This window comes from Paenibacillus sinopodophylli (genome assembly GCF_005930355.1).
GTDB lineage: Bacteria > Bacillota > Bacilli > Paenibacillales > Paenibacillaceae > Pristimantibacillus > Pristimantibacillus sinopodophylli.
Genome location: NZ_VDBO01000004.1, coordinates 99,594 through 449,116, shown reverse-complemented (window position 1 = coordinate 449,116; position 349,523 = coordinate 99,594). Strand labels below are relative to the sequence as shown.

The following is a 349,523-nucleotide window of genomic DNA, read 5'->3' as shown; positions in this document are numbered from 1 at the left end:
GTGGCGGAATGGCAGACGCGCGCGACTCAAAATCGTGAGGGAAACCGTGGAGGTTCGAGTCCTCTCATCGGCACCATTTTTAAAAACCGAAGTCCTTTGGATCATTACGATCTAAAGGGCTTTTTTGTTATGTTTTTAATGGATTACTCTCACTTATGTTATGATACTGTCTATATTTATTTGCTTATTAATGGAGCGGAGGAAAAGGAATGTTAGTCAGGCATGCCATTACCGAATTGTCCGAAATGACTGCAATAAAGTTGAGAAATCTCGCTACCTTATTAGTCGACGTTGTAGATGAAGGGGCATCGATTGGTTTTTTGCCTCCATTAAGTCATGAGGAAGCACTAGCCTATTGGTCTTCGGTTATGAGTGACGAGGTTGTATTATGGATTGTAGAGCAGAATGGAGAGACGGTCGGCTCCGTACAGCTTCACTTGTGCCAGAAAGCGAACGGCTCACACCGCGCGGAAATCGCAAAGCTCATGGTTCACCCCAAAGCTCGCAGGATAGGAATTGCACGCTTGCTAATGAATGCAGCAGAAGATCGTGCGAAGCTTGAGGACCGGAGCTTGCTTGTATTAGATACTCGAGCAGGCGATCCTTCAAACCTGCTGTATCAATCATTGGGTTATGTTGAAGCTGGTCGAATACCGAATTATGCGAGATCAGCAGATGGGGGATTTGATGACACGATCTATTATTATAAGAACGTAACGCTTTAGCAGAATAGGAGGAGCATACCAATGAGTCGTGAAATGGTTAGCCCTATAATGTTGAATGTGCCTGAAAGCTTCGAGAGCAGCAGGCTGCTTATACGAGCACCGTTATGGGGAGATGGTGCTCAATTGAACAAAGCCGTTATAGAAAGTCGAGCTGAGCTATTGCCTTGGATGCCGTGGGCAGCTCAGCTTCCCTCTGTGGAGGATTCTGAGCTCGTCATTAGAAGCTCGAGAGTGAAGTACTTGGAGCGAACCGATCTTATGCTGCTGTTGTTTCTAAAAGACACAGGTCAGCTTATTGGGAGCAGCGGTCTTCATCGTATAGACTGGGAAACACGCAAATTTGAAATAGGCTATTGGGTAAGAAGCTCCTTCGGAGCCAAGGGCTACATATCGGAAGCGGTTGAAGCGATAACCGATTTCGCTATACAAGAGCTTGAAGCAAACCGAATGGAAATTAGATGCGACGCGAGAAATAGCCGCAGCGCGAAGGTAGCGGAGCGAAGCGGATATACGTGCGAAGGCATCCTTCGCAAGGAGAAACCGTCTGTTGACGGCTCGCTTCAAGATACGATGATTTTTGCAAAGGTTAGAGGATTCGAATTCCAATGATCGGTCTGCTATTTCTTGAGTGTTCTTTCATAATCTTCGAACCTTATTTTTCGAATTTGCTTTCGATCAGCCGAACGAGCAATTATGCCTTCTGATCTGCCTGATGCATCAATACCGACTTGTGTGTGCTCGAATTGTTTCAAAAAGGTATAAATGTCCGCTATTGTTCGGGGCAAGCGCAAGCCGAGTTTCTCCGCTAACAGTGGTGCTGAGTCTAACCCGAGACGTTTAGCAAATCGTGTTTTACCTTCTTCATGATAAAAGGGCTGATGCCCGTGCTCGCGCCATTCGGCGATCCTTTCCTGAGGCAGAGATAGGAGATGATCCAGTTCGGCCTTGTCTATCGAGAAGACATCGAAAAACCGATAATGCTGAGCTTTGCTATCTGTATAATTTTTGGCTGCCTTCGTCTTCCCACCGTATGATTCTTGATAAATGACGGTCAGCGCCCAATCCTTATCCGAGAAGATGTTGTCCAACGTTTTTTCGGCTATCGGTTTTAGAAAGTCTGCGATATTGCCATAGGGGTTGCCGATGCGGTCACCTTTTGCATACAAGAGCTCCTCCCTTGAGCCAATTAAATAATCAGGTTCACCTTTATCATTTTTGAAAAAAATGATTCTCGCGTTCTCTCCGTCAACTTTTTCATACAAATATACAAACTCCGAGTCATGTAAATATCCATTCTCATCGGTTAATGTCTCTGTCAATCTTCCTCTCTCACCGAGGCGGTGGTAAGTGAGAATACTGGGATATTTCGTAAGCGAATTTAGCTTCTTCAAATCCATACATTTCAGCTCCTAAGCGTTTAGCAGTATGACTGTGACACATTCCTAACTGCGATTAACGTATAATTCGTTATAAACGGAACAATTCCTGTTTAGAATAGAAAACCATAAGAAGGAGAACTTTTATGCAAAGAGATCATTCACCTAATCTTCACCGGATATTGCGTGAATTAGGCCAGGATAAAATTATGACATTGTTAACGAAGCAAATATCGGCATCGGATCTGAACAGTTTGCTGCTAGAGGTGTTTAGAGAGAAAATGGAGCAAATAGAGCCTAAGGAATTGTTGAAAAAATACGAGGCCAATCGATTCGTGCAGCCTGCTGAGGGCGATTTATTGACGTTGAAACAGCTGGAGCTTGATGTGCTTCGAATAGCCGAGGAACAATCTTTTGCAGCTATACAGCTTTCTCCTGTCGCACCACTCGGTTCCTGCTCAGTAGTCGCAACGGTCGATCAGAATAAAGTAATATCGGCATTAAGGGGAACAGAGGTCGTTGCCGATGCCACCAATCTGCTCGCGCTTCACGTTGCCCATTTGTTGAAATCTGATCAAGCGGATAATTCGAGCACCTTTCTCAGATTCGGCACGACCCATAGGCATATTAGAGCTCAAAGCTTGAACAACGCTCCGGGCATGCTTCCGCACTTTCATGTCTTTTGCTTAGTTACCTCGGGCAAGGATAACGGTTCTTACTCATTCGAAAAGCAAGCGTTCTTGGAGCAAGCAAGCGTTTATCAATCCTTGTTTGACAGGTTGTTCCAAACCGATATTGAGATCGTACTTAATGCTCGAAAAGGATATGCGGATGCAGATGGACTCGTCGAGCGAGTACTGCAATACAGCAGAGAGCAAGGTATCAAAGCAAAGCTTTCCGTTTCTGACTCGGTGGAATCCAATGCTTATTATCAAGGCCTCCAATTCACTATTAAAACGGTTATTAACGGCAATAGCTATACAATTGGGGACGGCGGCTATGTCGATTGGCCGAATCAGCTGCTCGGACGACGGAAAGAACGGATGCTCATTAGTGCGATTGGATTAGACCGGCTGCTGCCAGAGCTTGCACGCACAAGCCAATAATGGTTACACTTAGTGTATAGGTACAAGAGATCAGGATACGAGCAAGAGATGGATAACGAACGTTTAGCGGGTGAGGAGTGAGCGACGATGGAGAACAGAACCTTTACAATAAGCGAGGCTAACGAGCTGCTGCCGGAGCTGCAGGCAGCCTTGCGTCAGCTTCAGCAGTTGACAGCGCAATTCGAGGATAAATATTTGGATTATCAGAAGGAAAGAGCTGCATTAGAGCAGGCGTCTGCATCAGGTTACGGAAGCAAAGACCCTTTCTTTGAGCAGGAAAGTGAGCTGGAATTTATGAAGATGGAGGCAGACCTGCTCATTGATAATTTTGCCCGTAAAGGCGTACAGTTGAAAATGATCAACCCTGGCTTGATGGATTTCCCATCGGTGCTGAACGGTGAGGACATCCTCATCTGCTGGAAAGAAGGCGAAGAACGGGTCAGTTACTATCATGGCCTGCATGATGGCTTTGTAGGCAGGAAACCATATCCGACTGAATGAAGTTCCCTCAATCCCGCAGAGCAACAATAGCAAAAGTCCCGATGTTACAGCGAGCGGGACTTTTTGATCTATGTGCAAAGCGATCGAAGAAGAGAAAGGATGTACACGATGTCAGGCGTTATTTCGAAAGCGATACAACTTCTGGATCTTCTGCTGCCGCAAGGGAAGGAGAAAGAATTAAGCGTGACTGAAATGAGCAGGGAGCTGGGTATGCCTGTACAGAGTGTACACCGTATTCTGGGCTCCTTAATGGAGCATGGATTTGTTGCTCAGAACGCGAGGACGAAGAAGTACAAGCTTGGCCTATCCATCATGGAGTACGGCTTCCTCATGTGGGACAGTCTTATGCTGCGTACGGTAGCGAGGCCGTTCATGGAGGAGCTATCCCAGAAGACGAAGGAAACGGTTTATTTGGCTACGAGGGAAAATGCAGAAGGCGTTTATATCGATTCAGTGGATTCTCCGCAAATACTTAAAATTTCGGAGCCGATTGGGCTCAAGCTGCCTTTGTTTATTGGTGCATCGAATCGTGTTATTCTAGCGTATCTGCCTAGGAAAACGCAGGAGTCTATCTTGGCGGAGGTAGATTGGGACAATGTTCCTTCACTAAAGCCCTTATCTGAAGCTTACATTGAGGAAGAAATATTGATTATTCACAGGCAGGGCTATGCGATAACCGAGGGAGAGGCAACGGAAGGCACGACGGGAATAGCTGCTCCAATATTTTCCTATGAAAATCGAGTAATCGGTTCTTTGAATACCGCTGGCCCAACTTTTCGGTTCACAGAGGAGACTGTTCGAAAATACAGCCTGCTCGTAAAAAAATATGCAGATGCTATATCGGAAGAGCTTGGCTATCGTCACAAGCTTAATAAATAGTATTTGTTGCATGTTTCCCACTATACGGGAAACTGGACTTACTGCTATCAAATATCGGAATTATAATTAGCTTCAATAAGCGCTTAGGCGTAGGTTGAAGGAGCATAATCTGATGAATATCGTTGCATTTAAACATTTCGAATTTGATGATGAGGAAGCGTTTCGTACATGGGTGAATCATAATGGACATCATTTGGTGATGCGTGAGCCCTCTCTTGGCGTCGACTTGGGCTGGATAGATGAACTTGATCTGCTTGTTATTTGTGGAGGTCCGATGAGTGTATACGAAGAGGAGCTTTATCCGTGGCTTGTGGAAGAAAAACAATTTGTTCAGCATGCCATTGCATTAGGTAAGAAAGTGCTCGGTATCTGTTTTGGTGCCCAAATGATAGCAGAGCTGCTTGGCAGCCCCGTATACAAGAATGAACATAAGGAAATAGGCTGGCATACCGTGAATCGGACAAGCGATGAGCATTCATGGCTCTCTGGATTAAGTGAGTCATTCCTTTCATTCCAATGGCATGGCGATACGTTTGATCTCCCGAATGACACACGGCTGCTCGCCTATTCAGATGCTTGCAAGGTGCAGGCTTTCGCATATGAGGACCATGTGCTCGCGCTGCAATTCCATTTGGAAACGACACCGGCCTGTATGGAAGAGATGTTCGCGAATTGGTACGCGGAGCTCATCGAGGCGCCCTACATTCAATCAGCTGAGCAGATTCGCTCGTGCTATGGACAGAGCAAGCAATCTCATAAAGCGCTGCACCGCATATTGGATCGGATTAGTTTGAGCGATGGATAAGAAAGAAAAACGAAGGGAACGATGTGAAATGAAACGCAATCGCCTAGGGAATTCTGAGCTTTACGTAAGTGAGATTGGTCTTGGCTGTATGTCGCTTGGCAGGGAGAAGGACAAAGCAATGACACTTATTCATGAAGCGCTCGACAACGGCATCAATTTTCTTGATACGGCGGATCTTTATGATGAAGGCTTGAACGAGGAGATCATTGGTCAAGCCATTAGAGGCAGACGCTCGGATGTCATTATTGGTACTAAGGTTGGGAACAGGTGGGAGCCAGGCAAAGAGGGCTGGTCATGGGACCCGTCTAAGTCGTATATTAAGTCGGCAGTAAAGGATAGTTTGCGGAGGCTGCAAACGGATTATATTGATCTTTATCAGCTTCATGGCGGCACTCTGGATGACAAGTTATCGGAGACAATTGAGGCTTTCGAGGAGCTGAAGCAAGAAGGTCTTATTCGTTATTACGGTATTTCTTCCATACGTCCTAACGTCATTAGAGAATATGCGGAACAATCCAATATGGTCAGTGTCATGAGTCAATACAGCATATTGGACAGAAGGCCAGAGGAGCAGGTGCTTCCACTTCTTGCTCAGAAAGGGATCAGCTTAATTGCGCGGGGCCCTGTTGCAAAAGGGATACTGACAAGTGCTGGTGCCATGAAGGCAGATAAAGGGTATTTGGGATATGGAAAGTATGAGCTGACGGCATTGCATACGTCTCTGCTTGAAGGAATCGATCCGTTACGGGATATTGCTCATACGGCGATTAGGTATGCGCTAGCCGACCCGACTGTGGCGACAGTTATACCCGGGGCAAGCTCTATGGAGCAGCTGCGACATAACATTGCTGCGAGCCATGCGAGTGAGCTGACGACCGAAGAATTAAAGTCAATCCGTAGAATAAGTCAAGCGAACCGCTATGAGCAGCACCGCTAAAGCGGCTCATTCTAGCAGACAAAGCCTATACCGATTGCGCTCTCTATGCTATCCTAAGGAAGGAAGGTTTGACTTTATCAACTGTATGCAATAAAATTACAGTATCCTTCTTGAGAGGGAGATGCAACGATGAACAGTGAATTTACGGTAGCGGTTCACAGCTTGGTGCTGTTAGCCTACTTGCCTGATCATATGGCCAGCAGCGAGACGATTGCTAGAAACGTGTCAACGAATCCAACTCGGATTCGCAAAATTATGAGTACGCTGCGGAAGCATGGCTTCGTCACAACGAAAGAAGGCATCGGCGGCGGCTACATTTTGAATTGCGAGCCTGGCGAAGTATCGCTTGCTCAAATATACAGAGCGATTTCTGGTGGGACTTTGAAGCCGCATTGGTGCTCAGGCAATCCAGATGAGGATTGCTTAGTCTCTGCTAATATTCAAGGCGTTATGGATCATTTCTTCTATGAAGCGGAACAGCATTACGTGGCTTATCTGGAGCAGAATACGCTGCAGACCGCGCTCGACAAAATTCGAAAATGCCAGCTTCAGCAAAAGAACCAGCAAGTGTAAGAGCTATGGAAGGGCTGGTTACAACAAAGCGGTATCGTTGCGGCATGCCGTGCGTTACCGCTTGTTGGCCGGGCTTTTTTGAAAATATAGGAAAGAATATCTTTTTGCCAACTTTCTCTATATTACTACTCTAAACATTAGCTTAGCCGCCTGAGGACGGCTTCAGCCGTTTACGCTTGCGAGCTATGTGTATGAAAATTTTATACAGTTGATTGTATGTACCATCTCTAAGTCTGAATCTACATGCAGCTAAATGAATATTAATTACAATGAAAAGGGTGAAGAGTATGTCAGAACATATCATAACCAATTCTTCTTTTAATATCCCGCTGTCCGTTCTAGATGTATCGCCGATTGTTGCAGGAGGCTCTGTGGCGGAATCGCTTGCGAACACGTTAGATCTTGCACAGCATGCAGAGAAATGGGGCTACAATCGCTACTGGCTTGCTGAGCATCATAATGCGCCAAGTATAGCAAGCTCGGCGACGTCTATCGTGATTGGACATGTGGCTGCCGGAACGTCTAAGATACGTGTAGGCTCTGGCGGTATTATGCTGCCCAACCATGCCCCGCTCGTGATTGCCGAGCAGTTCGGAACGCTCGAATCCTTGTTTCCAGGACGAATTGATTTGGGTCTTGGCCGCGCACCAGGCACCGATGGACTGACGGCCACCGCGCTTCGCGGAAACAGAGGTGGAAACGGCCATGATTTCCCCGAGAAACTTGCCGAGCTGCGCGCGTTTCTAGATCCAACCCGAACGGAGCTTGGCATGCCGGTTCGCGCCATTCCAGGCGAAGGATTGGACATTCCGATTTGGCTGCTTGGGTCGAGTGACTTCAGCGCGTTGCTGGCTGCACAGCTCGGCTTGCCATTCGCATTCGCCGGACACTTCTCCCCGAACTTTACAGTGCCTGCGATGAATCTCTATCGCAGCAGTTTCAAGCCATCTGATGTGCTTGATAAGCCGAATGGGATGGTCGCAGTCAATGTCATTGCGGCGGATACGGATGAGGAGGCGGCGTATTTGGCAACCTCCATGCAGCAGCTGTTCCTATCCTTTATCCGGAATACGCGAGGACCTCTGCCTGCTCCAGTTCGTGATATGGATACAGTCTGGACGCCGCAGGAGAAAATAGCGCTGCAGCAGCAGCTTGGTTCCTCTATAGTAGGTGGGCCGGACACGGTGCGCAGTAAGCTTAAGCAGTATATTGAAGCAACTAAGGCTGATGAAATTATGGTTGCGGCTCATATATTCGACCATAAGGCGCGCCTGCGTTCTTATGAGATTATAGCCGAGCTGTAATAAACAGCCGAGCAGATAACGTCTGCTGAACGATGAAGGGTCTGCCAGCCAAGAGTAATTGCTCTTGGCTGGCAGACCCTTTTTTTACGGAGAGATGGTTGCTTGCTTATTCAACAGGCGGGCGCTCCCCTCTACGCAGCTCGCGAATCGACAAGCCGAAGTCCATTTGGAGATGCGGATAGTCAGGGAAATTCGCCCAATCGCCGCCCCATGAGAATCCTAAACGCTTTGCAATGGCTACGACCTCCATCCAGTCCGCTTTCCCGTTTTTGTTGCCGTCGTACTTCATATCCCATACAACTTCTCCCTGCTTCGTACGCAGAGCGAAATCAATCGCAAGTCCATAATTATGATAGGAATGTCCGCCTTGCACCTGCGTTACAATATTGCCTTCTGTAGTGCGCCCTTTTGCATAGATCGCATCCTGCTCCTCACTGGAGCGGAAACCGTCTGTAATAAGAATGGTGATGCCAGCTTTGCTTGTCTCGGCGATCAGCTCCGATTGCTTGGTGAATACGATGGGATTAAGCTCCGTGACAGGTGGAGCCGGATTATTGTGGATAGGAGGTATATAGGGCTCAAACGTTAATATGGTCTTCCACAATAATGCGGCTGTAATGGCCAATATAATGAACAGCAAAATTCGGTTACGTTTGCGTTTGTTTCTGGCTGCCAGATCTAGCTGTGCACGTCCTATGGGCAGTTGTTGATGAGAGTAATGATTTCGTTCCAGCATGTACAATCTCCTTACGCTTTATATCCGTTTATCTTATCATATTGACGCTTACGATGCCCTAGCCCGAAGTAGGGGATTCAATCAATGGGTTGACTTGCTATCAGTTTAGGTCTAAACTGATAGCAAGAAGCAGCTCAGGAGGTGTTGGAATGACAAATGAGAGTTCCGAAACTTTTCTTCCCAAACGCGATGAACGGCTAGGCTTGTTGATATGGTTTCGTTTGTCGCGTGTTTATAGTCACAGCCTGCGTGAGACGCACCAGCATTTGAAGAAATGGGGCTTGAGCGCAGCTCAGTTCGATATGCTGGCTCAGATAGGTGCGCATGACCGACTTACGCAGCAGCAGCTAGCCGATAAGCTGTTTGTAACCAAAGGCAACATTACGCAGCTGATCAGCAAGCTGGAGGAGCAAGGCTTTGCCCAGCGGGAGCAGGAGTGGAAGAGCAAATACGTATCGTTAACCGAGAAGGGCAGGACATTGTTCGATGATGTCGTTCCAGTGCAGGAGCAATTTCAAGCTTCGCAATATGATGCATTGAGTAGAGATGAGAAGAAGCAGCTGCTTCGTTTGCTCAAGAAAATACAAGATTAACGATTAACGACATAAATGAAAAGTTTAATCCATTCTTCTTCAAAACAACTAGGGAGGTTGTTCATATGCAACTCAAAGGTATTCATCACGTATCCGCCATTACAGGTACAGCATCAGGAAATTTTGAATTTTATACAGAGCTGCTTGGTCTTCGTTTGGTCAAAAAAACGGTCAATCAAGACGAAACTTCGGTCTACCATCTATTCTACGGAGATGAGAAAGGAAACCCGGGAACGGAGCTGACTTTCTTCGAATTTCCGATGACTGCTAAAAACAGGGAAGGTACAAGCAGCATCTCATCGCTGTCACTGCGTGTAGCTGACGATGCAGCGATTCAATACTGGAAAGCTCGGTTCGAGCAGCATGCTGTTGACCACGATGACATCGTAGAACGTGCTGGCCGCCAGACAATTGCATTCAGAGATTTCGAAGGACAGCGGCTCGTGCTCGTCTCTGATGAACATAATCAAGGCGTTGAAGGCGGAACGCCTTGGGAGAAAAGCACGGTGCCTGCTGAGTTCGGCATTCTCGGACTTGGGCCGGTTCAACTGACCGTCAAAAATCCGGAGCCGACATTGCTCGTTCTCACGCAGCTAATGGGCTTCAGAGAGAAAGGAAGCTACCCGTCAACGGTTGCGGGGCAGCCGGATATTGTCGTATTAGAAACCGGAGAAGGCGGCAGCGGAGCTGAGGTTCATCTGGAGGAAAGGCTTGATCTGCCGCGTGAGCGACAAGGCTATGGCGGTGTACACCACGTTGCCTTCCGTGTTGACAATGATGATGAGCTTCGGGAGTGGATCGAGCATATTCGCGGAGTACGGATACCGAATTCGGGCTTTGTGGACCGCTTCTATTTCCGCTCACTTTACTTCCGTGAACCAAACGGCATATTGTTCGAGCTGGCGACGGATGGTCCGGGCTTCGATACGGATGAAGATATTAATCACTTAGGCGAATCGCTCGCTCTTCCGCCATTTCTTGAGCCGCAGCGCGCGCAAATCGAATCCAGATTGAAACCATTGCAAACCAAGTTTGACGTATAAACGAACATAGATCCGCAGCGGACAAAGAAGGCGATCATTCCCTTTATTCAGGGGATGGTCGCCTTTTCACCTTTACGTATAGGAAAGTATTTGAGTGTACTCATACTTTCTCTACATATTTCACAGAAACAAAGGCGTCTATAGTAAGGACGCTTTCAAGCGTTTCTTCATACATTCTACCAATAATTGCGTAGTGAGCAATCGTATAAAGTTTGATATGCTTCGAGGATTGATCTCTTAGGAGGGAAACGATGAAGCGGTATTATAGTAAATGGTTCATGACGGCTGTTATTTTCATAGGCTTGTTCACTGCGCTGCATAGGGTGAATGCGGAAGCTGCACAGCCTTTCGACGATATAGCAGACAGCTATGCGAAGCAGGAAATTATAGATTTATATCAAAAAAAGATCATAACAGGAACTTCGAAATCGAGCTTCTCTCCGACCGCGCCTATTACGAGAGCGGAGTTCATTACGTTGCTTGACCGACTGCTTGGCCTTGAGCCTGTCGCAAGTCCGGTTACTCCATTCGCAGATGTTGCAGCGAAGGCTGGGCATTATGGCTGGGTTCAAGCCGCTGTACAGCTCGGCATAGCGGACGGAGTAAGTGAAACCAGCTTTGCACCTAGCAAGCCGGTAACGAGGCAGGAGGCGGCTGTGTGGCTCACGCGTGCATTGAAGAAGCAACCGGGCATAATCGGCGATGAAATGAACTTTGGAGATTACAGGCTTATTGCTTCGTGGGCGAGTTCCTCGGTAACGGCTGTGCACAGCCTAGGTCTTATGCAAGGGGATAGCGACGGGAATTTCCGCCCAACCGATGCGATTACTAGGCAGGAAACAGCTGTTATGATACATCGTGTGCTTCAGAAAAAGCAATGGGCTGCCATGCTGGCAGCTAAACCTATTGAAACCATTAAGCTAGGCTGGCAATACGGCCAGAGCACTACACAATTCGAGAACAACATTATGACATCCAATGTGAATACGTTGTCGCCGAGGTGGTTCTTCGCCGAAGCTTCGGGCGAAATAACCGATGCTGCGGATGCATCCCTTGTAGCATGGGCCAGAAAGCATAATAAAAAGGTATGGCCGATGTTTGGCAACCGCTCCGATCAAGCCGCTACGCACAAGCTGTTGTCGAGCGTGAGCTCGCGCACCAGCCTGATTGCGAAGCTGTCTGCATACGTCGTCAAATATGATGTAGATGGAATCAATCTTGATTTCGAGAACGTAGCTCCACAGGATCGTGCGGCATTAACCGCATTCGTAACGGAGCTCGCAAAAAAGCTGAAGCTGATGAATGTGACTTTATCCATGGATGTTTCGCCTGACCGCGGTACAGATTGGACGGATGCCTTCGATTTCGCAGCGCTCGGCAAGCAAGTGGAGTATATGGTACTCATGGGCTATGACGAGCATTGGGGAGCAGGCTCAGGAGCGGGACCAAATGCTTCGTTAGACTTTGTTGAAGTGGCGATATCCAAGCTTCTGAAAGTCGTGCCAAACGAAAAGGTCATTCTGGCCCTGCCGTTTTACAATCGAGACTGGGATTTGAATAAGGAGGGCAGCGTAGCATCCACCGCGTTCATTACATTAAGCGAGCAGCATGCAATTTTGAGCAAATATGCAATTAAACCGAAATGGGCTGCACAAGCAGGCCAATATACGGCAGCATACATTAAAAACGGCGTCAGGCATCAGATATGGGTAGAGGATGGACGGTCATTAACGGCCAAATATAAGGTGGCAGCAGAAGCGGGCTTAGCGGGCCTAGCGTATTGGTACATTGGCGGGGAAAGCCAGGATATTTGGGCAAGCATGCGGAACGCGGATCGCTTTCTAGGCTATCATTTTGATTAACGTTAATGGCTAGCATTAGCGGCGGCATTATAAACGAGTTATAAGCCGCGAGACAACGAAAATGAGATTAGTAATTTCCGAACTGGCATTTGCGGGGTTTGAATAGGTAGAATATAGAGGTAGAGGACGTGATAGATAACAGCGGCTTGAGAAGGGGAGAGTAGATCAGGTGAGAAAGTTTTTGTCATTATTTTTATCATTGGCGTTATTGTTTTCGTTCGTATCTTCTGTACAGGCAGAGGCTAAACCGATCTCTATATGGGTTGGCGACGAGCAGGTGCAGCTCGGCAGTCTGCAGCCAATTATGGAGAAGGGGACGACGCTGGTGCCAGCTAAGCTGGTTCTTCAGAAGCTGAATTTCCAAGTAACTTGGGACCAGAAGAGTAAGGTTATAACAGGCAAGAAGGATGGGCTGGTGCTCTCATTCCAAATCGATCATTTGGGAGCGATCGTTAATAACACGGAGCAGGGACTGCTGGCAGCACCTAAGCTAGTGAAAGGGATTGCCTATATTCCATTGCGTACCGTGAGTGAAGCCGCAGGCTATGAGATTGTTTGGAACAAGGAGCAGCAGTCGATCGCTCTACAGGCCAAAGCGACCAGCCAAGGCTTCCTATGGAAGGTCGAGAAAGCAGGCAGCACGGTATACTTGCTAGGCTCGATACATATCGCTAGTAAAGCTATGTATCCTCTTCGTTCGGAGATTCAGAAGGCTTATGAAGCATCTGACTATTTGGTGGTGGAGGCAGATATTTCGAAAATGAACGATGCAGACGTTCAGCAGCTTGTGCTTGATCTAAGCGTCTATAAGGACCAAACCACGCTAAAAGATCATATTTCGGCAGATGCTTATCAGAAGATAGGGGACATTCTTGAAGAGAATGGGCTTGAGCCCAATGTGCTTGACACCTACAAGCCATGGAGCGTTTCTTCTTCGATTGATTATTTATCGTCATCTCAATCTGGTTACGATGCTGGAATCGGAATAGATGCTCATTTCCTCCAGCAAGCGATTGCGAACAATAAGCCTATTCTAGAGCTGGAATCGATTGAATACCAGCTGCAAATGTTCAATCGATTCTCGGATAAGCTGCAGGAGGAGATGCTTCTTTCTTCTATTGCCAGCTATTACACAGAGGATTCAAGCATCGATCACCTGACGGAGTTATGGACGACTGGCAATGAGGAGCAACTGCTGGAGCTTACTGACTCCACTTCGGCGAATGAGGAGCTTAACAAAGCGCTGCTAACAGATCGCAACGCTCCAATGGTAGACAAGATAACGGGCTATCTCAATGACAGCACGAACAAAACCTATTTCGTCGTCGTAGGTGCTGCTCACATGCTGGGAGAGAACGGGATCGTTCCATTACTGGAGAAGAAGGGCTTTGCAGTTACCCGCCAGTAATCATTGAATTATAATAAAGTAAGAAGGCAGCTTCGCACGATGCGATGGCTGCCTTTTCTTGTGCCTTGTTCAGTCAGGCTAGTGGCTGGTGAACGATTGCTGCTGCTTAAGCTTCAGTTCAACGAGCAGCGCATGCAGCTGCTCAGTTGCAAGGCCGTGCAGTACAAGCCTAAAACCAGCCTTCAATGTGGTTAGCGGTACCATGGGGTGCTTGTTGTTAATCAGTGCGAGCCGATCATTGCTGCCGATGATTTTGGAAGCCAGTATGCCAATCGTTTCGTCAAGCTGCAGCGAATTGGTAGCACGCCAGAAATCATTGTCGGTCAGGAACATTTGGTAAACAGGGGTAAAACACTCAATCGCCGTCGTCAAGTCCATGAAATTGGTCCAGCGGTTAGGCAATTGCTCAATTGGCACGCGGGATGAGGTGATTGCACTAAAATTAAGCTGCTCCTGCTTCGTGACTTCGATTCCACGATCGCGAAGCTCACGGTTGAGGTTAATGACGAAGTTATATAAATTCAGGTCATGGATCAGAAACAGATCATCCTTGACTGGCTCAAGCTTTGTCGGTTTAAGTGGATTCATCTCGATCTGGACGCCGGGAACGTTGTCGCGAATGAAGCCGAGCACCTCAGAACCAAGATAGAAATGACGCAGGATCATAAAGTTGGCGCTCGGACTCACAAATGTTTTCATGCCGAAATGCAGTACGCGATGCAGCAGACGAGATGAGGTGAGCGCTTTAGGTACGATGATCTTATAGATTTGCAGCACAATAATCATTAATCGTGCGAAGGGACGAAGCATGGGCAGCAAAAACTGCCTTGATCTGCTGGAGCAGTCCTTGAGGTAAGCGGCCTTTGCCTCCTCATTGAAAGGGATGCTCTGATCCAAAAATATAGCTAGGAATGGATTCGGATCGTTTTTGTCATGCGGCATGTTTTTGAAATAATCAGAATCACTCATACGTTGCCCAGCTCCTCTAATTGCAATAAGTAAAGACGTGCGGTTGTCTTAGCCGTTTTTACGATCCGCGCCGCAAGCTCAGCTGTCAGCATGGGATGCTGAACAACCGTCTCTAGCCGTTCGAAATGCAGCTCATCGGAATCGCTGTGATAGAGAAGGAAGGATACCTCTTCATCGCTCAGACCGAGTTGATCACGAATCATCTCGCCCCAGTAGCGTGCCATTCGAAAGCCCAGCCCTTCGATGATCCACATGGCACCAATAAGATCAACGGGGTTGTCGCGGCTTGCTCGCTGGAATAAATAAGCAGATAATGCTTCGCTGCCGATATTTTTCTCACCAGCCTGAATCGTACTTAAATCTCCGCCTACCGCTGTATAATTTCGTTCCAGAATTTGGAAGTCGCGATGCTCATCGCGTGCATGGGCAATAAACGTAGATCTTAGATCGATATGCTCAATGGCAATATAGGAAGCTGCGCGGGCAATCCACTGTGAGCCATCAATGACCTGCTGGCGGATGTTCTCCATGAGCGCTTTATAATCGTCGAGTGTGAATTTATGGTTATACAGCTTATGAATAACAGGCACATGGGCGAGCTTCTGCTCGAAATCGATCCATACCTGCACAAGCTGTCTCACTAGATGAGTTTGGACATCATCGGTATTATCGTATGTGAGATGCGGAGCTTCGGGCTCGCGTTCCTCGAACGCGGCAATGCCTTCACTTGAAGAACCGACAACGGTGAGCATCATATATGACGTCTGGAACCTGCCGCTCTCAGGAACCATGCATAGCACCTGCTCGCCAGGCTTCAAGTGTCCTTCATTCAACAGCTCCTCCAGCATAATATAGATGGATGCTGCACCTGTGTTGCCTTTCGTATACAAATTCGTGAACCACTTCTCCTCAGGAATCGTAAGTCCGCCCAGTTGCAGCAGTCTGAATATTTCCTCACGGAAGAAATGCGAGGAATAATGGCAGACCATCCAATCGATTTGAGTTGGATCTACCTTTCCTTCATCAACAAGCTCGAAGAAGCGCTTAACACCAACCTTAGGCATCTCATTAACGAGGCGAATGTCCTGTTTGAGATTGATCGCCCCGTCATTGGCCGCTTCATGGACGGAGGAATAGTCGAGCCAGCTTGCTTGTTTCGTGTTCTCTTTGTTCGTACCTGCATACATGCAGACATCATATACATTCGCATAGGATTTATTGTCGATCCAGTCGATTCGAAGAGATAAGCCGCTGGCGGCGGGCTCATGCTGCAGTACAGCGGCTCCGGCGCCGTCAGACAACATGAAGCGCAGGAAGTCTGTGTTGAAGGGAACAGGCCGATCAGTAAGCCCCTCCTGAGCTTCGAAGCGCGTATGCTTGAATACGCGGCTAGGGAACTCGCTGGCACAGGAGATCGCGGTCTGCTGCTCACCTGACTGCACATGCAGATAGGCGTTTTTCATCGCCTGCATGCCGCTGGCGCAAACGCCTTGATGGGTGGCTACCTCCATGACAGGGAGCCTTATCTCGGCATGCACCATGCTGGCGAAGCCGGGTACCAATAAGTCGCCTTGCGTGGTGCCGACAGCAAGGAATTCTACCTTGCCGCCAAGATCAGCTTTATTGCGTGCAAGAGCATCATGGATTGCAAGACTGGCCATTTCTGCATTCGTGTAGACACTCTTCTGTTCTTTATTTATGGCATAATGACGATAACGGATTTGATTCTGCTCGAGAATTCGGCGCTTCGACTTCGAACTTTTTCCGTTTATTTGGCCGAGGTAGTCCTCGATTTCATCATTGCCGATTGGAGCGCCGGGAAGAAACTTGCCAATACTCGTAATATAAACTGGATTCATAAAGCACCTCCGAATTAGGATGTCTGACTACCTCCTATAATCGTAGATCCTGCTTCTAAGGCCTAGTACTAACTTTATTTGGTACCCGTGCGGTAGGGAGATGAAACCAATGCTGCTATTTTTTCGTTTGTATAGTTATGGACTTGGTTAAGGGCGGTGGGATTTTGCGAAGCGCAGCGGTAAAAATGATAGTGGTATTTATGGCTTTGCTTACAATAATGGGTTGTGGCGGACAAGCGCTCGATCGTCCCGAGCAGGCTGCAGTTAACGACGCGGAAGACGTTATTGACAAGCACGGGGAAATGAAGAATGACGAGCTGTTGGATGCTTTTGTAATAGGAGATCGGGATGTAGTGAGGGTCGTTCGTTATACAACAGAAGGTGATCCGCTCTTCTATACACTTTCGAGAAAACAGGAAGGACTTGAAGTTCGGTATGACACTTCTCAGGATAAATTCGGATCGTCAACCGTGAAGTCATATGTATGCCAATCATTACAGAAAACAGAAACGAATAACGGCTATGCGTATCAGTTGAACGAATGCGGGAGAGCAGGAAAAACAATAACACTTATCGAAACTAGGACTTGAATAACCGGTTAAACGGAAGTGGTGGAGCCTGGGAGATCGAAGCCCCATTACTTCAGCATGAGATAAAGATGGTCCACGGCGTGCATAGCGTATTCCAAGCGAAGGGGTTCGCCATCTTGAAGCAACGCTAAGCAGGGTACGCTGGATATTTTCCATTTGTCCCTTAGATGTGGTGCGTAGTTGATATTAAGCTTGTAGAGCGGGACCGATATGCCAGTTATTTCGGCAATTTCGAGCATACGCTCCCCAATAGCACAAGTGCCGCACAGCGGAGTGAAGAAGTAAACGGCGGTCTTACGGCTATCGGATTGCAGAAGATCTAACAAGGATGCTTCAGTAATTTCTCGGATGCCCATCGTAATGCTCCTTTAAAAAAGTATAGAAGTAATTTACTTGATTCGCAGCTGCTGCACAAGGGTAAATATATCTCAAAATGGACGATGAATGTGGTGAGCATTAGGAAGAGATGAGTTTGGCATAGTTAGTGTTTAGAAGCGAGGCCGATTTGGGTTGCGACGAGCAAAGGATCGGGTCCTTGAGACTTGTTAATTGTTCGAGAGGTACAGCGATAATAAAAATAAGCCATTAATGAGCAGCAAGGCAGCAAAAATGAGACTGGTTTTATTCTTTCTTATAAATTCCATTTGAACACCCCGCGTCTTCGTAGTTACTCATTCAATTATCTCGTTAATGGGCTCATTTTTCCACCTTTTTTTGAATGAAAGCATTAGTTTAATCATTGCGATGTTTAAGTCTGCTCGATTTAGACACAAACAATCTAATAATGGCATCATTTTGTTTCTTAATTTGTAGAAATTTGTAATTGCATGGGGGAATGTTATAAAATCAAGATAGGCATGTACCGATGAGCCGTTTTACAAATCAGTACCGTTTATTTCTTGTTTTGTTGCCTGAGAGAAAAGGGAATATTCAGCCTTTGTAGAATATTGTAGTGTTCAACCTTTTTTTTTGGAACTTGCATGTCGAATAGGCGTATTGCTGTATAGAGTATGTGAATGTAAGATGCTCTCCAATTTCAATGAAATAGTGAACCTGATGGAAAGGGGGTGCAAAGACAATGGCAATCTCTCTCGTAAAAGGACAGAAGATCGACTTAACAAAAGGAAATACTGGACTTAGCAAGGTGATCGTAGGCTTAGGCTGGGATCCTGCTGAGGTTAAAGGCGGATTTTTCGGATTGAAGAAGGCGGCGAACGTTGACTGTGACGCTTCTGCACTATTGCTTGACGAAAAAGGCAAGCTTAGCGGCGAGAAGAATCTCGTATGCTTCTACAATAAGCAAAGCGGTGACGGCTCAGTCGTTCACACAGGGGATAATATAACAGGTGAAGGTGATGGCGATGATGAGCAAATCATCGTACAACTGGACAAAGTACCTGCGAATATTCACAAAATTCTTTGCGTAGTCAACATTTACGAATGTGAATCGAGACGTCAGGATTTTGGAATGATTAAATCTGCGTTCATACGGATCGTTAACCCAGTCAACAATCAAGAGCTTATTCGCTTTAACTTGACGGATAACTACTCTGGTAAAACAGCTTTGGTTGTGGGTGAGCTTTACCGGAACAGCGGTGAATGGAAGTTTAGCGCAATTGGGGAAGGCACTCATGCTGCCCATATTGATATTCTTGCTCGTCAATACCAATAATTCATATTGAGAAAAGAGGGCATTTAAATGGCAATCAGCTTATCCAAAGGACAGAAAATTGATCTCACGAAAACAAACCCTGGATTATCGAAAATTACAGTCGGCCTAGGCTGGGATACTAATAAATATGATGGCGGGAAAGACTTCGACCTTGATGCATCGGTATTTTGCTTGAATGCAGAAGGTAAAGTAGCTTCCGATTCTGATTTCATCTTCTATAACAACCCGAAAAACAGCAATGGTTCCGTTGCTCACACAGGCGATAACCGTACTGGCGAGGGTGATGGCGATGATGAGCAAGTAAAAGTTGACCTTGCAGCGGTTCCGGCTGGAACGGATAAAATCGCATTCGGTATTACAATCCATGATGCACAAGCACGCAGCCAAAATTTCGGACAAGTTTCCAACGCTTTCGTTCGTGTTGTTGATGAGCAAAGTGGAACAGAACTTATCCGTTATGATCTTGGAGAAGATTTCTCCATTGAAACAGCAGTTGTCGTTGCTGAGCTATACCGTCATGCCGGCGAGTGGAAGTTCAGCGCTGTAGGAAGCGGATTCCAAGACGGACTAGCTGGTCTTGCACGCAACTACGGTCTTTCGACTAACTAATAGTCTTTTAATCATTACCCGTAAAGGGTCGCCAGCGGCGGCCCTTTTTTGAGATATCCAAAGTCCCTATGCGAAATTCAAACTTAGCTGTTTTCAAGGAGGAATACACGATGTCCATTAATCTATCCAAAGGACAACGGATTGATCTTACTAAAACCAATCCAGGACTTACAAAGGTTGTACTCGGTCTCGGCTGGGATACGAATAAGTATAGTGGCGGCGGGGAAATTGATCTGGATGCAAGCGCATTTCTGCTGCACCAGGATGGCAAAGCCAAGGATGAAAAGGATTTTGTATTCTATAACGCTTTGATTGCTTACAACGGCGCCGTTGAACATACGGGAGATAATCGTACAGGCGAAGGCGACGGGGATGACGAGCAAATTAAAATTGAGTTTGCCAAAGTTCCGGCTCATATTGATCGTATAGGTATTACTGTTACGATTCATGATGCAGAAACCAGGCACCAAAACTTTGGCCAGATTTCGAATGCATTTGTTCGATTGGTAGACGATTCTACCGGAAGAGAAGTGCTTCGTTATGATTTGGGTGAAGATTTCTCCGTGGAGACAGCAATCGTTTTTTGCGAATTGTATCGCCATGGGGCGGATTGGAAATTCCAAGCGATAGGCTCCGGATTCTCGGGCGGACTCGCTGCGCTTTGTCGCAATTATGGATTATCCGTCTAAATAGAAAGATGTCTAGGGTGGCAGGGTGAGGAAAGTCACCCTATTCTTTTATTACTGAAAGGCGGTTATCATATGGAATTGTCATTGATGAAAGGTCAGAAAGCAGATATTACGAAAAATAATCCTTCTATTAACAATCTTGTTGTCGGTATGGGCTGGAATAGCGCCTCAGGTCTTGATGTGGATTTCTCGTCTTTCTTATTGCGGGCAAACGGGAAAGCAGCAGGAGACAAAGATTTAATATTTTATGGGAATCCTAAGGATACAAGCGGTTCTATTGAAATAGCAGGTGATCAAAAACGTAATTTGGCAGGAAAGATCGATCAGGAGCAAGTCATGATCCGCATTAAAGATGTGCCGCAAGCGATTGAACGCATCTCTTTTACGCTGACGATCTATGAAGGTGAAGCAAGGAGACAAAGCTTCTCTGATGTGAACGATGCTTATATCCGCATTATTGACGAAGGAACAGGACGCGAATTATTGCGATATGATCTTGGAAAAAACTTCTCTATTGAAACGGCGATTGTCGTAGGAGATTTATATAGATATAATGGCGAGTGGAAGTTCAACGCAATCGGATCAGGATACTCCGGCGGTCTGGCTGCGCTTTGCAGCAGTTTTGGCATTGAAGTGACGGCTGATGCGCCTTCACCTGCGCAGACGAAGTCGCCAGAGCCAGTGAAGGCGCCCATTATTCCGCCTCCGCTTAAGCCGTCTGAGCCAATTGTGTCAGAACCTAAAGCTGCTCCAATTAACCTAAGCAAGATTTCATTAACAAAGCGCGGCGATGTCATTAATTTGCAGAAGGGTTCCGGCGCGCTTGGTGAGATCGTAGTCAATTTGAACTGGAACCAAAAGAAAACCTCTACTGGATTTTTCGGAAGATCCAGCGGCGTCGATCTTGATGTTGGCTGCTTATACGAACTGAAAAACGGCATGAAAGGCTCCGTTCAGGCGTTAGGCAACAGTTTCGGTGATTTAACTAGAGCGCCTTACGTCTCACTCGATGGTGACGACCGCACAGGGTCCATCCAAACAGGTGAGAATCTACGAATAAATGGCAATAAAGTATCAGAAATTAAAAGGATCGTTATTTACGCGTATATCTACGAAGGCGCAACTAATTGGGCTGAAGCAGCGGGTGTCGTTACGATCTCCCAAGCTGGCGGTCCTGAAATCGAGGTGAGAATGGACGAGCATAACAATCGCAAAGGAATGTGCGCGATTGCGATGGTCGAGAATGTGAATGATCAGACCTTCAGTATTAAGCGGCTCGTGCAGTATTTCTCGGGACATAAAGAGCTCGATGAGGCATATGGCTGGGGACTTAGATGGGTACAAGGAAGTAAATAATGCTAATGCCGGAGGTTTTTGAGAATGGTTGACTTTTTTCAAAACATTATACAGAATTTCGGGAGCTTCTTTCACTGGGATAACTTATCCGAAGTGTTTACAAATCCCACCAACTGGGGGATCATCGCAACTTTGGTCCTTCTAGAAGGATTGCTCTCGGCCGATAATGCGCTGGTGCTTGCGGTTATGGTTAAGCACTTACCTAAGGAGCAGCAGAAACGTGCGTTGTTCTACGGGATTATCGGTGCGTATATTTTCCGGTTTATCGCAATTGGTGTTGGTGTGTATCTCGTACAGATTACGTGGATTAAAGTCGCGGGTGGTTTGTATTTATTGTGGATTGCGTTAAGCAATTTGTTCCATCTGGAATTCAAGCTTGCTCGGGTTGGCGGCATCAAGCTTATTCCTTACATCGGTAAAAAAGGAAATGATGAAGAAGCAGAGGTTCAGAACAAAGGCTACGGCTTCTGGCGGACTGTACTTGCCGTTGAATTAATGGACATTGCGTTCAGTATTGACAGCGTACTTGCGGCATTCGGCGTAAGTGAAGAGGTCTGGGTTCTGTTCTTGGGCGGTATTCTAGGCGTTCTTATGATGCGCGGCGTGGCTCAGATATTCCTCAAGCTCATCGATAAGTTCCCAGAGCTTGAGAAAGCAGCTTTCATTCTTATTATCTTGATCGGTGTTAAGATGATTGCTGGAGCATATGATTTCGAAGTTCCGCATACGCTGTTCTTCGGTTTAATTATTGCCGTATTCGGAGGCACGTTAATTTATAGCGCCGTACGAAACAAAAAAGACTCTACAGCCGTCTAGTAGGCATATATGCAGATTATTGGATATCCCTCAATGAATCACGAGGGATATTTTTTACTCTCAGCTCGTTTTACCAAACTTTTAGGAGGGATCACTTTGAGGTATTTCAACTATCTTACCAATGAAGAAGAGCAGAATTTCTTTTATTCCCTCCCAACTCAGTTCAATAATGATGCTGACAAAGAGATACTTGCTCACGCGATTGGTGCGGCGCTTTACATGCCCGCTACCAAAGTTAATATAGCAGATGATTTGGTAGCCGATAAGCACGAGGGACTCGTGTCTATGGTGATAGACCTTGAAGATGCAGTGGGCGACAATCAACTTGAATATGCTGAAGAGAATCTGAAGGCTACACTATTGACGATTGGAAGATATGTCGCAATAGGGCTGCTGCGTATGCATGAAATTCCGCTTATATTTATAAGAGTTCGCTCTGTAGACCAGCTGAAACAGCTGCTGTCCTGTTTTGGAGAAGAAGTTCAACATGTAACGGGCATCGTATTTCCTAAGTTTAATCTGACAAGCGGTAGGGCGTATTTGAGCTTGCTCGCTGAGTTCAATACACGCAATCTTATGACCAGCTCTACGTTGTATGGTATGCCGATACTAGAGAGCGCCGAGGTTATCTATCGAGAGAAGCGTATCGAGACGCTGATGGGGATATCGGAGCTATTGAATGAGTATAAGGAATACGTACTGAATGTACGGATTGGCGCTACTGATTTCTCAAGTCTCTTCGGGCTTCGAAGAAGTCCTGATCATACGATCTATGATATTGCAGTTATACGCGATTGTATCGCAGATATCGTCAATGTATTTGGCCGAATGGACAATCATTATGTAGTGTCAGGACCGGTATGGGAATATTTCAAGAGCGACCGCGTATTCAAGCCGCAGCTCAGGCAAACGCCTTTTGAAGAGAGCATGGGCAAGCACGGACGCATCCTTCGTATGGATTATATTAATAAATATGTGGACGGGCTTATTCGCGAGGTTGCAATGGACAAGGAAAACGGCATTATCGGTAAAACCATTATTCATCCTACGCATATTAAGCCGGTACAATCGATGTTGGTCGTTACACATGAGGAATACATGGATGCTCTGCACATTATGGAAAACAGCCAAGGCGAATTAGGCGTGATGAAGAGCCGTTATTCGAACAAAATGAATGAATTTAAGCCGCATTTGACATGGGCCAAGCGCATATTGATCAGATCGAACATATACGGGGTGCTAAATGAAAATCAAAACTTCACCTGCTTACTCGCAGAAGAACGAGAGTCAGCAATCGTTTAATATTATTGGAGATTTAGAGGTTACGATTAAGGTGACTAGCAATGTGTTTGATATTCCGCTTGAGCAATTGTTCCAGATGGCGGCCCGCATTAACAAAAAACGCAGCTTTCTGTTCGTCAGCAAAGTACTTGGCAAGCATATCCCCGTAAGACCTCATGTATCCTTATTATCTGGAGCGGCGCTTGGACTTCTGTATCAGCAGTTCAAAGGCAGAGAGCTGCCCATACGTATAGAAGAGCTGTTGCAAGCATTTGAACTGCCTGAATCGGCTGGAGAGATATATGGGCGTTTGAAGCAGCGGAAAATGAACGTGCAGGAGAAGACCTTGTTTATCGGTTTTGCTGAAACGGCGACTGCACTTGGTCACAGTATGTTCGATGTGTTTGGTGGCGATGCGGCATTCTTGCATACAACTCGAGAGAGCATTGGTTATATGAGCTCCTGCATCGATTTCGAGGAAGAGCATTCACATGCGACAACTCATCGATGCTATGCACATGACCCGTCTATTTTCCAAGAGGCTGAAACGATCGTATTAGTAGATGATGAGATGACGACGGGGAAAACGGCGATTAACATTATACATGACTTGCATGCGAGATATGGCAAAAAGAACTATACCGTCGCGAGTCTGCTAGACTGGCGCTCGGATGAGGATATTCAGCGCTTCGATGAGCTGAGGCAGGAGCTTGGTGTAGACGTTAATTGTCTGTCCCTGATTTCTGGACAAATAGCGGTAGCGGGAGCATCAATCGAAAGCACAGGCGAGCATCAGGCGGCAACGGTATATGAGCAGAAGCCAACTATCGCGATTAAGTATGTGAATAATCATTTCGAAGGCTTGGCCTCAAGGAATGGGGACCTTTCCTATTTGCAGCATACGGGCCGCTTCGGTCTTACGACGTCTGACAGCGATAGACTTGACCGCGAAGTAGAACGTACGGCTTCGTTTCTGAGGCCATTTAGAGTAGGCGGCAAAACGCTATGTATGGGAACAGGCGAGTTTATGTACATCCCGATGCGGGTGGCAGCTGAGCTTGGCGATGATGTCTGGTATCAATCCAGTACACGTAGTCCGATTCATCCGAACGACAATCCTAAGTATGCGGTGCAGTCAGCTTATCGCTTCGCTTCTCCTGAACACAAAGACGTTATCAACTATATGTACAATATTCCATATGGCTTGTACGATGAGATGCTGCTGTTTATGGAGCGAGAGCTTGCGGCTGAGCAAATGGCGGAGCTTACTCAGGTTCTGATGACCTTGGGCATCCCGCAGATTCAGATCATCTATTTCAGCCGGAGGGAAATAACCGCTCCCGCGCCAATAGGCAGCTATAAGCAGGAAGATGTTATCTTCCTCTTGAAGGATCTTAGCGGCGTTTCACTAGAGCGTCGAACGGAAGAGCGCGAGGCGGCTATGCAGACTGGCGGCCATTATTCAGAAAGCTTGCCGATCGAGTATGAGCCGAGTTCACAATATTTGAAGCTATTCCAAGATACGCTCAGAGACTCTGCACGCCGGATCGCTGGGGCCGTAGGTGTAGTTGCAGAACGGATGGTTCAGAAGCATGGCTTCGAAATCGTACTTGCGTCCTTGGCAAGAGGCGGTACGCCTATCGGTGTGTTGATTAAACGTTATATCAAGCAGGTATATGGCAAAGACATTCCTCATTACAGCCTATCGATTATTAGAGGCAAAGGCATAGACGAGAATGCTTTGCTATACATCAATCAGACTCATCCTGATCAGCATGTACAATTTGTTGACGGCTGGACGGGGAAAGGTGCCATTGCCAAGGTACTTATTGCAGCCTGCGGTCAAATGTATCAAAAGTACGGGATCAAGCTTAGTGATGAGCTTGCGGTACTGGCTGATCCAGGCTTCTGTGCGTCTATGTTCGGTACGAGAGAGGACTTTCTTATCCCGAGCGCTTGCCTGAACGCAACGGTGTCAGGCTTGATAAGCAGAACGGTTCTGCGCAGCGATTTAATAGGACCACATGATTTCCATGGTGCGAAGTATTACAAAGAATGGGCAGCAGCCGATTTATCGCATGTATTTGTCGATGCGGTATCCGAATATTTCGACCAGACAGCAGTTGCTTCCAAAACAGAGGCGCAGCGTATTGCAGATCATTTGCTGCAAAGCGAAATCACTTGGCAGGGCTTGCAGGATATTAGGCGTATTCAAAGTGAATTCGGAATAAGCGATATTAATTTCATCAAGCCAGGCGTAGGGGAGACAACTCGTGTTCTTCTCCGCAGAGTGCCTTGGAAAATTCTCGTCGATCGGCTGGATAACCCGAATCTACAGCATATTATATTGCTTGCGAAGGATCGCGGTGTTCCTGTGGAGGAATATCCGAATATGACGTATTCCTGCTGCGGCATCATTAAGGCGCTGAAGGGGGATGCGGAATGATATTCGCTAGTGATTTGGATCAAACCTTAATTTATTCCGTCAGATCCAAAGGTGAAATTGAACTGGAGGAGATGCTTCCTGTCGAGCTGTATGATGGCAGATACATCTCTTATATGACGAGGCTTGCTGTTGAGAAGCTCACAGAATTGGCGGGCATGATGGCATTCGTTCCTGTAACAACGCGTATACCAGAGCAGTACAATCGCATATTTGGCATTAAGGAACGGTTTAATCCTAAATATGTGATTGTCAGCAACGGCGGTACTGTGCTTCTGAATGGTGAAGTTGACCAAGAGTGGCAAGGTGTCGTCCGCGAGGCAGTAAAGCAGCATTGTGCGGACCATACGGAAATTGCAAGCCTATTCGCCCGAATTTCCTCCGAGCACTGGGTGAAGTCTAATGATCTGTGCGATGAGATGTTTTACTCCATCGTCGTGGAGCGTGACCGTTTGCCGCATGCGGAGTTGGAAGCGCTCAGGCAGCAGCTGGCACCACTAGGCTGGAGTTATTCGCTGCAAGGCAGAAAAATATATTTGGTGCCAGAGAAAGTGAGCAAGGGTGCGGCTATTCAATATGTGAAGGATAAGCTTGGTTCTTCCTATGTGTATGCCGCAGGAGACAGTCTGCTTGATGAGAGCCTGCTGCTTGCCGCGGACTATGCGCTATCTCCATCTCATGGAGAGCTCGGACGATACTATATGGAGCATCCGCATATCCAGTTTACGGAAGCAAGAGGAGCGCTCGCCTCAGAGGAGCTGCTTGCAGCAATTGTGAAGCATGCCTCCATTCGATAGGACTCAATCATTTCTATGGGCATGGCACTTGTAATCCAATGCATACAACACACTCATTGACTGGGAAGAAGGAATGAAGAGATGACACGCGTGTATATGAACCGTTGGTTTTCGGTCGCATACCACTATATTAATATGATTCGTAACAATCCTGACGGTGAAAGCTTTGAGTTCTTCGGCACGCATCCTGACATTAATCATATGTCCCTGCTTGCTTCGGATCATATTGGAACGGAACCCGCCGTATTCGGCAAGGAATATGTTGATTTCTGCGTCGATTATTGCAGAAGCAATGAGATCGATATATTTATACCGCGTCTTCATATGGAAGAAATATCACGTTATGTGCATCTGTTTGATGAGGTCGGCACGAAGGTCATGGTATGCCGTGATATCGAGCTGCTCGATGCCATGATCGAGAAGGACAAGTTCTTTGAGGCGCTGCAAGGCAAGGATCTGGTAACGATACCCGAGTACCGTGTTGCAACTACAGCAGAAGAATTTAAGCAGGCCTATGAGGAGCTTAGTGAAGCGGGTCATAAGGTGTGCTTCAAGCCAACGAAATCTGAAGGAGGCATGGGCTTCCGAATCATTGATAACGATCGGAATCCGCTTCAGGATATTTACGGCTACGTCACTTTGTCGACCACATTCGAGCAAGCGTACCAAGCATTCTCGCTAACGGATCGTTTCGAGCCTATTATGGTGATGGAGCTTCTGGAAGGAACGGAGTACAGCATCGATTGTGTGGCAAGCGCAGAGGGTGAGCTGTTGACTGCGATTCCGCGCCGCAAATCGACCGGTCGTACTTATCTGCTTGAGAATTCGCCAGAGCTGCTGGAGATTGCTAACCGTATTGCTGTGAGCCTTCGTATTCCTTATGCATTCAATATTCAAGTGAAGTACAATAACGGCGTACCTAAGCTGCTTGAGATTAACCCGCGCATGTCGGGCGGGCTGTACATCACCTGCTTATCAGGTGTGAACATGCCGTACTTGGCAGTTCAAGCATTGCAAGGCAAGACGGTTGAGCCTCCAGTGCCTCAATTCGGTATACAGGCTGGATATGTGGAGCAGCCTTTGCTGATGCCAAATAAATAATTGTGGGAAGAAGGGGCAGCTGTCCCTTCTTTTTTTGAAGTTATGTGAATTAGAAAAACTAAAACGATATATGGTTTCTGGTGATATATAACTGTTGTCCGGAAATAAAGCGAAGGAGTGATAGACTTGAAAATATGGTGGTTAGATTATCATCCTGCCTATGATACGGTAGATCTTGAAGATTATGAAGAAGCTATGGCTATCAGAGAAAGAATAAGTGGGATCGCTTCCCTATCTCAAGAGTGGACGAGCTTTAAAGCAGTATTGGATCGAAAAAATAAGCATGCAGATATAGTTGGTCAATTCGGTGGGGCTCTTACAGTAACAAGAAGAGCTATGGAAGTGTTATCGGAGCTGCCTGATCTTCCCGTTGAATTTCTACCGCTTAACTGCCCTGATGGAGATTATTTTGTAATGAATGTGTTGAACGGCTTGGACGCCGTCGACCCAAGCAACTCAAAGGAGTATCGTACTGGCTCAGGTAGGCTGTCGAGATATGATGAGCTTGCTCTACGTCAAGACGTCGTGCAGGGCCACGATCTATTTCGGATAAGGATGCATGAAGGAGATACAGTCATTCCAAACATCTACATATCCGATCGACTCAAGGCCATAGTTGAAGCAAATCTAGAGGGCTATCAGTTGATCGAAATATGGGACTCCGAGTTCTCGTGGCAGGAGAAGGAAGCCAAGTATAATGCGATGTGTAAGGAAGTGGACAATTCGTTGCAATTGACTTTCCCATTCGGAAAAGCGATAAAGTTCGTACAGAAAAACAAAGGGCAATTGGCATTGAGCGGAAAATGGGCGTTAAAGGCTAGGGAGGATAATGAGATTCTATTGGGGAGCTTGAACCTTGACGGTACCTACGCATGGATAAATCCCGCCTTTTACCCGCCAATCATTTTATACATGGTCTGGGGCGTTGTGGAGAAGCCGAAAAAGAAGTTTTTTATTTTTTGATGGTTTTTTTTTGTGTGAGAGAAATGAGCTGGCTAGCATGTAATCAACATCGTTTGAGGGATTTATTAGGGAATATGCAGTCGTTTATGATACATAGTTTGGAGAGATTAGCTTGATAGATAATAGGAAAAAGAAGATTAGAGGCTGGAAAAGGCAAATTAGAAAGATAGATAGCTGGGTTGCCCGCGTTTTCGATTTAGATAGGAAGCATTTAACTGATTATAATAGAGATTATGCGAAGCTGTGGATCCATCCTTTTTATGCATTACCTCGCAGAAATCCCCCTACATGGTACAACCGGCTTCTACTGAAAGCCATGTTGGATGTACATGCTAACTGGAATAAACAGCTATCGATGTTGAATACGCCATTCTATTTGAAGATTTGGTTATATGATCCGCATTTTATTCATTCACAAATCGTAGTTGCGTATAAGGATGACATCGATTACTATTCAAAAACATTTGATATATCCACAATGGTCCAACCTTTTCCTTATCATAAATACATAACGCTAAGCGGTGAATTAAAAAAGTTTGATTGGACGTTGCATATCGAAAGCGAAGTTTATACTGAGAGTGACTTAACAGAATATCATTCAAATGGTTGGATGAGTAAGAAAAAGTATAAGGCGTTAAAGAGCAAAGCCTACAAGTCGTTGCCAATTGATCTGGCAGATGGGAGTTCTGAACAAGCATATAGCTTACGAATAGGCGATGTTTGGATAGGCTCATTAATAAGCAATGGAATGTGAAATTCACGACGCTCATGTTCAGCAGCCATAATAGGCGTATAACGGCAGTTGATCTTTAGGGATCGAGCTGCCTTTTGTATATATTGAGGTAGAAAAAAATCGCAGTGATGGATAATATGATTAAAGCTTTTACCTATAAAAATTGACTTCTACGTTAAAAAAACGAGATAATTAAGCATGACTAACGTATAGAGATAGATGGAAGCAAGTTTAAATGGAGGTGCAGCAATGAGTGGTTTGAAAAGAACCTTAGTCATCGCAGCCGGCAGCTATGCCGTGGGGCTTATCGCGTATTGGGTAACTTCTCCTTATATAGCGATTGCGATACCTACTGCTTGTTTGTTTGTGGCATTATCGTTAAACAAGCGCAGCAGGAAAGAGATCGATCAACGAACGCAAGGACAGGCTCTTGAGCAGGGTCCTCCTGGCTCTCAGAGCCCTCCGCTGCCGCAGATGAATGCAGGAACGGGAGCTACGGCTCCGCAAGCCGCAGCGACACCGCAGGCAGCCGAAGGTACGCCTGTTATAACGGACCCAGAGCTTGCGTCGGCCTTAGAATATATTGGCATAATTGAAGATATGATTTTACTCGAAGGCAAGCAGAACAATTTGGATGACGAAATCGTGCAGAAAACGCTGGCGCTGCTGGCGCGCTTGAATCGTCTGATTCCGGATTTGGTCGCTCTTGGGGACACTAGTATTAATCACAATATTGTTCGCTTAGTGAGGCGTGATCTGAACTCAACGATCAATCCTTTCCTTAGGCTGAGCGGCGATGCGAAGCAGAAGAACAGGCGGCTGCTGCTCGATGGGATCAAGGACGTAGACTCGAAGCTCACCTTCTATACCCAAACAATTGAAGAGAAGGATCTTATGGAGCTGCGTACGAAGGCTGAACTGATTCAACAACGTTATCGACTTTCCGATTAATGAAAGGGGAAATAAGCCATGTCACAACAACTCGTACAATTAAGAAATGAAGATCTCCAGAAGCTGGAGCAAGAAGTACAGGTTACAATGCAGAAGGTTGCAACAACCGATGTGATGCATCTGGACACGCTAATGGATGAAATAACGAAAAAAGGTCAAAAAACGCTGGAGCGCTCCGGGCAGACGTTGACCATGCTGGAGCGTCCGCTCTCAGATCTGATGTCGGGCAAGCGCTCTGAGGTTGCGAATAATATGCTTAAGCTGCGCAGCGAAGTTGAGGATCTAAGCCGGAGCAAACAGCTTACACTCGTGCAGAAGCTGATGCGCAAGGCGCCGATGAAAAACTATATTTATAAATACCAGTCCGCCAAGTCGAACGTACAGGTTATCGTCAAGTCACTGCGTGACGGACGCGACAATCTCGAAGAGAATGTCGTTCACATGCGCAACCTGAAGCGGAGCAGCTTGGATAATGTTTATGATCTACAATTGCTTGTTGAATACGGCAACCGTCTCAAGAAGATGTTCGAGGATGAAATTGCGAAGCCGGAGAATGAACATCGGAAATCGCATTTGGAGCGGGGACTTCGGAAGGTCGTGACGAAGCTTCAAACTTACACGGAAATGATCATGCTGTATCAGCAGGCCATTGCTGCAACGGATATTATCAATGATACGAATGATAAGCTGATGGATGCGCTTGACAGCTCGATTGATAAAACGCAGCATTTGATGTCGGTGTCCGTATTGATTGCAAGTGCGATCGATGATCAGATGAAGGCAATCGAAGCGGTCAATTCAACGAACGAAATGTTAGGCAACCAATTTGCTGAGAACGCTCGGCTGTTGAATGAAACAAGTGAGAAAGCAAACCAGGCGCTGACGAAGCCGGCTATGAGCATGGAACTCGTGGAACGTGCCATGACGGATCTATTCTCGGCGATGGACAAGTATGAGAACTCTAATCGCCAAATTATCCAGACCGTCTCGCAGCAAACAGAGAAAATGACCCAAATCAACCAGAAGGTCGGACAACGTCTCGGCATTCAGTCTGGCGCTGGAGCCAGCGGGCGGGAACTTCCGAGTTCGGCGACCAAAGGCTTTTTGGAATAGCTATACGAATTCATTCGAAATGGACGAGTCCCTAACAGGGCTCGTCTATTGCGTTATATAGGGAGGAGCGGCATTAACGTGAATATATCCATAATCACCCGCATAGCCTTATAGAAAAAAATGAGGTGATCCTGATATGATTAGCGGTATTGCTCTGGCAACGCTTCTTGTCGTCTTGATTGTCGTAGCAAGCTCAGAAAGAACGGAAGCCATTTTGCAGGATATGCCTTAAACGCTGGTGACGCCTATCTCTGATTTGGTATAATGGTAGTAATTATACTGACGATCGGAGGTATTCCTTGTGGAGTTTACTTATGAAATCATATCGGAAACGAATATTAATATAAGATTTATATACGGGGGAGAATGGTTCACGTTCAACCTCTTCCAACGCGACGAGCAGTGGGTGCTGCATCCGTTTGATTCATCGCTTATTCGCAATAAGGATATGAGCAGGCTTGTTATTGCAGATCTAATCCAGCACCGTCCGTTCCAGGTCATGCTGGCGAAGGAAGGCATTATGATATCTGAGCTGAACACATCCATTCCTCTTGGGCAGCAGTCAGAGCCGGAAATGGAATATGAGGAGCTCCCTCGCATTAGGAGAGGCTCGGATCGTATATTTGATGAGCAGCCGCCCTCCTCTGATAGTGGAACGGTTGATATTGAACGTTTAATTGCTGAGAATGATTTGGGAGATTTGATAGGGATGGAGCTCAAGCTGATAGAGTCGCGTCAAAATATGTACAATCAAATTTTACACCGCATGTTCATGGCTGATCTAGGCCCGACCGATCCAGAATTCCAGAAAATCCAGCAAATTGTGAAATCTTACGGCGAAGCAAAGTCAAGGCTTCTCGCGATACAATAACGTCGCCGCTTCCTGTATAATAGGAGCATTGACTGTTGGTGGAGGAGATTGGATTGGCACAGCTTTATTACAAATACGGAACGATGAACAGCGGCAAATCATTTGAAATCATTAAGGTCGCCCATAATTACGAGGAGCAAGGCAAGCAGGTGCTTATTTATTCACCGTCTGTCAGCGCGAGGGGAGACGTCGACCGTGTTGGCTCCCGCGTAGGGTTCGAACGAGAAGCCATTCCCGTGCAAGAGGAAACGAATCTCTTCGAGAGCGTGAAGGAGTATGTCGCGGCGGCGAAGCCTGCTAACATTTATTGCGTGCTTATTGATGAGGCTCAGTTTCTCAAAAAGCATCACATTCTGGAGCTGACAGCGGTCGTCGATGAGCTGAACATACCAGTTATGGCTTTTGGACTCAAAAATGATTTTCAAAACCAGCTCTTCGAGGGCAGCTACAATTTGCTTGTGCAAGCGGACAAAATAGAAGAAATTAAAACGATTTGCTGGTATTGCGACCGTAAGGCTACGATGGTCATTCGTTTCAACGACGGACAGCCAATGAATGCAGGCGAGCAGATCCAGATTGGCGGCAACGAGGATTACAAGCCGGTCTGCCGGCGCTGCTACAATGAAGCATTCCTGAAGTCTTAGCAGTCGTTGTAACGCTTTGAATGAGCTAAAGACAAAGAACCTCCTGTTCCACTTCATGTGGAGCCGGAGGTTCTTTGTCTTTTCTGCTCTATTATAGGCCGAATTCGCTAGGATTCAGACCAAGTGTCGTGCAAATATCGCGTACAGCCGCTTGCTCGCTAGCATCGAAATCGCCATCAGCAGCGCCAATTGCACTGCAAACGCCGATGATTACCCGGCCCACCTCTGGCTTGTCGCGGAATTTCGCAATCGTTTTAAGTGCTTCTTGTTTGCCGATCATGCCGTCAAACTCGATATTGCCTACGAAATGGTTGAAGCGGTTGATGACATCGGTCATATTAAATACTTTAAGTTCTTCGCTGCGGTTGATGTAGCCAACCATTTTTTGCTTTTCGTCTGAACTAATGGAGCCGTCTGCTCCTGCTACGACTGCACAGCCCGCAACGACGGCATCTAGAAAGTCTTTATTTTTAAATTTTTTGACCTGATCGACTACGCCTTGTTTCGAATTTGTTAGCCAAGATTTAAATGCACTCATGTTGTTCAGCCTCCTGATTTTTTTAAATGTACCTCTATTGTAGATTTTTTTGGGGGTAATTAGCAAATTTCAAAGAAAAAAGTCTGTTTGTGTACAATTTCCTGCGAACTCAGGATCGATAAATTGTAAAAAGGACTGCTGCGCGAAATTCGTTTAGGTTCGTTTACCTATTCTATGAAATTTTTTTCAAAATGGTCGTCAGCCGTTCACTCTATTAATCTCTCGAATAGGATGAGGATATCAAAGGATAGGGGTTGATCATGTGTCTTTTTATTTTAAGCTGTTGTCGTACCAAGGAAGAGACGTAGAGGTTGTCCTCTCTAGTGGCGAAGTGATTGCGGGAGTGCTTCTGTCAGTGGGCTTCTCCTATGTTGTCGTTCAAGCGTTAAGCGTGCCCGGATATGGTGGAACCGAAGAGGTTTTAATTCGCTCAAGAGTTATCCATTATGTCCGCGTTTTATAGGCAGGGCTGTACGGATGGCGGGCGAAGACGGGATCTTGCCCGGTTGCTGCTGAAGACACCTGCTGCCATGCCACGATTGGAGCAGGGAATGGACTTCTCTACCAGCGGTAAACGAAGTGGAACGGAGCAGCGCTTATCCGTTATTATTCCGGCTCAGAATGAAGAAAGGACAATAGGTCGTGTCATCCTAGAGGCCAGGCAGCTGTCGCCTTTCGAAATTATTGTTGTCGTTAACGGCAGCACGGACCAAACCGAAATAATCGCGAGACAACTGGGAGCAGCGACGATCGTATACGAAGAGCCGCTGGGCACTGATGTGGGCCGATCGATTGGCGCCTTTGCAGCATCAGGAGAGAGCTTGTTGTTTCTGGACAGTGACTTCTATATGCCGTGGAGAGAGCTCGTCCCATTCTGCGATGCGGTGCTGGAAACATGTGATTTGGCCGTAAATCGGCTGGATCACCATCTTGGCATGCGTATGCCTTGGAATACGGTGACGGCATTAAAAGTTGCCCTCAACGCCGTACTCGGGCGTGAGGACTTGGCGAATGCATCGCTTGTGCCTGTTCCATTCGCAATGAACAGGAAGGCGCTTGAAGTGATGCATTGGTTCACGCTTCTGTGCCCGCCAAAGGCGTATGCGCTAGGTGTGCTTGAGGGTCTTCGCGTCGAGCAGGTGCATCGTGTGGAGGTTGACCGGATAAACCGTTTTCGCCCACATAAACACAATAAGAGTGGAATGGAGAACTCGCCTGCGGCTATGCAAATTATCGGCGATCATTACGAGGCTCTGCATGCCATTTATAGGAGCAGGAACGTGAAAGGAGAGGTATGATGCAGCGAGAGCTAGGCAAAGTGAGCGTTGTGCTCACTAATTATAATCGAGCAGCGTATTTGATTGAATGTTTGAACAGCTTGAAGAGGCAGACGTATGCGGATATGGAAATTATTTTTGTCGACGATGCTTCTACGGATAGATCGGTAGATGTCGTACAGGCATGGTGTGAAGAGAATGGATTGGCTGGGACCGATGCATTCGTACTCGTTCGGCTGCCGAGAAACATGGGTTTCGCCGGGGCGGTCACTACAGGGCTTTTTCTTGCACGAGGACAATATATTGCCGTGCAGGATGCCGATGATTTCTCTCATCCTCAGCGCTTGGAGAAACAGGCTGCATATCTCGAAAGCCATCCTGATCTGGCATTAGTTGGAACAAGCTATGCTACCTTCGAAGATTCGGAAGAGGTTGGGCGCTTGTATGAGCAGGCGAAGTGGCTTCACTATGGTGAGGATATCCGCAAGGTTTATCAAAGCGGGGGTCACTGCATCTGTCACGGCACCATTATGTTTAAAGGAGCGGCCTTCGATCAGATAGGCGGGTTAAGCCGGCGAATTACAGGAGCGGAGGATTATGAATTTATCGTCAAATTTCTTCACAGCAAGTATCCAATTGCTAATATTCCAGAAATTCTCTACTACTATCGACTGCATGAGAGCCAGCGATCATTGGCTTATTATTCAAATAAGGAGTGATGTGACATGACGAGCTCGCGGTTATCCGTGTTAATGGTTCTGGACAGTATGGATGCCGGAGGCACGGAAACGCATGTACTCAGTTTGACCAAAGCTTTAATCCGCAGTGGGCAGCAGGTAACGTTGATCGCTGCGGACGGATTGCTGCACCAGCAATTCGAAGAGGCAGGCTGCCCTGTCTTTCTGTTTGACTATACACGATTAGAAGCATCGGCAGATGCGACACGGATGGTAAGGATACAGCATGTTATTCGTGTGCGGGAGGTGAATTGTGTACATGTTCATCAGACACCTTCCGGCTTGCTCGCGGCCAGCGCAGCCAGCCAGCTAGGCATAGCAGTAGTCTTCACCGCACATGGCACTTATTACCCGCAGAGCTGTATCAAAACGCTCATGCAGCACTCCAAGGCAGTCATCAGCGTGAGTGCGCCTGTTCAAGCCTATATGCAGCGTTTAGGTTTTCCTTCGACGGTTGTGCCGAACGGCATCGATTTGTCGGAGTTCTATCCGTCCAATTCTATAAAGCTTCGTTCGGAGCTTGGTATAGCGGAGGATGCCGTAGTGCTTATGTACGCAAGTCGATTAGCATGGGGAAAAGCGACTGCATGCGATACGCTGCTGCGCGCAATGAAGGATCTGCACCGATATGGCTGGGATAAGCTGGAGCTTATCGTCGTAGGGGATGGCTCCAAATATGAAGCGATTAAGGCACTCGCCGCTTTCATAGAGGAGGAGTGTGGACGCAAATTTATCCATGTCATCGGCAAGCAAGCGCAAATGAACGCCTGTTACAACGCCGCTGACATTGTAGTAGGGACAGGACGTGTTGCGCTTGAAGCGATGGCTTGCGGCAAGCCGGTTCTGGCTATCGGCAACCACGGTTATTTCGGCTGGGTCGAGCCAAGCAGTTATGAGCAGGCGTGGAAGCAATATTTTGGCGATCACGGATCGAATGCAGCTTATTCAAGGTATTTGTTTGCGAGTGAGATTGGAGAGGGCTGCCGCAGCCCCGCAAGAATGCAGTCACTAGGCGCAGAAGGAAAGCGCTGGGTTGAGCACACCTTCCATATCGATTCGATTATTCATCAAGTGATGGACGTGTATCGTTCAGCAAACGGCGAAACATCATGAAGGGCGGTATGCTATGAAAAGGATTCTATATGTAGGATGGATTGGATTTAACAATGTTGGTGATGAGCTGATGTGGCTCTTGTTCCGTGATTTGTGCAGAGCTTATCTGCCGGACAAGAAATATGATGTCATACCGTCGATTCCCGGCGTTGACATTCGGAATCCTGATCCTTATGATACGGTAGTCCTCGGAGGAGGATCACTTTTAATTCCAGGTTATATCGACGTAGCCTATCAGGCGGCATTGAAGAAAAAGAAAGTAATCATATGGGGAAGCGGTCATGATCGACAGGACTACCCCGTACTGGATAATTACGGAAAAGTGAAGGCCAATCTGGCATACACGGCAGAGAATGCCGGAACGAATGAGAAACTGGCGGAGCTGGCTCGGCTATCCGAATTTTTCGGGGTGAGAGGCCCGTTATCCTATCAGTTTCTGGAGGACTCAGGCGTCTCTGCGAAGCATGCCATTATAAGCGGGGACCCAGCATTTCTGCTTCCTGCCCCATCTCCAGTCAGCCGTTCTAAGCGAAGCCGTACGATCGGTGTGAACTGGGGAACAGCCTATAACCGAATCTTCGGGGGCAGCGAGGAGAAGGTAGAACAGCATGTGATTGAAGCGCTGCGAGAGCTGATCAAGCAAGGATACCGGGTTAATATCTTCTCGGTGTGGGGACCGGACAGAGAGGCTTGCAAGCGGCTGTACGCGAAGCTGGGAGATTCCCAGAACGTCGAGCTTGATCTCGTGCTGCACCATCACGAGGATCTGCTTGAGAAGCTCAAGAGCTATGCGTTTACGATTAATTTCAAGCTGCATGCCAGTTACATCTCTGCTGCTGCCGGCGTGCCGTTTGTAAGCCTAGGCTATCGTTTTAAATGTATTGATTTCGGATTATCGATCGGATTATCTAATTATGTGCTCTCAACCGGAGACGACCAGCTAAGCTCGGGTATTATCGATTGTGTAGGTAGAATCGAGAAGGAAGCGAATGTGATCCGCGAGCGGTTCTATGCGCATCAAAGCCAATATCGCAAGCTGCTCGAACGACCATTCGAGGAAGGAATGTTCTAAAGTTTAGGAATAGAGCTGTCTGCGGGTTTGCTGCCTGCAGGCAGCTTCTTTTTATGGGAAATATGGTAAACGAGGTTGACATTGAAAAATAGTTTATGATATATAGAAAGAGGGATTAGCACTCAGAGAGTATGAGTGCTAATATAGAGAGTGACGGTTTACGTAACGAGGCTAAGCCCTCCGCTCATGTATCCAGAAAGCTTAAATAACCAAACAATGGGAAGGGGATCTATCCATGTCCAAAAAACAGTTCAAAGCAGAATCGAAACGATTGCTGGAAATGATGATTAACTCCATTTATACACAGCGCGAAATTTTTCTGAGAGAGCTCATCTCGAATGCGAGCGACGCGATTGACAAGCTTTATTACAAAGCGCTTACAGACGATCAACTAGTATTCAACAAAGAGGACTATTACGTCAAGGTATCAGCAGACAAGGAGCGCCGGACTCTGACGATTACAGATACAGGCATCGGCATGTCGAAAGAGGAGCTTGAGAACAACCTCGGCGTTATTGCGAAAAGCGGCTCCTTCGCATTCAAGAAGGAGAATGAGCTGAAGGACGGCCATAATATTATCGGCCAGTTCGGCGTAGGTTTCTACTCTGCATTCATGGTGGCGGATGTTGTTACTGTAACGACGGCATTCAAATGGGAGTCAACCGGAGCAGACGGCTATACGATTGAGCCAGCGGAGAAAGCAACAGCAGGCACCGAAATTGTGCTTAACATCAAGGAAAATACCGAGGATGATCAGTATGATGAATACCTCGAGGAGTATCGTCTGAAATCAATCATTAAGAAATATTCCGATTTTATCCGTTATCCGATCAAGATGGACGTGAAGGGCCAGCGCCCCAAAGCAGATGTGGAGAACGAGTTCGAGGAGTATCAGGAAGAGCAAACCGTCAACAGCATGGTGCCAATCTGGCGCAAAAACAAAAACGAACTGACGCAGGAGGACTACGACCAGTTCTACTTCGAGAAGCGCTACGGCTTCGATAAACCGATCAAGCATTTACATATTAGTGCGGACGGTGCGGTTGTATATAACGCGATCCTGTATATCCCAGAGAATACCCCGTTCGATTACTATACGAAGGAATACGAGAAAGGGCTGGAGCTTTATTCGAATGGCGTGCTCATTATGGATAAATGCTCGGACCTGCTCCCGGATTATTTCAGCTTCGTCAAAGGAATGGTTGATTCCGAGGATCTATCACTCAACATCTCGCGGGAGATGCTGCAGCATGACCGCCAGCTGAAGTTGATCGCCAAAAACATTAATAGCAAAATTAAGAGCGCGTTGCTAGGTATTCTTAAGGATGAGCGTGAGCAATACGAGACCTTCTACAAAGGCTTCGGCAGACAGTTGAAGTTCGGCGTCTACAACGATTACGGTGCTAACAAGGATGTGCTGCAGGATCTGCTGCTATTCCACTCCTCCAAAGAGAAGAAGCTAGTTACGCTTGATGAGTATGTGTCGAGAATGAGCGAAGATCAAAAGTATATCTATTACGCATCTGGTGAGTCGATTGAGCGTATCGAGCGATTGCCGCAAACGGAAATGTTATCGGATAAAGGATATGAGATTCTTTATTTCACGGACGATATTGATGAGTTTGCCATTAAAGTCGTAGCCAAATATAAGGATAAAGAGTTTAAGTCCGTATCAAGCGGTGATCTGGGCATTGAAGCTGACGAGAAGGACAAGGAAACGGCCGAGGAGCAGGAGCAGAATAAAGAGCTCTTTGAGCAAATGAAAGAAATTTTGCAGGATAAAGTAAAAGCGGTCAAAGCCTCGAAACGTCTGAAATCTCATCCAGTATGCCTTTCAACGGAAGGCGAGGTTACAATTGAGATGGAAAAAATATTGAAGGCGATGCCGAACAGTCAGGATGTTAAGGCGGACAAGGTGCTGGAAATCAACGTTAACCATGAAATTTTTGCAGCGCTGAAGGATGCTCATGGTAAAGACCAAGCGAAGCTTGGCCTTTATACAAGCTTGCTTTACAATCAAGCACTGCTTATTGAGGGCTTGCCGATTCAGGATCCAGTATCATTCACTAACGACATTTGTAAAGTTATGGTTTAATTTCAAGGCAGCCCGGAGGATTTTTCTCCGGGTTTTTCTTATTTATTCCTTTAACAAGCAAAAACGACTTCGGCGTCTCTTAGACACTGAAGCAGCTTTGAGGGTGAAATATAAGCCCTTTATATAAGCTAACAAACTTATAAATTCTTATATTTCAAATTGAAACGGATATCGTAGTCCTTTGGCCGTTAAGCTACCGTTTTGCGTAGAAATATAGAGAAAGTTGGTGAAATGATATACTTTCCTATATTTTTAAAAAAGCGCTTGCACAATATGGGCTTCCTATGATATAACCAGATTATAGAAATCTAAACGTTTAAATAAAAGGGGTGCTCGCTTGTCCAACATAAGCATTAAAGACATCGCCGCCAAGGCTCAGGTATCAACAGCGACAGTATCCTATGTATTAAACGGGACTCGTAATGTGAAGCAAAACACGCGTGAGCGTGTGCTGCAAGTCATTGAAGAGATGAATTACAAGCCAAATAATGCTGCTCAAAGCTTGAAACGCAGGCGAACAAACACGATAGGCGTTATCGCAGAAGATGTTACCGTCTTCAATGTGCCCGAAATCATAGACGGCATTAACGATTGTGCTGATCGGCTCGATATGCATATTTTGCTGACGAACCTTAGGTTGGACAAACGAATTGGACGAAGCTTCGACGACATGAACACCTATCGGCAGTATGCAGAGAATGCGGTATCTGAGTTGTTAAGCAAGCAAGTAGAAGGTATTATCTACATTGGCGTTCATCCTCGTGATCTATCAGGATTGTGCGATACAGACGGTAAGCCGATTGTGTACACTTACTGCTACACGCAGAATGATCCGTCCATTCAATATGATGATGAGCAAGCATCTTACGAGGCTATGAGCTATTTGGTAGAACAAGGGCATTCCCGTATTGCAATCATAAGCGGAGTCATGGATTCGATCCCTTCGCGGTTGCGGTTTAACGGATTTTATAAAGCAGTCACTGAGTTTCAACTGCCATTTGATCCATTGTTAATCAAAATGGGCGATTGGGAGGCAGAATCAGGTTATCGCTTAACGAAGGAATTATTGTCGTTGCCTGAGCCGCCGACGGCGATCGTATCCATGAATGACGTAATGGCAGTAGGCGTTTTGCGGGCGGCGTTGGAAATGAATGTAGCGATTCCAGAGCAGTTGTCCTTGATTGGCTTTGACAACCGTGAATTTAGTGAATATTTAATGCCGAGAATTACGACGATGGATTTGCCGCTTCATGAGATTGGTTACCAAGCGATGGATGCATTATCACGCATGCTGCAAGGAGAAGAAGCTACAGTTAGCCCTAAGCCGATGTGCAGGTTAATTGAAAGGGATTCAGTAGCTCCGCCAAAAAGGTGAAAACCTTTTTTTTTAGGAATTAATCTAAACGTTTAGATTAACAATGGGAACGCTTACCTTACTGCTGGCTATAATCCGATAGGATTGAGCATATAAAATCAACTCGGGGGATGATGGAATGCGCAAGACAGGAATCGCTTTAACGGCACTGACTTTATTTCTAACAGCTGCATTGACAGCATGCGGGGGCAACAACAATAACGGTTCGAATGCAAAACCGACAGCAGCCGAGACGGGGGCAGCTAATACAGAAGCTCCGCAGGCAGCTGAGCCAACGAAGCTGACTTTATGGACCTTCGTTCAGCAGCATGCTGACTTCTACAACTTTATGGCGGCTGAATGGAACAAGAACAATCCAGACAAGCCGATCGAGCTTGATGCGCAAAATATTCCATACGACGATATGCATACTCGCTTGCTGCTTGCCCTTCAATCGGGGGAAGGCGCTCCGGATTTGGTCGATATTGAGCAAAGTAAATTTCCGAACTACATGAAAGGCAATGTTCAACTGGTTGAGCTAAACGACATTGTAGAGCCGGAAATTCCGAACATCGTGAAATCGCGCGTCGATATTTATAGCAAAGACGGCAAATATTATGGCGTTGACCTTCACGTAGGGGCAACGGTTATGTATTACAACAAAGAGCTGATGGACAAAGCAGGCGTTAATCCAGATGATATCAAGCTGTGGAGTGATGTCGAAACGCTCGGAAAAACAGTGGCAGAGAAAACAGGCGTACCGTTCATTACATTCGAAGGCGCGGGCAACTGGTCATGGTGGCCAGCCATCAACCAAATGAAATCTGATCAAGTAGGCCCGAATGGTGAAATCACAGTAGATGATCCGCGCAATATTCAAGCGATGACATTCTTTAAGAAACTGGTTGATGAGAAGATAGCAGGGATATCGCCAGGAACAGGCCATGATACGCCGGAGTACAAAGCGTTCATGAATGGCGGAGGAGCAGCAGCAGTATTTATGCCATTCTGGTTTATGAACCGCTTCACGGATGAAATGCCTGATCTGAAAGGCAAAATGATTATTCGTCCGATGCCGGCATGGGAAGTAGGCGGCAATCGCTCGGCAGGTATGGGTGGTACGGGACTTTCGATTACGAATCAGACCAAAGCTTTGGATCTGTCGAAACAATTCCTAGCGTACGCAAAGCTTTCCAAAGAAGGTAACCTTCAAGTTTGGAAACAGCTGGGTATGGACCCGATCCGTACAGAGGTATGGAGCGATCCAGCAATGTCTGAGCCTAATAAATTCACAGAATACTTCGGAACGGATATTTTTGCAACGCTGACTGAAATTAAGGATGAGATTTATCCAGTTAATATTCGCGAAACGTCGCCGAAAGTATTCGACGCGGTTCGTAACGAAATTATACCTAAAATCTTTCAATTCGGCGAAGATCCAGAGACGGTTATTAAGAAAGCAGCCGAGACGCTCCGCAAGGATGTAGGCCAATAATTCGTTCTAGTCAAGCAAAAACGCCTTCGGCGTCCATTAGACGCTGAAGGAGCTTTGACTGTGAAATATAGAGAAAGAATGGCGAAATAATATACTTTCCTATATTTTAAATAAATCGTGCAGCGACGGTCGGCATGACCAGCAGGCAAGATGATAGTGCGTGCCGACCGACCGTTTGCAACTGATTTCGTAGGAGTGAGACAAATATGAATGCCGGCAAGCAAGCCACACAAGGGCAGAGAAGCAGCCGCCCCATTAAGCATAGAATGCCCAATGGGCAGAAGCTGGCGCCATATCTCTTTATTCTGCCTTTTATTTTATCGTTTCTCATATTCTTTTCTTATCCGTTAATTAACGCAATTATCATGAGCTTCCAACGGGTTCTTCCCGGAGATGTCGCTTTTATTGGGCTAGATAATTATAAGAGACTGCTGAATCCTGATTTCTTCAAAGCTTTGCTTAACAGCACAAAGTATACGTTCTGGACGCTGCTTGTCCTCATACCGCTGCCGCTGGTGCTCGCTGTGTTTCTGAATGCTAAGATGATGCGCGCTAGAAATCTATTTCGTGCGAGTCTATTTATTCCGGCACTGACCTCCATCGTTGTGGCAGGTATCATATTCCGCTTAATCTTCAGTGAGCTGGATGGCGCCATTATGAACTCTTTCATTAAGCTATTTGGATTCGATAGCCAGAAATGGCTATTAAGCTCCTCGCTAAGTATGTTTGCATTAGTTGTGCTTGCTACATGGCGCTGGGCAGGCATCAATATTTTGTATTTCCTCTCCGCACTACAGAGCATTCCGCGCGAGCTTTACGAATCAGCAGACATGGACGGCGCAGGAACGATGAGCAAGTTTCGGAAAATTACGATCCCGCTATTGCGTCCAATCACGATCTACGTGTTTACCATTACGATTTATGGCGGCTATGCGATGTTTACAGAAAGCTTTATGCTGTGGGGGAGCAGAGGGTCACCGCAAAATATTGGCCTCACGATGGTTGGTTACATCTATCAGCAAGGATTCCAATATTTCGATTTGGGCTTCGGCTCGACTATTGGCATTACGCTGCTCGCGATTACACTGCTTGTCAGTATGCTGCAATTAAATGTGCTCGGATTTTTTAAGAAGGAGGACTAGCAAGATGGTAGAGAAACGGTCCGGGAAATTACCCTCCTTGTTGTTGATTTTATTATTCATAGTGTTTGCAGTAATGGCATTATTCCCGCTATTTGCACTATTTCTTGCCTCCATCAAGCCCGCCTCAGAGCTGTTCAAGTATGGATTGAATGTACGTCTCGATTTCGACGTTATGACGTGGGCGAATTATAAAGCGATCTTCTCCGGTAAGGGAGGCTCGCAAAACTTTTTTGACTGGTACCGTAATAGTCTAGTTATTACTTCTGTATTCACAGTAATGTGTTTATTTCTATCTTCGATGGTTGGCTACGGACTTGCTATGTATAAGTTCAAAGGAAGAACGCTCGTCTTTACGCTGGTACTTGCCGTTATGATGATTCCAGTCGAAATTATAATTTTGCCACTATATAGGTTGTCAATCGATTTGTTCATTATCAATTCCATTTGGGGCGTTATTCTGCCCTTTGTCGTAGCGCCGCTGCCAATCTTTTTCTTCCGTCAATTTGCCATGGGCTTACCTAAGGATTTCATGGATGCGGGTAGAATCGACGGCTGTACCGAAATGGGCATTTTCTTGCGAATCATGGTACCGCTAATGCTTCCGGCTTACGGAGCGATGACGATTCTGCAGGCTTTATTCAGTTGGAATAATTTCCTATGGCCTGTTATCGTATTGCGGTCGACTGAGAAATTCACACTGCCGATCGGACTTGCAGGTTTATTATCACCAACGAGCAACAATTACGAGGTGCTGCTAGCTGGTTCCATATTGACCATTTTACCCATTCTGCTGCTGTTTCTGTTCTTCCAGCGTTTCTTTATAGAAGGGCTGACGGTAGGCGGCGTGAAGGGTTAACGATAGAAGAAGAGGGAGAGAGAGGCATGATTAATCAAAAGCATTCACCAATAACGCCATCGGCTGTTGGGAAAGTAAGCATACGGGACGATTTCTGGTCCGAATATATACGGTTAGTTCGTGAGGTTGTCGTTCCTTATCAATGGGAAGTATTGAATGATCGGGTTGAAGAGGCTGAACCGAGCCACGCCATCCAGAATTTCAAGATTGCGGCAGGTGTGGAGCAAGGTTCATTCTACGGCATGGTATTCCAAGACAGCGACGTCGCGAAATGGCTGGAAGCAGTAGGCTATTTGCTCGAGGCCGAGCCTGATCCAGAGCTTGAGAATGTGGCGGACGAAGTGGTTGCCCTTATCGCGAAAGCGCAGCAGCCAGACGGCTATGTGAATACGTATTTTACGATCAAAGAAAAGAACCAGCGCTGGACAAATTTGGCTGAATGCCATGAGTTGTATTGCGCAGGTCATTTGATAGAGGCGGCAGTTGCCTATTCCAAAGCAACAGGAAAAAACGCCATACTCGATGTTGCCTGTCGGTTCGCAGACTATATTGATCGTGTCTTCGGTACAGAGCCAGGCAAGCTTCAGGGCTACGACGGCCATCAAGAAATCGAGCTTGCGCTGGTAAAGCTTTACCAGGCAACAGGTGAGAGAAAGTATTTAGAGCTCAGCCGTTATTTCCTCGATCAACGGGGAGCAGAGCCTAACTTTTATGAGCAAGAGTTTGAGAAGCGGGGAGGAACCATTCATTTCCCACAGCTGTCCGTCGCTACAGATCTCGAATACAGCCAAGCGCATCTCCCTGTGCGTGAGCAAGATCAGGCAGTCGGGCACGCCGTTCGCGTCGTTTATATGTGCACCGCGATGGCGGACATCGCAGCTGAGACTGGCGATGAGGCATTACTCGCTGCTTGCAGAAGGCTGTGGAACAGCATTGTCTCTAAGCGCATGTATCTCACGGGCGGAATCGGATCGATGGCACAAGGGGAATCGTTCACACAGGATTACGATTTGCCGAATGATACGGTGTACGCCGAAACCTGTGCCTCGATTGGCCTAATCTTTTTTGCACAGCGGATGCTGCAAATCGAGCCAGACAGTGAGTATGCGAATGTACTGGAACGAGCGCTGTACAATACAGTGGTTAGCGGCATGTCTCGTGACGGCAAGCAGTTCTTTTATGTGAATCCGCTTGAGGTATATCCGCCGGTGCTCGGCAAAAATAAAAACTATGATCATGTGCAGCCGCGGAGACAAGGCTGGTTCGGCTGTGCGTGCTGCCCGCCTAATATTGCCCGTCTGCTTGCTTCTCTTGGACAATATGTTTATACGGCTAAACAAAATGAGATCTATACCCATTTATATATTGGCGGCACCGCAACGTTTAATCTGGATGGGACGGAGGTAGCACTCGAGCAGCATTCGAAATATGCATGGGAAGGTAAAGTGAATATTCAGGTCACGGTTTCACAGCCAAAGGAGTTCACACTTGCGCTGAGACTGCCGGATTGGAGCGGCGGGGCCGTAATTCGACTAAATGGGGCCGAATACGTATACAAGGAAAGCGATGTTGAGAAGGGCTATATTCGAATAAAGAGAGTATGGCAGCTTGGAGATACGATCGATATTGCTTTCCATATGCCTGTGCTTCGCATGCAAGGGCATCCGCTTGTCCGGGATACTGCGGGCAAGGTCGCGCTGCAGCGTGGTCCGTTCGTATACTGCTTGGAGGAAGCTGATAACGGAAGTCAGCTCTTTCATTTGAATCTTCCAGCAGCAAGTGAGCTGCATACGTCATTTGATTCGGAGTTGCTTGGCGGTATGCAGGTGATCTCAGCTATAGGTCAACGCGGTGTATTTGCTAATTGGAGTGAAGAGTTGTATCGAAGCAATACACACTGGACGACAGAACAAACAGAATTACGGTTTATTCCCTATTTTGCATGGGCTAATCGTGAGCCGGGCGAAATGGCCGTGTGGATTAACAGCACGAACTAGTCTTACATGACTCCATGAACAGCACCCCTATTTTCAGCAGCAGCTTCTTTGGCAAGCATGGCTCTGCAAGATAGGGGTTTTTGGGGTTCCGTTAGCTTTATATGAGAGGAGGTGAGGTTGCTAGCCATTTTCTCGAAATATAGGAAAGGATATCATTTCATCAACTTTCTCTACATTTCTACGTGAAACGTTCGCTGAAGCGCCATAAGGCGGCTCCAGCCGTTTACGCTCGTGAAGGAGAGTGATAAGTGCGGCAATGCGTGGATCATCGCCGATTAGAAACAAAGGCTGATCATCATGTTGTAGACAAAAAGGCTGCATATAATTCATTTTAGGAGGCATCATTAATGAGGATTCAAGCTCTTCCTTCTAGCAAAAAAATGCTTATGTTAGTCGCGTCCTTTTTTGTAACCGCTTTATTTATGGTTTTTTATCCACAACTGGCATTCGCTTATACGTTGTCCAACAGCAATTTCAATATTACGACCGGAACTAATGGCGAGATTAATTCGCTTAGATTAGTTGGTGACACGTTCAACACGCAATATGTCATGAACCCGACAGTAGCTCCCAATCAGAATACAGCTGATCATCAGTGGCTGGGAGAGCTGATGTTCAAATATCGCTTGGGGACAGGGGCATGGCAAACAGCACTGACACAAAGCTCAACGGATGCAAGAACGCAATCACAAAGCGGTAATACTGCGACAATTACGTATCAGAATTCAACAAATGCAAACGGTGTCAAAAACTTCAAGCTTGTTAACACGTATTCCCTCGTTAACGATTATTTCCTCTGGCAGATTGAATTAACCAACACAAGCACACAAACGATTGAATTTGGCGATGTAGGCTTGCCACTGCCATTCAATGAGTTCTGGACAGGTGGAGGCAATGAGCAAATCTATGAGACACGGGTTCTCACACACTCCTTCGTAGGTAATAACAGCTCGTACATTACAGCTGCTCGTCCGAGCGGAATTGGTCCTTCACTGCTGATGATACCGGATGCGAGTACTGGAGCTGGATTCGAATATCAAGATCGTTGGAGAGTTGAAGAGCATCCAGGCAGTAAGTGGGCTATGGATCAAGGCGGATGGATTGAAGGTCTGAATGTCTTCTACATTCATTCCAACGTAATCAAAAGCACAAACCGTGGATACTTGCCGAACACAAGCTTGACGCTTGCTCCTGGCGCAAGCAAAACGTATGCTTTCAAATTTTTCAAAGTTACAGGCGAGAACGAAGTAAAGGATCGTCTTTATAATGAAGGTCTTATTGATGTCACCGTTGTTCCAGGTATGATTGTACCGACTGATCAAACAGCGAAGTTTGATCTGCGTACGACCAAAACGATTAATTCCGTAACGGCACAATATCCGTCCGATACGACAATTGTGTCGCTTGGTACAACAGGAACGAATCATAAGATTTATTCCATTAAGATGAATAAGCTGGGGCCGAATAGCGTCACAGTTAACTATGGCAATGGAGAGAAGACGGTACTGCAGTTCTATGCAATTGAACCGATTGATGCCGCGCTGCAGCGGCATTCGACGTTCATGGTAAACAGCACACAGTGGAACGCTCCAGGAACCATTAAGGATAAGGTGTTCGACGACTGGATGATGGATTCCAACTCGAAGCGTAATGTGTTCAACGGCTATTGGGGCTGGGGAGATGATTGGGGCTATACACACGGTCAATTCCTTGCCGAGAAGAATGTGCAGACGCCTGTTGCTTCTGAGGTCCAGGCAGTTGATGATTATTTGACGGTTGCGATCTGGACCAATCTGATGGGCGAGCATCAAACCGATTATCTAATCCATGACTTCTTAATGCCTGCACCGAATGATACGCCAACCTATCGCGGCTATGCGTATCCACATATCTATAACACTTATTTCAGCATGTACAAGATTGCTAAGCTATATCCGAACTTAATTACTTATGATAATCCGAAAAATACGTATTTGCTGCGCGCTTATAACATTTTCAACGCTTTGTACGGATCAGGAGTTGCCTACAACTGGAATACAGGTCTGATGGGTGAGCTTACTACACCAGACATTATTAAAGCTCTGCAGGACGAGGGCTACACGACGCAAGCGAATAATCTTATCTCTAAGATGGCGACCAAGTACAATAACTTCGCGAACACGACGTATCCGTACGGTTCCGAATACAACTATGACAATACGGGCGAGGAAGCCGTTTATACGCTTGCTAAGATGAATAACAATAATACGATGAAAAGCAAAATTAATACGAAGACACGTGCTGCGCGTGGCCACATGCCAGTATGGTATTACTATACCGATCCAGTAACAATTACTGGTGAGAACTGGTGGAACTTCCAATACAGTGTTTCTCTAGTGGGCTATGCGATGGATGATTGGGTTCGTAGCAATTCCACGAATCCGGAAGTCGAGCAACGCTTGTCCTATGCAGCCAAAATAGCTAACGTAGGTGCAATTAACTCCGGTCAAATTAGCTCGGACCCTGCAGATATTGGTGCAGTTGCATGGACGTATCAAGCGGAGAAGGGGAATTATCCAGCTCTTGGTCATGGTGGTGGTCCGCTTCAGAATGGTTGGAGAGGCATGTCCGGTGAATCCGATCTAGGCTTGTTCGGAGCAATCAAAATATTGAGCGCCGACGTTTCGGTTGATCCGATATTTGGTGTATACTGCTACGGCTGTGAAGTTACAGAAACCAGCACAAATTATACAGTCGTACCTAAGGACGGCGTGTTCCAGCGCTTGAACCTTATTACCGAGAAATTCGGCATGGAGCTGGAGCGGGATAAGTATACGACTGCTACAGTAGCCAAAGCGAAAAATGCACTTAGCTTCACGCTGAGAAACTCTACGCCAGGCACGGCTCACACGACTAAAGTGACGCTCAAAGGGCTCGCTGCGGGTTCGTATAACATTCTTAACAATAATGTGGCTGCAGGTTCTGTCAATGTGACTGCTAATGGAACGACAACCATCAGCTTGAATGTCGGTACGGCTGCCACTTATGCAATCAGTTTGCAGCAGGGCACGCCGCTTCCGAATACGGCTCCAGTAGTTGATGCAGGTGCAGATGCAACTTTCACGCTTCCAGCAACCGTGACGCTCACAGGCACAGTTACAGATGATGGTCTACCTAGTGGTGTAGTTACTACGACTTGGACGCTCGTAAGCGGTCCAGGCACGGCAACATTTGCGAATGCGAGTGCTATTAATACGTCTGCAACCGTTTCAGCAGCAGGCACTTATGTATTCCGTCTGACAGCCAGCGATGGCAGCTTGACAGCGAACGATACGGTAACGCATATCGTTAATCCAGCTGCTGCAATCCCAGAGGTTATTGCGAGCTATTTGTTTAATGAAACGAGCGGAACGTCAGCAAGTGACGCTTCCGGCAATGGCAAGCACGCTACACTTAGCGGTGGAACGGCATGGTCAGCTGGGAAAACAGGCAATGGGCTTGAGCTGAATGGCTCTAATGCTTATGCGAGTTTGCCAACAGGCATTGTGAGTGGCGTTAATGATTTCACGATTGCTACTTGGGTGAAAATCGACACATTGAGCGACTGGTCCCGAATATTCGATTTCGGTACCGGCACAAGCAATTATATGTTCCTTGCGCCGCGGGCCGGCGGCTCAGGACTCCGCTTTTCCATCACATCGAGCGGTAATGGATCGGAGCAGCAATTGAATGCACCAGCATTGCCGACTGGGGTATGGAAGCATGTTGCGGTAACGTTAACCGGTACGACGGGGCGGCTCTATGTTGACGGCGTTCAGGTTGCTAGCAATACGAATATGACGTTGAAGCCGTCTAGTCTTGGCAGTACGAACTTGAACTATATCGGCAGATCACAATTCGGTGACCCGTACCTGGATGGCGTTATCGATGATTTCAAAATTTACAGCAGAGCTTTAAGTGCAACTGAAGTAACTACATTATTCAGTGGTACGCCAAGTGCGGGTAACATTGCGCCGCTAGCGACAGCCTCTACTTCCTTTGTTTCGACTTGGGAGAGCTTAGCCGGCTTGAACGATGGATATACGCCAACGAGCTCGGCAGATCGTGGGCATCCTGTCTATGGCAATTGGAACAATCCGAATACGACGCAATGGGTACAATATGACTTCGCGCAAAATTATACGATATCCAGCGTAGATGTGTATTGGTTTGATGACGATGGAGGCATTGATCTTCCTGCTTCCTATACAATCCAGTATTGGAATGGAACTGCTTGGGTGAATGTCGCAAGTCCGTCGGGGCTTGGCTTGCTTGGCAATCAATACAACACGACCACCTTTACGCCAGTATCCACCAATAAGCTTCGCTTGAATGTCACGGCGAAAGCAACGACTTCTACCGGCATCTCATCATGGAAAGTAAGCGGCTCTTAGTATAACGAAAAGCGCGGCTCCCTAGCTTGAGGGGGCCGCGCTTTTCTATGTATATTGCGCTTTTAATTTGAAGCCACTTCCTGCATGAGGGTTTCATCGTAGACACTGTAGGTGTTTTTGCCGCTGCGCTTGGCATGATACAGCGCTTTGTCTGCGCACGCATACAATTCCTCAGAATCCTCCGCATGCTCAGGAGAAATGGCAATACCGATGGAAACGGTTGTGCTCAAATCATTGGTTACATTGATTCCCTTAATTTCAATCGGACGTTTCATCTCATCGATAATATGGTTTGCAACGTCCAAGGCGTCCTGCGTGTCCTCGACGTGATTGAGAATGACCACAAACTCATCACCGCCAAGGCGAGCGGCGACATGGTTTGAATCAATGACAGCCATGCGGATGCGTTTGCCGACTTCGATGAGGAAGGAGTCTCCAGCATCATGCCCTAGCGTATCATTAACACGTTTGAAATTGTCGAGGTCAATATGGAGCAGCGCTGCTTTATGCTGTTTTTTCTTGCTTCTGGCAATGGTTGAGTCGAGAGCATTCTCGAACGAGGCTCTGTTAGAGAGACCCGTCAACAAGTCATGGGAAGCCAGATACATAGGCCTTGCGACAAGCTTAGTAATGATGTAAGAAATCATCAAGGCAATGACAATGGTCGCTAACAGCTGCAATAAAAAAATTTGATTGTTTTGCTGCAGCTTGCTTGCAAGCTCGGAATCGTTGTACACAATTTCAATCATGCGTTGATCGGTGAAACGGTTAGGCTGGTCATCCATTCGTATTGAATAGGGAACGTAGCGATAAGTGACAGGATCACCGTCTTTTACTCCTTTAATGACACGCACGGCACTTTCCTTTAATGCTAAATTAAAAGCGGGTACATTCTGGTTGGAAATGAGCAGTGACTTACCATCTTCACCCTTCTTTCCAATTGATTTCCCTGTCGTCGTAAACACGGTAATATCGTTAATATAGCTGTATTTCTCAATAAGTGTGTTGCTGATTTCAAGGAAATTGAAGCTTTGAAATACCGGATTATCATTCAAATAAAGTCCGAGCTCGATTAAGTATTTGTGGTCGGGAGTAGGTATGTAGCTATATTTTCGCAGCATTCCCGTATTCGTTTCTTGGTCGATTCCATCTGTTGTGAACTGATTGCCGTTAAGTCTTGTGGTCAGCAGTTCAGAGAAAGAGGATAACGTACCATTATCATCATGGAAATTTAGTCCGACGTCGGGAGGGAAGCTGCTGAACCGGATGGTCAATGAACGGTCGATCATATAAATATCCATATCGCCCATACCAGCTTTCAGAGCTTGATAATCCCATTTCGCAACATCAGGCTGCTCGCTGTATTTTTGCAGAAGTTTATCCGAATGGTCTCTCATTTCATCTTCAATGTCTTTATCGGATAGTTGAAAAGCTTTATCAGCAGCAGATACGGCTGCGACAACGGTGTCTTCCACCAATGCGGATTCTTTTGCGTAACTTGCTATTAAATTCGTTTTTAATCGGTGTTGATTCACCAGGGACACGCTAAGTGTCAGCAAAATGCTGAAAATGCCCATGATGGTCATCAGTTTAGCTTTGAAGCTAAGATGCACGTAACTTCCTCCTCTAGAATGCTCATGGATGGTATCCACGAGAAGCAACAGCTATAGCCCGTTTGAAGGGCGGCGATACAGTTTATGGCTGATAGGTCTATTTACCTAAACTATATATCGGTCAATGATAGCATTAATTGAATTAAAGGATGGAAAATAATAGTTAACATTTCGTCTATGTGTGGATATGGATGGTTTTTCAACTTCATATACGTTCCACTTTCTTCTCATAAGCATTATTTAGCGTATTACCAGATACTACTCTATCACATCTCAATGAGGGAAAAATGACAAACTTAACGCTTTATTCCTCATGGTAGTTGGCATGGGGTGCGGACAGCGATCTTCGGAATGTCGGATAGGATGGAGATAAACCATTTTACATATGAAATAGTAGATATACTTTGGATGACGTAGAAGATCGGTATTTAGGAGGGAAAGGGGCGACGGAGAGTGAAACGGTTCGTTCTCCGTCTTGTTAGGCGTTGCGCAGTCTAAGTGGAAATAGGAGTGTGAATAGCTTTGAAATAAACCCATTCAGGGTCACCGTCATCGAGGTTCTCGATTGTGCCGCTTCTTATGAAGCCAAGCGATTCACAGACACGCTGCATGGGCGTATTGGAGGCATTGGTAGAAGTAAACAGCTTAGGAGTCGTGCAATGCTGCTCGATATACTTCATAAGTGCTGAAGCCGCACCTCTTCTTCTGAGCGATGGGTTCACGATGAGCAATTGAATAAAGGATTGTTCATAGAAGGTTTGGTCAAAGGTAGCGAAGCCGATAATGACATCATCATATATGGCGACGATACATTGCTGTGCGGCGATTGCCTTGGCTAGTTGTGGTTCTCGAATGCGAGAGCCGATGACGCAATAGTCGACCTCGCAAATATCGTGAAGATATTCAGTAGTTGCTGGTTCGATCTTCATCTAGTATTGTCCTTTCGTGGGGGAAGTAAGCTATTGCTATATCTTAGCAAGGGCAGAGACAGGTGGATAGGTAAAGCTTGGTTATAAGCGTTTGATTTGTATGCCCGCTTGTGGAATATTCAGCAGCACGCAGGTGGCTGGAAGCTGTCCTCTTAATGAAATAGGGTCGAAGAGGTTATCGATTCAATTGTAAAATTTTTATAATAAAGAGGGCTATAGCTCTTTCGAGTCATGTCGAACCGCCTTCCTGTGAGCGAGAATAGGCATAAGCATATTCATTAGCGCAGAGAAGGCGAGGAGAAGGTTTTGGAAGAAACATTAGATAAGAAAAAATCGTTTTGGCTGTTCGCAGCATGGGCAACAGCCGTACTCGCTACGGCAGGAAGTTTATATTTGAGCGAGGTTATGCACTTTGCACCATGCAGTCTTTGCTGGTTCCAGCGCATATTCATGTACCCGCTGGCTCTTTTGCTTGGAATCGCTTATTCCAAAGGAGACTCAGGAATCGTGTCCTATGCGTTGCCGCTTGTTGTCATAGGAGGGGGATTCTCTCTCTACCATACGATACTTCAGAAGCTTCCGCATGATTCTCCGCTTGCGGCTTGTGGTCCTGTCTCCTGTCAAGGCGACTATTTGAATTGGTTCGGCTTTATTACAATCCCTATGCTGGCGCTTGTCGCTTTCCTCATCATTCTAACGGCATTACTGCGCTTGCGCAGTCTGAACCGCACTTAGTGGCTAAGCTGTGAATGGACAGCCGAGGTTTAGTGGACATGTTCGGCTCCTCGTGATATATAAAGAAAAGAGAATCAAATGGGGAGGAGCATAACGATGCGAATACCGCTGACAGGTGTTGGGGCAACTGAGGAGCATGCGAGGCTTCTAGTGGACAGCTACCTGAGATGGACCGGGAAGCAGCTGTTGGTGCTAATGCCTGGGCAGAGTGTGAAGGAGCAGCTGTTCGAAGCATCCATCGTTATTCTATCCCATGGGATAGAGGAAGACCCGGTTCTGAATTATGGGAATCGCCGTGGACTCAGCCTTTGGGGGATGGAATGGGAGACTTTCACGCGCACACCTTCCAGACTTACGGCGGAGCAGATGGAACGAGAGGAGCGGGATCGCTTCTTTGAAGAGGTAACGGCGAACGGCTATGTCGATAATTACACGGGCATCCGAATCTCGAGCACAGGCCAGCGATTTTATATTGTGAACGCGACGGTATGGAATCTATTGGATGAGAATGACGCTTATCGTGGACAAGCGGCGGCTTTTAAAGAATATCAGATGATATAGGTTGCAGATAGCAACAGCTTCTAAGCAGTTCTCTAGTAGGGATTTCTACGGGAGAGCTGTTTTTTTCTACGTATAGGAAAGTATATGATTTTACTCATACTTTCTCTATACGTCTACTCGAAACGTGAGTATAGCTGCCAGAGGACGGCTTCAGCCGTTTACGCTTGTATCTGAAAATTAGGTATAATAGTTGGAAAGCACAATCGGAGGAATGGACATGCCCATACATATTGGTCTAGCAGGCTGGGGCGATCACGATCAGCTGTATATTTCTGTTGCCAAAGCCGGCAGCAAGCTACGGCAATATGCCAAGCATTTCCCTGTAGTAGAGGTGGACAGCACCTTCTATGCCATCCAGTCCAAGGAGCGATTCGCGAAATGGCTAGCGGATACGCCGGCCAGTCTGCAATTCGTCGTGAAAGCTTATCAAGGCATGACGGGGCATCAGCGCGGCCCTGTTTTGCCGGTTGCGGAGACTAATGAGATGTTCACCGCGTTTCGTGACATGCTTGAGCCTGTGATAGAGGCTGGGCGGCTGACAGCAGCGCTGTTCCAATATCCGCCATGGTTCGATTGCACGCAGGCCAACGTACGCATTCTGAGGGAAACGAAGAAGCGGATGAGCGGCATTCCATGTGCACTCGAATTTCGGCATCAGAGCTGGTTTACCGAAGACTACCGAGAGAAGACGTTATCGTTCATGAGAAGGGAACAGTGGATGCACAGCGTCTGCGATGAACCGCAGGCGGGAATCGGATCGATTCCGACGGTGCTGAAGGCGACGGATGCGGAAGCTACAGTCGTTCGATTCCATGGACGCAACGTATCCGGCTGGAACCAAGCAAGTGCGCCGAATTGGCGGGAGGTTCGTTATTTGTATCGTTATAGCGAGGAAGAGCTGCTGGAATGGGTCGGCATGTTGAAAGTGTTGGAGCAACAGAGCAAGCATGTTTATGTTATTTTTAACAATAACTCTGGTGGAGATGCGGCTGGCAATGCGAAGCGGCTGATGGAGCTGCTCGGGTTAACAAGGCCGGATGGCAGCAGCCCGAATGAGCCGCCTCCGCCTATTGTGGAACAACTGGATTTGTTCTGAAGAGATCACACGATACGGTGAAGGGCTTGAAGTGCAGAAGGAAGGTCCTTGGTAAAGAATACCTGCTTCCCCTTGTTGCATTCATAAATGAAATCCTTTAAGCTCTTGCTGTCGTAGCTGTCAAAGTCGCCAACAATGGCGAGCTTCACTTGATAGTTCGTATACTTCTGCAAAATGTCACCGGCAAGCTTCGTCTTTAAATCGAAAAAATCTTCGTTGATGTTCGATTTATTAATGATAATTTTGTAGCAATCTTCATGATAGCTAACGGTAGCCAGTAAATCCAAAGCATCCTGTGCATTCGCAATGACAATCTCGTCGCTTTCGATAATAGCTATCCTTGATTCATTGTGCTGATCAACCATTATTTTCATATTCTTTCTCACCCTTCACGAATGTATGGCTTTATGGGGAGTATATCGCATAGATATTAGCTATTCAAGCCTGGGAAGGAACTTCGTTTCAGTAGGACAGGAGAAGGTGATTCTGATGCTGCAAGTGTTTATCCGTAGAATGTCTATTCGAAGGCTGCATAGGGAAATAATGCTGGCGGAGCCTATTTATCGCATCCTGCATAACGAGAAGGTGGAGTGGTATAAGCAGCAGTGGGAACGCTTCTCGTTGCTGGAGGGGCGAGTCACAGAGGATGAGATTGAAGAGGTTGTACCGTATATCTCCGAGCGAATAGAGGAGCTGTCTAAGCATTTGAGCGGGTTAGCTCTATCCAAGCGTGACATGAAAAAAATAACATTTTTTGTGGAGTATGTAGACACATTAAAGCAATTCACAAGACATGATTTCAATTCTAGGAACATTATGATGTATATGTCTTTGTATAATGAGGTGTTGTTGGGTTCAACCCGGTATAGCAACCTTGTGAAGGCATTAGCGAGTTTTGAAGATACGCCTAGCTTGGAGTGAAGGTTTCTTTGCGCTATCATGAGTCATATAGACAGTGTCTTTGTAGGAGAAAACAAGCTGGGAGAGGTTAACTTGTCATTAGCGGATGATATTTATAAAAAACTGGTTATGGATATTGTAGAGCACGGGATATGGGATAAAGATCAAACCGTTAGAACGGTATGGGCTGACGGCACACCTGCGCACACCAAAAGTATCATTTGCAAGCAAGTCACTTATGACAATACAGAGGTTCCCATTCTAACGACCAAACGAGTCCCTTGGAAGTCGGCCATACATGAGATGCTATGGTTTTATGTGAAGCGTACAAGCGACTGCGCTTATTTGGACGAACATAACGTATCGATCTGGCGGGAATGGACGAATAACCATAACAATATCGGAAAAGCATATGGCTATCAGCTTGGGAAAGAGATAACCTTGAATGGCAAGCTGACGAATCAAGTGCATCATCTCATTGAACAGCTCAAAAACAACCCTGCCTCAAGAAGGCATGTCATCTCGCTATGGGATATCGATGAGCTTGACGAAATGGAGCTATATCCATGTGTCTGGAATAATCAGTGGATCGTAAAAGAGGGGAAGCTTCATCTGATCGTAAATGCCAGATCGAATGATATTGGACTGGGCAACCCGTTCAACATATTTCAATACTATGTGCTGCAGCGTATGATTGCACAGGTTACGGGCTACGCACTCGGCACATTAACCTTTAACATCAATGATGCTCACATTTACGAACGCCACATGGATGCGCTGCAGGAGCAGATCGAACGAGAAGCCTATGCGGCACCAGAGCTATGGATAAATCCAGACATTACGGACATCGATGACTTCACGATTGATGATTTCAAGCTTCTTCATTATAAGCATCATCCAGCGATTAAGATGGAGATTGCGATTTGACCACAGTTAAATAAAAAGCGTGAGCCTCGGATTACTTATCTGTTCCAAGGCTCACGCTTTATTTATAAGGTTTATGATTGGTTTTTTGCAAGCTCTTTGCGTACAATCGGCGCTACCTTCGTACCTAGCAGTTCAATCGCGTGAAGCACCTCTTTGTGAGGCATCGTGCCAACGTTGATATGCAGGAAGAAGCGACTTACGCCTAGGTTCTTGCGGAGCAGCAAGATCTTCTCTGCTACATATTCCGGATCGCCTACATAAAGCGCACCGCGCAGACTGCGAGCCGCATCATAAGCGTTGCGATCATAATACTGGCGCCAGCCGCGCTCACGACCGATGACATTCATCTGTGCTTGCGTTGGCAGGAAAAACGAGTCGGCTGCTTGCTCAGTTGTGTCTGCGACAAACCCATGGGAATGCGTTGCGATGGACAGCTTGCTTGGGTCATGTCCTGCTTTTGCTGCTGCTTCTTTGTAGAGAGCAACAAGCGGTGCAAAGCTCTCAGGCATGCCGCCGATAATGGCAAAAGCGATAGGAAGGCCAAGCGTACCGGCACGAACAGCAGACTCAGGGTTGCCGCCGCTTGCAATCCAGACCGGAAGCTTGCTTTGAACGGACCGTGGGTACACAGCTAGATTGTTGATCGCAGGGCGATGGCCGCCGCGCCATGTTACCTTCTCGGATTCACGGATAGCCAGCAGCAGCTCTAGATTTTCTTCGAATAGCTCTTCATAATCATCAAGGCTGTATCCAAACAATGGGAAAGATTCGATGAATGAACCACGGCCTGCCATTATTTCTGCGCGTCCATTCGAGAGACCGTCTAATGTGGAGAAGGCTTGATACACACGAACGGGATCGTCGGAGGAAAGGACGGTTACCGCGCTTGTCAGCCGAATGTGCTTCGTCATTGTTGCGGCGGCTGCAAGTACGACAGCAGGCGCGGTGCCAGCGTAGTCAGCCCGATGATGTTCGCCGATTCCATATACATCAAGGCCGACCTGATCGGCCAGCACGATTTCTTCAACTGCATTGCGCAGACGCTCGGCATGGCTGATGACTTCTCCTGTCACCGGATGAGGTGTTGTCTCCAAAAACGTACTGATTCCTATTTCCATGTTGTTTGCCAAATCGCTCATTTCAAAACTCCCCTTTCAATAATTCTATTTTACTCATTTTTTTATGGTTTCTCAACTTTTGTAAGCTGACTGCCAAGCCGCTGGAGTGGTTTTTCTTATTCGTCTTGTAATACAATTGAGAGGTACCCTGACGATAGCATCAACAAATGATATAGCAAGCAGAGAAAGTGAAGGTCTATTAATCTGAATTAGAGGATGTGCAGCATGGGCTTATTCGATTTTTTTCGAAAAAAGAAAGTGGATGCGATGCTTTTGTCAGATACTGATCTAGAGCAAGGCATGGAGGAAGAAAGGTTCGCTGCGCTGCTTGAGCTTAGCAGAAAGCTGTCTATAGGCAATGAAGATATCGTGCAAGAGGTTAGCGATGCCTATCTTGCTCCTGATGAATATTGCGAGAAATGGCAGGATAGGTTGGACGATCGAGGAATAACGGGGCCGCTTGAAGAGCTGCCTTGGATTGCACTGGTAGATGCCTTAATGGAAGAAAGACTAGCTGATGAAATGGATTGGAAGTCAGAAGGCAGCACGATTCTTTATGTGATTCGTAGATTAATCGCAAGAAAACAGCTGCTCCCAGCGGATAAGGATTGGTCAGAGTTTGAGTACGAAGATCAACAGCCAACAGACGTAATGCTGGAATTAATGAAAAATAAGCTTTTAGCGTACGATATTGCGCTGGCATGCTTGGATATCGAGAGTGACAGCTATGTGTTGATTGCGGTAGAAGCTGTGATGATGGGCGAATTGAAGCAATTGGCGCATGCTGCGGGGTACCGGATCATTGATCATTTTGACAGTTGAATGGGCAGAAGGAGGCTTCTATGAAAATTCACTTATTGATTTTTGTCTCATCCGTTACCAAACAATATGAAACGCTTGTTCAAGCGTCACTCGTGAAAACTTTTGAATCTACGATCCGTCCTATGCAAGGGGATATCATTGATGATCCAGGCTTTCACCCGGATTATCACAACGGCTATGAAGTGGTCAAAACAACGATAAATTATGCTTCAGATGAATGCTGGGTTTCCTTGTCACCACTAGTCGTAGAGTTGGAGAATATAAATATAGAAACGTATATCGCGAAACTTAAAGCTAACGGTTGGCGCGATTCAACTGAAGAATAATGGCAGTTAGTCAATCACTCGGTGATTTAAAATTTAATGTAAGGAAACATTTTGTTGTTTGATCCATATTTAACAAGCAGGTGATCAGCATGAATCCTATAACGAGGCTTCCCATTGCATTAGCCCATACCAGTGCGCAAATCGAAAAGATTGATTATTATCGCATAGAAGGCGAGCAACTGGTTGGCATACAGCATGACGAGGATGGAACACTTCTGTTCTGGACAAGTGGTGAGGGCCTATTGGAAAACAACGGCGCCAGACAATCCGTACAAGCCGGAAGCGTATGTATGATTATGCCGAATACGAGCGTATGGCTCATGCCGGCGAATGGAGAAACCACTAGCGTATATGCACTATCTTTCAAGCTGCCAGCAGCTGCTCGCGATCTAGAAACGATGTGGCTGGCAGAGCTGTCCAAGCTTGCTGCTGTGCAGGTAATCGAACGTATTAAAACGCTATATGGACGCAGGCTGGATAGCGGAGAACTTGAGAAATTCCGGCTGCAAATGGATTTTCATGAGCTGCTGTATTTGCTGATCAAAGATGTGGAGCGTAAGCCAAACATCAGTCAGCGGGAAGCTTTACTAGTAACAGCACGCTATATGGAGCAGCATTATCACGAGCCGTTGTCGCGTGATATGCTGGCTGGGATGGCAGGTATGAGTGCACCCTATTATTCGCGTGCTTTTAAGAAGGCAATGGGCAAAACACCCCAAGAATATTGGACAGGTATCAGACTTAACCAAGCGCGCAAAGCACTCATCCTGTCATCGGATAAAATTGGCGATATAGCCGAGCATACAGGTTTTGGAGAGCCTTATTATTTCAGTCGGATATTCAGGCAGACACTTGGAATCTCGCCAACGATATACCAAAAGCAAGAGAGAACACGAATAGCTTGCCTCTATCCACCTTTTATTGACGCGATGTTGGCACTAGGTGTGCTGCCAATTGCCTATATGATAGAGCCAGCTCATCCGCTCTATATGAGATTGACGGACTCGGTTCATCTGGGACATTTAGAAGCAGGCTTTGGGGAGAGGGAAGCTAGCCTCCTTGCAGCGGTGAAGCCTGAATATATATTGTGCAGCGACTATATTGATCCGTATCAAGAAACGTTGATGAATCGGATGGCTCCAGTGTTGGCTGTTACCTGGAGGAGAAGCCGGAGGGAGGATTTGTTGGAAATAGCAAGAATACTCGGCAAACTAGACCAGGCAGCAGCTATTCTGACCGAATATGAACGGCAAACCGAGCTTGCCCGTGAACAATTAAGCAGACAGGTCGGACGTCGGACGGTCGCTTTATTGCGATTTAACTCCCAACAATTACGGTTGTATGGTGGTCCGTCACAAGGTTTTGTTGGTCCGATTTTATATGGCGACCTTGGATTACAAGCGCCTTCACTTGTACAAAAATTGGCATGGAGAAGCTGGTGGGCAGAGATTGAGCTATCACAGCTTGCTGAGCTGGATACGGAGTTTTTGCTGATCGTTATTGACCCTGGTATGGAGCAACAGGCAGCAAGCATCATGCGCGGTGAGATATGGTCGAAGCTAGCAGCCGTTCGAAACGGGCAGGTGCATCAGGCCGATTATTATACATGGATGAGCAGCGGACTCGAGATGGATAAGCTGAAAATCACAGAGGCATTGCAGTTGCTGGGCTAAAACATTTGTGAGCAGCGTACGATACGATCCATCAACTCGCGTCCATTATGACACAAATGTCCTAGTATATTTGCCTATTTGTCCTTGGTAAGGCGTTGAAAATAGAATATATTGATAATGATTATCATTATATTCAAGGAGTGGTTAAAGAAATGTTTAAAGGAACACCATGGATAGGAGCTTCTCTTGTATTGCTCATGCTTCTCTCGGGCTGCGGTGCTGCTAACAATGCCCCAGTGAATAATGTCTCAGAGAATGTAAATACGGAGAAAGAAGAGGTTACCTCTGGAGCGGAGACGCCAGCCGAGCAAGAGCGAGTTGTAACCGATGAAATGGGTAACGAAGTTACTATTCCAGCAGATACAAGTCATATCATTGGTATTTACTTGGAGGACGAGTTAGTGTCACTAGGTTTAACACCTATTCGCAAATCTCGGATCGGTGCGTGGAGCGGGCAGGACTATCTAGGTTTGACGGTAGAAGATATTGATGTGCAAGGAGACGTTGAGGCTTTTGTGAAAGCGGAGCCTGATCTTATATTAACGAATGTTTATGAAGAAAAACAATATGAACAGCTCTCTAAGGTAGCGCCAATGTACGCGTTCAAGGACGCTCGGGCAGATTGGAGGTCAACGATTCGGACACTTGGCGATTTGCTGGGCAAAGCCGATAAAGCGAGTGAAGTGATTGCTTCCTACGATCAAAAGGCGGCAGATGCGGCAGCGGAGCTAAAGGCTGCAGTTGGCGATGAAACGGTTGCAATTTTACGTGTGCATGCAAAAGAGCTTCGATTGTATGGGGGACCAGGCTATGCTGGACCGGTACTGTACAATGAGCTTCAACTAAAGCCTGCTAAGCTTGTTCAGGAGCTGGTCCTAGACAAAAATGAGAAGGTCGTTGGCTTATCGATGGAGCTTATTCCGCAGCTTGATGCCGATCATATATTTCTTACAGTGGATACTGGCGCGGAGGAGCAGTCTAAACAGCTGATTGAAAGCGAATTATGGAAGAGCCTCCCTGCAGTTAAAAAAGGGCAGGTGCATGAGGTTAATTTTGAAACGTGGATGAAAAGCGGTCCCATTGCCGATGGCAAAAAAATTGAAGATGTCGTTGCGGCATTGAGCAAATAGGGATTGAATGTATTACCTGATTTTTGTGGCATTATGATGTGTACAGGCTGTCGAGCAAGTCTCGACAGCTTGTTTTTGTTCACTATGCTGCATACTAACTCTAATAATTAATATTATCGAAATGGAAGTTGGATATTGAAAGGAACAGATCGTGAAGCCTATTCATGTATAGCTTATTCGTCGAAGGAATCAATCGTTTCGGTAATGACTCCGAATGTAGATGCCCTAATATAAGGCTGATTCCTCAGCGTGCCTAGCTGCTCGGCTGTACCGGTAACAATCGCACCAATGATTTTGATATCCTGCTCCTCGAGTTTGCCGTTGTCTCCTACTAGCGATTCGTAAGCTTGCTCTGCGCTCCATTTGAAGCTCTTGCTCTGTTTTCGCAATTGCTCGATATTTGCAATAAAAGAATCGACTCCGCCAAAAGGCTCGAATTGCTCAGCATGAAAGCCATATACGAATACAGATTCAGCGTTTACTGTCTGCTGACCTTGGCTCATATACGTGATTCGGTCATCCTTGTAGGCATCGACCCACCACCATACAGGATGTATCCCAGGCGGGAGTCTGTCCTCGATTTCTTGAAGCGTGTAGGGCTGATCGAAGGATAATCCAAGCTCAACGACATTTGTTTTTTTCAGCTTATCCAGCTCGCTGATGCTATCTCTATAGCGATCATAAGTGATTTTCGGGTGATAAAAAAACAGTTCTCTATCGCCGGTGTACGCATTATAACGATACAATTGGCTGGATTCGGCTAATGATTCGGATTTCTCCATTGCAATCGGACCGAACGAGCCGTATTCCCTAGAGGAAGAACCAAGCAGGTTATATTTCCGTTCAACCGGCTCCCATATGTAGGGCTTATTTCCGATGACCTTATAGGTTTTGGTTTCGATTTCGCCCCCGAACCAATTGGCTTGGTAGGTTTGATTGCTGATATGCGTGTTCGGGCCACTAATTTCATTAAAAGCGATAATTTCGTTCATCGTCTTTTGAGCTTCCGCATGCGACCATTGCCGAAACCCATACCACAGTAATAGGAGCGTGATCGGCGTTATGATAATGACAATGCCTATGGTACGCAGGGTAGACCATACCTTTGCTTTCCTAATTAGTTTTTTGGTCTCTTTCTCATCGAACGAAAAATGATTCAAATCACTGACCATCGTAATGATCCTCCTTAAAGTTTTTTATAAACATTTCTTTAGCCCGTCCCACATGGGTTTTAAGCGTGTTCTCATTTTTGTTTAATAGGGATGAAATCTGCTTGTAGGATAAGCCCATTTCATATTTCAGAATTAACAATTCCTGATGCAAGGGTGAAAGAGTCTCAAGCACCTCTCTGACATGTCTGGCACCTTCTGCGTGCATAAGGTTGCTCTCTGGAAGATTAGTCAAGGATAGTAGAGGAACGTCGTCGACAGGGATTGCTGACTGCCGTTTCTCTTTTCTTTTGACATCATAGAATTGATTCGCTGCTACTCGGAATAACCAACTCATGACGATCTCTGCGCGTATGCCGTCTTTATGCAACAAAAATTTGTAACAGGTATCCTGTGCAATATCTTCAGCATCCTCGTGGGAAAGTCCACGCTTGCGCAAATATCGATATAGAAGAGTTCCTGTCTCTCGAAGAAAATCATTCATCGTTTGTTTTGCCATAACTGCCTCCTTACCTCATACAACGTGTTACCTTAAAGAAAGTTTACAGTGCAAGCAAATTACTAGGAAAGAAAATGAAGCCATGGGTTATATGATGGATCTCTTAAAAGTGGTAGGTTCAGGATTCTATTATTAGTATCCGCGCGGGGATGAAGTTCATAATGTGGTTTCGGCTTATGTGTGTACAGCATTCACGGGGGCTGAGAACGGAAGAAGAAGAGGTGCAGGATCAGCGCTTTTTCGGTTTCGATGAATTGCCCGATGAGCTGTGTCCTCCGGCAATTCATCGAGCAAATTCTTGCTAGGCCATATCGGTTGATCGAAACATAGGCATACTGTTATCGCTAGGCGAACAAAACCATTCTTCCGCTTGCGCTGCTGCTTTAATAGTTCAGCTTGAGCAAATTGCGCTCGCCAATAAACGTTGTCGTATTGAAAAGCATGAGTACATCTTCGATGCCGTTCTCCGCCATATAATCGCTAATGCTGCCATTATAGTAGCGAATGTCAATGACATGTATATCCTGTACATGCTGGGTTAGAAAGGGGAGGAAACTATGGGCGTAAGAATCTTTGATGACGAGTATCTTATTCAGCTCAACCCGCTCAGCGGGAAGCGTGCTGTGTAAAGTTAGAAGTGCATGGACGCCGCCTAGGAAGTACGAATACTTATCTTTTTTCGCCAAATAGCTCGGATCGTACATGCTGCCTACCGTTTGGTCCGTATCGGCAATATACATATTGGTTTGGATGCCGTTTTTGTCCTTATAGACTTCAATGGAATCCGGTTCTAAGCCAATGAACTGACTGCGCGTATGATAGCTGCCAAGAAACGAGTGGGTAATCGTTTCAATGGTAAAGTCCTTCTCAGCAACCGGCGTCCAGCCCATTTGCTGGGCATATGCGAAATAGGCAAGGTAGGCGCCATACGTAGTCCAGTGGTGGTCTGTTTTATAATAAATAGGTCGATCTGCGCTCGCTGCGCTGCCGAGAAAGTCAAAGCCGTCTATAAAGTTCAGGCTGTCTTGCACCTGCTTGCCGATAAAGCCATTCACCTCATTCTGCGGGTAAGCCTGAGCGAGCCATGGCAACCGCTCCGGATACAATCCGATTGAAGTAGGGGCAAGCATGAACGTAATATTCGTGTTGGGGTGCTTCTGTGCATATAGCTGCACCGCAGCGGTGTACGCCTTTATATCTTCATAAACAGGTACGCTCAGCTTCTCGAATAAATAACCGTCTGCCCCTTTGTAGATACCGTTGTTCTCCTGTTGAAGCCGCAGCTGTTCAAGCATAGACTTCGTCCACACCCACTGGTTGCGGAATGGAAAATGATCGGTAACGAAGCTTTCTGACTCGTCTGAAAATGTTTTGGACCACAGGCTGTCCCAGGTCAGCTGAGGTGCCTTCTGCAGCGTGCGGTTTTCTACATTCGAGAACGGTTGAATTGGCAATAGAAAAAACAATACTGACATGGTGAACAAAAGGCCGACGAAGCCCCATACATATATGCGATCCGTCATCTTGCTCAATGCAGAGGCCTCCTTCCTTGTTCGTTAAAATCGGAAATATAAGAATGGATTAAAGGTAGCATCGACTAAATAAGCTACGGACATAAAGAAAAGCAAGGCATGCCAGCCAAGCTGGATGGCCGGGCCAAAGCCGGTTTCATGTTGGCGCTTTGGCAAAGACGCAATGACTAATAAGACGAGCAGAATTGCATTTGTATATAACAGATACAGCGATTCATTGTTCCATAAAGGCTGATGATTCACGCCGAACATGGCAGCCAGATACGCGCCCATTATTGATAAATCTTCAAATGCGAAAAACACCCAGCCGATTAGAATGAGAAGCAGCGCGTAGACATGCCGAATCCAAGCAGGCATTCTCTGCATAAGCTTTAATACGAACCATTTCTCGAAGACGAGAACGACCCCGAAATACAAGCCCCAAAGCAGGAAGTTCCAGCTTGCTCCATGCCAGATACCGGTCAGCAGCCATACGATCATAATGTTGCGAAGCTGCTTCCAAGGCCCGTTGCGGTTCCCGCCTAATGGAATGTACAGATAGTCCCTGAACCAGGTGCTAAGCGATATATGCCAGCGTCTCCAAAAGTCAGTAATGCTTTGCGCCGTATAAGGGCGGTTGAAGTTTTCATTGAAACGGAAGCCGAACATCATACCAAGGCCGATTGCCATATCCGAATACCCGCTGAAATCGAAATAGATCTGAAATGCAAAGGCGATAATACCAATCCAAGCGGTAAGGACGGGAAGTGATTCTGTACCCGTGCTTGAAACGGTATTCCATAATAAACCAATATTGTTGGCTAAAAGCACTTTTTTAGCTAATCCGATAATAAAGCGTCGTACGCCTTCCGCGAACAGCTCGACGTTGACGACACGATGGCGAAGCTGTTCGGCAATCGTCGAATACTGTACGATGGGTCCCGCGACAAGCTGTGGAAACAAAGCAACGAATGTACCGAAGTCGAGCCAATTGCGCTGCGCTTTGGCCGTTCCCCTATAGACGTCAATAATGTAGGACATCGATTGGAAGGTATAGAAGGAAATACCGATTGGCAGCGCCAGCTCCGTTAAAGGGATTTGCATGCCGAATAAGCTGTTGACATTCTGAATGAGGAAGTCGGCGTATTTGAAGTACCCCAGCAGAGTTAAATTGATGATGATCGAGGCGACAACGATCCCTTTCCGCTGCGTGCTGCTGCGCTTCGGATTGCTGAGCAGCAGTCCGAAGCTGTAGTCCGCAATCGTAGAGAGCAGCATGATTGCAATGTATATGGGTTCTCCCCATGCGTAGAAGACGAGGCTTGTCGCGAACAAAACAAGGTTTTTGATTCGCCACGGTGACACGAAATAGAGCAGCAGCACGGCAGGCAGGAACAGAAAGAGAAATAGTAGGCTGCTGAATACCATACTCGTTATTTTTGCTCGAAATACGTATCGAAGGCAGCAAGGAATTTATCTGCTTCCTCGGAAATAACGAATAATACGTAGTTGCCTTTCGTTACGAGCTTATAGTTTTTGGCATTTTCATATTGATCCTGAAGATAGGTTTCGAACGTTTTTTGCACGTCCGCGGCGCGTTTTTTCGCACCTTCTTCAATGGCTGCGATATCCTTGGCATCCTTTACTTTGAACAAGGCAATTTCATTGGTTTTGACATTCATCATGGGGGACATGATCGTATATTCTTCCATCAGAGCAGGGTCAATATAGAACATTTGCTTCACCATATCGCCGTTCATATCGATTAGCGCTGGCTGTTCGATAGCAGCAAGCATTCCGTCAACGATTTCTTTGGTTGTTTTCGTCGTAACGACGCTTTGTTCTTTGTTTGCGGAGGTGTTTCCGCCTGCGTTATTATTTGAGCCGGCATCCGAGCATGCAGTCAGCACCAATCCAAGCGCTATAACGAGCATAAAAGCAAAATAATTTTTTTTCATCCTATTCAATCTCCTTGGTGTCGTTTATTTTGTTTTTCAAAAAATAATAACGAAACTAAAATCGTTAATGTTGCTGTTCGCGTTATTATGGTAAAAATTGACGAAAAGCATGCATGCTGTAGTTGAGACCAGTGATGTCTTTGAAGGATGATGCGATATTTACTTGATCTTCATAAGTTGTAGGCGCTCACTGAACGTGGAGATGCGAGGCCGTGCATTCTGCGAAGGCGAATTTTGTACATGAATGAGTCTAGGTGGGGCTGGCATCCATGCTTGGCAGAGCAAAGCATAGGCGAGTATTTGGTCGAATAATAGGGAGTCCCGTCGATAGGTGTCAGATGCGTCTCGGGAGCTTCGCCAATCCTGAAAAATGGCGCACATTCTGAAGAATTATATATTGTATAAGGCGGTGGACAACCCTAGAATCGTAAGAAAAAGGAGTTGTTGCGCTATGGATCCTATGCTGAAAGTAGACGGGAATACCTGGAGCAAAGTACAGTTCGTATCGCGGATGCGGGTGATCAGTGAACTGGGGCCGTGCCGCTCGCCCGAAGGACATCGCTACGCGATAAAGCTGCGCGATCCGGTAGACATCTTGGCCGCGGTGGTCTATTTCCGTGAGCATCATGCCTCGGCGCTGCTGCTTCACGGAGACACGCCGACCGATGAAGCAGCGGCAATGGCGACGAGTGCAGGCTGCAGGGCGTTGCTTCTAGACGCGCCTCTGCAAGCGCTTTCTCTACGAATGCCGGAACATGAGGACAAGGTACCAGAACCCGAGAAAATCCGCTCAACGCTCATTAGAGCTGCGGAAGGAAGGGAGCCTCAATTTGAGCCATCGCTGCTGCAGTTCAGCTCAGGTACGACCGGCGATCCGAAGCTAATCAGCCGGTCTTGGTCCGATATCGCGTGGGAGGCGCTAAGCTACAATAGCTCACTTGCGGCCGCAGGCGGGGAACCCCCGCTTGTGCTTGTGCCGGTGTCCCACTCATATGGCCTTATTACGGGCGTGTTGGCCGCATGGGCGAGAGAGGATATCCCGCATGTCGTTCATACCCGGAATCCGAAGGCTGCATTGCGCCATATCCGTGATAACCCAGACAGTATCGTCTACGCCGTTCCTTTCTTATATGGACTCATGGATTCGCTTAGCAAAGGTGAGGTTCGTTACCGCAAGGCGATCAGCTCTGGTGCTCCCTTAACCGAAAGAATGCTGGAGAAGCTGAGGGCGACGTCGGGTGAGGTTTGGCAGCAGTATGGCTGCTCTGAAATCGGCTGCATCTCACTAAAGGCAGGTCCGGAGCGCCCCGACGAGGTGGGGCGGCCGCTGGCCCATCTGCATGTCAGAGAGGAGAGACTGTCGGAGGAGCATAGCGAAGGCACGGTCTCATCCGAAGGCACCGGAGGAGAACTCGTGGTAAGAAACGGCATGAAGGTTGTGAGGACGGGGGATATAGGGGTCGTAACGGCTGGAGGTGAACTTCGGGTGCTGAGCAGGCTGGACGATCTGATTAATGTATCGGGTCAGAAGGTTATGCCTAGCGAGGTGGAACGTGCGATTGCCGGACTTGATGGCGTGAGGGAGGTGGTCGTGTATGGGGCTGCTCACTCCGTGTGGGGAGAGACAGTCAAGGCGATGATTGTGGCCGACGGAAAGATCGGCGCGGAAGCGGTTCGAGCAGAGTGTTCGAAGCTGTTGCCCGGCTACAAAGTACCGAGCGCAGTAAGGCTAGTGGATGAAATCCCGCGCAAGACGTCGGGAAAAATAAGCAGAAGATGGCTTCGTAAATGGGAGGAGGAACAATAATGGAACGCAATCGCATTGTTGAAGGGCTGCGCAAGATTATCGCGGAGGAGCTGGATGTTGCAGCACCTGATGAGCTAAACGAAACAGATAGACTGAACGAGGATTTGAACCTGGACTCCATTATGATTCTTCAGCTTGCCGTATATATTGAAGAGTATTTTGAAGTGGCTTTTCCTGAAGAGGACGTTGATCCTAGCGTGTTCGCCACAGTTGGCAGCTTGACGGATTTTGTTGTTGCCTTACAGAAATCAGGAGCCGCCCTTCGATGAAGCAGGTGAACCTGGGGATCGCAGGATTTGGTCGTATCGTCGAGTTAACCCATCTGCCGCTACTGAGGAAGATGCAGGAATATCACATCTGCGGTGTATTCGACCTGATACCGCAAAGACGACAGCTGGCGGAGCGCAGAGGCTTGACGGCTTGGGAGCGGCTCGATGAGCTTCTGGACGGAGAGGCGGAAGCGGTATTGATTGCGACGCCTCCGCACAGCCACTACGCGATCGCTTCAGAGGTGCTGCGCCGCGGCAAGCATGTGCTCATTGAGAAGCCCGTGACTGTCAACGGGGAAGAAGCGATGCTGCTGAGGGAGCTGTCCTATAAGCATGGCGGGATTGTCACGGTGTTTCATAACAAACGATTCGATCCCGGCATGGCGATTCTGGAGGAGGTGCTGCAGAGCGGCGTGCTGGGCCGGATTCAATTCGTTGAACGACGCCATCATCAATTCGGCTCGGGTGCCTCGTTTGGCGTACAGTCATTCCGACCTTCTTGGCGTGACGAGAGCGCCTATGGCGGGGGGGCGCTGCTGGACTGGGGCGTACACCTGATAGACCAGCTGCTTCATCTCAAGCTTGGCAGGCGAACAAGCGTGAGCGCGATGATCCATCGTTTACGCCTAGGAAAAGGTGACGCTGAGGATTGCGTGATGGCCCATCTTGAGCTGGATAACGGCATTCTGCTTATGCTGGGCATCCACTTCGGCTCCCACGCAGCCGACCCGCAGTGGATTGTCGGCGGGGAGTTCGGAACCCTTCAGATCACAGGTCAGGGCGAAGCATCCCTGCAACTGAAGAACGGGCTACCAAACCCAGTTCTCTCCTCTTATTCCGGCAAGAAGAGCTATCGGGGAGATATGGATGCGGTACGTCATATTTATGGCTCGTTCGCTGCCAAGCTGTTCGGTGAGGGAGAACTGGCGGTTACGTTGGAGGAGGCCATCGAAGGCATGATCGTTATGGACGAGATAAGAGCGTCTGCCGCACAGGGAGAGTCAGGGCATCGCTTGACAACAGGGGAAAACTCACTGTCACAGGGAGCAGTCTAACGAGGGGGAAAGGTATGGGAATATTGTTCGCGGGACCGCAGTTGGAATTTGAACAAATTAAGGAAGCATGGTTTGCCGCAGCAAGACAATTGGCTGCGAAAGGCGTCTTCGTCGGCGGACAGCCGGTCACGGACTTCGAAGGGGCATTCGCCCGATATTCAGGAACGGCTCATGCGGCTGGCGTTGGCAACGGAACTGATGCGCTGTTCCTAGCGCTCAAGGCGCTCGGCATAGGGCCGGGCGATGAGGTAGTCACAGCTGCCAACACGTTCGTCGCGACCGCCGAAGCGATTCATCATACGGGAGCGACGCCAGTGCTTGTGGATTGCGACTTGGGAAGCTATCTCATCGACCCAGAGAGTCTAATGGAGAAGCTGACCCCGCGCACGAAAGCCGTTATTCCTGTACATCTATACGGTCAGATGGTGGATATGTCGCCATGGATCTCGCTTGTGCGAGAACGGGGGATCGCTGTCGTAGAGGACAGCGCACAGGCTGCGGGAGCGAGACTGGGCGATATGCCTGCCGGCAGCACGGGCGATGCGGGCTGCTTCAGCTTTTATCCAGACAAAAACTTAGGGGCACTCGGCGACGGAGGCGCTATCGTCACCTCGGATGAGTCGCTGCTGTCGACTATTCGCAAGCTGCGCAATCACGGCGGAGAGACGCGGTATACGCATGAAATACCAGGCTACAATAGTCGGCTGGATGCTTTGCAGGCGCTTGCGCTGAGTCTTAAGCTGGAGTGGCTGGACGAGTGGTCGTCGCATCGAAGACGGATAGCGGGGCTATACGAACGCTATTTGAGTGAGGTCGACGGAATCGTACTGCCTGCTCACCGCGGCGATGACAGCCATGTGTTTCATCTGTATGTGGTGAGATTGCCTGCGGAGGCAAGGGAGAACGCTCGACGTTATTTGCAGAAGAAAGGCATCTTGACTGCGGTGCAATATCCGCTGCCCGTACATCTTCTGCCGGCTTTCCGCCATCTTGGCTACAAGACGGGAGACTTTCCGATCGCGGAATTCTGTTCGGAACGCATTCTGTCCCTGCCCATGCACATCGGCATGAATGAGGAAGCGGTATCCGAGGTGGCGGAAGGGCTTAAAGCGGCACTTGCTTTGCCTGCTTATCGGAGCTAAAGGGTCGTTGCTATGTGAAGGAGGAGCTGAATACGAGCATGGGGAGTGTGAACGGTGATAGCAGGCATGGAACAGGAAGAAGAACGCAAGGGCATTATGAATGGCCTGCGGGAGGACATCGCGGAGCTAATCGAGGATTCGGGGCTTGCCTTACAAATTGGTGAGAATGACTTGCTTGAGCCTGCTGGCGTTGATTCATTTGTAATGATTAATCTGATCCTGCGCGTGGAGCAGCGGTACGGAGTGACGCTATCCGACGGTGATCTGCGATCTGAGGTTGTCGGGACGCTGGCAGGACTGGCGGATAGTATATGCGCCAAACGAAAGGAGGATACGGCATGAGCGGTCCACCGATTCATTGCTTATTGGATTGTTTGGCGCACCTTGTGCGGAACCGAACGGATATGGACCCCCGTCCCATCTATATGGGCGTCTGGAATGCTCCGTTCATTGCGAGTGAGGACGGATTCTCTTATTATTCGGAAGAAATTGATCCCGACCTCGATCTGCGGCGGTTCGAGCAGTTGTATGGAACGTGCCTGACTCGATGGCTGGAGCCAGAGTGGGAGAAGGAACAGAAGTTCTCGCGAATGGTGGCGGAGTTGTCAGAGACGGGGGATTCGGTATTTGTTATTGCACTCGTTGATCTGTATTACATGCCGCATTCCGCGATTTGCTACGGTCTCAAGCATATGCCGCATATGCTCATCGTGGAGCTTGGTCAGGAAGGCAGCTTGCGTGTGGTGGACCCATTTTTCAATTGGGAAGGGGAGATTACGCGTTCGGTGCTGTACGAAGCTTTTACTTGCGAGGGCCTGAGCTCTGGCATTACGCTTCGCCTGGACAAAGCTTCGGAGCCAGGTTCCATCCTTGCGGGAGAGGCGTTCCGCATGCATTTGGATATGGAGACAAGTCCCTTGATCATGGGCGTGGATGACTATTTGCGTCACATTGAGAACGGTACTCCGAACTATACGGCGGCGAAGCTGTACGCCAGCATCGGGCAAGTAGGGGTCATTGCGAAGCGCTGGAAGGGACTAGGCGAAGTGGCACGTTATTTCGCGGACACAGGAGGCGGGGATGGGGCACCTGTTCTAGAAATGCTGGATCAATTGCTTGTCAAATGGGAAAATATTGTGCTTGTAATCGTGAGACTAGGGGTGCTTGGCAACCATGCCAAGCTGACCGATGCGCGGGCGAAGCTCGCTAAGCTGGCTGAGCTGGAGCGCGACATTCGGGGCGCATTGTGGAGGCTATTCGAACAATGGGAGGCGGCGGGGCATGAGCGGGCCGTATAAGAAGCTACGCATCGGTTATTCCTCCGGCTCGGCGAGAATGGTGAACGAACGGGCAATTGACTCGAGCTGGGTTCGTTATATAGCTCAGCATGCCGAGCTTGTCCCTATTCCTCCACTCGCCTTTTACCGGCTCTTTGGCGGCTCGGTTGAACGTTTCGTTCGAGAATGGCCGGAGTCGCTGCAGCGTATGTCGGACGGGCTATTGGAGCTGTGTAATCACTATGAGGTGAAGACCTTATATCTTAATATTCCCGTCCTTGCCCCCTATCTGTTCATGGGCAGGGCAGCGGGCGGCATCGACCTCGGCTTCTTGCTTATCGCGCATTCGGTAGCCTCTGAGCATTGGCTGCGGCAATGGCTTGGCATCGCTCCGTTCTTGAGCGAACGGGACGTGCTGTTATGCTCAACGCCGAGCAGCAAGGAAGCTTTGTGCCGAATCTCTCCACGTTACCGGCTGGCGAAGGTTATACCGCTGGCTATAGAACGAAGAGATTGGCGTGAGATAGAGGAGGCACTCGGACGAAGGAATGGGCGCAAGCTGCTGTCTATTGGACGATTGGAAGACGTGAAAAACATTGAGATGCTGCTGCGTATGTTCTCTGCTTTGCTGGGCGTATTGCCGGATGCCAGTTTGACCGTGGCAGGGGTATACACCGGTAGGGATAAGGCACAAATCGAGAGCTACGAAGCGTTAATCACAGCATTGGTCGCGACCCTTGAATTAGAACAGCACGTCATGTTCGCAAACGCCGTTGAAGGGGAAGAGAAGGAGGCTTTGTTCTCGGAGTCTGATCTGCTCGTCAACTTCTCGACGGATCCCGGAGAGACGTTTGGCTACAACCTGCTGGAAGCGAAAGCGTGGGGAGTACCGGCAGTGTGCGTGGGCTGGAACGGATTCAGAGATGTGGTGAACGGCGGGGAGGATGGATTGTTAGTTCCCTGCGAATGGGATGGGCCAAACCCTGTCGTAGACGAGCATCAGGCATTGAAAGCAGTCCTATCGCTGCTTATGGACGACGGCTTGCGGATGCGTATGTCCCGGCAGGCTGCGGCATCGGCGGGAAGGTACGATAACCGGGACATATTTCCGGCAATTGTCCGAGAGGTTGAGCTTGCTGCGGGATCGCCTATCAGCGAAGAGGAGCCGATGAACGTCGTTGCGACGATGGGACAAAGCCTAACGCAGCTGGGGAAACGATATCGATTGGAGTGTTTGGGGCAGCTGCCATTTCTTGAACAGTCTCTGCTACGAATTGTAACATCTCCGTCTGATACGCCGCTGACGGAATGGATGCCGCTCGTTAAACCAATAGCAAGCCATTATGCGGGGAGAAGTGCTTATGCAGAGCATTAGATTGTTTATGCGTCTGACGCCTTATGTGCGAATTCGTTGGCCACTCACGGCGGCCGCATATGCTTGCGCCTTGTTGAGCTTAACCTGTCAACTTGTACAGCCGTACCTGTTCTTAATGCTGATCGACCGAGTATTGACGGGAGGCGAGAGGGAACTGCTCACTACGCTGCTGCTCGCTTCGGGAGGACTTGCGATCGGCTCGATGCTGCTTGGTACTGTGCAAGCCGCTATGTTCCGATACTTGGGTATCCGGCATACGCTGGATCTGCGAGAGGTCATCCTTGCACATCTGCGCCGATTGCCGATGGCTGAGATTGAACGGCATGGCGCGGGCAAATATTCGGCGCTAATGGGAATGGACACTGCGACGATGGGTAATTTTTTGAACCATGTGGTCAAGGAACTGCTCACTCAGTGGTACACGCTGCTGTTCGCGCTCGCGGTCATTTTCTACCTGGATTGGCAGCTTGCGCTCGCCGCGCTTGCGGTTATCCCCATTCTGCTGGCGATTCCCCGGCTGTTCCGTTCGCTCATTATGCGCCATACTGGGGCGGTCAGGGCGCACAACGAGGAGATCGGCACCTATCTGTACGAAAGCATTGAGGGATCGCGAGAGATACGCGTTCACGGACTGGAACGGTGGGAGCGGGAACGAAACGAAGCCCGCTACCGCAATCTGGTGGGAGCTAGCGTAAAGGATACGCTGTACCGAGTGCTGTCGGCTCATTCAGGATCGCTTGCGGTAAGCGGCATCGTCGTATTGGTCTACGGCTTCGGCTCCGGCAGGGTATTGGACGGGACGATGACGATCGGTATGCTCGTCGCTTTGGTTCAATATTTAAACAATGCGCTTGCCCCCGTGCAGGCTATGAACCATTTCGTGGGGGAGCTCCAAGGCGGAGAAGTGGCCATGAAGCGAATCGAGGAATTTCTCTGCTCGCCGGAGGAGCCGATGCCTCGCGAAGGCAATACGGCAGATTCGAAGGGGCAACCTTGGCTGCCAGCTGTCGAGGCTGAGGGTCTTACGGTTCTAGGCGGAGAACAGACGATATTGGATGGTGTCGACTTTGCGCTGAAGGAGGGGCAGACGGCGGCGTTCGTCGGCCGAAGCGGTTCGGGCAAAAGCACATTGTTTCGCACGATCCTTGGATTCATGCCGGTAGAGAACGGCGTAATTCGCTTGGGGGGCGTGCCGCATACCGCATGGTCAAGGGAATTTCTCAATCAACGTATCGGAGTGGTGTTCCAGGAGAGCTTTCTGTTCGCGGGCAGTATCCGCGATAATATCGCGATCGGACGGCTGGATGCAACGGATGCGGAGATCTATGAGGCTGCCTGCAAGGCGGACTTAGGGTTCTGGATCGACAGTCAGCCTGACGGGCTGGCTACGATATTAGGTCATCGGGGCGACGGATTGTCAGGTGGACAGCGGCAGCGGGTCGCCATCGCCAGAGTATTCCTGCAAAGGCCGGAGGTGCTAATTCTGGACGAACCAACCTCGGCGCTTGATCGAGGGACGGAGGGACAGGTGCTGCAGGCTTTGGCTGAGTTGATGAAAGGGAAAACGGTGCTGATGTCTACGCACAGGCTCCAAACCGTGGAAGAGGCAGATATGATCTATGTAATGGAAGCGGGGGAAGTGACGGATAAGGGCAGTCATGCCGAGCTGCTCAAGCGCGGAAGCGCGCCTTACCTTGCGATGCTTAGCCGCCAAAGCCGGATCTCCGAAGCAGAGGAGCTCGAAGACAGGTCAGAGCCTACGGATTTGCCGCTTGAATTGTCCAAGGGGGTGATGCCAGCATGAGCATAATTCCGATTTCGCTTGCGAAGTGGCTGCAGGATACCGCCAGACCGGATCGCGGCATGTTTTACGAAATTGATGGTGTACGCCGCTATATGGGCTTCGACGAACTATATCGAGAGGCGCTGCTTATGGCGGAGCGAATTCGAAGCCTGAAGCTTCGAACGCGGTTTATCGCGCCAATCTGGATGACGTCTTCTCCAGCTTGTTTCCAAGCTATCATGGCCGTCGTACTGGCGGACGGCATACCGGTTCCGCTTCATGCTGCTTCCGCTGTTTCAGAAATACCAGCCATGTTGGATGGGCTTGAGGCCGAGCTCTTCCTCTACAGCTCATCATTGCTCTCGGATTCGCGGCTGTCAGAGTGCTGGGTCTCGCAAGCGGAATACGGAACGCTGCTCATGGATGGCGAGACGGGAGAGGTCCGGAATCCCGTGATGCAAGAAGGCGAGCTTAAGTTGACAGAACGAACGCGCCGGTATGTACCGCCGCATGATACGACCTTCATCTTCATGAGCTCCGGCTCCACAGGTACGCCTAAGGGCATCATGCTGAGCTTTTGCAATATTTGGTCTAACGTCCGCTCCATTAAACAGAGTTTGGACCTGGGCGAAAGCGACAGCGTGCTCATTACGAAATCGCTGGGCTATTGCTCGACGGTAACGGGCGAATGGCTGCTGGCGCTGCATGCGGGAATGAACATCGCACTCGCGCCAGGCATGGCCCACCCGCTGCAGCTGATTTCCGCCATTCGAAAGTTCCAGCCTACGTTTCTATGTACGGTGCCTGCTGTCATGCTGCCGCTTGCTAAGTCCGTCAAGTGGCAGGCAGAGGATTTTCAATGCTTGCGGAAGCTGATTGTCGTCGGTGCGGCGATGCCGCCAGATATGCTGCTTCTGATGCAGAATAGGCTGCCAGCCACGGATATCATGCCATGCTACGGGTTGACGGAGGCATCGCCGCGCGTGACGTATTTGCCCTCACGCTGGCTCGCGGCAAAGCCCGGTTCGGCTGGGATGGCGGTTCCTGGTGTTGAACTCGCGATTTATCATGACGGCCGGCCATGTCCGCCGGGCGAGACGGGAGAGGTGGTCGTCAGGGGCGATAACGTGATGCTGGGCTACTATAACGACGAGAAGCGTACGGCAGAGGCGTTGACGCCGTTCGGATTGCGGACAAAGGATGAAGGATGGCTGGACGAGGACGGCTGCTTATATGTGACCGGACGATCGGACTACGCCTTCAATGTGGCGGGCCATCTGTTCCATCCAGAAACGCTGGAGAAGATTCTGCTTTCGCATGCTGCTGTAGCAGAGGCTGCCGCGGCGGGCATCCCGGACGCGGCAACGGGAAAACGTCCTGTAGCATTTGTTGTCCTAGAAGAACAGTGCTCCGCCTATGATGCTGTCCAAGTCGTGACAGAACTGCTCGAGCATTGCCGGGAACGGCTTCCCGCTGCGGGAAGGCCTCGAGACATGATGATCGTCCCTGTGCTGCCCCGTACGAAGACGGGCAAGCTGGACCGAAGAGCCATTCAAGCAAAAGTAGAGGAGGGGTATGATGATCACGGAAGAAGAGAGATTTCCGCTGCAATTGACAGTCATTGATATTATGGCGCAGCTGCTGAGTCGGCGGCCGGAAGATATCCAGATGGAGCACTCGCTGCTGAATGATCTTTATTTGGATTCGCTGCATGTGCTTGAGCTGCTTACGTTGCTGGAGCAGAGGTTCGGTTTCGAAACAGAAGCTGAGGACCTGCAGCCGCATGTGTTCAGCACCGTGGAATCCGTTGTCGCGTTCGTTCGCGAGAAGGCAGCATCATGACCGCAAGTCTGATGCTGGAGAGGCTGGAACGAGCCGCAGCTAAGGCGGCCGAGCAATATCCGTTTTATCGGCGGTTTCAAGGCACTGGCGCAACCTTCCAGGATCTGCCCGTCATGGACAAGGCGACGATCAACGCCAATCGGGAGATGCTCGAGCTTCCTGTTCAGGGGCCGCTGATCATTTCTCACACCTCGGGCAGCACGGGCACGCCGTTCCTCTGTGTGAAGACTCGGGAGGAGCAGCGGGCGCTGGGGCTCGCGATTCAGCGGAGCCGGAGGAGAGCCGGCGTGCCGACAAACGGCCGTATGCTGCTTCTGGGCAACGCTTTGCTCGCGGATCAGAGGATGGTGACGCTGTACGGCAACCGGATGATGCAGGAAAAGCCGCATTTGATTCAGGGTCGCTGCTCGGGGCTGTACGAGCTTGCGATGCATGCGGAAAGGAACGGTTTACCGATTCCTGAATCGCTCGTCGCTTTGCAGAATTGGGGTGAATATGCGCAGCCGGGACAGCGCAGGGAGATCGAGCGCATCTTCGGCGTGCCGATGCTGGACTATTACGGAATGGAGGAAATCTGGCTTATCGCCTTCGCAGGCGTGGACGGCTCGCTTCGTATCGACGAATCGCTCGTATACGTGGAGGTGCTGGACCCGATTACGCTGCAGCCCGTTCCTGATGATGAGACGGGGGAACTAGTTGTTACTTCCTTCGTCATGAACAGCTTGCCCTTCCTCCGCTACAGGACGGGGGACATGGGGAGAGTAGCACGTGACGAAGGCTCCGGCGGGCCGATTCTCACACTGATGCCATTCCGACAATCCTCCATCAAGCTTCCTGGCAGAGAAGTTCAGACCGCCGTACTGCGTTATCTTGATGGGTTCTACAAGTGGCTGGCGACGGATCTTGGAGTCAGGCAGTTCCAGCTCGTTCAGGAGTCGCATTATGCATTCCGACTTCGTATTGCAGGAAGCCGAAGCAGCGACGCGGAGCTTCGGGAAGCGGCGGACAAGCTGGCGAATTTGCTTAAGAAGGTGCTTCTTTCAGAAGAATTGCAAATCGCTGTGGAGCATGTAGAGGTGATCCAGCCCGATCCAGTCAGCGGGAAATGCCATCCCTTCGTCAGCTATGTGTCCTGATTATGAAATCTCGTTCAAATTAACGATTGGGGAGGAGTCAGACGGACATGGATACTGTCGTTTATCGTTCCGAAAGCCCGACTGGACTAGCTGCGCTGGAATGCACGGCATCATGCATCGTAGCCGCGCTATCCCTTTCAGGCAGCGATCCGCGTTATTTTCTGCTGGGCTATTGGCACATCGGATATTATGACCGAATGCTAATGTCCGTTCGGAACATGAAATGGATTGATTTGCACTTCGAGTATGGTATCCGTTTCTACCTTACCTCGGGGAGCGCCGAAGAAGTCAGCTCGCTGCTCGATGAAGGCGGAATGGCAATCGTATTATGCAGAGCCTCCAAGCTGCGATTTTTCCCGAGAACGATGCTGGGCTTCGAGTCGTCCGGCTTCTACCATAGCATTCTGCTCCATGGACGAGGCGATGAAGAAGGGGAGAACCGTTATAAGATCGTGGATCCGGTAGCTGGTTACGCGGGAGAGATGACAGCGGCGGAGCTTTCGGAAGCCAGTGTGCGAAGGAATCAGCTGGTGTATTGCAAGCTGACGTGGGACGCTGATTATAGTCGTCCTTCTCGAAGAGAATCACTGCGCAAGGAGTCGGCTGCGATTCTGAAAGGTTATCGGCGTGACGCAGGAAAAGCTTTCGAGCTCTTCTGCGCGGACGTCACAGCCAGTGACGGGTGGGAAGAAGAAAGGCGAAGAACGTGGGCAGAGCAGAACATGATCACGCTCTCCGCCATGATACGGATGCGAGGTCTTGTATGGAAAAGTTATCTAGAGCTTGGGTCGTACACGGCAGCGGAAGCGGCAGAGGGCTCCCGAAGAGCGGAAGCTGTGAAGCGGAGCTGGATGAACGTTAATCTGCTGCTGGCGAAGCTTGGAAAGCGCCGGCCGGAAGGAGATTCAAGGGAAGGACTGCTGCGTAAGCTGGAGGGAGTCCAGCTTGCAGAGCTGGAGCTTCTTGAATATTTGGAGGCGAGAGGCGGGGCTGATTTATGAACATTCATCTATGCTCCATTTCGTTTCGGCATGAGCTGGTCTCGTTCCCGGAGCTGCTGGATTTCGCGGCGCTTAACGGATTCGCAGGCATTGAGCTGTGGGGCGCGCATGCGGCAGCCATGGCCCGCCGCATGCCGATGCAGGCAGCTCGTGCTGTGCTCGGCATGCGGCGAAGAGGGCTCAAGGTCGTCATGATCAGCGGTTATGTGCCATTGCTTGCTGAGACGGAGGAGCTTTATGAAGCACAAGCTTGGCGGCAATGGAAAGATTTGATCGCGCTGGCGCGTATGTTCGAAAGCGACAAGATCCGGATATTCGCCGGACACAAGTCTAGTAGTCAATCCCGGGAGGAAGACTGGCATCTAGCGGCCGGCAGGCTGCGAGAGATGACTGGACTTGCATGGCAGCACGGCATTCGCACTGTTATTGAGACGCATCCCGGCACGCTGGCAGACAATCTGGCTTCTACGCTGCGCTTGATCAGGGAAGTCAATCATCCCATGCTCGGTGTGAACATGGATTTCCTGCATCTGTGGGAAGCGGGCGACGATATCGCGAGCGCGTATCAGAGACTCTCTCCATGGACGGTGCATTACCACTGCAAGAACGTACGGAGCCGCCGCGAGCTTGCCGTCTTCTCGCCGGACAACGTGTATGCCCCAGGTGGGACGCGGGAAGGCATGGTTCCGCTGGCGGAAGGTGCCGTCGATTATGAAGCTGTATTCTCGCTGATCCGAGGCCAGGAGCCAAGGGCTTCCCTGTCTTTGGAATGGTTCGGAAGCGACCCCTACCGTTATTTGTCCGAAGAGATAGCTTGGATCAAGGCAGTGCCTCGCAGACACAAGTTGAATTCCGTGTCAGGCAGCTTAGGAGGGTAACAAAACGTACGATTAGTCTCATAGGTCCATCGACCTCGTCCGGTATCGTCTCCGGTATTCCATAGGTGTCATGCCAAGCCTATTTTTGACCATGCTGGTGAAATTGCCGGGGTTGCGGATGCCGACGTGTTCGCAGATTTGTTTGACTGGCGTGTCTGTATTCTCCAAGTAATGAAGCGCCTTGGTGACCCGCAGTTCGTTCAGATGCCGGATGGGAGATACTCCGAAAATATGACTGAATTCCTGGCAGAAGTAGTTGGAATTGTATCCGATCGCGCTTGCGATCTCCTGAAGCGATAGATCGGGATTGCCCATATGCTTACGCATATACCGGACGGCATAGACGATGGGCAGACTGCTTTTTTTGCGCTTATGGGCTTTGGACGGGTGGGTTTGGGACTCTCTTATTTCCTCCGTCTGGGGTAGAACAGACTGGCTATTTGGCAGAAGAATGCTCTCCATCAGCAAAGAGAATAGCAGGCTGCTGACATGAACGTGCGCGACGCTATTCTTCGTATCCATAGGTAGTTGGTAGACTTGGAGCTGTTCGATTATTAGCTTGCAGAGTGGAGTGATATGACCCTTCAGCGATGGTGGGAAGCTGCTTAGATCAAGAAGTGACGGGAATAGGAAAGCGGCTGCTTGGACAGCAGGCGATACATCAGAGGTGAGCCTGACGGTCTGCAGAGGAGCGATTAGAAGCGGCTGGCCAGGCGCAAGAATCTGTATGGAATTACCGACATCGCATGCGAAGCTATGCTGCGGCGACCACAGCAGTTGGAAGCTGGAGCTTGTCCACGCATCCCGGGAGATCGTTTGGAAGCGTTCGAAACTTAGCGGGATTAACCGGGAAATCTGCCATTCTAACATGAATCATCCCCCTTAAACATCATTGTGAGGCCGGCACTTAACTGAGGATTCCAGATACGACTATTATAGCTAAAAAGGGCGAGACGGAGGAATTAATTAATAGACGGGAGTGTGCCCCATGTCCATTCATGCCGCAAGCAGCGATACGGTTCAATATTTAAAGAAAAAGATAGCGGAAATGACCGATAACCCAGTATTGGAATTCGATGCGGATATCTATGCTCAGATTCGCGATATGGGCGTGGATTCGCTTCGGATGATTCAACTGCTTGTTCATATCGAACAGCACTTTGATATCGCGTTCGACGATGACGAGCTTATCATTGATTATTTCGCCACCATCGATCAGTTTGCTGCAAGCATTGCCAGAAAGATGGCCTCAGCGGTCTAGACAAGAGGAGTTCGTTAGGACAATCCACAGAAGGAGGATGACGTCATGACAACGAAACGGCTGCCCATGCACGATCACGATTACAAGACGTATCCCAACATTGCCCATTTGTTCTGCATGATCGGCAATCGGGAGGAGACGCTCCCGTGGGTGTACAACAACTTTATTCAACTCGTTTATTTCGGATCGCTACGAAAGATCGACTATACCAACAAACAGGACAGCTTCTTTGATCCGCTTCTGTTTGACTGTCCATGGCTTCAATTCCAATTCACACACCGAGATACCGTTGCGCAAAAATGGAATAAAAGCATCGTCCAATTCGCGATCGACGCCATTGATTTGGGGCAATACGTATACTTTTTAGCCGATCAGTCGTATATTCGGGAATCCGACGCTTACGGCAATCACGTGCATAATCATGACATGTTCATTTATGGCTACGATAAGGCTGCGGGAACGCTGCATATTGCCGATAATATGCGGAGAGGGAAATACGTCGAGACGTCTTGTTCCTTCGCAGAGATGGAGGCCGCTTATGCGGCAGCCGACCCAGACAGCGATTGGTTTGACCGGAGAGTGCTGTCTGTGTCCTTTAAGCCGAAAACTTATTTTCAGTATGAAAGAAATACGGTCTTCGACTCGTTGTCCGCCGTTGATGCGATGAATCGTTATGTCACGGGATGGAAACCACCCTCTTACTTATGTTTGGAAAATACGTACGGGATCAAGGTGTATGACCGTATTCAGGAATATTTGCAGGGGCTTGAACAGGAGCGGGACGTGATAGATATCCGCTTGCTGCATATTTTGTGGGAGCACAAAAAGCTCATGCGCAGAAGACTCAGCTTCATGCTGGAGCACGATTTCCTGCGAGATGCTTCGCTCGAATCGGCTTATGCCGAGGTGGAGAAAGGACATGGGATAGCAGTTGGCCTGATGCTCAAATATTCGATTAGCGGAGACAAGAGGAGCATCGCCAAGTTATCCTCTCTGTTGTCCGACGGGGCAAGTTTAGAGAAGGAACTGTTGACCAAGGTCATAGCAGGGACGCATCATCGTCCCATGTATGAAAAGGGAGGTGCTTTTAGTGGAGAAAATCCGGTTCTCCTGCAAGGGTATGCTGAGCGCAAACCAAGCAGAATCATTGATGTCCAAGCTGGCATACAGCATTGAGGGCATCCGCAGCTGCGAGTGGAATTCCGAAATGATGGAGGTTGTTATTGAGCCTGTCAGTTTGGAGTCATACGGTGAGATTGCAGCGACGGTAGAAGCGATGATTGCCGAGGAACGAGGGATCCGTACACTTGGGAGCAGGACGATCAAGCAAACGCCCGTAAGATCTGACATACTAGAAAGGGGCTTCGATGACGGCCGCGAGGCGACATTGCAGCAAGCTTACGCCACGGACGGAAGCGTTAAGCGCGATGATGCGGTAAAGCTGATCGGGCTGCTCGATCAACTGTTCGAGGTGATGGCGGTCCGCAGGGGTGCGGCGCTTCGCCGATACCCCTCTATGATTGGGCTCGACACGCTGGAGAAATGCGGTTATATACGCTCGTTCCCACAAAATTTGTACATGGTGAGTGAGTTTTCCCATCAGTACGACACGCTCAGGCAGGTCAAAACGGCTGTGGACCCCGCAGCACTAGCAAGGCAAAGCAAGCACGCTTTGGCGCCTGCGGTATGCTTTCACTGTTATGCCGAACTGTCTGGGCAAGTGCTGGACGGGCCTGTGCGCCTTACTGCAATGGGTAATTGCTTCCGTCACGAGGCGGAGTGGAGAGTGGGCAACCACCGGTTAACCGAATTCAGCATGAGGGAAGTCGTATTCGTCGGAGACTCGGATTTCGTAGAGGAAGAACGAGGCTGGTGGATGCAGGAAATTTGGTCATTGTTTGTTGAACTGGACTTGCACGGAAGCTTGACGACGGCGAATGATCCGTTCTACTTCTCGGAGGACGCGCTTAAAATCCAACATCAGAAGATGGCATCAATGAAATACGAATTACTGGTGGAAACGCCAGCCGGCAGCACATTTTCTATCGCCTCGTTTAACCATATGGGGGATTCGCTCTGCAAGCCGTTCAACGTCAATGGTCCCGCGGGTTTGCCGTGGTCATCGGGCTGCGTCGCCTTTGGCATAGACAGGTGGGCGTTCGCGCTGCTGGCGGAATACGGTGCATGGGATGAATGGCCGTCTATCGTGAAGGATAGGTTTCAAGGCCGCGCTTTGGCGTCAGTCATGCAAGTGTAGGGGATCGTTTATTTAAAAAGACCAAAGCCGGCTGGGAATTCGTTCCCAGCCGGCTTTGGTGCGTGTATCGGTTCTGCGGTGGCTTTGTTTCATCATCATGCAAGTTTGCAGCATATAGCCCTAAGGTAATAATTTTCGGCAAAAGGAGAGTGGAATCGTCGATTTCTGCTACAATTCGAAAGAGAAAAATAGATCCGAATCCCTCGAAGGAGACAGAACAAGTCCATCAGTTTAAGAACCTATTTTGCTATATCAATTATTGTGCTCATTATTATTTCTACAGCCTATTTGGGCTTCTCTATTAACAAGCAATCGACTTCCGAAATGGAAGAAGAGATCGGCGATTCACTTGCGGGCTTTGCTTATCAGATGAGTGACAAGCTGGATCGTTACATGTGGTCGTGGAAGGGCGAAATTAATCGCTTGAGCAAAATCGATTCGTTCACCGAGACTGGCGAGGAAGCGAACGCGCAGCTGCTGCAAGAGGTCGCAAGCAGGCTGCGCCTGCATATTGAGGTCAATGCATTTCTGTGCTGGCAAGGCGGCGACGAGTTTGTTATGCTGATGCCTGCGCTAGAGGGCAGGAACGCTGACACTGCTAAAAGCAAGGCCGAGGAGATCATTAAATCGCTCAACGAGTCGTTTCAGATCGAAGGCCATTCTGTCCAAATCGGCTGCAGCATCGGCGGTGCCATCTGGCCAGATCACGCTGGTGATATATTGACAATGGTGAAGCTCGCGGATGAAGCGTTAGATGCTTCCGAGAACAATGGGAAAAACAGAGTTATTTTTTATAATGAGATTCAATACCCGCTGTAATAATAGACATAGAGAAAGTTAAATAGGAGAGCGTAAGACTGGCAAACCGCCATTGTCTTGCGCTTTTTTAATATATAAAGCAATCAAAATTATTTTTAGTAAAAATAATCATTGAATTTTAGTAAAATGTGTGATAAATTTTATTCGTAAATCATTGGAACCGCTTTCATTGATTCTGAGGCTGCAAATGATAGTGACTAGCAAGAAGAAAGGAGAGAGGCGGGCAAGTAAAGTCAGGGCAGTATTGAACTTAAAACTAGGGAGGTAACACATTGGATAACATGTTCAGTACGAAGATAAAGAGAGTGCAGCTTATGCTGCTTGCAATGCTGATTGTTTTGGCAGGCGTACCGGTTACCGCTTCGGCAAGCTCTGGAGTTGAGCCGAGGTTTTATGTGGATCGTTACTATTCAGAAGCACTTGGCAAAGAGATGACTTACCGCGTTTATTTGCCTGATGGCTATTACGAGGATAATCAGAAATATCCAACCGTCTATATGCTCCATCAAGAGGACAGTTCAAGTGTGCAGTTCGAGAACGATAAGCTGAACGAAGAGCTGGATCGTTTTATTGCGGAAGGGACGATCCAGAAGATGATCGTCGTTATGCCGGATACGAGCGGCGACAGCTGGTTTGTCAATCAAGGCGATGACCATTGGGAGGATATGCTGGTCAACGATCTTATTCCCGTTATCGATGATCGTTACCACACGATTGCATCTCCTAAATACAGAGGTATATCCGGTGTTTCTATGGGCGGCTACGGCGCATTCGTGCTCGGCCTGAAGCATCCTGAGCTGTTTAGCTCAATTGCGAGCCATATGGGCGCGCTTGGCAACAAAGTATCGGATCTAAAGCCGATGGAGCTGATTAAAGCGAGGACAGCGGCACAGCTTCGGGCTTACCAATATTACTTCGATGGAGGAACGGATGATCCGCTCACCTACGCGGCCGATTCAACGAATGATATTCATGCGCAGTTCCGCGGAACGAGCATTGCTCACGGCTATCAGACTAGGCCGGGAGGACATTCCAGCGACTATTACTTAACGTATCTGAACCGTTCATTCATGATGCACAGCAGCAACTTCTCAAATGGACTCCTTAGCGGAAGCTTCAAAGCAAGCCCGCAAGCCATCCAATTGGGCGACAGCCAAGTGAAAGTGGATTTCACGGCTAATTTGAACCGGACGGCCGTTACGAATTCGGTATATACGAATCCGAACAATTTCGATTTCCATCTCCAGGTTCTGCTCAAGGTTGAGAATCCGAAAGGGGATACAGTATATACAAAACAAACGACGCTGGGCAACGTAGTAACTGGCTCGAGTTTAAGCAGCTTTACGGGCAGCTTTGACATTCCAGTCGCCGCGCTTGGAGCGGACAGAAATTACAACGTTTCGCTGGACGCCCGCCTGCTGGGCACGACATTCTCACTCGGTAAGCGTCCACTAATCAAAATAACGCCTACTGGCACGCTTCCGGAGGATACTCAGATTGATCTGCTAGGGGATTGGCTGTTTATTAAAGACAATTATCCGGTTGCAGCAATCGACGGGACTAATCCACAATTGGACCGAAGCGCTTGGCGGACCGTTCAACCCGGTCTGGATTGGTGGACGGATGGATTTGGCGATTACAGCGGTTTGAATAACTATGTAGGAGCAGCATGGTACTACAAGGAATTCGATGTGCCGGCAGATTTCCCAGAGAAGGATTTGACGCTGCTTGCAGGCAAGCTGGATGATGCGGATCAAACCTATATCAATGGCCAGCTCGTTGGCGAGACAGGCTTCAAGGATGGCGTGTATACAGCTTCCTTCTGGGCTGCATCGCGGACGTATGCGATTCCTTCCAATCTGCTGAAGCGCGGCGAGAAGAACACGATAGCGATTCGACTTTATAATCAAAGCGGCGGGGGCGGCTGGTATGCCGGACCGGTTGGCATCTATTCGAAAGCAGCGCTTCAGAAAGCGAATGAGCTGCCATCGAATGTTCCAGGACAAGCAGTAGTCAATGAGGTTAACGCTTTGGCTCAGCAGCAATTTAATGCGATTGCTAAGATGGATCTTCAAGCTTATCGCAATACGCTGTCGAACAGCTACTTCGAGAATGGATTCGGCAAGCTGGATTTGTTGAATCAGAAGGCGAAGTGGATGGCTGATTATGAATCTATTGAAACCGTCATTAGCGCTCCTTATGTATTTGAGAGAGACGGTCATTATTTGTACTCGGCACAAGCAGAGATTATCGGGACGCTGGCTGACGATACAAAGGTAACGCTGCAGCAGGGTGAGATTGCCCAGTATTACAGCTATGAGAACGGTTTGCTCAAGGAAACAGGCAATCAGAAGCTATTTTTCATCAAGCATTTCTATTCGGAAAGCGCGCAGCGCGATGTGAAATTTAGAGTATATTTGCCAAAAAGCTATCTGACAGAACCAAATAAGCGCTATCCGTCCATCTATCTGCTTCACCAATTCAACAGCGACAGCGAGTCGTATGAGATTGACAAGGTAGACCAGATTTTGGATAAAGGCATTGCGGCAGGCGACATAAAGGATATGATCGTCGTTATGCCAGATTCCTCCGGATCAAGCTGGTGGGTTAATGGCACTGGTGAAGCGGGTGTGAAGTGGCAGGACATGGTGACCAAGGATTTGGTACCGTATATTGATGGGGCTTATCGGACAATCGACGATGCGCGTTACAGAGGGACGTCGGGTGTATCTATGGGCGGTTTCGGTTCGTTCGTCATCGGACTGCAATACCCAGACCTTTTCTCTACGGTTGTCAGTCATATGGGAGCTTTGAACACTACGAATACGGGCCAGAATCCGATTACGATCGCGAAGAGCTACCCGATTGATGCTCTAAAAAGGTATTCGATCTATTTCGATTCCGGCAATCTGGATGTCTATCGCTTTGATGTTCCGGTTAACACCTTGCACAAATATTTGGTGGATAACGGCGTGGAGCATTATTCCGAAATCCGCGACGGCGCACATGACAGTGTTTTTTATACGGCTACGATAGGCAAGTCCTTCGCACAGCATAGCAGACACTTCAAGAACGCAAACGTACAAACAGATGTGTTGCAGGGCAAGCTATCTGTAGTCAAGGACAATGAAGGAGCCGCCGTTTCTTACGAGGTAGCCGTTACGGAAGCACTTGCAGCTTATGAGGATCATATTCCGACTTCGCCTTACTTGAAGGAAGCGAATCCAAAGCTGAATATTCCGGTTGTTGTTGATGTGTACAATTCAAAAACGAATGAACGTCTATACAGCAAGACGGAGTATATGAGTTCAGATGCTACAGCGTTGTTGGAGGGCGGGCTTGCACTGCCTAAGCTTGCGGACGGCAGCTACAAAGTGGTTCTTAGAGCATCGGTGCTGGATCAAAGCATTGTGTTGAGCAGTGCCGATTATACAGTTGGAAGCAGCACAGATGGCAACACAGATGGCAGTACAGGCGGAGGCGGAACCGTCATTCAGCCTGAGAAAACAGGCGAACAGATTGCCGCTTCCAAGTCACAGCTGGTACAAGCTATCGACAATAAGCAGCCGCTCAAGCTAACAGCTTCGAATGGCAGTACGCTGGAAATTCCGCTCGAAACACTTGTCCAAATTTCGCAATCAGCAGATATAGCTACTATCGATAGCCTGATTTGGAAAGTAACACCGGTTGTTGATGCTGCAAGAACAGCAGCTATTCAGAAGGCAGAGTCTGCTTTGGGCGGCAAACTGCAGTCCGCAGGTGAGTTCGCAGATTTCACTTTGTCCGTTATACGTAACGACAAGTCTACTCAAGTGCTGAATCTGGCGTTCGCGAAGCCGGTTAAGCTGCAGCTTAAAGTAACGGCAGGCACGGATACGGAGCTGGCAGGTGTTTATTACTGGAATGCTGCAGGTAATCCAGAGCTGATTGCGAGCACTTACGATCAAGCAACAGGTACGTTTACAGCTGAGCTTTCACATTTCAGCATGTACAGCGTCATGGTATTCACGAAGAGCTTCACGGATATTCCCGCTGCTCACTGGGCTAAGAGAGCTATTGAGGTGCTGGCTAGCAAGCAGATCGTATCGGGCACAACAAGAGATGAGTTCGCCCCGAACCGTCAAGTAACCCGTGCGGAATTCGCTGCATTATTGGTCAGATCGCTTGGTCTGAAGGAGCAGGCGGGTTCAGTTAATCCGTTCGCAGACGTAAGCGAGAGCAGTTGGTACCATTCTGCAGTGGTGACTGCGTATCAGAACGGTATTATTAAAGGCTCAAGCAAGGATCGCTTCTCGCCGCTTGCAACAATTACGAGAGAAGAAATGGCCGTTATGATTTTCAATGCTTATCAAGTCAATCATCAAGCAGATGCTGTGAATGATGTAGACTTGCTGGGTCGCTTCAAGGACAGCGGACAAATCCATAAGTGGGCAGCAAATGAGCTGCGCTTTGCGGTACAGATGAAGCTTATTCAAGGGAAAGATGATGTGACGCTCGCTCCTCTAGCGACAGCAACAAGAGCTGAGGCTGCCCAAATCATCTATAATCTAACGACTAGCATAAATACCAAATAGCGAGTATGGACTGCACCTCAGGTTAATCGTAACCGGAGGTGCAGTCTTTTTTTAATATTTTCATTGATTAAGCGCTTACGTTCGCCGTATATTATTTAGTAAAACGAGTAAAAAAATAAGCGCAGCTTGACTCAGGGGGACATCGCTTGAACGTATACAATAGACTGAAACGATTCGAATGGTTTCGCAATCGATTAATTCGCAACAAAATTACGCTCGTCTACGTCCCGCTCATCATCATTCCATTATTCATACTCGGCTTTGCATCCAACCATATTTATACGAATGCCATTGTAGAGAGAACGGTTAAAAATGTTTCGGATAATTCATCTCTGATCATTACCCAGATTAATGGGAAGCTGGCTAACGCGATAAGTGCTGCCAATATGCTTACGCTAAATATGAATAAGGTGTTAGTCGAGGATCAAGCCGGGGCTGGAGGGAAGATGTCGGAGCTTCAGCTTTATACCAAGATAACGAATCAGCTGAGCTTTGCGCTTGTCGTATTCCCTGATGTTGAATCCGCGGCATTCATCGATCCGGATAATCGTATCTACGGCTCCAATACGAGCATGGAAAGCCAGCAGGAGCTTGCAGCCAGCAGCGAGCTGCTTCGCCAGCTGCATCAATCCAATGGGGCGAATATTTGGTTTCCGATGCAGAAACGGCAGTTCCTGGTGAATAACGAAGCGGAGCCGATTCTAACGCTGGGCAAACGGATCGTAAATATTAATACGGGTGTACCGCTTGGCTACGTCATTCTGAACATTAGGGAGAGTGCGCTGTCAGCCGTATATGAGGATATCGGTTCTATTAAGGAAGGCTCTTACTATATAGCAGATAGCGAGGGACTCATCGTTTCTTCACAAAACGCGAGCGAGGTGCTGCAGCCAATAACAGAGCTGTCTCTGCTGGCATGGGTTCGCGGCAGTGCTCAGGGAGAGACGGTGGAGACTTCGCGTGACGGCGACAGGCTGCTGATCAGCAGCGAGATGCAGGGCTTCGGCTGGAAGCTCATTTCGCAGGTGCCATACGATTTGTTGACCGAGGACACGCGGAAAATTACAAAGCTGATTCTGCTTATTGGCTTTATTTGCTTCATTATCGCGCTAGCTGTTGCACGTATGCTGTCGAATATTATCTCTAAGCCAATTGTACATCTGTCTCGACATATGAAGAAGGTAAAGGAAGGCAACCTCGATCAGCAGATCGAGGTTAGCTCCGGCGATGAGATCGGTTTACTGGCCTCTGGGTTCAATACGATGATGGGGCGGGTCAAGGAGCTCTTGGTGAACATTAGCGCAGAACAGCGAAAGAAACGAGAGTATGAGCTGGCACTGATGCAGGCGCAGATCAAGCCGCACTTCTTATATAATACGCTTGACGTTATTTATACGCTGTCAGAGATGGGACGAGCAAGAGACGTACAGCGTACGACGAAAGCGCTGGCCGATTTCTACCGAGTAGCGCTCAGCCAAGGCAAAGATCAGATTAAGCTGGAGGAAGAGATGCGGAGTGTTATGGATTATTTATCGATTCAGCGTATCCGCTACTCTGACGTATTTGATTTTGAGCTGGAGGTTGAGCCTGATGTACTGAATTGTACAATCCCCAAGCTGACCGTTCAACCACTCGTAGAGAACGCGATTTATCATGGGCTCAAGAATAAGCCAACGTTCGGCCATCTGACGATAACGGCTAGGCGTGAGGAGCAGAAGGTTGTCATAACGGTGAAAGATGACGGGGCGGGTATTGCCGAGGAGCGTCTTCAAGCGATTAAAGTGAGTATGAGCGACCCGCAGCAGCAGGTAGGCTATGGGCTGAGTAGTGTGCATGAGCGAATCAAGCTGTACTTCGGCGAGATGTATGGCATACAAGTAGAGAGCGAGAACGGCTGCGGCACAACAGTAGTCGCGGAGATCCCGTATCAAGCGGAATAGGGGTGTAAAGCAACGATGCAGAAGGTAATGATAGTGGACGATGAGCTTATATTTCGCGATTATTTGCGAGCGGTGCTTGACTGGGAGACGCTCGGCTTTACGATAAGCCAAGAAGCGAAGAATGGCTTAGAGGCGCTCGAGCTAGTTGCCACAGAGCAGCCGGACATCGCGCTCGTTGATATTACGATGCCGTTTATGGATGGTTTGCAGCTAGCTGAGCAACTTAGGGAGCATTATCCGGAGGTTAGCATTGTATTAATTACAGGGCATAATGAATTTGAATATGCGCGCAAAGCACTCAAGCTGGGTGTGGAGGATTATATATTAAAACCATTCTCGAAGGACGAGCTGCTGCTTACGCTGGTGAAGCTGAGACAACAGCATCAGAAGGCGCAGGAAGAGAAGGTTACTCTAAGGGAGAATAAAGAGCTGATGAAGGAAAGCTTCCTTAGTCAACTGATTACCCGTGAATATTCGCTTACAGATGAAGAGACGATCAAACGGCTTCAGCAATTCGACGTTCACGCAGAATCCGGCTATTATGTCGCGGCATGTATTGAAATCGATCATATGGATCGCAAATGGAGTAAGGCCAGCGATCGACTTCTCATGAAATATGCGGTGACGAATGTGCTGAATGAGGCGATGGAGGAGAGCGGCAATTACTTGATCTTCAACGGGCCGGAAGGCCGAATTGTAGCACTCGCTCGCCATCAAGGAAAGCAGGCGGAGGAAATTCCTGCGCTTGAAGGCTACCGCAAGCTCTGTTTTCTGATCAAAAAATATTTGAAGTTCACGATAACGGTAGGTGTGGGGCGCAGCAAGGATGGCTTCAAGGGAGTTGCCGCATCTTATCTTGAAGCGCTTGAAGCACTGCAAAACAAGTTTGTGCTGGGTAATGACCGAGTCATTGCCTATGGCGAGCAGCTGCCAATCAGCGGCAATCAGCCGTTCTATCCGACCGAGGCGAACGAGGAGCTGCTCGTGCTGCTTAGGTTAAACAGCTGGGAAGCTATCGAACGAAAGCTTGATGATATTTTCCAAAAGATACGAGAGCGGCGTCTGCCAATCGACTATATATATGTCATCTGCATGGGACTCGTTTCGGTAAATCTATCTTACTTCGAGGAATCCGGCCATCCCGTCGAGGATTGTTTCGGTGATCAGTTTTTCCCGTATAACGAAATTCGCAAGCTGGAATCGGCGGAACTGACATTTGACTGGCTCAAAGAGCTGTTCCGCAAGGCAGTGACTTACAATAGCCAGCATCGCAATACAAGATCCTCCCAAATTGCCAAGGCAGCCAAAGCATATATGGAGCAGCATTATGCAGATCCAGGACTGCAGCTTGATCAGATTGCTGCGCATGTGTTTATTAATGCAAGCTATTTGCGGGCCGTATTCAAGAAAGAGATCGGTATTACGGTCAGCGATTATTTGACGCAATATCGGATGCAGCAGGCGAAGGAGCTGATTAGCCGCAGCAACGTGCGGTTAACGGACATTGCGGAGAAGGTTGGGTATAATGACCCAGGCTATTTCAGTAAAAGCTTCAAAAAGTTTTATGGCTATTCCCCAAGCGAATTCGAGAAGAGCCGCCATTAGCGGCTCTTTCTTTAAACTATAGGCGGGCATTTCTTTAGGCTATTCATTCTCTATATTTCACGGAATGAAACGCCTCGCGCTACCAAAGGACAGTACGATCCGTTTCACCTTCCGAAAATCTGCGGATTTTACCAAAAGCACGCAGTTTCTTCATTATCAAGCTTCGATGTTTTCCTTATACTCAGAAATGTAAAGAGCGTAATCAAGCGGTTTTGGCTAGAACAAACTTTAGGGGGTCAAACAATGAAGAAGCTGGCAATTACAGTGATGAGTTTTTGCATGGTATTTTTGGCAGCCTGCGGCTCTGCAGGCAACAATGAAGCAGCTAACAACACAGCGGCTAATGAAGGAAACAAAGAGACGGCGACAAACGCCGCGGAAGAGACGAAGACGGAAGAAGCAGTACCGGTTAAGCTTCGCATCTATGCACAGTATGCCGATGACGATACAAAACTTCCTTATGATTATGCAGTAGCAGAACTGAAGAAAGAAATGCCGAACGTTGAGCTTGAGCTTGAAGTGCAAGCACAGGATGATGGTCAGAAATTAAAAACGTATGCAGCAACAGGCAACCTACCTGATATTTTCCAGGCGGGCCTGGATATCATTACAACATTCAAAAAATCCGGCAACATTCTAGAGCTTGATTCATACGTTGACTCTCTCGGCTTCAGAGACAAAATGTACCCAAGTACAATGAACACGCTTGTAACAGATGACGGCCACACGTACGCGTTCCCATATGCAGGCAATGAGTTTGCACTTCTCTATTACAACAAAGAGCTGTTCGAACAAAACAATGTAAAGGTTCCAACAACTTACGATGAGTTGATGGCAGCTGTTACAGCGTTTAATGCAGCAGGTATTACGCCGCTGTCTATCTTCGCCAAAGAGAAATGGCCAACGGTTGCATTGTTCGACATGTTCGTTACACGCAACGAGCCGCAAGGCATTCAGAAGCTTGATAAAGGTCAAGCAAGCATAAGCGATCCTGCCTACAAAGATGCAGCAGATAAAATTGTCGAGCTTGTGAAAGCGGGCATGCTTCCAAAAGGCGCAACAAACCTGAACTATGACCAAGCAGCAGCGCTGTTCCACCAAGGTAAAGCAGCCATGTTCTTGAACGGTCAATGGGAAATTGCAGAGTCCACGAAACAGCTTGGCGACAAAGCGGGCTGGATGTACATCCCAGGCGTTGACGCTGCTAATTATGAAGCAAGCAAATATGCGTTCAGCGGCGGGGGGGGTCCTGGCGGCTATGCAGTAAACCCGGACACGAAGGATAAGGATTTGACTGCTAAGGTAGCTGCATTCCTGTCACTGAAATATGCAGAGTACAAATACACAGAACGCGGTAACCCGCTTGTAGCTACTAAAGTAGATAAAGCGATCGTAACGGAATATCCTCCGATGATGCAACAGCTGTCTGATGATATTGCAAAAATTACAAGCACAACTGCATTCGCATGGGGCCTGTCTGATGCGAAGTTCAAAGCAGCAATTGAAGATGCATCGCAAAGCTTGCTTACTGGCGCATACACCACGGAGCAATTCATCAGTGATGTAAGCAAAGCCGTACCTGCTGCGAAATAGCAGCAAGCGCGGAGCATGTAAAAACAAAGGGTAACGAGGCGGAACTCACTCCCATAGAAACTAGCGGAGTGAGTTCTAGCTCTCTTATGGCAAAACACGGCATGGAATAGATCGTCAGACTTGCAGAGGAAGTGATGAAATGAACAAATTTCTGGGGAACAAGACAGCGATACTTTTGTTTATATTGCCTGCTCTCCTCTTATACACCGTAATGGTATTTTATCCGATCGTCCAGACGTTCTTTCGCAGTATGTATGAGTGGGATGGACTTACGGAAGGCACTTTTATTTGGTTCGACAATTATACGAGATTGTTCCAAGACAGCTTGTTTTTCACTTCCGTTAAGAATGGTCTTATCTTCGCGATCATCATTACGGTAACTCAGATCGGAATCGGTTCGATTCTTGCTTTTGCGGTTGCGGATGCGAAGATCAAGGGTCGTAAAATTTTGCGTATTAGCTTTTTTATTCCGGTGGTGCTTTCCATTACAGTCGTTTGTCAGCTATGGCTGTCCATTTATAACGGCGAATATGGACTGATCAACAAAATATTCGAAATACTTGGGCTTGAATACAAGCAGGATTGGCTTACGAGCAGCAAGTCGGCGATTATCGCTATTGCGTTCGTGAACGCTTGGCAGTACATGGGTTATCACTTTGCCCTATTGCTTGCGGGTGTGAAATCCGTTCCTGAACAATATATGGAGGCAGCCCGCATCGATGGTGCGACGAAGCTGCAGGCGATTTTAAAAATCAACATCCCTATGATGGCGGAAACGTACAAATTTTGTCTCGTGTTCGCGATTACGGGAGGGCTGAACGCCTTCGCTAATATGTACATTATGACAAGCGGAGGACCAGGAACTTCCACCTATACGCTCACTTATCTCATGTATCGTTCTGCATTCCGAGTAGGAGAGTTTGGTTACGGCAGCGCTGCAGCGGCAATTCTTGTTATTGAATGTCTCATTGCGACGCTCATTATTAACCGACTGATTGCTAGAGAACGCATTTCATACTAGAGGAGGTGTGCCCAGATGACCTGGATGATGAAGCTTAGAAAAAACAACCCGAGCATGCAAATCTTTTTGTGGCTGTACGCCATATTGTCTGTATATCCGCTCGTATGGATGATCTTTTATTCTCTCAAAAACAATAATGAAATATTTGTAACGAACCCATTTGGCCCGCCCTTGCATTTGCGGTTTGAGAATTACGTAGCGGCATGGTCGAAGTATAATGTACCTGCTTATTTCATGAATAGCTTGCTTGTTGCGGTGGCGACGGTAGCGGGGGCGATCCTTCTTGCAGTTATGTTCTCGTATGCGGCAGCAAGGCTGCGCTGGCGGTTCAGCAAAATCGCTCATACGTATATTCTTGTCGGTATGTTTATTCCGATTCAAGTTATTATGATCCCGCTTGCGATTCTAGTAAGGGACTTGAACCTGGCCAATACGTACGGGGCACTGATTGTACCTTATATCGCTTTCAATATCTCTTTTGCTTCAATGGTATTCTATGGCTTCTTCCGCAGCATTCCAATCGAGATGGAAGAGTCTGCATGTATTGACGGCGCAAGTATTTACCGGACATTCTTCAGCATCATGCTGCCGATCATCAAACCTGCGCTTGCGACGATGGTCATCTTTATTTTCCTCAACTCATGGAATGAGTTCACGATGGCTGTCATTCTGATTACGAAAGAAAGCTTGAAGACGCTGCCGCTTGGCCTGCTGTTCTTCCAAGGACAATTCACAACGGATTGGGGCGCTATGGGAGCGGCAATGACGATTGCCAGCCTGCCAACGGTGCTGATCTACATTCTGTTCAGTGAGCAGGTAGAGAACGCGCTTACCGTCGGCTCGGCTGTAAAAGGTTAATCGACTGCTTAAAGGCTCGTATAAGTGCGATCCTCGGAATTGCCGGATACAAGCTCGCATTTCCCAGTTGCTGCAAGCTTGTCCAAGTAAGCAGCAACGGCGATATAGATGGCCGGCTTGCCGGTAGACATCCTCGTGTCCGGTACGAGCTTCTGCTCCATTAGAAAGTTCGAGATTGCCAGCGTGCTGATTCGCCCGTATTTGATAGCGTCCAAGACGACACTTTGCGCAGCGGGAGGTAGATAGAAAGGACTGGAGCGTTTGGCATCTGAGCTGCTTGTCTCGGTCTCCCGCCGCATGGCAGCTCCGAGCTTTCTGCCCGCTTCTTCGAATGCATCGGCATCATGGATCGGCAGGGCTGGAGGAACAGCCGGCTCGTCAAAGAGAAATGCCCCTTGGCTATCATTGTCTTCATCGAAGACGAAAGCACCTTGACCGCTAGTCGATTCTTCGAACACAAATGCAGCCTGACCGTTATCAGCTTCACCGAATTGGAACGCGCCTTGCTGCACATCCTCATCTCCGAATTGAAACGTTCCCTGTGATCGTTCATCCTCAGTTTGAAGAACTGGAGATGGAGTATCGTTGCTCGCAGCAGGCTGGTTCATCGGCTCTTGTTCGCCGGGGTTATCGCCTTCAAGTACGGGAGCGTCATAATAAGTCAAAGCGGCTGCCAGCCGCTTTTTTCTATTGGCGACATCATGCTCGTGCAGCCTTCTACGGATACGTGCGAGCTGGCGTTCCAACAGTGGAAGCTCGGCAGCGATTTGAGCCTGAATATCAGAGGGCACCTCGACTTCTTCCGGAAGCGGAAGGAATAAGTGCTGTCCGAGCTGCCAGCCGTCCCTAAATTTACACAGCACCTCGTTCATTTCGCCGTCGAGCACGTCGAAGCCCTTCATAATATCGGCTATTGCTTTGGCATCAATGCCCGTATGCAGCTGCAAATGCTCAATGCCGAAATAGCGGATCGTGTTCGTCGGCAAATGGAGCACCTGATGCTGATAGCGAAGCGAGCGTCCGCATTCGCATTTGGTATGCGGTGATACTTCGCCGCTGTCTGTGAATCCAATATAGTCCCACTCATCAATGAAGGACTCAATATCCTCGAACTGTGCATCCTCAGGAATGAACTGGCATTTTTTTCGCGCAAGCTGTCTTGCGAACAGCGTTCTCCTGCCCCGAACAAGCTCATGGTGCAAGAAATGGCGTTGCGCTTCCGTTAGCTGCGCCATGATGCGGTCGCGCTGCTCCAGCGACAATTCGTATTTCATGCGGCCACCTCCTTATCGATCAGATCATAACCTAGTATACGAGCTGTAGTGCCTCGCTCAGGCTTGATATTCATATAATGGATCAGTTCCTTCATTATAGATGGGGCAGATTAATAAGTCATTAAAGTTATGGATGAAAGAAGTCTAGTGATTGTCATACAATTGCCATTTAATGAGCCCGCATATTTGGATTTCGATTAGATATAATGTAGCTTAGGTTAGCGGCTAGATAAGCGGCTACCGTAGGAAGGGGAAGGTTCTGATGTCCGGCAAGGAGAAGAAGCTTGATGCGCCTAAGATACCAGAAGGTCTTACGGCGCTTGACGTGCCTGACTATGAATGGGCGGACGAGCATGAAATAAGTGACAGCATCATAGAAGATTGCGGCATTCATAATCAATCGGCATACAAGCCTTGCTTCGATAGGGTCGTATTTCAAAATGTTGTGTTCCGTGCCACGAGCCTGAGGAAAGCAGAGTTCACAGACGTTCGATTCGTGAACTGCGATTTATCGAATATCGACCTGAGTGAGGTCATTCTGCACCGGGTATCCTTCCATAATTGCAAGCTGCTCGGTATGGATATTACAGGCTCGACGCTTCGGAATGTATGGTTCGAGCAATGTTATGCAGATTATGCTGTGCTGCGCTTCTCGAATGCGAAGGGAGTTAAATTCGAGAAAACATCGCTTGCAAAGGCGGATCTTTCGAATATGACGATCGCGCAATTTTATTTGAAGGAAGCTAATATTGATCAAGCACAGTTCTCGCAAACGAAACTCGGCGGTGTTGATATTAGCAGCTGTGAGTTTCATTCCATCGGGGCAGGGCTTGAAGATTTGCGGCGCTGCATCATCTCGCCCGCACAGGCGATTACGTTTGCAGCACATTTTGGCTTGGTGGTGGATGACGGTACGAAATAAGCAGCTTTAAATAGCAGCTTATAGAAACGAAGATGATGGCTGCGAGCATGAGGCCATCATCTTTTTTTGTTGGTTAGGGAGATCTAAGAGCTCCCATGCACTCCTTTTTCTGCATGAGCAATGAACGGCAAATGATGCAGAGTGAACAGGAAGCAACATGGTCTTGGCTGGGTGTGAACAGCATTTTTTGTTTGTGAATATATCGTACCTGAGTGAACATATTGGAGTTTCAGAAGCTGTAATAAGGCGTATTCTCTATAGTTCATCGTCGTTCAGATTGTTCAGTTGAATCGGAATATCATCTTGGTTATGATTCGTGGAGACGTTCAATCAGCATAGTTGTAAGCGTATTCAGTGTGAACGATCAAGCCTGTTGAAGGAGGAAAAAGATTGTATAAGAACAAGAAGTGGCTCGCTATCGTATTATGCTGTACCATGTTAACTTCGTTTCTCACATTAATGGCACCTGCCTATGCAGACAACGGAGAATCGGGGGGAGCCGGATCAGAGGAATTCACAGAGCAGGAGTTAAAAGATAACGACTACATTCTTTATTTCGTTAACGCAGGAGACCCAACGCCAGCGACTGTGGAGGGTGCGGATAAGCTAGGTCTATACAGCTCTGTAACCGAGCAAGTATATGGGATAGATCCGGTCACGTCCAAAGCTTGGGGTTTAGTGACGACAACAACTGGAACGAGTGTAAGTAACGGCTCGACCAAGTCAGGCTCAGCGCGATACTATAATGGGACACAGGTTAGAGATAAAGCTCTAGCCTATAACTTCGAGCTTCCAGCGGGTGAATACGATATCACCTTCGGCTTCGTCAATCCGTGGAGCGGACGCAGCGTTAATCTTCTAGTAGAAGGTAACAACGTGTCAGGAGGAGACTTGGCAATTGGGGCGGAAGGTGCCGAGAAGGTTGTCACTTACAGGAAGCTTAGCGTAACAGATGGTCTGTTGAATGTACGCATTCAAGGGCCTGCGACCGCGGCGCTTAGCAATTATAACGATCCGCTCATTAGCTACTTAATTATTAGACAGAACATTACCGTCCCGCTTTCTGAGTTGGATAATCAAATCGCCGCTGCTGAAGCGGAATTGGCAAACACAGCATATACGACTTATAGTCTCGCTGAGCTGAGTCGTGTTATTCAGGAAAGCAAGACGCTGAAGCAGACGCTTGCGGGAAGCAATGCCGACGTGACGGAGCCTGCTGTTCAGGAGCAAATTATTACAGCAATTGCGGCTTTGAAGAATGCGGTAGCGGAGCTTGTGATCAACGCGCCGAATGCGTCCTTTAAGCCAGGTGCTGTGTGGCGGGATACGAATGGCGCACTCATTCAAGCACATGGTGCCGGCATGATGTATGACGATCAAACGGAAACCTATTACTGGTATGGCGAGGATAAAACCTTTGGTTATTTGCCTGCTAGAGGAGTTAGGGTCTACTCGTCTAAAGATTTATACAATTGGGAGGATCATGGACTTGCGCTGACTGCAATCGGTTCTGCGGATGATTTCGTAAATGATCCGCTTATATCTGCATTGTATGCAGATCGCACGGACAAAGCAGACATTCTGAACGATATCGGCACGGATCGGATTATCGAGCGTCCGAAAGTCATTTACAACGATTTGACTAAAAAATACGTCATGTGGATGCATACGGATGGTCCAAGTACAACTTCTACAGCTAACTACGCGAAAGCAGAAGCGGGCTATGCACTCAGCGATTCGCCACTCGGACCGTTCGTCTATCAGAGAAGCGATCGAATGGATCAAGCTCCAGCAGGCGCAACCGATAACGGACAACCTAGTCAGCCGGGCATGGCTCGAGATATGACGCTGTTCAAAGACGATGATGGCACAGGTTACTTGGTTTACTCGAGTGAGGAGAACTTGACGATCTACATCTCTAAGCTTAATCCAGAATATACCGATGTTGTCGGCTGGCATAAAGACGGCAATGTGGAGCGCGACACGCAGTACAAAGGGGTTCATGGCGTAGATTATGTCCGTGTGTTCCCGCTTGCCCAGCGTGAGGCTCCTGCCTTGTTCAAATATCAAGGCAAATATTACATGATTACTTCAGGCGCAACAGGCTGGGCTCCTAACGTAGGCAAGTATACCGTTGCCGACAACATTATGGGACCATGGAAAACGATGCGCGACGTAGCACCGGGAAGTTCAACGACTTACGGCTCTCAGAGCACGCAAGTGATTACAGTTGATGCGGCAGCAGGCAAGTTTATTTATATGGGTGACCGCTGGAACCAGAACGACCTGGCTAACTCTAGATATATTTGGCTGCCTATCGAATTCGGCAAAGAAGATGAAATTAAACTCCGTTGGGAAGATGAATGGACACTTGATTTGTTAGATGGCATGGGTAAGGTAACTGTCAATACAACGCTTCCTTCAAGCGCCTTTATTGGCAGAGCACCGTTGCTTCCAACTACGGTAAACATAACGTTGTCTGACGGAACGAGCAAGGATACACCGATTACCTGGAATGTAGGCGATACAGCCTTCCAGAATCCAGGAGTTGTGCAAGTAAGCGGTACACTGACGGAGCTCGCTAACAAAAAAATAGAGCATCAGCTGTACGTTGTACCAGAAAGCGAATCTTATTTCGTCAATGCTGGAGGCGCAGAAACGTCTGATTATTTGGACATGATCGCACTTATTGGCGAGGAAAAAGTATTAAACGGAGAAACGATCGATCAGAAATATGATCCTGACAATGGTCAAACTTGGGGCTATGTCGGGGATAATACGATGACTGCAGGAACGAGCAGCGGTACGATATTCACTTCTTTGCGCTATTTGACGAGCAATGCAGGAAATGATCTTTCTTATCGCTTTGATCTAGCAGATGACGAATATGACGTTTATGTCGGTCTATATGACCCGTGGGCTCAATATTCGAACGGCAAACGGATTGCTGACATTATTGTGAACGGGGAAGTTAAGACCAGCGGGTATGTCTTCACGGCAGCAACCGATGTGCTTGGTTACAGTAAAGTCGCAGTTACGGACGGCAAGCTGGATTTGACTGTTCATCGTTCGGCGAATGCAGGCACATCAAGCTCGGATCCGCAAATCAGCTGGATAATCGTGGCGAAGAACCTAGGCATCCGAGTTACGGATGTTTCCTTGGACAAAACGGAAATTACACTCAAGCAAGAGGAGCAGGCGCAGCTCACTGCTGCGATCGCGCCGCTTGATGCAGCCAATCAAGAACTGTCATGGTCAAGCTCGAATGACGCGGTTGCAACTGTAAGTGACACAGGTGTTGTGACTGCCGTCTCACACGGCGTTGCCATTATTACAACGACTACGTCTGATGGTGGATTCACAGCCACTTCGATTGTTACTGTTGAGCAAGAGGAAGAAACGGGCGGAGAGACAACGCCAACGCCGACACCGACTCCATCAACCGAGACGACACCGACGCCGACTCCATCTACTGAGACGACGCCTACCCCTACTCCGGTAGTAACAACTCCGGTAGTAACATCGGCACCAGTAACGCCAAGTCCATCACCGACGGCTGCTCCAAGCGAAGTGCCGAGCACGAATTTTGTGGACACAGAAGGACATTGGGCAGCCCCGGCTATTCACAAGCTAGCTGATCAGAACATATTGGGCGGCTTCCCTGATGGCAGCTTCCAGCCCGATAAGCAGATAAGCAGAGCGGAATATATGGCGGTTATGTACAGATTGCTTAAACTAGATACCGCAGCAGGCGAATCCAGCTTTGGAGATATTTCATCGTCGGCATGGTATAGCAAATATGTAAAAGGTTTATCCGAAGCAGGAATCGTAACTGGATTCCAGGACGGAAGCTTCAAGCCAAACCAAGAGCTGACGAGAGAAGAGGCCTTTGTTATTCTGTACAGGGCACTTGGAGATCAATTAACTCCGTCAACCGAAACCAGCCAATCAGCATTTAGTGATCGTTCGAGCGTAGCAAGCTGGGCGCAGGAAGCGATTGATGCATTGACAAAGGCTGGCCTTATTAAAGGATATGAGGACGGCTCGCTGCGGCCGAAGGAAAAGATTACTCGCGCAGAAATCGCTTCGATTGTAGCAAACTTTGTGAAATGATGAAATCAGCGAAAGGCATCCTATGTTTTTGGATGCCTTTCGTTTATTTTTAGGCAATAAAAGTGATATACTGTGGTGAAAAGAATCGATTATTATGGAAAACGATGATATGATCTGAATAACGATAATGGTGCGCATGTAGGAGGCTATATTCAAATGGAGTACATTAGTACAAGAGGTAATGTTGGCAGAATAGGATTTATCGATGCGTTTATGATGGGCCTTGGCAATGATGGCGGCTTGCTTGTTCCAAGCGATATTCCCGTCATCTCGACTGAAACCTTAAAAGAATGGCAGGAGCTAAACTATCAAGAGCTGGTACTCGCCATATTCTCGTATTATACGAACGGGGAAATTCCTGAGCAGGATCTGAAGGACATGGTGTACGCAAGTTATTCCACCTTCCGTGATCCGGAAGTGACGCCGGTGCGCAAGCTGAAGGATGATCTTTATTTGCTGGAGCTGTTTCATGGCCCGACCTTTGCGTTCAAAGATATCGCCCTGCAATTTATGGGTCAGCTATATACGTACGTAGCAGCTAAGCATAACAAAAAAATTCATATCCTCGGAGCAACATCCGGTGATACTGGCGCTTCGGCGATTGAAGGTGTTAAAGGCAAGGATGGCATTAAAATTTGCATCCTTCATCCGCATGGCAAAGTGAGTAAGGTACAGGAGCTTCAAATGACGACGGTACAGGAAGATAATGTACTTAACCTGTCCGTTGATGGAAACTTCGATGATTGCCAGCGTATGATCAAGGAGCTGTTCGCGGATCTTGACTTTAAAGCGAATAACCAGCTGGCTGCAATCAATTCCATCAACTTCGTAAGGATTTTGGCTCAGACTGTGTATTATTTCTATGCCTACTTCCAAGTTGTGAAGCAAACCGATGCCAAGGTCGTGAACTTTAGCGTGCCGACGGGCAACTTTGGTGATATATTCGCAGGATATTTGGCGAAACGTATGGGTCTGCCTGTTGGCAAGCTGATTCTAGCTACCAATGAGAACAATATTTTGGAGCGATTTATACTCGAAGGCGTGTACAAGCCGGGAGATTTCCGCAGCACGTACAGCCCGTCGATGGATATACAAGTGGCGAGCAACTTCGAGCGTTACTTATACTATGTACTGGGAGAGGACGCGGCACAGATCCGCACTCTTATGGACCAGTTCAAGGCTGAGGGTCAAATTATTATTTCCGGCGAAGCGCTCAGCAAGGTGCAGTCAGAGTTTGGCGCACACGGTGTTAAGGGCGAGGAGTGCTTGAGCACGATTAAGAAATACGAGTCAGCTAATGGTTATTTGCTTGATCCTCACTCGGCATGCGGTGTAGCAGCGGCTGACAAGTACGCCGATGGAAATGAAATCACGGTGTCGCTTGCAACTGCTCATCCTGCTAAGTTCAATGAAGCGATCGAACTATGCGGCATCGAGCAGCAGTTCCCGGAGCAAATTGCTTCGTTGTTCAGCAAAGAGCAGCGCCAGACGCGCGTAGACGGATCGTTGGCTGCGATCGTTAGCGAGTTGGAAGCATTCTATAACGCTAAATAAGTAATGTATGCAGAAGCTGCAGTTGCAGGAGCAATCCTACGATTGCAGCTTTTTGGCGTGATCTGACGAAGCTGGAAAAGAGAGGAGCAACAAGAACGTGAATCATTTTGATCGCAGTAAGTGGGAGCGTGCAAGGGGAAAAGGTCAAGTGCTCTATGCGGCCAAGTGGATCATGTATCTAGTGCTATATTATGTCTTTGTCCAAATTGGCTTATTTCTTACAGTCGGTAAGCGAGCAGAGTTTATGGATGAACTGGCTATGTTAGTTATAGCTGTCGTAGTGGGAACGGTTATTTCGATCATAAGATGGTACATTTTTGAAAAGCGATACAAGGAATAGCGAATAATTGGTGCCAGTTATATTTGTTTTGTAGGAATTAATCGTACACCGTATCATATACCATCCATTTATTCTCTGTAAGAAGCTTCATACCGGGATGCTCGCTATAGATGACGACATAATCTGGATTCATGTTATTGTCAAACGGATCGGTACCTAAATCGAATGTTATAATATTGGGATCAACGGGTTCGCTTTGCAAAAATTGGCATACAAAATAATACTTTGGTACACCCTCTACTTCAAGAACAAAGCCTTGCTGATCCTTCTGCCCATAACGATCCCGGAGAAAGCTTCTGCTGATTTCGAGCTCGAGTCCATTCCAGCGATAATGCGAGGTGTCGTTGATGCCAAGCGTTTTCTTTCTCGGCAGGATGTTGTTGAAGTAGGGTGAATTACGATGAGAAATGTCGGCTTCCCATAGTTCAAATTCTTTTTTATGGAAATACGTACCCCAGCGCCTGGCTGATTCAATAGTACCCTTACGGTGACTGCCCGTGTAGGTGATTTGGTACGTGTATAATGGAAAAAGCTCCTCAGATTCATCTGATTTCAGATGGATCTCCTTTAATTTTTGTTGCCCGTCTGTATAAACACCTTTTATATCAGTTCTAGTGTATCCATATAGACCGAATGTATCATGGCTGTTAACTATAATCGTTCTAGTTACTTTTGTCTTTTTGTCAAACAAGCCTAGTTCGCCAATTATGCTTCCTGCGGCATATGCAATAATCGCTATGAAAAGAAAGGCGGGGATGCCGAGCATTAGGATGAGCCTCAGAAGGCAAGAGCTGCGGTTTTGCTTAGCTTGTTGGGGTGTTTTCATACATGATTCCTCCGGCATAGTTCTGTTTGCAGTAGTGAGCCGCGATTCTTTGCTAATGGGAAATGCTATACGCTATCATTATACTATTTTATATGGTTATTGATGGGATTTCTTTAGATTTAGATGCTTGGGATTTTGGCCTTTACGGTGTATGATATTTTAGGATGAGTGTTTAACCGCGAACGGCGAACCTTCGGCCATATTTGGGCTTGAAGCTAGCTGGATGAAACCATAGAGGAGAGAGCTGCATGACAAACGAAACAGCAGTAGTTAATCAAGACGATCTTTTGGCGGATCTGGAGTACAGGGGGTTAGTACAGCAGTTTACGAATCGCGAGGAATTACATAAAAAGCTGACAAACGAGCGCGTCGTACTTTATTGCGGCTTTGACCCGACGGCGGACAGCCTTCATATCGGAAGCTTGCTGCCAATTCTATGCTTGAGACGCTTCCAGCAGGCAGGACATATTCCACTAGCGCTGGTAGGCGGCGGCACTGGTCTGATTGGCGATCCGAGCGGACGTTCCTCGGAAAGATCACTTAACACTTCTGATACGGTAGCACAGTGGACGGAGAGCTTGAAGCGTCAGCTATCGCGTTTTCTTAACTTTGAGGCTGCTGACAATGCAGCTAAGCTCGTGAGCAACTACGACTGGATTGCACCGCTGGATGTGATCACCTTCCTACGGGATGTCGGCAAAAACTTCACGGTGAACTACATGCTCGCTAAGGATTCAGTTGACTCAAGGTTATCATCGGGCATCTCCTTCACCGAGTTCAGCTATATGATCCTGCAAGCCTACGACTTCCATAAGCTTCATCACGAGCATAACTGCTCCTTGCAGATTGGCGGCAGCGACCAGTGGGGCAACATTACTGCAGGTCTTGATCTGATTGGCAAAATGGGCGGCGGGGATGCTTACGGTATGACGATGCCGCTTGTTACCAAAAGCGATGGCAAAAAGTTCGGCAAGTCCGAATCTGGCGCTATCTGGCTTGATCGCTCCAAAACATCGGCCTACCAATTTTATCAATTCTGGATTAACACGGAAGATAACGATACGATCAAGTTTCTGAAATATTTCACGTTCCTCTCCCGAGCGGAAATTGAAGCTCTGGAGCAGGAGCTTGAGGCTCATCCGGAAAAACGAGTGGCGCAGCGTGAGCTCGCACGCGAGATTACCCGCCTTGTACATGGTCAAGAAGCGCTGGACAGCGCAGAGAAGATTACGCAGGCGTTCTTCTCAGGAGATGTTAATCAACTGAGCGAAGCGGAATTGATCGAAGCGCTGCAGGACATGCCTACTACAATCATAAACGGTCGGGACGAGCTTCCGTTAATGGATTTGCTAATTGAATCCGGCGCAGCTCCATCCCGCCGCCAAGCGAAGCAAGATATTACAAGCGGCTCGATCTCAATAAATGGAGCCAAGCAGACGGATGCCGAGGCTGTTATTGGCACTGGCGACAAGCTGCACAGCAAATTTGTTGTACTGCGCCGCGGCAAAAAAAATTATTTCTTTATTCGCTTCGAATAAGATCAAGACAAACAAGCAGGCCGCCATCATAGGCGGCCTGCTTGTTTGCTGATGCATTACTTCACTGGAGCAACGACTGTTCGCTCTACAGCTTTTCGGCGTGAGCGAGAATGGGATACACTGAAGAACGTTGCTGCTGTCGCAGCTGCAAGAATGACACCTGTTGCCCCAATCCAAGTGATGGAGGTGAGGGAGGTTTGCTCGACGATTACGCCTCCGATACCAGCCCCGGCAGCCATGCCGAGTTGGAGCACGGAGCTGTTCAGACTAAGCATAATGCCGGAAGCCTCAGGAGCGAGCGTCATGAGATGGTACTGCTGCGTCGGACCTGATGACCAGGCCGTGAATGCCCACAGCATAAGCAGCGGGAACACGATGACGGGTGATGTTCCGGCAAGCGCTAGCAGCACAAGTGCGACTGCATGGAAGAACATACCGCTTACCAGCGTTCGCGGAGCACCCCATTTGTCGGTGCTGAAACCGCCGAGCTTGGAGCCAATGAGACTCGCGATGCCGAAGGCGAATAACCCGATGCTGACACCTTGCTCACTTAGCTTGGTGACAGAAAGCAAGAACGGGGAAATGTACGTATACACAATGGAATACCCGCCAATCCATAGGAACGTTACTGTTAGCGCAATAGCAATCTTAGGCTGCTTCAGCAAGGATAGCTGATTGCGCAGCGGGACAGGTGCCTCGCCGTCTGATTGGGGTATGGAGGTTATGATGAGAAGCATCGAAAGCAGTCCTAGTAGACCGATTACGCCAAAGATGAGCTTCCAATCATAAATGGACGCTGCTAGTCTGCCGAGTGGAACACCAATAATCAAAGCGGTGCTGAAGCCCATGACGAGCGTTGCAATCGCGCTGCCTTGCTTGCTGGCAGGAGCGAGTTTAGAGGCAACGGTCAGTGCAGTGACAACAAAAACCCCCGTGCTGAGCGCCAATATGATTCGTGAGATGATCAGAAACGTATAGCCAGGCAGTATAACGGCGACCAGATTGCCGACAGCAAATACACCTAGCGCATAGAGAAGCAGCCTGCGTCGTTCCACACGTGCGGTAACCGCCATGAGAATAGGGGTGCCGAAAGCATAGGCGAGCGAGAAAACGGTAATCAATTGACCAGCCGCAGATACCGAAACACCAACGTCAGTCGCTACTTTATCTAGAATGCCGGCAATAATGAATTCAGAGGTTCCAACTAGAAAGCTGATAATAGCCAGCATGTAAATTTTCCAAACATTAGACATACAGATATTGCTCCTTTCTCCACATCAATAATTTTATATTTCTAAATATATAGAAATATTGCGCAAAAAAATTACTCCAGCAAATACGGCGCGTATTTCTGCGCCATCTCGCGGTTCACGCTGTAATAGATATACGTTCCGTCCTTGCGGAGATTAAGCAATCCGCATTCGGTCAACTGCTTCAGGTGGTGAGATAGGGTCGAGCCAGCTACAGATTCGAGCTTGGAGCCGATATCCGAGCAGCACAGATTTCTCTCTTCTGTGAGCAGCAGAGCGATTTTGAGACGAGTGGGCTCCCCAAGCGCTTTATACACTTTGACGGCTTCCCGAACATTCGCATGATCTTCAGACATTGTGGCTTCACCTTTTTCTACGATCATTATTTCTATATGCGTAGAAATAAGATAGCATACCTGATTTGGAAAGTAAACAGACAAGAACAGGGAATGTCTTGGAGCAAATGAGCAATAGCGTCATTTACTCCAACGGGGCTAAAGCTGGTGCTTCTCCACCCATGCGAATAAAAACTTCAGCTTCCAGTCAAAATATCCATCGTCTTGCCATGCGCCCCATACTGCGCTTCGTCCGGTGTGCAGTCCGATCAGCCATATTTGCCTTATCGCAACGAAGGCTGGGATCATGGCAAGATCATGCTCGTTCAATGGACGTTCCTCTAAATAAGCTTTCAGGAAGGCATCCCAGCGTTCGTCCTCGAAGCCTTCTTCCTGTTTTTCTTGAGCAAGGTTCCATAGAAATACAGAAATGTCGTAGGAGCGCCAGCCTATGCCGCAGCAATCGAAATCGAAATGGGTCAAGCTGCCGTCTTCGGTATGGAACACGTTCCAGCCATGCAGATCGCCGTGGCAGATGCCCCAGTCGCTAGCTACAATGGAGGCGGAAGTGAGCTTCGTCTTTAGCCTCGATGCGATCTCTTGTAGCTGCTTGGCGTCAGAGGGGCGATGCTGCAGGAATGGCAGCAGCGTCTGAAGCGGCTCATCGAGTAGATGGTGAACATCAAGCTCAAAGCGCGTATGTCGAGGTACGATTTGATCCATAGCATGATGGAGCTGCGCAGCAGCGCGTCCGTAGGAGCGGCTCGTCTCCATATCAACCTTCCCTTTGCCTTCCGCGAAGGTGAACAACACAGCATAACGTATGCCTTCTGGCGCGTTAAGCTGGGTTATCAGTTCTCCGTCATTCCGAGACAGTGGACGTGAGACAGGTGAACCCAGTCTGAATAGCTCATCCAGCAGCTCCAGCTCAAAGCGAATTTCAGCTTCGTTACGCCACAAATGCTTGTATATCCGCAGAACGAATGTACCGTTGTTTGTCACAACCTCGTAGGTATCGTTCAAGCCGTTCGAGACAAAACGACTCTTTAGCGGGGTTCCAATGTCATACTGTTTGGCTATCGACTCGAACAGTTCTTCCTTCTGAAAAACCGAATGCACGGTTGTAATGTTAAGCATGTTCAATCATCCCTTGTTATGTTCTTTAGCATTATCCTAACAGAAATATGAGTCTCAGGAGAGGGAACGATTGATTATACTTGTTTTTTAGGAATGGAGGACATGTAAAGGTCTGCCGTACCTGTATGATAGATTGAAGGGTGAATGGAACCATGATAGAATAGCACCATGAGTCGACACCGTTCGAGTTTACTGAGGAGTATGTTCATGAGGTCTGAATTTATTACATTTCCAATGAAAATCATGACTATTTTTTTAGCCATATCGCTTTGCACCGCATTTGTTTTCGTCATTTACTTTCAGGATGTGAACAAAGCCAAAGATGATATCCATATACAGATTCTTCAAGACAGTTCAGGAAACATGACATTGTCCGATGTTAAAGTCGGCGATCAATTCACAGCCCTGCCTGGCAGCTATTCCAAGGTTGGCTATTCTTCAGTCCGTCTATGGTTCAAAATAAAAATAAACCGTTATAATGCGAATGAAATCAATTACTTTACCCTAAATAACCCTCTTTTTGAAGATGTAACGATTTACATGCCGACAAGTAACAAGTATGAAATAAAGCATTTCGGGTACGCATATAAGAGCAGTTCCGATGAGATCGGCTATGTATATCCCGCATTCAGAATTCCCCCTCACTTTGATCATAATCAGTACATATATATGACAAGCCAATCGTTATACGGACAGAACTTTATTGCCCAGGTCGTAAATGACGATCAATTTAGGAAAACAAGCATGATCAATGTCTGGGCAGGCGGTATCTTCTTCGGTGTTTTGACGGCATTGTTTTTTTATAATTTGGTTACGGGCTTAGCCATAAAAAACAAAACGTTTATAAAATACTGTTTTTATGTGCTCACCACCTTGTTGTGGAACGCAGCAATGACGGGACTTTTGAACATCACGGGCTTCAAGTACGCTTATTGGATTGTGGAATATTCCACAGGCATCGGTATTCTCATGTCGCTTGCTATCACCATTTTTATGAGATCGATTTTTCAGACCCGAACTAGGTCTCCCAAGATCGATTTTTGTTTAAGGCTGCTTATCGCATACTTTCCCATCACATTATTGCTGTTTTTTTTCGTCAGTAAAGAGCTGGGAGCATTCGGTGCGGCCGCATCCTCTATCGTATTTGTATTGTATTTTATTATTATGTTCAAAGGAATATGGAACAAAACCATTCGTTCGCCACAGCTTGTAACGGCTTGGCTCTTGTGTTTTGTATCGGTCATCCTGTTTTATTCGATGGTTTTCGGAGTGCTGCCTCAAAGTTACATCATGATTTATTACTTATTTTTTCTTTCGTGTGCCTCCGCTATCGCGTTTGCCCTATCTCTCGCAGAAATTATCAATATGTTACATGCAGAGAAGCAACGCAATCAAATTCTATTTGAAAATTCCGAAATCCAATCCAGGCAGTTCGAGCTGGCTTTCATACGGGCACAAATGGATCCGCATTTTGTTCACAACACCTTGAATGTAATTGAGGGGGTAATTGCTGAAAACAAAGATAAAGCGGGTAGCTTGGTCAACGATTTATCCCATTATCTCAGAAATATATTTGATTACAGCAATTCGGAGAGATTTATTTCTATTCATGAGGAGCTGGATGCAGTCCAATTTTATGTCCGCATTGAGCAAGCTCGATTCCCGAACAAAATAGTAGTCAACTATGATATTGATCCAGAAATTAAGTTGAAGGTGCCGCGTTTTGTTATTCAACCCTTAGTAGAAAATGCAATTAAACACGGAATACGTAAGAGGAAAATGGTTGGAACAGTTACGATCAGGGTTAAAGAGCTTGAGCCGGGCTGCTTGATCGCGGTGGAAGACGACGGCGTTGGTATTGCAGACGCGGACAAACATAAGCTGCTTGATTACTCGCCGGGCAAGGGAATTGGGCTTGCCAATATAAATGCACGGCTTATGGCCGAGTATGGAACGCAACTTCAAATCGGTAGCGAGAAGGGTAAAGGAGCTGAGGTTCGTTTTGTCGTACCCATTAAGGAGCATTCATGAGAGTTATTATTGTAGATGACGAATATTATGCGCTGCAGAACTTGAAGAGAAAGTTGGAGAAAATCGCCGATGTCGAAGTCATTGCGATGTATGATGATCCTGCAGCAGCCCTAGAGGAAGTGAGCAGCATACAGCCCGATCTTGCTTTTCTAGATATTGAAATGCCAGAGATCGACGGTATAACCTTGCTCGGGATGATGTTCAAAAAAAGACCGGATATGGATTTCGTTTTTACATCTGCATATCATGCTTATGTTACAGATACGCTGGAAACAAAAGCGTTGGATTTCCTCGTTAAGCCGGTGAAATTCGAACAGCTTTATGTCACCCTGGAAAAAATAAAAAAGATCAGAAGCAATAGCATCATGGGATATAAAATGGAGATCAAGTGTTTTGGCGATTTTGCCGTATTTATCGATGGGAAATTAATCGATGACAATTGGCGAACCAAAAAAACGGAAGAGTTGTTTGCTTATTTGCTTTGCATGAACGGCAAGTACGTGTCCAGAGAACGAATCATTAATGACTTGTGGCCCAATTTGGAGATGGAGAAAGGTTATACAAACTTATATACGACACAATATAACTTGAAAAAACGGCTCGACGCTTTGGGAATCCATCATTTGATCAAGAGTAGACTTGGAAACATTTGGATCGACATCGAAGACATTAAAATGGACTTGCTCGATTTCGATAACCTCAGTGAAACATATCATGCTGATAAGAGTAGAATAGAAATGCTGGAGCAAATGGTAGAGCTGTACAAAGGCATGCTGTTTGAAAGTAAGCTTTATTCATGGACGTTAAGTGTACAGCAGCCTTACGAGGTAAGGTTCGACAATGCATTGAATATTCTAATTCAGTTCTATAGTGACTGCGGCGATGAGAGAAAAGTGAAATACTATGAGATGAAAAAAATACTCTAAGCCATTAGCTCATATCCTTTTCTATACGTAAATGAACTCGCCCGCATGCTGTGACCAGATGCGGGCGAGTTCATTGTGATATCTCATGTTCGTTAATAAACTTACTGGATGACGAAGGTATACATCTTTTGAGTACCATCCTGCGCGGTTACGATTAGTCGGTCCGTGTTCCTCAGGTTATCGTGAGTAATTTCTGTGTTGTCCTGATGATAAGCTGTATAGCTTCCATTCAATGGTCCGACGACATCACGTGTAAAGGTGCCATAGTACGTATACAAAGGTACGGTAATCGTACCTGCGACAGGATTAATTTGATAGCTTTGTGATGTCGTGGTCAAGGTTAAGTCGTTGTATAGAATAACATAATCCGCTGTAGACGAATTTTGAGCAGTAACACGTACGATCATACTTGACGTGATGTCAGAGTTCTGATCGGTGACTGGTGTCAAGTCTTCTTCCAACACTCGGGCGGAAGCGTACGGTGATACCGTTAACCCGCTCAACAACTGAGCTACGGTTAGCATGCTCGGAGCCGAAACGCTGCCCACGCTCACATTCCCGTTCGTATTGGACAGAACCAATTTGGCAACGCTAAGCACCGGTGTTGGTGTTGGCGACGGTGTCGGTACTGGTGTTGGTACCGGTGTCGGCGCAGGCGCGGGGGTCGAACAATTCCATAGTGCGGAATAGGAGATATCTTGGGCAGGCATAGTGCTTGCCAACGCAGGAGACCAACCGTTGAAGGAGCAGCCTGACCTTGTTGTGGTAGGTGCCTTTATGTCAGCACCGTACTGAACTCGGGTGGTGGCACCGCCAGTGCCTCCTTTTGCATCAAACGTCAAATTATAGCTGCTGCGTGTGTAATAGCGTACAATCGTGAGGCTTCCATCGGCTGCAACTGTACTCGCTGCCAATGCTTTGCCGCTGCTGTCATACGCTGTGCTATGGTCATAGGTAAATCCGGGATACTGCTGGGTCGCCGGCGCCGCCAGTGCGCCGGTAGTCCCTTGGAAGCTTCCCGTATCGGCTTCAACGTAAAGCGAAGTGCTACCGAGTCCTTGCAGCCTGTTCGAAACACGGTAAGGTATATCTGTTCTTACCTTCCAGGTCGCTGTGTAAGTGGTGTCGCTTGACGGCATTGTGCTCGGAATTGCCTTTGACCAGCCAGCAAAGGTGTAGCCGGGTTTGGTGAAACTTGGTACTGCACTGGCGTGTACCTGCGAATAGCCTCTAGCCGAATAAACGATTGAGGCTCCGCCCGGATCGGCATAGAAAGTCATTTTGCGCGTGGCAGGCAGGTATTCGTAGCTCAGCTTCGTTGAACCGGTTCCGGCTATCGTAATCGTCTGTGCTTTCGGTGTATCATAGCCTTCAATTTTTATAGGCACTGGTGAAACGGAATCTCCTGCTTTACCGAAAAAGGTATCCATTTTCCATGTGCTGCGGTCCCCTGTATTGGGATCAACCGTAATGTAGTCGACTAAGTAGGGGATATTGGTGTGCGGTGTCCACTGCGCATAAAGCGTCATATTTCCTGATGGCATAGTGTCAGGAATAATGTAAGGCTTCGTTCCTGCAGCATCCAAAGCCCAACCCTTGAATGTAAACCCCGTCACTTTGGGCACTTTTGTTAATCTGTTTTCTTTCTTAACAGATGCGTTGACCGGCAGTACAACCCGCCCGAAATTGTACATTTGTATTTCGTCAGTTACTAGAACATTAGCATTTAATTGGATAGAGCCGTATCCGCTCTTGTACCAGGTCAAGTTAACATTGCGTGAGAAGGGGAGGGAATTCAACCCCGTATTGGAGCCCTTCCACGTTACGGTCATCCTGCCGGTTAGAATCTCGTCCGTAGCTGCTGGCGATACCGTTACACGGGATGTATTCGGATTGTACGTGAATTTATTGTTATTAAAAGTGATTGTGTAATGCTGTGGACGATCTTTACCTGTAATGATTTCACCCGTTATCAAATTCAAATCTTTCAGTTTAAAGGCGTCATCGATCGATGGGAAGCTTTTCTCCTCAAAGGCGACAAAGGATGGCGCTTCTTGTTCTTCATAGGCGAAATCGATGAAATGACCATTTGGCGTGCCGGCTCGATAAAGAGGCCAGTACTCACTATAAAAGGGATCGGAATAGGAGATTGACCCGCCGAAAATCTGCGCCCCCCACTCTGCCTCCACATACATACCAATCTCCAGAACCAGTGCTCCTAACGTTTTTGCCTGTGCTGAAGAGGAGACCTCGTAATAGAAATACCCGTAGAGCTGGAGATAGGCGCCGCCCTCTGCGGTGATCCCGACACTGTCTAATTCGACATGGAACAAGCCTGCTGCCAGGTCGAGACGAATCCCAGCCTTTAACCCCAGCGTCCCCATTACATAGAAATAGAAATCATAGGTGCCGTCGCCTGGCAAATCGACCGTGCCGAAAGAAGGCGATCCTTCGCTGAGCTTAAAGCTGGCTGTATATCTCTTCCCGGATTCATAGCTGAAGCCGATTCCCAAGGCAATATTCGGATTCATGCTGATGACAAAATTTCCTTTAAAGTTGATATGAAGGAGACCCATTAACAAATGTTTGTCATATTCAAAGATTTCTTCTTCGACTAGATCAACCCAATCTGTCTCGTTCTCAAGCATGGCTTGATAGCTTTCCACTAATGTACTGGCGTTTACCGCAGCCGTTGTGGAAGGGGTCTGCTCCAGAACCGCTTTCAGCTGTGCCTTGATGTCTACTTTGTTTTTGGCATTATTCCAGATATTCGCGTAAGCGTTAAGCGGAGTATCCGCTGCTACAGTGCCGATCTGCGCAGAAGCGTCAATACTCGTAAACGTGAAGGCGTCCAAGTTGGCACTTGCTTGATAATCCTTAGGATACGGGAGATCGAAAAGTCCCAGATCGATATATCCCCAAACCGTGCTGCCGTTCACACCAACGCTCAAGGATATTTCTTCCGTAAATGCAGCGTTCATATGGATAAGGATATCATTTTCCCCGCCTGTCGAAACTTGAATATCGCTTGAAACCGCCAGATTAAGACGGATACCAGACTTTTCCTTGAAATGGGATAACGTCGTGCCTGCGTTTGCTGAAACCTGCAGGTTATGCAGGGTGACATCCGCAGTCTCTTCTCCAGATACCGTGGAGAGGGTACGGACCTCCGGTTTCTTGCTATTCAGCATGGCTGTTGGTGCACTGGCTGCGCTCAGCCTTTTGAAGCTGTCGGTCTGCAAAGCCGCAGTTGACAATTGGTTTGCAGCTTTATCGACAAATCCGCTGGCCAACGCTTGCCGCTTGATTTGATTCTCCAGAGCAGTGATCTCGGCTTGCGACAATAGATCGGCTCCGTTAATCGTTTCCTGCTTATAAAAATCCAGAGCGTGAGTAATGTCGTCTTGTGACGCATCGGAATACGTAATGACATACTGATTCCCTAAGCTCGAGACGGACGTCACTTTCCCGTAGCCTGAAGAGGCTCCCGTCCGCATATTGACGAGCGCGAGGTAGTCCCCGACTCTAGCAACGGTAGCAGCATGAAGACCCATCGGCGCATATTTGGCATCAGAGTAATCCATCGACGCTGGAGCGACCGTAATGGAACGGTTCGTTTTGTCTCCGTCGGTGTCCGACGCAGGGTCGACCGGCAGCACGTTCGGTTTAAGCAGCACATTCATCGGGTTTGCGCCTGTATAGGAATAGATATCCCCTTTGATCGCAGTAATCGCTATATAGGCGATATCCCCATCATCGGAAGTATGCAATGTGCGCAGATCAGGACGGGTTCCTTCATAAACGGAGACGGTATCGCCCACTTTCAAGCGCGTATTTCCGTCATATCGAAAGGTGCCGCTCGCAACAGGAGACGGGCTTGACCCGGCTCCACCACTAACGTTCGCGCTCATGACAGCGATCGAAGGGGTAGCGACAGATACGCCATTCTGGTTCATCTGAGAAATATCAGAAAATTTCACATAAATCAGGTAAGGATTTAGAGGCAGCCGCAGGACCTCTTGTTTCGCAATACTAAAAATATAATTTTTGGTTGTTGAGTCTTTGCCTGTGAAAGTAAGGCTTGCATCATTCAAAGTGATTTGGTAGGTGCTGCCCTCTTCGAATACACCATTTTTTGCGGCTACAGTAAAGCTGCCGTTCGAGCCAGCTACCGTTATTCCTGCAAAATCAGGATTGGATGGAGATGTGAAGGTCATGGCTGCTTGAACGGCCGCTGCCGTCATTTTACCTGACGAATCTTTCACAGCGATCTTAAAGTTTGGCGCCTGCTCCATTGCGTATGTATTCGGTGTGGATTTCACAGCAGCATCAAGCGATGCAATATAATTAGCATACAAAGTCATGTCGCTTTTGACAGTATCATGTTTCATTACCGGCTGAGTAAATGTACGATCTTTATACCAGCCATTGAAAATGGAGCCCTCCTTGAATGCGAGTGGAAGCTGATTCAGCGAATCGCCTCGGTTTAGACTCAAGCTGTCGATCGGCGAGCCGCCGTTCGAGTCAAATGCAACCGTATAGGTTATGCTGTTGCTTGCCTTCGCGACTTTGTCCGTACGCATAAAAAGCGCAGCCGCTTCAGCGCGAGTCGCCTTTGCATTCGGCTCAAAATTGCCGTTTGCATCTCCGTTAAACAAACCGGCCTGCCACAGCTTTACTGTCGCATCAACCGCCCATGGAGAAATGTCGGATAGATCGTACGGCTTGGATGTACTTACAGTTGTTTGATAGGGAATACGATCACTTTCAAAATACTTCCATGTCAGCACGGCCATCTGCTCTCTCGAAATAGCAGTGTCCGGTGAAAATTTGCTGCTGCCGGTTCCACTTGTAATGCCATTTTCGGTTGCCCATTGCACATAAGGCGCGTACCAAGCATCCGGCTGCACATCTTTAAATGCGGAAGTTTTGTATTGATTTGAATCGACTTTGGCGATTCGACCAAGTACAGTAACATACATGGCACGACTCATAGGAGCGTCCGGTGAGAATAGATCGTTGCTTGTACCGCTGAATAGGCCATTCTGCTTGACATAAGCGACCGCGTCGTAGGACCAAGCCGAAGGTGCCACGTCTTGAAACAAGCTTTGAGGCACGGACTTCGCAGTTGTTTGGGCTGCCGCAGGCTCGTTAGAAGTCAGTGAAGCAGCAGAAGTCCCAGGAGATACTAAGGTTAAGAGAATACAAGACAATAGCACCAGACTTAATAGGCGTTTATACAAGTTCAGTTTCCTCCTTATCATGTTCCAACTTGTAGTCAATTACTGATCTTACAAGATCGATCTAAATGGAATCTGAACACAATTCAGGCGCGATTGCTGCAATAGGTAATCAGACGAAAAAATACCGTTGTCTGCTTAGCAAGCTTCCTAAGCGGAAGATTAACTAAGAGACAGCGGTATTTTACTTGTGAGACTATTTTTCGTGTAATTGCTAAATAACCATTAAACGTTAACGGGTGTCGCTTCAACCATCCAGCCTAGCGGGTCCTCCAGCTTGCCCATTTGGATGCCGGTTAATGTATCATAGAGCTTCTTGGATAGCTCACCGGTCTCGCCATTGTTGATAACGAGTACGTCGCCTTGCCAGTTCAGCTCGCCGATCGGTGAGATAACGGCTGCCGTTCCTGTGCCGAAGGCTTCCTCCAGTGAACCGTTTTGACCAGCCTCGTATAGCTCTTCAATCGTAATAGGGCGCTCAACTACTTCAATGTTCCAGTGACGGAGTAATTGAATGATGGAGTTACGTGTAACTCCATCAAGAATGCTGCCGTTAAGTGCAGGCGTATGAACGACGCCGTTCAGCTTGAAGAAAACGTTCATACTGCCGACTTCCTCGATATATTTGCGATGCACCCCATCAAGCCAGAGTACCTGGGAATAGCCTTTCTCCTTGGCAAGCTCCTGTGCTTTCAGACCTGCGGCATAATTTCCAGCAGTCTTCGCTTCGCCGACGCCGCCTTTAACCGAACGCACATACTCTGACTCTACGTAGATTTTGACAGGGTTGACGCCTTCCGTATAATAAGCGCCAACGGGCGACATGATGATGATAAATTGGTAATGTGTAGATGGCGCTACGCCAAGCTGCGGCTGTGTTGCAATAATGAAGGGACGAATGTACAGTGATGTGCTAGGAGCTGTTGGAATCCAATCCTTATCAACGGCAATGAGCTGTTTCAAAGCTTCAATGACATCGTCGATATTCAGCTCAGGTACGCTCAGACGTTCGTTGGAGCGATTCATTCTTTGTATGTTTTTTTGAGGTCTGAACAGCAGCACACGGCCATCGTCCGTTTTATACGCTTTCAAGCCCTCAAATATCGTTTGTCCATAATGGAAAACCTTGGCTGCGGGGTCTAACACGATCGGTTGGTAAGGCTGGATGCGCGGCTTATGCCAGCCATTGTCCGTCGAATAATCCATAATAAACATATGATCCGTGAAATGATTTCCGAATCCTAACTGGTCTGCTGCTGGCTGCTGTTTCTTGTTGCTGGTTAACTCGATTTCCAATGATTGAAGCAATTGGCCCATCTCCCTTAGTTGATCGATAATTGAATGCTAACACTTCATAAGATATATTTAAAATATCTATTTTATTGAAGGTCCATACCTTTTGGGTATAGAGGAACGGAGTGATCGATATGGACATGCGTCAATTAAAATACTTCTTAACTATAGCACAAGAAGGACAGGTTACGCGTGCTGCCAAGGTGCTCAATATGGAGCAGCCGCCGCTGAGCCGTCAGCTCAAATTAATGGAGGAGGAGCTTGGGGTCAAGCTGTTCGATCGTAACGGGAAAGGGCTGATGCTGACCGATGCGGGAGCGCTGCTGAAGCAGAAGGCGGAATCGCTGCTGCTTCAATTCGACGAGTCTCTGCGTGAAGTGAAGGGATTGGAGGAGGGTATTCACGGCGTACTATCAATCGGATCGGTCGTTTCTTGCATTTCCTTGCTGCCTAAGCGAATCGAGCTGTTTAGAGAGAAGTATCCCCAGGTCACATTCAAAATATCGGAGGGCGACCACTTTTACTTGGGTGAGCAGCTTGAGAAGCGAGCGATTGATCTGATTGTCGCAAGGCTGCCGTTTGAGTCGCAAAAGCATCCTCAGCAGTATTCGGTATTGTCTCTGCCATCAGATCCATTCGTGGCTGTCATTCCTAGCTCATGGCCTTCGTATGAGGGCAAGCAATCCCTATGCATGAAAGAACTGGCGCAGTTTCCGTTTCTAACGCTGAAGACGGATCGAACAACGCGCATGCATGAGCAAGTCGTGAATGAATGCAAGCGGCATGGGTTCGAGCCTAATATTATATGCGAATGCTCCAGTGTTGCAATTATTATGTCGCTTATCGCGGGAGGGATTGGTGCTACGGTATTTCCGAAATCGGTTATGTCATCCTTCCCGAGCACCGTCGTCAAAATGCTCGCAATCGAGGATGCAGATTTTCAATCCGATGTCGGCATTCTCTGGCTGAGAGATCATTATTTGCCTCAGAGGGCGCAGCAATTCATTGAAAGCTTTCGAATGGGAAAGCAGGAGGGAGTGTAGTGATGGAGCTTAGCTTAGAACAAGTGAAGAATGTGCTGCTCGCCTACAGGCAAGAGCATGTTATAGAGCGACTGGAGCAATTACCCGTACAAGCACAGCAGAAGCTCGCTGCCCAAATCGCTCAAATCGAGTTCGAGACATTGTTCCGGGCCATTGATAGGCACAAAGATCCGCGAGCGGTGGGAACGTTGGGAACGGAACGTATTGCGCCGATTGCTTATGAGAATTGGAACGATTATGACGAGAAGCAGCAGCAAGCCTATGGTGAACTTGGCTGGGCCCTGCTGCGCAGCGGGAAAGTGGGTGCTGTTGTCGTAGCGGGAGGCCAAGGCAGCAGACTTGGGTCCTCAGGACCTAAGGGGACCATCGATATTGGTCTTCCATCTGGGAAGTCTTTGTTTCAACTGCAAGCAGAGCGTCTGCTCTATCTATCGAAGCGCGCTGGTCGGAATATTCCATGGTATGTGATGACAAGCCCCGTGAACCATAAAGCAACGGAGACGTTTTTTCAGGCGGCAGATTATTTCGGATATACGGCAGCTGATATTGTCTTCTTCAGTCAGCAAACGATGCCTGTACTTGATCATGACGGGAAGCTGCTGTTTGCAGAGGAAGGAAAGCTTTTGCTTGCACCAAGTGGTCCAGGGGAGTGTTTTGCTTCGATGAGGAAATCAGGGGTTATTGAAGATATGAAGCAGCGAGGAGTGGAATGGCTGTTTTATTATAACGTAGATAATGCGCTCATTAAGGTTGCCGATCCGGATTTTCTCGGCGTAGCCGCTGCACATGCTAATCCGATTGCGACTAAGGTGATTGAGAAGCATGATCCGAATGAGAAGATCGGCATCGTATGTACGAAGAATGGACAACCGGCCGTAGTAGAGTATACCGAAATTTCAGAAGATGTTAAGCGTGCTCGAAGCAAGGACGGGCAGTTGGAATATCATCTAGGCAATATTTCAATCCATGCATTCCAGTTGGATTTTATTGAGCAGCATGCTGATAGCGATCTTGTTTATCATGTTGCATCCAAGCGAATGGAATACATAGACGATAAGGGGGTGCGAGTTCAGCCTGCTGAGCCCAATGCCTATAAACTTGAGCGGTTTATATTCGATTTGTTTCCTATGGCAAGCGGGTTAACTGTACTGAAAACAGAGCGCGACGAGCAATTTGCTCCAGTTAAAAATCGTTCTGGAGAAGATAGCCCCCAAACTGCGCGTGAGCTTGTACTAAGGCTTCATAGTAAATGGCTGAAGGCTGCTGGAATAGCGGTACAGGAGGGAAAGCTAGACCAAATTGAAATTTCACCGCTGCAGTCGTATGCTGGCGAAGGACTGTTAGAGCGCAAATTCATGGAGCGGCCCTAGTGCTGCTCCTATTTTTTATTGTTCTGCTCGGAGTCGGCAGGCTGATCGGTAGTTTGCAGACGATCCGCTATAATGAGCGCTATAATCACAGGAAATAACGTAATGACATTCACAGTAATAAATCCCCACTTCTCTACAGCTAATAAACGGTACCAATAGTAGTCTGAGAAGAAGTGAAAAACAGCAATCAGCCATATTGCTGAAAAGATAAACGAGAACGTATATGCTTTCATAGTTATACCTCCGTCAATATCATGCCCTCCTTGCGAGCGCAGTATGCGATGCATAGTTTACCAATTGCTGCACATACTGTATGCATCGATAAGGGAGGTTCGATATGGAACGGCGTATCATAATCAACAACTTTCAAATGATGTCTCTCATCGTCATTTCTACGATAGGAACCTCCAGCTTATACGCTCCTGCTACATTGGCTCATTATGCGGAACGAAACTCATGGTACTTGGTGCTGATAGGCGGCATAGTGGGATTCTTTAATCTATATGTATTTTTGAAGCTGAATCAGCTTTATCCCGGTCATAACATCATTACGATGTCTAAGCAATTGCTCGGACCTTGGCTTGGAGGAGCTGTAGCTTTTCTACTTCTGTTTTATTTAATGGATGTCACCACTTGGGTACTCTGTGAGTTTTCACAGTTTTTCATCATTGCTCTGAATCCGCTTATTCCACAAGTGTGGTATTTAATTGCAGGTGTCTTGATGTGTGCATATGCCGTTTATCATGGGCTTGAGGTATTTGCGCGGGTATCTGAGATTGTATTGATCGTGACAGTCGTTACTTTCATGGCTATATATGTGCTGCTTATTAATCAATATCATCCAGAGTATTTGCTTCCTGTGCTTGAGGATGGCTTGTTGAAGCCGCTCAAAGGGACACTGCTCTCCATTTCATGGTTTGGTGATTTAATGTTCGTATCGATGATTATGAAGCATGTTCGCCTGACCAAAAGCACGGCTTCCTATGCGTTTGGTGCAGTTGGCATAACGCTGCTGCTTATGCTTATGTCGGTTCTTTCATGCACGATGGTATTTGGCGGTCAAGCGACTACAACCTTTACCTATCCGAGTATAAGTCTCATTCAGAATATCCGAATTTTTCGCAATATCGAACGCTTCGACGCAGCGCTTGTTGTCGTATGGGTAATGAGTTCCTTTATCAAAATAACAGCTTATTTCTGGTCCATGCTGCGAGGCTTAACCGATTGGCTGAATCTGAAGCGGCCTCGTATGTTCATCGTCCCACTGGCTGTTTGTTTTGTTGTCTGCTCTCGCTTCAAGGTATGGGGGCTCGTTGAATTATCTTCTTTCTATGACAGTCAGGCTTGGTATTTCGTCCTGTTCCAGCTGCTGCTTCCTTCAATGCTGCTAGGCATAGCGCTGATTAAAGAGAAAATGAAAAAAAGCGGGTGAATACGTTGGATGACCACAAAACCTTGCTCACAAGCAATGCTTCTGAGAATAAGCGACTGCTGCTTGAGAGTATGCAGGCAACGGATGATTTGATCATGGTACATTCATCTATTGATGAAGGTCAATCTGTAACCGTATGCTACCTAGCAGGAATGACGGATACTCAGAGACTCGATAAGCTCTTGATGCTTTATAAGCAGGACAAACAATTGCTTCCTGCTTTTCAATTAGAGGCAAACGTTTATACAGTCGAAGATGCGGCAGATGCGCTTGCCTCAGGCATGTCGGTGCTGCTTTTCGACGATGCAGGAAGCGGTTTAGTCATCGATACGATCGACGTACAGCTGCGCAATGTGGAAGAGCCAGCGAGCGAGGCCATTGTTAAAGGTCCAAGAAGCGGATTCACGGAATCTTTACAAAATAATCTCGCATTAGTTCGCTATCACTTTCCATCGTCGCGCCTAAAGGCTGAGTTTTGCAAAGTCGGCCATCTAACGAAAACAAACGTAACCGTTCTGTCCGTCGGCGGACTGACAAACCCGGAAATTCTACGCGAGGTGCACAGGCGAATTGAGGAGATACCGGCCGCTGCGATCTTGGAGAGCAATTATATCGAGGAGTGGATAACGGATAACCGCGGCACGATGTTCCCCTTAATTGAATCGACGGAGAGGCCAGATCGGGTAATCGGCGCCCTTCTGGACGGACGGATAGCCATTCTCGTTCAAGGCACCCCGTTCGCTTTGATCCTCCCATTCGTATTTCTGCAAGCCTTTCAAGTGAGCGAGGATTATGCATGGAACTACTACATTGGGTCTGTCATGCGCTTAATCCGTCTGTTAAGTGGAATGATTGGCATGCTGCTGCCAGCATTCTACGTAGCGACGGTTACGTTTCATCATGAACTTGTGCCTACAACGCTCCTGCAAAGCATAGCTTCGGCGAAAGAACCGGTTCCATTCCCCGCTGTAGTAGAGAGCTTTATGATGATGATTGCTTTTGAAATTATGCGTGAGGCAGGCATACGAATGCCTAAGCAGGTTGGGCAGGCGGTCAGTATCGTGGGAGCCCTTATATTGGGACAGGCGGCGGTCGAGGCGGGAATCGTGTCGCCTATCATGGTCATCGTAGCGGCTTTGACGGGGATTTGTACCTTCACACTGCCGCCGACAGCTATTAACTATGTGATTCGAATCTTACAGTTCGGCATGACACTGTTCGCTTCCTTACTCGGATATGTTGGCATTATGGTCGGAATTATTATGCTGCTGACCTATCTTGCTTCGCTGCGTTCCTTTGGTATTCCATATTTAGGCCCGCTCGCACCGTTCCACCTGGACGAGTTGACGGATGTGATCGTGCGAAGGTCCCACCCGAACAACAATCTAAGACCAAATCTATTCCGCGCAATCGAGCGCAGACGGTTCCGGAGCAAGTCGTGAGCTGCGTGAACGTGAAGAAAATGCTGGCTGCTGCTTTGTTAACGAGCTTATGCTTTGTGCTTGGAGGATGCAAAGGGAGTATGGAGTTGAACGAAATTCATATCGTCCACTCTGTTGCACTAGATGAAGGGAAGAACGGTGGTGTAAGGGTTACTGCTGAGATTGCGAAGCTGTCGACAGGCGGCCAGCAGCCGAAAGGCATGCAGGAGAACACGTTTTATTTGACCTCGGAGGCAAGCAGTCTATTTGAGGCTGCACGGCTGATGAGAGCGAAATCGGATCGTACGCTGCTGTGGGGTCATACGACGGCTATTATTTTCAGCGCAGATTTGGCAAGGGGCGGAATTGAAAAGCAGATCGAGGATATTAGGCGGTTAAGACAATTTCGAAATTCAACGCTGCTTTATGTAATGGAAGGCAAAGCCTATGAATCCTTGAAGGTGTCGATGCCCAATGTATCGATCTCGTCTCAGGCACTCAGAGGGTTATCCGAAGGCGGAGAAAGCACAGCGCTTACGCAGCAAACCTCGTTGATCGAAGTGTATGAGGAGATTGTTAACCATTATAAAGATATAAGTATTCCATCGATTGAGATCGTAAACGATCAGGTTGACCGCAAGCTTCATTTGCTCCAAACGAAGGGACTTTTTGCGTTCAAACAAAACCGTCTTGTGGGGTTCATGCGGTCTCAGGAAACGAAAGGCTACCTTCGCGCTTCCGGCGAGATGGATGGTTCAACTGAGTCGCTCGCATGTGGAGCTCAGAAGGCACTTACCTTCGAGAACATTAAAAATCGGGCAAAACTAAAGCCAAACGTCGACCCGCAGCTTCATACGGATATCAAGATTGAAATCTATGCTGATTTGAATTTGACGAGTCTGCAGTGTGACAACATAACGATTAGCCCTGCCGTAATCGCGAGGTGGGAGCAGGAGTTAAATGCCAACATTGCGAAGGATGTAGAGCGCTATATGGCGTTTTCACAGAAGCATAAAGTAGATTTAATCGGTATTGGAGAGATGATTCATCGCAAGAAGCCTGCTGTCTGGCGCAAGCTGAAGGGCAAATGGGCGGAAAATTATGCGGAAGCTTCTTATTCAATTCACGTATATACCAGAGTTGACCATACGAACTTTACAATGTAAGGCTGTTGATCGTAGAACGAGGAGTATCGAGCAAATAAAAAGGCTGGGGATCGCATCATAGGCCCTCAGTCTTTTATTGTTGGTTGTTTAGGCGGCATATTCTAGCACATATAAATAAAAATGATAGGATATTGAGAATATCTTTATTGGTAATTTGAATTAAAATTCGATATTATGAATTATTATACATTTGACGAATACATACATGCTAATAAGTCTTTTATTATATTTGGAAGCAAGGAGACCATGCAGTGAGAATTTCGTTAGAGCTGGTACCGAGAGATTCAGAGGGCTTGAAAGCCGAGCTTCAATTCATCAAAACAGAGTTTCCGGCCATTAATACGATTAATATCCCGGATCTGACGCGGTTCGAGCTTAGAAGCTGGGAAGCCTCTGGCCTGTCGAGATCTTATTACAGAGACTGCATCCCTCATATTAGAGCGATGGACTTTGATGCTGGCGAGCCATTCTCGTTAGTGGAATATTTGGATCAGCATCAAATTGCTGAAGTGCTTATCGTTACAGGCGACGAGCCCAAAAACGGAAGCAAGCAGGTCTATCCAACAACCTGTCTTGATTTGGTTGCCAAGCTTAAGCGGGAGCATCCTCATCTGAAAATTTACTCAGCCATTGATCCTTATCGGAGCAGCATTCGTGCGGAATACGAATATGTGCAGCGGAAGCTGGATGCCGGCGTGGAAGGCTTTTTCACACAGCCCTTTTTCGATTTGCGGCTTATGGAGCTGTATTCCGAGATGCTCTCGTGCGCGGATATATTCTGGGGGGTATCACCTGTCGTATCGGAAACCTCGAAGCGATATTGGGAAACGAGAAATCAGGTGGTGTTTCCGAAGGATTTCCAGCCAACGCTGGAATGGAACATCGAGTTCGCGAAGCGAGCGATGGCGTATACGAAGCAAACGAACAGCAGCCTTTATTTTATGCCGATTAAGGTGGACCTGCAGGCGTATTTCAACGGAATATTCAATAAGGTGCTCGTCTAACGCCATACAAACTATAGGATGATTATGATCAGGCAGCCGATGCGAAGCGGTTGTCTGATTCGCGTGCAGGGTCATATTCACAATAACAAGAAATGTTGCCGCTGTTTCTGGTAAAATAAGCGATACAGCTTGTTTACCGCGAACATGGCGGAGAACGTTCGGTCTATTCCTAAATAAAGGTGGCATGAAGCAAGATGGCAAAAGGAAAGTTTTATGTCGTATGGGTTGGCAAAAAAACGGGGGTATTCACGACATGGGCTGAATGCCAAGCACAGGTCAGCGGCGTGAAGGATTCGAAATTCAAATCATTTGAATCGAAGGGGCAGGCTGATTCGGCTTTCAAGGATGGCTGGCAGAAGCACTGGGGGAGCGGGAAGGACGCGGCGCCATCCGCACAGTCCCGCTCGCAGGCAGGGAGCGGTGTTAAGCAGACGGTTATGCTGGATGAAGCGTCGTCGTCGATTGATTATGACAGCATATCGGTGGACGTAGGAACGAGAGGGAATCCAGGCCCCGTAGAGTATAAGGGCGTTGATACGCAAACAGGCGATATTTTGTTCTATGTCGGACCGATACAGAACGGCACGAACAATCTGGGAGAATTCATCGCGATTGTGCATGCGCTCAGGTATTTGCAGGAAAAGGGAAGCAAGCAGACGGTCTATACGGATTCCCGTACCGCGCTTAGCTGGCTTCGCAACAAGAAGGTCGCTTCGACTTTGAAGCGAGACGCGTCCACATCGAAGATCTGGGAGCTTACGGATGAAGCGGTAAGGTGGATTCAGACAAATACGTATGCGAATAAGGTCATCAAATGGAATACGGAAGAGTGGGGCGAGATTAAAGCGGATTTTGGGCGCAAATAGCCTAATATCCGGGGAGGGCTCCCCCCTGATTTATACGCCTATTTATGGCAAGATTAGTTTCCCCGAAGCGAGGATGGGGAAACTTTTTTGTGTTTCTTGAACGTACGGCTGAAGTAATAGATATCATTGAAGCCGGTTGCCGCTGCAATCTCTGATACGGTTAAACCGCTGTAGCGAAGCAAGTAATCGGCTTGGCCTAAGCGTGTCGTCGTAATGTATTCCGTTACGGTATGTCCGCTCAGTTCCTTGAACAGTCGGCTGAAGTGGTAGCGGCTCAGGTTAGCTATAGCCGCGAGTAAATCTACGGAGAGCTCCTCTTGATAATGCTGTTCGATATGCTGGAAGACTGGAGCAAAGCGCTCAATATTTTTAATACGTTCGGCATATTCGTCCTGTGTAAGCACGGTAGCAACGTGACCTCGAAGCAGCAGCGTCAGCAGGCGGTACAGCTCTGATTTGATAGCAAGCTCATAGCCGAACTCGCGATGCTCCAGCTCATTCACGATCGCAAGCATACAGGCGGATACTTTACTGTCGTCGCCAATGTAGTTCTGGAGCAGCAGCCGATTCTGTGTAATCGGCGTGATGAATTTGGTTTCCGCAGCATCGGCCGATTGGCTGTGCAGCAGTGAAATGTCAGCGATGAGCGCATAGTAATGCAAATTCTGCGATAAGCTTACGCCGTAATGAAGCTCATTGCTGTTCACAACGATGAGATCACCAGCGGAAGCAGTTATGGTGGTGGAGCCGCATTCGATAGAAGCGCTTCCGGTGACGATATATAGAAACTCAAGATGCTCATGGAAATGATGCGGGAATATGACGACACCTTGCTGATCATAAGTAGTACGGTGCACTTTGATCGGGAAATGGGGATCAGGCATGTCCATCGGCTCACGCAGTTCCTCGAATTTTTCCATGTAGATTTTCCTCCTGAAGTCAGATAGCACAATTGTACAAACGAACCGCACAGCTTTGCATGGCGTTGCACGCTCAATCCATTATAATACGGAAGTATAGACACGCAAATTCTTTGCATTCATCACGTACGATAATAAAGGAGTGGTAGTTGATGAAACCGATACAAATCGCAGTTATTGGTACTGGCTCTATCTCATCCCTTCATCTAGATGCTTATATGAAAAATACGAATGCAGCACTGTATGCCGTATGCGATCTGAATGCTGAACGGGCTCAAGCGGCGGCCGAGAAATATGGTGCAGAGAAGGTGTATACCGATTACCGCGAGCTGCTGGCGGACCCGGTTGTTGACGCGGTAAGCATCTGTACATGGAATAATACCCATGCGGAGATCAGTATAGCTGCGCTTGAAGCCGGCAAGCATGTGCTGGTAGAGAAACCGCTCTGCAAAACTGTCGAGGAAGCGACAAAAGTGCAGGAGGCGGTTCAGAGATCTGGCAAGCTGCTGCAGGTGGGATTCGTCCGCCGCTATGACACGAACGCGCAGCTGCTGCGTGCGATGGTTGATCGCGGAGAGTTCGGCGACATTTATTTTGCCAAGGCATCCACGCTTAGACGGCTCGGCAATCCAGGCGGCTGGTTCTCAGATATCGAACGCTCGGGCGGCGGACCGCTCATTGATATTGGTGTTCATGTCATCGATCTTTGCTGGTATATGATGGGTCGTCCGAAGCCGGTATCGGTCAGTGCGAATACGTATCACAAGCTTGGCAACCGTTCCAATGTCCAGCATTTAAGCTTCTATCAAGCGGCAGACTATGATGCGGAGCAAAACACCGTCGAGGATATGGCTAACGCACTTATCCGTTTTGAGAATGGCGCATCGCTGCTTGTTGATGTCAGCTTCACGCTGCATGCGAAGGCGAATGAAACCGTGATTAAGCTATATGGCGAGAAAGGCGGCTTCGAGATCGATCCAGAAACGGTCATTGTAACGGAACAGAATGATACGATTCTGAATATCTATCCGCAAACGGACAATAAGGGATTCGATTTCGCAAGCGCCTTCCAGAATGAAATCGACCACTTCATTGACTGCGTTGCTACGGGCAAGGAGCCGATTAGTCCCGTTGCGGATGGCGTTGAAATCATGAAAATACTAGTTGGCATTTACGAGTCGGCTGCGAAAGGGGCGGAGGTTCGTCTATGAAACTCGGCATCAGTACATACAGCTTATACGGAGCGCTCCAGAGCGGCGAAATGACGATTCAGGACGTTATCGCTTTTATCGCGTCGATTGGTGGGGAGCATGCCGAAATTGTGCCTTTAGGCTTTAATCTAACGGAAAATCCGGAGCTGATTGAAGTGATTAAGGCGCAGGCGAAGGAGAGCGGCATCGAGCTGTCCAACTATGCGGTTGGCGCGAACTTCTCTGGGCTTGATGAGGAGCAGTTCGCAGCAGAAATTGACTGCTTGAAGCATGAAGTCGATATCGCAGCAGCGCTGGGTGTGAGAAAAATGCGCCATGATGTGGCCTCGTCCTCCAATTTGTCCATCACAAACTTCCTTATGGAACTGCCAAGGCTGGCTAAAGCCTGCCAAATGATCGCAGATTATGCAGCTCCGCTTGGCATAACGACTAGTGTGGAGAACCATGGGTATTACATGCAAGACAGCGACCGCGTACAGGCGCTAGTATCGTTAGTTGACCGTCCTAACTTTAAGACGACGCTTGATATAGGCAATTTCCTATGCGTGGATGAGAACCCTTATGCAGCAGTACGGAACAATATCGGTCTAGCTTCCATGGTTCATGTTAAGGATTTCTACTACCGTCCTGCGTCGGATTATCCTGGCGAAGGCTGGTTCAAGTCGAAGAGCGGCAACTGGCTGCGCGGCGCAATCGTTGGACATGGTGATATTGCCATTCATAAGGTGCTTGGACTTGTGAAGGAAAGCGGCTATGATGATTTCATTTCCATTGAATTTGAAGGCTTAGAGGACTGCCGCCTTGGAACAAGGCTCGGTTTCGAATTCGTTAAGCGCGCGTGGAGCGAACTATAATAGAAGGAGCGGTGGAGCAATGACTTTTCCTGTTATGACGAATAAGATTGGCGTAATTGTGGACAGCTTTCAGGTTGGGGTGAAGGAAGGCTTGCTGAAAGCGAAGCAGGTCGGAGCAGATGGTGTACAAATGTATGCGGTGCAAGGCGAGCTTGATCCGGCAGCTCTGACACCAGCGGCACGAAAGGAATGGAAAGCATTTATTGACGGGCTCGGCCTCGATATCTCGGCTTTGGTTGGTGATTTGGGCGGACATGGCTTTCAGGACTCTGCTCAGAACCAAGCGAAGATCGACAAGTCCAAACGGATTATGGAGCTCGGCATGGAGCTTGGAACGAACATCATTACGACGCATATCGGCATCGTGCCAAGTGACAAGAATAGCCGCGTTTATGAGACGATGCATACGGCATGCGTCGAGCTTGCGCGTTTTGCGAACGACATGAATGCCTATTTCGCAATTGAAACAGGACCGGAAACGGCCGCTCACTTGAAATTATTTCTTGACGGTCTCGGAACGAAAGGTGTTGCCGTTAACTTTGATCCGGCCAATATGGTTATGGTGACAGGCGATGACCCCGTTCAAGGTGTGCATATCCTGAAGGATTATATCGTGCATACGCATGCGAAGGATGGGGTGAAGCTGGGTCATGTCGACCCACGCGATGTGTATGGCGATTACGGCTATGAGAAATCGCTCGACCATGAACATATTGCAAGTATGGCGGAATCTGGCCCGGCCTTCCGCGAGGTTCCGCTCGGCGATGGCGCAGTAGATTGGCCTGCCTATCTGAGTGCGCTGCAGGAGATTAGTTACGGCGGCTATTTGACCATTGAACGCGAGGTTGGCACGAATCCTGAGGGCGATATTAACAGAGCCGTTCAGTTTTTGAAAGGCTTCCGGGTATAAGGTGCAAGTGATGTCATGAAGCTAATTCTAATAAAGCCCCACCGTTCCTATTTTTCCATGAGAAGAATAGGAGGGTGGGGCTTTTACTAATAGCTGGTTGCTGAAATAAGTCGGAGTTATAGGTTGGCTACAGCAGGCGCACCCGCCTCAGTGGCTGCTGAGTGAGGGTTAGCCGGGCGCTCTAGCCCAAAATGCTCCCTTAGGGTGTGGCCGTCATATTCCTTGCGGAATAGGCCGCGGCGCTGCAGTTCGGGAATGACTTGGTCCGCAAATTCCTCAAGCCCGGCTGGCAGGTAAGGCGGCATGATATTGAAGCCGTCGCTCGCTCCGCTTACGAACCATTCTTCCAGCTGGTCGGCAACTTGGATAGCCGTTCCCGCGAAGGTGCGATGTCCGCGTCCGCCGGCGAGCCTGTGCAGAAGCTGTCTGATTGTCAGATCTTCGCGTGTTGCTAGGTCTACTACTAATTGGAATCGGCTTTTGTTGCCATTGATGTCCTCTAGGCGCGGCAGCTCAGGCAGCTTGCTGTCGAGCGGGTATGTGAACAAATCGATATTCAGCATATGCGACAGCTGGGTTAGTCCGTAATCGATGACCGTAAGCTCGTTCAGCTCCTGTTCCTTCTCCTTCGCTTCCGACTCGGTAGCGCCGATAATGGGGCAAATACCGGGCAGGATCAGAAGCTGCTCCGACCTGCGGCCGTATTTGCCTAAGCGTGATTTCACATCGGAATAAAAGTGCTGCGCATCCTGCAGTGTTTGCTGCGCGGTGAAGATCGCCTCCGCATATTGTGCCGCGAATTCCTTGCCGTCCTCGGAGGAGCCGGCCTGAACGAGGACGGGGTAGCCTTGTGGTGATCTCGGAATATTAAGCGGGCCGCGTACTTTGAAGGAGTCCCCAACATGGTTGATGCTGCGAACCTTATGGTGATCAGCGAACGTTCCTGAATCGCGATCAATAATGAGCGCGTCATCCTCCCAGCTGTCCCACAGGCCGGTTGTCACCTGTAGAAACTCATTCGCCCGTTCATAGCGCTTGCTATGCTCCAAATGAGTATCCTTATTAAAGTTATTTGCTTCCACGGAGCTTCCAGAGGTTACGATGTTCCAGCCTGCTCTTCCTTTACTGATATGGTCAAGCGAAGCGAATTTGCGGGCGACATGGAACGGCTCGTTGTAGGTAGTGGATACTGTACCGATTAGTCCGATTCGATTCGTCACGGAGGCGAGTGCGGACAGCAGGGTAAAAGGCTCAAGTCCGATAAAAGCGCCATGTTTGATATTATTATTAATTGCTAATCCGTCCGCTAGAAAAAGGGAATCAAACTTCGCTGCTTCAGCGGTTTTTGCCAGCCGTTCAAAATATTTAATGTCTGTAATGTTCTGAGGCTCCGTCCCCTGGCGCCGCCAAGCGGCTTCATGATGCCCTGCGTTCATAATAAATAAATTCAAATGCAGCTGTCTTATCGAATGACTCATATCGATCGCACCCTTCTATTCGTTATAGGTTTGTTTCCATCTCGTTAAACGTTTTTCCAGTGCAACCAATAAGTAGTTCACCACCACCCCGATGAAAGAAATCGTAATAATGCCAGCGTACATGCCGGGAATTTGGAAGTTGAACTGTGCGTATTGAATGAAGTATCCAAGTCCTGACTGTGCACCTACCATCTCTGCGGCAACCAATACTAGAATGGAGCTTGCACCTGCTTGGCGGATGCCGACAAAGATGGTAGGCAGCGCAGCTGGAATGATGACCTTATAGAACAAACGAAGCGAGGTCAGCCCCATAGAGCGGGCAGACTTGATTAGAAGCGGGTCAACGTTTTTGACGCCGCTGACCGTATTAAGCAAGAGTGGGAATGAGCATGCATACAAGACGATAGCGATCTTTGAGGTTTCGCCGAGCCCCAGCAGCAGGATGAATACAGGCAGCAGCGCCAGTACCGCTGTGTTTCGCATAAGCTCAAGCAGCGGGTTCAAATATTCCGCGACCGGCTTCCACCAGCCTATTGCCAGCCCAAGTGGAACACTTATGGCAATGGCGAGCAGGAAGCCTCCGCCGGATCGCAGCAGGCTCGCAATCATATGCTCCGCGAGATCGCCGGATATAAATAGCTGCCACCATGCTTGAAGTACCTCCGAGAGCGGAGGAAAGAACGTTACATTGACCAGGCCGACACGCGGAGCGATCTCCCAGAAGACGAGTAGTGAAAGGATTACAATTGAAAACTTGAATACTTTCCTAAGCTTATCCATGGACCACTCCGCCACTTCTAAGCTTCTGTTCGTGCGTAAAACAATCGTTTCGCCCGTACTGCTGTTAGCCATCGTTCGCCACCTCTTTCAGAGTAGATTTACCGTGTGAGAAGCTGTTTAAGGTTTTTGCCTTTTCCTGCTCCTGCGCTCTGCTAACCTCGTCTTTAAGCAAATCCCATATTTCATGCCGGAGCTGCACGAATTCAGGCTTGGCACGCAAATCCTCCTCGCTGGTACGTGCTTCGAAGGGAATCGTGATGATTTTTTTGATCCGTCCGGGACGAGAGGTCATAACAGCTACGCGCTGTCCGAGATAAACGGCTTCTTCTATGCCATGCGTGATGAATATAATCGTTTTTTTCGTAGCCTCCCATATCCGAAGCAGCTCGCCCTGCAGCGTTTCCCTAGTTTGGGCATCTAGCGCTGCGAATGGTTCATCCATAAGCAGTACCTCGGGATCATAGGCAAGGCTTCTGGCAATCGCAACCCGCTGCTTCATTCCCCCTGACAGCTCATGTGGATAACGGTTCTCGAATCCCGCGAGTCCAACCAAAGCAATATGCTGTTCGGCGATTTCGCGACGTTTCTTGCGGGTGATACCCTTCGCCTCAAGTCCGAACTCTACGTTCTCAAGCGCTGTTTTCCATGGGAATAGCGCATATTGCTGAAACACGATTCCCCGGTCTAGATTAGGCCCTGTAATCACTTTGTTGTCGAGCAGGATCTGCCCGCTGTTAGGCTTGGTCAAGCCGGCGAGCAAATCAAGCAGAGTGGATTTGCCGCATCCGCTCGGTCCAACTATCACCATGAATTCTCCCTGCTTCACATCCAGGTTAATATCTTGTAAGGCTGATATAGGCTGCGATTCTTCCGCGAGGTGCCCCAGATTTCTTTTGATACGAAATGATTTCTGAACATGCTGGATGCTGATTTTGGCAGTCATGAGCAGTCTCCTCCTATGGCTGAATTATTTGGTTTCATTTAAGTAAGGACTGAATGCATTGGTATATAGCTCAGATGCTTTGACTTGGCCTTTCTTGAGCGTGCCTTCTGCCTCGAACCAGCTAATCCACGTATCGAATTCTTTGTCGGAGATGAGGCCGCCTTTGCCGGCGACACCTGTACTTCGCCAATATTTGACGGAGGAGGCATCTTCCTTTCTGCCTCGCTTGTTAATAATGGACTCGTATCTGGCGATGACCTCTTCCCTCGGCGTCGTTCGCGCCCACTCGATTGCTTTGGCAGTTGCTTCGACGAATAAGCGCGTTGCATTCGGATTCTTTGCTATAAACTTGTTAGATAGAACATAGCTGCCAGCGCTGAAGACGCCGAACAAGTCGGTATCCTTGAAGAGGGGATGAATGCCGCCGCGTTCCAATGCTTTATCTCGTAATATGCCGCCAAGCGAAGCGATGTCGATTTGTTTGTCTCTAAGCGATTGCTCCGTTGAAACGGGTGGTACGACGACGAGTGTTACTTGTTTAATTTCATCTAGGGTAAGACCGGCACGGTACAAATATTCTTTAACGACGGCTTCGTGATGTCCACCTAATGTGTTCATGCCGACTTTCTTGCCGATTAAATCTTTTGCCGTCTTGATTGGGCTGTCATCAAGTGTATAGTAGCCGGTCCATGTGCTATCATCCGAGCCGTAATACGCAAGCACGGAAGTGATTTCCGCCTTGGCGGCAATCAGTTTGACGATTGCTCCATTAAAAGCCCCGCCGAAGTCGGTATCTCCCGTAACGACGGATTGAATGTCTTGCGGTCCGCTGATGGTATTGCCAATATAATTGAGCTTAATTGGTGCTAAGTATCCCAAGTCCTCTGCAAGCTCAGGAAAGGATACGGCACCGGTCCAGCCTTGGTATCGAAGCTCTGCGACTTCTGGCTCACCATCGCCGGATGAGCTCGCGGTAGTGGTTTTAACGCCGCCGCAGCCAGTGAGTGTAATGGCGGAAGTAAGCAGTAAAACGTACAGAATATAAACCGTTTTGTTGGACGATACCTTCATGGAATAAACCTCCTATTATTTGAATGTCTCAAAATCCTATAGACTTAGTAAGGATTAATTTCTATAATTGACTATAAGATCCATGCGGAGTTTGTGTCAACGAAATGACGATGAACGACCATGAAAGAAGAGGAATGACAATAACGTTTTTAGCAGTTCTTAAGGAGGCGGGAAATCGATGCTTGATAAGCGGCTAAATCTACTTTCGATACATGAGGCAATGGATATGCTTGGTGTGAGCAGATCGACTTTTGATAGATGGCGCAAGCAGAAGCATCTCCCTTACACCAAACTTGGGAAAGAGGTGCTTGTCGATCCGATAGAGCTAGAGAGCTGGATCAAGCATCATTCTACGGGAATTCCGCAGCGAGCAGCTGCGATGGAATCAAAAATCGCAGCAGGTGAGCAGCATTCAGGGACCATAACGATCGGTTATCAAAGCAGTTATGCTCATGTATGGACAGCCGCGATAATGAAGGAGCTAGGTTGGTTCGAGGAAGAAATTTTTCGAGTTAATCCTGAACGAGCCAAGGATGTGAGATGGGTAGATGCTGCGAACGGTCCGGAGCTTGTTAAGGGAATGATCGGAGGGCATGTGCAGATCGCTTCAATGGGTGACTACCCGATTGCGCTCAGCAGCTCATTGGCAAGACTGCTGCCTTCTTTTCAGTCGATACTGATTGCCTTTGACGGTAAATCAAGGCGTGGCAGTGGTATTTCCTTGGTCGTTCGCAAAGGTATACATATACGTGAGGTATCAGATATATCCAAGCTTAAGATGAGAACGGTAGCGCAATCCAGCTCAGGTTACCGTCTAACTAAGCTTCTGATCGCTGCAGGAGGAAATCCCAATCACATCTTGCATCAGGATATGGACGTAACGATGGCAGGCATCGTTCAGAGGAATGTGGAATGCAGTATGCTGGTTGAGCCGTATCTCAGCTTGGTGCAGTATCATGGCACGGGGCAAGTGCTGTTTCAAGAGGAGCTTGGCGAGGACTATCTGACGGGAGTTATTGCGGAGGAAAGCTGGGCACGCGGCAATCGAGAGATTGTCGTTGCTTATCTAAAGGCTCATCTTCGCGTCCATCAGTTTCTTCGCAAGGAGCCGGCCGAAGCGGCGAAGATCATGGCGAAGATGAAAGGGATTCCTGCGGATTTAACCGCCCGTGTAATGAAGAAGGTAAGATGGGATGCTGCACTGTATAAGAAGGATATCCATACGCTTACGCTGCTCAAGCAGGAGAACATGCGCTTGGAGGGAGGGCTTTTTGTCCACCATGCCGACATTAGATATGATGCTGAATTTTTGGATGAAGCTATAGAGGCCCTGCACTTGCCGCTGCCGAATGCAGCATTGCTGACGGGGGACTGGGAATCGGAGCAGGTTTATTAGGGAGCTATAAGAAATTCCTATTTGGAGTAATGAAATGACTGCGTTTATAATAATAGAAATATGGATAGAGATTTACAGTTGAGAGGAGAGGTTATCTATTAGCATTATGACAAGGCTTCGCGAGGAAACAGCCCCGAACCATGATCAGATCGAGAGCAATCCTTATGCTAAGGCCATTATGAACCAGACGTTGTCCCAGGAGGAATACACTCTTTATTTGGAGAAGTTCTATGGCTTTATTAAGCCCGCAGAGCGTATAATCGCACAATTATCAGGGTGGGGCGAGTTCAAGAGTTCTTTGGGCGAGAGAGCGAAAGCTCCTTTGCTGGAGCGGGATTTGCTTGTGCTTGGAAAAAGCGCGGAACAAATAAACGAGCTCCCGGAATGCAGCGGGCTGCCTGAGCTGACTACAGTCGCGCAAGCGTTCGGGTACATGTACGTCATTGAAGGCTCGACGATGGGCGGACAGATTATTACGAAGCAGGTTCGTAAGTTTCTGCCCCTTGCGGAGCAGGAGAACAAAGGAACAGAATATTTTAACGCATATGGCACAGAGACGAGAGCCAAGTGGGCTGAATTCCGCGGGGTAATCGAGCAATCCGTTGCTTCGGAAGAAGCTGCACAGCAGGTAATCGATTCTGCTAAGGATACCTTTAATACGCTGGAGGCGTGGTTGAAGGTCTAATCGCGGCCACTAGCATGCTCATATGGCGATAGCAGTAGTTTAAGCTTTATATTGTAGAATGAATGGTTGTCCGAACTCATCTTTGATGACGGGGGCAGCCTTTTTTTTGTTAATAGTAGAATAGTCGACGTCGAATCTTGTAAAATGGTGTCAACGTTTGTTTTATTCGGGAAGGGGTATTCAGATTGAATCGTTTATTGACGAGAATGGTTTTATTTTTCTCCCTTCTGATCCTGCTTGCAGGGACAGTGCTCGGCTTTACGATCTATCGCTCGTCAACTGGACTCGTGGAGCGCTCATTAGGCGCGCAAGCGCAGCTAGTAGCAGAGAATGCGGCAAAGCTGATCGATTTGGAGGCTTATGTGAAGCTAAGTGTAGAATCGAGAGAAACAGAGTATTATGACAAGCTGCGGGATCAACTAAACTCGCTGCGCGAAATGAATGGTTTGAAATATTTGTATACGCTCGCAGAATCTGAACAGAACGGCAAGCCTGTCTATTACTACGTGGTTGACGGGGCCCCGCAGGATGCAGCAGCGGACGATTTCTCAGCGCTTGGAGATCTCGAGGAAAACGAATATCCGAGGATGATTCAAACGTTCGCAGAGGGTAAGCCCCAGATTGGCGAGTTATCGAACGATTCGGAATACGGGGCAACGATTACGGCATATGTTCCACTGAAGAGTAAAACTGGCGAGTTGCTTGGAATTGTGGGGGCTGATTTCGATGCAACGCATGTCTATGCGTTGATGGACGATAATCGCAAAGCGACCCTCTATGTGACGAGCGGTATTATAGCGTCCGGCATTCTGCTCGTGTTTCTGCTGGCCAGCTACTTGACACGTCCATTGTTGAAGCTGACCTCACAGGTTGCTAGAGTAAGAGAAGGAGACATGACTGTTGAGATTAGAACGAATCGCAAGGATGAGATCGGTCATCTTGCTTATACGTTCGATCAGCTCGTGATGAATACACGAACGGTTATACGAAGCATGCGAGACAATTCCGATCGGTTGCTTCACACCTCGGAAGGCGTCACGCACCACGCAAGGAGCACGACGGAAGCGAGCCGCTTGATCGCTGCCAGTATTCAGGAAGCATCGGGGGGCGCGAGTACACAGGTCATTCGTGCTGCGGACATGACGAAGGCAGTTGAAGGCATGACGCACAGCATGCTGCGGATAACCGAGTCGGCTGCTATTGTATCGGACGTAGCCCAGGTGACGATGGAGCAGACAGAGCGTGGCAACGAACTGATTGTCGAGGCGATGGCTGAGATGGAGACGATCCATGCAAAGGCCTCCGCGATGCTTGCGTCAACGCAGCATCTTGCCAGCCGTTCGGGGGAGATCGGAGAAATAACGCACGTCATGTCGAGTATTGCTAAGCAGACGAATTTACTGGCGTTGAACGCGGCTATTGAAGCTTCTCATGCGGGTGAGAATGGCAAAGGCTTCGCTGTCGTTGCCGAGGAGGTACGCAAGCTTGCAACGCAATCACAGCTGTCGGCCACTCAGATCGGGGAGCTCATCACCGCGATTCAGGAGCAAACGACGAAGCTGTCTTCTGATATGGAGCTGAATACGAGGTCGGTTGAGAGCGGACTACATCTGGTAAAAGATGCGGGTGCTGCCTTCGGGTCCATCGTTGCTGGTCTGGAGCAGGTTAATGTACAGCTGCAGGAAGTGTCAGCAGCCTCGGAGGAGGTATCCGCCGAATCAGAGGAGGTAGCGGCTTCGGTTGAGGAGATGGAGAGAATCTCCCGCCTTGCAGCCATACAATTCGAAGGCATTGCGACCAACTCCGGCGCTCAGATTGTCTCGATGGATGAAGTCAGCACATCGGCGGAACAGATTCGCGCAATGTCAAACGAGCTTTCATCGTTGAATAAGCGTTTTATCGTGTAGCCGTCTATGCGTCTAGTGTATAATGTACAAAAGGATTAGAGCCGCACATGCTAGACGAGGCTCTTCCGACAAATAACCTTTAAGGAGTTACTCCAAATGACTAAAACGCTAATTTTCGGGCACAAAAACCCGGATACCGACACGATTACTTCTGCAATTGCTTATGCTGAGCTGAAAACCAAGCTGGGTGCTGACGTTGAGGCAATCCGTCTCGGCGACGTGAACGGCGAAACACAGTATGCACTTGATTATTTCGGCATCGCAGCTCCTCGCTTAATTGAGAATGTTGCTGACGAGACAGATACCGTTATTTTGGTTGACCATAATGAGCGCCAACAAAGCGCGAATGATATTGACAGAGTACGCGTGCTTGAAGTAATCGATCATCACCGTATCGCTAATTTCGAGACAAGCCACCCATTGTACTTCCGTGCTGAGCCTGTTGGCTGCACAGCAACGATTCTGAATAAGCTGTACAAAGAAAACGGCGTAGAGATCCGTAAAGAGATTGCTGGCCTGATGCTGTCTGCTATTATTTCGGATTCCTTGCTGTTCAAGTCACCGACTTGCACAGATCAAGACGTTGCTGCAGCGCGTGAACTGGCTGAAATCGCTGGTGTTAACGCAGAGAGCTATGGTCTGGACATGCTTAAAGCAGGTGCTGATCTTAGCGACAAAACCATTGCGCAATTGATTACTCTTGATGCCAAAGAATTCGCAATGGGCAGCTACAAAGTTGAAATCGCACAAGTGAACGCGGTGGATACGAATGATGTGCTATCCCGTCAAGTAGAGCTTGAAGCAGCACTTCATGATATTATCGCGACAAAAGGTCTTGATTTGTTCGTGCTTGTTGTAACCGATATCCTGAACAATGATTCCGTTGCGCTTGCACTTGGAGCACAAGCTCATGCTGTAGAGAAAGCTTACCATGTAACGCTCTCAGACAATAAAGCTGTACTAAAGGGTGTAGTTTCCCGCAAATCGCAAATCGTTCCGGTTCTTACAGAAACGCTTAGCAGCCTGTAAGAGGTGGAAAATCACAATGGTGAGCAACAGCCTGTAACTTGCCTTTCAAGTTTCAGGCTGTTTTTGTTACACTGTAAACGGAACTAGATGAATCAAGAGGGAGCGGACACAGCATGTTTGCAATAACGGAATACAGCAGTGAATTGGTGAAAGATCCCTATGGCATTCTGACGGGAAAGCGATATGAGATGGTACTGGATCTGGAAGTTGCCGAGGATGATGAGCTCTATCAGGAAGAGGGTATTTCTCTAAGGGTTATTTTTGTAGTGGAGGAAGCGGGCTCGCGTATTGCGCGATACGAGTTTCTGACGAATACGACGAATACATATCTCGATTTCGAGCTGGAAGAGGATGAGGAGCAAATGGTGCTTGACTTCTGTCTGGAGCATTTCAATAAAACGGAATAATACGGTACGGAAATAGGACATTTTAACCAATGTCCTATTTTTGTGAGGTATTTTCCATAAAACCCCTTCTTTTTTGTCGAATATGTGCTAATATACTCACATATTGGTTGAATATTATCATTTACTCAAGGTGAAACGGCTATCGCCATCTGCTGGCGGCACGGCGCGTTTCATTCCGAGAAATATAGTGAATGTAAGTATAAGGATATACTTTCCTATATTTTCAAAAAGATAATAATCATATAACAGGAGATGTGGGGATTGTGATGAAGACGAAGATGATCAAGATGATGATGGGCTTGCTTGGCGTGATGCTGCTGCTGGCGTCGCCGGCTTATGCAACTGAGGTTATGCCTGAGGTGAATTGGGTAGAAGGAGGAACGACCGTTGATGTGGGAGAACTCTCTACTCTTCAATTGGACGAATCGCTGCTATTCCTAAATAAGCCGGATACTAAGATCATTCAGGAATACATAGGCAATCATTGGTACGGTACGGAGCTCGGAAGTGTATTCCCGGCCGATGAGAACCAGAACTGGTTCGTATTGTTCGAATATGAAGAGGTTGGACATATCTCGGATAAGGATAAGGACAAGATAGATAAGAAAAAACTGCTCAAGAGCTATAAGGAAGGAACAGAGGAGTCGAATAAGGAGCTTGCAGAGGAGGATCGCTTGTATGTGACGGGCTGGCATACAGAGCCATACTACAATGAAGCGGATCGTACGCTCATCTGGGCACTTGCGGCTGAGGATAGCGCGGGTTCGCCTGTCATTAACTATAATGTGAGAACCTTGACTCGCAGTGGTTATGTGTCTACGCTTTTAGTAACCGATCCTGAGCGACTGGATGAAGATATTAACATGCTGAATACCCTTATTCTACCGAATTATTCCATCAAAGAAGGCTTCCGTTATGGCGACTTCGACGCTGCTACGGATAAAGTATCGGAGTTTGGCCTGACAGGACTTATTCTAGGCGGTGCTGGATTGATCGCGGCTAAGAAAGCTGGACTTCTGGTAGCAGGCGCGCTGCTTCTTAAAAAATTCTGGTTTTTGGTAATTGCATTACCGGTTGCGCTATGGTCATGGATTAAACGCCGCAGAGAGGGTTCAAAGGATAGCACTTTGGAAGATTCGAATTAGGGGACTTCGCAATAAGACGAAGGGCAGTGGGGATCAAAGTGGAAAGCTCAATTAAGAGGAAGCTGACTAATGAAGAGCTGGCGGCTATTGCGCGCAGCACCTTCAACCAAGGCATAACAGCCGCTGCAGAGCTGACGGACGGCTGGGCAAACGCCGCTTATCTCGTCACGCTTGAAGAGGGGAAGCAAGTGATCGTCAAGGCGGCCCCTCCAGCAGGCACGAAGCTGATGAGCTATGAGCAAGGGTTGATGAAAGCGGAGGTTAAGGTGCTTAGGCTTGTGCAGCAGGCAGGCAAAGTGCCTGTACCAGCTGTTTACAAGCATGACAAGAGCGAGTCGCTCGTCAACTGCGAATATTTCATTATGGAGAAGCTTGAGGGCGAACCCTATAACAAGGTCAAAGAAAGCCTGACCGAGGACCAGCGGATTCAAATCGATTATCAGCTTGGGATTTATAACCGTGAATTAAATGAAATACGCGGTGAAAGATTCGGTTTGTACGCGGCGGAATCCAGCGCAGACGACTCATGGAGCGAGGTGTTCATGAGCTTACTTCTCGGCGTGCTTGCTGATGGCGAGAGCGAAGGAGTAGTTTTGCCGGCCGACTATGCCACAATTCGAAGCGAGGTCGCGCAAAGAGTAGGCGTGCTTGATGAAGTGACGGAGCCAAGGCTCCTGCACTGGGATTTGTGGGATGGCAATGTATTTGTTAAAGACGGCGAGGTATCCGGCATTATCGATTTCGAGCGTGCGCTTTGGGGTGATCCGTTAATGGAGCATTATTTCAGCCACTTTAATTTATCACCCGCTTTTCTTGAAGGCTACGGGCTCGAGGAGCTATCGCCTGAGCAGCAGCGCCGCAGAGCACTCTATGATCTGTATTTGGATCTTATCTTTTGCATAGAGTGCGCGTTCAGGCAGTATGAAGATCAGGAGCATTTGCAATGGGCGCAGGATAATATCGTACAAGGCTGGGAGCGTTTTTTGGAAGCTTCAGGCAAGTAGTGCCTAGGTAAATAGGAATAAGCTGGCTAGTGCCAGCACCCAAAGCAGCGGGACCAGTGAAATGGTTACCGCTGCTTTCATTTTACCCTTGCGGTATAGCAGCCAGCTCATGATAATGGACGCAATTAAAGCAATGGGGTATAGCCAATAAACAATGAACACCAGAAGCGGCCAGAACATGTGCTCACCTGCCGGGTTGTCAAAGATCATAAAGGACATCAGTGCGGTAACAAACCAAATGAAGGTGAACATCCCGAACAGAATTTGACTAATAAGCATCGTAAGAAAAACTTTTTTATTTCTCATTCTCACATTCACCTCCCCGCTACATATTAAAGCAAGCATTTGATTCGCGCACAAGTAAAATCTTTCTTTCCGCCGCTCCTGCTTTTCCTTTTGTTATTTGTAGACCCCATCTCGCATAAAATCCAAAAACGGCTATTTTTTGCAAGGCTTGCGGAAAGGAGCAGGAGATGCACAAGAAACCGCCGCATATCGAGCTGGCAGAGCAGTATGGTGCCCGCAATTATCATCCCCTGCCAGTCGTCATTAGCTATGCAGAGGGCGTATGGGTACAGAATTCGGCAGGCAAACGGTTCATGGATATGCTGAGTGCTTATTCGGCTTTGAATCAGGGACATCGCCATCCTCGGATTATAGCGGCATTGAAGGAGCAAGCGGATAAGGTAACCCTGACGTCTCGCGCCTTTCATAACGAAACGTTCGGTGAATGCTGCGCCAAGCTTGCGGCCTATACTGGCAAGCAGAAGATCCTGTTGATGAATTCGGGAGCAGAGGCGGTAGAGTCGGCGATTAAGGCTGTGCGGCGTTGGGCTTATACCAAGAAGCAAATACCGGAGAATCAGGCGGAGATTATCGTCTTCGAAGGAAACTTCCATGGGCGCACACTGACGGTTACCTCTTTCTCTTCTACCGAGGTCTATCGGAGCGGCTTTGGTCCTTTTACACCTGGTTTTAAGCTCGTGCCTTATGGGGACATCGAGGCGTTGAAGGCCGCTGTGAACAGCCATACCGCTGCTGTGCTCATAGAGCCGATTCAAGGAGAGGCAGGCATTCGGATACCGCCAGACGGTTATCTTGCAGCCGTATCCTCGCTCTGTGCGGAGAAGCAAGTGCTGCTCGTTGCAGATGAAATTCAGACCGGCCTCGGGCGCACAGGGCGCAAATTCGCATGTGACTGGGAATCGGTCGTTCCAGACATTTATATTTTGGGCAAGGCGCTGGGCGGAGGGGTACTGCCTGTATCGGCCATTGCGACTGATGCGGATATTATGGACGTCTTTGACGCTGGCTCGCATGGCTCTACCTTCGGCGGCAACCCATTAAGCTGCGCCGTTGCGATAGCTGCTCTTGCTGTTACCGAGGAAGAGAAGCTTGCTGAGCGGTCTCTTTCGCTTGGGAGCTATTTCATGAGCAAGCTGGCGGTGCTTGCTCATCCCCATATTAGCCAAATCAGAGGGCGCGGCTTGTTTCTTGCCATTGAGCTGGGCACTCCAGCAAGACCCTATTGCGAGAAGCTTATGCAAGAAGGGCTGCTTTGCAAGGAGACCCATGAATATGTCATTAGACTGGCTCCTCCACTAACCATAACGTCAGCTGAGATCGATTGGGCTTTCGAGAGGATTCAGGCAATTTTCGATGACGGCTTATCAGCAGGAGAGTGAGAATATGAGGATGCAAGAGGTTGCTATTCTAACGGTTCCTTTCGGGAAGGGAGCGGGCATTGCTGGTGCGGAGCTGGGTCCGGCGCATATCTTGCAAGCCGCAGCACTGGAGAGCAAGCTCTCTGAGCTGAACATCGCTTTCCGCCTTGCGGGAGAGCTTGCGCCAGTTGCGTCGCTGCCGCCGCTGCAGTCGGTTAATGCGAAGCATTTGGCCGAGGTGCATGACATGAGCAGCAGGCTGGCTGAGCGTGTGTCGGAGCTGACGGCGGCGGGAACTTTCCCGCTCGTGCTTGGCGGCGACCATAGCATCTCCATTGGAACAATTGCGGGACTAGCGGAGCATTATGATCAATTGGGCGTAATCTGGTTCGACGCCCACTCGGACTTGAATACGGAGGACACCAGTCCTTCGGGTAATATCCATGGCATGTCGCTAGGGATTAGCCTTGGAGTAGGCGTGCCATTGCTAACAGGGCTTAGAGGCATGACTCCCAAAATAAAACCAGAGCATATAGCGATAATCGGTGCCAGATCGCTCGATGCGGGGGAGAAGGCCTATATCCGTTCATTAGGCATAGCCTGCTATACGATGCATGATATCGATCGGCTGGGTATCGCTAAGGTTATGGTGAAGGTGATCGAACAATTCAAGCACAAGACGGACGGTGTACATGTCAGCTTCGACATCGACAGTCTTGATCCGCTTGAAGCGCCTGGCACAGGAACGCCTGTGAAGGGTGGTCTAAGCTACAGAGAAGCACATCTGGCGCTGGAGCTTCTCTACCAATCGGCGATCGTGACCTCTGCCGAATTCGTGGAAGTCAATCCAAGCCTCGACCATCATAACCAAACCGCTCGCCTTGCGGTAGAACTGATCGGTTCGCTGCTTGGAGAGCAGATTTTATAAGGAATGAATCGATTAGGGGGAACGATCCATGCGAGAGCCATTTCAGAATGAACCGTTTACCGACTTCAACTTAACCGAAAGCATCCATGACTTTCAAGAAGCGCTTCGCAAGGTCGAGCTGGAGCTGGGACAGGAATATATGCTGAAAATCGGCTCAGAACGTATTGAAACGATACAAAAGCGCAAGTCGATCAATCCGTCCGATGTGAAGCAGCTTGTAGGCATCGTATCTCAGGCGGATACAGCACTTGCTCATCGGGCTGTGCTTGTGGCGGCCGATGCATTCGAGGATTGGAAACGAATCGATCCTTCTGCTAGAGCGAGGGTGCTCTATAAGTCGGCGGCGCTGCTCAGGCGACGCAAGCATGAGTTCTCGGCATGGCTTGTATACGAAGCGGGCAAGAGCTGGCTTGAAGCGGACGGGGATACAGCAGAAGCGATTGATTTTCTGGAGTTTTACGGGCGCGAGATGGAACGGCTGGCAGAACGGCAGCCGCTTGTTGCTCTGAGCGGGGAGGATAATGAGCTCAGTTATATTCCGCTTGGAGTAGGCATCATTATTCCGCCTTGGAACTTTCCGCTTGCGATTACGGTTGGTATGACGATGGCTGCTGTCGTTGCAGGCAATACGGTTGTGCTGAAGCCGGCGAGCGCCACAGCTGTTATTGCAGCCAAGTTCGTCGAGCTGCTGGAGGAGGCGGGACTGCCTGACGGCGTCGTCAACTTTCTGCCGGGAGCGGGCAGTGAGGTAGGCGATTTCCTAGTGGAGCATCCGCTTACCCGGTTTATTTGCTTTACGGGCTCGCGGGAGGTCGGGCTCCGTATTAACGAGAAGGCTGCAAGCGTCCGTCAGGATCAGAGGTGGATCAAGCGAGTTGTAGCAGAGATGGGCGGCAAGGATACGATTATCATTGACGAGAGCGCAGATTTGGAGCTTGCTGCTGCTGCGATTACGGCTTCGGCGTTCGGCTATGCGGGGCAGAAGTGCTCGGCTTGCTCGCGAGCTGTCGTGCATGAGCTTGTTTATGACGAGGTCATTGAGAAAGTCGTGGAGCGTACGAAACAGCTCAAGCTGGGCAAGGCAAACGAGCGGAGTACTTCTATCGGGCCTGTCATTGATGAGCGTGCGTATATGAGTATTTTGAAATATATCGAGGTTGGACGAAGCGAGGGGACGATTGTGCTCGGCGGCAGAATCGGAGACATCAGCGGCTACTTTATCGAACCGACCATTATTAAGGATGTCGATCCGCACGCGCGCGTAGCCCAAGAGGAGATATTCGGGCCCGTATTGGCGTTCATAAAGGCCGAACACTTCGATGAGGCGCTTGCGATTGCCAATAATACGGAATACGGCTTGACGGGGGCGGTCATCTCCCGAAACCGCAGCCGGCTCGAGCAAGCGCGCGAACAGTTCCATGTGGGCAATTTGTATTTGAACCGGAAGTGTACGGGCGCATTGGTTGGCGTTCATCCCTTTGGCGGTTTCAACATGTCTGGTACCGATTCGAAGGCAGGCGGCCGTGATTATTTGCTGCTGTTCCTGCAGGCGAAGGTTGTATCAGAGAAATGGTGAGCATTATCTATGGACGGATTGGGTGATCATCGCACCAATTCGTCCTATTCCTTCTGCAATGTTAGACTCCGCTACGTTGGTGACGTTAAGCTTCAATAGATTTACTCGTTGGAAACCAGATAAGTAATCGTCATCAATCGAATGGATTAGAATGGATTGCTTTTGCAAACGGCTAATGATAGACGCTGCAGGAATCGATGATTCGAGTACAAGATGAGTATGAATCATCGGCTGCTTCGACGAATCGTATGTAAAGGCACCGCGACTTGCAGAGGCGGCTTGTACAAGAGCCGAATCCAGCAGCACAGCTCTAGCTGCATAGCGGTCTCGGATTTTGGCACGATGTCGCTCGAACATGCCGCTGCGCAAATATATTTCTAATGCGGCCTGTGAGAGCATGGAGCTGTCGATGTCATTTTGTTCCTTGTATTGACGGAAGGGTTCCGCAAGGCTATCGGGAATAATAGCGATTCCGATGCGAAGACCTGGAAATATGATTTTGGAATAGCTTTTCAAGTAGATCACATGGGACGAGCTGTCGTAGGCATAGATCGGATCAGCTTTGCTGTCCTGCTCGAAATCCGCGAGATAATCGTCCTCTACGATATATACATCGTATTTGGCGGCCAGCTTGGCGAGCTGCTGCTTTTCCTTACGCGTGTAGGAGGAGCCAAGCGGGTTTTGGAACCGAGGCATCGTATAGAAAAACTTTATATCTCCGTCTCGGAATAGCTGCTCCAGCCTATCGAAATCAAGCCCTTCTCGGCTGCGCTCGATGCCGATAACGGGTAAGCCGCGCGTCTCCAAATATGCGATGAAGAGATGGTAGCCGGGCTGTTCGACCAGAATTTTGCTTTTGCCGTTCGGGAAGGGCAGCGCGGCGAGCAGCGAGAGCGCTTGCTGGATGCCAGAGACGACGAACACGTTTTTGTCCGCAGCGAATACCTGATAGCTCGTCAACTGCTTGCATACGACATCAATGAGCGAATCCATGCCCTTAGCAGTACCATATATGAACAAGTCCTTCTGGTAAGTGTTAATGGCTTTGTTGATGCAATGCTGAAAGTCCAAATAGGGAAATAAGGCCGGGTCTGGAGCAGTCTGGGCGAAATCGAGCACGCTGTCCACATGGTCAGCCGTGTTGTCTGCTCCTGGCACCGCATAGTAGCCGCTCTTAGGAACGGCATAAATAAGATGCCGTTTCTCAAGCTCCTCCAGCGCTTTGATTATCGTGCTTTTGCTGCATGCATATTGGCTTGCAAGCGCGCGAATGGAGGGAAGCCTGCGGCCATCTTTGTAAGGGGCAACTGCGACCAATTCCTCAAGCTGGTTCATGAGCTGTAAATACATGTACATGGGCAGGCTCCTTATGTTGATATTTGCTTCCTCGTAATAAGAACAGATAGTTGGATCGTATATTCATCGTAACCCCGAACGGAAAGGTCATCTAACAAGACATCCTCATAGAAATAGCCGTGTAGCTTTAACCCTTCTTCATGAACAAATTTTAGCATTCGATCATAGGTCTCACTTACACTAGAGTATCCGTTTGTATGATAAGCAACCAAATATGTCCCTTTGTCTCGCATGTAATTAGAATAATGGGACGGTTTACTCACTCGAGTATAAAGATAATCGTAACTGAATGCTTCATTAGCTAATACTTTTGTTGTGTCTCGCATCCAGCCTATGGTGTGAGAAGTATCCATATTGTGACTATTCAAATATTTTTCGTGTTTAAGCATGGAATCGTAAAAACTTTCATCATTTGTGTAAGGATCAGCCTCGGTTAACACCAAATATTGCTCATGATTATGCTCATAAACCAATTGATCGGGTATGATTTGAATAGCTGCTTCTGTCATTCGTTTTTTCTCAGAAATAATCTTTTTCATTTTATTTAGTTTTTTAATTTTTGCATGAAGCAGCGCTTCTTCTTTTTCAAGCAGCACAATCAGCGCTTGGGGAGATTTTTTATTAAGATATTCCTTTATTTCTTTTAAGGGCATATCTAATTCTTTTAGAATTGAAATGACTTTCAGGACATCCCTTTGATTCATGGAGTAGTACCTATATCCATTATCAGCTTTCATTTCAGGGGAAAGAATCCCGAGTCGCTCATAGTGGAATAATGTATCTTTACTGATCCCCATAAGTTTCGCAAATTGCCCTGTAGATAGATGTGTTTGAAACTTCTCCATAAAAATCCTTTCTTGACTATAGTGTTACACCATACTTTATTGTAACGGAGTAAACCTGAATTGAAAATGTTCTTATCGCATGAAAGGGTCTCCCATCAGATAAGAACCCTAAAGGTAGTCTGATCCTTAAGTAATTATGGGGTAGAGTTATTTCGAGGAGGATATGAGTAATGAGAGTGTTAGTTACAGGCGCAACTGGAAGTGTGGGAAGGCATATTGTTGAGCAATTATTGGAAATAGGAATAGAAGTGAGAGCTTTGTCAAGGACTGCAGGGAGCTTGCCCACAGGAGTGGATGTCGTACTCGGAGATCTTGATTATCCCGAGGGTCTAGCGTCATACCTGCAAGATGTAGACCGTATTTTTCTGATTACACAAAGCGATCAATCTGACGCTAAGTTTGCAAAAAACGAAAGCATCATTCAAATGGCTAAACAAGCAAACGTGAAAAGGATTGTAGCTTTGATTGATTTCTATAACAATCCAATTGAAGAAGTTATTCAGAATAGCGGTATGGAGTGGACCATTCTAAAACCAGTGGAGTTTATGAAAAATGCGCTTTACGGATGGGCGGAATCCATACAAAAAGAAGGCAAGGTTCGTCATGCTTTTCCAAATAGTCTAAGTGCCCAAATTCATGAGCGTGATATCGCAGCTGTTGCGGTTAGAGCCTTAACAGAGGAGGGCCATCATCATAAAATTTATCATTTGACGGGTCCCGAATCTTTAACTATTAGAAGTATGGTCAAGCAAATTTCGGAAATCATCGACAAGCCTATCGCTATTATCGAACTGACTGAGGAACAAGTTAGACAAGAGTGGAAGGAGCAAGGTTTTGACGATACATTTATAAATTATTTCATCATCGAAATGGGGAAGAATCCACCGGCTGAGGTTTTTACCGTTAGGTCTACGGTAGAAGATGTAACAGGAAAGCCAGCTACAACGTTTGTCCAGTGGGTCAATGAAAACAAATCATATTTTATTTAATCTAAGCAGATTTTTTTGGACAGCGGAAAGTTTGATTATATTTATTTATTACGGAGACAGCGTTGCAACAATTGGATAAGATTAGGAGGTTGGTGAAGTGTGAAGCGAGGCGGGGAATGACAATGAAGATAAATAAGCGGGAATGGATTATAGAAGCGAATATAACTCAAATGCAGCAGGCGATGGAAGAAGGCTGGATCAGCTCAGAAGAGCTGGTACTGTTATATATGGAACGGATCGAAAAGTATGATGCTGTTCTACGCTCCATATTGGAATTGAATCCAGATGCTGAACGGATTGCCAAGGAGCTGGATAGGGAGCGGGCTGTAAGAGGTGCTCGCGGGAAACTCCATGGCATTCCTATTCTGCTGAAGGACAATATAGACACACAGGATCTTATGCATACGAGCGCGGGCTCAATAGCTCTAGCCCATTCGTACGCAGCAGCGGATTCAGGCGTAGCTGCAAAGCTTAGAGCGGCGGGAGCCGTACTGCTCGGGAAGACGAATATGACGGAATGGGCAAACTTCATGTCTGGTTCCATGTGGGCCGGCTACAGCTCAAGAGGCGGATTGACGCTCAATCCTTATGGCCCTGGAGAGATGTTCGTAGGCGGCTCAAGCTCTGGATCGGGTGCGGCAATTGCTGCAAATCTTGGTGCGGCTGCGATCGGAACCGAAACCTCTGGTTCTATTATCAGCCCGGCCAGCCAGAATAGCTTGGTCGGAATAAAGCCAACGATTGGTCTAGTAAGCCGGTCAGGCATCATTCCGATCTCGAGCAGTCAGGATACGGCTGGCACTATGACGCGCACGGTAACGGATGCAGCTATTCTGCTAGGAGCGATCGTCGGCGCGGATGAGCGTGACGAGGTTACTTTAATCGGTGCAGAGCAAGGTCATAGCGATTATACGATTTTTTTGGACTCGGAATATGTGAAGCAAGCTAGAATTGGTATTCCTAGATTTTACTTCAAAGAGCTGGACGAAGCGAGATTGGAGGTTATTGAAGCGGCAATAAAGGTGCTGAAGGATGCTGGTGCTGTCATTATTGACCCTGTAGAGCTGTCGTGTGAGGCACTGGATTGGGAATGGGATGTCATGCGGTATGAGTTCAAAGCTGGTTTGAATGACTATTTGTCCGGGCTGGATGATTCGGTTCCCATCCATTCGCTTGCAGAGCTGATTGTTTATAATCAGGAGCACACGGAAGCAGCACTGAAATATGGCCAAGACACGTTGATCTGGTCGGAGCAGACGAGCGGAACGCTAACAGAGCCGGAATACGTGGATAGCCTGCAGCGGAATAAAGAGCTTGCTGGCAAGCAGGGGCTGGATCGAACGCTCAAGCAGTATCAGTTAGATGCGCTGCTCTTTCTAGGTAACGAGGGCGGCGATGATATAGCGGCAAGGGCCGGTTATCCCGTCATTACGGTGCCTGGTGGGTATGCTGAACAAGGGGTTACGGCGCCGGGCGGTTATACGACCAAAGGACCACAGGGCATTTCCTTCATCGGCGGTGCCTTTAGCGAGCCCGCTTTAATTAAGCTTGCCTATGGATATGAGCAGGCGACGATGCATCGTTCCAGTCCATCTGCATTTTGTTAGTTCAGCAAACAACAAATAGGCGCAAGCAGCAGGCAGTCTAGCCTGCATCGCTTGCGCCTATTTGTAATGCCTACTCGTTAAGAGGGCTTATAACCTGATTTTGAACGATTTCTTTGTGAGCGGGTACAGCCACTTAACACCGCTTGGCGTAAGGGTGTCTGCAATGAGATGGGAGGCATAACCGAGCATGGCTGTAATGGCAATACCGTCTATGTTCAGTTGATTCTCAAGTCCCCATCCGATGGCTCCCCAAATGGGTATAGCCCATATGGTATGCGTCATGCCGCGATGCTTGAGCCATGGCACCCAAGCAGAAAACAAGCCGAAGCCGATTAGCCAGTTCATCTGGTAATAATAGCCTGCGTACATAACGATGCAGCCTACTAAGGTTGCAAGGACGTTCCGTATGACGCCTTGCTTTGCAATCAAGCCGAGCAGGAACATCGCTGCGGCAACGCCGATGTAAACGGCTGATGGGGATTGATCCGTGAAAAAATAATAGCAAACGATTCCGGCTAGCAGAAAACCTGACCATAGAGTGAGCTCGCGTAAAAGCTTGGATAGTTTGCTGAGCTTAGTGCTTAGCATGCTGGGGCCGTCGAGATCCGCACATAAGGCAGAGAAGCCTGCTACGGCCATGTATAGAGCGGCGTGTTCCAGTGTAAAAGGATAATAAACGGAGGCGGCTGCGCCAACGGCAACTCCGATTGCAAGATGAGTCTTTCCTGTCATAAATCCTCCTGTGACTGACGATGATTGTGTACGGAATGTACGTGATATTTATAATTGTTCGCGGTTAACCTGCTCATTGCGTACCATCTGCTCGAGCTTCTCGACGAGTCGGTCATGTGAAGGATTTTTTTTGCCGAAACCAAATAGCCGTTTTCGGTTTTGTCGCTTGAGCAATTCGAGCAGATAAAGCTTTTCTTTCATCGTGAACATGCGGTTATATAACCTCCTATCTGCCTGGGCTGCCAGCTGTGGTCGATTCCTTGCGATAGACGCTTGGGGGCATGCCGGTGCATCTCTTGAACAGGGAGTTAAAGGAATGAATATCCTTATAGCCAACCATCTCGGCAATCGTATTGATTTTGAGCATGGAACCGCGCAGCAGCGCTTGGCTTTTTTGGACCCTTACATTCTGAAGATAGCGATGGAAGCTCTGCTTCGTATACTGCTGGAAAAGCCGTTGTAGATGCCGCTCGCTCCAGCCGCTTGCAGCTGCAAGCTTGGCGAGTGTAAGCTCTTGGCTGTAATGCTGATCAATGTCATTCAGTATCATGGTGAAAGCATGCTGCTTCGGAGCCGGCGCGGGACTACTCTCCTCCATGCAGCGTTGAAGGGTGATGAGTAATTGCAGCAATAAAAGGTGCAAGTAATCCGCTGAGCCCGTTCGGGGCAGCTCGAATTCACGATGCATGGCCAAGAACAGCTTTTCATATTGGTCATTTGAATCCATGCAGGAATAGTAGGAACATCTTCCGCCCTCCATATCAACGATGAACTGTACGCTGCGGTAATCGGAGGCGAATGCTGCAAGCTTATGCAAAAGCATCGGAGAGAAGACACAATTGAATACGCTCAAAGGGTTGTTTGTTTTGCTCGCTATTACCGGCCTGAATACGTGGGGAGTGCCAATGGGGATGAAAAAAACCTGCCCTTTGCGCACTTTATGCACTTGATCGCCGATATGGTGATAGCCGGAGCCTTCTGCGATATATGCGCATTCTAGAAAGTCATGGTCATGGTAGGGACTCATGATGCTCTCAGCAGCCCGGTTAATATAGAGCAGTTGATTGTTCTGGAAATAGTGCTCGCCGCGATACGTTTCTACGGGATGGTTCATTCTGAGAGCACTCCCTGTCCTATTAGATCTGCGGATTTCAAATTTGTCCGTAACACCCCATCATATTGTCCGTTTTGCATGCTATTACAGGATGGTCGTTTTTTATAATTATAGAGGAAAGCAGCCTTTCAAGGAAGGCGAACATACAAAAATGAGCTTGAGGAGGATTCAATTATGTTTGAAGTTACAGGACTGCGCGCCGAGTATCGACACAATCCGATTGGAATCGGTACAGTAAAACCACGGCTAAGCTGGAAGCTGCGATCCGATGAGCGAGGTGTTAGCCAATCGGCTTATGAAATTGAGCTTGCAGAGGATGCTGGATTTTCTCAAGTAAGCTGGCAATCCGGGCGAGTGGAGTCAGATCAATCGGTGCTCGTTGAGCTGGATGCCTTTCTAGCAGAGTCATGTAAACGCTACTACTATCATATTCGGGTATGGAACCATAGAGGAGAAGCATCTGCATGGTCGGATCCGGGCTATTGGGAAATGGGGCTGCTGAGCCCTGAGGAATGGTCAGCGGAGTGGATTGCCGCGCCGCTTGGGCTGCTGCCTGTAGAGGCAGAGGCATCTCCTCTGCTTAGGAAGTGCTTCGAGCTGTCAGGTACAATAAAGCAAGCGCGGCTTTATGCGACAGCACTTGGACTATATGAGCTGGAGCTAAACGGCCAGCGAGTAGGTGACAGCTATTTCACGCCGGGCTGGACGAGCTACAATCATACCATGCAGACGCAGACCTACGACGTTACGGAGATGCTTGCAGCAGGTGGCAATACGATCGGGGCGTGGCTCGGGAATGGATGGTACAAGGGACATTTGGGCTGGAGCGGGCAGCGCGGTCTGTACGGTGATCGCTTGGCGCTGCTTCTGGAGCTGCGGGTCCATTATATGGACGGCAGGGAAGAGCGAATCGTTACGGATCCGGGCTGGACGGCTGCAGTCGGACCGATACAGCTGTCAGACATTTATAATGGCGAACGCTACGACGCTCGCTTTGAGCGGGCAGGCTGGAGCACGGCTGAATACAGGGAAGACGGCGATGGCTGGCAGTCAGTTGATGTACTGCAGTACACCAAAGAAATACTTAAGCCGCAGGTGAACGAGCCCGTACAGAAGCAGGAGCATTTGAAGCCGATTGCGTTCATTACGACACCAAAGGGAGAACGCGTGCTCGACTTCGGTCAGAATATGGTTGGGTGGGTTCAGTTCGCAGTTACGGGGATAGCAGGAACAGAGGTTGAGCTGCTGCATGCTGAGGTGCTCGACCGCGAAGGCAACTTCTATACGGATAACTTACGCATGGCGAAGCAAAGCATCCGTTACGTGTTGAAAGGCGGAGAACGAGAGGAGTATGAGCCGCGATTTACGTTCCAAGGGTTTCGATATGTTCAGCTCATTGGATTTCCGGAGGAGCTGCGGCTGAGCGATTTCACGGGCGTAGTTCTCCACTCGAACATGGAAGAAACTGGTCAGTTCGAATGCTCAGAGCCACTCGTCAATCAGCTGCAGCATAATATCAAATGGGGATTGAAAGGGAACTTCCTCGATGTTCCAACGGACTGTCCGCAAAGGGATGAACGTCTAGGGTGGACGGGTGATGCGCAGATGTTTATCCCTACAGCAGCCTATCTAATGAACGTTGCGCCGTTTTTTACGAAGTGGCTGCGTGATTTGGCAGCGGACCAAAGTGAGGACGGAGGGGTTCCGTTCGTTGTTCCGCATGTTTTAAAGGAGGAGGAGCGTTCATCTGCAGCATGGGGAGATGCGGCTGTTATTTGTCCATGGTTCCTTTATATATGCTATGGCGACAAACGTATTCTCGCTGAGCAATTTGACAGCATGACGGCATGGGTCCATTATATTCGGCGTCAAGGCGAGAACGAGTTTTTGTGGAATACGGGCTTTCACTTCGGAGATTGGTTAGGCATTGATGCCAAATCCGGTGATTACGTCGGGGCAACGGACCGTGATTTTATTGCGACGGCCTTTTATGCATATTCCGTATCAATCGTCTGTAAAACAGCGGTCTTGCTGGATAAAAAGGAGGAAGCAGCTGAATATCAAGCGCTCTATGAGCAGATCGTTGCTGCTTTCCGCTCGGAATTCGTTACAGCAGCAGGCAGGCTGGCGGTTCCTACACAAACGGCGCAGGTGCTTGCTTTAATGTTCGGCTTGCTGGATGAGAAGGCGGAGCAGCGTGCGATTGCGAAGCTTGCCGAGCTGCTGGAGCAAAGTGAGTTCCACCTGACGACTGGATTTGTCGGAACGCCTTACTTGAACCATGTGCTTAGTACGTTTGGTCAGAACGAGGCTGCCTATAAGCTGCTGCTTCAGCAAACCTACCCATCATGGCTTTATCCGGTGACCAAAGGAGCAACTACGATTTGGGAGCATTGGGATGGTATCAAGGAGGATGGGAGCTTCTGGAGCAAAGATATGAATTCGTTCAACCACTATGCTTATGGTTCGATTGGCGATTGGATGTACAGAATTGTGGCAGGGATTCAAACGCTGGAGCAGACTCCCGGATACAAAAGGAGTGTAATTGCGCCGCAGCCTGGCGATGGACTCGATTGGGCGGAGGGCGTTCTGGAAACACAGTACGGTAAACTGCGTTCAAGATGGGACAGATCGGAGGACGGAGCTTATTCCTTGAACGTGACCATACCGGTCAATACGACTGCGCTTATTCGGCTGCCAGCCTCGCATAAGAAGGCGAAGGTTACCGAGAGTGGGTCGCCTCTTCATCAGTCTGTGGGCATAACGGCTATCTCGGATACAGAGTCAGGTATCATTATCGAAGCAGGCTCAGGAAGCTATCGCTTTGAATGGCGTAGCCAACGCGTATGAGCTAGTCGACCGAACGGGCTCACCCCGCCAACAAATTCATGTTATAATATGCTTTAGGACATATGGGGTTGGTGGGATGAGAATGGACAATCAGGTAACTGCGGCGTGCGATGATTCCTGCGCGGGCTCGGAAGCAAACATAGAGAATGTAAGAAGCAAATTGATACCGGAAACTACGGCAGGCGATCTAGCTGATTTGTTTAAGGCGCTTGGTGATCCAACGAGGGTGAAGATGATTCATGCTCTTGTGCAATCTGAGCTATGCGTGCATGATCTGACCCAGGTGCTCGGAATGGGGCAATCGGCCGTTTCGCATCAACTGCGGCTGCTTCGAAACATGCGTATCGTCAAGCGGAGAAAGGTCGGCAAGACGGTCTTTTATTCGCTCGATGATGATCATGTGGAACAAATCTTTTTGCTGACGCTTCAGCATTTGAAGCATGAATAAACAGCTTGAAGGAAGACTGCAAAGCCGGGTTGTTGTCCTGCTTGGCAGTCTTTTTCGTATGGGGGTAAGCATTTGATCCAAGGTATGAGAGGTTCATCACTGGGGATACGTATGAGGGGGAGCTTCGTAATTCGCAGGCGTTGAATCTTTATTCGTATGTGGAGTAATAATTTTTGACTGTAGGCTCAATGACTAGGACGGTAACTGGTCAGTAGGTAATATATCAGGCTCTTCTAATGTTTCGAGAAGTGGTGGGAGAAAGTAATGAATAGAAAAAAAATTATAATAACAACTTTATTATTGATCACTGTTGTAAGTACTGTTGTTATTGGTTATTTTACTTTCAATATAGATTCTGGTTCTGAAAGTCAAAATAAGACTGAGATACAACCTGTAATTGATAGATTCCCACGTTTAGAGAAAATAGAAAAGGTTTACTGGCAGGCTGAAGTAATAGGCGATCAAAATTTTGATCCAAGCTCATACTGGATGAAAGGGTATATTTATTTAGACAAGGTAATTATGGAAAGTATTGAAAATTCATACAATTGGCAAGATCTCAATAACTTAAAACCGTCTTTTCATTTGGATATTGAACAAGAGCAAGAATCCCAATGGTTATTTAGTGAAGATTTTAATAGTTACATCAAGCCTTCGAATTTTGTGGGAAATTTTTATTTAGATGTAAATAATGAAAGGTTTTACTTTGAAGTTGAAGAATAAGCTCGAGAAATATCATCACAACTGTTAAAGATTACAATGTTGATTACTAATTGTTTTTGGTTTTTTTTTTTTGTATAAAAATATATACTTAATTACTACTCACGTGTTGATACGTCAGAGATATAATGTAATAAGACGTAAATCTTAAAGCTGTACAAGAGAACGTATAAGAAATTAGCATAGAAGTTGGGGATTACATCATCTAGGGTTGCGGACTGGCTGCAAAGCTTAGGTTCATACCAATAGCCAAACCAGAAGATATTCAATTTTGAAGCAGAATGTTTTAAAAAGAGTTAACGAAAAGGAGTAATATGGAATCTAATCAGTGGAAGAAAATAAAAATGGATTGTAGCCGCATGCGAGTGTAACAACTCCATGTGTTTTTTTATTCAATCTCATACACATGGCCAATCTGCCCATTTTAGGCAGCGAAGTTGAGCAACATAGTAAAAAAGAATAAATTTCTATTTATTTTTACTAAAAATAAAGTATAATTTTACTTGCGGCCAGATGACATGCATGAATCTTGCATTGAGAAACAATAGATGAATACAATTCATACAGGATAGGTATCGCTGCCTCATTGTGCCAGCCAAACACCATTGTTCTATTGTAAACGCGCACATAATCTGGCATATTGGATGTAACGAGAGTGTACAGCGGGAAGGAACGGGAGTATGGCTACGATTAAAGATATTGCACAGAAAGCAAAGGTATCAATTGCAACGGTGTCAAGGGTGCTTAATTATGATCCTGGCATCTCGGTAGCGGACGAGACGCGTAAGCGTATATTTGAAGCAGCACAGCAGTTGAACTATAAGACACTGCGGCAGCGCAACGGCGTAGCCGTCAAAGAGCGTTACCGAGTGGGACTGGTGAACTGGTATTCGGATCAGCAGGAAATGCTTGATCCATACTATATGGCGATAAGGCTTGGCATTGAGCGGGAATGCTTCCAGCGTCAGATGGACTTGGTTAAGCTGTTTATGCATGGGCAGCCTGATGGGAAAGAGTGGACTGGCGAAGCCTTTGACGGCATTATTGCGATCGGACGATTCGAGAAAGAGGACTTGGTTCGATTCCCAAGCAATATGGACAACATTATTTTTGTTGATTCATCGCCGGACGACAACCGCTTCGATTCGGTCGTTATTGATTTGCGCAAGTCAGTGACGGAGGTGCTTGATTACCTCATCGGACTTGGTCATACATCGATTGGCTATATAGGTGGGCATAACATCGTCAACGATAAGAGGGTACGCGACGAGCGTGAGTGTGTGTTTATGGAGAAATTGTCCGCACAAGGAATGTTCGATAAGCAGCTGATCTTTACTGGCGAGAATTTATATTCGGAGGACGGGTACAGGCTGATGAAACAAGCGATTTCGGAAGAAAAGCTGCCGACAGCTTTTTTTATCGAAAATGATTCGATGGCCGTTGGCGCGCTCCGTGCGCTGCATGAAGCAAACCTCAAAGTGCCCGAGGATATTTCAATCGTAGGCTATAACGATATAGCCATTTCTGCGTTTTTACAGCCGCCGTTAACAACGGTAAAAGTGCATATGGAGCATATGGGCGAGACAGCGGTTGAGCTTTTGACAGATCGGCTTGCTGCGAAGCGTGAGATTGCCAAAAAAATTGTTCTGCCGACATGCATACAAGTGCGCGAGAGCAGCGGTCAATTGATGCAGTAATGATATATGGCTAGGCATTTACGAAGCTGAGGCTTCATAAAAACGGAGGTGTCAAGCGTTGTCATTACTGCTGAATGGGCAAAATGTACTTCCGGCTGTTCATAAGCTGAAGGATGTGGAGGCAGTTCTTGCCTCCCCTTTTTCATATATGGTTCTGCTTGGCGGACATCTGGGACAATTGAAAAACATTGTTGAGCTGGCTCGCCAGCATGGTAAAAACGTGCTGCTGCATGCGGATCTGATTGACGGGTTGAAAAACGATGAGTATGCGGCAGAGTTTCTATGTCAGTCGATACGCCCTGCAGGCATTATTTCGACACGCTCCAGTGTCATTGGCCGGACGAAGCAGAATGGGCTGATCGCGATTCAGCGGCTGTTTCTCATCGATTCGGATGCGCTGGAGCGAAGCTACACGGTGCTGGACAAGAACCGTCCCGATTTTATTGAAGTATTGCCGGGTGTTATTCCCGATATTATAACCGAGGTTAAGGAGCGGAGCGGCATTCCGATTATTGCGGGAGGCTTGATTCGAACGGACGAGCATGTCAAGCAAGCGCTGGAGGCTGGTGCTTCAGCAATAACGACATCGCGCAAGGAGCTATGGAGGACCTCGAAGTAAAGCGGATTGGAAAAGGTGAAGGAGGACTAAGAATGGAAACCTACATGCTGTCGCTCGATCAGGGGACGACAAGTACAAGGGCGCTTCTCATAGATCGCCAAGGAGTCATCGTCAATATGGCACGCGAGGAGCTTCCCTTGGAATACCCGCATGCCGGATGGGTCGAGGCGGATGCTATTTATATTTGGGAATCAACCAAGCGAGTCATCGCTGGAGTGCTGGAGAAAACGGGCGTATCCGCTAGCCAGGTTGCAGGAATCGGCATTACGAATCAACGGGAAACGACGGTTGTGTGGGATAAAGCTACGGGCCAGCCGATCTATAACGCGATTGTATGGCAATCCCGCCAAACGGCAGGTATCAGCGATAGACTGAAGCAAGAGGGATACGGGCAAACTTTTCATGACAAAACGGGCTTGCTGATTGACGCTTATTTCTCGGGAACGAAGGTTCACTGGCTGCTGGATCAGGTGGAAGGCGCACGTGAGCGCGCTGAGAAGGGAGAGCTTCTCTTCGGCACAATCGACACATGGCTCATTTGGAATCTGACAGGCGGGGCCGTTCATGTTACGGACGTGTCCAATGCAGCGAGAACGCTGATGTTCAATATTCATGAGCGTTGCTGGGACGAGGAATTACTGCGTATTCTGCACATTCCGAAGGCGATGCTGCCGGAAGTACGCTCTTCCTCAGAGGTGTATGGTCATATGGAAGAGAAGCTGTTCGGCTGCTGCATTCCAGTAGCTGGCGCGGCTGGCGACCAACAGGCCGCGTTGTTTGGTCAGAACGCCTATGAAGAAGGAAGCACCAAAAACACGTATGGCACAGGATGCTTTATGCTGATGAATACAGGCACGAAAGCGATTGTCTCCGATAAGGGTCTACTAACGACGATTGCTTGGGAGGTCGATGGCAAGCTTGAATACGCACTTGAAGGCAGCGTCTTTGTTGCTGGTGCAGCGATTCAGTGGCTGCGTGACGGTCTTGAGTTAATCGAATCAGCAACAGAGACCGAATTTATTGCTGAGCAGGTTGAATCGACGGATGGCGTGTATGTCGTTCCTGCTTTTGTTGGGCTTGGAACGCCTTATTGGAACAGCGATGTGAGAGGAGCTGTATTCGGCTTAACTCGCGGAACGACGAAACATCATTTCGTGAGAGCTGTGCTCGAATCTTTGGCTTATCAGACCAAAGATGTTCTCTCCGTTATGGAGGAGGAGTCAGGCCTCCCGCTTAAGTCACTGTCTGTGGACGGGGGTGCGGTGAACAATAATTTGCTTATGCAATTCCAAAGCGACCTGCTCTCCGTTCCAGTTGAGCGTCCGCTTATCAATGAGTCGACGGCACTTGGTGCTGCTTACTTGGCCGGTCTTGCTGTTGGCTTCTGGTCCAGCCGCGAGGAGTTATCGACACTACGTCAGGTCGATCGCGTATTCGTTCCAGAGATGGAAGAGGAGCGGCGCGAATCATTATACAATGGCTGGCATCGAGCTGTAAAAGCTGCGATGGCGTTCACATCGTAATTATGCTATACTGAAGCCAAGTTAATAACGGTTGGAGATCAGGAGAAACCACGAAGACCGCTTCCGCACCCCTTTTGGGGCAGGGAAGCGGTTTGAGTGGTTTTTTTGCTTGCATTCCTTTTTACAGGAGTAACTGACGACGTATCGCAGAACAATAGAACCATAAGATATAGGAGGAGTTAAGTATGAAAAGCAATGAGGGTCAGGGAAGTTTCGCTGCACGAAATCGGGCGCAAGTATTGAAGCAGATGGAGCAGTCGCAACTAGATGTTCTCGTTATTGGTGGAGGAATTACAGGTGCTGGTATCGCGCTAGATGCCGCTTCACGCGGGATGAAGGTTGCACTCGTGGAGATGCAGGATTATGCTGCCGGAACATCGAGCCGTTCGACGAAGCTTGTGCACGGTGGTCTGCGTTATTTGAAGCAGCTTGAAATCGGCGTCGTGGCTGAAGTGGGCAAGGAACGGGCGATCGTATATGAGAACGGTCCACATGTCACCACACCGGAATGGATGCTGCTGCCTCTCTATAAGGGAGGAACGTTCGGCAAATTCTCGACCTCGATCGGCTTGCGCGTCTACGACTTTTTGGCAGGCGTCAAGAGGAAAGAGCGTCGTGTGATGCTAAGTGCTGCCGATACGCTATCGAAAGAACCGCTTCTTAAGCGTGATGGTATAAAGGGTGGCGGTTATTATGTGGAATACCGTACAGATGATGCGCGCCTAACAATTGAAGTAATGAAAAAAGCGATTGAAAAAGGCGCCTTGGCTGTCAATTATGCAAAAGTAGAAACACTCAGCTATGGAAAAGACGGAAAAGTAGCAGGCGCGGTGGTTAAAGATAACATAAGTGGCGCACAATATGAGCTAAAAGCGACAAAAATCATTAATGCAACTGGTCCATGGGTAGATGATATTCGTGAGATGGATGGCTCCAAAAAGGGTAAAACGCTTCGCTTAACCAAGGGTGTGCATTTGGTGTTCGACCAGAGTAGATTTCCGCTTCGTCAAGCGGTTTACTTCGATACGCCGGATGGTCGGATGGTATTCGCGATTCCTCGTGCAGGCAAGGCGTACTTCGGAACAACGGATACCAATTATACGGGCAACACGGTCAGTCCGGTGATGACGCTGGAGGATCGCACTTACTTGCTTAATGCGGTCAACTTCATGTTCCCGGAGCTGAAGCTTATGGAGGCTGATGTAGAATCAAGCTGGGCAGGACTTCGTCCACTAATCCAGCAGGAAGGGAAATCACCTTCTGAAATTTCACGCCGTGATGAAATCTTCATATCGGATTCCGGCTTGATATCCATGGCAGGCGGCAAGCTGACAGGCTATCGTAAGATGGCGGAGACGGTGGTTGACAAGGTTGTTGAGCTGCTAGGACAGGAAGGCGGGAAGCAGTTCGCCAAAAGCAATACAAAAAACATTCCGATGTCCGGCGGTGACCTTGGCGGTTCGCAAAATTTCGCAGCTTTCGTGAATAGGAAGACTGCAGAGGGGGCGGGGCATGGCTTCTCCAAAGAAGAATCTAAGTTCCTGGCTGAACGTTATGGCTCCAATGTGGACGAACTGTTCGGGCTAGCATCAAGTACAATTGAATGGGCAGCATCCTTCAATCTGCCGCTAGTTTTAGCCGTACAGCTTCGCTATTCCATGGAATCGGAGATGACAGTGAAGCCGGTAGACTTCTTCATTCGCCGTACTGGTGATTTGTTCTTCCGGATTGGCTACGTCAAAGAGTGGAAGCAAGCGGTTCTTGCGGCGATGGCAAATCAGTTTGACTGGAGCGAGGAGCAGCGAGCTGCTTATACGGAAGAGCTGGCACAAAAACTTGTGGAGGCCGTCGAGCCGCTGCGCAGCTAGTATCTATCAATAATTGAATTCTTTACCCATCCATGTTCAAATAAGTAGTAGAGGCGCAGAGATGCGTCTCTATTTGCATTTAATGGGCAGCTAGCTAAACCGAATACGAAAAGGGTTGCAACAAATGCCAATTACACATATAATACATATGAGCATATGTTCATATGTTATTTCGAGTGACGATCGTGCTAATGAAATGTACAGCTTAGAAGCAGACTAATAAAGTCTGGCTTACAGGATTGGGGAGAATGATATGAGCAAGTCTTCTGATGACGAGCTAGAAAAAAAGGCAGGAACAGCTACTAACAAGCATGAGAAGGATCTGCACACGCATGATCACAAGAATGGCTCCTGCAGTCATTCCCATGATGAGCATGACCATCATGAAGTCAAGAATAGAAAGCACAGCCATGCTGGACATTCACATGGTGGGCATCACCACGGTCACCACCATGGACATTCTCATGGCCATCACGGTCATTCGCATGCGCCGAATAACAAGGCGGGATTGCTGATTGCATTAATTATTACCGCTGGTATTATGGTGCTTGAATTTGTAGGCGGCCTTGTAACGAACTCGCTCGCGTTATTATCGGATTCCGGGCATATGCTAAGTGATACAGCGGCACTGGCACTAAGCTTGGCGGCGATGTGGTTTGCGGTACGGCCGCGATCATCGAGCCGTACTTACGGATTCCATCGTTTTGAGATACTGGCGGCGCTGCTGAACGGTGTTACGCTGTTTGTGATTGCGGCCTTTATTGTTGTCGAGGCGATCAAACGATTCGGAGATCCACCGTCTGTAGCCAGCGGCACGATGATGATCATTGCGGGTATAGGTTTGCTAGCAAACCTAGCCAGCGCTTGGTTCCTTATGCGCAAGGCGGATGTAAAGGACAATTTGAATGTGCGAAGCGCTTATCTGCATGTAATCGGAGATGCGATCGGCTCTGTAGGAGCGATTATTGCCGGCATTTTAATGTCGCTATTCTCATGGTATATTGCAGACCCTATTATTAGTGTCGTTGTAGCGCTGCTCATTCTGAAAAGCGCATGGGGCATCATTAAATCAACCGTCCACATACTTATGGAAGGAACGCCTGCCAATGTGGATGCAGAACAGGTCGAGGAGATGCTTCGCCAGATTCCAGGTGTTACCGATGTGCATGACCTGCATATATGGACGATTACCTCAGGTCTGGATTCATTAAGCTGCCACCTCAAGGTGGAGGATTCCGTTGATTCCCAGAAGGTGCTGCAGCAAGCCATAAGTCAAATTGCGGTGGAATTCCAAATTGAGCATGCTACGATTCAAATCGAGAAATCTGAGCTAAAGCATTCCGAATGCAAGGTATAGTTGTAACGGATATGAAGCAAAAACAGCAGACCCTACATGCTTAGGCTAAATAAGCATGTAGGGTCTGCTGTTTTTGGTCTGTCTTCCTTTACTTTGTGTCCGAAACGGACTTTACCTTGTACACCTGTGAGCCGACTAGGAAGGAAACGACACCCCAAAGCAGCATAATACTGATGCCAGCCCAGAAAGTGCTTGACGCGATGCCCGAATTGTAAATAAGGCCATCACGCATGCCTTCAACGAAATAAGTTAGCGGAAGCATCTGCGTAACCGGCTGCAGCCAAGCGGGCAGTGATTCGAGCGGGAAGAAAACGCCGCTTAGGAACATCATTAGCATGCTTGCAATGTTTGCCATCCCCATGTAGGCTTCAATCGAATTGCTGAAGGAGGAGAACAGGTAGCCCATCGCATTAAATACTAAACCGCCTGCAAGGAAAGCAATGATCAGGCTGAATATATTAATGTGAAGATTTGCGCCAAACCCGAATACGCCAATTAACGTTAAAATGATGATTTGTATGATACCCAGAAGAAGCTTTACTAATACACCGGCAAGACCGTATAGTCCCATTCGGGCAGGCGTCATGCGAAGCCGTTTCATCAAGCCGTTCCGACGCATTTCAACAAGGCCTACCATGCCGAATAGTCCGCCCTGTGCCACAGATAATCCAATCATACCGGTTAAGAGGAAATCTGCGTAGTTTAAATCGTCTGCACCTGACGAAATCGCTGTTCTAGTCATGCTGAACGTAGGCGCCACGCCAGCAATCGTCCAGTTCGTTTGCTGAATGAAATGATCCAATAGACCAGTGATCGCTTGGGTGGCTGCTCCTTGCTCATCCGCCTTGTTGACTACAAGCTGGATTGTCGCCGCGTCTTCGGACTCAGGAAGGATAATGAGTGCAGCTACGTCTTGCTGCTCGACAAGCTTTTGGCCTGCCTCAAGCGTTATGGGCTGCTCTTGTTCCAACTCAAGCATCGGGATTTGCCGCAGCTGCTCGAGGAGCATGGCGGAGGACACGTTCGGCTTGGAATCGACAATCGCCACTTTGGCCTTGAAGCTTTCGCTGGAGCCGCCTCCGAAGATAACCATGAACAACACCATTAAAATAACAGGGAAGAAGATATTCCAGAACCATACCTGCTTCTCGCGCAGCATCATTTTGATCTGAGCGGAAAACATTCGGGCAAATTGTTTAGTACCGTTCATCTAGTCCCTCCACTCCTTTCCTGTAAAGGTGATAAATACATCCTCTAGGCTCATCTCGCGAATGGAAATTTGCTCAAGACGGAATCCGCGATCCTTCGTAAAGCCGAATAACTCGTACAATGTCTCTTCAGGCCGCGTCGTCCATAGCTGGAGCGAGCCTTCCTCGCGGCTCGTACGTACAACCGCAGGATGGAGCTGAGCCACCTTCTCCGTTTCTATTGCCGCCTTTGAGCCATCGAGAAAGGTGAGGCGAACCTCGCGTTCCTGCGTGAGGCGGTCGATAAGCGCGGCTGGAGTATCGAGCGTAACGATCTTGCCTTGATCGACGATACAGACACGGTCGCTCAGCTTCTCGGCTTCCTCCATGTAGTGGGTAGTGAGAATGATCGTCTTACCTAATGTCTTCAGCTTTAAAATAATGTCCCAAATATTGCGCCGTGCCTGCGGATCAAGCCCAGTGGTTGGTTCATCCAAAAAAATAATAATCGGATCATTAATCATCGCAAGTCCAATTGCAAGCCGCTGCTTCTGTCCGCCAGAGAGCTTGCGAACCTGCTTGCTTCGTTGATCCTTCAGGCTGATCATATCCAATATCTCTGACGCAGGTTTTGATTTTGGATAAAAGGTTGCAAACAACTCCAAGTTTTCTTCAACCGTCAATAGGTCGAACAATGCGCTCGATTGAGGCTGAACACCGATGATCTTTTTAATTTTGTCGCTGTGGCGAGCCCAATTGAGCTCACCGAACTCGATCTGCCCGCTATCTGGTACCTGCAATCCTTCAATCATTTCTAGAGTCGTTGTCTTGCCAGCACCGTTAGGCCCGATGATCGTGAACACCTCGCCGGCCTCGACGGTGAAGCTGATGTCAGCAACCGCACTGACCGCACCAAAACTTTTCTGCAAATGACGCACCTCTAAAACAGGCATGATTTGACCTCCTAAAGTTTTGTGAAGCAAAACTCGCTTCGAAAGCATACGCTTAAAGTTTTGTGAAGCAAAACTCGCTTCGAAAGCATACGCCTAAAGTTTTGTGAAGCAAAACTCGCTTCGAATAGCGCGATCGTTTATCCGTTTTGTTGTGTGGTTATCGTCAGTTTAACCGTATCAAGTGTATGAGAGTAGAGACCAGAGCATGCTTTTAAGCTCCGTCTAGAGGTGGAGACCAGGCGAGGACATTGTATAAAACAATAAAGTGTAATTAATCAGATGTAAAAAGAGTAACATTTTTCCAACTAATGGCGTTTGAATAATGTAGGTTTTAACGAGGGAGGTGCCTTACGGTGATTAAAAATATTATTTTTGTACTTTCCATTCATGTGATGGCATGGATGCTCATTCCAGTTGCTATGTTAGCGGAGCCTTTTAGCTGGTTCTTAAACCCGATTGTAAACAATACGCCCGCGTTTGTTACAGTTTCCAGATGGCTAGCTCAATCTCTGCTTATTACGAATATTATTGGTTTTTGCATGTATAAGTTGCGGTTTAATCCACGTTTATCGATTAAGGATTGGCGTGTTGCCGCTATTCTCCTTGTTGCTTCACTTACTCATCTTACGGTCGTAAGCGTCGTTATTTTTTTGCTGGTCGGATACGAGGGTTTATAGAGAACGTCCATTTAATATAACGGAGGTAAATGATGCGAGTGATGATTAAAGTGACATATCTGTTAAGCTTTTTTGGGCTGGTTTTATCTATTTTTATAACGGTCTTAGGGGTAACTTGTGCTTTGCTTGCTATGTTAACAGGTTTGCTAAGTGTGATCATATCGGGCGGGAAAAAGGCGTGGATATCCTTTTTCTGTTCGATCTCTACATTTGCTGCTATTTTGACTATGCTTTATTTCCTGCTTAAAACGTTCACGGTGTTGGAGTAGGCGGATCTGATAATCAATCGGAGTTTCACTCTATAAGCGTAACCCGTTCGGAAGTGACATATAATCACGCGTTTGGATAAAAGAATAACCAATGAATGGACATTGTATCATCGGTACAGGGTGATATAATAAGTAACGAACGAGATGATAATGATAATCATTACTGTTATATTTCGTTACTTTAACGATTACATAGGAGTGTGCAGAAAATGGAAAGACTCGTAAGATCACGTAAAACCATACTGAAGGGGATGACTACTCTTCTAATTGCTATGACAGCGCTCGTTGGATGCGGTAATGCAGAAGAGGAGCAGCCGGCAGCAGAACCAACGAATCAAGTGGATACAGTAAGTACGGAAACAGACTCAAAAAGCGAACAGCCTGACACGAATGAAACACGAATCGTTACGGATCATTTTGGTGAGGTAGAAATCCCAGTCAAGCCGAAACGTGTAGCAGCTATCTATCTTGAAGACTATCTCGTGGCACTAGGCGTGGAGCCAGTCGTGCAGTGGTATCACCCGGCCTGGGGCAAACAGGATTACTTAAATCTAAGTGCTCCTCAATTCGATATTACAGGTGACATTGAAGCGCTGCTTGCAGCAGAACCGGATCTCATCATTTCGGATGGATTTGCGGATGCAACCGTATATGAGAAATATTCTAAGGTTGCTCCAACGTATCGCTTAACGGATGATATCCAAAATGGCAGCTCTACGGAAATCCTCCGTAAAATTGCAGATCTTATCGGCGAGCCGGAGAAGGCAGAGCAATTTCTAAAAGACTACGATGCCAAAATTGCAGATATGAAAACCAAGCTGCAAGCAAAGATCGGGAATGAAACGGTTGCCGTTCTAAGACTTAATATTGGTGAGAATGATATAAATTTACTAGGGATCAAGAACAGATTTGTGGGTTCCATTTTGTATCAGGAACTGGGATTGAGTGCGCCGCCGCTGGTTGCCAATATGGAAAAGTTTATTGATAGCCTTTCTATGGAGGTACTGCCGGAGCTTGGAGCAGATCACATCATTATTCTGACTTCGAACGGTACGTGGTCATCTGCCGAAAATAAAGAAGCCATTGATAGTTTGATGAACAATCCAATCTGGAAAAATGTCCCTGCCGTTAAGAATGGCCATGTCTATCAAGTGGATCGTACCTACTGGCAAACTGGCGCGATTTCGGCCAATCTGCTCAAGCTGAAGGACTTGGAGAAGTATCTGCTGCAATAAATGAGATAGGTCTCAATATTTAACTCCGAGAGGGAGTATTTCAACTTTAAGTTGAAGTGCTCTCTCTCTTTTCGTTATAATAGTTAAATGATAATAATTCTCATTATTTAAAGAGGACGGATTAAGCTATGAATGTAGAAGGATCAGAGAAGGCGATCTCGCCGAGCCTGTTTTATCGATTATGCTGGATGAACTGTATGACTTTTGCCCCCATGCAGCAGCATAATGCATGGAAGAACGAAAACTATCAAATGATCGTGATCCTATCCGGCAAGGGAAGACTTCTCCTTGGCAAATCGGGCTATCCGCTGGAACGCGGCAAATGCTTTATCGTCGAGCCAGGAAAATCGATCGAATGTGAAGCTGGCGAGCAGGGACTTGAATGGTATATTTTGACGTTTGAAGTGCATCATATTGGGAAATTAAGATCACCTGCTGCGGAATCGCAGACCCTTCCTGTGTTTCCATGCGTAGGGGAGGTTGAATGTGGTCCATTCTCTAATTGGCTGGATTGGGTTGAAGGGCTTTACAGTCATCATCAATCGGAAACGAACGACGAGCTAAGCTTGTTTGATCAGCATATCCGGTTTCAAGAGCTGCTACGTCATATATTCAAACATAACCTTCCCGATTCTATGGTTGTAAACAGCCGTCAATCCGTGGAAGATACGATTGAGCAACTGAACCGTAATTACGGAGATTTGTGGACAGTGGATCGGATGGCAGCAACCGCCAACCTTGGACGTTGGCAGTACACGCGTTTATTCAAAGAAATAACAGGTCAAGTGCCGCTGCAGTACTTGTCAGATATCCGAATCAATCAGGCTAAGCATCTGCTGCAAGCAACAGATGATCGAATGTTCGATATCGCCCAGAATATCGGATTTGGCAATGAATTTTATTTCAATCGCCGCTTCAAGCAGACAGTGGGGCTCTCACCAGGACAATATCGTCGTCATTATCGTGAGGATATTCGTGTATTTGCCCCGTTTTTAGAGGATTTTCTCTTGGCGCTCGGCGTAATGCCAGCATTGCAGGTTTCGTATTCTAAGTGGGGGACGCAATCCTATTTGGGACTCGATCATATTCCTGCTGTAGAGCTTACCACTGAGATTCAAACTCCTTTGGCTTGTAAGCTGGATTTTGTTATGGTGGAGTACGGATTCCCTGAGAAGTGGAACTCTGATCTCTTTGAGAAGAAGGTACCGCATTACAGAATGCCCGATCTTGGCGAGAGCTGGCAGGAGACGCTCCGAACGGTGGCAGATTTACTTGGAATAGGCAAGAGCACAAAGGTAGTGGATGTCATCGATCATTATGAACGAAAAGCTGATTTAGCTCGCAAGAAGCTTTATACGATTCGACATCAGACGGTTGCGTTTTTGCGGATAAGTGCGGAGGCTATTATTTTGTATGCAGGTCCAGATAAAGGCTATACGGGTCCCATTCTATATAAAGATCTGGGATTGACGCCGCATCCACTCGTAGAGCAAGTGACGAACGGTGCCAGAAGAGCGGAGCTTTCTTTAGAACTGCTTGCACAATTGGATGCTGATCACTTATTCGTGACCTTCGAAGTGTCGGAGGAAGCGAAGGAAGAGCTGTGTGCGACGTCTGTCTGGAAGTCTCTGCCTGCGGTTGTTCATAACCGGGTTTATGAGGTGGATTATCTCAGTTGGATGAATTATGGTATCCTCTCCCACGGTAAGAAGATTGACGATGTGCTTCGTGTGCTTGCTTAATGGTGAGGATGAGGCAGGTAATACAGAAAGAGAGAAGGCGGCGGCCTTCTCTCTTTTTGTTTTATTTTTTCGCTGCAAGGAATGCATCGACTTGGGCTTGCAATTCAGCCTGAATCTTTTCGATACCTGCTGCTTTAATTTGTTTGTTCAAGTCTTCAAGGCCTTTATCTACGTCTTTGATTACACCATACTCAAGTGGAATCGCATAACGAAGCATCACGTTGCTTACATTGGCTACTTCTGTTTTTACTTTGCTGTTATCGAAAACAAATGTTTCGAGCGGGTAGTGATATACGCTGCTGTCCCAACCTTTTTGCATAGCAGTCGCTTCTTCAGGGAAGGACTCGTTATCACGGTTTAGAGGGGAGTTGAAGCCCCAGAAGGAGAAGCCAGTGTAGTTCGGGCTTTTTTCTGTTGATTGGAATTTCTCAGTGCCAACAGCTGTGTAGTGAACACCTTCAATACCAAGATTGATAAGGTCATGCAGCTCTTGATCATTTTGCATCAAATCGATGAACATAAGAGCACGCTCTGGATGTTTCGATGTAGCATGTACGGATACACCGTTCTGTGTAGCTACTGCTTGGGATTTCTTGCTGTTCGGGTTAATATCAGCAAGTGCAACTTCAAATTGGTTCGTTTGGCGCATCAAGGCCATTAGTGAGCCGAGCGTACCCATGTTATGAGTAATGGATGCTGTTTTACCTTCTCTGAAATCTTGCTGATGATCATTTTTATTGTTTAGTACGTTTTTGGACCAAGCACCATTGTCAGCAAGGTCTTTGTAGTAAACAAGCAAATCTTTAAATTCTGGTGTTTCATAAACATTGAAGATCTTTCCAGTTTCATCTGTGATTTTGAAGCCGAGTGGAATGTCTAGATCAAACAGGTTCCAATCGTATTGCTGCTTCAACGTAATACGGTCTAGGTTGTGCATTTTCCAGTCGCCTGTTTCTGGTGTGAAAGGAGTAATTCCTTTCTCATTAGCGGCAATTGTTTTCAAATAAGTAGCATACGTTTCAGGGCTGTCGATTGCAGGAAGATCGTATTTTTTACGCAAATCTTCACGGTAGAGGATAAGCTTCTCTACAGATTCACCAAGGTTCTGAGGAACCATGAACAATTTGCCGTTTACTTTAGCTTGGTCCCAGTTCACTTCGGACATTTCTTTCCAAGTGGTAGGCATATACGTTTTCAGCATATCTTCTGTCAGTTCAAGGAAGCCGCCTTTAAGCGCTTGGTCATTGTAGCCTGCCCAGTTAGCCGTATAGATAAGGTCGAAATCTTCATTAGCAGCGAGCTTCAATGGATATTTCTGTGCCCAATCGGACCAATCCAGAAATTCACCTTCAAGCGTTACATTGATTTTTGCTTTCAATTTCTCGTTAACAGCTGCAAATACAGAATCGTAATCAACCGGTTTAGGGCCTACAAATACCATTTTAAGTTTAACCGCTTCAGATGTATCTAACGCGCCTTGGCCTTGCTCTGTATTCGTGCTGGACTCTCCACCCTCAGGTGCCTTAGTAGCAGCAGGTGCATTATTATTGTTGCTGCCGCAAGCACTGATGATCATCACAATTGCCATAATCATAGCCAGCATAATCATACTTCTCTTTTTAACCATTTGAAAATCCCCCTTATCATTTATCGATAAACCAAGTTTCCTTGGAATCATCCTTTTACAGCGCCAATCGTTAAGCCTTTAACAAAATATTTCTGAATGAACGGATAAGCGACTAATATTGGTCCGCTTGCAACAACGGTCATCGCCATCTTCAAGCCTTCGGTAGGCAGTACGTTTGTAACGACTGCGCCTGAGCCCATCATCGCTTTACGCATACCATCCATATTGCCAAGCATTTTGTAGAGGTAGTATTGGAGAGGCATCAGCTTTTCATCCGAGACAAAAAGCAAGGCGTTGTACCAGTCATTCCAATACCCTAGTGCAAGAAATAGTCCAATCGTTGCAAGAGCAGGCTTCGAGAGCGGAAGAATCAGACGAAGGAAAATGAGAAAGTCGCCTGCACCGTCGATTTTAGCCGATTCTACAATCGCTTCTGGGATGTTGCTCATAAACGATTTCATAACAATGATATAGAACACGTTGAGCAGCAGCGGAAGAATCAAAGCGAGAATTGTATCCTTCATGTGCAAGTAATTGACGACTAGAAGGTACCAAGGTACAAGACCGCCGCTGAACAATGTGGTAAAGAAAAAGAAGAAGGAAAATTGGTTGCGCCATTTGAAATCTCTTCTGGACAAGCAGTAAGCAGTCATGGCTGTCAGGAATAATCCTAAAGCCGTTCCGATTGCGGTCACAGCGAGTGTCACCGAGTATGCCCGTATAATTTGTTCAGGATACTGAAACAAAATTTTGTAGGGCTCGAATGAAAATGCACTCGGGAAAAATTGATAGCCTTTGGTAACAATCGTACTTTCTTCGGACAGTGACGAAGATAAGATTAGAATAAAAGGCAGGATGCATAGAGCAGCCAGGACAGATAAAGAAATGTAGCCGATAACGGAAAGCAATTGGCGATCCCGTTGCGCTGATCTTACTGGTTTCGTTTCAAACTCAGTTCCACTCATATCATATTACCTCCCATTAGAATAAGGCCCGATCTTTGTCATATCTGCGAACTGAGTAGTTCACGAGCATGATGGCTGTAAATCCAAGAACGGATTGGAAAACTCCTGCTGCGGCCGACATACCAATATCATTTGAAGTAATCAGTGACCTGAATACGAACGTGTCGATGACGTCAGTGCTTGAGAATAGAACACCATTGTTGCCGATCATATTGTAGAACATACCGAAGTCGCCTCTGAAAATATTGCCGACTGCGAGCAGTACCAGAATAATAACCGTTGGATACAAGTTAGGAATCGTTACTTTCAGAATACGCTGGAACACATTCGCTCCATCGATCTCAGCGGCTTCATACATCTCCGTATCAATGCTTGTAATGGCAGCCAGGTACATAACCGTACCATAACCGAGCATCTTCCAAGCCGACACAATTGTGAGAATGTATGGCCAATAAGCTGGTGTATTATAGATGTCGATCGGTTCCATGCCGATTCCTCTAAGGATGGAGTTGACGGTACCGATGTCGAAGTTCAATAGGTTGTAGGCAATTGCCCCTACGACGACCCATGAAATGAAGTAAGGGAGGAATAGAATGGATTGCGTAATTTTACGGAACCATTTGCCTCCAACCTCAAACAATAGAATCGCTGTAAAAATTTGCAGGACGTTATTTACGACTATAAAGGCTATATTGTATAGCGCCGTATTTCTCGTAATTCTCCAAGCATCTCCCGATTCGAAGAAAAATCGGAAATTATCCAGCCCGTTCCATGCGCTTCCAAAAATACCGCCGGCGTAATCATAATGCTTGAACGCAATGATTATTCCTGCCATCGGTACATAAGCAAACAGCAGGAAAAACAAAACAGCGGGCGTCAGCATCAGCAGAATCGCGCGGTATTTGATCAAATCGTTTATAAATCCGTTTCGTTTCATGTGCGCTCCCTCTCTCATCTCTTGTCTAAGCTTATTATAAGAAATAGAAGTGAGCCGCATAATTAGCTTGAACAACTAAAACCAATACTAATTCAACGATTGACTGTATAAGTGCAAAGAAACTGCCCGGTCCGTAGCAGACGCGGGCAGTCGCTTATTCAAATTCTAAATTTTATGCTGCTTACGGTATTCGCCAGGCGACATGCCCGTGGACAGCTTAAACTGCCGGTTGAAATAAACAATGTTTTTGTATCCGGCAAGCTCAGCGATCTCATACACTTTTCTAGTTGGGTCCTTCAGCAATTCACATACACGCTTCATGCGCAAATCAATGAGGAAGTCGGTAAACAATGTATTCGTCTCGGCTTTGAAGAGCTGTCCTAAGTAGTTAGGCGTGAAGTCGAAGTGTGAAGCCACCTCATTCAGCGTGATCTTCTGGTCAAGTCTCTGCTCAACGAACTGTGTAATCTCATCAATCAGCTTGCGTTTCTGCCGCTGCTTCTTCAAATACAGCAGCTCAGACAATTCGAAGAATCGTCTTCGCAGCCACGATAAAATATCATGCACCGTTTCAAATTGAAACAGTATAAAAGGCTGATGAGATTCCCATTTCAAAATTTCATACAAATGCTCGTTCATCTGTTGAAGATCAGCATGAAGCTTGGAAGTAATGCGAATGATAAGATCATAAATGTCGCTTTTCTGAGTTAAGGGCTGATCCCCGTTGAACAGCTCCAGCAAGCAATCATCAATCGTAGTCAGGTCGTATTCGAGCATGGCTTGAAGCATGCGGTCAACCTTCTCCTCCAGATTCAAAGCCATGGTCTGCTTGGGAGACCATGCCGAAGCATCCTGTATGAGCCTGTTTTTGCCAAACACCCACTTGATGCTCAACGCGGCTTGAGCTTGCCGATAGGAGTCATGCAGTTTATTGATCTCAGATGTATAGTTGCCCGTCCCAATCGTAATCGAATAGGCAAATTGTTTGTTGAATGCTTCGATTAGCTGCTCAAGGATCGCCTTTATATGTTCCTCCTGAATGGTTGTCAGCAGCACGAAATGATCGTCATAGCTTGCCATCAATGTTCCAAGGCCTTTCGCATTCACAAATTCGCGGATGAAGTGAGAGATGCTTGTGATCAACGAACGCCGTTCCTCTTCGGAAACTTGATTGATTTTCCAAGCCAAATCATCAACCTCAATAATTGCGACTGCCGCTCCGCTTTGAAGAATCGGAGTGAGAAACTGATGAAGATGGGCCTCTACTTGTCCGGGAGTAGGCTCCTTAAACCATCGCAAAAGCAGTTCCTGATGTACAAGGCTCAGTGTCTCAGACAGGGACGATCGCTGCTTCCATTCGTCCTCTATCTTGCTGCTCATCATATCAAGCATATCATGCAGCTCACTATCTTCCACTGGTTTCAGAAGGTAGCCGGATGCGTTCAATTGAATGGCTTCTTTCGCATAGCTGAAGTCCTGATGGCCGCTTATAAATACAATATGAACCTGCGGATTGATTTCCTTCGCTTTGCGGGCGAATTCCATCCCGGACATAATAGGCATTCGTATATCTGAGAGAATAAGATCAATCTTGTGCTGTTCCAGAAGCTCCAGTGCCTCGAAGCCGCTTACTGCGGTTCTCACATTGTGATGCTGCATCGTCTTGTTGCTTACAACTCGCCGTCTGAGCCATTCCAAATCAATGGATTCATCATCAACCAGTAAAATGTTCATTTCCATCATCTTCTGCTCCTCTCATCGTTGTCTGAGATTAGGCGATGCTATCGCCATCTTCTTTCTTCTCGGGATGAACCATCGGTAGAATAATTTGCACAGTCGTACCTGCTCCGTAATGGCTTCCGATGCGAATGCCGAAGTCGTTCCCGTACCTTAGCTTAATTCTCTCTTCCACGTTTTTGAGTCCGTATTTATCCGACTGGTTATCCGGCTGAAGTGTATTGGCTTGCATTTTCTTAAGGGTATCCGGTCGCATTCCGATTCCGTTATCGATGACCTTCAGCTCGATATGGTCGCCCAGCCGTTTCCCGGTTATGCGAATAGCAATGGATTTGCCGAACCAGGAGTGCTTGAATATATTCTCGACAAATGGCTGTAGAATCAGCTTAATAATTGGCGTGTGCAGGATGTCAGGCTCGATATCAAAATAGACCTTGAAGGTATCCGCATACTTGACCCGTTGAATATCGAGATAGGCTTCAATTTGTTCAAGCTCCTTCTCTAAGGAGATATATACATGACCGCCATTTAAGGTAAGCCTATAGAACTTGGACAATCCCTGAACCATTTGGGTAACCTTCTGAACCTCTCCGAGATTGGCGAGACTGCCTATGGTAGACAAGGTATTATATAAGAAATGAGGACTGATTTGTGCTTGAAGCACATCAAGCTCGGCCTGCTTCTTCTGAATGCCCTGCACGTATTCTCTTTTAATTAATTCCTGAATGCTGGTCGCCATCTGGTTGAACGAATCGGCGATATGGACGAATTCATCATTGCCGGTGAACACGATCCGCTTATGAAAGTTTCCTTCCTGGAAGGAGCGGACGAGCGTGACGATTCGCTTCATTTTTTTGCCGGAGAGCCTTGCAACGATAAAGCCGATAAAAGCCATGACGAGAAAGCTGATCGTACAGACCGTCCCGATTACTCGTTGCATTCTGCTGGCATCTTTATTCAAATAGGCATGGGGAACGAGTGATTCAATAATGAAAGGTGTTCCGCTAATTTGCTCGGTGATGCTAAGATCATTGCTTGTGCTCCCTGCCGTTACTGCCTCGCCTCGTGTATAAAGCGTATTGCCTGTCGTCGTATCGACCAGCCGCAGCGTGATCCCTTGATCAATCGGAAACGTATCGAAGTTGCCGAATAGCTCATCGAACCTTGCGGTTACGCGGATATAACCGATTACGGGTGCCAGGCTGCTCGAGGAGACCAGTTTTCGGAAATGGGAGATATGATCGAGCTTCTTATCCGTATCAAGTTGAATCCATAAATTATCCTGGTTCTGCTTTAAGATGGATTGGAACCAATCCGTATTCTCGATACTGGTGAAAGGGAGAACGTAATAATCTCTTCTTTCGATCTTGTTCTCCATATTGTCTCCGGGAACTTCATACATTTTATCATTCACCGTATAGAGAGCAAGTCGGATGTTATTCCCGTAAAGCTGCAGTGGAGCTTTCATCTGCGGGATGATGTCATCTCGCATTTTGAGCATAATCTCGAGCGGGTCTCCTGAATTCTGAAGCGCGTTCTGAAACGTAAGACTGGTGAATAAGGTGCTCGACATCCGATTAATTTCATCCATTTGGTATTCAATATTGTTGCGCGTCTGCTTCATAGCGGTTCGAATATTCGTCTCTGCCATTTCCGTTCGGGATTGAATAAGCATCGTGTACGAAATATAGCCAATGAGCAGATCAGTTAATAGAACGAGTAGAAGGTAAGGGATCATCATTTTGTAGGTGAAGGGGATATACAGCTTTCCCAGTTTGAATCGTCGCATCCTGCTTCCTCTTTCCAGCCAAATTGTTTTTATTAAATATACAGCATAAGTTAAACTAAAGAAACGACTAGGAAGAACCATTCACACGGCGGACTCCAGCCGAAAAACTTAGATCAAGGACATATGTCCTATCCTTCATGACTCCTTCTGACTTTTAATGAATGTAAGAAGAATGAAGGAGAGAGGGCATGAAAGGAATACTGTTTGCGCTATTAGGCGGAGCTTTAATTACCCTGCAGGGGGTAGCCAACTCGCGGATCAGCCAAGACATTGGTACATGGCAGGCGGCCGCGCTTACTCAGTTTACAGGATTTGTGACGGCACTGCTTATTCTGCTCGTTATTCGGGATGGGAAATGGCAAGGATTCGGACGGGTAAAGCCGCTTTATTGGATAGGCGGTGCGTTTGCCGCTGTTATCATCTACGGCAATGTGACCGCTATTCATCATATGGGCGTCACCTTTACAATCGCTGCTGTGCTGATCGCCCAGCTATGCCTTACTTATTGGATAGATGTTAGCGGATGGTTCGGCGTGACAAAACAGACGATTAGAATGCCGCAGCTCGTAGGAATAGGGATGATGATTGCTGGTGTAGTGATCTTGACATTCTAAATGACGCAATAGAGGTGAGAGAGCCGAATGAAAGAAATCAAAGAGCCTGCTCAGCTTATGCATTATTTGCAGGTGCATCAATTGGAGCCGATCTTTCATAAACCGCTGCTTCCACATTTGTCGCTCTGCAGCTTCGAGCAAGGCGAGCAAATCTGTACGCAGGGAGCAGCCTCACAATATTTGTACGTGCTGGTGAAGGGGAAGATCAAAATATTCAACACCTCTGCGGAAGGCAGGACGCTCGTTATTTCGTTCAAAACACCGCTTGAGGTCATTGGAGATATCGAGTATATTCGCGGAATTGAGATGATTAATACAGTCGAGGCGGTATCGCCTGTGATAATGATTGGCGTTCATTATCGGTCACTGAACACATACAGTCATGATTATACCCCGCTGCTCCATTTCCTATTAGATATTATAACGAAGAAGTTTTTCATTAAGTCAAGCGCAATGAGCATGAATCTGATGTATCCGGTAGAAATTCGATTAGCAAGCTATTTGCTGTCTGTTTCCTATGATGAGACAGATAAGGATTTCAAAGGTCAACTCCGAACAGGAAGCCTTACGGATACGGCGAATTTGATCGGAACGAGTTATCGGCATTTGAACAGAGTGATTCAGAAGTTTTGTGCAGAAGGTTTGGTTGAGCGGAGCAAAGCGGGCATATTCATCAAAGATAAGGAACGGTTAAGCGCACTTGTGAGCCAACCGATCAGCAAATAAGGAGAAATGATCATGGTATTTGGGTTGTTGCTGTCTGTTATAGCGGGATCGCTAGTCGGCTTGCAGAATATATTCAATAGCAAAGTGAGTGAGCACGCAGGCTCGTGGGCAACTACGGCATTAGTGCTTGGTACGGGATTTGCTGCGTCACTGCTGCTCGGCTTAGCATTCGAGGGGAAAGAAATGTTTGTGCTGCACAACATGCAGCTCTGGTATTGGTTCAGCGGAGTGATTGGGGTAGGTGTCGTCATTAGCTTAGTGAATGGCATAAGGCTGCTTGGTCCAACACTTGGAGTCTCGCTTGTGTTATCTTCGCAACTTGGCTTCGCACTGCTTTGGGATTCCTTGGGCTGGCTAGGGCTTGAGAGAGTTCCATTCACACCGACTAAGCTGATTGGCGTTCTCGTCATCGCCGGAGGAATTGTTTTGTTCAAATGGAGCGGGGCGCGTGTTTATGCGAAGGCTACCGAAACGGTGTGACCGTAGTCTTATAAGAAAGCCTCCCAAGGTGAAACGGCTGTCGTCGCCTTCTGGCGGCACAGCGCGTTCATTCCGAGAGATATAGAGAAAGGATTGCGATATCCTTTCTCTATATTTCAAGCTCATGAGCTTGGTCGGCTTTTTATTTCCCTATCAATTAAGCAGCTCTAGCTAAGAACGACAACGCCGAAGCCTTCCAGCGATACCGAACCGTTTAACGTGTTTCCAGTAAGCACATCCGTTTTGGATTCCTTGAGCGTGATGGCAGCAGGCTGTTCACTGAAGTTGAGCAAGAAGTACAATGGCCCATCTTCACCTTCACGAATCGCAAGCTCCACATCGGGTGGGAGCGACAGCCAGCTGGCTGTCGGCGCTGCGAGTCCAAGGCGGTCAATGATTTGTTCTGCGGCCTCATCGTTAAATACGGCTCCGAAGTACCAAGCTTGGCCTTCTCCGAAAGCATTCTTCGTTACAGCAGGTTTGCCTGCATAGAAATCGGAGGCATATGTCGCAACGACCTCGACGGAATCATCTTCGACATACAATACTTCGTTGAATGAATCTGCGGCAGTTAGTGCTTCGTCTCCGCCGTTCCACTTCATCGTAGTTGCCTTGCGCATACCATTAATCATAGTGAATTCCTCGACGGAAATACCGCAAAGTCCAGCAGCAGCGCCAGGGAATGGACGCATGTAGGTGTGGCCGTGTTCATTCTTGTAGCCCGTCCGGCAGCCGAAAATAATGATGCCGCCTTCACGCGTGTATTGCTCCAGCATGGCGGCAGTCTCATCGCGCATGATGGCAGCATGCGGATAGATGAGAACCTTATAGCGTTTGAGGTCTTCAATGGTTGTATGGCTTCGGATATAAAGCGTATCGCTTGGAATGTGGCGTCTGTTAAGTACTTTGAACCACGATGTTCCGCTTTGCCATGAGAACGGGCCATGCCAAATATCGTATTCGCCGTCCCATTCGTTGTCATAATCGCGAACGAGGGCGATATCGGCTTTGAACTCCGCTGCCGTCGTAATGCGATTGCCTGCAAGCGCAAGCTCCGAGCCGATTTGTCCTGCTTCGCGCACGCGGCGATTCGGACGGTTATGGTAGTCGTTGATACCATGCCAGTAAATTTCGTTGCCGACTGTTGCCGTCCGCCAGCGGAAGTAGAGGACCATGTTCGCGCCGTGAGCGATGGATTGATATGTCCAGAGCCGCATTTGTCCTGGCTTAGGTGAAGCCATATTCATGCGATTGACCCAGCCGCCAGGGCCAGATTGCTGCTCCATGATGACAAAGTTCGGTGAGATCGAACGAACCGAACTGAGCTTCTGGCTCCAAGCGCGGTCGGCTAGTGGGTTCTCTTCGTTTTGGTTATCAGCAAGTGCCGAGAATTGTGGATAGCTGTCGTAGCTGAAAAAGTCAAGTAGCTCGTCGTTCATCCGGTGGCTGTCCAAATGTCCGAACAGTCCGTTCGTCGTTACCCAGTGATTGGGAGCGACTTCTCGCAAAATATCACTTTGCACTTTAGCATACGAAATCGTGTTGTCGGATATAAAGCGTTTCTCATCCAAAGCTTGGTGAGGATTCGGCTGTCTCTGCCCAGGCGTTGGTCGCGGCAGGAAAACCTGCTCCCAAGCGCTGTAGGTTTGGCTCCAGAATACAGTACCCCACGCTTCGTTAAGCTTGTCCAGCGTACCGTATTTCTCCTGCAGCCATGCGCGGAAAGCGTCATGATCGGCAGGTGCATAGAACTCGTTGATCTCGCAGTTGAACTCATTGTCAAGCTGCCAGCCGATTACGGCAGGGTGATCTTTGTAATGCTCAGCCATCTTGCGTGTGATGATCGCCGACAGCTCGCGGTATTTCGTGCTGCTGTAGTTATAATGACGGCGCAAGCCGTGATGAAGTGTAACGCCATCATGAGAGACGTTTAGCACCTCTGGATATTTATGAGTCAGCCAAGCGGGAGGCGTAGCTGTAGGCGTTCCGATAATAACTGTAAGTCCGTGCTTGTGAGCAAGATCAAGCGCGCGGTCGAACAAGTCGAAGGAGAAGACGCCTTCCTGCGGCTCGAAGATCGACCAAGCAAATTCTGCTACGCGGATGATGGAGAAGTTGAGCTCGCGCATGCGGCGGAAATCATCCTCCCATAGTGATTCCTGCCAGTGCTCCGGATAATAGCAGGCGCCAAGGCGGAATTCTTTGAGGGCATCGATCGGTTTCATATAGTGTTCCTCCTGAATAATGAAAGTAATGGTCATGCGAATATATTGCTAATCGTATGTCTGTATTTTCATTTTAAAGTCTATTGAATAAGACGTAAATGACAATATCATGCGATTAATGATACAATATTGCGAACTTGAAGAGGGGGTGTGCAGCCATGCGCGAGCACTATATCGTACCAAGTCCAGCCTTTCCCCATTATGTATGCTACCCTGACCTGTTTGGAAGATACAACAAATTTCCGCAGCATGAAGAGCGGAGAGAACAGGGCCAGCTCAAGCATTATAATTTGCATCTCATATTTGAGGGGAGCGGTTATGTTACGAATGGCAGTGGTGGAGAGAAGCTGCAGCTGCGGACGGGAGACGGTTTTCTGTTCCCTAAACATGCGTTCCAGCAATACGGCTCTAACGCGGGCGATGCATGGGATGTGCGTTGGATCCATTTCGAGACGCAAATTCCGCTGCCGATGCTAAGGGAAGCTGATGAAACGGGAGGCTGGCTGTTTACGTTCTCGAACCGCGACCGCTTCAAGGAACTGACAGAGGAGATGTACGCACTGTGCCAGCCCTTCGAGACAAGCAATGAGCCGCGTCTATCGGCGCTGCTCTATGAGATTCTAGTGGAACTGGTGCAGCATTCGGAGCGGCTGGAGGGTTCATTAGCACTGGAGAAGCAGAATGCGATACGGGTTGCGGCCGATCAGATTCGGCACAAATGCGCGGAGCCGTGGAGCTTGGAGAGAATGTCGGCACTGGCTGGCTACAGCCCGTACCACTTCCTGAGGCTATTTCAGCAGGTCATGGGAAAAACGCCGAATCACTATGTCACGGAATGCCGGATCGATACAGCTAAGCTGCTGCTGGCGACGACGGCGTTATCCGTGACAGAGGTTGCGGCGCGTTGCGGGTTCGCGCAAGCGAGTTATTTCATAAGGGTATTTCGTTCATCAGAGGACGTATCGCCCAAAATGTACAGAATGATATACGGGCAAGGAGCCACGCTCCATTAAACCGCTTTAACAATGGTATGGATTGCAATACCGGATGGGTCATGCAGCACAATAGCTTCGCCTAGAGCTGATGTTGCAACGCCTGCTGCGCGCAGCTCAGTCAACCAAGCTTCGCGGGACTCTTCACTTGGGAAGACGATTGTGAAATAAGATAGACCTACAGTGTTCGCTGGAGGCAAAGCAGCGCCTATACCTGCCCAAATATTCATGCCGATATGGTGATGGTAACCACCAGCCGAGATGAACAAAGCGGACATTTGGGCATAGTCGCCAACGACATCAAAGCCTAGCTTGCTTTCATAGAACGCACGCGAAGTACGCAAATCTCCAACATGAAGATGGATATGCCCAATGATGGTGCCAGCCGGTAGGCCGCTCCACTCTTGTCCGCTGCTCTCTGCAAGCAGGCTTTCCATATCAAGTGGATCGGATGCCATCACATAGTTGCCGCGGTCATCTTGTGTCCATTCGCTGCGCGGCCGGTCTCGGTAAATTTCAATTCCGTTATGATCAGGGTCTTCTATATATAGCGCCTCGCTGACAAGGTGGTCGGCTTGACCGATATGAATGCCTGTGTTGATTAAATGTCGGAGCGCAAGCGACAAGGACGGGCGGTTCGGGAGCAGGATGGCGAAGTGGTAAAGCCCCGCATGAGACCTTCTTGGCGGAATGAGCGCATTCGGCACCTCCTCGATGACAAGCAGAACATTTAATCCGTCAGCGGTGAAAGAAGCTTCACGCTTCGCCTCATCCAGCGGCAGAGCCTTTAATCCGACAACCTCCTCGTAGAAACGAATCGATCTCTCTAATTGACTAACCTTTAGTTTGACTTCGCCTAGCGAAATATGCGGGTCTAGAATGGCAGACATATGAATTCCTCCTCTATTTGAATGTAAGTATGCTTAGCGAATCGGTGGCCTACCTGTAATGCTCCTAATCGTTATATATTGTTCCGAATACTGGAAAAATACGTACTGAGCGTTCATACTATAAAAACACACATGAATGATTATGCTCTGCTTTATGGACTTATTTTATCACAAGAAATAAATAAAATAAAGTAACTAATTAAAAGTAACTAATAATTGAGCTGGAGAGGAGACAGTATGAGAATTGCGTTACGCAAAATAGAATGGACATTACTGGTTGTCATAGGAGGTTTGGCAGTTTTCAACCTGCTGCACACCTTCGATTTGTTTGATCGGGATACTCAGCTTAGCGAAGCCAAGAAAAAAGGCTACTATTACAAGGTAGATGCAGATGCGCAGACTTATTTCGGTATGCGGGTAAATGTGGATGGGGTTATATACGGGGAGGGGAAGCTTACTGTGTACCTGTCGACGAAAGATTTGTTCTCGGTGCCATTGTTTCCGAATCGTATTCAAGTGACGACGGACTCAGGCGAGGTGCTGAGCTATAGAACTTCTAGTGGTTCTACGGGATATTACAAGTCAACGGGGCATTTCACATTTGAACAGGTACCAGAAAATTTGAAATCGATTACGGTTCATCAAGAAGCGTACGGCCAATCGCTCTCCTTTCTGATTCCGCTAGAAGGAGGGAGCAGCAAATGAACCTTAAAATCGTAGCAGGCCATGCCATACGCTGGCTATTGATTATGGCAGCAAGCTGCACGTTGTTTGTCACATTGTTCTCGAGCAGCTCACTTCGCATTGATCAAACTGTTCGTAAGGCTTTGAATATGTTTGAGGTGCCGTTCGCACCGATCACAGAGAGGATTAAGACCGGTCAAGGATACGAATTGCTGCAAATCGTCGATAAGGAGCATGGCCTTTATCATCATTTATTCGTAAAAAAGACGCTGGGTTTATTTTGGAGCTATCGTGGGGGAGGCGGAGGGAGGCCGCTTGACGAGCATACTGTGCTTGAATTTCTTTGGGGCTATTCGACCTTCGGCAAATATCGGCATTATTATGCTGCGGGGCCGGTGAACGATGCTCGAATAGCAAAGCTGAAGATCATGTGGTGGGATGGTCATGAGCAGGAAGCCGATATCAATAACGGAACGTACATTGCGGCCAGATCCTACCGCATTCCTAAGGAGGAGCCGGAGGGAACGAGCCATAACCACCTGTATGCATATGATGTAAATGGTGTATTGCTATATGAGCTGAGTGATGACAACAGGGCAATTAAAAAAGAAGGTTGAAAGAGTAATACTCGGAAATTATGCCTATTCGTAGATTAAATGTTAGGCATCAAAGAGCCGTCCGCACTTGTATTCAAGCGGAGACGGCTCTTTGATTTAGGCTTCAAGTGTTGGCTGCACAGGAGTGGATTTCTTCTTCCTAGTTGGAAGCGGACCAAACAGGAGCCAATGCCATTTGAATGGAGCGCTCAGCGCTACGATTGCCCATGGAATAAGCAGCGCCGCGAAGAAGCCGCCTGCGACCCAGCCATGGTAGAGCAGCGGATCGCCCACGTTGCTCGTCTTGCGGTACAGGAACAAAATAATAGGATGAACCAAATAGATGCCAAAGGATGTCGCTCCGATATGCACGAGCGCACGGACAACAGCTTTGTTCCACGCGGCATAAGCCCAGTAAGCTAGCTGAAGCAGGAGGAGACCTGCGGTAATGCAGCGGACTTCATCTATAATCTCTAAGAAATTCGTGTTAATAACGGCTGTTTGGTAAAGTCGATTCTCGTAATGGAAGTAGAAGAGAAGCAGGCTTGAACCAATGAAAAGCACCCACATCGCGATCGCTGCTGCGATTCTGCCCGGGGCCGCCTGTTTACTGGCTATGTTGATCCACGGCATAAGCTTCATATAATAGATACCGATAAATGCGCCTGTTGTGAAGTACAGCATATAGGTAAAGCAATAGCTGCCAGGGCTATTAATGCTCCATTCATCAGCCAATTTGTAAATAAACAGCCACTGCACCAGCATGCCGATCCAGACGATATGTTTGCCGAGCAGAGGGAAGCGTTTGACGGCATAAAGCAGCAGCGGAGAAAGAATATAAAACTGAATAATGATGATGACAAAATAAAGATGTGTATAGGTTTTGCCGGAGAACAGCATGCTTAAAAATTTCGTTGTTGCGAAGTATTCAAGGAATGTTCTCATGTCAGTAAACCCGAATTGCGCATATCTTCTAAAGGCAAAGTAAAAGATCGAAAACAATAAGAATGGAATTAAAATTTTGGACATTCGTTTTTTGTAGAACTGTCCGATCGTCTTGGCTGTAAAGGGCTTGTCATAGTAGTTGTAGAATAGCACGAAGCCGCTTAGGAAGATAAATATGGGAACTGCAAATTTGGCTGCTGTATTCAAAAAGACATAGAGCGGATAAAGCGCAGCATGGTGATCGTAGCCGGCTACGACTGCTGATGTGGAGTGAATCAGGATTACCGCCAAAATGCCGAAGGCTCGGACGAGATCGAGCTCGGGTATGTACGGTCTTTTTGCAGCTTGTTCCATTAAATATCCCCTAATCCACTATAGAATGACAACGGCAATATTGGGCTCTTAGCGGCCTCTATCGCTATTATAAGGCTGGCCTTCATTTCAGCCAATACATTTATTTCTTGCTGACTGACGCACCCCTGGAGCTTAGGATTAGTTACAGACAAATGGCTCTCCGCTTGATATGATAGGTTCTGTTATGCTTAGCAGCTAGAGTGGTTGAAGTTCATCAGGAAAGGGGCGATTTGCTTCCATGTGGTTAACGTATTCGGTATTCGCTGCCCTTTGTTTTGGTTTACGGGGAATTTTGTATCATTGGACGAGCCAGAAGCCGCTGAGCCGCAACCTGCTTCTGTTCGGGACATTCAGTATGGGGGCAATTGTCAACGGAATTTGTGCGCTTGTGTTCGCATCCGATTGGACGTTAGCGGCGCTTATCGGGATACAGATGGGGTTATTTTCTTTCGGCGCTAATGCGAGCATGTTCAAAGGCTTTGCAGTAGGCAAAGCCTCTTTAGTGGCTATATTAACGGCGTTGCCATCCGTTGTCGTTGTGATTGCCGCATTATGGTTCTGGCAAGAGAAGCTGCATACGATGCAGGTTGTTGCATTTGTCGTAATCATCGGTGGCGTACTGCTTGTTCGACTGTCTAATGACATCTCACTTCGTAATTTGCAGGGTGCACAATGGGGACTGCTTGCGATGCTGCTGTTCGCGGCTAATGATCTCTCAGGTAAGTGGTCAACAATTATGAAGGCAGACCTGTTCCCGACGATGTTTTTCATGTTTATAACGGGTGCGGCTTGCTTCGGGCTATGGTGGCTGCGCGATCTTCGAAGAGAGCTTGCTCTTCAAACGCATGAGACCAGTAATACAGACTTGGCGTGGCGAGAAGTAGGCGCTACTTCGCAGCATAAGCCTTTCTGGGGCGCAAAGCGAACGTACTTGGTCGGGCTTGCTGTGGGCACTACGAATGCGGTCGGGATGATGCTGATCGTCACGGCGTTTGATCTTGGGAAAGCGGGGCTTGTCTCTGCGGTTACGGCGCTGAATGTACTTATCGTCTTGCTCTATACACGATTTGTCGTGAAGGAGCGCTTCACTCCGCTTGAAGTAACAGGCATCTCGCTTGCCTTTGCAGGCATCCTGCTAATGAGGCTGTTTGGCGCATAAATGGATAATAAAAAGGACTCGCCAGTTGGTCAATGACCTTCTTGCGAGTCCTTTTTACCTGGGTGCATAGAATAGAATGACATGACTGCTTAAGCGATGTCGCATGGGCGGGCTGGGCGAATGCAACGGCTTATTGCTGGCCTGGGCGAACACGGACTACACCAATGTCGGAAGCGTTGATTGCGAATGCGTTGCCCCCTTGATTAATGGAAGCGTTAGCGCCTTGCTTGACGTTGACAAAGGTTTTTCCGTTGTCTTTTTTGATCGAGTTGCCTTGTTTGGAATGTTTGAATGACATGATCTCACCCCCTTTCAAAAGAAATATCGGGGTTGCACTGCAACAGAGGCTAGCTACGTTTGTTCTTTTTGAAAATTTGTACGGTCGCCGCGTTGCTTGCCAGTACGTTGCCCTGCTGTGCACTTGCTTCGGAGGTTTGATAAATATTAATGATAATGTAATTGTTTTTGCCGACGCGGTATTTGACCGTTTTGACGCTGGAACGAACCATCCTTTTCCCTCCCTGCCATACGCTTTGTTCTTGCTAGATAGCATATGGGAGAGTCGGACTGCTTGTATCAGCTAATGATAACCGTCAAATCTATCAATTTTCGGATTTTTTGTAATGCGAGGGGGTTGTGCCTGTCAGCTTTTTGAACATGCGATGGAAATGTGGAAGGCTCTCGAACCCGCATTGCTCAGCAATGTCCGCCACATTGGTCTCACTTTGCATAAGAAGCTCTTTGGCGCGGATAATTCGTTTGGTGGTGACGTATTCCGTTACGTTCATGCCTGTCAGCTTCTTGAATACGCGGGAGAAATGAGCAGGCGTAACGGCTGCTCGCTTAGCTAGCTGGGATAGACCGAGCGGACTTCCGGGATGTTCGTCGATATAGGTCAATATCGCTGTCATCCAGCCTGGTGCAGTGGTGGATAGCACTGATCCATCTTCCTTCGAGGGCAAGGTACGTCCGAGCAGCAATAAGATTTGTTGAAGATGAAGCAGCACAGCTTGGCGATAGCCTGTCAGTTTGCCGAGTTCCTCGTGACGAATGCTGTCGATGAGCGAGACGATCGTCTGCCTCGCCTCGGCTGATTCGGCTGATAATCGGTAGCTTTTCTGACGCTTAGCCTGATCGAAGCAGCGCAAATAGGAGAAGGAATCGCCAAGTGGCGCACTATGAACGAGCGAAGCATTAAAGAACAGCGCCGTTGATGTCTTCGGTTCATCGGGGTCTGGGAACGAGCGGTGGATCGTATTGCCGGGAATGAGGAAGATGTCGCCGGCCACAGCGTCATAGAAGGTTTGATCAACAAAGAATGTGCCTTTGCCGCTATAAATATAAACAAGCTCGTACCATTCGTGGAAATGGTCAGGCAACTCGTTCTGGGCGCTCTTAGTATCCCGATATACACATTCGAACGGAAACGGGGTCATAGCGTCAAACCTTTTGCGATAGGGATTCATCGGTTCATCGCTCCTTCCTTATTTGTCAGCTCGATTGTAGCAAATATCAAAAAAGAGTACAAATATGCGCTAATAGCATATTTCAGACCTCCATTTTGTTTTTTATAATAAAGAGGAACTTAATTCGGCTGGAAATGAGGCGGAAGCGATGAGATTGGATGCGCATCAGCATTATTGGAGCATAGAACGTGGGGATTACGGATGGATTACGCCAGAAATACCAGTGCTGTACAGGGATTTTTTGCCCCAGCACCTGGAACCTCTTTTAGATAAGCATCAGTTGGACGGAACGATTGTGGTACAAGCGGCGGCGACACTGGCGGAGACGGATTTTTTGCTCGCTTTAAGCGAGAATGAGCCTTCCATTGTAGGCGTTGTAGCATGGCTGGACGTAACGGACCCCCATTATCGGAAGCATTATGAGCGATTCGCGCAGCATCCTAAGTTTGTCGGCTTTCGCTTAATGATTCAGGAGATGGCAGACGCGAGCGAGATCGTATTACCGCCTTATGTGGAAGCGCTCACTTTTTTTGCGGAGAAGATGGTGCCAGTCGATTTGCTGGTCGTATCGCATCAGCTAGAACCGCTTGTTCAACTGCTTGAGCTTGTTCCAGGCTTGCACGCGGTTATTGACCATATCGCGAAGCCGCGAATCAAGGACGGTGTGCTGGAGCCATGGAAAACGCAGATGGCTCAGCTCGCAGCTCATTCGAATATATATTGCAAATTGTCCGGCATGGTAACCGAAGCCGATCATGAGCATTGGAAGCCAGCGGAGTTTAGACCCTATATCGAGCATGTGCTGGAAGTGTTCGGCAGCGAGCGAGTGATGTATGGCAGCGACTGGCCCGTCAGTTTGCTGGCGGCAAGCTATGATGAGGTCGTTGAAGTGGTCGAACAGGCATTGCCGCAGAGCTGGACGGCAGCGGAGAGAGAGCGGCTATTCGGACTAAATGCGAAGGAGTTTTACCGAATATGACGACATTAGGGCAAGGCCGGTTAAACGACGAGCAGGCACGTATATACGATGAGATGAAGCAAGAGAAAATAAAGGTGCTGCAGATTGGCGAAGGTAATTTTCTACGCGGCTTCTTCGATTGGATGATTCAGGAGTGCAAGAAACAGGGCTTGTACGAGGGAAGTGTTGCTGTGACGCAGCCGCGTCCCGGCGGCAAACCCAAAATCGATGCGCTCGCCAGCCAAGAAGGGCTGTATACGTTGGTTATTCGAGGCTTGGAGAACGGGCAAAGCATCCAGCGTCATGACATCATATCGGTATTCGGCAGCGTGTTCGACCCCTATTCGGAGTGGGATAGCTTTCTTGGATTGGCTGAGAGCCCTGATCTACAGGTTGTCGTATCCAATACGACTGAAGCTGGGCTCGTGTACCGTCCGGAAACGCTTGTGGAAGGACAGCCGATTCTATCCTTTCCCGGCAAGCTGACCGCACTGCTTTATCGCAGGTTCGTACATTTCGGCGGAGATCCGGAGCGCGGCTTAATCTGCCTGCCTTGCGAGCTGCTTGAGCGCAACGGCGATGAGCTGCGCAGCTGTATTCTGCGCTATAGCGATGATTACGGATACCCTGAGGCGTTCAAGGAATGGGTGATGCAGCACAACCGATTCTTGAACTCGCTTGTGGACCGAATTGTGACAGGCTACCCAGAGCAGTCTCAGGCAGAGGCTTGGTTTAGCGAATGGGGCTATACGGATTCAATGCTGACGACTGCTGAGCCTTATCACTTGTGGGCGATTGAAGGGGAGCAGGAGCTTGAAGCGGTGCTGCCGCTGCAGAAGGCTGGCTTGAACGTTCATTGGGTAGCGGATTTGAAGCCGTTCCAGCTGCGCAAGGTTCGCATTCTGAATGGTGCGCACACACTGATGACGCCGCTTGGCCTGCTTCATGATGTTGAGCAGGTACGAGAAGCAATGGAGCATGCCGTGCTCGGGCCGCTGGTTCGCAATACGGTGGAGCTGGAGATTATTCCAGCACTGACGGAGATTGACCCGAATGAGCTGGAGGCATATGCGGGCGATGTATATGAGCGATTCTTGAATCCGTTTATCCGCCATAGGCTTGCCGATATCGCTATGAATAGCTTGAGCAAATTCAAGGTGCGGCTGCTTCCATCGCTGCAGTATTACGCTGAAGCTGGAAACAACGTGCCAAGCGGTCTTGTTGCTGGATTGGCTGGATTGCTGCGTTATTACAAAGTGAAACATACGGTAGATGGATATGCGGGGTTAACCTTGAGCGGAGCTTCTTATATCGTACGGGATGATGCTGGTTTGCTGGATAGTATTGCGAACGTATGGGCCGAGGCGGAGGAGCAGAGTTGGACGCTTGTGCAGACAACTGCAGTTCTGCTTGGATTAACGAGCGTCTGGGGGCGCGACCTATCTGTGGATTGGCCGGCCTTGGCTGCGGCTGTTAGTGCGGAAATAACAGAAATGGAGCGACAAGCCAATGAATAGCTGGGTTCGATTGCATGAGCAGGACCACGTCGTGATAGCGCTGCAGTCTTTTGCCAAAGGGGATAAGCTGTCGCTTGAGAACGGAATAGAGCTTGAAGTGCAGGATGAGGTGCCTAAGGGTCATAAGGTGCTGGCGAGAGCAGTAGCCGCTGGTGAGCATGTACTCAAGTTCGGCTACTCGATCGGGGTAGCTAAAGAAGCTATCAAGCCGGGCAGTTGGGTGCATACGCATAATATGGGGACGGGCTTGAAGGGATTTCTGGACTACACGTATGAGCAGCATGCGGAGGATGAGGACAAGGACGAGCCGAAGGGCGCTTCGCTCGATGCAGGCCGCACCTTCCAAGGCTTCGTTCGCGAGAACGGTGATGTTGGAATTCGTAATGAAATTTGGATTATAAATACGGTCGGCTGCATTAACAAAACGTGCGAAATCGTAGCACGCAAAGCCCATGCGCTTTATGAGGGGCGAGTGGAAGGCGTATTCCACTTCGCCCATCCTTTCGGCTGCTCCCAGCTCGGCGATGATCTTGTTCATACACAGAAGCTGCTCGCATCGCTGGTGAATCATCCAAATGCGGCAGGCGTGCTCGTTATTGGGCTTGGCTGCGAGAACAATCAGATTGATGCGTTCAAACAAGCGATCGGCGAGCATAGCTCGGAGCGGGTGAAGTTCATAAAGTCGCAGGAGGCGGAGGATGAGATCGAGGAAGCGCTTGAGCTTGTTGAGCAGCTTGTCGGTTATGCAGAGCGCTTCAAGCGCGAGCCGGTTCCAGTATCCAAGCTCAAGCTTGGCCTGAAATGCGGCGGATCCGATGGCTTGTCAGGCATAACGGCTAACCCGTTAGTCGGCGCAGTATCCGACCGACTCATTGAAGCGGGAGGCACGGCGATTCTAACAGAGGTGCCAGAAATGTTCGGAGCGGAGACGATTCTAATGAGCCGCGCTGCGGATGAGCAGGTTTTTGACAAAATCGTTCATTTGATTAATGATTTCAAGCAATATTTCATTAAGCACGATCAGGAAATATATGAGAACCCTTCACCAGGCAATAAGGCAGGCGGTATTAGTACGCTTGAAGAGAAGTCGCTGGGCTGTACGCAGAAGGGCGGCCATGCAATCGTTCAGGATGTCGTAGCTTACGGTGAGCGTATAAGCAGCAGCGGGCTTAATTTATTGGAAGCACCGGGCAATGACCTTGTGTCCGTTACGGCGTTGTCTGCAGGAGGCGCTCATATCGTATTGTTCACGACTGGAAGGGGCACGCCGTTCGGAGGGCCTGTACCAACCGTCAAGATTGCGACGAACAGTGAGCTTGCGGGACGCAAGAAAAATTGGATTGACTTTAATGCGGGCCAATTGCTGGAGGGCAAAAGCATGGAGATGCTTACGGATGAGCTGTGGGAGCAGTTGATTCGATTGGCCTCGGGCGAGATTCAGACGAATAATGAGCGTAACGGCTTTAAGGAAATTGCAATTTTCAAGGATGGGGTCATTCTATAAACGTATATAGGGGTGTATGCTGGTGAAATATCGGAAGCTTGGGAAGACGGGGCTGGAGGTGTCGGTGCTTAGCTTCGGTGCTTCATCGCTGGGGTCCGTCTTTAGAGAGACAAATAAAGCGGAGAGCGTGCGAACCGTGCATGAGGCCGTTGATAGGGGCATTAATCTAATCGATGTGTCGCCTTATTATGGACTGACGAAGGCAGAGACGGTGCTGGGCAAGGCGATATCTGAAATTTCGCGCGAACGGTTCATTCTATCGACGAAAGCTGGGCGCTATGGCGCAGATACATTCGATTTCTCCGAGGAGCGCATCATTCGCAGCGTTGATGAAAGCTTGCAGCGGCTGCAGACGGATTACATTGATATTTTGTTCCTGCATGATATTGAATTTGTACCTTTCGAGCAAGTGGCAGAGGGTGCATTCCTTGCACTGGATAAGCTTAAGCATTCAGGCAAGATTCGCTTCAAAGGTGTATCAGGACTTCCACTCTCCGTATTCGAGAAATCGCTGGCGTATACAGAGCTGGACGCTGTGCTGTCCTACTGTCACTATGCGCTGAATGATACGTCCTTGCTCGACATTGTGCCGCTGCTGGAGCAGAAGCAAGTCGGGCTAGTGAACGCTTCACCGCTGTCAATGGGACTGCTCGGCAATCGTGCGCTTGCAGACTGGCATCCCGCAGGGGAGCAAATTCGCTCTGTATGCAAGCAGGCTGTTGATTACTGTGCAGCACAAGGAGCTGATATAACGAAGCTTGCGGTGCAATTCGCTACAATGAACGAGAGTATACCGACGACGCTGGTAAGTACAGCTAATCCCGATAACATTTGCAAAAATATAGAATGGACGGACGAAGCAATTGACGAGGATCTGTTGTCTGACGTGCTCGCCATTCTTGAACCGATACGTAACCGAAGCTGGATCAGCGGGCTGCAAGAATACAATACGAGCGTGTTCGTATAAAGGGAGAGCTAACTTGTGAAAGCGATAGTATGTGAACAGGTAGACCAGCTTCAACTGATCGAACAGGATGCGCCGGTGCTGCTTCCGGGAACAGCGCTTGTCCGAATGCGCCGAATCGGAATTTGCGGTACCGATCTTCATGCCTATAAGGGAAATCAGCCGTTCTTCGTTTATCCGCGCGTCCTTGGGCATGAGCTCGCAGGAATCGTAGAGCAGGTGGATGGTCAGCAGAACGGTATCCGAATTCAGCCAGGTGACCAAGTGAGTGTCATTCCCTATATACATTGCGGCGAATGTATAGCGTGTCGTTATGGGAAAACGAATTGCTGCACGGATATGAAAGTAATGGGCGTGCATATTGACGGAGGCATGCGCGAGCTGATTGTCGTTCCACTCACACATCTTCTCGTTACGAATGAGCTGACGCTCGATCAGACAGCCGTACTCGAGCCGCTTAGCATTGGCGCACACGCCGTTAGGCGCGCAGAGGTTCGCGCTGGCGAAACCGTGCTTGTCATTGGATCAGGTCCAATTGGCCTTGGCGTTATGGCATTCGCGAAGCACCGCGGAGCACGCGTGATCGCTATGGACATTCAAGACGAGCGGCTTGCTTTCTGCAAACGATGGGCGAAGGTGGATGAAACAGTGAATGCGCTGGAGAACGCGAAGGAGCAGCTTGCACAGCTGACAAATGATGAGTTTCCAACTGTTGTATTCGACGCTACTGGCAATGCACGGTCCATGCAGGATGCGTTTGGGTTTGTCGCGCATGGCGGGAAGCTGGTGTACGTAGGATTGGTCAAAGCTGATCTAGCCTTTAATGATCCTGAATTCCATAAGCGGGAAATGACGCTGCTCGGCAGCCGCAACGCTACGATGGAGGACTTCGCAGCTGTGCAACAAGCGGTAAGCAGCGGCAGTATCGATGTGGAGAGCTACATTACCCATCGTGTACCTTTTGCAGAGATGGTTGATGCATTCGAGGGCTGGCTGAAGCCTGAATCGAAGGTCATTAAAGCGATGGTAGAGCTATAGTCAATGTTATAATAGAGAGTCCGGCTAAGGGAGGGTCTTCCTCTGGTCGGGCTTTCTGCGCGTTCAAGTATAAGGAATAATACGCGTAATGGTAGAAAACTTTTTTAAGTGAGCAATACATTGACAAAAAAGGTAGGACGGAATTATGATTGTTAGCTAAATGGGATAATTTGGATGGGTAATTAATCGTTTAAGAAGCAGTCAAGGGGGAACAAGCGATGCCAAAAACAGAGAAGCAAGCGGAGGAAGACCGGAGTATGAGTAAGAAAAGTGACCAGTCACGAAAGCAGGCAGCTAAACATGAGCGGAAGGCTGAGCAGGATGAATCCGGACGTTCCTATGTATGGGCGCTGCGGTTTCTGCTGCCGTATAAGAAGCAGATAGCTGCACTTGCGGCATGCGGCACAATGGCGGTAATTGGCGAGACATTAACGCCAAAAATGATTCAATATGTCATCGACCATGTCGTACCAGACAGGGACACATCATTGTTTATTACGATTTTGGCTGCGCTTACCGTCATCAATCTGCTCATGCTCGTCGCCAAAAACTATCGAAATCTGCTGCAGCGAACGATTGGAGAGCTTGCCTCCAGGGATATGCAGACAGCGATCTTCAAGCATTTGCGCAGGCTCGGCTTCGCGCATTATGAGCGGCATCCGGCAGGAGAGACGCTGTCGATGTTCAATTCCGAGGTGGCATCCGTTCAGAAAATATACCGTAACGTCTTGCCGAGCGTCATCGAGAATCTGCTGTTTATTATGGTAGCAGCTGTTATGCTGCTCAGCATCAGCGGCTGGTTATGCCTCATCATGCTGCCAACCTTTGGACTCTATTATTTGTTCGGCCCTTACTTCGAGCGTAAGGCAGCGATATTCGGCAGGAAGTCCGGCCAAGGCCGCATTGACTATAACCAAGCGGTGTACGAGAGTATCTCCGGTCTGCGTGAATTCCGCGCCTTCGGCTCCCAGCCTTGGTACCATGAGCGTACGCTTGGCAAGCATAAAGGCTGGGCACATGATTACCTGCTGGCGGCAACATACAGCTTCGGACGAGGAAGCTTCAGGCGGTTTACCTTTTATCTAGGAGCGATTGCCTTATTCATTGCCGGCTACTACTCCTTGCAGAATAATTGGATCACTCTTGGCGGATTCATCGCCTTCACCCTTCTCTACATGACGACGATGTTCCGGCTTACTCTGCTCGTTACGCAGCTTACGGAGCAGAAGCTGATCATCCATCAGACGATTCCGTTATACCGTTTCATGCATAAAGATGTGGAAATCGACGATCCGGCGGAAGCAATCCTACTGGATGAGGTGCATGGTGGATTGACATTTGAGGATGTTTGCTTCGAATATCCAGAGCAGCCTTCGGTCATTAACGGCTTCTCACTCATCATCAAGCCAGGCGAGAAGGTAGCTTTCGTAGGAGCGAGCGGCAACGGCAAGACGACGATGTTCAAAATGATCGGCCGTTTCTATGATCCAACGTTTGGCGTAATTAAGCTTGACGGCGTTCCGATCAGGCAACTGACGCTTGAGCGGCTGCGCGAGTCTATTGGGTATGTCTTCCAAGAGACGTATTTGTTCGGTTCCTCCGTGAAGGAGAACATTCGCTTCGGCAAGCCAGAGGCGAGTCACGAGGAAGTGATAGCGGCGGCGAAGGCTGCATACGCGCATGATTTCATTATGCAGCTGCCAGAGGGCTACGATACGCTTGTCGGCGAACGCGGCATGAAGCTGTCCGGCGGACAGAAGCAGCGCATTGCGATCGCGCGCATGTTCGTCAAACAGCCAGCTATAATTTTGCTCGATGAGGCGACCTCCTCCTTGGATAATGTAAGCGAACACGAAGTGCAGCGAGCGCTTGATGAGGTGCTTGTGGGACGAACGACGATTGCGATTGCGCACCGACTGTCAACCGTCAAGCATTTCGACCGCATTGTTGTTATTCATGGGGGCCGAGTGGCCGAATCCGGCAGCTATGATGAGCTTATGGCTGCTCAAGGCCTGCTCTATGAGCTGGAATTGGGGCAATTGGAAGCGCAGGAAGGAAGAGTTGCACATGAAGTATCTTAAAATCTTTTGGTCGAACTCGGTTATGCTGAGGGGCACTTATTTGCTTGTACTGCTCTACCTCGCGCTGGAATCGCTGTCCAACTATACGCTGGTCTACGTGCAAAAAATATTAATCGATGATGTGTTTACGCAAGGGAAGTATGAGCTGCTGCCGATCGTCATTGGCGTATTCGGACTGGCGGGTCTTGTCTATTCACTCATGTTCACGATGACGAGCCGCAGCTTGGTTCGCAATGAGTTCGCAGTAAGCCGATCGCTGCTTACCCGAATGCTGAAGCGACTTGAGGGCGTTCCGATCGAGCGCTTCCAGCAGGAGCGTACGGGCAAATACGTGTATTCATTCACACAGGATTTGTTCATATCTGCAAGTGTTATGGGGTGGCAAATTCCGCGCGGCATGCAGGATATACTGAATCTTTGCATTCTGATGATCATTATCGGGCTTGCTAGTCCAACGCTTTTACTTATCATTGTGTTGCTGTGCACCGTTTACGTACTTATCGGTGTTTATTTCACGCCTAAGCTGAAGGCGCAGGCGAAGCAGGTGGCAGAGAAACGGACGGCATTGCTCATCCAAATCGAGGAGGGTGTGTCTTCAACCCGCGAGGTCGTTGCCTATCACCGATTGAAATGGGAAGAAAAGCTGTACAACAAAATGTTTTCCGACTATTTCGACCAAGTGATGGTGGAAGGGAAGCTTGTGAATCGCCAAATTCGTTACAGTGATCCGATGAAGTGGGGCATGGGCATTCTAGTACTCGGATACTGCGGCATACAGCTTATGAATGAACAGATGTCAATCGGGACATTTGTCATTCTCTTTCAATTCTCGACGCAAATGGCGGATGCGTTCTACAATATTTTTCAGTTCTTCATGGGCATGTCTTCTCAACTGGCGAATGTGGACCGGGTGCAGCGTGTTCTAGAGCTAGAGCAGCACGAGCTGGGAACTGAGCGTGTTGAAGGCATGATCAAGCAGCTATCGTTCGAGCAGACCAGCTTCCGTTATTCTGCTGAGCTGCCGGAGGTCATTCGTGGATTCTCGGCCGAGCTTCCGATTGGTCAGAAGATTGCTTTCGTTGGCACAAGCGGCGGCGGGAAGTCCACGATTGCACAGCTGCTGGTACGCTTCTTCGATATATCGATCGGACAGTTCAAGCTGAACGAAAAGGATGTTCATAGCTATTCTCGTGATCAATGGGCGAGTAAGGTATCCATCGTGTTCCAAGATCCGTATATGTTCTCGGATACGATTGCTGAGAACTTGATGCTTGGCAGAGACGGCGTTACTACTGTGGATATCGAGGAAGCTTGCCGGATCGCACAGATTCATGATTTCATACTCGGACTTCCAGAGGGGTATGCAACGAATATCGGCGAGCGGGGCATTAAGCTGTCTGGGGGTCAGCGTCAGCGTATTGCGATAGCGCGGGCTATCGTCACCAATCCGGAAATATTAGTGCTGGACGAGGCGACCTCCGCTCTCGATCTTGAGACGGAACGCCAACTGCTCGCGGCGCTTGAAGCGCGGCGTGAAGGGCTGACGACGATCATGATCGCACACAGGCTGTCTACCATCGAGAATGCGGATGTGATCTTTGTTATGGACCAAGGTACGCTGGCTGAATCGGGTACGCATCAGCAGTTGCTAGCGGAAGGACGCGTGTATCAGCAGTTGTTGATGGCGCAGCATTAAGAGGAGAGATGAGAGTATGTGGGGGAGTGACAAAAGCGCCGGGCTTCCCTGACCGACGCTTTTGCTTATTTCCTTCTATATTGCTTTTCCCATGTGTTAATGATCTCAGCTTCAGTCAGAAGTTGTTCGGGCAGCCATGTAGATGTCTGCCATTCTTTTATTGCTTGTTGACGGGTTTTGAAAAAACGATAGTCGCAAATATTCCAAGAACAATAGATTTTCCGATACCATTTGCCATTCTGAACATTCTCAGAGTAACGGCGTACCGCTTTGGCTGCTTGACGTTTACTCCAGCGAGTTCCTGGTGAAGTGTGGTCTGTCCATGCGGGGGATTTCTTTATGCTTCTGCTCATTTGATTGTCTAACCTCCTTGGGGGAAGCTAGAGGCCGTCTAATTTCTTCATATTTCACCTCATCCTGAGATTGATTTCTTCGAATATATAAACGCTAAGGTTGTAGGGAAGTTGCAGGGTATTGGTAATAAGATGAATCATAGAAAAGTCATGTTTCAATTTTCAAGTAATTGTTTTGAAATAGTTGCATAGTAGAAGGTGCGAGATTAGTTCTTCAAGCGAAAGCTGTTTAGTAATAGTAAGATTAAGTAGAGAAGATTTTGAGATTATATTGGAATTATATACCGAAAAAGTAACGTTAGCGGAGCTTTAAAAAGGAGGTTATATGAAGCAATTAGTACAAAATCTAATTGATCTGAAGTTAGCAGAAAAAGAAGAGTTAATGGGTTGTAGTCTTCAAAAAATCGAGAAGCTCGAACAATTATTAGATGTAAAACTACCTGCATGTTATCGCGAGTTTTTGTTATTAATGGGAGCAAGTGCAGGTAGATTATTTGTTGGAACAGATATATTTATAAATCAGATATGTCATTTAAGAAAAGAAGCTGAAAAATTGTTAAAAGAAAACAATGTAAAATACATTCTTAAGACGGATTCCGTTGTATTTTCTATGCACCAAGGTTACGAGTTCAACTTTTTTCATATCTCTGATGGAGATAATCCACCTATTTATCAATATGTAGAAGGTAATGATATTCCATTACTTTGTTGGAGTAACATTAGAGATTATATTAATGAGGAAATTGAAAATATATTAAAGTAGTAATGATATTAATAATGGTAAGAAACTCAACGAATTACATAGATCTAATTGTAAGTATAAATTTATAGAATGGCCCAAAATGTCATGGGGCTGATTTATTTATACATTGCAAGAACATATTGCGAACAAGGAGAAGAACACAGTGAAAATAACAATGCGATATCAAAAAATTATATTAGTGTTGTTATGTTTTAACCTATGCATGGGATGTTCAAGTGGTCCGAAATCCATATAATATAGCAATTCCGCTCAGTCAGGTGGGACACTGTTATTCCTTTTTATAGTGAATAATTTCCATGGTTTTGAGTTGGAAGTTCATTTTCTGAATTTTTGATTACAAAAAGATCGGAAGTTCATGTAATGCTAGAAGGTAAACTCATATTTTATTGGATAGTAATTTATTATTTGCTGAGAATGAGGTGTTTGAGACGAAGAAAGGTTATATCATTACATTGTTTTTACTAGTTACTGTATTAGTTTTAGTCGGTATTATATTTTTCTCCATGCGTCCTCAAAAAATACAAGGATTATCTGGTGTTATTGTGTTGTCTAATCCTGATTTCGAAAGAAACAATGGAAAAGGATTATTGGTTTATGATCTACTTACTGAAAATACACGGATAGTTGGTAATGATAAATATAGGCATATCATTTCAGCAAATAATAATCGTAAAGACGTCTATACAGTTATGGACCGTCAACATGTTATTATGGATGTTGATCTAGATGTATTTAGTAGCTTTAATGTGTTGACCAATGCTCCTGTAGGATCAGTTCATTTTAATAAGACATCCGTGCAATCGGGTGTCAGCTTCATTTTTAATAATGAGTTACAAATTAATACGTCGAAACAGATACTTAAGTCAATCACTCTGCCGTATACCAAAAATTCAATCAACAAATTAGCAGGATATAGCTGGTCAATTGACGGGAAAACGCTCCTCTACAGTAATAGTGATAGCATATATAAGTATGAAATTGAAAAAAATCAATCTGAAAAATTGTTTAAAGGGAAGTATCCTGGTTTTTCTCCAGATAATAAGTATATGTTCTACAGCTCAGATCGAAATACTTTTGTCGTGAGAAGTTTAGAAACGGGAACTGAATGGACATATTCTGGTATCCATTCATATCCTCAGTTTTCACCGGATGGAAAGTACGTGGCATTCCAAATCCAAAGTAAGAAAATACTCGCAAAAGGTAGAGATCTAATTGTATGGGAATATGAAGCTGGGAAAAAGCAGACAATTATTCAGGATATTGTTTTGGACAACTCGGGGCAGTTTATTTGGATACCATAATAGGATGGTTTAGACAAACTATAGAGTTTCGGAAGTGCTAATGCGAACTGAAGTTACAAGGATTAGAGAGATTGTTGAGTGGCTGTGATATAAGATCAAGTAACGATAAGTGCGAAGGCCAAAGTATAGCAAAAAACTTATCAAATAGACAAAAGAAAAAAAACAGTGCAGCAGCGCACACCAATATTAAATCGGTGTGTGCTGCTTTATTTTGGATTGAAATTTTCTATTATTTCATACCAATTACTAGGTGCTCAGTATAGCGTGGAGTTTTTTGTATATTCAATTCACAAACCCAAAATGCTTCTTCTTCCGAAAGTTTGCTGGAGAGCTGCCTTGTTTATTGGTGAAAACAGAGGAGAAATAGGCAGCAGTGCTAAATCCTAATTCATCGGCGATTCGGGCAATGGACCAGTCGGTTTGGAAGAGAAGTTTTTTGGCTTGCTCGATTCGATATTGCAGCAAGTAATCAATTGGGGTGACTCCATAGACCAGTAACATGCATTTGGCCAAGTAGTTGGGATGGTAATTAAATTCGGCTTTAAGCATGGAATTGGTAATCTTTGAGGTGTAGTTTTGACGAATGAATAATTCTACTTTTTCAGCGAGCTGTATGGCAGTTGAATTGACTGAATTGACAGATTCATGATTAATATTTTGCATGAAGGTTTGGAAGGCTGTTTGTTTCCTCCAATTGCGAAGCGAACGCGGATCCTTATCTAGAGAATGAAACTGAGTAAGATCGTTCATGGATTGGCTCGACAGCTTGAATTTCTTTGGTATGAAAATCGAGTTAACTTCACAATGGTTGAGGTACGCTTGCTGTTTATGTTTTTCAAATAGAGCAATTTGATTCTCATAGCAATCGCTGATGCTTTTCATTTCATCCCAAGCTCCGAATGTTTGGAAATGAATCCACGTTATATCTGTTTCTTCTTCGCAGGGAGCCGTACCAAAGTGATACGCATCGGGTCGTAAAATAATGGCTTCATCTTTGCATAACGTCCACTCATTATCATTTTCTCCTATGTGCAACTTGCCCCTGGTGACGATTATAATATCAAACACACTAATGGAATAACGGCTGACATGCCGTTCTCCCTGCAAGAAAGTACGTTTCCCATTATCAATAAAATAAGGAATTGGTGGAGTTACAAAATGCATGATGATATCAGACATAACGATCCCCTTCACTTTACATCGTAATAGTGGTTTTTCAATTTGGTTATCAATTGGTTTCGTTAGCGCGATATTCATGTTTTTACAATGGTGAAATAACATAAGATTATTATAAAATTTAAACGTTTCACAAAAAAACATTCTTTGTGTGTGGAATTGTTCAATCATGGAGTAAATCATAGACCTTTATATCAAAATAACACAATAGTTGACACTTTTCAAACAGAAAAATAAAGGTTGGAATTTCGAAAATAGAGGTTGAAATAATCGTATTATAATGTAAACGATCGGTGATACAATGAAGTAAGCGTTTTCTATTGGCATAAAGAGAATACGGCTTAACTATTACTATGCAACCATTAAGTTAAACGATTAATCAAATGCAATAAATGCCTTCAAAGGGAGGTGCCATAACGAATATAGTTAGCGAAGTGATTAGTCTATGGTTGAGATATCAAAAGAACAGGTTGAAATATCTTATTGCGTTTCGTGATTGCTTATGGCACAATCTGGTTGTAATCGTTTCTAAACGTTTAACTTATCGCCTGTATGCTCTCTCGTGATTGAGTTAAATGGATAGATACAAGGTGAAGTGGCTGTCGCCGTTCTTTGGCGGTGCGGCACGTTTCATTCAGAGAAATATAGAGAATGGATGGTGAGATCATATCCGTTCCTATATTTTAAAAAAGGAAGCAAACATTGAAGGGAGAGCGGGGTCAATGAAAACAGGCAAGAAACTTGGGGTAGGTCTTATCGCAGCTGCATTGGCAATGAGTGCCATTGGATGCGCGAACAATGGAGGTAACGGAGGCAACACAGCGTCACCGGAATCGAATGCTACGAATACACCTGCGGATACTAAGACAGAGAAGGTTAAGATTACGTATTCAATGTGGGGAAGCGCGGCAGAAGGAAGTACGACACAGGCGGTAGCGGACAAGTTTAATGCTTCGCAGGATCGAATCGAAGTAGAAGTGCAAGCGATTCCATGGGAAAACTACATGACAAAATTGAATACGCTTGCAACGGCAGGTCAGTTGCCTGATACAGGGATGCTGCAGGAAGGCGGCGTCATCCAATGGTCGTCCGAAGGCATGCTGAATGATGTAAGCGCTATGTATGAGGGAAGCGACAGCAAGCCGCTGGACAGCTTGGCTTACAAGCATCAAGGAAATACGGTTGCTTATGCAGCTGCCAATGAAATTCTCCTACTTTATTACAACAAAGATATGTTCGATAAAGCGAATGTGCCCTACCCTCCAGCTGCTCTAGATCAAGCATGGACATGGGATGAATTCGTAGCGACGTCGAAGAAACTGACGATCGACAAGAATGGTAAACACCCGGATGAGGATGGCTTTGATTCACAAAGCATCGTTCAGTACGGAGCTTCCATCGAAAATCTTTCGTGGCAGCTCGAAGCTTGGACGCTCAGCAATGGCGGAGGTTTCTATTCCGAGGATGGCACAGAGGTTAGAATCGGTGAAGATGCTAGCGTTGAAGCGATTCAGAGGGTTGCCGATCTGTACTTAAAGGATCATGTCGCTCCGTTGTCCGTCGGACAGACCGATGATGGTATTCAGCGCACAATCATTGCTGGTACTGTCGCTATGGCAACGAATGGTCAATGGAACATAGGAACAAGCTTGAATACGGCCAAAGAAGAGGGGCTTAAATATGGCGTAGCTGTATTGCCTTACTTGAAGGATAAGGTCACCCTTAATACTGGGGGCGCCAATGTTGTATTCTCCCAGTCCAAACACCCGGAAGAAGCAATGGAATGGCTGAAATGGTACACATCTGAAGAAAACAACTGGGCGCTTATTTCATCGGGTATTTGGATGCCGACTCTAGATAAGTGGTACACGGACGAAACGTTTACTCGCAAATGGGTAGAAAATCCTAACTTCCCGCCTTACGAGGAATACAAATCGGCAGTAGTCGATTATGCACAATCCGATGCTGCGAGGCCGGCTGCGTGGTTCTATACGAACTACACAACAGACTTTAACACGTTGCTAGGATCGGTGCTAGGCGATGTCTGGACCGGCAAGACGACTGCCAAAGAAGCGATCTCCAAAAATCTCGATGCTTTGAAAGCAGCTCATGCAGGCAATAAATAAAAGATAGAAGGGATGACCGCTAGCGCTGCGACGGTGGCGGTCATCCTTTATTCATAAGGAGTGGGGCAAGATATGGAAACCGTTAATAAACTGCCGAAGCGCCGTTCCCGTTTTCATTCAAGCGAGGCGCGAGTTGCTTATATATGTTTGATACCTGCTTTTTTTGGATTAGTTTTTCTAACGTATTTACCTCTTCTCGGCGTGCTCGGAATCAGTCTCACGAATTGGACGGGGTTGAAACCCCCTGAGTTCATCGGAATTGAGAATTATATCAAACTATTTACTACCGATCCTTATATCAAGGATTCTATTATCACGACGATCTATTTTGCAGTATTATCGGTAATCGGAAGCATGATCTATTCCCTTTTTATTGCTATGATGCTGAACCGTAAAATTCCAGCTAGAAGTTTTTTTAGAGCGGTCTTTTATATCCCGTATGTTTTGCCAGCTGTAGCAATCTACGTTGGATGGTCTTGGCTTTACGAGGGGAATTTCGGATTTTTCAACTATCTTCTCTCTGAGATCGGGTTGAATAAAATTCTCTTTATCGCCGATTCGAGCTTTGTTGTCCCTTCTCTGTCATTGATTTCAGTTTGGCTTGCGGGGAACTTGATCGTTATTTTTTTGGCAGGGCTTCAGAATGTTCCGAATGTATACCATGAAGCTGCCGAGATGGATGGCGCGAACAGTTGGCAACGATTCCTGCATATCACTTTGCCATGTATGACACCAATTATTTTCTACAACTTATTGATGAGCTTGATTGCTAACCTTCAAGTTGTAACGCCAGCGCTTGCGTTAACCAATGGCGGTCCAGGGAATTCTACCCGGTTTTTGACTTATCTGATGTATGATCAAGCATTCGTAAATTACAAGCTCGGCTATGCTTGCGCTACTACTTTAATTATATTTGCAATTCTTGCTGGCTTTACTCTTGTTTTATTTAAGACATCTAACCGGTGGATTTACAATGAAGGAGGCGAAGATAAATGAGCGAAGTCGCATATGGCAGACTGAAAAGTAAGAAACGCAGAACCAGAACGATGAACATGATAACGTTAGTCGCCGTTGTGTTTTTTGCTATTTTGGCGCTCTTCCCGATTTGGTGGATATTTCGCACGTCTCTTATGACGAATGCCGAGATCTACAGATATCCGCCAGCACTAATCCCAGGCAACTGGTTGTTTTCCAATTATGAGAAAACGCTAGAAATATTTAAATTTTGGAAATACCTGTGGAACACGATGCTCATTATAGTTCCCTCCTGCTTAGCCGGAACATTCACGGCAACGTTGTGTGGATATGCTTTTGCAAGGCTGCGGTTTCGAGGAAAAAACTTGATATGGTCACTTTGCATCGGTTCCATGCTGCTGCCTGCCATGGTTACGCTTATTCCGCTATATATCGGCTGGACGCGAGGCTTAGGAGTCAGTGACAGCTATTGGCCGTTAATTCTACCGTATTTCTGCGGTGGCGGTGCATTCAATATCTTCTTGATCCGCCAGTTCATCATGTCTATACCGAGAGAGCTCGATCAAGCAGCAACGATTGACGGTGCCGGATATTTCCAAATCTTATTCAGCATTATTATGCCAGCGATCAGGCCCGCTATGATCGTCGTCGCGTTGTTTATCTTCATCGGATTATGGAATGACCTGCTCCAGCAGATGATTTATATTAATTCAAGTGATAAATATACGATCGCATTAGGGCTAACCAACTTTAGAGGTCAACTAAAGAGCGACTGGTCGATGACGATGGCAGCAACATGCTTGTCCTTTGCTCCAGGTGTCATTTTCTATCTCATTGGTCAAAAGTATTTTGTAGAGGGCATCACGCTTACCGGATTGAAAAATTAGTTCGGACAAGGATAACTACGCAATCAGGAGGTTGTTATGAAAACGATTACAAAAAGGTTTATGTCACTGGCGATCGCGTTCCTATTGTTTTTTCAGATTTTACCGCTTAGTACGGGAGCGAAGGTAGCTGCAGCAGCAGATGACATCACCAATGCCAGCCTTTCTGCAAAAATTGGTGATTTAGGACAGATTGAAGAGCTGTATATCAAAAATAACCCTGTAAATCGAAACGGCACTCCTATCAATTTTGTTTTGCCTAATAACACGTCTCCGCAGAACAATGTTCAGCATCAATGGATGGGCGAGATGCTTTTTTCTTACCGCACAGGCGATAATGAACAATTCCCTGTAAGCAGGGATGGTTTCGTAGAAGTAGATACAAACAAAACGCTTGCAGCAGGCGGTTCAACAACCTATTCCAATATCAATCCTGATAACCAATTTTTCGAGAGAACGGTATCCACGGTGGGCAAGAAAGTAGAGGTAAACTTTATTGGTCAGGATCTGAACTCCACAACGAATCGGGCGATGAAAGGTTTTGATGTGAAGTCTGTGTTCGACATGGAGACGGATGACGGTTCCATGTTATGGGAAATAACCTTGAAAAACAAAAGCGGCAAATACATGGAATTCGGCGATATTGGATTGCCGATGCCTTGGAATAATAAATATCGATCAGTATCGGATACGTATGACAACCGTTTAACCATACATAACTTTGCTGGGGCGGACAGCGGTTATTCCTATGCCATCCGGACCAGCGGAGAAGGAAATTATATGCTGTTTACCCCGGTGACGGAAAGCGGCGCGCGTATCGAATATGTGGATTACTGGATGCAGGAAGAGGGCGAGCTGCGTACGGGGCAGACATTTGCCAACTGGACCGGCGACAGCGGCGGTTGGTTTCCTGGGCTTAATGTACTTTATATCCACTCCAAGGATATACAGAAAACGGGTCGCGGTTATTTTACCGATGCATCCAGCCTAGTTTTGGGACCGAATGAGGAAAAAACATACCAGTTTAAATTTTCGGCGGTACGCGCTGGTGACAACTCGCCGCAGGATAGTGCCCAAAGCGCTAATAACGCTTCCACTTCCGTGGAAGAGCGTGAGAAAAACCTTCGCTCTATTTTGTACAAATCTGGCATGATTGACGCAGTAGCGGTACCTGGCTTCCAGACTGCTATTAATATGCCGACTAAGCTGGCTCTGCATTATGATGACAGCAAAATTAAAGTAACGTCGATCGATATTTTATCTGTTCACGAGAATGACCCTTATGATGAAGCGCATATCCCGAATATCAAGCCAGGCAGGCAGAGAAGTGATATGGTCAACAATTCTCGCACAGGTCGCGGACTTGCTGACTCGAATCCGGGATACGCCAAAGCCTATCAATTTTTGGAAACTAAGATTGTAGATGGCGAACAGCACCACATTTATTCACTCGAGTTTGGCGATCTGGGCAATAACAGCGTCCGTGTCGAATACGAGCTGAAGGTTGGTGATGAGTGGGTTAATAAATTTACGCAATATGAATTCAATGTATTGGCTGAGCTTGATGAAACGATGAGAACCCATACTGAATTTATGGTGGAAAAAACGCAGGACAAGAACCCGCAAAGTCCTACCTACGGAAACTACTTTGACTGGTATCTTAAGGATGGTCTTGACACCAACATCAACCATTGGGGTGATGACTGGGGTCATGATAATATCAACTCCATAACGATGAAGAACTTTTTGGCACCAAATCCTGATGAAATTCAATCGATAGAAAATTATCTCATTGATTTTATGTGGGAACGCTTTATGAAGCATACGCAGGACGATTTTATTGTTGCGAATTGGCTTAAAGATTCGGGCTCGTATACGGATAAGGACAAGCCTTATACACGAGAGTTCTCCGAAATCATGGAAGCAACTGGATTTTTCAACATGTATCGGATTCAAAAGGCGTATCCTCATCTGATCGAGTACCGCGAATCGCCGCAATATTATCTGGAAAAGGCTTATGGTATTTACTATAACCGAATCTCCAGTGGAGCAATCGGATACTATGGCGAACAGCAGATCCCGGATATGATCGAGGCGTTGAAAGAAGAGGGCATGCAGACAGAGTTTGAGAATCTGAAGCGAAAGTTCGCCCTAGATAAGGGACGCAATATGACATTCGCAGCTTATCCTTACGGCTCGGAATTTGAGTATGACAATACCGGTGAAGAAGGAGCCTATGCAGCCGCTAAGGCGCTGCGCACATACTACCCTCAGGATGGACAGGCAGCAGCGGCTGAGAAAAGCATGGAAATGGCTGACTGGAAAACGCGTGCTATGCGCGGTATTCAGCCAACCTGGTACCATTATTCTGTACCTGTATTCCGTGGTGGAGAAGGCTGGTGGAACTTCCAATATACAGCTTCTTTAGCGGGCTATATTATGGATGACTGGATTCGCTATCAGGATAGTGGCAGGACCGCAGCTCAGACTGCGATCGCGCAGCAACGCAACTATGCGGCGAAGATTTCGAACTTTAATGCGATTAATATGGGTCAAATTTCTGCACAGTCTGTAGGCAGCACTTCTTGGAGATATTCCATGTACAAGGGTGGAACCGGTACCAAAGACGTATTCGATGGTGGTTCCCGTGTAATGAATAACGGCTGGAACGATTTCTCCGGTGAAGCCGATGAGGGTATTTACGGCTCTCTATTAAGCATCAGCTCGGACATTGTTACCGATCCGGTGTTTGGACTATTCGGTTATGGGGCGCTAGTTGCTGACAATGGAAGCAGCTACGAGATCACGCCTAAGGATGGTTTCGGCAAGCGGATTAACTTAATTGACGAAAAAATATATGTCGTTTCTCAAAATGAAAAAATTGAAAGCGCTAATATTCAAAAAGACGGCAAGCTATTTCAATTTACGCTTAAGAATCTGGATAAAAAAGAGCATGCTTCGAGAATTGCTATTGACGGAGCGGGATTGGAAAATGGTTATTATGCAATCAAGCTGAATAATGAAGAAGCTGGACAGTTCTATGTACGAAATAATAAGGGGCTTGCTCGGTTCCAAATGAACAGTGACCTGACAGCGCAGTTGACCATTGAAAAGCTAGACTCAGGCGAGAATGAAGCTCCGCAGGTTACTGCAGAGACAGCGACGCAGAACCCACAGGCACTCATTCCATTTATACTGAATGGTATTGTGAGTGATGACGGCGCGCCAGACGGAACGCTGACTTACCAGTGGGAAGTGATCAGCACGCCGCAAGGCGGCAAGCTTAGCTTCGCCTATCCAAAGGCAAGCATTACACAGGCTGTCGGTACAAAGGAAGGCTCCTATACAGTAAGACTGAGCGCTAATGATGGGCAGCTCAGCGGTTCTGATGAACTTACCTTCCAGTTGTCGGCTCCGCCGGAGAAACAGCCTCCGCAGATTAGCGAAGTGACTGCCGCTCAAGACGGAACGAATGAAAGCATTGTAGTCTTGTCCGGAACGGCAATTCCGGATCCTATTCACAGTGCGGAATTTGAGCCCGACATGACATACGTGTGGACCGTCAAGGAGAAGCCGAATGGTGCAGGTGATATCTCGATTGTCGCTGGAGTAGAGGCGACCGCATATGCGCGTGTAAGCAAGGCTGGCACCTATGTATTCACGCTTACGGCTGCCGATGAAGGCAAGTCGACAAGCAGGGATGTAACGATTGTCATTGAAGCAGATACCGAGGATGCTTATCGGGCAATCAATACCGTGACACGCAAAGGAACGGCTCCGTCACTTCCGTCAGTCATGAAGATTCTGTTCAATGATGGGTATAGAGATAGCGCGATTGTATGGAATGCTATTGATCCAGCGAGCTATGAAACGAACGGCACCTTTGAAGCAAGCGGTAAAGTGACAGGCAGCGAGCTAGAGGTTCGCGCCACTGTATTTGTCGTGAGCGTACCGCTTCAGAACGCTGCGTTGACAGCGAAGCCTACTGCCAGCTTCTCCGGTGGTGACGGGTATCCCGAGGCGATGAATAACGGCATTGAGCCGAAAAATTCAAGAGATTTCTCAGCCTCTCGTACAGCTCCGAACAGCGCATGGCACAACTGGGGAAGAGAAGGGGATCCGTCATGGGTCACCTATGAATGGCTGCAGCCACTCCTTGCCTCTTCGATGGATGTGTACGTCTTCCAAGACGGTGGAGGAAACTTCCGTCCTAAGGACATGCAGCTCAAGCTTCGCGATGAGAACGGGGTGTGGTATACGCCAAGAGCGATTAACGGACTTGGGAATGAAATAGACAAGTACAATACAACCACTTTCGAGCCCGCATATATTACAGGCGTCCGTATAGACATGAGGCCTACTGCAAGCGGGACTGGTATTTTGGAGTGGAAGGTATACGGCTATACGGGAACGGTTGACAAGTCAGAACTGATTAGCACGTATAATTATGTCAACGCTTTGAACGCTTCAAACTTTATCGATCAAGGTCTAGCGCCAATTAATGAGGCGAAGGCGAACGCAACAGCTGTCATTCAAAAAATGAATGCGACAGAAGAGGAAGTTGTTCAGGCGCTTGATAAGCTGCTGACAGATCTGAAGCTGCTTCGTCCGCGTGATAACAATATGGCGTTCTTGGCTCGCGTATCCGCTAGCTATACTTCTCCTTGGGAGAGTGTGGGCGCTGTGAATGACGGCAGAAAAGCAGAAGCCAATATCCCGCATTGGGGGACGTGGGGGAATGCAGGAGCTGCGGAATGGGTGCAATATGAATGGCCGCAGGGCGTCACAATCAATAGCACAAACTTGGTGCTATGGTCAGATGCAGGCGGTATATTAGCACCTACGAAATACGAGTATTCTTATATTCCAATGAATAGCACGACAAATGAATGGGTGACTGCGAGAACCATTACCGAAGGCATCACCTTAGTGAATAACACGCCTGTGGGTTCCTCCAACCTAGTTGAATTCGATTCGTCGCTGAAAGTGAAAGCGCTGCGGGTGACGATGACAAAGCAATCAGCGGGAAGCGGAGTTGGTGTTGGCTTATGGGAATGGGAAGTGCTTAAGTCAGATGCCATTCAGGAGCAGGAAGCACCGACAACACCGACCGCTGTTGCCCCGTCATCTGTAAACGGCAACGACGGTAAGATTATAGGTGTGACATCGGAAATGGAGTACCGCAAGGAAGGCACGGAAGAGTATACCGCAATTACAGGCGCTGAAATTACAGGTCTGAGCGCTGGAAAATATTTGGTTCGGTATATGAAAACTGCTTCTCTGACTGCGAGTCCAGATAAGGAAGTTATCATTCTGGAAGGGCAGAAGCAGGATCAGTCAGCGCCGGAACCAAGTGAATGGACGATTACAGATGCTAATTCTGATACTCAAACAAACGGGAAGATAGAAGGCGTAAGTGATTCGATGGAATACCGGACGCTGGGCGATGAGAACTACGTGCGCGTCAATGGCACGAGTATTGAGAATTTGGAGCCTGGCAGCTATCAAATCCGATACGCAGCAACAGACGAACTACATGCAAGTCAGCCGGTAACCGTGGAGATTCGTAATGAAGCGAAGGCAGATCAGGATGCACCAAACGCAGATGAGCTGGTCGTTACACCGGCTACAATAGCTGGCGGAAGCGATGGGAAGATCGATAACGTGACTGCCGATATGGAATATCGGAAGGCAGGTGGCGGCGCGTATACTGCGGTAAGTGGAAGCAGCATTGATTACCTTGAAGCAGGCCGCTATGAAATACGTTACGCGGCGACAGAAACCGAGAATCCAAGCCCTGTGATTATCGTTATCGTTCCTGACGGAAACAAGCAGGAACAGAATCCACCATCCGGTACAGTGGTCATAGGTGTCGATGTCAGCGTGAACGGCGCTAGGGATGGGAAGATTACAGGCGTGGATTCCACGATGGAATACCAGAAGCAAGGATCTGATTCGAGCGACTGGACAGCCATCACAGGTGTAGAGATTGTGGGTCTTGATGAGGGAGTTTATTATGTAAGATATAAGGGAACTGCAGCTCACAATGCGAGTGTTTCTCTGACGGTCATCATAAGCCATCCTAACACCCCGTCTCCGACGTCAACACCTGTGCAGACTCCAGTGACTCATAAGGTTGAGGGAGATACGATCAAGGTTGTTGCGCCAAAGGTGGATAAAGTGACTGGCATAGCAAAATCAGAATCCATTAGACAGGAAGACATCCGTAAAGCGCTGGATAACGCGAAAGCAGACAGCAACGGTGTACGGACTGTAAGAGTGGAATTACCGAAAACAGAGGGGGCAAGCGCATATGTCGTCGAGCTTCCCAAAACGGCACTAATTTCGGATAAAGGTGATGTGAAGGTAGAGGTTGATACACAATTCGGAACAATAGTTGTGCCTGCAAACTTGCTGAATCAATCAGCAACAGATGCTAAGAGTGTAGAGCTGACGATTGGGAATGCTGACACGTCTCTGTTTGATTCTGAAACGCAAGGAGACATAGGTAGCAGACCTGTTATTAAATGGGGAGTTAACATCGGTGGAGCAGCAGGAGAAGCCAATTTCTTGCAAGCTCCGGTGGAGATTAGGTTACCTTACACAGCTACTGCTGATGAACTGGAAGATTTAGATTACCTTGTTGTTTGGCATATCGATGCAAATGGAAAGCCTGTGCAAATAAAGAATGTGAAATACGATGTAGCTGATAAAGCCATGGTATTCACAACGAGTGAGATAGGACACTATGCAGTTGCTTACAGCAAGAAAAGCTTCGACGACGTCATAAAAGATTCATGGTACAAAAAAGCAGTTGAGATGATGGCGTCCAAGCGATTTATAGACGGCACATCGGCTACTGACTTTAGTCCTAGCAACAAAGTGACAAGAGCTGAGTACTTGGCATGGCTTGTAAGAACGATGGAGCTTACAGCGGAATTCGATTCGAACTTCAGTGATGTCGAGGAATCAAGCAAGTACTATGATGAAATCGGAATAGCCAAAGCTCTCGGTATAACCGTAGGCTACAAAGGCCAGTTCAATTCTGAAGCTGAATTGACAAGGCAGGATATGGCTATGCTGACGATAAGTGCATTACAGGCAGCAAACAAAACATTGCTGAACGGTACTGTTGAAGAGCTCGGCAAGTTTGCGGATGCCAAAGAATTAGCAGCCTACGCAGCGGATGATGTGGCTGCAATGGTTAAGATGGGCTTCGTTAACGGGCGGGGGAATAATGTCCTGAGTCCTAAAGGTTCAACGACTAGAGCAGAGGCTGCACAAATATTGTTTAACATTTATTCGCATCAATGGTCATCGTCGCAATAAGTTCTTAAAATGAAAATGGTACGGAAAACTTCGCGTTTTCCGTACCATTTTTTTGTGTGTTCACTATGGTCGCTATCAACAATAAAGTAGTAGAATTATCGTATGAACCAATTCAAGTTGATACGGCATCTATCTACTGTATTTAGAAAAGAGGTTGGTGTTGAGCTGGTTAAATGTGCTGAGAAATGCAAGCGAAATTAATGACCATGTTAAGTGAACTTGGTGTAATTATTGAGATAATGTACAATCTAATAAGCAAACAAATTGAAAGTATTACTAAAAAATATGGCACTTAAAATAAGGGGATATTATAGTAATCATTCTTATAATAAAGGCAATTTGTCATTTTCGAAGATATAAAGAATAGTTGACCAGGTTTTTAATTTGGGGGAGTATTTGTAGAGCAAGAAAAAAAGTTAAATGAGATTTTTAAGAGTGATGCTGAGCGAGCATTAGACTATTATGGAGGAAAAGAACAAGGCCGTGAGCTAGACGTTGGTTATATTTCTAAGTGGATTGGCCGCAGAACGCTCAGTATTCAGCATATAGGATCAACCTACATAAAAGATGGAGCTTACCCTGTTACTATTTTTTTTCAATGAATATGAACGTAAGGACTGGAAAGAGATTGTTGTTGAAGGATATGGTGAAAATAGATGATGATTGGATTGAGATGCTAAGGAACTCGAAGTATGTTCCGTATAATTCTGAATTATATGTTGAGTCTGAAGCAAGGGCGGAATTAAGGCAATATTCCAATGTTGAGTTGATTGCTTACTTGAATAAATCTGACGAAGTCAGTGATTAGAATGAACTGCGCGTATTACATGGAGCAATGTAATAACTAATCTTGAAGATTAAGGTGTGCTAGATATTTTTTTATCAACGTGGCCAAATGGATTAGAAAAGCCTATCTGGTAAGATCTGAAAGGATCATTGTTATATAGTGCTATGAATGAAATGAAGGATGATTAGCGGATTAATTCAGGAGTGTGAATAGGTATGAACGAATTTAATGAGCTTTTTGTTCTAAAGAAAAGTAGAAAGAAACCACAAGAAGGCGATGTATTTCTAATTCAGCCGTTGAGGGATACTTATTACTATGGGAAAGTAATAAAAACGAATATTGTAAGCACGAATCCATTTTTGAATGGATGGAATCTGATCTATTTATATAGGGAATCCGTTGTTATCAGAGACAATCATTTTTATGATTTATTAGATACTCATAATTTGCTTCTTCCTCCAATTGTGACAAACCATAAAGGTTGGTACGATGGATATTTTGAAACAGTAGGATTTGAACGTATAAGCAGTGAAGAAAAGAACTTGAGTTATGGTTTTATAGACAAAAGTAAAGATAAGAATAAGATTAGAAATGAAGAAGGTTTAGAATTACATAGTCGGCCAGAGCATATTTCTGGCTATGGTCTTGTAAGTTACGGGGGTATAGGAAGGGCAATTCATAGATTGCTGAATGATGAAGATCATTTGATGTAAATCATGTAAACCATATGCGAGATCTCCTTCATGTGCTTCATCTATCAAATAAAAAACGGTCTACACCTAGTAAAATAGGGTAGACCGTTTCGTGTTTAATGCAGGGTATTCCAAAGTCTCAGCAGTAGAACACCTGCTTCGGCTCTTGTTGTTTTCCCGCGCGGAACGAATAAATGATTTCCTCGGCCTTGTACTAGCTCTCGCTCGCTCACTATTGTTACATAGGGCATTGCCCATGCTGGAATACTTGCAAGATCAGCATAGGATAGCTCCTGATTGCCGCTTGATTCCCACTTCATCGACTTGGACAGCATGGCAGCCATCTCTATCCGTGTGATCGTCTGTTGCGGTCGGAATGTACCGTCTGGGTAACCGTCTATGATCCCTGCTGCTAGTGCCGCCCGAATCATAGGGCGTGCCCATGCTGGAATGCTCTCTTGGTCGCGGAATGATAGCGGTGCTTCACCTTCAACGGCAGAAACCTGAAGGGTACGCGCCAGCATGACGGCGAATTCAGCTCTTGTTATTTCCGAGTTCGGTGCATAGCGTGTTGCGTCCACACCCTGAACGATATCTAAGCTTTGGGCTTCACAAATATCCGAGTTTGACCAATGTTTCTCAAGATCTGTAAACGGACAAGCCGCTTCTGGAAGATCAGGCCCCGGAACAATGACAGGCGGTGTTGTCGGTGGCGTTGTCGATGACGTAGTCGGCGGCGTTGTTGGTGTTACTGTTGGTGTTGGTGATGGAGTGGTAGGCGTGCTTGTCGGCCCAGCTCCGGTTGTAAAGGTTACGTTTGAACTATAACGTGTATGTCGATCTGTTTCCGCATACGCGCGCGCGTAATAAGTCGTATCTGGAAGAAGCCCTGTTAATGCGATAGTTTGTTCTCCCTCTGTGTGAATGACGGTAGAATAAACGGAATTCGAAACGGTAGGATTAATCGAAGCACTAATCGCTATCCCGCTCTCTGTAAATTGATTCCTATCGCTAGATATGATTTCGTAGATAGCTTGTGCCGAGTTTTCCGTCACATCAGTAGTATCCACCTTAAGTGATACGGACCAGTTATTAATGCTGAAGGCACCATTTGTTGAATAGGCATACGCTGTATTCGCCGTATCCGCAACGATTATTTTCCAATAGTAAGGGATGCCTGTGAACAAGTCGCTTGTATTCATCGTATAAGACTCTTCATCCGTTAATATCACGGTTCGAACTACATTTCTATACGTGGGGTCCGTGGATAGCAGCAATCTAGTTTGGTCGTAGCTTCCCGGCACATTCGGATTGTCCCACTCAAAGGTAACTTCCGGTGAATCTGGATAAAATACGGTACCGAAAGCAGGAGATTGCAAGACAGGCTCTACAGGTGGTGTAGTGGAACTCAAGAATATGGGCTCATACTCGGCGCCATGAGAAATATTGAAATAAGTACGGTAAGGGAATAGTTTTGCGACTGTACCTGGTGCTACAGTTACGTGTAAACCCGTTGAACCGGAACCAACGAAATCAATCTCCCACAATACCAAATTATACATCGTACTGTTGCTGCCTTGATTTCTATCGGTCTGTATTTGAATTTCGCCCGTCTCTTCCGAAAATATTAGCTGGAGTGTTCCTGAATCCCAGTCATTATCCAGATTATTAAACTGAAGAATGGCTTTGCGCTTACCAATATCCCCGATGACTGCTTGGTATATCGTACTCGGTAATTTCCTCAATTCAAGATACGTCTGAGGAATACCATTAAAGGCAAGTTCGTCTCCATTAAGGGTAAGGTCATTAACCACAATGCCGTTCATTGGAAAATCTATGCCTAAGTTAATGGTGCTCGACGTCACTAGAGTCCCTGTGATCTGCTCGATTTCATCTTCGTCAGTCAAGAAAGCAGGTGTATCTGATAGTGATGGTGCTATGATGCTGATCCCCACGGGAATCGTCCGTGTCGTGCTTAAATTGGTGTCATAGAACGTTTTTAGAACCATTCTTTGACCATTTCCCTTATAAAACATACTGGAACCATAATTGCGATTAGATGATTGATATAAGATGCCCGATGTTGGATCAACAATACTCCAATACTCGCCTGTCTTTACCGCAATGAGCCCTGAAGGATCAAACCAGGTATAGCCCCAGCTATCCCAATCGTTATCTTCCGTTTCAAAGGTTTTCAAGTTAATGAATCGAACGTTATTAGTCATACTCATCTTAATAGAGATTCTATCGTCTGACTGCATGGTTAAATTATAGCCCGTGAAAGGGTAGGTGTGGACCAATGTCCTTGTATTATCAATAGGATTGATTGTATATTGCTCCAATTGATTCTGCCTTGCGACGAGCAAGGTTCCATCGGGCGTTGCTAGAATAGATGAAACATCACTCCAAAGCTGATCCTTATAGCTAAGATCATCGGTCGAGATGACGATTACACCTCCATCATCACCTTCTGCAGCGTACAACAGCCCATTGTAATACATGAGCTCATCCAATTCCTCAAGAAAATGTTTACTTCGAACATATAAGCCTGATTCATCAAATTCATCGATGGTGCGGTTGACATAATCTAAAATAAATACATGCCCTTTCTCATCCTGTACAAAATGGTATTCGTTGTCAGCATAAGCTGTTTCTCTATTCGTTCCGATTGTTCTAGTCACTTCATACTTATTCTTTGAAGTATTGTATTCGATAACATATATGGGACTTTCATAACCCATGCCCATAAATATCGTACCCTGATTGTTGATTTCAAAATGATTATTGTATCCATCGAACTCTATCGCCGGATTATCATTTACATATAACATAGAGTCAAAAGAGCTGTTTGATGCTATACCAGCAACTTGTGTCCCATCAGGAGATGCGCTAATTTTTGAGAAATAAGTACCGCTCCCATCTAGTTCGTTACAACTTGTATCGCAAATATATCCCATAACCGGATAATAATAATTTTTAGCCATAAACATTCCGTTTTGCAGTTTAACCACACTGTCAATTGCAAATCCCCAGCTGGTTGTGACGGTATCGATAGTAGGGGCTGACGGATCAATGGTGTAATATTGATTAATCATTCTAGTCGCTACATAGAAAAGTCCATCAAATGCTTTCTGAATAGAGGTTACCGGCTGGGTAAACATAACCACTTCCGGGTTTGTGATGGATTTAGTATTCAAATTGTATTTGATCATAGGGAAATTTGTATTATTCTGATTATGAATAATATACAAATAATCGACGCCCGACTCGCTAGAGAATACAATCTTTTCTGGCTTAAAGTCGAAACCTCCTGATAACCAATTAGCGCCAGCATCTATGAGTTCTTGTTCGAGTGTAGTACGGTCGACTAATGTGCCATGATAAGTTCCATCTGTATCGAACTGAAAGATATCCCATTTATCTCCATGGGGTAATTGAGCAATCACAAATAGACCATCCGATGAATCAGACTCTAATTGCGTCACATTTCTAATTGCTCCGTCATTAGGAAATGTAAAAGCCTGATTATCCCATCCTAGATCAGTTTCTTCAAACCTCACTGAAGTGTCTGCCGGTGCAGCATTTGCCACTGATGACCAACCTGGCATACCGAAATTCGACAATAACAATAAAACAACCAATAAGCCTGCTAACGTTCGTTTCACCATAGTCCCCCATTTACTTCCAAGTATTTAACTGCTTGGTGAAGTATAACAAACCGCTATGAAAGATTAATGAAAGAAATCCCATAATGATACGCGATAATTTTGCTAGAATGGAAAAAAGAGAAGGGATGATGAATGTTGTGAAGGTTTATAACAGCGGTCCGACGTTGGTCAAGCAAATGATTGAAACCGAACTGCCCGAGCAAGCATTGGCACTTTGGGCGCTCGGACAAGAGGGTTTCTTGGTCAAATGGCGCAGCACGACGATTGTATTTGACCCCTATTTGACGAATTGGGTGTACGAGCTTAGCGGGCCGCCGTGGTCACGGGCATTCGAATCTCCGCTGCAGCCAGCCGATTGCTTGGATGTAGATTTTGTCGTTATCTCGCATCACCATGAGGATCATATGGACAAGCAGACGCTGCAGGTCATTGCGAAATCCGCGAAAACAAGGTTTATCGCCCCTAAGGCGCATCTGCCTTTATTGAAGGAATGGGGATTGCGGGACGAGCAGCTTATCGGCATTTCGCATGGGCAAACCGTGCAGCTTGTCGATGATGTACGAATTGAAGCCTATGCAGCTAAGCATGAGCAATTCGAGCAGGATGAAGCGGGTGAGCATAAATTTCTAGGCTACGCGGCAATGCTGGGCGATTTATCGCTTTATCATGCAGGGGACACGGTAGGTTTTCCGGAGCTTGTCACTTGGCTGCAGAGCAAAGCCATTGATATTGCATTACTGCCCATCAACGGGCGTGACTTTGTCAGGGGCAGCCAGGGCATTATCGGCAATTGCAATTACCGCGAGGCGGTAGAAATCGCCGTACAGATTCAAGCGGATCTCGTCATCCCCATGCATTACGGCCTGTTCCCGCATAATGATGAGAATCCAGCCTATTTCGTCGATTATATCCAGCGCTATTACCCGTCTAAGAAGTTCCATATGTTCGCTCCCGGCGAGCGCTTTATCTATATGAAGTGACATCTCGAATCCTCGCCACATGTTTTGGCTGCAATAGGACAAAATGTGATGGTGGAAGATGAGATGGAGGTGGGAGCTATGTCGAACAGAGGACTTATTACTGCACTCGCTGCGGTAGGGGCTGCGCAGCTGCTAAAACTACCGATGCACCATGCGAAAACAGGCAGATGGGATCTGCGAAGCATAATTGGCTCAGGCGGAATGCCTAGTGCTCACTCGAGCGGCGTGACCGCGCTGGCTGCATATACGGCGACCAAATACGGCGTGAAGACGCCTGAATTCGCAATATCGGCTATGCTCAGTATTGTGGTCATGTACGATGCGATGAATATTCGCCGTCATGCGGGTGAAATTGCGGTTCAGGTGAACGACCTGGATGAAGATGTTGAACGCCTTGAGGGCAGGCATCCGGGCATTTATCATAAGCGCAAGCGGGAGCGTCTCAAGGAAAGTCTCGGGCATCACCCGCGAGAGGTAGCTGCAGGTTCGCTGCTAGGCGCGATTTTCGGCTTTATTGGAGGTATTACTACTTATAGAAGATGATCAAGGCTGATTGCCTTGCCTCATCCACTCATGGCTTAAGCTGCTAAGGCTTGGGCTTTTTTTTGCGAAGGGGAACCGTGGTAAACGCTTTTATATTTACCCTTTAGAGGGATAGCAGGCCCTGCGAAGTTAGGTATATAATGGGTGGGAATAACTATTCATATGGAATCAAAAGGGAGGTCAATGGGGTGGCAGAGCAATTATTGTGGATGCACGGTGCGCCGCTGGCGGTTGGAAACGAAGATGAAGACTGTCCGGCCATTACGCCATATCTAGTTGAAGGAGATGATGCGCCAGCTATTATCATCTGCCCTGGCGGCGGCTATGGGACCAGAGCGTACCATGAAGGAGAACCGATTGCACAGTGGCTGAACAGTCTCGGCGTATCAGCGTTTGTATTGCGATACCGGGTAGCTCCTTATGAGTATCCATGCGCGCTGCTTGATGTGCAAAGAGCGATTCGTACAGTGAGGTTAAAGGCGAAGCAATTCCGCATTAATCCGAATAAGATTGGGCTGCTGGGCTTCTCGGCAGGCGGTCATTTGGTTTCGAATGCAGGGACAAGCTATGATGAAGGAAACAAGGATGCGGAGGATATAATAGAACGGGAATCCTCCAGGCCAGATCTGCTCGTGCTGTGCTATCCCGTTATTACGCTGCTAGATCCATTCACCCACGCAGGATCAAGAAAGAACCTGCTTGGATCTGAGCCGGATCAAGCGCAGATAAGGCAACTAAGCAGTGAACTGCAAGTAACAGAGGACACACCGCCAACCTTTCTGTGGCACACATCCGACGATGCAGCCGTTCCTGTGGAGAACAGCTTGTTGTTCGCGGCGGCACTTAGCAAGCACAAGGTACTATTTGATTTGCATGTATACGCGAAGGGTCATCATGGATTAGGGCTAGCCGAGGATGAAGAGCACACGAAGGAATGGACGAGTGCCTGCGCTTCTTGGCTAGCATTTAACGGATATCAATCCTAATATCCTTGCTTAAACACAAACAATGATTTGCCGGACAAAGCTGCCTTTCCTTGTTGTACAGCGATCGGCTATCGTAAAGCCCGATTCTATAATGAGCTCGTCTAACGTATCGGCGGTAATGACGACGACTCTGCTTGCAATGCGGCGGGCGTGGATAAGCAATAAATGCTGCTCTTCAATCGTTGTGGTCGAGAAGTGGTTGTAGGGCATATCCAAGATCGCTGCGTCGTAATGTTCCGTGACATCTGCGATATCGCCGCATACGACATCCGTATGAAGGTCGAAATGGGCCAAGTTTTCCTTCGTACCTCTTACGACAAAGTGATTAATATCTCGCCCTACAATTGAGATGCCCATAGACAACGCTTCGACAAGCACCGTCCCGATACCGCAGCAAGGGTCAATGGCCGTCGTTCCACTAGGCAGGGGGACGGCGATGTTGGCGGCGGCTCTTGCTACGCGGGTGCTGAGCGCAATGGAGTAGCTGCGTGGTTTCTTAATTTGAGTGAGCCAGACGGCCTTGCTCTTCATGTAGTTGCCGAAATAGTACCGCGCTCCCCAATAAACGATACCGAAGGTGCGATCAGGTGTACGCACATCGGCTTCCCCTTCAATATAGACGCCAATTTCCCGTTCTACGGCGCGCATCTGGTCGAAATCGATTTTATCCTCTGGTGCAAGATCACTCGTCTTGAGAAATATAACTTTGAACGTAGAATCCTCCAGCTCAATCTGCTTAACCTGTTCCAAAATATCTGCAAGCTGCTCACCTTGGTACAGCACCTCAATGCGCTCCCGCATGAAGGGGCTGCGATCAGGATGAACGTCGATGTCGCTCATTAATAGTCCTAATTCGGTATGCTTGCCGAAAAAAGTACGCATTTCCAACTGGCATAGCTCTGTTTCTTCCAATCGGCAGCCATACGTATATACATATAACGGTGTCTGATTTTTATTTTCCAAGCGGAGTCTCATCCTTTATATAAACGAATTGAAGCTTCTAGTATACAGGAAAAGGGGAAGGGGAGATACTTTTCAGAAATGGCTTGTGAAACAAGAACAAGCGACTGCGGCCTTTGCTGCCACTGTCGCCTGCTTATGAGGAATTCAGCTGACTAGAGCTGAAAGGTGTAAGTTTTATCCAATAAGTGCTACTGCTTGCTCTTCGGCCTGCATGAGCCGCTCGCGGACACTTACAACCTCGCCAATAATGATGAGTGCCGGATTAGCGAGTTTCACGGTTACGGCAAGTGTATGAATATCCGCAAGCGTACCGACGAACGTACGCTGCCGTTTCGTCGTGCCGCGCTCGATTAAGGCAACTGGCGTTGAAGAGGGCTTGCCATGCTTCAGCAGTTCCTCGCGAATGGCAGGCAGCTCGCTAACGCCCATGTAGATGGCGAGCGTATCCACGCTGTGGGCGAGCAAGTCCCAGCGGATAGGCGACTTGTCGCCATGACAGCGGCTGCCTGTAACACAGGCGAAGGAAGAGGCATATTCGCGATGAGTAACCGGAATGCCGGCAGCTGCGGCTGCGCCGATGGCAGATGTGATGCCGGGAACAATCTCGTATGGGATGCCCCATGAGGCAAGCTCGAGCGCCTCTTCAGCGCCTCTTCCGAATACAAGCGGATCTCCGCCCTTGAGGCGAACGACCGTCTTACCTGCTTGAGCGAAGCGGACTAGTGCTTCATTAATCAATTGCTGTGACATGGCGTGGGAGCCGGGAGCTTTGCCGCAATATACAAGTTCTGTATGGGGACCGGCATAGGCTAATAATTCTTTGCTGATAAGGCGATCATAGAGAATAACATCTGCCTGTTGAATGCGGCGCATAGCTTTCACCGATATAAGCTCGGGATCGCCTGGGCCTGCTCCGACTATATAAACCATACCTGTTGTATTGTTTCTCATAGGCTGCTCCCTCCGGCTCATAATGCCGTTTTAGTATCCATTGGTTTAATCTTGTGTATGTTGCAGAGCAACAGTCATCTGCGTCTTCGTTAGATCGTGACGTAGATAGAGCCGCTCTCGCTGTCAATTTCAGTCTCGAAGGTTGTTACACATCCGTCATCTGGTTCATACACTTTGCCGCTGCGCAGGTCGATTTTCCTGTCGTGGAGAGGGCAGTGCACGGCTGTGCCGCACACCATACCTTCCGAAAGCAGACCGCCCTTATGCGGGCACTTGTTCTCAACGGCAAGCACGCTGCCATCTGTTAAGCGAAAAACAGCTATTTCAATATCCTGAATCTTAATGCGGCGGGATCCTTTTACGTCGATTTCGGATAAATTAGCTACTAGCAGTTTGGTAGTCATGGGAGTACCCCTCCTGGAAAGTTTAGTTGATCCATGCTGACTTGGATAACGTACGCATCCAATATGCGTATTACAGCTGTACCGGCTGAGCACTGTTCAGTTGCTCGAAGTTTTTGCGGAGTTCGTCTGTCTCCACAATTTGCTTCCAAGGATCAGTCGTCAGGCTTAGTGTTTTATCGATGCGAGCTTTCAGAGCAAGTCTGTCCTCTGGATTCTCAAGTCCTTTTTTGACATAATCCAGACCAACTCGTTCGATCCACTGTGCTGTACGCTCGTTCCATTGTGCATTTTCGCGGTATAGCTGCAGGAATGAGGAGGACCATTCCATGACCTCTTCTTCTGTTTTCACGATACAGAGTAGATCGGTTTCGCGAACCTTTATGCCGCCGTTGCCGCCTACGTGAAGCTCCCAGCCTCCGTCAATCGCGACTACGCCGAAATCTTTAATCGTTGACTCCGCGCAATTCCGCGGGCAGCCGGATACGGCAAGCTTTACCTTAGCTGGTGCGTTCAGACCTTCGAAAGCCTTCTCCAGCTTGATCCCCATACCGATTGCATCCTGTGTGCCGAAGCGGCAGAAGGTGGAGCCGACGCAGGTTTTGACCGTTCTCAGCGTTTTACCGTATGCATGACCGGATGGCATATCGAGATCGGCCCACATTTTCGGTAAATCCTCTTTTTTTACGCCTAACAAGTCGAGACGCTGGCCGCCTGTGAATTTGACCATCGGCACATCATATTTCTCTGCGACCTCGGCAATTCTCTTCAGATCGGCTGGAGATGTAACGCCGCCGTATATACGCGGTACAACAGAATAAGTACCGTCTTTTTGTATATTCCCATGGAATCGCTCGTTCGTTACCCGTGATTCTTTCTCATCTACGTATTCTTCAGGGTTAATCATGCCGAGATAATAGTTAAGCGCTGGGCGGCATTTCGTACATCCCTCTGGATTGATCCAGCCAAGCACGTTCATGACTTCCTTTGTCGTGTTCAGGCCCATGCGTGTAATTTCTGCGACGATCTCATCTCTTGTATGGGTCGTACAGCCGCATATTCCTTCTTTCACCGGTTCGCCGACTGCATCGCCTGCGAATAAGTGAAGAAGTCCTTCTACGATCGGCTTACAGCCGCCACAGGAAGCAGATGCTTTCGTACACGCTTTGATGGCTCCTACCGTATTGCAGCCTTTATTTAGAATGGCATCGCCGATATCGCCTTTGGATACGCCATTACAGCCACAGATGATTTCATCATCGGGCATGGATTCAAGCCGGCTGTTGCCACTAGAGGCTTGACCTAGCAGATCAGAGGAAATGCCGAGCAGAATTTCCTTCTCGCGTCCTGCAATGGATTCACCACTCTTAATAGAAGCAAACAATTCTGCACCATCGGCTGTATCACCGAACAGGACAGCGCCAACGAGCTTGCCGTCTTGGATAACGATTTTTTTGTAGGTGCCAGCCAGATCGTCTTGAATCTTAAGAGCACGCGTGCCTGGCGCATCTGCAAAGCGTCCAGCAGAGAATACATTTACGCCGGATACTTTCAGCTTCGTTGACGTTACCGATCCAGCATAGCCAGCTGTTTCGACACCGAGTAGATGCTTGACCATTACAGCCCCTTGTTCATACAGCGGAGCTACGAGGCCGTAAGAGATTCCTCTGTGCTCAGCGCATTCACCGACTGCATAAATGTCAGGTACGCTGGTCTGCATGAAGTCGTTGATAACAATCCCGCGGTTAACCTCGATACCAGCTGCTCTTGCAAGCTCAATATTAGGACGTATGCCGACCGCCATAACGACCAGATCACCGTCAACCTCAGTTCCGTCAGTGAAAGCAAGGCCTGTTACGCGGCGCTTTCCTTTGATGGCTGCTGTATGTTTATTTAATAGAAATTGCATGCCTTGTGCTTCGAGATCACGCTGCAGCATTCTTGAAGCTGCTTCATCAAGCTGGCGATCCATCAAGTGGTTATGAATATGGACAACGTGGACCTCCATACCGAGGTGGAGCAAGCCGCGGGCAGCTTCAAGACCGAGCAGTCCGCCGCCGATGACGACCGCTTTTTTATATTTTTTGGCAGTGTCCATCATGATTTCACAATCCTTGATATCACGGAAACCAATGACGCCTTCTTTGTCTGCCCCTGGAAGCGGAAGCATGAACGGGTTAGAACCTGTCGCAATAATGAGTGTATCGTAATCGGCTTCGATGCCCAGATGTGAGATAACCTTCTTGCGGTCCGAATCAATTTTTGTTATTTTGTGGCCAGTATGAAGTGTGATGTTATTCTCTCTATACCATTCCCAGTCGTTGATGACGATTTCTTGCAAATCGGCACCACCCACTAGTACGGAAGACAGCATAATTCGATTATAGTTAGGATGAGGCTCTGAACCGAAGATCGTGATGTCATAGCCCTCCGGAGAAAGTTTTAATAAATGCTCGATTGCTCGAACCCCCGCCATTCCGTTGCCGATGAGTACTAATTTTTTCTTCGATGTAGTCATTGTATTTCTCTCCTCTCAATCTCTGTCTATGCGAAAACGAAGTAAAAGCCTGCCTCGACCCCTAGGAGAACATACTTCTCCTTAGATATCGAAAGCAGGCTTCTTTGCCGCTTAATACGAATACACCGTTGTACTCGTGAAAGATATGAATTTGATATGGTAAATATACAATGAGTTACAGCTTCGTGTCAATATAGTTAACATCAATATCGCTGAAAAAACTTGGTTAGTGACAATATGGCGTTTTGTATGTTATATATAATCACAAAGGTATCGGCTTGTGCTGTGTTCACAAAAAGTCGAAATAGGAGGGGGCGCTTCCAAATGCGTTCTTTGTTAGTGGTCGATCATCGAACGGCAACCGAGGGGGCTATGGCGGACCCTCAGTCAGATCAGCTTTCCAAGAAAGAAACGCCGAAATATTTGCTCGAGAACTATGGCTATCAGGTGCTTCGTGCAGGAGATGAGAAGAAGGCTGAGTTGCAGATGAGCAGCGCAGACGCGGTCGTTCTTCACGTCCCTCTTAATGAAGTAAGACAATGGGGGACCAGGCTGTTGAAGCAAAAAACGGTTCCAATGCTTTGGTGGTGCAGTGCTGCATCGGCATCCTTGTCGGCAGCGTATTGCGAGGATGATATTCAAGTAGACGGTATACTTACACCTTCCATGAGTGAGCAGGAGCTGCACTGGGCACTTCATTTCGGCTCCAAGCAATGCTTTGAACGCCTGCAGTGGATGAATGAGCGGAAGCAGCTTGAAGGCAGGCTTGAAGAGCGGAAGTGGATCGACATGGCTAAGGGGATCTTATGCAAAATCAAAAATATATCTGAAGCGGAAGCTTACGATGTGCTGCGCAAGCAAGCCATGAACGAACGTAAACGCATGGTGGATGTGGCTACATCAATCGTTAAGGTCTATCAAATCCTTCAGGATCAAAAATAAGGGGGCTTTGCGATGATGATCAACCTGTTAAAGGAAGTAGGCCGGGGGAAGAGGGGCGCTCGCGATCTCAGTTATGAGGAATCGCTTCAGGCAGCAAACGCCATCCTTGAATTAAAGGCGACCCCGGCGCAAATAGGCGCCTTTTTCGTTGCTGAACGAATCAAAATGGAAAGCGTCGAAGAAATTGAGGCATTCGTGAACGTTTGCCGGAAGCATGCGCATCGGGCGCCAATCCAGCAGGGTCTTGATTGCGCGGGTCCTTATGATGGCAGGAAGAAGTCATTCTATGCCACATTCGCGACCTCGTTCCTTCTAGCTGCTGCGGGACTTCCGATCACGCTTCATGGATCTGCCTCTTTGCCGCCCAAATGGGGCATCACGCTGCATGATTTGTTGAGAGAGTCGGGCATTAACGTCGAGCTGCTCTCGAAAGACCAAATTGTTCAAGCGGCAAAAGAGACTGGTGTACTGTATGTGCCTGCCGAGGAGTGGTGCCCTCCGCTGAAGGCGCTTCGTTCCATTCGGATTGAGCTCGATATGCGGACGGTGCTGAATACAGCGGAGAAGCTTATCGACTACTCACATTCTCCGTATTTAATATTCGGTGTTTATCATAATACCGTATTCGAACGAATGGCCAAGTTAGCGAACAATCTAAACTATAAGAAGGCGCTTATTGTTCAGGGGACAGAAGGTTCGGAGGATCTATTCATCGAGCGGCCTACTCGAACCTACTTCGTGGAAGACGGACAATCGCAGCTTAATATTATAGATCCAGACGCTTACGGACTTGAGACGGCGGTGCCGGTCGTCGATTGGACGCCAGCGGAGCAGGTCAAAGAAACGGAAGCTGTCCTGCAAGGACGCGGTCATATCGCGTTCGCCAATCAAGTGCTGCTGAATGCGGCGGTCAGGCTTCAATTGGCGGAGAAGGTTGACTCGATTGAGGAAGGGCTTTATACGTGCAAGGATTTACTGGATAGCGGAGCTCCGTGGGAGATATACCGCAAATGGCAAACAGTTATGCGGAGTCAGAGCGCACAGCCTTGCAGCAGCTAATGGTTGCATAGCTGCATATGAGTAGGGTTTTAATGGAAGTGAAGGATGCAAACCGGTGTGTTACCGGAGTATTCGATACAACAAGGGCTGTCACGAAAGGCTTTATGCCTATCGGACAGCTTTTTTTACATGCTGGACCTAGAGGGTGCAGCGCTACGAAGATCGTCTCGGCATGGGAAGAAGCGATGGAAAGAATCTGGATAATGGAATAAGCTGCGCAGCTGTTGCATCCTTGTGTCTAATACAGATTGTCGCTTGACCATTCTCCTGGCAAGGGGGAGTCGGGGAGGATGGGAAGCTTTAGTGATTCTACAGCCTCTTGTAAATAGAGCTTGTTGAATTCCAAGCCGCCGCTGCTTCGTTTGTGTGCAGACAGCCAGTCCGTAGGACCCTCGCTAAAGCGGCTCAGCGTCTGCAGGTCGCGGCTGTAGAATGAGGCATCCCATCTTATCTGTGTGAGTACATTCGCAACAAGAGGGAGAGGGAAACCGCTGGCCTTGTGAATGAGCTCTGCCGCTCGCTGTTGTTCATAGCGAATGAATTCATGCGCTCTTAAATGGGCTTTTAAATAAGCGATCACGATCGATTCATTCCCTCTCGACCAATTGCCATCCGTAACAAGTCCAGTCAAATAGTCGCCACCAATTCCCTCCGAAAGCAGTGGCACGCCTGCTCCGATGGATTGCACCCAGCTCAAGTAGGGCTCCCACAGCATGCTCGCACCTACTTGGCCTTCGATAATGCCATTAAGGCAATCGCCCATGCCGCGGTGAACGATGGGCTCAGAATGAAGGCCGTATGCATTCATCCATTCTTTCAATCGATAGGAGGAACTGGAATTGCCCACTGTAGAAATAGAAAGGGACGATAAGGCTTCGATATGGTCGATCTTGCTGCCGGCGGGCACAACAAGCGATATGCCGCCGCCACTGCTTGTTTTCCCGTCGAATGCGATGACCTGCGGCTGGAATCTTGGAAGGATCTGGCTGAGTGCACGACTCGCCATGATCGGGTAGTCGCCGACGGAAGCGATGTGAACACGACCCGCAATCAGTTCCTCTACAAGCTCCATGCCATTGGGTGCGTTCACGTACCTGACAGTATACCTTTTAGAGGGATTCAATCGCTGCAGCTCTTCTTCGAACAGACCAAGCTGCTTAATAATGAGTGGACTCCATAGCAGTGCTGCTCCGCTTTGATAGCCAATCGTAATGACGGTATCATCATCCGCCGCGACTGACTGAACAAGCTGCTGCTTCTCGGAGATGCCGTACTGCTTGATCCACGTCTGAAGCTGCCCCTTATCGATCCATACTTCCTTGCCGATTTTGATATGAGGAAGCTGCTTATCCTTACGCCAGCGGTCGATCGTTGCGCGGCTTATGCCGAGTATGTCCATCGCTTCTTGTAGACTGAGAAGATTCAAACGATCATTCATCCTCTTCGAACTCTCCATTCTATATGGCAGACAAATTCATAGTTATTTCATGGGAATTATAAGTTATTTATATGATAAGCGATCGGTCATTAAACATCAATTGATATATCCAAATAAACAGCAGATATTCCTCATTCCTCCTCATACCTCATCGTCTTTCCTCATTCTATTGACAGTCGCATAAGCAAATGATAATTTCGTTGTACATAAAGCATAGTAACTTAATGGGAATTATGAGTTATTGTGATTGTGAGAAAAAGCTGAGGGGCTGTGATTAGAGATGAATACAGGGGCACGTACGCAAAAGAGAGGTTTAGCAAGAGCGGCGATTGTAATGCTATTAGCTGCAATGACGGTGATATCCGCCTGCAGCACGAACAACGCAGGTAATGGAGCAACAGAGTCCGGGGGCGATAAAGCGAAAACAGTTCGGATTGGCTATCAGAAGTATGCTTCTGTGAACATTCTGAAAGAGCGCGGAGGTCTTGAAGAAAAGCTTAAGGAAGCGGGCTACGGGGTGGAATGGACGGAGTTCCCTGGTGGTCCGCAGCTGCTTGAAGCTCTGAATGTAGGCAGCATTGACTTCGGACATACGGGAGAAGCGCCTCCAATCTTCGCGCAGGCAGCAGGTGCGCCGCTTGCTTATCTGGCTCACTCGCCTGAGAGCCCTAAGGCGGAAAGTATTCTAGTACCAGAGAATTCGACAATCCAGTCCTCTGCAGATCTGAAGGGTAAAAAAATCGCCTTGAACAAAGGCTCCAATGTTCATTATTTGTTGGTCAAATACTTGGAGCGTGAGGGCATTGCTTATAGTGACGTTGAAGTCGTTTATTTGCCGCCAGCGGATGCAAGAGCAGCGTTTGAGAGCGGAAACGTAGATGCCTGGGTCATTTGGGAGCCGTTCTACTCCGTTGCACAATTGGCAACCAAAGCACGCGTACTGGCTGATGGGGAAGGTCTTGTGAAAAACTACGAGTTCTATCTGGCGTCTAAGGATTTCGCGAAATCGAACACGAAAGCCATTGATGTTATTCTTGAGCAGCTTGAAGAGACGGATAAATGGGCAAAGGACAACCAGCCTGAAGTAGCTAAGCTGCTTTCGCCGGCGCTTGGCATTGATCCAGCACCTCTAGAGCAAGCGCTGGCACACCGCGCTTGGGGCGTTATCCGCGTAAGTGATGAGACGCTCAAAGCACAACAAAGCATTGCAGATACGTTCTTGAAGCTTGAATTGATACCGGAAGCGATTAATGTAAGCGACGCAGTAGTGAAATAAACCTCATACCCTTCAGAGGATTAAGGAGTATTGTTATGGAATTATTTTGGTTCATTCCCCTTCATGGGGATGGGAGATATTTGGGGACATCGGACGGAGCAAGAGCGGTCGATTATGATTATATCAAACAAATCGCGCAGGCGGCTGATCGGCTGGGCTATCACGGCGTATTGGTTCCTACCGGCAAGGCATGTGAGGATGCTTGGGTTGCAGCATCCTCGCTGATTGGGGCGACTCGGCGGCTAAAGTTTCTCGTTGCGATTCGGCCGGGTCTCATGACTCCATCGACGGCTGCGAGAATGGCATCGACCTTCGACAGACTCTCAAACGGCAGGCTGATTGTCAATGTCGTGACTGGCGGAGACCCGCATGAGCTCGGCGGAGATGGTATTTTCCTCAATCATAGCGAGCGATATGAGCAGACCGATGAATTCTTGTCGGTATGGCGGCAGATGATGCAGGGCGGAGAAGTGAATTTTGATGGTAAATATGTTCGTGTGGAGTCGGGCGAAGTGCTGTTCCCAGCTCTGCAGAAGCCGTATCCGCCCATCTATTTCGGCGGTTCCTCACAAGCGGCGCAGCAGATTGCTGCTGATCATGTTGATTGCTATCTGACATGGGGAGAGCCGCCGAGTGAGGTCGCAAAAAAAATTGCCGAGGTTCGTCAACTGGCGGAAGCGAGAGGCAAGAAGGTCAAATTCGGCATTAGACTGCATGTTATTGTAAGAGAAACGAATGAGGAAGCTTGGGAAGCGGCTGAAAGTCTTATCCGCCATGTGGATGAGAAAACGATAGCCGAGGCGCAGCGAATTTTAGCCAGATACGATTCAGTCGGCCAGAGGCGTATGGGTCAATTGCATAACGGCGATAAAAACTCGCTGGTCATCTCACCGAATCTTTGGGCGGGTATCGGACTTGTACGCGGCGGAGCGGGGACGGCCTTGGTTGGCGACCCTGATACGGTTGCGACGCGCATCAAGGAGTATGGTGAGCTTGGCATAGATACCTTTATCCTATCGGGCTATCCGCATTTGGAGGAAGCGTACCGCGCGGCAGAGCTGTTATTTCCACGGCTGCCACTGACACTGCAAGAAGACGCGCATCACGGGGATATTCAAGCGTCGGGCGAGTTGGTCGCTTACAATAAACGGCCCCAATCAGGCAGTGTTATTTGAACGGAAGGGGCATGTATCTTTATGTTCACACGAATCTTAAACAGTCGTATAGCTCCAGCTATCGTCCCGATTCTTATATTGATTATATGGCAGTTGCTTGGGGAGCTCGGCTGGATTTCCAGTCGAACGCTCCCTACTCCTCTTAAAGTGGCTGAGGCGGGAGTGGAGCTAACAAAAAGCGGGCAATTGTTTCAGTACATGGGCAGCAGTATGAGTCGTGCGTTTATTGGTTTTGCAATCGGGGGCGGCATAGGTTTTCTGCTAGGTCTGCTGAATGGCGTATCGCAGACGGCGAATAGGCTGCTCGACAGCACGATTCAGATGGTAAGGAATGTACCGCATTTAGCGTTGATTCCATTAGTTATATTGTGGTTCGGTATTGGTGAAACGGCCAAAATCTTTCTGGTTGTGCTGGGTGTATTTTTCCCAATTTACTTAAACACTGTGCACGGAATAAGGTCAATTGATCCAGGTCTGGTGGAGATGGCCAAAGTGTATGGTCTGCGAGGCTATGCGTTATACAGGGATGTCATTCTGCCAGGCGCTCTATCCTCGATTCTGGTTGGCGTGCGTTATGCGCTTGGTTTTATGTGGCTTACATTAATTGTGGCAGAAACGATTTCGGCGAATTCGGGTATTGGATATATGGCGATGAACGCTCGTGAATTTATGCGGCTTGATGTGGTCGTGCTGGCTATTATTTTGTACGCGGTACTTGGAAAGCTATCGGATACGGCAGCCAAGCTGCTGGAGCAATGGCTGTTGAAGTGGCATCCGAGTTACGCAAAACGCTAATAGGGAGGGTGGACGGACATGCAAACTGCACAATTAGGAGCGAGATTGCTTGTACAAGGAGCGGGGAAGCAGTTTGGTCCCAAGAAGGTGCTTGATGGTGTAGAGCTTCATATTCCGCCTGGTCAATTTATTGCGATTGTGGGACGTAGCGGCTGTGGAAAGAGCACACTCCTTCGCCTTATTGCGGGGCTTGAGGAGCCCACACAGGGAGCCGTCATTTTGGATGACGAGGAAATAAAGGGCATTCGTGAGGATACGAGAATGCTGTTTCAGGATGCAAGGCTGCTGCCATGGAAGCGCTGCGTTGATAATGTCTTAATCGGTGTGAAATCGGGAGATAAGCGAAAGGCTTTGGAGGCGCTGCGCCAAGTAGGATTGCAGGATCGCGCGAAGGAATGGCCTGGTGTCCTCTCCGGCGGGCAGCGTCAGCGTGTTGCGCTGGCAAGAGCGCTAGTCGGCGAGCCGAGGCTTCTGCTGCTGGATGAGCCGCTTGGGGCGCTGGACGCTTTAACCCGCATTGATATGCAGCAGCTCATTGAGGATCTATGGACGGAGCAAGGGTTTACGACGGTGCTAGTGACGCATGATGTGAGCGAAGCCGTTGCGCTGGCAGACCGCGTTATTCTTATCGAGAATGGACATATTGCACTGGATGTGGCGATTACGCTGGACAGGCCGCGTGAGCGGGATAATGATTTCGTTTATTTCGAGAAGCTGATTCTGGACAGAATATTGGAGCGGGATAGAAATGCACAGAGAAAGGAGAGTACTTATTCCATTTAATCGTTATGCAGGCTGTTTGCCCGGTTTATATGCCGCTGTCGTTTCTTCGGATGAATCTGGAGTGAGAGCAGGGTGGCTTGAACCGGACCGCCTGCCGAATTCCCAGCGAAAGAGCAGGGCGGCCAGCTTGAATTTAAGTGAGACATAATAAAGGTACTCTTTCAAGCTGGAGCAAGGGTAAGAGAAGCCTAGCTGCTTGGTACTGTCGGTTATCATTTTAAGATTAATGATCCTCGCAAGATCTGCTTTTTTGACCGTGTATGGACTGTTTCTCAAATTCGCAATCAGCATGGAGCGGATTGCGTGAATGTAATAGGCAGCCATATCTGTTGAGTAAGCGTCTATAGCCAGTAAACCAGATGTATCGGACAACCGTTTTCTAAGCTCATATTGCAAAATCAAGCATTTCTCCAGATCGGGTCTGTAAGAGGAACGCGTGAGGCTATTGGCATTATTGGCCGTTTTATAGAGATAGAGAAGATCGGGAATGGCGAAGACGCGAGTGGCAGCAAGTAAGGTCTCAAGTAGAAAGATGGTATCCTCTCCGATGGTCAACCCCTCTTGAAATCTGATTTTCCTATTCTCAATAACGGTTCGTAGAAACAGGCAGCGCCATACAAAACACAGCTCGTTGCCGGAGTGCACATGGTTGGTGCTTAGTATGAGCTCCTTGCCGCTCATTACGGTATGAAGCATGAATTTCGGAGGGCGTTTTTCTAGCGAATGCGAGGTCTCGTAGCCGCAGATGACAACCTCACTGCCTGATTGCTCCGCTGCGGCATATAGCTTAACGAAATATAAATCGTCAATTTCGTCGTCTGCATCCAGAAAGGAAACGTATTTACCCGAAGCGGCTTTTAATCCGCTATTTCTTGCACTGCTCGTTCCCTGATTAGGCTTGTGCATGACTTTAATTCTGGCATCCTTCGTCGCATACTCCTCGCAGATTGCGCCGCTTTGATCGGTGGACCCATCGTTTACGAGCAGCAGCTCGATCGAACGAAAGGGTTGATTGATGATGCGGTTCAAACAGCTGCATAACCACTTCTCAGCATTGAATATGGGCACGATAACACTAATGGCGGCAGTCATGCGCTTCACCTCGGGAACGATTTGAATTTCGGTACAACACGGCGCGGGTCATAAAATGATCATAACATATTCGTTATAAAGAACAATTGTTTTTTGTAAAAGGCGTGTATTGTTGTTTCGAGCGTGATGATTGAGAGGGAACATAAATCAGGGGAAGGGGCTTGCCTAGCGGCAGCCCTTTTTTTGAATGGTAGAAAAGCATATCATTTGGTCGTCCTTTCTCTATGTGTTTCGCCGAAACGATGGCGTTTATAGGAAGGAAGCTTTCAGGGGTTTCTTGGAACTTAGAACAGTTGCTTGTTTGGAAATCTGATAAATGAGTAACGGCTTGTCAGTACGATTACAGTTGGTTTCAGGAACGGAACCAACTAACCTGAGCACTGCGGCGCACATAGCACTTTGTGCAATAGAACCGCGCAAATAAGGCAATTCGTCAGGCTACGTTGCAGAAAGTGCAACAGAATCACTCCTATGGGTGAGATATAGGCTGTGAAACCGCCTTTCTGTTGCATAAACTACAACGTAGCAAGAGCATGGTTACTTAAACGACGATTAGAGTGTATAAAGTGCAACATAGCTAGGGTGTTCGGCTGGAGGAAGTCAGGGAAAGCAACTCCTTTTACCAACAAACCAACCTGAGCACCTATCCTCTTATGGCAAATCGCGTATTTCATCATCGTTTCAAAGCTATCCTGCATAATCGTAGGATAGAGGTCAAATACCGGCCATGAATGGAAGCTATACTGTATTCCGGCAAGATAGCTTCGTAAAAAGGGCATAAAACGTGTATTTTAGAGTCTCGAATAAGTAAAGTTACTGCAATTGTGCAGGATAGGCGGTAAAAAGTGTCCATCAAGGGCGGAGTTACTGCAAATGTGCAGGATAGATGCGGCGACAGGTTGATTGCGAGCAAGATTCGAGCGGTGTTCTAGCAGGACAGCTCTTTCACCTTGATTGCATGTCTAAGGTGCAAATGAATAGGTGAATTTGAACGCGTGATCCTGCTATACTGGAGGTTGGTGTAAGGAAAAGGGGGATATCATGTCTTTTGTTAATCGGCTCCGATGGTTTTTTAAAGATCGCTGGGGAAGCTATGTGCTTGCAATCAGTGTTATGGCGCTTGTTAGCTTGCTCTCTACGATACCGCCCAATCTTATTGGAAGAACCGTCGATTATATTCGCGAAGGCGAACTGACCTCATCTGGTCTTAAGCAGACAGTATTGCTGCTGCTTGGTCTAGCGATATTGCTTTATGTAATGACATACATATGGATTACGACGCTCTTTGGCAACTCGGCGCTTGTTGAGAAGGTGCTAAGAGGACGGTTGCTCGCGAATTTGACGCGAATGACGCCGGCTTTCTTCCAGCGCAACAGTACGGGACAGCTTATGGCACTTGCAACCAATGACGTATTAGCAATTGGTCAAACGGCAGGTTATGGCGTCATGACGCTGGTCAACACGCTTGTTGGGGCATCTGTCGTCGTCATTATGATGGTATCGCTCGTCAGCTGGAAGCTGATGCTTGCGGCACTTATTCCTCTTCCGCTGCTGGCGGTAGTCATTAGTAAGCTTGGCAAAAAGGTAAGAACTCGCTTTCTGGAAGCGCAAGCCTCCTTTGGCAAAATGAATGATCATGCGCTCGAGTCGATTTCCGGTATTCGCGTAATCCGCTCTTATGTACAGGAAAACGATGACCTGATTGCTTTCAATCAGGTGACAAGCGAGGTTATGCTCAAGAACAAAAGAGTATCCATCGTCAATGCTATGTTCCAGCCAATCATCTCTTTGATTGTCGGGATCAGTTATTCCATTGGTATCGGCTACGGCTCTTATCTCGTCATTCAGGATGAGATTTCGCTTGGACAGTTGATTTCGTTTAATATTTATTTGGGTATGCTGATTTGGCCAATGATCTCCTTCGGCGAGTTTATTAATGTGCTGCAGCGTGGAAGCGCTTCAGCCGATCGTCTAGATACGTCGCTCACACAGCAGCCGGATTTGAAGGATGCGGATAAGCCAATTCATGTTGACGTACCGGGAAGCATCTCTATGCAGCAGCTAACCTTTACTTATCCGTCTGCGAACAAGCCGAGCTTGCAGACGATTACTTTGCGGCTTGAGCGAGGGCAGACGCTTGGCGTTGTGGGCAAGACGGGAAGCGGCAAGAGCACGCTGCTGAAGCAGTTGCTTCGCCAGTATCCAGTGGAGCAGGGGCGGCTGTTTCTTGGAGATGTACCTGTCGAGCAGATTGAGATTGATCAAATACGCCGCTGGGTGGCTTACGTGCCTCAAGAGCATATGCTGCTCTCCAAATCGATTCGTGACAATATCGCTTTAGGCAAGCCTCTAGCAACAGCAGACGATATCGCTCGTGCTGTCGAGATGGCCTCCTTCACCGAAGATATCGCGCAGATGCCGCAAGGGCTCGAGACGATTGTTGGAGAGAATGGGGTCATGCTCTCGGGCGGGCAGAAGCAAAGGCTTGCGATTGCAAGGGCACTGCTCGTAGACTCGGAGATTCTGATGATGGATGATTCCTTGTCGGCGGTAGATGCGCGTACAGAAAGCAGGATTCTTCACCATATTAGGCAGGAGCGTCAAGGGAAAACGAACTTGATCGCCACTCACCGTCTCTCCGCTGTCAGCCATGCAGACTGGATTATCGTCCTGAGCGAGGGACGTATTATCGAAGAGGGAAGGCATGACGAGCTCATGCTGTTCGGGGGCTGGTATAAAGAACAGTGGGACAGGCAGCAAACGGAAGCAAGCTTGGAAGAATGAGGAGGCTCTAGCATGCCAAAGCAATCGACGGCGAGAAGACTATTCGCATATGCTCTCGTCTATAAATTTAGAATTATCGGCGCCCTGCTTATTCTCTGCTGTGCGGTAGGAGCTGAGCTTGGCGGTCCTTTCATTATAAAAACGATCATTGATAAGCATTTGGCTGCCGGAGGAGGAGAACTGATACCGGTACTATTGCTGCTTGTCCTTTATATGGGGCTCTTGCTCTTGGCGAGCGTCGGCAATTTCTCGCAGTCTTATATTTTGCAATCGACTGCCCTGCGCATCATCCAGAACATGCGGATGGATCTAATGCGGCATATTCAGCGGATTCCGCTGCGGTATTTCGACAATACGCCAATCGGCCAAATCGTCTCAAGAATCGCCAATGATACGGAGGCAGTGCGTGACTTATTCATGAGCTTCATGGCTACCTTCGTCGTAAGTTTTGTGCAGCTGTTAGGTATATACACGGCGCTGTTTATATTGGATGTACGCTTAGCATTGTTCTGCTTGCTGCTTCCGCCGATATTCGCCATCATTATGGTCGTGCATCTGAAATATTCCAAAAGGTATATCACAATAATGCGCGCTAGGCTTAGTGATATGAATGCCATGATCAATGAGTCCATCGTCGTTATGCCGATAATTCAAGTTTTTCGTCGCGAGAAGGTGACGCTGGAGGAATTCGAGGTTCTGAATGAGGATCGGTATACGAATCAATTGAAGCAGTTCCGCGTCTTTGCGTTGTCCTCAAGAAACATTGTAGGCACGATCGGTGCACTCGTTACAGCGATGGTGATTTGGTATTTTGGCGGTCAATCACTCGAAACAGCTATTATGTACGGCGTGTTTTATGCTTTTATTGATTATTTAGGGCGTATATTTCAACCGATTATCGGTATCTTCGACCAATTGATGAATGCTCAGCGGGCTTTCGTATCAGCGGAGAAAGTATTCGCGATTCTAGATATGGAGGGCACAGAGGTCGAAGAAGTTCAGCAGGTTGATAGACCTGATGGCGTCGTCAAATTCGATAACGTGACCTTCGCCTACAAAGAGGGCGAAAATGTGCTGAGGCATATTTCGTTCGAAGCGCGCAAGGGAGAGACGGTTGCATTGGTAGGCCATACCGGCTCAGGCAAAAGCTCGATTATGAACCTGCTGCTTGGCTTCTATGAGCCGAATCAAGGCGTTATTTCCATTGATGGGCGCAGTATATCAGGTTATTCGAAGCAGGAGCTGCGCAAGCATATGGGCATTGTGCTGCAGGACCCGTATCTATTCGCGGGGGACATTAAATTTAATGTCAGTCTATATAATAAGAGCATTTCACTGGAGAAGGTCAAAAGTGTGCTTCATGATGTTGGCGCTGCCCCGTTTGTTGAGCAGCTTCCCAATGGCTATGATGAGCAAGTGGTGGAGCGGGGAAGCACGTTGTCCTCCGGACAGCGGCAGCTCATTTCGTTCGCGCGGGCGCTGGCTTTTGACCCATCGATACTCATACTCGATGAGGCGACCGCGAGTATCGACAGTGAGACGGAAGGCTTGATCCAGCAAGCGCTGCGTGTCGTGAGCGAAGGCAGGACGACTCTCGTCATCGCGCACCGGCTCTCAACTATTCGCGAAGCGGATCAAATTCTTGTGCTGCATCGCGGGGAAATTGTGGAGCGAGGCAATCATGAAGCGCTGATGGCGTTGGAAGGTCGTTACTTCAAAATGTATCAGTTGCAGAAGGGTGATCAAGCTTCGACAGGAACAGCAACTGCGACGAACGAGATTTGATGACGAGAAATAGTAGATTTCTTTATCGTAAATAAGTAAAAAGTGCCATGTACATGACGTAAATAGTCCTGTATGCGGCACTTTTTTGTAGCCTTCGTCCCAGAAACTAGCATTTCAATTCGAATCTTTCTACCAATTGACAGGAAAATCGATCCCCTGTATACTCGGAAATAAGTTTCGTGTTAGTTTACATTACATTTACATGATGCGGCTCCAGCAGCTTTGGGCCCAAAGCGATAATCCCCTATCTTCAGCATTGCAAGCAGTCTGCTCACGGATGTCATGCATGTTTTGAAGAAAGGGGATTTTTATTGCCGTTCATGAACAAATGTTCATGTTTACTAGAACTTAATTTCATGTTTATGTTGCGATGACATACTTTAATTAAGCTAATGTAGGAAATGTTATGCGTATGGGTGGATTCTGAATGGGAGAGGAGAAACAAAAAATGCACAAGCTAGTGAAACGAATACAAAGAAAAGCGTGCATGCTGCTGGCAGCTGTTCTAGTTGCAGGGAGCACATTAAGTGGGTTAGGAGGTACAGCACAAGCTGCACCTGACAATGGCAATGTCGTTATCTCTCAAGTGTTCGGCGGAGGAGGCAACAGCGGCTCGGTCTATAAAAATGATTTTGTGGAATTATACAATCCGACATCATCTGACATAACGCTTACAGGATGGTATATCGCGTATGCAGCAACAGGAGCAGCGGCTTACCCGGCAAGAGATGCTTCAAATACACTTGAACTATCCGGAAAGATCGGCGCTGGCCAATATTACTTAATTCAGCTTAAAGCAGGAACAGCGGGGACAACGGATTTGATTTCGCCGGACCTTAGCTCAACAGCTATCGACATGGGGGGCTCGAACGGAAAAGTTAGGTTGTATAACAATTCCTCCGCGGTTGTAGATACAGTCGGCTATGGAACGGCGAGCGGTGCCGAGACCATCGAGGCAGCACCAGCCGGAGCGTTAAGCTCGACGAGAGCGGCGATTCGCAAATCTCTTAATCAAGGAGACAGAGGACTCGATACGGATAACAACAGTACAGATTTTGTCGTTGCAGCACCAGACCCGCGTAATTCCTCTTATGGCGTTGCTGCAGCTGAGACTGAGGCAGTTACAGCTGACGTGAGCGCTGGAGCGGTTAAAGCGGGTACTGTTATTCAATTAACAACCGCTACAGTAGGCGCAAGCGTGTACTACAGTGTATATGGCTCTGGCGATACACAGGTTGATCCAGAGGATTTCACTTGGTACCAGCCAGGTTCGACTGTCATTGAAATACAGGGGCCGACTACGGTTCATACTTTTGCCCAAAAAGAGGGGCTGACAAACAGTCCGCTGCGCGAATTTACATACAGCATATCGAGCCTTGGTACTATTGCTGATGCTCGCGCAGCAGCGGTAGGCACGAACGCTACGCTAAGCGGTATCGTTACGCATCGGGCTGAATCGGGCGCATTCGTGAATCTTTTCGTTCAGGATACGCTGAATGGAATTATCGTTCGTGTTCCGAGTACCGTGCCGGCGCGTCCGGGCGATGTGCTTGAGGCATTCGGCAAGCTGACAGAATTCTCGGGTCTGCTTCAACTAGAGGCTGCCGCTGAGGATGTAGAAATTACGGGATCGAGCACAATACCTGCACCTGTAGTCGTAGATTCTACAAGCTTTGGCAAGACGGTGGAAAACCGGAACCAGTTCGAGGGACGGCTGGTACAGCTCGAGAACATTACCGTTGAAAGCGCGGCAGGCGGTGTCGTTACAGCAACAGATACGGTTAGCGGCGGTAAAATCATCATCTATTCCGCGGATGCTGCATTCGTTGCTGGTAAAAGCTTTGAGCTGGTATTCGGCGTAATGACCTATCACTCCAGCGTTGGGCTTGAGGTTCTACCGCGATCTCCGCTTGATATTGTTGAGAAGCGGCTGGCTGTACAAGCCAGCATCCCTTCAGGCGGTATCAATCAAGGCGCAGCTGTTGAGCTTAGCACATTGGCTGCTGGCGGCGTGATTCGATACACGATAGATGGAACTTCCCCGACTGCTTCGAGCGGCACGGTGTATACTGGATCGATCATTGTGAATGAGGATACAGTGATCAAGGCGGTCGTAACGGCAAGCGGTGAAACAAGTGCTGTTGCAGTGTTCACGTATAATGTGCTTGCGAATACAAACGGTATAGCTATTCATACGATTCAAGGTGAAGCGCACCAATCGCTTTATGCGAATGTGAAAGTTTCTAATGTTACAGGCATCATCACTTCCGTAAGCACGAATTCGTTCTACATGCAGGCACCGGACGCGGAGTGGGATAACAATCCAAATACGTCCGAAGCCATTCAAGTATACAAGCCTGGACATGGCTTAACGGTTAAGGACGCGGTTTCCGTATCTGGAACGGTAGAGGAGTATGGCAGCAGTCCATCGCTCACGGTTACCCAAATCAATGCGTCAACCATTGACAAGGTATCCAGCGGAAACGTGCTTCCAACAGCTACTTTGTTAGGAAGAAATGCGGATAAAAGTAAAGAGCGCATCATTCCAAGCATGATTGATACAGATAGCTTCGGCGTATTCAACCCTAAGGTTGATGCGATTGATTTCTTCGAAAGTCTGGAGGGTATGCTTGTTGAGGTGAAGAACCCAGTGATTACGGGTCCTTATGCGAATGCGGTAACTCCAGTGGCCATTGATAACGGAGATTTCGCTAACAATCCTGTGAGAACGGCTGCCGGAGGCCTTGTGCTGCAAGGCAACGGGTTAGACAGCACGGACAGCAGTCTTAATCCGCAGAAGCTGTTCATTAGCGGCTCTAAGCCAGCTGGTGGCGAGATCAAGACAGGCGATGTGTTCAGCGGCAGCATTGTGGGGGTTATTCAATACGCAGGTGATCTATACAAACTGCTCCCTACAGAGGCATTGCCGGCAATCACACGCAGCTCGAACACACAGCAAGTCACAACGATTGAAACAGATCCCGAGAAACTGACGATTGCTACGTTTAACGTAGAGAATTTCAGCGCTTCGGATACGGTAAAAGCAGGGAAAATTGCTTCGATCATCGTAACGAACATGAAGCAGCCGGATATTATTGGTTTGATGGAGGTTCAGGATAATGACGGTGCAAGTGATACTGGCACAACCGACGCTTCCCTAAGCTTCAAAGTACTGATTGATGCGATAAAAGAAAAAGGCGGGGCTACTTACTCCTATACGGATATCGCTCCTGAGAATAACAAGGACGGCGGCGCTCCAGGAGGCAATATCCGCGTAGGCTTCTTGTACAAAGCTGATCGCGTTTCACTTGCTCCAGGTACAAAAGGGGATTTCACGTCAGCTGTAGCTGTAAACAATGATGGCAGTTTGACGCAAAACCCAGGACGGATTGATTCCACAGACGCTTCAACCTTTAATGCATCACGTAAACCGCTTGTTGCAGAGTTTATGTTTAACGGACAGCGTGTTGTCGCGATTGCGAACCATATGAATTCCAAAGGTGGAGATGGCAAGCCTTGGGGCAGCATTCAACCTGTAGTTCGCAGCAGTGAGGTTCAACGCGCTAAGCAAGCTGAGACCGTAAACAGCTTTGTTAAAGAGCTGAAAGCGAAGGATGTTGATGCAAGTGTAGTTGTCCTTGGTGATTTTAATGATTTCCAATTCTCGGGTACGTTAAACAAGCTGAAAGGCTCGGAGCTAACCAATTTGGTTGATAAGCTGGACGTCTCAGAACGGTATTCGTATATCTACGACGGAAACTCACAAACACTTGATCACATTCTCGTTGATCAAGAAACAGGACTTAATGCGGTTATCGATGTTGTACATGTGAACGCTGATTTTGCAGCCGAGCATGGAAGGGTAAGCGATCATGATCCGCTGCTCGCACAGCTGGATTTCACACCGGGTCTGGCATTAACGATTATGCATGTCAATGATTCACATGCCAATCTTGCTAATGTTGCCAAACGTTTCACGGCGGTAAAACAGGTACGCAGCACTTCAGCCAACTCGATCCTGCTTGATGCGGGTGACGTCTTCTCGGGTACGCTGTTCTTTAATAAGTATTTGGGGCAGGCCGATTTGGCCTTTATGAATAAGCTGGGTTATGACGCAATGGTATTCGGAAACCATGAATTCGATAATGGTCCTTCGGTACTGGCTGACTTTGTAGAAAACGCTGAATTCCCATTCGTTAGTTCAAACATCGATTTCAGCAAAGAGCCTGAGCTTAGCGGCTTCGTAGCGAATCAAGCTGTAGGACAGCCGGCTGAGAGTGGTAAAATTTACGACGCTATTATTCTGGAAGAAGGCGGAGAGGAAATCGGCGTATTCGGTTTAACGACTGAGGATACGAAGTTTCTTGCATCGCCAGGCGAAAATATCATTTTCGAGGATTATATCGCCAAAGCGAAGGACACGGTCAAAATGCTGCAAGACAGAGGCATTAATAAGATCGTGGCACTAACGCATCTAGGTCATGACTTTGATCTGATTCTAGCTGAGCAAGTATTGGGTATCGACGTTATCGTTGGCGGTCACAGTCACACGAAGGTTGATACTCCTAAAGTATTCCATGCAGATACGGAGCCAACACTGGTCGTTCAAGCAGAGGATTACAACAAATATTTGGGCAGACTCGATCTGAAATTTAATGATGCAGGCGTGCTTACCCACTGGAACGGCAAGCTGCTGGACATCACTACCTTTGCTTCTGATCTTGAAGCAGCAGAGATGCTTGTGCCTTATCAAGCAGGTGTTGCCGAAATTCAAAAAGAAGTTGTCGGCAAAACGAGTGTACTGCTTGACGGTGCACGTGCAACTGTACGCGCTAAGGAAACAAATTTAGGCAATCTTATGGCAGACGGTATGGTTGCGAAAGTAAAAAGTATCGTGGCCAGCACACCAGCATTGCAGCAATATGATGTGAAAGGTTTTGTAGCGATTCAGAATGGCGGAGGCATCCGTGATTCGATTAAGTTTAGTGCGGCCGGCAAACAAGATGGCGATATTACGATGGGCGAGCTGCTGACCGTTATGCCATTCGGCAACAACTTGACGGCGCTTAGAATGACAGGACAAGAGATTGTTGCAGCGCTGGAGAACGGCGTGAGTGGAATCGAAACGGGTCAAGGCCGATTCCCGCAAGTGTCAGGCATGCGCTTCTACTATGATTCGAAGAAGCAGCCAGAGGTGCTGGATGCGAATGGTCAGTTGACACAAACGGGACACCGCGTTCTGAAAGTGGAAATTAAGAATGCAGATGGTACTTACAGCCCGATCGAGCTTGATGGTACTTATTTCGTAGCGACGAATTCCTTTATGGCAGGCGGCGGAGATTTCTACCGTTCTATGAAGCAGGCGAAGGATGCTGGACGTCAGCATGAGTTGAACATCGTTGATTACGAGGTGTTCTTGGAGCACATTACCGGTCTAGGTACAATAAACGCTTCAACAGAAGGACGGATCCTTGATTTGCTTGGGGAGCCGCTTCCAGGCAATAACAATGACGCATTCAAGCTGACGCTTATGCATGTTAATGACACGCATGCGCATCTAGATTCTGTTGCCAAAAGAATAACAGCAATCAAGGGCATACGCGCAGAAGTGGACAATTCCATTCTACTTGATGCGGGTGACGTGTTCTCTGGAACGTTGTACTTCAACAAATATAATGGTCTTGCGGATTTGGAATTTATGAACTATATCGGCTATGACGCGATGGTATTTGGTAATCATGAATTCGACAAAGGGCCTGCTGTACTTGCCGATTTCGTGAAGAAGGCACAGTTCCCGTTCGTTAGCTCGAACATCGATTTCAGCAAGGAGCCTGAACTCAGTGACCTTGTCGCTCCTAATGCCATTGGAGATCCAGCAGCTGATGGGAAAATTTATGATGCTATTATTTTGGATAGAGACGGCGAGAAAATCGGGGTGTTTGGCTTAACGACCGAGGATACGAAGTTCCTTGCATCTCCTGGAGAAAACATCGTATTCGAGAATTATATCGCTAAGGCGGATGAAACGCTCAAAATGCTTCAAGCACAAGGCATCAATAAAATTGTTGCATTGACCCATCTAGGAAACGAATTCGATAAAGTATTGGCTGAGGCGGTAACGGGTATTGACGTTATTGTCGGCGGACATAGCCATACGAAGGTCAATGCCCCACTTGTCTACCATGCAGATGGCGAGCCTACCTTGGTTGTGCAGGCAGAGGAGTATGGTAATTTCTTGGGACGTTTGGATCTCGAATTTGATCAAACAGGTGTGTTGACAGCATGGAACGGCCAACTGTTGACGGTAAGCGGCTATGCGGAGGACGCAACAGCTGTCGAGATGCTTAAGCCTTACAGCGATGGCGTTGCCGATATTAAGAAACAAATAATTGGGAAAACCAATGTGCTGCTTGACGGTGCACGCACATCTGTGCGCGCCAAAGAAACAAATCTAGGCAATCTGATGGCAGATGGTATGGTTGCTAAAGTGAAGAGTATCGTGGCCAGTACGCCAGCGCTGCAGCAATATGATGTGAAAGGTTTTGTAGCGATTCAGAATGGCGGAGGCATCCGTGATTCGATTAAGCTGAGCGCGGAAGGCAAACAAGACGGCGATATTACGATGGGCGAGCTGCTGACGGTTATGCCATTCGGCAACAACTTGACGGCACTTAGAATGACAGGACAAGAGATTATTGCAGCGCTGGAGAATGGCGTGAGCGGAATCGAAACAGGTCAAGGTCGCTTCCCGCAAGTGTCAGGCATTCGCTACTACTATGACAGCAAGAAGCAGCCGGAGGTGCTGGATGCCGATGGCCAGTTGACGCAAGCTGGTCAACGTATTACGAAAGTAGAAATTAAAAACGCGGACGGTACTTACAGTCCAATCGATGAGGCAGCTTATTATTTCGTTGCTACCAACTCGTTCATGGCAAACGGCGGAGATTTCTACCGTTCCATGAAGCAGGCGAAGGATGCAGGGCGCCATCATGAGCTGAACATCGTTGATTACGAGGTATTCCTTGAACACATCACCAAGCTTGGCGTGATTGAAGCTGGAGTCGAGGGACGTATTGTTGACGTGAACGTAGCGACACCGTCACCAACACCAACACCGAAGCCGCCAACATCAACGCCAGTAACGCCGACACCGACACCAACACCAACACCGACACCGGGTGGGAACGAAGGTGTAGAATTTAGCGATGTAGGCAGCCACTGGGCAGCGAAAGCGATTGAGCAGGCTGTAACGCTCGGTTTCGTTAATGGGTTCGGAGACGGTACGTTCCGCCCGAGCGACGAAGCAACTAGAGCACAATTCGTCACAATGGTAGGCCGTGCATTTAAGCTTGAAGCAACAGGAGGACAGTTGAATTTCGCTGATGCAGGCCAGGTTCCTGCTTGGGCACGCTCGTTCTTCGCACAGCTTATTGAAGATAAAGTGATTGCTGGGTATGAGGATAATACGCTTAGACCGGCAAGTTCACTGACTAGAACGGAAATGACAGTCATACTCGTTCGTGCTCTTGGCATAGAGGTGGATGCCAATGCGAAGCCAACATTTGCTGATGTGAGCAGTATTCCGGTATGGGCGCATCCTTATATTGCAGCAGCTCAAACCGCAGGTCTTGTTGAAGGCATGGGAGGCAATCGTTTTGCTCCGCAATCGAACGCTACAAGAGCAGAGATCGTAACGCTCTTGCTGGCGGCGCTGGAGTTCAAACAGAGCACCAAATAATGAAGAAACACACTAAAAGCTCGAAATAAAGCAGAGCGCCTCGTTCCACTTCATATAAGTGGGGCGGGGCGTTTTATTTTTCAATGGCAGGGTGGATCGAGTTGTTGTATTTTTCATGCTGTTTTGCTATAGTTTGTGTGGAATTAAGGAGATCGGATAGTCTGATATAGAAAGAGTGGAGCCTGGATGGCGGATGATCGAATGGATGAGAAGCTGAGCAAGATGATAGATGTGGCGAGGCTCTACTATGAGCTGAATTACAACCAAGAGGAAATCGCACAGAAGCTGGGAGTGTCTCGCCCTACGATATCTCGATTTTTACAGCAGGCAAAGGATGAAGGCTACGTCCAAATCAAAATCGTTCATCCGAATGAGAACAACTTTATGCTTGCTGAACGGCTGCAATCCAAGTTTGGATTGAAGAAGGTCGTTATCGTCTCTGTTCCCCAATACGAGGACGGTATTGTGAAACGGTATATTGGCGAAGCAGCAGCTTCGTATTTGTACGAAACGGTGCGAGACGGTGATATTATTGCGACAACGTGGGGAACGACCCTCTTTCAGATGGCTACACAATTGAAGGATAAGCCTGTTCGTGATGTGAAGGTGGTTCAACTGAACGGCGGTGTCAGTCACTCGGAAACGAATACGTATGCGTATGAGATCGTTCATTTATTCGGCAAGGCGTTTCACACGATCCCTTACTTTATTCCGCTGCCTGCGTTAGTGGATCACGAGGTCGTGAAACGGACGATTGAATCTGATCGGCATATTCGTAACATTTTGGAGCTGGGGAAGCTGTCCAATATCGCAGTCGTAACGGTAGGAGCGCCGACGGATGACTCTGTGCTGATACGGGCGAATTATTTCACGGAATCTGATTTGGACGTTATTCGTTCAAGGGCAGCAGGAGATATATGCTCGCGTTATATTGATGCAGCAGGTGCGATATGCTCTGAGGAGCTTAATGAGCGTACGATCGGCATTAGCTTGGATGAGCTGAAGCGCAAGGAAAAGTCCATTCTAGTAGCTGGCGGTGCCAAAAAGGTAAATGGGATATACGGTGCCTTGCGAGGCGGCTATACGAACGTGTTGATTACCGATCAGTTTACAGGCAGATATTTGCTGGAACGTGACAATTAAATGCTGTAGAAGGAACAGTATGTTAAGGCAGCTGTTCTTTTTTTGTGTGAAGTAATCCGGTTGATTTCTCATGACTTAAAAAGATGATCGAGTTCAAAGTTTTGGATAAGGCCGTCTATAATTTGGGTAGGCATAATAATATTCCAAGTAAGTGAACTAAGGTGTAGGCATGAATTAGCTTATGATAGGGAATGCGATAATTGTAAACATTTTAATGAATAAAATGTCCCAAAATGCAACTTAAACGATAGACATAGAGTCTATATAGTTAATGTTTTTTAACTCATTTGGCAATATAAGTAAGCGAAGTGATGATGTTGTAATAGGATTTATAAGGAGGACTTCTGTGAAGGTTAAAATGATGATATTTATGATTTCGATTGCTTGCGTACTTAGTGCTTGTAAGGCGGGTGAGAGTATTACTTCTGATAAGAGTGGCGATAGAGTGAATTCTATCGCATCCGAACAGAATCAGTCAGCAAATCCGATTTCTGAAGAGATAAATGTAGCGATATCAAATCACATTATTCAAAAAAACTCCGCTATATACTTCAACACGGAAAAGCAATTTGAGGTTCATCACGTATATGGTACCAGCGAATCAAATGGCATCCTAAGTGTCTATATGCATTCTTATTTTGGTGGCTACAACAAATCCTCGGGGCTAGAAAATCAAGCAGGACATTCGCTGCCTGCTGTGATTCGTTTGCAAAAAAAAGCATCTGGATATGCTGTAGTCGAATACATTGAGCCCGAAGATGGGGATTTATATCAGTCCTCTTTGAAAAAAATGTTCCCCGAGAAATACTTGAAAATGATAGTTGGAGATGCTGGGCACATAAATGACTTGCGAGTGGAGATGGATAATCAAGTGAAACATTGGCTGGGAGCTGATGAACAATCTTCAAGCAGTCCCACTAACTGAATAACCACAACCATTCACGCACCGTTTTTAACTCTTTCATTGTAATAGTTATTCCAATAGAAACGAGTCGTCGGTCATTGAAAATCATTATTCTCAAAGGGAACGGCTTTTTTCACACACTGGATGGCCCAAGGGATGTTATAATGGAACGAACAAGAGGGTGCGTGAAGCGCTGCCCTCTTTATTTGTGTTTCCCCAAACAACAAGAGAGTAAGGTGACGCGATGTTGAAGCTTGCTAGATTTCTAAAGAAATACAAATGGCCCGCTGTGTTGGCGCCGCTCTTCATGCTGCTTGAGGTAGTTATGGATTTGCTGCAGCCGAGGTTCATGGCGGCTATTGTGAACGATGGCATCATAGCAGGGAATCTGGGAGCAATTACGGGTACAGCGCCTAAGATGCTTATTGCAGCACTGGTTGGCTTACTTGCAGGCGTAGGCTGTACGGTATTCGCGACGATCGCTTCCTTGAGCTTCGGGGCGGATCTGCGGCAGGAGTTGTTCCGCAAAATACAGAGCTTATCGCTCCGTTCCCTGGATCGCCTAGGCTCAGGCTCCATTGTAACGCGCCTGACTGGCGATATTACCCAGATCCAGAACCTTGTGCTGTTGCTGCTGCGCGTATTTGCGCGTGATACGTTCATTATCGTCGGCAGTTTGATTATGGCGTTTATGATCAGTCCACGGCTGTCTGTCATTCTACTTGCAATGATTCCGCTGCTCGCTGCATTCTTATTCGTCACGACAAGAATTACGGTTCCATTATTCGCTTTGATGCAGCAGCGGCTTGATCAGGTAAATACGGTGATGCAGGAAAATTTATCGGGTATCCGAGTGGTGAAAGCATTCGTTCGCTCGGATTACGAGGAACAGCGCTTCAGTGAAACGAATTCGAACTTGCTGCATGCGAGCTTGAAAGCGGCTAAGATCGTAGCACTTAATTCGCCGCTTATGTCCATTATCCTCAACATTAGTATCGTTGCAGCGTTATGGTATGGAGGTATGTTATCCGAGAAAGGCAGTCTATCCGTCGGAAGCCTTGCCGCTTTTTTAACCTATATTACACAATTGCTATTCTCTACCTTAGGGCTCGGCAACCAACTGATGGCGATTTCTCGGGCCAAAGCATCTGCGGATCGCATTAACGAAGTACTGGAGCTTCCCGCTGACGAGCAGCGCGGGACCTTGGAATCTGGAAAGCAGCCGCAGCCCATAACGGGAGGCAGGGTCCGCTTTGATCAAGTGAGTTTTAGTTATGAGGGTGAACTAGACACGGCAGTGCTTCACCATATCGATTTTACGGCCGAGCCTGGAGAAACCATTGGAATCGTTGGCGTGAATGGGGCGGGAAAATCGACGTTGGTCAGCCTCATTCCGGCCTTCTATACGCCCACAAAGGGCATAATCAGCATCGACTCGCGTCCGGTTAACGAGCTAACTCCGCAGGAGCTGCAAGGCCAGATTGGTATGGTGCTGCAGCAAGCTCATTTGTTCAGTGGTACGATTCGTGAGAACATCAGCTTCGGCAATCCGCAAGCGAGCCAGCAGGATATTGAAGAAGCTGCAAAGGCTGCAGAGGCGCACGCCTTCATTATGAAGCTTGCGGATGGCTATGATACGTTGCTTGGCCAGCGAGGCGTCAATCTCTCGGGCGGTCAAAAGCAGCGATTGTCGATTGCGAGGACGCTGCTGCTTAAACCTAAGATTGTTATTCTTGACGACTGCACAAGTGCTGTCGATCCTCAAACTGATTTGCTGATCCGGAACGCGCTGCAAGCGATCATGAAGAGCAGCACCTGTTTCATTATTGGACAACGGATTACCTCGGTTCAAGAAGCTGATCGAATTATTGTGCTTGAGGAAGGTCGAATGACGGCGATTGGCACACATGCAGAGCTGCTTCATACAAGCAAACTCTACCAACAAATGGCCTTATCCCAGCAAGGAGCTTAACAAATGAATCAGACATGGTCAACGCTCAAAAAAATCGGACATTATTTGCTTCATCAACGGGCTAAGCTGATTACGGTCATTATGCTGACGATTGTGGCCGCGGGGCTTACACTGGCCGGACCGTATTTGCTTGGTAAAGCACTAGACGATTATATCGTAGCCAAGCAGTATGACGGTTTTCTCCAGCTATGCTTGCTTATGCTGGCGGTCTATGCAGCTGGAAGCTTAGTTGGCTGGCTGCAGGCTTTTTTCTTAGCAGAGGTATCGCAGCGAACAGTATGGGGCTTGCGGCAAGATTTGTTCAGTCATTTGCAGAAGCTGCCTATTCCCTTCTTCGCAAGCAGAAGTCACGGCGAGCTGATGAGCCGCACGACTAACGATATTGATAACGTAACGAACACGCTCAATCAAAGCTTGATTCAATTGATTTCGAGCGTCATTATGCTTATTGGTTCATTCACGATGATGCTGCTGCTTAATGGCTGGCTCACGCTTGTAGCACTAATCGTGATTCCGGTTATTGTATTTGTATCGAAGCGTATTGCCAAGGTAACGAAGCGACAATTCAAGGCACAGCAACAGGAGCTTGGAGCACTTAACAGCTTTATCGAGGAGACGGTTTCCGGTCAGAAGGTAGTCGCGCTGTTTCATCAGGAGGAGCGAATGGCCGAGCAATTCAGTGCCGCGAATGCGAATCTGAAGAAGGTCGGTATTAAGGCGCAAATCTATTCGGGTACAATGGGACCGTTCATGAATGTGTTCGGCCATATCAGCTATTTGATCATTGCAGGCGTTGGAGGCTGGCTCGCTGTACATGACCAAGCAAGCGTCGGTGTTATTATAAGTTTCCTAGGTTATTCGAGACAATTCAGCGGCCCATTGAATGAGGTTGCTAACCAGTACAATTTGATTCAATCCGGTATCGCCGGCGCGGAGCGAGTGTTCGAGATGATGGAGGTACCGTCGGAATATGACGCTGCCGAAAGTGTGGCGGAGCTAGGTGCAATTAACGGCAAGGTTGAATTCCGTGATGTATGCTTCGAGTATAAGGATGGGACAGCGGCACTCAGCGACATCAGCTTCACGGCCCTGCCAGGACAGACAATTGCCTTGGTCGGGCCCACGGGAGCGGGGAAGACCACGATTATTAACTTAATTGGACGTTTCTTCGAAGTGAAGAGCGGACAAATACGAATAGACGACAAAGATATTCGCGAGGTTGATAAAAATAGCTTGCGTAGTCAGCTTGGCATCGTCCTTCAGGATGCTCATCTGTTCACGGGCTCGATTCGTGATAACATACGCTATGGCAAGCTTGATGCAACGAACGAAGAGGTGGAAGCAGCGGCCGAGCAGGCTAACGCAGCTAGTTTTATCGCGAAGCTTCCGCAAGGTTATGAGACATTGCTGACGGCAGAAGGCGGCAATATCAGCCATGGTCAACGCCAGTTGATTACGATTGCACGTGCTGTATTAGGCGATCCCGCGCTGCTTATTTTAGATGAGGCGACGAGCAGCGTGGATACGCTGGCTGAACTGCAAATTCAGGAAGCGATGAAGAAGCTGCTGAGCGGAAGAACAAGCTTCGTTATTGCCCACCGGTTAAGTACGATACGGCATGCGGATCAAATTCTGTACGTTCAAGATGGTAAGATTATGGAGAGAGGCAGTCATGAGGAGCTGTTAGCAAGGCGAGGACTCTATTATAAGCTGCATAGTCACACGTTTTTACAAAAGGCTTAACTTGCTGTGCTCATAATGGCCAAATGATTGTGGTACAATGAGACGAGCGCTACGATTAGGAGATGACAGATGATGAGTGAGCAATTGAATGAGCAGGAGCTTGTGAACCATATAGCAAGCGAAACAAAGGCAGACGAGCAGTTGATTAAGCTGGTATTGAAGCATGAGCAGGCTTTCATCAACAATGCGAAGGAAGACAAAAACGGCGAGGTAGAAATCGACGGCGACGAGCTTGTCGATTATGTGCTCAGTCGTCCGGACGTGAAGTCGAATGAGCTCGTCGTGGAATCGATTCTTGATGCCGAGATGGATTATTTGATGGACAAGGGACTTGCCGGTTACGTTGAGTAACGCTTGGTAACTCGATGCTCCACCTAAGATGAACTGCCCTGTGGTGACAAAGCCGCCAGAGGCAGTTCTTTTTATTGAGGGGAAACAACATCGAATCCTTTTTGAATAAATCCTATTTTTGTGCTAAAGTCAAAAGTAGACTCAAGAATAGACGGAGGTTGAACTGTTGGCAAAGGTACATAAGGGGTTATCATCTTTAGAAATTTTTAAACGATTTGTATTCATTACGATCGGATCGGTTCTAATGGGCGTAGCCTTGGAATTGTTCCTCGTACCGAATAACGTAATCGATGGCGGTATTGCCGGTATTTCAATCATGCTTGCCCATTTGACGCCACTGCCCCTAGGCGTTTACTTGTTTATTGTGAATGTACCGTTTCTCATCCTCGGTTATAAGCAAATTGGCAAAACGTTCGCGATCTCTACGCTTTACGGTATTATTGTCATGTCGATTACAACCTCGCTTCTGCATCATGTTGAAGCTTTCACGGAAGAGAAGCTGCTGGCAGTGCTGTTCGGCGGATTGATTCTTGGAGCAGGTGTCGGTCTTGCTATTCGGTTCGGCGGCTCGCTAGACGGTGTGGAGATTGTATCTATTCTTATTTCCAAAAAATTGCGTATGCCGGTTGGACAAATTATTATGATATTCAACGTTGTCATATTTGTTGTGGCAGGCTTCGTATTCGAATGGGATTCAGCTATGTATTCGATGTTTACTTACTATATCGCGATTAAGTTAATTGATATAGTCGTTGAGGGTCTTGATGAGTCCAAATCGGTTACAATTATATCCTCGGAGTTCGAGGAGGTTTCTCAGGCCATCATTGACCGTTTGGGACGAAGTACAACTTTGATTCAAGCACGCGGTGGCTACTCGAAGGATGAGACGCAGATGATCTATTGCGTCGTTTCTCGTCTCGAGCTGGCGAAGCTAAAGTCGATTGTGCAATCCATTGACGAGAACGCGTTTATTGCCATTGAGCATGTCTCCGATGTAATGGGCGGCGGGTTCAGCAAGGGCAGTATTCACTAGAACCATATGAAAAAAACCGGCTTTGCATCGCGTGATGCATAGCCGTTTTTTGTTTTGGCTCAGGTCTATCGCTTTTGCTGAGAGCAGGTTAGAAGAGTCCGAAAACCTTTTTGCAAGTATTTTTGCGGTTCAAGTTAACGACATCATCCGTACCGATCTTATTGAGCTTTGCGAATAATGCCTCCATACCGTTTTTGAGTTTATAGTCCATTTCTTCCTGATATATGGGGACTAATGTGAAGAAGTGTATGACTTTTTCATCAGAGATCGTTAAATTGAAAAATTCCCTTTTATCTTCAACGTCTGGAAGAGAAAGCAGCATGCCTTGAAATTTCGTGCCCTCGCTGTAAGGCTTTACCGGCTCGCCATTCGCAAGGGTATGCCCCATGTAAAGCCAAGTATGGTACTCATGCGGAAATCTCGCCAATGTTTTTAGAGCACGGACGGGCCAATAATTCCGCTCATCTTTGAAGTCCTCGTCTGAGATTTTCCAAGTTGGAGGCAAACAGATCATAAGTTCAGCGTAACGGTATTCTTCTGCCCCTTCTGGAACGGTCATTGGTAATTCGCTCATTCCATAAGTAACGAATGTATAGCAATTTCGTTTCGAAGTTGGAGCCGCCACTATAATGTCGATCGATAGGTTATCCGAAATGATCTCCCGAAATACCCCTTCGATAGGACCAATATATGTTTCTACATGGGCATAAATTTGCTCATAATTCTCTGTTGATCGGGTCATGTTATTACCTCCACTTGTCATTAAATGCTAAAATTATAAAATTCGACATTTCCCTTCATTTTCCTTCCTATTAGTGGTGATCTTAACAAGGATAGAGAAGGTTAGTCCTCTTAGTATGTGACTGGTTACAAAAGCTGTATAACATTCAACGTGACTACAACTATATAGCCTCGCTAGCAGGGAGGATATTTCAATGATTATGCGAACTTCTAACTCTTTTTTGTGCAAAACGCAAAATTAACTTTCTATAGGGATCCTAACGGGTTGTCATACTAAACAAGGAAACGATTTGATTTTTCACAATTAACACATAATTTCTATGAAAATCAACCAAATACTTCAAGTATAATGTGAATGAAAGGGATTACATTGTTGGAGGGTAAATAAAGGTCCATTATTCAATTAACCCTGAAAGATCTACATTGCACGGCTCTTTCTCACGCGAATTTGAACCTATATTAACAATTGATTCTGGGGATGCTGTTCGATACAGCACTCTTGACGCAGGATGGGGACTGGAGCCATTTTCAGCTCCGGGTGTGCGTAAAAGATTCGAACCGAGGGAACGTCCTCGCGATGGTGGTCATGCTCTATGTGGACCTATTGCTATTCGTGGAGCTGAGCCTGGTACTGTACTTGAAATAAAAATTAACGAAATTCATCCTGGATCATGGGGATGGAATAGTGCTGGTGGGTTTCCCAGTCCTATAAATAAAAGCTTAGGTATTGCAGATGGTGAGGAATTTCATCTTAATTGGAAGTTAAACGCAACATCAATGATAGGAACAAGCGATAAAGGACACAAGGTAGCATTACGTCCCTTTATGGGAGTAATGGGGATGCCTCCTGATGAACCAGGGATTCATTCAACATTCCCTCCCCGCTCTTGTGGCGGAAATATAGATTGTAAAGAATTGATCGCAGGAAGCACTTTATATCTTCCAGTTTCTGTTTCAGGGGGATTATTTTCAGTCGGTGATGGTCATGCCATACAAGGTGATGGTGAAGTAGGAAGTCCAGCGTTAGAGTGTCCAATGGAACTGGTGGATCTATCATTCTCTGTGCGAGAAGATATTTTTCCAACTATGCCGCGAGCAAAAACGCTTACGGCATGGATAACAATGGGCTTTCATGAAGATTTAAATGAAGCAACCATAATCGCTCTAGAAGGCATGTTAACCCTTATGAAAGAAATTTTTGGATTTGAACGTAAAGAAGCTCTAGCTTTAGCAAGTCTAGTCGTTGATTTAAGAATTACACAGATTGTTAATGGCGTTCGAGGTGTCCATGCTGTACTTCCTCATGGTTCAATCAGATAAGGAAATATAAAAGTATGGTGAAACCATCTAACATGGAATTAACGGAAACTTTTCTTCAATAAAAAAGCGACAGTCTAGGACTAGATTTCTCGTCCTTGGCTGTCGCTGTTTCAATTTCTAAGGTCAATCTCAACTTATCGTATGGCGTCTAAGGGTATGACCATTCGAAGAGCCGAGCGGAATAAAGATAATCAGTCTAATCCTTCATTTTTTGCTGCCAGCTCAAGAGATCTTGGTAGTATGATTCATGCTACTACCTAGGCGAAACGATAATAAATGAGCACAAAGGTTGCCAATACGAAAATAAAGTTGAGCGATACGAATACCATTTGGTCGATTACTGTGCGGTGCATGGAGACGGGCGGCTTATAGAAGCTGGCGCCTTCGATAATAAATAGAATCAGCACGATATGGATCATGAAATGTCCGACAAGCTCCGTCATTCCAAACAGCATCGTCGTAGAGATGAAGATAAGGGTCAGCACGACGGATAACAGCCGGTTCAGGATACCGACGACTAGCAAATAACCGACGACAAATTCGATAAAGCCGGCCATGACGATGAATACAGCGGGCTCGAAGCCAAACGTAGGCACATGATGATTGACAATGATGTCCTCCGCCATAGAAGGGTAGATCCATTTCTCAACGGCTACCCAGCACAGCGATAGTCCGGTACCTAAGTAGAGCAGCGGGAAAGCCCATCTTGACTCCTTCGTTCTCTCCAGGAGAAGGACGCCAATGATGGCTAGATAGAAGCCGTAATCAAGCATATGGAATAATCCTGCTTCAATCCCGGTATCAATGAACAAGACTAGCAGAGCAAGTGCACCGAGCTTGGTTGCATAGTGCTGCGGAATAAGCAATAGAACAATAGCAGCCCACATGAGAATGGTTTGCCACCCGCTGGTCAGATCGAATTCAAGCGCGAATCGTGTGCCAGAGGCTGCTTGGATAATAAGGGCTGCAGCCGTTCCGTATTTGAGTATATGCATCGAGTATTTTCTAAGCTTATCAAGCTCGCTGTCGATACGGGTAGAGAGCTTTGACTTGGAGAGCCTGGGCAGCAATTGAGTTAATACGGCAAGCAAGACCGCCACAAATATTGCCAGCGTCATGAAAAAAGGTGAGATAACGGCGGCGATCGGTTCTTTCTCAGCTATGACGTCTGTGAACCATTTGACATGTGCATAATAATCCATAAGGTGTACTTCCTCCGATTTGGTAATTTTTACAGCGTTTATGAGGATCGTAGCATATTGTCTCCTATAATCATAGTGGCAGCACATCATTACACAAACAAAATAATGTTATTTACATACCCCTATGGGGTATGTTATTGTGTAATCAGAGGCAGATACCCCATGGAGGTATAGATAATGAATGAAAGCATAGCAGGCAATGAGGTCCATGAGCATGCCGGAATGGCATGCCACGATCCGGCAGAACCGCGCAAGAGCCATCACTCGGCACAGATGAAAGACAATTTAACGAAACGTCTGAATCGGATTGAAGGACAAATTCGCGGGGTTAAGGCAATGATCGAGAAGGATACGTATTGCGACGACGTGCTTAATCAGATCGCTGCTGCACAGTCCGCTTTGAACAGTGTAGGCAAGCTGCTGCTGGAAGGACATTTGAAAAGCTGTGTTGTTGAACGCATTCAAGCAGGCGAGAGTGAAGTGATCGATGAGCTGCTTGTTACAGTAAACAAACTAATGAAGTAAGAGAGGGGCATACTATCATGGCAAATGCAGTATTGAAAGTGGAGGGAATGACTTGCGGACATTGCGTAAGCGCAGTGGAGAAAGCAGTAGGTCAGGCAGGAGCGGTAGGCAAAGTAGATCTGGCAAGCAAGAAGGTTTCCGTTGAGTTCGACGAGGCCAAAGTTACGATCGAAGCGGTTAAAGCGGCGATTGAGGATCAAGGTTACGACGTCGTTTAACGTAGTAGTTGAGTACGATGCGGGCAGAGGCTGAGTGAAGCCTCTCTTTTTTTACAATAATATATACCCCATGAGGGTATGTTGGTGGCAGGTGACAGAGTGTGAACAAAACACAAACGACAATTCAAATAACAGGCATGACCTGCGCGGCCTGTGCTAATCGAATCGAAAAGGTTCTTAATCGGATGGATGGTGTCGAAGCGAATGTGAATCTAGCGCTGGAGCGGGCATCGGTGCATTATGACCCTCTGCTGACGGATGACACTAAGCTGGAGCAGAAGATTATCGATCTAGGGTTCGGGACGATTGTGCAAACGGAAGATTCAGGCGAAACAGCAGCTGATTATAAGAAGCAAGAGATAAGAAAGCAGCAGCTTAGGCTTAGCTTGGCGGTAATCTTGTCTTTGCCGCTATTGTGGGCGATGGCTGCTCACTTCGCTTTGACAAGTTTCTTGCCTGTGCCGATGCTGTTTATGAATGCGTGGTTTCAGCTTGGATTGGCGGCTCCCGTACAGTTTATTATCGGTTGGCCTTTCTATGTGGGAGCGTACAAGGCACTTCGCAGCAAGTCTGCGAATATGGACGTGCTTGTTGCGCTTGGCACGTCTGCGGCTTTCTTCTATAGTCTGTATGAGACGATTCGAACATTGACCCCGTCGGGGCATGGCGTTCACGAGGTTGAGCTTTATTATGAGACAAGCGCTGTATTGATTACGCTGATTGTGCTCGGCAAGCTGCTTGAGGCGTTGGCGAAAGGCAGATCATCGGAAGCGATTAAGACGCTGCTTGGCTTGCAGGCTCCTACCGCGCTTGTTATTCGTGAGGGAACTGAGTTTTATATACCGACAGCGGAGGTTGCAGCAGGAGACATTCTGCTAGTAAAGCCAGGCGAAAAAATTCCTGTCGACGGTATCGTGCAGGAAGGGATATCTGCGGTTGATGAATCGATGCTGACTGGAGAGAGCATGCCTGTCGAGAAGCGCCAAGGCGATCTATTGATCGGTGCAACGATTAACAAAAATGGTGCATTGTGGATGCAAGCGACAAAGGTTGGCAAGGAGACGGCGCTTGCACAAATTATTAAAATAGTCGAGGATGCACAAGGCTCGAAAGCTCCTATACAACGGGTAGCTGACCGGATATCTGGCATATTCGTGCCGATTGTAACTCTGCTGGCAGTTATTGTATTTGCGCTGTGGTATTTGATAATAGAACCATGGGATCTCGGCCATGCGCTCGAGAAGGCAATCGCAGTACTTGTAATCGCTTGTCCATGTGCGTTGGGGCTTGCAACGCCAACATCCATTATGGCTGGATCGGGTAGAGCGGCTGAGCTTGGCGTTTTATTCAAGGGCGGGGAGCATTTAGAAAATACACATCGTATTGATACCGTTGTTCTTGATAAGACAGGCACTGTAACGAAAGGCAAACCGGAGTTAACAGACATTAAGCTAGCAGCAGGCTTCAATGAAGAACAGCTGCTTGGCTGGGTTGGAGCAGCAGAGAGCAGCTCTGAGCATCCGGTTGCAGAGGCGCTGGTCGCAGGCATTAAGGCTCGCTTAATTAAGCTGCCGGCGGTTCAGCGATTCGAAGCCGTTCCAGGCTTTGGCATTGAAGCTGTGGTGGAAGAACAGCAGCTGCTTATCGGTACGAGGCGCTTGATGGAGAAGCATGGCGTAAACATAAGTGCGGCAGCAGCTGATCAGTTGAAGCTGGAATCAGAAGGAAAGACGGTCATGCTTATTGCTGTGAATAGTCAATATGCGGGACTGACCGCAGTGGCGGATACAGTTAAGGAAACCTCGGCCGATGCGGTTGACCGTATGAAAGCGATGGGGCTTGAGGTTATCATGCTTACAGGCGACAATGCGCGTACTGCGCAGGCAATTGCTCGGGAAGTTGGCATTGAACGTGTAGTTGCCGAGGTGCTGCCGGAGCAGAAAGCGAAGGCGGTACAGGAGCTTCAGGCAGAGGGCCGCAAGGTGGCTATGGTTGGCGATGGTATGAACGATGCTCCCGCATTGGCGGTCGCTGATATCGGCATGGCAATTGGCGGCGGGACCGATGTGGCGATTGAAGCGGCGGATATTACGCTGATGCGCGGCGATTTGAATAGTATTGCTGATGCGATTCGTATGAGCCGTGTTACGATGATGAATATTAAACAAAATTTATTCTGGGCGCTGGCGTATAATGTAATCGGAATACCGATTGCGGCTGCGGGTTTTCTTGCACCGTGGCTTGCAGGGGCTGCAATGGCTTTAAGCTCGGTTTCGGTCGTATTGAATGCGCTTAGGCTGCAGAGGATGAGGTAAATAGCGATGAATGGGTTGAATAGGTCATGGGCAGGGAAGATCAACAAGCGCAGCCGTACGACTGCTGCAGTTATTATAATGCTGGCGTTGCTCGCAACGGGCTGCGGCAACGCAGCAAAGGGTGATGAGCATTCAGAGCATTCCTCCGGAGCAAATGAGCACAGCGGACATTCTGCTGCAGGGGACAATGGCACTGCAAACCGTGATGCGACAGCAAACCATAGCAATCACGGTGATGTAGAGGAGGCTCCTGCAGCAGACGTACGTTTGGAATGGCGTTATTCACCTGAACAGCCTAAGCCGGGGGAAGAAACGAAGATTGAATTGTTTCTGTATGACAAAGCGGGTAAACCCATAGAGAAGTACGACGTCAACCATGAGAAGCTGATGCATCTTATATTAGTCAGTCAGGATATGTCGGAGTTCATGCACATCCATCCTGAGTATATGGGAAAAGGCAAATTCGAGGTTGCTGCAGCCTTTGCTCAAAGCGGAACCTATAAGCTGTTTGCAGACTTTATTCCCACGGGATCTTCGCAAATGACGGTTACATCCAGACTGAAGGTAGCAGGGAGCGATGAATCGCAAGAGCCGATAGTGAAGGACGAACAGCTGACCAAAACGCTGGATGGTATAACTGTATCGCTGGAAGCATCTACCTTCCAAGCAGGCGAGGATGTCGATCTAACCTTCAAATTAAGCGATGCGAGCACGCAGCAGCCGATAACGGATCTAGAACCGTATTTGGGCGCGATCGGACATGTCGTCATCCTAAATAAGAGCCTTAGCCGTTATTTGCATGTTCATCCGACAGATGATAATGGAAGCGGTCCGACAGCCGCGTTTTCTACAAGCTTTCCTGAGCCTGGTCTTTATAAAATATGGGGTCAATTCCAACGTGGCGGCAAAACCTTTATCGTACCATTCACGGTTGAGGCCAAATAAGCTATGAAGGCTAGGAGCCAAGCGTAAACGGCTTAAGTCGTCCTCAGTTGGCTAAGCTAACGTTTCGCGTAGTAAGATAGTAAGATAGAGAAAGTTAGCGAAATAATATACTTTCCTATATTTGAACAAACCCACCTGAGATCAGGTGGGTTTGTTCGTTACGCGTTATTGAAGTGAAATATTAAATACCGAGCCTTATACAGCCTGCAGTCCGGCTTGATTGAGAAGATTCCACGGCTTGTTATAATGAGGCTGGAAGAAGAAATCAACAAAGCTTAATTCGTCCATCGTCATATTATTCTGAATGCAAACCGACAGTGTATTAATCGATTGTGTGAGATCTACCTTCGACAGCACTTGTGCACCTACAATGCGGCCGCTATCGGCATCGTATACAACCTTCAACGTAACCTGCTCATAGGTGGGCATAAACTCGGGGCGGTAGTTATCAATGATTGTGACATTTTTCACATTCATTCCCGCAGCAATTGCAGCCGTCTCCGTTATGCCGGTCGAAGCAATGTTGTAATCGTATATTTTAATACCCGATGTGCCCTGTGTCCCGAGATATCTAACCGTTGGCTGCATGAGGTTTCTCGCCACAAGCGTTCCCATGCGTACGGCGTTGGTAGCTAGTGGAATATAAGCATTCTGACCTGTTGGATTATAGTGGACAGCACAGCTGTCGCCGGCAGCGAAAACGTCTGGTTTGCTCGTTCTCATGTAATCGTCCACGATGATGGCTCCGTTCGGCAGCATGTCAACTTGGCCCTTCAACAGGTCGGTGTTGGGACGGAATCCGATGCATAGTACGACTAAATCTGCTTCATATCGGCCAGCGTCTGTAACGACCGTCGTAACACGGCCTTCGTTACCCTCGAACGAGGTGACGGTTTGGCCGGTCGCTATCGTTATTCCTTTTTCGCCTAATGCCTGCTCTGTCAGATCAGTGAATTCACGATCCAAGTATTTGTACAAAATACGCTCCATATTATCGATGAGAGTAACCTGTTTGCCTAGCTGCTCGAACGCTTCAACTAGCTCGATGCCGATATAACCCGCCCCGATGACAGTGATCCGATTGGCGGTTTTTGCTTTTTCAATAATCGTCTGCGAATGGTTGTAGTTTTTACATAATACAATATTCTCGAGTTCAATACCTTCCATCTGCGGAATGATCGGCCACGAGCCGGTCGTTACGACGAGCTTATCATAGGTATCTGTAAATTCAGCTCCCGTGATGAGATTGCGCACCTGAATTTCTTTCTTCTCGGTATCGACTGCAAGTACGTCATGGCGCATATGCGTTGTGACGCCAAGCTCGGCTAGCTGATCGGGCGATGCATAGAATAACTTCTCAGCATCTTTGACGACACCACCTACATGGAGGGCAATTCCGCACGAGAGAAACGAGATGTTGTCATTGCGTTCGTAAACGGTAATGCGAGCGTCTGGATATAGTTTCGCCATCTGTGTAATTGCCGCGGTACCTGCGTGTGTGCAACCAATTACTGCAATGTTCATTGTCATATAAAACGCCTCCTATTTGTAGGTATAAAGAGTGATGCTTCGCTGCATCTCTTCTTTATAACGTGAATTAATTCACAACTCACTTTATAATGTGAAAAAATTCACAACCTTTTCTTGTTCTTATCATATGCCTTTCTGGAACAGATGACAAGAGCGATTTGCTCAATTGACACGATTTAGATGAAATATTCTGACGATTCGACACGATTCTGTAACATCATCAGATCGGACAGTTGCAGCATTGGATAGTGGTGTCCAATTTCCATTCTCGCTTCATTTGCTTTAGACTCTTACGTAAGCAAGACATAATGAAGGAGGCCATGCAATGACCTTAACCTACGAGGATAAACATGTACTAATAACAGGTGCTGGAGCAGGTATAGGCCGTGCGCTCGCACTTGCTTATGCAGAGCAGGGCGCGTTGGTTATTTTGTCGGATAGAGATGAGGAAGGACTTGAGCGATCAGCTCTGCTGCTGGAGGAGGCCGGTTACCATTCCGTCTCCATTAAAGCGGATATAAGCAACCCTAAGGAGATCGTTCAGCTCATTAAGGATGTTGAGACACTTTTAATGAAGCTCGACATTCTGGTTAACAATGCGGGTTTTGGCTTATGGAAGTCGCCTTATGAGCTGGAGATTGAAGAGTGGGACAGTGTCGTGAACACGAATCTGCGCGGAACGTTCATCTGTTCTCGGGAAGCTGCAAAGCTGATGCGTGTCAGCGGAGGTGGAGCGATCGTTAACCTATCCTCTACTCGTGCGATGATGTCGGAGCCAGGTTCGGAAGCATATGCCGCTTCCAAAGGCGGCATATTGTCGCTTACGCATGCGATGGCGATGTCGCTAGGACCAGACGGCATTACAGTCAATGCGGTCTGTCCGGGGTGGATTGAAACGGGTGACTACAGCAAGCTTCGCGAAGTCGATCATAAGCAGCATCCGGCACAGCGAGTAGGCAAGCCGGAGGATATCGTGCGCGCCTGTATGTTTCTAACCGATCCTCGGAATAACTTTGTGACGGGTACGCATATGACAGTTGATGGCGGGATGTCGAGAAAAATGATTTACGCGGAATAACGTTTCGCCCAAATTTATCTATGAAAAACTAAAAAAAAGTCCATTGAGCACAGCAATGGGTTAGGCTACACTAAAGAAGTTCTAAATGAGAATTATTATCAAAAAGAGGAGAGGTTTTATGATTTCAAAGTTGATCCATAAAAAAATGCTGCTGTGCGGTATTCTATTGCTTGTGGCAGTTATGTTGGCGGCTTGCGGAGAGGCTAATGAAAACAAGCAAGTGAATAGGGTTGAAGCGGATGCAACGCCAACATCGGAGGCTGAGACAACGGCTCCTGAGCCGCGAACGTTCACGGATGCGCTTGGAAGAAGTGTGGAGCTGCCTGCCGATCCAGAACGAATCGTCGCCCATTATTATGCTTCGGAGATGACGGCACTTGGCATTCCGATGATCGGTACTAATTATCAGAACGCACAGCTTGTACTGAGCGAAGAGCAGCTAAAGGGAATTGAGGACATTGGAGGAGAAGGTACGGTTCCGAATATGGAGAAGGTTCTTTCGGTCAGCCCGGATCTTATCATTGTGCCAGATTTCCTGGAAATCAAAGATATCGATTCCCTTACCAAAATAGCGCCGACGGTTGCAATCAGCTATAGCGGCGATGTGTTTAGCAGACTCCGCACGCTAGCAGAAATTATGGGCAAGCCTGAGCTTGCTGAAGGCTGGATTACGCAATATAATGCCAAGGCAGAAGCGAAAAAAGCGGAGCTGGGGCCGTTCATGAAAGAGGGAGAGACAGCCTCGGCTTTCATTGTATATTTAGATAAGCAATTGTATTTGTATGGCCCGCAGAGGCTTGGTCCAACGATGTATGATGCGCTGGGCTTCGTTCAGCCGCCGAAGGTGGCAGAGCTGTTCAACAGCAAGAAGGACTCGCTGTGGGAGACGATCTCCCTTGAGGCACTGCCTGATTATGCAGGCGACCGTATCTTCTTGATGGCACAGGATAACAGCGAGGAAGCAAAGCAAATCGTTGAAGAAATTATTAATGGACCGATCTGGAGCAAAATTCCGGCGGTGCAGAATGGGCATGCTTATATCGTCGACAAAAGATGGGGACTGAATGATCCACTGACGCTGGACTTCCTGCTGGACGAGATGACCAGCTTATTGACGAAAGAATAGTATATGGAGCCAAAGAGAAGAAGTTTTCAACAATGTTCGGTTGTTGGAGGCTTCTTTTTTTTTCGGAAATCTACTATAATAGCTTAGTAAATGATAATCGTTATCATCGTAAAAGGGGATATGAGTCATGCAGCAGGAGCAGAGCATTAGGATAGAGCATCCACCTTCCGTTTATTTGCATACGATTGAATGTCTCGCTTATGGACATGCTTCTAGCCGCTCTGGCTCACGCTTCTGGCTCAGAAACAATGCTCTGCTTGCCGTATCTGACGGACAAGGCATTATCTTCATAAACGGACAGCGCTATACCGCTTCTAAAGGGAAATGCTTGCTCATTCCTCTGAACACGGCTATTGAAATAAACAGCGATGAGCGTAGCTCGATTAAGCTCTATCTCATGACCTTTGAAGTGGAAAGAGATGAGGCTGGCCTATTCACAAGTTTATTAGAAATGATATTCGAACCTTTTGCCAGACTTGACGGCATGCTCCAGGAGTTGCTGTCTGAGCAGGCTTGCCTCGGCAAGCTTGATGCTTTTCACATGCATATAAGGTTTCAGTACACGCTATACGAAGTGCTCAAGCGCCACTCACCTGCAGAACAAGACACAAGGCGAGCGGTTGAGAAAAGCATATCCTTCATGCATAGATGCTATCATGAGAATATTGCTGTGGGAAGACTGGCAGAGGAAGCCAATATTAGCAAATGGCAGTTCAGCACGATGTTCAGATCGTTGACAGGTCAGACGCCTATGGATTATTTGACAGCACTGCGCATGGATAAGGCGAAGCTGCTAATGCTCTCGTCTGGCGGACGCATTCGGGAGATCGCCGCTAGCGTAGGCTTTCCTGATGAGTATTATTTCAGCCGACGCTTCAAGCAAACGACGGGTATGACGCCGACACAATATATGCAGAGCAGCCAGCTGTCTCAGCGCATATTCTCCATCCAATACTTAGGCGAGCTGCTTGCTCTAGGCATTAAGCCTGTGGGTACGAATAGAGCGATGCTGAGTGTGTTCCATGATGTATCAAGCGGGGTACAAGGAATAGAGGAGCCGCTGGATGCAGAGCAGTTGCTGGAGCTCAGGCCAGACATGATCTTGTTCCCGAGCTTCATGCAATCTAGCCAAGCGGATCAGTTAAGTAAGATCGCGCCCTCCTTCGAAATCAGCTGGCAGGATGATGTCTATTCGCGCCTGATGAGTATGGGCGATTTGCTCGGGAGAAGGAAGGAAGCTGGAGCATGGATCGCTCGCTACGAATCGAAAGCAGAGCGCACGAGAGCGAAGCTTGCGCCTTACATCGAACGGGGGGAGACGGCGACGGCATTTGTCTATCATGCTGAAGGGTTATACGTATACGCGGACCATCATTTTGGACATACGCTCTATCAAGGACTTGGGTACGAGAAGCCCGCTAAATTAAAGAAGCTTATGGCTGAATATAAGCAATTGAAGTGGAAGCAGATTTTGCTTGAAGAGCTGCCTGACTATGCGGGGGATCGGATATTCCTAGCGCTTGCAGACACGGGCATAGATGCAGAGCAAGGAAGAGCGATTGTGCGGCACCCGATATGGAACAGTCTTCCTGCCGTGCAGAACGGACGGGGGCATGTCGTAGATATGTCTTGGGGGAATTATAATCCGATTACGCTGGAAAAGCATCTTGATGAGATGGTAAAGTGGATTGCAGCAGGCTATTCAGGGTAATAGGCAAAGCTGTTTGCGAATCGAATTGATGTGGGCACTTACATAGGAATTACTAGCCCATACTGAGCTGAGCATAGCGAACTGGCTAACCGAACATAATAGTTCCAGCAACTATTATAAGCGTTCGGAGGCAAAACCATATGCAGACAGAAGCGGTCTCTATTGTAGATCATAAAATCCAAGTGATTGAGAGCGATAAGGGTATTATTTATTTGGTTGGGCCCATTCAGCTTCCTGTTAAGCTGGGCGATGGCGAAGCGATATTTGATTGGTACTGCTGGCTGCTCTGCAAGGAAAGATTGGATGATGTAGAGCAGATTATTAAAAAGCTGTCGGCGATTAATTTAGCTGAGATGCAGCAATCAAGCGTGCTTGTATATGGCGACTTCGAGCTGGTAGATGAGGCTTGGATTCGTATGCACAGCATTTGTCATACCGGAGATATTTTTGGAAGCAAGCGCTGCGATTGCGGCTACCAGCTGCATGAATCGATGAGAATGATTGTGGATAAGGGAGCAGGTGCTTTATTCTATTTGGCGAACCATGAGGGCAGGGGCATTGGCTTATTTAGTAAAGCGATGGCTTATCTGCTGCAAGAGCAGGGGTTTGATACGGTGGAGGCCAATGTCGAGCTTGGCTTCGCAGATGATGCGAGAAATTATGGAGATGCGATACGTGTATTGAAGGCACTGCGGTCGAAGCCCGTTGCGCTGATTACGAATAACCCTAAGAAGCTGGATGCGCTGCAGGCCGCGGGATTGGATGTGGCAGACCGTATTCCGCTGTGGGGAGATCGCTCTGAGTATAATGAACGGTACTTGGATACCAAAATAAACCGCTCCGGCCATTTGGCTGCAAGTGCATGCCCGAACGAATAAGGGTGAAAATTGGATAGGGCTGTCCGACTGATGCATAAATGCACCAGTCAGACAGCCCTTAATTGTATCGTATATTTAACCGGACCTCTTCTAGTTAGAAAGGCCGTATGGAATCCCCTTGTTAACAGCAAACAGCATGTGTACCAAGTTGTCTTAAACTCGCATCCTAAAACAACGAAAGCCCTACCTCTCTTCCGTCCTCGCGGCTCCGATGACCGCGCCAGTGTGAATCAGAAATACATCACGAAACAGGTTTGGGATTAACAGCAAAGAAATCAAAATCTGAGGAAAACATTGAATCTTACTGGGGATTTGCTGGGGTTAAATATTATACATTCTTTACATTATACTATATGAAATTATGAAATGCAACTATTGTTTAGAAAACGAATGACTTTAGCTATTCTGGACACTCTAGGATTGAAAGGGGGGACTAGTCATGCCAAGCTGGTTAGAGATCGTTATTCGTACTTTAGCTGCCATCGTCATCTTATTTGTGCTGACTAAAGCACTCGGCAAACGTCAAATATCGCAGCTGTCGCTCTTCGAATATATAACGGGCATATCCATCGGTAACATTGCCGCATATGTATCGCTTGACCTTGATAATCTGTGGTATTTGGGCATGGTTTCGCTAGCGGTGTGGGTCAGCGTATCGGTCGCGATGGAGTTTGTAACGATGAAGAGCAAACGAATTCGAGACTTCGTTGACGGCAAAGGAACGGTGCTGATCAAAGATGGGCAAATGCTTAAAAAGAACTTGCACAAGGAACGGCTGACGATAGATGAGATGCTGGAGCAATTGCGCAAAAAGGATGTCTATCGTGTTGCGGATGTGGAATTTGCAGTAATGGAATCAAGCGGTGAAGTGAATGTGCTGCTCAAGAAGGAATATCAGCCGATTACAGCAGATCTTCTTGGCTGGCAGGTAGCGCACGAGAGTGAAACGCAAACCGTCATGATGGATGGAGATATACAGGATGAGATATTGGAGCAGCTGGGACATGACCGTCAATGGCTGCTGCATGAGCTGAAGAATAGAGATCTGCAGGAAAAGGACGTTTTTCTTGCACAAATCGACAGCAATGGTGAGCTTCTGCTTCAGACTGGTGATGAGAAGAGACAACCCCAAAGCAGTAAGTCCAAACCAAGGGAGCGTGTTGCGATGCTGGTCGAGCAATTTGAGGCGGAGCTGCTCCGCCTTGAACGGTTGTCCCTTAATGAGAGTGATCGGCGCGTGTACCAAACAGCGATTGATCGGTTCCAAGCGAGCGTAAAAGCGCTGCCAGATCACACATTGAAGCGTTAGACTACGTCCATCTAGCTGACCAGAGCTTCATTTCTTTCAGAATATGATGGAGATCCTCGCCTTTAGGTGTTAACGTATATTCTACTGTAACGGGTACCGTAGGAAATACCTTGCGTTCAAGCACGCCTTTGTCTTCAAGATGGCGAAGCGTGCTTGTCAATGCGCGCGGGCTTACGGCAGGAATGAGTTTCTGAATTTCTCCGAATCGTTTGGTTCCGCAGAACAGCTCTCTCAGTACAAGGAAAGCCCATTTGCCTCCGATTACGTCAAGCGTTTTTTCGATATTGCACTCAATGTGAATAGGCTCTTTCGGGATGTAATTGTGTACGCTCATATCCTTGTGCTCCTTTTCTATTGTTACTAAAATCAAGTATAGTATATATACTAAAGATAATAAAATGAAATAACATTCACTACTTACATTAAAACACAAACTGCTATAGACTACTACTTGAGAGTAACGGATATGACAGATAAGTCTAAGAGGAGTGTTTATGATGAAATATAGGAAACTTGGCAATAGCGGGCTTAAAGTGAGTGAGATCGGACTTGGAAGCTGGCTAACTTATGGAACAGCAACAGAAACGGAAACCGCTCAATCTTGTATTCATAAAGCTTACGAGCTTGGCATTAACTTTTTCGATACCGCAAATGCCTACAATAATGGTGAAGCAGAGAAGGTAATGGGCAGCGCATTGAAAGCGTATACGCGCAGCAGCTACGTGCTTGCGACTAAGCTATTCTTTCCGATGGGCTCAGGGCCGAACGATCGTGGATTGTCTAGAAAGCATATTATCGAACAATGTGAAGCAAGCCTGAAGCGACTAGGTACAGATTATATTGATCTCTATCAATGTCACCGCTTTGATTCGGATACACCGGTGGAGGAAACGCTGCGTGCACTTGATGATTTGACAGCTCAAGGTAAAGTACTCTATACAGGCATCAGTGAGTGGTCGGCAGAGCAAATTACAGACGCTGCACGCATAAGCAAAGCGCTTGCTCTTAGACCGCTGATTTCTAATCAGCCGATATACAACATGTTTGAGCGTTATATTGAGCAGGGTGTTGTACAGGCTTGTGAGCAGGCTGGCATAGGTCAAGTGGTATTCTCGCCACTCGCTCAAGGCGTATTGACTGGAAAATATAAACCAGGACAAGCTGTACCGGCAGGCAGTCGTGCTGCTAATGATCAAACGAATGGCGTCATTAACAGCTACTTGCGCGAGGATGTGCTGCAGGTGGCACAGAAGCTGGAACAGCTGGCTGGAAGTGTAGACGCTACCTTGTCGCAGCTTGCACTTGCTTGGGTGCTTCGCCAGCCAAACATTAGCTCAGCGATCATAGGCTCAAGTCGTCCATCGCAAATTGAAGAAAACATTAAAGCCGTTGATCTTATACTTACGGATGAATTACTAGCCCAGATCGAAAATATTCTGTCAGAGGTGAAAGGCTTCGCACCTATGCGTTAATTTCAACTGCTGTCATGATAATAAAAAGACAAAAAAGGCTCTTCGCCAGAAGAGCCTTTTTGCTATATATAATAGAAGCGATTTTTTTAAATATAAGAATCTATAAGTTTAATCCTTATACTCCGCTTATATTTCTCGGACTGAAACGCGCTTCGCCGCCAAAGTATGTCGAAGCCGTTTCACCTTTATTGATCCATTTGGGCTTCTGAAGGACTATAAGTGCCAGGCTGAGTGATGGGAGGAGGCATCTCCTTGCCGCCGGCAAAATGGTATTTCACGACCGTATTAAAGGTATCAATCCAAGGCATCAGTGACCGTCCACCCCATGCTTCTTTGGCAAATTCATTGAAATAATTCATGAATTCCATATTCGCGGAGATGTGAACCTCCTGAACAGCAGGCGCAAGCTCGCGTACTCGGATAGCTACGGTCTGCTTGAGCTCATCGGAGAGATTATTGATATCATTGACTGAGAAGTAGGAATTGTACGGAGAGACTAATACACGACTGTTTCCATATGGGCTGCCAGTATCATGGTTATAGACACCTTCGGTGGTGCCTGTATTGTCCTGCTCGCTTTTGCCGCCTGAATTTCGCGTGCCCACGGCTGTCCAATCCAGCATTAAACCAACATATGCGTTTTTATCAGTAAGCATAACGATCGCCGAGGCTATGCCATTCAAATCAGTAACTTTACGAGAGATAACTGAGCTGTATTCGAAAAAGGCGTTGTCATGCTGATGTTCGTTTCCAGACACCGGACCATAGGCTTTTCCGCTTAGCATTTTCGGATCACCAGCCGTACGGCTTCCGTAATCGGTATCGCTATGCTGCGCAAGTTGTTCATAATTGCAGCCAGTTGCAGCCGCGATGAACAGAGTAGACAGTAATAATGCGGCTAGTCGTTTCAACATAAAGATAGGCCCCCCAATCATACGATAATGGCTTTAGCTTCTGCTTAGACGGAGGAAATATACGTTTGTCTGAGCATACATAATTGACCATGGGTTTGGTGCACAATGTAGGATAGAGAGAATGCGATAGGAAAAAGGCATAACACAACGATTAATTAGCCGAAAAAACGTTGAATTGATGCGATTTTGACAGCTTTGAGAACAATTTGTGAACTCTCTGTGGAACATTGACAAATAAGGGCTTCAACTTTATATTTAATAAAGTGATTTAAGTTGCAGGAGTTGTAATAACATCTGTGAAACACGCAGCCAGCCGCATGCCACGCGAAAATCTGGCAGCTGCGAAAAAGTCAAAAGTGGGGTTGATTAATGATGAAACGGTGGCGATTTGTAAAACGGCTTGCGCCGCTTATGGCCATGATGGTACTGGTACTAGCGGCTTGCGGGCGGAGCGATTTGTCGACGCTGAATCCTCAGGGACCTGTAGCGGAAGAGCAATTCGGACTAATGAAGCTGGCAATTGGAATCATGTTAATCGTGATTGTTGCCGTATTCGCAATTTCTTTCTATGTAATTATTAAGTTTCGCAGACGTAAGGGAGACAATACGATCCCTAAGCAAGTGGAAGGGAATCATAAGCTTGAGATCATTTGGACGGTTATTCCGATCATCATGCTTATCATTTTGGGTGTACCAACCGTACAATCCGTCTTCAATTTAGCTAAAGATTACAGTAAAGATCCGGAAGCGGTTCAGGTTATCGTAACTTCGCATCAATACTGGTGGGAGTTTGAATACCCTGATTATGGAATCAAAACAGCTCAGGAGCTTATTATTCCAAAAGGGAAAACGATTTCGGTTAAAGCTAAATCTGCGGACGTGCTTCACTCGTTCTGGATTCCATCGCTTGCCGGTAAAATCGATACAAATCCTGGCGCTAACGTAAATGCAATGTATTTCTCGGCTCCAAAAGAAGGCGTTTACTTAGGCAAATGTGCCGAGCTTTGCGGACCTTCACATGGATTGATGGACTTTAAGGTGAAATCAGTGGACGAGTCTTCATTTGACCGCTGGGTTGCAGCACTTAAAGAACCAGTAGCTTTGCCTAGCGATCCTGCTATTGCGAAAGCATTCGAAAGCAAATGTCTGTCATGCCACGCAGTTGGCGATCTTGGCGGACCGGCATATCCTAACCTAACAGGTATCGGAAGCCGTGAGACTGTCGGAGGTATTCTTGTCAACACCGATGATCCGCAATATTCTAATGAAGGCTCAGTATACGACAACCTGCACCGTTGGTTGAAAGATCCGGAAGAAGTTAAACCGGGTAACCAAATGAGTGGAGCTTACGACCTAACTGACCAGGAACTTGAGGGTATTGCTAAATATTTATCAGAACTGAAGCTAAACTACGAACAATAATTTATCGGTGATTGAAGGAGGTACCTACTTTGGCTCATGCGCATTCGCATCCGGTCAAGCGTTACAGCGGTCTGATGGACTGGCTGACTACGGTTGACCATAAAAAAATCGGAATATTGTATATGATCGCTGGCGGTTTTTTCTTCCTTGTCGGCGGTTTGGAAGCGATCTTGATAAGGGTTCAATTATGGAAGCCGCTTAATAACTTTGTTAGCGCGGATACATACAACGAGCTCCTCACGATGCACGGTACGACTATGATTTTCTTAGCGGCCATGCCGCTGTTGTTCGCGCTTATGAATGCGGTTATTCCGCTGCAGATCGGCGCGCGCGACGTAGCTTTTCCTTTCGTTAACTCATTAGGCTTCTGGACATTCTTGTTCGGCGGTATTCTACTTAACGTGAGTTGGTTTACAGGCGGCGCTCCTGATGCTGGATGGACGTCTTATGCCCCACTTGCCGGAACCACATACAGCGGTGATCATGGCGTAGATTATTATGTGTTAGGTCTACAAATCGCTGGTATCGGTACACTAATCGGGGGGATTAACTTCCTCGTTACGATTATCAACATGCGTGCACCAGGCATGACTTTCATGCGGATGCCGATGTTCACTTGGGCGGCATTCATTACTTCAGCGCTTATCCTATTCGCATTCCCTGCTCTTGCAGTTGGTCTTGCAGCGCTGATGTTCGACAGATTGTTCGATGCTAATTTCTTTGATCCTTCAGGCGGCGGTAACGCTGTACTATGGGAGCATATTTTCTGGATATTCGGGCATCCTGAGGTTTATATCCTCATCCTGCCGGCCTTCGGCGTTATTTCCGAGGTAATAAGTACATTCTCACGTAAACGTTTGTTCGGTTACAGCTCGATGGTATTCGCTACCATCCTGATCGGTTTCTTAGGTTTCATGGTTTGGGCGCATCACATGTTCACTGTCGGTCTTGGACCGGTTGCGAACGCACTCTTCTCCATTGCAACGATGCTGATCGCGGTACCGACAGGTATCAAAATTTTCAACTGGCTGTTTACGATGTGGGGCGGATCTATTAAGTTCACTTCTGCGAACTTGTTCGCGGTCGGTTTCATCCCAACCTTCGTAATGGGCGGCGTTACAGGCGTAATGCTTGCAGCAGCTCCGGCAGACTTTCAATATCATGATTCCTACTTTGTCGTAGCGCATTTCCATTACGTTATTGTGGGCGGCTTGATTCTCGGAATATTCTCTGGCCTTCACTACTGGTGGCCAAAAATGTTCGGTCGTGTGCTTAACGAAACACTTGGCAAGCTGACGTTCTGGACATTCTTTATCGGCTTCCACTTAACATTCTTCATTCAACATTTCCTTGGCTTGCTCGGTATGCCACGTCGTATTTGGACATACTTGGACGGACTTGGGTTTAATGAAATGAACATGATCAGTACAGTCGGCGCTTTCTTGATGGGCTTCGGAACAATCTTCTTCTTGCTTAACGTTGTCATTACGGCATTCAAGCCGCAAAACGCGCCTGCAGATCCTTGGGAAGATGGCCGTACGCTGGAATGGACGATTCCATCCCCGCCGCCAGAATACAACTTTGCTCAAACGCCGCTTGTACGCGGTTATGATGCATATTGGAAAGAAAAAATGGATGGTCACAAAGGCATGACGCCTGCAGAGCCAATCGGTCCGATTCATATGCCTTCGCCTTCGATCCTTCCGTTCTTTATGGGACTTGGATTGTTCATCGCTGCTTTAGGCTTTATGTACGCTCACGACTGGGGCAATCTGTTCGGTTCATTCAAAACAGGTTACGCATTTGGTATTGTCGGTTTGCTGATACTGTTCGGATGTATGTTCCTTCGCTCAGCTTTCTATGATCATGGCTTTCACATTGAGGAAGAAGAAATTCTTAGAGATATGGGGGGTAAAGCATGAGCGCGCATTCGCATGTAGAGGGGCAATTGCCTCATGAGCCCGAAAAGGCGACCCTCGAGGGACGCAATAAAGTATTAGGTTTTTGGCTTTTCCTTGGCGGCGAGACGGTATTGTTCGGAACGTTGTTCTCAGCGTTCCTTGCCCTTCGCCATCAAGTGCTTGACGGTCCTCCAGCACATGAGCTGTTTCAGCTTCCGTTAGTTGCACTTGCAACTGCATTGTTGCTGACTTCCAGTTTAACGAGCGTATTCGCTGTTCATGCTTTGCATACGAATAGAGTAAAAGCGCTTATTAATTGGTTGATTATTACCGTTGTTCTAGGTGCTGCTTTCCTTGGACTCGAAATTTATGAGTTCGTGCATTATGTACATGAAGGTCATGGTTTTACGACAAGTGCATTCAGCTCCTCATTCTATACGCTGGTTGGTTTCCATGGTGCTCACGTTGCTTTCGGTATCGCATGGATAACGATGATTATCATTCAGCTTTCAAGAAAAGGCTTGACTGTCATTACTGCACCTAAGGTATATGTCGCTGGTATGTACTGGCACTTTATCGATGTTGTATGGGTGTTCATTTTCACCGTCGTTTACTTGATGGGAAAGGTGGTTTAATTCCATGGCAAGCAATCACACAGCCACAGAGGAAAGCCCCAAGCGTCATAAGGTCGAAGGACCTAAGAAACATATTGTCGCCTTTATTTTCTCAGTTCTGCTCACGTTTATCGCATTCGCGACCGTAATTAGTGGTGAAATCAACAAAGACTTTACTTACATTATTCTAATCGGTTTAGCTGTTTTGCAAGTATTCGTTCAGATGGCATTCTGGATGCATATGAAGGATCGTGGTCATACTTTCGCCATTATCGGCATTCTGACAGGCGTCTTCATCGTATTCACATGTGTAATCATGGCTGAATATTGGGCTTGGTGGTAATAAATTGTTCCAATGGAGGAGAGGAGGGTCCCGATGCTTGGGTCCCTCCTTTTTTCTAAAAAAAGGATAGCGTAATGGAAAGGAGCTTCCACGATGCTTGGCTTACAATATTTCAGCTTCGAGGAATTGTGGACCCCGATGTTTCTATTCGGAATGGCTGCGATTGTCATTCTATATTTCTATTTGATCGGTCCATGGCGCGAGAAGCATGCTCCGCAAGCACCGGCAGCAACTGTCATGCAGAAAACGATGTTCGTTTCGGCTGCGGTAATGCTATATTTGGTGCATGGCGGACCTTTTAACCTACTAGGTCATCTTATGTTTACGTTTCATATGATTAATATGTCGGTTTCCTATTTAGTTGTTCCGCCGCTTGTTTTACTAGGTATTCCTAGCTTCCTATGGAAGAAGATGTTCGAGGCTCCCTTTTGGAGACGGCTTAGCTTTATGATGCACCCGATTATTTGTCTTGTGTTGTTTAATTTGTTGTTCTCGGTTTATCATGTCCCTATTGTCCATGACTATGTGATGACGCACTTTACGGTGCATCGTCTTTATTATTTGGTTCTCCTGATTACGTCCTTTATGATGTGGTGGCAAATAACAAATCCCGTACCGGAGTGGGCCAAGCTCACTGATGTGAAGCGGATGGCTTATGTATTCGCCAACGGTATGCTGCTTACGCCGGCGTGCGCACTTATTATTTTCGCCAAAACGTCCATGTATGCCATTTATAGCGATCCTAACGTTTGGGTCACAGCAATGGGCTATTGCGTATCTGGTGATCCTACGCGCTTATTGGAAAGCTTTAGCGGACCGCAATTTTTTAATTTGATGGATGTTGTTGAAGACCAGCAGCTTGGCGGTATTGTGATGAAGTTCGTGCAGGAAATCATGTACGGGATCATCCTCGTCTATATCTTTAAGCAATGGTTCAAACGTGAGCACACAGAAGACGATTTGCCGAATACGAATACCGGTACAGCTTAGGGCGTACTAATCATTTTGTTAATCATAGGTGGGGTAACGTTGAACAGTTATAATATTTTGCCGACAATTAGTACTTTCTTCATCGTGCTTAGCGCAGTTCTTGTAGCAGTAGGCTGGAGGCTTGCTATTAAACGTAAACTAGAGGAGCATCAGAAGGTGATGTTCTATGCAGCAGTCGCTGCAACGATTTTCTTCATCGTATACGCTTCTCGGACGGTATTCGTTGGCAACACAGCATGGGGCGGGCCGGATGGCTTGAAGCCCTATTATCTCGTATTCTTATTATTCCATATCGTGCTTGCTACGGTGGCAGCCGTATTCGGCATTACGACGCTTACACTTGGGTATAAGAAGAAATTTGCGAAGCATCGCAAGCTAGGTAAAGTAACATCTATGGTGTGGTTTGTAACAGCCATAACGGGAACGATGGTTTATGTGCTGCTCTACTTGATGTATCCAGGCGGTCATACGAAGCCGGTTATTGATGCTATATTCGGATAAGCAATGAATGAAATAAGCAATAGAAGCCATGCATGCGAGAGATTAATCTTTCGTATGCATGGTTTTTTTTGTGGGAAAGGTTGACATCAGTGTACACAGTGAATATACTGTGTATATTGATATATACAGTATAAAGAGTGAAGGTTGAAAGGAGTGATTTCAGTGGGATTATGGAAAGGTGCTTGGTACTTAGCTAGGCATGAGCTTGTGAGAGACGGCTGGAAAAGCTTGTTTACATTATTATTTGTCGGTTATTTATTATTATTTACAGTTCCGATGATGTACAGCTCTCTAACTGGTGATACCAATCAAATGATGAACTGGGCGACTGACTTTTTATATCTTACTTTCTTGCCTATTCTTGGTTTTGTTATCAATCAGACTATGATGCGTTTCTGGAAAGAAAATTCGTATACAAGAAAGATGGCATTGTGGCGGATATTGCCGATCTCATCGAGACAGATCGCGCTCGGTCGAATTATACAGCTGTTCATCGTTCTATTCTGTGCTCAATTTGTATACTTCAGCATGCAGTTCATAATCGTACGAATGATGGGGGCAGATGTTTCAGTTGGAACCTTCATCCTATACGCCGTGTTCTGGTTTGGTTACTCGCTAGCGACAGCTATCACTTATGTGTACTGGGAAATTGGGCATTCGGGTAAAATGTATTTTATCTCCAATCTCATCTATATTGCCATCATGTTAGTCGTTTCCATAAGCTTTACTACAATTAAAGGCTGGAATATGGTTGGATCTTCTCTACAAGCTATTCAGAACGGTAGTTGGTGGATGCCGATCGTTGCAATTGCTGCTGGCGTGGCAGCCGTATTCATTGGTGTCAATCGGATAGAGCATCGACTAGAGAAACGCAGCTACCTTGCATAGATAATCGGGAATGGAAGAAGGTGAGAGTCATGCGGCTGCCGATACAGATTAATGAACAAAGTGCAGAGCCGCTTTACCATCAAATTGAAGTTCAGCTTAGAGCTTTAATTGTCAGCGGACAACTAGCGGAAGGCACACTGCTTCCATCTATACGTGAGCTTGCACAGACGGTGAAATGCAGTGTCATTACTGTGAAACGTGTGTATAACGATTTGGAAGCAGAGGGTCTCTTGCGAACTCGGCAAGGAACCGGTACCTATGTCGCTGAGGTTTGTGAGAAGGAGCGAGACCGATATCGGCTCGGAGCGGTTATGGAAGCGCTGGATCAGGCGGTAATTGCAGCGAAACGCGTAAAGTGCACGGAAGAAGAGCTGGAGAGCATGCTCAAGGAAGCGATAAAGAAACATTTTGATTAAAGGAGGGGAAGTATGATGAATGAATCTGCAGTTCGGCTGGACGGCATTGTTCTGAATCGTTCGAATTTCAAGCTTGGACCGCTCTATATGGACATTCCGTTAGGCTACATTACAGCGATTGTAGGCCCGAATGGCTGTGGTAAAAGCTCGACCTTTCGCTTAATGCTTGATCTAGATAAAGCGGATCAAGGGATGATCGAGCTTCTTGGCTGCAATGTTAGTCAAGGAATGGATACGGAGCTGAAAAAACGGATCGGGTATCTTCATGATCAATCCTCTTCTCACGAGAACAGTATGACAGGAGCTGCCAAAGCGGAGTTCCATCGGTTCTGGTACGATGAATGGGATATTAATCTTTACCGCGAGCTGCTGCAAGCTCTTGAGGTAGAGGATCATTTGATGCTAGGCAAAATGTCAAAAGGAATGCGGCGCAAATTCGAATTAGCGCTGGCGCTGGCACATGGGCCGGAGCTGCTCCTTCTCGATGAGCCCTCATCTGGACTTGATCCGCTCGCTTGGAAAACGATGATTGAGCTGCTCCACCGTTATATGGAACAAGGAGATCGTACGATCCTAATGACGACTCATATCATTGAAGAAGTAAAACGGCTTGCTGATTACATTGTTTTTATGGCGCAGGGCAAGGTGCTTGGGATGTATGAGAAGGATGAGCTGTTCAGCAGCTGGTACACTCTGTTCGTAAGCGGAGCTGATCTAACTGCTAAGCTGGCAGCCGAGCTGCCCGGACAATGCGGAGTTGAGCATGCGGGAGCGACAACATTCCGAGTAACGACGAACCAAGCGGCAGAAGCAGAAGAGTGGTGCGCCGCAGAGGGGTACCAGATCGTCAGCAGGCAGGTGCTCGAGCTTGATGAGATTATGAGCGCATTACTGCAGCAGAACCGTTTGCATAAGAGAAAGATCTAATCGAAGGAGGAAGAAAACAATGAATCCACTAATAGTAGAAAATGTTGTGAAGCAATATGGAGATAAGACAGCGGTCAATGGGATCAGCTTTGAGGTAGGCGAGGGCGAAATATATGGCTTGCTCGGTGCCAATGGAGCTGGCAAGACAACGACTATGCGAATGGTGCTCGGCCTTATTTACCAAGATGAAGGGGAAATTCTGTATAACGGGAAACCATACAGCAACGATCAGCTTCGCAATCTAGGCTATTTACCAGAGGAGAGAGGCTTGTATCCGAAAATTCGTATCAGCGATCAGTTGATTTATTTGGCTCAGCTGCGCGGGATTTCGAAGAAGGATGCCGATCAGAACCTGAAGAGATGGCTCGACCGCTTCGAGGTACCTGAGTATTACAACAAAAAGATTGAAGAGCTGTCCAAAGGAAATCAGCAGAAGATTGGATTCATCGCCAGCGTCATTCATAAGCCGAAGATTGTCATATTGGATGAAGCCTTCAGTGGTCTCGATCCTGTGAATGTTGAGCTTCTGAAATCGACCGTTAAGGAGCTGCGTGATTCGGGTACAACCATTCTGTTCTCTACTCACCGGATGGAGCATGTCGAGGAGCTGTGTCGAAACATTACGATTCTGCATCGTTCCAATGTCGTGCTGAAAGGCAACCTGAAGGAAATTAAAAAACAGTTCCCGAAAGAGCGTGTCATCCTTAGTACAGAGAAAGAAGTATCGGGTCTTGAGCAGCTTAGCGGCGTTACGCATGTGGATCGCCATGAGTATGGCTATGAAATTGGTATTTCGAATGAGGCGGTGGGAGCAGACATTCTGCGACATGCGCTGGCGCAAAGTGAGATTAGAAGATTTGAGATCAAGGAACCAACCCTAAACGAAATTTTTATTAAAACAGTAGGTGGTGATAGCCATGAATAGTTTTTGGACAGTTGTTGGCTTTACGTTGAAAAATAAATTCAGAGGCAAAGCTTTTACGATAACGACCATTATTATTGCACTTATTATATGTATTGGTATCAATCTGCCTTATGTTTTCTCTCAATTCAACAGTGGCGATAAGGTAACGAGCATTGGGTATATTCAATCGGCGCAATCAGAAGGCCAAGCAACAGGCGATCAGCTCAAAGCCTTTTTCGAGGCACAAGAAAAGCCAGGCGTGAAGCTGGTATCATATGATGACAAAGGCTCCGAAGCAGATAATGAGAAACAACTGAAGCAAGCTATTACGGACAAAGACATTAAAGGTTATCTGGTATTTGGTAAAATGACTGACAGCGGTTTCCCAGAAATGACATACAAATCTGAAAAGCTCCTTGCGTTTGGGCTGACGAGCTCCATCCAAAACGGATTGCAAGTTATTCGTCAGGGAACGATTCTGAAGGATGCAGGTTTAAGCACGGAACAATTGGCTTTGCTGAACGCACCGATTGAAATTGCATCGGTTCAGATTTCGGCAACAGAAGGCGCAGGCAATATGGGAGAAGGCAAAACGAAGGAAGAGCAAGCAGTTAATATGGGGCTCGTGTACTTCATTGTTATTCTTCTGTTCATGGCTATTATGATCACAGGTCAAATGATTGCGTCTGAAATTACGGCAGAAAAAAGCTCGCGAGTGATGGAGCTGCTTATTACAAGCGTGTCCCCGCTCAAGCAAATGTTCGGTAAAATCGTCGGCATGTTTTTAGTAGGCTTAATCCAAATCACGGCATATGTACTTGTGATCGTCATTAATGTGAAATTGCCTCACAATAACGAAATGCTTGAAAAGTATAACATCGATTTGTCCCTAATCGATCCGATGCTTCTCATTTACTCGGTGTTGTTCTACTTGACGGGTTACTTCCTGTTCGCAACCTTGTTTGCGGCTGTTGGGTCCATTGTCAGCCGTACCGAGGATCTGGGTCAAGCGGTATTGCCAATCACGATGCTGTCGCTGGGCGGGTTCTATATCTCGATCTTCAGTATCTCAAGTCCGGACAGCATGCTGGTGCAAGTTTCTTCGTTTATTCCATTCTTCGCGCCGTTTGTTATGCTGCTAAGATTGGGCTTGACCGACCCGCCAGTGTGGCAGGTGCTAGGATCAATTGGTATTCTGCTCGTAACGATTTATGCATCGGTATGGATTTCAGCGAAAATCTATCGCACAGGCGTACTCATGTACGGCAAGCGTCCTACCTTCAAGGAGCTTCGTAAGGCGATGAAGGCTTATAAGATTTAGTGGTTTGAGGGAAGCTGGTGTGAGTAACAATAATAAATGAGACAAATGTAATCGATAATTGAGACTTTTTAGAATACATGTATGAGACAAAATAAGGCCCTTGATTCAGTAAAGTTGCATATGAATCAAGGGCTTTTCAATTTTTTATGGTGGGTAGGTTAATAAGCGTCGACTTGAATATAACCGTGAAAAATTTTGAAATAAATGATTATTATAATTGAGACTTGTTGTAAGACTCTTTTTTCGTTTTGAAAATCTAAATGGATGTGAGTGGGTAATACCTACTATATTCATAAGTTATACGTACTTATGTCACAAGAAATAAGATGATTTGTCATTTATATGACCCCGCGAGTATGCAGAAAGCCTGTATTTACGGAAGGTTTTCTTTTTTTCTCTTATAAATGAATGTGCGAAGGAAAATGCCGAATTATGATGTTTGAACGATTCATATGTAATCATGAACTGTCTCTTTCCATTAGTAAAGCTGCTATAGCTGAGCAGAATCGTAATGAGTCGATAGAAATAGAAAATCCATATTGAATGAGAAAGGATGCAATTTGACATGCAGCCTATTAAAACGATTTATAGACAATTCTTAAGCGAACCATTGTGGTTTAAATCACTTATTATATCGAGTTTGCTTCTTTCAATTGTATTTAGCAGCTCAAACTTCTCGAATATTAGTTATTACCAAAGCCTTTCTAAATTAGCAGCAGCAATCTTTTTCGGCTCATATGGGATAAAAATGCGTAGAAATAGAAAGGTATCTGGCGCTTTTTTCGTAGTAACAGCTATATGTGTTTATTTAGCGTGGAGCAATTTAAATCCTATAAATCTTTAAACCGGAGCTACGAAAGTAGAGCCTTATAAACATATAAAGAACTGCTCTAAGCGTTGGTTAACGTTGTTTATTTGAGGAGTACTAATGGTTTAAGAAATACTATGATTTGTTACATGAATAGCTGCCGTGTTCATTCTCAAAGCTCGTATTCAAGTTGGACCTAATGTATAAAAAAAAGAAATGGTGGTGCAGGAGTAATACTCCTAGCATCACCATTTCTTGATTGTCGAAGAATTATCTTTTTGTGAGATGTTTCTAAAGTGGTAGAACCGCGATTAGGACAGTACTTCTTGTCACCTAAACTATTGGCCTAACGTCAGTCCCAATTTTCCAGCATTTTGCCCAATAAGCTCTGTTAATGTTTGAGTTTCTGTTTCTGGATAATTTCGAATTTCAACAAGCTTGCTATCCGCTAGTTTGGCGATTTCTGCTCCTTGAGGAAAATGAAGATTGTCAATGACAAGGGCAGGCTTTAAGGCAGCCAATTCTGCTGCTTGTGTAGGTGTTACTTCTGCCGGTCCGAATTCTCCAACAACCTCATAGCCCATTGCCTTGGCTACTGGCACCATATAAGCCTGAGCGACTACACGTTTGGCAGCAACGTCCAGCTTGGCTGTCTCGGCCAAGACGGCTTCAAATTTGCTATCTATTTCCTCAAGAGCTTTGCTCGCTATATCGGTAGTTCCCATTTGTTCAGCTAAATTGCTGATTTGTGTATTCAGTGCTTCGGGGGTATTTTCTGTTACGACTGCAAACCGATCTGTTTCTGGAACTTCAGCAGATTCAAGAATTTTTTTCATAAAGGGTTCATATTCCGAGTAAACGACCATATCAGCATTATTCACTTTCTCAATGTCACTCGGTTTGAAGTCGTATTCATTTGGATGCTTCATATCAACAGGAGCAAGAATAGTGATATTATCAAGTCCTGCTGTTCTGGCAATTAGAGCGCTCCAGCTTGTTGAGGCTACAATACTATGCGTTGTTGCTCCATTGTGATTGTGTTCATTTCCTGTGTTCTCCTCACTTGCAGTAGTAGAGCAGCCCGACATAATAACAGCACCTGTTAACAGAGTAAGTAAAGGAGCAGCTAATTTAGATTTCCAATTACGCGGTTTCATTTATTATTCCTCCAGCATGATTTATTTTCTTTTTAGCAAATAGCAAATGCCTAAAAGCAGCACGCCAAACATTGTAATCGTTGCACCGGTTGGCAAGTTTAGCAGTAAGGAGAGTATGAATCCTCCAACTGCACAGATTAAACCAAATAGAACAGAGAATACAAGAAGCTGTTTATAGGTTTTAGCGATCCTGGTTGCAGCCATTGCTGGTAATAGTAGCAGGGCGTCAATTAGCAGGGCGCCAACCAGCTTCATGGAAATTCCGATGGCAATGCCAGTTAGAAATAGAAGCGAGTTGCGAATGGTTGATACGGGAACACCAAGCCACTGAGCTTGATCTGCGTCATGCAGAACCAATTGAATTTCCCTATAACAAAGCGTAAATAAAGAAACGATAATTAAACTTACAATACCTAATAGCCAAAAATCTAATGCGGTAAGCGTAAGAATACTGCCGGCAAACAGCCCAAAGACTTCCATAGCAGGGACTCCGCCAACATGAAAGAGCATTAAAGCAGCAGCAAGTGAGCCTGTCATTAAGAAAGCGCCTGTAATGGCGGGTTCCAGATTGATCTTGGAAGATAGTGGGCCGAATAGAAGTGAACCAATTACGATGGCGATCATAGCTCCCCACATGGGCTTGGTTCCGATAAGTATGCCCAAAGCGCCTCCTAGTAGTGAAAGGTGCATAAGCGCAAATCTTACGACCGTAAGTTGGAACTGAATGACCACAATACCGATAAGGGACAAACAGCTGCCTGCGATAGCACATGCCAATAATGCCCGCTGGAACAATGGAATTTGCAAATAGTCGAGCAAGGTCAAGGTGCTTCACCAACCTCGATTAATTGTCCTTTTTCCATCAGATAGATGCGGTCGGTTAATGGAGCGGCTTCTTCTAGCTGATGAGTAATCATGAGTATAAGCAGATGCGGTATTTGCTGTCTGCACGCTGCAAGGAGGGAATAAAGGATCTCTTGTGAATGTTTATCCAGATGAGTAATCGGTTCATCAAGCAATAAAATATCTGGTTCCCTGATTAATGCCCGCGCGATATTCATTCTTTGTCTCTGCCCACCGGATAACCGTCTACAATCTTTGCTCGCTAAGTTCGTTAATCCGACATACTCTAACCACTTAGCAGCCTTCTCTTTATCTTCAGCAGTTGGACGTCTCCAATAAGAGAATGAAGCTCCCCAGTTTCCAAGCATAACGGATTCAAGAACCGTAATAGGTAAATTTCCTCCCTGAACGCCTTGAGGAACAAATCCTATTTTAGTTCGAATAAAGTCGAAATCTTTCTTGCTATCCATTTGGTGCGATTGAATGATAATCTTTCCCGCCGATAGAGGAAGAAGGCCAAGGATCATTCGAAATAAGGTTGATTTACCTGCGCCGTTGGAGCCGATTATGGCTATAAACTCTCCTCTTGCCGCTTTGAAGTTCAGTTGATTAATGACGGGGTTCTCACCATAGCCCGCACATACTTGTTGAAGCTCAAGAGCAAAATCTGACACCTGTATTCGTTCACCTCTTTCTCTTTCATATTATGAACATCGACGATAGAAGAGAGAATGACTCGATGTAGCTATATGCTTATGACATTGTTACAAAGTAAGGAATTATTTTTGGCAATTAGCTCTAAAGAGTCATGTTTAAGGAAGTAGAGATAAGCGAAAATAGACGTAAGCTTAAAATTTTTAATATATTTTCAAAGGAGGATTTGAGCGCTGTATAAACAAATTAAATGGTTAATTTTAATCATACCAACGCTAACCATTTGGATCTGGGAGTATGTAAGACATGAGTATTTACTACCCTACATTTCTATGGACGCAGGAAATTGGCTATCACCGTTAATTGTATTTATTGTTACCTTGCTGCTTATTACACGACTTTTTGCAATTTTAGAAAATGTTCAGGAAGAGCTTCAGCAATCAAGGGTCGTACAATTGGTGCTGCAAGAACGTGAAAATTTGGCGAAAGAGCTGCATGATGGCATTGCTCAATCCTTATTTTTGGTTTCTGTTCAATTGGAGCAGCTTAATCGAACCGACGGACAAGATGAGAAACTGACATCTGTTAAAAAAACAGTATTAGAAGTCAATGAATATGTGCGCCAGTCTATATCTCATTTGAAATATCCGCCTGAAGTTGTAGCTTCACCATGGAGAAGTTCGATTAGCGATTTTATTGATGAGTTAGAACTCGATTCAAATGTTAGAATCGAATATGAATGGCCAATAGAAGAGCTACATTTAACAGCCAAAGAAAAGATAGGTTTGTACGAGTTCCTTAGAGAAGGACTCTATAATATTCGAAAGCATGCTCATGAAGCTAATCATATTCGGATTAGATTAAAAACAAAAGATTGGGGCTGGACGTGTCATATTTCTGACAATGGATCAGGTTTTATCTGTGAACCGTTTCTTAAGGAAGGCAGTTATGGATTGAAGTTTCTAAAGAAAAGGGCATTAGAACTAGATTGGGAATTGCAAATCAGACGAGAATCAGGAAGAACGATACTCGAATTGATAAATAGGAAGGCGAGTGCAGCATAGATGACTTACCAGCAAATACGCGTTCTTATCGTAGATGATCATCCACATGCTAGAGAAGGAATGAAAGATATACTCGGAGGGGATTCCCTTTTTGAAGTTGTAGGCGAAGCGCAGGATGGTGAAGAAGCGATTGAATGGACGGAGCAACTCATGCCAGATATGATATTAATGGATATTAACATGAAGAAGATGGGAGGTCTCGATGCTACAAAAGAAATCAAGTCCAAATTTCCTTATGTAAAAATTGTAATTGTTACCGTATCTGACAATATTAGCTATCTGTTCGAGGCATTAAAGAAGGGGGCACAGGGCTACCTTCTTAAAAATTTGAATCCGAGTGCTTGGCTGGAATACTTAAGAGCAATTGCTTTCGATGAGGCTCCTATGTCGCAGGAACTAGCTCAACGGATATTAAGTGAATTCTCAAAAGATAAAATACAACGGCAAGAGGAATCGCCTCTAACTAATAGAGAAAGAGAGATCTTACTGTTAGTAGCGAAGGGAATGTTGAACAGAGACATTGCCACACATTTAACGATTTCCGAGCATACAGTCAAAAATCATTTGAAAAATATATTGCAAAAGCTTCAGTTGGAAAACCGTGTGCAATTAGCGAGATACGTATATGAACGTGGTTTGCATCATTTGTAGATGAAAACAGCCCAGTCTTATTCAAAATATAAGGCCGGGCTGTTCTAATTTGTTAATGCAAAGCTGTGAAGGGAGCTAGTAAGCAATAACCAGAGCCCCTGACAGTCTGTATTAGAGAAAATGAGTCTTCCGCGCGATTCTGCATTTTATAGCGGACACGTTTTATATAAGCATCTACAGTGCGTTCATAGCTAACTTTGTTATTGCCCCAAACTTGCTCTAGAAGCTCAGAACGACTTATAAACTTGTTCATATGGCTATACATATAACTAATCAAGCTGAACTCTCGCTTGGTAAACGGTATGACTTGGTCTCCTACTTGCACTTGAGAAATAGCGGAATTCACATGAATTTGACTTTGTTTATAGGGGTATAAGTTTTTCATAGTCATATCAAAATAGGATGAAGGAGATTTCCGACGCATAATGGCACGTATTCTGCAAATCAACTCTACTGGAGTGAATGGTTTTGCTAGACAATCATCAGCTCCTAATCGAAAGCCTTTCAGGATAGGTTCTTGTTGTTCGGTCGGATACAACAAGATAAGAGGGGTTGCAAGAAAGCTTTTCACGGGTACAACATTACCTTCTAGACTCTCAAGAAAACGAGGGGCATCTATAATAAGCAGATCATATTTCGATATACCTGTTTTAATGAGAACCTCATCCCAATCAGAGGCTATGTCCAAGCTCCAGCCTTCTAATGTTATATATAGTTGCATAATGTCTCGCGTGTGATCATCACTTTCCATTATGAGTATTTTTTTGTTTGATTTCATGGGGTCAGTCCCTCCGTTCCTTGCATTTCGTCGTTAATACGATTGGATATGATAGAATCTATATTCAATTTGAAAGGGGTATTTATATAATGAGCAGGCTCAAGTATGGCTCAGTAATAAGTGTCATTATTGGAGCAATATTAGTAACGGCTTGTGGAAATACGACAACAACTGATCGAACGCAAAATGATAGGAATGAAGGACAAAGTGTCCAAAGCAGTGAAGCTGAGATCATCTATAAGAAAAAATGCATGTCTTGTCACGGTACTGATCTGCAAGGCAGAAGGGGGCCAAGCCTGCAAAACATCGGAAGCAGGTTAACGGAAAATGAAATTTTGGAGATTGTTACGAATGGACGAAAGGGAATGCCAAGGTTTGAGAACAACATACCTGCAGAGGACATTCAGCTAGTTTCTAAATGGATGTCAGAGCTTAAATGATCAGGAAAAGAGCGGTATCCTTTTATCATGTTTGGGTGCCGTTCTTTTTTCCGCTCTTTATTTCGCCTCAAGGATACTTTGATTGCCTTCGCTGAATAGATAACCTACTCCGCGTACTGTTTTTATCATACCTCCTACAGCTGGAGAAATTGCGGATAGCTTCTCCCGAATGCGCTTGATATGTGTATCCACCGTTCGATAATCATTTACATCCGACTCTCTCCAGACAACACTGAGCAGATGAGGGCGTGTATGGACCATTTCGGCATTAAGCACAAGATAATACAGTAGATCAAATTCTTTGAGGGAAAAGTGGATAGCTGTGCCATCAACCAAAATACGATGAGCAGAAGGATTAATCATGAGATGCGTTAACTTGATGGCTGGAAAACTCGTTCTGCTAGCCGATTGTATGACCTGATCGGTTGTCCTCCTGATAATAGCTTTGGCACGTAAGACCATCTCGGTATAGGATACAGGCTTCTCTACGCAGTCGTCAGCGCCTGCTTCAAAGGCAGCTAAACGTTGCAATTCCTTCCCATTTTCTGTAATTAGCATAATGGGTGTTTTTAATCTTTTTCTGATGACCGAGCAGATTTGAATATTAGTCAAGCCGGTCGTTGAATGATCGATGATGATTAGACCGTAATGATTATGAGTTAAATTAAGCATGGCATGATTTACGTTAAAGGTTGTATCTGTAAGATAGCCTTCTTTGAGAAAATGTGCTTTTAAATGATTGTAGGTATGCTTTTCCTGGCTGATGATGAGAATTATATTTTTCTTTTGTTTCAAGGCTCCAGCCCTCCATCCAAATTCGAAAGTAGGATATTGGATAAGTATGCCCTTTAAAGTCATGAAGGAATATGGCTCAATGTAGCTAAAAAACCGTTAAATTGTAACGAACCGTTGAACAAATAAATAGACTCACAGGAGGAGGCACTTTTTGAAAGTACCTTTCTTGTGAGTCATTTTTAGTGTGAACGTATAGAAAATAAACGTTATTGAAACGATGCTAGCCAATTGGTTAAGTTAACGATTTCCTTCTCGGATAACCGATCCTTATAGCCGGGCATACCGCCTCCGCCTTGTACAATTTGCTTATATATTTTTTCTTTGCTCATCGTAGCGCCTACCTTGTCAAGCGCTGGCCCCATTGCACCTTGAAACTGATCACCATGACAAGGCAAGCAGCTGCTTTTATAAATAGTCTCGGCTGCAGCTGTATCAACTGGCATGTCTGGAATAGTTACAGCGTTGTTTTCTTCAGCCACTTCTTCCTTTGCAGGAAGGTTGAACAGGAGAAGAAAGACGGTCAGCAATCCGGCAAATCCCACAAAGGCAGACATGATCCACTTTTGCAACGTAACTCCTCCCATCCTCCAGATAATGTAATGCTCTCATTCTAACGAGTTATTTTTCCTTCAAAAGCGTGTTGATATCTTTCAGAATGAGCGAATTATCCATTTCCTCGCCCATGCGGTATACCTTGCGAATTTGTTGCTTGCCGTCAATCAGCATGAGAGAGGTTACCGTATGAACAAACTGATTATCATCCAGCCTCTGAATTCCAATTCCATATTCTTTTGCTTTCTCATGAATGTAGGTCTCGTCCCCCCGCAGAAGCTTCCAGCCTGCTTGATCGATTTCCATCTTCTCTGCGTAGTCTGCAAAAACTTCAGGTGTATCCGTATTAGGATCGAAGGTAATGGCTGCAAATTGCACGCTTTCGCCAAAGCTTCCCTGTTTTTTTAATTCGTCTTGCAGAAGAACCATATTGTAAGTCGTGGCTGGACAAATATCAGGACAACTGGTGAACATGAATTCCATCAGCATGACTTTACCTTGATTATCTCTTAGTGTGAAATCGGAGCCGTCTAACTGCTGCAGGGTGAAATCAGGTGCTTCTCTAATTACGGGTATCTTGGTGCCGTTGTTTTGAAACGAATAGAAGAGATAGGCAATGATTGCTGCAAGCAAAAGGATGACCGTAATCAGGTAGGGACTGACCTTTTTGTTAGTCATTCTTTAGGCTCCTGACCGTTTGGGTGTAGTTCACCTTGTCCTGCAAGGCATCGTCCTGCTTTATAATTCTTGCGCCATGCATCATGACATAAACGCCCCCGCCTAGAAAAAATGATCCTAAAATAAACCAGTATAACATTAAAGGTTCTCCCTTCTTATTGAATATAGGTATTCTAATCATTATATAAGGAAATGATCATGTAGTTTAATGGCTCGTTTGAGCCATTTTCTGATTCTTTTGCTCAAAGTCACATGATTGACAACAATGTGCCTTTTTTCACAAAGTGGCCATTTTTTTTTAGCGTTATTGTCACAGGTCCCCCCTCGATAGAGTCATACGATACCTACGGAGACCATTTATACTAATAGCTAATGTTATTATCCTATAGAAGTATAGGAACAAAAAGGAGGAGCCATCGGCATGGATACGGTATTGTGGAGTAGGTTGTTGACAGGGCTGACGCTGTCATTCCACGTCATTTTCGCAACGGTCGGCGTGGGTATTCCCTTAATGATTGCGATCGCAGAGTTTGTTGGTATTCGAAAGAAAGACGCTCATTACATTCTTATGGCGAAGAGATGGACACGAGGCTTTGTCATTTCTGTAGCAGTCGGTGTAGTTACCGGAACGGCGATAGCTTTGCAGCTTTCACTCGTTTGGCCCAACTTTATGCAAATGGCAGGCAATGTGATCGCGTTGCCTTTGTTTATGGAGGTTTTCGCCTTCTTTTTTGAAGCGATTTTTCTTGGCATTTACATGTATACATGGGATCGATTTCGAAATCCATATATACATTGGCTTCTAACCATTCCGATAGTTATCGGAGCCGGGATGTCGGCGTTATTTATTACTACGGTAAATGGCTTCATGAATCAACCAGGAGGATTTATTCTCGAGGCTGGTCATTTTGTAGCTGTTAATCCAATAGAAGCAATGTTAAATGCGGCTAGCCCCTCCAAAGCATTTCACGTTCTAGCATCGGCATATTTGACAGGCGCAGCTTTGCTGGCAGGGATAGCCGCTCTTACTATTCTGAAAAAAGGAAAATCCGATTACGCACAAAAATCGTTAAAGCTTATGATGTCTATCGTACTAACATTTAGCGTACTGACGGCGATAGCTGGAGATGTGTCAGCCAAGTTTCTTGCCAAGCATCAGCCGGAGAAGCTGGCTGCAGCAGAGTGGCATTTTGAAACAGAACGCGGAGCAGATCTAATTCTGCTGGGCTGGCTCAATGCAGAGCGAGAAGTTATGGGGGCGTTGCGTATTCCAAAAGCACTCAGCTTTCTTGCCTTTGGAGACTTTGACGCTGAGGTAACCGGATTGGAGGAGTTTCCATCAGATGAGCTTCCGCCGTTAATCGTTCATTATATGTTTGATGCAATGGCTGGTATTGGATTCGTCTTAATGGGAGTGGCAGTACTGTATTTTGCCCTTCTGTTGCTCAAGAAACGAGAGGAGATCAATCGATGGCTGCTGCGAGCTATTATCGTTTCTGCTCCTTTGGCTTTCCTTAGTGTGGAGATGGGCTGGTTCTATGCTGAGATTGGAAGACAGCCGTGGATGATACGCGGGTACTTGCGTGTGGAGGAAGCAGCTACCTCATCACCGAGTGTTGTATTTCTATTTTTCCTGTTTCTATTGTTATATATTGTGCTGGGCGTGTTATGCGTTATCGTGCTTCGCCGATTATTCCGGAATAACCCTGCGGATTTGGAATTCAACAAGTATTTGCAGGATAAAGAATTGCCGCCGATAGGGAAAGAGGGATCGAATTGATCAGTTACGAATTGATTGGCATTACCGTGCTTTGGATATTTTTGTATGGTTACCTAATTGTAGCATCCATTGATTTCGGAGCCGGATTTTTTGCATTTTATGCTCGGGCAACGAAACAAGATCATTTGATCAATCGATTAATTTCTCGTTATTTATCGCCGGTATGGGAAATTACAAATGTTTTTTTCGTATTCTTTTTTGTAGGTATTGTTGGTTTTTTTCCGGATTCTGCTTATTACTACGGTTCGGCTTTGCTTGTACCTGGGAGCATAGCAATTATATTGCTGGCGATAAGAGGTTCATTTTACGCTTTCGAGAATTACGGCTCTAAGGACAATACGACATACCTGTTCTTGTACGGAGCTACTGGATTACTTATCCCCGCCTCGCTTTCGGTTGCGCTAACCCTCTCGGAAGGCGGATTTATAACGGAACAGGACGGTGTGGTCGCGCTAGCCTATTTCGAATTGTTCTCGAGTCCGCTTTCCTGGAGCATCGTGGCCCTAGCCATAGTGTCCGTGTTATTTATAAGTGCTTCATTCTTGACATTCTATGCGTCGCGGGCACGTGATCTGCCAGCACTGAAATTATTGCGTACGTACGCGATGTTCTGGAGTACCCCTACCATTATTGCTGCTTTGACGGCATTTATCTATTTGAGCCAGCACAACGAACGTCATTTTCAGAACATGATGGATTTGTGGTGGCTGCTGGCCCTTTCTGTTGGATTTTATATGTGCGCCCTATGGCATCTCTATCATGCTCGTCGTTACGGTCTAGCCTTTGTTTGTGTCATGCTTCAGTTTCTCTGTGCGTTTTTTGCTTACGGCATTGGTCACTACCCTTACATTCTGGATCCGTATATTACCATTCAAGGCGGCGCAACTCATGAGTCGATGGGAATCGCATTGGTCATTGCCTTCATAGGGGGATTATGTTTACTAATTCCTTCACTCATTCTCGTTTTTAAATTGTTTTTATTTGATGCGGATTATGTAAAGGGCCGGAAGTAGTGAATGGACTCTCGCGAGAAGAGAACAGGAGGGATGTTGCATTGAAGAGAAGAACCGGCTTATTGTCACAGCAATTGGCGATGCAAAGGAGGAAGCTTCTTCTATTGGGAGTTTTTGCAGTGGGGTTAGGCATAATGATTATAAGCCAAGCCACTTTATTAGCTACTATCGTGAATGAGGTCTTTGTTAAAGGAACTTCGTTGTTATCTATAGCCGCTCTACTTGGTACTATGCTTGCCGTAATCATAGCCCGCACCGTACTCTCCTATGGAATAGGCAGGACGGGCATCATGCTTGCCGCCGTCTCCAAATCTAATATAAGGGATGCGTTGATAAGGAATATGACTAAAAACCCCTTATTGACGGCTCTGGGCGGACAAACTGGCGGAAAGGTAAGCGTGTTGCTGGACGCTGTCGATGAGATCGACAGCTACTTCAGCCAATATGTACCACGATTAATGGAAGCTTCATTTATTCCGCTCTTATTGCTGATCGCTGTATTCTTCCAACATCCTGCATCAGGATTCATCATGCTGGCTTCCGCCCCGTTTATCCCTATATTTATGATACTCGTCGGTTTGCAGACTCAGAAAAAATCTGAGGAAAAGTACACACAGTTAACGGAATTCTCCGGCACTTTTCTTGATTCTCTGCAAGGTTTGCTCACGCTTAAGTTATTCGGACGCGTGAATCGCCAACAACAAGAAATTGAACGCAGCAGTCTTGGGTTTCGCGATGCAACGATAGGTATCTTGCGAATTGCATTTACCAACACATTGATGCTTGAGTTAATCGTGATGCTGAGTATCGGACTTATTGCGCTGGAGCTTGCGTTGCAGCTTCTTGTTTTCAAAAGCATGTCTTTTGATACAGCCTTTCTCGTTCTACTGCTAGCTCCGGAGTTCTATTCCCTACTCAAAAACACAGGCACCGCGTTTCACAGCGGACGTACAAGCATGGGGGCGGCTCGCAAGGTTGAACAAGCGCTCGGTGACCTAATGGAAAGTGGCCATGAGGAGACGTGTGAAGAGAAGGATTCAAATAGAAGTGTGATGCATCAGATGCCTCCTGCTATAGAAGTAAATCAACTCCAATTCAGCTTTGGGGACAATAAATTCGAACTTGCTGTCGACACCGTCCATATCAGACCGGGAGAAAAAATCGCCATTGTTGGGCCAAGCGGTGCAGGCAAAACAACCTTCATGCATATTCTTGCTGGGTTAATTCGTCCGTTATCCGGAGAGGTACAGGTTAATAACAGGGTATTGTCTCCTGCGTGGGAAGAGTCATGGTTTGAGCAAATGAGCTATATTACTCAACATCCTTATATTTTTGCTGGATCTTTGCGTGATAACATCATGATGGGAACTCGTAGGCAAGTATCTCAAGCGGAAATTGAAGGAGCGGCAGAAGCAGCAGGACTTAGCTCTCTGATTAATGGATTAGAGGAAGGTTACGATACGCTAGTTGGTGAAGGCGGAAGGGGACTTTCAGGCGGTGAGAAGCAGCGTCTTGCGCTGGCCCGTGCCTTTTTGAACCGTCCTGCTGTCATTATGTTTGATGAACCGACAGTTGGTTTAGACTTGTATACCGAGCGTGTGCTTCAGCGATCAATTGAGAAATTGTCAATCGATGCTACTTTAATCACGGTAGCTCATCGATTGTATACGATCCGACAAGCCGACTGTATTTTGTTTATGGAAAAGGGGACACTCGTCGACAGCGGAAGTCATGATGACCTGATGAAACGGCTGCCCCAATATGCCGAGATGGTAGATGTACAGAGGAGAGGGGGATTCCAATGAAGGAACGATCAATCTTGACCCAAACGCTTCTTCATGAGAAAAAGGATATCGCTTGGGCTATTATCGGCGGCTTCGTTGCTGGCATAGCAGGTGTCAGTTTGTTTGCCGCAAGCGGCTATATGATCTCTCAGACTGTGTTTTCTCCTCCGCTTTATACTTTGATTATTTTAACTTCTTTGGTGAAGATCTTAGGGTTAATTAGGGCGGCAAGCCGTTATTCGGAAAGAATGTATTCGCATAGAGCGACCTTCTCTTTGTTAAGTCGAATGCGTTCAACCTTTTTCGCCAAATTAGTTCCCTTATCTCCAGGCTTGTTCAACAAAAAGAGAAGTGGAGACTTGCTCGCACGTTTTGTTGGCGATGTAGAAGATCTCCAGCATTATTTTTTGCGTGTTGCCTATCCGCCTATTGTATTGATCATGGTTTTTCTAGCTACTGTGCTTTTTGTTTCGTTCTATTCCGTTTGGATAGCTTTACTATTCATAGTTGGTATGCTCATAACGACTTTTTTAATTCCATCGTTAATACTTCTGGGGCAACGACGGAGTAGAGGACGCGTTCGACTTCAGCGTGCACAATTGTCTACAGAAGCTGCCGAGTTGCTGTATGGATTCCGTGATCTTAAAGTTTATGGTCGATTGAGAACGCAGGAGATGGAGCTGAAACAAGCCTCTACTAAACTCGTTAATGATCAATATATGGCTGCACGCCATTTGTTGAGAGGTCAAACCCTTCATGTTCTGCTCTCTTTCTTAGTTGTCTGGAGTGTACTGCTTCTTGGCAGCTTTCTTATTAATAATGGATCGTTGGCCGGCGTTTTCCTTGCTATGTTGGTCATGGCAGCCCTTACCGTATTTGATGAGTCTGCGGCTATGGCTGTACTTCCTGTGTATAAGCAGGATAGTGAGCATGCAGCTCAGCGACTTGAAGAAACATTGCATGCAGGGAATCGTATACCGACCGTCCAGAAGCATCGGAAGCTGGATGACAATCTTCCAGTAGCGATTGATATTAGCGGCGTATCGTTTCATTACGGAGATGATACGCGTCCGGTGTTAGGTGACATCAATCTCCATATTCCCGCAGGTTCTAAAACCGCGATTGTAGGATCAAGCGGATCGGGCAAAACAACATTGTTTGAGCTACTGCTCGGTCTGTATGTTCCGATGTCAGGTCAAATCCGATTAAATCATCTGTCTACGGAGGAACTCGATGAAGGAAGCATCTGGCGAGCAGCGAATGTCGTACTGCAACACAATCATTTTTTCCGTGGAACCGTCAGAGATAATTTGTTAATAGATGCTAGTGGCTACACAGATGAGCAGTTAACATCAGTCCTCGAAAGTGCAGAACTGCTGAATAAATCTCTGGATGACCTCTTGGATGAACGGGGGGAGAATTGGTCAGATGGCGAACGACAGCGTCTAGCGCTTGCCAGATCTATGCTCCGAGGAGGGCAATTATGGCTCTTAGACGAACCGACCTCATCACTAGATTCCGTTACAGAACATCGCATTATGCAACGTCTTCTTGCATCAGCATCAAGGGATACCGTTATCATAATCAGTCATCGGTTAGCCGGCCTTGAGGATTGGGATCAGATCGTGGTTTTAGATCAAGGCAAATTGGTGGAAGTGGGATCATTCGTGGAATTAATGGAGCGCAAAGGTTATTTGTATGAAATGCGAAAGATTGAGCAGCAAATGATTCATGTAGACAGATAGGCAATAAGTGAACGATTGTGTCCGAATAGCCAAAGCGAGCTATACATGCAAGTATCCGCTTGTACATGAGGATATCCTTTTCAATAGATTTATGGACAGGTCTACCTTCCCTATCTAATGTAAAGGAGCTTTTTATGGTCTTATGAAGATAGCCGCAATGGTTGAACATTGCGGAAACATGAATACAACGGTAGTGTCAATCGATAACAAATCGACAGCAGAAAAATATAAAAAAACAATCAGCGTTGCCATTAATACGGCAATGCTGATTGTTTTAATTTTAGATCATTTCAGGTGAATGTGTTCTGCTAATTTTCACTAATCCTATACATAATGAGCAATCAGTTCTTTTAGTTGCATCATCTCTGACACAGGACAAGTAGGCAAATTATTCATTTCCTTGTTGCAATGGCGAGTGCGCGTCACTCAGCGCGAAGTGCATGTTCGAGTGTGGCGTAAAAGTCTCGCGCGAGGGCGGTGAGTTCCGGTCCGGCTTCATCAGGTGTCCCAGCTCCGAGCGGTGGTTGCGGCGCGTACTCCGCTCCGAGTTCGAGGAACCGGGCATACTCGTCGCCGCGGAGCCGTGCCACCAGTCGAAGGGCAAGGTCCATACCCGCTGTGACCCCGGCGGCGGTCATAAGGTCCCCGTCGATGACGACACGCTCATCGACGGCTTCGGCTCCATATCCAGCCAGCAGATGGTGCATCGACCAGTGAGTGGTCGCGCGCCTTCCGTCAAGTAGTCCGGCCGCCCCGAGGGCGATTGCACCGGTACACACGCTCGTGACGATGTCCGCCCCGGCAGCGATGCGGCGAATCGCTGCCATAGCGGCCTCATCGGCGAGGAGGACGGGTGTGTCCCCGCCTGGCACCAGCAGCACGGTTGGGGAAGCAGGGGCGTTCTCCAGCGTGGTCGTGGGAATCAGCGGCAGCCCTCCAGCGCTGGTCACTGGCTCGCCCATGGCTCCGGTTGTCGCCAAGTGCACCTTCGCCCCCAGCATGGAGGCTAGGAAGTAGTGCGGGCCGATCACGTCGAGAGTGTCGAAACCAGGGTGCAGGACGATGACGACATCCTCGTTGGCGGTGAACGTCACCCCCGGCAGTGCCGCAAGTGCGTCATGCGCCGCTACGGAGCGATCCCACGCCGCTCGCGCCGCTGGATCGTCGGGCCTCCCCGCCAGATGATCGTGGGTCGCGGCATGCTGAGTGGGTTCGATGTTCTCTGTTCCGACCATGCTCTCTCCGTTTATTGGACGTAGGTGATCTGCAGGTTCAATAGCTAGTTTTTTATTCAAGAAAAATTCATCTCCTTTTCGTGGGCATAGGCAAGCTGCAGGCGCCCGGTGAGTGGATTGGTGATGCCCTGAGCGCGAATCCCGAAGACCTCATGGAGCAGTTCCGGGGTCAGGGTGTCGCTGGGCGTTCCCGAGGCGACCACTTTACCTGCTGAAAGGACGACGAGGCGGTCGCAGTACGCCGCAGCCAGATTAAGGTCGTGGAGAGTTACAAGGGTCGTAACCCCCAGTGCGTGGACGAGCGCCATCAGCTCGAGCTGGTGACGGATGTCCAGATGGTTCGTCGGTTCGTCGAGCACGAGGATGCGAGGCTCCTGCGCGAGGGCGCGCGCCAGTTGAACCCGCTGCCGCTCTCCGCCCGACAGCGTGCTCATGTCACGATCGGCTAGATCATTGACGCCGGCCCTCCTCATCGCTCGTTCGATCGCGAGGACGTCCTCCGGTCTGTCCGACCCGAAGAGGCGGCCGTGTGCGATACGCCCCGTGGCGACACACTCCGTCACGGTCAGCTCGAGATCGCTTGGTCCGTCTTGGACGACGGCTGCCGTCACACGGGCAGCCTCCCGCGGACGGGATTCCCAAACGTCGCGATCCGCTGCCGTCACACGCCCAGAGGTGGGCCGAAGCATCCGGTAGACGGCGCGAAGTACGGTCGATTTCCCGCTGCCATTGGGACCGATGAGTCCAACGACATCTCCGTCGGCGGACAGAGAGATTCCCTCGACGATCGTGCGTCCAGCGATCTCGACCTTAACGTCGTCGACGTGGAGAGCGGCGGCATCCATGCCGCCCAGGGTACTCATGCTTCTCCTTTACTGGATTGCCTTAACATCCAGAGGAAGAACGGTGCACCAATTGCAGCAGTAAGTAGCCCCACTGGCAGTTCGGACGGAGCGATGATCAGACGCGCTGCGATGTCTACCACGACGAGCAGCAGCCCACCAGCTAGAGCAGATGTAGGCAAGACCCACTTATGATCTGAGCCGACGATCATCCGGACGGCGTGCGGAACCACGAGCCCGACGAAACCGATTGCCCCACTCACTGCGACGGCGACTCCAACGAGGAGCGACGTGATCACGAACATCACAAGGCGGAAACGCCCCACATCTACACCGAGACTCGCAGCAGTTTCATCGCCTATCAGGAGCGCGTTGAGAATCCGGGCTAACAGAATGAGCACCACGGTAGCGACAACAAGGACGACAGCAGGTATGCCCAGATCGACCCATTCAGCGGCGGCGAGGCTGCCGGAGAGCCAGGAGAGTACCTGACTTACGCCTTGTCCTGGCGCACTCGCACGCAAGACGAGATAACTGGTGACGGAACTGAGCAGGTATGACATCGCCACGCCTGCAAGAATTAAGCGTCCTGGCGTGACGCGGCCTCGCCGCTGCGCGAGCGCAAAAACGATCAGTGTCGTTGCGAGGGCTCCACCGAAGGCTGCCACCGGGACGGAGATGGCAGTCAGGACGCCTAAACCCAGCGTGAGAGTCGCGACAGCCGCGACGGACGCGCCAGAGGAAATCCCGAACACGAAAGGATCGGCGAGCGGATTGCGCACCACCGCTTGGAGAACTGCGCCGGCCACGCCGAGGGAAGACCCGACGACGAGCCCGAGCAGAGCACGCGGCAACCGAAACTCCCAGATGATGCGCGCCTCCACATCCGTTGCTGCGGTGGAGACGCTCCATGGGAGGATGTGATCGGCGATCACCGACAGGACCCGGTCAGGAGAGATCGGGACCGATCCGATGGATACGGAGAGTACCACGGCGGCGACACATGCGATCATCAGGACGATGATGATGGACCGTCGGTGATCAGTGCGACTCGTGAGCGGCACCACAGTTAACACGGAGGTCACGACGCAGGAACCGCGAGATTCAGGTCGGGATGGAGGCCGTTCGCGATTTCTGTCAAACCTCTCATCACGGAGATGGACGCGTCGGTGTCGGCGACTGGAATCTCAACGAGCCTGCCGTCCTTCACAGCAGGAAGGTCGGGGAAGTTCTTCTTAATGTAGTCGCTGAGGGTCGCAAATTCTTGACCCTCGAAGGTGCCAACGAGGATCACATCGGCGTCGGATGCCGCGAAGTCCTCTTTGCTCACGTAGACTGAGTCCGACGGGAACACGTTCGTACCACCGGCCGTTGCGATTGCGTCATCGTAGATGCCGCCAGCGAGCACGATCAGCGGTCCATCGCCCCCGTTGTAGAACGCGACTCGTTGCGTGGGCTTACCCTTCACGGCGTCTACTACCGTCTGCTTCTCCGCAGCCATTTGGGCGATGAACTTCTCCGCCCGGTCTGAGACGCCAAAGATCGCTCCGAAGTCCCGCAAGCTGCTGTATGGTGTCTCGAGCGTCATAGTTAGAGCATCCGCCGAGCTGCACATGTTTGACCCGTAAACCTTCGCGCCACCCTCTTCAATCTGCTCCACCGAGGCGTAGCCCTGCGAGGTGTCGAAGGCGAAGCCCTCTAGGGACTGGCCGACCACAAGGTCTGGGGCTTGGCTCAACAGAACCTCCTTTGAAGGCCAACTCATAGAGGTACCAATTACGGTGAGTCCCCCGGCGGCTTCGGCAATGCTATCGGGGAAGGCGGCGTAGTTACCCGCGACCGCCTTGATGCGATCATCTAGTCCGAGGGCGAGCATCATCTCAGTCGGCGCCTGCCATAGACTCACCACACGCTCCGGCGCCGAATCGAACGTCAACGTGCGCCCACAATTCTCAACTGATACCGGATACACAGCCCCCGCTGACATAGGGGATACGGTTGAACTAGGGGAGCCGGCGGAGCCATCGGACGACCCGCACCCAGATAAAGCGATAACTGCGCTGAATGATAGTATAAGTAGATTTGACTTGGTTCTGTTCATGAAAGGAATCCTCCAATATTGTGTTTTGATTGAAAAATAGCGAGTTATTTGACGTTGGAACGAATCATCTACCTACAAAGGTATAGTACGGCGACCTTCGGAATTTGCCGTCCGCAAACGTATACGATATTTACCTGTCATCTGGCGCAGCTCCTTGCAAACGCCGCTCTAAGATTGCAAACGAGTTGGGTGACGAACTTACCCTAGCAGACGAGCACAAGATGTTGCAATTCTGTCATCCGCTCATGGGATTGACAACGAATGAGAGTAAGCTCTACTTATGATTGTGCTTTTTTATCCAGTAGATTTGTATCCTATTTTGGCGTAATGATCCACATCTCGCTTTCTCCATCATTTTTTTCTGCAAGTCCGTTCCGCTCAATAGTAAAAGATAAACAAGAGAAATCCATGACCATTTAGAGTTATTTATGTGAAGGAATGATGACATTTGCTTCTAACTCAATGACGTCACAAAGCGGTCAATTCGGGGTTAAAGTGTAGTTTAACCACGAAACGAACTGACTCGTAAAGCTGTTGAGATTATTAGTGGAGCAATGCCGCATTATTATATTATTAATCCCCTTGCGGCTGTGCTGCTATTGCTTAGTATAGTGACATTCATCTTAATGAAGCTGGCATTGGGTGATCCAGTGTTGGCTATTTTACAAGCTAGTGAAGGTGCACTATCACAAAGGGATTAGAAGCTATTCGTGAGGAGTTAGGATTAAACACACCGACTTATATAGACAAATTGGCTTCGGATATCAGACTTGTCATTCTGGACCCTAGAATCCGATTAAAGAAAGTAGAGGTATCTAAGAGGAGGATATAGAAGCTAGATAGGGAGTAGAAGGAGCCGGCACGGATCACTCATTGCAACTGCTCAATATTTATGAATTCTTTGCGTACGATTGATGGATTTGAAGGAGTATAAAATGAGAAGTGGTGTGGGTTATGATTTACTTTCTATGTTGGTTTTCAGTGTCATGAATACACTTGTGAAAGAGGTTTGTGATTATATTCCAGCAGCTGAAAGCATCAGGTAGCTGCTTGCTCTAACCTTTAATGGAGCGATATGTTGTGTGCTGGAAAGACGGAGATCAAAGTATGTAGGATTCTCATATCGCACTCTGGAGCAGAGTGGGGCGAAGTGTTATTACGTCGTTGTCTCGGAACCGGATAGTATAGGTCTTGAAGTCCCCAAAGGGGACCTAAGTAGTACCAAGATTTAATGGTGAGACTTCTTTAATTTTATGCTTGAAATGACAAACGCGATGGCAAGCACAATTGCCGCAAATGCATACGGCATATCGATGTTAGTATCAAATAAAATACCGCCAATAATTGGTCCTAGTATGATACCGAAGCTTGTGTATGCAGAGTTCATACCTGCAATATACCCTTGGTTTTCCCCTGCTAGTTTTGATAAAAAGGATGTCACAGCAGGACGTAAAATATCACCAGAGAAGAATACAATACTCGTAATGACAATCATCGTCCAGTAACCGTCTATTAAAATCGTAATAAAGATAAATATAGCAGAAGAGAGTAAGGTTAAATTAATCAACATTCGTTCCCCAATGGCATTGACTAGCTTTCCAAAGAATAAAATTTGAGAGACAACTCCAGCTAATGAACCAATCGTAATAATGATTGAAATATCACGGATCGTAAAGCCAAACTTTTCATCGACGAATAAGCTAAACATCATTTCATAAACGGCGAGTCCGAATGCTAGAACGAACACGACCAGTAGTGGGGTGAAGTACTGTGTCTGAAAAGATTTTTTAAACTCTTGAATAAACTTTGGTCGTACAGCGGATTCACGATTTTTTTGCAGTTGGTCTGTTGGAATAGATTCTTCTAATAGAAGGAAAATAACAATGGCAGTAATCAATGATATGGCAGCAGCAAAGAAGAACGGTACGCGTATCCCAAACTCTGCAATAAATCCGCCGACTCCTGGTCCGATTATAAATCCTAAACTAATCGCAGCCGATTGGTAGCCTAACCCTTTTGCACGATTTGCTAGCGTAGTTTTATCGGCAATATACGTAACTACAGCTGGCATAATGAAGGCGGCGCCTATACCACCAAGGAAACGGCTCACAAATAATAGCCACATTTCATTTGATAAGCCAAACAGTGCCTCTGAAAATGAAAATATCAAAAGGCCGATGACCATCATTTTTTTACGTCCGATTGAATCGACCCATACACCTGTAAAAGGGGAGGCCAGAAACTGTGCAAAGGCCATCGCTGCGAACAAGTAACCAACAACGGCACCACTTAATCTTAGATCCTTCGCAATCGATGGCATAACCGGTGCGGCAAGTCCCATCCCCACATAAGCAATAAATAAACTAGATAATGCAAGGGCAATAGATATTTTTTCTTTTCCATTCATAATTGATTCCCTCTAAATGAATTGTAAAACAATTCACCGTCCTATATGTTGGGGGGGTGAAATAGATACATTCACTTTCTTCATTGTTCGTAATACATTCTCCAATTGTTCTAGATCAATGTCAGCGAAGTGCTTCTCCATAAATTCTTTATCTGCTTCTTCGCTTAATGCCTGATAATCAAGACCTTTCTCTGCCAATCTGATGAAAAACTCGCGATGTTTATTTGGGTTGGCCTCGCGCTTGATAAAGTTTTGTGCTTCGAGCTTCGATAATACTTGGCTCACAGCACTTTTAGAAATCGCAAATTTCTTGGCGATTTCATTTGCTGTGATGCGTGGATTGTCTTTCATAAAAAATAAAAACGCATCTTGCTGTGTTGTTAAATGGTAATCGTTGAACCTTTGAGCGTTTTTATTGTACAAAAGATAATTCAAGTAATATTCACTTAAAACGACAGTTAGCTCTTTATACATCTTTTGATGATCTGAAAGCATAATATTCTCCTTGCTAATAAGATGAGTTAAGTTAAGTGAACTAAACTTTATAAGTGTATGTTATATGCTAACATTTTTTTTGTCAATAGCTTCTTATTGCGCAAAGAAAATGAAAAATATAAGAAGTTCTAGCTTTGGTTATGCACCCAAAACGAAAGATAAAAGCCGAATGAATACCAATATTTGTACCCTAGATTTCGAATCGGAAATAGAAGTTCATTCTTATGAGGCCGACTATTATGCCGAGTCGTACTTCATTATATTGTGGCGATCAATGGATTACGTTGTTTAATTTCATTTATGGATAAGCTTACACTATAGTTCCCATACTCAAGAATTTCATTTAGAAAAAGATTCAATTTTTCTTGGGAATGAATTTTCACTTTTAAATGGTAACAGCCTTCTCCTGATATTCGGTGAGCTTCAACTACCTCATTTTGTTCATTGATAAATTGTATGAAGGAATTATGATTGGATGTTTTCATATAAATAAGGATAAATGCGGTATAAGAAAGTCCTACTTTCATTTCATCGACTATTAGCGAGTAGGCTTTAATTACGCCATTATCCTCAAGTTTTTTAATACGGTTCCCTACCGCCTGTCCCGTCATATGGATTTGTTCACCTAAGTCTTTCCACTGAATACGTGAATTCTCGGTTAATAACCACAGGATCTGAAAATCAATGTTATCAAGCTCCATCATAAACTCCTTTCAGCATGAAAGCATTTGGTAGTAAAGCATTTCATCAAGTTATTCATAGAAATCAACTTATGATTTATGATTTTAGTGTAACAAAATATGATAGTTGAGGTGGAGAGAATGAGCACAGCGTTAATTATTATCGATATTCAAAATGATTATTTCCCGAATGGAAACATGGAATTGGTCAATCCCGATAAAGCGGCTGCGAATGCTGCAAAAGTCCTTAAGTGGTTTAGACAGAACAACAAGGATAACATTTTTCATATTCAACATATCGCAGCTGATCCAGTAATTGGATTCTTCCTTCCAGACACAAAGGGTGCTGAAATACATGAAACTGTTCAGCCTTTGGAGAATGAAAGTATCATCATTAAACATTTTCCTAACAGCTTTTTAAAGACGGATTTGGAAAGGAAATTAAAGGAAAAGGGCGTTACCAAGGTCGTTGTTCTTGGTATGATGACACATATGTGTATTGATGCAACAGTAAGAGCAGCAGTGGAATTAGGTTTTGAAGCTACACTTATTGAAGATGCATGTGCGACACGTGACTTATCTTATGAGGGTAAGGGCGTTACTGCTGAACAAGTTCATTATGCGTTTGTCGGCGCACTTAACGGTATGTATGCCAATGTAATTTCTACCGAGCATTTTGTGAATTAAAAAGCTAGTTCAAGCTTACAAAACAAAGAAATCGCAATAATTATATGGTTCAAAACTTTAATAGTCTGTCCAGAAGTTTTATTTTCTGGACAGACTATATTCATTACAATTCCTTAGATTGTTCGTTATGAATCTGAGGCCGTACCTATCTTTTCTGAAAAGTGCGGTTATCAGGATTTTTTAGGATTATTTTCGATATGGTTCAAGCCCCACTTCTCCATATGATGAAGTATAGAATGAAGGCTCTTACCGGTCTCGGAGATAGAATACTCTACTTTGGGTGGAATTTCAGAATAGACTTTTCTGTTAACGAGGCCATCGCTTTCAAGCTCACGCAGTTGGCGAGTGAGTGTACGCTGCGTAATATTGGGAAATTCTTTTCTTAATTCATTAAACCGCCTTACTCCAAAAATCGAAAGCTTGTGTAAAATGAGCAATTTATACTTGCCTCCGACCATATTGACCGTATATTCAACCGGACATTGTGAGCAATTTGAGTCTTGTTTGTCCAATATATTTCCTCCTTTAGGATCCTTAGGGATACTATATATCATTGATGTGCGTACTTACATAATTGCATTTAAGTCTGTAATCTATAACTATAATCACAAAATAACTTTTAGTAAATGAAAGGATGACGATGAGATGGAAACAAAGGATAGCATATTAGTTTATGGAGCAGGTGGCGTGCAAGGAGGGGCAGTCGCCAGCAAGCTTGTGGAGGAGGGTCACACTGTTCATACGATAGTAAGAAGCTCGGACAAGGCTGCCCAGCTTCAAGAGCAAGGCATTACCGCCTTTGTTGGGGATCTATCCGATGCAGCAAGCCTCATTCCAGCTCATCAAGGCGTTAACAAGGTGTTTCTGGTGATGCCGGTTGATTACGATTTGGAGCGTAATCAACAATTTATTCGTAATACCGTAGATGCTGCCAAAGAGGCGAATGTTAAGCTTCTCGTTTTTAATACCAGCGGTTTCTTTACAGATGAAGTTACAGGTGTTGCTGCTTATGATATTAAAAAGGAGGCGATTGCTTATTTGAAGCAAAGTGGCGTTCCGTTTATCATCCTTCAACCTACATTTTATATGGAAAACTTCCTTATCCCCGGAGTTGTGGACAATCAAACACTGGCATATCCTGTACCAGCCGATTCTCCAATCGCATGGATCAGTATGGAAGATGCGGCTACTTACAGTGTACATGCACTTAAACACCCAGAACTGGCAGGGCAAGCATTGCCTATCGTAGGACCTGAGGCGCTGAGCGGGAATCAACTGGCTGAACGGTTTAGCGTCGTATTGAATAGAAAGATACAATTTTACTCTCTTCCTGTGGAAGTATTCAATGAAGCATTATCTCCGATGCTGGGCAAAGAAACAGCAGAAGGTCTGGCCGACTCATACAAATGGCTTGGATTAAGTAATCATTTTCTTTTATTACCTAAACCAGAGCAAGTCAGCGATGAGCTGCGTTCTGCCGCTCCTGGCACTCCGCTCACAGAGTGGGTGAAACAAGCTGTGCAGAATGGATTTTTCGCACCCGTCTCTAACTAATACCTGAACGGTGACTACCCAAAAACTATACAAAGGGTTCTACATATTATGCATGATTAATATGTGGAGCCCTTTTTTTGTTTACCTTGCCCGTCAAAGACTTGACCGCTCGTGGCTAGATCATTCAAGGCAATAAATGTCCATATACAAGCATCAACCAGCTATAGGCATAGCTAGGTAGACATGATTAGAATAAGGTATATAATCATACACCAGAGAGGAATACAACCACTATGGAAAAGCTACTTGGCTTGACGCCTGCAATGGGATGGAATTCATGGAACACCTTCACTTGGGATATTAATGAACAGCTTATCTGCGATGTAGCGGATCAATTCGTGTCGGAAGGTTATAAAGAGGCGGGGTACAAATACATCGTAATAGATGATTGCTGGAGCCTGAAGGAAAGAGATGAGCAAGGGAGACTAGTGCCTGATCCCAACAAATTCCCGAGCGGTATGAAGGCTTTGGCTGACTACATCCACGACAGAGGTCTAAAGTTCGGCATGTACTCCTGTGCAGGAACCCATACCTGTGCTGGATTTCCTGGGAGCTTCGAGCATGAGTTCCAGGACGCAAAGACCTTCGCGGAATGGGGCGTAGATTTCCTGAAATACGATTATTGCTTCAAGCCACGGAATATATCCGGAGAAATACTGTATAAAAGAATGAGCTTGGCACTCAAAAACTGTGGGAGAGACATTCTATTCTCTGCATGCAATTGGGGAGAAGACAATGTATATCAATGGATTCGCGAATCTGGTGCTCACATGTACCGATCTACTCTTGATATTCAAGATAATTGGGAGTCCATCAAAAGCTTGGCGATTTCCCAGCTGGACAAGGTTTGTTACACGGGCTCTTTCTGCCATAACGATATGGACATGCTGGTAGTCGGGATGTACGGCGGCAGCAACGACGGATTTATAGGCAGCAAGATTGGCGGCTGTACAGACAATGAATACAAAACCCACTATTCTTTATGGAGCATGATGGGGTCTCCGCTGATGATTGGCAGTGACATACGAAGTGCAAGCCAGGCTACAAAGCAGATTCTACTCAACAAGGACATCATTGCAATAAATCAGGACCAAGAAGCCCGGGGAGCCTACCGTATTAAGCCTGAACCCAATTGGTTCCATACCTATGAAACGTTTATGCTGGTGAAGGCGTTAACAGACGGTGATGTAGCCGTAGGTTTTTTCAACCTGAGCGACAGCCAGAGGGAGCTGCCACTATTGTTCTGGGATATCGGTCTTCCGTATGCATCGGGTGTTTCGCTCTCCTTATACGATTGCTGGGAGCACAAAGAGCTTGGTGTATTCAAGGAAAGATACAGTGCCGTCGTGCCCGCACATGATTGTTTGGTCATCCGCGCGAAGCTGGTGAGATAAAGTGAGCTCTCGGCTGTGCAAAGAATGTGGTGTTCCATTGATGGCAGATGATATTGCCATCTATTCCAAACTGGTGACAAGGAACGCGAAGCAAGTACTCTGTATCGATTGCCTAGGCATACAGCTGAAATGTGGACGAGAGCCTATAGAGAAGCTGATCAAATATTTTCGGGAATCGGGGAATTGCGTACTGTTCCGCTGATGCCCCATTCAGAGATCGGGAAGCGTGCTGGTATGGATGATCATGCTTCCTATCTCTGGTCAGAGGCAACGGTATTCTTCTTCATATACTCGGAGGGGGTATACGAGGTCGCCTTCTTGAAAACCTTGGAGAAGTAGAGCTGATCTTGATATCCTACGGACCAAGCGATAACCTTGATGGACAGGTTCGACGAATGCAACAATGCACAGGCTCGCTTCATTCGAACGGTCTTTACATATTTGACAACGGACATACCGGTAGCTTCTTTAAACAATCGGAACAAGTAGCTTCGCTCAACACTAACGTATTCAACGATATCGGAAACCGTAAGCGCCGTCTTCCAATAGTTGTTCTCAATATATTCCTTAGTGGAAACGACATAATCATTCTTCCGTAGCAGCTTCTCCTGGGGAAAATGCTCTATATAATACGACAACAGCAGATGTAAGCGGGCATTGGACCGTTCTCTTTGATACGGCGCCATACCACCAGTCTCAATCTGGCGAAATAACATCTCCAAACGGACGGGACTTTCCGAGACGATCGGCGTGTGTTCGGCAAACTGTGTCATAGAGAGCAAGCGCAGTGCTTCGGCCCCTTTAAAGTCTACCCATACATATTCCCATGGATCGTCGGGATCGGGATAATAATAGACTTCCGTATTCGGGAAAATGATGAAGCTCTCACCCCGAGTCAATGTATAGATGTTTCGACCGACCTCATAATAACCTGCACCGCTGACCACGTAATGCAAGGCAAATATATTCCGAACTCCTCCCCAATGATGTAAGTCAGACGGTTTATATCCGCTGTCCGTACAGATTAGATCCTCAAGGAAAAAAGCCGAACTCATAAGAAATTGCCTCCGTTTCCTTATAGATGTCACTATCTTTCGCAAAACCGACGGTCAAGCTCCGAACCATGTACCGACTTTTGTAATCGTACCATATTATAGAACGATACTCCCTCTATGGAGAAATAATCAGGACAAGGTCACGCTCATAGGCGTTATGTTTATAAATGAGAGTAGTAATAAGTGAAACTGAAAAAAGCCTGATACGATCAACAACCATGATCGATCAGGCTTTCTTCGTGTTAGTTACCCTTTAACAGCCGAACCCAGCATACCAGAGATGAAATGACGCTGCAGCAGCAGGAAGAAAATAATAATCGGGCCTGTTGCAAGCGTAACCCCAGCCATGACCTGGCCATAATCGATGCGGGAGAGACCAAATAAGCTTGAGAGCGCAATAGGCAGTGTGTACATTTCCTTTGTCTGAACGGCAATTAAAGGCCAGAGGAAGCTGTTCCACTGGTACATAAATAGGAATATCGCGGTTGCGGCCAGCGCAGGCTTTACAGATGGCAGGATGATCCGCGTGAAAAGGCCCCATTCACTCACGCCGTCGATTCGTCCTGCCTCCATCATCGCATCAGGCACGGCAAGCATGTTCTGACGCATTAGGAAGATCGCGAACGGATAAGCAAGATTGGGTAGAATAAGCGCCAGATAGGTATCGAGCCAGCCCCAGGCCGCCATCATTTTGAACAATGGAATGACAAGCGCGTGATACGGTACCATCATCGACATGAGGAACATGCCGAACAGCAAGTCTCTTCCTTTGAATCTGAATTTGGCAAAAGCATATCCGGCCATGGTGCAAATAGCAAGGCTGAGCGTGGTATAGATGATGACGACAAACAGCGAGTTGAACATGACTCTTCCGATGCCGATTGCTTCATTTAAATTTGCAATATTATCAAACAGCTTGACTCCCGGCACAAGCACGGGTGGCTTCGCGAATACTTTGCCGCTCTCATTGGTTGCGGCAATGGCTGCCCAATAGAACGGGAACAACGAGATAACTGCACCGATAAGAAGTGTGAAATAGACGAAAAAGGAACGGATTTTGAACGTTTTCATCATTCATCATCCCCCGTTACTTTAAATTGAATGAATGACAGCACGCCGATAAGAATGACAATGACATATGCAAGCGTAGAGGCATAACCGAAATCAAAGTAGCGGAAGCCCGTTTGATATAAATACATTCCTATTGTCAGCGTCGCGTCGCTTGGGCCGCCTTTGGTGAGCGTGTAAGGCTCGTCGAACAGCTGCAACGTTCCGATTGTAGACAAAATAGCGGTAAACAAAATAACCGGTTTTAACTGAGGAATCGTAATGGTGAAAAATTGCTTGATGCGGGTTGCACCGTCAATGCTGGCTGCTTCGTACAGCGACTCTTGGATATTTTGCATAGCTGCTAAATAAATGACCATGTTATAACCAATCCAGCGCCATGTCATGGCTAGAATGAGTGCGGCCTTCGCCCACCAAGGATGGGAAAGCCAAGGAACAGCTTTTATGCCAAATATCGCGAGCACCTGATTGATAATACCGTCGCCCATCAGCATGATTGAGAAAATAATCGAGTACGCCACTAGCGATGTGACTGCGGGCATGAAGAATGACACGCGGAACACACCTTTAAATCGTTTGACCGCGTTCAAGCTTGAAGCCAGCACGATCGCAAAAAACAGCATGAGCGGAACTTGAACGACCATAATTAGAAAAGTATTTTTCAGCGCAGTGAAGAAGATTTCGTCCGTAAACAATCTTTGGTAGTTCGATAGGCCGGCCGGCACCATCTCTCCAGCTTCACTTGTCTGAAAGCTGAGCAGGAATGAATAAATAATCGGATAAGCCATGAATACTGCGAACAAGCCAAGCGCCGGTGTCAGAAATAGATAAGGGACGTAAGCCTTCGTCCTCATGTGCAAGCCCCTCCTTTAAGTATCATTGCTATTGGCAAGGTGAAACAGCTGTCGCCGTCCTTTGGCGGCGTAGCGCGTTTCAGTCCGAGAAATATAAGTGGAGTAAAAGGGTGAAACTTATCATTTCTTATATTTGAAAAAAACGAGGGGGAGCTTTAGGGTTTCGCCTAAAACTCCCTCCCGCCACTAGTAGATCAGGTGCATTATCCGTTATTTGCTTGACGCTTCGTGCGATCTGCAAGACGTTTCGCTGATTCTTTCAGTGCATCAGCTGGATTTTTTCCGTTAAACGTGTCTGCTTGTGCTTTCGTTGCTTCATCAAGCGCCAGAGCGTAATCCTTTGTATAGTAAGGAGTTGGAATATCTTTCATCTCTTCGCTGAACAGCTTCCAAATTTTTTGGCCGCCGAAGAAAGCAACATCGCCTTGGAATAGCTCGGAATCATATGTCGTTTGCAAAGATGGGAATAGACCGTGCTTATCCATTGCGATTTCCTGTACTTCATTCGTAGTTGCGAAATATTCAGCGAACGCGTATGCAGCGTCAGCATGTTTCGTAGCGGAAGGAATCATCCAGCTGCTGCCGCCAAGGTTGGCTGCGCGGTTGCCGCCTTTTTCGAAGGCTGGCAGCGGGAATACTCCCCATTTGCCGCTTGTATCCTTCGCTTGATCAATAATCGTGCCGTAGTACCAAGCACCGAACGGAACCGTAGCTACAGAACCATCAATCGTTGCAGAGACTGTCCCGTCCCAACCGTTAACGTCTTTCACCAAATCAGCATCGCCAAGTGCTTTGATCGTGTCCATTGCTTGAACTGCTTTTGGGTTATTGAAGTCGATGTTGCCATCTTTATCGAAGTAGTAAACGCCGAGCTGGTTCAGCATCATACGGAACAAGGCATCATCCTTGAACTTGTCGATCGGCACAGCCTGTGCTCCCGTTTTTTCTTTGATCGTTTTGCCAGCTGCGATGAAATCATCCCAAGTTTCGATCGTATCCACACTTACGCCAGCTTGCTCGAATATGTCGGTACGGTAGAACATTCCTGTTGGGCCTGCATCAAATGGGAAGGCAAAAAATTTGCCGTCCTTCGAAGCAAGCTCGTTCTTGAACGCTGGGAAGGAGTCAGCTTTGCTGTCAAAACCTTTCTCAGAGAGGTTGAGGAAGCCTTTTGGGAACGCTTCCAAATAACCTTGAATGCGGTCATCCTCCACCAATACGATGTCCGGAAGACCTGCTCCGCCAGCAGCTAAGCCTGTCGACAATTTGTCATATACATCCAAGCGGCCGATATCCTCGACTTTAAGCTCTACATTCGGGTGATCCTTCTTGTATAATTCCATCGCGCTGTTCAGCGCACCCACGTTTACGTTCCAAGCCCAAGCTGTTAATTGTACTTTCGCATCTGTGTTACCGCCTGAATTTGTGCCTTCATTCTCATTTTTGCCACCGCAAGCAGCGAGCACGACCGATGAAATGAGAAGCAGGCTAAGCATTTTGGATAATTTTAACATGAATACGTTCCCCCTTAATATTTATCGACTAAAGTCTATAGAATGAGATTGCTGCAAGTTTAGTAAAAATGAACCTGCTTGAAATCATTCCACATCTCCAGTCACCTTCTATATGTAAGCGATTTCACTTACAGATCAAATTGTATCTTATTTTTACTAAAAATCAAGTAAAATATTTTTTTATTTTAATTTGATTGATGAACAAGCTGCTGTTTGCTCGTATTCTGATTATTAAATAGATGATCTGCTTACCCGACTGGCCAAGTATGAGCAGCAGGAAGCTTGCTTTGGTGACTGCAACAGCTGCTACAAAATGGACCCGGCCAATTTACAAATCGATTAGAAATTTCCGGTTTCCATCTCGTTGGAAAAGCATGTGTCACAATTCGACAATAATCAAAAGAAATAGACGAATAGCATGTTATACTTATGTGTAGTAGAAGAGTGAGCTTTCTCAAGTCATTTTTATCACAACGCAGGAGGAGTGAATAGGAAATGCATTTATTTCGCAAAAGAGGTTTAAGGTTCTTTTCTAGCTTTGTGGCATTATCAATGATCATGTCCAGCTTTAGCGGAATGGTCTTTGCTATAAGTGCAGGTGGCGGCACTGCAGCAGAAGCAACAAGTAAAGCCATCTCAAATTTTGATTTTTCGGGGGGCAATTCCAAAACCATCACGATCAGTGATGGTTCAGTCGAGCCTGGACATACGGTAGACCTCACTCTTGCCCAGAATCTGGTTGATATGCAAGGTATCGTGAATCTACTAAATGATGCTTCTGCGCTGGCAACAACCGATATCGTTGCTCATGTAAATTCTCCGAATACGTTTAGACTTACCTCCAGCGTAATTGGAAAAACAAGCCGAATTTCCATTAGCGGTCCGAACGCTTCCGATTTTTTTGCCACATCGCAGTACTCAGGCTTGCCGACGGACGAGGAAAGCGTTGAAGAAACGAAGATAAGCTTGTCTCCATTTTACGAGTCTGATGAAGGCATGGGATATGTATTAAGCAATATGACATTGCCGGGTACCGATATTATAAACGGTACGGCTATCTCATGGTCCACCGACAATGCAGCCGTAATCACGGATTCTGGCATAGTCACAAGGGAAGCCTCTAACACGAACGTCACGCTTACAGCGACGATTACCAAGGGGGCGGTAATTGACACGCAGACGTTTGTTATTACGGTAATTGGAACCGAACCTGCCGTGGTGTTAACCGATGAGGAGAGCGTAGCGAATACGAAAGCAGGCTTAACGCCTTTTTATGATACAGATGAATCGGAAGGCTATGTCAAAGGCAATATGACATTACCTTTGACGGATGTTATTCATTTCACCTCTATCTCATGGTCTTCTAGCAATTCTGCTATCATTGATCATACAGGAGTTGTAAATAGGCCCTCTGTTACAACTATCGTTACTTTGACTGCTGCGATTACCAAAAATGCAGTTACGGATTGGGTATCGTTTAACGTTTCCGTAATAGGTATTGATTCGGAACTTGTTAACATCGCAAAAGGCGATCTCAATCCAATCTATGCCAGCGGCGATTCTGAAGCTTCGGTCACTCAAAATCTGCAGCTTCCTCTTGCCTCTAACAATGTAACCATAAGTTGGGACTCTTCTAATCCGATGCACCTTGCGAATAACGGTTTGGTGACACGCAAGGCTTTCGTTGATGGTTCAGTTAATGTCGTCTTGACAGCTACGCTTACGAAAGGCCAGGCTGTCGACACCAAAATATTTAATATGACCATTAGGCCATTGGACGAGACCGAATTTGAAGCTGTTGCTTTCGCTAAAAGCAACATCGCTCTGGGGTACGTATCCGGTGATTCAGCTAGTTACGTAACAGGAAATCTTTTGCTGGATACTGCTGGTGCTCACGGTACCGCAGTAACTTGGTCTTCTAGCAGCCCTACTATTATTTCAAATACAGGCATTGTAAATAGACCTGTAGGTGCAAGCAATGCGAACGTAACGCTTACTGCTACGATTACCAAAGGAGCAGCGTCAGATACGCAGACTTTCGATGTTACAGTGATGGGAACGGTAACGGATTTGGAAAGCGTAGCGAATACAAAAGCGGGCTTGATGCCTTTATATGATACGGATGAATCGGAAGGTTATGTTAAAGGTAATTTGTCATTGCCTCTGACGGATGACATTAATCTCACTTCTATATCATGGTCTTCTAATCAACCAGCTATTCTTTCTAATTCTGGTATTGTAAATAGACCTTCTGCTACAACTACAGTTATTTTGACAGCTACCATTACAAGAGGTTTAATTACCGATACAGCCGTATTTCATGTATCTGTTATAGGGGTCGACTCGGAACTTATTCAGATAGAAAAATCTATTCTCAATCCAACCTACGGTACTGGCGATACGGAAGCTTCGGTCACTCAAAACCTAGCGCTTCCGCTTGCTTCTAATGATGTAATGATAAGCTGGAGCTCATCTGATCTGAAGTATGTTGCGAATAACGGTGTGGTGACGCGTCCAGCTTTCGTAAATGGTCCAGCAAATGTCATGCTAACAGCCACACTTATGAAAGGTGAAGTCGTTGAAACCAAAATTTTCAATCTGACCATCAATCCATTGGCTGCTGAACCAGTCGTCATTCCGGTTACTACACTGCCGACTCCTGCTTTCGAAATGACAAGCGCAACAAAATCGTTGATTGAAGCGCTAGGTGCTGGCGTTGTAGTGGCTCCAGTAGAAATTTCTACAAGCAGCACAGGCTACAGCCTGACTAAAGTGAAACAAGCAGAGCTTCTTGTACGAATGAATGGTACGGATACTAAAGCGGTTATTGTGCCCGTAGCGAATACGAATGGTCGTGCCGTCGTATCGTTGACGCCAGGATTGCTTGCGATTATGAAACAAAAAGACGAACAATCAAAAGTCGTGTTCCAAAGCGGTGGCGTAACGTATGAAGTTCCTGCTGCTTTTGCCGACACAGCTGCGGTAGCCAAGGCTCTAGGGCTTTCCGATTCGGTTGTTAAGGATGCTGAGCTTCGAATTACCATAGAAACAATCCCTACTGACACTGTAATTGGACAGATTACGAATGCGGGAGGCAAGCTAGTTGCTTCCTTAGTAAGCTTTTCCATTGAAGTGGTTACGCCAGATAAGACCTACGATTTCAATGATTTCAGAGGTACGTTTATCAAACGTTCGTTTGATTTGAATACATCTGTGGATTCAACTCGTACGGTTGGTATTCTAATCAATCAGAATGGCACCATAACACCAGTACCAACCGTTTTCACTAAGGTGGACGGTAAACCGGTAGCAATTATTAAAGTAGATCATAATTCTACGTATACGATTATTGAGCACGCGAGCATGCTCTCGGATATTGGAAGCTCGTGGGCCAAAGACAAAATTGAAACGCTAGCCAACAAGAAAATTATTAATGGATATGAAGATGGCACCTTTAAGCCGAATGGTCATGTCACTCGCGCAGAATTTGCTTCAATGATTGCGAAGGGCCTCGGCTTGAATGAGGATTCCAGCGCAATAACGTTTTCAGACGTAAGCAAGGAGTCATGGTACGCAGGAGCTGTAGGCGCCATGTCTTCTCGTGGATTTATTAGCGGATATAGTGACGGAAGCTTTAAAGCTGACCAAAAGATTACCCGTGAAGAAGAAGCCGTAATTCTTGCCCGCGTGCTTGCTTATCTTAAGCAAGATGTGAATTCGAGCAGCTCAACTCTAGATCAATTTGGCGATCATGCTTCAATTTCCGAATATGCGCGTGTCTCTGTAGGGGCACTCGTTGAATTGAAAATGATGAACGGGGATACGCAAGGAAACGTGAATCCGCAAGGCTATGCTACGCGTGCGGAAACCGCAACGTTGGTTTACAATCTGTTAAGCCTGGTGGAGTTTCTGAATGAATAGCTAGACGAGGCCAACCGTTGGGAACTAGCGGAATAGAACTGCATTTCTAAGGAGGCTGCTGCATGTTTCATGCGGCAGCTTTTTTGCTGTTTCGGCGGATCAGGCAAGCTGAAATCAAAATAGAGGCATCAGTGTTTTAAAATATGCAAATCGGATAGTTGAAGTGTAATTTGTCTAGTAGAGAGTAGGATTAGCCCATGATATATTCAAGCTGAGCAGTCAAATCACATATAGGAGGGTAAATAATGAGATGGATAAAGCAAGCACGACGGAAGAAAATTGCCTTAGTAACAGCAATCTCTTTAATCGGGACGCTTTCTCTAGCCGGTACTGTAAGCGCCGGGGATACTTGGCCGTTTACAGGGGCTAGCGCGCCGGGAATTAATCAACCGAATGTCCATGGGTACACAAGCGGCCAAATTGCTAACTGGAGCTCGACAACAGATCCAGATGCGCCAAGCTTAAGATCACGGGTTCCGCTGCAATCGCGCAACGCGCCATTCACCGCTACACAGGCTAATCCAAGCTTAAGCTCCAATCCCAAAATGATTACTGTCGCAGGCGATTATGGAAACGCATTCATAGAAAATGCGGCTTACACAAACAAATTCGCTCAATATCATTTTAATTTCTGGCAGTATGCGGATTATTATTCGTATTGGCATGGTACAGCTTCTGCCTATACACCTCCGGAATATTACAATGCGACCGCACAGCAGGATTATACGCAGAAGTGGTTCGAATTCGGCATACTGAACATACCGAATCCGACATACACGGATGCTGCACATAAGAACGGTGTACAATCGTTAGCTGGTATTTTTTTCTCCAATAATGATCGAGGGCAGCAGACGTATAAGCAAATGCTTGTGAAGGATGCGAGCGGAAATTTCCCTGTTGCAGCTAAGTTGATTGAAATGGCGCAATATTTCGGTTATGACGGCTATTTCATTAATCAGGAAGAATCTTCTCCCAACGTTGCGACGGCAGATATCGCGAATTATATGGCATTCATGAAAGTACTTAAAAATGCCGGTTTGTATTTGCAATGGTATGATTCGCTGAATACGAGCAATGGCTCGACAACCTATGCCAGGACATTCAATACAAACAATATATCAATGCTTTACGATCGCACACTGGGGCAGCCTGTTTCCAATTCATTCTTCTTCGACTATGGTATGACAGGTACTCAAATTACGAGCTCGATTAATTATTTGAACACGCTCAATAGCACGTACGGTACTAATTACAATATTTTCAATGTGGGGTATGCCGGAATTGAAGCCGGAGGAAACCGCTTCAATTCCACTAATGGTTCGCAGTTAAGCAGCAAGCTGACTAGCGGAGCGCTGAACGCTAGTCTCGCAACATTAGGTGCGGATTTCGTACATGCAGGTCTGGATGAAGATATGGGTTTAGCGTATCCAAGCAACCGCCGCTCGGAGAACGACTATCAATGGATGACGACAGTCCGTGATCAATTATGGTGGTCGGGTCCTAATATTAATCCGAAGAACACGACCAAGTCAACAACGAACACGGTCAGCGATGTTTATGCGGACAATCGTTATTGGCCAGGCGTTTCGTCCGTTATCGCAGAGCGTTCAGTCATTAACGGAACGCAGTTTTACACCAACTTCAATACGGGTCACGGGTTGAATTATTATGTGAACGGTGCAGCTTCGAATGCCGACGAATGGTCAAACATGAGTCTGCAGGATATTCCGGTCACTTGGCAATGGTGGCAGGATACGACGGGCAATCGCCTGACCGTCGATTATGATTATGGCTCTGAGTATAACATTGCGACGACCAGCCGATTCGACTACCAGCAGGTAGGCGGGTATAACGGCGGAAGCTCGCTCGTAGTCAACGGGAATTTGAATGCTGAGAATTTCCTTCGGCTGTATAAGTCCAATTTGAGCGTTAATTCAAACTCGAAGGTTTCTGTCACCTACAAGAAAACCTCGGCAACTGATCTATCGACGATGTCTGTTGGTCTCGTTTTCTCCGATAATCCGAGTACCGTCGTCAAGGTACAGGTTCCGAGCGCTGGAACGCAGACGAGCGGCTGGGTTACGCAGGAGCTGAACCTGAGCGCCTATGCTGGGAAGTCAATTGCCGCTTTCGGCCTTGTATTCAACAATGGTTCGAGTACGATTAACAATTATCAAATGAACATTGGTCAGCTTCGGATTTATGACGGTACGGCGGTCAAGCCAGCTGCGCCGACAGGACTGATTATTGATCAAGCTCATACGAACTCGGATGAAATGTATGTAAAGTGGAATTTGAATACCAATTATGCGCAAGTGAAGCAGTACAATGTTTACGTGAATGATATTTTCGTAGGCGGTAAATATGACGATTCGTTTTATATTAAGAAATTGCCAGCTCGCTCAGGGACGCTCAAGGTAGTTCCGGTAGGTGCAGACGGATTGGAAGGCTTTGCATCTACTCTGACTTTCAATCTGGAAACGAGCGTCTCGAATATTAACGTTACATCCAGCGCTGCCGGTCAAGTTGTCGTTTCGTGGACGAATCCTTCATCTGCATCGGGGACGACAGCAGTTAGCATCAAATCATTGAACTGGATTACCACCGCCTCGCCTATAACTGCGCAGACACAGGTCGCATCAAGCGCTACGTCAGCAACCTTTACCGGAATGCCCGTTAATGGTGATGATTATCTCGTCACAGTAACGCAAGGAAGCAGCCTGCCGGTATCGAAGAGCGGCAACTTCATAGATACGGTCTCCCAGCCGTATGCTGGGGCATGGTCGTGGAGCGGCAATACACTAACCTTGCCGATGCCGAATACGAGGGATTGGCGGTATATGTATTTCTACGAGAATGGTGTAGCCAAGTCGTTCGCGACCACGTACAGCTCCGGCAACCAAGCGAAAATTATTCGTGGACGTACGACTAAGGCGAGCTTGAGCTTCACTTCCACAGCTCAGAACGTATACGTAGTCATGGAAGACTACGCGGGTAATTTATCGACGCGGGTATATTTACGTGGACAATAGCGCGTATTGCATTAAGCTAAAGCCTACTGTGCTGATTATGCGCCTGTTATAAACGAAAGATGATTTTTTAAATTTAAACTGAGAAAACACTATCAGTCGATAGTGTTTTTTTAGGTATAGAGGCTATTAGATCAGCAGCTCATTGAGGAGATTCGTCGGATGCTGATTAACCAATTTATCAAGGTGAATCTCATAATGTGTGAAAGACGCGATACATTCTATTTCATGCAGATAACAGAATAATGTAATCGCTTTATATGTTAAAATGCATGGTAAAAGTAGACAACGGCATAGGAACAGGGGAATGGCTGTATGAAGATGCTAAGAAATATTATATTACATCTACTTGGACTTCGACTAACTATATTGCCGAAAATTATGATTTCTTTCCTGGTAGTAATCATCCCTATTTCTTTGTTAAGCCTCATGATGAACCAGTCAGGCATGAACACCGTGCGGCAAGAAATTTTGCAATCCAGCGCATCCAACGTTCATTTCTATTTGAGCTCACTCGAAACGGAGATCAATCGGATTTTGCGATTAGAGAGAGAATACATCAGCAGCGACGATGATTTCAGCAAAGCAGGTGTTATTCCGGAATCAATGGATGACTATGAGCGCGGGTTGACGATTCTGCGAATTGAGAACAAGCTGTCTATTCTAAAAAGCTCCAGTCCTTACATCAAGGATATAAGAATCTATTTCCCGAGACTTGGGCGAACGATCTGGACGACCTCGTTCAGCGATACGATCCCACAGGAAGAGATCGATGCCATTATTGACAATGCTAAATCCGGATCGCCGTTTACATACTTGAACAACCGTCTCATATTGGGCATGGTCTATCCCTTAACGGGACAGGAAATTTTGTTCACGATGGAGGTTGAGCTGTCTATACCACTGCTTCGAGAATCGCTTGCGCAGATGTCGAACAAACAGAATGCAGGATCAATTCTGTTAAATAAAGGAGATGACTGGTATGTGAGTGATAAGAATGATTCGGCAGTCCTGTCAGCTATCCGTTCGTATGTTTTTGAGCAATCAGTCGAAGAAGGGCTCACGCTCACTGAAAACAAACGAATGGAAATCGAGAATGAAATGTATCTGCTTTATTACGAGCGTTCCGAGAAGCTGGGGCTAACACTTGTCCATTATGTCCCGGAGGTCGAAGCAATGGGGGTGTTGAACCGATATCAAACATGGTATTGGTTCATCGTGCTTGCTTCGCTAATCTTTGTATTTGTGTTCTCCTATGGAATATTTCTTCTTATTCATAAGCCTATGCGGCGTCTGGTCAACTCCTTGTATCAGGTTGGAAATGGAAATTTAAGCCTGAAGCTGCAGCACCTTTTTAACGACGAATTCAAAGACGTGTATCTTCAATTCAACACGATGGTAAGCAGGATTCATACGCTTATTGAAGAAGTATCCGAGCAGCAAACACGTTCGCAGCGCTCGGAGCTGAAGCAATTGCAGTCGCAAATTAATCCTCATTTCTTATATAACAGCTTATTCGTATTGCTTTCTCTGATTAAACAGGAGGATATGCACAACGCGGAGAGATTGGTTATGCATATGGGCAATTACTTCCGAAATATGACGCGCAACGGTGAAGATGAAGTGGCCTTAGATAAGGAAATGATGCAAACGCAGGCATATGCGGGCATTCAGTCGGTCAGGTTTCCCGATATTGCGATTCATTGGGCGTCAATTCCAGAAGGGTGCGAGCATACGAGAGTGCCCCGATTGATTCTTCAACCGCTCGTAGAAAATGCCTATATGCATGGACTTGAGGAACTAGACGGCCCAGGCGTTCTGGTCATTGAGATGACAACGGACAATGGCGTACTTGAAATCAGCGTAGAGGATAACGGGAGGAAGTTGTCAGATCAAGCCTTACAGCAACTCATTGCGAAGATGAATCCGGGGGATAAATCGATTGAGACAACAGGCATATTCAACGTGCATCGCAGGCTTCAGCTAAGGTATGGAAATCAGTATGGACTGATTCTTGCTATTGGGCAGCTAGGCGGATTGCGTGTAAACATACGAATTCCACTCGAGCAAGAGGGAGGGCAATATGGCAAAATTGTTGATCGTCGATAACGAAAAGGTCATTGTGGACGGGCTTGTCGTATATTTCACGGATTTAAAAATGGATGGGCTGGAGGTGTATGGCGTCAATTCAGGCAAAGAAGCGATCCAGCTGTTGGAACGAACCAAAATCGATGTGATCCTGTCAGACATTCGCATGCCGAGTATGAGCGGACTTGAGCTTCAATCTGAAGTTGGGCTCAGATGGCCTAGATGCAAAATCATATTTTTATCCGGATATGATGATTTTGAATTCGTACAGCAGGCTGTTCGAGGGGGAGCAAGCAATTATATTCTGAAGACGGAGGGCTATGAAGTTATAGCGAGATCAGTTGCGGAGGTTCTTGCACAGCAACTGGAATCGTCTAGGTTCGAGCAGCTTTTCGCCGAATCGCGACAGCAGCTTATCGCATCGCTGCCGCTTATGCGCAAAGAATTGCTGTGCGAAATACTGCTTGGAGACCCTTCATCGTTGAATACCCGCACAAAACAATTTAACCAGCTTCAGATCAAGCTGGACAGTGAGGCAAAAGTGCTGTTAGTCATCGCGAGAGTTGACGACTGGCGAGGTATATCTGCTCCTTCGGACAGGACGTTATTGTTGTATTCTATTCAGAATATCGCTGACGAATATTTGAACACATTCGTGCAGCATTATTCCTGCTCATACGAGTCCTCACGAATGGTATGGTTTATACAGCCTAAGCCAACGCTCGATGCAGGAGAACGAGCAGAACTAGAAAGGCGTTCTTTGCTCTTCGTTCAGCACTCCATTGAAGATATTCAATTAACATGCCGAAATTTGCTTAAGATTACGTTGTCTTTTGCCGTAGGTGGTTCTTTGGTTGGCTGGAGTCATACGCAGGAGCAGTTCGAAGCGTTAAAGCTATTGCTCAATGTGGGACTGGGCACTTACCAAGAGGTCATCATGCTGGAAGCTCACTCCTTAGTAGCTGTGAATAAAAGTGAGAACAGTGCTGCAATCAAGCATTCGATCTCCTACCTTGTTCATAAGCTGCAAAACTATTTGGAGAATGGCGAAAGGAACGAATTCTATACGCTTTTGGCTGAGGTGCTTAGGCTTCCAGACAGTAGCAAGCCAGAGCTGGATTCGACAAAAATGGAAATTGCTCTATCATTAGGCGGCGTGTTTCTATCCGCGATCAATCGATGGGGGCTATACCAAGAGACCGTTAAGACGCTGAATATGGATATATTGTTTCGTATGGATGTGAGACGCGGCTGGAAGGAATATCGTGATTATTTCAACCAACTGGCGGATGTCTTGTTCGCATCAAAGTCAAGTAAGCGAGAAGATCAAGTGAACGACATTGTCGAAAAAATCCAAACGTATGTTGTCGAGCACCTCGATGGCGACTTGTCTATGACTAGAATAGGCTCCGTGTTCGGACATCATCCCTATTATCTCTCCCGGCTGTATAAACAAATGACAAAGGTTAGTCTTCAGGACTACATCACCAATACTCGCTTAGACAAGGCGAAGCAGCTGCTTCGTAATAGTGAACTGAGAATCCAAGACATTTCCAAAGCGGTCGGTTTTTTGTCGGAAGGCTATTTCTATCGGTTTTTCAAAAAAACAGTAGGGCTTACTCCTAACGATTTCCGTGAGCTGCCTAAACTATAAATAACATAGTTTAAATACCATTCGTGCACGAGAGACTATGAATATAGTGAAGCTATAATTCTTTTCAAGTAAGAGGCATCTTCTTCAAACGAGCCGGGGGGGAATAGAAAATGATTTGGAACAAAAATAAATTCGGCATGATTGGTCTTGCTGTTATCCTATCCACAGTAATGACGTTTTCCGCGTGTTCAATCCCAGATCATCAAGAGAACCTCTCAAAGGCAACGAACTCGGCTGCCACTGAAAGCCGGTCCGAGGAAGGTGAGGTTGTGAAATATGATCCACCGATACAGATCAAAGCAGCTCAGCTAGCCGACGCAACTTGGGTCTACGATGCAGGAGATGACATTAACAGCAACGTGTGGTCCAAGCATTTTGCCGATACGCTTGGTATTAAAGTAGAGCTGGACTGGACTGCAGCCAAGCTTGAGGATTATACGAATAAGCTGAACGTGATTATCGGCTCAGGCGATATACTGCCGGATATGTTCCAGGTTGATCCAGCCCAGCTTCAGCAATTGGCAGAAGCCGATCAATTGGCGGATTTGACGGAAGCATTCAGCAGCTATGCGACTCCACTCACGCAGAAGCTTATGAATCAAGACGGTGGCATTGGATTATGTGCTGCTACTTTCGACAAGAAGCTGCTCGCGATTCCGAACCTTACAGGCACGATAACAGCTAATGACGTGTTATGGATTAGAGCGGATTGGCTGGCGAAAGTCGGGCTCCCTGAGCCGAAAACGATTGCCGATCTTGAAGCAATCGCAGACGCTTTCGTCAATAAAGATCCAGATGGAAACAATAGGAAGGATACACATGGTCTTGGTCTTGCCCGGGGGCCGAGCATTACCCCAGGCGGCGTAGCGGATCTTGGCGGTTGGTTCTCAGGGTTCAATGTCCATCCGGGCATGTGGGTAAAGGACGATGATGGTCGAATCGTCTATGGTGGAATTCAGAAAGGTGTAAAGGATGCCTTGCTCAAGCTTCAAGACATGTACAAGAAGGGCTTGCTTGATCGAGAGTGGATTGTGAAAGACGGCGGTAAGCTTGGCGAGGATATTATTGGTAACAAAGTTGGCATGTGGTACGGTGGGAACTGGAACGGCTACTGGCCAGTTGATGTAAGCAAAAATAAGGGTTTGGTTAACTTGAAGCCATATTCGCTCGTATCCGTAGATGGCATGCGGCCTGTCGTTCAAATGGTGAATCCATTGGTGGCATCTTACACCGTTGTGAGGAAAGGGTTCGAGCATCCGGAAGCAATCGTGAAGCTTCTCAACGAGTTTCAAGAGAAGATGTGGGGAGAAACGTCTGACAACGCCAAATTCGGAACGAATATGAGCGTTACACCGGCGATTAGCTACTTTAAGTATCCACTCGTTCAATCTTGGCCGATGACGAAGGATATTCCTGATAATTTGAATGCTGTCAATCAGGCGTTCGCTTCGGGCGATACGTCGAAGCTGACCTCGGAGCAGTTCGGAGCTTATGATGCAATTAGAGCGTTTAATGATGGTGAAATTGTAAAAGGTTTCGGCAACAAACGCCAATTCGACGCGTTTGAGATCATTAAGAAGGACAATCTGCCGAATCAATTGAATTCGGAGTTCTACGGAGCGCCTACACCGACGATGGTCGCAAAGAAGTCCTCCCTTGATAAGCTGGAGCTTGAAGTATTCACCAAAATGATTATGGGAAAAGCGAGCGGAGATGATTTCGATAAATTTGTATCGAATTGGAATAGTCTGGGGGGCGAGCTGATTACGCAAGAGGTCAACGCTTGGAAAGCTGAGCGGCAATAAATGCTGACAAATAGAAGGAGCTGAATACTTTCGATTTCATCCACCATCTTAGCGGTAGTATGTAATGAAAGCTGCAGAATGGAGCTATTCGTTAGTCGTGGAGCCTTTCTAATAGCAGCAGCCATTCATCTGGATGGTTCTTTCTCATTAACGTGCTGAGTGTCGATGTAGTATAATTGCAGGAAGAGCAGGATGGAGAAAGTCTATTGAACCTTATAGAGGAGAATGATGATGAACGATACCAACAATCCAGCACCAGAAAGTGATTTTCCTAAAATCAGTCAACCTGCTATACGTGCTCTATCCCATGCAGGCTTGTATAGACTGGAACAATTGACAGAAGTGACGGAAGCAGACCTATTGAAGCTGCATGGTCTAGGGCCCAAGGCCATTAGAATTCTTAATGAAGTTCTCCAAGAGAAAGGGCTATCCTTCGCAAAAAAAGGATAAGTAGAAAGGAGCGCTACCACAGATGTACGAGCAGAAGACCAAAGAAACCGACAATAGCGTAATCGAATTTCTTGATCTCATTGAGAATGCGAAGAAGCGCGAAGATGCATATCGTCTGTTAGAAATTTTTACAGAAACGACGGGGTATTCAGCTAAAATGTGGGGGCCAAGCATCATTGGTTTTGGTTCTTATCATTACCGTTACGATTCGGGGCATGAAGGGGATGCTCCACTGGCTGGGTTCTCGCCAAGAAAAGCAAAAATAAGTTTATATTTTGCAACGGGTGATACCGAAATAGCGGAACTGCTGCAACATTTCGGGAAGTACACCTCAGGAAAAGCTTGTGTCTATATCAATAAAGTAGCGGACATTGACGTTGCTGTGTTGAAACAGATGATTCGCCATTCTGTTGCATTTCTCAATGAGACGTATCCAAAGTAATGAAAATAGCAATCGTTGTTCTCCTCTATACATTAGTGATTGCAGCTATACTAGTTAATCAGGAGCCCATTTTATCGTGGATCGCTCAAGATGGAATGAAGCGTCTCCCTTGGATGATTGGCATTGCAGTTCTAACGGCAACTATTCCGTTTTTCCCATTTGGCTTTATAGCAACGATGATGGGCGCGCAATACGGACCTATTTGGGGAAGCTTGATTAATGTAATGAGTTCAACTATAGCTGCCGCTCTTACATTCTGGATCGTACGAGCCCTTCTGCAAAATTGGGGACGTTCATTTCTAGCGAAATCGAGTAGAATGGATCGGTTCATGCACGACTTCGATCGTAATGCGTTCATGGCTGTATGTATGGCCAGGCTTATTCCGTTTGTACCCGCTCAGGCTGTCAATGCGGCCTCAGCGATTAGTCAAATGCCCATTGGAAATTTTGTTCTTGCTACCTTAATTGGAAAAATCCCCATCATGTTTGTATTTGCCTTTATGGGTGATCAGTTATTTTCAAGTGTTACTAACGTTTTGGTCACATGCGGCATCTATATGTTCTTTCTAATCATTATATATGCTTGTTTCCGCTCGCGGAAACAGGTGTAAAGAAACCTGCTTAACTTGATCACGCTTTTATGAGCATTAGAACAAGTATATTGAAATATGTCTTCATTGTTGCTATAATATTATGTCGCTGCTTCGGCAAGGACAATGTATTATTTTATTCCAATGGAGGCATCTATGACATCGCAAACGATTCAAACACAGCAAGTAAAGATTGTTAACGCTGACCCGAGTGCGCTTGGCTTATTCGGTTTGGCTATGGTAACACTTGTCGCTTCTTCACAGAAGTTAGGAATTACTGACGGCTATAGCTTAGTTATTCCATGGGCTATTTTCTTGGGCGCTTTCGCTCAATTGTTCGCTTGTATTCAAGATTCCAAACGAAACAATACATTCGGTACGACAGCTTTTGGGGCATATGCATTTTTCTGGCTCGCTGTCGCATGCAGCTGGATGATCAAGCTAGGCGTGTTCGGAACCATTCTGCAAGCAGATGCAGACGGCAAGCAGCTTGGATTCGCATTTCTAGGTTATCTGATCTTTACACTCTTCATGACCATAGGCGCTATGGAAGCGAATAAAGTATTGTTTATTATTTTCATTCTCATTGATTTTTTATTCCTTGGTCTTACTTTTGACGCATTTGGCGTTGCGCCGAATGTATTCCATACAATGGCTGCATATGCGGAGCTATGTATCGCAATCGTATCCTTCTACGGAAGTGGCGCATCGGTACTGAACGCTCATTTCGGACGCAGTTTCTTGCCTGTAGGCGCACCGTTTGGCATTTTCAAGAAATAAATGATTTAACGAAAGCTGTCCTTCATCATCTCAGATGGTGAGGGGCAGCTTTTTTGTTTCAATATTCAAGAAACGTAGGTTGAAGCAGGCTCGTCGTTATGAATCTCGCATTTTTCCAAGGGTTTAGAGCATAAGGGGTTGGACTATTTGCAGCAAAACTGGTATGTTTTCATTAGGAGCTCCCGTTAAGCGATTACATGCGCTGATAATAGATGGAGAGATCCCATTTCATCTATGGCAGGAGTGTAACAGAAGTTGAGAAAATTTAATTTTATACGGCCGATCTTCCTTATTGTGGTCGCGCTGCTTGTGAAGAGCTTCATTACGAATCTTTGCAAATTATTCGGGATGACCCCCGACGCTGCGGAAAACTTAGGCTTCATTGCCATGCTTGTTGCAACAATCATTATTTATTCCAGAATAGCCAAAGCTCGCCGCAAATAACGAAGAGACGCCGACTCCACACATGATGGGAAGGCGTTTTTTCTTGACGTATAGGAAAGGATATGAGTTTGCTCATCCTTTCTCTATACGTTTCGCTGAAACGATGGCGACTATGGGAAGGACGCCGTCTGGTGTTTCTTCCAATCGTTAGTGCTAAAGTCTTGCAAATTCAGCAGGTGCTATTCATAATGAGGGGAAACCTATACGACCGTTAAATGAGGAATATGAATGAAAATGACGATATACGATGTGGCTCGGGAGGCTGGCGTATCCATTGCGGCAGTATCTCAAGTCATTAACGGAAAAGGCAAAATAAGCGAGCAGCGCAGGCAAGAAATTACGCAGGTCATGGAGAGGCTAAATTATCAGCCAAGTGTCATTGCATCTGCATTGACGGGAAAGAAAACCTTTACGCTAGGTCTTCTTGTGCCGGACATATCCAATCCCTTTTTTGCTGAAATTGCACGCGCCGTTGAGGATCAGAGCCATCATCTGGGCTATAGCCTATTTATATGCAGTACAGATAATAAGAAGGAGCGGGCAGAGCGATATTTGTCCCTCATGCAGCAGAAGCGTGTAGATGGGATGATAATCGGTACCGGAATTGCGAACAAAAGCACACTTACGAGCTTGATGAAAGGCAAGGTGCCTGTCGTAGTCATTGCCCGCGAGGCGAATCTTGGAGCTAAGACAGTCATTATTGACGACTATTGCGGGGGAGGCTTGGCGGCGAGTCATCTGCTTGATCAGAACCATTCCCGTGTAGGCATATTGGCAGAGAGTGAGGAAGTCAGCAGCAGCAGGGAACGGATTAGAGGTTTTGTATCCAAGTGGAACGAGGCCGGTCTGCAAATGGGTGACGGCATGATTCGGATTTGCGGAGATGAATTGGTACAAGACGGCAAAGTGCAAGCAGCGGAACTGCTGCGCGCTTCTAATCCGCCTACGGCGCTGTTCTGCTGTAATGACTTGCTCGCTATTGGCGCACTCAAAGCTGCGAAGGAGTTAGGCTTGCGAGTACCAGAGGACATATCCATTATCGGATTTGATAACACGATTTTGGCGGAACTGACAGATCCTCCACTTACAACAATTGCCCAGCCAACAAAGGAAATGGGACAGCTTGCGGTAGATGCATTGATCGAGATGCTGGAGTCGGGTGAGAAAAGTGACCATCGGGTTGTCCTTCAGCCGGAGCTTGTCATTCGTCAATCGACAGCAAGCAAACGGTAGTATACATGCTCTGCTTAATAGAGGATCGGCTAGAGGAGGAGGCTCCTGCTTGCTGATCCTCTATTTGTTGTTGGCTGCAAAATAAAAAGATTGCCGGACCCATCAATTTGGTGTATATTAAGGTCAATTAAGCGCTTAACCTCATTAAGTTAAGCGCTACACCTACTGATGGAGGTTGCTAAATATGAATAAAATCCGGTTAACGATGGCTCAAGCATTACTTCGTTTTCTAGACAACCAATATGTATCTGTAGACGGAGTGGAATCAAAGTTTGTAAAGGGTGTTATAGGCATCTTCGGACATGGCAACGTAACGGGTCTAGGAGAGGCGCTTGAACGCAGCCCTGGAGAACTGACGTTCATGCAAGGGAAAAACGAGCAAGGCATGGTTCATACTGCAACCGCTTTCGCGAAGCAAAAAAATCGGCTTCAAATCTATGCGTGCACGTCTTCTATCGGACCTGGCGCATTGAACATGGTAACGGCTGCTGCCACGGCGACAGTCAACCGGATTCCAGTGCTGCTGCTTCCGGGAGATAATTTTGCATCGAGGCATCCCGATCCTGTACTGCAGCAGCTGGAGGTTGCGTCAGATTATACGATTTCGGCTGTAGACGCTTTCAAGCCTGTAAGCAAATATTGGGATCGCATCGTGCGTCCGGAGCAGCTCATGCAAGCAGGTATTCAAGCGATGCGCGTGCTGACGGACCCAGCGGAGACTGGAGCAGTCACGTTGGCATTGCCGCAGGATGTTCAGGCGGAAGCGTTCGATTATCCGGAATCCTTTTTCGATAAAAAAGTTCATTACCTGGATCGCCGCCAGCCTGCACCGGAAGCATTAGAGCGTGCGGCCGGATTAATCGGGAAGAAGAAAAGGCCGCTCATTATTGCTGGTGGAGGCGTGCTGTATTCGAATGCGATGAAGGAGCTGGCAGCGTTCGCCGAGGCGTTCGGCATTCCTGTAGCGGAGACGCAGGCGGGAAAAAGCTCGCTGCCATGGAACCATCCGCTGAATGCGGGAGCTGTCGGCGTTACGGGTACATTAGCGGCTAATCGCCTTGCAGCAGAGGCCGATCTCATTATTGGTGTTGGTACGCGGTATTCGGATTTCACGACAGCCTCGAAATCTGCTTTCCGCAGCGAAGATGTTGAATTCGTCAATTTGAACGTAAGTGCATTTGACTCTCATAAGCTGAGCGGCTTATCGCTCACTTGCGATGCGCAAGTCGGTTTGCAAGCACTTCAGCTCGCGCTGACCGAGCGCAGCTATCGTACGGACTATGCACAATCTGAGGTTGCAGCACTCAAGCAGCAATGGGATGCCGAAGTAGATCGCTTGTACGCTGCTGAGCACGAAGACGGATTTGCTCAGACGAGAGCGCTTGGCGTAATTAACGAGAGCTTAGGCGAGTCTGATATTATCGTTTGCGCAGCGGGAAGCCTGCCAGGTGACCTTCATCGCGTATGGCGCTCGGCCCTGCCAAAAACCTACCATATGGAATACGGATTTTCCTGCATGGGTTATGAGGTTAGCGGAGCTTTCGGTGCGGCACTTGCTGAGCCGGATAAGGATGTCTATGCGATACTCGGCGACGGCAGCTATCTGATGCTTCATTCCGAGCTTGTTACGAGCATTCAGGAGGGACGCAAAATTACGGTGCTTCTGCTTGATAACCACGGCTATCAATGCATTCACAATTTGCAGAGAGGTCACGGCAGCGATGGCTTCGGCAATGAGTTCCGATTCCGCTCTGGTCAATCCGGTACGTTAACGGGCAGCTATATGCCAATCGATTTCTCGGCACATGCACGGAGCATGGGGGCTGCGACTTATAAAGCAACAACGGCTGAAGAGCTGAGAGAAGCGATTCGCCAAGCGAAGAATGAGCAAGGAACGACATTAATTGAAATTCCAGTCGTACCAGGTACGAATACGGCTGGCTATGAATCATGGTGGAATGTGGGCGTGCCTGAAGTGTCTGTCAGCGAGAAGGTCACGCAGGCTCACAAGGAAATGAAGGATACGATTGAATCGGTACATCTCATCTAAACGAGGGTAAAAGGAGAAATCACTGATGGGTAACTTTCCTTTCAAGCTGGGCATTCATCCTATCAACTGGGTAGGCGAGGACGTCAAGGAGCATGGGGAGCATACAACATTCGAGCAAATTGTAGATGAAATTCAGGCGCTGGGTCTGACTGGCACGGAGATGGGCTGTAGGTTTCCGACTGATCCAGAGGTGCTTATGCAGGAGCTGTCAAAGCGCGGCATCAGCTTAACCTCACAGTGGAAGACCGTATTGTTCTCTGATCCGAGCTATCGCGATGTTGAGCTTGCTGCATACCGCGCTCACGCCAAATATTTGCAGGGAATGGGCAGTAAGGTCATCAGCACCTGTGAGGGCGGAGGCTCTCTGCATTTCGATGTGCGGCGGACTCCGAATGAGAAAGAAGTGCTTTGTCTTGACGAAGCAGGCTGGAAGAGCCTTGCTGAAGGACTGAATGCGGCAGGCGCTATCGCTCAGGAATATGGTCTGAAGCTGACCTATCATCATCATGGCGGTACGGTTATTGAAAGTCCGGAGGAAATCGACAAGCTGATGGAGCTGACTGATCCATCGCTCGTCTATCTGCTGTTTGATACGGGCCACGCTTATTACGGCGGTGCTGATCCGTTGGCTGTTCTGCGCAAGCATTATGACAGAATCGCGTATGTCCATCTCAAAGATATTCGGCCAGATGTGCTGGATCGCTCGCGCGGCGAGCAAGCCGATTTCGTAAGCTGCATCCGCAACGGCGTGTTCACCGTTCCAGGCGATGGCTGCATCGATTTCGAGCCGATCATCAAGGAGCTCGTGAGTCGTGGCTATAGCGGGTGGGCGATGCTCGAAGGCGAGCAGGACCCTGCTGAGCATCCCGCATATGAGTATGCAGAGCAAGCTTTGAAGTATTTGAAATCCTTGAACATCACATAAAGGAGGCAGAAGCATGCAGCATGTAAATTTCCCAAGCGGCAAGAAATTCGACTTTACAGCGATTGGACGCTTATGTATAGATTTGAATGCGAATGAAATTAACCGTCCGATGGAAGAGACGATGACCTTCACCAAATATGTCGGCGGCTCGCCTGCGAACATTGCAATCGGGATGTCGAGACTCGGACAGAAGACGGCTTTTATCGGAAAAATTGCTGATGATCAAATGGGCAGATTCATTTCCAGCTACTTGCAGCGCGAAGGCATTGATACGTCGAGTGTCAAAGTAGATAAGACCGGTGCAGTAACAGGGCTTGCTTTTACCGAAATTAAAAGCCCGTCCGAGTGCAGTATTCTTATGTACCGTGATAACGTCGCTGATTTGCTGCTGAGACCGGAGGAAGTAAGCGAGCAATTGATCGCTCAGACGAAGCTGCTGCTGATCTCAGGCACGGCTTTGGCTCAAAGCCCTTCACGGGAGGCGGTATTCCAAGCGCTTGAATATGCGAAGAAACATGGAGCTGTTATCGCATTTGATCTGGATTACCGTCCTTACACATGGAAATCTGCTGAGGAAACAGCTGTTTACTATAATCTAGCGGCGGAGAAATGCGATATTCTCATCGGTACGCGCGAAGAGTTCGACCAAATGGAGATGTTTGAAAACAATCCCGAGCATGATGACCGGGTGACGGCAACAAAGTGGTTCAGCTATTCGGCTAAGCTGGCGATTATCAAGCACGGCAAGGAAGGCTCCATCGCTTATACGAAGGAAGGCTCAGAGCATCGGGCCAAGAGCTATCCAGCGAAGGTTATCAAAACCTTCGGAGCAGGCGATTCGTACGCAGCTGGTTTCCTATACGGGGTGATGCAAGGCTGGACGCTGGAGAAAAGTATGGAATATGGCAGCGCGGCTGCCTGCATCGTTATTTCGAGCCACAGCTGCTCGGACGCAATGCCAACAACTGACCAAGTCAATGATTATATCCAGCGCTGTGAGCGCGGTGAAATTACAGCTTCATAAGGCGAAAGGAGAGCGACAAAATGGCAAAAACATTAAAAAATTGGATCGGCGGAGAATGGGTGGAGGCTTCAACCTCTGCAGTAGAGGCGGTTGTTAATCCGGCAACGGAGGAAACGATTGCGCATGTCCCTCTATCAACGAAAGAGGATGTCGACAAAGCGGTTATCGCAGCAAAAGCTGCTTTCCAAGGCTGGAGCAAAACACCGGTTCCGAAACGCGCGCGCGTGCTGTTCAAATATCAGCAGCTGCTCGTTGATCATTGGGAGGAGCTGGCTCAGCTCATCACGAGAGAGAATGGCAAAAGCTACAATGAAGCTTATGGAGAGGTGCTGCGCGGCATTGAATGCGTGGAGTTTGCTGCTGGCGCTCCGAATCTGATGATGGGCAAGCAATTGCCCGATATTGCTTCCAATATTGAATCGGGTATGTACCGCTATCCGATCGGTGTAATCGGCGGAATTACCCCGTTTAACTTCCCGATGATGGTGCCTTGCTGGATGTTCCCGCTTGCCATCGCATGCGGCAATACCTTCGTGTTGAAGCCGTCGGAACGCACGCCTTTGCTTGCAGAACGACTTGCGGAGCTGTTCGCGGAAGCGGGACTTCCTGCTGGCGTGCTTAATATCGTGCATGGAGCGCGTGATGTTGTGAATGGCATTCTTGAGCATAAGGACATTGCAGGCGTATCATTCGTTGGTTCGCAGCCTGTTGCAGAGTATGTGTATAAAACGGGAACGGCGAACGGCAAGCGTGTACAAGCGCTCGCTGGCGCGAAAAACCACTCTATCGTTCTTCCTGACGCTAATCTGGATCTGACTGTCAAAGAAATCGTGAGCGCAGCCTTCGGATCGGCTGGCGAACGCTGCATGGCTTGTGCGGTTGTTGTAGCGGTTGGCGATGTAGCCGATACGCTTGTCGGTAAGCTTACCGAAGCGGCCAATGGGATTACGATTGGTAATGGTATGACAGAAAATGTATTCCTCGGCCCAGTCATTCGCGGTGCTCATAAGGAAAGAACGCTTCATTATATTGAAACAGGCGAGAAGGAAGGAGCCTTGCTCGTACGCGACGGACGCAAGGATACGGCTGTTGATGGAGAAGGATATTTTGTTGGGCCGACGATATTCGATAATGTCGAACGCGGCATGAAAATTTGGCAGGATGAGATATTTGCTCCTGTGCTTGCAGTCGTTCGCGCAGCGACGCTGGAGGATGCGATTGCGATTGCGAACGAGTCTGATTTCGCCAATGGTGCCTGCTTGTTCACAACGAACGGCAGCAGCGTCCGCCAATTCCGCGAGACGATTGACGCAGGCATGCTCGGAATCAATCTAGGCGTACCGGCACCAATGGCATTTTTCCCATTCTCGGGTTGGAAGAAATCGTTCTACGGTGATCTTCACGCAAACGGCACGGACGGCGTTGAATTCTACACTCGTAAGAAAATGGTGACAGCACGCTGGTAAGGAACTGCCAGCACGCTGGTAAGGAACTGCCAGCACGCTGGTAAGGAACTGCCAGCACGCTGGTAAGAGACTGGCTTCGAGATGATATAGGCCAAGCAAATCGGGAGGTATAACGGGATGGCGGACAAAATAACGATTGGCATTATCGGAGCGGGACGCATCGGCAAGATCCATGCCGACAATCTGCTCCGTCTGCCTCAGGTGCAAATCAAGGCAGTCAGCGATTTGTTCGCTGGCCCTGAGCTGATAGAATGGGCAAGTGTACGGGGAATTGAGAAAGTAACCAAGGACAGCTCCGAAATTATAAATGACCCGTCGATCGATGCGGTGTTTATCTGCTCCTCAACGGATACGCATGTCCCATTAATTAAAGAAGCGGCAAAGGCAGGCAAGCATGTGTTCTGCGAGAAGCCGCTTAGTATGGATATTAAGCGGACAGAAGAAGCGGTTCAGGCTGCAGAGGAAGCGGGAATTAAGCTGCAAATTGGCTTTAATCGCAGGTTCGATCATAACTTCAAGCGCGTGCGCGAGCATGTGCTGATTGGCTCTGTCGGTACGCCTCATATTATTAAGATTACCTCTCGCGACCCGAATCCGCCGCCTGAGGCGTATATCCAGGTATCCGGTGGAATCTTTATGGATATGATGATCCATGATTTCGATATGGCGCGCTTCCTGACAGGTAGCGAGGTTACGGAGGTCTACGCACAAGGCGGCGTTCTGATCGATCCTGTGTTTGGCAAATATGGCGACGTCGATACGGCCATTGTGACGCTTCGATTCGAGAACGGGGCGCTTGGCGTCATCGACAACAGCCGTCAAGCCGCTTACGGTTATGATCAGCGCGTAGAGGTATTCGGCTCCAAGGGCAGCGTTACGGCAAGCAATGACCACCCGAACACGGCGGAGGTTAGCTCAGCCGAAGGTGTTATACGAGACAAACCGCTTCATTTTTTCCTTGAACGCTATAATGAGGCTTATATTGATGAAACCAAGCAATTTGTGGAATGTCTAACGAATGGTCAGTCGCTTCCGGTTTCTGGGGAGGATGGCGTCAAAGCAGAGACGATTGCACTAGCAGCGAAGCTATCGCATCAGCTCGGCCGTCCCGTACGGATCAGCGAGGCTGTGCAATTGAAGCAGGAAGCAGAAGGGTTGGAGAGCCATGTCTAAACTTATTGTCAAACCATCAAGCCCGAATCAGGATGGTATTGTCCTGTCTGTTACACCTGCATCGGCAGGCTGGGAATATGTTGGATTCGAGGTAGCTAAGCTGGAAGCGGGACAAATATTGAAGCGTGACACCGGCGAGCTGGAATATTGTCTGGTGCTCCTCTCTGGCATCGCAGATGTCGCTACGAAGGAGCTGAGCTTGGCGAATGTTGGAGAGCGCATGAGTGTATTCGAGAAGAAGCCTCCTTACGCTGTATACGTTCCGAATGGGGACAGCTTCGAAGTGACAGCGACTACTTCCGTGGAGCTTGCGATATGCAGTGCGCCTGGCAAAGGCAGCTTCAAAGCGCGTCTCATCGCTCCGTCCGCGTCCGCGCAAGAAACACGCGGCTACGGCAATCTGGAGCGGCAGATTTACAATATTTTGCCGGAGAGCGAGCCTGCTGACAGCCTGCTAGTTGTCGAAGTCATCACACCGGAAGGTCATTGGTCAAGCTACCCGCCTCATAAGCATGATCGTGACGCTATGCCGGAGGAATCGCTGCTCGAAGAAACCTATTACTACCATGTTCAGCCGGAGCAGGGCTTTGCTGTGCAGCGGGTCTATACCGATGACCGTTCTCTGGATGAAACTTTAATTGTAAAAGACGGAGAAACGGTGCTTGTGCCGGAAGGCTACCACCCAGTATCCGCGCCTCCAGGCTATGAAGTGTATTATTTGAATGTTATGGCGGGACCTACCCGTGCTTGGAAGTTCACCAATGATTCGGATCATGCATGGATTATGACGAAGCCGAGCGACCGAAAATAGGATTAGGTAGCGTGCATAGCAAAGAGGATCGACGATTCGTCGGTCCTCTTTGCTATGCTGAAGGGAGTCTGAAGGGCTCGGTAGCGTCCAATAAGTACTGGAGAGAGAGGGTCTACCATTTATGAGAAGATTTTCTACTTGGATTGGCCTCGTTCCACTGACTGACTGCATCGCGGAGCGACGCAGTTCCTCTTGGAAGTAACCAAGAGCTTGAATCAATTCTATTTCCGGCATCGGAGCCTGCACTCTTCTTGACATGAAGATAGTTGGTAGATGTAGGTACCGGATGGTAATGGATCTCGATGTCGTATACATTTACTCGAGGTAATTGAGGTAAGGAAAGATCCGGAATCCGCACAGTGGCATAGATATATACGGTCTCAGCGCTTACGGATATGCTTTGTTCCGTAATCGTTGCAGCAGCGGGCTTCGACGTAATCCAAGCATTAAGGAGCTGATTCGTCACAATGCCCTGATAGTCCACCGGCTCTTGGACGGTTCTTGGTGCGCTGCTGAAAAAACTTGAGGTGATATCTATCTTCTGAGTTTTTTTCTTTTTTACTTTTTGGGGTGGGGTGACTACCAGCTCCTTCTTTTCTTCTTTCACTTCAGGAACTGGCGGAGGTTCTGGCTCATCCGTTTTAGTTATTGCGGTTTTGGATGCTAATTTGCTCTCGGCTGTCTTAACCGTTTCGTCAATCAAGCTGTCCAAATGATTAAGGTCAGTGGCACGTTCGAATAATTTTTCAAACGTTATGTCGTTGGAATGGTAGAGTGTGGAACGGAACCCCAGCACTTCCCCAAACTTTTTCCTTAGCTTTTTCAACTTTGTTTGATCGGATCTCGTTGTTACGTCTTCCTCTTCCATCCTTTGAATGGGAGCTGATGAAGACTGGGCAGTCATGAATTGACGTGCGGCTCTATTGCCTGCTATTCGCTGAAGCTGTAGGAGTTGAGCAGTTGTGCTGGTTCCGGAGGGAGAGGCTGCAAGCTGCATAGGGCGGGCTGAAGAGGGGGCAAGAGTTTGCTGCGTCGCAGTCACCGTTTTTTGAGCTGATTGCGCGGGAATGGAGCTTTTCAAATGTATGCCTCCTATTATCCTTATTCTGTAAGTCGTTTAATAGGTTTACGGTAGCATATTTTGAGAAAATGCTCAATGTTAGGCTTACTGCTGTGTGTATGAGGATAATCGGTTAGATTCGGATGGTTTATCTGTTATACTATATAAATTCGGCCATCGAACTTATTGGAAGCCGAATGTCGTACACGACCGATTCAATAACAGCGAGGAGTCATCATTTTATGCCAGCCATAAAACTGCTGCGGAGCTTTAATTTTCTTTATTTTGCTCTGCTTTCGATGTTTATTACGTTTCTTCCCGTCTACCTGGACGAGCAGGGCCTTACGCCTGCGCAAATCGGATTCATTATTGGTACTGGCGGCTTTGTTACCATCATTACTCAGCCCTTGTGGGGCATTATAAGCGACCGCAAGAAGACGATTCGTAAAATACTGCTGTTGCTGCTGGTCATTTCCAGCATCATGGGGTATTTGCTTTACAGCTCTAGCAGCTTCATACTGCTTATCGTGTTTGCGATGCTGCTGTATTTCGTATTAATGCCGATTGACCCGTTGATTGAAAGCTTGAACTTCTCGATCTCAGAGCAGGCAGGCGTCAGCTACGGTTCCATTCGTACTTACGGCGCGTTAGGCTACGCGGTAACCTCGCTGCTCACGGGCTACGTGATGTCTTATTTCGGGGCGAACAGTCTCGCACTACTGTTTGTTACGATTGGTGTGATCAGCTTTGTGATCAGCTGGATGATGCCGGATGTTCCGGTAACAGGCAAGCCTGTTACATTAAGCAGCCTGAAGCAATTCGTAAGCAACAAGAAGACGCTGCTGTTTCTTACATTAATATTTGTCTGCGCTGTACCGGCTCGGATGAACGATACATTTCTCGGCATTTACATCCGTGAGCTTGGGGGAGCGCCGGAGCTAGTTGGGTTAGCCTTCTTCTTGGCGGCAGGCAGCGAAATTCTAGTGTTCGCGCTAAGCTTCTGGTGGCTTCGCAAAGGCAAGGAGATGCTGCTGATATCTATAGCGGCGGCATTTTTTTTCCTGCGCTTTTTTATCTCAGCTTGGATTACAGATCCGAATACGCTGGCCTATTTGCAAATATTGCAGCTGCTGACGTTCCCTGTATTCTACTCTGCCGCTATACAATATCTTTACCGAATCGTGCCGGTTGAATGGAGAGCGACAGGCCAGACGGTGCTTGCGCTGCTGTTCTTTGGGGTATCGGGCATTTTAGCTTCTTATGTGGGCGGCTCCATCTATGATTTGTTTGGCGCGAAGACACTGTATTTGACGATCTCAGCTATGTCATTCGTCGGGATGCTGTTTGGTTTTGTATTGTACCGAGTTTATGAGAAGAAGGGCGAGGCGAAGACAGCAGCGGAATAGACGATACGGATTCCACTTATTCCACTGACAATTCATCACATATAAAGGCAAACAACCAACACGCCGCAATGGCATGTTGGTTGTTTGTTTTAGCTTGCTTCAGTATGTGGTTATTGCTTTGTAAACAAAATTATTCTACCGTTTGCGAACGTACGGAACACCATGCCGCCTCGTTCCCCTACGATTACAACTGTATCCGTTTGTGTTCGTAGGAAGTAACGGATATGAGTGTGGTTTAGCGGCTGAAAAGCGAGAGTTGTTCTGGTTAATGGACATGAGGGCTGATTACAACACATTTTCCTTGTTTTTCATACGCTAATCTTCGTCTAAGGAGCTGGGATGTCCATTAAAACGAAGAAAGGTTTATTTTTAGCTTCTAACCCTTCATTTTGTCCGTTAGACAAACATGCGAGCTTCGTAATGGGGCGTCCAACAGTCAGCTTTTACTGACTTCTTAGGCAACCCTATTACGAAGCTCGGGTTAATCAGCATATCCATTCAATCAGCTTTCCATTCAACCCATCTACTTCACCAAATGGAAAGAGAGTGCAGTTGTCTGTTTGCTGTTCGGTCCGACGAAAACCTTGAACTCACCAGCATCACTAGAATGGCTTAGGTCGGAATGATAATAACGAAGCTGAGGCTCCGACAGTGTAAATACGATTTTTTGCGTCTCGCCTGGCTGAAGTGTCACCTTGCGGAAAGCTTTCAACTCCTTGACCGGACGTACAACCTCGCCCGCCAAGTCGCGGACATATAGCTGGACTGTTTCTACGCCTGCGACGCTGCCGCTGTTGGTTATTGTTACATGAACCTCAAGAGGCTGATCGATAACCATCCGGTTCGAGGAAATTCGCATTTCACTATATTCAAACTGCGTGTAGCTAAGACCGAAGCCGAAAGGCAGCAGCGGCTCATTCGGAATATCGAGATATTGCGAGACGTAGCGGACTTGCGCATCCGCCGCGCCTTGCGGGCGTCCGGTGTTGTATGCATTGTAATAGACAGGCACTTGTCCAACGCTGAAAGGGAAGGACATTGTCAAGCGACCTGATGGATTAGCATCTCCGAATAGTAATTCCGCTACAGCATTACCGCCTTCGCTTCCTGGAAACCAAGCTTCTAGAATGGCATCAGCTTCTTCATACACCCCATGCAGATCAAGCGGACGTCCATTGAAGAGGACGACAACGATTGGTTTATCTAGTGTACGGAGCTTACGAATCAATTCCAGTTGAACTGCTGGCAGCTGAATGTTCGCTCGGCAGCCGGCTTCGCCGCTCATATCGGAATGCTCGCCAAGCGCAAGGACAATGACATCGGAGGCCTCTGCGGCAGCGTGTGCTTCTTCCCACTCCGCATCCGTTGCCGTTTCGATGCCGCAGCCTTCGGCTGCTAGCAGCCCGCTTTCTGGGCTTAACTTGTTCTTGATGCTGTCTGCCAAACGAACAACAGCGTCATGAGAGCCTGTCCATGACCATGGTCCAAGCAGATCGCCGCTTCGAGCGAATGGACCAATTACTGCAATCCGCTGATTCCGCTGAAGGGGCAATACACCTTCGTTTTTGAGCAGAACGCATGATTTAACGGCTAAGTCGAGCGACGCTTCGCGGTGCTCATCGCAGAATACGATCTCTTTCTCGCGCTCAGGATCAGCTGCGCGGTACGGGTTCTCAAACAAGCCAAGCTTCTGCTTCAGCGTTAGAATACGCATAACGGCTTCGTCAATCAAAGCTTCTTCTACTTCTTTATGCTCAACCAATTCAGAGAGATGCTTCGCATAACAGGAGGTCATCATCTCGATGTCCACTCCAGCCTTCAATGCCTTAGCTGCTGCTTCAGATTCATCTGCTGCGATTCCGTGCGCGATCAGCTCCTTAACCGCTCCCCAGTCGGAGATGAGTATGCCGTCGAAGCCCCATTCCTCGCGGAGCAACGTGCGCATTAGCTTGGCGTTGCCTGTCGCGGCAATGCCATCGACCGTGTTGAACGAGGTCATGACCATCTCGCAGCCTTCATCGAGCGCTGCTTTGTAGCCTGGCAGATAAAACTCACGAAGCTGGCGTTCCGACAGGTCGACCGTATTGTAGTCTCTCCCGCCTTCAGCTGCACCATAAGCGGCAAAATGCTTCACACATGCCGCTACTCTGTCATGATCACCCGCGAGATCGGAGCCTTGGAAACCGCGGACGAATGCTCGCGCGAACTCGGCGTTCAGGTAAGGATCTTCTCCAGTCGATTCCATGACTCTCCCCCAGCGCGGGTCGCGAACAAGGTCAACCATGGGTGCGTACGTAACATGAACGCCGGATACAGCCGCTTCCTTAGCAGCAATCTCAGCACTGCGTTCTGCAAGCTCCAAATCCCAAGAGCAGCCAATCGCAAGCGGCACTGGGAAAATCGTTTTGAATCCGTGTACGATATCGGCCATCATAAGCAAAGGAATGCCAAGTCGGTTGTTCTGCAGATGGATGCGCTGTACGTTAATCGTATCCGCTGCGCCAGCCATTCCGAGAACGGAGCCGCTATTGCGAACCGTATCCTCTGTAATGCCGAGCGATTCCATAGGACCAGTAATTAGGCCAGCGTCCACTGCTCCTTCGTAGAAAGGAACGGCTAATTGAATCAGCTGGGCAATTTTCTCGTCCAGCGTCATTTGTGCAAGTAAATCAGGCAAAGATACGCTTGAGCCTTGTTGCTGTTTGGATGGTTGATTAGTTTGCAGCTCTGATTGCAGCTCGTTACGTTCAGCTTGTTTCGTCATGTTGTTCGCAACCTCTCTGTATGATATAAGTGTGTTCATTCGATTTGATGATTGGCTGCTGCTATTCCTTAACTGCTCCGATGACGATACCTTTGACGAAATAGCGTTGAAGGATCGGATACACGAGCAGGATAGGCAAGGCGCCGATAAAAATTTGCGAAGCTCTAAGCGTACGCTGTGATTTGTTCGCAACGATGGATGGATCGAACTTGGTCATATCCGCCTGTACGATAACCGTCTGGAGGAAGCTGGCAAGCGGCAGATCCATCGATTCCTTGATATAGATCAAACCATCGAAATAAGCATTCCAATGCATAACCATCGTGAACAAGGAAATGGTGGCAATCGCCGGCATGGAGATAGGCAAGTAGATGGATACAAAGCTTCGCAAATGGTTGGCCCCGTCAATGAAGGCTGCTTCTTCAAGCTCCTTGGGCACAGTGCGGAAGAAGTTGAGCAGCAGGATCAAGTTATAAACCGATACCGTTACTGGAAGAATAAGGGCCATTAGCGTATTCATTAGACCAAGCTTGAGAATGAGAATGTAGCCTGGGATAAGTCCGCCGCTGAAGAGCATCGTCACAACGAAGTACCAGAGGTAGATGTTTCTTGCCCGGAAGACACGCGTGTCCTTCGATAAGGCATAAGCCGCTACCGCATTGATAACCATAGCAAGTACTGTTCCGAGCACAGTACGCTGTACCGATACCCAGAGCGAGGATAGAAAGTTGGCGTTCTCGAACGTTTTGGCATACGCCTCAAAAGTGAAGCCTACTGGCCAGAACGTAACCAGTCCGGCATTCGCCGGAGCGGAAGAGCTTAACGATACCATCAGCAAATGATAGAGCGGCAGCAAACAGACGATCGAGATGACGGTGAGCAGCACATTGTTAAAGATGCTGAAAAGTCGGTAGGATACGGTTTTGTGATACATGAGCGGTCACCCTTTCTAGAAGATCCTGTAGCCGGCGAATTTATAGGCTAGACGGTATGAGATTACGATAAGAATTAAACTGATCAGTGACTTGAAGAAGCCGACAGCCGTTGCGAAGCTGAATTGTCCGCTTAGCAAGCCTTCACGGTAGACGAAGGTGTCGATAATATCACCCTGCTGATAGATGAGCGGGCTGTATAGGTTGAACACTTGGTCGAAATTGGCGTTAAGCACGTTGCCAAGCGCAAGCGTTGCGACAACGATAAGAATCGGGATAAGCGCTGGAATCGTGATATGCATCGTCTGCTTAATCCGATTTGCCCCATCGACCTCGGCTGCCTCATATAAGGCTGGATTAATGCCGGCAAGCGCCGCGAGAATAATAATCGTATTGAAGCCGAATTCCTTCCATACATCGCTGAATATAATCGTGAACCGGAACCAGAAGCCGTCTCCGAGGAAGAAGATCGGCTTAATGCCGAATACACTCGAGAGAAATTGATTGACAAGGCCAGTCTGGGCAAGCACGTCGATCAGAATGCCGGATAGCGTAACCCAGGAAAGAAAGTGAGGCAAATAAACGAGTGTTTGGATGGAACGTTTAAGTCCCATATTCCGCACCTCGTTAAGCAATAAGGCAAAAATAAATGGGATAACCAAATTCATAATAATTTTGGAGCAGGCAAAAAATAACGTATTCCACGTAATTTGCAGAAAATATTCGTTCTCAAGCATATAGCGGAAATGCTTCAGCCCAACCCAAGGCGATCCGGATATGCCGAGTCCAGCTTTATAATCCTGAAAGGCCATCAGAAGTCCAGACATAGGTAGATAAGAAAAAATGAAGACCAGCAAAACGGCCGGAAGCACCATGAGGTGTAGCATCCAAGGCTGTTTGTAGCCGCTGTTCCTTTTCGATTTCCGAGCAGCTTTAGGGTTTGGTTGCAATAGGGTATTAGAGTCCATAGTTCTCCCTTTCCGTAAAATCATATTTGTGTAACACTTGAAACCCTGATATAAATAGTAACAAAGTGCGTCTGCACGAAACTATAAGACAATGTTAGGATTCATAGGTTTTTGTTAGGCAGATCAGCGCGGGGAGGATCGGAATATGGTACTACGCCAAAGTGCAGCATATGTGAGAAAGAAGATAGGGCCGAGGTACAGTCTTTTTGCGAAAATGAATATATTGATTCTGGTCTTGTTCATTCCGATCATCATCTTATTCACGTATTCCAATGAAATCGCAACAAATACGATTAGCAAGGAGCTTAGAGGCTCGAATATGAAGCAGCTCTCTTTTCTATCGAGCCAGATTGACTCACGAATCAATCAAACGATCGATTTCGTCATTACGTTCTCCAAGGATCCAAACGTTGAGAAATTCAACGGCTTAAACATATGGGATGATCTTTACGACCGCATGCAGACGAAATACGTTGTGCAGGAGAAGATGATGCTGCAATCAGGGATTACGAACATTTGGCCCGTCACGTATACGGTTTATTCGCAGCAGAATAAAGAAGCGATATCCAACAGCAAGGATACGATCACATACGACGAAGCTTATTTGAACGACAATATGACGGGAGAATGGACCTACGGAGACGGCAGGGAGAACGTGCCAGATGGCCAGCGATCCTTCCATTGGTTTTATACCGATTCCTTCGGACATCAAGGCGTGCTCAAAGGCAGCAATCTCGTCGTACAAGCAAGCTTTGGCCATGAGAATATCGAGAATATGCTGGATACGTACAAATCAGGTGGACAAGGCGATCCGATCTTTTATCGCCACGGCGAGGCACCGATTCTGAATCGAAGCGCTTCCAAGGAGCTTGTGAGCGAGCTGATTGGATTTCTGGACGGCAAACAGCTGGATGGAACGGAGCAAGAGGTTGTTCGATTGGGGGACAAAAACTACTTGGTAAGTGCGGTTAAGTCGCCGCAACTTGGTTGGTATCTAGTTGATAGTGTACCGCTAGATCAGATGCTCGGCCCGATGTCGTTCAGCCGAAATTTATTTTATTTGTCGATGGCCTTACTGTTTGCGGTTGGCATATCTGCATCGGTGCTGCTCTATCGCAATGTACAGCGTCCCATTATTAAGCTGATTCGAGGCTTGCAGAGCGTACAGCGCGGCGATTTCTCTGTTCAAATCAAAGAGAAGGCAAGCAATGAATTTGCGTTTCTTTTCTATCGATTCAACGAAATGTCGCGGCAAATTCAGGACTTGGTTGAGAAGGTGCTGGGGGAGAAGCTGCGGGCAAGAGAAGCTACGCTGAAGCAGCTTCAGGCGCAGATTAATCCTCATTTTCTCTACAATTGCCTAGGCTATATTATTAATATGGCCCAGATGAAGGAGCAGGAAGCGGTTGTGTCAATGGCGTACAACTTGAGCGCTTATTACCGCTATACGACGCGGATGGAACGACAGACGGGTTCCGTTGAGGAAGAGATTAAGCTAATCGTCAATTATTTGGACATTCAGAAGCTGCGCAATGAGCGGATTTACTACACGATCGATATTCCGGATGAGATGCTGAAGCAGCAGGTGCCGCGTTTGCTGATCCAGCCCGTAGTAGAGAATGCTGTCATTCATGGCGTCGCCAAAACCTATTCGTCGGGAGAGATTCGAATTAGGGGTGAGGTGTCGGAAGGCTTTTGCAAAATATATATCGACGATGACGGACCCGGCATGAGACCGGAGCAGCAGGAGGCGCTTAACCGCAAAATGAAGGAGCCGCTGCAGGAGGAAATGGGCTGCGGCTTATGGAATACGAACCAGCGCATTATGCATCAGTTTGGGGATGGTTCCTGCTTGCATTTCACTAAATCGCCGCTCGGAGGCTTCCGAACGGAGATCATCTGGCAGATGCCTGTTCAGGAAGAGCCAAGCCATCAACTTCACATAAAAGGGGAAACACAACATGCAAATGATCATCGTTGATGACGAAGCACACTGGGTAGATAATTTATCGATGCACAAGCCGTGGCATACGCTCGGCATTGAACAGGTACACAAAGCGTACTCTGCGCGGGAAGCGCTGCAAATCATAGAAACGCAGCCGATTGATATTGTTATTTCGGATATTCTCATGCCGGAAATGACCGGGATCGAGCTAATTGAGAAAATTCGGGAAAGCGACAAACGAATCAAATGCATTATTTTATCTGGTCATTCGGATTTCGAATATGCGAAGGAGGCTCTGCGCCATAAGGCGGTCGAGTATTTGCTTAAGCCTCCGACGGATGACGAATTGTTCGGGGCGGTTAAGACGGCTATCGAGCAATTGAAGGCAGAATGGGAGAGCATCAGCTCCCATGAGCGTACGGAATATGCGCTGCGTGAAAATTTGCCGCTGCTGCGCGGACAGCTTCTGCTGGATGCGCTAAGAGGAGCGAAGATGCCAGCCGATGAGTGGAGCCGAAAGCTGGAAAACTACAATCTGCCAATCCGTTTCGGAGATTGCGCCTTGCTGCTCGTTCGACTTGAAGAGGAATTTGGCCAATATCGGAACAACGGGCAGCAACTGATGGAATATGCGATTATCAATATAGCGGAAGAGATATTCGGCGAGTTCACGGAGGTGTGGGGTGTCAGGGAGGAGCATGGGTATTTGGCTTTTCTGCTTCAGCTCAAGGACGAGTCGCCGGAGACGAAGAAGGAGATGCTGCTTGAGAAGCTGGCCGTGCAGCTGCAGGCCAAGGTTAAGCAGTATTTGAAAGGCTCGCTCTCGATCGTCATTACGGAGCCGTTCCGCTTTCCTGAGCAGATTGCCGACACTTATCGAAAAGCGGCATCCGCCTTCCGCCAAATTGTTGGCGATGAACGTGAGTTTGTGATGCGCGTCAGCGACTTGGAGCAAAATGTATCCGAAGGCGCTTTGGATACGATCCATAGTCCGCCGACCATTAGCAATTTGCTGGAGGCCGGGCGCTGGGATACGCTTGAAGAGAAGCTGCAGCAAGTATTCGAGGAGCTTGATCTCAAATGGTCGGATTCCTGGGAGCATTGCATGGAGGCAGGCTTTATGATTGCCTCTGCTTATACGCATTATGCGCACCGAAACGGTCATAAGCTGGAGCAATTGTTAGGCGAGGATATGGAGCTGCTGCAGAGCGGGGAAGCCTTCGCTACGATTGGCAAGCTGCGTAATTGGACGATGGCGGGGCTTGGCAAGCTGAAGGAAGGAACAGCGAATGAGGTGAACGACATTCGTTCCCATTATGTGAAGAAGGTGCAATCTTTCACCGAAAAGAACCTGCATCTGGACGTTTCACTGCGTGCACTTGCCGATCATGTTAACCTGCATACGACCCATTTGTCCAAAATTTATAAGATCGAAACCGGCGAAGGGATCAGTGATTACGTGTCACGGCTTCGTATGGAGCGCGCCTGCCATCTGCTGAAAACGACAGATAAGAAGGTTTATGAGATCAGCGCAGAAATCGGATATTTGGAGCCGGCTTACTTTATCAAGGTGTTCAAACGTCAGTTCGGCGTGACGCCGCAGGATTATCGGATTGGTTCTTAACAACATGACAGAGTCCTATGGAAACTAACAAAGTCATATAGATGATATCCCCTGCTGATTGGTAAAGTAGCTTATGTGATCATCTTACTTCAAAGGGGACTGAAACATGAACAAACTTAGAAAAGCATTAGTACTGCTCGTAGCGATGGCGTTTGTCGTCAGCGCATGCAGCGGGAATGCCGGCAAGGATGAGAATAAAGGAACGTCAAATACCGGCTCGAATACAGGAACTTCGTCGGAATCTGATGCAGCGTTCGCCAAAGGCAAATATGATCCGCCGATTGATATCAGTACGGTCATCATGCCGCGCAAATATACGAACGGTGACAGCAAGGAAAACAATGTCCACGACCGCTGGATGCTGGAGCAGTTCGGCATGAAGCATAAGGATACTTGGTATCCGGCAGGCAATGATCAATACAAGCAGAAGCTTCAATTGGCAATCGCTTCGGGTGAGAAGCTGCCGGATTTCGTATTCGTACCGACAGACTCGATCTTAACGAACCAGCTTATCGACTCCGGACAATTCCTGCCGATTGACGAGCTGTTCGACAAGTATGCGAATCAAACGTGGAAAGACCACGCTGCGCAGCATCCTGAGCTTTGGTATCCTTTCACGAAGGACGGCAAGAAATGGAATGTGCCGATTCTAGAATATACCGACAACGATGACACGCTATTGTGGCTGCGTGAGGATTGGATGGAGAAGCTAAATCTTGAAGCACCTAAGACGATTGCGGACCTCGATAACATTCTAGACAAATTCAAAAACGAGAATCCAGATGGACTAGCTGCTAAGGATGTCTATCCGCTTGCA

Annotated in this window: 293 protein-coding genes and 3 pseudogenes (1 of these 296 only partly in view); 209 read left to right on the top strand and 87 right to left on the bottom strand. The window is 47.2% G+C overall.

Annotated elements, in window-relative coordinates; genetic code table 11:
- The 3 genes from FGT79_RS31640 to FGT79_RS19095 form a co-directional block, all read left to right on the top strand.
- A partial coding sequence (locus FGT79_RS31640; RefSeq protein ID WP_212758602.1) for a hypothetical protein occupies nt 1-216 on the top strand: 216 nt, incomplete at its 5' end.
- Nucleotides 210-725, top strand: coding sequence for a GNAT family N-acetyltransferase (locus tag FGT79_RS19100; protein WP_138754413.1), 516 nt, complete (start codon nt 210-212; stop codon nt 723-725). The genes FGT79_RS31640 and FGT79_RS19100, both read left to right, overlap by 7 nt.
- A gap of 21 nt (nt 726-746) precedes the next feature.
- A complete protein-coding gene (locus FGT79_RS19095; RefSeq protein WP_138754412.1) occupies nt 747-1,334 on the top strand; it encodes a GNAT family N-acetyltransferase in 588 nt (195 codons plus the stop codon).
- An 8-nt stretch (nt 1,335-1,342) separates the two neighbouring features.
- Here the strand turns inward: FGT79_RS19095 and FGT79_RS19090 are convergent, their stop codons facing one another.
- The gene (locus tag FGT79_RS19090) at nt 1,343-2,122 is read right to left on the bottom strand and encodes an RNA ligase family protein (protein ID WP_138754411.1); all 780 of its coding nucleotides are present in this window, start codon (nt 2,120-2,122) and stop codon (nt 1,343-1,345) included.
- Between the two features lie 125 nt (nt 2,123-2,247).
- Between FGT79_RS19090 and FGT79_RS19085 the strand changes: the two genes are divergently transcribed.
- The 7 genes from FGT79_RS19085 to FGT79_RS19055 all read left to right on the top strand — a co-directional run bounded on the left by FGT79_RS19085 (nt 2,248) and on the right by FGT79_RS19055 (nt 8,206).
- Nucleotides 2,248-3,207, top strand: coding sequence for a hypothetical protein (locus FGT79_RS19085; RefSeq protein WP_138754410.1), 960 nt, complete (start codon nt 2,248-2,250; stop codon nt 3,205-3,207).
- Between the two features lie 87 nt (nt 3,208-3,294).
- A complete protein-coding gene (locus FGT79_RS19080) occupies nt 3,295-3,708 on the top strand; it encodes a DUF2203 domain-containing protein (RefSeq protein ID WP_138754409.1) in 414 nt (137 codons plus the stop codon).
- A gap of 108 nt (nt 3,709-3,816) precedes the next feature.
- The gene (locus FGT79_RS19075) at nt 3,817-4,587 is read left to right on the top strand and encodes an IclR family transcriptional regulator (protein ID WP_138754408.1); all 771 of its coding nucleotides are present in this window, start codon (nt 3,817-3,819) and stop codon (nt 4,585-4,587) included.
- 112 nt (nt 4,588-4,699) lie between these two features.
- A complete protein-coding gene (locus FGT79_RS19070; protein WP_138754407.1) occupies nt 4,700-5,392 on the top strand; it encodes a type 1 glutamine amidotransferase in 693 nt (230 codons plus the stop codon).
- Between the two features lie 28 nt (nt 5,393-5,420).
- Entirely contained in the window at nt 5,421-6,329 is a 909-nt protein-coding gene (locus tag FGT79_RS19065) for an aldo/keto reductase (protein ID WP_138754406.1), read from the top strand.
- Between the two features lie 129 nt (nt 6,330-6,458).
- Nucleotides 6,459-6,902 carry an Rrf2 family transcriptional regulator gene (locus FGT79_RS19060; RefSeq protein WP_138754405.1) on the top strand — a complete coding sequence of 148 codons (444 nt, stop codon included), beginning with the start codon at nt 6,459-6,461 and terminating at the stop codon, nt 6,900-6,902.
- Nucleotides 6,903-7,189: 287 nt separating this feature from the next.
- Nucleotides 7,190-8,206, top strand: a complete 1,017-nt coding sequence (locus tag FGT79_RS19055) for an LLM class flavin-dependent oxidoreductase (protein WP_138754404.1) — start codon at nt 7,190-7,192, stop codon at nt 8,204-8,206.
- A gap of 106 nt (nt 8,207-8,312) precedes the next feature.
- Here the strand turns inward: FGT79_RS19055 and FGT79_RS19050 are convergent, their stop codons facing one another.
- Entirely contained in the window at nt 8,313-8,942 is a 630-nt protein-coding gene (locus FGT79_RS19050) for a M15 family metallopeptidase (protein ID WP_138754403.1), read from the bottom strand.
- Nucleotides 8,943-9,091: 149 nt separating this feature from the next.
- On the opposite strand from FGT79_RS19050, the gene FGT79_RS19045 reads away from it, so the two are divergent.
- From FGT79_RS19045 to FGT79_RS19030, 4 genes are all read left to right on the top strand, one after another.
- Complete coding sequence (locus tag FGT79_RS19045; RefSeq protein ID WP_138754402.1) at nt 9,092-9,535, top strand: MarR family winged helix-turn-helix transcriptional regulator; 444 nt, start codon at nt 9,092-9,094, stop codon at nt 9,533-9,535.
- Nucleotides 9,536-9,600: 65 nt separating this feature from the next.
- Nucleotides 9,601-10,578, top strand: a complete 978-nt coding sequence (locus FGT79_RS19040; protein WP_138754401.1) for a ring-cleaving dioxygenase — start codon at nt 9,601-9,603, stop codon at nt 10,576-10,578.
- Between the two features lie 251 nt (nt 10,579-10,829).
- The gene (locus FGT79_RS19035; RefSeq protein WP_246096488.1) at nt 10,830-12,440 is read left to right on the top strand and encodes an S-layer homology domain-containing protein; all 1,611 of its coding nucleotides are present in this window, start codon (nt 10,830-10,832) and stop codon (nt 12,438-12,440) included.
- Nucleotides 12,441-12,609: 169 nt separating this feature from the next.
- On the top strand, nt 12,610-13,848 hold the full coding sequence (locus FGT79_RS19030; protein WP_138754400.1) for a TraB/GumN family protein: 1,239 nt from the start codon (nt 12,610-12,612) through the stop codon (nt 13,846-13,848).
- A gap of 78 nt (nt 13,849-13,926) precedes the next feature.
- Here FGT79_RS19030 and FGT79_RS19025 read toward each other — a convergent pair whose 3' ends face one another.
- A complete protein-coding gene (locus tag FGT79_RS19025; RefSeq protein ID WP_138754399.1) occupies nt 13,927-14,817 on the bottom strand; it encodes a DUF6999 family protein in 891 nt (296 codons plus the stop codon).
- Nucleotides 14,814-16,676 carry a 3-oxoacyl-[acyl-carrier-protein] synthase III C-terminal domain-containing protein gene (locus tag FGT79_RS19020; RefSeq protein WP_138754398.1) on the bottom strand — a complete coding sequence of 621 codons (1,863 nt, stop codon included), beginning with the start codon at nt 16,674-16,676 and terminating at the stop codon, nt 14,814-14,816. Before FGT79_RS19020 ends, FGT79_RS19025 begins: the two co-directional genes overlap by 4 nt.
- Before the next feature lie 185 nt (nt 16,677-16,861).
- Here FGT79_RS19020 and FGT79_RS19015 point away from each other — a divergent pair, with 185 nt between their 5' ends.
- On the top strand, nt 16,862-17,266 hold the full coding sequence (locus FGT79_RS19015; protein ID WP_171056324.1) for a DUF4362 domain-containing protein: 405 nt from the start codon (nt 16,862-16,864) through the stop codon (nt 17,264-17,266).
- 47 nt (nt 17,267-17,313) lie between these two features.
- Here FGT79_RS19015 and FGT79_RS19010 read toward each other — a convergent pair whose 3' ends face one another.
- Nucleotides 17,314-17,622 (bottom strand): thioredoxin family protein, encoded by a 309-nt coding sequence (locus tag FGT79_RS19010; protein WP_138754396.1) that lies wholly within the window; start codon nt 17,620-17,622, stop codon nt 17,314-17,316.
- A 722-nt stretch (nt 17,623-18,344) separates the two neighbouring features.
- Here FGT79_RS19010 and FGT79_RS19005 point away from each other — a divergent pair.
- From FGT79_RS19005 to FGT79_RS18935, 16 genes and pseudogenes are all read left to right on the top strand, one after another.
- Nucleotides 18,345-18,938 carry a TerD family protein gene (locus tag FGT79_RS19005; RefSeq protein ID WP_138754395.1) on the top strand — a complete coding sequence of 198 codons (594 nt, stop codon included), beginning with the start codon at nt 18,345-18,347 and terminating at the stop codon, nt 18,936-18,938.
- Nucleotides 18,939-18,965: 27 nt separating this feature from the next.
- On the top strand, nt 18,966-19,547 hold the full coding sequence (locus FGT79_RS19000; RefSeq protein WP_138754394.1) for a TerD family protein: 582 nt from the start codon (nt 18,966-18,968) through the stop codon (nt 19,545-19,547).
- Nucleotides 19,548-19,657: 110 nt separating this feature from the next.
- Nucleotides 19,658-20,236, top strand: coding sequence for a TerD family protein (locus FGT79_RS18995; RefSeq protein ID WP_138754393.1), 579 nt, complete (start codon nt 19,658-19,660; stop codon nt 20,234-20,236).
- Nucleotides 20,237-20,308: 72 nt separating this feature from the next.
- Nucleotides 20,309-21,592, top strand: a complete 1,284-nt coding sequence (locus FGT79_RS18990; RefSeq protein ID WP_138754392.1) for a TerD family protein — start codon at nt 20,309-20,311, stop codon at nt 21,590-21,592.
- Between the two features lie 24 nt (nt 21,593-21,616).
- Nucleotides 21,617-22,408, top strand: a complete 792-nt coding sequence (locus FGT79_RS18985; RefSeq protein ID WP_138754391.1) for a TerC family protein — start codon at nt 21,617-21,619, stop codon at nt 22,406-22,408.
- Nucleotides 22,409-22,504: 96 nt separating this feature from the next.
- Nucleotides 22,505-23,710, top strand: a complete 1,206-nt coding sequence (locus FGT79_RS18980; protein WP_281285991.1) for an HpcH/HpaI aldolase/citrate lyase family protein — start codon at nt 22,505-22,507, stop codon at nt 23,708-23,710.
- A pseudogene (locus tag FGT79_RS31965) lies at nt 23,652-24,956 on the top strand (phosphoribosyltransferase family protein); the annotation flags it as partial. The gene FGT79_RS18980 and the pseudogene FGT79_RS31965, both read left to right, overlap by 59 nt.
- Nucleotides 24,957-24,980: 24 nt before the next feature.
- A complete protein-coding gene (locus tag FGT79_RS31960; protein ID WP_425465029.1) occupies nt 24,981-26,135 on the top strand; it encodes a cysteine protease StiP family protein in 1,155 nt (384 codons plus the stop codon).
- On the top strand, nt 26,132-26,929 hold the full coding sequence (locus tag FGT79_RS18970; RefSeq protein WP_138754388.1) for an HAD family hydrolase: 798 nt from the start codon (nt 26,132-26,134) through the stop codon (nt 26,927-26,929). Before FGT79_RS31960 ends, FGT79_RS18970 begins: the two co-directional genes overlap by 4 nt.
- 81 nt (nt 26,930-27,010) lie before the next feature.
- Nucleotides 27,011-28,030, top strand: a complete 1,020-nt coding sequence (locus tag FGT79_RS18965; protein WP_138754387.1) for an ATP-grasp domain-containing protein — start codon at nt 27,011-27,013, stop codon at nt 28,028-28,030.
- Nucleotides 28,031-28,156: 126 nt separating this feature from the next.
- A complete protein-coding gene (locus FGT79_RS18960; protein ID WP_138754386.1) occupies nt 28,157-28,993 on the top strand; it encodes an imm11 family protein in 837 nt (278 codons plus the stop codon).
- Between the two features lie 112 nt (nt 28,994-29,105).
- Nucleotides 29,106-29,747, top strand: a complete 642-nt coding sequence (locus FGT79_RS18955) for a hypothetical protein (protein WP_138754385.1) — start codon at nt 29,106-29,108, stop codon at nt 29,745-29,747.
- A gap of 228 nt (nt 29,748-29,975) precedes the next feature.
- Nucleotides 29,976-30,677 (top strand): hypothetical protein, encoded by a 702-nt coding sequence (locus FGT79_RS18950; protein WP_138754384.1) that lies wholly within the window; start codon nt 29,976-29,978, stop codon nt 30,675-30,677.
- 18 nt (nt 30,678-30,695) lie between these two features.
- On the top strand, nt 30,696-31,790 hold the full coding sequence (locus tag FGT79_RS18945) for a toxic anion resistance protein (RefSeq protein WP_138754383.1): 1,095 nt from the start codon (nt 30,696-30,698) through the stop codon (nt 31,788-31,790).
- A 301-nt stretch (nt 31,791-32,091) separates the two neighbouring features.
- Nucleotides 32,092-32,661, top strand: a complete 570-nt coding sequence (locus tag FGT79_RS18940; RefSeq protein WP_138754382.1) for a hypothetical protein — start codon at nt 32,092-32,094, stop codon at nt 32,659-32,661.
- Between the two features lie 53 nt (nt 32,662-32,714).
- Complete coding sequence (locus tag FGT79_RS18935) at nt 32,715-33,305, top strand: thymidine kinase (RefSeq protein WP_138754442.1); 591 nt, start codon at nt 32,715-32,717, stop codon at nt 33,303-33,305.
- Nucleotides 33,306-33,396: 91 nt separating this feature from the next.
- Here FGT79_RS18935 and FGT79_RS18930 read toward each other — a convergent pair whose 3' ends face one another.
- Nucleotides 33,397-33,843 (bottom strand): tellurite resistance TerB family protein, encoded by a 447-nt coding sequence (locus FGT79_RS18930; protein ID WP_138754381.1) that lies wholly within the window; start codon nt 33,841-33,843, stop codon nt 33,397-33,399.
- A gap of 262 nt (nt 33,844-34,105) precedes the next feature.
- Between FGT79_RS18930 and FGT79_RS18925 the strand changes: the two genes are divergently transcribed.
- The 11 genes from FGT79_RS18925 to FGT79_RS18875 all read left to right on the top strand — a co-directional run bounded on the left by FGT79_RS18925 (nt 34,106) and on the right by FGT79_RS18875 (nt 46,981).
- A complete protein-coding gene (locus tag FGT79_RS18925; protein WP_138754380.1) occupies nt 34,106-34,306 on the top strand; it encodes a hypothetical protein in 201 nt (66 codons plus the stop codon).
- Nucleotides 34,290-35,141, top strand: coding sequence for a glycosyltransferase family 2 protein (locus tag FGT79_RS18920; protein ID WP_138754379.1), 852 nt, complete (start codon nt 34,290-34,292; stop codon nt 35,139-35,141). The genes FGT79_RS18925 and FGT79_RS18920 overlap by 17 nt, the downstream gene beginning before the upstream one ends.
- Entirely contained in the window at nt 35,138-35,839 is a 702-nt protein-coding gene (locus FGT79_RS18915) for a glycosyltransferase family 2 protein (RefSeq protein ID WP_138754378.1), read from the top strand. Before FGT79_RS18920 ends, FGT79_RS18915 begins: the two co-directional genes overlap by 4 nt.
- Before the next feature lie 6 nt (nt 35,840-35,845).
- The gene (locus FGT79_RS18910) at nt 35,846-36,970 is read left to right on the top strand and encodes a glycosyltransferase family 4 protein (RefSeq protein ID WP_138754377.1); all 1,125 of its coding nucleotides are present in this window, start codon (nt 35,846-35,848) and stop codon (nt 36,968-36,970) included.
- Between the two features lie 13 nt (nt 36,971-36,983).
- Complete coding sequence (locus FGT79_RS18905; protein WP_138754376.1) at nt 36,984-38,042, top strand: polysaccharide pyruvyl transferase family protein; 1,059 nt, start codon at nt 36,984-36,986, stop codon at nt 38,040-38,042.
- 235 nt (nt 38,043-38,277) lie between these two features.
- Nucleotides 38,278-40,137 carry a molecular chaperone HtpG gene (htpG, locus tag FGT79_RS18900; protein ID WP_138754375.1) on the top strand — a complete coding sequence of 620 codons (1,860 nt, stop codon included), beginning with the start codon at nt 38,278-38,280 and terminating at the stop codon, nt 40,135-40,137.
- Nucleotides 40,138-40,474: 337 nt separating this feature from the next.
- Nucleotides 40,475-41,512, top strand: a complete 1,038-nt coding sequence (locus FGT79_RS18895; RefSeq protein ID WP_138754374.1) for a LacI family DNA-binding transcriptional regulator — start codon at nt 40,475-40,477, stop codon at nt 41,510-41,512.
- A gap of 118 nt (nt 41,513-41,630) precedes the next feature.
- Nucleotides 41,631-42,986, top strand: coding sequence for an ABC transporter substrate-binding protein (locus FGT79_RS18890; protein WP_138754373.1), 1,356 nt, complete (start codon nt 41,631-41,633; stop codon nt 42,984-42,986).
- Nucleotides 42,987-43,192: 206 nt separating this feature from the next.
- Nucleotides 43,193-44,128 (top strand): carbohydrate ABC transporter permease, encoded by a 936-nt coding sequence (locus FGT79_RS18885; RefSeq protein ID WP_212758600.1) that lies wholly within the window; start codon nt 43,193-43,195, stop codon nt 44,126-44,128.
- Between the two features lie 4 nt (nt 44,129-44,132).
- Nucleotides 44,133-44,984 carry a carbohydrate ABC transporter permease gene (locus FGT79_RS18880; RefSeq protein WP_138754372.1) on the top strand — a complete coding sequence of 284 codons (852 nt, stop codon included), beginning with the start codon at nt 44,133-44,135 and terminating at the stop codon, nt 44,982-44,984.
- Nucleotides 44,985-45,010: 26 nt separating this feature from the next.
- On the top strand, nt 45,011-46,981 hold the full coding sequence (locus FGT79_RS18875) for a glycoside hydrolase family 127 protein (protein WP_138754371.1): 1,971 nt from the start codon (nt 45,011-45,013) through the stop codon (nt 46,979-46,981).
- Between the two features lie 120 nt (nt 46,982-47,101).
- Here FGT79_RS18875 and FGT79_RS18870 read toward each other — a convergent pair whose 3' ends face one another.
- Nucleotides 47,102-47,311, bottom strand: a complete 210-nt coding sequence (locus FGT79_RS18870) for a hypothetical protein (protein ID WP_138754370.1) — start codon at nt 47,309-47,311, stop codon at nt 47,102-47,104.
- Nucleotides 47,312-47,328: 17 nt separating this feature from the next.
- Between FGT79_RS18870 and FGT79_RS18865 the strand changes: the two genes are divergently transcribed.
- The gene (locus FGT79_RS18865) at nt 47,329-51,393 is read left to right on the top strand and encodes a DUF5695 domain-containing protein (protein ID WP_246096487.1); all 4,065 of its coding nucleotides are present in this window, start codon (nt 47,329-47,331) and stop codon (nt 51,391-51,393) included.
- Nucleotides 51,394-51,455: 62 nt separating this feature from the next.
- On the opposite strand, the gene FGT79_RS18860 is transcribed toward FGT79_RS18865, so the two are convergent.
- Together FGT79_RS18860 and FGT79_RS18855 are read right to left on the bottom strand one after the other, a co-directional pair.
- Nucleotides 51,456-53,006: a GGDEF domain-containing protein gene (locus FGT79_RS18860; protein ID WP_138754369.1), complete on the bottom strand. Its 1,551-nt coding sequence runs from the start codon at nt 53,004-53,006 to the stop codon at nt 51,456-51,458.
- Between the two features lie 494 nt (nt 53,007-53,500).
- Nucleotides 53,501-53,935, bottom strand: coding sequence for a GNAT family N-acetyltransferase (locus FGT79_RS18855; RefSeq protein ID WP_138754368.1), 435 nt, complete (start codon nt 53,933-53,935; stop codon nt 53,501-53,503).
- A gap of 306 nt (nt 53,936-54,241) precedes the next feature.
- Here FGT79_RS18855 and FGT79_RS18850 point away from each other — a divergent pair, with 306 nt between their 5' ends.
- The 3 genes from FGT79_RS18850 to FGT79_RS18840 all read left to right on the top strand — a co-directional run bounded on the left by FGT79_RS18850 (nt 54,242) and on the right by FGT79_RS18840 (nt 56,327).
- Nucleotides 54,242-54,670, top strand: a complete 429-nt coding sequence (locus FGT79_RS18850) for a disulfide oxidoreductase (protein WP_138754367.1) — start codon at nt 54,242-54,244, stop codon at nt 54,668-54,670.
- A 96-nt stretch (nt 54,671-54,766) separates the two neighbouring features.
- Nucleotides 54,767-55,231 carry an MEKHLA domain-containing protein gene (locus FGT79_RS18845; protein ID WP_138754366.1) on the top strand — a complete coding sequence of 155 codons (465 nt, stop codon included), beginning with the start codon at nt 54,767-54,769 and terminating at the stop codon, nt 55,229-55,231.
- 217 nt (nt 55,232-55,448) lie between these two features.
- A complete protein-coding gene (locus FGT79_RS18840; protein ID WP_138754365.1) occupies nt 55,449-56,327 on the top strand; it encodes a DUF72 domain-containing protein in 879 nt (292 codons plus the stop codon).
- A 5-nt stretch (nt 56,328-56,332) separates the two neighbouring features.
- On the opposite strand, the gene FGT79_RS18835 is transcribed toward FGT79_RS18840, so the two are convergent.
- Nucleotides 56,333-56,701, bottom strand: a complete 369-nt coding sequence (locus FGT79_RS18835) for a DUF4180 domain-containing protein (protein WP_138754364.1) — start codon at nt 56,699-56,701, stop codon at nt 56,333-56,335.
- A 115-nt stretch (nt 56,702-56,816) separates the two neighbouring features.
- Here FGT79_RS18835 and FGT79_RS18830 point away from each other — a divergent pair, with 115 nt between their 5' ends.
- Nucleotides 56,817-57,248 (top strand): hypothetical protein, encoded by a 432-nt coding sequence (locus FGT79_RS18830; RefSeq protein WP_138754363.1) that lies wholly within the window; start codon nt 56,817-56,819, stop codon nt 57,246-57,248.
- A gap of 72 nt (nt 57,249-57,320) precedes the next feature.
- Nucleotides 57,321-58,154: a thymidylate synthase gene (gene thyA / locus FGT79_RS18825; protein WP_138754362.1), complete on the top strand. Its 834-nt coding sequence runs from the start codon at nt 57,321-57,323 to the stop codon at nt 58,152-58,154.
- A gap of 71 nt (nt 58,155-58,225) precedes the next feature.
- Here the strand turns inward: thyA and FGT79_RS18820 are convergent, their stop codons facing one another.
- Nucleotides 58,226-59,293 (bottom strand): LLM class flavin-dependent oxidoreductase, encoded by a 1,068-nt coding sequence (locus FGT79_RS18820; protein WP_171056322.1) that lies wholly within the window; start codon nt 59,291-59,293, stop codon nt 58,226-58,228.
- Nucleotides 59,294-59,497: 204 nt separating this feature from the next.
- Here FGT79_RS18820 and FGT79_RS18815 point away from each other — a divergent pair, with 204 nt between their 5' ends.
- The 4 genes from FGT79_RS18815 (at nt 59,498) to FGT79_RS18800 (ending at nt 63,223) form a co-directional block, all read left to right on the top strand.
- Nucleotides 59,498-60,094: a DUF6630 family protein gene (locus FGT79_RS18815; protein WP_138754361.1), complete on the top strand. Its 597-nt coding sequence runs from the start codon at nt 59,498-59,500 to the stop codon at nt 60,092-60,094.
- A gap of 20 nt (nt 60,095-60,114) precedes the next feature.
- Nucleotides 60,115-60,420 carry a hypothetical protein gene (locus FGT79_RS18810; RefSeq protein WP_138754360.1) on the top strand — a complete coding sequence of 102 codons (306 nt, stop codon included), beginning with the start codon at nt 60,115-60,117 and terminating at the stop codon, nt 60,418-60,420.
- An 89-nt stretch (nt 60,421-60,509) separates the two neighbouring features.
- The gene (locus tag FGT79_RS18805; RefSeq protein WP_138754359.1) at nt 60,510-62,093 is read left to right on the top strand and encodes an AraC family transcriptional regulator; all 1,584 of its coding nucleotides are present in this window, start codon (nt 60,510-60,512) and stop codon (nt 62,091-62,093) included.
- Between the two features lie 152 nt (nt 62,094-62,245).
- Nucleotides 62,246-63,223 carry an ABC transporter substrate-binding protein gene (locus FGT79_RS18800; protein ID WP_138754358.1) on the top strand — a complete coding sequence of 326 codons (978 nt, stop codon included), beginning with the start codon at nt 62,246-62,248 and terminating at the stop codon, nt 63,221-63,223.
- Between the two features lie 173 nt (nt 63,224-63,396).
- Here FGT79_RS18800 and FGT79_RS18795 read toward each other — a convergent pair whose 3' ends face one another.
- The 5 genes from FGT79_RS18795 to FGT79_RS18775 all read right to left on the bottom strand — a co-directional run bounded on the left by FGT79_RS18795 (nt 63,397) and on the right by FGT79_RS18775 (nt 68,360).
- Nucleotides 63,397-64,395, bottom strand: coding sequence for an anti sigma factor C-terminal domain-containing protein (locus FGT79_RS18795; protein WP_138754357.1), 999 nt, complete (start codon nt 64,393-64,395; stop codon nt 63,397-63,399).
- The gene (locus tag FGT79_RS18790; RefSeq protein WP_138754356.1) at nt 64,385-64,891 is read right to left on the bottom strand and encodes an RNA polymerase sigma factor; all 507 of its coding nucleotides are present in this window, start codon (nt 64,889-64,891) and stop codon (nt 64,385-64,387) included. The genes FGT79_RS18795 and FGT79_RS18790 overlap by 11 nt, the downstream gene beginning before the upstream one ends.
- 383 nt (nt 64,892-65,274) lie before the next feature.
- Entirely contained in the window at nt 65,275-66,414 is a 1,140-nt protein-coding gene (locus tag FGT79_RS18785) for a DHHW family protein (protein WP_246096496.1), read from the bottom strand.
- A gap of 33 nt (nt 66,415-66,447) precedes the next feature.
- The gene (locus FGT79_RS18780) at nt 66,448-67,830 is read right to left on the bottom strand and encodes an MBOAT family O-acyltransferase (protein WP_138754354.1); all 1,383 of its coding nucleotides are present in this window, start codon (nt 67,828-67,830) and stop codon (nt 66,448-66,450) included.
- A gap of 5 nt (nt 67,831-67,835) precedes the next feature.
- A complete protein-coding gene (locus FGT79_RS18775; RefSeq protein ID WP_138754353.1) occupies nt 67,836-68,360 on the bottom strand; it encodes a DUF4358 domain-containing protein in 525 nt (174 codons plus the stop codon).
- Between the two features lie 451 nt (nt 68,361-68,811).
- On the opposite strand from FGT79_RS18775, the gene FGT79_RS18770 reads away from it, so the two are divergent.
- From FGT79_RS18770 to FGT79_RS18710, 13 genes are read left to right on the top strand one after another with little or no spacing between them, the layout of a single operon-like run.
- The gene (locus FGT79_RS18770; protein WP_171056321.1) at nt 68,812-70,167 is read left to right on the top strand and encodes an AMP-binding protein; all 1,356 of its coding nucleotides are present in this window, start codon (nt 68,812-68,814) and stop codon (nt 70,165-70,167) included.
- On the top strand, nt 70,167-70,436 hold the full coding sequence (locus tag FGT79_RS18765) for a phosphopantetheine-binding protein (RefSeq protein ID WP_138754351.1): 270 nt from the start codon (nt 70,167-70,169) through the stop codon (nt 70,434-70,436). Before FGT79_RS18770 ends, FGT79_RS18765 begins: the two co-directional genes overlap by 1 nt.
- A complete protein-coding gene (locus tag FGT79_RS18760) occupies nt 70,433-71,491 on the top strand; it encodes a Gfo/Idh/MocA family protein (RefSeq protein WP_138754350.1) in 1,059 nt (352 codons plus the stop codon). Before FGT79_RS18765 ends, FGT79_RS18760 begins: the two co-directional genes overlap by 4 nt.
- Before the next feature lie 14 nt (nt 71,492-71,505).
- A complete protein-coding gene (locus FGT79_RS18755; protein ID WP_138754349.1) occupies nt 71,506-72,633 on the top strand; it encodes a DegT/DnrJ/EryC1/StrS family aminotransferase in 1,128 nt (375 codons plus the stop codon).
- A 54-nt stretch (nt 72,634-72,687) separates the two neighbouring features.
- Entirely contained in the window at nt 72,688-72,975 is a 288-nt protein-coding gene (locus FGT79_RS18750) for an acyl carrier protein (protein WP_138754348.1), read from the top strand.
- Nucleotides 72,972-73,931 carry a DUF6005 family protein gene (locus FGT79_RS18745; RefSeq protein ID WP_138754347.1) on the top strand — a complete coding sequence of 320 codons (960 nt, stop codon included), beginning with the start codon at nt 72,972-72,974 and terminating at the stop codon, nt 73,929-73,931. The genes FGT79_RS18750 and FGT79_RS18745 overlap by 4 nt, the downstream gene beginning before the upstream one ends.
- On the top strand, nt 73,915-75,285 hold the full coding sequence (locus FGT79_RS18740; RefSeq protein WP_171056320.1) for a glycosyltransferase family 4 protein: 1,371 nt from the start codon (nt 73,915-73,917) through the stop codon (nt 75,283-75,285). Before FGT79_RS18745 ends, FGT79_RS18740 begins: the two co-directional genes overlap by 17 nt.
- Nucleotides 75,272-77,089, top strand: coding sequence for an ABC transporter ATP-binding protein (locus FGT79_RS18735; protein ID WP_171056319.1), 1,818 nt, complete (start codon nt 75,272-75,274; stop codon nt 77,087-77,089). Before FGT79_RS18740 ends, FGT79_RS18735 begins: the two co-directional genes overlap by 14 nt.
- Nucleotides 77,086-78,693, top strand: coding sequence for a class I adenylate-forming enzyme family protein (locus tag FGT79_RS18730; protein ID WP_138754344.1), 1,608 nt, complete (start codon nt 77,086-77,088; stop codon nt 78,691-78,693). Before FGT79_RS18735 ends, FGT79_RS18730 begins: the two co-directional genes overlap by 4 nt.
- Nucleotides 78,644-78,910 carry an acyl carrier protein gene (locus tag FGT79_RS18725; RefSeq protein WP_212758598.1) on the top strand — a complete coding sequence of 89 codons (267 nt, stop codon included), beginning with the start codon at nt 78,644-78,646 and terminating at the stop codon, nt 78,908-78,910. The genes FGT79_RS18730 and FGT79_RS18725 overlap by 50 nt, the downstream gene beginning before the upstream one ends.
- Nucleotides 78,907-80,046: a phenylacetate--CoA ligase family protein gene (locus FGT79_RS18720; RefSeq protein ID WP_138754343.1), complete on the top strand. Its 1,140-nt coding sequence runs from the start codon at nt 78,907-78,909 to the stop codon at nt 80,044-80,046. Before FGT79_RS18725 ends, FGT79_RS18720 begins: the two co-directional genes overlap by 4 nt.
- A gap of 47 nt (nt 80,047-80,093) precedes the next feature.
- The gene (locus FGT79_RS18715) at nt 80,094-81,047 is read left to right on the top strand and encodes a hypothetical protein (RefSeq protein WP_138754342.1); all 954 of its coding nucleotides are present in this window, start codon (nt 80,094-80,096) and stop codon (nt 81,045-81,047) included.
- Nucleotides 81,044-81,925, top strand: a complete 882-nt coding sequence (locus FGT79_RS18710) for a sugar phosphate isomerase/epimerase family protein (protein WP_138754341.1) — start codon at nt 81,044-81,046, stop codon at nt 81,923-81,925. The genes FGT79_RS18715 and FGT79_RS18710 overlap by 4 nt, the downstream gene beginning before the upstream one ends.
- Before the next feature lie 18 nt (nt 81,926-81,943).
- Here the strand turns inward: FGT79_RS18710 and FGT79_RS18705 are convergent, their stop codons facing one another.
- Nucleotides 81,944-82,795 (bottom strand): helix-turn-helix transcriptional regulator, encoded by an 852-nt coding sequence (locus FGT79_RS18705; protein ID WP_138754340.1) that lies wholly within the window; start codon nt 82,793-82,795, stop codon nt 81,944-81,946.
- Nucleotides 82,796-82,913: 118 nt separating this feature from the next.
- Here FGT79_RS18705 and FGT79_RS18700 point away from each other — a divergent pair, with 118 nt between their 5' ends.
- The 10 genes from FGT79_RS18700 (at nt 82,914) to FGT79_RS18655 (ending at nt 97,853) form a co-directional block, all read left to right on the top strand.
- Nucleotides 82,914-83,186 carry an acyl carrier protein gene (locus FGT79_RS18700; protein WP_138754339.1) on the top strand — a complete coding sequence of 91 codons (273 nt, stop codon included), beginning with the start codon at nt 82,914-82,916 and terminating at the stop codon, nt 83,184-83,186.
- Between the two features lie 45 nt (nt 83,187-83,231).
- Entirely contained in the window at nt 83,232-84,362 is a 1,131-nt protein-coding gene (locus FGT79_RS18695) for a hypothetical protein (protein ID WP_138754338.1), read from the top strand.
- Nucleotides 84,277-85,443, top strand: coding sequence for a class-II aminoacyl-tRNA synthetase family protein (locus tag FGT79_RS18690; protein WP_171056318.1), 1,167 nt, complete (start codon nt 84,277-84,279; stop codon nt 85,441-85,443). The genes FGT79_RS18695 and FGT79_RS18690 overlap by 86 nt, the downstream gene beginning before the upstream one ends.
- A gap of 261 nt (nt 85,444-85,704) precedes the next feature.
- The gene (locus FGT79_RS18685) at nt 85,705-86,262 is read left to right on the top strand and encodes a diguanylate cyclase domain-containing protein (protein ID WP_138754336.1); all 558 of its coding nucleotides are present in this window, start codon (nt 85,705-85,707) and stop codon (nt 86,260-86,262) included.
- Between the two features lie 281 nt (nt 86,263-86,543).
- Nucleotides 86,544-90,836 carry an alpha/beta hydrolase-fold protein gene (locus tag FGT79_RS18680; protein WP_246096495.1) on the top strand — a complete coding sequence of 1,431 codons (4,293 nt, stop codon included), beginning with the start codon at nt 86,544-86,546 and terminating at the stop codon, nt 90,834-90,836.
- Nucleotides 90,837-90,982: 146 nt separating this feature from the next.
- Nucleotides 90,983-92,776, top strand: coding sequence for a sensor histidine kinase (locus FGT79_RS18675; RefSeq protein WP_138754334.1), 1,794 nt, complete (start codon nt 90,983-90,985; stop codon nt 92,774-92,776).
- A gap of 15 nt (nt 92,777-92,791) precedes the next feature.
- A complete protein-coding gene (locus tag FGT79_RS18670) occupies nt 92,792-94,381 on the top strand; it encodes a response regulator transcription factor (RefSeq protein WP_138754333.1) in 1,590 nt (529 codons plus the stop codon).
- 243 nt (nt 94,382-94,624) lie between these two features.
- Complete coding sequence (locus FGT79_RS18665) at nt 94,625-95,974, top strand: ABC transporter substrate-binding protein (protein WP_138754332.1); 1,350 nt, start codon at nt 94,625-94,627, stop codon at nt 95,972-95,974.
- A gap of 139 nt (nt 95,975-96,113) precedes the next feature.
- Nucleotides 96,114-96,995, top strand: coding sequence for a carbohydrate ABC transporter permease (locus FGT79_RS18660; RefSeq protein WP_138754331.1), 882 nt, complete (start codon nt 96,114-96,116; stop codon nt 96,993-96,995).
- 15 nt (nt 96,996-97,010) lie between these two features.
- Complete coding sequence (locus tag FGT79_RS18655) at nt 97,011-97,853, top strand: carbohydrate ABC transporter permease (protein WP_138754330.1); 843 nt, start codon at nt 97,011-97,013, stop codon at nt 97,851-97,853.
- An 8-nt stretch (nt 97,854-97,861) separates the two neighbouring features.
- On the opposite strand, the gene FGT79_RS18650 is transcribed toward FGT79_RS18655, so the two are convergent.
- Complete coding sequence (locus tag FGT79_RS18650; RefSeq protein ID WP_138754329.1) at nt 97,862-99,127, bottom strand: DUF3895 domain-containing protein; 1,266 nt, start codon at nt 99,125-99,127, stop codon at nt 97,862-97,864.
- A 262-nt stretch (nt 99,128-99,389) separates the two neighbouring features.
- On the opposite strand from FGT79_RS18650, the gene FGT79_RS18645 reads away from it, so the two are divergent.
- From FGT79_RS18645 to FGT79_RS18630, 4 genes are all read left to right on the top strand, one after another.
- Complete coding sequence (locus tag FGT79_RS18645; RefSeq protein WP_138754328.1) at nt 99,390-100,049, top strand: pentapeptide repeat-containing protein; 660 nt, start codon at nt 99,390-99,392, stop codon at nt 100,047-100,049.
- Between the two features lie 390 nt (nt 100,050-100,439).
- A complete protein-coding gene (locus tag FGT79_RS18640; RefSeq protein ID WP_138754327.1) occupies nt 100,440-104,162 on the top strand; it encodes an S-layer homology domain-containing protein in 3,723 nt (1,240 codons plus the stop codon).
- A gap of 156 nt (nt 104,163-104,318) precedes the next feature.
- Nucleotides 104,319-105,716, top strand: coding sequence for a threonine synthase (gene thrC, locus FGT79_RS18635; RefSeq protein ID WP_138754326.1), 1,398 nt, complete (start codon nt 104,319-104,321; stop codon nt 105,714-105,716).
- Nucleotides 105,717-105,813: 97 nt separating this feature from the next.
- Nucleotides 105,814-106,056, top strand: a complete 243-nt coding sequence (locus tag FGT79_RS18630) for a hypothetical protein (RefSeq protein WP_138754325.1) — start codon at nt 105,814-105,816, stop codon at nt 106,054-106,056.
- A 37-nt stretch (nt 106,057-106,093) separates the two neighbouring features.
- On the opposite strand, the gene FGT79_RS18625 is transcribed toward FGT79_RS18630, so the two are convergent.
- The gene (locus tag FGT79_RS18625; protein ID WP_138754324.1) at nt 106,094-106,882 is read right to left on the bottom strand and encodes a hypothetical protein; all 789 of its coding nucleotides are present in this window, start codon (nt 106,880-106,882) and stop codon (nt 106,094-106,096) included.
- Nucleotides 106,883-107,130: 248 nt separating this feature from the next.
- Between FGT79_RS18625 and tyrS the strand changes: the two genes are divergently transcribed.
- On the top strand, nt 107,131-108,420 hold the full coding sequence (tyrS, locus tag FGT79_RS18620) for a tyrosine--tRNA ligase (protein ID WP_138754323.1): 1,290 nt from the start codon (nt 107,131-107,133) through the stop codon (nt 108,418-108,420).
- A gap of 56 nt (nt 108,421-108,476) precedes the next feature.
- Here tyrS and FGT79_RS18615 read toward each other — a convergent pair whose 3' ends face one another.
- The 3 genes from FGT79_RS18615 to FGT79_RS18605 all read right to left on the bottom strand — a co-directional run bounded on the left by FGT79_RS18615 (nt 108,477) and on the right by FGT79_RS18605 (nt 111,142).
- On the bottom strand, nt 108,477-109,673 hold the full coding sequence (locus FGT79_RS18615) for an MFS transporter (RefSeq protein WP_138754322.1): 1,197 nt from the start codon (nt 109,671-109,673) through the stop codon (nt 108,477-108,479).
- Nucleotides 109,674-109,744: 71 nt separating this feature from the next.
- Nucleotides 109,745-110,026, bottom strand: a complete 282-nt coding sequence (locus FGT79_RS18610) for an ArsR/SmtB family transcription factor (RefSeq protein ID WP_138754321.1) — start codon at nt 110,024-110,026, stop codon at nt 109,745-109,747.
- Nucleotides 110,027-110,164: 138 nt separating this feature from the next.
- Nucleotides 110,165-111,142 (bottom strand): phosphotransferase, encoded by a 978-nt coding sequence (locus FGT79_RS18605; RefSeq protein WP_138754320.1) that lies wholly within the window; start codon nt 111,140-111,142, stop codon nt 110,165-110,167.
- A gap of 207 nt (nt 111,143-111,349) precedes the next feature.
- Here FGT79_RS18605 and FGT79_RS18600 point away from each other — a divergent pair, with 207 nt between their 5' ends.
- Both FGT79_RS18600 and FGT79_RS18595 read left to right on the top strand, forming a co-directional pair.
- Complete coding sequence (locus FGT79_RS18600) at nt 111,350-113,173, top strand: histidine kinase (RefSeq protein ID WP_171056317.1); 1,824 nt, start codon at nt 111,350-111,352, stop codon at nt 113,171-113,173.
- Nucleotides 113,170-114,099, top strand: coding sequence for a response regulator (locus FGT79_RS18595; protein ID WP_138754318.1), 930 nt, complete (start codon nt 113,170-113,172; stop codon nt 114,097-114,099). The genes FGT79_RS18600 and FGT79_RS18595 overlap by 4 nt, the downstream gene beginning before the upstream one ends.
- A 101-nt stretch (nt 114,100-114,200) precedes the next feature.
- Here FGT79_RS18595 and FGT79_RS18590 read toward each other — a convergent pair whose 3' ends face one another.
- Together FGT79_RS18590 and FGT79_RS18585 are read right to left on the bottom strand one after the other, a co-directional pair.
- Complete coding sequence (locus tag FGT79_RS18590) at nt 114,201-119,342, bottom strand: InlB B-repeat-containing protein (protein ID WP_171056316.1); 5,142 nt, start codon at nt 119,340-119,342, stop codon at nt 114,201-114,203.
- Between the two features lie 222 nt (nt 119,343-119,564).
- Nucleotides 119,565-120,647: a branched-chain amino acid aminotransferase gene (locus tag FGT79_RS18585; protein WP_138754316.1), complete on the bottom strand. Its 1,083-nt coding sequence runs from the start codon at nt 120,645-120,647 to the stop codon at nt 119,565-119,567.
- A gap of 119 nt (nt 120,648-120,766) precedes the next feature.
- Here FGT79_RS18585 and FGT79_RS18580 point away from each other — a divergent pair, with 119 nt between their 5' ends.
- Together FGT79_RS18580 and FGT79_RS18575 are read left to right on the top strand one after the other, a co-directional pair.
- Nucleotides 120,767-121,675 (top strand): LysR family transcriptional regulator, encoded by a 909-nt coding sequence (locus FGT79_RS18580; protein WP_138754315.1) that lies wholly within the window; start codon nt 120,767-120,769, stop codon nt 121,673-121,675.
- A gap of 2 nt (nt 121,676-121,677) precedes the next feature.
- Nucleotides 121,678-123,045 (top strand): UDPGP type 1 family protein, encoded by a 1,368-nt coding sequence (locus tag FGT79_RS18575; RefSeq protein ID WP_138754314.1) that lies wholly within the window; start codon nt 121,678-121,680, stop codon nt 123,043-123,045.
- An 8-nt stretch (nt 123,046-123,053) separates the two neighbouring features.
- On the opposite strand, the gene FGT79_RS18570 is transcribed toward FGT79_RS18575, so the two are convergent.
- Nucleotides 123,054-123,278 carry a hypothetical protein gene (locus tag FGT79_RS18570; protein ID WP_138754313.1) on the bottom strand — a complete coding sequence of 75 codons (225 nt, stop codon included), beginning with the start codon at nt 123,276-123,278 and terminating at the stop codon, nt 123,054-123,056.
- A gap of 104 nt (nt 123,279-123,382) precedes the next feature.
- Here FGT79_RS18570 and FGT79_RS18565 point away from each other — a divergent pair, with 104 nt between their 5' ends.
- The 5 genes from FGT79_RS18565 to rnhA all read left to right on the top strand — a co-directional run bounded on the left by FGT79_RS18565 (nt 123,383) and on the right by rnhA (nt 128,934).
- Nucleotides 123,383-124,477, top strand: coding sequence for a GerAB/ArcD/ProY family transporter (locus FGT79_RS18565; RefSeq protein WP_138754312.1), 1,095 nt, complete (start codon nt 123,383-123,385; stop codon nt 124,475-124,477).
- 5 nt (nt 124,478-124,482) lie between these two features.
- On the top strand, nt 124,483-125,919 hold the full coding sequence (locus FGT79_RS18560; protein WP_138754311.1) for a spore germination protein: 1,437 nt from the start codon (nt 124,483-124,485) through the stop codon (nt 125,917-125,919).
- A complete protein-coding gene (locus FGT79_RS18555; protein WP_138754310.1) occupies nt 125,916-127,064 on the top strand; it encodes a Ger(x)C family spore germination protein in 1,149 nt (382 codons plus the stop codon). Before FGT79_RS18560 ends, FGT79_RS18555 begins: the two co-directional genes overlap by 4 nt.
- Before the next feature lie 251 nt (nt 127,065-127,315).
- Nucleotides 127,316-128,068, top strand: coding sequence for a methylenetetrahydrofolate reductase (locus tag FGT79_RS18550; protein WP_138754309.1), 753 nt, complete (start codon nt 127,316-127,318; stop codon nt 128,066-128,068).
- Between the two features lie 194 nt (nt 128,069-128,262).
- Complete coding sequence (gene rnhA / locus FGT79_RS18545) at nt 128,263-128,934, top strand: ribonuclease H (RefSeq protein ID WP_138754308.1); 672 nt, start codon at nt 128,263-128,265, stop codon at nt 128,932-128,934.
- A gap of 53 nt (nt 128,935-128,987) precedes the next feature.
- On the opposite strand, the gene FGT79_RS18540 is transcribed toward rnhA, so the two are convergent.
- Complete coding sequence (locus FGT79_RS18540; protein ID WP_138754307.1) at nt 128,988-129,854, bottom strand: AraC family transcriptional regulator; 867 nt, start codon at nt 129,852-129,854, stop codon at nt 128,988-128,990.
- A gap of 152 nt (nt 129,855-130,006) precedes the next feature.
- Here FGT79_RS18540 and FGT79_RS18535 point away from each other — a divergent pair, with 152 nt between their 5' ends.
- The 3 genes from FGT79_RS18535 to FGT79_RS18525 are packed head-to-tail and all read left to right on the top strand — an operon-like array spanning nt 130,007 to nt 132,829.
- A complete protein-coding gene (locus FGT79_RS18535; protein ID WP_138754306.1) occupies nt 130,007-131,065 on the top strand; it encodes a Gfo/Idh/MocA family protein in 1,059 nt (352 codons plus the stop codon).
- Entirely contained in the window at nt 131,062-131,919 is an 858-nt protein-coding gene (locus FGT79_RS18530; protein ID WP_138754305.1) for a sugar phosphate isomerase/epimerase family protein, read from the top strand. The genes FGT79_RS18535 and FGT79_RS18530 overlap by 4 nt, the downstream gene beginning before the upstream one ends.
- A gap of 19 nt (nt 131,920-131,938) precedes the next feature.
- Nucleotides 131,939-132,829, top strand: coding sequence for a sugar phosphate isomerase/epimerase family protein (locus tag FGT79_RS18525; RefSeq protein WP_138754304.1), 891 nt, complete (start codon nt 131,939-131,941; stop codon nt 132,827-132,829).
- A 116-nt stretch (nt 132,830-132,945) separates the two neighbouring features.
- On the opposite strand, the gene FGT79_RS18520 is transcribed toward FGT79_RS18525, so the two are convergent.
- From FGT79_RS18520 to FGT79_RS18505, 4 genes are read right to left on the bottom strand one after another with little or no spacing between them, the layout of a single operon-like run.
- Entirely contained in the window at nt 132,946-134,307 is a 1,362-nt protein-coding gene (locus FGT79_RS18520) for an LLM class flavin-dependent oxidoreductase (protein ID WP_138754303.1), read from the bottom strand.
- Nucleotides 134,308-134,322: 15 nt separating this feature from the next.
- Nucleotides 134,323-135,159, bottom strand: a complete 837-nt coding sequence (locus FGT79_RS18515; RefSeq protein WP_138754302.1) for an ABC transporter permease — start codon at nt 135,157-135,159, stop codon at nt 134,323-134,325.
- The gene (locus FGT79_RS18510; RefSeq protein WP_138754301.1) at nt 135,152-136,030 is read right to left on the bottom strand and encodes an ABC transporter ATP-binding protein; all 879 of its coding nucleotides are present in this window, start codon (nt 136,028-136,030) and stop codon (nt 135,152-135,154) included. The genes FGT79_RS18515 and FGT79_RS18510 overlap by 8 nt, the downstream gene beginning before the upstream one ends.
- A gap of 24 nt (nt 136,031-136,054) precedes the next feature.
- Entirely contained in the window at nt 136,055-137,101 is a 1,047-nt protein-coding gene (locus FGT79_RS18505; protein ID WP_138754300.1) for an ABC transporter substrate-binding protein, read from the bottom strand.
- Between the two features lie 178 nt (nt 137,102-137,279).
- Between FGT79_RS18505 and FGT79_RS18500 the strand changes: the two genes are divergently transcribed.
- The 7 genes from FGT79_RS18500 (at nt 137,280) to FGT79_RS18470 (ending at nt 144,674) form a co-directional block, all read left to right on the top strand.
- Nucleotides 137,280-138,497: a helix-turn-helix domain-containing protein gene (locus FGT79_RS18500; protein WP_138754299.1), complete on the top strand. Its 1,218-nt coding sequence runs from the start codon at nt 137,280-137,282 to the stop codon at nt 138,495-138,497.
- 106 nt (nt 138,498-138,603) lie between these two features.
- Nucleotides 138,604-139,182: a biliverdin-producing heme oxygenase gene (locus FGT79_RS18495; protein ID WP_138754298.1), complete on the top strand. Its 579-nt coding sequence runs from the start codon at nt 138,604-138,606 to the stop codon at nt 139,180-139,182.
- A 185-nt stretch (nt 139,183-139,367) separates the two neighbouring features.
- The gene (locus FGT79_RS18490; RefSeq protein WP_138754297.1) at nt 139,368-141,089 is read left to right on the top strand and encodes a methyl-accepting chemotaxis protein; all 1,722 of its coding nucleotides are present in this window, start codon (nt 139,368-139,370) and stop codon (nt 141,087-141,089) included.
- 96 nt (nt 141,090-141,185) lie between these two features.
- Complete coding sequence (locus FGT79_RS18485; protein WP_138754296.1) at nt 141,186-142,118, top strand: manganese-dependent inorganic pyrophosphatase; 933 nt, start codon at nt 141,186-141,188, stop codon at nt 142,116-142,118.
- Between the two features lie 113 nt (nt 142,119-142,231).
- Nucleotides 142,232-142,525 (top strand): DUF6509 family protein, encoded by a 294-nt coding sequence (locus FGT79_RS18480; protein WP_138754295.1) that lies wholly within the window; start codon nt 142,232-142,234, stop codon nt 142,523-142,525.
- A gap of 266 nt (nt 142,526-142,791) precedes the next feature.
- Nucleotides 142,792-143,670: a DUF2167 domain-containing protein gene (locus FGT79_RS18475; protein WP_246096493.1), complete on the top strand. Its 879-nt coding sequence runs from the start codon at nt 142,792-142,794 to the stop codon at nt 143,668-143,670.
- A gap of 38 nt (nt 143,671-143,708) precedes the next feature.
- Complete coding sequence (locus tag FGT79_RS18470) at nt 143,709-144,674, top strand: phosphotransferase family protein (RefSeq protein WP_138754293.1); 966 nt, start codon at nt 143,709-143,711, stop codon at nt 144,672-144,674.
- A 3-nt stretch (nt 144,675-144,677) separates the two neighbouring features.
- Here FGT79_RS18470 and FGT79_RS18465 read toward each other — a convergent pair whose 3' ends face one another.
- Nucleotides 144,678-144,980 carry a hypothetical protein gene (locus FGT79_RS18465; RefSeq protein WP_138754292.1) on the bottom strand — a complete coding sequence of 101 codons (303 nt, stop codon included), beginning with the start codon at nt 144,978-144,980 and terminating at the stop codon, nt 144,678-144,680.
- Nucleotides 144,981-145,147: 167 nt separating this feature from the next.
- Here FGT79_RS18465 and rocD point away from each other — a divergent pair, with 167 nt between their 5' ends.
- From rocD to pruA, 3 genes are read left to right on the top strand one after another with little or no spacing between them, the layout of a single operon-like run.
- On the top strand, nt 145,148-146,359 hold the full coding sequence (gene rocD, locus FGT79_RS18460) for an ornithine--oxo-acid transaminase (protein ID WP_138754291.1): 1,212 nt from the start codon (nt 145,148-145,150) through the stop codon (nt 146,357-146,359).
- Nucleotides 146,360-146,369: 10 nt separating this feature from the next.
- Nucleotides 146,370-147,266, top strand: coding sequence for an arginase (rocF, locus tag FGT79_RS18455; RefSeq protein ID WP_425465028.1), 897 nt, complete (start codon nt 146,370-146,372; stop codon nt 147,264-147,266).
- 28 nt (nt 147,267-147,294) lie between these two features.
- Nucleotides 147,295-148,842, top strand: a complete 1,548-nt coding sequence (pruA, locus tag FGT79_RS18450; RefSeq protein WP_138754289.1) for an L-glutamate gamma-semialdehyde dehydrogenase — start codon at nt 147,295-147,297, stop codon at nt 148,840-148,842.
- Between the two features lie 3 nt (nt 148,843-148,845).
- Here the strand turns inward: pruA and FGT79_RS18445 are convergent, their stop codons facing one another.
- Nucleotides 148,846-150,198: an aminotransferase-like domain-containing protein gene (locus tag FGT79_RS18445; RefSeq protein WP_138754288.1), complete on the bottom strand. Its 1,353-nt coding sequence runs from the start codon at nt 150,196-150,198 to the stop codon at nt 148,846-148,848.
- An 11-nt stretch (nt 150,199-150,209) separates the two neighbouring features.
- Nucleotides 150,210-151,043: a MerR family transcriptional regulator gene (locus tag FGT79_RS18440; RefSeq protein ID WP_138754287.1), complete on the bottom strand. Its 834-nt coding sequence runs from the start codon at nt 151,041-151,043 to the stop codon at nt 150,210-150,212.
- A 170-nt stretch (nt 151,044-151,213) separates the two neighbouring features.
- On the opposite strand from FGT79_RS18440, the gene FGT79_RS18435 reads away from it, so the two are divergent.
- Both FGT79_RS18435 and FGT79_RS18430 read left to right on the top strand, forming a co-directional pair.
- Nucleotides 151,214-152,032, top strand: a complete 819-nt coding sequence (locus FGT79_RS18435) for an NAD(P)H-binding protein (RefSeq protein ID WP_138754286.1) — start codon at nt 151,214-151,216, stop codon at nt 152,030-152,032.
- Between the two features lie 122 nt (nt 152,033-152,154).
- Nucleotides 152,155-153,639: an amidase family protein gene (locus FGT79_RS18430; RefSeq protein WP_138754285.1), complete on the top strand. Its 1,485-nt coding sequence runs from the start codon at nt 152,155-152,157 to the stop codon at nt 153,637-153,639.
- Between the two features lie 87 nt (nt 153,640-153,726).
- Here the strand turns inward: FGT79_RS18430 and FGT79_RS18425 are convergent, their stop codons facing one another.
- The 3 genes from FGT79_RS18425 to FGT79_RS18420 are packed head-to-tail and all read right to left on the bottom strand — an operon-like array spanning nt 153,727 to nt 155,485.
- The gene (locus FGT79_RS18425; RefSeq protein WP_138754284.1) at nt 153,727-154,371 is read right to left on the bottom strand and encodes a metal-dependent hydrolase; all 645 of its coding nucleotides are present in this window, start codon (nt 154,369-154,371) and stop codon (nt 153,727-153,729) included.
- 48 nt (nt 154,372-154,419) lie between these two features.
- Complete coding sequence (locus tag FGT79_RS31280) at nt 154,420-154,581, bottom strand: hypothetical protein (protein ID WP_171056315.1); 162 nt, start codon at nt 154,579-154,581, stop codon at nt 154,420-154,422.
- Nucleotides 154,582-154,597: 16 nt separating this feature from the next.
- Nucleotides 154,598-155,485, bottom strand: a complete 888-nt coding sequence (locus tag FGT79_RS18420; protein WP_138754283.1) for an AraC family transcriptional regulator — start codon at nt 155,483-155,485, stop codon at nt 154,598-154,600.
- A gap of 174 nt (nt 155,486-155,659) precedes the next feature.
- Here FGT79_RS18420 and FGT79_RS18415 point away from each other — a divergent pair, with 174 nt between their 5' ends.
- The 8 genes from FGT79_RS18415 (at nt 155,660) to FGT79_RS18380 (ending at nt 166,567) form a co-directional block, all read left to right on the top strand.
- On the top strand, nt 155,660-158,335 hold the full coding sequence (locus tag FGT79_RS18415) for a glycoside hydrolase family 78 protein (RefSeq protein WP_138754282.1): 2,676 nt from the start codon (nt 155,660-155,662) through the stop codon (nt 158,333-158,335).
- Nucleotides 158,336-158,417: 82 nt separating this feature from the next.
- Nucleotides 158,418-158,783: an ArsR/SmtB family transcription factor gene (locus FGT79_RS18410; RefSeq protein WP_138754281.1), complete on the top strand. Its 366-nt coding sequence runs from the start codon at nt 158,418-158,420 to the stop codon at nt 158,781-158,783.
- 264 nt (nt 158,784-159,047) lie between these two features.
- On the top strand, nt 159,048-159,506 hold the full coding sequence (locus FGT79_RS18405; protein WP_138754280.1) for a hypothetical protein: 459 nt from the start codon (nt 159,048-159,050) through the stop codon (nt 159,504-159,506).
- Nucleotides 159,507-160,183: 677 nt separating this feature from the next.
- Entirely contained in the window at nt 160,184-161,200 is a 1,017-nt protein-coding gene (locus FGT79_RS18400) for a LacI family DNA-binding transcriptional regulator (RefSeq protein WP_138754279.1), read from the top strand.
- Between the two features lie 58 nt (nt 161,201-161,258).
- Complete coding sequence (locus tag FGT79_RS18395; RefSeq protein WP_138754278.1) at nt 161,259-161,819, top strand: glycerol-3-phosphate responsive antiterminator; 561 nt, start codon at nt 161,259-161,261, stop codon at nt 161,817-161,819.
- A 32-nt stretch (nt 161,820-161,851) separates the two neighbouring features.
- Entirely contained in the window at nt 161,852-163,342 is a 1,491-nt protein-coding gene (glpK, locus tag FGT79_RS18390; protein ID WP_138754277.1) for a glycerol kinase GlpK, read from the top strand.
- A gap of 185 nt (nt 163,343-163,527) precedes the next feature.
- Complete coding sequence (locus FGT79_RS18385; protein WP_138754276.1) at nt 163,528-165,210, top strand: glycerol-3-phosphate dehydrogenase/oxidase; 1,683 nt, start codon at nt 163,528-163,530, stop codon at nt 165,208-165,210.
- A gap of 253 nt (nt 165,211-165,463) precedes the next feature.
- A complete protein-coding gene (locus FGT79_RS18380) occupies nt 165,464-166,567 on the top strand; it encodes a cation diffusion facilitator family transporter (RefSeq protein ID WP_138754275.1) in 1,104 nt (367 codons plus the stop codon).
- Nucleotides 166,568-166,655: 88 nt separating this feature from the next.
- Here FGT79_RS18380 and FGT79_RS18375 read toward each other — a convergent pair whose 3' ends face one another.
- Both FGT79_RS18375 and FGT79_RS18370 read right to left on the bottom strand, forming a co-directional pair.
- Nucleotides 166,656-167,777, bottom strand: a complete 1,122-nt coding sequence (locus FGT79_RS18375) for an ABC transporter permease (protein WP_246096486.1) — start codon at nt 167,775-167,777, stop codon at nt 166,656-166,658.
- Entirely contained in the window at nt 167,778-168,707 is a 930-nt protein-coding gene (locus FGT79_RS18370; RefSeq protein WP_138754274.1) for an ABC transporter ATP-binding protein, read from the bottom strand.
- 353 nt (nt 168,708-169,060) lie between these two features.
- Here FGT79_RS18370 and FGT79_RS18365 point away from each other — a divergent pair, with 353 nt between their 5' ends.
- From FGT79_RS18365 to FGT79_RS18355, 3 genes are all read left to right on the top strand, one after another.
- Entirely contained in the window at nt 169,061-169,384 is a 324-nt protein-coding gene (locus FGT79_RS18365) for a hypothetical protein (RefSeq protein ID WP_138754273.1), read from the top strand.
- 478 nt (nt 169,385-169,862) lie between these two features.
- Nucleotides 169,863-170,888 carry an ABC transporter substrate-binding protein gene (locus FGT79_RS18360; RefSeq protein ID WP_246096485.1) on the top strand — a complete coding sequence of 342 codons (1,026 nt, stop codon included), beginning with the start codon at nt 169,863-169,865 and terminating at the stop codon, nt 170,886-170,888.
- A 128-nt stretch (nt 170,889-171,016) separates the two neighbouring features.
- Nucleotides 171,017-172,630, top strand: coding sequence for an AraC family transcriptional regulator (locus FGT79_RS18355; protein ID WP_138754272.1), 1,614 nt, complete (start codon nt 171,017-171,019; stop codon nt 172,628-172,630).
- Nucleotides 172,631-172,691: 61 nt separating this feature from the next.
- Here FGT79_RS18355 and FGT79_RS18350 read toward each other — a convergent pair whose 3' ends face one another.
- The 5 genes from FGT79_RS18350 to FGT79_RS18330 form a co-directional block, all read right to left on the bottom strand.
- Entirely contained in the window at nt 172,692-174,257 is a 1,566-nt protein-coding gene (locus FGT79_RS18350) for an ABC transporter substrate-binding protein (protein WP_246096484.1), read from the bottom strand.
- 47 nt (nt 174,258-174,304) lie between these two features.
- Nucleotides 174,305-175,222 (bottom strand): carbohydrate ABC transporter permease, encoded by a 918-nt coding sequence (locus FGT79_RS18345; protein ID WP_138754271.1) that lies wholly within the window; start codon nt 175,220-175,222, stop codon nt 174,305-174,307.
- A gap of 16 nt (nt 175,223-175,238) precedes the next feature.
- Nucleotides 175,239-176,159 carry an ABC transporter permease gene (locus tag FGT79_RS18340; RefSeq protein ID WP_138754270.1) on the bottom strand — a complete coding sequence of 307 codons (921 nt, stop codon included), beginning with the start codon at nt 176,157-176,159 and terminating at the stop codon, nt 175,239-175,241.
- Nucleotides 176,160-176,324: 165 nt separating this feature from the next.
- Nucleotides 176,325-177,902 (bottom strand): response regulator, encoded by a 1,578-nt coding sequence (locus FGT79_RS18335; RefSeq protein ID WP_342778505.1) that lies wholly within the window; start codon nt 177,900-177,902, stop codon nt 176,325-176,327.
- A gap of 28 nt (nt 177,903-177,930) precedes the next feature.
- Nucleotides 177,931-179,685: a sensor histidine kinase gene (locus tag FGT79_RS18330; protein WP_138754269.1), complete on the bottom strand. Its 1,755-nt coding sequence runs from the start codon at nt 179,683-179,685 to the stop codon at nt 177,931-177,933.
- 188 nt (nt 179,686-179,873) lie between these two features.
- On the opposite strand from FGT79_RS18330, the gene FGT79_RS18325 reads away from it, so the two are divergent.
- From FGT79_RS18325 to FGT79_RS18315, 3 genes are read left to right on the top strand one after another with little or no spacing between them, the layout of a single operon-like run.
- Nucleotides 179,874-180,299 carry a DMT family transporter gene (locus tag FGT79_RS18325; protein WP_138754268.1) on the top strand — a complete coding sequence of 142 codons (426 nt, stop codon included), beginning with the start codon at nt 179,874-179,876 and terminating at the stop codon, nt 180,297-180,299.
- Nucleotides 180,300-180,326: 27 nt separating this feature from the next.
- Nucleotides 180,327-181,025, top strand: coding sequence for a Crp/Fnr family transcriptional regulator (locus tag FGT79_RS18320; protein ID WP_138754267.1), 699 nt, complete (start codon nt 180,327-180,329; stop codon nt 181,023-181,025).
- 12 nt (nt 181,026-181,037) lie between these two features.
- Entirely contained in the window at nt 181,038-181,505 is a 468-nt protein-coding gene (locus FGT79_RS18315; protein WP_138754266.1) for a DMT family transporter, read from the top strand.
- Nucleotides 181,506-181,672: 167 nt separating this feature from the next.
- On the opposite strand, the gene FGT79_RS18310 is transcribed toward FGT79_RS18315, so the two are convergent.
- Nucleotides 181,673-183,730, bottom strand: coding sequence for a beta-galactosidase (locus FGT79_RS18310; RefSeq protein ID WP_138754265.1), 2,058 nt, complete (start codon nt 183,728-183,730; stop codon nt 181,673-181,675).
- A gap of 158 nt (nt 183,731-183,888) precedes the next feature.
- Here FGT79_RS18310 and FGT79_RS18305 point away from each other — a divergent pair, with 158 nt between their 5' ends.
- Nucleotides 183,889-184,743, top strand: coding sequence for an AraC family transcriptional regulator (locus FGT79_RS18305; RefSeq protein ID WP_138754264.1), 855 nt, complete (start codon nt 183,889-183,891; stop codon nt 184,741-184,743).
- Here FGT79_RS18305 and FGT79_RS18300 read toward each other — a convergent pair.
- Complete coding sequence (locus FGT79_RS18300) at nt 184,740-185,612, bottom strand: VOC family protein (RefSeq protein WP_138754263.1); 873 nt, start codon at nt 185,610-185,612, stop codon at nt 184,740-184,742. The genes FGT79_RS18305 and FGT79_RS18300 overlap by 4 nt on opposite strands.
- A gap of 237 nt (nt 185,613-185,849) precedes the next feature.
- Here FGT79_RS18300 and FGT79_RS18295 point away from each other — a divergent pair, with 237 nt between their 5' ends.
- Together FGT79_RS18295 and FGT79_RS18290 are read left to right on the top strand one after the other, a co-directional pair.
- On the top strand, nt 185,850-186,317 hold the full coding sequence (locus tag FGT79_RS18295) for a hypothetical protein (RefSeq protein ID WP_138754262.1): 468 nt from the start codon (nt 185,850-185,852) through the stop codon (nt 186,315-186,317).
- A complete protein-coding gene (locus FGT79_RS18290) occupies nt 186,314-186,913 on the top strand; it encodes a hypothetical protein (RefSeq protein ID WP_138754261.1) in 600 nt (199 codons plus the stop codon). Before FGT79_RS18295 ends, FGT79_RS18290 begins: the two co-directional genes overlap by 4 nt.
- 96 nt (nt 186,914-187,009) lie before the next feature.
- Here FGT79_RS18290 and FGT79_RS18285 read toward each other — a convergent pair whose 3' ends face one another.
- A complete protein-coding gene (locus FGT79_RS18285; RefSeq protein WP_138754260.1) occupies nt 187,010-188,191 on the bottom strand; it encodes an acyltransferase in 1,182 nt (393 codons plus the stop codon).
- Nucleotides 188,192-188,429: 238 nt separating this feature from the next.
- On the opposite strand from FGT79_RS18285, the gene FGT79_RS18280 reads away from it, so the two are divergent.
- Nucleotides 188,430-189,350: an EamA family transporter gene (locus FGT79_RS18280; RefSeq protein ID WP_138754259.1), complete on the top strand. Its 921-nt coding sequence runs from the start codon at nt 188,430-188,432 to the stop codon at nt 189,348-189,350.
- Nucleotides 189,351-189,480: 130 nt separating this feature from the next.
- Here the strand turns inward: FGT79_RS18280 and FGT79_RS31275 are convergent, their stop codons facing one another.
- From FGT79_RS31275 to FGT79_RS18275, 3 genes are all read right to left on the bottom strand, one after another.
- A complete protein-coding gene (locus FGT79_RS31275; RefSeq protein WP_171056314.1) occupies nt 189,481-189,648 on the bottom strand; it encodes a hypothetical protein in 168 nt (55 codons plus the stop codon).
- A 49-nt stretch (nt 189,649-189,697) separates the two neighbouring features.
- Entirely contained in the window at nt 189,698-189,859 is a 162-nt protein-coding gene (locus tag FGT79_RS31270; protein ID WP_171056313.1) for a hypothetical protein, read from the bottom strand.
- Nucleotides 189,860-189,952: 93 nt separating this feature from the next.
- Complete coding sequence (locus FGT79_RS18275) at nt 189,953-190,816, bottom strand: AraC family transcriptional regulator (RefSeq protein ID WP_138754258.1); 864 nt, start codon at nt 190,814-190,816, stop codon at nt 189,953-189,955.
- 148 nt (nt 190,817-190,964) lie between these two features.
- On the opposite strand from FGT79_RS18275, the gene FGT79_RS18270 reads away from it, so the two are divergent.
- The 7 genes from FGT79_RS18270 (at nt 190,965) to FGT79_RS18240 (ending at nt 200,574) form a co-directional block, all read left to right on the top strand.
- Complete coding sequence (locus FGT79_RS18270; RefSeq protein ID WP_138754257.1) at nt 190,965-191,795, top strand: amidohydrolase family protein; 831 nt, start codon at nt 190,965-190,967, stop codon at nt 191,793-191,795.
- Nucleotides 191,792-193,291: a tagaturonate reductase gene (locus tag FGT79_RS18265; protein WP_138754256.1), complete on the top strand. Its 1,500-nt coding sequence runs from the start codon at nt 191,792-191,794 to the stop codon at nt 193,289-193,291. Before FGT79_RS18270 ends, FGT79_RS18265 begins: the two co-directional genes overlap by 4 nt.
- Nucleotides 193,284-194,795, top strand: a complete 1,512-nt coding sequence (locus tag FGT79_RS18260) for a UxaA family hydrolase (RefSeq protein ID WP_138754255.1) — start codon at nt 193,284-193,286, stop codon at nt 194,793-194,795. Before FGT79_RS18265 ends, FGT79_RS18260 begins: the two co-directional genes overlap by 8 nt.
- A gap of 22 nt (nt 194,796-194,817) precedes the next feature.
- Entirely contained in the window at nt 194,818-195,762 is a 945-nt protein-coding gene (locus FGT79_RS18255) for an aldo/keto reductase (RefSeq protein ID WP_138754254.1), read from the top strand.
- Between the two features lie 15 nt (nt 195,763-195,777).
- Nucleotides 195,778-196,797 carry a zinc-binding alcohol dehydrogenase family protein gene (locus FGT79_RS18250; protein ID WP_138754253.1) on the top strand — a complete coding sequence of 340 codons (1,020 nt, stop codon included), beginning with the start codon at nt 195,778-195,780 and terminating at the stop codon, nt 196,795-196,797.
- Nucleotides 196,798-197,015: 218 nt separating this feature from the next.
- On the top strand, nt 197,016-198,878 hold the full coding sequence (locus tag FGT79_RS18245; protein ID WP_138754252.1) for an ABC transporter ATP-binding protein: 1,863 nt from the start codon (nt 197,016-197,018) through the stop codon (nt 198,876-198,878).
- Nucleotides 198,865-200,574, top strand: a complete 1,710-nt coding sequence (locus tag FGT79_RS18240) for an ABC transporter ATP-binding protein (RefSeq protein WP_171056312.1) — start codon at nt 198,865-198,867, stop codon at nt 200,572-200,574. Before FGT79_RS18245 ends, FGT79_RS18240 begins: the two co-directional genes overlap by 14 nt.
- Nucleotides 200,575-200,639: 65 nt before the next feature.
- Here the strand turns inward: FGT79_RS18240 and FGT79_RS18235 are convergent, their stop codons facing one another.
- Nucleotides 200,640-200,927: a hypothetical protein gene (locus FGT79_RS18235; protein WP_138754250.1), complete on the bottom strand. Its 288-nt coding sequence runs from the start codon at nt 200,925-200,927 to the stop codon at nt 200,640-200,642.
- A gap of 325 nt (nt 200,928-201,252) precedes the next feature.
- On the opposite strand from FGT79_RS18235, the gene FGT79_RS18230 reads away from it, so the two are divergent.
- Together FGT79_RS18230 and FGT79_RS18225 are read left to right on the top strand one after the other, a co-directional pair.
- A complete protein-coding gene (locus tag FGT79_RS18230; protein ID WP_138754249.1) occupies nt 201,253-201,690 on the top strand; it encodes an SMI1/KNR4 family protein in 438 nt (145 codons plus the stop codon).
- Nucleotides 201,691-202,076: 386 nt separating this feature from the next.
- Nucleotides 202,077-202,991 (top strand): TolB family protein, encoded by a 915-nt coding sequence (locus FGT79_RS18225; protein ID WP_138754248.1) that lies wholly within the window; start codon nt 202,077-202,079, stop codon nt 202,989-202,991.
- A gap of 282 nt (nt 202,992-203,273) precedes the next feature.
- Here FGT79_RS18225 and FGT79_RS18220 read toward each other — a convergent pair whose 3' ends face one another.
- Nucleotides 203,274-204,170, bottom strand: a complete 897-nt coding sequence (locus FGT79_RS18220) for a helix-turn-helix transcriptional regulator (RefSeq protein ID WP_138754247.1) — start codon at nt 204,168-204,170, stop codon at nt 203,274-203,276.
- A 719-nt stretch (nt 204,171-204,889) separates the two neighbouring features.
- Here FGT79_RS18220 and FGT79_RS18215 point away from each other — a divergent pair.
- The 5 genes from FGT79_RS18215 to FGT79_RS18195 all read left to right on the top strand — a co-directional run bounded on the left by FGT79_RS18215 (nt 204,890) and on the right by FGT79_RS18195 (nt 216,981).
- Nucleotides 204,890-206,293: an ABC transporter substrate-binding protein gene (locus FGT79_RS18215; RefSeq protein ID WP_138754246.1), complete on the top strand. Its 1,404-nt coding sequence runs from the start codon at nt 204,890-204,892 to the stop codon at nt 206,291-206,293.
- 72 nt (nt 206,294-206,365) lie between these two features.
- Complete coding sequence (locus tag FGT79_RS18210) at nt 206,366-207,289, top strand: carbohydrate ABC transporter permease (RefSeq protein WP_138754245.1); 924 nt, start codon at nt 206,366-206,368, stop codon at nt 207,287-207,289.
- Entirely contained in the window at nt 207,286-208,155 is an 870-nt protein-coding gene (locus FGT79_RS18205; protein WP_138754244.1) for a carbohydrate ABC transporter permease, read from the top strand. Before FGT79_RS18210 ends, FGT79_RS18205 begins: the two co-directional genes overlap by 4 nt.
- A 36-nt stretch (nt 208,156-208,191) precedes the next feature.
- Entirely contained in the window at nt 208,192-215,481 is a 7,290-nt protein-coding gene (locus FGT79_RS18200) for a DUF5695 domain-containing protein (protein ID WP_138754243.1), read from the top strand.
- 1,002 nt (nt 215,482-216,483) lie between these two features.
- On the top strand, nt 216,484-216,981 hold the full coding sequence (locus tag FGT79_RS18195; protein ID WP_138754242.1) for an Imm26 family immunity protein: 498 nt from the start codon (nt 216,484-216,486) through the stop codon (nt 216,979-216,981).
- A gap of 95 nt (nt 216,982-217,076) precedes the next feature.
- On the opposite strand, the gene FGT79_RS18190 is transcribed toward FGT79_RS18195, so the two are convergent.
- Nucleotides 217,077-220,628 (bottom strand): S-layer homology domain-containing protein, encoded by a 3,552-nt coding sequence (locus FGT79_RS18190; RefSeq protein ID WP_138754241.1) that lies wholly within the window; start codon nt 220,626-220,628, stop codon nt 217,077-217,079.
- A gap of 83 nt (nt 220,629-220,711) precedes the next feature.
- Here FGT79_RS18190 and FGT79_RS18185 point away from each other — a divergent pair, with 83 nt between their 5' ends.
- The 3 genes from FGT79_RS18185 to FGT79_RS18175 all read left to right on the top strand — a co-directional run bounded on the left by FGT79_RS18185 (nt 220,712) and on the right by FGT79_RS18175 (nt 223,137).
- Nucleotides 220,712-221,608, top strand: coding sequence for an MBL fold metallo-hydrolase (locus tag FGT79_RS18185; RefSeq protein ID WP_138754240.1), 897 nt, complete (start codon nt 220,712-220,714; stop codon nt 221,606-221,608).
- Between the two features lie 78 nt (nt 221,609-221,686).
- The gene (locus FGT79_RS18180; RefSeq protein ID WP_138754239.1) at nt 221,687-222,151 is read left to right on the top strand and encodes a divergent PAP2 family protein; all 465 of its coding nucleotides are present in this window, start codon (nt 221,687-221,689) and stop codon (nt 222,149-222,151) included.
- Between the two features lie 209 nt (nt 222,152-222,360).
- A complete protein-coding gene (locus tag FGT79_RS18175; protein ID WP_246096492.1) occupies nt 222,361-223,137 on the top strand; it encodes an alpha/beta hydrolase in 777 nt (258 codons plus the stop codon).
- A 9-nt stretch (nt 223,138-223,146) separates the two neighbouring features.
- On the opposite strand, the gene FGT79_RS18170 is transcribed toward FGT79_RS18175, so the two are convergent.
- The 4 genes from FGT79_RS18170 to nirB form a co-directional block, all read right to left on the bottom strand.
- Nucleotides 223,147-224,100 (bottom strand): TRM11 family SAM-dependent methyltransferase, encoded by a 954-nt coding sequence (locus FGT79_RS18170; RefSeq protein WP_138754237.1) that lies wholly within the window; start codon nt 224,098-224,100, stop codon nt 223,147-223,149.
- Between the two features lie 174 nt (nt 224,101-224,274).
- A complete protein-coding gene (cobA, locus tag FGT79_RS18165; protein ID WP_138754236.1) occupies nt 224,275-225,051 on the bottom strand; it encodes a uroporphyrinogen-III C-methyltransferase in 777 nt (258 codons plus the stop codon).
- Between the two features lie 89 nt (nt 225,052-225,140).
- On the bottom strand, nt 225,141-225,455 hold the full coding sequence (gene nirD / locus FGT79_RS18160; RefSeq protein ID WP_138754235.1) for a nitrite reductase small subunit NirD: 315 nt from the start codon (nt 225,453-225,455) through the stop codon (nt 225,141-225,143).
- Nucleotides 225,456-225,525: 70 nt separating this feature from the next.
- Nucleotides 225,526-227,970: a nitrite reductase large subunit NirB gene (gene nirB / locus FGT79_RS18155; protein ID WP_138754234.1), complete on the bottom strand. Its 2,445-nt coding sequence runs from the start codon at nt 227,968-227,970 to the stop codon at nt 225,526-225,528.
- 324 nt (nt 227,971-228,294) lie between these two features.
- Between nirB and FGT79_RS18150 the strand changes: the two genes are divergently transcribed.
- Together FGT79_RS18150 and FGT79_RS18145 are read left to right on the top strand one after the other, a co-directional pair.
- Nucleotides 228,295-228,912 (top strand): ANTAR domain-containing response regulator, encoded by a 618-nt coding sequence (locus FGT79_RS18150; RefSeq protein WP_138754233.1) that lies wholly within the window; start codon nt 228,295-228,297, stop codon nt 228,910-228,912.
- Between the two features lie 15 nt (nt 228,913-228,927).
- The gene (locus FGT79_RS18145; RefSeq protein WP_138754433.1) at nt 228,928-229,971 is read left to right on the top strand and encodes an anthranilate phosphoribosyltransferase; all 1,044 of its coding nucleotides are present in this window, start codon (nt 228,928-228,930) and stop codon (nt 229,969-229,971) included.
- A gap of 238 nt (nt 229,972-230,209) precedes the next feature.
- Here FGT79_RS18145 and FGT79_RS18140 read toward each other — a convergent pair whose 3' ends face one another.
- Nucleotides 230,210-231,409, bottom strand: a complete 1,200-nt coding sequence (locus FGT79_RS18140) for a helix-turn-helix domain-containing protein (protein ID WP_171056311.1) — start codon at nt 231,407-231,409, stop codon at nt 230,210-230,212.
- A 280-nt stretch (nt 231,410-231,689) separates the two neighbouring features.
- On the opposite strand from FGT79_RS18140, the gene FGT79_RS18135 reads away from it, so the two are divergent.
- Genes FGT79_RS18135 through FGT79_RS18120 form a run of 4 tightly spaced genes read left to right on the top strand, consistent with a single transcriptional unit; the run spans nt 231,690 to nt 235,438 of the window.
- A complete protein-coding gene (locus tag FGT79_RS18135; RefSeq protein WP_138754231.1) occupies nt 231,690-232,685 on the top strand; it encodes a sulfonate ABC transporter substrate-binding protein in 996 nt (331 codons plus the stop codon).
- 35 nt (nt 232,686-232,720) lie between these two features.
- Nucleotides 232,721-233,860, top strand: a complete 1,140-nt coding sequence (gene ssuD, locus FGT79_RS18130) for an FMNH2-dependent alkanesulfonate monooxygenase (protein WP_138754230.1) — start codon at nt 232,721-232,723, stop codon at nt 233,858-233,860.
- Between the two features lie 21 nt (nt 233,861-233,881).
- Complete coding sequence (gene ssuC / locus FGT79_RS18125) at nt 233,882-234,655, top strand: aliphatic sulfonate ABC transporter permease SsuC (protein WP_138754229.1); 774 nt, start codon at nt 233,882-233,884, stop codon at nt 234,653-234,655.
- A gap of 18 nt (nt 234,656-234,673) precedes the next feature.
- A complete protein-coding gene (locus FGT79_RS18120) occupies nt 234,674-235,438 on the top strand; it encodes an ATP-binding cassette domain-containing protein (protein WP_138754228.1) in 765 nt (254 codons plus the stop codon).
- A gap of 3 nt (nt 235,439-235,441) precedes the next feature.
- Here FGT79_RS18120 and FGT79_RS18115 read toward each other — a convergent pair whose 3' ends face one another.
- The gene (locus FGT79_RS18115) at nt 235,442-236,530 is read right to left on the bottom strand and encodes a glycosyltransferase (protein ID WP_138754227.1); all 1,089 of its coding nucleotides are present in this window, start codon (nt 236,528-236,530) and stop codon (nt 235,442-235,444) included.
- 1,041 nt (nt 236,531-237,571) lie between these two features.
- On the opposite strand from FGT79_RS18115, the gene FGT79_RS18110 reads away from it, so the two are divergent.
- The 9 genes from FGT79_RS18110 to FGT79_RS18070 all read left to right on the top strand — a co-directional run bounded on the left by FGT79_RS18110 (nt 237,572) and on the right by FGT79_RS18070 (nt 255,983).
- Nucleotides 237,572-239,314, top strand: a complete 1,743-nt coding sequence (locus tag FGT79_RS18110; protein WP_138754226.1) for an ABC transporter ATP-binding protein — start codon at nt 237,572-237,574, stop codon at nt 239,312-239,314.
- Between the two features lie 12 nt (nt 239,315-239,326).
- Complete coding sequence (locus FGT79_RS18105) at nt 239,327-241,099, top strand: ABC transporter ATP-binding protein (protein ID WP_138754225.1); 1,773 nt, start codon at nt 239,327-239,329, stop codon at nt 241,097-241,099.
- 448 nt (nt 241,100-241,547) lie between these two features.
- On the top strand, nt 241,548-248,837 hold the full coding sequence (locus FGT79_RS18100; protein ID WP_171056310.1) for a 5'-nucleotidase C-terminal domain-containing protein: 7,290 nt from the start codon (nt 241,548-241,550) through the stop codon (nt 248,835-248,837).
- 186 nt (nt 248,838-249,023) lie between these two features.
- On the top strand, nt 249,024-249,980 hold the full coding sequence (locus tag FGT79_RS18095; RefSeq protein WP_246096483.1) for a DNA-binding transcriptional repressor DeoR: 957 nt from the start codon (nt 249,024-249,026) through the stop codon (nt 249,978-249,980).
- Between the two features lie 346 nt (nt 249,981-250,326).
- Nucleotides 250,327-250,905 (top strand): hypothetical protein, encoded by a 579-nt coding sequence (locus FGT79_RS18090; RefSeq protein WP_138754223.1) that lies wholly within the window; start codon nt 250,327-250,329, stop codon nt 250,903-250,905.
- A gap of 223 nt (nt 250,906-251,128) precedes the next feature.
- Nucleotides 251,129-252,856: an ABC transporter ATP-binding protein gene (locus FGT79_RS18085; RefSeq protein ID WP_138754222.1), complete on the top strand. Its 1,728-nt coding sequence runs from the start codon at nt 251,129-251,131 to the stop codon at nt 252,854-252,856.
- A gap of 3 nt (nt 252,857-252,859) precedes the next feature.
- Nucleotides 252,860-254,599, top strand: a complete 1,740-nt coding sequence (locus FGT79_RS18080; RefSeq protein ID WP_138754221.1) for an ABC transporter ATP-binding protein — start codon at nt 252,860-252,862, stop codon at nt 254,597-254,599.
- A 72-nt stretch (nt 254,600-254,671) separates the two neighbouring features.
- Nucleotides 254,672-254,950 carry a hypothetical protein gene (locus tag FGT79_RS18075; protein WP_138754431.1) on the top strand — a complete coding sequence of 93 codons (279 nt, stop codon included), beginning with the start codon at nt 254,672-254,674 and terminating at the stop codon, nt 254,948-254,950.
- Between the two features lie 166 nt (nt 254,951-255,116).
- A complete protein-coding gene (locus FGT79_RS18070) occupies nt 255,117-255,983 on the top strand; it encodes a YitT family protein (protein ID WP_138754220.1) in 867 nt (288 codons plus the stop codon).
- A gap of 88 nt (nt 255,984-256,071) precedes the next feature.
- Here FGT79_RS18070 and FGT79_RS18065 read toward each other — a convergent pair whose 3' ends face one another.
- Nucleotides 256,072-256,725, bottom strand: a complete 654-nt coding sequence (locus FGT79_RS18065) for a suppressor of fused domain protein (protein ID WP_138754219.1) — start codon at nt 256,723-256,725, stop codon at nt 256,072-256,074.
- A 422-nt stretch (nt 256,726-257,147) separates the two neighbouring features.
- Between FGT79_RS18065 and FGT79_RS18060 the strand changes: the two genes are divergently transcribed.
- Entirely contained in the window at nt 257,148-258,044 is an 897-nt protein-coding gene (locus FGT79_RS18060) for an acetamidase/formamidase family protein (RefSeq protein WP_246096482.1), read from the top strand.
- 257 nt (nt 258,045-258,301) lie between these two features.
- On the opposite strand, the gene FGT79_RS18055 is transcribed toward FGT79_RS18060, so the two are convergent.
- Nucleotides 258,302-259,246, bottom strand: a complete 945-nt coding sequence (locus FGT79_RS18055) for a DoxX family membrane protein (protein WP_138754217.1) — start codon at nt 259,244-259,246, stop codon at nt 258,302-258,304.
- 222 nt (nt 259,247-259,468) lie between these two features.
- On the opposite strand from FGT79_RS18055, the gene FGT79_RS18050 reads away from it, so the two are divergent.
- From FGT79_RS18050 to FGT79_RS18035, 5 genes and pseudogenes are all read left to right on the top strand, one after another.
- Nucleotides 259,469-259,771 (top strand): metal-sensitive transcriptional regulator, encoded by a 303-nt coding sequence (locus tag FGT79_RS18050; RefSeq protein ID WP_138754430.1) that lies wholly within the window; start codon nt 259,469-259,471, stop codon nt 259,769-259,771.
- Between the two features lie 17 nt (nt 259,772-259,788).
- Nucleotides 259,789-259,989: a copper ion binding protein gene (locus FGT79_RS18045; protein ID WP_138754216.1), complete on the top strand. Its 201-nt coding sequence runs from the start codon at nt 259,789-259,791 to the stop codon at nt 259,987-259,989.
- A 128-nt stretch (nt 259,990-260,117) separates the two neighbouring features.
- Nucleotides 260,118-260,232: pseudogene (locus FGT79_RS32590) on the top strand (cation transporter); the annotation flags it as partial.
- Between the two features lie 104 nt (nt 260,233-260,336).
- Nucleotides 260,337-262,304, top strand: a pseudogene (locus FGT79_RS18040) (copper-translocating P-type ATPase); the annotation flags it as partial.
- A gap of 6 nt (nt 262,305-262,310) precedes the next feature.
- Nucleotides 262,311-263,249 (top strand): hypothetical protein, encoded by a 939-nt coding sequence (locus FGT79_RS18035; RefSeq protein ID WP_138754215.1) that lies wholly within the window; start codon nt 262,311-262,313, stop codon nt 263,247-263,249.
- A gap of 195 nt (nt 263,250-263,444) precedes the next feature.
- On the opposite strand, the gene FGT79_RS18030 is transcribed toward FGT79_RS18035, so the two are convergent.
- Nucleotides 263,445-264,773: an FAD-dependent oxidoreductase gene (locus FGT79_RS18030; protein WP_138754428.1), complete on the bottom strand. Its 1,329-nt coding sequence runs from the start codon at nt 264,771-264,773 to the stop codon at nt 263,445-263,447.
- 331 nt (nt 264,774-265,104) lie between these two features.
- Here FGT79_RS18030 and FGT79_RS18025 point away from each other — a divergent pair, with 331 nt between their 5' ends.
- From FGT79_RS18025 to FGT79_RS18005, 5 genes are all read left to right on the top strand, one after another.
- Nucleotides 265,105-265,857, top strand: coding sequence for an SDR family NAD(P)-dependent oxidoreductase (locus FGT79_RS18025; RefSeq protein ID WP_138754214.1), 753 nt, complete (start codon nt 265,105-265,107; stop codon nt 265,855-265,857).
- A 118-nt stretch (nt 265,858-265,975) separates the two neighbouring features.
- Nucleotides 265,976-266,983: an ABC transporter substrate-binding protein gene (locus FGT79_RS18020; RefSeq protein ID WP_171056309.1), complete on the top strand. Its 1,008-nt coding sequence runs from the start codon at nt 265,976-265,978 to the stop codon at nt 266,981-266,983.
- A 127-nt stretch (nt 266,984-267,110) separates the two neighbouring features.
- Entirely contained in the window at nt 267,111-268,694 is a 1,584-nt protein-coding gene (locus tag FGT79_RS18015) for a helix-turn-helix domain-containing protein (protein WP_138754212.1), read from the top strand.
- Between the two features lie 140 nt (nt 268,695-268,834).
- Entirely contained in the window at nt 268,835-269,572 is a 738-nt protein-coding gene (locus FGT79_RS18010) for a GTP cyclohydrolase II (RefSeq protein WP_138754211.1), read from the top strand.
- Between the two features lie 439 nt (nt 269,573-270,011).
- Nucleotides 270,012-270,881: a DUF421 domain-containing protein gene (locus tag FGT79_RS18005; protein WP_138754210.1), complete on the top strand. Its 870-nt coding sequence runs from the start codon at nt 270,012-270,014 to the stop codon at nt 270,879-270,881.
- A 1-nt stretch (nt 270,882) separates the two neighbouring features.
- Here FGT79_RS18005 and FGT79_RS18000 read toward each other — a convergent pair whose 3' ends face one another.
- On the bottom strand, nt 270,883-271,215 hold the full coding sequence (locus tag FGT79_RS18000; protein ID WP_138754209.1) for a winged helix-turn-helix transcriptional regulator: 333 nt from the start codon (nt 271,213-271,215) through the stop codon (nt 270,883-270,885).
- 163 nt (nt 271,216-271,378) lie between these two features.
- On the opposite strand from FGT79_RS18000, the gene FGT79_RS17995 reads away from it, so the two are divergent.
- Nucleotides 271,379-272,353, top strand: a complete 975-nt coding sequence (locus FGT79_RS17995; protein WP_138754427.1) for an aldo/keto reductase family protein — start codon at nt 271,379-271,381, stop codon at nt 272,351-272,353.
- Between the two features lie 185 nt (nt 272,354-272,538).
- On the opposite strand, the gene FGT79_RS17990 is transcribed toward FGT79_RS17995, so the two are convergent.
- On the bottom strand, nt 272,539-273,267 hold the full coding sequence (locus FGT79_RS17990) for a hypothetical protein (protein WP_138754208.1): 729 nt from the start codon (nt 273,265-273,267) through the stop codon (nt 272,539-272,541).
- 369 nt (nt 273,268-273,636) lie between these two features.
- Between FGT79_RS17990 and coxB the strand changes: the two genes are divergently transcribed.
- The 11 genes from coxB to FGT79_RS17935 all read left to right on the top strand — a co-directional run bounded on the left by coxB (nt 273,637) and on the right by FGT79_RS17935 (nt 283,494).
- Entirely contained in the window at nt 273,637-274,689 is a 1,053-nt protein-coding gene (gene coxB, locus FGT79_RS17985) for a cytochrome c oxidase subunit II (protein ID WP_138754207.1), read from the top strand.
- Nucleotides 274,690-274,763: 74 nt separating this feature from the next.
- Nucleotides 274,764-276,611: a cytochrome c oxidase subunit I gene (gene ctaD / locus FGT79_RS17980; protein ID WP_138754426.1), complete on the top strand. Its 1,848-nt coding sequence runs from the start codon at nt 274,764-274,766 to the stop codon at nt 276,609-276,611.
- Nucleotides 276,608-277,225, top strand: a complete 618-nt coding sequence (locus tag FGT79_RS17975) for a cytochrome (ubi)quinol oxidase subunit III (protein ID WP_138754206.1) — start codon at nt 276,608-276,610, stop codon at nt 277,223-277,225. Before ctaD ends, FGT79_RS17975 begins: the two co-directional genes overlap by 4 nt.
- Nucleotides 277,226-277,229: 4 nt before the next feature.
- Nucleotides 277,230-277,547: a cytochrome C oxidase subunit IV family protein gene (locus FGT79_RS17970; RefSeq protein ID WP_138754205.1), complete on the top strand. Its 318-nt coding sequence runs from the start codon at nt 277,230-277,232 to the stop codon at nt 277,545-277,547.
- 93 nt (nt 277,548-277,640) lie between these two features.
- Nucleotides 277,641-278,537 carry a cytochrome c oxidase assembly factor CtaG gene (gene ctaG, locus FGT79_RS17965; RefSeq protein WP_138754204.1) on the top strand — a complete coding sequence of 299 codons (897 nt, stop codon included), beginning with the start codon at nt 277,641-277,643 and terminating at the stop codon, nt 278,535-278,537.
- A 39-nt stretch (nt 278,538-278,576) separates the two neighbouring features.
- Nucleotides 278,577-279,038, top strand: a complete 462-nt coding sequence (locus FGT79_RS17960; protein WP_138754203.1) for a DUF420 domain-containing protein — start codon at nt 278,577-278,579, stop codon at nt 279,036-279,038.
- Nucleotides 279,039-279,200: 162 nt separating this feature from the next.
- Nucleotides 279,201-279,926, top strand: coding sequence for a hypothetical protein (locus FGT79_RS17955; RefSeq protein ID WP_138754202.1), 726 nt, complete (start codon nt 279,201-279,203; stop codon nt 279,924-279,926).
- A 29-nt stretch (nt 279,927-279,955) separates the two neighbouring features.
- Entirely contained in the window at nt 279,956-280,342 is a 387-nt protein-coding gene (locus FGT79_RS17950; RefSeq protein ID WP_138754201.1) for a GntR family transcriptional regulator, read from the top strand.
- Between the two features lie 12 nt (nt 280,343-280,354).
- On the top strand, nt 280,355-281,269 hold the full coding sequence (locus FGT79_RS17945) for an ABC transporter ATP-binding protein (RefSeq protein WP_246096481.1): 915 nt from the start codon (nt 280,355-280,357) through the stop codon (nt 281,267-281,269).
- A 19-nt stretch (nt 281,270-281,288) separates the two neighbouring features.
- Nucleotides 281,289-282,194, top strand: a complete 906-nt coding sequence (locus tag FGT79_RS17940; RefSeq protein WP_138754200.1) for an ABC transporter ATP-binding protein — start codon at nt 281,289-281,291, stop codon at nt 282,192-282,194.
- Nucleotides 282,187-283,494 (top strand): ABC transporter permease, encoded by a 1,308-nt coding sequence (locus FGT79_RS17935; RefSeq protein ID WP_138754199.1) that lies wholly within the window; start codon nt 282,187-282,189, stop codon nt 283,492-283,494. The genes FGT79_RS17940 and FGT79_RS17935 overlap by 8 nt, the downstream gene beginning before the upstream one ends.
- Before the next feature lie 1,146 nt (nt 283,495-284,640).
- Here the strand turns inward: FGT79_RS17935 and FGT79_RS17930 are convergent.
- Genes FGT79_RS17930 through FGT79_RS17920 form a run of 3 tightly spaced genes read right to left on the bottom strand, consistent with a single transcriptional unit; the run spans nt 284,641 to nt 286,976 of the window.
- Nucleotides 284,641-285,459: a metal ABC transporter solute-binding protein, Zn/Mn family gene (locus FGT79_RS17930; protein ID WP_138754198.1), complete on the bottom strand. Its 819-nt coding sequence runs from the start codon at nt 285,457-285,459 to the stop codon at nt 284,641-284,643.
- Nucleotides 285,460-285,480: 21 nt separating this feature from the next.
- Nucleotides 285,481-286,284, bottom strand: coding sequence for a metal ABC transporter permease (locus tag FGT79_RS17925; protein WP_138754197.1), 804 nt, complete (start codon nt 286,282-286,284; stop codon nt 285,481-285,483).
- Complete coding sequence (locus tag FGT79_RS17920) at nt 286,281-286,976, bottom strand: metal ABC transporter ATP-binding protein (protein ID WP_171056308.1); 696 nt, start codon at nt 286,974-286,976, stop codon at nt 286,281-286,283. Before FGT79_RS17920 ends, FGT79_RS17925 begins: the two co-directional genes overlap by 4 nt.
- A 312-nt stretch (nt 286,977-287,288) precedes the next feature.
- Here FGT79_RS17920 and FGT79_RS17915 point away from each other — a divergent pair, with 312 nt between their 5' ends.
- Together FGT79_RS17915 and FGT79_RS17910 are read left to right on the top strand one after the other, a co-directional pair.
- Nucleotides 287,289-288,020: a sensor histidine kinase gene (locus FGT79_RS17915; protein WP_138754195.1), complete on the top strand. Its 732-nt coding sequence runs from the start codon at nt 287,289-287,291 to the stop codon at nt 288,018-288,020.
- Entirely contained in the window at nt 288,021-288,671 is a 651-nt protein-coding gene (locus FGT79_RS17910) for a response regulator (protein WP_138754194.1), read from the top strand.
- 52 nt (nt 288,672-288,723) lie between these two features.
- On the opposite strand, the gene FGT79_RS17905 is transcribed toward FGT79_RS17910, so the two are convergent.
- Complete coding sequence (locus FGT79_RS17905; protein ID WP_138754193.1) at nt 288,724-289,449, bottom strand: response regulator transcription factor; 726 nt, start codon at nt 289,447-289,449, stop codon at nt 288,724-288,726.
- 89 nt (nt 289,450-289,538) lie between these two features.
- Between FGT79_RS17905 and FGT79_RS17900 the strand changes: the two genes are divergently transcribed.
- On the top strand, nt 289,539-289,889 hold the full coding sequence (locus FGT79_RS17900) for a c-type cytochrome (RefSeq protein WP_138754192.1): 351 nt from the start codon (nt 289,539-289,541) through the stop codon (nt 289,887-289,889).
- A 57-nt stretch (nt 289,890-289,946) separates the two neighbouring features.
- On the opposite strand, the gene FGT79_RS17895 is transcribed toward FGT79_RS17900, so the two are convergent.
- The 4 genes from FGT79_RS17895 to FGT79_RS31265 all read right to left on the bottom strand — a co-directional run bounded on the left by FGT79_RS17895 (nt 289,947) and on the right by FGT79_RS31265 (nt 292,053).
- Nucleotides 289,947-290,684 (bottom strand): response regulator transcription factor, encoded by a 738-nt coding sequence (locus FGT79_RS17895; protein ID WP_171056307.1) that lies wholly within the window; start codon nt 290,682-290,684, stop codon nt 289,947-289,949.
- A gap of 206 nt (nt 290,685-290,890) precedes the next feature.
- Entirely contained in the window at nt 290,891-291,253 is a 363-nt protein-coding gene (locus FGT79_RS17890) for a c-type cytochrome (RefSeq protein WP_171056306.1), read from the bottom strand.
- A 49-nt stretch (nt 291,254-291,302) separates the two neighbouring features.
- Nucleotides 291,303-291,914: an SCO family protein gene (locus FGT79_RS17885; RefSeq protein ID WP_138754189.1), complete on the bottom strand. Its 612-nt coding sequence runs from the start codon at nt 291,912-291,914 to the stop codon at nt 291,303-291,305.
- Nucleotides 291,907-292,053, bottom strand: coding sequence for a hypothetical protein (locus tag FGT79_RS31265; protein WP_171056305.1), 147 nt, complete (start codon nt 292,051-292,053; stop codon nt 291,907-291,909). Before FGT79_RS31265 ends, FGT79_RS17885 begins: the two co-directional genes overlap by 8 nt.
- A 276-nt stretch (nt 292,054-292,329) precedes the next feature.
- Here FGT79_RS31265 and FGT79_RS17880 point away from each other — a divergent pair, with 276 nt between their 5' ends.
- The 5 genes from FGT79_RS17880 to FGT79_RS31260 all read left to right on the top strand — a co-directional run bounded on the left by FGT79_RS17880 (nt 292,330) and on the right by FGT79_RS31260 (nt 298,534).
- Nucleotides 292,330-293,694, top strand: a complete 1,365-nt coding sequence (locus tag FGT79_RS17880) for a cytochrome ubiquinol oxidase subunit I (protein ID WP_138754188.1) — start codon at nt 292,330-292,332, stop codon at nt 293,692-293,694.
- Nucleotides 293,691-294,707, top strand: coding sequence for a cytochrome d ubiquinol oxidase subunit II (locus FGT79_RS17875; protein WP_138754187.1), 1,017 nt, complete (start codon nt 293,691-293,693; stop codon nt 294,705-294,707). Before FGT79_RS17880 ends, FGT79_RS17875 begins: the two co-directional genes overlap by 4 nt.
- A gap of 41 nt (nt 294,708-294,748) precedes the next feature.
- Nucleotides 294,749-296,512 carry a thiol reductant ABC exporter subunit CydD gene (gene cydD, locus FGT79_RS17870; protein ID WP_138754186.1) on the top strand — a complete coding sequence of 588 codons (1,764 nt, stop codon included), beginning with the start codon at nt 294,749-294,751 and terminating at the stop codon, nt 296,510-296,512.
- Nucleotides 296,509-298,236: a thiol reductant ABC exporter subunit CydC gene (gene cydC / locus FGT79_RS17865; RefSeq protein WP_138754185.1), complete on the top strand. Its 1,728-nt coding sequence runs from the start codon at nt 296,509-296,511 to the stop codon at nt 298,234-298,236. Before cydD ends, cydC begins: the two co-directional genes overlap by 4 nt.
- A gap of 142 nt (nt 298,237-298,378) precedes the next feature.
- Nucleotides 298,379-298,534, top strand: coding sequence for a hypothetical protein (locus FGT79_RS31260; RefSeq protein ID WP_171056304.1), 156 nt, complete (start codon nt 298,379-298,381; stop codon nt 298,532-298,534).
- Between the two features lie 124 nt (nt 298,535-298,658).
- Here the strand turns inward: FGT79_RS31260 and FGT79_RS17860 are convergent, their stop codons facing one another.
- The 7 genes from FGT79_RS17860 to FGT79_RS17830 form a co-directional block, all read right to left on the bottom strand.
- The gene (locus tag FGT79_RS17860) at nt 298,659-299,531 is read right to left on the bottom strand and encodes a DJ-1/PfpI family protein (protein WP_138754184.1); all 873 of its coding nucleotides are present in this window, start codon (nt 299,529-299,531) and stop codon (nt 298,659-298,661) included.
- Nucleotides 299,528-300,334, bottom strand: coding sequence for an ABC transporter ATP-binding protein (locus FGT79_RS17855; RefSeq protein WP_246096480.1), 807 nt, complete (start codon nt 300,332-300,334; stop codon nt 299,528-299,530). The genes FGT79_RS17860 and FGT79_RS17855 overlap by 4 nt, the downstream gene beginning before the upstream one ends.
- Nucleotides 300,331-301,398, bottom strand: a complete 1,068-nt coding sequence (locus tag FGT79_RS17850) for a FecCD family ABC transporter permease (RefSeq protein ID WP_212758596.1) — start codon at nt 301,396-301,398, stop codon at nt 300,331-300,333. Before FGT79_RS17850 ends, FGT79_RS17855 begins: the two co-directional genes overlap by 4 nt.
- Complete coding sequence (locus tag FGT79_RS17845) at nt 301,395-302,300, bottom strand: ABC transporter substrate-binding protein (RefSeq protein ID WP_281285993.1); 906 nt, start codon at nt 302,298-302,300, stop codon at nt 301,395-301,397. Before FGT79_RS17845 ends, FGT79_RS17850 begins: the two co-directional genes overlap by 4 nt.
- Nucleotides 302,301-303,642: 1,342 nt before the next feature.
- Nucleotides 303,643-304,821, bottom strand: coding sequence for an MFS transporter (locus FGT79_RS17840; RefSeq protein ID WP_138754182.1), 1,179 nt, complete (start codon nt 304,819-304,821; stop codon nt 303,643-303,645).
- Between the two features lie 33 nt (nt 304,822-304,854).
- Nucleotides 304,855-305,316: a MarR family winged helix-turn-helix transcriptional regulator gene (locus tag FGT79_RS17835; protein WP_138754181.1), complete on the bottom strand. Its 462-nt coding sequence runs from the start codon at nt 305,314-305,316 to the stop codon at nt 304,855-304,857.
- A 257-nt stretch (nt 305,317-305,573) separates the two neighbouring features.
- Entirely contained in the window at nt 305,574-306,017 is a 444-nt protein-coding gene (locus FGT79_RS17830; protein ID WP_138754422.1) for an Lrp/AsnC family transcriptional regulator, read from the bottom strand.
- Nucleotides 306,018-306,137: 120 nt separating this feature from the next.
- Between FGT79_RS17830 and FGT79_RS17825 the strand changes: the two genes are divergently transcribed.
- The gene (locus tag FGT79_RS17825; protein WP_138754180.1) at nt 306,138-306,683 is read left to right on the top strand and encodes a cysteine hydrolase family protein; all 546 of its coding nucleotides are present in this window, start codon (nt 306,138-306,140) and stop codon (nt 306,681-306,683) included.
- Nucleotides 306,684-306,853: 170 nt separating this feature from the next.
- Here the strand turns inward: FGT79_RS17825 and FGT79_RS17820 are convergent, their stop codons facing one another.
- Nucleotides 306,854-307,195 carry a winged helix-turn-helix transcriptional regulator gene (locus FGT79_RS17820; protein ID WP_281285984.1) on the bottom strand — a complete coding sequence of 114 codons (342 nt, stop codon included), beginning with the start codon at nt 307,193-307,195 and terminating at the stop codon, nt 306,854-306,856.
- Between the two features lie 133 nt (nt 307,196-307,328).
- On the opposite strand from FGT79_RS17820, the gene FGT79_RS17815 reads away from it, so the two are divergent.
- Both FGT79_RS17815 and FGT79_RS17810 read left to right on the top strand, forming a co-directional pair.
- Nucleotides 307,329-308,237 carry an SDR family oxidoreductase gene (locus FGT79_RS17815; protein WP_138754178.1) on the top strand — a complete coding sequence of 303 codons (909 nt, stop codon included), beginning with the start codon at nt 307,329-307,331 and terminating at the stop codon, nt 308,235-308,237.
- 233 nt (nt 308,238-308,470) lie between these two features.
- Entirely contained in the window at nt 308,471-309,631 is a 1,161-nt protein-coding gene (locus FGT79_RS17810; protein WP_138754177.1) for a glycoside hydrolase family 27 protein, read from the top strand.
- A 251-nt stretch (nt 309,632-309,882) separates the two neighbouring features.
- Here the strand turns inward: FGT79_RS17810 and FGT79_RS17805 are convergent, their stop codons facing one another.
- The 4 genes from FGT79_RS17805 to FGT79_RS17790 all read right to left on the bottom strand — a co-directional run bounded on the left by FGT79_RS17805 (nt 309,883) and on the right by FGT79_RS17790 (nt 314,122).
- Nucleotides 309,883-310,686 carry a helix-turn-helix domain-containing protein gene (locus tag FGT79_RS17805; protein ID WP_138754176.1) on the bottom strand — a complete coding sequence of 268 codons (804 nt, stop codon included), beginning with the start codon at nt 310,684-310,686 and terminating at the stop codon, nt 309,883-309,885.
- 246 nt (nt 310,687-310,932) lie between these two features.
- Nucleotides 310,933-311,760, bottom strand: a complete 828-nt coding sequence (locus tag FGT79_RS17800; RefSeq protein ID WP_342778502.1) for a carbohydrate ABC transporter permease — start codon at nt 311,758-311,760, stop codon at nt 310,933-310,935.
- Nucleotides 311,757-312,608: a carbohydrate ABC transporter permease gene (locus tag FGT79_RS17795; protein ID WP_138754175.1), complete on the bottom strand. Its 852-nt coding sequence runs from the start codon at nt 312,606-312,608 to the stop codon at nt 311,757-311,759. The genes FGT79_RS17800 and FGT79_RS17795 overlap by 4 nt, the downstream gene beginning before the upstream one ends.
- A gap of 203 nt (nt 312,609-312,811) precedes the next feature.
- Complete coding sequence (locus FGT79_RS17790; protein WP_138754174.1) at nt 312,812-314,122, bottom strand: ABC transporter substrate-binding protein; 1,311 nt, start codon at nt 314,120-314,122, stop codon at nt 312,812-312,814.
- A gap of 495 nt (nt 314,123-314,617) precedes the next feature.
- Here FGT79_RS17790 and FGT79_RS17785 point away from each other — a divergent pair, with 495 nt between their 5' ends.
- The 17 genes from FGT79_RS17785 (at nt 314,618) to iolB (ending at nt 338,007) form a co-directional block, all read left to right on the top strand.
- On the top strand, nt 314,618-318,043 hold the full coding sequence (locus FGT79_RS17785) for an S-layer homology domain-containing protein (RefSeq protein ID WP_138754173.1): 3,426 nt from the start codon (nt 314,618-314,620) through the stop codon (nt 318,041-318,043).
- Between the two features lie 245 nt (nt 318,044-318,288).
- Nucleotides 318,289-321,075, top strand: a complete 2,787-nt coding sequence (locus tag FGT79_RS17780; RefSeq protein ID WP_138754172.1) for an endo-beta-N-acetylglucosaminidase — start codon at nt 318,289-318,291, stop codon at nt 321,073-321,075.
- Between the two features lie 312 nt (nt 321,076-321,387).
- Nucleotides 321,388-323,181: a sensor histidine kinase gene (locus FGT79_RS17775; RefSeq protein WP_138754171.1), complete on the top strand. Its 1,794-nt coding sequence runs from the start codon at nt 321,388-321,390 to the stop codon at nt 323,179-323,181.
- Complete coding sequence (locus tag FGT79_RS17770) at nt 323,156-324,814, top strand: response regulator transcription factor (protein ID WP_138754170.1); 1,659 nt, start codon at nt 323,156-323,158, stop codon at nt 324,812-324,814. The genes FGT79_RS17775 and FGT79_RS17770 overlap by 26 nt, the downstream gene beginning before the upstream one ends.
- Before the next feature lie 110 nt (nt 324,815-324,924).
- Complete coding sequence (locus FGT79_RS17765) at nt 324,925-326,619, top strand: extracellular solute-binding protein (RefSeq protein WP_138754169.1); 1,695 nt, start codon at nt 324,925-324,927, stop codon at nt 326,617-326,619.
- Nucleotides 326,620-326,844: 225 nt separating this feature from the next.
- Nucleotides 326,845-327,069: a helix-hairpin-helix domain-containing protein gene (locus tag FGT79_RS17760; protein WP_342778501.1), complete on the top strand. Its 225-nt coding sequence runs from the start codon at nt 326,845-326,847 to the stop codon at nt 327,067-327,069.
- 22 nt (nt 327,070-327,091) lie between these two features.
- Nucleotides 327,092-327,511 carry a DUF1801 domain-containing protein gene (locus FGT79_RS17755; protein WP_138754168.1) on the top strand — a complete coding sequence of 140 codons (420 nt, stop codon included), beginning with the start codon at nt 327,092-327,094 and terminating at the stop codon, nt 327,509-327,511.
- Entirely contained in the window at nt 327,511-328,122 is a 612-nt protein-coding gene (locus FGT79_RS17750) for a TVP38/TMEM64 family protein (RefSeq protein ID WP_138754167.1), read from the top strand. The genes FGT79_RS17755 and FGT79_RS17750 overlap by 1 nt, the downstream gene beginning before the upstream one ends.
- 135 nt (nt 328,123-328,257) lie before the next feature.
- The gene (locus FGT79_RS17745) at nt 328,258-328,881 is read left to right on the top strand and encodes an acetate uptake transporter (protein ID WP_138754166.1); all 624 of its coding nucleotides are present in this window, start codon (nt 328,258-328,260) and stop codon (nt 328,879-328,881) included.
- A gap of 255 nt (nt 328,882-329,136) precedes the next feature.
- A complete protein-coding gene (locus FGT79_RS17740; protein ID WP_138754165.1) occupies nt 329,137-329,325 on the top strand; it encodes a hypothetical protein in 189 nt (62 codons plus the stop codon).
- A gap of 228 nt (nt 329,326-329,553) precedes the next feature.
- Nucleotides 329,554-330,558: a LacI family DNA-binding transcriptional regulator gene (locus tag FGT79_RS17735; RefSeq protein ID WP_138754164.1), complete on the top strand. Its 1,005-nt coding sequence runs from the start codon at nt 329,554-329,556 to the stop codon at nt 330,556-330,558.
- Nucleotides 330,559-330,742: 184 nt separating this feature from the next.
- Nucleotides 330,743-332,608: a 3D-(3,5/4)-trihydroxycyclohexane-1,2-dione acylhydrolase (decyclizing) gene (gene iolD, locus FGT79_RS17730; RefSeq protein ID WP_138754163.1), complete on the top strand. Its 1,866-nt coding sequence runs from the start codon at nt 330,743-330,745 to the stop codon at nt 332,606-332,608.
- Between the two features lie 25 nt (nt 332,609-332,633).
- Entirely contained in the window at nt 332,634-333,533 is a 900-nt protein-coding gene (iolE, locus tag FGT79_RS17725) for a myo-inosose-2 dehydratase (RefSeq protein WP_138754162.1), read from the top strand.
- Between the two features lie 13 nt (nt 333,534-333,546).
- Nucleotides 333,547-334,557: a 5-dehydro-2-deoxygluconokinase gene (iolC, locus tag FGT79_RS17720; RefSeq protein WP_138754161.1), complete on the top strand. Its 1,011-nt coding sequence runs from the start codon at nt 333,547-333,549 to the stop codon at nt 334,555-334,557.
- Nucleotides 334,558-334,577: 20 nt separating this feature from the next.
- Nucleotides 334,578-336,023, top strand: coding sequence for a CoA-acylating methylmalonate-semialdehyde dehydrogenase (locus FGT79_RS17715; protein WP_138754160.1), 1,446 nt, complete (start codon nt 334,578-334,580; stop codon nt 336,021-336,023).
- Between the two features lie 117 nt (nt 336,024-336,140).
- Nucleotides 336,141-337,196: an inositol 2-dehydrogenase gene (gene iolG / locus FGT79_RS17710; protein WP_138754159.1), complete on the top strand. Its 1,056-nt coding sequence runs from the start codon at nt 336,141-336,143 to the stop codon at nt 337,194-337,196.
- A complete protein-coding gene (gene iolB / locus FGT79_RS17705) occupies nt 337,189-338,007 on the top strand; it encodes a 5-deoxy-glucuronate isomerase (RefSeq protein ID WP_138754158.1) in 819 nt (272 codons plus the stop codon). The genes iolG and iolB overlap by 8 nt, the downstream gene beginning before the upstream one ends.
- Before the next feature lie 112 nt (nt 338,008-338,119).
- On the opposite strand, the gene FGT79_RS17700 is transcribed toward iolB, so the two are convergent.
- Nucleotides 338,120-339,088, bottom strand: a complete 969-nt coding sequence (locus tag FGT79_RS17700) for a hypothetical protein (protein WP_138754157.1) — start codon at nt 339,086-339,088, stop codon at nt 338,120-338,122.
- 221 nt (nt 339,089-339,309) lie between these two features.
- Here FGT79_RS17700 and FGT79_RS17695 point away from each other — a divergent pair, with 221 nt between their 5' ends.
- Entirely contained in the window at nt 339,310-340,473 is a 1,164-nt protein-coding gene (locus tag FGT79_RS17695; RefSeq protein ID WP_138754156.1) for an MFS transporter, read from the top strand.
- Between the two features lie 523 nt (nt 340,474-340,996).
- Here FGT79_RS17695 and FGT79_RS17690 read toward each other — a convergent pair.
- From FGT79_RS17690 to FGT79_RS17680, 3 genes are all read right to left on the bottom strand, one after another.
- Nucleotides 340,997-343,129 carry a glycoside hydrolase family 3 N-terminal domain-containing protein gene (locus tag FGT79_RS17690; protein WP_171056325.1) on the bottom strand — a complete coding sequence of 711 codons (2,133 nt, stop codon included), beginning with the start codon at nt 343,127-343,129 and terminating at the stop codon, nt 340,997-340,999.
- A gap of 169 nt (nt 343,130-343,298) precedes the next feature.
- Entirely contained in the window at nt 343,299-344,171 is an 873-nt protein-coding gene (locus FGT79_RS17685) for a carbohydrate ABC transporter permease (RefSeq protein ID WP_138754154.1), read from the bottom strand.
- Between the two features lie 15 nt (nt 344,172-344,186).
- Nucleotides 344,187-345,137 (bottom strand): ABC transporter permease, encoded by a 951-nt coding sequence (locus tag FGT79_RS17680; RefSeq protein WP_138754153.1) that lies wholly within the window; start codon nt 345,135-345,137, stop codon nt 344,187-344,189.
- 145 nt (nt 345,138-345,282) lie between these two features.
- Between FGT79_RS17680 and FGT79_RS17675 the strand changes: the two genes are divergently transcribed.
- From FGT79_RS17675 to FGT79_RS17665, 3 genes are all read left to right on the top strand, one after another.
- Nucleotides 345,283-347,118 (top strand): sensor histidine kinase, encoded by a 1,836-nt coding sequence (locus tag FGT79_RS17675; protein ID WP_246096479.1) that lies wholly within the window; start codon nt 345,283-345,285, stop codon nt 347,116-347,118.
- Entirely contained in the window at nt 347,099-348,706 is a 1,608-nt protein-coding gene (locus FGT79_RS17670) for a response regulator (RefSeq protein ID WP_138754152.1), read from the top strand. Before FGT79_RS17675 ends, FGT79_RS17670 begins: the two co-directional genes overlap by 20 nt.
- Before the next feature lie 106 nt (nt 348,707-348,812).
- On the top strand, nt 348,813-349,523 hold the beginning of the coding sequence (locus FGT79_RS17665; RefSeq protein ID WP_138754151.1) for a type 2 periplasmic-binding domain-containing protein. It continues 969 nt past the right edge of the window; 711 of the gene's 1,680 nt are visible here — the first part of the coding sequence; its start codon is at nt 348,813-348,815; its stop codon lies off the right edge, out of view.

What these genes read in the sequence shown, in the direction of transcription:
- FGT79_RS18185 (WP_138754240.1), top strand. Translation starts at nt 220,712, where the DNA reads ATGATACGCGATAATTTTGCTAGAATGGAAAAAAGAGAAGGGATGATG.
- FGT79_RS17840 (WP_138754182.1), bottom strand. Translation starts at nt 304,821, where the DNA reads ATGAATGGAAAAGAAAAAATATCTATTGCCCTTGCATTATCTAGTTTA.
- FGT79_RS18080 (WP_138754221.1), top strand. Translation starts at nt 252,860, where the DNA reads ATGAATCAGACATGGTCAACGCTCAAAAAAATCGGACATTATTTGCTT.
- FGT79_RS18440 (WP_138754287.1), bottom strand. Translation starts at nt 151,043, where the DNA reads ATGGAGAAGTTTCAAACACATCTATCTACAGGGCAATTTGCGAAACTT.
- FGT79_RS18345 (WP_138754271.1), bottom strand. Translation starts at nt 175,222, where the DNA reads ATGAGTGGAACTGAGTTTGAAACGAAACCAGTAAGATCAGCGCAACGG.
- FGT79_RS18830 (WP_138754363.1), top strand. Translation starts at nt 56,817, where the DNA reads ATGCTGCAAGTGTTTATCCGTAGAATGTCTATTCGAAGGCTGCATAGG.
- FGT79_RS18525 (WP_138754304.1), top strand. Translation starts at nt 131,939, where the DNA reads ATGACTTTTCCTGTTATGACGAATAAGATTGGCGTAATTGTGGACAGC.
- FGT79_RS17765 (WP_138754169.1), top strand. Translation starts at nt 324,925, where the DNA reads ATGATTTGGAACAAAAATAAATTCGGCATGATTGGTCTTGCTGTTATC.
- FGT79_RS19020 (WP_138754398.1), bottom strand. Translation starts at nt 16,676, where the DNA reads ATGAATCCAGTTTATATTACGAGTATTGGCAAGTTTCTTCCCGGCGCT.
- FGT79_RS31275 (WP_171056314.1), bottom strand. Translation starts at nt 189,648, where the DNA reads ATGTCATTCAAACATTCCAAACAAGGCAACTCGATCAAAAAAGACAAC.
- FGT79_RS18780 (WP_138754354.1), bottom strand. Translation starts at nt 67,830, where the DNA reads ATGGTATTCAGCAGCCTACTATTTCTCTTTCTGTTCCTGCCTGCCGTG.
- FGT79_RS18180 (WP_138754239.1), top strand. Translation starts at nt 221,687, where the DNA reads ATGTCGAACAGAGGACTTATTACTGCACTCGCTGCGGTAGGGGCTGCG.
- FGT79_RS18190 (WP_138754241.1), bottom strand. Translation starts at nt 220,628, where the DNA reads ATGGTGAAACGAACGTTAGCAGGCTTATTGGTTGTTTTATTGTTATTG.
- FGT79_RS18495 (WP_138754298.1), top strand. Translation starts at nt 138,604, where the DNA reads ATGACAAGGCTTCGCGAGGAAACAGCCCCGAACCATGATCAGATCGAG.
- FGT79_RS19005 (WP_138754395.1), top strand. Translation starts at nt 18,345, where the DNA reads ATGGCAATCTCTCTCGTAAAAGGACAGAAGATCGACTTAACAAAAGGA.
- FGT79_RS18800 (WP_138754358.1), top strand. Translation starts at nt 62,246, where the DNA reads ATGTTTAAAGGAACACCATGGATAGGAGCTTCTCTTGTATTGCTCATG.
- FGT79_RS18945 (WP_138754383.1), top strand. Translation starts at nt 30,696, where the DNA reads ATGTCACAACAACTCGTACAATTAAGAAATGAAGATCTCCAGAAGCTG.
- pruA (WP_138754289.1), top strand. Translation starts at nt 147,295, where the DNA reads ATGCGAGAGCCATTTCAGAATGAACCGTTTACCGACTTCAACTTAACC.
- FGT79_RS17830 (WP_138754422.1), bottom strand. Translation starts at nt 306,017, where the DNA reads ATGGAGCTTGATAACATTGATTTTCAGATCCTGTGGTTATTAACCGAG.
- FGT79_RS18100 (WP_171056310.1), top strand. Translation starts at nt 241,548, where the DNA reads ATGCACAAGCTAGTGAAACGAATACAAAGAAAAGCGTGCATGCTGCTG.
- FGT79_RS18565 (WP_138754312.1), top strand. Translation starts at nt 123,383, where the DNA reads ATGGAACGGCGTATCATAATCAACAACTTTCAAATGATGTCTCTCATC.
- FGT79_RS18910 (WP_138754377.1), top strand. Translation starts at nt 35,846, where the DNA reads ATGACGAGCTCGCGGTTATCCGTGTTAATGGTTCTGGACAGTATGGAT.
- FGT79_RS18235 (WP_138754250.1), bottom strand. Translation starts at nt 200,927, where the DNA reads ATGAGCAGAAGCATAAAGAAATCCCCCGCATGGACAGACCACACTTCA.
- FGT79_RS18045 (WP_138754216.1), top strand. Translation starts at nt 259,789, where the DNA reads ATGGCAAATGCAGTATTGAAAGTGGAGGGAATGACTTGCGGACATTGC.
- FGT79_RS17990 (WP_138754208.1), bottom strand. Translation starts at nt 273,267, where the DNA reads ATGTTGAAACGACTAGCCGCATTATTACTGTCTACTCTGTTCATCGCG.
- FGT79_RS18435 (WP_138754286.1), top strand. Translation starts at nt 151,214, where the DNA reads ATGAGAGTGTTAGTTACAGGCGCAACTGGAAGTGTGGGAAGGCATATT.
- FGT79_RS17755 (WP_138754168.1), top strand. Translation starts at nt 327,092, where the DNA reads ATGTACGAGCAGAAGACCAAAGAAACCGACAATAGCGTAATCGAATTT.
- FGT79_RS18175 (WP_246096492.1), top strand. Translation starts at nt 222,361, where the DNA reads ATGCACGGTGCGCCGCTGGCGGTTGGAAACGAAGATGAAGACTGTCCG.
- FGT79_RS17690 (WP_171056325.1), bottom strand. Translation starts at nt 343,129, where the DNA reads ATGACGCTGGACGAGAAAATTGCCCAGCTGATTCAATTAGCCGTTCCT.
- FGT79_RS18085 (WP_138754222.1), top strand. Translation starts at nt 251,129, where the DNA reads ATGTTGAAGCTTGCTAGATTTCTAAAGAAATACAAATGGCCCGCTGTG.
- FGT79_RS17810 (WP_138754177.1), top strand. Translation starts at nt 308,471, where the DNA reads ATGGAAAAGCTACTTGGCTTGACGCCTGCAATGGGATGGAATTCATGG.
- FGT79_RS18015 (WP_138754212.1), top strand. Translation starts at nt 267,111, where the DNA reads ATGCAGCAGGAGCAGAGCATTAGGATAGAGCATCCACCTTCCGTTTAT.
- nirD (WP_138754235.1), bottom strand. Translation starts at nt 225,455, where the DNA reads ATGACTACCAAACTGCTAGTAGCTAATTTATCCGAAATCGACGTAAAA.
- FGT79_RS18790 (WP_138754356.1), bottom strand. Translation starts at nt 64,891, where the DNA reads ATGGCAAAACAAACGATGAATGATTTTCTTCGAGAGACAGGAACTCTT.
- FGT79_RS19050 (WP_138754403.1), bottom strand. Translation starts at nt 8,942, where the DNA reads ATGCTGGAACGAAATCATTACTCTCATCAACAACTGCCCATAGGACGT.
- ctaG (WP_138754204.1), top strand. Translation starts at nt 277,641, where the DNA reads ATGCTTGGCTTACAATATTTCAGCTTCGAGGAATTGTGGACCCCGATG.
- FGT79_RS17935 (WP_138754199.1), top strand. Translation starts at nt 282,187, where the DNA reads ATGAATAGTTTTTGGACAGTTGTTGGCTTTACGTTGAAAAATAAATTC.
- FGT79_RS18660 (WP_138754331.1), top strand. Translation starts at nt 96,114, where the DNA reads ATGAACAAATTTCTGGGGAACAAGACAGCGATACTTTTGTTTATATTG.
- FGT79_RS18510 (WP_138754301.1), bottom strand. Translation starts at nt 136,030, where the DNA reads ATGACTGCCAAAATCAGCATCCAGCATGTTCAGAAATCATTTCGTATC.
- FGT79_RS18375 (WP_246096486.1), bottom strand. Translation starts at nt 167,777, where the DNA reads ATGAACGGTACTAAACAATTTGCCCGAATGTTTTCCGCTCAGATCAAA.
- FGT79_RS18915 (WP_138754378.1), top strand. Translation starts at nt 35,138, where the DNA reads ATGATGCAGCGAGAGCTAGGCAAAGTGAGCGTTGTGCTCACTAATTAT.
- FGT79_RS18655 (WP_138754330.1), top strand. Translation starts at nt 97,011, where the DNA reads ATGACCTGGATGATGAAGCTTAGAAAAAACAACCCGAGCATGCAAATC.
- FGT79_RS18290 (WP_138754261.1), top strand. Translation starts at nt 186,314, where the DNA reads ATGAACCTTAAAATCGTAGCAGGCCATGCCATACGCTGGCTATTGATT.
- FGT79_RS18065 (WP_138754219.1), bottom strand. Translation starts at nt 256,725, where the DNA reads ATGACCCGATCAACAGAGAATTATGAGCAAATTTATGCCCATGTAGAA.
- FGT79_RS18405 (WP_138754280.1), top strand. Translation starts at nt 159,048, where the DNA reads ATGAATAGAAAAAAAATTATAATAACAACTTTATTATTGATCACTGTT.
- FGT79_RS17750 (WP_138754167.1), top strand. Translation starts at nt 327,511, where the DNA reads ATGAAAATAGCAATCGTTGTTCTCCTCTATACATTAGTGATTGCAGCT.
- FGT79_RS18855 (WP_138754368.1), bottom strand. Translation starts at nt 53,935, where the DNA reads ATGAAGATCGAACCAGCAACTACTGAATATCTTCACGATATTTGCGAG.
- FGT79_RS18760 (WP_138754350.1), top strand. Translation starts at nt 70,433, where the DNA reads ATGAAGCAGGTGAACCTGGGGATCGCAGGATTTGGTCGTATCGTCGAG.
- FGT79_RS17970 (WP_138754205.1), top strand. Translation starts at nt 277,230, where the DNA reads ATGGCAAGCAATCACACAGCCACAGAGGAAAGCCCCAAGCGTCATAAG.
- FGT79_RS18570 (WP_138754313.1), bottom strand. Translation starts at nt 123,278, where the DNA reads ATGAAAGCATATACGTTCTCGTTTATCTTTTCAGCAATATGGCTGATT.
- FGT79_RS18840 (WP_138754365.1), top strand. Translation starts at nt 55,449, where the DNA reads ATGCCCATACATATTGGTCTAGCAGGCTGGGGCGATCACGATCAGCTG.
- FGT79_RS18485 (WP_138754296.1), top strand. Translation starts at nt 141,186, where the DNA reads ATGACTAAAACGCTAATTTTCGGGCACAAAAACCCGGATACCGACACG.
- FGT79_RS18265 (WP_138754256.1), top strand. Translation starts at nt 191,792, where the DNA reads ATGACGACATTAGGGCAAGGCCGGTTAAACGACGAGCAGGCACGTATA.
- FGT79_RS18420 (WP_138754283.1), bottom strand. Translation starts at nt 155,485, where the DNA reads ATGAACCATCCCGTAGAAACGTATCGCGGCGAGCACTATTTCCAGAAC.
- FGT79_RS18930 (WP_138754381.1), bottom strand. Translation starts at nt 33,843, where the DNA reads ATGAGTGCATTTAAATCTTGGCTAACAAATTCGAAACAAGGCGTAGTC.
- FGT79_RS18295 (WP_138754262.1), top strand. Translation starts at nt 185,850, where the DNA reads ATGAGAATTGCGTTACGCAAAATAGAATGGACATTACTGGTTGTCATA.
- FGT79_RS18150 (WP_138754233.1), top strand. Translation starts at nt 228,295, where the DNA reads ATGCGTTCTTTGTTAGTGGTCGATCATCGAACGGCAACCGAGGGGGCT.
- FGT79_RS18145 (WP_138754433.1), top strand. Translation starts at nt 228,928, where the DNA reads ATGATCAACCTGTTAAAGGAAGTAGGCCGGGGGAAGAGGGGCGCTCGC.
- FGT79_RS18995 (WP_138754393.1), top strand. Translation starts at nt 19,658, where the DNA reads ATGTCCATTAATCTATCCAAAGGACAACGGATTGATCTTACTAAAACC.
- FGT79_RS18540 (WP_138754307.1), bottom strand. Translation starts at nt 129,854, where the DNA reads ATGGAAAAATTCGAGGAACTGCGTGAGCCGATGGACATGCCTGATCCC.
- FGT79_RS19015 (WP_171056324.1), top strand. Translation starts at nt 16,862, where the DNA reads ATGATAGTGGTATTTATGGCTTTGCTTACAATAATGGGTTGTGGCGGA.
- FGT79_RS18215 (WP_138754246.1), top strand. Translation starts at nt 204,890, where the DNA reads ATGAAAACAGGCAAGAAACTTGGGGTAGGTCTTATCGCAGCTGCATTG.
- tyrS (WP_138754323.1), top strand. Translation starts at nt 107,131, where the DNA reads ATGACAAACGAAACAGCAGTAGTTAATCAAGACGATCTTTTGGCGGAT.
- FGT79_RS18815 (WP_138754361.1), top strand. Translation starts at nt 59,498, where the DNA reads ATGGGCTTATTCGATTTTTTTCGAAAAAAGAAAGTGGATGCGATGCTT.
- FGT79_RS18795 (WP_138754357.1), bottom strand. Translation starts at nt 64,395, where the DNA reads ATGGTCAGTGATTTGAATCATTTTTCGTTCGATGAGAAAGAGACCAAA.
- FGT79_RS17885 (WP_138754189.1), bottom strand. Translation starts at nt 291,914, where the DNA reads ATGACTAACAAAAAGGTCAGTCCCTACCTGATTACGGTCATCCTTTTG.
- FGT79_RS18330 (WP_138754269.1), bottom strand. Translation starts at nt 179,685, where the DNA reads ATGCGACGATTCAAACTGGGAAAGCTGTATATCCCCTTCACCTACAAA.
- FGT79_RS17735 (WP_138754164.1), top strand. Translation starts at nt 329,554, where the DNA reads ATGAAAATGACGATATACGATGTGGCTCGGGAGGCTGGCGTATCCATT.
- FGT79_RS18075 (WP_138754431.1), top strand. Translation starts at nt 254,672, where the DNA reads ATGAGTGAGCAATTGAATGAGCAGGAGCTTGTGAACCATATAGCAAGC.
- FGT79_RS18315 (WP_138754266.1), top strand. Translation starts at nt 181,038, where the DNA reads ATGGTATTTGGGTTGTTGCTGTCTGTTATAGCGGGATCGCTAGTCGGC.
- FGT79_RS18300 (WP_138754263.1), bottom strand. Translation starts at nt 185,612, where the DNA reads ATGTCTGCCATTCTAGACCCGCATATTTCGCTAGGCGAAGTCAAACTA.
- FGT79_RS18835 (WP_138754364.1), bottom strand. Translation starts at nt 56,701, where the DNA reads ATGAAAATAATGGTTGATCAGCACAATGAATCAAGGATAGCTATTATC.
- FGT79_RS18000 (WP_138754209.1), bottom strand. Translation starts at nt 271,215, where the DNA reads ATGAGCGTACACAATTACATCCCGAAAGAGCCTATTCACATTGAGTGC.
- FGT79_RS18110 (WP_138754226.1), top strand. Translation starts at nt 237,572, where the DNA reads ATGTCTTTTGTTAATCGGCTCCGATGGTTTTTTAAAGATCGCTGGGGA.
- iolD (WP_138754163.1), top strand. Translation starts at nt 330,743, where the DNA reads ATGAATAAAATCCGGTTAACGATGGCTCAAGCATTACTTCGTTTTCTA.
- FGT79_RS18535 (WP_138754306.1), top strand. Translation starts at nt 130,007, where the DNA reads ATGAAACCGATACAAATCGCAGTTATTGGTACTGGCTCTATCTCATCC.
- FGT79_RS19085 (WP_138754410.1), top strand. Translation starts at nt 2,248, where the DNA reads ATGCAAAGAGATCATTCACCTAATCTTCACCGGATATTGCGTGAATTA.
- FGT79_RS17835 (WP_138754181.1), bottom strand. Translation starts at nt 305,316, where the DNA reads ATGCTTTCAGATCATCAAAAGATGTATAAAGAGCTAACTGTCGTTTTA.
- FGT79_RS19075 (WP_138754408.1), top strand. Translation starts at nt 3,817, where the DNA reads ATGTCAGGCGTTATTTCGAAAGCGATACAACTTCTGGATCTTCTGCTG.
- FGT79_RS17745 (WP_138754166.1), top strand. Translation starts at nt 328,258, where the DNA reads ATGACATCGCAAACGATTCAAACACAGCAAGTAAAGATTGTTAACGCT.
- FGT79_RS18350 (WP_246096484.1), bottom strand. Translation starts at nt 174,257, where the DNA reads ATGGTTAAAAAGAGAAGTATGATTATGCTGGCTATGATTATGGCAATT.
- FGT79_RS18650 (WP_138754329.1), bottom strand. Translation starts at nt 99,127, where the DNA reads ATGAAATACGAATTGTCGCTGGAGCAGCGCGACCGCATCATGGCGCAG.
- FGT79_RS17760 (WP_342778501.1), top strand. Translation starts at nt 326,845, where the DNA reads ATGATGATGAACGATACCAACAATCCAGCACCAGAAAGTGATTTTCCT.
- FGT79_RS18865 (WP_246096487.1), top strand. Translation starts at nt 47,329, where the DNA reads ATGAGGATTCAAGCTCTTCCTTCTAGCAAAAAAATGCTTATGTTAGTC.
- FGT79_RS18770 (WP_171056321.1), top strand. Translation starts at nt 68,812, where the DNA reads ATGGATCCTATGCTGAAAGTAGACGGGAATACCTGGAGCAAAGTACAG.
- FGT79_RS19045 (WP_138754402.1), top strand. Translation starts at nt 9,092, where the DNA reads ATGACAAATGAGAGTTCCGAAACTTTTCTTCCCAAACGCGATGAACGG.
- iolG (WP_138754159.1), top strand. Translation starts at nt 336,141, where the DNA reads ATGGCGGACAAAATAACGATTGGCATTATCGGAGCGGGACGCATCGGC.
- FGT79_RS18970 (WP_138754388.1), top strand. Translation starts at nt 26,132, where the DNA reads ATGATATTCGCTAGTGATTTGGATCAAACCTTAATTTATTCCGTCAGA.
- FGT79_RS17945 (WP_246096481.1), top strand. Translation starts at nt 280,355, where the DNA reads ATGATGAATGAATCTGCAGTTCGGCTGGACGGCATTGTTCTGAATCGT.
- FGT79_RS18845 (WP_138754366.1), top strand. Translation starts at nt 54,767, where the DNA reads ATGCGAATACCGCTGACAGGTGTTGGGGCAACTGAGGAGCATGCGAGG.
- FGT79_RS19040 (WP_138754401.1), top strand. Translation starts at nt 9,601, where the DNA reads ATGCAACTCAAAGGTATTCATCACGTATCCGCCATTACAGGTACAGCA.
- FGT79_RS18360 (WP_246096485.1), top strand. Translation starts at nt 169,863, where the DNA reads ATGGAAAGACTCGTAAGATCACGTAAAACCATACTGAAGGGGATGACT.
- FGT79_RS19095 (WP_138754412.1), top strand. Translation starts at nt 747, where the DNA reads ATGAGTCGTGAAATGGTTAGCCCTATAATGTTGAATGTGCCTGAAAGC.
- iolC (WP_138754161.1), top strand. Translation starts at nt 333,547, where the DNA reads ATGCAGCATGTAAATTTCCCAAGCGGCAAGAAATTCGACTTTACAGCG.
- FGT79_RS18810 (WP_138754360.1), top strand. Translation starts at nt 60,115, where the DNA reads ATGAAAATTCACTTATTGATTTTTGTCTCATCCGTTACCAAACAATAT.
- FGT79_RS18985 (WP_138754391.1), top strand. Translation starts at nt 21,617, where the DNA reads ATGGTTGACTTTTTTCAAAACATTATACAGAATTTCGGGAGCTTCTTT.
- FGT79_RS18020 (WP_171056309.1), top strand. Translation starts at nt 265,976, where the DNA reads ATGATTTCAAAGTTGATCCATAAAAAAATGCTGCTGTGCGGTATTCTA.
- FGT79_RS18475 (WP_246096493.1), top strand. Translation starts at nt 142,792, where the DNA reads ATGAAGACGAAGATGATCAAGATGATGATGGGCTTGCTTGGCGTGATG.
- FGT79_RS18775 (WP_138754353.1), bottom strand. Translation starts at nt 68,360, where the DNA reads ATGAAAAAAAATTATTTTGCTTTTATGCTCGTTATAGCGCTTGGATTG.
- FGT79_RS17715 (WP_138754160.1), top strand. Translation starts at nt 334,578, where the DNA reads ATGGCAAAAACATTAAAAAATTGGATCGGCGGAGAATGGGTGGAGGCT.
- FGT79_RS18120 (WP_138754228.1), top strand. Translation starts at nt 234,674, where the DNA reads ATGCAAACTGCACAATTAGGAGCGAGATTGCTTGTACAAGGAGCGGGG.
- FGT79_RS18990 (WP_138754392.1), top strand. Translation starts at nt 20,309, where the DNA reads ATGGAATTGTCATTGATGAAAGGTCAGAAAGCAGATATTACGAAAAAT.
- FGT79_RS17930 (WP_138754198.1), bottom strand. Translation starts at nt 285,459, where the DNA reads ATGAAACCGCGTAATTGGAAATCTAAATTAGCTGCTCCTTTACTTACT.
- FGT79_RS18595 (WP_138754318.1), top strand. Translation starts at nt 113,170, where the DNA reads ATGAGAGTTATTATTGTAGATGACGAATATTATGCGCTGCAGAACTTG.
- FGT79_RS18905 (WP_138754376.1), top strand. Translation starts at nt 36,984, where the DNA reads ATGAAAAGGATTCTATATGTAGGATGGATTGGATTTAACAATGTTGGT.
- FGT79_RS18035 (WP_138754215.1), top strand. Translation starts at nt 262,311, where the DNA reads ATGAATGGGTTGAATAGGTCATGGGCAGGGAAGATCAACAAGCGCAGC.
- FGT79_RS17680 (WP_138754153.1), bottom strand. Translation starts at nt 345,137, where the DNA reads ATGGACTCTAATACCCTATTGCAACCAAACCCTAAAGCTGCTCGGAAA.
- FGT79_RS18195 (WP_138754242.1), top strand. Translation starts at nt 216,484, where the DNA reads ATGAACGAATTTAATGAGCTTTTTGTTCTAAAGAAAAGTAGAAAGAAA.
- FGT79_RS18400 (WP_138754279.1), top strand. Translation starts at nt 160,184, where the DNA reads ATGGCTACGATTAAAGATATTGCACAGAAAGCAAAGGTATCAATTGCA.
- FGT79_RS17790 (WP_138754174.1), bottom strand. Translation starts at nt 314,122, where the DNA reads ATGTTAAAATTATCCAAAATGCTTAGCCTGCTTCTCATTTCATCGGTC.
- FGT79_RS18305 (WP_138754264.1), top strand. Translation starts at nt 183,889, where the DNA reads ATGCGCGAGCACTATATCGTACCAAGTCCAGCCTTTCCCCATTATGTA.
- FGT79_RS17780 (WP_138754172.1), top strand. Translation starts at nt 318,289, where the DNA reads ATGAGATGGATAAAGCAAGCACGACGGAAGAAAATTGCCTTAGTAACA.
- thrC (WP_138754326.1), top strand. Translation starts at nt 104,319, where the DNA reads ATGGAGTACATTAGTACAAGAGGTAATGTTGGCAGAATAGGATTTATC.
- FGT79_RS18385 (WP_138754276.1), top strand. Translation starts at nt 163,528, where the DNA reads ATGAAAAGCAATGAGGGTCAGGGAAGTTTCGCTGCACGAAATCGGGCG.
- FGT79_RS18575 (WP_138754314.1), top strand. Translation starts at nt 121,678, where the DNA reads ATGGAGCTTAGCTTAGAACAAGTGAAGAATGTGCTGCTCGCCTACAGG.
- FGT79_RS18445 (WP_138754288.1), bottom strand. Translation starts at nt 150,198, where the DNA reads ATGTACATGTATTTACAGCTCATGAACCAGCTTGAGGAATTGGTCGCA.
- FGT79_RS18210 (WP_138754245.1), top strand. Translation starts at nt 206,366, where the DNA reads ATGGAAACCGTTAATAAACTGCCGAAGCGCCGTTCCCGTTTTCATTCA.
- FGT79_RS17900 (WP_138754192.1), top strand. Translation starts at nt 289,539, where the DNA reads ATGAGCAGGCTCAAGTATGGCTCAGTAATAAGTGTCATTATTGGAGCA.
- FGT79_RS17805 (WP_138754176.1), bottom strand. Translation starts at nt 310,686, where the DNA reads ATGAGTTCGGCTTTTTTCCTTGAGGATCTAATCTGTACGGACAGCGGA.
- FGT79_RS18430 (WP_138754285.1), top strand. Translation starts at nt 152,155, where the DNA reads ATGAAGATAAATAAGCGGGAATGGATTATAGAAGCGAATATAACTCAA.
- ssuC (WP_138754229.1), top strand. Translation starts at nt 233,882, where the DNA reads ATGTTCACACGAATCTTAAACAGTCGTATAGCTCCAGCTATCGTCCCG.
- FGT79_RS18425 (WP_138754284.1), bottom strand. Translation starts at nt 154,371, where the DNA reads ATGACAGGAAAGACTCATCTTGCAATCGGAGTTGCCGTTGGCGCAGCC.
- FGT79_RS31265 (WP_171056305.1), bottom strand. Translation starts at nt 292,053, where the DNA reads ATGTTATACTGGTTTATTTTAGGATCATTTTTTCTAGGCGGGGGCGTT.
- FGT79_RS17770 (WP_138754170.1), top strand. Translation starts at nt 323,156, where the DNA reads ATGGCAAAATTGTTGATCGTCGATAACGAAAAGGTCATTGTGGACGGG.
- FGT79_RS18465 (WP_138754292.1), bottom strand. Translation starts at nt 144,980, where the DNA reads ATGAGAAATAAAAAAGTTTTTCTTACGATGCTTATTAGTCAAATTCTG.
- FGT79_RS18740 (WP_171056320.1), top strand. Translation starts at nt 73,915, where the DNA reads ATGAGCGGGCCGTATAAGAAGCTACGCATCGGTTATTCCTCCGGCTCG.
- FGT79_RS18025 (WP_138754214.1), top strand. Translation starts at nt 265,105, where the DNA reads ATGACCTTAACCTACGAGGATAAACATGTACTAATAACAGGTGCTGGA.
- FGT79_RS19000 (WP_138754394.1), top strand. Translation starts at nt 18,966, where the DNA reads ATGGCAATCAGCTTATCCAAAGGACAGAAAATTGATCTCACGAAAACA.
- FGT79_RS17940 (WP_138754200.1), top strand. Translation starts at nt 281,289, where the DNA reads ATGAATCCACTAATAGTAGAAAATGTTGTGAAGCAATATGGAGATAAG.
- FGT79_RS18710 (WP_138754341.1), top strand. Translation starts at nt 81,044, where the DNA reads ATGAACATTCATCTATGCTCCATTTCGTTTCGGCATGAGCTGGTCTCG.
- FGT79_RS18665 (WP_138754332.1), top strand. Translation starts at nt 94,625, where the DNA reads ATGAAGAAGCTGGCAATTACAGTGATGAGTTTTTGCATGGTATTTTTG.
- FGT79_RS18415 (WP_138754282.1), top strand. Translation starts at nt 155,660, where the DNA reads ATGTTTGAAGTTACAGGACTGCGCGCCGAGTATCGACACAATCCGATT.
- FGT79_RS19100 (WP_138754413.1), top strand. Translation starts at nt 210, where the DNA reads ATGTTAGTCAGGCATGCCATTACCGAATTGTCCGAAATGACTGCAATA.
- FGT79_RS17845 (WP_281285993.1), bottom strand. Translation starts at nt 302,300, where the DNA reads ATGTCAGCGGGGGCTGTGTATCCGGTATCAGTTGAGAATTGTGGGCGC.
- FGT79_RS17675 (WP_246096479.1), top strand. Translation starts at nt 345,283, where the DNA reads ATGGTACTACGCCAAAGTGCAGCATATGTGAGAAAGAAGATAGGGCCG.
- ssuD (WP_138754230.1), top strand. Translation starts at nt 232,721, where the DNA reads ATGGAATTATTTTGGTTCATTCCCCTTCATGGGGATGGGAGATATTTG.
- FGT79_RS18580 (WP_138754315.1), top strand. Translation starts at nt 120,767, where the DNA reads ATGGACATGCGTCAATTAAAATACTTCTTAACTATAGCACAAGAAGGA.
- FGT79_RS18480 (WP_138754295.1), top strand. Translation starts at nt 142,232, where the DNA reads ATGTTTGCAATAACGGAATACAGCAGTGAATTGGTGAAAGATCCCTAT.
- FGT79_RS17685 (WP_138754154.1), bottom strand. Translation starts at nt 344,171, where the DNA reads ATGTATCACAAAACCGTATCCTACCGACTTTTCAGCATCTTTAACAAT.
- FGT79_RS18380 (WP_138754275.1), top strand. Translation starts at nt 165,464, where the DNA reads ATGAGCAAGTCTTCTGATGACGAGCTAGAAAAAAAGGCAGGAACAGCT.
- FGT79_RS18355 (WP_138754272.1), top strand. Translation starts at nt 171,017, where the DNA reads ATGAATGTAGAAGGATCAGAGAAGGCGATCTCGCCGAGCCTGTTTTAT.
- cydC (WP_138754185.1), top strand. Translation starts at nt 296,509, where the DNA reads ATGAAGGAACGATCAATCTTGACCCAAACGCTTCTTCATGAGAAAAAG.
- FGT79_RS19090 (WP_138754411.1), bottom strand. Translation starts at nt 2,122, where the DNA reads ATGGATTTGAAGAAGCTAAATTCGCTTACGAAATATCCCAGTATTCTC.
- FGT79_RS18530 (WP_138754305.1), top strand. Translation starts at nt 131,062, where the DNA reads ATGAAACTCGGCATCAGTACATACAGCTTATACGGAGCGCTCCAGAGC.
- FGT79_RS18950 (WP_138754384.1), top strand. Translation starts at nt 29,976, where the DNA reads ATGAGTGGTTTGAAAAGAACCTTAGTCATCGCAGCCGGCAGCTATGCC.
- FGT79_RS18520 (WP_138754303.1), bottom strand. Translation starts at nt 134,307, where the DNA reads ATGAGTCATTCGATAAGACAGCTGCATTTGAATTTATTTATTATGAAC.
- FGT79_RS18965 (WP_138754387.1), top strand. Translation starts at nt 27,011, where the DNA reads ATGACACGCGTGTATATGAACCGTTGGTTTTCGGTCGCATACCACTAT.
- FGT79_RS18735 (WP_171056319.1), top strand. Translation starts at nt 75,272, where the DNA reads ATGCAGAGCATTAGATTGTTTATGCGTCTGACGCCTTATGTGCGAATT.
- FGT79_RS18205 (WP_138754244.1), top strand. Translation starts at nt 207,286, where the DNA reads ATGAGCGAAGTCGCATATGGCAGACTGAAAAGTAAGAAACGCAGAACC.
- FGT79_RS18875 (WP_138754371.1), top strand. Translation starts at nt 45,011, where the DNA reads ATGATTAATCAAAAGCATTCACCAATAACGCCATCGGCTGTTGGGAAA.
- FGT79_RS18280 (WP_138754259.1), top strand. Translation starts at nt 188,430, where the DNA reads ATGTGGTTAACGTATTCGGTATTCGCTGCCCTTTGTTTTGGTTTACGG.
- nirB (WP_138754234.1), bottom strand. Translation starts at nt 227,970, where the DNA reads ATGACTACATCGAAGAAAAAATTAGTACTCATCGGCAACGGAATGGCG.
- FGT79_RS18135 (WP_138754231.1), top strand. Translation starts at nt 231,690, where the DNA reads ATGAATACAGGGGCACGTACGCAAAAGAGAGGTTTAGCAAGAGCGGCG.
- FGT79_RS18725 (WP_212758598.1), top strand. Translation starts at nt 78,644, where the DNA reads ATGATGATCACGGAAGAAGAGAGATTTCCGCTGCAATTGACAGTCATT.
- FGT79_RS18310 (WP_138754265.1), bottom strand. Translation starts at nt 183,730, where the DNA reads ATGAAACCGATCGATGCCCTCAAAGAATTCCGCCTTGGCGCCTGCTAT.
- FGT79_RS17905 (WP_138754193.1), bottom strand. Translation starts at nt 289,449, where the DNA reads ATGAAATCAAACAAAAAAATACTCATAATGGAAAGTGATGATCACACG.
- FGT79_RS19035 (WP_246096488.1), top strand. Translation starts at nt 10,830, where the DNA reads ATGAAGCGGTATTATAGTAAATGGTTCATGACGGCTGTTATTTTCATA.
- FGT79_RS17825 (WP_138754180.1), top strand. Translation starts at nt 306,138, where the DNA reads ATGAGCACAGCGTTAATTATTATCGATATTCAAAATGATTATTTCCCG.
- FGT79_RS31270 (WP_171056313.1), bottom strand. Translation starts at nt 189,859, where the DNA reads ATGGTTCGTTCCAGCGTCAAAACGGTCAAATACCGCGTCGGCAAAAAC.
- FGT79_RS18805 (WP_138754359.1), top strand. Translation starts at nt 60,510, where the DNA reads ATGAATCCTATAACGAGGCTTCCCATTGCATTAGCCCATACCAGTGCG.
- FGT79_RS18820 (WP_171056322.1), bottom strand. Translation starts at nt 59,293, where the DNA reads ATGAGCGATTTGGCAAACAACATGGAAATAGGAATCAGTACGTTTTTG.
- FGT79_RS17785 (WP_138754173.1), top strand. Translation starts at nt 314,618, where the DNA reads ATGCATTTATTTCGCAAAAGAGGTTTAAGGTTCTTTTCTAGCTTTGTG.
- FGT79_RS18275 (WP_138754258.1), bottom strand. Translation starts at nt 190,816, where the DNA reads ATGAATCCCTATCGCAAAAGGTTTGACGCTATGACCCCGTTTCCGTTC.
- FGT79_RS31280 (WP_171056315.1), bottom strand. Translation starts at nt 154,581, where the DNA reads ATGTTCACGATGAAAGAAAAGCTTTATCTGCTCGAATTGCTCAAGCGA.
- FGT79_RS18730 (WP_138754344.1), top strand. Translation starts at nt 77,086, where the DNA reads ATGAGCATAATTCCGATTTCGCTTGCGAAGTGGCTGCAGGATACCGCC.
- FGT79_RS18765 (WP_138754351.1), top strand. Translation starts at nt 70,167, where the DNA reads ATGGAACGCAATCGCATTGTTGAAGGGCTGCGCAAGATTATCGCGGAG.
- FGT79_RS17910 (WP_138754194.1), top strand. Translation starts at nt 288,021, where the DNA reads ATGACTTACCAGCAAATACGCGTTCTTATCGTAGATGATCATCCACAT.
- FGT79_RS18050 (WP_138754430.1), top strand. Translation starts at nt 259,469, where the DNA reads ATGGCATGCCACGATCCGGCAGAACCGCGCAAGAGCCATCACTCGGCA.
- FGT79_RS19055 (WP_138754404.1), top strand. Translation starts at nt 7,190, where the DNA reads ATGTCAGAACATATCATAACCAATTCTTCTTTTAATATCCCGCTGTCC.
- FGT79_RS18270 (WP_138754257.1), top strand. Translation starts at nt 190,965, where the DNA reads ATGAGATTGGATGCGCATCAGCATTATTGGAGCATAGAACGTGGGGAT.
- FGT79_RS18320 (WP_138754267.1), top strand. Translation starts at nt 180,327, where the DNA reads ATGAAAGAAATCAAAGAGCCTGCTCAGCTTATGCATTATTTGCAGGTG.
- FGT79_RS18600 (WP_171056317.1), top strand. Translation starts at nt 111,350, where the DNA reads ATGAGGTCTGAATTTATTACATTTCCAATGAAAATCATGACTATTTTT.
- FGT79_RS17695 (WP_138754156.1), top strand. Translation starts at nt 339,310, where the DNA reads ATGCCAGCCATAAAACTGCTGCGGAGCTTTAATTTTCTTTATTTTGCT.
- FGT79_RS18340 (WP_138754270.1), bottom strand. Translation starts at nt 176,159, where the DNA reads ATGAAACGAAACGGATTTATAAACGATTTGATCAAATACCGCGCGATT.
- FGT79_RS18515 (WP_138754302.1), bottom strand. Translation starts at nt 135,159, where the DNA reads ATGGCTAACAGCAGTACGGGCGAAACGATTGTTTTACGCACGAACAGA.
- FGT79_RS18095 (WP_246096483.1), top strand. Translation starts at nt 249,024, where the DNA reads ATGGCGGATGATCGAATGGATGAGAAGCTGAGCAAGATGATAGATGTG.
- FGT79_RS18005 (WP_138754210.1), top strand. Translation starts at nt 270,012, where the DNA reads ATGCCAAGCTGGTTAGAGATCGTTATTCGTACTTTAGCTGCCATCGTC.
- FGT79_RS19080 (WP_138754409.1), top strand. Translation starts at nt 3,295, where the DNA reads ATGGAGAACAGAACCTTTACAATAAGCGAGGCTAACGAGCTGCTGCCG.
- FGT79_RS18745 (WP_138754347.1), top strand. Translation starts at nt 72,972, where the DNA reads ATGAGCGGTCCACCGATTCATTGCTTATTGGATTGTTTGGCGCACCTT.
- FGT79_RS17915 (WP_138754195.1), top strand. Translation starts at nt 287,289, where the DNA reads ATGGACGCAGGAAATTGGCTATCACCGTTAATTGTATTTATTGTTACC.
- FGT79_RS18610 (WP_138754321.1), bottom strand. Translation starts at nt 110,026, where the DNA reads ATGTCTGAAGATCATGCGAATGTTCGGGAAGCCGTCAAAGTGTATAAA.
- FGT79_RS18920 (WP_138754379.1), top strand. Translation starts at nt 34,290, where the DNA reads ATGTCCGCGTTTTATAGGCAGGGCTGTACGGATGGCGGGCGAAGACGG.
- glpK (WP_138754277.1), top strand. Translation starts at nt 161,852, where the DNA reads ATGGAAACCTACATGCTGTCGCTCGATCAGGGGACGACAAGTACAAGG.
- FGT79_RS18785 (WP_246096496.1), bottom strand. Translation starts at nt 66,414, where the DNA reads ATGACGGATCGCATATATGTATGGGGCTTCGTCGGCCTTTTGTTCACC.
- FGT79_RS18645 (WP_138754328.1), top strand. Translation starts at nt 99,390, where the DNA reads ATGTCCGGCAAGGAGAAGAAGCTTGATGCGCCTAAGATACCAGAAGGT.
- FGT79_RS17855 (WP_246096480.1), bottom strand. Translation starts at nt 300,334, where the DNA reads ATGAGTACCCTGGGCGGCATGGATGCCGCCGCTCTCCACGTCGACGAC.
- FGT79_RS18885 (WP_212758600.1), top strand. Translation starts at nt 43,193, where the DNA reads ATGAATGCCGGCAAGCAAGCCACACAAGGGCAGAGAAGCAGCCGCCCC.
- FGT79_RS18200 (WP_138754243.1), top strand. Translation starts at nt 208,192, where the DNA reads ATGAAAACGATTACAAAAAGGTTTATGTCACTGGCGATCGCGTTCCTA.
- coxB (WP_138754207.1), top strand. Translation starts at nt 273,637, where the DNA reads ATGATGAAACGGTGGCGATTTGTAAAACGGCTTGCGCCGCTTATGGCC.
- FGT79_RS19025 (WP_138754399.1), bottom strand. Translation starts at nt 14,817, where the DNA reads ATGAGTGATTCTGATTATTTCAAAAACATGCCGCATGACAAAAACGAT.
- FGT79_RS18505 (WP_138754300.1), bottom strand. Translation starts at nt 137,101, where the DNA reads ATGAAGGTATCGTCCAACAAAACGGTTTATATTCTGTACGTTTTACTG.
- FGT79_RS18880 (WP_138754372.1), top strand. Translation starts at nt 44,133, where the DNA reads ATGGTAGAGAAACGGTCCGGGAAATTACCCTCCTTGTTGTTGATTTTA.
- rocD (WP_138754291.1), top strand. Translation starts at nt 145,148, where the DNA reads ATGCACAAGAAACCGCCGCATATCGAGCTGGCAGAGCAGTATGGTGCC.
- FGT79_RS18680 (WP_246096495.1), top strand. Translation starts at nt 86,544, where the DNA reads ATGTTCAGTACGAAGATAAAGAGAGTGCAGCTTATGCTGCTTGCAATG.
- FGT79_RS18245 (WP_138754252.1), top strand. Translation starts at nt 197,016, where the DNA reads ATGCCAAAAACAGAGAAGCAAGCGGAGGAAGACCGGAGTATGAGTAAG.
- FGT79_RS18625 (WP_138754324.1), bottom strand. Translation starts at nt 106,882, where the DNA reads ATGAAAACACCCCAACAAGCTAAGCAAAACCGCAGCTCTTGCCTTCTG.
- FGT79_RS17815 (WP_138754178.1), top strand. Translation starts at nt 307,329, where the DNA reads ATGGAAACAAAGGATAGCATATTAGTTTATGGAGCAGGTGGCGTGCAA.
- FGT79_RS18890 (WP_138754373.1), top strand. Translation starts at nt 41,631, where the DNA reads ATGCGCAAGACAGGAATCGCTTTAACGGCACTGACTTTATTTCTAACA.
- FGT79_RS18260 (WP_138754255.1), top strand. Translation starts at nt 193,284, where the DNA reads ATGAATAGCTGGGTTCGATTGCATGAGCAGGACCACGTCGTGATAGCG.
- FGT79_RS18030 (WP_138754428.1), bottom strand. Translation starts at nt 264,773, where the DNA reads ATGAACATTGCAGTAATTGGTTGCACACACGCAGGTACCGCGGCAATT.
- rnhA (WP_138754308.1), top strand. Translation starts at nt 128,263, where the DNA reads ATGGCAAAAGGAAAGTTTTATGTCGTATGGGTTGGCAAAAAAACGGGG.
- FGT79_RS18705 (WP_138754340.1), bottom strand. Translation starts at nt 82,795, where the DNA reads ATGTTAGAATGGCAGATTTCCCGGTTAATCCCGCTAAGTTTCGAACGC.
- FGT79_RS18105 (WP_138754225.1), top strand. Translation starts at nt 239,327, where the DNA reads ATGCCAAAGCAATCGACGGCGAGAAGACTATTCGCATATGCTCTCGTC.
- FGT79_RS18240 (WP_171056312.1), top strand. Translation starts at nt 198,865, where the DNA reads ATGAAGTATCTTAAAATCTTTTGGTCGAACTCGGTTATGCTGAGGGGC.
- iolE (WP_138754162.1), top strand. Translation starts at nt 332,634, where the DNA reads ATGGGTAACTTTCCTTTCAAGCTGGGCATTCATCCTATCAACTGGGTA.
- FGT79_RS19060 (WP_138754405.1), top strand. Translation starts at nt 6,459, where the DNA reads ATGAACAGTGAATTTACGGTAGCGGTTCACAGCTTGGTGCTGTTAGCC.
- FGT79_RS18870 (WP_138754370.1), bottom strand. Translation starts at nt 47,311, where the DNA reads ATGAATTATATGCAGCCTTTTTGTCTACAACATGATGATCAGCCTTTG.
- FGT79_RS18115 (WP_138754227.1), bottom strand. Translation starts at nt 236,530, where the DNA reads ATGACTGCCGCCATTAGTGTTATCGTGCCCATATTCAATGCTGAGAAG.
- cobA (WP_138754236.1), bottom strand. Translation starts at nt 225,051, where the DNA reads ATGAGAAACAATACAACAGGTATGGTTTATATAGTCGGAGCAGGCCCA.
- FGT79_RS18755 (WP_138754349.1), top strand. Translation starts at nt 71,506, where the DNA reads ATGGGAATATTGTTCGCGGGACCGCAGTTGGAATTTGAACAAATTAAG.
- rocF (WP_425465028.1), top strand. Translation starts at nt 146,370, where the DNA reads ATGCAAGAGGTTGCTATTCTAACGGTTCCTTTCGGGAAGGGAGCGGGC.
- FGT79_RS19065 (WP_138754406.1), top strand. Translation starts at nt 5,421, where the DNA reads ATGAAACGCAATCGCCTAGGGAATTCTGAGCTTTACGTAAGTGAGATT.
- FGT79_RS18335 (WP_342778505.1), bottom strand. Translation starts at nt 177,902, where the DNA reads ATGATGGAAATGAACATTTTACTGGTTGATGATGAATCCATTGATTTG.
- FGT79_RS17975 (WP_138754206.1), top strand. Translation starts at nt 276,608, where the DNA reads ATGAGCGCGCATTCGCATGTAGAGGGGCAATTGCCTCATGAGCCCGAA.
- FGT79_RS31260 (WP_171056304.1), top strand. Translation starts at nt 298,379, where the DNA reads ATGAAGATAGCCGCAATGGTTGAACATTGCGGAAACATGAATACAACG.
- FGT79_RS17775 (WP_138754171.1), top strand. Translation starts at nt 321,388, where the DNA reads ATGAAGATGCTAAGAAATATTATATTACATCTACTTGGACTTCGACTA.
- FGT79_RS18500 (WP_138754299.1), top strand. Translation starts at nt 137,280, where the DNA reads ATGCTTGATAAGCGGCTAAATCTACTTTCGATACATGAGGCAATGGAT.
- FGT79_RS17670 (WP_138754152.1), top strand. Translation starts at nt 347,099, where the DNA reads ATGCAAATGATCATCGTTGATGACGAAGCACACTGGGTAGATAATTTA.
- iolB (WP_138754158.1), top strand. Translation starts at nt 337,189, where the DNA reads ATGTCTAAACTTATTGTCAAACCATCAAGCCCGAATCAGGATGGTATT.
- FGT79_RS18410 (WP_138754281.1), top strand. Translation starts at nt 158,418, where the DNA reads ATGGACAATCAGGTAACTGCGGCGTGCGATGATTCCTGCGCGGGCTCG.
- FGT79_RS17995 (WP_138754427.1), top strand. Translation starts at nt 271,379, where the DNA reads ATGAAATATAGGAAACTTGGCAATAGCGGGCTTAAAGTGAGTGAGATC.
- FGT79_RS18010 (WP_138754211.1), top strand. Translation starts at nt 268,835, where the DNA reads ATGCAGACAGAAGCGGTCTCTATTGTAGATCATAAAATCCAAGTGATT.
- FGT79_RS18285 (WP_138754260.1), bottom strand. Translation starts at nt 188,191, where the DNA reads ATGGAACAAGCTGCAAAAAGACCGTACATACCCGAGCTCGATCTCGTC.
- FGT79_RS19070 (WP_138754407.1), top strand. Translation starts at nt 4,700, where the DNA reads ATGAATATCGTTGCATTTAAACATTTCGAATTTGATGATGAGGAAGCG.
- FGT79_RS18140 (WP_171056311.1), bottom strand. Translation starts at nt 231,409, where the DNA reads ATGAATGATCGTTTGAATCTTCTCAGTCTACAAGAAGCGATGGACATA.
- FGT79_RS17795 (WP_138754175.1), bottom strand. Translation starts at nt 312,608, where the DNA reads ATGAGGACGAAGGCTTACGTCCCTTATCTATTTCTGACACCGGCGCTT.
- htpG (WP_138754375.1), top strand. Translation starts at nt 38,278, where the DNA reads ATGTCCAAAAAACAGTTCAAAGCAGAATCGAAACGATTGCTGGAAATG.
- ctaD (WP_138754426.1), top strand. Translation starts at nt 274,764, where the DNA reads ATGGACTGGCTGACTACGGTTGACCATAAAAAAATCGGAATATTGTAT.
- FGT79_RS18055 (WP_138754217.1), bottom strand. Translation starts at nt 259,246, where the DNA reads ATGGATTATTATGCACATGTCAAATGGTTCACAGACGTCATAGCTGAG.
- FGT79_RS18670 (WP_138754333.1), top strand. Translation starts at nt 92,792, where the DNA reads ATGCAGAAGGTAATGATAGTGGACGATGAGCTTATATTTCGCGATTAT.
- FGT79_RS18230 (WP_138754249.1), top strand. Translation starts at nt 201,253, where the DNA reads ATGAAGCAATTAGTACAAAATCTAATTGATCTGAAGTTAGCAGAAAAA.
- FGT79_RS18370 (WP_138754274.1), bottom strand. Translation starts at nt 168,707, where the DNA reads ATGCCTGTTTTAGAGGTGCGTCATTTGCAGAAAAGTTTTGGTGCGGTC.
- FGT79_RS18700 (WP_138754339.1), top strand. Translation starts at nt 82,914, where the DNA reads ATGTCCATTCATGCCGCAAGCAGCGATACGGTTCAATATTTAAAGAAA.
- FGT79_RS18605 (WP_138754320.1), bottom strand. Translation starts at nt 111,142, where the DNA reads ATGCTTAACATTACAACCGTGCATTCGGTTTTTCAGAAGGAAGAACTG.
- FGT79_RS18220 (WP_138754247.1), bottom strand. Translation starts at nt 204,170, where the DNA reads ATGTCTGATATCATCATGCATTTTGTAACTCCACCAATTCCTTATTTT.
- FGT79_RS18325 (WP_138754268.1), top strand. Translation starts at nt 179,874, where the DNA reads ATGAAAGGAATACTGTTTGCGCTATTAGGCGGAGCTTTAATTACCCTG.
- FGT79_RS17800 (WP_342778502.1), bottom strand. Translation starts at nt 311,760, where the DNA reads ATGATGAAAACGTTCAAAATCCGTTCCTTTTTCGTCTATTTCACACTT.
- FGT79_RS18715 (WP_138754342.1), top strand. Translation starts at nt 80,094, where the DNA reads ATGGATACTGTCGTTTATCGTTCCGAAAGCCCGACTGGACTAGCTGCG.
- FGT79_RS18695 (WP_138754338.1), top strand. Translation starts at nt 83,232, where the DNA reads ATGACAACGAAACGGCTGCCCATGCACGATCACGATTACAAGACGTAT.
- FGT79_RS18720 (WP_138754343.1), top strand. Translation starts at nt 78,907, where the DNA reads ATGACCGCAAGTCTGATGCTGGAGAGGCTGGAACGAGCCGCAGCTAAG.
- FGT79_RS18615 (WP_138754322.1), bottom strand. Translation starts at nt 109,673, where the DNA reads ATGTCTAATGTTTGGAAAATTTACATGCTGGCTATTATCAGCTTTCTA.
- FGT79_RS17950 (WP_138754201.1), top strand. Translation starts at nt 279,956, where the DNA reads ATGCGGCTGCCGATACAGATTAATGAACAAAGTGCAGAGCCGCTTTAC.
- FGT79_RS19010 (WP_138754396.1), bottom strand. Translation starts at nt 17,622, where the DNA reads ATGGGCATCCGAGAAATTACTGAAGCATCCTTGTTAGATCTTCTGCAA.